Genomic DNA, 461,373 nt, shown 5'->3' with positions numbered 1-461,373 from the left:
GGACTCTGCCCCAACGGAACGTCAGAGGTGGAAGTAAGGGAAAGCTGCATTACATTTTCGTCATCCCCACCATCACCGCTACTACATGCAGTAATCACGCACGTAGAGAAAATCAGTACTGCCATGCATTTTGAAATACCGTCTATCCCGCTTTTAGATTTCATGTTTCATGTCCTTTTTAGTTGAAACGTTGAAATCCATAATAGATTCGCATTACATATCATTCAGATCCAAACTGAATATAAATGTGACAATTTGTAATCGGGTACTGCTTCATACTGAGCAGTTTGGTAATCTTGATACCTCGATTTCGATAAAGGGACTTTGTGTGTTGTCGCGCTTTTTACTTATTTTGTTTTTCGCGAGCGCTTATCATGCCTCAGTAGCGGCCTGTGAAAACAAGCTCGTTTGTATTGAAGAAGACAACTGGTCAATTGGCGTGGCCTTCGGTGCTGGGGCTCGCACTAACCCATTAGTAGATGGCGACGCTATTCCCCTAATAATATTGCCAGACGTTGCTTGGTATGGTGAACATGCATACTTCGACAACGGCGAGTTTGGTTATCAATGGCAGCCCAAACAAGATTTAACAACCGAAGTTTTCCTACGTGCCAACACCGAACGCGCCTATTTCGCATTTTGGCAACCCAGTAATATCTTTTTACCCACAAATAGTGCAACCGATGGTGCAGGTACGCCAAGCCCAGGGAATGGTGAGGAAGATCCTCCTCGTTATATTTCAATAAACGATATCGCACAACGCGATTGGTCACTGGATGCAGGATTGCGCACGAATTGGTTTAACGATAATGATAGGTGGTCGTTTACTTTCATTCATGATGCTCTTGGTGTTCATAATGGCTTTAGTGCAACAGGGCGATATCAGCACAATTTTAATTGGCAAGATTGGGCTCTAACTACTCACTTTTCTGTTACCTATAAAAGTAGTGACTTAATTGACTACTACTACGGTATAAGCCAGCGGGATACTAATGATGAAACACTGTGGTATGGCGCAAGTAGCACAATTCAATTTACGACATTGGGCAGTGGGATGACTGATAGCCCATTGGTATCAAGGCGCCATGTTACCAATATGTTCTTTGGCGTTGGCTACCGGTTTTAGGGTGACGTGATGCGTATTCTGCTGCTAACCGCCCTTTTACTGCCATGCCTACCTACGTTCTCAGTAGAAAAAAGCCCCGCGTTTTTTTCTGTATTTCCAAGCGAGTGTATTGCCTCTCAAAAAGGTGAAGTTTGCATATTACCTATCACTCTGACCTACCCGGAAATGAGTTCGAGTGAGCAATGTTTGCACATAAACAATCGCCTATTAGGTTGTTGGTTACCCGATCAGCTTCCCACTAAGTATAGGTTAGAATTGGAGGCAGACTCTACACTCACTCTTAAAAGTGGAGATGACGGAAAAGCCCCCTCAGTTATGCTTAAGGTGAAATATCGAAAAGCCTCTACACACCGGCGGCGTGTAAGAAACCCGTGGAGTTTGTTCTAATGAAAAACTTAGTATTAGTAGAAGATGACGAACGTTTAGCGGCATTGGTCGTTGAGTACCTCGAACGCAACGGCTTTAACGTTTCTAGACTAGCATGCGGTGAAGGTCTTGTTGAGTTAGTAAAAACTGTTATACCAGATATAGTCATACTTGATGTCATGCTGCCAGGTGAAGACGGCTTTGCTCTGTGTAGCCAGTTAAGACAATTCTATACGGGTCCGCTTCTTTTTATGACTGCAAAAAATGAAGACTTTGACCAAGTGATAGGGCTTGAAATTGGTGCAGATGACTACGTTGTAAAACCCGTAGAGCCACGCGTGCTGTTGGCGCGAATCAATGCATTATTAAGACGAACAATATCGGCGTTACCACAAGAAAGTAATAGCGATGTGTTGCGTTTTGGTTCGCTTTCTATTGATAAAGCCTCACGTCGAGTGACGCTTGCAGATAACGTTATTACGCTGACAAGTCATGAATTCGATTTACTCTGCTTACTTGCTGACAATGCTTCACAGCTAGTCGACCGAACTACCCTTTATAGAAAACTGATTGGTCGTGAGTACGATGGTCTTGATAGGTCAGCTGACGTACGTGTATCTCGCCTTAGAAAAAAGCTCTCCGATGATCCTCAAAACCCTTATCGCATCAAGACAATATGGGGCAAAGGCTTCTTTTTTGTAAGCGATGCTTGGGGAGAGAAATGACGCGCTTGTTTGTCAGTTTTTACCTTTTTGTAGCTATCGCGCTGGTACTGATTAGCAGCACATTAGAGCTAGTATTACCTAACGAAAATTACGAACAAACCAAAGAAGCACAAATTTTAGAGGCAATGTTGCCTCTCGTTGTCTCAGATAGATCATCACTAAAAGAAAGGTTACACTCGACAGGCGTAAACTATGAAATCAAGCCCATTGGCTCGGTTGGCTGGTCAGACGCCGAGCGAGCCGCAATATCCAATAACCGATCGATAACGCTGTTCGACGAACAAGCCAAATATATTTACGCGCCCATCGGCAATAAGGAGTTTATAGCACTTACGTTGCCCTACGAAAAAGTATCAACGCCTTACCTGATTGTTTACCTTTTTGTCTTTCTAGTTTTACTTGGTTTAGCAATGGCGGTCTGGTTATGGCCATTATGGCGTGATCTCTCACATATTACCCGCGAAGTCAGTCATCTAGGACATGAGACAGAGCAACTTTCTATTTCACTCAAAAAACGTTCGATTATGCAGCCTATCGCCAACAGGCTTAACTTACTGAGTGAGCGCGTGCACGGTTTGCTTCGAGATCAAAGAGAATTGACCGGCGCTGTGGCACATGAATTTAGAACCCCTATCGCTAGATTAAAGTTTGCACTGGAAATGAACCCCGATCCAAATAGTGAAGCCTGGAATGGGATCCTTGCTGATATCGATGAGCTAGAAGGCTTAGTACAAGAAATGCTGGACTACACTCAGTACGATGCCATTACACCTGAGCTTAGCATCTCAGATATTCCTGCCAAGGAACTCTGCGAAAACCTAATCGAGCGTCTATCTTTGACAACTGACAAGGCGTTAGCGGTCATAGGAGAAAACGTAGTACTACGAGGGGATGGCCATTTTGTGGAGCGAGCTGTGTCTAACCTCCTTACCAATGCCATTCGACATGCGCACAGTAAAGTAGCAATCGAAATTCAGTCAACTCCAGATACCATTACTATTTCAGTGAGTGATGACGGCGACGGTGTAGCTCCGAGTTTAGCAGAGCGTATATTCGAACCTTTTTACCGACCCGACAATAGCCGTGTCCGCTACTCTGGTGGTGCAGGTTTGGGGCTTGCCATTGTACAGCGAATTCAATACTGGCATAAAGGCACCGCAAGCGTAAAGCCAAGTGCTTTAGGTGGAGCGAGCTTTATTTTGACTTATCCAAAATAGACGTTAAAAAAGCCGTTTGGGTTGTTTGAACTTCCCCGAACAGGTGGGTAATCCGACTGTTCGGGGAGCCTTAACAAACACCAAACGGCTTTCGTCATAGCATTGATATGTTTGAGAAAATACTCAAATCACAGCTGTTATCTGAACAACACTTTTTCTTTGTTAAACCAATGGATACAGAAGAAAATTAATCCGGTTGCAATCACTGCGGTAGACGTAAATATGCCAAAGAGCGCAAAGTAGTCCATGGTACCTTTGAACAGCTCTTTCATCGCTAGGGCAACGTTTGTCAGCGGTACCCAAACCCAGCCGCCTTTAAGCTCTACACCCGGCATCATAGCTATAATTACAGGGAAAATAACCACCATAATTAACGACCCCATGTAGCTTTGCGCCTCTTTAAACGAGCGAGCATAAATTGAAAGTGATAGTAGGATAGCGGCGAACACTGCTACTACCGGCACTAACATCAGGAAGATCAGCAGGAAGTCCACAAGACCAATCATCGACATGATCTTAACCACAAACTCAACGGCCATGCCTTGCGATAACACCAGTCCCCATATTGCCATGGAAGACACGGTAATAAGCGCAGTAATTATGCCCGCAGTAGCGATAGTAAAGAATTTACCCAGTACCAGCTTATGACGGTCCATCGGCGATATAAGTAGTGTTTCTAATGTACCACGCTCTTTCTCACCTGCACCTAAGTCAGCCGCTGGGGCCATAGCGCCTTGAAGGCACAAGATAAAAATGAAATACGGCAGCATACCGCCTAAGCGTTCACCCCACACTTCGCGATCGTCGGCGACATTTTGCTTTTCTATCTTGATTGGCTTTAGCAAGGCCTCTTGCTGAGTTTCATCTAGATTAAGCTGCGCAAAAGCGGTTTGTTGGAATGCATCGGTATATTCATCAATGATGTCGGATACGCGCCCCATCACCTTATTTAGACCAGCATCGTTGAGATAAAGCTCAATTTTATGCTGACCTGAACGCAAAACATCGCTATCAAAGGTTTCGGGAATAACCAAAACAAAATCTAATGTTTCGTTTTTGATGAGTTTAGCGTAGTCAGTCTCATCGCCAATCGCAACCGATTCGAATTTATCTGATGCGTCGTTAAAAGACTGAACAATTGCTGGCGCATACGCTTCACCCACTATCGCGTATTTCAGTACTTTATTTTCCGCTTTGTCCGCCGCTGAACTCATGAAAAAGAACGCGACACCGAAAATAGCTGGGAATAATAAAAGCGGTAAACCAATCATGAATATGATGGTTTTCTTATCCCGTAATAGTTCTTTGAATTCCTTTTTAAAGATTAACCACATTACCCATCTCCTCAGAATCCATTGATAGTGTTTTTAGGAAGCTCTTATGCATTTGCCCGCCAGCCCGGTCATTACCAGACAAAGCGCTAAAGGCAGCTAGCGAATCGTTAAATACCGTTTCACCTTGGTTAATCACGGTCACCTTGTCGCAAAGGGTTTGCACCTCATCAAGGTGGTGAGTAGAGAAAATAACCGGGGTACCTTTATCTTTAAGGCGTTGAATGAATTCCATCACGGTACTGGTTGCCATAATATCAAGGCCGGTAGTAGGTTCATCAAGCACCACTAGTTCAGGCTCGTGTATAACAGCGCGAGCAATAGAAACTTTTTGCTTCATCCCTGATGAGAAATTCTCGGCACGTCTATCAAGGAAGGTTTGCATATCGAGTAAATCAGCTAACTCTTCAATACGCGCGTTAATCACATTTTTTGGAATACCGTGCAACTCACCGAAGTAGCTAATATTCTCTCGGCCACTCAAACGACCATAAAGGCCCGTTGAGCTAGATAAAAAGCCAATTTTTTTACGGGCAATATTAGGGTTAGAAAGCACATCCTCACCACCAATGATAACTTTTCCGCTATCAGGCTTTAGTGCTGTTGAAAGCATGCGAAGTGTGGTTGTTTTGCCAGCTCCATTTGGCCCTAACAGCCCAAGCACCTGTCCTTTTTCGCAAGTAAACGACACATCCCTTACCGACTGGAAATAGCGCCCTTTTAATCGCGGGTCCTTTTTTTCCTGTTCGCTAAGCTTTTTTGGGTTCTCCACCTCAAAACGCTTAGCAAGGCCTGATATTTCAATCATTTCCCTTCCCTCTTCTCACATGTGAACAGTAGCACCGTTCATTATTGTTGTAGGCTTGCTTTGCTGTAGCCGCAAATTATGCCGTTCTATTTGTTTAAAATTGTTTTAGCGTACTAACCAGCTTTGGCAGTAATGGCCATTGCATCCTAGTAGTCTGTACTTACAAATATTTATTACAGCATTCCTTGTTTTTATTTGTTGTACAAGTTTCAGCCTTGCATTAAGTGTTAGTAAATATTTCTTAATATACCCTTTGATGAAGCCATAAAAAAACCCACCAAGCGGTGGGTTCTTAATATGCGGTTAAGCGCTAATTTTACTCAGGAAGCACATCGTCTTCTTGCTGAGGTACCGCTTCCTCTGCTTTCATTGTTTTAGAAAGCAAAAGTTCTTGGCGGATCTTGGTTTCAATCTCGTTTGCGATCTCAGGGTTCTCTTTCAAGAACTTCATTACGTTCGCTTTACCTTGACCAATGCGGTCGCCCTTGTAGCTATACCAAGCACCCGCTTTATCAACTAGCTTTTGCTTAACACCAAGGTCGATAAGCTCAGCTTCTTTGCTGATACCTTCGCCGTAGCGGATCATAAATTCAGCTTGCTTAAACGGAGGTGCAACTTTGTTCTTCACTACCTTAACGCGAGTTTCGTTACCGACTACCTCGTCGCCTTCTTTCACTGCGCCAATACGGCGAATATCTAGACGAACAGAAGAGTAGAACTTAAGCGCGTTACCACCGGTTGTAGTTTCTGGGTTACCAAACATAACACCAATCTTCATACGAATTTGGTTAATGAAGATACACAGTGTATTTGAACGCTTGATGTTTGCAGTAAGCTTACGCAACGCTTGCGACATTAGGCGCGCCTGAAGACCAACGTGAGAATCACCCATGTCACCTTCAATTTCAGCTTTAGGTGTAAGCGCCGCTACCGAGTCAACAATAACAACATCTACCGCACCTGAACGTACAAGCATGTCGCAAATTTCTAGCGCTTGCTCACCAGTATCAGGCTGAGATACCAATAGTTCGTCGATGTTTACGCCTAGTTTTTCAGCATATACCGGGTCAAGGGCGTGTTCCGCATCAACGAAGGCACAGGTTTTACCCTTGCGCTGCGCTTCAGCAATAACTTGAAGTGTTAGCGTGGTTTTACCTGACGATTCAGGGCCGTAGATTTCGACAACACGTCCACATGGCAAACCGCCTATACCTAGAGCGATATCAATGGTAAGAGAGCCAGTAGAAATCGCTTCAATATCCATGGCTTGGTTATCGCCTAAGCGCATGATTGCGCCTTTACCAAATTGCTTTTCAATTTGGCCAACTGCGGCGGTTAAAGCTTTTGATTTGTTATCGTCCACGTATGTATCCTCTAGGATTTGCGGTTAAATTTTGTATTGGTGTTTTCCATATCTTGTATGAAATTACCAAATAATGATCATATTCTATACTGTACAAGCATACAGTTTCAACCGGTGTTTTTAATTTTCACTCAACATTTTAACTAAGTGAGTAATCGCAAAGCTAATAGCGTGTTGACGTACTTCGTCGCGATTGCCGCTAAACACCTGTTTAATTTGCGCTTCGTGTTCTCCACATAAAAAGCCGAACCATACCGTGCCCACTGGTTTTTCTTTGCTACCACCGCCAGGACCGGCAATGCCACTAACCGTTACAACAAGTTGCGCTCCGCTATTACGGCGCACGCCGTCTGCCATTTCAATTACCGTTTGCTTCGACACCGCGCCGTACTCTTTTAGCGTCTGCTCTGTTACGCCCAGTATGCTTTGCTTTGCGTCGTTTGAGTACGTCACCCAGGATTGGTTAAACCAATCAGAACTGCCAGCCACACTGGTAAAAGCAAAAGCGACTCCTCCGCCTGTACACGACTCAGCGCTTGATACAGTCCAACCTTTTTCCCTTAGTGCGTCACCTAACACCTGAACTTGCGCAGATAATGCGCTATCAAGCGTTAAAGGGGTGGCGTTTGCTGTCGAATCAGTTGAAAATGTTGTGCTCATTTGGATATCCCTAATTACACCTGTTGTGCTTTATCAGATCTTCGCTTGATCTTAGTGGGCGTGAGTTTATCATTTATTCCCCTCAACAGGCATTAAACCCAGCAACAAATTCGCAGAGGCATTTTTTGGAATCACATACTCCTATGATGCGCCAATACCTGACTATTAAGGCGCAGCATCCGAATATTTTACTGTTTTATCGCATGGGCGACTTTTATGAGTTGTTTTACGACGATGCCAAAAAAGCTGCTGAATTACTGGATATCTCATTAACAGCCAGAGGAAAATCTGGTGGTGAACCTATTCCTATGGCTGGTGTGCCTTATCATGCGGTAGAAAGCTATCTGTCACGCTTAGTGAAAATGGGCGAGTCAGTAGCCATTTGTGAACAGGTAGGCGACCCAGCCACCAGTAAAGGCCCTGTTGAACGTGCGGTACAGCGTATTGTTACGCCCGGTACAGTCACCGACGAAGCGCTGTTAGAAGAACGTCGCGACAATATTCTGGCCGCCGTTTGTGGTCACAGTATGCACTATGGGCTGGCAACCCTAGATGTTACAAGCGGTCGTTTTGTTGTGTTTGAATGTGACAGCGATGAAAGCCTACTTGCTGAAATTCAGCGCATTAACCCAGCTGAACTGCTCTATCCTGAAGGATTTGAAAGCTTAGCATTGGTTGAAAACCGCAAAGGACTTAGACGCCGTCCTGAATGGGAATTCGACATTGATACCGCCACAGAGCAATTAAACGCACAGTTTGAAACCAAAACATTAGATGGCTTTGGAATAAAAGGCGTCACTAAAGGCTTAGGCGCAGCGGGCTGCGTTTTACAATATGTAAAGGATACCCAGCGTACTGCTCTGCCTCACATTCGCCGCATTCAGACCGAACAGCAAGACAGCCGCGTGCAGCTTGATGCTGCCACCCGCAGAAACCTAGAACTTACCCATAATTTGTCGGGCGGACAGGAAAATACGCTGTTCAGCGTGATGGATACCACCACTACGGCCATGGGTAGTCGTATGCTACAGCGGGTTATTCACTCGCCTTTAACCGACCAGCATGAACTGCACAGCCGCTTAGATGCTGTTGAAACGTTTATTAATGACGACCCTGAAGATATTCGCACCGCGCTCAAACACATTGGTGATATAGAACGTATTATGGCGCGCTTAGCCCTTCGTTCAGCGCGACCACGTGACTTTGCTCGCCTAAAAAATGCCTTTAATGCACTGCCTGATTTACAAGATGCTCTAGCTCGGTTCGACACAGGGCAAATCCGAAGTATTAGCGAAACCATTGGCACTTACCCTGAACTTCAAGCCCTGTTAAATGATGCCATTATCGATAACCCACCAGTGGTAATACGCGATGGCGGCGTAATTGCCGAGGGCTACAACGCCGAACTTGATGAATTGCGCAAGCTATCACAAGGAGCTACCGACTACTTAGACGCTATGGAACAACGTGAGCGCGAGCGCACCGGCATTTCTACGCTAAAAGTGGGCTATAACAAAGTTCACGGGTTCTTTATTGAAATTAGCCGGGCCAACAGTGCATTGGCGCCCGCTGAATACATTCGAAGACAAACCCTTAAAAACACTGAACGTTATATAACGCCAGAACTTAAAGAGCACGAAGATAAAGTGCTAAGCAGTCAGGGTGCTGCACTTGCTCTTGAAAAGCAGCTTTACGAAGCCTTATTCGACAACTTTGCGCCACACTTAAACAACTTAATTGAAACTGCCGCGGCTCTAGCCAAGCTCGACGTGCTGTGCTGTTTTGCCGAACGCGCAGTCTCCCTTGATTGGTATCGACCTCACTTGAGTCAAGAATGTGCGCTTACTTATGATGCCGGCCGCCACCCTGTGGTTGAGAATGTAATGAAAGACCCCTTCATTGCCAACCCGCTACAGCTAGATACCGAGCGCCGCATGCTAATTATTACTGGCCCGAACATGGGCGGTAAATCAACTTACATGCGCCAAACAGCGTTGATTGCGTTACTAGCCTGTATTGGTAGCTTTGTACCTGCTGAAAACGCCCACATAGGAAAACTTGACCGTATCTTTACCCGTATCGGTGCATCAGACGATTTAGCCTCTGGTCGCTCTACCTTTATGGTTGAGATGACAGAAACGGCGAACATTCTAAACAATGCCACAGAAAACTCACTGGTATTGATGGATGAAATAGGCCGTGGTACCAGTACCTATGACGGATTGTCACTGGCGTGGGCATGCGCAAGTTATTTAGCAAAGCAGCTGAATGCTTATACGCTTTTTGCCACGCATTACTTTGAACTAACTGAACTTCCAGAAACCCAAAGTGGCGTAGTGAATGTGCACTTAGACGCGATGGAGTTTGAAGATACCATACGCTTCATGCACACCGTATCAGAAGGCGCGGCGAGCAAAAGCTTTGGTTTACAAGTTGCCCAACTTGCAGGCGTACCTAAGGTGGTAATAAAAGCGGCGCAACAGAAGCTTGCGGTGTTGGAATCATCACACCTTATGACCAGCACGGAAAATGGATCAGAGAACGCCAACGATGAAGCTTTTGTAGCGAAGAGCTCGGTAAAAGGTGGAAATAAAACAAGCGCATCAGGTAAAGTTACATCAAATACCAAAGGCCAAGCTGAAATGCTGTTCCCTGATAAGCCACACCCGGTAGTAGAAGCCCTTGAAAACTTGTCACCCGATGAGCTATCACCGCGCCAAGCGCTAGACCTTATCTACACACTTAAGCGCCTGAGCCAATCTTAAAGCAAGCTTAAGCGCGTATAAATTGCGCATCATGTGGGCAAATTGATTGTCTGCCCACATGAATTTGCGTATACTATCGCCCCGTCCAAAGTGTAGCTGGTTTTGTTCTAAACTCAGCCTATATTTACCATACAACCCAAACGTTCTAGGTTTCGCATGACAAATTATATTTTCGTCACCGGTGGTGTAGTTTCATCGCTAGGTAAAGGTATTGCTGCAGCATCGTTGGCCGCAATTCTGGAAGCTCGCGGTCTCACCGTAACCATGTTAAAACTCGACCCTTACATCAATGTCGACCCAGGCACTATGAGCCCTATCCAGCATGGTGAAGTATTTGTTACCGATGACGGCGCTGAGACCGACCTTGATCTTGGTCACTATGAGCGTTTTATTCGCACCCGCATGACCAAGCGCAACAACTTCACTACCGGCCGTGTATATGAAGAAGTGTTAAAGCGCGAGCGTCGCGGTGATTACCTTGGTGCAACTATTCAGGTTATCCCTCATATCACCAATGAAATTAAGCGCCGCGTAATTGAAGGAGCTGAAGGTCACGACGTAGCTATTGTTGAAGTGGGCGGAACCGTAGGTGACATTGAGTCACAACCTTTCTTGGAAGCAATTCGTCAGCTAGGTACCGAAGTAGGCCGTGAACGCGCTATGTTCATGCACCTAACGCTTGTACCTTATATGCCAGCATCAGGTGAAGTAAAAACTAAGCCTACGCAGCACTCGGTAAAAGAGCTTCGCTCAATTGGTATTCAACCAGACATTCTCGTTTGTCGTTCAGTAGGTGCATTGCCGGCTAGTGAGCGCTCGAAAATCGCTCTATTCACAAACGTTGCTGACAAAGCCGTTATTTCTTTGAAAGACGTAGACAGCATTTACCGCATCCCTGCTGCACTTAAAGCACAAGGCATGGATCAGCTAGTTGTAGACCGCTTCGGTCTTGAGTGTGAAGAAGCCGACTTATCTGAGTGGGAACAAGTACTTTACGCTGAGTCTAACCCTACTGCAGAAGTTAACATTGGCATGGTAGGCAAATATGTTGAGCTACCTGACGCTTATAAGTCTGTAAACGAAGCGCTTAAGCATGCTGGCCTTAAAAACCGTCTAACTGTGAACATCCACCACATTGACTCACAAGACGTGGAAAGCAAAGGTACCCAAATTCTAGAACAACTTGATGCTATCTTAGTACCTGGTGGCTTTGGTGAGCGCGGTATAGAAGGCAAAATTGCTGCTGCGCGTTATGCTCGTGAAAACAAAGTCCCTTATCTTGGCATTTGCTTAGGTATGCAGGTAGCACTTATCGAATTCGCTCGTAATGTTGCGGGTATGGAAAACGCGAACAGCACAGAGTTCGACTCTGAAACCCCTTACCCTGTAGTCGGCCTTATCACTGAGTGGTTAGATGCTGCAGGAACAACTGAAACTCGCACAGAAAACTCAGATCTTGGCGGTACCATGCGTCTAGGTAGTCAGCTATGTCACCTTATTGAAGGTACAAAAGTTCATGAGATGTATGGTAATGCCGAAATTTATGAGCGTCACCGTCACCGTTACGAAGTGAACAACAACCTGCGTGACCAAATCGAAGCCGCTGGATTAAAGGTAAGTGGTTTGTCCACTGACAAGCGACTTGTAGAAGTGGTGGAAATCCCTGATCATCCTTGGTTCATTGCGGGCCAATTCCACCCTGAGTTCACATCAACTCCTCGGGATGGACACCCATTATTCACTGGTTTCGTTGCTGCGGCAGGAAAATACCAGAAAGAAAATCACTAATTTCTAATAAAAGGGGTGCTCTCTCCCGTTGCACCCCATTCAATTGTTGAGGAAAAAACATGGCGAAAATTAGTCGCATTATCGGACGCGAAATCTTAGATTCACGCGGAAACCCTACCGTAGAAGCAGATGTATACTTAGAATCAGGCGTAATGGGCCGTGCTGCAGCACCATCTGGTGCATCTACTGGTAGCCGCGAAGCACTAGAGCTACGCGACGGCGACAAGTCTCGTTACCTAGGTAAAGGTGTAACAAAGGCAGTTGCAGCAGTTAACGATACCATCGCGCCAGCGCTTATCGGTAAAGACGCACTAGCGCAAGCTGATATCGACGGCATCATGATTGACCTTGATGGCACAGAAAACAAAGAAACCCTTGGTGCGAACGCAATTCTTGCAGTTTCTCTTGCTGTAGCTAAAGCGGCTGCGGCGGAAAAAGGCGTAGCGCTTTACGAGCACATTGCAGACCTAAACGGTACATCTGGCCAATACTCTATGCCAGTACCTATGATGAACATCATCAACGGTGGTGAGCACGCTGACAACAACGTAGACATTCAAGAGTTCATGGTACAGCCAGTTGGCGCGAAGAGCTTCAAAGAAGCACTACGTATGGGTGCAGAAATCTTCCACGCTCTTAAGAAAGTACTGTCTGCTAAAGGTCTTAATACAGCAGTTGGTGACGAAGGTGGTTTTGCCCCTAACCTAAGTTCAAACGCTGAAGCGCTTGCAGTAATCGTAGAAGCCGTTGAAAACGCTGGCTATAAAATGAATGAAGACATCACCCTTGCACTAGACTGCGCGGCGTCTGAATTCTATAAAGAAGGCAAATACGTACTATCTGGTGAAGACAAGAGCTTCGATTCAGAAGCGTTTGGCGATTACCTTGCTGACCTTTCTTCACAATACCCAATTGTATCTATTGAAGACGGCCTGGACGAAAGCGACTGGGACGGCTGGGCAAGCCTAACTAAGAAGATTGGCGACAAAGTACAGCTAGTTGGTGACGACTTGTTTGTAACTAACACTAAAATTCTTAAGCGCGGTATTGATAACGGTATTGGTAACTCAATCCTTATCAAGTTCAACCAAATCGGTTCACTAACTGAAACCCTTAACGCTATTAAGATGGCGAAAGATGCGGGCTTCACAGCGGTTATTTCTCATCGTTCAGGTGAAACTGAAGACGCCACTATTGCCGACCTAGCAGTAGGTACAGCAGCGGGCCAAATCAAAACGGGTTCACTATGCCGTTCTGACCGTGTTGCTAAGTACAACCAGTTACTTCGTATTGAAGAAGCACTAGGTGACGCTGCTACTTACAAAGGCCGTAGCGAAATCAAAGGTCAATAAAAAAGGCTCATTGAAAAGCCTTTATTGTGGACTGTTAACAGAACATTGTTGTTAACCATCGTTTTTTTAAAAGCCAGTTAGCATTGCTATCTGGCTTTTTTATTACCCCTTAATCTAAATCTACTAGCAAACCCACCGCAAAACTTACCAATAACCATAAAATGTAAAACCAAATTGAACACATTGGTAAACCAATGGCAATATTGTTACTATGAGGTTGCGGAAACATTAACCTATGCTATGCGACCGCAGCCCTACGTTTACAGCATTAATTACATAATAAGGCCTGTTTATGAAAGCAATTTTGCCAACCCAAAAGCGCTGGCTTGTTATCTCTAGTACATTCTCTACTGTACTCGCCACTGCATTAGCAACCACAAGTCCAGTATGGGCAGAAGACCTCGCGCTGCCTGCACAAAAGTACGATTTAAGTGAGTGGTATTTAACGTTACCTGCAGACGGTAACAACGATGGAAAAGCTGACAACATTTCTGTTGAAGACCTTCAATCTTTTACGCATCCTTCGTTTTTCTATTTGAATAACGAAGGTGGATTAGTGTTCACCAGCCCTAACAAAGCATTAACTACAAAGAACTCTACAAATACGCGAAGCGAACTGCGCCACATGCTGCGTGGCAACAATAAGTCAGTTAAAACACAGTCAGCAGAAAATAGCTTTACCGTTGCCAGTAACCCCATAGCGCGACGCTTTGCCCGTGTGGGTGGAAAAATGCAGGCCACATTGAAAGTGAATCACGTAGCGCTAAGAGCTAAGTATCCCGAGAAACCACCAGCATATTCTGTGGTTGTAGGCCAAATTCACGCAACTAAATGGAAAAAGAAAGTAAAAGGCTTTGGCTGGGGCAATGAACCGCTAAAAATATATTTTAAAAAATGGCCTGAACACGAAACCGGCTCGGTATTTTGGACCTATGAGCGAAACCTTCCTAAAAGCGACCCAAAACGCAAAGACATTGCCTATCCTGTTTGGGGTAACCTGTGGACTGACAGTACCGACCCTGGCGCTCAAGGCATTAAGCTTGATGAGACGTTCAGCTACACCGTGAACGTTCATGGCGATATCATGCACCTTAGGTTCGAGTCAAAAAATCATGAAACCATTGAGTATTCCATTAACCTTGCCAATGCCGTTGATGCGTATGGACAGGTAGATAAATACGATCATCCCTACGGTTATACCCTTGATTGGAACTACTTCAAAGCTGGCGCCTATAACCAGTGCAGCACAAAAGACGACCCCGCATTCTGGTATCCGGCCTGTTTAGGCACGGGTAATTGGGAAGAAGATGAAAAAAATGGTGACTACACGCGAGTAACCTTTACTGAACTTACGGTGACAGAAAGTACACCAGAAGAGAACTAGAAGAGCCTTTGTTATTGACTGCGATTGTGAATATATAAAAAATGCCCCATTTATTGGGGCATCTTTGTTTATCTTACCGACAAAAATACTTGTTGGCGAAAAGGCTACAGCTTCAATACTCGCTTAACTGATATACCAAACTGCCTTGCCTAGTTAATTTGTTTAGTTGATTTTTTTAGTTACTCTGAGCCGGTGCTTCCCACGTTGAATAAGGCCCAACCATATTTTCTTCAATAAAGATAAGGTCGTCCAGCGCTGCACCAATACCGGCATCGCTACCCGTACCTTCCACTAACTTATTCGCAGTGGGTTCACTCAAGCTTGCACCGTCTTCTGAAGTGTCAGCCAATATGTTGCCATCAACACCATCAACCAAAGATGTGTTATCGCGCTTTGGCATTATCGGTGTTAAATCAGCAACGGTTTGAGCATAAATATGGTTATTATCATAGTCAGAATCGTTATCTAATGCACAACCATGAGCAGGATATTCATCTTGCTTAATCGCTGTAGCACCAGCACCAGAAGCCGTGCCGAAGATGTTGTTGTCTGCGCTTTGATTAGCAATAAGGTTACTGTCGAAGTCCAAGGTGTAATCAAGATTAGTACAGTTTTCTGCGCCGTCGCGAGAAGAATCATCTTCAAACTGAATGGCGTTAGTTGTATTTAATATCGTGTTACGAGCAATAACCGTATTTAAATCAAGGCCTGCATCAATCAGTGTTTGCGTAGATGAGTTACCGCTGTCGATATAATCAGAATCGATATGCAGTGCTGCGCGGTCTGAAGAATTAGTAATGATGTTAGCAACAAAGTTGTCGGTAATTGCATGGCCTAAAGGCGTGAAAGCAATACCACCGTCTTTATTATTAGTACCTTCTACTCCGCCAACGGTTGCCGTATAAGGTTCTCCGCTTGAGATAATGATATTTTGCGACACGGTATTACCATAGCCATTTCGCAACTCGACATTCCCCCAAGAGTTTACAATCGTGTTGGCATGAATACTATTACCGCCACCTTGAACAATAATAAGACCACGATCCACAAGTACGCGATCGAAACGGTTATATTGAACCACATGTTCGCCGCGACCCGCGCCATCGCCACTACCAGAGCGACCAACCTGAACAGCGTGGCTACCTGAGTCCGTATCAAATTCTCCATCACCGTCAATAGTGGTAGGTAGGAAGTCTTTGAACAGATTGTATTGAACAATGTTACGCTGATGATCGCCCAATGAGTTAGGCGTGTCACCGACACCTAGGAACATGCTAATAGCAGAGCCTTCTTCAGCTTCGTTAACGCTTTTACCAGTAAATAAGTTACGTTCAATAATATTGTCGGTACCACTAACCGTGATGTAGTGAGACTCGTCACTTGAACCTAAATTAGGTCGCGTAGCACCTGAGTCGCTCAAGAAACTAGAGTTTTTAATGGTATTGCCAGAGCCGTTTAGGTCAATTGAGCCTCGGCCTTCGCCGCAGCTCCCCGCAACGGGTATCACTAGCTCTTCGAACACAAGACCGTCTAATACTACACCGCTGACTGACGAACTGAATGCAATACACGTAGTGCCTGAAATGACCGCGTTAGTCTCAGCTACCCGTTTAATAAGAAGATTATTTTGTGCGATAGAAAGCTCCGCCATATCTTCATAATCATCTGCAGTATCACTGGTATTTAATACATCCGCGATACCAATTGAATCGCCTTCTTGCGCGTTAGCTAGCGCTGCAGTGAGCGACACTTCACCTTGCACATAAAACGTAAATATCTGGTCATCTGCACTTTTCGACAGGTTTTCTTCATAGTTTGCATCATCGATATAAGATACGTTAACTGAAAGCACTTTGCCTAAGTCAGCGTCTGTTACGACTAATGTTGCTTCTGTTGCACCATCGATATTGACCGCTGCAGACAAATCTTCGCCAACGTTACGCGATTGCCACTGGTAACTAATTTCACCTGAAACGCCATTGGCATCAACAGGGGTAGGTGCAGTAAGCGTGGCACCTACTGTTAGCTCACCAGTAATTGGGTCATCAAGCGAGCCAGTTTCATTATCAGCCGGTACTGGTGCAATAGCTTCAGTAGGCTCAGAGGTAATTGATTCGTCAAATCCACTATCGTCAACATATGAAGCCATAGCCGTAATGGCAGTTCCTTCGTAAGACTCAACAAGCTCAAGCGAATTAGATACTGCTCCTTCGATAACAGCGCCGTCTGAGGCCCAGCTGTAAGTTACGGTGCCAGACAAACCATTATCGTCTGTTATGTCTGCCGTTAACGTTTGCCCTACCGTTGTAGAGCCTGAAACGGTAATAACACCCTCAAAGTTAACAGGCAGCGCTTCTACCACCTCGGTTTCTTCTGTAGTAAAACCTTCACGCGTGTTGCCCAGGTCGACGTACGTAACCGCTACACGAATACGTGTACCAGCTTCATTTACCGTAAGCGTGTAAGAAGCATCGGTTGCATCTGCTATTGGTGTACCATCTGCAAACCACGTAAACACCACTGTGTTTTGATCAATACCGTCAGGGTCACTGACTGATGCAGTTAACGTCTCTCCTTCCTTAGCCGTTCCAGAAAGAGATAAGGCACCAGGCTGGTTTGTAGCACCATCATCACCACCGCAACCCGCAAGCCCTAGGCTTAAGGCGCTAAGCGTTAAAATACTTATTTTTTTCATTATTACTCTCGCTGCTTATTTTCTTTGATGCTGATAAACCCCACTGCCAAAAACTTACCAATAGAGAAAACCAACCTTACCAATATATACAACCAAAATAGTTATTGGTATGTAACCACAAAGAATTTATTATTACCACCAGAAAAACAAACTGATAACATTTTTTTGACATCGAGAACCAGTAACCACTGAACACCAAAACATTAATGGATTGATTTATATATATTTAATAGCCTTTTAGCAGATAAAAGCACGATCTACATCTTTTGGCTATCCGTCTCATAGATAAGCGAAATAATGACAATTTTAATTATTTTCTTGTAAATTTGTTGCCAATACGTAAACAAACCCTTAGCATTGGCTTTACACCATGAGACAAATTGGTAATAACAGATATGCGTTTTGGTTAGATTTAATAACCAAATAAATTGCTGAAAGCCCTACAAAACAAAAGACACAGCATTATGGAAGCCACGATGATAAATCAGAGAAAACCAAATCCGTTCGTACACGCCATTCGCGCCAAATACTTCAGCCCAGCTCTGGTTTATGCTGCGTGCTCTGCAGGTCTGCTTATGAGCGCCCCAGTTTCAGCGCAAGAAGCAGATGCTGCCGATGAAGAAACAACCGAAATTATCGAAGTTAAAGGTATTCGAGGTACTATTCAAAGCTCTATCTCGATAAAGCGTGAATCAACTGAAATTGTTGATGGTATCTCTGCTGACGACATTGGCGACCTGCCTGCTTTGTCTATTGGTGAGGCATTAGAAACCCTTACTGGCGCGTCTTCTCACAGAGAGCAAGGCGGTGCAACGGAAATTTCAATTCGAGGCCTTGGCCCTTATCTAGGCAGTACGGTAATGAACGGTCGTGAAGCAGCGAACGGCAGTGGTGACCGCTCTGTAAACTTCTCTCAATTTCCATCAGAGCTTTTTAATAAAGTTGCGATTTATAAAACACAGTCTGCTGAGCTGATTGAAGGCGGTGTTTCAGGTCAAATACATTTAGATACCATCAAACCATTAGATTTCGGTAAACGCCGCTTTCAGTTTGAATATAAAGGTAACTGGAATCCAGACAATACAGATTTAGAAGACCCTATTCGCGACTTTGGCCAGCGTATTACCAGTAGCTTTGTGGACCAATTTGAAACTGAACGATTCGGCGACATAGGTATATCTGTAGGCTATCAAAAGAACGTAACGACCAACCCCGAACAGGAAGCTCGAACAGGAACGAGTTGGGATGCATGCAGAGTTTCACCAGCATTTGGTGACGGAATTAACAGCAGCCGCACAGACTGTGAAGATAACGGCGGCGCGCTAAATTTAATTACTGATGGTACCGGCGCAGCGCCTGATGCTTCGGAGCCGTTTATCTTTTCTCGCTCACAAAACTCGTTTAGACAAAACGTTACCGACGACGATAGAGAATCATTCTTCGGTGCTATCCAGTGGCGCCCTAATAACAAGCTAGAGGTAAATGCCGACGTACAGCTTTCAGATAGAACCTTTAGTGAAGTAAGAAACGACCTCGTCTTTGCCGAAGTAAACCACATTGATGGCTATACCACACCAGCGTCAGAAAGACTTCCCTTTGACCTTGTGGCTACCTCTAACGGTGCACTAAGACAATTTACAGCTACGCAAAACATTGAAACAAACAGCCAATTTGCAGAACGCCTTGAAGAGTACACTGGAGGAGGCTTACGTTTCGACTATACGGTAAACGATAGACTAAGCATATCTCTTGACCTATCTACCTCTGAAACTGAACGACGCGAAAATATTATTCAAACCAGACTGCAGTCGGAAGATGTAGACATCTACGGTAATGATGTACTGGGAGCCGATGGTAACGGTGAAGTAAGAACTGCAGCACAGATATTTGCCAACGGTTCTCTTGTACCTACATGGACACTTCAAGACTTCGACGTTAACTACCACGGTGCTTTTGCTGATGAAGCAAGAACACGCCTAGATCTAAACCAATTTAGAAATAACAAGATTTCAGCGGTACGCGCTGACTTCGACTACATACCAGACTCTGAATTTATCATTGGTGTAAAAGGTGGTGTTAGGCTATCTAAGTTAGAATACGACAGCGTACCTGGTGGCAGTGGTACTAACAACCGAACAGAGGTAACATTTAGTGATGAAGCGGCAGCTATGGCTAATGATGCTTGCCGAAACAACGCATTTCCTGAATCAGGCTTCTTTGACGATGAGACTGGAGGCGCACCACTTTTCACCAACGTTGATAGTGAAGGTAACGTAATAAGCGCAGGAACAGGTAACTCTTTCGCTACGTTCGATCCAATCTGTTTAGCAGAGACATTGCTTGGCACAGTGACCAATGATGCGGGAGAGGTGCTAACAATCGCTAACGCCTTCCCAACGGTTGATGATTCAGATAGACAAGATATTGCAGCTGTTGACGTTGAAGAGAAAACCATCGCGGCCTATCTGCAGGCAGACTACGACACTTTCATAAATGATTATGGTGTACGCGGCAACTTTGGTCTTCGCATTGTAAGAACAGAAGTATCGTCTCTGTCATATCGGGGACCCTTACAGGCTACACGCGATGAAAACGGCCTAATTACAGGTATTGCCCCTATTACTGACGAACTCATTCAAGTAGAAGGGGGCGGTGATTACACCGAGTTACTTCCAAGCTTCAATTTAATCGTAGACCTCTCGGATGAGGTTATGTTTCGCGGCGCTATTTATCGCGGCCTGTCACGCCCAGATCCATCAGACTTAGGCTTTGGCCGAAACTTCTTAGGCCTAGACGAAGACAGCGACACTGGCGAGATATCTGATGCACTTGCGCGCGCAGTGGCAGTAGGTAACCCGGTACTTGAACCTTTCCTATCTTGGAATGTAGACACCGCTATTGAGTGGTATCCAAACGAAGATACTATCCTTGCGCTTGGTTTGTATTACAAAAGCTTTGAAGGTGGATTCTCAAACACGTCTCAAACCGAAATTTTCGAAGTTGATGGTGAAGAGTTAGAAACCATCGTTACTGCGCCTCAAACTAGCGACGATACCAGCACCATCTATGGTGCTGAAATTACCGCTACACACTCATTTTCATACCTAGATAGCTGGTTAAGTGGTTTTGGTATAAAGCTTAGCTACAACTACGCAGACTCGAATTTTGAATTTCAAGATGAGAGCTTCGGCGAATCAACAGTTATCGACCCTAGCTCGGGTGATTTAATTTCGCGTACGGGCATTGTTGCACCAGCTAACCTGTTCGGTTTTTCAGAGCACGTTATTTCTACGCAGCTCTATTATCAATGGGAAGACTTAAGCGCATCTATTAACTACAAGTACAGAAGCAACTACTTCCAGCAGTTTGTTAATACGCCTGGCGCTATTCGATTCATAGACGATACGGAAGTATTTGAGGCGCGTGTGTCTTATCGCCTGAATAAGAATTGGAAGTTTAGTCTAGAGGCTATCAATATCTTTGATGAGCCCAGACGCCAGTATCGCCCAACCCAAGACAACTTTGCAGAAATTAATGTATACGGTCAAAGAGTCTTCGCTGGCGTGCAATTCCGCTATTAATCAGGGTTTCACTGTGAGTAATTGGGGCCCAAATATGGGCCCTTTTTTTCTTCAACGCCAGTAAGGAATGCATATGTTTCGCTTATTGCTTGTTTTACTAACGCTTACTTCGCTAAATGGCTGTGGCTCTTCTTCATCGTCCACAACCTCGCAAACGCCTTTACCAGACGATAGCTCTGCGCCAACACCGTCTCCCACTCCTCCAACAAATGAGACGGAAGCATGTAGCGCGTTACCATTAACAGGGTTAAGCGCATCGGCGACAGAAGAAAAAGCACCTTTTAATGCATCTAAAGCTATCGACGGCGATACCTCTAACGCCTCTCGCTGGCAATCAACAGGCACAAATTCTGCGCTCGTGCTTTCATTTGATAGCGAACAACAACTCGGTGCGCTTCAAATTAAGTGGTATGACAGCGAAGCTCGCGCTTATCGCTTTTCTATTGAAACCTCACTAGATGGTGAAAGCTGGAATACACAGCGATCAAATATCAACTCAAATACACAGCTTGCGGGTTTCGAGCTTTATTCATTACCAGCGCTTGTAACGACTCGCCATATTCGCATTACCACTTTTGGAAACTCTGTTAATGACGATAACGCAATAGTTGAGCTTCAGGTATTCAATTGCACTGAAGGCGACGGTGAAATTTCATCTGCACTTACTTCCACTACGGGTATCGATTTACAAGACTGGTATTTAAGCATTCCAACAGACAGTGATGATTCTGGTACAGCAGATAACATAGGCGAAACTAGGCTTCAGCAGGGGTATACCAACTCCGAATATTTCTATGTAGGTAACGATGGCGCGTTAGTAATGCGCTCTCCTACAGTCGGTTTTAAAACCTCTTTAAACACCAATTATGTTCGCGTTGAGTTACGTGAAATGTTGCGACGCGGCGATACCAGTATTAAGACCCAAGGCGTTAATAAAAACAACTGGGTACTCTCCTCCGCCTCTCAGGCAAATCAAGATGCTGCAGGCGGCGTGAATGGTCGTTTACGGGTGGAGATGGCGGTAAACGAAGTTACCACTACAGGCGAGAATTTCCAGGTAGGCCGCGTGATCATAGGTCAAATACATGCTAACGATGACGAGCCAATACGCCTGTACTACCGCAAGTTGCCTAATAATAACTTAGGCGCTATCTACTTTGCCCACGAACGCAGAGCAGTGGCAACAGAGAACGGTGACAAAGAAGAAATATGGGTAGAAATGATCGGCTCACGAGACAGTGATGCAACCAACCCCACTGATGGCATAGCACTTAATGAGCGTTTTACCTACGTTATTGACGTTGAAGGTGACACGCTCACCGCAACGATTTCAAGAGAAGGAAAGTCTGACGTCACCCGTTCTTTAAATATTGGAAATAGTGGTTACGATGAAGATGATCAATATCTGTATTTCAAGGTAGGTGTATATCACGTAAACAATTCTGCAAATGAAGCAGAGAGTGCAGTTGCCAGCTTTTATTCAATTGAGAATGAACATGGTAGCTAGCAACCACTGATATGAGGTGGAACGGAGAAGTCCGTTCCCAAATGGCATATTTTGTACGGTAATGGCTTTGTTCGTACGCTAATGGCTTATTTTGTGCGCTGATGGCTCATTTTGCGCGCTAATGGCTCATTTTGCGCGCTAATGGCTCATTTTGCGCGCTAATGGCTTAGTTAGTACGCAAATGGCTTAATGAATAAAGATCGCGAGTTTGACTGCTTTTCTTTCTCACTTCTTCTAGCGCCTGCGCCTCGCTCGCCGCAAACAGCGCGTCGATTAAGCGATTGAAGTGAGCATGCATAGCAGCTCTCGCGGCCTGTGAATTTCTAGCCTTTAAGCTTTCGAAGATTTCATAGTGCTCTTCCAGTCTATCTTGGTCAGACTGACTACAAACCGTGCTGTAAGCTTGAATGATTTGAGGCTGTGAGTCTCGTAACGACCAGAACTTATTTACTGCCAACAGTATGGCTTTATTGCGCGTGGCACGTGAGATAATGATATGAAAATCACGGTCAGCTTCTTCCGCATTTACCCCGGTTTTCATTGCTTCTAATGTCTTCTCAAGGGCAGAAAGCTCTTCATCAGTAATCGACAATGCAGCTAAAGCAGCCGCTTCACCTTCTACAAGTGCTCTTGCTTGAGTCAGCTCGAATGCACTTATTTGTTCTGTGGTAGCGTCTTCTTTGTCTTTTGGCTTATCGAGTACGTAAACGCCAGACCCCGTCTTCACTTCAACATGCTGAAGTACTTCAAGGGCAATAATAGCCTCTCGGATCGTCGGACGGCTTACATCAAATGTCTCAGCTAACTCTCGCTCGGCGGGTAAACGCGTTCCTGGTGGGTAAAGACCTGATGCAATTAACGCCTTTATTTTTTCTGCAATTTGCCAGAACATTCGACGACTTTTCATGTTCGAAACCTTTTCAATTAAACGTAGTGCGCATTACGCGCCCACTGTGCAACTTTCTCTAGCTCTGGCGGTATATTTATTTTTCTGCCGTTGCAGACTACCCGTCGAACTAAATTGCTATTCTTAACTTTATATAGCGTCAATATACACGCAATTGGTAATATTTCAATTGAAGCTCTAAAGCAAGAAAAACAAAAACATTAGCATTTATTATCAACAACTTAATTATAATCGCCTTTTGGCGATTGCACAAAATTAAAACAAAAAATCGAAAAAAAAGTGCATCAAACTACAATTTGGTCATACAAGTAGGTTAGTTAATGAGAAGAAGGGGCTGATATACGCCCCTTATAAGCAACAAATTATGCGTTTGCCTCTTGGCAAGATTGCGTTATTGCTTCCCAGTTTTCTTCGCTTACCCACTCTTTTTTCGCGACCCACGTTCCACCAACTGCAAATACGTTAGGTAGCGAAAGGTAATCAGTTTTGTTCAATTGATTCACTCCCCCTGTAGGGCAAAACTTAACATCGCGAAATACCGATGACACTGCTTTTAAAAAAGGGGCACCACCTGATAGCGATGCTGGAAAAAGCTTTTGCTCTGTAAAACCAGCTTCAAGGGTCATAAGAATATCTGCGGTATTCGACACTCCAGGCAATACCGGTATCTGACATGCCTCTAGCGCATTTAACAATGAACTAGATACCGCGGGCGTCACGATAAAGTCACTGCCCACTTCAATAGCGGCAGATAATACCTCTTCGTTAATCACTGTACCTGCCCCCACTATCAGAGAAGGTACTTCTGACTTAATGGCGCTAAGTGCTTCAAGTGAGGCCTCTGTTCTAAGCACAACCTCCACAAGGTTTAAGCCTGCCTTCGACATTGCTTTCGCAATCTTCACACCTTGCTCAGGGGAATCTGCCTGAATAATTGGCAACAGGGTTTGGCCTGACATAAGTTCAGAAAAGCGTGTCATAAAATGGTCTCTCTATTTGTTGAATGTTAATAGGCCTTAACCTGAAAGGTGTTCTGCAAACAGTGTGATGGATGTGCCACCGCTTACATCTAACAAAAAATAAGTGTCAATTGTTCAGTAATTATTTAGCGTTGTTCAGCTAATGCCGTTTCAACGATTCCTCGTGGGATGATGGCTCCGCGATGCTGAATCACAGTGCCTGCTGCTTTTGCTGCAAATTCAACCGAACGAGAAATAGGCACATCATTAAGCCTGCTGCCTAAATACACACCGTTAAATGCATCGCCGGCCGATGTGGTATCGACTACGTTGGCAACTGGCACAATAGCGTGCTCCAAACGTTCACCGTCTAACACGGTGAGCACTGATAAAGGTCCATTCTTGATAACGATTTCACTGACGCCAAATGATTCGCAAAGGGCTAAGGCATCGTTTGCACTTTCAATATCAAAAAGCTCAATAATGTCTTCCACACCAACGAGTGCTACATCACAAAGCGAAAGTGCCTGCTTAAAGTTCTTACTTGCTTCATCAGGTGTTTCCCAAAGTCGTGCACGATAGTTAGGGTCGAACACAATTTTTACGCCACTCTCTTTTAACGCCTCAATAAAACGGAAGAACGACGGCCGTTCGTCGCGTGGGATAATGGCAATGGAAATACCAGAGAACATAAACATATCGTTTTCAGACAATGTGCTTAACGCTTCTGGTTTAAGGAATGACATGATGGTTTTAGCGGCAGATTGTGATCGCCAATAGGTAAAGCTGCGCTCTCCCGAAGCATCAGTATCAATTAAATAAAGACCTGCAGAGCGATTTTCATTTGAAAACACGAATGAGGTGTCTAGCCCTTCCACTTCAAAGTTGCCCTTCATGCGAGAGCTAAAGGTGTCGTTTCCGACGACAGTAACAAACCCCACCTGTATATCAGAAAAACATCGCTTTAAGTAAACGGCAGAATTGTACACATCGCCTGCGAACGATTGATGTAGCGATGTATCAGAGCCTTCATTTGAGCGCAGTTCAACCATGCATTCGCCCATAAAGCTTAGCTTTTTCATTTGGTACGCCTTGTTTGGTAATTCATAGAGACTGTGGGCTGATAAAATCGAGCCCACAGTAAAAACACTATTGCTTTATTGGTTCGATTTTAGGAATAAGAAGCCACACCGCAGCAGCGGCAATAATGGCAAGCGATGCGCCAATAATAAAAGCAGGAGTATAGTTGCCATCGGCGGTTAACATAGGTACCAATGACGTTAACCCCACAGCGCCTAATTTCGCGGCCATTCCGGAAAACCCAGACAAGGTTCCCACCGACTTTTTACCTAATAAGTCGCTGGGTAGTGTTTGAACATTTCCGATAGCCGTTTGAAAACCAAATAAAATGACAGCCATAATCAACACCGCTGTAATTGCAGACCCCGGATTTGCCATTGCCAGTAGCGCAGGAAGCATAATCACACAGCCCAGCGTGATAACGAGTTTTCGGGTTTTATCGGTATTCCAGCCTGCCTTTATGCGGTTCTGCGCAAGTAAGCCACCGAACCAAGCGCCCAGCATGGCGCCAACATACGGAACCCATCCATACAAGCCAATAGACTTAACATCCATGCCATACACTTCGTTAAGGTAAATTGGGATCCAGAATACAAATAGCCACCAAATAGGGTCGATAGCAGCGGAAGCGATAATTACGCCCCAACTTTGCTTTTTCGACAGTAGCTCCTTTGTAGAGGGATTGTATTCGCTCTCACAATCAGCGGCGTCATCACTCGAAACCATGCGCTGGCCAGTGAGTATGTACTGCTTTTCTTCATCAGTTATCCACGGGTGTGAGCCAGGCGGAGCTTTAACAAGAACAAGCCACGGCACCAGCCACAAAAAGCCCAAAGACCCCACAACAATAAAAATAAGCTGCCAACTAAAGTAAATGGTCATCATAGCGATAGCTGGGATAGCAATTATTCCACCTATCGCAGCGCCAGAATTAAAAATACCCTGTGCCAACGCACGCTCTTTAGTTGGAAACCACTCGGCATTGCCTTTCGCTGCGCCTGGCCAGTTACCCGCTTCTGCTACACCAAGAATGGCGCGAAAAATAGCAAAACTTAGAAAGCCTTGTGCAAATGCGTGAAGCACGGTAGCAAGAGACCACACGCCTATTGATAATACAAACCCAATACGGGTACCTATCCAATCGAAGATTTTTCCGAAAATAGCTTGCCCAAAGGCGTAAGCGAAAACGAAGACAATAGAAATATTCGCATAAATTTGTTTGCGCTCTAATGCAGATTCGTCGGGAAATAGATCTTCAACAATGTCTGGCCAAAGCACACTGAGTGCCTGTCTATCGATGTAGTTAATTATGGTTGCTAGCGCGATAAGGGCAATTACCCACCATCGCAAGCCATTAATTTTCATTATTATTCTCCCACAAAATCTTCGCGAGCTGGGCTAAAAGTATCTATTAGAATGCCGCCTGTAGGGCAAACTGCACCATGCTCTACGTGAGGTGGGATAAGACAGCTATCCCCTTTCCTCAAAATCTTCATTTCACCACCTATGCTGAAATGAAACTCACCTTCCTCAACATACGTCACCTGAGAATGGCGATGTGCATGGGTATACCCTTCTGCACCTTTATCAAAAAATACCTTTACTGCCATAAGTTCATGATTAAACCCCAGCATTTGACGCTTTAAGCCATTGCCTAAGTCTTCAATCTCTGTCTCGTTGCCAAATAAAAAATGTTCGCTTTGCTTATTCATAACGTAAATCCTAAAAAATTACAGCGCATACACAGCGAAACGGCTTGAAAGCGTGTAACGGTTTTTATCAAAATCAAAAGAAACAGACTCGGTCGACTCGCTACCGTCTGTGGTATTTATGGCTATTAGAAACTGCTGTTCAGCTGCTTTTATTACAAGTAAAAGCAATGTGTCGTTTTTTACTGTCTGAACTGATGTAATAATGCTTTCTGCACCCAAGGTATATTCCTTACTAGGGTTGTATTCACCGTGAGGCTCCAGAACGGAAACGAATTGGTGATGCGCCTTACCTTCTACCCTGCGTATCACGCTGCTCTCGTTGCGAAGATTGAAATTTGGGTCACCGGCACCTAGCTGGGTAAATAGAAAGGTTTCGTTGCCTTTTGCAACGCTGTGTTGTGAATAGAAACGGCCATTACTATTTAGCCAAGTAACTCTAGCCATATCAGCTTTCGGAATACCCTTCGCCCTTAGCCACAAGTGCTGATATCCACTTACGCTTCCTAGTGCAGATAACGTATTGGTATAACCCTGATATTCAAAGTTAGTATCAATTAAATGGCCGCTATAATGCAGTGGTAAATCGTAGGTGTGCGGCTTGTCACTAGATACATCAAACACATCAACAACAATGCGCTTATTTAAGGTAGGTAAAGAAAGCAGCGCTATCGTTCTATCAAGTACAACATCGTCATAGGCAGTTTCGATGCTGGCGCGAGCAACTGTACCGTGCTCGTTATTTTCAAAGAAATGTAGCGTAGGCCCATTCGCATTCGCCTTTTCCAAGTTAAAAGAGAAATGACTTTGCTCATCAACCACTACCGTATTGTGCGCAACGGTTTGTTTGGCATAGCTATTGTTTTCTGGAAGGTAGCGACCACCAAATTTGGCTTCTACATTTAAGAATCGTGCCGCACCATAGTCGGTTACAATCTCACTGCCTTTATCGTAAAGCTGCCATGTTAGTTTATCGAAATGCCCATGTCCTAAACCTTGGGCTGCAGGTTTAAATAACACTGTTTCACCCTGAGGTTCTTCAGTGCGCATAATTACTAATGCACCTTCATCGCCATCTTTACCGTCACCCAAGGCCATCGATTCGAAAACATAAGGCGTTGCTTTGTTCTGATCCAGCGCCTTCGCTACGTCAACACCATCGCCTGTGAGTACAATTCGCCCTTGCTGCTTGGCAATATCCAGTAAGCCTTTATCTTTTGTTTGCTGATACGCCACAGCAACACCATACACTAACTCAATAGTATCTATGCCTTTGCTTTTAATTGCGTCATTGATTGGGAAGAACAATCCATTGTAGCTAAGCTGAATGGTGGTATTTATTGCTTTAAGCAAAACCTTATCGCGGTAGTCGAAAATATTGCGTTGAGGCTCATTATTTTCAATTGCTTTAGCGAACGTAACGAACGGCATTAGCGCGTAGCGTTGGTAGTACGGCCCTTCGTTATAGTAGCCTTGAGGGGAAAATAGCGTATCAAGCTGTTTTAAAAAACCACCTTTGCCTGACTTTTCAAGGTCGTAAAGTGCTTTTTCAACCCATTCTGGTTCGTTTAACACATACCCTGCCATACCTACGCCAGCGGTAGCCCACGTTCCGTGGTTGTGTACTTTATTAAACGTAGACGGTTGACCCTCTGATAAGAACAACGCGACAGGACGCAACAGTTGGTTCTCAATTACGCTTCGCTCTTCTTCATCAAGCGTGTTGTATATCAAGTCGTAAGCTTGAATAGTATTCACAAGCCATACGGCTTCGTTTAGGCTTTGCCAGAAGAAAACACCAGGGTTTTGGGCGTTCACTTTACGCTGTGGGTGTAACCCTAATGTAGGATAAAGTGCGGCATAATCTAACAAGAGACTTTTTACATAATTCGCATACTTTTCGTTATCACTAATTTGGTACACCACGCCAGCGTTATACATAAGCTGATAGTTCTTTTTATGACGTTCGTGAGTGTAACCACCGCCGCCGTCTTTTGGCACAGGAACAACGTTTGGCATTGCTAAATGCAAATCTACCTCTTGCTTAACTTGCAAATAAGCATCTTGGAAACGCCCTTCTTGCATTATGGCGTTGCGCATTTTTACAACGTCGTCTTGCGTGATCACCAAGTTAGGGTGAGCGGCAAGAGAAGAAAAAGAAAGCGAACAAAAAATGAAAAGTAAAAGCGCAGATTTTTGTTGTAGGGAACAGAGGTTTTTAATCATTGCCCATTACCTCTTGTTCGCTTTCGTGGAAACATTGTCATTCAATACCGCAGTGTGCGGACCAGGTGCAAACAGCTCTTTAATCATTGGCATAGGTGTATTTAGGAACGTATTATTTGTTATTGCGGTAATTGGCTCACCAACGGTGTGATTAACCACAACAGGCTCAGACTCATTAAAGTTGTTATTTTTTAGCGTTGAAACTTGCACGCCATGAAGATAAACGCTGGCACTTTGTTTGTTGCGTTTACCACTGCCTACGTTAGTTAACACGTTGCCCTGCATGTCTAAGTGCGGTCCAAAGGTACTTTCATCGGTACCGCCTCGGTAGAGATTTACAACGCTACCGCTTATGTTGCTAAACGTGTTGTTGGTTATGCTGACATACTCAGCGTTATAAATACCGTAGTCCTCTATCTCTTTATCAAGACTTAAAACATGACCAGTAATACCGTTAAAGCTATTTTTCGAGAGTGATATGTAATCGGCAAACGCGCCTTTGCCAGACGTAAAGAAATTAAACGAATGGTTGATATCGAGACGCTCGATATCACAGTTTTCTACGTTCAAAACATAGTTGTGAAGCATGCCCCACTTTTTCGTTCTTACAACGCTATTGCCAAAAGCGTCTGGGCTGTCTTTCCCTGAAAGCACCAAACCTTCAAGCTTCAAATTTCCATTGTCATGTATTTCGAACAAGGCGGAGCGTTCGAACGACAGTGTTGTAGCTTTGGAAGTCTGTGCAGTTACCGTTACTGTCTTATCGATAATAAGAACACTGGGCACAACGATAGTGCCAGGTGCGATTGTAATAACATCTCCGTCACTGGCATTTTCAAGTGCTGTCATAAGTTCAGCAGCATCGGCACTTACGCTAATTGTTTTACCTGCAGCGAAGTTCACTTCAGGTACTATTTTGGGGTACCAGCTTACGCCGACGTCACTTTTTGATACGACGTTCATGTTAGAAGCAACACCAACATCTTTTGTTTCTGCGCCTTTTACCTCAGGCTCGTTTAGCTTAGCGACGTTAAGCCCATTCTCCCCCTTAACAAGGGGTAGCGATGCAGTAGTAAAGCCTTCGCTAAGTTCTTTTATCATTTTGGTATTAGCGACATTGTTAGCGAATGTAATGCCGCTCACATCATCAAATAATGTAAAAGGTTGGTTTAGCGAAGCATTGTAAATAAGGTTATTGGCAAACAATGAGTTTATAGGTGCCGCGCTTCTCTCTTCATCGCTTCCAGCACCAAGTTGGATATGTGACACGTTAATGAATGAGTTATTTGTGATTTGCGCGTTATTAACCTGATGATAACGATTGATAGGCGAGTCAGGCACACCATTCATAACCGTAAAACCACTACCAAAGCGATAGCCCGTTAGCCCCTCCAAGTAGTTATTGGTTATCACTTGGCCTTCATTGATAACGCGAATTCCGCCGGTATGGTCCACGCCATTGCCTAAAAACACATTATCTTCAACGCGATTATTATTACCGTGTCTAAGAGTTAGGGTGCCTTTGGCGGATAGAAAAACGTTTCCTTTCAGAAGGTTCTCACCAGACTTAACAGAAATAATTTCAACTTCGCCATTAGTTTGTTCGAATATGTTATTAATAACCTGGGTATTCGAATTACTCAGAGAGTAATGACTTGTACCTATCCTTAACGTCTCTCCACCGTTTGAACCGAATACAGGGCGATAACCGAAGTAGTTATGATCGATACTGTGATGGTTCTCTTGATGTGCCTCGCCGTTAAGCCGAACAGCGACAGTAACCCCCTTGTTACGCTTACCCGTCAGGTGGTTATGGTCAAACCGGTTGTGCTTACCATAAAGTGCAACCCAATAATCTGATTCTTGGCGGTCCGGATTACTGTACTCATCAATGACTACTTCACTTACTCGTGAATAATTAGCTGGCGTTTGTGCATCTTTCCTAAACGAGATAACAGCGCTGCTAGGGGTATATCCGTCTTTGAATACCAAACCCGATACTTCTAAATATTGCCCAGCTAACTTTAAGTTAGAACGACCAGACAGAATAACCTTACCTTTAGTTTGCGCAGTCAGCGTGATGGGCTTTTCAACGCTACCCTGCCCTACTAGTAAAATTTCAAAGTCTTGATAAACACCGTTTTGTAAAATTACGTCGTCACCCGCCTTAAGAGACGATGCTATTGCGTTGTATTCATCTGGTGAGCTAACGGTATATTGTTTAGCGCCCGCGTTTGACGACATAGCGCTAATAACAATAAACACAACTAACCACTTAATAAATTGCACTTGCATAAAATACCTGCCTTTTGATCGCTTTAAGGGCGATGACGACGTAGTCGATACGTTACTTAGTCAGCGTTTTAAAGTACTCGAAAATCTCAGGTACATTACCTTGGCTTAAACCCGCATCAACCGCAGCGTTCAAATTAGCAGACGAGCCTTCCGCTATTTTTGATTCGGTACCTAGGTCTTCAACCATCTTCAAAAAGTAGCCCAGGTCTTTGTTAGCGTTAGCAATTGAAAAGCCTAAATCACTAACGTTATCAACCGCATAATTTTTACAGAATTGCATGAAGGGGGAACTTGAAGGCCCTGTAGACATAATGTCGAACAGCTGCTGCTTATCTACGCCTGCCTTCTCTGCTACAGCGAAGGCTTGTGACATGGCACAGACTGTGGTCATTCCCATGAAGTTGTTAATTAGCTTAGTTGTGTGGCCGGAACCTAAAGCGCCTAAATAAAAGACATTTTCACCTTGGTCTTCCAGCACACCTTTTACCTTGTTAAAGGTATCGATATCACCTGCTGCCATAATGTTTAACAGGCCATCTTTTGCGTGTGCAGGTGTTCTTCCAAGAGGCGCGTCAATCATACCTACGCCCTTCTTCGCCAAGTCTGCGCCAATTTTCTTAGTAGATGCTGGGATTGATGTACCAAAATCTACTAATACAGACCCCTCCTGCAAACCTTCTAACACGCCATTTTCAGCATAGATAACTTTTTCTACTATTTCTGAGGTGGTTAGACACAACATCACGATGTCTGAAGCTTCAGCAAGTGCCTTACCAGTTTTCGCTGTTTTTGCGCCGCGTTCTACACATTGATCCACAGCAGCTTTATTTAAGTCCATTACGGTAACGGCGTAGCCTTTGTTCTGAAGGTTTTCTACCATATTGCCGCCCATAAGGCCTAAACCGATAAAACCAATGGTTGGTTTGGACATGACTGTCTCCTAATGACGATATTCGTTGCATTGTCCGAAGTTGCTTTTCGAACTAAAAATAAAATGAATAGTGCTTTGTAATGGCATTTCGCTTTCAGTTCTTGCCAATTCAAGCCTACCCTTACGTTATTATTAACTTACCAATTTGTCAACCAATTGATAGAAATAACGAAAACCTGTAATACCAATAACAATAAAAGTTAAACCGTATAGATTCAGGAAACTTCGCCCACTAATTTGAGCGGTCTGAATGTGGTACATGTGACGACTGTGGTTTACCCAAATAGCTATCAGATTTGACTTAATATCTTGATTGGCAAAACCAAATTGATTGGCCGTGAGAGCATCTGAAAAATTAACGTCCAGACACCTCACCACCATATTGCGATGTTAGAAGCGATAGTTCGCACCAAGAGTGATTCTTCGGTCAGTCAGACCTTGGAAGCACAGAAGCGCACCTTCGTTAACACAGTACTGCTCTACCTCAGACTCAGTGATGTTTACGGCCTCTACACCAATATTAAGGTTTTCGTTAACATCGTAAGTCACACTTGCATTCAACTGACCACGATCAGCTTGAACCGCTGGGAAGCCCCACGGGAAGCTAGAAGTACTTCCGAAGTCATCTGTACGGTAGGCTTCACGCCACGTGTAGCGCATGCGAGCAGATAGACCAAACTTCTCGTAATAAAGCGTAATGTTGTAGGCATTTTCAGAAAGATTTAACAGACCCTGAACCGCACTAACCTCTTGATCGCTTCCTGTGGTTGCTGCGAAAACTTGGCCAGCTCGGCTTGTCGCGATGTTTTCAGCTTCACCACCGTCGAACTCCTGAATAGTGTAGTTAGCAAGCACGCCAAAACCTGAAGCCCAACCTAGCTCGCTTTCAAAACCAGATAGGTCATATTGAACAGCAAATTCAATACCTTTCTGGGTTGTTTCACCTGTATCGTTAATTTTAGTTTCTGTGCCCACACAAACGCCTGTGCCAAGATTTGGACCAAACACGTTGATATCTGCTATTGGATTGAAGATACCACCACCTTCACAAGGGTCTGTTAGGTCTCGATACCCTGTTACTGGATCTTCTGCTGCACTCACAATTTGATCTACGAATAGATCTTTTCGAGTTTTGTGGAAAATCCCTACACTAATAACGCTCGCTTCAGCAAAGTACCACTCAGCTGCCAGGTCATAAGAAATTACTTCTTCAGGTGTTAGGTTAGGGTTTCCAATAGCCACATTTGGGTTAGGACTTGTGCTGAAGGTTACCGACGTCGAAAGGTCGTTAAAATTAGGGCGACGAATGTCTTTGCCAGCACCAAACCTTAGTACAATGTCATCCGTAACATCTGCAACTAAATTGAAACGAGGAAGGATAAAGTCGTAATCGCCGTTGTTAGTAACGCGTGAAACAAGCTCATCACCATTTTCATCAACCGTTACTGAGTTGCCTACAGAGGTTACGTCTGTTTGTAAGTAGCGAACACCGAAGTTACCGCGGAACATTTCGTATTCAAAATTTGCTTGTGCGTATAAAGCGTGAGTTTCCTCTTCAATATCAAAGAAGCCCGTTGAACTTGATGTTGGTTCATCTAATGTTTCGCCAGAACCATGAGTTTCTAGCGCTTGTTGAAGTGCAGCTAAAACAGCATCGGGATTAGACGATACTTGTTCGGGGTCTATCAGAAGAAAATCAGCTACATAGAGCTCACGCCCATCAGCATCGTTAAAGTTGTCAGGACCAGCGACTAAAAGCTCGCTAAACAAACTACCTCTCGGGCTATCTTCCATAGACCGAAGATTTACATTATTTCCTATCTCTTCACGCTTACTACCTGATTTGTTGTAGCGATAACCAAAATCAACGGACGTAATCATAGTGTCGACGTAATACGTGAAATCGACGCGGAAAGCATCTTCGAAGTTTTCAGTAGTGTCACGACCAATGTTTACATCACGCAACACAACGTTGTTTGGGTCAAGTAATTGCTCTGCCGTTGGCGCGTATTCTGCCCCATCAGCAATACCGAACGTTAATGCACCACCAGATAAGTCATATGCGAAAGGCACTGCATTATCGTTTGCTCCACCAGCATCTAAAGGCGCATTTGGGTTGATAAAGTTAAGCGTTGTATTAAAACTCGGTGTGGTAGTATCTGATGATGTTGAGGCAACCTCCGCAAACACGCTCCATTTTTCGCCTTGCCACTCTCCCCCTAAACGGAAAATCTCGCTTTTCGTTACACGAGAGTTAGTATCGCTAGAAAAGCGTAAGTTAGGATCGTCATCGTCATTTTCCAGATCAACTGGAATAACTCCACGAAGCGCCGCTTGAATTGAGCCCAAGTTTGTACCACCCAATGAACCAAAGTTAATGGTTTCAAATTCATCAGGCACTGACACATCGTTAAGCGCACTCACCCCAGACGCTTGCACCCGCGAACTTTCTTGTAAACGCTCTTGGTTGTTAATGATTGCGTCAAAAAAGAACTTAGTATTATCGTTCGGGGCCCACTCTATAGTGCCCACTAGATTTTTAGTTTCGTACTCGAAGTTGTCGTAGTCTTGAACAAAAAACTGAATTGGCAAAAAGTCAAAAGACTGTGCGCTCGCTACGCCACTATCCGACGTAATGATATTATCTCTATCAGCACGAGGTCGAAACGCGGTTACGTCTTGTTCAGCATAGCTTCCGCTTATAACAATACCAATGGTGCCGTGATCGGTATCCCAGTTATCACCAAACGTACCCGAGATACGAGGTTGAAAGTTGCTATCAGTAGTTAAACTACTGTTCTCGCCTTGCACACGAAACGCTGCTAACTGCTCATTAAGCTGTAAAGGACGAATAGTTTTAAGGTTAATCGTACCGCCTACAGAGCCTTCAATCGTTTTCGCGTCTGGCGATTTAGTCACTTCTAAGCCAGCAATAATAGCCGCTGAAACATCTTCAAAATCGATACCGCTTCGACCTGCGCCTGAACCGACAGTTGAAACCCCGTTTATTTCGGTGCGGTTGGCATCAGTACCACGAATCTGCACGCCTGTCCCCACGCCAGCTTCACGGGTAATCTGGATACCAGTAATATTTTCCAATACTTCCGCTAAGTTTTGGTCAGGTAGCTTACCAATATCTTCAGCTTCGATAACTTCAACAAGATTATTCTTGAAGCGTTTTTCATTCATCGCGCTAGCGAGTGACGCTCGAATACCAGATACCTCAATTACCTCTACATCTTCATTTAACTCTTGCTGAGATTCCTGCGCGTTTGTAGTTGCGGTAAGGCTTAGTGTCGTAGCCGAAAGTACCGCAAGCGTTATTTTAGATAATTTGTGTGCCATGTGTGTTTTCCTCTTAAGGATTGAGGAATGTCTAATCACTCATTCCTTACCGCTTAATTGATCTGCAACTTACCTGCCTTGTAAATTTACCTCACACCTACTTTACAAGGATGTTACAAACAGTAGATCAATTTCACATATTGGTCAACAACAAAAACAACAATTGGTCTTAACATTACCACAGCACCACCTTACCAATATAAAATTAATTTTTAATAATTTGATATTTAAAAGGTTGAAAAATTAAGTAAATCATTATTTAACAAAGACTTGGGGTTTTAGCGCTTATATGGAAATTGGTAATTAAAATTTTTCACCCTCACCTTTACGCATAAAAAAATTGGTAATATAAATCATCATAAAATGAGTAATCGCTAAAACCTCACACTTGCTAAACAAAAAGCAATACCAGCTTTTAAAGCGCCTATATGGCACTTATTACCGTTTCTTGATACGGTTATTCAATAATCAAAAATTTGTGCAGATAAGTGATGACAGCAGAGAAACCTTCTTCTCGATCTCAAGCAGGCTTTTTTAGCGAATCGGGAGAGTTAGGCGGAAGCCACCCTCAATTCAATGAAATATGTACTGCTCTGTATGAAAGAGAAATCGTCTCTCTAGCTCATAGCGAGATAAAAAACCTATCGCTGCTAAAGCGTCGAATGGGCGGGCTTCCTTATCACGTGAAAGCTATTGCTCGATATATGATTAGTAATGGCATCGCAAACAATCCATCCCCGCTAAAAACAGATACCCATAATGGAAGTTGGTATGCCAAGCAATCTGCAAAGTGCCCCGGCATTAATCATTTAGACGATGTAGAAAAGCGAGAAGCGTGGTATAGAAAAAACGCTAGGTATGGTCTTGTTGTACCTGTTTTAATTTTAAATATGGAAGGCTCTCACATTGAGCTTGATTCCATTGATATGGTAAACCAAGACAATACCCAGCTCCATCTGAACAAAAATGGATGGTTTGCCAATTCAGGGGAGTGCATTTCTTCAACTCCACTACGCGATGAAATGGAAGCGGCCACGGCACTTTCAGTTCAAAACAAAATACTGCTGCGGCCTTCAAAGGCGATAATGACCGCTGCATGCTGTGGCCATGCATGGAGCTTTAAATCCAAGCGTTCACCACGTGCCTTATCCCTTCGCGAAATGCGCTTATCTACTCAAATCAACTGGAAGAACTTTACGCTGCTTAATAGGTAACAAAGCCTCAGCCAGAATAAAAACCCAGCATATTCGCATAAAAAACCACAACCTCCTTCACACCTCCACAGCCAGATTTAGTACAAACATCCTAACCAACGCCATCTATAGTCAAATTACCCCCTCATAAATAACTGTAGTTACTGGTCACGTTGCTCTCACACCAAGAGCGTTAGGACACATATCCTAAATAATTAAAAGAAAGTATTTATACACGAAAAATATACTCATTATTGTAAACAATGGTTGACCTCTTCATGCCACATGGGTACATTGTCGCTATCAACTTGGTCAGCAAAGAAACAACAACAAATGCGTATTCGTTTCCTTCTTCTATCTCTACTCCTTATGGCAGCCAGACTGCACGGGTAGATTGCGACCAGCGATTTAATTTCACAAAAACCCGTGCCAAGCACGGGTTTTTTTTTAACTATTCAACTGAGAGAGCGTCATGACAAATCAAGTGAAGATCTTTGATACCACATTGCGAGACGGCGAGCAGGCCTTACCTGCAAGCCTAAGTGCCAAAGAGAAATTGCAGATCGCGCTGGCGCTCGAACGGTTAGGCGTTGACATCATTGAGGCTGGCTTTCCTGTCTCTTCACCCGGCGATTTTCGCTCTGTACAAATGATTGCCAAAGAAGTTAAGAACTCTATCGTTTGTGGCCTATCTCGCGCATTGCCGGGTGATATTGATGCATGCGGACAAGCATTAAGCGTTGCTGAGCAATTCAGAATTCACACTTTCATCGCAACGTCAGAGATTCACGTAGGTGCAAAGCTTCGCAAGTCACAAGATGAAATTGTAGATATGGCCGTAGCCGCGGTGAAACATGCACGTAAGTATACTGACGATGTAGAGTTTTCCTGTGAAGATGCGGGGCGTACCCATATTGATTACCTATGCCGAATGGTTGAATCAGCGATTAGCGCTGGCGCGACGACGGTGAATATTCCGGACACTGTAGGCTACACAACACCTACAGAGTTTGGCGGTATTATTCAGCAATTGTTTAATCGCGTTCCAAATATCGATAAAGCAACCATTTCTGTACATTGTCACAACGACTTGGGCTTAGCGGTAGCAAATTCATTAGCAGCTGTTGAGCAAGGTGCCAGACAGGTTGAATGTACGATAAACGGTATTGGCGAGCGTGCTGGTAATGCTTCACTTGAAGAAATTGCTATGATCTTGCAAACCCGTAAGAACATGTTGGGCTTTGAAACTAACATTAATTCTACCGAAATATCGCGCACATCTAAGCTAGTCAGCCAGCTTTGTAATATGCCAGTTCAATCAAACAAGGCCATTGTTGGCGCGAATGCGTTTAGCCATTCATCCGGTATTCACCAAGACGGTGTCTTAAAAGCGCAAAATACCTATGAAATTATGACCCCAGAAAGTGTGGGCATTAATAAGAACAACCTAAACTTAACGTCACGTTCTGGCCGTCATGTGATTAAGCATCGCTTAACCGAACTTGGCTATAAAACCGAAGACTATGACTTAGAAGCGGTGTATGACGCATTCTTAAAGTTAGCGGATAAAAAAGGCCAAGTATACGATTACGACCTTGAAGCCTTATTGTTCTTCGATAAGCAAAAACACGACCAAGCACACTTCCAGTTGCTTTATCTTCAAGCTAATTCAGGCCGTGAAATCATTCCAAGCGCTACCGTTAAAATGAAAGTGGGCACTGAAGAGATTACCCAGTCTAGTATTGGAAACGGCCCGGTAGATGCGGCTTATAAGGCCATCATGTCTATACTAGGTCACGAAGATTTAGAAGTTGTCGACTTTAAATTAGATTCAAAAGGTGAAGGTGCCGACGCTTTGGCGCAAGTGAGCGTTATCGCTACATATAAAGGCCGTCGTTTCCATGGAATCGGCTTGGCTACAGATATTGTGGAAGCCGGCGTTAAAGCCCTTATCTTTGTATTAAACAACACTTATTTAGCCGATCAAATTGATCAGCAAAAAAATCAACAAGAACGCGTTGCAGGAGTATAAATGAGCCAGTATTCAATTGCCGTATTAGCCGGAGACGGTATCGGCCCAGAAGTTATGCAGGAAGCCAATAAGGTTTTAGATGCTGTTGAAAAGAAGTTTAACGTCACCCTCAACCGTACTGCATATCCTGTAGGTGGCTACGCCATTGATACTGAAGGCGAAGCGCTACCCTCAAGAACGCTTTTGGGCTGTGAGCAAGCCGATGCAATCTTGTTTGGCAGTATCGGTGGCCCTAAGTGGGACACCTTGCCGTTAGAGCAACGTCCTGAGCGTGCCGCACTACTTACCCTTCGCAGTCATTTTGACCTGTTCAGCAACTTGCGCCCAGCTCGCATTTATCCGGGCCTTGAAAGCCTGTCTCCCCTTCGTGAAGACATTGCTAAATCAGGCGTAGATGTTTTGGTAGTGCGCGAGTTAACCAGCGGTATCTACTTTGGTCAGCCGAAGGGCCGAGAAGGTGAAGGCGAAGAAGAATTCGCGTATGACACTATGCGCTACAGTAAACGTGAAATTCGCCGTATTGCTATTGCAGCGTTTGAAGCAGCACAGAAGCGTCGCGGCAAAGTGACTTCAGTAGACAAAGCTAACGTACTGGTAACCAGTCGTTTATGGCGTGAAATTGCTGAAGAAGTCGCAAAAGACTATCCAAATGTAGAACTTGACCATATCTACATCGACAATGCCACTATGCAAATAATGAAGAACCCAGCGCAGTTCGATGTGATGCTGTGTTCAAACCTTTTTGGCGATATCGTTTCTGATGAATGCGCTATGATGACGGGCTCTATGGGCTTGTTGCCATCGGCAAGCATGAACGAGGAAGGCTTTGGCCTTTATGAGCCAGCAGGCGGTTCGGCCCCAGATATTGCAGGCCAAGGCATTGCTAACCCTATCGCACAAATTTTATCGGCCGCCATGATGCTGCGTTTCAGCATGAACTTGAATGATGCTGCCGACGCAATTGAAAAGGCAGTAGTGGCAACGCTAGAAGCAGGTGTACTTACAGGCGAGTTACTTCCTTCTGACAAACGCAGCCAAGCGGCAAGCACGTCACAAGTGGGCGATGAAATCGTTAAACAATTAATGGCGCAGGAGTAAAACAACCTCATGGCCAAGACCTTATATGACAAAGTGTGGCAAGCCCACATTATTGACCAAATCGGTGAAGACAGCTTAATTTATATCGACCGTCACTTAATTCATGAAGTAACGTCACCTCAGGCATTCGCTGGCCTTAATGAAAAAGGCCGTAAAGTACGACGCCCTGATCGCACGGTTGGTACTATGGATCACAGCATTTCAACCCGTTCATTGGCAATTGATGCCTGTGGACCAGCCAATGCGCTTCAGCTACAAACCTTGGCAAAAAACTGTGAAGAACACGGCATTCAGCTATTTCCAGTGGGCCACCAAAAGCAAGGTATTGTGCACGTTATGGGCCCTGAATTAGGTCTAATTCAGCCTGGTATGACGGTGGTGTGTGGTGACTCACACACTGCAACCCACGGTGCATTTGGTGCGCTGGCATTTGGTATTGGTACCTCTCAGGTAGAGCATGTATTGGCCACGCAAACGTTGAAACAAAGCCGCGCGAAAAGCATGCTTATCAACGTAAATGGCAAGCTTCCTGTCGGTATTACCGCAAAAGACATTATTCTTGCCATTATCGGCAAAATTGGCCACGCTGGCGCTACTGGCCATGTTATCGAATACGCAGGTGAAGCTATTCGCGGTTTGAGCATGGAAGAGCGCATGACGGTGTGTAACATGAGTATTGAAGCTGGCGCGAAAGCTGGCCTTGTTGCACCAGACGAGAAAACCTTCGCCTACCTTGAAGGCCGCGAATACGCACCTAAGGGTCAAGACTGGGAAGACGCTGTCGCTTATTGGAAAACCCTTTACACCGAAGAAGGCGCTACCTTTGACACTGTGGTTGAACTTGAGGCGGCGGATATCGCTCCTCAGGTTACTTGGGGTACCAACCCAGGTCAGGTTATTGGCGTAAACACGCCTGTACCTGCCCCTGAAGATTTTAGCGACCCGATTGAAAAAGAGAGCGCAGTAAAGGCGCTTGAGTATATGGGCTTGAAACCTGGTGAAAAGCTTGCCGATATTGCAGTGAACCACGTATTTATCGGCTCGTGTACCAACGGTCGAATTGAAGATATGCGTGCAGCAGCACAAATCGCCAAGCGCGGTAAAGTCGCCGATTCAGTAACAGCTATTGTTGTTCCGGGGTCTGGTAATGTTAAGCGCCAAGCAGAAGCTGAAGGCTTAGATAAAATCTTTATCGATGCGGGCTTTGAGTGGCGGTTGCCAGGTTGCTCTATGTGCCTTGGTATGAATGACGACAAGCTAGTGGCAGGCGATAGATGTGCCTCTACCAGTAACCGTAACTTTGAAGGCCGTCAAGGCCGTGGTGCGCGCACTCACTTGGTAAGCCCAGCAATGGCTGCCGCTGCTGCAATTACCGGTCGCTTTGCTGACGTTAGAGATTATCAGGAGTAACTTATGTCTGAACAAGGTTTTACACAACACACAGGCATTGCTGCGCCGCTTGATCAGGCCAATGTCGATACCGACCAAATTATTCCAAAGCAGTTTCTAACTGGCGTAACGCGTGCTGGCTACGGCAAACATTTGTTTCACGACTGGCGTTATTTGGATTTAGAAGAGAAAGAGCCAAACCCAGCGTTCGCGCTGAATAAGCCTGAGCACAAAGGTGCGAGTCTGTTGCTAGCTCGCGAAAACTTTGGTTGTGGTTCAAGCCGAGAACACGCGCCGTGGGCACTTGCCGACTTTGGATTTAAAACGGTTATTGCCACCAGCTTTGCTGATATTTTTTACGGCAACTGCATTAATAATCAGCTAGTGCCTGTGGCATTATCAAGCGAGCAAATGGACGCTTTGTTTGCTGCAGTGAAGGCAGACCCAGCAACTAAGATCACCGTTGATCTTCCAGCGCAAACAGTAAGTTTTAACGATACAAGCTTCAGCTTCGATATTGCTGAGCATCACAAAAACAACCTTATTAAAGGCTTAGATGCTATCGGTCAAACCCTTGAACTCACAAGTGCTATAGAAGCCTTCGAAGATAAACAGCCCGCGTGGTTGTAAAAGCGTGGGGCTTTAGCGCTTAACAACGCCCTAGCATGACACATGGGTGCTGTCGCGAGATGGCACCCTGTTTATTTCTCTCATCTATGCCTCTACCTTAACTTCGCATCAAGACGCCTAATACCAATCCGCAATAAAAATATCAGTTCACCTGATTTGAGCCATAAGCAACTTCTCGGCACATTTACACGTCACGCGTTTTCTCACGAATTCGGTAATCCTACATTCGCCGACTCTAGCTATACTAAAGACTAATAAACTCCTCACTTTTTTCACTGGAATATCGTACTATTCGTTTCTATTGTAATTGAAGGCTATGGCAACGTTGTGCCTCACAGGAGAGATAATGCTAGAACAGGTACCCATTGATGATTTGCAGCCAGGAATGTACGTCAATCAAGTACTTGAACAAACAGGTTCACTTAAAATGCGCTCTAAAGGCATTGTGAAAACCCAAGCCATTATTGATAGTCTAAAATCGAAAGGTATTTTAAGCGTCGAAGTAGATCTTGCGAAATCTAAGCTGCCCGAGCCAGCTGTGCCACCCGAGCCAGCTAAAGAAAAAGAGCCTGAAGTGACTAAACCGTTTGTTAAGCCAGTGGGTCGTGATTCAATTAACGAAGCCAACGAGCTTTACAGCAGCGCAATTGCCATTCAAAGCAGCTTTTTAAAGTCGCTTAAAAATGGGGCGGTAAAAGATTTGTCTCCCATGGAGTCGCTGTCGCAAAGCCTGATCGAAAGTGTATTTGATAATAAAGATGCGCTGAGCTGCCTGACTATGATCAAGGATACCGACCAGTACCTTCTTGAGCACAGTATTAATTGCAGTGTACTAAGCGGCATTTTCTGTGAGTTTCTTGGCTATGACAGAGATACCACAGAACAAGTGAGTTTAGGTGCCCTATTGATGGATATCGGCATGTCTTCCCTGCCAGATGAAATTCGCAATAATACAGGCGAATTTTCCAGTGATGATTGGGAAGTGATGAAAACTCACGTTGAAATTGGTGCTGACCTAGTTGAACAGTGTGGCGATATTTCTGACCTATCGCTACGCATCATTGAAGAGCACCACGAGCGCGTCGATGGAAGCGGCTACCCGAGAGGATTGGTTGGTGACGAAATCTCAGAGTTCGCGCGTATTGCTGCCATTGTGGATGCATACGATGCCATGACATCTAATCGTACGCACAAAAACAGTATCACGCCTACTCAGGCGCTAAAGCGACTAACTGCGACAGAGAACTTGGACCAAGAATTGGTAAAACAATTTATCCAGTGTATTGGCGTGCACCCTGTTGGCTCCTTAGTGAGGTTAAAGAGCGGTAAATTAGGTATTGTTAGCAAGATCAACCCTAAAGACCCCGTAAGCCCTCACGTTATGACCTTTTACAGCGTGACGTCGCAGCATTTCAATGAAGTGAAACGCGTTGATTTAAGTCAGTACGACGATGAGATTGTGTCAGGCGTTCGCCCCGAAGAGTTTAGTTTGAACTTACCAAAATTCTTTAAAGACGTTTTCATCAATCAGATGCCGCTGTAGAAAACACAGTTTAACCAGCGAGAGGCCCTTTTTTTAAAGGGCCTTTTTTGTATTTATTGTTAGTGTTTTTTGGAACTAACAGATAGTAATTACCAATCGGTTAATGCTGCCATAGTAAAAATCTCATCTTCGAAAGCAAGCACCACACGTTGCGCTTCAATATTGACGATTTGCACTCTATCAGCAATCCAGTCGCCCTCACCTATTTGACGGCCATTGACTCTCACCCATCTATCGGCAGGACGAGACGCATACATATGCGCGCTAAAGTTCATGGTTGGCAGTCGTGTTAACAAGCGAACGGGTAACTGATCTACACGGGGTAGTTCGTCTTTAACCGTCACCCTTGTTTGCTCTTCAGCGGGTGTATTATCTTGTGCCTTTGAGTCTAGCGCTTCAACGGCAGCATTAAAACGGGCCATAAGCTCTGGTGACACGGATACGTCAGATTGAGACGTAGCTTCATTTAATACTCTCCCTTCATAATTCCCTGAAGTCTCAGTTTGTCTTGTATCCATTGAAGAGCTACGCTCATATCCACTACTTGGCTCGGCGCTAGAACGTTGGGAGACGTCGTTATTGTAGCGATTCTGAGTACCTGTTGTGTTTGGGTTTGTATTTGTGATTGGGTTTGTATTTGGAACTGCACCTAAATCAGTATTTTGCGTTGCAGCTAAGTTGCCAACAGACTGGTTATTTACCATAGCGTTCGCTTGCGTGCCTTGCTGAGCTGCAACGCCGTTACTAACGTTGGCATTTACCGCTGTGTTAGCAGTTTCATTTAAACCTGCGCTTTGCCCACGTCCCTGAATGTTAGAAGATACCTGTTCACTTTTGTGGCTTGAAGTGCCTGGTGCTTCATTACTACTTTGCGTGGTCGTAAGCGCTGAAGCGCCTCCGCTTGCTTCAACCTGTGAAACTGAGCTTTCAGAGTCTGCCACCGGTACAGAAGCGGGTGCAGTTAGCATTGGCCACCAGCGTTTTGCCGTAGCGGCGGAAAAGCCAATGCATAAACCGCCAAGAATAACGACGGCAAAAAGCGCAACTTGCTTGGTATAAAGCTTCCATGCTGACGGAAGCCCTTCCAATGTGGGTAAGAACAAGCTTCGATTAAACTGCTCGTTAAGGGATTTATCAAATTTGGCGGTAGTGTCGTGCTCGCCCCGAAGCAAAGCTTGGGTCTGAGTTCTATGATGAACTGTCGGCGCTATTTCCACGGTTTGCTCAGGATCTATTTCTACCTCTTGCACGCCCATTTCAGACAAGCCCTGCACCATAGCATCGCTTGTCACTAAACCCGACTTTCTAATTTTAACTGGCCCATTTTGCTTGGTAATTTGAACAATCACCATACCGGGCACTAAATTTTCAATGGCGACGATATTAGACATACAAACTCCCTAACCCGTAGCCGAATATGATGGCCAAAACAAACGCCGATGCGAGATACCATTTACGCTGGCTTTGCACGCGCTGACTAACAACATCTTCTCCTAGAATTTGCTCTGCCGCGGCCAAGAATATAGGCTTTTGCACAACCGCATGCTGCTTAGTAAAAGATAAGGTTAACGCCCGATCGCACAGCAAATTAATTACCCTTGGAATCCCACCAGTAATTTGATGCACCGCGCGCAATGTAGACTTACTGAAAATACTGATATCACCTTCAGCCACGCTTAAGCGGTGTGCTATGTAAGCACTGACTTCTGGCGCAGTTAAGGGCAGCAGATGATAACGAGCGGTAATGCGTTGAGCCAGCTGACGTAATTCATTACGCTTTAACAACTGCTGTAATTCAGGCTGACCTATCAATACCACCTTTAACAGTTTTTCACGATTCGTTTCTAGGTTGGTCAATAAACGAAGTTGTTCTAGTACTTCGGGCAACAGATGCTGCGCTTCATCAACCATTAGTACCGTATTCATGCCTGACTGATGATTCTCTGCTAACTTAGACAAAATCAAATCGGTGAAATACTTAAGGCTTGCTTTTTCAGGTGTATAAGCCAAGCCTAGCTCATCACAAACCGTTGCTAATAGCTCAAGGGCGGATAAGGTTGGATTCAAAATCATGGCTACCTGCGTATTATCGGGTAGCTGCTGCAACAGTTTTCTCGATACCGTTGTTTTTCCCGTGCCCACTTCTCCGGTGAGCATTACAAAACCACCGCTTTCTCTGAGGCCAAAGGTCAAATGGGCCAAAGCCTCTTTGTGCCTAGGGCTCATATACAAATAATCGGGGTTAGGCGCAATCGAAAAAGGATTGTCATTTAACCCGAAGTAGTTCAAATACATGGTTGCTGAAGCGCCTATCTGTTTTAATTTTTAACGACGAATAAACTACCAGACGCAACCTTGAAGTGAAAGCGCATAACGATGTGGCTACGAATTTTAATTGTAACATTGCTATACTGCGCCACTATGACGTGGGGAGTGTTGAGTTTTGCGACACGCCAAAAGTCGGCACATCCCTAATCTAAAAAGTATTACTGACTAAAAATCGTTGGAAGAGCATGCAAGTATATCTCGTTGGTGGCGCAGTACGTGACGCACTGTTAAACAGAAAAGTTGTTGAACGCGACTATGTCGTGGTGGGCGCCACGCCGGAAGAAATGCTCAGCCAAGGTTTTACCCAAGTAGGCAAAGACTTCCCTGTTTTTTTGCACCCTAAAACACAGGAAGAATACGCACTTGCACGTACAGAACGTAAGTCAGGAAAAGGTTACACCGGTTTTGTATGCGATGCGTCGAGCTCGGTCACGTTAGAAGAAGATTTGTTACGCAGGGACCTTACCGTTAACGCGATAGCGCAAGACAACCTTGGAAACCTTATCGACCCCTATGGTGGTAAAAAAGATTTAGAAAACCGCCTACTTCGCCACGTATCTGAAGCCTTTAGTGAAGACCCTTTACGCGTATTTCGCGTTGCTCGGTTTGCCACCCGCTATGCTTATTTGGGGTTTACTATCGCCACTGAAACCATGGCTCTTATGCAGTCTATGGCGCAAAGCGGCGAGCTAAGCACGCTAAGTGCAGAGCGGGTATGGCAAGAAACAAAGCGCAGTCTTTTAGAGAAAACACCGCATGTTTTTTTCACTGTATTAAACCAAGCCCATGGCCTCAATGACTGGTTTACTGAGCTTGAAAGAAACGTAGATACTGCTCTGGAAACGTTAAAAACGGCGGTAGCACTAGAAAAGGCTGAAAACGAAAGCGTTGTTGAAGACACGGGTTCAGAAACCCCATTACCTGAAAGTAGCGATTCAGAAACCGCTAGGCTGATAACAAGGTTTACTGCCCTGCTCACTCACCTCAGTGAGGAAGAAGCGAAACAGTTATGCAGTCGGCTTAAAGTGCAAAACCAAGTTAGTGAAATCGTCAGCCTTGCCTGCAAATTCAAAGGCTTTCTTTTAAACGCTCAGAACTCGCCCGCCGACCTCCTCGCCTTATTCAATGGCTGTGATGCGTGGCGTAGAGTGGAGCGTTTCACATTGTTACTTAGCGCTTTTGCACCTTATGCTCATAACAAGGGCATAGATTGGCAACGCCAACGAAAGCGAATTGAAAATGCATTATCAGCCGCCAACCAAGTGAACGTGCAAGATATCATTGCCACGGGCGTTAAAGGCCCTGAAATAAAAGACGCGCTTAACCAAGCAAAGCTATCCGCTATTGCCTCTATTAATACATAATTGTGCTAAAGCAATGATCGAAAGAAAAACGAACGGACGCTTTCTCTCACCTTTAGCGTCACCACTTTTTTATTTACTTTTCACCGTTCTCCTTGCGCTTTTTGGTTGCACTGAAGAGACGCGCGTATTACCTGTTCACGAGTTTCGCTTTACCCAAGAGCCAGTGAGGAAAGCTGCGCTTTCAGAAGATGCCCGTCTTGCGGCATTCATTTTTGACGACTCCTCGGTGTCTGTTTGGGATGTAGATGAAAAACGAGAGCGCTACAAATGGCACAGTGACGTGCTTGATGAAGAGTCACTGCACCTAATTACGTTTTCCAAAGACAAGGCATGGTTAGCGCTCACAGGCTATTGGAGCACTACACTGATTAACTTGCGCTCAGGTGATGTGGTAGGTAGTTGGCATTTTAGTGGTATAGATCCCGGCGCCACAGCGTCATCAACTTCCCTATCCCACCATGGTGACAGCGCACTAGTTGGTATGACCGACGGTACCGTATTGCTACTAAATTTTGATAACAGCACTGCATTGCAATACCAGCACAATACAATGAAAGTGCTTCATGTAGGCTATTTTTCTGATGACTATGCGTTTTCTGGAGGGATAGATAAGCGCTGGTTTCTATGGGATTTAGACAAAAACGATGTGTTGCTAGAAAGGCAATATCGCAGTCGAGTTACCGCTTCAGTGCTAGACAATAGAGCTCAGCGAGCTTTTATATCCGATGCGCTGAACAGCCACGAAATTATTGATCTCGCCACCCATGAAGTGATCTCTGAACTACAATTTATGGAACGTTTCCGCTTTTTCCGAAAAGGGTTATTTTTAGAAAACGGTGACTACCTTATGACAACATCACCCAAATCAGTGGTGACGCTATGGCATGCTAACTCTGGCGAAGAGATAGCCTCATGGGAAATTAAACGCTACTCAAGCGAAGCCACCACTCACGCTATAACACTGAACGAGGATGGTGATGTTGTTACCCTCTCCTCTGATGGCGTGCTTCAAAGCTGGGATTACCGCGCACTGATTACATCACTGTGATATACCTAATGCTTATACCGTCCCTCACAGCCTTTGCCCCACCTTTTTGCTAACAAGTTTTCGTTTACACAACTTAAGCATGTCGCTATTATTTAATTTAGATTACAAATGTAATCCTTAACTATATTTGTGCGTTCTTGTGCAACAGTTGCTCGCTAGTTATTCGTTGCTTGTTCGCAGCTCGTTAAATAACAACGTCAAAGCGCGCTTCGCTTTAAACAAACGATTCGCCCTTTTAAATGAAAAAATCTGGCATCGGCTTGGAGATTCTTAAGTGAAAAAAACAATAATAACGTACCTTATAACTTTAGCTTTTCCCCTTATAGTTAGTGGATGTGCAAGCCCTCCAACCGTCTACCTTTATGGCAAATATCTTGAGCCGTCCAAAGTTCAAGCCTTATCTGAACAGTTAACGGACCATGGCTTGAATGTTGAAGTAAACGACTTTGATTTTCCTACATCCGTGTCTACAAATACGTTGCTCTATTCATTGCTGCTACAATCACCAGAAGCAATCGACAATACCACTAGCATCGCAGAGCATGCGGGTTACTCTATAAACCGTGTCCAATCGCTCACTCAAGGCAATCATTGGTATACTAAAAACTCTTTGGCGCTGTTCGTGTTTCCTGACGGCAATCGCCCCCACGGAACCCTCCTTGCCCAAGATCTTATCCATAGCTATATCGCCAATGGATGTGGTAACGGCGAGCGCCTCACGCTGTATAAAGACGGTACGTATACCCTCACACTTCAAACGCCCACATCTTCAGAAGACGTAAAGGGTAAATGGAAGTATCGCCAGTTTCCTTACCTAGAGCTTCAAGAACCAAATTCACCGTACGCCAACTACTACTTCGAAATTTCACGGGTTGAAAGTGAGGATAAAGTGAGTAAGCTCGATTTGACGCACTTGCACTTACTTAACGCCAACAGTACCAACCCGTTAGCATCAGAATGTGTATTTACCTACGGTGTGCGAATTTAACGCCAGTTTTTCTCAATGTTTTGGTATAGCAATGCTACAATACGCCCCATTCATTTAGAGCGTTTTTTATACTATGACTTTCGAAGAACTCGAATTAGACGAAGCACTGTGTCACGCAGCTGCCGATATGGGGTTTGAAACTCCAACTAGCATTCAAGAACTGGTTATCCCGCATGCGTTGGATGGACGAGATATCTTGGCCTCTGCTCCTACAGGTACTGGTAAAACAGCCGCTTTCTTATTGCCTGCATGCCAGTTTTTACTTGATTATCCGCGCAGACAGCCTGGTGCTACACGTATTTTGATCCTAACGCCTACCCGCGAGTTAGCGCTACAGGTTTACGAACAAGCCCTGGCCATAACAAAGCATACACAAATTGTGTGCGGGGTAATAACCGGTGGTATTAACTACGGTACCGATAAAGAAACCTTAAGCAAGAATCTCGATATTCTTGTGGCCACGCCAGGTCGTTTGCTTGAGCATATCGAAAAAGAAGCCGCAGATTGCCGTGATATCGAGTGTTTGATCCTGGATGAAGCTGACCGCATGTTGGATATGGGGTTCTCAACGGTAGTTAACCAAATTGCTGCCGAAGCGCGCTGGCGCAAGCAAAACCTATTGTTCTCAGCCACGCTTGAAGGCAAAGGCGTTAAGACTTTCGCTCATGACATTCTTAACAATCCTGAAGTGATTGAAGCGAACCCATCGCGCAAAGAGAAAAACAAAATTCATCAGTGGTATCACCTTGCTGACGACATGAATCACAAGCAAGCATTGCTGGTGAATATTTTGAAGCAAGAAACAACGACGTCAGCGGTTGTGTTTGTGAAAACCCGCGAACGCCTGCAAATGCTTAAGGACTTCTTAGCCTCGAAAGATATTCCAGTGTGCTGGCTACAGGGTGAAATGCCACAAGACAAACGTATTGCAGCGCTAGCCCGTTTCAAAAGTGGTGAAGTACCTATCTTGCTGGCAACGGATGTTGCTGCCCGCGGTATTGATGTGCCTAACGTGAGCCATGTTATTAACTTCGACATGCCGCGCAAAGCCGACGTTTATGTTCACCGCATTGGCAGAACCGGCCGCGCTGGCGCCAAAGGTACTGCAATATCTTTGGTTGAGGCCCACGATTTTGACATGGTAGCCAAAACCGCACGTTACATGGGCGAACCACTTAAAGCTCGCGTTATTGACGAGCTACGCCCTAAAAACAAAACGCCTAAGATTGGCCCCAAAAAGAAGAAAGTGAAGGCCAAAGACAAAGCCAAGGCAAAAGCTAAGCCTAAAAAGAAAAAGTAAAACTTGAGCACGTAGAGGGTGAGCGATGCGATGGCCGAAGGTTGGGAGTGGCTTTCGCAAACACGCGGTAAACACATCCATGTGCGCTCCGCTGCCGCATCCCTGCGGCAGAGGGTTTGCTCAAACCACTCCCAACCTTCGTCCTGAATAACCTAAAGTAACCCGATGAATGTGCTCGAGCTTATTTCAGGAGCAAAGAAAAAACGAGGAGTCTGGCACAATGAAATTCCCAGAAAAAATTGTTTTAGCCACAGGTAATCAAGGCAAGGTGCGAGAGTTTGCATCCTTATTTGCAGATTATGGCGTAGACGTTGTGGCGCAAAAAGAATTAGGTGTATCTGATGTGCCTGAAACAGGTACAACATTCGTTGAAAATGCCATTATTAAAGCGCGTCATGCGGCACAAGTAACAGGCCTCCCTGCTATTGCTGACGACTCAGGTTTAGTAGTCGACGCCCTTGGCGGTGCACCCGGTATCTATTCAGCCCGCTATGCTGGCGCTGATGCAACTGATGACACCAATATTGACAAGCTATTAGCTGCCCTAGATGGCGAAACCCAGCGTAAAGCGCATTTCTTCTGTACATTAGTGTTTATGCGCCATGCTGACGACCCAGTACCATTGGTTAGTCAAGGTAAGTGGCAAGGTGAAATTTTAACCGCTCGCTCTGGTAACGACGGTTTTGGTTACGACCCGGTATTTCACGTGCCAACTCATGGCTGCACTGCAGCAGAATTGGAGAAAGCCGAAAAGAACCGTATTAGCCATCGCGGCAACGCCTTAGCGATTTTGCTTGATAATATGAGAGCGACTTTTGCGTAATCCACCGCTTAGCCTTTATATCCACATTCCTTGGTGTGTTCAAAAGTGTCCGTACTGTGACTTTAACTCTCACGGGCTTAAATCTGATTTACCCGAGAAAGAATATGTGGCGCACCTGCTGGACGATTTAGCCATTGATGCCAAACGCATTGGCGACCGCCCTGTCGAGACAATCTTTATAGGCGGTGGCACGCCCAGTTTGTTTTCAAGCGAGGCCATGGCTGACATCTTAAACGGCGTCAAACAGCGGGTTAACTTAAGCGACACTGCTGAAATAACCATGGAAGCCAACCCAGGCACCGTCGAGGCAGGTAAGTTTGCGGGCTTTTATCAGGCAGGCGTAAACCGAATATCGGTGGGCATTCAAAGCTTTCAGCCGAAGCATTTAAAAGTGCTAGGCCGTATTCACAATGAAAGCCAAGCTGAAAATGCGGTAAAACAAGCACACAGCGCGGGGCTACCTACGTTTAATTTAGATCTCATGCATGGTCTACCTGAACAAAGCGTAGAGAATGCTATGGCAGATTTGAAGCAAGGCATTGAGCTCGATCCTTACCACTTGTCGTGGTACCAGCTTACCATCGAGCCAAACACGCCTTTCTATTCAAAACCACCAGAGCTACCTGACGACGACATTCTGTGGGAAATACAGGAAAAAGGCCACAGCCTCCTAGAGCGTGCAGGCTATCACCAGTACGAGATTTCAGGCTACGCCAAAGCAGGGCATCAATGCCGCCATAATCTTAATTACTGGCGTTTTGGCGATTACTTAGGTATTGGGTGTGGTGCCCACGGAAAGATTACCGATGCCGCTAATGGCACTATTCACCGTACCGTAAAAGTGAAGCATCCAAGAGGCTACATGGAAATGAGCCGACCGTATTTAGATACGCAAACGCTGGTTAGTGCAGACGACCTGCCGTTTGAGTTTTTTATGAATAGGTTTCGTTTAGTTGAGCCTTGCCCGATGAGTGATTTTAGTGACTTCACAGGTACTGAGTTAACGGATGACGTTAAACGCGCACTGTCTGATGCTCATCACCAAGGGCTGCTTTCTATTTCAGATAGTCACTGGCAGGTAACTGCTAAAGGACGTAGATATCTCAACTCTCTGCTGTCGTGCTTCGTATAATCTTGCCCATTTGAGCCAACCAAAAAGCTAGATCAAAAAAGCCTGCTCACGCAGGCTTTTCAGTCTTTAACCAGAATTAGTACACGTAATACTTATTTCAACTAGTTTTCACTCTTATCATGTCGCGTAATGATATTGTAAGGCTTGAATGCAGGCACACTTGCTCGAAGGTTCTCTTCCGCTACGTCTAAGCGTTTGAGCTTTTCACAAAACCACTCTGCCTTTTTACGCAATGTGGTGGCTTTATCACCCACATCAAGATGCTCGCCCACGTTATTAAGCTGACGAGTAATTTCCGCTACTTTCTCTTGATTTACTTCGCCACTTCCGGTGTTAATGCCGCTGATTGCCGATAATATACCGCCAACAGAGGTAGAAATTGCTTCCTCAAGCTGCGCTTCAATTTCACTATCCACGAATTCATCAACGCTTTCCAGTGATCCTGGGCCAATAAAATAATGATTACTGGCATGCCTGAATTTATCTTTCACGCGGTTTTGAACTCGCTTCATAGCAGCATTCAAACGCTCGTAGCTGTCGTGATCACTGCCTACTAAGCCTAAGTAAACATGCTCAATGGTATCAATAGCTAAATCTACACCTTCAGTGGCCAAAATAATCATTTTTGGTACTACATAGTGTAACCCTGAAGAATACTCTTCTAGCCACTGCCGTTCTTGCTCATTCAAGGTTTGCCAACGTCCACCTACAAATAGCTGGTTTTGGTCATTAATCTGAACTACGGTGCGGGTTTTATCCATTACGCGAAGCTGTTCGTTATTAACGGCAATACCGTAAGCAAAATCGATATTACAGGTATATTCAGCCTGCGCCGATGTGCTAAGTCCAGCGAATAAACAAATTGTAAAAAGGGCAGCCTTAAGGCTCGATATCATTTTCATACCAACATTGTGGCTAGCTTACTGGGAAATAAAAAGCCATCATGAGTCTAACGTGCTAAAAATCAGGTTGAACATGTCGATATTATCAATCTACTCAAAACGCAGCTTGATACTAGGGCCTGTAGACTTTTGTTATTCACCAAAGGTCAACAGGCTCTAAGCAAGAGTGTCGATTTTCTTTAAAATTGACGTTCAAACCAAAAAACAAAGCACGCATTATAGAGCGTGCTTTGTTGATAAAAAGTCTAAGGGTCAGATACTAGACGAAAGACTAATACGAAGCGGTGTAGATCTTTATCTACACCTATTCGTTGGTGTAGGTGCGCACCAGTCGTACGTAAATGAAACGGTCTTTCTCTTTAATCGAATGGCTCGCATTAAAGAATGCAACAACCCAGGCTCTGTCTGGATCATCTGCCGAAGGGGTAGAAGTCCAAAAATCATCTGGCGGCGTTGCAGGAAAAAGCGAGCTATTAATCGCCGGGCGTACGCAGTCGCGTTCCGTTAAGGTGGCCAACTCTTTAACGTTGGGCAAGCGCCATCCTAGCAGGTCTTCGTTACTCGCCTGCTGCGCAAGTTGTAGCGCCTGCTGCCACGTATACTTCACCGCTTCACCACTGCAAGTTGAGCCGTCCCAAGTTTGCCCTTCGGAACATCGTCTCCATACTAAATCTGTGGTGGTATCCAACAAAGTACTGGTAGTCACTGCTTCAAAGTTATCGTTGGGCGTGGTTTCTAGTCCATCAGACAAGCACTCTTGAGCGAAAGCTGAAAGCGATGCACTAGCAAGCAACGTCGAGGCCGCAACCATTTTGAGTGTAGTTAGCACTGCGCTTTTCAGTACGCGTTGAGCGGATTTATTAACTTTATTGCTCATGACTATCTCCCTGCTCTTACAAGACGAACACGCGCCGCTGATGACTTATTAAGAAAGTTATCGACACCTGAATCGAAATCCAATGCCCATGCATTTTGTGCATCATCACTGTTTACCCCATCAGCACTTGGCACTGAGGTCCAATACCATAGGGGCTCGGTAGAGACTGCACCGGTGTTAGGGAAGTAATCTTCATCAATGGCCACGTCGTCGGCAATGCCTAAATGCATTAACGAAAAGAGTTCATGGTGAGTAGGTAGCCGCCAGTCGTAAAAACCACACAGCCCTTGTGCGTTAACCGCCTGTACATATGCAGAGGTATTACAGCTGGTTAATAAGCACGTTGCATTCGCGCCTGTCTGGTCGCCCTCAAAACCGCCATTTACCTCTTCGCTGTACCAAGAATAGGTGTAGTCTTTATCTTGAAATGCCCCATCGTCAGTTTTAACTTCCCACACCAATCCGGTGACATTGTCACGAACGCACGACCACGTATCTGCGCTGGCGTCTTGTTCGTCGCCATTGGCATTTAAACGGGTAAAGTCGAAGCCGGCTTTACCACGCCCAGCTTTTTCAATTAAGCCATTCTGTTCAATAATATCAGCTCCGCGTTGTCCGTCTTGGCCAGGAAAATCATTTTGCTGCGCCTCTGTTAACGCATTATTGGTGGCTTGCTGCAAAAATCCCGTGTCGTTCAATAGCGGCGTCGGCATGGGGCGTATTCTAACGTTAATGGTGTCTTCAACACTGTTGTTGTTAGCGTCTGTTACAGTAAGTGTATAGGCCACCACAGTCGCGGTAGATACGGAAGGGGCAATAGCAAACGTAGATAGTGCATCGTTGTCATCTACCGGGCGAGCTGCCACTCCCGTGTTTGCCCCATTGTTAGATGTAACGTTGTTACTGCGCTCCCAAGAATAAGTAAGCGGTAGAGCACTGGGAATACTGGTGCTTGCTTCACCATCCAAAATAACCACCTCACCACTGAAAACGCCTTGCGAGAAGCCTGCATCAACCACAGGCAGTGTCTCGGTTTCAGACTGCACTGAGATTGTCACTGTGTCTACGTCGGTTGCACCTTCGCTATCAGTTACTTCAAGTTGAAAAGTGAGTTCCTGAGACTCGTTAGCGATAGGCGTAGTAATTGTTAAGGTAGAAAGGTTCGTTTCCACCCCCGTAATAACGTTAGTGCCGCTGGTTTGAGACCAAACATAATCGGCAATTTCGCCATCGGACGTAGATGAGTCAGTATCGCTGCTTCCCGTGCCATCAAAAATAATTTCAACACCACCTGGGAAAGTATTTGCTGGAAGGCCTTCCCACGCAGGCACATCAATACTTGCTTCCGGCGCTATGTTTACCGGCGCAACAGTAATTACCGTAAAGTCACTAGCCGTATTACCGCTTTGATCGTTTACCGAGACGGTAAGCGTGTATTCAGTGGCGCTATTAACTAACGGCGCAACGAAGCTCGCTGCAGAAGCGCTGGTGTCTTCATGTGTAATGGTCAGCGATGGAGAAGCGCTCCAGTTGTACGTATACGTGCCATCACCACCACTCACTTGTGCACTTAGTGAATAGGTCACGCCTTCCGTTACGGTAGCGTTAGCGCCTGCATTAACAACTAAGTTGCCATTGCCAGATCCCCCACCACTAGAGTCACCATCTCCGCCTCCGCCACCACCGCAGGCTGCTAGAATGAAAGCACCACCAATAACTGCAAGCCCGCGTATTACGGTGCGAGGAAGGTAGCTTGAAAATGAAGACGAACTTGATTGCATACGTACTCCCATCGCACTCTGTGCTGCTGTTCTATGCTCAGTGCGAGTAAAAACTTGATGTAGATAGAACCGCAAGATAAACAATATACTCTCACGGGTTACACGTAGCGGTTATAAGAAGGTTTTCTTTGCTCTATCTGATTGTGAGCTTGCTTCTTGCGCTTCAGACACTGTTACTTGTAGCGCTTCTAGCTGCTTTTTACCTACCGCTACATCAGTCATGTCGTAAATCATCATACTGATAAAATCCACCTTACCCGTCGCAGAAGTAAGAGGAGAAAGTGTGATGTTTTGGTACATGAATGACTCACTACCTGTAATCGGCCGGTAGTTTGGAAACTTGAACAAATAAGGGCGTTGTTCCCATGTCATAAAGGCACGGGTTTTTAGGTCGAAAACGGGCTTAGCTTTCTTAATAAACCAGTCTTGTTTGATTGCGGGAAATAACGAAAATAACGTTTTGTCTCTTACTTCACTCGGCAAAAGCCCACTGTGACTTTCCATAAAACCGTTCCACACTTGCACTGTGAAGTTGCGGTCTAGTACGACAATGCCAACGTCTACCGTTTGTAGCATGTCCATCATCCAGTGAAATTCTTGTAACTCATCTAAATGCTGGCTCATTAAAAATCCTCCAACAAGTGGGCGAGTTTAGAATTCATCATTTTCATAGACTCTTCCGTGAACAACAAAATCAAATCACACTGAACATTGTAGCCTTCCAAGCCATAGCTAAGCTCTATCGCCAAGGTTCGCTTCCACTTTATTTGATTCATGTAATAATTTCAGTGATAGCACGATGTTGACCAAGTACGATAGGATGGCCTTGGCTGAAGTTAATGTCCATTTGATGGGCCAGTCCTGTTAAACAGGTTCCAATCAAAATACTCGCAGCATCCATAAGCAGCTCTAACTGAAGTTGATCGTCAACTTCGCCTTCTACATTGAGTATTTTAGCCACGTCGTCAAAGCTTGAGTCGCTCAAAATACACAATGCCTCACCACTAACACCTGGCCCTAAGAAGCCTTGGCATACCGCAGTAACTTGCTCATGGCTCTCAATATCAGAAAGCATCATGTGAAGTTCAGACACTTCAATTAAATTAACGTTGGGAATAGGCAGTTCAACAAACACGTTCATGGTGCGGGCTAAATGATCCCCCGCTTGCCCCATGGCTATGTTAGTGATTTCTTGGTAACAATCGCGGATTTCAGGGTCTAGCGGTGAAACTTCTTCCGGCTCTTCCTCTTCAACATGAAGAATGTTGAATTTATCTAGTACCTCGGCCAGCTTCTTAGGATCCACCGGCTTTCGAATAAAGTCCAAAGCGCCAAGCGATGTCACTCTTTCATGAGCTTCAGGCTGAATATCACCAGACACAACAATAACTTTGGTTTTAAGACCTTGTTTCTGAATTGCTTCTAATGTGCCATACCCATCTAAAACGGGCATATTGAGGTCGAGCAATAGAAGATCGCCCTTTCCTTCAGCGAGAGCCGATAGAGCATCTTGACCATTCTTCGCAAAATGTACGGCCACTTCCCAGTCTTGAGGAAGGCATTTAGCCACTTGCTTGCGCGCAACTAACGAGTCGTCACATACGAGTACAGAAAACATTAAGTTCTTTTACCACCTAGCTTTTGAAACCAGCTACCGCCGGTATTTTCTAGCAATTTCAATTGTATCGGCACAACTACTGTGAACTGAAGTAACGATTTGAGTTAACTTACACTTCGCAGTAACCCGGTTACTTTTTGTTTGAATAGATACCATATATATAGTGATACGAAACACCTCACTAAGAAATAGCACTTTTGGGGAATATTGCCAGCACGTTTTTACTCACAAACATCACAGCGCGTTGATTCTTTGCTACGCGTTTTTCCAGCAGCTTGTGCACCTTTTAGTCAAGGCGGGTGATTGCAGGTCTGGTCAGGCTAAATCACAACGAATAGATAAAACGCCAAGTTACGAGAAAAGCTCTCAAACAAAGAAACCAAAAATGACAGGTAGTGCCAACGCAGTAAATATACCATTTACACAAAGGCCCAGAGTCGCCATCGCCGCCACGTCTTCCCCCATTTGAATAGCTTTGGCTGTACCAATTGCGTGGGCCACCGTGCCCATAGCAATACCTTGCGCCTGTCGATTTTGTACATTGAGGACCGCAAACACACCAGTAGCCACAATGGCTCCAACTACACCCGTCACAATGACAAAAACGGCAGCCAATGCGGGAATGCCGCCAACCTGCGCACTCGACTCCATAGCAAGAGGCGTGGTGATTGATTTAGCTAACATGGTAATTTGTATTGCACGCGGTGCATCTAGTGCAAACAAAGTAAGCCACGCTGTGAAAGGCGCGAGTATGCCACCAAAAGCAATACTCGCCATTAACCGCCAGCCGTAGTGCTTTAGCTTTTGCCATTGTCTGTAAATGGGTAGTGCTAATGCCACAGTGATAGGCCCTAGCAACCAATGCAACAAAGAAGCCGCCTGTTGATACTCAGTAACCCCTGTTTCAGTTAAATAAAGGCCAGCTGACACAATCAGCGCGGTAACGACAATGGGATGCGCTAGCGGGTGACCTTTGCATTTTTTGTTCACCCAAAGGGCAATAATGTAGCCAATTATTGAAACGCTAAGCCACAATAACCCCGTTAAGCTAAACGCTTGATGTAGAGCCTCCTTCATTCTTGCTTTCCACCCTTGCTTGCCACATCTGAGCCGCTGCCGCTTTTGCTATTAAACAATTGCTGCGAAAACCAAGCGGTTATTCCTAAACTTATCGAGGTCGTTACAATAATCGCGATAGCAATGGCAAGTGCATTGGACTGAATGTCAGCCCAATAAATTGATACGCCAAGTACGGCTGGAATAAACAGTAAGGACATATGCTTCAAAGGAAAAGTAACAAAGCGCGCCGTGTGAACCTCAACCTGAGGAAAAAGAAAAAGCATCGCGAGTAAAAAGAATAAGCCCATTAATGGCCCTGGTATAGGAAGGGCACTCACATTAACGACAACTAGCCCAAGATAATAAGCAGCAAACACTAAAACTGCGCCCACTATCATGTTTCTTACATCTCGCACTATCGCTCCTTATTAGGCCTTGCAGGTCCTAGTACTTATTCCCAAAATTCAGTGAGTAAGTGTAACGATAAGCGAGTTAGACCACCAGCAGTACCATGGTCGTATAGTAGAATGTTGCACTGAAATGCGCTTTGACGTTCAGTCTGTCAGCCAAAACTGATAGTAATACTTGTGAGTAATCTTGAACGCTTCGCCACCTTGCATGACAACTCGCTGCTGATTGAGTTTTTGCTCCAGGTGCGCGATATGTTTTGCGTTGACCGCCACAGAGCGGTTACAGCGTTTAAAATTCTGCTCTCCCAAACGCTTAAGTAATTCACACAAGGTTGTGCGGACAACGTAGCTTTCTGATAGCGTTTGAACACACATGTAGTCACCTGCAGCTTCAATCCATTTAATCTCTGCTGGATTTAAACAACACCACCCGTTTTCAGCGCGTATCCCTACAACATTTGGCTGAACAGTTTTGTTCAATTGCTGGCGCAATGTAGCTAAAAGCGCAGGTTCAGACACCCCATATTGTTCACAAAGTCCCTTTACCAGCATATTGAATTGAAAGTCCCGTTCATAAAAATGGTACTTGGTTTTGACATGCTCAATAGCGTTTAATACTTGGGGTTCTTCAAGTGGTGATTTAACAAATCCTGACGCGTTGTGAGAAAAGGCTAACAGCGCTTCTTCGTCTTTATTTCCTACTGCAAGCCAATACCTTGATGCAAGGTTTCGACTTGACTGTGAGACTGAATAGAAACCGATGGACTGAGGATATTTCTCTGCTAACGCAAGACAATGGCCTACAGATTGCGCGCCATAAACGTGACTGAATACGTCTAGCTTTTCTAGCATTTTGCAAAGTGAGTTTTGCATAGAAACAGAGTGTAAAAAAACCAGTGCGATCATCTGCGATCCCTTGCAAGTGCAAGCAGTAATAGCTGTCAGTGTTATCTATCCCCGTCTTAATAAGTGATGGGATGTAGACAGCGAAAAGTAAAAATAAGCGAAAAAGGGGCTATAAGCTGCATAGCCCAATCGCCAGGGTAGAAAACTCTTCATTAGCGTTTTGCTGTTAGTACACTAGGGCTAGCATTAATGCGACGAGCAATCAGCTGTGCGTTTTTAGATGCATTATGAGTAAGTGCAAAAGTAAGCATGTCTTGCCCGTTGCACACTAATCCTTCATGGATATATCGCATTTTAAAACCCGTCGCTTTCACGGCGCGATGCAATCGCAAACGGCTATCGCTTTTTACCGCTTCACACACTGCAATTAAGTTTTTTTCTACATGCTTGGGATACGGGGCGGCATTCGCTACTGTTGCAGTAAGCGACAAGGTTATTCCTAGTAAAGCAAGTTGGGTAACACGGCGTGACATAAACATAACAAGTTCCTCTGATAATATTCGGCAACGCGGTGACTACCTCTTTTGTCCCCGCACCATTAAATTAGTGAAACTTTGTAAAATTCACGCTATAAAAACGTTAAAGCACCGCTATTTGAGACGTTGCGACAAGTACACAAAAGCTAAGGTTTAATAATCGGTCTAAACTGTTATTAGTCGTACTTAACACACACTTTGCAACATTCTTATAAATGCATACGTTGCGAAGTGGAAAATCATAAGCAAATACTCTTGCCCGCCTAGCGGTGCAGACAATAATCTAATTTCTTAACACGTATTCAAGGAAGAGCCATGTTAGAGCAGCAACAATACCACCTTATTAGAGAGCATATGCAGCCTGGTGACATCATCGCGTTTGGCGGCAATAGCTTATTTTCTCGTTGGACCAAACTCACTACACGCTCTGCGGTAACGCATGTGGCAATAGTTATGCAAACGAAGATGCGCGATGAAGATTCTAATCGATATTTTAATCAAGTCATGGAAGCTACATCTTATAAAGGAAAGCGAGGGGTAATGACCAATAGACTAAGCGAGCGTGTAGCATCTTATGACGGTGATATTTGGTGGCTGCCCTTGTCTAGCGCCTCAAGAAGTATCTTTGAGCAAAATAAGCGAGACTTCTTTAACTTCATGTTTGAACAAGACGGGAAACCTTACGACGTGCTACAGCTATTCGGCTCAGCAGTGGACGCGATTGATGAACATCCCCTGTTCGGCAGCATAAGCTACAATCAAGAAGACTTTAATAGCTGGTTCTGTTCAGAGTTAATTGCTGAGGGGTTGGAAACTGCAGGTGTTGTAAGTGGCGTAAATGCATCGGAAGTCACGCCGGTGGACATCTGCCGGTTTAACATTTTCAAAAAGCGTTACGTACAGCTTAAAGGAAAAGGAAGGGTAATTGGAGGGTTCAATTCACTCAAGGCAGATAACTGGGGCCAGATTGCCTAACCCCATTAATTAAAAACACATCTACCCCAATATGGGGTAAGGTGAGTTTTAGAAAATACTGTCTTGGTGAATCTTAATAAACATGCTCGTCCCAATTTTAGAGTAATCGATTTTATACTCTTTCCCATTTAGGGTTTGTACGAACAATAATGTTTTTTCGTCGCCAAACACATCGCTAGTAGTTACATCTACTAGTTCCATGTCCATCATCTTAGCATCGCGCTTGTTTTCAGGCACTTTGCCTTCGTACTGCTTAATACCTTTATAAGTAACAAGAATTGGCGGATGTTCATCACCATTGATCACCAATAGATCTAATTTTCTTATTTTATGAATGATGGTATTTCGACCACTTGTAATGAAGGGTTTTTCAGTCATTCTCATCTCCGCGACCGCTCACCTGCTTTATAGTTATTAACAAAGAATGTAAGTGATTGAGTTTATCACGATGTTAACAATCAGCACATAAGCATTTGGTTGATATATGTGTGCAAAGTATAAACATAAATTACACAAAATGAGCAATAAATCGCTAATTTTTGCGTGTAGTGTGTGTTTTTACAAATTGCTCGTCGGTTAAACTGCGCAAAAATGCAACCAACGCCGCCTTTTCATCTTCAGAAATCGTAAAGCCTTTTATGAACGGACTGCGGTAAGGGTTAGGGCTTTCAGCCAGATTTCCCCCACGAGCATAAAACTCAATGACTTCATCAAGGGTGGCAATACTGCCATCATGCATGTAGGGCGCAGTAAGGGCTATATTGCGCAAAGTAGGTGCTCTAAACTTCCCCATGTCTTGTTTATTGTGGGTAACGCTGTAAAGTCCCATGTCCGATTCCGGATAACTGCCCTTCCCATCTTCATTATACAGGCCAGTGTTGTGGAAAGGCTGAGCCGCAAAAGGTTGAAAACTATGCTTAGACGATTGAGTAAAGTTCAGACCTCCGTGGCAGTGAAAGCACTCAGTGCGCTCTGAAAAAAACAGATTCAAACCTTCAAGCTGCTGGGCGGTTAGTGCATTGTCATCTTGAGCGTAAGCGTAGTTATCAAAAGCACTATTAAACGACACTAAACTTCTTACGTAGCTAGCAAGCGCCTTTACAATATTGTTTAAATTGGGTGTATCATCACCATAAGCCGCTTCAAACAGCGCTCGATATTCGCTGCCCTCAAAGCGCTTTAATATACGCTTTTCATTTCCCGTAACGCCCATTTCCACAGGATGTTCATTAAAAAGCGGGATCATCAGCTGCTTTTCTATACTTTCTAAATTGTTATGCGCCCAAGTGAAGGATGCATTATAAGCCACGTTTACTAGCGCTAATGCGTTACGGTTTAGCGCGTCTCCATTCGCGCCTACTGAAACCGTCTTAGGTTCAGAGAAAGCATGCTCTGGTTCATGGCAGCTGCTGCATGAAACCGTATTGTTAGCACTTAAGCCCTTATCAAAGAAAAGCTTCTCTCCCAAAATTACGCTTTCTTCGGTCACAGGATTGTCTGCGGGAACGGGAGGCGGTGGAATATTGTGAGGCAAATTCCAAATGTAAGGCGTGGGCGATTTACTGCACGCTCCTAAAATCATTGCAACAAGCGCGATAATTGCCGCCTTGAAAGCGAGCTGAGCTCGCCTTCTAGTGCAAATTAAAAGTGCCGCTACTGCCACTTAATCCAAGGCCTGTGCACTAAATTCTGAATAAGCTTTTTACAGGGCTCAGTTTCAGGAGACTCGAACATACAACTTGGCGCTTCGTTTATATCAACTTGCGCGACAATGTTAGACACCGATACTTCCAAATCTAAATCAGTATCAAGCTGGGTCATCGGCAGAATAAACTCCACCCGGTTTGTGAAAGCACACGATTTTTCAGGTGGCCTGACTGCTGATTCAGAATCGCAACCCACGCTACCTAAATGATAAGACCATTTGCGTGTTTCCTCTGAGCCTTTAGACACATCCAGTCGCAAAAACTTATGACCGTTTTGCCAGCTCCAAAACATTGTACTGTCATTCAATGGCGAAGGCTGTGTAAGCGGGTTAGCGTGATTATCGTCGAAGGGAAGGCCCATAGTGAAGCGCAAGTTTGTGGACAGCTTTAAAAGCTCTTCCGATACATCTAATACAATTTTGCTATTGGCATCATCAGGATTGTTGCACTTATTGTGAAACTTTAGCAATGCTATATTCGGCGTCTGCCATTGGGTTTGTTTAAACTTAACCCGCTGCCACTTCCCATCAATGCGCACTTCTGGCTTGCTAAGGTAAAAACCGAAGTAGTCTATATTCCATCGCTGTTGTCCAATACTCATGATCATTGGACATGCCCCCGTATCGACTCCCACCAACTTAAACGGGATTTCACCAGGCTCTCTTCCTTTGAGGTTAATGACATCACAGCCGGTTAACGACACTAGCGCCGCAAAGAGTAACGAAGGCATGACACTCATGCGAAAAGGCATTTTCATTTACGTATGTACTTCCTTTGGATATCTGGTAGTTTTTTATACAAACTACCTTTTTCTAATTACACACTTGCGCGGACGACAAGATGAATGCATTCCCATTAACGCTAATAGTGCTGCTATTAGCATTTGTGAGTCAAGGTGCACAAGCACACACAGACCATGACAAAGCGCGTTTTGTTGCCGAAGACGGCGTGGACGCGGGCAAGTGTGACAACCGTTTCAGGCCCTGTAAAACATTGAGCTATGCCGCGCGACAGGCCAATAAAGGCGACAAAATTCTCGTTGCTGAAGGCCAATATTATTTCGACAACGCTCAGCATGCACAAGTTCTAAACGACAGTCTTTTACCCGTATTAGGAGGCTTTTCTCGTGAAGATCATTACCAGGCACAGAAGCCTGCCTTGCACAAAACTACACTAGTTAATGTACCTGCGTATTTATCAGAAGCCCTTTATGAAAAAGGGTTCGACAGTATAACTGACGGAAAAGCCGCGTCTTCCCTTCAAGCACAGGCATCATCGCACATGGTCCTTAGTACCGAAGTCAGTGCAAATGAAGCTTGCACAGATGGCACGGCTGCCGACTTCCCATGCAGCAATATCGAACTACTCTCTAACGTACCTGTTAACGTATTGTCGTCGGTATCAAATAGTACCAACGATATTTGGGGGCACGTCGATTTAAACAACCGTAGAGAATATGCCATTGTTGGCATGCAGGCCAGCATTGCCGTTGTAGATGTAACCGAGCCAACAGCACCGGTAGTAGTAGGTGAAATTACCGGTCAAAGTACGACATGGCGCGACATTAAAGTCTATCAGTATTTCGATAGCGCTGCGGGGCGTTTTAAAGCGTATGCCTATGCCAGTGCCGATAGCGTAACAGAAGGTTTTACCATCATTGACCTTAACGACCTCCCTAATGGTATTAGCTTAACGAAGCGGATTAACGACGATAACCGTGCACACAATATCTACATCTCTAACGTAGATTACACGCTAAACACACCGTTAAATGACGCTGCGCCTCAGCTGCATTTGGTTGGCCAGGATAGTAACGGCGGAGCCTTTCGTTCATATACGCTAGCCTCACCTCAAACACCAACCGCGTCTTACATACCTAGCGGTCTCACACGTGCCGACTATACGCATGATGCGTCATCTATGCGCGTTACCGACGCAAGAGCGCAAACTGACTGTGTGAATGCTACGGCTGATGGATGTACGGTTATGCTTGACTTCAATGAAGATGCAATGCGCCTTTGGGATCACACGAACACAAATAGTACCTCTGAACTAAGTAGTATTAGTTATAACGAGGTTGCCTACACCCATAGCGGTTGGTTTAGTGAAGACAAGCAATATGCCTTTGTTCACGATGAGTTGGACGAGCGAAACTTCAGCTTAAATACCCGGGTTATGATTTTTGATATTTCATCACTCACAACACCTGTGCTTGCCAGCATTTGGACCAGTGACAACGGCACTATCGATCACAATGGCTACGTAAGAGGTAACCGCTACTATATGTCTAACTATGAGCGTGGCTTAACGGTACTAGACATTTCAGATCCTACCGCGCCTGTAGAAGCAGGCTTTTTCGACACCTACCCTGCTTTTAACAGCACCAACTTTAATGGGGCGTGGGGCGTATACCCGTTTCTACCTAGCGGTAATATTTTGGTTAGTGATATTCAGCGCGGTTTGTTTGTATTAAAAGACAATACGTTAAGCGCGACAACAGTCGCGGGCTTCTCTCAGGCTAATTATGAAACGGATGCTGATACAACCTTAAGCCTTCCTGTTAATAAGACAGGTACCGGGGCTATGACAGTTGCGTATGAAGTAATAGCGGGTTCAGCCACCAGCAGCGATGTAATGTTAGCGTCTGGAGAACTCAGTTGGGGTGCGGATGAATCACAGGCTAAAAACATCACGTTAAGCATCAGTGCTAACGAAAATACCGAAAGCAATGAGGTATTTTTCGTCAGATTATTTAACCCGCAAGGAGGAGGTATCGCCTCTGGTAGCGGCTATGCTCGAGTCACCATTAGCGGTACTGCCCAGCAAGGAAAAATTGAATTAAGCGCTGGCGAACGCGCTGTTTTAGAGACCGACTCTGAACTTGCGTTAAACATTGTTCGCCAAGGCGGAAGTGAAGGCGAAGTAAGTGTGAACTATTCACTGGAAAGCGGCACAGCAGTGAGCGATGAAGACTTTGTCAACCAAAGCGGCACGCTAACTTGGAGCGACGGCGATACCAGTTCGAAGACCGTAAATATTACGCTTATTAACGATAGTATCGAAGAAGACAACGAACAATTTCGTTTAGTACTTGCTGCACAAGACACAAATCTTCTAGGTGGTGTGGTAGAAACGCTGATTACGATAAAAGACGATGAGAGCAATCAAGCTCCTGTGGTAAACGCAGGAACAGATGTTGAAACCGATGTAAGAGCCAGCGTTGAATTAACGGGAAGCGCCCAAGACCCCGAAGGCGCGTTAACAAGCGTAGAATGGACGCAAACCGCCGGCGACACGGTTACCATCAGAAATGCAGATACATTAACCATGTCTTTTACCGCCCCATCATCTCAAAGCAATTTAACCTTTTCGTTAACTGCAACGGATGAGTTTGGAGTTAGCACCAGCGACACCGTTACTGTTACCGTAAACGAAAGTGTAGTGAGCTTGCCAACGGATACTAATTCAAATAGCTCTGGTGGAGGCGGCTCTACGACTCTGTTTAGCATGTTAGGCTTGTTGTTAGCGTTTGGATGGCGCCGTGTTAAAATGCCAATCAAGGCACATAAACTACAGCTTAGTGAACAAAAATAAAGCAAACAAATCACAAAGCCACCAGCGAGGCGTGACAAGGCAAATAAAACTGCTTATACTTGCGCTCGCTTGTGGTTGTTATGCATAGCAAATTGCATTGAAAACTGCACAGCACATCTCAAAATGGCCCCATAGCTCAGTTGGTTAGAGCATCCGACTCATAATCGGCAGGTCCCCTGTTCAAGTCAGGGTGGGGCCACCATTTTTTACCTCGCTGCACCCACCACAAAGAATTAAGGCCAAACTCAGTTTAGTTTGCTACCCGCTGATAATCTCGATAATCTGGGAGCCATTGCGTCTTTTGAATACTCAAATTAATTTCTTCGTCCGATCTTGGTAGTGCAACGCCATCTATCACAGCCTGCTTTGCTACTTCGAAAGCAATTTTCAATGACAGTTGCTTGATACTACTTAAAGGCGGTAATAGAGCGCCTACACCATTCACAGCAAGAGGAGATTCAGCTGCTAGTGCTTTGCTCGCTGCCATCAACATATTGTCTGTAACCTTTTTAGCACCGCAACTTACTACGGCAAGTCCAATACCGGGGAAGATATAGCTGTTATTGCATTGGCTTATTGGAAACGAATTACCATTAATTTCTACATCTTCAAACGGACTTCCCGTTGCTACTATTGCTTCGCCATTGGTATATCGCAAAATATCTTCGGGTAAGGCTTCAACACAGCGCGAAGGATTACTTAATGGCATTATAATTGGCTTATAAACATTCGCGGCCATCGCGCCTATCACCGCTTCACTAAATAAACCATTACATCCCGACACACCAAGTAGCATGGTAGGCTTAACGTTGTGTATTACGTCTAACAAGCTAGATTGCGTGAGCTTGTCCCATTCGGGAAACAAGCTTGTATCATGAGCGAAACGCTGCTGAAAAGGTAACAGTGCTTTTGACTTCGTGGTAAATAGGCCATCCCTATCCACCACAAATACGTTCTGACGGGCTTCTTTCTCACTCACCCCTTCGGCCACAGCACAGCGCACCCAATGCTCTGCTATGCCGCACCCAGCAGAACCGCCACCGGCTATTACCAATCTTTGTGAAGACGGCGAAACCTGTTTGGCTTTACACGCAGCCAACATAGTTGCTACCGCAACAGCTGCAGTGCCCTGAATATCATCGTTGAAACAACAGTACTTATCGCGGTAACGCGATAGCAATGGTGTGGCGTTGTGTTGCGCAAAATCTTCGAATTGGATAAGTGCATTGGGCCATCGGCGGCTGACTGCTTGCATGAATTTATCCAAAAATTTGTCGTATTCACTTTGCGAAATTCTAGGGTGACGGCACCCCATATACATAGGGTCTTCCAGCAATGCAGCGTTGTTTGTACCCACATCCAATGTGATAGGTAGTGTATTGGCAGGGCTAATACCACCACAAACGGTATACAGCGACAGTTTTCCAATTGGAATGCCCATACCACCAACACCTTGATCGCCTAAGCCAAGGATCCGCTCTCCGTCAGTCACCACTATTACCTTAATGTTGCGTTTGGTGGCGTTGTGCAAAATGGCGTCAATTCGGTCTTGTTGATGATGAGCGATAAATAGGCCGCGGGCGCTGCGATAAATATCAGAGAATTTCTCACACGCCTCTCCTACCGTTGGCGTGTAGATAATAGGCATCATCTCCTCAAGATGCTCGCTGATTAAACGGTAAAACAAGGTTTCATTTTTATCTTGAATGTCACGTAAGAAAATGTGCTTACTCATTGCGGTGGGGCAATCCTGATACTGCAAATAAGCGCGTTCCCTTTGCTGTTCTATCGTTTCGTAACGAGGAGGTAGTAAGCCGTCTAAATTAAATTCAATTCTCTCTCTTTCACTAAACGCACTGCTTTTATTTAGCAAGGGCATATCTAGAAGCTTAGGGCCAGCGTGAGATAAATATAGGGGTTTATTGTTTTGATAAGTCATAGTGGTACTTGCCGATGCCCAGAGAATGACTGGGCATCTTAAGAAAATTAAAAGATAAGAGGCGCTAGCCAAACAGCAATAGCACTGACTAAAAGGATGCTGACAATGTTCAGCACGAAACCTGCCCGTGCCATCTGGGATATGCTGATATAACCCGACGAGAACACAATGGCATTTGGTGGTGTTGCCACAGGCAACATAAATGCGCAGCTTGCTGCAAGGGTTACAGGCAATATTAATGACATTGGCTCGAAGCCCATTTCGATAGCAATTACTGCAACTACCGGCAAGAAAGTGGCTGCCGTTGCCAAATTACTTGTTAGCTCTGTAAGGAAAATCACCAGTGTTGTTGCGGCTAGCACTAACAGGAGCAGACCAAAGACATTTATGTTTACAAGCCCCTCGCCAAGCCACTGTGCCAACCCGGTATTCGACACTGCTGCGGCTAAACTCAATCCGCCACCGAATAACACCAGAATTCCCCAAGGAATATCTTTCATGTCATCCCAAGCAAGTAATGCAGGCCGATTTTCACTTTTTTCTCTGCCATTAGGTATAACAAAAAGTAGTACCGCAGCAGTCATTGCAATACCAGCATCAGAAAGGCCATCAAGGGAAAACCACTTCGCAAGGAATGGCCGCGTCATCCACGCAAAGGCAACACATAAAAAGAGAACACCGACTCTCCACTCTTCTTTGCGAATAGGGCCAAGTGCTTTTCGTTGAGCCGCTAGCTTAGACTGTGCACTATCTGGCGTCTTAAAGTTAACCGGGTATACCCACCTTGTCAGCGAGATCCACGCTAAGGGAAGTAAAACCACGCTAAGTGGGATCCCAATAAGCATCCATTTTGCGAAATCTAACTGTACGTTATACGTGTCGTTCATAAAGCCGACTAAGAACGCATTTGGCGGTGTACCTACTAAGGTCGACATACCACCAATGGTTGCGGCATAAGCGATGCCAAGCAGCAAAGATAGCTGAAAGTTCTTTCTCTCGCTTTCTGTGAAGTTTAAATCCTCGCTTTCCATTGTCGATAAAATCGATAACGCAATAGGAAGTAACATCATGGTAGTAGACGTGTTCGTCATCCACATACTCAATATGGCACTTACCAGCATAAACCCTAAAACAATAGAGCGAGCTGAACTGCTTACGTAACTCAATATGAAATACGCAATGCGTTTATGAAGATTCGCCTTCTGAAGTGCCAAAGCAAGCATAAACCCACCTAGAAAAAGGTAGATAGTGGGGTTGGCATAAGGTGCCGAGGCCGCTTTTATATCTAAAATACCTAGCTGAGGAAATAACACTAAAGGCAATAACGCTGTGACCGAAACATGTACCGCTTCGCACGACCACCAAAGCGCCATCCAAACACCTACAGCAGCTGTCGACCATGCTATTGGGCTTAACCCTTCGGGAGCAGGCAATAGGTTCATCACGAGAAAAGCTAATGGCCCTAGAATTGTACCTACCCTTCTATAAAGGTTTCCTTTAGGTTCATCACTCGTTGTCGAAGAAGACATTGATAACGAATTAGTTTCCACCTACTTCTCCTCATTTCCTTTATTGAATTCAGGAAACAGGTATTTGAATGCGTAAGGCACAATCTTCGTACTACTGTGACCAACACCTCGCACAACCTCGAGTTGCCAATGTGGAGAGACGTCTCTTTCCACTGCAACATTCATTGCATGTGCGTAGAATGACAGTCCTCTTGAGAACACGTTTCGTCCTTGCTGATTTGCTTTGTTGCTATTGCTAATGGCTTTGGTTCGAGGTCCCATGTCTTGGTCACCTAACATAAACACTAGCGGTCGTGTTAACCAATCATCAATTCGCGACTCATTGTATGGGCTATTTAACAAACCAAATGGGTAGTCTTGCTGAGTATCTGGGAAGGTGAAAAATGCGGCATTGGCAGCAACCGCTTGAGATACTGGTGCGTCAGGCTTAGCTAACATGTAAGTGTGAACAAATCCGCCTCCAGCAGAGTGACCATACAAAGCGAACTCACGCTGCTCAGACCCAAAGCGCGCAACAAAATCATTAAAGACTTTTTCAGGCACATTATAGAACTGAACCGATTCCGGACGCTTGGCCCCTAATGGCGTGGTAATGCCACCTAAATTGTATTGATATTCATCTTCACACACTGCTAGGCTGCACCCAATCGCAAGCACAATGAAGTTGTGCTTTTTCGCCAAACCTAGCCACTGGTCTCGATAATCATCGGCATTGCGACGAGCTCCGGGTACAACCAGCAGTATCTTTGTTTGTGCGTCTGCGTTTTGGGGAACAATATAGTGTACATCTATTTTGCCCCCTGCCCACTTGTTAAAGCTGTAATGACCAACATCTTTTTCTTGCCAAGGTTGTGTGCTAGCACACGCTGCCTGCAGTAGCGCAACCGAGCAAAGCCAAAAAGTAAAAACTATTTTTCTAAACATAATAACCGTCTTAAGAAATGGCGGCGGTGTGCCGCCAAGTTAGCAGGATCAGAAGCTTGCGCTTACGTCCATGTAAAAATAACGACCGTAGTCACGATGTGCGTCATTGAAGAATCCGAAGCTTTCCGCAGCTAATGGCGCGCGTTTATCTGTAAGGTTCTTCACCCCAAGACGGAAGCGTGTATCAACTTCTTGTATTTGGGTTTTATAGTCGAACGTTGCGTCAAACGTAGTCATTGCTGGGATCACAAATCGCGTTCCGTCATCTAAGGTCAACTCACTTTGATAGAAACTGCCGATACGATAGCCAGATAGCGAAGCGCCGAATACTTCACCTCGCCACATTAAGCGTAAGCTGTGTTTATCTTCCTGATTGCCATTACGACCAACTAAATCAGCAAAGCCATCGACAGGGAAACTTGCTGGAAGCAAACCACTCTCACTAGCTTCAACTAACTGGGTAGCTAGGCCGCCAGCTTCCTGCTCAAACTTCTCAAGGAACGATCCGTTATAATCGATTTTAAATCGGCCATAGTCAGTTTTAATGTTGTAGTAAATTCCTACGTCGTAACCACTAACCGTACGCTTATCTAAGTTTGCATAACGGTCGTCTATGTAGTTAATCTGACCCGCTGGGCAAATGCCAGCAGCCGTATAATACGCGGCTTCATCAGGGTCTATTTCTCCGCGATTTACGCTGGCGTTAAAGGTTGCGGCATCACAATTACCGTTGCCCTGCTCTAGGCGATATAGCAAATCAAGCAAGGAGTGGTTTTCTTCACCAAACAAACCAATCGTGTTTTCTTTCTCAATAGACCAGTAATCAAAGGTAATTGCTAAGCCGTCTAGGGGCTCAACTACAATTCCAACCGATATATTGTCAGACTCTTCTGGCTCTAGTTCCTGGCTACCTTGCGCAATACGTTGCAGAGAATAAGAGCAATCCAATGTGTCCTGATTAGGATCGCCTCCATTTTCTGCGGCGTATAAACAAGCGTAGTCAGTACGCGTTTGAGTACGCGCAACAATTTCTTCATTGATAGTAACTAGATTCGGCGCTCTGAACGCCTGAGACCACGAGCCTCTTAAAAGCACAGGTTCAAATGGACGGTAACCGAAGGCCACTTTACCCACCGTTGTGTCACCTACGTCAGAAAAGTCTTCGTAACGGGCAGCTAACTGAATATCAAAGTTATCAAACACGGGGATCTGCAGTTCGGCAAAAGCAGAAGCTACCGCTCGGTGCCCTGAATTGTCCGGTGTTGGACTAGAGTTCACCACATCAGATACAAAGGGGTAGGTGTCACCGTCTGCGTCGATAAACTGAATAGTGCCATCAAGGCGAGGGTCACGGTCATCTTTGAATGATTCGTGACGGTATTCAAGCCCCGCAACGAACCCTACGTACCCTGCTGGTAACTCATAAATTCCTGGGTTAGAAAACTTAATATCAAAGGTTTTAAGCTCAGACTCACTCTTTCGATAAACATCGATGAGAGCGCGTTCAATATTAGAGTCTACACCTGCAGAAAACGGGTTATAAGCTGCTTCTGTGGTGTCGTTTAGCGCTTCCTGCATTAAGGTATTAGATACACGGTTATGAGTTACGTCATCTTTAGTGTCTTTTGACCAAGACACCGCAGTTTCCCAGTCCCATTCACCCCAATATCCTCTTAACCCTTGCAGGAGTCGGAAAGTTTCGCCTGTATTCTCTACAATTCTTGGGTACTCAGCGAAGCGATAGTTATCTATCGTCAATGCCGCGCCATCACAAGAAACGCCAGCGGCAACTGCCGCATCGTCTAAGCGATTGGGCGATCCACATGGACCAAACGGATTATAGTAATTGTCGGCGGCAACAATAAGTTTTGATGACGAAAATGATGCGGTAGGATGTCTTCGCAAATTTGTATTTGAGCGATAGCCCAAAAACTCTGAAAAGGCCTCCCACCCATTTTCAAATGTGTGGTTTAAATTGATGAAAATATTTGTGCGGTCGAGCTTGGATGTTAGGTCGCGGTCTTGATTCATATTAAAGCGCACAGTACCTTGTCCATCTGGCGCAGCACATAAGCCGTTACCTAATTCCCACGCACATCTCTCATCTCCGCTAGGGTAGGTTTCAAACTCACCACTCCCATCAACATAACCTTCCGTTCGCAATGGATTACTTGACGTAACTCTATCGACAAAATCGAACTGACCGTACAAAGAGTTGGCACTTGTTGAATCAAATTCAGGATGTCCATACCAAGGGGAACCCTCGGGCAATCGATCGGTCAGATCGGCATTCGTCCATCGAGGATCATCTTGAGAGTTTACTCTGTCGCGTTGGTAATAGTTTGCGATAACGCCAATATTGGTTTTACCACCATTGAAGGTTTTCCCCCAGTGCATGGATAGCGTCTGATCGTTTCGAGGTAAGTGCTCATATTCTTGCCACTTAACTCGCACATCAAAGCCTTCAAAGTTTGTCGGCGTTACCGTATTTACCACACCTGCAACGGCGTCTGCACCGTAGATTGCAGATGCTCCATCACGCAAAACTTCTACGCGCTTTGCGCCATAAACAGGGATTAACTGTGAGTTGACCGAACTTACTGGAACGAAACTTCCCCCCACTTCTTCAGTCTGATATGACGCTGAATTCACCATTCGACGGCCATTTATTAGTACTAAGGTGTTTCCTGTACCAATATTTCTTAAATTGAACGCGCCAACGTCACCACGGGCAGCATTTACACCACCACTAATGTTGCCTGCTTCATTGAAGAAATTTTGTCCATTTTCTGGAATAAGCTGTAACAGGTCATCACCAGAGTCGACGCCCATTAATTCTATGTCTTCGGCGTCAAGTTGCGAAACTGCTAGGGCTTCGCTAATTTCAGCACCCTTAATTTGTGAGCCGACAACGGCTATTTTTTCGATTTGACTTTCGTCTTTGGTCTCGGTTTGAGCATGGGCGTAGGGTGAAAGAGATGTGGCTAATGCCACCATACATACAGGCGAAAGTAGGCGTCGCCGCGTACGGATCACTTGGGTAATTTTATTAATCATTGTTTTACCTTAAAAGTGTTGAATGTGTCCTCAGCACAAATGATACACAATTGTTAAAAGACACAATTGCGCAACATTTGTTACATCGATTCAACATAAGGCAAGGACCTTGCCACACTTACAATCAAAATAAAATCACTTGAATTTCAAATAGATAAAAAACCTCACCGCAGAGAACCACTCAGTTTCGGGCTTAGATGGGTGGAATACCACACGTGAAAAAATTGTAAACGGGTGGAAATCCATCCATTTACAATCGTGGTTAGGACTAAGAAAGTTTGAAGTCGTCTTTAACAAGACCGTACTTTCTCATTTTGTCGTACAGTGTCTTACGAGGTAAGCCTAACTCCTGCTGAACTTCAACCAACCTTCCGTCGTGCTCACGCAGTGTCGCCTCTAATACACCTTTCTCATACTGTGCGACCTTGTCAGCTAAGGTTAATGTGTCACTACTATTCTCACTATTAGGATCGTCAAAAATTGTTTGCCCCCCCATAAGAACAAAACGTTCAGCCGCATTGCGCAACTCTCGAATGTTACCGGGCCAGTTATGTTGCTGAAGCCTTGAAAGCTGATCATTTGTGAGGCGAGGCGCATCAGTGTTGAAACGAGAACTCGCCAGTGCTGCATAGTGTTGGAATAAAAGAGAAATATCCTCTTTGCGTTCACGCAAGGGTGGAATTTCAACATTAATCACGTTTAGTCGGTAGAATAGATCCTCTCTGAACTCTCCTTTATCGACCAATTCAAGCAAGTCAATTTTCGCAGCGGCGATTACCCGAATATCTAAGTCTACGCGACGGTTGCTGCCGAGTGGCTCTATAACGCGATCCTCCAGAACACGCAGTAACTTAATCTGTAAAGCCATTGGCATACTTTCAATTTCGTCCAGAAAGAATGTTCCGCCGTTTGCGTGTTCTATTTTTCCAATACGTTTCTTTTGTGCACTTGTGAATGCGCCAGCTTCAAAACCAAACAGTTCACTTTCAATCATGGTCTCTGGAATAGCGCCGCAGTTTATCGCAACAAAATTCTCATTTCTTCGATGGCTGTTGTAGTGAAGAAATCTTGCAACCAAGTCTTTACCAGAGCCCGTTTCTCCTCGAATAAGTACGTCGGCGGGTATATCTTTTATTTGCATCAACAACCGTCGTAACGCTTTAATTTTATGAGTATTCCCTAGCAGGCGAGGCCCGGCACCGGTTTGTGCATCAAGTTCATCTTTCAGTGCACGGTTTTCTAATACCAAAGCTCGCTTTTCTCCCGCTCGCTTTAGCACATCTAAAATATATTCGTTGGAAAAGGGCTTTTCGATAAAATCATAAGCGCCCAATCGCATAGATTCCACCGCCGTGGAAATATCACCATGCCCCGTTAGCATCACCACCGTAAATTCAGCGTCAATCGACAGCGCATTCTTTAGAAAAGTGACTCCATCCATGTTGGGCATATTGATATCTGACAAAATAACACCGGGCCAATCCCTATCAAGTTTGATTAGTGCATCGGCAGCGTTATCAAATACCTCTACTTCGTACCCCTCTATTACAAGAAGCTGCTTTAAGGCATTCAATATAGTGGGTTCATCATCAATAATATAAATTGGAATGCTCATGCTACAAACTCTTGGCTATTGGAATTGTGAGTGTGAATATTGCGCCACCGTCTGGGTGGTTGTCGGCTGATATAGTACCGCTAAAAGTTGACATTATACGCTGAGAAATAGTTAGACCTAATCCTAACCCTTTGCTTTTAGTGGTATAAAAGGGCTCAAATACGGTTTGAAGCTGCGCTTCAGATAATCCGCTTCCGTAATCCCTCACTGTGATAAAAGCGTATTCAAGGTCGTTGTTTACAGCAATATCTACTTTTGCCGTTTCTGCGTGTTCTTGGCTTTGAAGAGCGTTGTTCAACAAATTAACCAGCACTTGTTCTAACGGAACAGCTTCCGCTAAGACAGAAACATCCTGGTCTTGGAATTGCACCAATATTTCCGCTCCCATTTTGCTGATTTTACTTTCTAAAATGGATAAGGACGCAGAAATGGTATCGGCGACAATTACAGGCCCAATTTTGCCCGCTGACTTTCGCGCAAAAAGCTTATACTGAGCAACCATTGTTGCCATTTTCTGCACCAGCTTAATTATTTCGTCAGTAGTCTGCGCGATACCTTCCGTCTTATTTCTAACAATCATTAGCTTTAATGTTTCACTGTACGTAAGCAAAGCTGTAAGTGGTTGATTAAGCTCATGATTAATGCTTGCCGACATTTCGCCCAGCAAAGCCAGCTTTCCGGCTTGAATAAGCTCATTTTGTGTTTGCTTTAACCTAGACTCTGTCTGTTTTTGGATATCTATGGTTTCAAGCAGTGTGCTATTAATATCTTGAAGCTGGGCAGTCCTTTGCTCTACACGGTGTTCTAATTGCTCATTCGCTGAAGCGAGCTGTCGTTGAGCAATGTTGTTTCTTCGCCAAATCATGCTGAGCAATGCAATTAAGACGAAAAGAACTAGAGCACCAAAACATATCGCCCCAACAAGCTTATAGGCTTTTGTAATTGGAGTAAGAACAATCAGGTGCCAACCTACTTGCGGTAATGTTTTTGCTGCCAATAAATAAGTGCGAGGTTTTTCTTTATAACTAAGCACTAATGTCTCTGAACTTAAAACCTGATGTAAGCTCGAAAAGTCAGTTAGTTGTGCTAATGATCCAGTGCCGTATTGTCTCTGGCGTTTTATTTCAGCTTTGACTTCGCTAGGCAATTCAACAAGCGAAGTATAATTCCAGTCGGAGTGTGAACTATAGAAAACCGCACCATGATCATCGGTTACCATGAAGGGGGAGTCGTTATCGGCGCTATACTCTTCAATAACAGATAGCGCAACTTTTACAACCAATACCCCTATAATTTTTTCGCCATCCCTGACCGGAAAGGAAAAGTAGTATCCTCGTTTGCGAGAAACAGTACCCAGCGCAAAGTAACTACCTTCACTTCCATTCATTGCCTGCTGAAAGTAAGGCCTAAACCCGTAGTTACTATTTACGAAACTGTCTTCTTGCTGCCAATTGCTTGAAGCAAGGGTCACTCCGTCGCGAGACATCAGGTATACAGCATCGCTTGAAATCGATTCGTTGTAGGTACTCAACAAGCGGTTAACTTTGAGGACATTTTCGTTTGTCGGGGCTTGAAGTATTTCCTCAATTGCAGGATGAATGACGAGTACGCGAGGTAATGTACGATATTTATCGAGCTGAATTTCTAAACGGCTAGCTACATCTTGAATATTATTTTCAGCTTCAACTTTTAGCTTTTCTACAACGTGGTTGTAAGACAATCCCCCCACCGCGAATAGATAGATAAAGCAAAGTAATGCTGTAACGATACGGTACACACGACCCCCAAACCAGGCCAACTTCGGCACTTCAACAACTCAATAACAAAAAGCTGACAATTGTTTAATGCAAAGCAATATAACTGAACTAACAACAATTTTATATGCTGAAATGGCATGACCCGGATAATGAAAAATTCACCTAGTCGAAAATCACGACAATGCATTTGATTTCTAAAATCCATCCCCATAATGATGAGGCTCCCGAGGTGGTTGGGGGTAATTATTGTTAAAAGGATATTAGAAACAATGAAACGTACTATTCTCGCCAGTATCTTTGGCGCGCTTTCTTTAAATGCTTTCGCAGCTTCGCCTTCATATGACTTCGTTAAAGCTGGATACGTACAAGCAGATATTGAAGACGCAGGCGACTTCGAGCCAACCGGTTTTCAAATTCAAGGCTTCAAATCACTTAACGAAAATGTATACCTGACAGGTCGTTATGGTCAGTTAAGTGAAGACGAATATGGTGTTGACGGTGAACTTGACTATATCTCTGCAGGGGTTGGTTACCGCTATGGTTTAACTACAACAACCGACTTTTTTGGTGAGTTGACGTATGAGTATGTGGATGTTGACCTAGACTCAAGCTTCGCTTCTGCTGAAGCTGACGACAATGGCTATGGCATTACTGCCGGTATTCGTTCGATGCTGTCAGAGCAATTTGAGCTTCGCGGTGCTATCCGCTATATCGACATTGAAGACGACGAAACAGCTTTTGAAATTGGCGCAGACTATTTCTTTACACCACAATTCTCTTTCGGCGCAACTTACGTTATTGCTGATGATGTTGACCTACTAGGCGTATCTGCACGTTACACCTTCTAACACCTTTGATGGGTTAACGTACTCGCAACAAAGCCACGTTACACAACGTGGCTTTTTTATTGAGTTAAATAAACTCTCACAGAGAGTCACCTAAAAAGGTTTAGAACAAGCGCAACCGACTTAATCTAAATACACCTCAAACTCTGCAATTTGTGGTCGTTGTGTTGCAGAATCGATGACAAAGTTGATTTTATCCAAATTGGTATTTGAAAACGAAATCGTACTTGGAATTGAGTTTCCTGATGCCAATACGCTGCCTGTGTCATTGTTCACAAGTTGCCATGAAGTTACCGCACCTTGAGTAGTAGAGGTCTCAATTACCCGTACAGTATTTACTGTCGTATTCAAGCGTTTGATGCTAATTCTTCCCGTCGTTCCGCTCGGAGACCAGTAAGTAGATACATCCCCATCCCTTACGTTCCCGTAACTTGTTCCACTGTACTTAGAGCTACCGTCAGATTGTGCATTTAACGCTAAGTTGGTGCCGCTTGGCGGATTACCTCCTGAATTATCATCGCCGCCACCATTATCACCTCCCCCTGTGTCGCCACCTCCTGTATCACCACCTCCTGTATCACCACCTCCGGTATCGCCACCGCCACCAGTTGAACCGCAGCTACCGTCTGATACTGCAAGATTTTTGTTGGCACCAGCGGTGTTCTCAAGAATATCTCGTATACAAGATGCCCCATCTAGCGAGTAACTATAGGGAATAGATATTGATGCTGTAGATTGAACGTTTGGCCCTGCAGGCTCATAGTCACTGTCTGAGTCGCTCCACGTTACGCCACTTCCGAAAGTGTTTCCCGCAACCTGCCAATAACCGTCAGTTGTTGTATAAAACGTACCCAATGGATCTTTACTATTTTCGAAATAGTTGTTTTCTACTTTGACTTCGGCTCCTGCGCGGGAATTAATCCCTGAAGAGCGAACGCCGTCATAGTAGTTATTGTAAATGTGAGCTGTTGCCCCCCTTACAAGGGGAACGCGCGAGTTCAAATTGTCAAAGATATTGTGGTGATAGGTGATCGGACCGTTATTAACTTGTGATTCGCTTGAACCTACCAGACCACCTCGATCTGAGTTACGTAAAATGCTGTAAGATAAGGTGATGTATTTCGAGTTATCCTTTACATCGAACAAGCCGTCATAACCATCACTTTCACCACCACTAGCTTCTAAGGTTACGTGGTCAACCCATACGTTGCGAACGTCTTTTTCTATCCCTATCGCGTCTCCGCCATTTGACGTGGGTGAGCCCGATTTTTTGACATTTTTAACATGAACGTTTCTTATAATGATGTTTTGGGAATTCCTTATGTGTATACCCAGCTGGTCAAATGTAGCGCCACCGCCTACACCAATAAGTGTCACATTCGCAATGTCTTTTAACTCAATTTTGTCTTCTGCGGTATTACAGCTGTCTCCAGACACTTTTTCAGTATTACCATGATTGATTGTACCCGAGACTTGAATAATGATTGGCGTTTCTGAAGTGTTTCTATTACACAATGCTTCGTGAATTTGTTTACCCGTAGAAGCTTGTACTACTTGTCCACCTTGACCGCCTGTCGTGCCTCCGTTCTGTGTGTGAAAACCTGAAGCAACTGCAGACGTAGAGACGGCAAAGGCAATTGATGATGCAATTATCGTCGATTGAAATATCGGTAAGTTCTTTTTCATTTTTTGTCCTTAGATTAATAATTAGAAGGGCGTACTGCTTCAATTACTCAACAAGACAACATCAATTAGTTCTCCTTTTCACGCGAACTAACGGAACTTAATTACCGCCCATTTGCCACCGGTAGCAAAAAGATAGTAGCAGGCAAAAGAAAATAATTAACAATCGCATTAATAACAAATTATTAATAAATATAACAAAAAATATACATAAGACGGTATAACCTTGAAAAACTTAAAGTTAATTTCCTTTATAGAAAAGAGAAATACAACCCAAATTGCCACCGGTATCTTTTAAGAACTCAAAAATCACTCGGTGAAAATCAACGGTGTATAGAAAAAAGAGCGATAAGGATAAACGCATGTTGACTATTTTTGGCGAAAACTCCCCGTCAGAAGTCTGAGACATCATTTGCTCAAGTCATATTTGGCGAGATTTTTAAGCTTTGGGCGTTAAATTCTCTGTGGATTGAGCTGCACCTTCCTGCTCTAGGTTAAGCGCAGTAATTGGAAATGGAATGACAATCCCTTCTTCATCAAAACGCTTTTTAAGCATTTTTATAAAGGCGCTCTTTATGAAGAAGCGGTTAAAGTATTCACGGGTTCTCAGCATCACTGTTAAGTTGATACTAGAATTGTCGAAAGTGTGAAACAGAACAAAAGGTTGATAAGTTTCAACACCAAACTCGTGCTGCTCTAGAATTGTATTGGCAACCTCTAAACATACGTTTTCAACATGCTCTAAATCAGAGCTATAATGCACGCCAACTTCAACAGGCACCGACAGTTCGCGTTCAGGGTAGTAGTAGTTAATCAACTTTGAATTAGACAGCTTACTGTTAGGCATGATCACGATGTTGTTAGGTAGCATTCTAACCCACGTGGAGCGCCATCCTATTTTCTCTACAAAACCTTGTTCTCCGGAATCCAGCTCTATGAAGTCGCCTATACGAATGGGCTTATCCATTACCAACTGAATACCCGAGAAGAAGTTTTCAAGCGTTGGCTGTAGCGCTAGTGCTACTGCGAGCGAAGTAATGCCTAACGATGCAACAATGGGTGTTACCGACACCCCCATGGTGCTTAATATAATCAAAATTGCTAATACAGCGAAAAGCGCTCTAACTGCTCCACCGGCAATTGCGCTGGTATTTTTAACTATGGTTGACTGGTCGCGATAACGACTCAACGAGTAAGTGACAAAACGCTCGAAGAAGAGAAATAAAGTAATGATGAGGCCAGCTTCGATAACAATGGTTAGCGCTTTAATCGCCCCTTCATCTTCTATCTGAAATACTGAAACAATACTTTTAACCAACAGCAGGAAAATAACCCAGATAAGCAAATTAAGTGGGGCATTTAACGACAACACAAGCACGCGATAGATATCAGACATACTGCTGTTTTCTGAACGCGCTTTAGCTTTCAAACGCACCAAAATAAGTCGTTTAACAATGAAGAGCACAATAACAACGCCTACTAATCCGGCTATTGCTATTGCCTGCTGGTTTTCAAGAAGTTGAGTGCTGTCCACGGCTGACGGGGCTCCTGCATATATGAGTAGGCACTTTTTATTTTTAGCTACACCTTAGTACGTGAAAGAAGAGGCAAAAGGTGCACCAGTTATACCAATCCGCATAGATAATTGCCCACTCAGAAGACGCAGGCAAGTTTCCTAGCGAAGCGTGGGAATGAACGAAGCTAGGATACTTGCCAGACCTTCCCGGAGGGCGAGTTTAATAAAAAAACCCCATGCAGTTTTCACAATATGGGGCTTTGGTTTGTTTTATAGGCCTTTAGAAAGGCAGTTGTTGGTAGGTGACCTTTCTTCTAGTTAGCCTAGATTCTTCGTGTTTTCACGGGCGACTAATTAAGTAAGTTCAAAGGTATTACTTTCCCTGTTACGGGATTAAACTCAAACGTTACTGTTCCCGTTGTCGCATTACCATTTTGATCAACGTTTGCGTCGTTAATATCACTTACAAACTGATCAATAACAACCCGGTATGACGTCGGGCCGTTAGCCCAACCATTCACGCGAACCCGATAGGTTTCTCCGGGGACAATGCCACCGCCAACTTGCTCATTAGAGCCCAAGTTGCCGGAGCTCGCCATAATATTGCCTTCGGCATCGAGCAGTTCAAAGTCAAGATCTGGCACCGCTACTACCTCAACATCAGCGCTCAGCGTTGCAACTACACTTGACGCACTTGGCAGCGCTGTAAACGGGATATCAACATAGTCAACGCCATCAACCAATGCTTCATCCGCTGCGCCAATTAAGACTACACCCGTGTGCTCCTCAATATTATGGTAAACCACAGACTGTTCTTTTGGCTCAGACGTATCAAAGGTAGGCGTTTCTCCTCTACCGGTTGACGAAGCGCCAGCTTCGTAGCCGCTGATCCGCGCTTGGAACGTAAAGAGTTTTCCATTTGGGTTATCAAACTTTAGATAACGCAGTGCAGATGTTCTGTCTACATCTAGCGATTGATCGAAACGGAACCTTGCTATGTCGCCGTTTTGACCAGTGCCACCATTATCTGCATTCAATACGGTAATACTGCCATTGCTAATATGAGTAATATTGAAATCAACTGGACCGTAAATTCTCTCGTCGCCAGTATTTATCAACGCAATATCATAGGCAAAGATACCGTTATTGTAGTTTACATTACCCACCTTGTAGTCAACTTGCTCACTCACATCCACCGTGTTTAAGCCGGTTGAAGCAATCCCTGACATATTAGAAAAACCAACTTGCTGATTAGGGTTAAGGCTGATTGCACGCACTACGTATTCATAGTCAAACGAGTCTATGCCTTGACCTGCACCACGCCCTAAACCTTGCCCTTTGTCTATGTAGCGATTATCGCCCACAATAAATTCAACATGGGTGAAGCCAGAGAATGTGAGGTCGCCGTCAAAGTATTCTCGGGTTGGTACACCCGTAAACAAACGCGCACTCGACCCTTTTTTGCGTTTTAGCAATTGATAAGCAAAAGCGTCAGGTACGGTTTCCCACGTAATTTCAATCGCGTCATCAGAAATGATATGCGCGTCTATAGCGTCTGGTGTCGATGGCTTAGCCTGGGTAGCCGTAAACTCGCTCACTGCCGTTGATATAGTCTGTCGACCGCCTAACGGTGCTTTCGCGTTTGCACCTAGCTCTCTGGCAGCAAAAACACGCTCAATTAATGCATGATGACGACCCGGTGAAGTTAAATCTAAAGGATCGGTAGGATATAAGGCGGCATCGGCAATTAACACTGCATCCCGTGCGCGCACGAAGGTATCTGGCGCAGATATTCCTAGCACGTACATTGAGCCTAGGAAGATACGTTCCCACGTTTCTTTGCCCAAGCTAGTTTCTTGGGTAGGATCGCCGGTAACTGGGTCGGGGCGAACAAAGTCTTGTCTAGGCTGCAGCGCCACCATAAGCTCTCTTAAGTCCCACATTGCACCCGCGTAAATTTCTCCATCACGATGCACTTCAAATGCGTTGTCTCTTGTGCCTAACTGCGAATAACGAATTTGGCTCTGTGCAGAACGAATAAACTCAAATGAGTCGGGATTAACCCCCTGCTCTCTTAAGAATTTTCGTAAATCGCACGAATTAACGGGGTAAGTACCTAAATCTGGTGTTTCGCCTACCGTGTATGCCCATAGGTCGGCTTGTCCTTCGTTAAGCGCGCCACCTTCTGGCTCGCCTTCAAAACCTGCGATAGGGGTAATTGTCGCATGGGTGCCTTCATGAATGGGAACCGAGAAATCCATTGCTAGGTTGTTGAATAAGTAACCATGGCCGTAAGCTGTCGGGTTAACCACGACCTCTTCACCTGCAATTTCCTGTGATAACGGCACTGCGAATGCGTTGTCCAAGCCCAATAGCTTAGCCATAAACTCAGGATCTGCTGGATTATCTGGTGGGTCGAGCACATTCGGAATATGTACCACACCAGTTAACGGTACCGCTTCGTTAGGGTAGCTATTTGGAAACGAGCCATCGCCCACGCCACGACTATGCACAGCATCGCCGTCTTTATGAAGGTAATCTAAATATTCGAGCAATGTGGTGATGTAAATAAACTGGCTGATGCCGTCAATGTGATGTGCCGTAGAAGGCGTTACATGATCATCTTCGACAGGTCTTGCCTCTATGGCAGCATCCTCGCTGAAGTGATACGTACCCGTTGCCGCTTGTGGAAAAGGCCCTTTTGTCAGCATCGCGCTTTCAATAAGCGCGTGCTTACCTGTAAGCAAACCTTCAACACCCGTCACTAAGTTAGAATCGTCAAACTTACGTAGATTAATGCGTTCCATCCCTTTCGGTTTGCCGGTGTAGCCACCTGCATCGTCCTCTATCAAACATTCGCTTTGCATCGATGGCGTAATGGGTGGAAATGTTGGGAAATAATCCGCAGTCTGCTGAACTAAGCCAACCTGCCCCGTTTGCGTAACTTCATTTTCACCTGAAGGAAGAATGGTTTTGACCCGATCATTACGCGCCAGAATGTCTCCCGACTGGGCATCGATGACATACTCAAACACACCAAAGGGATTTGAAGAGTAATAGAAGAACTTCCATGCGAGTTTCAGTTTATTGTTATCTTGTACCACCACTTTCTGTGGTACTGGCTTGGCGAAAATGCCAAGGCTTTTTTCTATTTGAGAAAAAGCTGGGTTCAGTACATCAAGAGCTTCTATTGGCAATGCTCGCTTGTAAGACGCTAAATCGGCGGTTGCCACGCTGATCGCGCTATTAGCAGAAAGAACCTGAGAGTTAGCAATAGGCGTATTTATAGCTGTATCGGCAAACAGCGCTCTCACCACCTGAGACTCATCTATTAAGAGGCCGACACCTCTATCTTTGATTTTTACACCATCAATGACTTGGTCAAACCTCACTAAATGACCACCCAGTGCTGATTTACTACGGTGAGGATTAAAAAGAAAATCCCCGTCACTTAGTCCACCTAAAAGGGCAGAATGTCGACTAATAAAGTCATACCCCATCTGTTCAGGCGACGTGCCTGAAACATCAATGGTAATACCAAAAACACTATCTAAATGGCCATTATTTGTTCGTAATGTAGATGATGGGAATGTGGTTTGCAGTTGGTCTAACGCCATTTGAAACAAGCTGTTTGCTGGCGGGTTAACAACATTGTCAGTCAGATTTATTTCAGCAATGCGGTGCGATGAAGTATCTAAGGGTGCGTGTACTTTGGAGGCGCTTGCTACGAAAGGTAGAGCCGCTGCTACCGCAGCATATATAAGGGTTCTTTTTTTCATTATTCAATCCTTAAAATTTGGAGCTATCAATGCGTTCAGCGTTAATACTGAGCAACGACTAGATAGCGTTAACCAAATTAGGATCGAGCAAAAAACGCCCATCCACCATAGGGGTTAACCACTAGAGTTAACTGCACCAACCAGATGTGGGAAAATGAGATAGTTAATTGCGCTATTAACTTATTACAGGCTAATTAGGAATCAGAGAGCAGAGATAGTTTGCGTTCATATTCGCGAGACAACCACGAAGAAGCTTCGTCAATATCTGTGAAAAAAAGATAATCCATACTTTTGAGCTCGGGGATCCTCTGAAACATTATTCCGCGTATAACAGGTCCTTTATAAACATAAGCTTTCGCGATTAATCCCATATCAGGGAGCCGTTTTATAATACGCTTGAGTATGTCGAAGGCCTCAGGAGTTGCACCTTCAACTTGGCTAATATCTGCCAGAAGGGAAAAGGGTCGTTGATTCAGTCCTATGACTAGTTTAAAAAGGCGATCGCTGTAGTCTTCCGCACTTTTTTCATTAAACACGCCATAGAGTCGAGTGGTGACTACTCCGTTCTCGTACGAAATTGTTGATGAGCTCAGTATTTTTGGCATAGCCTACTTTCACAATTACTTCCTAGGTTAATAGTAGACGATAAGTTTTCGTAAATGCGAATACTCTTAAAGTTTAGGTTTATTTCTCAGCCAATGTTAACAGCGGTTCGTTATTGGGAAAGCGTTCAAGCCCCTGTTTTAGAATTGTATTTGCCTTCTCGGGCATGTTGTTTTCGCGCAAAGCTAATACGTAGTTGTGAACATAAACATGTTGGTGCTGCCCCACTTCATAGCCTTTCTCAAACCAAGCCACTGCTTGGTTGTCGTTTTGCTCTAAGTAATAATTGGCAATCAGGAAATAACTTAACCAGTACGTTGGCCATGTATGCGACGCGGTTTCCAAAAACGCCAATGAACGCGCTTTATCTCCCACTTTAAGCATGTCGTAAGCCGCACTTACATAAGTGAACGGTGTCATCTCAGGCGAGGTTACATTAGGAGGAACTGGTGCCAAATACCAGTAATTTCCTCTTCCCCACGTTCTTTCAAAAAGCTCAAGCGACATTTCGTGATTAGGCGTAAGGCCGGTGTGTAAAGTAACCGTCCCCTTATCACTATCGAACCCAATAACAACAGCGTAGTGCCATTGGGGTAATAACTGGATGGACAAATTTTGAAAAACAATCACTGGGATATCGTCTTTAACTAACGACATAATTGACGATAAAGTCCCTCGGTCAGAATATGGCAAAAAACCAAATTGTCGGGTAGCGCTCACCATTTCTAGTTGTAAACTCCCTTCTTTACTGGGAATGAACAACTTAGGCGCAATATCATTTGGAGAGGTGCTTTCACCATAATAACCAAACACTTCAGATAGTGTGGTAGGCCCGCAATAAAACTGTTCTTGGGGGAAAAACGGAACAGATTGAATAGTGTGAGATTCAGGTAAAGAGGCTAGTCCCTCTTGCCGCAGCTTGTCAGCTTGAGGTGTGGACTGACAGCCTGAAAGCAAAAATAGAAGCGAAAGGCCTGCTAACGCGCAGGCCTTTTTAACTGAATTGATCATTCAATTAGCTGTTCACTGGACGAATAAATGGGTAAACGTCAGTTACACCAATTAGGTCCAAAATTGCGATAATAGCAAGTACGGTAAGCACTGCGCCCACAACGCCACCCGCTGGCGCTTGATTAATTTCATCATTTAATTGGGCAATTTCGCTGTCGGTCATGCCGTTGATTCTGGCGATAGCTTGGTTGCTATCTACACCTAAGCTAACCAATTTACTCTGCACGTCTGCACGATTAACCATGTCAATTAGCTGCTGCTTATTGTAGTGAGCGGCTTGAGTTTGCATTACGGAATCTGAGCTAATTGCTTCTGCATGCACGCTGCCTGACATTAAAACCGTTGCCGAAAAGCAACCAATCGCAATTTTTTTCAAAAATTTCATGATGTTTCCCTCTTTAAAATGCCCAGTTTTATTCTTCTTTTGCGTTACCTAACTCACGATAAACTAGAGTGAAATAAAACTTCGCACTGATTCAGCAGACGCATTTGCGCTCTGCGGTTTATTTTCAGTAGATAAGCACAGCAAGATTAAGACCAACTAAAAATGCCTTTTTTTCATAATAGACAAGATTCCATTTTTTCTCTTTAAAATAACGATTTAAGTGAGCTTTATACGAAGAATGCAGATCAAAGCTTTGTTCGTTAATTCTGCATTGATGCATCACCGCGCGCTGACTTTTATGTAATATTTTCTTTATGCTGGAATTATTTGCTTGCCACTAATATAAAAGAAGCAACAAACCATAAGGGGCACTCTGTGGAATGAGCGGGTGTTTCGAAACGCCTATTTCACGCCTCATACCGAACGGAGTTAAGTTTGAGGTGCAATTTTTGACAAAAACACGCTATAAAAGGTTAATACTTTTTTTAGCGTTGGGTGAAATGCGCATCAAGCAGAATCTCATTTATTGGGTATTGGTAGCGACTGTCTGCTGTATTAGTGCATGCAGTTCAGATAAGTTTATGCGTAAAAAAGTATCCCCTTTGTCTTTGGCCGGTGCTTATGGATATGGCTATTTGCCCGACTTAAGCCACTTCGACAACATACAACTGGCTGCTCGGTGCACCTCGTACGAGCAAAGTACTACACTAGATATTGCGCTTGCGCTCGATTGCTATATTACCTTGTTAAAAAGAGACAGTCTTTCCGATGCGCATCGTGCTATAGGGATCGACGGGTATAACCTCGCAGTAAACAAGTTATTCCGTCTTAGACATACAACTGACAACTTAATTCAGGTTAACTACTCGGGCCCAAGCGAGCTCGTTTTAGTTTCAGAAATAGAAGCCTTAGACGCTCGCCTCTCTCCTAAGGTATTTGGTGAACTTGGCGGTGCTGCAGTGGCTCGAATTAGCAACCAAGCACAGAATGGCCGTAGCCTTGACCTAAACTATCCACTAGAAGGTATCTACTCGCCTTACTCCCTTCAAGTTGAGTCGGTTGCATTGAAAGGGCTTAGAATTCACATATCCTTGCAAGCCCAACACGTCGATGTGCCTACCGAAATACTGGTTGGAAACAACACATACACGCAACGGTACTCACCTGCTGCCGCTTACCTTTCCCTATTACAAAATGCCGACATCCATAATTTCAGCTGGCTAGGATTTATTAATGCACAAGACGCTGAAAAGAGAATGGGAGTCTTTAGTATTGGAGAGCTTTCTTCAGTCAAAACCCCGATTATTATGATTCATGGCCTCAATTCAGACCCGCTAATTTGGCGGTATCTCACAATGGCTATTTTCAATGACGAAGAATTATCTCAACACTATCAGATATTGCACGTGTACTACCCATCAGGACCTCCTCCTTTCTATAACGCCATGCGAGTTCGCAATTTACTGTACAAGCTAAACCAGCGGATAGCGTCATCGGAAGGCGCTTCTTCATCTGCGGTATTGATAGGGCATAGTATGGGCGGCGTAATCGCAAAGCTGATTTCAACGCATTCAGATAACACGTTATGGGATACTACTTTCACAGAGCCTCCAGAAGCGCTACTGGCTGAAGGCGATGAAATGTTGCGAGATATATTTATATTTAATCCTGTGTATAAAGAGAATACGGTGTTTTTTCTCGACACGCCACACCGAGGCTCAGAAATAGCTAATAGCCTTATAGGATCGTTAGGCTCTTCACTCATCACACTCCCTTTTGGTTTTAAAGCGCTATTTAAAAACTTTATCGAAAAAGTAGGCGTGAGCAGATTAACCGCTGCTATGCTTCCTTTCTTGCAAAACTACGGGCCAGATAGCGTCCAAGTGTTGCGCCCCAATCACCCGCTGATGACAGCGTTAGCCGACATTCCTGTAGAAGGCGAGAGCTATTCTATTATTGGCTCAACCAGTACCTTGTATTGCCAGTCAGAAACAGAATGCGCTGCTATAACTGACTCTGTGGTCAGTTATAGCAGCGCATATTTACCTGAGGCAAAAGACACAACAATTGTTAACTCGTCACATAACTCATTCAAAAGCAGTCAGGCAATCGAGTTTATACTTGATAAGCTTCGCCAAAAGCACATCAGCGCAAAAACTGTTCAAAATTCCCTCGACATGTAGCCCTCAATTCCTTATAGTGCGCGCGCTTTTATATATTAGTGAAGTGACAACCGCTTTCACTACTATCTCTTCTCATCGTTTTACCCCTGGATACCTGTTTTGATTACCACCGCAAATATCACAATGCAGTTTGGCTCTAAGCCATTATTTGAAAATATTTCCGCAAAATTCGGCAACGGCAACCGATACGGCCTAATTGGCGCAAACGGTTGTGGCAAGTCTACCTTTATGAAAATTCTAAGCGGTAAACTTACTCCATCGTCGGGCAACGTTTCTATGGCGCCAGGTACAAAGCTAGGTATCTTGAGTCAGGACCAATTCGCGTTTGAAGAGTTTAGCGTAGTCGATACCGTTATCATGGGTGACCGTGAATTATGGGAAGTTAAACAAGAGCGCGACGCCATTTACAGCAAGGCTGAAATGAGCGAAGAAGATGGCATGCGCGTGGCGGACTTGGAAACCCAATTCGCCGAGATGGATGGTTACACCGCCGAAGCACGCGCTGGCGATATCTTAAACTCTGCAGGCATCGACGAAAGCTATCATTTTGGTCTTATGAAAGAAGTCGCGCCCGGTAAAAAAGTACGTGTGCTTTTGGCGCAGGCGTTATTTGCCGAGCCAGACATTCTGCTTCTAGACGAACCAACCAACAACTTGGATATCTACACCATCAGTTGGCTAGCTGAAGAGCTGAACAAACGTAAATCTACCATGCTTATTATTTCGCACGACAGACACTTCCTAAACTCTGTATGCACGCACATGGCCGATATCGACTACGGTGAACTGCGCGTTTATCCGGGTAACTACGACGACTACATTCAAGCTGCCATGCTCGTTCAAGAACAGCTTCATGCAGAGAATGCTAAGAAGTCAGCGGAAATTGAAGAGCTACAGAGCTTCGTAGCGCGATTCTCTGCCAACGCATCGAAAGCGAAACAAGCCACCTCGCGTGCCCGCCGTCTTGAGAAAATTGAATTAGCTGAGGTAAAAGCGTCTAGCCGTCGTAAGCCTTATATTGTGTTTAACCAACATAAGAAACTTCACCGACTTGCTATTACTCTTGAAGAGCTAGGCCATAGCTACCCAGATCTTCCGCTATTCGACAATGCTAACTTGCTATTAGAAGCAGGTCAGCGCTTGGCGATTATTGGTGAGAACGGGGCCGGCAAAACCACGCTTTTGAAGTGTTTGGTTAATGACATTGAACCTACCGCAGGTAGCTATAAGTGGGCTGAAAACGCTGCGATTGGTTACATTCCGCAGGATAACGCTAAATACTTTGCCGAAGATATCACTATGTTTGAGTGGATGAGCCAATGGCGTAGCCCCAAACACGATGACCTGCAAATAAAAGGTATGTTAGGACGTTTGCTATTTACGTCTGACGACTTCAACAAACGCGTGCAGGTATGTTCTGGTGGTGAGAAAAACCGTTTGCTGTTCGGAAAGCTAATGCTTCAAGACATCAACGTATTGGTAATGGATGAACCCACTAACCACATGGACATGGAGTCGATTGAATCCTTGAACAATGCGCTATACAAGTTTGATGGCACTGTTATTTTTGTTAGTCACGACCGTGAATTCGTTTCGTCACTGGCGACGCAAATCATCGAAATTAAAGACAAGAAACTGAATCACTTCGATGGAAACTACGAAGAGTTTTTGGCGCACAAAGAAAACGCGTAATTATATATCGATGCCTTCATCAATAGATGAAGTGAGCCACATAACAAAACGGGCACTTATTTAAGTGCCCGTTTTTTGTTTCAGTATATTAAAAGCTTACTGACCAGATAAATACTTGCCAACCGCTGTCGCTAAGCGGTCAAAGTAGTTAACAATCGTATTTTTAATTGGCGCTAACTCTTGTTCTGTTATTTCATCAAAGTTATCTGGCGGTGTGAAATCTTCAACACGCTCATTTTTTAGCGCATCATCTTGAAATTCGGTAAACACTGGCAGCGTTAAGATATCAACTGGCTTGTCTAAACGCTCAATACTAACGTTAAAGCTTGCCGAAGCAATATAGTGATCGGTACCCAAAAAACTACGCGTAAACAGTCCGAACCCTTTGCTTTGATGCTCTGAACATCCATACGTACCGCACTCGGTAATAGCCACCGTCGGCGCTTCTTCAACGATAATCACAGTGGCAATGCCTTTGTCTAACAACGATTTTCTTAACGTGTTTTGTTTGTCATTGAACGCCCCGTTATTTCCTTCACCCATCACAAAATCTAGGGCGCCTGCGTCGTCAACCATAGAAGAGATATCCACCGCAGTGAAACGACTGTTTTGCTCAATGGCTTTTTTGAATGTGCTATACAGCGTGTTGTTCAATTGCCAGTCGTAGCTATATTCTTTCGTAAAATTGTTAAATTTAGTGGTACCGATATGCGTGTGAGTGGGAAACTTTTTAGCGCTAACCCATACCCCAACTTTTGGTTTTGGTGGAGCAACTGGCTTGCTAACTGGCTCTTTAGTCGATTCGCCTTTCGTGGTTCCATCATTTACGCTGTCGCCATCTTGCACCACACCTTCTTGCTCTGTGCTTTCAGTTGGCGTGGCTTCCTCGCTATTAGGTTGAGAAGGAACGTTTTCGCCAGAATCCATACCTCGTTGCGTAACACACCCTGCAGCCAACATTAATACGGCTAACAGAACAGTAAACTTTGTCACAAACTTCATAACACTTCCTTATTTCAAAGCCATTTAAGTTAATACTAAATTTCTACCTAAAAGACCATTCTCATATTACTGAAAACGTGGGTCAGTGCATTGGCGGAATTAAGCAGTAAAAAGTCTGCGCGCTGACCTTCGCTAATGCTGCCTATGTCACTCTCTAGCCCCATAAATTGAGCCGGCGTGGCACTCGCCATTTTGCTCGCATCTTCTAACGTTACACCGCAATCATTGTGCGCATTCAAAACTGCACTATGCATATCTAAGCACGAGCCAGCCAGTGTTTTGCCATCTGGCGTAGTCAGTTTATCGCCATGCCTAACGATCTCGGTATTAAAAAAGTGAAGACGCTCAATATCACTGCCCACATGCGCCATGGCATCGGTAACCAACATGGCGCGGTTGGCAGTTTTCACGTTTAATGCCAACTCAGCACTTTTGCGGTGTAAGTGGTGATGATCGATAATAAAACCACAATATACTCTGTCATTAAGCAACGCGGCACCAACGGCACCAGGCTCCCGGGAGGTTAATGCAGACATAGCGTTGTACAAATGCGTAAAGCCTGTAGCTCCCGCGTCGATAGCCGCCTGAACTTGCTCATAGCTGGCATTGGTGTGCCCAATTGCAACCACAACTCCTTCAGCAACCATTTCTTTTATGAAGCTAGTACTCACCGTTTCTGGTGCGACAGTAAGTAAGACTTTACCAATATCTTTACGACATAAGGTTGCAAGCTCTGCGTCAGAAGGCATTCTTATAAATTGTGCTTCGTGCACGCCCTTTTTTGCTTTGCTCAAAAAGGGCCCCTCAAAGTGAATCCCTTTTATTAACGCTTTAATGCACTCTGGGCCGCCCGCCATTACTTCCGCAATGGCATCGGCCGCCTGGGCCATTGTAGATGCGTTGTCGGTAATAATAGTTGGCAACATGGACGTTGTGCCGAAACGAAGATGAGCCAGCGCCATGGTTTCTACAATAGCTGCAGAAGGGCTATGGTTAAAAAGCACACCACCACCGCCGTTCACTTGCGTGTCGAAATAACCGGGAATGAGCTTTCCGTTGTAAATACTACTGAGCTCTGCTGAGGTCGCATCGCTAATACTGACTATCTTGCCGCTATCAGCAGTAATGGTTTGGTTTTCAAGCCAACCTTTTGGCGTTAAAACCTGCTCGACAGTAATTGATTCTATCATTCGCTTTTTACTCTTTTGGCAAAGCTGATAGCGCCATATTCAGCACTTTTTAGCGGCGCTGTTAAATTAGAAGAGATAGAAGGCGAAAGTAAAGGCGTGTAAACATCAGCGAGACCGCCAACTAAACATAGCGGCAATGTAGAAGCCTGATTAATCAATGCTTCACCCAACTGATTGAGGTAATTTGCTCCCTTTCGAATAAGAGAGGTCGCGGCGGCACACTGGTCTCGATAAGCCTGTATAACCACTGGGGCAATATCACCAAAATCTGCAGCGTTGTAATTTGCCACCAAGGTCACTAATTGCTGAGGTGACGCTAAATTAAGGTGCTCACAAATTCGGTTCTTTAGTTCACTAACGGGCTCTACGCCGTCATAAGCAAGCAGTACATGCTTTATAGCTGATAAGCCCAACCACGCACCACTTGCATCATCGCCAACTTGCAGGCCGTAACCACCTTTGTCAGTAAATACACCCTTGTCGTAACGGGTTGCCGCTGAACCTGTACCGCAAATAATAAGGGCTCCAGACTGATTATCGTGCGCGCCCAAACAAGCGGCGTGTAAATCACTTATTACCACGGTATCGGCAAATGGGTTGTCTAACGCCAAAAAAGACTGCTTTGCTTGAGGAATATTCGCCCCTGCCAATCCGGCAGCTAGCAACACTTCTTCACATGTAATCGGCAACGCAGCACTTTCTATTGCGTCTAACGTTGCATCTATTACCGACCCCATTGCTTGTTCGGGGTTGGTCATTATATTTGCAGGGCCTGCCGCCCCTTCACCTAATGTATTGCCATCAATATCTTGCAACAATGCACGGCACCGGGTGCCACCACCGTCAATACCCACTACATATTTGTAACTCACGGGTTACCTGCTTCTCTAAACTATTCAATACAACTTGTTGTATGCACTTTACCACACCGATTTCACAGAATAACTTGCTTTCTTGCCAGTAACGCAGCCTTTCACGTTACCTGAAGGCCCTTATACCAATCCGCATAGATAATTGCCCACTCAGAAGCCGCTGCAAAAACGTACAGCTTAGCTCAATATACACAAGCGAATATGATCGAAGAACACAGCAGAGCAGTATCTTGATTAAAAAGGAAATTTACCTATGAATTTAAAAACCGTTATTGGCGCAATAGCTCTAGCTTGTGTAGGTGTTAGTTCTACTCCTGCTTTTGCACAACAAGCTGGCGCTCAACAGCCTCAGGGTTGGATGTGGGGTTTTGGCGTCGCAGCATCGCAAGATGTATATACCGACTTTGATAATCGCGTTGTTCCTATTCCTATTATCGGCTACACCGGTGAAAAGTTACGCGTTTACGGACCATTTATTGGCTATGAACTTTTTCGCGAAAGTGGCTTTACTCTTGACGCTCAGCTTGTCCCGATATTTGCAGGTTATGAAGAAGATGACAGTGCCGTATTTACAGGTATGGACGACAGAGATTTTAGCTACGCGGCCGGAGTTGGGCTTAACTACAACACGGGTAGCTGGGTTTATTCATTGTCAACCAATGCCGATATTCTTGGTAAGTTTGATGGCTACCAAGCGTCCGCCCGTATCGGGAAAAGGTTTAGAATAAATAACTTCATGATCGAGCCGTCTATAGGCGTAAACTACCAAGACAGCAATTACGTCGACTATTACTACGGCGTACGCCCTGAAGAAGCCACAGCATTTCGAAGTGCATATAACGGCGATAGCGCGCTCAATACGGAAGTACGCGTTGCCATCTCGACCCGACAGTTTCTGGGCGGCATGACCCGTTTAGAAGTTGGCGCCACCTTCTTTGACGATAGCATCAGCGATAGCCCGCTGACAGACGATGATACCGCGCTTAACGCCATGCTGGTTTATACACGCTTTTTCTAGACTATTGCTAATAGCCTACTCTACAACCGCGTAGATGGCTTAAAGACAAGGTGCTAATATCAAAAAAGCCCTCATGTAAGAGGGCTTTTTAATATTGAATTAATGCGTTTCGCTAAGCGGGCTTTTTAAACGCTAGCGTTTCCCACAGTGGTACCGTAGACAAACTATGTTTATAGCTGCCAGACGTCTCCTTAGTACTGTAAGACAAATAAATCAGCGTTTTTGAGTCGGCATCGTAAATTCTTCGAAGCTTCATGTTTTTGAAAAACACGCTCTTAGATTTTTTAAAAATTACTTCACCTGAATCTGACTTATCAATGGCGTTTAACATCTCAGCCGTAATAGGGCCGGTTTGTCTGCACGCGATTGAACTGTCTGATGGGTCCGACAAATCAAGGTTCGCTTCAATACTTGAAATATGGCAGGTTACACCTGTCACTATGGGGTCTTGAAGTGCATCAATTTTAATGTCTTTTGTGGTGAAAAGACCAAGAGACACATCGCCCACTTCGCTGTCGCTACAGCCTGCCAACGTAAACACCGACGCGGCGAGCAAACCCAACACAGTGCTTTTCACAAAAGAGCCGCTCTTAAAAGTGCCTTTCATAGAAGTACGAGCCTCGTATGAACTTAACCAACGTCCATTTGTTTTCATATCATTCCCACCTCTACTCTATTTATGATCTTTATTTGTTTACTCGAAATACCGAGCCTGTGATCATTTTAGCCTAACAGGTTTAACTGTGTCTTATCCATAAGGTCGTGCTGCTTAATAAGTTGCTTTGCCTTTTCAATGTCTGGCGCAAAATAACGGTCTTTGTCGTAAAACGGCACTTGGTCTCTTAGTAGCTGCATCAACACTTGGAGCTTTTCGCTGGTTTTAAACGGCTTCCTGAAATCTAACCCTTGGCAGGCCGCTAACCACTCAATGGCCAATATACCTGCCACGTTATCGAAAATATCTCGTAAGCGCCTCGCGGCGAAGGTAGCCATAGACACGTGGTCTTCTTGGTTCGCAGACGTAGGCAACGAATCGATAGATGCGGGGTGCGCCAGGGTTTTGTTTTCACTAGCAAGCGCCGCACAGGTAACCTGCGCAATCATGAAGCCCGAGTTTACCCCACCATTTTCAACCAGGAACGGTGGCAAACCACTTAAATGCGTATCAATCATTAACGACATTCTGCGCTCCGACAGTGCGCCAATTTCAGATAGTGCAATAGCCAGCATATCTGCCGCCATTGCCACGGTTTCCGCATGAAAGTTTCCGCCAGATAGAATATCGCCAGTTGGCGTATCAGCGTCATCATTATTTTCAACAAAAACCAACGGGTTGTCGCTTACCCCATTAGCTTCCACCACCAAAATCTCTTGGGCATAGCGCATTTGCTGTAAACACGCTCCCATCACCTGTGGCTGGCAACGCAGAGAGTACGGGTCTTGTACTTTTTCACATCGTTGATGTGAATGACCAATCTCTGAGGTGTCTAGCAATGTTCTAAACGCAGTCGCCACATCGCTCTGGCTTTTGTGGCCACGCACTTCGTGGATCCGCGCGTCGAACGGCACGCGGGAACCTAACGCGGCCTCAACAGTAAGCGCACCAATACCAATAGCACTATGAAGCGCGTTTTCAGTATAAAACAACCCCTGAAGTGCAAACGCTGTCGAGGCTTGCGTGCCGTTTAACAGTGCTAAGCCTTCTTTGGGTGCCAGCGCAATTGGCTGCATACCGGCTATTTCAAGGGCTTGTGCCGCACTAATTCTCTCTCCTTTATAAAACGCTTCCCCTTCCCCTAACAGCACCACGCTCATGTGTGCTAAAGGCGCTAAGTCGCCGCTGGCGCCTACCGAACCTTTTTCAGGAATGGCGGGGTAAACTTGTGCATTAAACAAGGTAATGAGCGCTTCTATTACGCTTAGACGGATGCCAGAATAACCACGGGCCAAGGAGTTAATTTTTAACAACATGAGCAGGCGCACAGTATCTTCCTGCATAAAGTCGCCCGTACCGGCCGCGTGCGATAATACAATACTGCGCTGCAATAACTCTAACTCATCAACGTTAATACGGGTATTAGCCAACAAACCAAAGCCGGTATTGATACCATAGACCGTGCGGTTCTCTTTAATAACGTTAAGCACCACACGCTCAGCGGCATTTATAGCGGGTATAGCACTTTCATCTAACGATAAATGAACGTGGCTTCTATGCACTTCACGCAATTGATCTAACGTTAACGTGCCTGGCACAAGGTTAAGTTGCTTAACACCACTGATTTCAGTGAAAGATGATTGCAACATGACTATTTCTCCCCGCCTAAGCCCTTGTTCGAGCTTGACTGTGTGTTTGCTCCATGGGTGCTTTGATTATTAGCCCCGCTATTTATCATGGGAAGGTCGAGGTTATGCTTGGCAGCACAGTCTTTTGCAATGTCGTAGCCTGCATCTGCATGACGCATTACGCCCGTGGCAGGGTCGTTATGAAGAACCCGAGCAATACGCTCAGCCGCTTCGTCCGTACCGTCACAAACAATCACTACACCCGAGTGTTGGCTAAAACCCATTCCTACACCGCCACCATGATGAAGGCTTACCCAGGTTGCACCACCCGCTGTATTTAATAGGGCATTCAGCAGCGGCCAGTCCGAAACGGCATCTGAACCATCGAGCATGGCCTCTGTTTCTCTATTGGGTGAAGCTACCGAACCAGAGTCGAGATGATCCCGTCCAATCACAACTGGCGCGCTTAACTCGCCACTGCGAACCATTTCATTAAAGGCAAGCCCCAGCTTTTGTCTTTCACCCAGCCCCACCCAGCAAATACGCGCGGGCAGGCCTTGGAACTGAATACGTTCTTTGGCCATATCTAGCCAGTTATGTAGATGGGGGTTGTCGGGTATAAGCTCTTTAACTTTCGCGTCCGTTTTATAGATATCTTCCGGATCGCCTGACAGCGCAGCCCATCTGAAAGGCCCTATGCCCTGACAAAAAAGCGGTCGAATATAAGCAGGAACGAAACCTGGGAAATCGAACGCATGCTCAATACCCTCTTCTAGCGCCATTTGTCTAATGTTGTTGCCATAATCAAGAGTAGCAGCGCCAGCTTGTTGGAAACCAAGCATTGCTTTAACTTGCAGCGCCATCGACTGTTTAGCACTTTTCACAACACCCGCTTCGTCTTTTTTACGCTGCGCCTCAGCTTGATCTAGCGTCCACCCCACTGGTAGATAGCCATTCAACGGATCGTGCGCACTGGTTTGATCGGTTACAACGTCAGGGATAATCCCTTTCGCTAGCATATCGGGAAATACTTCAGCAGCATTGCCGAGCAATCCTATTGATACAGGCTTCCCAGCTTCTTTGGCTTCCTCAAGTAGTTGCATGGCTTCTTCTAACGAATGCGCTTTTTTGTCCAAATAACCCGTGCGAATTCTGAAATCTATGCGAGTTTCATCTACCTCCACAGCTACCATTGAAAAGCCAGCCATCGTTGCAGCTAAAGGCTGTGCTCCGCCCATACCGCCCAAGCCACCAGTCAAAATCCAGCGTCCTTCAGCGCTTCCTTCAAAATGCGTTTTGGCCACGCTCACAAATGTTTCATAAGTCCCCTGGACAATGCCTTGCGAGCCTATGTATATCCATGACCCTGCGGTCATTTGCCCGTACATCATCAAACCTTCTTTATCCAGAGCGTTAAAGTGCTCCCAGTTTGCCCAATGCGGTACAAGGTTAGAGTTAGCAATTAACACACGAGGTGCATTTTCGTGAGTGGGAAATACCCCAACAGGTTTGCCTGATTGAACCAGCAACGTCTCATCAGTATTTAAGCGCTTGAGTACTTCTACGATTTTGTCGTAAGACGCCCAGTCACGGGCCGCACGCCCAATACCGCCGTAAACCACCAGATTCTGCGGATGCTCCGCAACGTCTGGATCCAGGTTATTCATTAACATGCGAAGCGGCGCTTCCGTTTGCCAGCTCTTCGCATTTAGCGTACTGCCTCTTGGGGCACGTATTTCTCTTGTAGGGTCGAGGCGTTTCATAAACTTCTCCTAGGCATATTCTTACGTTTGCCGATTTGTTTTTTATTAGGAAGTGTCATCTTTTTAGAAAGCAATGAGTTGCTAGCGCCTTTGGCGCAATGACACTTAGAACTCCAAGTGTCCTCCCAAGCGGTATCGACTACCTGGGTGATACAGCACCGCGTGGCTAACCACTGCGCTTGAACTCGCTTTTGGACTATTATCTAAGGATGAATCTGACGTCGCCTTTAAACCGTTCTTTATCTGAGCATTCGCCGTTGACGACTCGCCAATATTGCTCTCATCGCTGGTTATTGCGCTGGGCACTCGAGAGAAGGTTCGTCGCGTAATTTTCAGGCACGGCTCTTTAGGCTTAATCAGTAGTGTTTGTGCAATATCTTTTTCAACAACCACAGCTTCTACGCTGTGATCGGCTTGTGAAAGGGGCGCGACCTGATTCAAATAAAAGTTTGCAGTTTGAGCTTTAAAATCTTTATCTAAATAGTCGTTAATCCACGCTGGGTTAACCCACCTATCTTCATACTGCACGGGTAGATTGTTCTCGCAGTGAACGATAATGCTATGAAATACTGGCTCTCCCACATCGATACCCAGTCGTTGAGCAATAGCATCACTGGCTGGCGAGGTTTCCAACACTAATATCTCGTTAGTGTATCTATGCCCCCGCTGCTCTATTTCATCGCGAATACTTTTGATCTCAAGCATTGAGCTCATAGGGCGACTATCTGACACAAAGGTGCCGATTCCCTGGCTGCGCATTAAAATGCCCTCGTCCACCATTTCACTTAACGCTCTTCTAGCAGTCATTCGGCTTACACCGTGCTGCTGGGCAAGTTGGTTTTCTGAAGGCACTTGGCTACCCGGCTTCATCTCACCACTTTCGATGGCATCCAAAATTGCTGTCTTAATTACTCTGTACCGAGGTTGCATATCGTGGCCATTCACAACTAAATTGTTAATAATATGCTAACAGCATACTTGTATATACAAGTATGCACAAGTACACTGAACTCAAAATTTACACTGCGTTTCAGTAAAGATTCTGGACAAAACCAGACAAAGAACTAGACGACTAGTTAGACGAAAAAACCAGACAAGAGGTGGCTTAGAGTGGAGCACGTTATGGGTTATCAGTACGACACACTTATTTACAATGTTCGCATTGCGTCTATGCAAGACAACAAGTTGCCCTATGGCGAATTACCGCCACACGCCATTGCCATAAAAGACGGCAAAATTGCTGCGTTTCTTCCTTGCGATGACTCATTAGACGACGTGTTTGAGCAGGCCAAAAGCGTAATAGATGCCACTACCCTAATTCCCCAAAATGAAGGTTCAACGCCCAAACACCCGTGGCTATTGCCTGGCTTCATCGATTGTCATACGCATCTAGTGTATGGCGGCAATCGCGCCGAAGAATTCGAAATGCGATTGCAAGGCGCAAGTTATGTAGAGATTGCGCAGCGCGGCGGTGGTATTAAAGGGACGGTTGAAAAAACTCGACGCTCTGACGAAAACACCCTGCTTCACACTGCGATAAAACGCGCAAAGCGACTGTGCGAAGAAGGTGTTACCACCATTGAAGTCAAATCAGGTTACGGGCTGGATTTAGACACTGAAGTGCGCATGTTACGCGTGGCTAAATCCCTTGAGCAGCATCTTCCTGTGAGTATTAAAACTACCTATTTAGGCGCTCACGCCCTGCCCAATGAATTTGCTGACGACTCAGAAGGATATATCGATTTCATTTGCAACGAGGCACTTCCTCACATTGCTTCGCAAAACTTGGCTGACGCCGTTGATGTATTTTGTGAAACTATCGGTTTTTCAACTTCACAAACAGAAAGAGTGTTTAGCTGTGCACAGCAGCACGCTTTACCCATTAAAGCTCATGTAGAACAGCTTAGCGACAGCAAAGGCGCAGTGCTAGCAGCTAAGTACGGCGCACTATCGGTAGACCACATCGAATATTTAGCTGACAGCGATATTCCCTTACTTGCCCAAAGTGGCACCGTTGCCGTGCTTTTACCAGGCGCTTTTTATTACTTGAGTGAAGTTCAAAAGCCGCCGGTAGACGCCCTAAGGGCGCACAATGTGCCCATGGCATTAGCCACTGACTTTAATCCAGGTAGTTCGCCGTTAGCCTCAATCCTTACCGCGATAAATATGGGGTGTGTGCTGTTTCAACTTACGCCAGAAGAAGCGCTACGCGGCGCCACTGCACACGCGGCTAGCGCACTTGGGCTGCACGACCGAGGTGTTATTGAAGCAGGTAAGCTTGCTGACTTAACACTTTGGGATATCGAAACGCCGGCAGAGCTTGCCTATTGTATTAATGGCCACCGCCCCATTGCGGTGTTTAAGGAAGGTAAACATGTTTAAGTGGCAAGGCAGAATAGACAGTGAAGACGGCATTGAGGGCCTACGTTGGCATCAAAAAGTTAACGAACTTGAAGTCGGCGAAGATAATTCATTAGCCAACGCCGTTACCCTTGTTGGTTTTGAAAGTGATTTAGGTGTGGCATTTAACAAAGGCCGCGTAGGTGCAGCGGCTGGTCCAAACGCTATTCGCCAGGCACTGGCAAACTTACCCTGGCACTGGCCAAGCGCAGCATTGGCTGATTTAGGGAATGTTACCGCTAAAGAGAACTTAGCCCAGGCACAAACCCAATATGCTGACGCCATTTGCTATGCGCTCAAGCAAAATGATGGTTTGGTCATCGGTCTGGGAGGGGGACATGAAATTGCATGGGGTAGCTATCAAGGGGTTTTCAATGCTAAGCCCGAAAGCGCCCGCATTGGAATTATTAATTTCGACGCCCATTTTGATTTAAGAAAGCCTTCACCAAACACCAGTTCAGGTACGCCGTTCAGGCAAGTGTATGATCACTGCCAGTTACACGATTCACCGTTTCATTATGCTTGTTTGGGCGTATCGAAAGCGGCCAATACACCAGCGCTGTTTAACTTTGCCAATACGTCCAACACGCGCTATTTAACCGATGTGGCGTTAAATGATGAATCACTGTGTATGCAGCGAATAGATGAGCTACTATCTCCGATGCTAAAAGACATCGATGAGCTTTACGTCACTGTATGTTTAGATGCATTTCCAGCAGCACAAGCACCTGGCGTTAGCGCGCCCAGTGCGTTGGGGATTTCCCCCACACTTGTTATTAACACACTGCACTTTTTAGCACAGCACCAAAATACTTATGGGTATCAATGGAGACTGTGTGACATTGCGGAAATGAACCCCAATTATGATATTGATAGCCGCACAGCAAAGCTGGCTGCACGGCTAATTTTTGAAGCAGTAGATGCAATAAGCTCGCACATTTAACGAGTTAACGCTTTAACGTTTGACGCTTTTATGTTTACTGGCCGCCTGCCCTTTCACACGCAGCGGCGGTAAACAAGACATCGGTAGAGCTATTTAATGCTGTTTCAGCAGAGTCTTGCAGTACGCCAACAATAAAGCCCACCGCAACCACCTGCATAGCCACTTCATTGGGTATATTAAACAGGCTACAGGCAAGCGGAATAAGCAGTAGCGAACCACCTGCAACACCTGAACTTCCACATGCTGATACCGCAGCGATAACGCTTAACAATACAGCAGTAGGGAAATCTACAGCAATTCCCAAGGTATTAACCGCAGCTAGCGTCAACACGGTTATTGTGATTGCAGCCCCAGCCATATTAATCGTGGCGCCTAACGGAATAGATACCGAATAGGTGTCTTCATCAAGCTTTAAGCGTTTACACAGCGCCATGTTTACCGGAATATTCGCCGCCGAACTACGGGTGAAAAACGCCGTAATACCGCTTTCTTTCAGGCATTTGAACACCAAAGGATAAGGGTTCTTTTTGGTTGCCAGAAATACTAACAAGGGATTGGTCACAAGTGCGATAAATAGCATCGCGCCAATCAGTACCGTTAGTAAATGAGAGTAGCCAAGCAATGCTTCAAAGCCCGTTGTAGCAATGGTATTAGCTACCAAGCCGAAAATACCGAAGGGCGCAAGTTTAATAACAAAACCCACCACGGTTGTTACGCTATCTGCCATATTTTGAAGTAGCGCTTTCGTTGCCTCGCTAGCATGACGTAGACCTAAACCTAGGCCTACAGCCCACGTGAGAATACCAATGTAATTTCCATTTACTAATGCATTTACCGGATTATCTACCATGTTATAAAGCAAAGTAGTAAGGACTTCCAACACACCTTTCGGCGCAGCTTGGCTAACTTCTGAAGTCACTAAGCTTAAGCTTGTAGGAAAAGCAAAGCTTGCCAACACGGCGGTGAGCGCGGCCAGTAGTGTGCCCATCAAATAAAGCACAAGCACGGGTTTGATAAAGGTTTGCTCGTTTTGCTTATGGTTGGCAATGGATGCCATGACCAAAACAAAAACCAATAAAGGAGCTATTGCTTTTAAGGCTTTTACAAATAAGTTACCCAATAGCCCTGCTGATTGAGCAGCTGAAGGTGAAAAACTCGCTATCGCAATACCGCATACGATACCAATGATAATTTGCAGTACCAAACTGCCATTCATGTAGCGCTGAAACAGGCTGGGGCGTGACGTTGAATCCATAAATGTTGGTCCATTATTATTTTGACGACGCACCATAAAGGATAACGTTACACAAATGAACCTGTTTGGTCTTAGTTACTCGCAAATAACCGTATGCTTGCCGTTTATAAGGGTTTACATGCCTTCAAGTATCTTTTGCGTATAAGACGTCCACTGGTAAAGAGGAAGTTCTCCATCAATATAATAGTCTGGCTGAATGCCTACCCCATCAATGGCCATATGCGGAATGCGTAAACTTTTAGTCAGGCTGTAATACAAAGTAAAAGTACCGCTCGGCGAATCAGTTTGGTACATGTTAGAAATATCGAGTACACCTGCGGTAGTTTGCCCAAACAACTTTACTTTTTTGCTTTGTTTAGCCGCCAGTAAGAACTGCTCAGCGGTGCTGCCATTACTTGAATCAACAAGTACGCCAATACTCTTCGGCAAGGGTTCAATTTTATCGAATGTCTCCACCGTTACGTCTTCATCAATATTGATGTAGCTGCCGATATGTTGATTAAGAATGTCATACCCGTCTTTTGCCCATTGCTTTTCTTCTTCACTAAAATGAGGGTTTTGCAAAAAGCCAAGCATTCTAGAGTTGTTAAGCTCAGTAGATAAATATTCCATGCCTACAGTGCGAATAGGGTTGGTATATAAAATAGGGAGTAAAGACGCATAGCTTACGTCACTACCACCACCGTTTCCTCGGATGTCGATAATGAGGTTTTCAGTGTTTAAAATCGTATCCAGGTGCTTAGCGATAACCGCGTCGATGTCTTTTTTGAAGGCATGATCGAAAGCCGGTATGCGAACTAACACAGTGTTCTCTGAAACTTTCTCGAATAGCGGAGCTTTTGTACTAAGTAGGCGAACATAGCGTGTTATTTCAGGGGATGATTCTTGTCGCGGTTCCTCACGCGACATAACAATAAAGCTATTGCCTAACACCACTTCATTGTTACCCAAGTACGTAATGGTATCGATTTGTCGGGCGGAGTGATCGCCCATAAAAAACGTCACTTTTGCAGTATTGCTGTCTGCAGGGTCGTTAAGGATGAACTTTACTTGTCCCGCCTTCCATGAAGGGTTGGTACTTTCAACGATATAAGCTTTATGGACATTGCCCTCTTTTTTTAAGGCAACCGTATAGCTTGAGAATTGCCAAATCCCCTCAAGAGTTTCGTCACGTTGGCTTTTCAAATGTTGTTTAAATGCCGATAAGTCGAAATCATGCACTACCGATTCGCGTACCGCTTCCTCTGAGCCATTCGTGTTTAGCGCAAGACCAATGTGCCCCTTGCGAAAAAATGTAAGCCAGTCGCTAAGCACTGTGTGACATTGCGCTTCGCTTTTCGCGCTTTGTACTCGCGCCAAAATCGCACTATTGTGGGCGGAATAAAGGTCCAGCCCTTTATTCTCTACGGTATATTGAAAACCGGCATCGTTGTTTTCAAACGTGCTTTTTAGCCATGCAAACTCACTTTCACACTGAAAGGTACTACCAAACGAACAGAAAGAGGCAAAAAGAGGGAATATCGCAAATCGTTTCACTAAATATGATGTCCATATCTACTTTTAATAACGATAAAGTATCATAAAACCATGATCTTGCGAGCATTTACCAAGCACATACTTGTAAGCAAACGTTTTAGCTACTAATTCCTAAGCGGTGAGTTCACCCCACCGTATAAGGTTTTTCTAGTGCACTCAATCCCACACCGTTGCGTTTAATCACTTTAAGCTGAGTAGGAATACGCTCTTTCATGGCTTCAATATGGCTTATTACACCAATCATTTTTCCGCTGGCATTTAAGTTGTCTAGTGCATCAAGGGCCACATCCAAAGTTTCAGCATCAAGGGTGCCAAAGCCTTCATCCAAAAACAGCGAATCAATACTGGTCTTGTGACTGACCAAGTCAGATAAAGCTAATGCCAGTGCAAGGCTCACTAAGAAACTTTCTCCGCCAGACAGGGTTTTGGTGTCTCGCACTACGTCACCTTGCCAGGTGTCTAGTACACTTAAACCTAATCCTTCGTTTTCTTTTCGCATTAGCTGATAGCGACCGTGTAATTTATCAAGCTGCTGATTAGCAAGCTGCACTAAGTTGTCCAGGGTAAGCCCTTGGGCAAAGCGTCTGAATTTGTCGCCGCTGGCCGAACCAATTAACGAGTGCAGGTAAGTAATATCATCGTAGTAGGCCTCAAACGCGGCCATCTCATCCACAAGCTGCTGCTGCTTTTCACGGGCTTGATTGTTAGCGCTTAGCTGCTGTTCAATTTGCCCTAAAGAAGATAACAGCGTGTCACGATGCTGAGCTTGCTGGGTAATTTTCGTATCGAGCCACTGTGCACCGTGCTCTTCTAACTCGCTCTGCCACTGTGCTGCGTTAGCATGGGCTTTTAGCGATTGTTGGGTAGCTATCGCGTTTTCTAGCTTTAAGTCCGCTTGTTGTTTTTGCTGAGTTAATCGCTTTTGCAGTTCAAGCAAGGTGTTGCGGGTATCTTCGTCTAAAAGGGCATTGCTAAACGCTTGCTCATCGGCAAATGGGCTGCTCGCCAACTGACGGTTAAAGTGCTCTGTTGCCTCTGCAAGTACTTGCTCTTTTTCGCGCATTTGCTCATTAAGCTGGGCAATTTCTGCTTCTAAACGAGACAAAATAGTGTCCGTTTGTTGCAGGCGAGATTTGCATTCACTCACGTTTCGCTCAGCCATTTCTTGGGCAGCGCTTGCCTTATTCCTTGTTTCAGCAATATTGCCTTCAGGGAATACGGTTGTGCGCGAGTCTCGCAGCGCCTTTAAACTATTATCTAGCTGCACAAGCTCTTCGCATACGCCCTTAAGCTGATCCTCAGCGCTCTCGATATCACGATTAACCACAAGCAAGGCGCTACTTACCCCTTGCAACTCATCTTTAAGTTTGGCGTGTAGCTGATGATTGTGTTTATAGGTTTTAAGCGCTTCGGCTTTTTCATTTAACCACGTGGCAATTCCATCAATAGCCAAGTTGTGAATATCAGCACCGTGCGCTGTCATAGTTTCGCTAAGCGCTAAAATACTATTATTAATCCCTTGTGTTTTGTTCTCTAGCTCTACATTGCGTTCGTTAAATTGCTTTTCAAAGGTTTCGCGCTGCTGCAGAGAAACTGCAAGTTCTGACTGCTTGCCTTGTAATGCCTGTTGCGCTTCATTTTTAGCCTGCAGTGCAGCATTTAGAGCTTGCTCGCACTCTTCTAAACGCTTTAATTGAGCACTAATATCATCAAGGCGAGTTTTAAACTGCTGGGTAAATTGAGAGACGCTTTGCGATGTATTAATGTCGACCTTTTCAAAGCTCGGTATATCAGCGCTAAGTACGCTTGAAATCTGCTGCCACTTTTCTAGCAGCGTATCTCGTTGCCCGCTTGCCTGTTCTAGCTGCTTATTAACCTGAGCAAGAGTGAATTCAGTTTGTGTAACACTTTCTTTTGCCCGCGCCCCTTGCAGCTCAATATCATCTAACTGCTGCTTTAAGCTATCTCGCTTTTGAATAGTTTCAGGTACATCAATAACCACGCTAGACGTGGTGTGTTCGTTAGCCCCACAAACAGGGCATGGCTCGCCACTTTTTAACCGTGCGCGCAGGTGCGCCACTTCAGCATCCAAGGCGATAAGCGCCTCTATGTCTTTTAAATTACTACGAGTTTGCTTGTAAGCATCAACCAAGGCTTGGCGGTCAGATTGCTGCTGAGCTAGTTTCTTCGCTAAGTCTTCCTTTTGCGCACCCAGCGATACTTTCTCTTGTTCTAGTGCCAAATATTGCTGTTGAATATGCCCTATCTGTAATACGTTATCCCAATGATGAAGCTTGGTATCACGCTCTTGCTGAAGACTTGCTTTACTGGTTGCATTAGCACTATTAGTATCACTTGGTTTGTCAGATAGCGCGGCCTGAAGTGCCTTTTCGCACTTGGCTACTTGCGCGTTTTTGTCATCGAAGGTCTGCGTTAACGCGCTTAACGACTCATTTGTTTTTGCGATAGCGTCATCTAGGGATGAAAGCGCCTGACGATGATTATTTACGCTTTGTGTCAGTGTTTCTAACTGCTTTTTATCATGTTCAATATGGCGCGCCGTTTCACTCCAGCCACTTATAAATTCCGCTATGCCGCTAAGTGATTGATGTTCACGTAAGTAGGTTTCCAGTTCACCAAGCTTGGTCTTGTTATCTGCCGAAGCGTTTTCGATTTCTGTGCGCTTTAGCGTTAACGCGTTTATTGACTGCCTTAAACGTGCCGCGTTTTCGTTTGCTTTTTGCTGTTCGGTAGTGAGCTGCGCTATTTGGTTATCTAGCGGAACTACCTGCTCATTTATGCGCTTTTCAAGCTCACTGCTTTGTTGCTTTGTAAGAACTAACGCTTGTTCAGCGTTCATCACTTCCAAACTGAGCTGTGCCTTTTGCGTTTTTAAGTCGGGCAACTGGGCTGCTTTCCCGTCAAGCCTTTCTTTATAACGGGTTACGTCTTGCTGAAGCCCGTTTTTTTGCAAAAATGGCAGGCGAAGCTTTTCAGCTGGCTCACTTTGGGTTAAAAGATCAAGTTCTTGTCTCGCCTCATTGATGGCGTTATTCGCGGTCTGCTGCGCTTCACTGGCTTCTTTTATGGTTAGCTCATTGGCGTTAAACGCTTGTTGCCACTGCTGTTGCTTTTGTAACTGAACAAGTGTTTGGTTAGACGTTGCAACTTGGCTCTTGGTTTGTGCTTGCTCTTCTTCAAGCTGGGTGATTTGTTCGTAGCTAAGTAAGGTTACGCCATCTAGCTTTATCGCAAACTCTTTTTTCTTTTGTTTAGCGTCACTAAATTGCTGATGTACTGCCTGTGATATCTGCCCGTAAATTTCGGTGCCAGTTAACTCTTCAAGCAGTTCGGCTCGGTCGGCCTCGTTAGCATTTAAAAACGCAGCAAAATCCCCTTGCGACAACATCATAGACTTGGTGAAGCGGGCAAAATTAAGGCCAGTCAGCTTTTCAATCTCTTCACTTTTAGGCCGCACTTGGGTAGCCAATACCTTACCGCTTTCAACTTCGGCTAGCTCAACTTCGGCACTTTGCAGATTACCGTCAACTTTCCCTCTGGCCCGACGCATACTCCAAAACGCACGATATGCTTTGCCTTTAATATCAAACTCAACCTCCGCCAAACACTCCGCCGTGCCGCGGGTCATGATGTCGTTGTTAGACGTTGAAATTGGCCCCAAGCGAGGGGTTTGGTGATAAAGCGCTAAACAAATGGCATCAAGTAGGGTGGTTTTACCTGCCCCTGTTGGGCCAGTTATGGCAAATAGGCCATTGTCGATAAACGGCGACTGGGTGAAATCTATCTTCCACTCCCCTTTTAAGGCGTTTAGATTTTTAAGGCGTAAGGTCAGTATTCTCATTGTATTACTCGCCTTTATTTTCTGTTGTGTTTGCCAATGAGGTCTCTACTGGTACTTCAGCATCTTCATCATTGGTGTGCACTTGCTCTACTGCTTCATTGAACAGCTGCCTTATCCGGTTTAAGCGTGAAGCGCTTTTCTCTGAACCGGCTTGTTCCATTGCTCGGGTGCTTTGGTCGTCATCTAGCAGGGTTGCTTGTGCCGACTCAGTTGGTGCCGACTCACTTGTTGTATTATCTTCTATGCTCTCCAATGCCAAACGCGCTTCAAATACATCGTTTACCGATAGTTCACTAAGCTGAACGTTTTGCTTTTCTGTTAGGCTATTTACCATGCGCTTACGCTTGCGTTTCAACTGTAAAATCTCAGCGTTTTTCCCTTCTAACAAGCCCTGAATACGCTGCTGTAGATCAGTCAGATAGTCTTCTGTTTCAACTTCAATGCATAACCACACTGGGTCTTTAGAGCTAATGGCGTTATCCGTTGCGCTAACGGTTTTATTCATTTCGCTAAGGGCTTTATTAACCTCGCTAAGGGGTTTATTAACCTCGCTAAGGGCTTTATCCACTTCGCTAACGGCATCATCTGTTTGAGAAGCTAACGTGATGGCATCGCTCTTATTAATGGCCGCCTCAATCGCTTTTAAGTCGCCTTTTATTACTTCCATGGCCTGAAAGCGCGGTACCGGAAGCGTTGAGATAGTTGGCGTTGTGCTTTCTATTTCAAACGTAACCAACACCACTTGCTTTTGTGTGTTTAGTTCATCAAAACTTAGCGGTATGGGCGAGCCTGAGTAGCGAATGTGTTCTGTCTTAGCCACTTTTTGTGGCCTGTGAATATGCCCAAGTGCAATGTAATCGGCGGGCGGAAACCCTTTGGCGTCAAAGCCTTCAAGGGTGCCGATGTAGATATCGCGTACACTTTCTGACTGACTCACGCCTAAAGCGGTTAAGTGCCCTGTAGCAATAATAGGAATGGCAGCGCTATTTTTACTGCCCTCCTCTCCTTGTTTTTCTTCAATTGAAGCGCGCAGTGACAAGGCTTCATTATAAAGCGCCCCATAATGCTGCTTTATCGCATCGCCAAGCGCTTGACGCTTGTCAGTGCCGCTTTGCCCTGCCTCACTGACAAGCACATCACGTGGGCGAATAAAGGGTACGGCACACAGTACTGCACTGGGCTGCCCCTTGCGATCGTTAAGCGTAATGACTTGTTCACTCAATTCGCCGTATGTACTGGCAATTACGTGGCTATTTAAGTATTTCAGTAGCGCCTTACTTTCGTTCAATACCGATACTGAATCGTGATTTCCCCCCAGCACCACCAATGTACACTGCATCCCCTGAAGTTCACCGATAAACGCATGGTAGAGCTCTCTGGCGTAGCTAGGCGGCGTGCCCGTATCAAACACATCACCCGCGACAATAATCGCATCTATTTGATGCACTTCTACTTGTTGAAGAAGCCATTTAAGGAAAGCGGCGTGTTCGTTTTTGCGACTTTTCGTAAAAAAACTCTGACCTAAGTGCCAGTCAGATGTATGCAATATTTTCATGTAGAAGTGAACCAGGCTTGTTGCATTGGAGATAGAGAAACGCATTCGGCGCAATGGCGCTGCTGCTATGGAGTGTCGATGTTGATCAACGCACCGTACAGCAACTATAGAGATTTTGTGGTTTTATGACAATGGTTTGTCTGTGATGCATGTTCACAGGGAGCAGGTAAAAAAAGAGGCACCACACGCTTTAATAAACGTCTGGTGCTCAGGATATTATTTTGATGAAAACAACCCAAAGCTAAAAGCTGGCAGAGTAATCTGTGTTTCACCGTTGTCAGAAGCGGAAATTTTAGCGGCTCCTGAAACAACTAAGTAGCTTTCATACTGCTGAGAAACCGTTACCGTTTGCTGCTCAGCTGACACGTTAAACACAACTAAAAGTGCTTCGTCATTTTGTTGCGCCACGCCCCCGTTTGGCATTGTGTCATTCGCTACGCGGGCGAAGGCAAACACCTGCTTTTTATCATCAAAGAACTTATTTTCTTGCACTCCATATTGAAGTAACGGCTGCTGCTTGCGAATGGCAGCGTACTCTGCAATAGATTTGTACAGCGGGTGCTCAGGGTTGAAGTTGTCATTTTTGGTGGTTTGCTCAGTACCTAACAACGTATTGTCGTTATAGCTAGCTACCTTAGATGGCATCATATCTTCTCTGGCATCCACATCGTTACCATCGCCGGTAAAGCCTTGCTCATCGCCATAGTAAACGACGGGTACGCCGCGAGAGAAAAACATCATGGCATGTGCCAGCATACTGCGCTGCAGCTTTTCTTCGTTAGACGCATTGGGTAAATGCTTATTTAAGAAGAAGCCCGGGCGACCCATATCGTGATTGCCTAAAAAAGTAAGCAGTTGATTAACGTTGCTGTCTTCGTCATTGTAAAGGTGATCTTGTGCTATCAGCGTTTCAATGGTCGACACTGGCTTGTCTTCAAAGAACACGCCTCCCACCGCACTTTGAAATCCAAAATCAAGCACGGCAGGAAGTTTACCCTCGGTAGTGAATGAACTTAGCGCTTCAGGGTTTGGGTCATACACTTCACCAAATACATGAAAGTTCTCAATTCCCTCAGCTTTAGCGTGCGCCATAATTGCCGGTGAGAATGCTTGCCAAAATGGCAACTGGACGTGCCTTACCGTATCAATTCTAAAGCCGTCAGGTTTAAATTCACTGATAAGCTTGGTGTAAATATCAATCATCCCTTTAACCACTTCAGGGTCTTCAGTATTGATATCATCTAACCCATTAAAATCGCCATATAAACTATTTTCACCTTCAAAAGTTGTATCACCTTGATTGTGGTAAAAGCGCGGGTCGTTTAGCCATTCTGGAAATTTCTCACCCTGCTCTTCTTCTGGAACAAAAGCACGGTAAGTCCCTTGCTCTTTCACTTCCTGCAAGCTGCGATACGTGCACTGGTCTAGTCCACTTTTAAACGAACCGTCGGCGTTGTGGCACTCTTCATACTTAATCACGTCTGCCGTATGGTTAGTAATGATATCGAAAAATACTTTAATATCTTTTTTATGCGCAGTGTCAATCAAGCGCTTTAAATCGGCGTTACTGCCAAAGTGAGGGTCAATTTCGGTGAAGTCGACTATCCAATATCCATGGTGGGCAAATCCGCCTTTCTGCACCGCTTTATTACGCAAAATAGGTGTCATCCAGATAGCGGTGATCCCCATAGATTTCAGGTAATCCAGTTTTTGTTCGATGCCCACCATGTCTCCACCATGAAACGCCCATTTAGACGTTGTGTCGAGACCTCCGTGAGAGATCGATCCTTTTGGTGCCCCGCTGTCGTTACTTACATCGCCATTGTTAAATCTGTCTGGCATAACGAAATAGAAGACGTCTTCGCGCACGTCGCGCTTTAGGTAACTACTTTGTGGCTGTGCCGCATTGTTGCTCTCGCCACTGTTCGTCACACCGCTGTTAGGGTCTCTATTGTTAAGAGATGGGCTGCAAGCAGTTAACGCAAGCAATATTGCGATAAAGGCCATTGTCATTTTAGATGTTTTTTGAATCATTAACCTGTTCCTTAGTAGGTTAAAACTGAGCAATGATATTTTGAGCTAGCGCTTCGTCATCAAACTCGGCCATACCGCTAATTCCTATTGCCCCCACTACTTTGCCTGCCTTATCTTTTACAGGTACACCACCCGCCATACCTGTGATGCGAGGGTCGGTCCAAAAGTTAATGGTTTTGCTCGTTTCTTTTGCCCACGCAGCAAGCTGACTGGTTTTTTGCCTGTCTCTGGCTGCCGTATAAGCCTTGTTCTGCGCTAGTAGACAGGTTTGCGGGCTAGTTTCATCCATACGAGAGAACGCGATAAGTTCACCCACGCTGTCTACAACAGCAACGGCAATGTGTTGATTGTTTTCTTGCGCCCAATGAATGCTATCTGTAATCATTGATTGAGCTTGCGTTAAAGAAATAGAACCCATCATGGTAACTCCACCCCTTTTGCACTTACGTACAATGCGTACCAGTCTTCCCGAGTAAGCGTCACGGTAACGGCTTCTGCACTTGCTTTAATACGCTTGGGGTTTGCTGAACCAACAATTGGCTGAATGTTGCTGGGGTGGCGCATTAACCAAGCCAACACGATTGCGTCGGTCGCTACACCATATTTTTGCGCTAAGGTCGCAACGAGTTTTTTAGTCGCTTCTTCTTGCGCAGTTAGCGCAGCGGGTGCTCCGGTATATTTACCCTGGCTTGCTGGCCCCCACGACTGCATTTGAATGTTGTTTTGCTTTGCGTATTGAAGTGTGCCCGCTGTAAAGTTCACATGCTGCCCATCTGGGTTACCGACATAAATACCTTCATCCACAAAGCCTAAGTTAGTAAGACTCATCTCAACCTGATTCGCAATAAGCGGCTGATTAATATAGTGATTAAGATGCTGCATTTGTACGCCGCTCATATTCGACACGCCAAAGTGCTTAACCTTACCGCTATCAAACAAGGCATCAAATGCAGCGGCAACCTCCTCTTCTTCCATCAATGGGTCTGGGCGGTGCAGCAAAAGCAGGTCGAGATATTCCGTATTTAATCGCGAAAGCGTGTTTTCAACAGAACTGACAATCCAGTCTTTCGAAAAATCGTAACGTTTGGGCCCGTGTTCATCTTCAAAACGAATCCCACATTTAGACTGAAGCACTATCTCTTCCCGTAAGTTAGGGCGTGCTTTTAACACTTCACCAAATGCTTGTTCTGCTTTACCCATTCGGTATATATCAGCATGATCGAACACGGTAATACCGGCTTCTAGCGCAGCATCGACCGCCGCAAACGCATGCTGGGTTTGATCTTTGGTTAATGGGTTAAAGTCCCACTCTCCACCAATAGCCATACAGCCATAAACCAGCTGACTGGCGTGTGAAATGTACTGATTTAGAGGAAGGTTTTTCATATACATCGCTCGCAAAAAAGAATTAATAAAGGCCTTTCGGATAGCTCAAGTTTACGCTTGCAGTTACCACCTTTCAGCGCACAATAGCGAAATCATTATTCTTTATAGCGAATAGCTGTATTCCATATATAATCACTAACTCTACATTTTCGATGTGACGTTGCTCAAGACGCAGTTTTTCGAGCATGTTGTGAATATTTATCTCCGATTTAATCTCGTGTAAAAAGTAACAAGCCAATGAAACCACATAAAAAAGTCGAGCGATTGATGCTGTTTAGTGCGGTAGCAGAAACCTTAAGCTTTGGTGCTGCGGCAGAGAAAATGCAGATATCGAGGGGCTACCTGTCGGAGCAAATAAGGGAGCTTGAACTTGCGTTAGGCGTAAAGTTGCTGCAGCGCTCAACACGCCAAGTAAGTCTTACCAACGAAGGTAAACAAGTGTACGCCGATACACAGAAGATTAATCGCAGCGTGGTAGAGCTAGAGCAAAATTTAGTACGTGAGCAAACGCAGCTGGAAGGAATAATCGCCATTACGGCGCCGAATATGTTTGCGCACTACTTGTTAAGCGAACTGTGTTTTTCCTTCTCGCAGCAGCATCCTGATGTTTCGTTCCATTTAGATACCAGCTATCAAAGGCACGACTTAAACCGAGGTCATTTCGACTTGGCGTTTCGCTCTACTAACAACCCGCCGCAAGATATGGTGGCCAAGCCATTATTTACTTATAGCCACACCATAGTTGCAGCACCGCAATACCTTAAGCAAGCCGGCACACCCAAAGTGTTGAGCGATTTAGATGCGCACCAGTGCTTTTGCGGCCCCGACCAAGATAACTGGCTCATAAACGGTAAGCGCACAGCGGTTAAAGGCTGGTTAAAACTTAATGATAATCTGGCGCTCATTCAGCATGTGCTGGAAGGCCGCGGCATTGCAAGACTGCCAAGCTATGTGGCGAAAAAGCATAGTAAGGCGGGTGAACTGGTCGCACTTTTTGAAGAAATTAAGCAGGGGTCGACACCGAGTGAGCCTCCAATAAAAAGCACCAGTCAGCTGTTTGTTGTGCACCCACAGCGCCCCCATCAATCGCTAAGAATAAAAGCCTTTTTAGACACAGTTAAACAAGCACAACACGAAGGTTATTTTAGTGGATAAGTACTCAAACTGTCAGCGCTTACCTGCCGCAATTCACGTGCGTAGTTAGTAGCAATAAGACTTGAAAGCTTCGCTTAGGCTTTTCATTCCTTGGCGTACTATTATCGAAGTTAAAGGGTCAATCAAACAGGCTGATAAATATTATCCCAGTAGTCATCAAGTATCTTCACAGCATCGTTAAGCGCCCGCGCCACAAAAATATCGCCGTATTGTTCGACTAGTTCCATGTCCACCAGCTTATTAATAGCGTCAGTAACGTCGAAATCGAGCGCACAATCAAGCTCTTCTGAAAAGTAACTTTCTATTACACTATCGAGCGTTGCTAATGTCATTCCACCAGCGGCAATCTCGCGCTCTGCACGCACCGCGCAGAATGCAGCACCACCTTCTACAGACACTTCACTACATTTCAGCAAAAATGTATAAGCCAACAAAGCTTCTTTGCAGTCCTCTTCCTCTGCTGCATCAATTAACGTATGAAACACGCCTGCATTATTGTCTAAATTTTTAAAATAGAGATTGTCAGACAAGGCTTTCATAAACCTGATTTTTCTGTTTTTAAACTTTGTCCATTCCTTAAAGATAAAGCTGCCGAATACACCCATGCCAATGCAAAAAGTTATTAGGCTTTGCTTAGTCAATTCCACTTCATCGTCTTTAAAGCCAAGCCAAAAGGCCAGAAAAGATGCCATGAGAAGTAGCGATGCGCCTAACTTGGTCACTAGCACCACGGTGCCACCTATTGCCGCCGATGCACTAATGATCAACTTATCTAGCGGACGCATTTTGACTTCGCTATTGGGAAACAGCATCTCCAAGTCTGCTTTAGGTACGTTTTGGAAAAGCTTTACTATGGTGGAACCAGGTTTAAAGGTAACTGGCGTTTGCCCTTTCTCTTTGAAGTAGGCTTCATCTTTAAAAGTGATATAAACAGCCACTTTGTAGTAGTTGGTAAATGACACCTGCTTTTTTCGCAACCCGAAAAAAGTACGCAGAGTTTCAGTTTTTACCGACTCGCCCCGTCGATAAAACACCACATCTTCAAAGTCTTCGAAGCTAACCGCAAGGCGCACTTTAAACAGCGACTCTTCGTTTAATGCTGCTTCTAAATCTTCGTTTGTGACTTTTTCAAAATTGGCTGCGTTTAATAGATTGGCAAACGCACTCGAAAACGCCTTTTGGCTTTGCTTTCTCGTAGCTTCACTTAAAGGTGTAAGATCGCGGGTGTCTTTGTTTGGGTCAAAATTGTTATAGCTATCTTTCAGACCTTCAAGTTGCTCATGATATTGATAGTGTATGCGATTAACGAGCAACGTTGAGAACGTACGAAAAAGAGTCCTCTCTTGCACAATTACGTTTTCACACAATCTACTAACATCATGTTTGCGAAATGGGATAAAGCGTTCTAATGGCATCGAGTGGTCTTATTAGTTCGAATGTTTCTTGTTAGATAAAAATAGTTACCGTACTGTAACAATGAAAACAACCACTTATAAATAAATTAAGCCTAATTGATAATGCCTTAGACATAGGCTTCGCCTAATGTCTAAACGACATAAATGTTAAATATAGTTAACATAGACTACACTAATTCTTAATTATACTTGTAATTTTCGGAGACGTTATGTTCGTATCAAGTTCTCGATACAATAATGACATTTCGGCTCTTAGGGACGAGAGCCAAGGCTTGCTTGGTACGCTGGATGCGTTCAAAAACACAATGGCCTATGCCATCTATAGTACTGATGGACAGTGCACATTTGCCTCTCCCGTATTACTTTCCATTTTGGATTACCCAAATTCAACCGCAACGTCATTTTCCCATGCGGCAATGCGCGTTGAAGGGGTTGAACCTGAGTCACAGTACAAACCGTTTTGGCAGCACTTGGTCAATGGCGGCAGCTTTAGCGACACGGTTGCAAGAAAATCGGCGTTAGGTGAAACGAAGTGGCTTAAGGCAAGCTACGTAGCGGTGAATAAGCATGGCGTGACAGAAATTCATGCCATTTACCACGATATCACTGAACATGAAAACGCCTATTTTGCTGGTAAAGCAGTGACTGACGCACTAAACAAGTCGATGGCGGTGATTGAGTTTCATCCTGATGGAACAATTATCACGGCAAATGAGAATTTTACTGCAACAGTGAAATACAGTTTGGCCGACATTCAAGGTAAACACCATCGCATGTTCTGTCGCGATAAGTTTTATCAAGAAAATCCTAATTTTTGGGATAACCTTGCCCGCGGTAATTTCTCTTCAGGCCAGTTTGAGCGCGTAGATGCGCACGGTAACGCATTGTGGTTGGAAGCAACGTACAACCCCGTGTTTGACGCTTCGGGCCGAGTAGTAAAAGTTATTAAATTTGCATCTAACATTACCGATGCAATTAACGAAAAGAATGCAATCGCACAGGCGGCGGAACTCGCAGTATCAACGGCAGAAGAGACGTCTCAAATTGCCCATGAAGGAGCCTCGTCACTTCAACGAAGCGTTGAGATTTTCAATACAGCCATGTTAGAAGTTGAGCAAACCAATCAACTTATGCACGAACTGAGTGAGCAATCGCTAAAAATTGAAACCATTGTGACAACGATTAGTGGCATTGCTGAGCAAACCAACCTTTTAGCACTAAATGCCGCTATTGAAGCTGCACGTGCAGGCGATCAAGGTAGAGGATTTGCTGTAGTAGCAGATGAAGTGAGGCAGCTAGCGCAACGTACCAGCGATTCGACTGTGGAAATTGAAAGTGTAGTGGCAGAGAACAGAAAGCTTGCTGACAAATCCACGAAGAAAATGGCAGGCGTTAAAGACAGTGTTGACCAAAATAGTCAACAGATTGCGCAAGTGCAAAGCATTATTGATGAAATTCAAAAAGGCGCATTGAATGTATCTGAAACTGTATCAGGTATTCTACGCTAGCAGTCATGTTAAATTAGTAAAAAGGGCTGTTGTATCATCAACAGCCCTTTTTTTTAAACCCGCTTTTTCACACAGCCGATTTTTCGCGTACGCATACGTACAAGCCTAGCACCGTTTAATTGTGGGGGGGTTATTTTGCGTGCACCACGCTAGCAATCTGCTGCTGTTGAATATTCAGGTACTTCTTGATGCTTTCCCCGTTCTTGCCATATTGATCAACAAACGCAGCGACCGATAGTCCGTTACACGTCATGTCCTGTGCTACGTACTTTTTATCTAGCGCAGATTCTTTAATTTGTTCATGTAGCTTCCACTTGTTCCCGGTAGCGGCAGCAACGCAAAGGTTAGAGGTGACCGAATCGTCGGTAGGCTTAAATTCTACAGAAGCTAAAGCACTTCCGGTGAACACAGTAGTAAGAGCAACAATAGCGATAGCAGTAATACGTGATTTCATAGCATGATTTCCTTATTGGGACGAAGTTACGTTGTTGTGGCGTTACGCCTTGGCCACACTCATATTCACTATTACAATCACTGCGCCAACTTTATAAAACTATTTAAATTCATAAACTTAACTTCAAATTAAGAAATAAGCCCCCGCTAGAACGGTAAACGGAATACGACCTTTCAAGATAATTCGCCAAATAGTAGTATTTTTGACCACTGCGTTCTATCTGAGCCTATCGTCGTCTAAAATTTCGTTTTATTAAGCGATAAAACACACTGCTTACCTTATTTGGCTTAAATAAAAAATTGTCTTAGCTTACAATGCGCTGATGACTTATCCCGTTCCAGCTAAACAGGTTGAAACCCTGTACGAAATTAAGAAAAGCAAATTCATTGCTTGTGCCGGCTTTGCAAATTCTCGTGAAAGTGCAATGGCGCTTTTAGATAGTGTGAAACAACGGTATCCCGACGCCAGACACCATTGTTGGGCTTATGTTTTTGGCAACCCTAACTCGCCAAGTAGCGCGGCGATGGCTGATGACGGCGAGCCTAGCGGCACTGCCGGTAAACCCATATTAAATGTACTCCAGCACAAAGATATCGGCGACATTATGATTATTGTCACGCGGTATTTTGGCGGAATTAAATTAGGTGCGGGTGGATTGGTAAGGGCTTACTCGGCTGCAGCACAGCAAGCCATAGATGCTCTTGAGGTAAGACAAGAGATAAAGCTGGAACCGCTTAGCGTAGACATCGATTTCAAACATGAGCAGTTTGTACGTCACTTGGTAGAGCAAGCTCAAGGTAAAATTGCGAACTGTAACTATGGAAGCAGCGTGGTAATAAATGTTGAGCTACCTTTAGATGCACTGGAAGACTTTAGAAAACAGATGGCCCCCATTGCTTTTTCAGTGTCATTTGAAAACGAGTAAGTCCTAGAAAACAATAAGCAAGTGATAAAATTAGGGCTAGCTTTTGATGGTTTCTATATGTAAATAAAAAAGGCTCTGAAAACCACCAGAGCCTTACCTTTTAATCTCACATAACTAGGGCCTGTTGACCTTATCCTTTAAAGGTGCCTCGAATGGGGTAGTTGTTATCTGGGTTACGTATAAACTCCAAGCCTGATACGAGTTGCTCTAAGTCAGGGCGCACAAACGGCGCGTTTGCTATTTCAGCAATATGAATGTCGTTTTTTTCATTCACTACAAATAGCGCAGGTTCAGCAAAATTGTGGTCGGTTTCTTTATCTGAGCGCGGCTTGGAGATGTATAGCCCAAGTTTTTCCATATCTTCTTGCGAGAGACCGTAAGCGATAGGGAACGTAATCGACAGGTCGTCTAGATGCTCATCGAGCTGTGCTTTGCTGTCACCACTTACAGCCACCAAATCAATATTGAGCTCGCGTAGACGACCTTTATAATCTTCTAATTTGTTCAGGAATTTAGTACATATTGGGCAGTGTTTACCGCGATAAACAACCACCATTTTCCAATCACATCCCTCTTCTTTATTGGTAAGCGACACCGTTTCCCCTGTCGATAGGGTTGCTGAGACATCGGGAAATGTCGTTGCTGGATGCATTTTTTGCGTATACATAAAAACTCCTTAAAGTCGGTTTAATCCTTCAAAGTACAAGCGAGATCGCGATAAGCTGCTTTGTACAGATACACATCAAAGTAAAATTCTATACGTTGTACCCAACTTTCAGATCGTTTATTTGAACAATTGTTCAAATTTTTATTATTTTTCCTCTCGCGTTTTCTATACCAGTGACAGACACAAAAAAAGCAGCTCAATTGAGCTGCTTTTATTTTTTAGCCAAGTAACGGTAATCTACAAACGTAGACCTTTACTGTCGTTATCACAAAAACGAAGGTCTTCTTATCAAGACCGGTTCGCATGAGTCTAATAAAGTCTTAGTTCACATAGCCTTCATTAGCTTTCACAGTAAGTGGGTGATAGCCCGGTTTCGCTTCTTCAAATGCGCGTTTAGCAAACGCCTTGCCTTCAGGTGTTTTTGATAGCTCACGATAAAGGGGCTTAACAAGCTTATTGCGCCCTATCGACACCAAGTAGCTATACAAACGATCATAGGCAGGCTGATAGTTATTCTCTACTGCGATCATCAACCAGCTATGAGCAATTTCGTTGTTTTTAGTCGAGGTGAGTGAAAACGCTGAATCTAGCTCAGCCAGCTGTGCGTTGCTTAGCGATTCAGGCATGTTGTTTAGAAAATATAGCCACTCGTGTACAGTCCACTGCGCGGTTTCAATATCCGCCGCTTTCACGTCGCCAGAAAGCCAAGCGCTTCGTGTGTCATCGATTTTAGTGAACGCATCAGATTCTGGCTGTGGCGCCCCCTCGGGAATGCCTGGTTCAAAAATCCACGTTTGAATGCGCTCCGCGTCTAGCTTATCTGGATACTGCTTTAACAAGGTATCATCTAAATAAGCAATAAAGGTGTCGGTAGTAATGCTCTTAAAAGCAAAGTCTTTAAAGTACTGCATTAAGAAAGCATCAAAGTTTTCTCGGCCGATCTTTTGTTCAATTTCACGTAAGAACAGTGCGCCTTTTTCATAGGGAATATTTGAGAAAACATCGTCCGGATTGCGACCACGAAGGTCAATAGCCAGGATCTCATCATTTTCCTCTAATGCAGCAACATCATTCTCCAGGTCTTGATAACCGAGCACCGCTTCTTTTTTAAAACGATCGTGACCGTAGATCATTTCCATAATTCGGTAAGTTAAGTAGGTTGTGAAGCCCTCGTTTAACCACAGATCACGCCATGTAGCGTTTGTTACCGTGTTACCAGACCAGCTGTGCGCCAGTTCATGAGCAATTAATGAAACCAAGCTTTTATCACCAGCAATGACCGTTGGGGTGATAAACGACAAACGAGGGTTTTCCATACCGCCAAACGGGAATGACGGCGGTAGAATTAATAGATCGTAACGGTCCCACTGGTAAGGTCCATAGGTTTCTTCAGTTACTTCTAACATCGCCTCAGTGTCTTCAAATTCTTTCGCTGCACTTTCAAGTAGCGCAGGCTCAGCATACACACCGGTACGCTCACCCATGGCTTTAAATTCTAAATCACCTATAGCCAACGCGATAAGATACGAAGGGATAGGCTGTGGCATGGTGAACTCATATTCACCATCGCGCTCGGTGGTAGGATCGTTTGACGCACTCATCACCGCCAACAGCGCTTCAGGTGTCTTAATGGTCGCGTCATACGTTACGCGTACTTGCGGTGAGTCTTGAAGCGGAATGAAGCTTCGCGCGTGAACCGCTTGCGCTTGGGTAAACAGAAACGGGTGCTTTTTACCTGCAGTTTGCGCTGGCGTTAACCATTGTACGCCAGACGCATCAGGTGAAGTTGAATACGCAACCGTTACTGCGTTTGCGGAACTAGGTAACGTAATCGTAAGAGGTGTACCTAAATCAGGGTCAACCTCTCCCATTTCAAAAGGAACACTTTCACCGTCTACGGTAACACTCTGAATGTCTAATGCTCGCGTATCTAACACCAATGTGTTGTTGTCGGGCTTTTCACGCTTTACATCAAGCGTTACGTCGCCAACAAGCTGCTTGGTCTCAAAGTTTGCAGTTAGGTTTAGGCTGAGATGGGTAACCCGAATCTCATTAGGGTTCGCGAAGGAATGATAATCTACCCCAGAGGCAATAGCCGCGTCAGCTTGGCTTGCTACTGCAACATTTTGTGCTTCAGTGTCTGAAGTCGAGCCTACGCTGACGGCTTGATCTTTGTCTGTCTTGGCTGCGTCTACATTGCTGTTGTCGCTGCATGCGAACAAAACAGGCGCGCATACGAATGTAGCCAGTAATCCGTATTTTTTCATATAACTTCCTAAAGGATGATTGATACGACCTCAGTGTATCAATCTGTTATATGACTGGCGACTCTAATTCGAAGAGCTGCGTTGTAACTGCGCTATATTTCGAAAAGCAGTAAGGGTTAACGTGAATAAGTGCAGGATAGCTACGCCATCTGACGAAGGCGTAGCTATCTGACGAGGGCATTAACTATCTGCGTAAACCGCTGACTCGTTTGCCGTTTAATTAAGCAAGGCTAATATCTACTTCAATGTTACCGCGGGTCGCATTTGAGTATGGGCATACTTGATGCGCAGTTTCTACCAAGCCTTGCGCTTGTGCTTTGTCCATATCGCCCAAATCTACCGTCAGTTTTACTGCAATAGCAAAGCCTTGTTCAATAGGTCCAATTGCAACGTTGCCAGTTACACTAATGTCATCGGCCAGCTTAATTTTTTGCGATGCAGCCACATGCTTAAGTGCACCGATAAAGCACGCCGAATAGCCCGCTGCGAACATTTGTTCAGGGTTCGTCCCTTCTCCACCTGCACCGCCCAATTCTTTAGGTGTAGAGAGTTTAAGGTCTAGCTTACCATCACTTGATTTCGCTGTTCCTTCACGACCACCCGTTGCTGTTGCACTTCCGGTATAAACGACTTGTTGAAGTTTATGCATAGTTACTCTCCTCATAGGTTTATTTAAACAACTACTTTGCATGCAAAGTAAATTATCACCAAACCAACTTGTAGATCAAGTGATTTGTATGCAAAATATTATTATTAAGAAAAAGCCGTATCGATAAGGGTTAAGCGTCATGTCAGAATTATTGAAGTTGGAAAATCAGCTTTGCCACCGTTTTTATACGCTGTCGAATGCATTCACTCGTGCTTACCGCCCCCTTCTTAAAGCGCTGGATATCACCTATCCTCAATATGTGACGTTAATGGCGCTTTGGGAAGATGACGACATTACTATTGCCGAGCTTTTAGACAGAACGGCCATAGACGGTGGTGCTATGTCGCTGATTCTCAAAAAGCTACAAGACAAAGGCTTTTTAGTTGTCACTAAAGATAAAGCCGACAAACGCGTTAAGCGCGTTCAACTCACTGAAACGGGCAAGAAGAAGAAAGCCATAGCAGAAGACGTGCCTGCGCAAATGCTCTGTAAGCTTAATGGCATGACTGCAGATGAAAGCCGTACGTTAAAAGTCCTACTGGACAAATTAGGCGGCTGTTTCGAGAATGCAGATTTAAACCAGTCCGGATAGATAATCACCACTCAGCCCTACATTCCCACGCTTTGCTAGGAAACTTGCCAGCGCCTTGTGAGTGGGCAATTATCTATGCGTATTGGTATTTTAACCTCTTTTTGTAATCTGATTGTCATCAGATTTTTGACGTTTTCTGTTATTATTTTCGCATTGAGCGAACATGTGTGCGCTATAATTGTCCTAATGGACGTAGTAGGGAAATTGCTGAACTGCGCGCTTCAATTGAAAGCGCTAGTCGCTGAAATGCTCGCATGTCTTATCGAGAAAGTGCGACAAGAGGCTTTAAGGGCATTTACTACCCATTATCCTTAGATAATAAAAAAACAGGAGCTGTGATGATCCAAGAACAGATTCAGACACAGGCTGTGCCGCAATCAAAAAGCATTCCTGCAAAAGCCTACTCTGTACTGGAAGAGTGGCTGAACAGTATTAGTCATGGGGTTGGCTTTATTGCTGCTATCGTGGGTTTAGTATTTATGTTGTATCGAGCGGAAGATACGCTCGCGTTAACTACTGCAGCTATTTATGGCTCTACACTCATTCTAGTGTTTTTAAGCTCAACCCTTTATCACGCCATTTCCCATCAAAAGGCAAAGGGATGGCTTAAGCTATTTGACCACAGTGCAATATACTTATTGATAGCAGGTACTTACACACCATTGCTACTGGTTTCGATTGGTGGCGTGTTGGGTATTACTATGACCGCGATTATCTGGAGCTTGGCAATTGGCGGCGTGGCGTTTAAGCTCGTCGCGCAGCACCGTTTCCCAAAGGTATCCGTGATGACTTATTTGCTGATGGGATGGATTGCACTGGGTCTTATCTACCCTCTTTATGTCGCCCTTCCCGGTGCTGGCCTATGGTTATTGGTAGCAGGCGGGCTGTGTTTCAGTGTAGGCGTGTGCTTTTACGTGGCAAAAAAGGTAAAGTACACCCATGCAATTTGGCACATGTTCGTGATTGGCGGATGTAGCTGCCACTACTTTTCAATTTATTATTTTGTCGTTTAATAAAAGGCCCAAATTAAGCTGCTATGCCAAAACCATGTAAAAACTTATGCTAACAAACAAGCAAGACGCCGAGAAAAAGGAAAACAGCACTACGTTGACACCAGGTATTGCGTGGTTTTCACTACACGCAGGACAAATATGCTTGGGTAAAAAGCCCGTTGAAAGTGACTTTGAACGCCTTAAGTCACTGGGTGTTACCCATATTGCAACGGTTCAGACCAGTGAAGAACATGCGCCAGTTATACGCGAAAATTCTGTTGCAGCTGGGCTAGAGTGGCTATGGGTTCCCTTTGTACATCCATCGTCAGAATCGCCTACTGAGGATACGCATCTTCATCAATACCTTCATGAACTATCTCAAATGTTGACCGAAGGAGCGAAGATATACTTACACTGCGATGGCTCACAGCATCGCTGTAGCCTTTTATTCTATGCACTTTGCCACTATTGCCGTGTTCCATCTAATAGCGCTTACAATGCGCTGCACAGCTTTGGCGCTAGTGCGGCAAATAACCTTAAGAGATCTGAACTCACATGGGCAGCAGAATTAGGGCATATTGCACCTAAAATGTAGGCCAATAAAAAGCGCGCCTTCGTTATCAACGTTCATTAACGAAGGCGCGCGTGCTGTTTTAACAAAGCAAAGCGTTCATAAGTGCGCCGAGCTTATTTATTTAAAACTGATAAATATTAGCGTTGGTGAGAAGTTTATTCGCGTCTATTTTTTCTTGAACACAGCGCACTATATCAGCACGAGTAAATACATAAATTCGGTCTTTGCGCTCGCGACTCTCGTCCATCTCAAAATCTTTCAGCACCATGCTGATATGTTCATTTTCCGGCAGACCGCGTAAGCCTGACCCAAATCTGCATAAGGTCTCGCTCATTCCCGACTCAAAACCGGCCAGAAACGTTTTGTAAGCTTGCTGCTGCTGCGCTTTACGCGCCTCCATTTGTTTAGTCTGCTCTTTTTCAATTGCTTTAAGCTCATCCTTCATGCTTTTTTCTTTCGCTTCTAATTGCTTAAGCTGCTCTCCAGACTGCTCTTTTTGCGCGAGTAATTCTTTTTTTCGCGCCTCGTCAGCGTGACGCAATTCAAAGGTAATATCTCGCAGTTCACGCTCTACTTCTCTTGCTTCCCAGGCAAGTTCACGCTGCATGTTGCGCAAGTCGCGTAAGCGACTATTGTTGTCAGCAAACGCCTGAGAAAAACGATGGCTGGTTTCTTCTGCGTAAGCTTCCCACTCTCTGGCTGCTTCAAACACAATGTCATCTACATCACTAAACGAATTTGCAGACGGAACTGATGGTGCAGGCGGTGCAGGTGGTACGGTGGCAACTAATCCTTCTACCAGCGTTTCTATCTCTCTTACCCAGTTACCGCTTTGGCCTCTTACTGAAAAAGTAAATACCGCCCCCTGCCCAGCAAGATAGCTGGTTTCAATTTGACTCACTCTCCAAGAATCAGTCGCGGCATTTTGTCGTAAGGACGTTTTGAGTACCCCAGACATTATTTCTAATTCATTCGATAGCGTGTCATATTTTTGCGCACTTTGTGCGTTCGCAAGACCACCAGCAGCAGAGCAAAGTAGTAAAGCAGTTAATAAACGTTTCATAATTTCACCTAATTACATTAATCATCTAGCGACGACTGTGGATTGTTTGTTTCATACGGCATGGTTAATGGCACTTCAGAACGGCTGTTAGGTAAATTTACCGCGCTGTACCCTATTTCAATGTCATCAATTTCATCCTGTAGACGCGTAAATTGGCGTGCATAGAATCTTTGATCATCAATACGCTGCTCGTTGATAAATTTAATAAGCTCGGCAAAGTCGTGTTTGCGTTCTTCCCTACTCGACGCTAACAAGTACTTAGTAAGCTCTGCACTGCTTTGTTGCTGCTGTGTAGATAGCGCCTGAGCGTATTCTTTGAATAGTGTTTGGTTTGCTTGTTGATAGAAATCACGTTGCTCACCTAAAGCTTTAGCAACTTCCTGCGTAACGCGCTGCTCAACCATTTCATCTACTGTGTTGGCGCTTTTGTTTGAAAACGTAAGCGCTATACCGTTATCGCTATACGACAGCTTTGCGCCGGTGAGTACGGCTAACAGCGCACACGCAGACATGGCCATGGCACACGCTGGCAAGCTAAACCAAGACGACAGCGAACGTGGTTCATCTTTCTTAAAAAAGGTCTGTTCTTTGTCCCACTGGGGAAGTGCCGGAGCAACGAAGCTTGCACTTGCGCTGTTCAAACGGGCGCTATTTTTTACCGCCTGCGCGAACTCAGCATCTGAATCACACAACGCGTTAAACTGCTTTTCTTGCTCGCTATCAAGCGAGTTGTCCAGATAAGCTGAGAATAAGGCTTCTTTGTCATATAAGGTCATTATTCCAACTCCAACTTCAACTTTGCTAAGGCTGCGTAAAGTCGCGACTTAGCGGTATTTACTGAGATATCCATTTGCTGTGCAATTTCTTCGAACGTGAAGTGGCCGAAGAACTTCAACTCCACCACCGCCTTTTGGCCCAAAGGAAGGGTCTGCATAGCCTGCGTTAATGCTCTACTCTCTCTGTCGCTATAAAGCTGCATTTCAGGGCATGGCGCACCGCAAAGTGGCGCCTGTATATCGTCAATGTCAGAATGCGGCTTTCGCTTGCGATACAGTTCAACGCAGCGACAGTGGGCAATGCGATAGAGCCAACTTTTAAAACTGCCCTCACCTTTAAAACAAGCAAGACTGCGAAACACAGAGATAAAAATCTCCTGCATTAAATCTGCTGCATCATGGCTATTCCCTGTCATTCGAATACCGTATTGATACATAGCGGTTTCGTAGCGAGATATAAGCGTAAACCACGCTTTTTTATTACCCTTTAATGCCTGTTCCACGAGTTTTTCATCTCGTTTATTAAACACGCCGTTCCCCGTTTTTACGCTCTGTTTTTTTACTTAACCATTAAGTCGATAAGCTTTGCAAAAAAGTTTGTTTAATTGATAAATAAATTGTCATTTAGGGAATAACGCCAATGAAACTGTGCTTTAAGCGATAGATGAAGAACTTCTTTGGGGTTGGTGCACAAGACAATACTTGATGTCAGCAATAAAAAAGCGGCTGAACCTATAGGCTCAACCGCTTTAGTTAAATATGAAAGGTAGCGCGCTCAGCGCCAAGCTTATTTTAACGTGGGAATAGGCAGCAGTGGCGAGATAATTTCACCAATACGACGAAACAGCTGCATACGTGTCGTGCCTGAACGCCATACTAAGCCAATCTCACGAAACCCCTGCTCTTCAGCGGGGAAGCTCTTAAGACCTGTGTGCTCAAGAATAGACTGGTTTATCGCAAGTTCAGGTAAGAAGGTGTAGCCCATTTTGCTATTCGCTAATTGCACCAAGGTATACAAGCTGCTAGCCGCTACGCTGCTAATTTGGTCGCTGTGCTGAAGATTGCACGCACTTACCGCATGCCCGGTCATACAGTGCTCTTGCTGCAGTAAGAAAATACTCTTTTTGGGCAAGGTTGAAATGTCGACAGGATTAGGTAGTTGCTCAGCCATATCTTTGTGCGCAATAAGATGGAACGGGTCATGCCCTAAGACCATCTGTTTACACCCTGGTGTTTCCATTGGCAACGCTAGAATAAGTAAGTCTAACCTGCCGTCGGTCAATTGCTGTAGCAACTTCTCCGTTGTGTCTTCCTGCATTTCTAAGTTGATCTCGGGTAAAAATGCAGAAAACGCCCCCATCATGCCTTCAAAAAGAAACGGCGCAATGGTTGGAATAACACCTAGTTTTAAAGTGCCTCGCTGCCAATTACCCGCGTTTTGCGCATACTCAACCAGCTCTCCCGCTTCCTGAAGTAGCACTTTACTGCGTTCAACAATATCTAGTCCCAACGATGTAAACACAAAGGTTTTATGTTCACGCTCAAGAAGTTGGCTTCCGAAGTGCTCCTCAAGGTTCTGAATGGCCGTACTCAATGTTGACTGACTTACGTTACAGCGCTGTGCAGCACGGTGAAAATGTTGCTCTTGATGTAGCGTCACCAAATAGTGCAGGTGCTTAAGATTAGGCCATTTCATGGGCATCTCACAATTATTTAAAAAGGGATTAAAAAATATTGGATTAATCTAACATAAAGATTAAATAGCGCCTAGGGTTGATGCCCATGGTTAACGAGAGCGATCTTCTATTATTTGCAGCTGTACGTATACAACACCCTAAAAAAGAGGTAGATAATTCTGTTTATTGTGCAATCTATAAGAAGCTTTTGAGAATTTGACATTTCCCGCTGGAAAGCCCCCATAAGTAGCGTTAGGATTAAATTAAAGCGTTATACGCAACATATTTTTACAGCGAAGTAAGACCCGCTCTTGTATCATTCAGTCAATAGAGCGATTAACTATTGAGGGCAGTATGAAAGGACATTATAAGAACATTTTATGTGTATTGAGCGACTCTCATCGTCAAGATGATACGGTAGCCCAAGCACTGCATATCGCCAAAGCGCATCAAGCCTCGCTTACCATTATGCTTTCGTTAGAATCTTTGCCGCCCAACGCCAGTATGGTCATGGAGTCTTTCTCTTATGTTGATTCTCAGCAAACCATGGAAACCCAAGCCCAGCATTGGTTAAAAGAACAAGCGGAAAGCTGGGGAAAACACTATCCTGTGTCTACTGCGGTAACGGTAGGTCAGCCGCTTATTGACGTTGTGCGTTATGTAAAAAAGAACAATATCGATCTAGTAATTAAACGGGCAGAAGAGAGCTTTCTAGATAAGCTATTCGGAAGCTTAGATATGCGTTTATTCCGCAAATGCCCTTGCCCGGTTTGGATCATTAACCACAAGCCTCGCAGTCAGTACAAAAACGTAGTTGCAGCACTGGATTTGAACTATCACTATCCACAGCATGAAGTGTCTATTAGGCGCGATCTTAATCGCGACATTTTGCGTCACGCAAGCCAAATAGCCTTGTTAGAGTTTGCACAGCTACACATTGTTCACGTTTTTGATGCGGTTCCTGAGAACATAGCAAGAGACGGTTTCATATCGGTTGATAACGATAGAATGGAAACCGATCTTGCAAAAATCCATGCCGAGCGTGAATCGGAACTAGACAAATTGCTTGAAGAACTAGGCAATGAATTGGATGACAATGTATTAGAGTATTTGAAACCTCAGAAGCACATTGTTCACGGTTACCCTCGAAGAGAAATTGCAGCCACAACCACATCCCTTGATACCGACATTATTGTTATGGGCACAGTGGCACGTTTAGGTGTGCCTGGCTACATCATGGGCGACACCGCAGAAGAAACTATCCATCAGCTTAAATGTGCCGTTGTGGGCGTTAAACCCCGTGGCTTTGAAACGCCTATCTCTATTGATTAAAGAAAACATTCCACAAACAAAAAGGCCGTGCTTCACTTCAAGCACGGCCTTTTTTAATTCTTTTCGCTTAATACGAACGTTTGTAAGCGCTGTGTTTTACGCTACGCCAAACGACGCTTTAAGAATGTAGAAGAAAATAATCGAGAGGATTGCGCCTGCAGGCAACGTAACAATCCACGATACGACGATATTTCTCACAATGCCTAGGTTAAGCGCTGATACACCACGCGCCAGACCTACACCTAGTACCGCTCCTACAAGCGTTTGGGTAGTCGAAATAGGTAAACCCGTACCTGATGCGATAACTACCGTACACGCTGCAGCGAGTTCTGCTGCAAAACCGCGGCTTGGTGTTAAGTGTGTAATACCTTGACCAATGGTCTTGATAACGCGATGTCCAAATAGCGCAAGACCCGCAACAATACCTAAACCACCAAGAGGAAGGATCCAAGGTGCAAGCGTAGTGCTAGAGTTAATTTCGCCGCCACTACTTACTACGCTAACTACCGCAGCCAATGGTCCAATAGCGTTAGCTACATCATTTGAACCGTGGGCAAACGCCATACAACAGGCTGTTACTACCATTAGAAGTGCGAATACTTTCTCAACGTTAGCCGCCTGTAGGTCTGCATCTTCAGAACCGCTGAACTTCATACGGCCGATAAACCATTTACCCAAGAAGCCCAACGCTACGGCAATAGCAATCGCCAGCACATATCCGTTAACAGCGCTTAGCTCTAAACCAACGTGCTTAAGGCCTTTCTTGATAGTAACAAGCGACATCACAAAGCCCGCTAATGCCATATAGAACGGCACATAACGCTTAGCATTTGCAAACGGAGAGGCAGTTTGGAAGATGAGCTTGTGCGCGCTCATGAAAATAAGATAAGCAATGATGCCTGAAATAGCTGGGGTTACTACCCAACTACCAACAATACCACCCACTTTGTCCCATGCTACTGCGTCCATGCTGACGCCAGTGGCAGTAAAACCGATGATTGCACCGATAATTGAGTGAGTGGTAGATACAGGCCACCCCAACCATGACGCTACCGCAAGCCAGATTCCAGCTGCAAGTAGTGATGAGATCATGCCTAATACAAGGTATTCAGGTATGTCTATAAAATAGGTTGAGTCGATAATCCCTTTTCGAATGGTAGACGTTACTTCGCCACCTGCTAGGTAGGCGCCAGCAAACTCAAAAATCATTGCAATGATAATGGCTTGTTTTATGGTTAAAGCTTTAGAACCTACTGACGTACCCATTGCGTTGGCAACGTCATTCGCTCCAATACCCCATGCCATGACGAAACCAACGCCGGCGGCAAGGATTATAAGAATTAGGCCATAACTTTCAAAAAATTCCACGGATAATCGCTCCCGATCTAAACGCGATTTAGGCTGGACGCTACTTGAGTAAGTAGCATGATCTCTTCACCATAAAGGCTAGAGAATGAAGTTAAAGACAAATTGTGTTTTATCATAAGGTTCGATTAAATTTTGCACGATCTGTTCTTGGCTGCGGCGCATGATAACGTAATCATGTTAGAAGCCATAGCGAAAATCACTGAAAAACGATAAAAGTATGCGGAATTATTTGAATGCGATGATAAATCCACCAAATATTTCAGTTTTATGACAAATAAATTTCGCATGTATCCATATTTGAATATCAATACGCAAAATCGTACTGACCATTTGGACAGGATTACGTCAAATCTTCCAATTTTTGTTGCATATTTTCCAACGGTGTATGCCTAACATCGGTACCCCGAGTAAGATAAACCACATACTCACACACATTCTTACATCTATCGCCAATGCGCTCTAACGAGCGCATTGCCCACAAAACATCCAACCAATCCTGCATGTCATCGGTGCTTTTCTGCATTTCGGAGGTGGTATACGACAGCAGACGCTTGTATTCACTATCAATTCGGTTGTCTTGGTCGTACACTTCTAATGCCGCAGCCTCATCCTGACGAGCAAAAGCGTCGAATGTGCCGCGCATCATGGCGGCCACGCGCTCGCCAATGAGTAACATGCTGCTCTTAATGGTATCTGAGCTCGGCAACTTATTGCGCGTTACTAGTTTGGCTATACGCTCGATTTCATCGCCCATTCGCTCTATATCGGTAATGGCTTTGGAAATGGTCATAATTAAACGTAGATCGCTGGCGGTAGGATGACGTTTTGCAATAATGCGCAAGCACTCTTCGTCAATTTGAATTTCCATGGAGTTAATTTTTAAGTCGTTCAACACCACTTTTTCAGCCAGAGCGGCATGATTGTGCTTTACCGCTTTTAACGTATCCACCAGCTGCTGTTCAACTTCGCCCCCCATGGTTAATACCGAGTTACGCAAGTTTTCCAACTCGATATTAAATGTACCCGAAATATGCGTGTTTAAGGCTACCTGTCGCATGGTGTTTTCTCCTCGCGGCGTAAGCATAACGAATAACGACAATCAATCGTGCCGCTACCTGTGGCAGAACTATCGTGACAAACCGCTACGTCTTGCCAAACTTCAGCATTGCGGTACAAACCCATGTGAGAACACACACCTACTGCTACCTTATCCATATCGCCCCGTTATGTAGTCTTCGGTTTGCTTCTTATCTGGCATAGTAAACAGCGTATCGCTGTCTGCATATTCTATCAGTCTGCCCTGATGGAAAAAGGCGGTGTAGTCACTTACCCTAGCCGCTTGCTGCATGTTGTGCGTCACGATAATAATGGTGCATTGTTTCTTTAATGCATCCATCAGTTCTTCGATAAAAAGTGTGGTTAGAGGGTCAAGGGCCGAGGTTGGTTCATCAAGAAGTAGAATGTCGGGCTTCAAAGCCAGTGCTCTTGCAATCACCAAACGCTGCTGCTGACCGCCAGATAAAACATGAGCGGACTCAAATAAACGATCTTTAACCTCGTCCCACAGCGCCGCCTGTTTCAGTGCGCTTTCCACCGCGTCGTCTAAGTGTCGACGAATTTTAACGCCTTGAAGCTTAAGCCCGTAGCACACGTTCTCATAAATGCTCATAGGAAAGGGGTTGGGTCGCTGAAAAACCATGCCCACGTTCGTTCTTAGGCGTGACACATTTACTTTGCGGCTATTGATGTTTTGCCCATCAATAATAATTTCACCATCGTATTTGCAACCGTCATACAAATCGTTAAGGCGATTGAAACAGCTAATGAGTGTAGATTTACCACAACCACTTTGACCAATTAACGCTGTGATTTTGTTTTTTGGGATCCGCATGCTGATGTCGTTTAACACATGCTTGTTGCCAAACCACAGGTTGAGGTTTTTAACCTCTACCGCAGTTTGTTCTTCACCAATGTCGTTAACGTTCAGCGTATTGTGTTCAAACAACTTCAACATGTTACAAAACCTGTATTATCCTTTGAGATAGCGTTTGCGCAGGCGCGCTCTAAGTACAACTGCCAGAATATTTAATACAAACACCACCACGAGTAAAAGCAAGCAAGCGGCAAACATCATGCTTGCGCTCTTTCCATCAGTTTGGCTGTGAAACGCTCCGTCATAAATAAGCACGCCCAAATGCATAAACTGCCTATCAAGGTGGAGATAAGGAAACTCTCCATCTATAGGCAAGGTTGGCGCAAACTTGACCGCCCCCACTAACATAAGTGGCGCTACTTCACCTGCCGCCCTCGCAATCGCCAAAATTACGCCAGTCATAATACCCGGAGACGCAATAGGCAATACGGTACGCACTATAGTCTCAATTTTGGTAGCTCCTAATGCGTAACTGCCCGCTTTCAATCCTTCCGGCACCCTGCGCAAGCCTTCTTCAGTCGCCACAATCACTACAGGTAAGGTCAAAATTGCCATGGTTAAGGCAGCCCAGAAAACGCCAGGGCTTCCCATTGTGGGTGCTGGCAGTGTGTCACTAAACAATAGCTCATCAATACTGCCGCCCAAGGTATAAACAAAGAAACCAAGGCCGAATACGCCGTAAACGATAGAAGGTACACCTGCCATGTTGCTTACACTGACACGAATAATGGTGGTAAGCGCCGTGTTAGGTGCATACTCGCTCAAGTAAATAGCGGCTAATACACCAAAGGGCGTTACGATGATGGTCATTAAAAATACCATGAGTACAGTGCCAAACAACGCAGGGAAGACGCCACCTGAGGTATTCGCTTGTTTAGGGGAATCGGTGAGAAAAACACCGATTTCCGAAAACGCCACCTGCCACTTTTCCCATGTACTTAGACGACTGACAAAATCCACATCTTGAATACTAGATATGGGAATAACAAAAGGCGTTTCGTCAGCAAAACTTACCAATAAGGTATACTCGGCTCGTGTTGCTTCTAACGCTTCCACACGCTTTTGGTATTCGTCAAACGATGCCACTAAACGCTCTCTTGCTGGCGCGTCGGCAACAACATTACGTTTATCAAATTGAGATAGCGCTTCGTGAATAGGTGCAAGGTGTTGCGTATTTAAATCTTCAATTTGAGCGCTTATTTGAGCCACTTCCTCTAGCACAATATCAATGTTTCCAAGAGGTTGAGGCGGTTTAGATGGCACGACGATGTATTCAGGAATTGCCAACACACGCCTGCCGTCTAACAATTTTATTTCTGCGCTTTGGTTTGCAAGTAGAGAAGTCTCTATTTCCTCTCGAGATAACTGGATTTGAAAGCCATAAGGATGCTGAGCATCTGAGAATTTAAGTGTCACATCCTCATTTGTTGATTCATCAAATAGGTTCGCAAGCACCGAAAACCTTGTGCCGTCTTGATGCGTACCGGTAACCGTATAGATGGGTTCTGGCCAAAAATATGCCGTACCTCGAAAACTAATAAGTATAAGAACGCTAACTAGCGCAATAAGCAGCAGGCTGGTGAAAAAAGCCGTTAAGCTAATGACTAACGATTGACGCTGTACCGCACTTAACCCAAACGTTGTTCGATTAACCATAGTACGCCCTACTTCTTATACGCTGTCGCAATAGCTCTGCCATGGTGTTTACCAAGAAGGTAAACAGAAACAAAATACACGCGGTGAAAAATAGAATTTGATAGTGCGCCGATGATACATCTGCTTCTGGAAGTTCGATTGCCAAGTTAGCAGTAAGTGCTCGCAAACCTTCTATCAAGCCCCAGCTGGAGATTGGCGTATTCCCCGTCACCATAAGGACTATCATGGTTTCACCAAACGCGCGGCCGAAACCTAGCATAATCGCGGCAACAATACCCGGTAGTGCAACGTGAAGCACAACATGAAGTAAGGTCTGTAGTCGTGTGGCGCCTAAAGCAAAAGAGGCGTGTTTTAAATCATTTGGAACGCCGTTTATGGCATCTTCAGCAAGGGAATAGATACTAGGTGATATGGCCACACCTAACGCTAACGCTACCACTATAGTCGTTTTCCCGATGGGACTATCGGACTCGGCCGCAAGCATTGTAAACCCGTCTACTCCCATTACCGAGAAAATAAGTGAAGGCGCATACTCCACGCTAATATAACCTAAAAGGAACACTCCGCTTATAGCAAATAGTAGCTCTGCTCCGTGTCTTAGCTTCTTTGGTAAGTATTCCGCAACAGGGCGCTGTACCAGGGCAACGACAATAAGCACAAAAGGGATAACGATTAGGAAAAAGGCAAAGGAAAATAAAAACTGCTCAGCTTTTGGCGACAACCAAATAGCCGCGATGAAGCCGATGAGTACACTGGGAATCGCTTCGAGCAATTCGATAGCCGGCTTAATAACGTTGCGAAGGCGGCTTTTAGCAAAAAACGCGGTGTAAATTGCGGCACCGATAGCAACCGGAATAGCAATAAGCAGCGCTAAAAGAGAGGCTTTAATACTGCCTATTAATAGCGGTGTTAAGCTAAACTTTGCCTCTTGAAAATCAGAGGCACTGGTGGTTTGCCATACGGTTTCTTCCGTTTCATACCCTTCGTAGTGCTGCGGTTCAAACAGAGAGGCCCATGTAGTAACGCCGCTTAAGTGCCTGCCTTCCCATACTGATAAGGTGCTATCTGAATAGCCATAAAGCTTATTGCCGTACCAAATGATATTCTCAGCAGAACGCTCTATCTGTTGTGATGCTACTACATCGCCTGATACACGGTTTACCAACAACACTCTTGCTTTGTCGGTCAGCACTGCCACTAAGTTCATACTGGCATGTTCTGCCACATCCTTAACGTTCTCTCCTGGTAGCGCTACTTGGTAGGTTTGTTCAAAGGTAAGGCCTTTATCGCTTTTGCTCAGCACCCAGCGAGTAAGTGCCTGTGTATTGCTGTTCATTAGGAAAAAGGTGCGGTCTTTAGCAAGTGGGAATACAATCTTCTCATCTATTGACGCTGTGATGTTTCCTGCTATTGGCAGTAGTGACGCCCCTTCATCCGTGAGCCTATTTAGGAAAAGGGCATCATCCACTTGGAGTAACACGCTCTGACTGCCGGGTAACAGTACGAGTCTGTCTATATTATGAAACCGTTTATCCACCACCTGTGTAGGACGAAGCCGATTTACCCAACGGATAAACACTTTATTGTCTTGAACGATAGAAACCACTGCCCATTTTGAGGACAGTGCAATGCTCCAGTCACTGCGTCTCTCCCACTCATCTTTGGGAAGCGCGAACGTAATGCTGTTCGACAACGCCGCTTGCGGCGTACTTGTGGCAATATCCTCTGCGCTACCGTCGGTCATATTGAACGATCTAACCGGTAAAACTCTCACTTGGGCGTTGGGAGAAACGTCTACGATATAGTTCTCTCCCATCACACTGTGGGAAGACAGTCTATGCTCACAAGGACGGATGTAATCGTGATTACTTACCAGAGCATCGCCTTTAAGCAACTTTAATCCCAATCGACAGTCAGACTTCCTAACCAGCATTGGCTGACTGTTAATGATGTCGCCTGCGCTGATAATTTTTTCATTATCTGACGTTTTCAAGCTCAACAGATGATTTAAGCTAGGGGTATATGCCAACGGCAGAGCTTGGCTGATTAGATGGGTAATAAGAATAACTAACGTCAACAAAACAAGGCCGCCGAAGCCGGTCACTACATAGCGTGACCACCTGTCGCTTCGCTGGCGTTTTTTGTTTGTGCTGTTGCTGTCGAAAGTCATGCGGCTGTTTAGTAATTCTTATTTTCGAAATTCTTCATTTTTAAGAAGAATAACCCTAAATTGCACTGGTGAGCAGTGTAAGTTTTGTTATGCTAATAGCAAGTGAAAGTTTAAAGCATTACCTTCGCGCAACCTACTCTGCGCCTATGGTATTACCCAACAGGAAGACGATCAAAGTTTTTCTCTACACGCCCAATAAGGAGCATCGTATGCAATCATTGGTTATAAGCATTATGGGTAAAGACAAGCCGGGTTTAGTAGACGCACTGGCTAAGTGTGTATACAAACATGAGGGCAACTGGCAAGGGTCGAGCTTTGCGCATATGGCGGGAATGTTCACCGGTTTTGTAGAAGTACATGTTGCCGATGAGAACAAACAGGGCTTAATAGATGCGCTAGACGCCATTAAAGATTTGTCGGTGCAATCTGTAGCGGTAGCTAGCAGTGAAAATAACAACACCACCAAATTGACGGTTGATGTAATGGGCAATGACAAAACCGGTATTGTCCAAGAGCTCACCTCTGTTTTAAACCAGTTCAATTTGAATATTCTCACCTTTGCTTCACACTGTGAAAGCGCGCCTAACTGGGGCAGCCTGATTTTCAAAGCAAAAGCAGAAATTGCGGTGCCAGAAGATTTTGACGACGGCGCATTGCAAGACTCACTGGAGTCGTTGGCTAACGATTTGGTGGTGGATATTACCGCGAAGCGATAAAAACAAGGGCGTATTTGTGGTGCCATACACTATCCGCGCATCACAATTACGAACTTATCATATTGAAAGTTAATGGAATAACCACAACGCAATGCGTGCGCACTTGCACCAGAATACGTGTTGTCACAGTAGTGTCACTGACTGATGGCAGTCTTTGACCATTTTTATGAACGTGAATTGAGACATTATGGATAACGACGTTTTATATTATCCCAAAGAATTAAGCTGGCTTGCGTTTAACGAACGCGTATTGCAAGAAGCCGCAGATAAAAACAATCCCGCCGTGGAGCGAATTCGTTTTCTTGGTATTTACTCAAATAACCTAGATGAGTTTTATCGCGTGCGCGCCGCTGACGTGAAACGACAAATTACCATTGCGCAAAATGACGGCAATGAAGAGGAAGCTGAACGCCAAACCGCTCTTATGGCACTTATTCAGAAAAAGGTAGTCCAGCTTTCTGAAAAGTTCGACCAAATTCATAAGGATGTGGTTAAGTCCCTAGCTCGCTACAACATACATATTCTTCGAAAAGACGATTTAGACGATTATCAAAAGCAGTGGGTACGCAACTTCTTCGTTAACAAAGCACTGCGTCACATCGCACCTATTTTAATAGATAAGAAGACCGACCTACTTAGCCGTTTGAACGGTACGTCGGTGTATTTATATGTGGCGCTTAGAAGAAAGGACCGCAATCCTAAATTTGCGGTTATTCAGGTTCCTACCTCTGAAATGTCGCGCTTTATGCTGATCCCACCGCAAAAAAGCCGCAAGAAGAAGAGCATTATTATGCTCGATGACATGATTCAGCTGTGTATCGAAGACATTTTCCGCGGTTTCGTGAAGTTCGACGAAATTGAAGCATTCTCGTTTAAAATGACGCGTGATGCGGAATATTCTATCAACGAAGAAATTGACGAAAGCTTCGTTGAAAAGATGTCTGAAAGTATGAAGCAGCGCCTTATCGCTGAGCCTGTGCGTGTTATCTACGACACGAATATGCCAGAGGACATGAAATCTGACTTGCGCAAGCGACTTAAGATAACCAAGCTAGATACCATGCACGCTGCTGGGCACTATCGTAACTTTAAAGACTTTATTGGCTTCCCTAATGTGGGTCGAGAATATTTAGAGCATACGCCGCTGCCTGCTATCGACAGCAAGGCATTCTCTAAGTACAACACCGTTTTCGATGCCATTACTGCACGAGACATACTACTATACTACCCGTACCATCGCTTCCTACACTTCACCGAGTTTTTGCGTCAGGCGGCTTTCGACCCGAATGTTAAGACCATACGTATTAATATTTATCGTGTTGCCAGTAATTCACGCATTGTAAACTCGTTGATTGACGCAGTAGACAACGGCAAAAAAGTAACCGTTGTGGTAGAACTTCGCGCCCGTTTTGACGAAGAGGCAAATATCGAATGGTCTAAGCGCATGACTGATGCAGGTATACGCGTTGTGCTTGGTGTGCCTACCCTTAAAATTCACTCTAAACTTTGTATTGTGACCCGTGAAGAACGGGGCAGTTTGGTGAACTATGCGCATTTCGGTACGGGTAACTTCAACGAGAAAACAGCAAAGATCTATACCGACTACAGCTTATTCACCCGTAATCAAGAACTCGCCGATGAAGGCGTGGCGGTATTCGATCTTATTCAATACCCTTACCGACGCTACAAGTTCCAGCATCTTCAAATATCGCCATTAAACGCCAGAACCAAAATTCAGTCGTTAATTCGTCAAGAAATTCAGCATTTGAACCAAGGCCAAAAGGCACAAATCACTTTCAAAATTAACAACCTTGTTGATAAAGAACTCATTGATGATTTGTACCGGGCTAGCCAGGCGGGGGTTAAGATCCGCGGTATAGTGCGCGGTATGTGCTCACTTAATCCAGGGATAAAAGGAATAAGCGAAAACATCGAAATTATCTCTATTGTTGATAGATTTCTCGAACACCCTCGCGTGATGATTTTTGAAGGTGGCGGCGATAGAAAAGTGTATATATCTTCTGCTGACTGGATGACCCGTAACATGGACAACCGCATTGAAGTAGGTTGTCCAGTGTATGATAAAGGTCTTCAGCAGCGCATTGTTGATATAATGGAGCTACAATTTAAAGATACCCTGAAGGCTCGAGTGATTGACAAGGATCAGAGCAACAAGTACGTTCGCAGGGGAAATCGTAAAAAACTTCGTTCTCAGATAGAAATTTATGACTATTTGAAGAAGCTAGAAGACACTTTGTAGGATAGAAAATTAGTACATGACCCAGCACGAATCAGTTTTTAATGACGTGGAAACCCGCGAAGTCAATAAAGTCGCAGCACTAGACATTGGCTCAAATAGTTTTCACTTAGTAGTAGCACGCATTGTTGCTGGGTCTGTGCAGATTCTGCATAGAGTTAAACAAAAAGTACGCTTGGCCGAAGGTCTCAACGACGACGATATCTTGTCTGATGAAGCGATGGAGCGTGGGCTTGCTATGCTAAAAGTAGTAGCAGAGAGCCTGAAAGGTTTTGAGCCCGACTCCGTGAGAATTGTCGCCACCCACACGTTGCGCAGGGCGCGTAACGCCCGCGATTTTATCAGCGCAGCAAAAGATATCCTTCCCTACCCTATCGAAGTCATTTCTGGTGTAGAAGAAGCGCGACTTATTTATTCAGGCGTTGCACATACTAACCACTCCGACGGCCAACAGCTGGTTATTGATATAGGCGGAGGCTCTACTGAGTTCGTTATTGGCGAAGGTTTTACGCCTTTACTTTGCCGCAGCCTTCAAATGGGCTGCGTAAGCTATACCAAACGGTTTTTCCCTGACGGTGAGCTAAAGCCAAAAGCCTTTGATCGCGCTATCACGGCTGCACAGCAAGAGCTTGAGTTAATAGACAATAAATATCGCAGACTGGGCTGGGTCCAGTGTATCGGTACGTCGGGTACCATTCGTTCGCTGTTCACCCTTTGTCAGCAAGACAGACCTAATGGCCACGATATTCCGGTGACACTTAAAAGTTTGCGCAATTTAATGAAGCAATTCATAAGCGCAGGACATATAGACAAATTAAGCTACCCAGATTTAAGTGAAGATCGTCGTGTGGTTATTACTGGCGGCCTCGCTATTCTTATCGCCGTTTTCAAAGCGCTAGAGATTGAAGGCTTGGTGTACTCGCCTGCCGCCTTGCGCGAAGGCGTGCTTTATCAGATGGAAGATGAGCTTCATCACGCTGATATTCGCGGCAGAACCGCGAGTAGTTTGGCAACCCGCTACGATGTAGATACGTCCCAAGCCACTATGGTGCTTAATACAACCCTTTCACTTTTCAACGATGTTGAAAAAGCATGGAAACTTAAAGGGCGTGACTTTAAAAGCATGCTCGGCTGGGCAGCTTTACTTCACGAAGTCGGCATGCAAATTAACTCTCGAGGCATACAAAAACACAGCGCCTATATTCTTGGTAATGTGGACATGCCTGGGTTTACGCAGGAACAACAATTACTGCTAGCTACGCTCGTGCGATTCCATAGAAAGAAAATTCGAACCAATGAATTGCCCGCATTTAATCTTTTCGATGAGCAGTCGGTTAAGCATTTAATCGCGTTACTGCGTTTGGGTGTACTGCTTAATATTAAACGCCAAGAGGGTTTTGTACCTGACCTCGTTGTTAATGTAGAAAAGAACGAACTGACCATTACCTTCCCCGATGGCTGGTTAGATGAAAAACCTATTATCTCAGCTGACCTGCTACGAGAAAGCCACTACTGGAAAGCGCTTGATTTAAAACTCACAGTTGTTCCTGATATCGAGCAATTACATCCCGCGGTAGAATAAGCAAGTACCGACTATCAGCACCTCAAATTGAACATTTTATAGGCAAATATCAGTATTATTTGCCTATAAAACCGGTATACTACGCATTAGCATTACCTTATCTAAAACCTCCAATTGATGTTATTTTTTATAGGTTCTTAACAGTAGTTATGTTTCGTAGTATCTGGATTTTTTTGTTGCTGATTGTAAGTTCATTTGCCTTCGCATCGTCCAACCATGTCTACTTTCTAACCGAGGTCACCCCACCCTATTACTGGATTAATAAGGATGGAAAAGCACAAGGCGTCAACGTAGACCTCGCAAACGCACTAGAACCTCTGCTGCCATTTAGCAGTTCGTTAGAGCGCATGCCGTGGGCCCGTGCAGTACAAGAAACCCTCGACAATCCCAATCTGGTACTTCTATCTTTATTGAAAACACCGAACAGGGAAGATGAATTTGAGTGGATTTCATCAGTAAATCACATGCAAGCCTCGCTGATCCGCTTAAAGCAGAAAGAGACAGCACACGTCAATTCCTTAGACGACGCGAAGCAGTTCCGAGTAGGCTCAATACGTGGCTATGGCTCAGCATCGTTTTTGCAGCAAGAAGGTTTTGAAGAAAATAAAAACCTCGCTTTAGTTGCTGAGCCAGCACTACTGTGGAAGCTTTTGTATATGGGGCGCATCGACTTTGCATTAGCCAATTTTGAGACAGGAAAGTATGAAATCAGCGACGCAGGCTTTAACCCTAACGACGCAACGAGCGAATATGTTATCGAAGCATTGGGTGCTGATCTTTTTGTTGCCACTGGCCTTAAGACTGAGCAAGACAAAGTAAGCTCACTTAAACATGCGCTTTCGATTTTAAAAGCGAATGGCGAATATGCTCGAATACTAAAAAAATGGGGCCTTGAACCGATTGAGTCGGCGCATTAGCCCCACTTAGTCTCAGCACACTAATTATTGAGCTTCAACTTGCGTACTTTGTGACTGCACGCTGTCGTATTTTTTAAACCACGCCAAGATATTTTCAACTTTACCAATCATTCTAGATGGCTTAGAAGCAATCCCGTGGGGCGATCCAGGTACTTTTACCAGCACGCTATCAACCTTTTGAATCTTTAACGCTTGATAGAACTGCTCGGTCTCAGACATTGGCGTGCGCTTGTCCTCCACTCCCGTGATCAGCATGGTGGGGGTCGTTACATTGCCTACTAGCGATAGCGGTGAGCGCTTCCAGTAGTGCTCTACATTATCCCAAGGCATACCCGGAAATTGGAAAGGGATTTGATATAGACCTGAATCGGCAGTCAGCACTTTCGATAACCAGTTGATAACGGGTTTAGCGACTACGGCTGCTTTAAATCGGTTAGTAAGGCCAATGGCATAGGCTGATGCAATGCCGCCTGCTGAACCACCAGTAATAAACAGTCGCTCTGGATCAGCGATGCCTTTTTCAATAAGCGCATCTACGCCCGACATATGGTCTGAGAAGTCATATTCCGAACTGTATTTCCCTTGAAGTAGCAATGCAAAGCGTTCTCCATAACCTGTACTACCTCTGTGATTATCATAAAACACCACGTAGCCCTCTGCAGCCATGCGCTGCAGCTCGGCCGTGAAGACAGGGCCATAAGCGAGATTAGGTCCGCCATGAATTTCTAAGATAAGCGGATACGTTTTCGAACTGTCATAGTTTGGCGGCAGAATGTACCACCCCTGGATTTCTTCGCCATCAATAGAAGACGGATAGACAATTTCTTTTACTTCGCCAAGTTGCTTATGACCTAGGACGTCTTCGTTTAGTGCAGTGAGCTGTCGCTCGTTTCGCGTAGTGACATATAAATCAGCGGGGCGATCGGTGCGTCCTTTGGTATACGCCACTACATCATCAACAGCGTGATAAGTGCCAAACACATAAGGTCGTCCTATTGTAGTACCGCCCAGCCCCTTAGCTACGGCTTTTACGCTGCCCGATAGCGATACCACATCCACCTGCGCTAAACCGCGAACCGACTGCTGAAAATAAACGTGCTTATTATCTTTCCAGTGAAAGTTAGACACTGAATTATCAATGTCTTTTGTTAAATTTTGAGCATCTGTACCATCGCTCTTCATCACATATAAATAGCTATTTTTGTACATCACTTTTTCGTCATCGCGGCGTGCGTAAGCAATGTGCTTTCCGTCAGGCGATACGACAGGCGATGATTCAAGGCCTTTGTCGCTGGTAAGCTGTGCGATATTACCCATCATATCCACAGAAAAGATGTCCCCCTCAACAGGCTCATACTCCCAATTGTCACTGCGGTTGGCAGAGAAATAGATTTTGTCGCTATCAGGAGAGAAACTTAAGCGCCCATTGTGGTGATAGTTCCCTGAAGTAAGCTGTCGTGCTGTGCCTCCGTCAGCAGGAACAATAAAAATATGGGTGTAAGCAGGTTCAAGAATGCCTCGGCCATCGGCTTGATAGCGCGCTTTGGTAATATATTGAAAGCTAGGAGACCACTTTGCACCGTCAGGCTTTTTAGGCATTTTAACGTCTAGCGGCTTTTCCTTGGCATCAACGCTCATAGTGAAAGCAATGTGCTTACCATCTGGCGACCAAGTGATGTTACTTGGGTTTGAGGTGACATTTGTTACGAGTGCCGTTTGCCCTGTATCCATCCAACGCACATACAATTGCGGTTTACCTTCTTCATTAGAAAGGTAAGCCAATCGGCTACCGTCTGGTGACCAGCGAATAGAATAGTAACTCTTTTTCGACGACAGTAAGGGGCGGTGTGACTTTCCATCAACCGACGCTAGCCAGACGTTCGCTCGACTGCTGTCCGACATAATGTCGTTTGAACGGCGCACATACGCAACATATTTACCGTTTGGCGACACCTGAACTTCGCTCACGTATTCCAAATTAAAAATATCTTCCGATTTAAAATAGCGTTCAGAGTCGGTAGTAAGAGATTCTCTCTCTTTGCTTGCAAGCGCTGTGGATGGCATAGCTAGCGTGCCTACGCTAAATAGTGCAGCCCATATAGCAAACCGTTTTTTGACTGACGGGTACCTGTGATTTCTCGTAAAAGACATATCTCACCTTAATCTATTTGTTCTTATCCGTTCTTTTTTATGGGGTGATCACGTTGTAGTGATGCATTTATTGTCTCCATATTACTGAATATATTCAGCCAATAAAGATTAAACGTTGAGCGACATCGCTAGGCGATTAAGCGCAGTACACAGGGGCGTTGGCTTTAGCCGAATGGTTAGTTGCGTGATAGCGGTAAAGTGCTAACTTCTATATAAGGCTTAAAGGTAATGCCCATGAATAATCCACACGGCGAGTTTGAATGTAGCGTAAGCGGTCAGTTGCTGCTCTTCTCAGCGCGCGGACCGTGGAATGACGAAACCATGAGAAATGGCGTAGTTAAGATGTCTTCTGACATTTCAAAATTCGAAAAGGGCGCTAAATGGGCACAAGTAAGCTGTCTTTACGGTGAAAGCCTAATGCCCCCTTCCACCTTTGATATTTTTGTAAAACAAACTCGGGTAAGAAAAACCCGCGGCCTGTCGTTTCTTGCCGTGGTGATATTAGATACCGACATTATGCTGACAACTAAGCATCAGATTTCTCAGTGCTACGACGCTGCCGAAGTTCCTTATGGCTTTTACGAAACGGTAGAAGATGCTTTGGAAGCGATGACGAATAATGGCTATGATTTTGATAGTGACGAAGCTGAGCGCTTTTTTGCCCGCTTTAACTTTACGCGTTAACATTTAATACCGCATGCGTTCTGCTTTTGTCACACGTTGAGTCTGAAATTCACCGCCAGCTTTTGATAAAGGCAAAAAAAAGGAGAGCGAGCGCTCTCCTTTTTATTTTAAGACTGCCATCCGCCTCCGAGTGCCTGATACAAATCGACCAGTGCGGCCATTTGCTGCTGACGAGTTTCTATAAACTCGCTACGCGCTTCCAGTGCTTCTCGTTGCGCAAGCAGCACCTCTAAATATTCACCATGAGCTGACGAAAAAAGCCTATTGGCAATATCAATCGACTGTTCGAGTGAAGCAATTTGATGACGCCGTGCTTCAGCACTTTTCTCCAAATTATCAAGCTTCGATAAACTGTTTGTTACTTCAGCTACCGCCGTTAAAACGGTCAGTTCATATTCGTAAGCCGCTTCTATTTGTTCGGCGCTGGCATTTTGATAAACCGCCTCAATCGCCCTGCGGTTTATTAATGGCGCAAAAACATCACCAGATAAGGAATATGCCAATGACTCAGGCACATTAAACAAGTAACGACTATCAAACGCCGATAAACCTACCCCTGCTTTTAGCTCAAAAGAAGGGTAGAAGTTGGCTTTAGCCACATCGATATTTAACTCTGCTGCTTGGAGCGTGAGTGCAGCTTGTTTTATATCAGGGCGATTGTCTAATAGCGCAGAGGGTACACCCACCTGCGGGCTTTTTAGCTCGGCGCTGAGCAACACGTTACTGTCCCTTTGAATGGGCTGTGGAGTGCGTCCTAATAACAGATTGAGCGTGTTCTCTTTCTCTAGGATTTCCTGCTCAATCAAGTAACGCTCGCTCTCGTTTTTCTTCACTTCCGCGTTAAATCGCGCAACGGGTAGCGATGACGCCCGCCCGTATTCTTTCAACGCATTAATAGTGTGAATAACATTGCGCTGTAGCGAAATGGTTGAGTCAAGATTCTCTAGCTTGTTATCTAGCGCCAGCAGTTCATAGTAAGTACGCGCAACTTCAGATACTAACTGGGTAACGAAAAAGTTCTTACTTTCAACCGACGCCAAGTATTCAAGCGAGGCCACTTTAGACGCATCTCTCAGCTTATGCCAAACGTCAATTTCCCACGACGCATTAAGGCCTAGCTTTAAGTTTGCCAGCGGGTCGGGAAATTCTTTATCCTCCTTGATATTTAACTGTTCTTCTACTGCGCCTTCCCGGGTATATTCGCCTACCTTTTCGGTTTCAGCGGCTCCCCCCGCAGAGAGTCGAGGCAAATATTCCCCTTCCCGTGCGTACACTTCATTCGACGCCATATTAATGCGTTGAATTAATATAGACACCTCTTGGTTGTTCTTAACCGCCGTTTCCACCAGCGCAGAAAGTGTAGGGTCGTTAAACCACTCACTCCATTGAATATTTGCTTGTGTACTCTGGTTAATCCCTTGACCAGCCTGAGTATCCACTTGCGAAACTTTCGCGTTAAACTGCTCTGGCAAATCTAGATTAGGGTTTCGCGTTTCAATGGTAGGGATGGCACATGCCTGTACTAACAACGCACTACTAAGCGCTAACCACAGCGGCTTATAAGTAAATCGCTTTTTATTTGTCATCGCTTAGCACCTCATCGTTATAGTGGTAAGTTTCAGTAAGAGGGACATGATCTTCGTTTTTGATTAATGACTTACCTTCTTCAAGTTTGGCGAACAAGTAGTAAAGCCCAGGAATAACCAGCACACCAAAAATAGTGCCGAACAAAGTACCGCCTAAGGCAGAAGCACCAATGGTTCTATTACCCACTGCGCCTGCCCCCGTTGCAATAACAAGCGGAATTAGCCCTGCTACAAACGAGAACGATGTCATTAGGATTGGACGAAAGCGCTGTTTGGCCGCTTCAACTGCCGCGTCAGCAATCGATAAGCCCTGCTGATTTTTTTGCACTGCGTATTCCACAATAAGCACGGCATTTTTGCCGAGTAACCCAACCAGCATAACTAAGCCAAGCTGCGCATAAACGTCGTTGGCCAGCCCCATTCCTTTTAGAAACAGGAATGAGCCGAGAATACCGGTAGGTAGTGAAAGAATGACTGCAAAAGGTAGAAGCAGACTTTCGTATTGTGATGCCAGCACGATATATACAAACAACAATACTACGGCAAAGATAACGATGGCTTCATTGCCTCGTTTAGCCTCGTCAAATGACAGGCCTTCCCAACCTATGTCATATCCTTTTGGCAGGGTTGCAGCCGCTACTTCCTCAACTGCTTTTATCGCTTGCGCCGAGGTATACCCTGCTGCAGGCTCTGCACGAATTGCTGCCGAGGTATAAAGGTTGTAGCGTGTAATTTCATTAGGGCCTTGGGTTTTAATCAGCTTCATAAAGGCCGAGTAAGGCACCATTTCACCTTCTTCGTTTTTCACGTAGTAATCCAATAAGTCACTGGGATAACGACGATATTCCGGTGCACTTTGTGTGTACACTTTGAAGAAGTTATTAAAGCGCGTGAAGCCTTGCTCATAAGTACTACCAATAAGAATATTCAAATTCTCCATGGCCGCGCCAATAGATACCCCTTTCTGCATTGCAGCTTGGTTATCTATCTCAATTTTGTATTGAGGATAATCGGCCGCGTAAAACGTGAATAAACCTTTTAGCTCATCACGTTTACCGAGTTCTTCCATGAAGGCTTTGTTGATTTGGTCGAACTCTTGATAGTCGGTCGTGTTGGTTTTATCGAGTAAACGAAATGATAACCCCGACGACGCGCCATAACCCGGCACAACAGGCGGTTCGAAATACTCAATCACTGCACCTAAGTGGTGTGTTTTGGCTTCTAGTTCTTCAATAATGTCACGTACCGACTGTTCGCGATTAGCCCAATCTTCAAGGTTAATCAAGCAGGTACCCGCGTTTGAACCTCGACCTTCTGTAAGGATTTCATAGCCAGCAAGCGAGGACACCGAGGAGACGCCTTCAACGTCCAGCGCCAAGCTTTGCAGCTCTCGCGCTACTGTATTCGTCGCTTCAAGGGTACTACCTGGCGGTGTTTGAATAATGGCATAGATTTGCCCTTGGTCTTCACCGGGAATAAAGCCTGTAGGTAATGCCTGATTAACGCCAAAGGTACTTACCACAAAGCCCGCAAGCAGCACTACAGTAACACTGCGGCGTGTAACGATAGCTTTGATAATGCCTGTATAACGACCGGTTAACTTATTGAAATAATGGTTAAACCCATCAATAAACTTGCTTAATGGCGTTGCTTTTCTTGTGTGTGAATGAGGGTTTTTAAGCAACATTGCACACAGCACTGGCGTTAATGAAAGCGCCACAATACACGAGATGATAATTGACGATGACATGGTAATAGAGAACTGGCGATAGAAGACACCTACCGGGCCCGTCATAAAAATAAGGGGCACAAAAACCGCCGTCATCACCAGTGTAATCGCGATAATAGCTCCCCCCATTTCACCCAGTACTTGTTGGGTAGCCATATAAGGGGTTAGGCTGCTGCTCTCTTCCATTTTCGCGTGAACGGCCTCCACGATAACAATAGCGTTATCCACCACAATCCCTATAGCTAGTACCAATGCGAACAGAGTAATAAGGTTTATGTTCACCCCTGTGGCCTGCATGCAGAAAAACGTCCCTACCAGTGAAACCGGCACAGCAAGAAGCGGGATAAGTGTGGAGCGCCAGTCACCCAGAAAGATGAACACCACCAAGGAAACCAAAATAAAGGCTTCAAACAAGGTATGCAGCACTTGTTCAATAGAGGCATCTAGAAACTTGGAAACATCGTAGTTGATTTCGTACTTCATGCCTTCTGGAAACGTTTTTTCTAGTTCAGCCATAGTGGCTTTCACCTGAGAAATAACCTCGTTGGCACTACTTCCGTAGTTCTGCTTAAGTACTATGGCAGCGGAAGGATATCCGTCTTTGTTTGAATAAATATCGAAAAATTCACTACTTAACTCAACATCGGCAATATCACCTAATTTGAGCAAGCGACCGTCGGAATCGGCGCGAATAATGATATTTTTATATTCTTCAGGCTCGTCGTAACGTCCTTCGTAAATAAGCACGTATTCTTTGGACTGAGCAGTAATGCCTGAGCTTCTGCCAAGTCGCCCAGGGCGTCCAATCAAGCTTTGCTCGTCTATCGATTCCATGATCTCATCTACAGAAACATTGTAAGCACGCATGCGATCAGGCTTTAACCAAATTCGCATTGCGTACTGGCGACTTCCCAATATTTTTGCACTGGCAATACCGTTTACCCGCTGTATCTCGGGGATAAGGTTGATATTGGAATAGTTGTACAGAAACTTTTCATCAGCCGTTTCGTCCGTGCTATAAACGTTTATGTACATCAACATGCTAGGCTGAACCCGCTCTAGTACCACCCCTTCTAACTGCACGAGCTGGGGCAGCCGGTTCATGATCTGGTCAAGCCGCGTTTTCACATTAATGAGCGCCTGATTCGGATCTACATCTAAATCGAAGATAACTTGAATGGTGGCTTCACCCGCGCTGGTCGCATCAGACACGATGTACTTCATGCCCGGCACACCGTTGATTGAACGCTCAATGGTAACCAGCGATGACTTCACCAATACATCAGCGCTCGAACCGGGATATGCCAGAGAAATAAGCACTCGCGGCGGAGCAATATCTGGAAACTGTGACGTGGGTAGGCTAAACACCGACAACACGCCCAAAAATATAATCATCAGCGATAGCATGATGGCCATCACTGGACGTTTAATAAAAACTCCAAACATAGCGCCCCCTTATTCTGCGTGCAGTGACAGTTGAGCTAATGTGTCGCTGGCTGAAATAAGTTCAGGCTCTATCTCATCGCCGTTCGAAACTCTTCGCAGTCCTTCAATCAAAATAGTGTCGTCCGGCGCTAGTCCGTCTGAAACCAGATAGATGTTAGGGAGTTCTGCAGCGATGTTAATGTGGCGGGTTGCTAACTTGTTCTCGCTATCCAGCACATACACAAAGCTTTGATCGAGAATTTCGAATGTGGCTTTCTGAGGAATAACTAAAGCATCCGGATAGGCAATATCCACCATGACATTACCGGTTTGCCCATGTCTTAGCAGTTGGTCTGGGTTAGGGAAAGACGCACGCATTTCAATGGTTCCGGTATGATTATCAAAATCAGCTTCAATGGCATCTATCACGCCTTGATGCGCGTAAATACTGCCATCGGCAAGCTTTAATCGCACTGACGTTTGATCATTTGATGCGCTGTTCTGCGCGTACTTTAAATACTCTGATTCAGGCACATTGAAATACACCCACATTGTGCTGATATCAGACAATGTGGTGAGCAGTTCGCCCTCATCAAGCAAACTTCCCGTTCGAGCTTCCAGTCGGTCCATTTTGCCTGTGAACGGCGCTTTGATATCTGTGAATGCTAAGTGAGTCTTTGCCAGTTCAACTTCAGCCTGAGCTTTTTGAAGCTGTGCTTCTATGACGGCAAGTTCGTTAGGAGAAACAATGTTTTGTTCAACAAGCGACTTTGTATTTTTGTACTCCATCTCTACCGCTTTAGCCTCGGCTTCAGCGCGGTGTAGTTCAGCTTCATATACGTTCGGCATTATTTTGAACATGGGCTGACCACGTTCTACCGTTTGCCCCTCATCAACAAAGGTCGATTGAAGATAGCCTTTTTCCATAGCTCTAACTTCAATATGTTGAATGGCACGTATCTGACTGACGTACTCTTTTACCAGCGTTGTGTCTTGTACGATAGGATGAGTAACGTTGAATTGAAGTTTTTCGTGATGCGCAGCATGTTCTTCATGTCCACAGCCACCTAAAAGTGCGGAAACAATGCTTACTGCAAGAAGTGCTTTTTTGCTCATAATGTAAATTCGTAATAAAAAGGCTAATCGTTACATGCCTTATAAAAAGACAGCATGCCACTAGCGCGCTTTCAGCAAATAGGTTCACCGCTGATAATTAAGCACGCAAAAACATCCAGCAAAGCGCTGGCGCGTTGTTAGGAATATCGAATTAACGTGTTTTTTAGGTAGCCAATAACCGCTAAACCTAAAAAACTAAGCAATAGGCGGCGCTCGGGTTAACGGCGTTGCGTAGTTAAGGGATGTTTTGAAAAGCCCACGCGGACGTGGTTTTGCGGTATCCGTGAAGGAGTCCGTAATGTAATCCAGCACAACATTTTGTGGCGGGACGGGCTCTTCCGGCGCACTTTCCTCAGTATCAAATTCAAATGAATATTCTGAGATAGAAGCATCAAAATGATGCTTGAACGTGATCGGCTTGTAATCCTGTTTAAGTCCAGATAAGCAAGTAAACAACAACGCAATTAATGCGTATATGGTGTACTGCTTCATGTACTGATGATTATTCACCGATGATTATTCCAGAAATTCAATTATATAAGGAAAATTGCGGCGTTATGCTACACAGGCGATTACGCTTTTACAAGAAACATTCTTGCTAGTAAACGCAGGCAATAAGCGATTGCACGTTTTCAGAATCGACAAAAGCGGAATGGAATAAGAAGTGACAAAACCGCACAACGAAAAAGAGCGCCATTAGGCGCTCTTTACAATCAATTTAAAAGGAGAGAATTAAGCTTTAGACGCTTGGTAGATACCTTCAATTGCAGTATCAAGCGTTGCTTCAAACTCTTCTTGAGTTTGCTGTGCAGATACGCCTTCTGTCAGTGCGCGAGAGAAACTCGCGATCATACCTTGGTTTTCTGCCAGCTTCGCGTTTGCTTCCTCGCGGCTATAGCCACCAGATAGCGCCACTACTTTAAGTACACGAGGGTGATCAACAAGCTCTTTATAGAAGTTTGCCTCTGTCGGAAGCGTAAGCTTAAGCATGACTTCCTGACCTTCGTTTAGCAGATTAAGCTGGGTCAAAATCTCTAGCTTAAGTAATGCTTCTGCTTCCGCTTTTTGTGGACTGTGAATATCCACTTCTGGCTCAATGATTGGAACAAGGCCCGCGGCTAAAATTTGCTTACCCACTTCAAATTGCTGAGCAACAACGTCTTTAATACCTTGGTGATTCGCAAGCTTAACAACACTGCGCATTTTAGTGCCAAATACATCTTGCGCCACCGCTTTAGCTAGCAGTGCATCAAGACCTGGCATTGGCTTCATTACCTGCACGCCGTTGCTTTCTTCAGCTAATCCTTTATCTACCTTTAGGAACGGAATTACGCGCTTCTTCTGCCATAAGAAATGTGCAGAAGACATGCCTTCAATTTCTCTATCAAGGGTGTTTTCAAACAAGATTGCGCCAAGAACGCGCTCGCCGCTAAAAGGGGTGCTGGTGATAATGCGTGTACGCATTTCGTGAACAAGATTAAACATCTCTTCGTCTGAGCTATACTCTGACTCTTCGATGCCGTATAAGCGCAACGCTTTAGGGGTACTACCGCCGCTTTGATCTAACGCTGCAATAAAACCGGTTTGCGTCTTCAGTTTATCCAGCATTGCCTGCTGAGCTTGTGATGCCATTGCAACACTCCTTTTGTATATTACTGCCTTAATAGACAGGTGTAGGGTTTATTGTTATACCAATTCTATTAAAGATCTGTTTGTCTCAGACGCAGCATGCCAGCACCTTAAGTAAACACATCTGTAATAAAGTTGGTATTTATGCCTGCGTACTTCACTGTTTCGCAGGTGTAATCGTTTCCGATTAAAAGGTCACGCTCAAAAATGCTGTTACTGAGCGTGACACTTATGGGGTAACGTTTGTACTAGGCCTTAGCTATCTAGAGCTTTAAAACGCTGCGTTTTCATGCAACGCCCAGGCTTATTTATTTTTTTCTTCTAGTACTGCTACCGCTGGTAGTGTTTTGCCTTCCAAGAATTCTAGGAACGCGCCACCACCTGTTGAAATATAAGAGACCTTATCGGCAATCCCGTATTTATCAACTGCTGCTAGTGTATCACCACCACCTGCGATTGAGAATGCGTCGCTTGCCGCTATCGCTTCAGACAGCGCTTTTGTTCCAGCACTGAACTGTTCAAATTCAAATACGCCTACAGGGCCATTCCATACAATGGTTCCTGCATTCTTGATAATGTCCTCTAACGCCTTTGAAGAGTCTGGACCAATATCAAAAATCATATCGTCGTCGGCAACGTCACTGACTACTTTTAGCGTCGCTTCGGTATTCTCATCAAACGCTTTGCCCACGACAACATCTGTAGGCACTGGAATATTACCGCCATTCGCCTGCGCTTCATTCATAAGCTGCGTGGCTTGCTCGGTAAGGTCCATCTCTACTAGTGACTTACCCACATTATGGCCTTGAGCCGCGATAAACGTATTAGCGATACCACCGCCAACAATCAGCTGATCAACTTTTTCAGCCAATGTTTTTAACACGGTCAACTTGGTAGATACTTTAGAGCCACCCACAATAGCAACCATTGGACGCTTAGGGTTGTCTAGCGCTTTGCCAAGTGCGTCTAATTCTGCAGCAAGTAATGGGCCAGCACAGGCTTTTGGTGCAAATTTAGCAACGCCATGAGTAGACGCTTGTGCGCGGTGAGCAGTACCGAACGCGTCCATAACAAAGATATCGCAAAGTGCTGCGTACTGTTTTGCTAACGTTTCGTCGTCCTTCTTTTCGCCGTTATTAAAACGTACGTTTTCAAGGATAACTAATTCGCCGTCGACAAGCTCCACGCCATCTAGGTAATCTTTAACAAGCTTAACCGGTACGTCTAGGGCGTCATTAAGATAATCAACAACAGGTTGAAGAGAGAATTCGTCTGCAGGCTCGCCTTCAGTAGGACGACCAAGGTGAGACATCACCATAACTGCCGCACCTGCGTCTAGGGCTGCTTTAATCGTAGGGATTGATGCTTTGATACGCGCATCAGAAGTTACTTTGCCGTCTTTTACCGGCACGTTTAAATCTTGTCTAATTAATACGCGCTGACCTTTTAGGGCCATATCGCTCATGCTTGGAATTGCCATCGTCTTTCCTATGTTAATTTAAATTCAGTAGAGCGTGTTTTGAAGGTAAGACACGCTCAAATTAACTGTGAAAGCTGCGCGGGCTGGTGCTACCAACCCTTGGCAGCATCAATGCTTTATTTTGCGTCGAACATCACTTTTGCGGTATCGAGCATACGGTTTGCAAAACCCCATTCGTTGTCACACCATACTAGTGTTTTAACCAGTTGTTTGTGACTGACTCTTGTTTGTGTGCCATCTACAATACACGAGTGAGGGTCGTGATTGAAATCTACCGACACCAAAGGCTCTTCGGTGTAGTCCAAAATACCCTGTAAACGCCCCGCTTTTGCATTGCGAAGGGCTTGGTTCACTTGCTCAATCGTTACCTTAGATTGAAGCGTTACACTCAAATCCATGGCAGTAACATTGATAGTTGGCACTCGAACCGCAATGGCTTCGAATTTTCCCGCAAACTTAGGCAGAATGCGCTCTATACCGGCAGCAAGTCGGGTATCAACGGGAATAATCGACTGACTTGCAGCACGGGTTCTGCGCAAATCTTCGTGATAGGCGTCGATAACTTGCTGGTCGTGCATAGACGCGTGAATGGTTGTGATCGTACCACTTTCAACACCGAACGCAGCGTCTAGCGCTTGGATAACAGGAACAATGCAGTTTGTGGTGCAAGAGCCGTTGGAGACTAATTTTTGTTCACTGGTCAACGTGTCTTCATTGGTTCCGAAAATGACCGTATTGTCTAAATCTGGTGACCCGGGTGACGAGAAAAGCACTTTGCCAGCGCCGGCATCTAAATGTGCTTGCCCCGATGCTCTGTCATCAAACTTGCCCGTACACTCAAGCACAATATCAACGCCCAAGTCTTTCCAGGGTAGGTCTTTAATATCGCTTATCGCGAGCAGTGTAATATCGTCGCCTGCGACATTTAGCGTGTTATTTTCTAAGGCCACATCAAAACGGAACCGCCCGTGGGCGGTATCGTATTTAAGTAAATGTGCTATGCCTTCGGGTTTAGCAATGTCGTTAATGGCCACCACGTTAAATTCGTTGTTGCGCCCACTTTCATACAGCGCGCGCAACACGTTACGACCAATACGACCAAACCCATTTATGGCAATATTTACCATAGGCTTATCTATTACCTCTTACAGAGACAGTGCAGCCTCTACTACAGCGTCAGTGGTAATGTTGAAGTGCTTGAACAGGTCGCCCGCAGGTGCAGATTCACCAAAGGTGTCCATGCCTACGATAGCGCCATTAAAGCCAACGTACTTGTACCAGCTATCTTTAGACAAGGCTTCAACCGCTACGCGTTTAACTACGCTAGAAGGTAGTACACTTTCACGGTAGTCAGCAGACTGACGGTCAAATACGTCAGTTGATGGCATAGACACTACGCGAACGGCTTTGCCTTGCTCGGTTAGTTTCGCTGCGGCTTCAACGGCTAGCTGAACCTCAGAACCGGTACCAATAAGAATAAGCTCTGGCGTACCTTCACAGTCTTTAAGTACGTAACCGCCTTTCGCGATATCAGCAACTTGTTGAGCCGTTCTTTCTTGTTGCGCTAAGCCTTGGCGTGTGAAGATTAGTGTTGTTGGGCCGTCAGTGCGCTCAATAGCAGACTTCCACGACACAGCAGACTCAACCTGATCACAAGGGCGCCAGTTATCAAGGTTAGGCGTTGCACGTAGCGCAACCACCTGCTCCACCGGCTGGTGAGTTGGGCCGTCTTCACCTAGACCAATTGAATCGTGGGTGTAAACGAAAATTGCAGGCTGCTTCATTAGCGCTGCCATACGTACCGCGTTGCGTGCATATTCCATAAACATTAGGAAGGTTGCACCGTATGCCTTAAAGCCACCGTGAAGGGCAATACCATTCATCATGGCCGACATACCAAACTCACGTACACCGTAATAAATGTAGTTACCTGATGCATCGTTTGCTTCAACGCCTTTGCTACCTTCCCAGATGGTAAGGTTAGAACCTGCAAGGTCAGCAGAGCCGCCTAATAGTTCAGGAAGTAGCGGACCAAACGCATTCAGTGCATTTTGTGACGCTTTACGTGACGCGATATTTTGTGGGTTAGCTTGAAGTTCAGCGATGATAGCGTCTGCTTTGTCGCTGAAATCTGCTGGCAACTCGCCATTTACACGGCGTTTGAATTCTGCTGCAAGCTCTGGGTAGGCGGCTTCGTATGCTGCGAAAGCGTCATTCCACGCGCTTTCCGCGTTTGAACCTTTCTCTTTAGCATCCCAACCAGCGTAAATATCGTCTGGAATTTCGAACGCGCCATGGCTCCAGCCAAGCTTCTCGCGAGTAGCGACAATTTCGTCCTCACCTAGTGGTGCACCGTGACAAGACTCGGTACCTTCTTTATTAGGCGAACCGAAACCAATGGTGGTTTTACAACAAATAAGCGTAGGCTGCGCAGTATTCGCCTGTGCCTTTTCAATGGCGGCTTTCACTTGCTCTGCATCGTGACCGTCAACGCCATCGATCACTTCCCAACCGTAGCTCTTAAAGCGTGCTGGTGTATCGTCGGTGAACCAACCTTCCACTTCGCCATCAATTGAAATGCCGTTGTCATCCCAAAACGCGATAAGCTTACCAAGGCCTAGCGTGCCGGCTAGTGAGCATGTCTCGTGTGAGATACCTTCCATCAAGCAGCCGTCACCCAAGAACGCGTAGGTGTGGTGATCAACAATAGTGTGACCATCTTTGTTGAATTGTGCCGCTAGCACTTTCTCGGCAAGCGCCATACCCACAGCATTACTGATACCTTGACCTAATGGGCCAGTAGTCGTTTCAACACCTGGCGCATAACCGTACTCTGGGTGACCTGGCGTCTTTGAATGCAATTGGCGGAAGTTCTTTAACTCTTCAATTGGCAGTTCGTAGCCTGAAAGGTGAAGAAGAGAGTACAACAGCATCGAGCCGTGACCATTTGAAAGCACAAAGCGATCGCGGTTAGCCCAAGATGGGTTTGCAGGGTTGTGTGATAAGAAATCACCCCATAGTACCTGTGCGATATCAGCCATCCCCATTGGGGCACCTGGGTGACCAGATTTAGCTTGTTGAACGGCATCCATGCTTAATGCACGGATTGCATTGGCGAGTTCACGACGAGAGGGCATGTTGTCTCCTGATTTATTTTGTATCTTTTGTTTCGTATCTTAGCGGGCTAGGCAAGCTAGACGAGCGTAGAGGTAAGGCGTTCGCTCTACTTCTTTATACGAATGAATGTGGCGTTATTCTTACCTATGCCACCTTACAGTTCAATGGGTTTTGATTGCCAATAGTGAAAGTCATAGTAAAAAATGGTCTATACCCTGACCATCACGTATTCCCATTACAGCAAAAACAGTTATATCTGACGCCTAGTTTTACAAATACATCATTAACTTCGACAATTACGACCTGAATAACCCTATAAGTGATCGGGTTGTGTCAACTATTCGTAACGAAGAGACTTTTAGACGTCTAGAAGTAAAGACTGGTATTTATAACTTGTTTTAGTACAATATACGACTATTTTGATAATTTAACGCTTACGGAGCATTTATGGCCACGCATTTATTCACATCCGAGTCAGTGTCTGAAGGACATCCGGACAAAATTGCTGATCAGATCTCAGATGCGGTTCTTGACGCTATTTTAGAACAAGATCCTCGCGCTCGGGTGGCCTGCGAAACGTATGTAAAAACCGGTATGGTTTTAGTGGGTGGTGAAGTAACTACCTCTGCATGGGTAGATATTGAAGAGCTTACCCGAAAAACAGTTAAAGAAATTGGCTACACGCACTCAGATATGGGCTTCGACGCTGATTCATGTGCGGTATTAAATGCTATTGGCAAACAGTCACCTGACATCAATCAAGGTGTTGATCGCGCAAGCCTTGAAGAACAAGGTGCTGGTGACCAAGGTCTAATGTTTGGCTACGCTAGCGACGAAACTGACGTACTAATGCCTGCGCCAATCACGTACTCTCACCGCCTTGTTCAAAAACAAGCTGAAGTGCGTAAATCTGGTAAGCTAGACTGGTTACGCCCAGATGCTAAAAGCCAAATTACTTTCAAATATGAAAACGACAAGCCTGTTGGCATCGACGCGGTTGTGCTTTCAACCCAGCACTGTGATTCAGTAAGCACTGAAACAGTTCGCGAAGCGGTAATGGAAGAAATTATTAAGCCAGTACTGCCTAGTGAATGGATTGATGCAAATACACGCTTTCACATTAACCCAACGGGACGATTCGTTATCGGTGGTCCAATGGGCGACTGTGGCTTAACAGGTCGTAAAATCATTGTTGATACTTACGGTGGTATGGCCCGTCACGGTGGTGGCGCGTTCTCTGGTAAAGATCCATCAAAAGTAGACCGCAGTGCAGCATACGCGGGTCGTTACGTTGCTAAGAACATTGTTGCAGCAGGACTTGCTAAGCGCTGTGAAATCCAAGTGTCTTATGCAATCGGTGTGGCAGAGCCAACGTCTATCAGCATCGATACCTTCGGTACAGGTGTGGTAGATGAGAAAACATTAGTGGCACTGGTCCGTGAACATTTCGACCTACGCCCTTATGGACTTATTCAAATGCTAGACCTCGAGCGCCCTATTTATCGCCCAACGGCTGCGTACGGTCACTTTGGTCGTGATGAATTCCCATGGGAAGCAACAGATAAAGCAGAAGCGTTAAAAGCATCGATTTAATTCGATAACCAAATAACGCTTTTAAATGCGCCGCTCAGTTTATATAACGCTTTGCAAAAAAGTGTTTGTATAAACTAGCGGCGTTTTTTATTTGGCTAGCAAAATCAACGAAACAAATAAAAAACAGCAAAGAATATTTTCATCATCTATTTTTTGCAGCTATGCTTAAATAACGAACACACTATCGCTTGTAGTTTCTGGTTGTTTACAAGCCATGATAACAACAACTTGGGCTCTTCCATGAATGTGGTTACTGGAATTCTTCTGGCACTTACTTTGGCTGCGTCTATGGCGGCTTCCCCCGTGCTCGCGGAAATAAATGCTCCCCACTACAGTCCTATCCAATTCAAAAGCAAAAAAATAGCGCGGTGGCAGCTAAATAGTATGTACCGCATTCAATCTACAACCGAAACTTATCTATACGACAACAGTTATACCTACCCAGCGGGGTCACAAGGTATGTTTAGCGCCAGCAGGCGGTTTAACACTTGGGTTCCGCAAAAGGTCTATGCAACGTACAAAACCAACAATACCGCCTTTCAGCATTACGCAGAGTGGCTTTATTTACCACATGATGTAGGTACTTTTACTCGGTTGGGCTGGCTGCTTGGTAAAAGCGAGGGTTTAAACATGGCGGTAGAGCTTGAACATAGGCAAGTTGGGGAAGAAGAGAATATGGCTCTCTCATTGGGCGTCAATTACTTGTTTTAGGTCACCGCTACATTGCACTCACAGTGCGCTTTTAGTATTACACCCCATCATAAAGACGAAACGTAGTTGCCGTTATGCCAATGATAAGGTTTTTGCGTAAGTCTGTTGAATTACCATCGCGTCGGAACTCGCTCTATGACGCTTAACATCAAGTTGGCTCGCAAGGCGGCTTTTCACCTCATGCCATTGATTCATTTGTGCTTCAGACAAAATATATTCCAATGCTCTACACGTGAAAGACATTTCTACCTGCGCTGCGGCGTAGAGCTTAATTAGCCACGGGTTATCAACGACCCAACCGTCACTGTAAACAACCGTATTGCCAAGGAAGTTATTTAACTCAACACAGACTTTTCGAGGCTCTTCTCCTCGAGTTTGCAGCATCTGCTGCGTTATGCCGTGCAGTGACTCCGCTTTTCGATCCCAGTGAACCCACGAGTCAAAGGGCCGAAGTAGCTTACACCACTTTGCACCATCATAGCGCACGATACCTATTTCAATAGGGTAACTCGCTGCGCCAAATCCACTTGCTTCAATGTCTATTATTGTTGGCAGGGTATTCTTTCGCACTCACGCTCCAAACCGCTGTTTATCCTTGCTTGCAACATACGCAAACCATTTTTATCAGGCGGTTTTACTGCTACCTCGTCACCAGAGGAACAACTAAACAACGTCGAGCACTGTTTAGCAAATGTACAACCACTCTTCTCGAAATATAAGCTAATAGTAGAATCGTGCCACAATTAATGCGCACTCGTTTAGTACACCACCCCGTCGCCAGCGCTCAAAAATCTCGTAAAAGCTCTCAAAAAAGCATCAAACTTATACTAAAGGATAAGACGTTTACGCTAAAAGACTGAGCACATTGCTATACACTTTTAAGGTTAACATTTAGGTAGCCTATTCATGCGTGCACTTTCTATCTTTCTCTCGCTGGCTTGCGTCTTTTCAATTTTTACTGCAAGTAAAGCATTAAGTTCAACGGAGCCTCTGGTGATTGGTATTGACGCCGATCTTTCAGCGGTAGCTGTTGAAGGTGGCTTCGCTATTACAAGAGGGGTCGAGCTTGCCGTCGACGAAATAAATGCCGCTGGTGGGATTCTAGGTCGTCAAATAAAAGTTATTGCGAAAGACCATCGCGGCAACCCAGCTCGAGGTGTATATAACATTGAGCAATTTTCCCAAACTCCCAATTTACTTGCGGTAGTAGGCGGCGTTCATACACCTGTAGTTCTCGCTGAAGTCGACCCAATACACGAAAAAAACATTTTGATGTTGGTTCCTTGGGCAGCGGGGACGCCTATTATCGACAACGGGCACTCACCGAATAACATATTTCGCGTGTCGGTACGCGACGCTGAAGCAGCGTCAGTCCTAATTAATCACGTCAAATATATGGGGCTATCAAATATCGCGTTGGTACTGGAAAGAACAGGATGGGGACGCTCAAACCTTGAATCATTAACACAAGCTGCAAGTAATAATGATATTGATATAACAGCAACCCATTGGATAAATTGGCAGCAGAAAGACTTTTCTGAGGATATCGCGGCAATAAAAAGCGCGAAAGCGGAAGCGATTATTCTTGTCACTAACGTTCCTGAAGGTGTTGTGGTACTCGATGAGATGGCAAAACAAGGCATCGCCTCTCTCCCTGTTGTGTCGCATTGGGGAGTCGCGTCGGGTCAGTTCGCCTCTTTACTTGCAAAGCCCATCGCTAACTACAATGTGTCAGTACTTCAAACCTTCCACTTCAACCACCAGAAAAATACCAAGGCAAAAAGCTTGTTAGAAGCCTATTATAGTAAGTATGGCTTGGTGGATGCGACTGCGATTGGTGGTGTGACAGGTTTGGCTCATGCTTATGATTTAACTCATTTAATCGCGGCAGCTGCCGCGAAAGCTGGTAGTATAGAAGTAGACGCATTACGCGGTGCGCTAGAGTCTCTTCAAAATGTGCAAGGTGCAGTGAAGCACTACACAGCTCCATTTTCAGAGGACAGACACGATGCACTCTGGGCAAAGGATTATTTTATGACTACGTTTAACGAAAAAGGTCACTTGGTAACAACGGGCGTGCAATGATGCAGCAGCCCCCAAGGTTACGCTCTCTTCTGCTTTCAAGCATGTTACCGCGACTGGTTTTACTCGTCGCGGTTTTGTCTATCATTCTGTTTGCTCTCTCTTTCCACTTCATTGTTAAACAAACCGACCAGCTTCAACAACAATCTGTTGATGGTTTAGAACAAGATATCAATTACATTGTTAGCGACACCACTAGACAGCTAGCAGACTTGGCAGCTAACGATATCATCATCAATTCTTTGGTTGATTTCGAGCAAAGGGATAATTACCTTCCCATGTTTTTCCGCTCGTTAAATTTAACTCAGGCGAAAAGTGTCGAGTTTGCGCTATTTGATTTTGCCGGGAACCGGGTGATTGATAAAAACTGGAATGCTGTTATCCCCGAGTCGCTCAGTAGTGCATGGCGCCAGCAAACCCTTGGTTCATCGAATGCATACTCCTCGGTATCAAAGTACGGCGTATTAATAAGCGTTCCAGTTTTACTTAGAGGCGTAGCGGAAGGCGCACTTGTCATGTATGTGGATAGCTTGCAGTCTTTGCTCGCGCCCTATCCCAGACTGACTAACCAGCTTGTTACCGACTCTAGTGGGCATGTCCTGTTTAGCAGTGAGCCATCACTCATTGCTCCCAACTCAAGCTTTTCCGATTTTGATGACAGCGGCTACGCTATAAAAAAGGCTGATTGGCAAAATTTAACCTTATACAGCGTGAAACCCACCATCACCGCATACAGAGAAGCCGCATGGACTGGGATTGTATTGCTGGCAATGATTGTAGGCTTCGTATTTATCATTTTGCATATGGTGAGTATGACGGGAACGCTTGCCGAGCGAACACTTTCGACTTTGTACAATGACATTAAGAATCGACTAAACAGTGATGATAAGACCTCACTACGCCTTGATAGTGAAGTTGAGGCCCAAGAACTTGCGGATATTCGCGAAGCGTTTGACAAACTGATTTGGGATCTGACAGAGGTTTCGCTGTCTAACGAACAGTTTTCCAACGTGTTGGAGTCAATGGGCGATATGCTTGTTGTGGTTGATCAAGACAAGCAAATTTTGCTTTCTAACAAGCGCTTCGACGACTTTTGTCATGACCAGTACGGTGAAAAGAACGGTATTTTGAAGTTCATTATGCAAAAGCTCGCTTCTTCACAGAGCAATGAACTTACACACTTTTCGGTATCAACCGGCCAAGAGCGGTTTGTTCATTGGACTAAAACATCACTGGCCGATGCTAATGGTAATATTCGTGGTGATATCTATGTTGGTAGCGACGAAACTGAACAACGCTCTCTTGAAAGTCACGTTAAAGTGCTCACTCACGCTATGGATGAAGCAACCGTGTCGATCATCATTTCGGACATTAAGCGCGTCGGCCAACCAATAATATACGTAAACAGTGCCTTTGAAGAGCTTACAGGCTACAGTCGTGAAGAAATAATCGGTCATAACTGCAGGTCGATGCAGGGCGATGAAACCAGCAAGCAGACAGTTGACCAAATCCGCAAGGCTATTGCAGTGCGCGAGCCTATTGAAACAACGCTGCTCAACTATAAAAAAGACGGCAGCGCCTTTTACAACCGTTTGAATTTAACGCCGGTAAAAATAAATGGTGAAGTCACTCACTATATCGGGTTTCAACAGGACGTTACTCAACAACGACAAACCGAACAGTATCTTCAGGATGCGCGAGAAAAAGCGGAAGAGTCTGCCCGTCTTAAATCGAGTTTCCTCGCTAGTATGAGCCATGAAATACGCACGCCAATACACGGTATTTCTGGTGTTTTGCAGTTAATGGCTAGCTCTGAACTCACTGAGGAGCAAAAGCACTACCTGTCTCTTGCTAAGTTTAGTATCCAAGGCCTTTTACATATCGTAAATGATATTTTGGACTTCTCTAAAATTGAGGCAGGCCAACTGCAAATTGAAGAAAACCCATTCGACATTTTAGAGTCGCTTGAAAACCTTCAAAGTCAGTACGCGATTATGTGCCAAGAAAAAGGGTTAGCGCTACATTTTCACTTTGATTTACAAGGCTTTCACGTTGTACAAGGCGATGATGTTCGCTTTAGACAAATACTCTCGAACTTGTTAGGTAATGCCGTGAAGTTCACCGACAGTGGATGTATTGAAGTCACCACCAGCATTCAGCAAAATGCAGATAACAGCCTTAAGCTTTTATGTAGCGTAAAAGACACCGGCATTGGCATCGCACAAGACAAGCAAAGTACAATCTTTGATGTCTTTACCCAAGAAGACCTTTCTACAACTCGCAAATTCGGCGGAACAGGCCTTGGTCTTTCTATTAGCAAACAATTATGCGAACTCATGGGCGGCGATATAAAACTTGAGAGCGTTAAAGGTCACGGAAGCACGTTCTCTTTCACTATTATGCTTGAACAAGCCGACGAAGCCCTGCTTAAGCCAGTTCACCACTCCTCAGGAGTGAAACGGGAAAAAGGGAAAAAACGCAAAGTATTAATTGTCGAAGACAACGACATTAATCAGGTTATAGTTAAACAGCACCTAAATAACCACACTACATTGAGTGCCAAATCAGGCCTAGAGGCACTTGAAGCGTTGAACAAAATGAAAGTGACCTTTGATGTTGTCTTGATGGACTGTCAAATGCCAGAAATGGACGGCTTTGAAGCAACTAAACGCATAAGAAATGGTGAGGCCGGAGAACGCTATTTGAATGTGCCGATCATCGCACTAACCGCCAATGCCATGAAAGGTGACAAAGAGCGCTGCGTTAACGCCGGAATGGACGATTACCTAAGTAAACCTTTTGATGCTATTGACCTCATCGACAAAGTTGAGCATTGGGCAAGCATTGAAAGAAATAGTGAAGAAAGCGCCGTTCATTAACCTATTGTAGTGGAACATCTTGAGTGAACGCCTTAGCGAGATTAGCCCCTCACATCAAAAAAGTTATTTCGTTTATCTTATTGATTAACGTTTCGCTTTTAGGCGGTGGCGCGACTGCCGATGAAGTACTGCGATATAATCTTGGAACGTCAGGCAGCTCTATCCCGTACGAAAATGCTGTCGACGAAGATAGGGCCGGTATTCTAGTTGAAATCCTTCCCCTTATTATGAATAGAGCAGATATTAAGACAGAAAAAGTCATGCTCTCTACCAAACGTGCCATGCTTGCATTTAAAACAGGCGCTCTTGATTTCGACTTTTTCAGTCCAAGCTGGCTGTCTAAAGATGAGCCCGCGGGCGACTTCACTTTCTCAGATCCCATTATAGACATCACAGAATACTTTATTACTCTGCCTGAAAACCATAGCCGATACCAAACCGTCGCCTCTATCTACGGTGAAACCGTAGGGATGATCTCCGGCTATGTGTATTTTGATTCTGATAAGTTCGTCAGAATGGACTTTCAAGCCGAGAGTAACCTTATCTTAGCCCTTGGCATGAAACGGATAGATGTCATCATAATGGAGGAAGCAGCGGCGCGTTACTGGTCTTCAATGCACAACGTAAAAATAGCGCTGGGCCCCATCCATACGGCAGGCCAAATGGCGTTGCGTGTTCACAATCGACATAAAGATAAGCTCCCCGCCATTAACCGCGCCATTGCTGAATTAAAACAAACGGGTCAAATTGATAGAATACTTAACAAGTATTCTGACTTTTCATTATAAGCCACACGCGGTTTCAACATTACGCCGTTGCTTTTTTGCCATAGCGCTTTAAAGCAAATGGAAATTTTATCGATTGGATTAAAAGGCAAAGACACACCAGCGTCATGCCAACCCACCCCACCGGCTTGAATACTTCACCAATCAGAAAAATAGCGAAAAGTGTCGCAACCAGTGGCTCAATTAACGTAATAAGCGTAGCTTTACTCGCTTCGGTGGTGCGAAGACCATAGCCAAATAGCAAATAACCAAGAAACATTGGCACCACAGCCATATAGAGTGAAACGCTAATGTGGATAGTGTTAGCAAACAAGTTTTGACCGGTAAACCAGAGGGAAGGCAACAGAGCAACGGCAGCGCAACCGAAAAGTCCGGCCATGGCAGATTTTGAATTTGCGCCAGCGTCAATGTGTTGCTTCGCAGCCCATGAGTATCCAGCGTAAGTTAAACCGGCAATTAAACCCAAAATAACGCCGAACACCTGATCATCTTTAGATGCTGACAACGCCATTGCGTCGTGTGCCTTACCCATGGCTAACATGCCAATCCCAAACGCACCAAACACAAAGCTAATAAACCATTTTAAAGACACGGGCTTTTTACTTAAAAAATACTCTAAAAGCGCAGCGAATAGTGGTGCACTGGCGATAGAAACCACGGTGCCTATAGCAACGCCTGACAAACGCATTGAGCTGTAAAAGGCCAGCGGATAAATTGCAACACATGCACTGCCAAACAGAAAGGTCAGTGGTGTAGAAAAAAGAATAGGTGCATCCTTTACCAGTGATTTTCGGGCACTAACACAAAGCAATACACCACCTATACCCATTGCAAAGGCACCGATTGCCAGAGGACTGATTTCTGGAGCGAACTGAGCGGCAGTGCCTGTTGTCCCCCACAGAAAGCTTGCGATAACAATTGCTAATATCCCTTTTACTACATCGCTTGTATTCACTGCTTTCTCCACTCTATTACTCACCTTCTTAGCGTTAACTGTTGAACAATGCTTTCATGTTGTACTTTCTAATTAACCCATCAGCTTTTATTGTGACGCTGATATAAACCGCTTGCTGCCGCTTGCTTTTATCGCCCAGTCATTTTTGCTCTTAGGGTCAACACCTCTCTCATAAAGATGATACTTAGATTATTGCTTTTGTAATTAGCCAGATAGACGCTTCTTTTGACCTTTTAGACGCACATTCCCCACACATTTACAATTAACACTAAATTAACAAGAAAAACGTACCGCATTAGATACAACAAAAAATGAAATATTTGTTTCGCAAGTTATGGAAATAACCCAACTTTTTTGCCACATTACGCCCTTGCCTGATAACAAAATAGAAACAACCAACCTGGATGGACTTATGTTTAAAATAGAAAAATCGTCGTTTAGACGAAGCACACTTAGCGTTGCGGTAATGGGGCTGCTTAGCTCCGGTGCAATGGCGCAGGACACACAACAAAAGGATGACGATGACTTTGAGCAGATCATAGTAACTGCAACAAAGCGTGCAGAATCCATTGAAGACATTCCTTTTTCAATCAACGCACAAACGCAGCGAGACTTTGAACGCAGCGGTGCAGGAAACTTAGAAGACGTCGCTAGAAACGTGGCGAGCGTATCAATTCAGAACTTAGGACCAGGCCAAAGCCAAGTATCTATGCGTGGCGTTTCAGCGGGTCAAATTGTACGAGACCAACCAGGCGTTAAGGAGCAGGTCGGCGTATACCTCGATGAAAGCGTGATCTCGCTGTCTTTATTTACTCCAGATCTCGACCTTTTCGACCTTAACCGCATTGAAACCCTGCGCGGTCCGCAAGGTACGCTTTTTGGATCTGGCTCTATCGGCGGAACCCTTCGCTACATCACCAATCAGCCCGAGTTAGATACCTTTGAAGGTAAGTTTGAAGCTAATCTTAATAGTGTGACAGACGGTGGCGTGGGCGGTCACGTTAAGGGCATGGTAAACGTACCTATTTCCGACACCATTGCCATGCGCGCGGTGGTATACCGCACTGATTACGCAGGCTTTATAGATGCGTTAGGTGAAAACGGCGCGTTTAGCGAAGACGTTAACGACGGCGATAGAACTGGCGGACGCGTAGCGTTCATCATCGCCCCAAACGATAAGCTCACCATTACACCACGACTTATCTTCCAAGAATTGGAAATGAACGGGTTTAACAGGCAGGAAGTGTATAACGTGTTTGCTAACCCTTACACAACGACCCGCCCAGCTATTCAATTGGGTGAACGAGAACAGTACCTGCTGCTTGAAGAAGGCTTCTCTGACGATACCTTGATTGCTGACGTAACTGCTGAATATCAAGCTGACGTTGCTGACTTTACCTTTGTTTATAGCTATACCGACCGCGATATTCTTGTAAGTCGTGATGCCAGCGCGCTTTCAGGCTCAGTAAGTATCGACTTAGGTTTTCCTGATGAAGCCGTACTATTACCGTCGAACTTATTAGACAGAACGGAAGTAGAGCAAGATACCTTTGAGCTTCGCGCCGCATCCAATGGCGATGGCGCGCTAGACTGGCTAGTTGGCGCTTTCTACTCTTCTACAGAGCGTGTTTACGACCAATCACTCCCTACCCCTGGGTACGACGCATTTACCGACGCCACCTTAGGTGAAGGCACGTCAGCAGCGGTTGCCAATGGTTTTGAAGCTGATTCTCCCTACAACGCCTATTTACCGTACGACTTGAAGCAGCTTGCAGTATTTGGTGAAGTGAACTATCAAGTGAACGATGACTTTAAAATGACCGTGGGCTCTCGTTTTTACGATTATGAAGAAGAGCGTCAGTTTATCTCTGGGGGCTTATTTGCCAACGGCGACAACCAGACCGATTCTACAGAATCAGATGGCTTTACTTCTCGCGTTATCGGCCAGTATAGCGTAAACGAAAACGTGAACTTAAATGCTCAGGTGTCTCAAGGATTTAGACTTGGCGGTGTAAATGACCCGCTAAATAGAAGCCTGTGTACCGACCAAGATGAAGCCATCTTTGGTTCGTTCCAAGACTATGACGATGAAAAGCTCACCAACTATGAGATCGGTATGAAATCATCAGGTCGTGGATGGTCAGCTAACATCTCGGCTTTCTATAACGATATTGAAGATCTTCAGGTTACATTGGATGCTGGTTCTTGCTCGTCACGTGTATCATTTAACGTGCCTGACGCCCATACCCAAGGTATTGAATTTGAGCTTACGCGTCAGTTTACTGACCAGCTCTTTTTCTCATTAACGGGTAGCATCATTGAAGCCGAGTTCGATTCAACCGTTGTTGATGGTGATGGTGCGGTACTAGGTGGCGTAGAAGACGGTAACCGCCTAGCTTCAGTACCTGAAGAGAGCTTTGCCATCGCATTTACCTACGATTTAGCGCAGCCTTTATTCTCTTCAAACAGCACCTATTTCCAAGGCTCTTACCAGTACGTGGGAGACCGTATAACCCAGCCTAGTGACCAAGTTGCAGGCGCAGGTATATTCACTTCAGGCCTTGCCTTTGGCGGTGCCACTGGCGCAGAAACAACGGAATTAGACTTGTTGTTAGACGACTACGGCACGCTTAATATGAGCTTCGGTCTTACCTACGATGACTATGAAATATTACTGTATGCAAACAACCTGTTCGACGAAAACGCCCAGCTATCCTTTGATAGAGAACGTGGTGGACGAGCTCGACTTGGATTTACGGTGAACCAGCCACGCACCATTGGTGCGACGTTCCGCTATTTCTTTCAGTAAAGAGTGATAAATGTCTCTGCCTGAGGAAATATCCCTTCAGGTAGAGGCTTCACTTTCTTTTGGGAAAAGAGTGGAGTTGGCCGTAAGCCGGGTTCTGTCGTGGGCAACCATTCCTCTAGATCAGCAATCGCTCACTGATTCAAGCAACCTACCCGATCCCCATGCGGGCCACACGTTGAGGGATCCTATTTGGTCTTGCTCCGGGTGGAGTTTACCTTGCCACACTCTGTTACCAGAGGCGCGGTGCGCTCTTACCGCACCCTTTCACCCTTACCGGCATGTAAACATGCTTAGGCGGTCTTCTCTCTGCTGCACTTGTCGTCGGCTCACGCCGCCCAGACGTTATCTGGCACCCTGCCCTTTGGAGCCCGGACTTTCCTCCCCTTTCTTACGAAAGCGGCGATTGCCTGGCCAACTCCGCGGCGCATTCTACATGAAGTACCCTACAATAGCACCCTATTCCTGCTCGCTGTAAAAGCAGTGCTCAACGGCGCTTTTATCAAGCAGTTTGGTGATAATGAAAATTTGATCGCCCATTTCTATTTTGGTACTTCCTTTGGGTATAAGGGTTTCTTCTCCGCGGGCAATCATCGCCACTACCGTATTATCGGGAAGGGCTAATTCACTAATGGTTTTATGTAGTGCCGGCGATAACTTAGATACCTCTATTTCTATAAGCTCGCGCTTGCTCTTAGCGACTTTTACAATCTCCAGCGTGCTCGATTCCTTTACTTCATCGTCCAACACTAAACCTAACTTACGCGCCGCATAAGGTAAGGTGGAACCTTGCAACAAGGCAGAAATAAGCACGATAAAGAACACCACATTAAAAATGAGCTCGGCGTATGGCATGCCGAATATTAGCGGAAATATAGCGAGTATAATTGGCACTGAACCACGTAAGCCTACCCATGAGATTAGCATTGATGCTTTGAACGAAAATTTCGAAAGCAACAAAATAGGCATAACCACCAGCGGACGTGCAATAAAAATAAGCACAAACGCAATTAAAAGGCCTTCTTTCCAATTAACAAACAGCTCGGTGGGCGTTACCAACAAACCTAAGATAACGAACATGGCAATTTGCCCAAGCCACGCCAGCCCATCCAGAAACACGAACGTATTACGCTGATAAGCAAAGCGGCTGTTACCCACGATAACACCCGTAATAAAGGTAGCGAGAAAGCCGCTGCCATTTAAGTTCGCAGCAAGGCCAAAAGACAATACACCAAACAACATCACAAATACCGGGTACAAACCGATGGCCATTAAGGTGACGCGTCTGAAAAGCCATACTGCAATACCGCCGATAGCAAGGCCCACTATCGCTCCCACTCCCATTTGACTGGCAAACAGCGAAAGTAAGTCAACTGGCTTAGTGGTACTGTCTTGAATAAGCGTTATAAGGCCAATTGTGAGAAATATGGCCATTGGATCATTCGACGCACTTTCTAGTTCTAGTGTGGATTTTATTTTTGAAGGAATGCGTATACCAGCGTTGCGCAAAACAGAAAACACTGCTGCGGCATCTGTCGACCCGACAATAGCACCAAGCAATAAGCCCTTATAAAGCGGTAAATCGAGAATAACCATAGCAGCGATACCGGTGACCACTGCCGTACCAATTACGCCAAAAGTGGCGAGTAACGCGGCGGGTTTCCACGCCTGCGCTATGGACTTTTTTGACGTTTGTAGACCGCCATCAAATAGGATGAGAATAAGAGCAAATGTACCAATGGCATGCGCAGCATCAGCATTATCAAAGAAGATTCGGCCGATACCATCTTCTCCAGCCAACATACCTACACCAAGGAATAAAACTAAAACAGGTACGCCAAAGCGCGGGGACAATTTACTGGCCAGTACGCCCAAAATGGCAAGCACTGCACTGAGTAAAATAATGTGATCAACTGCAAACATTATACGTTCCTTATTGCCCTTGATGCTCTCACGCAAATTATTCAGGTATGCATGAGAGCATCAAGGGTTCCTGTTAATACTGCTACCTTACCGCGTTTTTGCACCAATGTATTGAGGTACAAAAGCCCGCTGAGGTATTGGGGTTAAGGAACTTGTGCCGCCTAAGGGATGTGCGACAACGAAGCCTTAATCTCTTCTGCAGTAGGCTTTAACTGCGCTTTGCCTTGTTTCTCTCTTCTGCTGCCCAACAAATACAACAGCGTAGAGGTGATAAACAAGGTCGATGACGTGCCAATCACGACAGCAAAAACCATAGGGACTGCAAAACTTTCTACGGCATCACCGCCAAAAATAGCCATCGGTAACAATGCCAACAGCGTGGTAACGGAAGTGAATACCGTGCGGCTTAACGTGCTGTTCACGGCCTCATTAATAGTATCTGCCAATGGCTTGTTTGGGTCTAAACGCAATAATTCACGGATGCGATCAAGCACCACCACCTTATCGTTTATAGAGTAACCAATGAGCGCCAACAGTGCTGCGACAGCCGTTAAGTTAAATTCGATGCCCGTAAGCGCGAAAAAGCCTATGGTTTTGGTTAAATCGAGTATCACGGTTAGCAGCGCTGCGCTCGCAAAATGCGCTTCAAAGCGTGCCCACAGATACACCAACATGCCGCCACCTGCGATAAGCAATGCTAGAATGGATAGCTCGGCAAAGCCTCCGCTGACTTTGGGTCCAACCATATCAATTTTATCAAAACTTACCTCACTGTCGGCTTGCGAAATCGCACGCTTTAATGCGTCAGTCTGCTTGGCGTTGCTATTTTCAAGCTCGCCACTGCTATCTAGAACAGGTGCTCGCAATAAATAGTGATGTTCACTGCCATATTCTTGAATTGCTATTTGATCAAAGCCATTGCTTTCAATCACATTCCTTAGCTCATCGGTAGTAAGGGTTGGTGCGGTCAACTCAATCATGGTGCCACCGGTAAAGTCGACGCCATAATGTAAGCCTGGCTTAGCAAATAGCCCGATTGAAAGCACCGTAAGCACGACAGAAACAGCGAGTGCAATTTTACGCTTTGCCAGAAAATTAATACCGCTTAGCTTATCGCTTAACCGCAAAAGCGGTGATGAAAAACGCAAAGGAACGCGCTGCTGCGCGCGATCTTGCGTATTCTTGTGCTTCGACTTAACCACTCTTAGCATTAACATTTTAGTTAGGGCTACAGCAGTAAATACCGAAGACACCAGACCAAGGGCAATTGTAATTGCAAACCCTTTAATAGGGCCGCTTCCAAACATAAACAACAAACTTACCGCTATTAATGTGGTGAAGTTTGAATCCACAATAGTCGCGAACGCTTTATCAAAACCCACTTCTATTGCACTGGCTGCCGGACGACCTTTTTTACTTTCTTCACGAATACGTTCATTAATCAAAATGTTCGCATCGACCGCCATGCCCATGGTTAGGATCAAACCTGCTATGCCCGGTAATGTCAGGGTTGCGCCAAACAGGGTTAATGCGCCAAACACCAATGCCATATTGATACAAAGAGCAAAACTTGCGATAGCGCCCCACCTGCCGTAAATCGCTACCATAAATGCCAATACCAGTAACGCACCTGCCACGCCGCTTTCCACTCCGGTTTGAATTGCATCGCTGCCTAAATCTGGCCCTACCGTGCGTTCTTCTATAATGGTAAGTGGCACAGGTAGCGCACCTGTGCGAAGCATTAATGCGGTGTTGCCCGCCTCCGGCAATGTAAAGTTACCGGTTATTTCACCACGACCACCTGGGATCACGCTATTTATGACGGGGGCTGTAACCACTTTGTCGTCAAGGACGATAGCAAGCACACGGCCGATGTTGTCACGTGTCATAGTGGCAAACTGCTTGGCACCTGCGCTGTCTAATCGGAACGTCACTACTGGCTGGCCATTTTCACTACTTAAGACACCTGCCGCATCAGTAATATGTTCACCTTCTAGCGCCACTTTTTGCTCTAAGCGATAGGTATTACCCGCCGCATCTTGCTTATTCATAACCTGCTCAGACTGGCTATTCGCGGCCCAGTGAAAAGTCATTTGTGCGGTAGTGCCCAATAATTTTTTAACTTGAGTGGGGTCAGACATACCCGGCATCTGAACTAAAATGGCGTCTTTACCTTGTAGCGTAACGCTAGGCTCAGTAAGCCCCGTTTCGTTCAAACGCTTTCGAACTACTTCAACACTTCGGCTTAACGTGTCTTTAACCAGTTGTTCGGTGTATAGCTCGTTAAGCCTAAGGGTAACGGTGCTTTGCTTTATCTCTACATCAAGTGCGCTTGAACCATTTGGCTGAGCGGAAATTTGATATGCGGTGTCTTTTACCTTTCTCGCATCATCTGCACTACGCAATGTAAAGACGACACTTCCAGAACGACTATCTTTATGAGTGAGTGAATGAGACGTTTTTGTATAGCGCACGTTTTGACTGCGCAATTCGCTAAGTAAGTCGCTCGAAAAGCTGTTGAGTTGCTTTTCAAACAAGGCGTTGGTGTCTGCGGCTAATAGCAGATGCGAACCACCTTGCAAATCTAAGCCTAAAGATAGTGTGGAAGTGGTGTACCACGTAGGTAACTGCTGTTTAATTGATTGTGGCAATATGTTGGGCGCAGCGCTCAGTAAACCGAGCATAACGATGAGCACATACACAAAGCCACGAAATGAAAATCGTGCCATTTTAGAATCCTGAATAATTAAATTTTTAAAGCGCCTTAATATGCAGCGAAGCGAACGTGCTAGTGCATTAAGGCAAAAAGAGAATTAGCTCAGGGATAAAGGTGGGCCGCGAGAAGGTTGGCGGTAGTGTTTGCGAGCACGGGGTACAACATTTGCCATACCCAAACACAGCACAATAGCTAGAGCAATAAACCCCAAGGTCAATTCAACAATTGCTTCAGGTCCATCGCCTTGATCGTCACTGTTTTCTAGCTTAGTGCCGGTAAACCGTAACGAATAGCTTTTGCCCGCGTAGTTAAATTGGGCAAGTGGTGACTGCTGACTTACTTCAACTTCATTATTAATTTGACCACTTTGGAAGCTTGCACTAAGGATGAGACACGAGAGTACCCATGCCATGAAAAGCGGCATGTAGGACGAAAACCCGTGGCGAAAGTTTAGTGCTCTCAAAGTAGTGAATTGTCTATATGTGAAGGATAAGTCGTGCTTAAAACACGCGCTGTTTTATAGCGCATATATTGGGGTGAGTATACATTATTCAATATCGTGAGTAACGAGATTACCGTTGAAGCACATAATTTTTGGGTTTTACATTTCTGCCCATCGCTTCTTCTTGTAAGTTTACTCACTTGGATATAAGGTGATTTTTTGTGCTGTTTGTATATCAATTGGCAATGGAGCCATAGCATGACAATCACTGTAGGGATCACACATCATACTGAATACCACTACGATAGAAGTATCAGTATGTCACCGCACACTTTCCGCCTTCGCCCTGCTCCGCATAGTCGAACACCAATAAAAAGTTACTCTTTAAAAGTCTATCCTGAGAATCATTTTATCAATTGGCAGCAAGACCCGTTTGGTAACTACCTTGCACGCGTAGTATTTCCTGAGAAGACTAAAAAGTTCTGGTTCACCGTAGACCTTGTTGCCGAATTGACGGTTATTAACCCCTTTGACTTCTTTTTAGAGTCTTACGCTGAAACCTTTCCGTTTTCGTACGAAAAACGGCTGGCGAGAGACTTAACACCCTACCTTGAGACAGAAGATGCATCGTCTTTGTTTCAGCAGTTAATTGACAATCAGCAGCCTAAAGAGCCTGTTGCTACCGTAGATTTCTTAGTGGGTGTAAACCGCGCGGTATACGACCTAATTGAATACGGTGTGCGCATGGAGCCCGGAGTCCAGAGCATCGACGAGACTCTGCAGAAAAAAGGCGGCTCTTGCCGTGACTCGGCTTGGCTATTGGTTCAGCTATTTCGGCATTTAGGACTGGCATCGCGCTTTGTTTCCGGCTATCTGGTTCAATTGGCAAGTGATGAAAAGTCTCTTGATGGGCCAAGCGGTCCGGAAAAAGACTTTACCGACCTGCACGCATGGTGCGAGGTATACGTTCCCGGTGCGGGATGGATTGGCCTCGACCCTACGTCTGGACTTTTCGCGGGTGAAGGGCACATTCCATTGGCGTGTACCCCTGAACCACTGTCGGCCGCGCCGGTCACCGGTGCCATCGATCAGTGTGAATCGACATTTAGCTTCTACAACAACGTACAACGTTTGCACGAACCGCCCCGTGTAACCAAGCCTTACAGCGATGCTCAGTGGGCCGCTATTGATAGGCTTGGAGGTCAAATAGACAAGGACTTAGTTAATGCAGGGATAACCCTCACCATGGGCGGCGAACCCACGTTTATTTCCATTGATGATATGGAAAGCGAACAGTGGAACACCGCCGCTGATGGGAAAGAGAAACGCGTTTTAGCGCACACGCTTTTCATGAAAATGGTGGAAAGTTTTAGTAATAATGGCTTTCGCCATTATGGACAGGGTAAGTGGTATCCCGGCGAGCCATTACCTCGCTGGCAATATGCCTGTTACTGGCGTAAAGACGGAACGCCTATCTGGCATAATCAAGCGCTACTTGCTGACAACAACGCCAGCTATTCTTTCACGCAAAACGAGGCGCAAACATTTGCTACTCAACTAGCTACGGCGTTGGGTTTAAGTGAAAAGGTTGTCGTCACCGCTTATGAAGACGTGCTGTATCATTTATGGCAAGAGGGTAACCTGCCGCAAGACCCGTCCCCCGACGCCCCAGAACTGCTTCACGCAATGACCCGCAAAGGCTTTTTAGCCAAACTGGAGCAGGGTTTAGATAAACCCGTGGGCTTTATTATTCCCCTCGCCTACGACACGGTTTTTGACGGATGGCAAAGTAGCGTATGGTCATTTAAACGAGGACACTGCTTCTTGTTACCGGGCGACTCTCCATTAGGTTATCGGCTACCGTTGAGTAGCTTGGGTAATCCAGATGCGCTAGCAGAACGGGATCCGGCAGACATGACCGGCACGCTCTCATCCCCAGCGTCTCGCAAAGGGTATATTGGTGAAAAGTCAGTATTAACCGCCCTTTGTTTAGAAGTGCGCGACGGAAAGTTATGCGTATTTATGCCGCCTGTAAGCCACTTTGAACATTATGCGCTGCTGCTGAACGCTATTGAGTCCATCGCTGATAAACTTGGTATTCCCGTGATATTAGAAGGCTATACTCCGCCCTACGACAGTCGCGTTGAAAAGTTTGCGGTTACCCCCGACCCAGGTGTTATCGAGGTTAACGTTCACCCTGCATCCGATTGGCATACTCTGGTAAAAAACACCCATGCCCTTTATGCCATGGCAAAGTCATGTCGACTCGGTACAGAAAAATTCATGCTGGATGGACGGCACGCGGGCACAGGAGGTGGAAATCACGTGACAATGGGTGGGCCGACACCGTTAGAGAGCCCGTTTTTAAAGCGTCCAGACATTCTGCGAAGCTTTATTACCTATTGGCAGCATCACCCTGGGCTTTCCTATTTGTTTTCGAGCCTGTTCATTGGCCCGACTAGCCAAGCGCCTCGTGTCGATGAAGCTCGGGATGAAAGGCTATACGAATTAGAAATTGCGTTCTCTCAAATTCCCGATGGCGAAGTTCCCTCACCTTGGTTGGTTGACCGCCTCCTTCGGCACTTACTGACTGACCTGACAGGGAATACCCATCGTGCAGAGTTTTGTATCGATAAACTATTCAACCCCGACTCGCCCACGGGGCGATTGGGCATTGTAGAGTTTCGCGGTTTTGAAATGCCTCCTCACGCCAGAATGAGTTTGATGCAAATGCTTCTTCTGCGCACACTGCTAGCGTGGTTTTGGAAACAACCATACAAGAAGAAGCTGGTGCGATGGGGCACTGAGCTTCACGACCGCTTTATGCTGCCCCATTACGTTCGGCAAGACATCGCTGAGGTATGTAGCGACCTAAACGCAGCGGGCTTTCCCATTAAGCTTGAATGGTTCGATCCGTTTTTTGAGTTTCGATTCCCTCGCTGCGGTAGCCGTGAAGTCGGTCAAATTAAGCTAGACCTCTTTAGCGCTATTGAGCCTTGGCATGTACTGGGTGAAGAAGCGACAGGAAGTGGAACTGCGCGTTACGTTGACAGCTCACTGGAACGCGTCCAGCTCACTGTTTCAAACATGCATACAGACCGTTACATAGTGTCGTGTAACGGCCGCAGATTACCGTTAAAACCCACCAATATTCGCGGAGAACATGTAGCCGGAATTCGCTTTAGAGCGTGGCACCCTGCATCAGCGCTTCACCCGACCATTGGCGTACATGCGCCGTTGGTCTTTGATGTTTACGACAGCTGGGCGGGTCGCTCTTTAGGCGGATTTACCTATCATGTTAGTCACCCGGGCGGGCGCAATTTCTCTACTATGCCTGTGAACGCTTTTGAGGCTGAAGGAAGGCGTATTGCCAGATTCTGGGATCACGGTCATACCCCGTCGGTGGCATCGCCTTCCATGCCTGAGTGGTCGCCTCACTTTGCTACACAGTATGTGGTTGACCATGAAGGTCGCGGTGATTTTGATTTACCTTTGGAAGAAGCCGAGAATGAAGAATATCCAAATACGCTGGATTTGCGCCGGCCTCCTACACTATAGTTTAAGTGACAATCGATTTTATGAGTGAAGATTTCACCATGCCAGAATGGCTTAGCAGCTATATCAATTCGAGCACTGCTGCGGATGAGAGCAAACGTCTGCTCAATACGTTATTTTCTCGTTTGTCAGGCCTTAACAGTGACGAGCTGTCCTTTAGAGCAAATGAAATTCGCCGACTAATGCGAAACAGTGGTTTTGCGGATATCGATGAACGCCAGAATTGGCAGCTAGATCCCTTGCCTATGCTCATTTCAAGCCAAGACTGGGAAATGCTCAGCCGCGGCATTGAACAGCGAGTCTTACTGCTCAATAAAGTGCTATTAGACCTTAACTCAGACAGGCAAACGCTAACCAACGGCGTTTTCTCTACAGACCACTTGATGCGTCATCCTTACTATCTTGCGGAGAGCCACACGCTTTCCTCGTTAAACAACGGTGTATTTCTAAGCGCGTTTGACATAGCCCAAGATGTAAACGGCGAGTATTTCATGCTGAACGATCACTGCCAGTTCCCTCGCGGTCTTGGACTGCTGCTGGAAAACAGGATTGTGGCAAGAAGGGTAATGAGTGAGGAGTTTGCTGAATGTGGTGTGCAGCGAATAGCAGGCTTTTTTGAGCAACTTCAACATGCTATTGACCAGGAAACCGCTGCGATTAATGACCCGCGCATTGTTATTTTGTGCAGAGGTCCAGACGATCAGTATTATTCTGAGCAAGCCTATCTTGCCACTTACATGGGGTACACCCTAGTAAGAAGCGCTGATTTAACGGTGAGGAAAGGACAAGTCTGGCTTAAAGCTTTAGACGGATTACGAAAAGTTGATGTCATTTTGCGCTGGATTGAGGACAGATTCTTAGATTCACTGGAGCAAGTTGACTACTCAGCGTTCGGGATTCCCGGGCTTATTCATGCAGTCCGAACTCAGAACGTGGTATTGCTCAACCCCTTGGGCAATGGCGCTATTCAAATTCCTGCCATCAAAAACAATTTGCATAGGGCCGCTGAGTTTTTTAATGGTGAATCTTTACTGCTTCGCCAACAAGAAACCTTTCCCGCAGAAAACCTTACGCAAAGCGATTGGTCGGGATATGAGTTATTAAGCTATGTTGACCCTGAATTAAAATACGACGGTGAAAAAGACGCTGACGCTATTGCAAATACACTACAAACGGTAGCGTTAACCGACCTATTCTGGCGAAAAAAGGTGAATCTTTCGCATACGCCATTTTGGCACGATAAAGGGCTGGTAAGTAAGCCAGTCATTATGCGTTGCTATGCGTTGTACTCACAAGGGCAGGTTTTTATTCTCCCCTCAGCCATGTGTTTTACGCCCAAGGCAGCGCGCACCGATGGCAAAACAGAAATAAAGGACACGTGGGTTGAAACCATAGGTCCGCCACAAGAGCGTGCGCCTTCTATTCCCAAATCACTGCAATCAGATGCAGACTTAGCGCTAGTCGAGGGGCTACTGCCTAGCAGAACGGCGGAAAACCTATTTTGGTTGGGCTGTGCGGTAGAGCGAAGTGAAAACGTGATTCGCTTGGTCAGGGTATTTATAGACAAATTCACTGAGCTTGCCATTTACCCCGATGAGGCGCACAGAAATGCCCTGCTACGATTTAAATCTGGGTTAGAACAGCAGGCATTAATTTACCCTTACCTTACGCCAGACGCAGCGAAAATAACCGTGAACGAAGGAGGATTCAAAGAATTAGTGATATCGCTAATTAACGATAATTCCTTCGCTGGCGGCCTTTACAGTAGCATTAATATGGTGGTGCAAAGCGCGCTGCAAGTGAGAGAGCTACTTTCTTATGACAGCTTGCGCATTATCGAAAGCCTAGAAGAGGAACATCACGAATTTAGTACCATTACCGAGCAGACGCCGACGCACAGATTACAAAGTACACTCGATAAATTGATTGGGCTTACCATGGCGTTTAACGGCTCTATTCAAGACAGCTTATCTAAAAGTAACGGCGCCTTTATGATAGAAATTGGACGACGGTTAGAGCGCAGTAAACAGCTCGTGTCTATGGTGCAAAATCTGCTGCAATTCCCTCTGCCCGAGGCTGAGCAACAAAACGTGCTGGAAATCGTGTTGGTGGCGCAAGTTAGCGCTATTACCCACAGACGCCGATACCGAGCGTTTCAAAGTATTGAAACGGGATTAGAGCTATTGCTTTTAGATGCCGAGTACCCACGCTCATTAGCCCATCAAATCCAAAAAATTACCGAGCTTTGCGAAAGCTTGCCGGTAAGCGCCAAGCCCGGCTTTTTAAGTACCACAGAGAAAATTCTGTTGCAGTTAAAAGCAAGCTTCGCGCTGGCTGACAGACAGACCTTAAATATCAACACTAATCAAGCACCTTCGGGCTTGGTGTCTTTACTAAAAAGCGTGACATCACAACTGCAGAAATTTAGCGAAATGATGCAAACTCAATACTTCAGCCACACTAAGCCTGCGTCACAACTGCACTGGTCTGGCATAGGCACCGCGTCTGTACAGATCGTCGAAAAACCAATAGATGAGGAAGCGACAGTTCCATTAGTCAGTGCACCTGATGCCAGTAGTCCGAATGAAAGTGAGGTGAAAAAATGAAGTACACCATTCGTCACGTCACTACCTACAAGTATTCCGACAAGGTGAGCCTGACACAAAACCATGCCCGCCTAATACCGCTAAACACCTTTAATCAAAAGAGGATTAGCGCCAGTGTCACCATTGTGCCTGAACCTGACTATCAGGCAGAGTTTAAAGACTACTTCGACAACACGGTAACGGTGTTTGAAATACCCACTTTGCATGAAGAAATGCAGGTCATCGCAACCAGTGAAGTTGAAATTCAAGGAGCACCATTACAAGGTCTGTTTGCGCACAATACGCAATGGGAAAGCGTGAGAGATCAAATCCGCTATCCAGTAGATCAGAGCATGTTGGCAGCGCAGTTTTTCAGTATTCCTACTCGCTTAACACAGGCCAATAAAGCGATTTTAGACTATACCTTGATGTCGTTTACGCCTGGCCGCTCTATCGTGGAGTCGTGCGACGACTTAATGAACCGCATTTTTAACGATTTTACCTTTGACCCGTCCTTCTCGACGATTAACACCCCAGTAAGCCACGTGTTTGAGCACAAGCGGGGTGTATGTCAGGACTATGCGCACCTAACACTTACTTGCTTACGCAGTATTGGTTTGGCGGCGCGCTATGTAAGTGGATATATCGAAACGATTCCACCACCGGGTCAGGAAAAGCTTACTGGTGCAGACGCCACCCACGCTTGGGTTGCGCTTTTTGTACCGGGCTCTGGTTGGATTGATTACGACCCGACCAACAATTTGAAACCCTACGACCAGCACGTTACGTTAGCTGTCGGACGAGATTTTGCAGATATCACACCGCTTAAAGGCATTATGTTTGGTGGTGGAAATCAGGTTTTAGACGTTTCAGTGGATATGAATCGCGGACAATAAGGAGCGTAGTTTGAGTAGTCAAAAACAAAGTCAGACGTTATCGAAAGCTGTGAGTCTGGAACACTGCAATTTTTCCGAGTTTTACGATGAACTGATAGATAAAAATGGAAAACCCCGTCCTCACGGTGCGCCGTTAATGGATTATTTGTCGCAATTAAGTGAAGAAGAACTCAAAAACGCGCAAGACGCCGCCGAGTTGGTGGTAAAAGAAATGGGTATTACCTTCACGGTTTATGGTGAAGGAAGTTCAATTGACCGAGCGTGGCCCATCGATATCATTCCTCGTATTATCCCAAATAAAGAATGGCAACGCGTAGAAGAAGGACTTAAACAGCGCGTAAAAGCCCTTAATATGTTCATCGACGATCTGTATCACGATCAGAAGATTATTAAAGATGGCGTTTTTCCTAAAGCGCTTCTCGATAAGTCCGTGAACTTTAGAAAGCAGTGCGTAGGTGTTTCTCCCCCAAACGGTATCTGGGCACATATCTGCGGCTCTGATTTAGTGCGAGATAGCGACGGCACGATTTACGTACTGGAAGACAACCTGCGCGTACCTTCTGGCGTGTCTTACATGTTAGAAAACCGCTCGGTGCTGAAGCGTGTCTTTCCAGACATGTTCGAGAAAATGGATATTCTTCCCGTAAACGACTATCCCTCACAGCTGTTCGACATGTTGTCGAGTCTATCACCGCGTCCTCAGGATAAGCCTGAAGTTGTGGTACTTACACCCGGTATCTACAACTCTGCCTACTTTGAACACTGCTATCTTGCTCAGGAAATGGGGTGTGAGCTAGTAGAAGGTCGAGATCTAACCGTAGAAAAAGACGACTGCGTATATATGAAGACGATTAAAGGCCTACGCAGAGTGGACGTTATCTACCGCCGTATTGACGATATGTTTTTAGACCCAGAAGCGTTTAACCCTGATTCGATGCTGGGCGTTCCCGGGCTAATGCGAGCGTGGAGTAAAGGCAAGGTAACGCTGATCAACGCGCCGGGGGCTGGCGTGGCAGACGATAAAGTGGTGTACACCTATGTGCCTGACATGATTCGCTATTATTTGGATGAAGAGATTAAGCTGCCTAACGTAGAGACCTACCGTTGTTACGAGCCCGAAGACTTCAAATATGTTGAAGCCAATATCGACAAGCTTGTAATAAAGCCTGCCAATGAATCGGGAGGCTACGGCTTGCTAATTGGCCCAAAATCAACCAAAAAGCAGCAGCAAGAAACCCTTGCTCAAATAAAGGCTGACCCCAGAAACTGGATAGCACAGCCTACCTTGAATTTGTCTACCGTCCCAACTATTGACGGCTCTACAATTGAAGGGCGACATGTGGATCTTCGCCCTTTCATCCTTTCATCAGGTACTCACACCTATGTCACAACGGGAGGCCTCACTAGGGTTGCCCTTGTTAAAGGTTCCCTCGTGGTCAATTCATCACAAGGCGGTGGTAGTAAAGATACTTGGATTGTGGATTAGGAGGGACTGACATGTTATCACGAGTTGCTGAAACGCTTTATTGGACGGCGCGCTACGTTGAAAGGGCTGAAAATCTCGCCCGCCTGATTAATGTTAACAACCTCCTGCTGATGGACTTACCCAAAGGGTTTTCGCCAGGCTGGGAGCCATTGCTAGACATAACAGGAAATCGCGAACCATTTGAGGCCATTTATAATGAATACAGCGAGAAGAATGTCGTTAAGTTCCTGACGGTAGACACACGCAATCCGTCTTCCATATTGAATTCGCTTCAATACGCAAGAGATAATGCGCGCACAATCAGAGACGTTATTCCAAGAGAAGTGTGGGAAACACTGAACGCACTTCACTTATCGGTAAAAGAGAACAGTACAAGCTTTCTAAGTAAACGCGGGCGCTTTGCAAGTTTAAAACAGGTAATCAATCAGTGTTTACTAATGTTTGGAACCATGGATGCCAGCATGAGCCACGATGAAGGCTATTTCTTCTGGCGCTTTGGTGCGGCATTGGAGCGGGCTGATATGACATCAAGGATAATTGACGTTCGCTCATCGACCCTTACCGAAGACATGAGTGACCTGCCATTCGAAAACATCTTATGGATGAGTGTACTTAGAAGCCTGAGCGGCTACCAAATGTATCGCCAGAAAATGGGCGTTCGCATACGTCCGGGCGATGTGTTGTTATTTATGCTACATAGCAAGGAGTTTCCGCGAAGTGTGTTGTTCTGCTTGAACAAACTAAGGAGTTTGTTCCTCAACTTGCCCGACAATGAAGCGATGATAGAGCGAATTGACCACAGTATTAGTGATTTAGAAAAGCAGCCTGTTGCGACACTTCGAGGACGAGCGCTGCACAACTATATCGACGAGCTTCAAATTGATTTTGCCGACATTCATCAACAGCTCGCGGAGCAATACTTCTTACATTAGTGCGCGTTTTTCCGCGTCTGTCGGTGCGCAAAGTAAAAGAAGTTATAAGTAAACGCTGGAAATGGAAGCCAGAACACAAAAGTAAGAAAGCAAAACAAAGCCCGCACTAAGCGGGCTTTGTTATATTCATTGCAAGCTTGTGTTGTCAGGTATTACACAACCGCGATCACATCTTCTTTTGCAAGGCGTGCTTTCGGTAAACCATGGTTCCAATCTTGCTCTGTATCTGGGTAGCCCATGGCAAGTGCCACTTCGCAAACGTGGCCGTCTAGCTCATCTTTAAACTGTTCGCCAAGCAATTCGGCGTCAACACCTTCCATCGGCGTAGACGCTATGCCTAAACGCGCCAGCGTGTGAAGAACATTGCCTAACGCTAGATAAACTTGCGCTTTGGTCCAAGCCGCGTTGTTACCGTTCTCATCGGTGTTCGCTTCCGCAAATGCGTAAGCGCCCATGAAGTTTTCACGCATATCTTCGGGCAAATGACCAGACGCTACTTCTGCATCGACACGCTTTACAAATTTCTCTTTCGTAAATTTAGGATCATAGGCAAACAGAATGGTATGCGATGCTTCTTTAGCGTGATGCTGATTGAACTGATGCTTATTGGCAAAGCTATCGTGTAAACGCTGCTTGGCTTCATCACTTTCAACAACCACAAATTTCCATGGCTGAGAGTTGATTGAAGACGCAGATAGTCTCAACGCCTCAAGAATTGTCGCCAGATCATCAGCCGAAATGCGTTTACTCGCATCGTACTGTTTAACCGTGTAACGCTTATTTAAATCTTCAATAATTGGATGAGACACAACTAACTCCTCAATACGTCTGCTATTTGTTGTTCACGCATGAATGCTGCGAACAGAAAATTAAAGTACTCAATGAATATGGCGTGTATGGTATAGATTCGGCTTTTCAATGATAAGCCCTATAAAAAACGAATCAGTTTCAAATATTTTTTGATAATAAAAATTCGATAATAGCTAGTATCGTCAGCAGCGTGCATTTCACAATTCATGGGTTAAGCGCTATGCTGATAAATAGAATTACAAAAAACCATTTAAAAACATTAGGTTTACCTTATGATTAGGCATTTGCTTCTCCCTCTTTTTCTCGCATCGTCTCCCGTACTCGCAGACAGTGGATCTCGCTTAATTGCATCTGGTGGTATTACAGGTTTCGAGGGCACTGCGGGTGGCGGCATTACGCCTTGGGCATTTATTGGCGGATACGCGAGTAAAGAAGAGGTCAGTTATTCGGCAAATATTCAGTACTTAAGCCTAAGCGATTATTCCCTTACAACAGCAGGGGCAAGTGTTAGTTTGTTTGACCGTATAGAGCTTAGCGTGCAGCGACAGCGCCTCGATATTGCTTCAGGGTTAACAAGCAACGTTTTCGCGTTACTCACAGAAGGTGCTATTACAAACGCCAACAGCACCACCATTGAGCAAGATATAATCGGTGCAAAAGTTAAGGTTCTTGGCGATGGCGTCTTTACTCAAAACTCATGGATACCCCAAGTATCCATCGGCGCACAATACAAGAAAAACAGAGACTACGACAGCTCTCTTTCGCTACCCGACGGTACGACTCCCTTGCCCGGCGTAGGCGTACCAATGCTGCTAGGTGCGAAAGACGACAGTGGTACCGACGTTTACCTTTCAGCCACGAAACTGTGGTTAGGCACTCCATCAGGTTATAATTTACTCACCAATCTTACCGCGCGATATACAAAGGCGAATGTGTTTGGCTTACTTGGATTTGGTTCTGAAAACAACGATAGCGCTAAGCTCGAATGGGAGGGCTCTTTAGCGGTATTAATTAGCCCTACCACAGCAATTGGCACAGAGTTTAGAACGCAAACCAATCGATTAGGAGGCTTAGCTGAAGAAGACACCGTTGTTGATGCCTTTATTGCCTACTTCCCAAATAAATCTATTTCGATTACCGCTGCCTATGTGGATTTGGGCAATTTACCTTTGCAAGAAAGTTCTTCAGGATTTTATCTAACGGTAAACAGCACTTTTTGATAGGGGAACGAAATGATCAGACACTGCTTCCGGTTAATGGTAATTGCTGCGTTAAGCGTATTGATAACCGCATGCGCCAGCGCTCCTGAACAAAGCCTTTATGAAGAAATTGGCGGCCATAAAACGCTCAATACCATATACGGTGTAGCGATTACACGAATTTACACTGACCCCGTAATTGGTCATTACTTCAAAGGTGTTCCCAAAAAACATTTAAGAGATCAACTTGTATTGCAAACATGCGAGCTTATTGGCGGGCCTTGCGAATATGATGGAAAAACAATGTTGGAGTCTCACACGGGTCTCAATATTAAGGAGCGTGAATTTTACATATTGGTGGAGTATGTCCAAGGCGCGATGCGCGATGTGGGGCTAACCTATCAGCAAGAAAACCGTATTCTCAAGCTGCTAGCGCCAATCAAATACGAAACGGTATACCTGTAGGGAAGCGTGTATTTATCTGTCCTGTACACGCTGAATAAAGCAGGTACGTTAACGTTATAGTTCTTTCTATAGATACAACAATAAAAAACCCTCGTCTTAGCGAGGGTTTTTATATCAATCTAAATTAGCTGAAGCTTAGTTAGGCGTAATCGCGTTGTGGTAAACGTCTTGCACGTCATCACAGTCGTTAAGCATGTCCATGAACTTTTCAAACATCGGCATGTCTTCTTCGCTTATCTCAGTTTCGGTCTGAGGCATCCAGCTCATTTCTTCTGCAATAAAGCTAATGTCTGGGTAGGCTTCAGTTAGCGCTGTTTTTACTTGATAGAATTCAGTGTGTGGCGCGTAAACTGTAACTTTACCGTCTTCAACTTCAACATCAGTTACGTCTACGTCTGCTTCCATTAGCACTTCTAGGATAGCGTCTTCGTCGTCACCTTCAAATTGGAATACCGCTTGGTGATCGAACATATGCGATACCGCACCCTGTGCACCAAGTTTCGCGTTGGTTTTAGTAAAGCAGTTACGTACTTCAGTGATGGTGCGGTTTGCATTGTCAGACAAGCAGTCAACAATGACCATGCAGTTACCTGGGCCAAAACCTTCATAACGCATAGGCTGGAAGTCTTCGCCAGCGCCACCAGCGGCTTTATCAATCGCTTTTTCAATAACGTGGCTTGGTACTTGGTCTTTCTTCGCCTTTTCCATTAGGCGGCGAAGTGAAAGGTTGGTGTCTGGATCGGCACCACCATTTTTCGCACATACGTAAATTTCTTTACCGTATTTAGAATAAACTTTAGTTTTTTGGCCGGCAGTTTTTGCCATGGCGTTTTTACGAACTTCGAATGCTCTTCCCATCTTAAAATTCTCTTTCTCGCAATTTGAAATGCTGCGTTGGGTTTTATCGGGCTACCTGTTGCCTGACCGTTCATCAGGCGCATCGCTCTGCCTTACTTGGTAGCATTGCCGAACTCGACGTTTCAATAAATGGTCGAACGCGACGGTGCTAAAAATTGCCAAGCGAAACACTGCCCAAAATAACGGTAGGCTAAGCGACACAAAAAATTTGGGCGAAATTCTACCTTAATTTTCGTGTAATACCAATGTGAACGCCCCTAGAAAGGGTGTAGGTTGGTAGCTTTCACATTTTTAATGAGGTCAAAATGTACTCTGACCCCATATTTATGTTTACGGTAAGTGCTCGGTTGCTAGGTAGTCGTGTGACTGCATTTCCTTTAAGCGGCTAAGACAGCGCCTGAACTCAAAATTAAGTACCCCCTCAGTGTACAAGCTTTCCAGCGCGACTTCTGCAGATATGATCAGCTTTACATTTCGCTCGTAAAATTCGTCCACCATCGCAATAAAACGACGCGCCACATCGTCATTATGCTGGCCCATTTCCCTAACATTGGCTAAAAGCACTGAGTGATAACAACGGCTTAACTCAATGTAGTCGCTCTGGCTACGGGGCCCGCCACACAAGGCTTTAAAATCAATCATCAATACCCCGTCAGCGTTTCTAAGCGTCGGTATTTTTCGGTTGTTCACCTCAATATCTTCGCCTTTAGAGCCTTCTTCCGGAGCTAATTGAGAAAAGTAGCTATGCAAGTTTTCGGTGGCTTCGCCATCAAGTGGGTAGTGATAAATTTCGGCTTGCTCTAACGTTCTAAGACGATAATCAATACCGCTATCAACGTTTACCACGCGGGTATTCTGATTGAGTAGATCGATAGCAGGTAAGAACCGCGCACGCTGCAATCCGTTTTTATACAAATCGTCAGGGACTATGTTTGACGTCGCCACCAGCACAATACCGTGACCAAACAGCTCTTCCATTAACGTGCCTAAGATCATGGCATCGGTTATATCAGACACGAAAAACTCGTCAAAGCATATTACCCGCGCTTCTTTTGCTAACTTAGCCGCTACCAGCTTTAGCGGGTCTTGTGCGTTTTTAAGCTGCTTTAGTTCATCGTGCACACGGTACATAAAGCGGTGAAAATGCACGCGCATTTTCTTTTCGAAAGGCAAACAGTCGTAGAATGTATCTACTAAATAGGTTTTGCCTCGCCCTACACCACCGTAAAAGTAAATGCCCTGGATACCAGGCTTCGCATGGCCTTTCCCAAACGCTGCTTTTAACTTTACCCGCCACGTCGTTTTCTTTTCAGGTTGGGTAAGTTCATCAAACAAACGTTGAAGTTCTTTTACTGCATTTTCTTGCGCCGCGTCGTAATGAAAGTCAGACGACTGAAGATCTAGCTGATATTTTTCCCATGGCGTCATCGCCGAAACCACTCCGTACAAAAGTCAATAGCGGCGCTTGCTGCACCGACCTGCTTGAATTTCTCAATTATGACCTTAATTTTAATGGAAATCACGGTAGAATCTCACATTGAAATTCGACATACACCGAATAAATGTCACGATGTATGCGCTTTTCGGGTTCGACCTTGCTATATTCAGCGTATGGTCGAAAGCAGCTTTTAGATCGTAGAAGTAAAGGTCGGCTGCAAGATGTAGATTGATTCGGAGAATATAATGGAATTGTTAGTATCTCTTGCTTTGTTAGTAGTTGGGTTAATTATTGGCTTTTTCGCAGGTCGCTTTTTTCAACAAAAGCAGGGCGCAGGCAATACTGCACAGACTGAGAAGCAAGTTAAAGAGATCCTCGCACAGCAGGCACAACACCACATTCATCAAACTCGCCAAAGCTTAGAGAGCATTGAAAGCCAGTGCGAAACCTTAAAGCAACAAATTGAAGAGTATGAATTGCTGCTTGAGCAAGGCAGCGATGATGACAGCAAAGTTCCTTTTTATGGGGAACAAGCAACTACGTATTTACGTAACAACCTAAAAGGGTCTGACAAATCGAGAGTTCAGCGTGTATCTGACACACAGCCAAGAGACTTCGCTAACTCGGGTTCTGGGCTGTTCGTCGGCGGTTCTGATAAGAATACCGCAGAAAAACAGTAACATCGGGAACTTTATCACGACCTCGGACTCTTTTAGTGAAACCATGCTATGTCGCATATAACATGAAGGAGTGTAAGCGAACATGAAAATGTCTTTCCGCCATTATTTATTGGCGTCTGCCGTTGTTGTAAGTTCATTGGGCTTTACTGCTAGCACACAGGCGGCGTTACCGTTCTTTTCTGATAAGAAAGATGAAGTTCCCTCTTTAGCCCCTATGCTAGAAGAAGCTACCCCAGCGGTAGTGAGCATTGCGGTAGAAGGAACACAAACCTCTACGCAGCGTGTACCCGAGATGTTTCGCTACTTCTTCGGCGCCCCGCAAGAACAGGTTCAAGAGCGCCCTTTCCGAGGTCTTGGTTCTGGTGTCATCATAGATGCCGATAAAGGTTATGTCGTTACCAACAACCACGTTGTTGATAATGCAGATGAAATCACTGTTAAGTTAACTGACGGTCGCGAGTTTAAGGCGAAAAAGCTAGGTTCAGATGAGCAAAGCGATATCGCGCTACTTAAAATTGAACCTGATGATTTAAAAGCGTTACCGCTTGCCGATTCTGACGCGCTGCGCGTAGGCGACTTTGTAGTAGCTATTGGTAATCCGTTTGGTCTTTCTCAAACGGTTACCTCTGGTATTGTAAGCGCTCTGGGTCGCTCTGGCCTGAACATTGGCGGTTATGAAGACTTTATTCAGACCGACGCAGCAATTAACCGCGGTAACTCAGGCGGTGCGTTAGTTAACCTTCACGGTGAACTGGTTGGTATCAACACCGCTATTTTTGGTCCTAACGGCGGCAACGTCGGTATTGGTTTTGCTATTCCTGCCAATATGATGAAAAGCCTAATTGATCAAATTGCAGAATTTGGTGAAGTTCGCCGTGGCCTTCTAGGCATTTTAGGTAGCGATATTGACGCGGGCCTTGCCGAAGCCATGAATGCGGAAGTGAACATTGGTGCGTTCGTGAGCGAAGTGCAGCCAGACTCTGCCGCTGAAAAAGGTGGTCTGCAAGCCGGTGATATTATTACTGCCATTAATGGTCGTAAACTTCATAGCTTCCAAGAACTGCGCGCAAAAATTGCGAGTATGGGCGCGGGCGCTGAAGTTGAACTCACTGTTATGCGCAAAGGTAAGAAAATGAATGTAGACGTTGTATTAGATGACGCTACAGATACGACAGTGACGGCTGCTCAAATTCACCCAGCCCTAGAAGGAGCAACCCTGTCTAACGGCACTGACGATGCTGGTAATGCTGGTGTAGTGGTTTCTGATATCGAGCGTGGTGCGCCTGCGGCGAGAATTGGCCTTCAATCTGATGATGTGATAATTGGCGTTAACCGCGTACGTACGTCCACGGTTGCAGAGTTCAGAAATGCACTAGACGAGGCTAAAGGCGTTATCGCACTCAATGTAAAACGTGGAAACTCTACGCTTTACTTGGTAATCAGACAGTAGCAATGTAGCTCTTCAATTACATCCTCAGCTCAGACGCGTTGGTGTCCAAGCTGAGGGTTGGCATAAAAACGGCGCTTTATAAGCGCCGTTTTTGTTTTCAAATGATAACCGTTGAAAACAGTGTGCTCCTAGCTTCCTAACGGGGCTTCTTTTCGGACTCCTCTGATAAGCCGCATTCTCGAGCTACACCTATGTCCACGTAAATAAGGCTGTATGAACAGCATGAAAGGTTTTGAAGTACATGCTAGTGCAAATTGAGTTGCACAAAATTTGCGTTTCATTACGGTAGTTTATTAAATAAAGTGATATCCTTTGCCGTAAGATGATAATTTAAGAATGTTGCGCTTTAAGATTGTGAAGTAGTGCTGAGTTAACGGCACGTATTAATTAAGTGCGACAGATAACAAAAAGTGTGATTTGTGACTGGCCGCTCAATTTTTAACTTCTTACTAAAATCTGTATTTCTTGGCGTAGCTGTTGCTGCATTACTGTTAGTTTTCCTACCCGATCTACGTCAAGGCAAAGGCCTTGCTCAAGGATTCTTTAACTCCCCCTCAGTAAGCGCTAGTCGCGAAAGCTATTTTACTGCTCTAAGTCGCTCTGCGCCTGCAGTAGTCAATATCTACAGCGTCAGTATTGAGAACGGTTCAGGCCTATTCAGAAATCAATCTCGTGGGCGCACCAATTTGGGTTCTGGCGTTATCATGACAGAAAATGGCTATTTGCTTACCTGTCACCACGTAGTTGCAGATGCAGATAGCATTTACGTAGCGGTTCAAGATGGACGTATTTTGGAAGCGCAAATTGTGGGCACCGACCCACTGACCGACCTTGCCGTGTTAAAAGTCACCGCTGATAACCTGCACATTATTCCTCAGGTGTCAGAACCTGACACCCATGTGGGTGATGTGGTGATGGCGATTGGTAATCCTTTCGATTTGGGACAAACCATTACTCAAGGCATAGTAAGCAGAGCCGGACGAAATGGTCTATCTAATTATGTTGATTTCATTCAAACCGACGCAGTTTTGAACCAAGGTAATTCTGGTGGTGCGCTGGTAGATAGCAATGGTATTTTGCTGGGTATCACTAACGCCAACTTCCAGGTGCTAGATTCAAATAATCGCGCTCGCAATGTAGACGGCATTAACTTTGCCGTGCCTTACGAATTAGCTAAGCGAGTCATGGATGAAATTATCAGCAATGGACGTGTTGTTCGCGGGCAGCTTGGTTTTGTTGGCGGTGAAAACCGCAACCGACCAGGCATAGACGTTTCAGCAGTAGCTAAAGGCAGCCCTGCCGACATCGCGGGTATCCGCCCTGGCGACATCATTGTAGCCATAGACGGCGTACGTTTAGAAAGCGCATCAAAAACGTTGGATATGATTGCCGAAACCGAGCCCGGTACTGAACTTGAAATTGAGCTCAGCCGCGACGGGCGTTCGATTACTCTTACGGCAACGGTCGCAGAACTTCGCGCTGGTCAATAAGTATTGTTGGAGCTGGCAGATTAGTTCGGCTTCCCGAGTTTTAAACGTGAAGATTTAATACCAGCCCGCATAGATAATAGACACAAAAAAAGCGCCAGATAGATATGCTATCTGGCGCTTTTTCGTAGAAGTGCAAAACCTTGAGTTATTCTTTCACTCTTTCAATGATGGCACCCAAGCCACCCAGCTTCTCTTCAATGGCTTCATAACCACGGTCTAAGTGATAAATGCGATTCACGTGAGTCTCACCTTCTGCGATGAGCCCAGCTATCACCAAGCTTGCCGACGCGCGCAGATCAGTGGCCATTACCGGAGCTCCTTTAAGGCTTGAGCTGCCTTTAGACACTGCTGAGTTCGCTTCTAACGCTATTTCTGCGCCCATACGTTGTAACTCTGGCACGTGCATGAAGCGGTTTTCAAAAATGGTTTCTGTAATTACGCCCGTGCCTTCGGCAACGCAGTTCAAGGTAACAAACTGCGCCTGCATATCTGTAGGGAATGCTGGGTGTGGTGCGGTTTTAACTCGCACAGCCTGCGGTTTGCGCCCTTCCATATCTAGCTCTATCCAGTCATCACCAGTGGTGATTTTAGCTCCGGCCTGCTCTAGCTTATCTAGCACCGCATCTAATGTATCTGGCGCCGCATGAGTACAGCGTATTTTCCCACCTGTCACAGCGGCCGCTACCAAGAAAGTACCGGTTTCTATACGGTCAGGCAGCACTGCATAATCACAACCGTTTAAGGTTTCCACGCCCTCAATGGTTATTTTATCGCTTCCTGCACCGCTAATTTTCGCGCCCATCTGAATAAGACAGTTTGCTAAATCAACAATTTCGGGCTCGCGTGCCGCGTTTTCAAGAATGGTTGTTCCGTCAGCCAGCGCCGCTGCCATCAGTAGGTTTTCAGTGGCACCCACGCTTACCATATCCATGAAAATACGCGCACCTTTCAGACGCCCATCGACTTCGGCTCGAATATAGCCTTCGTCTACTTCAATCTTCGCGCCCATCTTTTCAAGGCCAGTTAAATGAAGATTTACCGGGCGCGCACCTATAGCACAGCCACCGGGCAAAGAGACATTCGCTTTACCTTGCTTAGCTAACAGTGGGCCAAGTACCAAGATAGACGCACGCATAGTACGTACTAACTCATAGGACGCTGTAACGCTTTGTAGCGTACTCGCATCGATAACGATATCGTTAGGTGCGGGTAGTGCGACTTCAACACCTAATTCACGCAAAAGTGCCGTCGTAGTATTGATGTCACGAAGACGAGGAACGTTGGTGTAACGACAAGGAGAGTCGGTCAGCAAGCTTGTCATCAACAATGGCAAGGCCGCGTTTTTAGCGCCAGAGATGCGCACGGTACCGTTGAGCGCAGGGCCCTTTTTAATTACGAGTTTATCCACGTGCTACGCCTATTATTGAGGAATATTAAACTGGCGCTCACGCTCCCAGTCTTTTACTGAAAACGTCTTGATGGTAATTGCATGCATGCTGCCGTCTGCAATTTTATCAGCCAAAGGCGCATATACCGCTTGCTGGCGCTTCACACGGCTCATTTCGTTAAAAGCATCGCTTACCGCAATAATATTAAAATGCGAACCTTCGCCCTTTACATGGACTTCGTGAAGGTCTAACGCATCTTTCAAGATTTTTTCAATTTCAGACAATTCCATAACTTACTTCTTAATTCGCTAACGGGTGTTTATTCTACGGGTAAAAAGCTATCTGCGTCGCTTATTTTAGCAAGCTTACGTAGCTTCTCTGGCATTTTATATAGGCTCATGCTAACACCATTTTGCTTTGCATCCCTAACGGCATTAATAAGCCAAGCCAAACCTGCACTGTCTGCGCGCTCAACGTCACTTAAATCAACAAGACATCTTTTATTGTTAATCAAGGTACTACGCTCATTTCCGTTCAAACTATCCCAGAAATTCTTCGACAGCGTTTCACGGTCAAGATGACCGTGAACCACTACATTGCCTTTGTCGTTTACCTCGAATAGGCTCACTCAGCCTCTCCTTCGATTTCGATTGGCTCGCCTTGCTTAAGCTCAACTGGCTTACCAATTTTGTCGCGCATTAGTGCGATAACTGCATCGATACCGTCTTGACGAAGGATTGATTCAAATTCGCTACGCTTGCTGTTTAGCATGCTGATGCCTTCAGCAACCATATCGTAGGCTTTCCACTCGTTCGTTTTACTATCTTTACGAACTTTAAAAGCAATTTTGATTTCAGGGCGGTTTGGATCTTGAACCACTGCACGCACTGTTACTGATTTTTTATCATCAAAAGATGATTCAGGCTCAAAGATGACTTCTTGGTTGTCGTAGTAGCCCATTGCCACAGCGTAGGTTGTTACCAAATATTGACGAAATACGCTGATGTACTCGCCCATCTTCTCTTGAGGTACTGACTTAAAGTGTTTACCTAGTACCATAAAAGCAGCGAATTTGTAGTCGATATGAGGTACTAATTCTTCTTCCATAATAGTGCGTAGCATTTCAGGATCAGCTTTAATCGCTGCTTGGTTCGCTTTGATGCGCTCAAACGTGCGGTTTGCTACGTCTTGAACCAATTCATACGGGTTTTGTTCATTAACTTCTTGTGCATTCGCTATGCCCGCTACAGACATCATGAAGATGCCAAGTGCTACCATAAACTTTTTCAAAATTACTCTCCTAACTTAAAACTCTATTTAGCAGACCTGATGGCAATCTAATAAGTTTCATCACGCCGCTGGAATAATTTAACGACCTGGTAATATACGTCTGGCCGTAATACTGCGATTAGTCTTCGTCGCTTCCGCGATTAAATAAGAACTGACCAATGAGATCTTCAAGAACCAAAGCTGACTTAGTATCCTGAAGGTAATCGCCATTCTGTAAATTAGCGACACCGTCGAAAGAGAAGCCAGGTTGGAAGCCAACATACTGTTCGCCTAGCAAACCCGAGGTCAAAATAGACACAGAGCTGGTTTCTGGAAAGCCGTTGTATTCATTTAAAATTGACAGCTCAACCACTGGCGTAAAATCTTCTTGGTCTAGCGTAATCGATGACACACGGCCAACCGTTACCCCACCAACCTTTACTGCCGATCTCGGCTTTAAGCCGCCAATATTGTCGAATTTTGCGTATAACGTGTAGGTATCGCCTTCGGTGGCTACCGTTTGGTTTGCTACTTTCAATGCCAATAACAACAACGCACCGATTGTAAGCATGACAAACACACCAACCATTACTTCCGTTTTATACTTACTCATTCCAATCCCCTACTCGATACCAAACATAAGGGCGGTTAGCACGAAGTCCAGCCCTAATACTGCTAATGATGAATAGACCACCGTTTCGGTAGTCGCTTTGCTGATCCCTTCCGATGTTGGAATAGAATCGTAACCTTTAAATATGGCAATCCACGTCACAACCAAGGCAAACACGAGGCTTTTTATTACGCCGTTTATGACATCCTGGTTCCAATCTACTGTCGATTGCATAATTGACCAGTAGCTGCCTGCATCAACGCCTAGCCAATCAACACCCACTAAGTGGCCGCCTAAAATACCAATGGCACTGAAAATAATGGCAAGCATAGGCATCGCTAACATTCCCGCCCAAAAACGCGGTGCGACAATACGTCGTAGCGGGTCTACCGCCATCATCTCTAAACTACTCAGCTGCTCCGTGGCTTTCATTAAGCCTATTTCAGCTGTTAAGGCTGAGCCAGCTCGCCCAGCAAAAAGCAATGCGGTCACAACCGGGCCAAGCTCTCTTAACAATGAAAGTGCGACCATGGGGCCTAAGCTACCTTCTGCGCCATAATCAACCAAAATGGTGTAGCCTTGTAGCGCCATTACCATGCCGATGAATAACCCCGACACCATAATAATTAGCAGCGACTGAACGCCCACTACATACAATTGCTTAATCACCAACGGTACATTTTTAAGCCTAGGAACAGCGATTAATGCACCAAACAACATAAGAGCTGCTCGACCAACCGCAGTGACCTTCCCTATCGTTTTAGCGCCTATTGATTGGAAGAACTTCATTTATCTGCCCCCAAGAAGCTTGCTTTCAAATCAGGTGCAGGATAATGAAATGGTACCGGACCATCTGCTTTTCCTTTCAAGAACTGCTGGACTAATTCAGAGTCACTTTCTTTGATTTGCTGCGCCGTTCCTTCACCGATAACCCGCTTGTCAGCTAAGATATAAATATAATCGGCAATGGTCAGTACTTCAGTGACATCGTGAGTCACCACAATACTGGTTAGATTAAGTGCGTCGTTTAATTCACGAATAAGCTTAACCAGCACACCCATTGATATAGGATCTTGTCCGGCAAAGGGTTCGTCGTACATGATTAAATCTGGATCTAGTGCAATTGCCCTAGCCAAAGCAGCCCTGCGCGCCATACCACCAGACAATTCACTAGGCATTAATTGAGCTGCACCGCGCAATCCTACTGCCTGTAGCTTTAAAGCGGCAATTGTCGCAATAACGTCTTCAGAAAGTTTTGTATGTTCGCGAAGTGGAAACGCCACGTTATCGAACACACTCATATCGGTAAAAAGCGCACCACTTTGAAAAAGCATGCTCATTCTACGACGTGTCTCATATAGCGTTTTTCTCGACATAGAAACAATCGAATCGCCGTCGAATCTAACGTCACCTTCATCTGGCGTTAACTGCCCGCCAATAAGGCGCAGCAGCGTGGTTTTACCTATACCACTTGGCCCCATTACCGCAGTAATTTTGCCTTTGGGTACCTTTAGCGATATCCCATCATAAATGATGCGATCAGCGCGCTTAAAGGTAAGGTTATCTACTTCAACTAAATGATCCATAGTTACTTAAATGTCGACCCCTGACGTTGGATTGAGAGCTTATAAAATAACGCGTTCAATCCACTTAGAAAATTTTAAAATTATAAGAGTAAGTGAGTATTCAATTTCTGTGCCTTCACTTGATCCACTCTTAAGGTTTACTGCACAGTTTACTTTATGAGCGCATAAAATCAAAAAAGTTTACTCTCCAGTGTACTTTTTTGAATTTCTATCGCCAGACACGGTATAGAACACCTTGTCTGGGCGGTGTAATTTAAGGGCATTGTACGCTTTTTCAAGCCCCTCGCCAAAGTCAAAAAGTTACAAGTTATGTTCGATTAAGACGAATATATACCAGTCCGTATAGATTATTACCCACGCAGCGAGAGTTAAAATGTTCGTAATCGCGGCGTGTTACCGCAGGTATAGTGGTTCTACATCAAGGTGACACAACAAAGAGTACGGACATTTTAAACTCGCCCTTCGGGAAGGTCTGGCAAGCTTCCTAGCTTCATTCTGGGAATTTGAAAGGGAACAGCCATTCCTGCATTCCCACGCTTCGCTAGGAAACTTGCCAGCGCCTTCTGAGTGGGCAATTATCTATGCGGACTGGTATTCGGTATCTCACGCCCAAGTGCCCATCTAGTATCCTACAAGCCTCCAAAATCAATCCTAATACCATCCTATTTTGTTGTTTCTTAACTGAAACTGAATATGAAGTCTTGTGTGTGTAAGTGCGACCTAATTTGCGTATTCAGCGGAAATTTACGTCAATTGACAGTATTTGGCGAAAATAAAACGCTGCGAGCATAGGCAAATGGCACTCTTTTTGCGACAATCTAGCGAAATACTTTCTATTACAGGTTGTTGTGCTTTTAAACATTGTCATTTTTCTTGTTGGGCTGATTGTACTGAGTTGGAGCGCTGACCGGTTTGTATATGGCGCCTCAGCATTAGCAAAAAACATCGGCATTTCTCCAATGATGATCGGACTAACGATTGTCGCTATGGGATCTTCGGCACCTGAAATTGTGGTTTCCGCCATAGCCTCCGCAAATGGCAATATGAACACCGCCGTGGGTAACGCGCTAGGTTCTAACATCACGAACATCGCGCTAGTTTTAGGTATAACCGCGCTAGTGAAACCATTGCTTGTTTCATCAACAACATTAAAGCGCGAGCTTCCAGCACTCCTTATCATCTCATTGATTGCTATTGGCTTTATGTTTGACGGTGAACTTAAGTCTTATGAAGGCATTATCCTACTAGGCCTGTTCATTTTCGTACTGGCAATGATGGCGTGGTTGTCGCTACAGGTAGATAAAGAAGACCCTCTGGTTGCGGAAACCGCAGATGAAATCCCCAAAGGCGTTTCAAATACGTCAGCCCTCATTTGGATTGGTGTAGGCCTTGTAATACTTCCATTAAGTGCTCACTTTTTGGTGAACTCAGCAGTAGAAATTGCCAGATACATGGGCATTTCGGATTTGGTTATCGGACTAACGATTATTGCGTTTGGTACAAGTCTACCTGAGCTAGCAGCAAGTGTTGCGGGTGTACTGAAAGGTGAAGACGATTTAGCACTGGGTAATATCATCGGCTCAAATATCTTCAACCTGCTTGCAGTACTTGGCATGCCCGGCTTAATCGCGCCTGGTATCCTGGACCCTGACGTTTACAACCGAGATATGTACGTAATGCTTGGTTTAACATTATTATTGTTCTTGTTCAGCTTCGATTTAATCGGCAAACGTACAATATCAAGAACAAATGGATTCATACTTCTGGCTTGCTTTATCGGCTATCAATTCTGGCTATTCGGATAATCATGAATACACAAACTCAGATGAACTATATCGACTCAGCGAAGCGCGTTATTGAAATTGAAACGCAGGCTATTGCTAATCTGGCAGAACGCTTAAACAATGAATTTATCGCTGCCTGTAATATTCTCTTTGCCTGCAAGGGTAAAGTTGTCGTGAGTGGTATGGGAAAGTCTGGGCATATCGGAAATAAAATTGCCGCTACGCTTGCCAGTACAGGTACTCCTGCATTTTTCATGCACCCTGGTGAAGCCAACCATGGCGACTTGGGCATGCTAAGCAAAGGCGATGTCTTACTCGCCATCTCTAATTCTGGCGAGACTAACGAGCTAGTTAACTTATTGCCCGTAGTTAAGCGCTTAGGCATACAGGTGGTCGCCATGACCAACAGTGCTTCCAGTTCATTGGGGCAACACGCAGATGTCGTACTTGATATCAGCGTTGAAAAAGAAGCGTGTTCGCTAGGTCTTGCTCCTACGTCAAGCACAACCGCCACACTGGTTATGGGTGATGCGCTTGCGGTAGCACTGCTCGACCAAAAAGGTTTCACCTCAGATGACTTTGCGCTTTCGCACCCAGGCGGTAGTTTAGGCAGAAAACTTCTGCTTAAAGTTAGCGATATCATGCTAAGCGGCAGTGATATCCCCCTTGTCCATGCCAGTGCTTCTGTCGCTGACGCACTGCTGGAAATATCTAAAAAGGGATTGGGTATGACAGGCGTGATAGCGGCAGACGGTACGCTGACAGGCGTCTTTACGGATGGCGACCTACGACGAATTCTCGATGCCCGCGTAGACGTACACAGTGCGACAGTAGAAGAAGTAATGACTAAAGGCGGCAAGACTACCACCGCAGGTCAGCTGGCTGTAGAAGCCCTGAATTTGATGGAAACCCATAAAATTAGTGCGTTAATGGTTACTGACGATAAGCGCAAACCTGTTGGGGCTTTTAACATGCATATGCTACTAAAAGCAGGAGTGCTTTAAATGACAACCACCTTGTACACGGAAATAAATGACTCGCTTTTCGCAAAACTAGCCAAGATAAAGTTGCTGGTATGCGACGTTGATGGTGTGTTCTCAGATGGCCGAATTTACTTAGGTAACGACGGTGAAGAACTTAAAGCATTCCATACCCGTGATGGATATGGTGTAAAAGCGCTAGTGAGCAATGGAGTGAATGTCGCGGTTATTACTGGACGTCGCTCTGCCATTGTTGAAAATAGAATGAAGGCACTGAATGTTGCACATATAATTCAAGGCGAAGAGAATAAAGCTGACGCGCTTAGCGACCTGATGAAACGCCTTGAGTTAAACACTGACGAAGTGGCTGCGGTAGGTGATGACATGCCAGATACGGGTATGTACAAGCACGTTTCGGTTAAAATTGCGGTTGCCGATGCCCATCCTTACGTAGCAAAACAAGCAAACTGGATTACGACCCTTCCCGGTGGGTTTGGCGCGGTCCGAGAAATATCGGATACCATTTTGCAGGCTAAAGGGGTAGCAAATGAGATTTTTGGAGCTAGTGTATGAGCCTGTTTGGCTTTAATCGCTTAGGATTAAGTATATCGGCGCTATTTATTTTGGCGATGCTGATGTACATCCCTACGTGGATGGAAGAGCAGCCTGAAACGCAGGGAAATCGTGAAAACGATGCGCTAAAGCCCGCCTATAAAGCAAAAAATCTAACCACTACGCTGTACAATCAAGACGGTGAGTTAAATCACAAAGTATTTGCAGAGTCGATGGAGCATTACGACCAGCTTGGCTTTGTATTGTTTCAGCAACCTAAATACACCCTTTATACAGAAAACGCGTCATCACCATGGGTGGTAACCGCTGATGAAGGTACACTATACAATAACGAGCTAATCCAGCTGGAAAACCAAGTTAATATTGAGAACCAAACTGGCGATGACTTTGTCAGAAGTATATCGACCGAGTACATTCAAATTAATTTAGAAACCAAGCAAATGACATCTGACCAACCCGTTGAAATACTGGGCACCCAATATGTCATTTTAAGTAATGGGTTTAACGCGAATTTACGCACACAAGAATACGAGCTTTTAGATCATGTACAAACCACTTATTCCCCTAGCAACTAGTTTATTGCTTGCCATCGCTAGCGGTGCGGTACACGCCAGTGAAGATGATTTTTCGCAGCCCATAAAAATAGGCTCGAACACCCAGTTTATCGACGGTAAAAATAAAACCGCGTTGTACAAAGACGACGTACTCATAACTCAAGGCTCTTTGGTTATTGAAGCTGACGAAGTGGAAGTAATTGCCACTGACGGTGGTGGTCGTGAAATATTTATTGCTAGAGGAAAGCCTGCAAGCTATTCCCAGCAATTGGAAGACGGCACGCCAGTTTCGGCAAAAGCTAATGAAATACGCTATGAAGTGGTGAACCGAACGATTTCTCTTGCCGGAAACGCAGAGTTGAAACAAGACACCAGTAAAGTACAGGGTGACAACATCACGTTCGATATGATTACCGAGCAATTGCTAGCGACTGGCGGCGCAGGTAAGGATGGTGAGGGTCGAGTGACCACAGTATTCACACCTGAGACCATTCGCAAAACTTCGTCTAAGAAAGACAAAAAAGACAACGAGGGCAATGAATAGCAATGGCAACTTTGAGCGCTAAAAATCTTGCTAAGGCTTACAAGTCAAGACAGGTTGTACGAGATGTAAGCCTGTCTGTCTCAACGGGTCAAATTGTTGGTCTTCTTGGCCCAAATGGCGCTGGTAAGACCACCACATTTTACATGATTGTTGGTTTAGTGAATCTGGATAAAGGCAAGATTGAAATCGACGACAATGAGCTAACTCATCAGCCCATGCACGAGCGCGCACGCCGCGGAATTGGCTACCTACCGCAGGAAGCATCTATTTTCAGAAAGCTCACAGTGCATGAAAATATCATGGCCATTTTGCAAACCCGTAAAGATTTAAATTCACAACAGCAAGAAGAAGAAGCTGATGCGCTACTTGATGAATTTAATATTAACCATATACGTAATAGTACGGGGATGAGTTTGTCAGGGGGCGAACGCCGTCGCGTTGAGATTGCCCGCGCTCTGGCAGCAAAACCGCAATTTATTTTGTTAGACGAACCATTTGCTGGTGTTGATCCAATATCAGTTAATGATATAAAGAAGATAATACAACATCTTCGCGATAGGGGTATTGGAATCCTTATCACGGACCATAACGTACGAGAGACATTGGATGTTTGTGAAAAGGCGTACATTGTGAGTCATGGCGAGCTTATTGCGCAAGGAACGGCGGAACAGGTTTTAAGTAATCAAAAAGTAAGGGATGTATACCTAGGCGAACAATTCAGGCTATAGTTAATGTAACCGAATTGTCATTTTTCAGTTTCGCTCTGGTATATTCAATTTAGAGCATTTAAATAAGACGTAGATGAAACCATCTTTACAGCTAAAATTTAGCCAACAACTTACCATGACACCACAGCTTCAGCAGGCCATTAAACTGCTGCAGCTTTCTACACTTGATCTTCAACAAGAGATCCAAGAAGCGCTCGATTCTAATCCGCTATTAGAAGTTGAAGAAGGTAACGACGAGCCGCAACTAGAAAAGAACAATATCGACAACGATGACAGCGGCTCTGAGGCCACTGCTTCTGCATCTAGTGACACGTTAGAAGCCGGCGATGCACTTGAGAAAAACGATCTTCCCGATGAGCTGCCAATCGACAGCACATGGGACGAATACTACTCTGCTTCATCTTCGCCAGCTCCGGGTCCATCCAATGACGACGAGCAAATCTTCCAAGGTGAGACTACTGAAGATATTCAAGAGCACCTTCTTTGGCAAATGCGCCTTACCCATTTCTCGGATACCGATCGCGCAATCGCTACAGCAATCATCGACTCTATTGACGAGTCAGGTTATTTAACCGTTACTCTTGATGATATTTTAGAAGCGGTTAACGATGATGATATGGAAGAGCCGATTGAAATGGACGAAATAGAATGTGTGCTAAAGCGCATTCAGATGTTCGACCCTATTGGTTCTGGCTCACGCTCTCCACAAGAATGTTTGATGGTGCAATTGCGCCAATTTTCAGAAGACACACCGTGGCTTGCTGAAGCAAAGCAACTGATTGAAGAGTACTCTGACTTACTGAGCAGCAAAGATTATCGTACGCTTATGCGTAAAAGCCGATTGAAAGAAGATCAGCTACGCGAGGCAATGCGTTTACTGCAAACCTTGAATCCTCGCCCAGGTAGTGCTTTAGTTACTAAAGAGCCTGAGTACGTTATTCCTGATGTCTCAGTAACCAAGAAAAATGGCCGTTGGGTGGTTGAGCTGAACCCCGACAGTCTGCCTAAATTAAGCGTAAATCAACAATACGCTGCAATGAGTCGCCGTGCCAAGAATAGTAGCGATTCACAATTCATCCGCTCACACATGCAAGAGGCTAAGTGGTTCATAAAGAGCCTTGAATCTCGTAACGAAACCTTAATGAAGGTTGCAAACTGCATTGTGCAGCAGCAAATGGGCTTTTTTGAGCACGGCCCGGAAATGATGAAACCAATGGTGCTAAATGATGTCGCAGAAATGGTAGATATGCACGAATCCACTATTTCGCGAGTGACAACGCAAAAGTACATGCATACGCCACGTGGAATCTTCGAATTGAAGTATTTCTTCTCAAGCCACGTTGCAACAGAGTCTGGTGGTGAATGTTCATCTACAGCGATTCGTGCATTGATCAAGAAATTAGTGGCCGCTGAAAAGCCTAGCAAGCCGCTAAGTGATAGCAAGATTGCTTCATTGTTGGCCGAACAAGGCATTAAAGTTGCCCGGCGAACAATAGCAAAGTACCGGGAATCGTTGTCGATCCCGCCGTCGAACCAACGCAAAAGCCTTATTTAATCGGGCTTAATAATATAAGGAAGACGAAATATGCAAATCAACCTTACTGGTCATCATGTCGAAATCACCGACTCTTTGCGTAATTATGTCGATACGAAGTTCAGCAAACTTGAACGTCACTTTGATCACATTTCTAATGTGCATGTCATCCTGAACGTTGAAAAATTAAATCAAAAAGCCGAAGCGACCGTTCATTTAAGTGGCGCTGAAGTATTCGCATCCTCAGAAAATACCGACATGTATGCGGCGATTGACAGCATGGTTGATAAACTCGACCGGCAGGTAATCAAGCATAAGGAAAAACTGAAAAAACATTAGTAGTTAATTAAGCATGGATATACAAGCCATCGTAAGTCTGGACCGCACCGAGTGTGCGGTTCAGTGTAATAGTAAAAAGCGAATTCTTGAGATCATCGCTGATATCGCTGCCAAGCAAAACGAGAACATTGATCAGGCAACGGTACTCAACAGTTTGATGGCTCGAGAGCGTATGGGTAGTACAGGCATTGGCAATGGTATCGCCCTGCCCCATGGACGCCTGCCGGGCCTCGAGAAAGTGATTGCCATTGTTGTAACCAGCACGCCAGCAATTGACTTCGACGCCCTTGACGAGAAACCCGTAGACATCTTTTTTGCGCTACTCGTTCCTGAGGAACAGACCGAAGGACACCTTCAAACGCTGGCCACCGTGGCTGGTAAACTAAGCGACAAAGAAACGATTAAAGCAATACGTCGCGCAACGACAAGCGACGATATTCTATCTGCATTAAGTTAAACATTAAGCGCCTATTAACCGTTTAGTAGGCGCCTAATTCAACAACGCGTATGTGATAAAACCAGAGTATTAGGGAGAAAGTAGGTGAAGCTGATAATAATCAGTGGTCGTTCGGGGTCTGGTAAGTCTGTCGCACTTCGCGCATTGGAAGATTTAGGTTATTACTGTGTTGATAATATCCCGGTAAACTTACTTCCCACCTTAACCCATACAGTTGTTGACGAGTACGATCAGGTTGCGGTAAGTATCGATGTGAGAAACTTACCTAAAAATCCTGACGATTTGGTAGAAATTTTAGACTACCTGCCTTCTTCGTGGTCGATGACCATTGTTTACATTGACGCGAGCGATGATGTACTGGTTAAGCGTTTTAGCGAAACACGTCGCCTTCACCCTCTTGCCAAGCTCAATAAGTCGCTTTCAGAAGCCATTAAAGCCGAGTCTGCCCTACTTGCTCCTATTGCTGAACGCGCAGATTTATATTTAGACACAGATAAGCTTACCATTCACCAACTGGCAGAGTTAATTCGAGAGCGTATCCTGGGTAAGAAAAGCTCACGCCTTGTGCTTGTATTTGAGTCGTTTGGCTTTAAGCACGGTATTCCTAAAGATGCGGATTACGTTTTTGATGCCCGCTTTTTACCTAACCCCCACTGGGAGCCCGACCTTAAACATCTGACCGGATTAGACGCACCAGTAGAAGTATTTTTGGGGTCGCAGCCTGTAGTGACCAAGTTCATTTGGCAAATTCAGAATTTAATAACGACATGGCTGCCTCATTTAGAGCGCAATAACAGAAGTTACGTAACCGTAGCCATTGGCTGTACTGGCGGGCAACACCGTTCGGTTTATATCGCACAGACCCTGTCGAAAACCTTCAGTGAAATACACCCTGATGTACAAATTCGCCATAGAGAGCTGAATCAGTAATGACTATTCAAAAAACGCTAACTATCGTCAATAAGTTAGGGTTGCATGCGAGAGCGGCGACCCAACTGGTTAAACTGGCTAATCAATTCGACGCTAAAATCATCTTAAAAAAAGGCGATAAAGAAGCAGACGCAAGCAGTGTATTGGGATTAATGATGCTTGAAAGCCATCAAGGTGAACAGGTAGACGTGATTGTGGACGGCAGTGATGCTGTTGATGCACTTGCAGCTATTGAAGAGCTTATTGAGGGCAGATTTAACGAAGACGAATAGTATTACTTGCCCAATCCATTGACCAATTAATCGACACTTAGCGCAGTTATCTTAAAATCCTGCGCAAAACCTACGCAATTATCATGACAGACTCATCATAATTGCGATATTCTACGCCCACTTAGGCTCTATGGCCTGCATTGTTCATCTTTTAGCTTGTAGGAATAACGCCTTATGGCAGAAGCGCTTGTTTCTAAATACGTACAAACTCAGTTACGCGCACTCAACGCTGCGTTGACCAACGGTCAATTCGTATCTGTACGTAAGCTTCTGCTTGAATTACCGCCTTCAGACGTCGCCCACATTCTTGAATCTAGCCCTAGCAGAACCCGTGACGAATTATGGGAGCTCATTGATGGTGATTTTCACGGCGACATTTTAGAAGAACTGTCTGACGATGTTCGAAACGGTATCATTACAAAGATGCTTCCCGCTAATGTGGTTGACGCACTTGAAGAGATGGATACCGATGACTTAGCAGAGACGCTAAGCAGCCTTCCCGAGCCAGTATTGGCCGACATTCTAGATTCGATGGATGCACAAGATCGCGTGCGCGCGGAGCAAGCGCTGTCTTACGGTGAGGAAACCGCTGGTTTCATCATGAACACCGACACCATCACATTACGTCCTGATGTGACCATTGACGTGGTTTTGCGATATATCCGTTTAAAAGGCGAACTGCCAGAGAATACGGATACGTTTTACGTAGTAAATCGAACTGACAACCTTGTTGGTATTGTGCCGGTTACCCGTTTACTCACCGCAGATACCGACGATAGAGTGTCTGACGTTATGGACGAGGAATCTGAAGCGATTCCTGTGAATATGCCAGACGATGAAGTGGCAAGCCTATTTGAGCGTTATAACTGGCTTTCAGCGCCCGTAGTTGATGAGAATCATCGCTTAGTGGGCCGAATTACCATTGACGACGTGGTTGACATTATTCGTGAAGACGCCGAGCACTCGATGATGAGTATGGCGGGTCTTGATGACGACGAAGATACCTTTGCACCGGTTATGCAAAGTACCAAACGACGCTCGGTGTGGCTGGCGGTAAACTTAGTGACGGCGCTAATGGCTGCGATGGTGAGTGATCTATTTGAAGCGACGCTCAGCCAACTAGCTGTGTTAGCTATTTTAAATACCATCGTGCCGAGTATGGGAGGCGTGGCTGGTAACCAAACGCTGACCCTGGTTATTCGCGGTATGGCTCTAGGCCATGTTAACGCGAGTAACTCACGGTGGCTTATCAGTAAAGAAATATCCATCGGCTTTTTAAACGGTGCTATTTGGGCGGTGCTTATTGCCTCTGTCATTGCGTTATGGAAACAAGATTACATGCTGGGCGTAATTATTGCCTTTGCCATGATGGTAAACATGATTGCGGCTGCTTTAGCGGGTGCAACCTTACCTATGATCATGAAGCGTCTTAAGATAGACCCTGCCCTAGCTGGCAGTGTTATCTTAACTACGATAACCGATGTAGTGGGTATTTTTGCTTTCTTAGGTACTGCGACGCTGTTTCTAATTTAAGTTAATTTTGAACACTCATGCCTGATAGGGCATGGGTGAGCTAAACAACACTCATGCAATAAGCGCTTTCGCTATATATCCATTGACGTTCAGCTTGTAACCCACACCCCAGACCGTTTCTACTAGCTGTCCACCATTTTCAATGCTGTTGATTTTATCAAGCTTAGTGCGTAATCGATTTATGTGGGTATTCACCGTATGCTCGTAGCCTTCGTGGTTATAGCCCCATACCTCGCTGAGCAATTGATTGCGAGAAAACACTTGGTTTGGATGGCGACAAAAATAATCCAGTAACGCAAACTCCCTTGCCGTTAACGTCAGCACTTGGCCATTTAGGGTTACGCTATGAAAACGCTGGTCGATTTTAAGGGGCCCTATTTCGATGCGCTCTTCACTACCTTGAGATGGTCTTAAATGTTCTTGGCTAGGCATACTTCTGCGCATATGGGAGCGCATACGGGCAGTAAACATGCGTGCATCAAATGGCCCTGATAGATAATCATCTACGCCTACTTCATAGTAGTTCGCTTCATCTACCTCTTCGTCGGCCACATCGTCTGTCATCGCGTCACTTTCCACTGCCATCACCCAACTTTCTGGGTTCGTATCAACAAGACCTTTTATACGACTAAGACAGATAATATTTCTATGCGACTCAACAATAATAAGCGAATAATGCTGCGCCTTAAGCAAAGACTCTGCGGATTGAAAATTAGAAACTGCGTCGTAAAGAAAGCTATGCCTACTTAAGCATTGCGATATGTTCTGTTGAAACATATTTCCACTGTAGATGATAAGGATCATATCTCGCTCCTAATTCGCCAATAAAAAACAAGACCAGTGCGTTCGTGGTTTTCTTTCACAGTGATTACAATTTTTTTATTAAAAATATAAATTCAGAATTTATAACAGCACTGTTATTTATTGAGACGAATCTGTGTGCGTTTTGTGAAAGTTCTGTGATGAATTGGAAATTTTACTGCCCTAAATTTTTATGCGATTTAAGCCATAAATAAGGACAATAAAATGAAATTCACTAAACTTGCTAGCGCAACGCTTTTGTCGCTAGCAGCAGTATCAGTAAGCCAAGCTGTCACTTTAGATATTGAAATTACCAACCTGACTCAGGCGCAGAGTTTTACGCCGCGCTTAGTCATAGCTCACGATGAGACCGTCGATGCCTTTGAAGTTGGGCAACCTGCCTCGTCAGCTTTGGCCTGGTTAGCTGAAGCTGGTGTTATTGACGACGAACAAAATGCTGATTCAAGCGGCGCAAACTTTGAATCGTTACTCGGCCCTGTTGATACCGACAATGGTTCAAATACGTGGCACCGTTTTGGCGGACTTCTCGCGCCGAAAGCTACGTTAAGCTATCCCTTCGATACTATGGACAAGCCATATCTTTCGCTACTTTCCATGCTAATACCTACTAACGACGCTTTTGTTGGTATGGACAGTATTGAAATTCCAACCGAGCCGGGTACCTACACTTATTACCTTAATGCATACGACGCCGGTACTGAGCTTAACGATGAACTAAATAGTGCCCGTACAGATGTTGTTGAAGCTGGGACCGGAAATGCGCTGGGTGGATATGGCGTACCGGGTGTTGCCGGTGGCGGCGCTCCAACTCGTATTGTTGATTTGGGTACAGGTGGCACGGGTGTGGGTGCACAAATCGTTAATGGCGAAATTGAAGATGGTGAAGATGGCCCAGTACACATCCACCGCAATGCGCTTGGTGATACTGATAGCGCCGCTGGTGCCAGTGATCTGGACTCTACCGTACACCGTTGGTTGAACCCAGTAGCACGTGTAGTTATTACTGTTCCTGCATCTTAAGGAGCCAATACGATGAATAATCCAATAATTAAACTCAGTACATTATTGATGCTTTCAGCGCTTCTTGCTGCCTGCGGCGACGATGGTGATACAGGCCCTCAAGGACCAGCGGGTCCGCAGGGGGAAGCAGGTACTGACGGACAAGATGGTACGGACGGACAAGACGGTATTAATGGTAATTCAGCGGTTTATACCGTACAAATTACCAACTTAACCTACTCTCAGCCCTTTGCACCTGCCGCCGTCATATTGCATGAGTCAGGCTTCCATTCATTTAATGAAGGCGAGCCAGCCAGCATGGGCATTGAAATAATGGCTGAAGGCGGTGACCCGTCTATGGTCATTACTGAAGCCATGGACTCCACGGACTTTTTGGATGCGCAAAACTCTGGGGGCATATTGGGTCCTCGCTCAATGGGCGCAGAACTAACTCTTGTGGTTCCAGAACTCGATGCTGACGACCTTCGCCTTACGGTAACGACCATGCTGGTCAACACCAACGACGCATTCACCGGCTTAAACGCTGCGAATGTAAGCAACATGGCGGTTGGTGATATAAAAACGTTCATGACAGTGACTTGGGATGCGGGTACAGAAGCAAACACAGAAACAGCTGCTACTATGCCAGGTCCTGCCGCTAGTGCAGCGGGTGGCGGCGGAGAAGCTGCGGGCTATGATGTGGTAAGGGATGATCTTGCCGATGCAGTAAGACTTCACCAAGGTGTAGTCACTAGTGCAAACGCTGACGATCCAAGCCGTGAGGGTTTATCCACATCGGTACTAACCGAGGCCCATCGCTTTGATTTCCCAACGAGCCGCGTGGTGATAACCCGAACCCGTTAAATGGTCGAACGCAGTACACGTGAAAGCGCCCTATTACGCAGGTAATGGGGTGTTTTTACTTTTGTGCGAAGGGGGAACCGGAGATAAAATTTAACGGGAATAAGAAAGATAAGCGCTGGCTTTGCTGAGTAGATTAACTTCACAAAACCAGGCTAATACGTTATTTGATAAGCTATTTAATAAGTTACTTAATAAGCTACTTAATAACTTTAAGGGTAGGTTTACCCTTCTTAGGTGGAACAGGTGCGTCTTTCACGTCGCTTGCATCAGCATCTTCCAGCGAAGTCGGGCCGCTAGGTTGAGAAACATCTTCAGATGTTTCTGGGCGCTCTTGCTGCGCACGAGCCACATCTTCTTCAGTGGCGAATACCGTACCTGCACCATTTTCTCTTGCGTAAATAGCCATTACCGCTTCACAAGGCATACTTAATCTTCTAGGTTGCCCAGAGAAGCGCGCTTGAAACGACAAGCCATCTAAATCAAGAGAAAAGTTAACACACGCACTAGGTGATACGTTTAAAACGATCTGACCGTCTTTAACGAATTCCTGCGGCACTTCAACCAACTCGTTGGTTGCATCTACCACAATGTACGGCGTTAAGTCGTTATCAACAATCCACTCATAAAAAGCCCTAAGCAAATAGGGCTGGTTTGACGTCATAGATGTCATAGCGGGTTGTGGATCTCACGCTCTTGGTCAGTCAAAGACGCTTTAAATGAACTACGAGAGAAAATACGGTTCATGTAAGCGTTAATTTCTTTGCTGCCAGCACCGTTTAGTTCAATACCTAGTGCAGGTAAACGCCATAATAGCGGAGCAAGGTAGCAATCAACTAAGCTGAACTCTTCGCTCATAAAGTAAGGCATCTCACCAAATACAGGCGCAAGAGATAGCAAAGCTTCACGCAGCTCATTACGTGCTGCTTCTACATCACCTTCGCCACGGAAAATACGGGCAGCAAGCGAGTACCAGTCTTGCTCGATGCGGTGCATCATAAGGCGGCTCTGACCACGTGATACTGGGTAAACCGGCATAAGTGGTGGATGAGGGAAACGCTCATCAAGGTATTCCATGATGATGTGCGACTTGTAAAGTACAAGCTCGCGATCAACTAGAGTTGGAACAGTACCGTAAGGGTTAAGCTCCAACAGATCTTCAGACAAGTTGCTAGGATCTGTGTAGCTGATTTCAACACCCACACCTTTTTCTGCCAACACAATGCGCACCTGGTGGCTATAAATATCAATTGTGTCAGAGAACAACGTCATAATAGAACGTTTATTCGCGGCTACGGCCATTCAATTTCCTCCGTCGAGAAACAAGTTTACGCTTACAAACGGTAAGCTTATTACGTTAACTCGTGCCACCTGAAGACCCTATTTTAAGGATTTTCAGGTAGCACGAGTAAATACCAAAAAAAGGGGGCGAGAAGCCCCCTTTTCATATTATACATAAATCTGTGCGATTAGTGCACTTCTCGCCAGTATTCTTTCTTCAGTAAGTAAACAAATACAAACAATACTGCGATAAAGATAAGTACCCACTTACCGATTTTGTGAGATTCAAGTTTAGAAGGCTCACCTGTGTACTCTAGGAAGTTCACGATATCGGCAACAGCTTGGTCGTACTCGTCAGGAGACATTGCGCCAGTACCATCTGACTTAATGCCTACATAACGCTTAACCATCTCTCCATCAACCATTTGCTCTTCATAAGTACGTGTTGGCGTACCTTGAAGTGGTTGAAGTACGTGTGGCATACCTACTTCTGGGAATACTGTGTTGTTCACTCCAAATGGGCGGCTTTCGTCAACATAGAAAGAGCGCAGGTAAGTGTAAATCCAGTCTTCGCCACGAACACGAGCCACTAGCGTTAGGTCTGGTGGAGCAGCACCGAACCAGCCAGCAGCGGCTTCTTCTGGCATTGCACGAGTGATGTAGTCAGACACTTTTTCACCTGTGAACTGCAGGTATTCTTGACCTAGTTCGTCAGGAATACCCAAGTCTTGGAATGAACGCTGATAGCGCTGATACTTCATTGAGTGACAGCCTAAGCAGTAGTTCATGAACAATTGTGCACCGCGTTGTAAAGACGCCTTATCGGTTAAATCGATAGGGGCTTTATCTAGGTGTACGTTCCCGCCTGCCGCAAGCGCTACGCCAGGTAGGAAGAAGGCTAAAAAGCACATCATTTTTTTCATTTAGAAATCCTCTCTGGCACAGGTTTAGTGTTTTCGTTTTTGCTGTACAAGAACAGTGCTACGAAGAAACCGAAGTACATTACCGTTGCAACTTGCGACGCAATGATTTTCCAGTTTTCTTGCGGTGTACCACCTAGGTAACCTAGGAAGATAAACACAATTGCAAACACGATAAGGTTTACTTTGTGTAGGCCACAACGATAGCGCCATGACTTAACGCGACCACGGTCTAACCATGGCAGAGCAAATAGCGCAGCAATTGCACCGAACATCGCTAATACACCGAATAGCTTATCAGGAACCGCTTTTAGTACAGCGTAGAACGGTGTGAAGTACCAAACAGGGAAGATATGCTCAGGTGTTTTAAGTGGGTTAGCAATTTCAAAGTTAGGGTGCTCTAGGAATTTACCGCCCATTTCAGGGGCAAAGAACAGCACGTAAGTGAACAATGCTAAGAATACACAGAACGCCACAAGGTCTTTAAGTACGATGTGTGGGAAGAACGGCAATACGTCATCAGCAATGTCGTACTTGCTTGTGTAGTATTCATGAATTTCATACTTCGTCTTTTCAGACTCAGGTAGTGAACCTTTCTTATGCTTGATAGCAATACCATCAGGGTTGTTAGAACCCACTTCGTGAAGTGCAATAATGTGAAGGAACACAAGAATAACGATAACCAACGGCAACGCAATAACGTGTAATGCGAAGAAGCGGTTTAGTGTTGCGCCAGAAATAACGTAGTCACCTTGTAGCCAGATAACAAGGTCAGGACCAACAACAGGAATAGCACCAAATAGTGATACGATTACCTGCGCACCCCAGTAAGACATTTGTCCCCAAGGTAGAACGTAACCCATGAAAGCTTCTGCCATAAGCGCTAGGTAAATAAACATACCAAACACCCATAGAAGCTCACGAGGCTTCTGATAAGAGCCGTAAATCATGCCACGGAACATGTGTAGATATACCACAATAAAGAACGCCGATGCGCCAGTACTGTGCATGTAACGGATAATCCAACCGTAGTCGATCTCACGCATGATGTATTCAACAGAAGCAAATGCGCCTTCTGAAGATGGAACGAAGTTCATGGTCAACCAAATACCAGTAACAATCTGGTTTACCAAAACAATAGTTGCTAGAAAACCGAACACATACCAGAAGTTCATGTTCTTTGGAGCAGGATATTGAAGAGCGTGCATATTCGCAACGCGCATCATTGGGATGCGTTCTTCAATCCAACCTAGGAAAGCATTCATATTACACGGCCTCCGCTTCTGAACCGATGATGATGTTATTGTCATCAACGAATTGATATGGCGGTACAACCAGGTTCAACGGTGCAGGAACGTTTTGGAATACACGTCCAGCCATGTCGAATTTCGAACCGTGGCACGGGCAGAAGAATCCATCTGGAACGCCTTCAACCACTTCTTCAAATGCACCGTCTTTAAGATGCTGTGGAGAGCAACCCAAGTGAGTACAGATACCAACAAGGATAAGGTACTCTTCCTTCATTGAACGGAAACGGTTTTGAGCAAAGGCAGGCTGCTGCTCAGCTTCAGAGTTAGGATCTTTCAGCTTATCTTCGTGCGTGCCTAATTCTTCAAGAATTTCTGGCGTACGACGTACAATCCACACAGGCTTGCTTCGCCACATCACACGTACTAACTGTCCAGGCTCAATCCCGCTGATATCTACTTCAACGTCAGCACCGGCGGCTTTCGCTTTGGCGCTTGGATTCCAGGACGCAATAAAAGGCACAGCAGCACCAACGACACCTACACCACCAACTACCGACGTGGCAACGGTCAAGAACCGACGACGAGTGTTGTTTTCTGGCTGGTTTTCATTGTGTGCAGACTCTGTTGCATCTACAGATACATTGCTCATCCACATTTCTCCAGGTTTGGATAATTATGATGTGTAACCCAAGCTTATACTGGTTTTATCACGCTTGCGTCATGCATCATATGGCTTGTCATGACAGCGACGTAACAGTAAAAATTTACTGGTTTACGAGGTCACGAAAGTTTTCAAAATTTTCGACCGCAAATGATAAAAGAAAAGCCCTTATAAACACAAGGTTTTACTGATATTTAAGCGATAAATTAATCTAGAGCTTAGATAAAGATTTAGCGAGTGATATGAGTAAAATCAAGAAATTGCCACATATCTAAGCAATTTCTTGATTCAATATTAAAACATTGTTAGCTATAAAAGTGTTTTAATCAGGGTTATTTAATTATTTCCTGTAGTCCAATGCAGGTGCTCTCTGTCCAATCATAGGTATGTAATTTGCGGTTGATGAGCGAGTTTTAAATTCATTTTTAGCATTCTTAAGGTGAACTGGCTCTTTAAGTATAGAAATTGCCGTTTTTGTTAAAACCTCTGCTGCTTGATACATTCCTTTATGGCCTATTTCCATCCCACTCATTGATGACGCTTGCCAAGTATGAGGAGGCGTGCCCTTAACCCATGTCGCAGCAGACAGGCCAACAGTAGGAATCTGCCAACTGACATCCCCAACATCTGTAGACGCAGACCATACTGCTACTTCTGAACTAAACTTCTGTGGAACGCCATGCTTTGAGCTATCAAACTCCATATTACGGGTACTGCTAATTTTTTTACCAAACTCAATTTCGTCTTTGGTGAGTGGTATTTGAGGTGTTTCGGTGAGTAAATCATGCATTAGTGAAGAAAGATAAACGTTTGGAAGCACATTCCAAACACCTCCTGTAACTTCAGACTCTACTCTAGTTTGTGTTCCTAATGCTGCACCTTCGGCAGCTAGCTCAAGTCGCTCCCAAAGCGATAGAACAACATCTGGTTTCGCTGACCTGACGTAGTAGTACACTTCCGCATAATCGGGCACGATATTAGGGGCGGTGCCACCATGTGTAATCACGTAATGAATTCTAGTCCCGTCTGGAACATGCTCTCGCATTAAGTTTACCATCATGTTCATCGCCTCAACGCCATCTAAGGCAGAGCGCCCTTTTTCAGGTGCCGCTGCAGCGTGTGCAGCTTCTCCGAAGAACCGAAACTTACCACTCTTGTTCGCAAGTGATGATGAAGGAGAAGCAGACGATGAATCGGAAGGGTGCCAATGCAACGCAACATCCACATCTTTAAACTTACCTGCTCTTGCGAGGTATACTTTTCCAGAGCCCCCCTCTTCTGCAGGTGTTCCATAAACTCTCACTGTACCCGTTGCTGAGGAGTTATCTAAGAAGTCTGCAATATTCAAAGCTGCGCCTACTGCACCGCCTGCAAACAAATTATGACCACAAGCATGGCCAGGCTGTACCAGACCGCGTTTCATTACAGGCTCTTTGTGCGTCTTCGCAGCTACTCCCACCCCTGGCAGCGCATCCATTTCAGCTAGCAGAGCAATTATCGGCTTCCCATACCCATACTCCGCTATAAACGCTGTAGGCATGCCAGCAACGCTTTGTGTGACAGAGAAGCCGCGTTTAGATAGTAGTTCTTGCATCAAGCTAGTACTTTTGTCTTCTAAAAAACCAAGTTCAGGTTCACTCCACAAAGCTTGGGCCAACGTTTTCATCTCGCTCTCGTGAGAAAAAGAAACAGTCCCTACATTATGCTTTTTTGCTTCGAATTGTGCGCATAATGCAACGTTAGACAGAAGCATTAATGCGCCAACAAGAAATAGTTTACTCATTATTTTTCGAACCTTCCGTTGCTGTGTGTTTGATGTCAAAACCTTCTGGCGGGACAGAAAGTAAAGCGGGAATGAGAGCATTTGCGGCTTTTCTTGCTACATATCGCGTTTTTTCATTTGGCTCGTTATCCCCTACTTCGTAAGTTACACCATGGACATTGTATGTGTCAGCGATAAATTGCTTAAACACTCCCTTACCTGGTGACGTGCCGGGCTTATCAAGAACTTTGAATATACCTTTTGTTTTTTCTTGTAGCTCTTCTAACCAATCTACCACTAATTCACTAGGCGCTAGCGGCTCAGAGGAAGGAATGGTGTAAAAAACATTTCCGTGGGTAGAGTGAAAGTCCATCCCAAACACAATTTTTCCACCTTTATCTGAAATCGTATCCAAAAATGTCTTTACTGAAGCGGTTTCAGGCTGAGAGAAGTCGTTCCAATCTCGATTAAGATCCTTATGGCCAAGACTATGGCGCCAATGACCATTAGCAACACCATCGGGGTTAATGTTTGGGACCACGAGTACATTAAATCGTGACAAAAATTGCGTTTCGCTAGCTGTTTGTTTTAAGAACTCTTCTAGAAAAGAGAACATTGCTACAGCCCCGGTAACTTCCGGTGGGTGTTGGCGTCCTACGAAAACAACCCATTCGCTATTACTGGGGCGTGAAAGTGTAAAAGCATCTATTACTCTGTTCTCGGTAGACTTGCCAATAGTAAATAGGTCAATATCAAACTCGCTTTGTTTCTCCTTCAACCATTTTTTATATTTCTCGTTTAAAATAGGTGGCTGAGCTGAAACAAAGAGGGGCTGTTTCGAGCTTTCTAAAGCTATAATCATCCCTCTTTTGTCCGTATCAAAAGGTATGGGCGTCCAGTGCTTTTTGTCTCTGCTCATTTTTGGAAGATATCTTGGCGAATAACCATCAAAACTAAGCACTATCTTTAGCTCTAATTCATTTTTTGATGTGACACTAAAATAGTACCAAGGGCTAGGGTTGATGGGTTTGTCTTCAGGTAAAAATGTTAAAACATACTCTCCATTATCGGTGAGTTCACAACTATCTAAACGTCCCCCTTCAAAATCCGCTGCAAATTCAACGTCACTGAAATTACAAGCTGCCACAGGTAAGGACAAGCACGAAAAAGCGAATAATAAAGCTCGAATCATAAATTTCTCCAAAGAAAAGGGCGCTCAGTGAGAACGCCCTTTTTAACTAGTAAGTATGTTTAGAATGAACGCAGGTTAGAACTTATGATTTAGAGTTACATAAGTGTATCTTCCCATTGATGAATGCAACGCACTATTGAAACCGAATGTCTCGTCTGAAAAAGGCGGTTCTTCGTTAGTTAAATTTCGCATACCTAAGGTTATCTTAGTGGTACCAGTAAGAAGTGAATCCTCACTTAATGTAAAACTCAAAAAAGCATCAATCGTCGACCAATCATCTAACACATAAGTAACTAACTCACCTTCACCATTGGTGTAATTCAGGCTTGTATCTTCGACATCACTTACGAACCGATACTTCAATCCCGCTCTTACTGCACCTAGTGAATAAGTTAAAGCAAGGTTAGCTCGCCATTTTGGGCGTTCATTTTGCCTTATTAGAGAGCCATCACTCCCGAAAATAGAAACTAGTTCACCCTCATACAAAAGTGCTTCATTCCCTTCGTTTTGAGCTGCAACAACAATATCTGTAACAGAGTCAGAGCCCTGATCAAACTTCTTCAAATTTGCTGCATTTAAGTTGATTGAGAATTTTCCGATATCTGTTTCCAATCTGTAATCAATACTGTAGTCGATACCAGATATTTCTCGGGGGAGGAGGTTTGTATAGTCATTACGAACAAACAATATCTCACCGTTCTCGTCACGCACTACGTTATCGTTTTGGCTTCCTTGAGACCGAAGCAATGCATCGTAGAGAATTTGAGTTTGGCTATTTAAAATCCCTACTGTGTTCTCCTGCTTTATTTCCCACCAATCGAGAGTGAACGTCAAGTTCTCAGTTGGTGTAATGACTACGCCAAACGAATAATTTTCACTTTCTTCGGGACTCAGCGTGTCACTTCCATTTCTTAGCTCTAAAGTACCTCTATTACTTTGAGTGACTGGATCTACTCGCGTATTTGATCTTGCAACATCAACTGCGGTAACTTGCGGTAACCCTGGCGCTTTGAAGCCGCCAGAATACGCACCTCGAAATAGCGCGTTCTCGTTGACTCTCCATGCTAGAGCAAACTTAGGTTTAAAAACGCTCCCTACATCAGAAAAATCTTCATAGCGCCCTGCAACCTGCAAATCTAAGCTCTCAATTAGAGGTAAATCAGCGATTAGTGGAATCGCAAATTCTGCAAAAGCGGATACAACGTTGCGGCTCCCGCTTGCATCCGGCGTAGGACTACTGCCCAGCACCTGACTTGCAATCTCTGTGGATGTTAGGCCTACCAGATCAGTAAAAAACAACGTGCCATTCAAGTCGTCACTACGTTTATCAAAAAAGCTTTCATAGCGATATTCCACTCCTGCGGCAAATCCAACTTCGCCAGCTGGCATAGAAAATAAATCTGGTCTGGAAACTTTGGCATCGATCGAAGCAAGCTCAGTTTCAGATTCGCGCTCAACATTTATCATAAAACTTTCAATTACACTCTGAGGGACATCAGTATCATCTACGGAGTTAGGGTCGCTTAAACTTGCGCCACTAAAAATGTTGTACGCTGTTGATTCATCAGTGCTATTTACTGCTTCTTGAAAAAGGCTCGTGTTAATCCGATTTGCAGAATCAAGTGTGTTCGCTTTTGAGTACAATACTGCTGAATCAAAATCCCAGCTTCCTAAATAGCCTCGTGTACCTGCTAAGAGGCGATAGCTATAATCATCCACTTTTACATTTCTTGGTCCAGTATCTATTGGACGGTATCGACGAACAGTAACCTCTTCTCCAAATGGGTTGTAAAATGCATCAGCAGACACTGTAAACCGTTGAGCTGTTAAATTTCCCGATTGTTCCCGAATACGCTTTGCAGTTGCTGAGTAATAAAGCGCTTCTGCATAGATTTCTACATCATCGTTCAAGTAATGATTGACAAGGGTGTATAAATTTAACCTATCAACTTCTGAACTTAAGCTACGTTGACTATTTGAGTCAAAACGAAGATCTCTAGGAGTGGACCCTGAGGCGGCGCATATATTGTTATTCACCACTGCAGCACATTCACCGAAAGAGGAAGGCTGAATATGAAAGGTTCCCAGTGAGTCTGATGAAAACTCTCCCCAAGGAGTTACCGTCGTGCGGTTATCTAATTGTGTATCTCCGACAAAATCTTCAGGAACTTCTGAGTAATCACGCAAATCTGATGTCGCGGAGTAATCTCGCTCATTAGCCATTACCATATCTCTATGGTAATACCCCCCACTAAAAGTTACATGGGTACTGTTGTCATTGAATAACCACCCAGCTGCACCAGAAAGATTTACCTGGTCTCTACCAGTACCTTGGCTACTCCCGTATTGCGCCTGAACTTCCGCACCGACATACTTTTCATCGAGAACGTAGTTAACAACGCCAGAAATTGCATCTGTACCGTAAATGGCTGCGGCACCGTCTCTTAAGACCTCTACTCGCTTCAAACCTTTAACTGGAAGCGTGTTAGAATTAACGGTTGTTACAGGAACTAAATTTTCAGCTTGGGTGCCTGGATGTAATACAAGACGGCGACCGTTTAATAAAGTAAGAGTGTAGCCCGTCCCTACTCCTCTAAGGTTCACAGATGATACATCGCCACGGGCGTCATTGACGCCACCAACAACTCGCTCGCTATTAAAATTTACAGCGCCTTGTTGGGGTAGTTCGGCAAGAATTTCAGCGCCACTGGTTAAGCCGAGACCATCAATGTCTTCAGAAGACATCGTAGTAACTGGAAGCGCTCCAGTGTCTTGCATTCCACGAATATTAGATCCCGTTACTTGGACTCTCTCAATACTGGCTTCTTGGTTGAGGGGCTCGTTTGGTGACCCATCGCTACTTTGTTTCTTCGCTGGGGTGTTAGGCGAAATGTTTTGAGGTACAACAATAAACGTACTATCGGACGTCTTTTTATAGATGTAATCACTATCTTTAAGCAGTTGCGAAAGCGCATCCTCAACACTCATGTCACCCGATATACCAGAGACAGACGTTCTCTTAATTTTTTCGTCTGAAAACAGTATTTGAATTTCACTCTTTTCTGCCAATAGCAACAATGCATTATCGAGTGTGGTGGCTTCTATGGACAGGCCTTCTATTGTTTTTGCGTTCGCGCCGTTCGATATTGCTAGCGCAATGCAAAGTGCGAGTGTACTTGTTGTTTTTGGCAACATCATGGCTGCTCCTTGTATATTTATTATGCGTCCTTTGATTAATACGCAGCCAGAATTAAAAGCCTCCGCTATTTTTTCACTATTTTTATATTTTTTTCAGTTTCTTCTATTTTTATCGGCAACGTTGCTTCCAACGCTGTCAAAATCGCATCGCCATCTGTTAGTTTAAACACACCGCTAATTTTGAGGTTTGCCGCACTCGCATCAATTGTAATTTTTTTGCTTCTATAACGATTAAAGTTATCAATTACATTCTCTAATTGTTCGTCGTCGAAACGTAAATATCCAGAACGCCAGCTATGCGCTTTTTCAACTTTTTCTTCATTTTGCTTTGTAATAAGTGAACTAGACGCTTTAAAAGAAGCGACGGCTCCTGCCTCAAGATAAAGAGGCGCTTGATCGGGTAGGCTTATGAGCGGATTTTCACTTTCGACAGCAACAATACCTTCAGCTACAGAAATGTCGAATCCGCTCTCAGATAGCTTTATATTGAATTTAGTCCCTACAACTCTAACAATCTTAGAGTTAGTATAAATAAGAAAGGGTCTAGATTTATCTTTAGCAATATCAAAAAAAGCTTCCCCTTTTTCTAGCCATAACTCTCTTCTATTAGGCGTGAAATTGACTTTAACTTCAGTCGCCGTGTTTAAGGTAATTTGAGAACCGTCGGAAAGACCTATATTGCTAACCTCGCCAATTGCGGTTGCGTAGTGCTGAACAAGATTCAATGAATGTTCAAGTACTGTATCTTCACTTTTCAAAAATAAAAATAAACATGCAGTGACCAAAAATAAACTGGCTGCAATATATCTAAAGTGATAAAAGCGTCTTTCAAGCTTATCTCGCCAACTACTTTTTTGAGGTAATTCAGGAGCAGCTTCCCATATTGCTAATGCTTGTTCGAACGCAGCCTGATTATCATTACTCGCTTCACACCAAGTAGTAATTTCTGTCTCTTCTTTGGCTGTTAGTTCTCCGCTATACAAGCGGGTTACATATTCACTTGCCTGCTGACTGATTAAATTTTGCCTATTTAGCTCAGAACTCATTAGTCTAAAACCTTATTTCTGATTGCAGTCAGCGCCGCTGCTATGTATTTTTCTACTGTGCTAACGGATACACCTAACGTATCACTAATTTCACGATAGGATTTCCCCTCTACACGACATAGTATAAAGGCTGATTTATGGTAAGGGTTGATACCATTTAAAACGTGCTCAATTTCCGAGAGTTTTTCGAATATTCCAGCCTGTTTTTCTGGCCCGTGGTCTTTTTTCCCATGGTCAGCTTCTGAAAAACTTTCATGCGCATCACGTGCTCGAACTTTTGCTCTTCGTTCTCGGTCAATAATCAAGTTGGCAACAACGGTGAAAAGAAAGCTTCGAAAAGTATCTTGTCGCTCTTCTGACTTAGCCGCCAGTCCTTCCATTGAGAATAGCTTTGCGTACATTTCTTGTAAAATGTCTTCGATTTCATGCGTGCTAGCCCGAGCACGAACGCGAATAAATCGACGAAGCGCAGACTCATGCTCTCGCACTAACGCATACAGTGAGGAATTGTCGTCTTGTTCTGAGACCGTTACTGGCGGCTGGGCTTTGAGGTAAACTACTTTCACATTTTCGACATAGTTGAATTTCAATAAGTACTTATACGCAGCTTAAACCAAAACCCTCCATCTTTTCTGCCTTTAGAAAATAAAAAACCCGGCATAAGCCGGGTTTTTGCAAATACAAAAAACGTAAAAATTAACGCTTTGAGAATTGTGGACGCTTACGCGCTTTGTGTAGACCAACTTTCTTACGTTCAACGCGACGTGCGTCACGAGTAACGAAGCCAGCTTTACGAAGTGCTGGACGTAGTGCTTCATCATACTCCATAAGAGCACGAGTAAGACCGTGACGGATTGCACCCGCTTGACCGTTAGAACCACCACCTTTAACAGTGATGTATACGTCAAACTTTTCAGTCATTTCAACAAGTTCAAGTGGCTGACGAACAACCATGCACTCTGTTTCACGACCAAAGTACTCGTCAAGAGCGCGTTGGTTTACTTTAATGCTACCTGTGCCTGGACGTAGGAACACACGAGCAGTAGAACTTTTGCGGCGGCCTGTGCCGTAGTATTGAGTATCTGCCATGTTAATAGCTCCTTAAATGTCCAAAACTTGTGGTTGCTGTGCGGTGTGCTTGTGCTCTGCACCTGCGTAAACTTTCATTTTACGGAACATTGCGCGACCTAGAGGGCCTTTTGGCAACATGCCTTTAACTGCTTTTTCAATAACCATTTCTGGCTTGTGAGCAATTAGTTTTTCAAAGTTTGTCTCTTTAAGACCACCTGGGTAACCAGAGTGCGCATAGTACATTTTGTCTTGCGCTTTACGGCCTGTTACCGCAACTTTCTCAGCATTGATTACTACGATGTAATCACCAGTGTCCACGTGAGGTGTGTACTCTGGCTTGTGCTTACCACGAAGGCGTAGTGCGATTTCAGAAGCCAAACGGCCTAGAGTTTTGTCTGTGGCGTCTACCACATACCAGTCACGTTGTACCGTTTCTGGCTTAGCAACAAAAGTTTTCATTTTCAAATTCACCCGAATAATATCGTCGTTACTGATTTCTGAACACCAGAAATCACCTTAAAATCAACACAATGACCCCTTCGAGCCGGCTGATTCTTCCACCTTCCCAAAGGTGGGCGTAACTGGGCAGGGCGCGAATTATACAGGAATTGAAGGAAATGCGAACCCCTAAGAACAAAAAATATGGATAAAATTCCATCATCTGCCGATGACATAGAAACCGATTTGAGGTAACGTCAAAACGTTGTATTTGGAACCGTTATAAAAACAAAATGAAAATGTCTCGCTTCGTAGCTTCAATGATGATGCTACACACGCTACTTATGGCCAGTGTAAATGCTGAGGAGTTAGTATATACACGTGCGTTTGCCGATGATGATTATGGAAGTTATCACGTAGCTGTACTCAATGCAGTTTTCGCAGCAACACCTGAATACGGTGATGTTGCTTTAATCCCTCACCCCCATCCTATGAGTCAGAGTCGTCAGCTTGTTACTTTGCTAAAGGGCGATGCGGATGTAATGTGGAGTGTCACCAACAGTAACCGAGAGCAGCGTCTTCTGCCCATTAAGTTACCACTGCTGAAAGGTTATTCAGGTTATCGCGTATTGGTGATTAACCCTTCTGAGCAGGCCAGTTTTGCCCAACAAACCGGCGAAGCATTAAAGCAATCAACCATGGTTCAAGGCGCAGATTGGCCAGATTTAAATGTACTTAAAGCAAATGGCTATAACGTAAGCGGTGAAGATTGGAGCCTTTGGTTCCATTCTATGTACTCTATGGTAGATAAGGGACTAGTTGACGCTTTCCCGAGAAATATCATTGAAGTACACCGTGATCTTACCCGACATTCTGAGAAAGCTATCACTTTAGAGAAGCATCACCTTCTCTTTTACCCCAATTATGAATACTTCTTCGTAAAGCCCGACAACATTGCTTTGGCTAATAGACTTCGCGTTGGCCTGATTAGGGTACTCGAATCTGGTGAACTTGAGACTATTTTCAACCGGTTTGATGCACACCGCAAAGCACAACGCATTGCTGACGGCAAAATGCGCAAAGTTCACATGCTGACGAATCCATCAATAGATTACACCCTACCCTATGCACGATGGGATAAACACACCGATCTTGCTATCAATATGCTGAAGCAAATCCAGTATTAGTCACAGGCTTTTCTATTCGTAGCGACACCTACTAAAGTGTTGCTGCGTTTTTTATTTAATCAAACTCATTTGTTTGGAATTTTCATGACATTAAAAAAACGACTTTCTTCTCTTTTCATTGCAGGCATAACATCAGCGTCGCTTTTATCTCCTGTATCAGCCTCTTCCAGTGAATTACTTGAGCTTCAACAACAGTGGGCAACAGTGAATTATCAACTAGATGGCGACGCGCAACTTAGCGCATTTTCAGAACTTATTGAGCAAGCTAAAGCGCTCGTAGAACAATCGGGAAATAGTGCGGAATCGCTTACTTGGCTGGCTATTTCTCAATCCAGCACAGCCAGTGCCAAAGGGGGTTTAGGCGCCTTAGACTTTGCTGAAAGTGCGAAGGAAAATTTGGAACGCGCCATTGATAAAGAAGAAACGGTGCTAGACGGCACGGCGTTAACCGTTTTAGCGGCCCTTTATCACAAAGTACCAGGTTGGCCTGTCAGCTTCGGAAGTGACAAGAAAGCTGAAAAATTGTTTAAGCGTGCCCTTGAAGTTAATCCACATGGCATGGACCAGAACTTCTTTTATGCAGAGTACCTTTTCGACGAAGGTGAATACAAAGAAGCCCAAGCTTTTTTAACCCGCGCTCAAAACGCGCCTGAAAAAGCCAATCGCCCACTAGCAGACAAAAAACGCAGAGAAGAGATCGCTGCGCTTCAAGAAAAGCTAAATACTAAAGCTTAGCCGGCCTGATTAGTAAAGGTGGTTCAGTTATCTTTAACGTTCCATCTTTACTTTACACACTCCCCTTACCAACGATAGCTTATCACTTTTGCCTCGTTGCCTTTGCTTGTCAGTGCGTTTCGGGGAAGTGCTTTTTCACTTTCTTATCAGCTTTACCTAGCCGCCAAATTTAATGCGTACACCCGCATTGGCAATAAAGCCATCATTGCGTGACCAGATATCGGTTGTCCAACGTCCACTTGGTGTCTGTGACTGCAATAATAAAGGATGCTCATCGGTTTGCTGAACATCAAGTAAGTTTTCTAAGTTTAAGAACCAGCTGTAACGCCCTGTCGTTATTTGCCCAAGTAAACCTAAATGCCAATAAGGCTTGGTATGCGTGATGTATGGATTATCGTCTACTCGCTGAACGCCAGTGTAATAAGCCTCAAACCCTACCATAAACTTGCCGTGCTGCTCCCACATTGCGACAAAACCAGCAGAATGCTGCGGCGTTAGCGCAAGCTTTCGTCTCCCTGAAGCATCGGGAACTTCTTCTGTGGCGTCTAAGTAAAGATAGCTCGCTGTTAGCTTCAGGTCTTCCCAATAATAACGAAGTAAAACTTCCGAACCTCGAATTTTTGATTCACCTTGCGCGTTCACCAAACGTACATTCGTAGACGGCGTGCCATCGCTACTATCCACAGCTTCTAATTGCGTTACGTTATCTACATTTGAGCCAAATAGGGTAAAGCTTGTCTCTATATCATCAAATCGATAGGTTACGTCTAATGATGCGGTTTGCGCCTGCTCTTCTTTAAGCCCTTCTACAGGAAGTAAGCGTGATAACCCAGCAGCCTCGATTTCCTCAACAAACGGCGTAGGGGCGAAATAGCCTTCGCCGTACGATCCTCTTATGGTGACATCACCTGGGCGATATAAGAATGAAACTCTAGGGCTAAATTGAGTACCGTATTCACTGTGGTCATCTAACCGTGCACTCCCTGACGCTGTAAATTCATCACTTATTTGATAGTCCACTTGAGTAAAAACCCCTGGGACTTCATAGCTGTAGTCAAAAGACGCAAACGTCTCAGAGTCATAAATATTAGATTGGTAGGCTACGCCCACCAGCCAATCACTCTTTTCGGTGTAGCCCGCTAAGCTGGTTTCAGCGAGGTAGCTTTCATGCTGATCATTTTCTACACCTGACAACTCATTGCCAAATCGATGCTCATGCTCCTGTGACATCGCTGAAAAGCGTGAATTAAGGGTAAGCGTATCGCCAAGCGGTTTTTCAAATACAAGGCCACTATCGATGCGCTCAGACTCAAGTCCGCGGATAAAAGGAGCTGCCGTTTCTCCAATGCCTACAGTCGCATCTCCTACAGTTCCGCCTTGTCGGTTTTCCGTCATATATCCGGTTGTGAAGTATAGACGCTCGCCATCATCGCCTTCCCAAAAGACGCGAGGTCTTACCGTATAACGCTCATAACCCGCTAAATCGGCCCAACCGTCATTATCAATATCTTCTTCACTTTGATGGTGCGCGCCAGCTGTCACAGAGCCGCTTAGGCTGTCACTAAAAGGTGTAGCCATGTAGGTTGTAAAATCCTGGCCGTCACGGGTGGTGAAATTTACCAACGCTTCTCCTTCAAACTCACCTTTTGGGCGACGAGAGACAAGGTTGATAACACCACCAAGTGCTGAGCCACCATACAATGACGATGCGGAACCTTTGATTATTTCAACGCGCCCTAAGTCTGTAGGGGGAATTTGAAGTAAGCCTATTGATGCAGATTGGTTACCGTAAAGAGGTAACCCATCAGAAAGGAGCTGAGTATAACGGCCATATAGACCTTGCAAACGAATATTTGCACTGCCAAGGGCAGGTGATGTAGTTTGCATTCTGACACCGCCAGTCTCGGCAACAAGCATTGAAATGTTACCCGGTCGCATCGCGGCTTTCTCTTGAATTTCTTCTCTATTAATCAATTCAACGCGAACAGGTTGGTCGTCTGCTATGCGGCCTGAACGGGTAGCCTGAACTACTATCTTTTCGACGTTTTCTTCCTCGTGAGCGTCATGTTCGCTGTGTTTGTCTTCATGGGCGTGTAACACAGAAGAGGGTGAATAAAATGCAGTTAACGCTAAGAGGTAAAGCGAGGGTCTGAAAAATGTCGCTGGCATGACCGTCCATAAAATCCATTGTATGTAGGACGCGCATTACATCATAGTCTGCCATTAAGCTCACACAATTTTGCCTTGTGAAATCATGCATTCAAAGCATACTCCTTTATATTCACTGGCATTCTCTTACTGGCGTATACCCTTTTTAATTCAGAAGTCCTTCTTATAGGCTACGTTTATCCCCATGTATAAATTGTAAACAGTTCTCATTCGGTATCAGCACTCCTATGATGAAAGAAAAAAAGGAGTGGCCCAATGCCTAAAATTCCACGTTCCTCAGACAACGACTATACCGATGACATGAGCCGAACACGCCGCGAATTTATTGCGCGCGAGACCGGCACTCAGCTAAACCACTTAGGACACTATTCTATTCCGCCCGAAACCTTGTCGGGAAACATAGAAAACTTCGCAGGCGTTGCACAGGTTCCTATCGGCTTTGCAGGCCCGATGCTAGTGAACGGAGAGCACGCCAAAGGCGAGTTCTACGTTCCAATGGCCACAACAGAGGGTACACTAACAGCCAGCTACAGCAGAGGCATGCGTCTAACAAGAGAAGCAGGCGGTATAACGACCACCGTTATTGACGATGCTATGCAGCGAGCGCCTATGTTCGCGTTTTCCGATGCACGTGAAGCACTCGCATTTGGCAGGTGGGTCGAGCAAAACTTTGAAGCCATTAAACAAGCCTGTGATAGTACCACTAGCGTGGGCAAGCTCAGGGATATTGAGCAGTATGCTGCCTCTAAGCTTCGTTGGCTTAGGTTCAACTTCACCTGCGGTGATGCAGCTGGTCAGAACATGGTAAGCAAAGCCACTAAAGCGGGTTGTGAGTGGATACAAGCGAACTACCCACGTCCTATCGAGCACTTTGTACTAGCCGCTAATCTTGATACCGATAAAAAGCACTCTCACTTAAACTCTCTGCATACTCGCGGAAAGCGCGTTGTAGCAGAAATAACCCTGCCAAAACAACTTATGACGGACATTATGCATTGCCCGCCAGAAGCATTATTTAAACAGCGCCAGTATTCAAATATGGGCGCACTAATGGCAGGTAGTGTTAATAACGGCGCCCACTTCGCTAACGGCATTACCGCCATGTTCATCGCTTGCGGGCAAGATGTCGCTAATGTGGCTGAGTCGTCGGCGGGGTTTACCTACGCTGAAATTATGCCAAATGGTGACTATTACTTCTCTGTTACTATTCCATCGCTCATCGTTGCTACCTATGGAGGTGGAACGGGCCTGGCTACACAAAATGAATGTTTAAGCGTACTTGGCTGCACAGAAAGAGGTAGTGTTAACAAGTTTGCGGAAATTGTTGCCGCGACGGTGCTATGTGGCGATCTGTCTCTGGGTTCTGCTGTTGTAGCGGATGAATGGGTAAGCAGTCACGAGCGACTAGGTAGGAACCGTTAAAGGCGCTAAACAGCAGGAACGTTGGGGCGCGTAACAACAAAGTACGCGCCTATTCCCATGAATAGACCTATGCCTATGTACGCTGGAATAGGCATTGATGCGAACAGGCAAACCAGAATAAAGCTCACCAACATACTGCAGCACGCTATGCATTTCACTTTTTTCGAAATTGCACCATGTTTTCGCCACGCAACAAGACTGGGGCCATATTTAGGGTGTTGAAGTAACCAGTTTTCAAGGCGCGGTGAAGATTGAGTAAAACAAAAAAGCGCACCTATCAAAAAAACAGTTGTTGGCATTACCGGCAAGAATGCGCCAATAATACCTAGAAGGGTAAAAAACAACCCGAGTGATAAATACAGTACTTTTTTCATGAAATAGTAACGCCCAATCCAGTCCAACTCCTTGGTAAGTGTCATGACTCAACACCAGCGACACACCCTTCCAATATGCCAAATTTATACTCAGATATTAGATAAAGTGGATCTACATTGCTTTGTCGTAAATCAAACCTACTCTATAACCATACGCCAAAATAATGAAGTTTCCATCTACATTGGTCTAATTTACTTTGATGCGAATTGACACCTATCCATCTACGTTGCTGCACACCATAACTCTCGCTTACTGATATTGATTACAACACGACAAATGGCATACAACTATAGATAAACGATAATAAAAACTGTTATCATTTATACTAAAGTATTGGCTTTTCATCACGCTCTTTTTATCACACAACACTTGGATTTTTTTGCAATGAAATATTTAGCCGCGTTAATAGCTGCTTCGTTGACCTCCCCTGCTTTATCACAAGACATTGAAACCTCTTCGGATACACGTGAAATATCACCCGCGAAATCCGACCAAGTAGAGCGTGTGGTAGTGACTAGTAGAGCGATCAATCTATATCGCAATGGTAACTCATCTACAGGTAAGTTAAGTGTTGACCCACTTAATTCGACCCAACAAATCACTACAATCAACGAAAGCTTGATACGCGATCAGGGTGCGCGCAATGCAAAAGATATTTATCGTAACATTGCTGGTGTTAGCCAATTTAGCTATGCCGGTGTAACCGCCAGGGGTTTCAGACAAGAGGAAATCTTCTTCGATGGCTTACGCGGAGACCCTTATGTAGGTTTTAACGTACCTCAACTATTTAATATCGAGCGCGTAGACTTTTTAAAGGGCCCTGCCGGAATGCTCTATGGACCGGGAGCGCCAGGTGGCTTGTTCAACTACGTCACAAAAAAACCTACGTCAGAATTCGACGCCAACGCTAGAATAATTGCTGGTTCGCATGCTCGCTTTGGAGGCTCAGCAGAAATAAATGGGGCAATTAATGACGACCAAAACGCCCGTGCAGGTGTTTTTTATGAGCAGCAAGATACTTATCGAGACAACAGCGACAGTGAAGTATTTATCTTCGATTCTGGCTATACATACGACCTTCAAGGCCACCTACTAACGCTTCAGTACACTCATTACTCACAGGATTTGGGCGCTAATCGACTGCGCGGAGTGCCCGTCGACGACAGCGGTAACTTTCTCACAAATCCAGACTGGAATCATAATGAAGCCAGTGACTTCCTAAATTTGCGCTCTGACTCTGTTCAGCTCTCTCTAGAAGGACAGCTTAACGATGCAGTAAGCTACAATACACGTTTGCGCTACATAGATAATGAACAAGAGCAGAACTACCATGAGCCACGTGCTCTTATTGATAGCGATGGAGATGGGAACATAGACCTTGTCGGCCGTGAATTTAGAGATCAGTTACGCGAACAAGAGCAAATTAGCTTTGGCGCCAACTTTGTATATTCAGGTGAGTGGTTGGGTGCAGACCATAGAACGGCGTTCGGCATTGACCTTTATAAAGGAGAAGAGGACGCGCTTTTAGGTGCTGCGGCTTTTCAGCAGGATTTCGTTCTTCGTTATCTAAGCGGGACTTCACTTGAATCAGATATCATTCCACTAACGCTTACTAACCCTAACTACGGTATAACGCAGTCTGAAAACTACAATGTACAATTCAGACCATTGAGCACAACCGAGCAAACGCGAAACGGTGCCTATGTACTGAATGAACTCGCTTGGGAGCAGTTTACCTTTGTTGCTGGTTTGCGCTACGACCAGTTTGAAGATGAAACGTCTAGTGCCATTTTCGACGATTCAAACGTAAGCTTCAGGGTTGGTGGTATTTATAAAATTAGCGCTAATATTTCACTTTATGGTCAATGGGCAGATTCATACGAACCACAGTCGGTAAGTAATCAGCAAGTTCAGGCGGGTGGACCGTTTGAACCAACTACCGGAGATATTATTGAAGGTGGTGTGAATGCAGAGCTGTTCGATGAAACCACCTTACTGCGATTGGCCGTGTATCAAATCACTAGGCAAAACCTCCTTCAGTCTACCGGCGAAGACCCTGAAGGCGATGGCATTGATAATGTCGCGCCCGTGGGTGAGGTGACCAGTGACGGATTCGAAGTTGAGGTTATCACTGACATAACGCCAAATTGGATCTTGAGCGTAGCTTATGGATACAACGACGCAAGAATCACCGCAGATAATGGCGGTGGCGGTATTAGCAATAGTGTCGGCGACCGCTTCGCTAATGCGCCTCAGAATCAATTTGGTTTCTGGACGCGTTACCAAATACCTGAGTGGGATCTCGCCTTTGCCTTTGGTGGAAACTATGTTGACGACCAACTGAGCCTGTCTGGTCAGAACGTGAAGTCATATTTCATTGCAGATGCGTCGATAACTTGGGAAGTAGACAACTACAGCGTACTATTTAGAATAGATAATCTATTTGATAAAGAGTATGCCGAATCAGGCTTTATTGAGCGCACAGGTCACTTCCCCGGAAACCCAAGAAACGGTTTTGTAGAATTCACCTACAAGTGGTAAACACTGCGTTTTTTAAAATTCGGGATTGGCTATGCGCATGAATTCTGCTTAGAGTTCTGTTTATAAGTAGCGCTTTTAAGTTAAATTCTTGCGCTTAGCCCTTCTTTCTTTCAATTATACGCCATGCTTTTTACTATGTTCCCTGCACCAGGCAGGGCTTGTCTTTTACCTTACACAAGTATTTCATGACTAACGATAAAACCGCGCAAAGAAAGTACCTAAAGAAGTTATACAACTTGCACGCGTGGGTAGGTTTTCAGCTCTCAATTGTGCTTTTTATTATTGTTGCAACGGGCACTATTGCTACGGTATCCAATGAAATTGATTGGCTTGTGTTTGAGGAAATGCGCACGTTTAATACGCCTCCTAGCAGCCTAGACAGCGCCGATGATGAAATTGTTAAGTGGAACAGTATCTATGAGGCTACGCTTAACTATGCAGAACAAGCAAAGATAAAATCCATCTCGACCATGGGACATGATAATTTCACCTACCGTGTCAGAGCAGAATTCCCCGATGGTCATGACCGCTTTATCCACGTGGATCAGTACACCTATGAAGTGACAGGCGATATTCCTATTTTAACGATTCAGCGGTTCTTCCGAGACTTTCACCGCTATCTGTTTATGCCTAATTATCTTGGCTTACCAACGGTTACCTTTTTCGCATTCATTCTTGCTATCTCGCTGTATACGGGCCTAAAAACAACCCGAAACTGGAAAACCGCCATCACCCGTCTCCGCCTAAACCAAGGCCCAAGAATACTACTGAGCGACCTTCATAAACTGCTTGGGCTGTGGAGCCTCTGGTTTTTCGTTGTCATTGTCATAACCAGTTGGTGGTATTTATTTGAATTCGGTGCCGCAGTTGCAGGCAATCGATTTGAACCTCGCCCACCAAAGGCCACCGTCATTTCAAATTATGAGCAAGTTAACCCTGTATCAATCACGCAGTTTTCCAGTGCGTTTCAGAAGGCTTCGCAAGCCATTGAGGACTGGCAGATCACCGGTGTACTATTTCCTACCTCAGAAACAGCAGCACTGCGATTCACAGGTATAGGCAATAACCCTTTACTACGTGAGCGCGCGCATAAAGTAGATATTGATATAACCAATCAGCGTATTCTTGGCGTACAAGAGCCCAAAAGTATGGCCTGGACTAACTACCTCAATGAATACGCAGACCCACTGCACTTTGGATACTTCGGTGGGCTTTTGACTAAGTTAATTTGGTTTGTATTTGGTGTTGGTTTAACAACGCTTTCTGCAACGGGGGTGATGATGACATGGAAGCGTACGAAATCATCTGCTCTAACCAAAACACAAAAGCGAACGCTGCCCATCTTACTTCTGGCACTAGTCTATTTTGTCTTTTGGCTGCAGCGGTATTTGTAATTCGTTCGAACTGAAAAATCACATACCTCTGCACCAGCGCGGCATTCACGTTATCAGTCTAAGCAGCGCTTTTAGTATGCTGCGACGTACAATTACTTAGTGTTAGACGACTGCTTGACCTGCTGCCACAGCGCTTCCATTTCATCAAGCGTCAATGCGTCGAGCTTGTCGCCCTGTTCAGCCGCCAAGCGCTCTACGCCTTTAAAACGGTTAGCAAACTTGTTACTGGCGTTTCTAAGTGCGGTATCAGCATCTACCTTGCAATGTCTTGCCAAGTTAACCATGGCAAAAAGTGCATCACCAATTTCTTCTTCAATTGCTTGTTGGTTGTCGGGCACGCCACTGTTTAAAGGTACAACACCAGTCTTCAGTGCCCCTTGTGCTCGCTGTTTGAAATCCAGCTCTTGCTGAATCTCTTCCACTTCCTCACGCACTTTATCTATGACAGGTGCGGCATCAGGCCAATCAAAGCCTACCTTTGCACAGGCTTTCTGCAGCTTTTGCGCGTACATAAGTGCCGGAATACCTTTAGGCACATTATCTAGAATACTGTTTTCTATTGCTTCGTTGTCTTGCTTTAAACGCTGCTTTTTAAGCTGCTTTTCCTGGGCTTTGATAGCATCCCACTGCGCGTTTAAAGTACTGTCACTCAATAGGGTACGTTCGACCGTTACGTTTTCATTTGTGTCACCAACGCCCTCAGATGCAAGCGCATTCGCAAACACATGAGGGTGACGACGCACGAGTTTATCGCTAATGCTTTGCGCCACATCGTCAAAAGAAAATGCACGCGATTCACTGGCTATCTGTGCGTAGAACACCACTTGAAACAGCAAATCACCCAATTCATCTTTAATGTCGTGCATATCACCATTGGCAATAGCATCGGCCACTTCGTAGGCTTCTTCTATGGTGTAGCGAGTTAGGCTTTCCATGGTTTGTTTTACATCCCACGGGCACCCAGATTGCGGGTCGCGCAGCTGCGCCATAATTTTAAGCAGCCGCTGCATTTCGCTAAGCTTAGCTTTGTTTGCGTTTTGCATCGGTCACGCCTTTAAGCTGTCGCAATCGGGTTAACACTTTAGACACCGTATCGAGGTCCTGAACCTCTATCGAAATAGTGATAAGCGCCGTCTGCCTATTTTTATCACTTAGGCTGTTCACGCCTAAAAGCGGAACGTTTTCATTCGCCAATACCGTAGTAATATCGCGCAACAGGCCAGTTCTATCGTGACAAAATATATCAATACCCGTCTCAAAACCTACTTTAAGCTCTTGTGACCAATTCACTTCTATCTGACGCTCAGGGTGCTGTGACAACAAGTGTTGCAGCTGGTCGCAGCTTTCTTTATGAACGCTTACGCCACGGCCTTGTGTGATATAGCCTAAAATCGCTTCGCCGGGAACCGGCTTACAGCAGTTCGCCAGCTGGCTCATTAAGTGGCCCACGCCCTGCACCACCACCGCATCTTTTTTGCCCGTCCCGGCCGCAGTTTTGCGCGTTTTAACCTTAGGACTAATTTCGGGTTCTGGGGCTGGCGGTTCCTGCAAATGGTGAATAAAGTTAATCACCTGCATTACGCGCACATCGCCGGCACCTACTGCGGTATACAAGTCATCGAGGGTTTGTAAGTTAAACTTCTCAAATGCCTCATTAGGTACTTTGGCAGGTAAGTGAGCACGCTGAAGTTCGCGTTCTAGCAGCTCTTTACCGGCAGCAAGGTTTTTATCTCTGTCCTGCTTTTTAAAGAAGGAATGGATAGTGGCACGGGCCCGTGATGAATGCACATAGCCAAGACCTGGGTGCATCCAGTCGCGGCTTGGGTTTGGCTCTTTTCCGGTAAGTACTTCTATCTGATCGCCACTTTGCAGTAAATAAGTGAAAGGGACTATTCGCCCATTCACTTTTGCGCCAATGCAGCGATGTCCCACGTTACTGTGAATGTAGTAAGCAAAATCAAGCGGTGTAGCGCCTTGGGGAAGGTCAATAACATCGCCTTTGGGTGTGAACACATACACCCTATCGTCAAACACCTGGCTGCGAAGTTCTTCAACTAAATCGCCAGATTCGGCCACTTCCTCTTGCCACGCTAATATGCGACGAAGCCAGTTTATACGCTCGTCATAGCCTGACTGCTTGCCCGTACTGCCCTCTTTATATTTCCAGTGAGCAGCCACACCCAATTCTGCATCCTGATGCATTTTCTGCGTGCGAATTTGAATCTCTACCGACTTCCCTTCAGGCCCCACGATAACCGTGTGAATAGACTGGTAACCGTTAGGTTTTGGGGTTGCAATGTAGTCGTCGAACTCGTTCGGTAGGTGCTTGTAGCTGGCGTGAACCGTACCAAGCGCGGCGTAACAGTCTTGAAGTCGCTCGGCAATAATACGCACCGCACGAATATCAAAAAGCTGCTCAAACGTAAGGCGCTTTTTCTGCATTTTTTTCCAAATGCTGAATATGTGCTTAGGACGGCCGTAAACCTCTGCGCGAATTTCTTCGCTATCAAGCAAGCCCTGCAAGTCGCCTACTATGGTTTCTATGTACTCGGCGCGCTCTCTGCGCTTGCCGTCAAGCTGATGAGCTATTTGTTTGTAGGTGATGGGATGTAGATAGCGAAACGCAAGGTCTTCAAGCTCCCACTTTAACTGACCAATGCCCAAACGGTTTGCCAGTGGCGCATAGATGCTAGCGCATTCGCGGGCCACCATAACGCGGGTTTCTTCGTCGGCCTTTTTAACCTGTTGCAATGCACAAATGCGTTCTGCCATTTTGATCACAACGGCACGCACGTCTTCTACCATCGCCAGCAGCATACGACGAATACTGTCTATGTGCTGTTCGTCCGACTTTTCTGCAAAGCCAGAGCCTTTTACTTTACGCGCATGTAACGACTTAATGGCATCCATTCGGCGCACGCCAACGATCAGGTCGCGTATTTCCCCGCCGAATTCTTCATAAATATCGTCTTCACTTAAGGCGTGCTGTTCGCAATATGGAAAAACCAAGGCTGCCTGAAGCGTTGCGTCATCCATATTGAGCTGACACAAAATCTCAACCATTTCCTGACCAACCAACAGTCGCTCGGGAATAGATGACACTGCACTTAGTTTTTCTTTTGTTTCTGCGCTTAACTCAAGGCTATCTAACCACGCTTCAAAGGGTGGTCGGTCGGCTTGGTGAACCTTTCTTGTCGATACCATATCCTTTACTCGTTACTGCTGCTTTCGCGTAAACAAGGCCATCATTTCCATGTGATGGGTGAAGGGGAACATTTCTGCTACGCCCGCTTTTTCCATTTCATAACCTCCGTCTATCAACACCTTTGCGTCTCTAGAAAACGTACTTGGGTTGCAAGAAACATACACTATCGTTTTTGGTAGTGCTTTTACAAGCGCATGACAAACGGTCAACGCCCCTTCTCTTGAAGGGTCTAGCAATACCTTATCAAAGCCCTGCTGTAATGAAGCCTCGACGTTGGTCTTATCGGCCAAATCTAAATGCAGCCACTCTACATTTTCAATGCCCTGTTGCTGTGCATTGTCTTTGGCGCGGCGCACCATCTCTGCCACACCTTCTACCGCCTGAACCTTTGCACCTAACTTAGCAATAGGTAAAGTAAAATTGCCCAGCCCGCTAAACCAATCAGCAATACGTTCGTTGGGCTTTGGGTTTAGCCATCCTATTGCCTGATTAACTATTTTTTCGTTAACCACTTTATTAATTTGAATAAAGTCGTTAGCACTAGGTGAAATTGAGCAGCCATTTACCGTGTTCATCACCATATCAGTACCACGGCCCACACTGCGAACTTGCCCCTGCTTATTTTCAAGCTTTAATTCAATTCCGTAGACACCAACTGATGAACTCGTGTTCACCAATTCGCTCACTGCATCAATAAGCTCAGCTTCAAGGGCTTTGGTGTGTTTAATAACAAGATGCGAGGTGTTGTCGCCTGCAATAAGGCTGATATGTCCAATATGACGCGCTGACTCGAACCCTGTAAGCGCATCTCGTAAAGGGCCAATAAGTTTAGATAGCGGGTCGACCAGTATTGGGCAGGTTTCTACATTGATAACGTTACTGCTATTTGCTTCACGAAAGCCCAACTTAATTTGATTGGGGTTGCGGGCATCTATAGCCAGCCTTGCTTTTCTGCGATATTGAGGGCGAGGCCCTGCTAAAGGTGCTTGCCAAACGTGTGGCTTCATTGCAAGGTGACGTTCCATCATCACTTTAAGAGCACGGTCACGTTGCTCAAGCGCAGAGTCAGGCTTTATGTGCTGTAGCTGACACCCACCACATACATCAAACACAGGGCAAAAAGGCGCTTGTCTTGCATCACTTGGCGAGTGAATGTTTGTCGCTTTAGCGTTAATGACTTTCTTTTTGCTAGATACCACCTCTATGTCGCAGGTTTCTCCTACAAGGGCACCTTCAACAAATACCATCGGATTGCCGCGCACTACGCCATTGCCCATCCAGTCCAAATCTTCAATGGTGACCGTGTTAGGCTTTTGAGTTTCACTGGTATCCGCTGCTTTTTTGCTTTTCCCAAATCGAAGTCCAGCGACCTGTGCGTTGGCTCTGGCATTCCCTTTTTTTGAAGCGCCACGTTCAGTAAGCGACGTTTTGCCTTTTTGCTTGCTGCGAGATTGTTTAAAAAGGTTTGCCAAGTGTGACTCCGATTACTTGCTTTACGTGGTTTGATGTTAGTAGAGGTTTCTGCACGCGCTTACTAAATAGAAGCCGCCTAATTAGGTTTGGGGCCTGTTGTTCTATTCAGACTCTAGTATAACGGTGGCGACAGCATAATGCTGCTCATCTGAAATACTGATCACGCTTCGCGTGATACCTCGGTTTTTGCATATTGCAGCAAACTCACCGGAAAAATGGAGCTCTGGCGCGCCTAAATCATTATTGCGCACTTCTACATGCTGCCAGCTGATCCCGTTTCCAATTCCAGTACCAAGGGCTTTTACTGCAGCTTCCTTGGCGGCAAAACGCTTGGCCAAGAAGCGAACTGGCGTACCGTGTTCGCTGAACTGCTGCCACTCGGCAGGCGTAAGTACTCGCTTGGCTAAGCGTTCATTAGCGCCATCGCCTTTACCAAGTCGCGCTATCTCTACAATGTCAGTACCTAGCCCTGCAATCGCCACGTTATCTACACCCTTTTGAATCTAAGGTTAAATGCCTGCTCGTGCTTCTAGCATAAGTTTACGCATATCAGCTACAGCCGTATGAAGGCCATCAAACGCGGCGCGAGCAATGATAGCGTGGCCAATATTAAGTTCGATTAACTGAGGGATAGCCGCAATAGGCTTAACATTGTGATAGTGCAAGCCATGACCGGCATTCACTTTAAGCCCTAAGCTATCGGCGTACTCGATACCTTCAACTAAACGCGCTAGCTCTTTATGCTGCTCTTCTTCGCTGGTGGCTTCTGCATATTGGCCTGTATGAATTTCGATGTAAGGAGCGTTACATGCTGCTGCCGCGTCAATTTGCGCTTTGTCTGCATCAATGAACAACGACACCAAAATGTTCGCATTAGCGAGTCGCTCGCACGCCGCTTTGATGTTTTCAAAATTCCCTGCCACATCAAGACCACCTTCGGTAGTCAGCTCTTCGCGCTTTTCAGGTACTAAGCAACAAAAAACAGGCTTCACTTCTTCGGCAATTGCCAGCATTTCATCGGTTACCGCCATTTCCAAATTAAGTCGGGTATTAATGGTTTGCGCTAAAATGCGTACATCGCGGTCTTTAATGTGACGGCGGTCTTCACGCAAATGAACCGTAATGCCGTCTGCACCTGCACGCTCGGCAATATCCGCTGCGTGCACTGGATCTGGGTAATGCGTACCGCGCGCATTGCGTAGTGTTGCAATATGGTCGATGTTAACGCCTAATAAAATCGTGCTCATTTCACCACCTAGCCTGTAAGAGCGATAGAAGAGGCCAGCTCTTCCTGTTTAATACGTTGCTTTAAGGGTAAAAATACCCTTTTAAGGAAAGTCGCAATTGTAGCAAATTTTTTTGTAGAACGTGCTTATTAAGCGTTTGAGTTAAGAGAAAATAATTTAATGCTATTACCGCGGCTTGGGCATAAAAAGCTCGCGGCTTTTAAGTGGCTTGTCACCAATTAGCGGTTTCAGCAAGTCCCGGCAAAGCACCTTAGCCACTTTTTTACTAAGCGGCGTAAATTCCCCCTGTGATAAACTAAGCAGCGCTTGTCCAGGAAAGCCTCGCATACCGCGGGGACCAGCCATATCGTCAGGCAGTCGCACGAACCCTGCGTCTATCTGAAAATGATAACTACCGGCTTCTTCTATGGGCAATTCGTACTCGACGTCGGTGGTAAAGTCGGGCAACAACCCCATTTCGTCAAGCAGTGCAAACTCGAACTGACGTAAGGTCACTTCTATGTCGCTTTCATCTCGAAGAGACAGCAGCGCATTTTCATAAGCATTGTGAACGCCATCGCTGGCAAGCCCTGCCGGCATAACGCGATTAGTTAGCTCGTTAACGTACATGGCGCAAAATAACGCCGTGCCCACAAGGTTGATGGAAGGCGAAACGCTTTCAACGTGACGTAAGTTTTTTAACTCTGACTTTCCGCTTAACTGTAAACGAAGATGCTGAAAAGGTTGAAGCAGGCTTTTCTTGTCAGATTTACTATTCTTCACCCCTTTCGCTACCGCACTAACACGCCCTTCTTCCAGGGTAAAAAAGTCAACAATATAGCTGGTCTCCCTGTAAGGGCGTCTATGCAGTACATAGGCATTTAACCATTCATTATTCATTGTTGTTCACTGTGTTTTGATTGTGGCCAAAGTGTTACCGCTGGTAACGTTAATATTAGCTGCGTTTAATTCTCACCACTTTCATGGTTTCAAACTCAATGCCAGCCACCTCTTCAACGTGGCGATAATAGGTTACGTTTACCCGCGCGCCTTTTAAACTTTGGTATTGCTGTTTACGTCGGTAGATAAAAGGGACATCAATGCCTTCTAGCATAATGGTGTGGCGTACCCAATCGCTGTCTTTCTCTTCCCGCTGAACGTGGGAAATCACTTTAGCATTGTCGGTTTGATTCAGCTGACTATGCTTTTCCACCAGCTTTTGTCTTTCGCTTTTCACCTTTGCCTCTTCTTTCCTACTTTGCGCTTATCGTTTGTTAGGTTTATTGGCTTTTTTCTGCGTGTGAGCTTACTTCTGCTAACGCGCTTCTATTTGCTCCACAATAAGCTGCACGGTTTCCTGGCCGCGAAACACATTGATATCAAGTCGATAGGCAATATGTACACGCTTAACCATGGCATTCGGCCATGAATGCAAATCAACGTTAAACGCAATAGCGTCGACCTCATTAGCGCCGTCACTTTTTAACACCATTTTCAGGTGCTTTTGGCCAACTAAGCGTTGGTCAAGTAGTGCAAATTCACCATCGAATAGTGGTGATTCAAAACCCTGTCCAAACGGACCTGCTTGACGCAATAAATGAGCAAAGGGTAAACACAGCTCTTTCGACGACAAGTCCCCGTCGGAAAGTAAAGCATGATTCCCATCAAGCTTTGCCATGTGCGCACGTGCAGTATCAACAAAAGCACGCTCGAAGTCTTGTAGCTTAGCTACGGGCAAGCTCAATCCAGCAGCCATGGCATGCCCGCCAAATTTCTCGATAACGCCAGGGTAGCGTGTATTGACTTCATCAAGTACATCGCGAATGTGCACGCCAGGAATAGAGCGCGCAGAACCTTTAATGATCTCGTCGTCTTGATGGGCAAAAGCGATAACAGGCTTAAGATACTTCTCTTTCAAACGCCCTGCCACAATACCAATAACCCCTTGGTGGAAGTCTTCGCGATAAACCACCAGTGCGCTTGGCATATCGCCTTCATCCAGCGCCATTTGCTCTAGCACGCTTTCCGCTTGCGCTTTCATGCCGGTCTCAATTTCACGGCGTTCCTTGTTAAGCGCATCGAGTTCCGCAGCGATCATACGCGCTTGAATGGTTTCATCTTCTAACAAGCACGCGATGCCTTGCGACATGTCGTCTAATCTACCTGCAGCATTAAGCCTTGGCCCAACCACAAAGCCTAAGTCAGTTGAGGTTAAGTGGGCACAATCGCGATTCGCTACTTCGACCAATGCTTTAATGCCAGGTCGACACTTACCCGCCCGAATCCGCTGAAGGCCTTGATGAACTAAAATTCGGTTGTTTTTATCAAGCACTACTACATCGGCCACGGTGCCAACCGCAACAATATCAAGTAGCGACGCTAGGTTTGGTGGCGCTACTCCCGCTTTTTCGAAATGCCCTTGCTGCTGTAATTCGGCTTTAAGTGCTAGCATGATGTAAAAGGCAACGCCAACCCCAGCCAAATTTTTAGAAGGGAATTCACAGCCAGGTTGGTTAGGATTTACTATCGCATCAGCGGGAGGTAGCACGTCACCTGGCAAATGGTGATCGGTAACAACAACCTGCATACCCAACGACTTTGCATGGGTTACACCGTCAATACAGGAAATGCCATTGTCCACTGTAACAATAACCTCTGCCCCCTGTTTGGCAGCTTCATCCACGATAGGCACGCTAAGTCCGTAACCAAAGTCAAAACGGTTAGGTACAAGAAAATCAACGTTTTGATAGCCCATGGCTCGAAGCGCCAATATACATACCGATGTACTGGTTGCTCCGTCGGCATCAAAATCGCCCACAATAATAATACGTTTATTTTGTACAACAGCATCAGCGAGAATTTGCGCGGCCTGCGGCATGCCCTTCAAAACATTGAAGTGTGTTAGTCCTTTTAGACCATTCTCCAAGTCATCTAAATTCGCAATATTACGACCGCGATAAATTCTATCGATAACAGGATGTAAGTCGGAACTAAGCGAGGCGCCGGTAACCTCACGGCGAACAATAGGCAAAATCATGAAATACCACTAACCATTACTGTAAATGCAGTTGTCGATGCCAGTTCAAATAGGCTTTAAATAAAAAGACTGGAGTCGGGACACTTGATAATTAGTACAGGTTCCAAGTAAACGCCCGTGTGAACTGCAAAGCAAAACTGTACGAAAAAACGCTAGAAAATATGAGGACGAATCATACCGCAGAAAACAAAAAAACGCACAAAGCGTGCGTTTTTATCATATTTAAGGTTAAGGACTGAATGGCTATTCAGCTTCCTCCAATGCTTTAGCAAGCAACGCAGCTGGCTGATAACCAGGAATCAATGAACCGTCTGGCAGTACGATATTTGGCGTGCCATTCACGCCTAATTTTTGACCTAACATGTACTGCTCTGCCACTTTATTTTTACAGCTTGCGCTAGCTACGTCGTTACCCGCTTTAGCTTTAGTTAACGCTTTTTGCGGGTCTTTCGCACACCACACCGACACCATATCGTTGTAGTTTTCACTGTTTAACCCAGAACGTGGAAACGCAAGGTAGTGTACGGTGATGCCCGCATCGTTGAGTTCATCAATCTCGTTGTGAAATTTACGGCAATAGCCACACGTAATATCAGTAAATACGCTTATTTCATGCTTTTCGTTTTTGGCCTTAAACGTAATAGACGATGATTCCATCTCTTTTACGCCTTCTTTGCGCAGCCCAGAAAGTGCCAGCTCTGTTTCGTTACGCATCTCTTCATCAATGTTAAAAACACGAGCCTGAAGCAGATACTGCCCGTTTTCACTTACGTAAAATAAACCGCGGTTTGTTGATACCTGAACCAGCCCTGATACTGGAGAGTCAGCAATAGTTTCTACATCTAACCCTAGCATTGAGGTTAATTTATCACGGATAGCCGCTTCATCAGCCGCTTGCGCACTAAGCCCTAATAGAGAACCTGCCGCAACTACACTGGCTAACAATACTTTCTTTACTGCTTTCACTAAATACTCTCCATTTTGCCATTTAAGTTTTCTTGTACTTATTGGCTTAACATGCAACTGCTTGAATCGGTATCTTCCATTTAAAGCAATTGCTAAAAATTTTTACATTCATAACGTTCAGACCGTAAAACTTAGCAAAAAATTGCACGTTAAACGCTAATTTTCTTTTAACCTCAGTACATTTAACGTCAACATTTAAACTCAGCCGCGTTAAAGTACTAACGGAAAATGTATGTTCTAAACGTTTTGCATGGCTCGTATCCTACCATAGACCTTTTTATTTTATATACGTCGTCACTGAGCCTCGTCGTATACAGCCCCCAATTTATAGCATTCTTTATTTGTATATTTAGCCAATTTAGCCACGTGGGTGATGACTGTGGATTAAAGTTTGAAGTCGCTCTGTCGCTACATGGGTGTATATTTGAGTCGTTGACAAATCGCTGTGCCCCAACAGCATTTGTACAACACGTAAATCAGCACCGTGATTCAAAAGGTGTGTCGCAAAGGCATGACGCAACGTGTGGGGAGAAAGGTGCTGCTCAATTCCCGCTTTCACCGCATAGTATTTAATGCGATGCCAAAATGTTTGGCGCGTCATTTTCTGTCCACGCTTGCTCAGAAATACCACATCAGAAGCTTTACTGGCGAGTATCGGTCTTGCTGTTTTAATATAGGTCAGCAGCCATTCTATTGCATCTTCACCAAGGGGCACTAAGCGCTCTTTATTCCCTTTACCCACAACCCTAACTACGCCTTGCTGAAGGCTTATTTGATCCATTGTTAACCCAATAAGCTCACTTACACGAAGGCCGGTCGCGTAAAGCACTTCAAGCATGCTCTTGTCCCGACATTCAATAGGGTCGTCGGTAAGGGGGGCATTTAGCAAATCTTCAACTTGTTGCTCACTGAGTGAAGAAGGCAAAGCTTTGGGTGTTTTCGGATTAGACAGCGCGGAAACTGGGCTATCAACGCGAACCTGCTTACTAATTAGGAATACGAAAAACGCCCGGATAGCGCTAAGCGCACGTTGAGTGCTGCGTGTGGACAGCCCCTTGTCGTGACGATAGGCTAAATAGTCCTGAAGCTGCTCAGTGGTCAGCACAGCGATATCTTTTACGCCTTGATTGTTGCTGAAGATAGCAAGCTTAGTAAGGTCGGTGCGATAGCTCTGCTGAGTATGATCTGACAATCCTTTCTCAAGCCAAAGCATCTCGATAAAACCATCGATATGCGCCTGACTCGCTGCCGGCACATAAGTTAACTCACGTTGAGTTTTTGCCATCTAAAAGCCACGCTTTTGCTTAATCAGCTCGTAGGCTGATTGAATATCTTGCGCTTTCTTTTTCGCAATTTCCATTGCCTGTTCAGGTAGCCCTTTAGACACCAGCTTATCGGGGTGATGCTCAGACATGCGCTTCCTGTAGGCACGCTTTATTGTCTTTTCATCGTCGGATGCCGCCACACCTAATATGTGATAGGCATCATCTAAACTTTGCTGTTCTGAATAGGCTGATTGGCTGTGCTGACGTTGACCTGAATGAGTGCGTTGTCCTGAGCCAGAGTTAGACCGCTGCCTAAAGCGTATTTCAGCTTCATACATTGAAATTAGATAATCTAAATCACGTCGCCTAAAGCCTAGTGGCTTCGCTACTTTTTCAAGTACGTTGTATTCTTCCTGTGAAAGCTGACCGTCGGCGAAAGCGGCTTGAATAAGAATCTCTAAGAATACTTGAAGAATATCCCGTCTACCGTGGCTGGCGTCATAAAAACCTTTCAACGTATCGACTAAAGGAAAGTCTCGCGCTTTGCCTTCTCTAAATGCATCCTGAGCTTCACGACGAGCATCCCCAGTTAAACGCATCTCGTCCATTAATGCTGTGGCGATTTGAATTTCTCTGTCCGTTACTTTGCCGTCAGACTTAGCAAGATGGCCTAACGCACTAAACAAACTATGAAAGAAAATAGCTTGCTGCTTCAGATTGTCCTGATCGGTAAAAAAGCGCCCAAAGCCGCCTAGCTGATTGAAATCTTGGCGATAGGCTTTATCAAAAAAGTGCCCGACTAACAGCCCTAAGATCGCCCCAGGTATTTTAAGAAACATAAAGCCGAACAAGGCGCCGAGGATTTTTCCCCAAATTGACATCGCGTCATACTCCGTTGGTGCACTGTTTAGAAAGTTGATGTTACTGTAGTGAAATCACGCCGTGCAGAGCGCGTTATACCAATCATCATATCAAATACATAAGTTAATTAACTAGGGCTTGTGCAGCTTGAAATCAAGCTTACTGCCACTAATTGCCTCCGTCTTTGATGTGTTGTGCATATAAAAGTGCATTTTTTTGTCTGAATGGTTGGTAATTACGACAGAAGTGCTTAGAATTGAGCGCTTATATGAATAGTAATAGCGAGTGAAAGCTACATTAACTCTTTGCCAAGAAGTAATGTGCATTATCACTGTTTTTTTAAACGTTATGTCGAACTAACCGAGACGGACGTCGTCTTACTTGGGTTTAAAAGCAACATACAACAAAACAGGCCGCCCATTAACGCATGAAAAACACCTGCGCCATGCTTGTTTCCGCGACTCTTTTGCCTACAGTCGCGTTTGCACAGGAAACGACAGCTTCAAATTCTAAACCAACGTCAGATGCAGCCCCTCTTGCATTCTGCTCAGTCGAACCTGTTACTTTCAGTAGCCAGGCATTAATGCCCAAAGGCCACGTTAAAGTTGAAGCTAACCGTACTGAAATTATCCAAGATACCGTAGCGCTGTTTTCTGGTAATGTTGATATCACGTCAGATACTGCGGTAATTAGTGCATCTCAAGCACAAATTAACGGAAGTGGCAGAGACCTTATTGCGAAAGGCGACGTAACGTATCAAGACTCGCAGTTAAAAGTAGAAAGTGATGCCGTGACCCTTCGCTCTGAAGAAGAGCGCTTAGAAATGCAAAATACCCGCTATCAGCTGACGGGTTTTGTGGGTCAGGGAGCCGCAAAAGATATTGTATTAGATACAGACACGGGAATTGTGCTCAAAGAAGTTAGCTTCACTACGTGTCCTGAAGGCGATGAAGACTGGCTAATACGCGCCAGTGAAATTAGTTTGGAAAAAGGGACCGTATGGGGCCAAGCCAAACACACACGCTTCTACATTGCCGATGTTCCAGTGTTTTATTTACCGTATTTTGCGTTCCCTGTTAGCAACGAGCGCCAAACGGGCTTATTGTTTCCAGAGTTAACCAGTTCAAGCAGAACGGGCGTCGACTATACGCAGCCTTTTTACTGGAATATTGCCCCCAACTATGACATGACCATCTCACCGCGATTGATGACCCTTCGCGGTCTTCAGCTGAATACTGAGTTCCGTTATCTAACGGAGCGTAGCCAAGGCAAAGCGTACGTGGAGTACTTGCCGAGCGACTCAGATATTAGTGGGAACCCTGACCGATATTTTTATCGCTTGGAGCATCAAGGGCTTATAGCTGACAACTGGTTACTAAACGTTGATTTCAACGGATTAAGTGACGACAACTATTTAGTTGACCTTGGTTCAGATTATTACAGTCGCGCTGACACCCACCTATATCGTAGCGTTGGATTAAGTTACTACTCGCAAAATTTATCCGTAAATATGCAGATAAAAGATTTTGAAGTACTGGGTAATACTGCAGATAGCTATCGCGCCGTACCTGAGATCAAAATCAACTACAACAAAGCGTTAGGTGAATATCTAGAGTTCAACCTAGACTCAGAAGTCGCACACTTTGACAATACTCTCGATACCGCTCCAACGGCTACTCGTTTTCACGTTGCACCTACTTTAGCGGTGCCGCTTCGCGCAGCATGGGGTGAACTTGTCGCAGAAACCACGCTTTTTCAAACGGTTTATCAACAAGACAATGTTGAAGGAACTGACTTAAAAGAAGATGTCGAACGCACATTAGGACAAGCTCGCCTTTATGGCGCGTTATATTTTGAAAGGGATACATCGTGGTTCAGCGACGATATGTCGATGACTTTAGAGCCAAAGATTCAATATCTTTATACATCGTATGAAGACCAAACTGCGATTGGATTCTATGACTCAACGCCGCTGTTAACCGACGTTGAAGGATTGTTTAGAGGTCAGGAATTTACTGGCCTTGATAGAATCAGCGATAACAACCAAATCACCCTTGGCGCGACCACACGCATGTTGGATAAAAACAATCGGGAACAATTTGTTCTTAGTGTGGGTCAGATATTCTACCTTGAAGATAACAAAGTCATTGCGGCAACCAAGAATCAAGATCGTTCAGCACTCGCCGCTGAAGTGGATTGGCGCTTTAATAAAAACTGGTTCTTCCATTCTGATGTGCAAGTGACCACTGACACAGACAAAGTTGACTTAAGCAGTGTAGGTATTGAATACCGCAAAGATGATTCGCGCTTTATTCAATTAAGTCATCGCTATGTTCGCGATCTCAGTGGTGAAACCATAGATCAAATTGGTATTTCGGCAAGCTGGCCTATTTCTGAAAATTGGCAGTGGGTTGGCCGTACTTACCGAGATCTTGAACGCAATAGAAGTGTAGAAACCTATGCAGGTATCCAGTATGAATCATGCTGTTGGGCGGTGCGATTAGTTGCGCAGCGCAGCCTGAACAACCGTTACAATGCTAGCGGCGAGCAGACAACAGACGATTTTGATTCTGGAATATCGTTACAATTTATTTTCAAAGGCATCGGGTCATCTGGTACCCAAAGAAGCATGCTTCAAGACGGTATGTTTGGCTATCGTCAGCCTTATAGTTTAAATTAACCCGCAGTTGAGCGCTTTACAGCGCTTAAATGCAATCAACCAATAATAAAAGAGTGTGTATGAAGTTCATTATCCGTGCATTGATGTTAGGTGCCCTACTCTCGTTTAACAGTGTTGCGCAAGAGGTCATGCTTGACCGCGTGGCTGTAATTGTTGACCAAGGCGTAATACTTGAAAGTGAAATCGATGCGCTAATACAAGACGTTAAACGCAACGCAGAAGCGAATAATCAACAACTACCGTCAGATCGTGCGCTTCGTACACAGGCTATTGAGCGCTTAATCTCAAAAAGTCTTCAACTACAAATGGCAGAGCGTATGGGTATTCGTATCAGCGACCCACAGCTAGAGCAAACCATTAGTAATATTGCAGCGAATCAAAATGCAACAATTGAAGAGCTACGTACTCAGTTGGCAGCAGAAGGTATTGCATACGATGATTACCGCGAAGACATCCGCGAAGAAGTTATCATGGGTGAAGTTCGCCGCGCTAACGTACGTCGCCGTGTCTATATTACACCTCAAGAAATCGACACCTTGATTGACCTAATGGAGCAACAAGGTGCTGAGCAAGCTGAATACCGCTTAGGTCACATTCTTATTGGTTTCCCGCCAGAGCCTACAGATGAAGATATTCAATCGGCGCGTGAACGTGCTGACAAAGTCATTTCACTATTAGAGTCAGGCTCTGATTTTGCTAAAATCGCCATTGCGTCATCATCAGGTAACGAAGCGCTCGAAGGCGGTGACATGGGCTGGCTTAACATTAACGCCATGCCGACGCTTTTTGCTGAAGCTATCCAGAACAAAGACAAAGATGCTCTTGTTGGTCCTATTCGAAGCGGTGCAGGCTTTCATATCCTAAAAGTACTAGATACGCGCGGTATTGAGAAAGTCACGGTAGAAGAAGTAAACTCTCGCCACATTCTTGTTAAGCCTTCAATCATTCTTAGTGAGGACAAAGCTAAGGCCATGCTAAACCGCTTCAAAGAAGAGGTGAAAAATGGTGAAGCTGATTTTGCAGAGCTAGCTAAAGAGCATTCAGAAGATCCTGGTTCAGCACTTCGCGGTGGCGAGCTAGGCTGGTCGGATCCAAATAACTACGTGCCTGAGTTTAAAGACGCACTTGCACAGCTTCAGCCGGGAGAATTTAGTGATCCTGTGCGTACTGTTCACGGCTGGCATTTAATTCAGCTTATTGAACGTCGTATTGACGACGCTACCGATAAGCGCAAAGAAGATAAAGCTTACCAGCTTATCTTCAACCGTAAATTTTCAGAGGAAACCGAGAACTGGTTACGTGAGATGCGTGATGCCGCTTACGTAGAAGTTGTCGACTCGTAACAATAAGTTATTCATGAGTACACCAATTAAAATAGCAATAACGCCGGGAGAACCGGCAGGTATCGGGCCAGATTTGATCATAAAACTGGCCCAGGAAACATGGCAAGCTCAGCTTGTCGTGTTTGCCGATGGCGAAATGCTCACAGCACGAGCAAGCGCCTTGGGGCTGCCATTAACGCTAATCGATTACGATGCCACTAACCCGCAAATTCAAGATGCGGGTTCGTTGTTTATAAAGCAAATAGATAAATCCGTTGACGTTACGCCAGGCGAGCTTGATAGCGAAAACGGGTTATACGTAGTAGAAACTCTGCGTCAAGCGTGTCAGGCAAATATGAATGGCGACTTCGACGCCGTCGTTACCGGCCCCGTACACAAAGGCATTATCAACAAAGCAGGGGTATCATTCAGCGGTCATACTGAGTTTTTTGCGTATCAGTCCAATACCATTGATGTGGTTATGCTTCTGGCAACTGAAGGTCTTAATGTAGCGCTTGCCACCACGCATATTCCCCTTGAGTATGTAGCGAAAGCTATCACCCGAGAGCGTCTTCATAAGGTCATTCATATCATCAACACCGACCTTAAATTGAAGTTTGGCGTTAAAGAACCTCATATTTATGTGTGTGGCTTGAACCCTCACGCGGGTGAAGATGGTCACATTGGCACTGAAGAAATTCATACCATCATTCCGGCGCTTAACGAACTAAGAGAAGAAGGCTTAAATATCACAGGCCCTCTACCTGCAGACACCATATTTCAACCCAAATATCTGGAAAATGCTGACGTAGTGCTGGCTATGTATCACGACCAAGGCTTACCCGTGCTAAAATATAAGGGTTTTGGGGCTTCAGTGAATATCACGCTAGGGTTACCTTTCGTTCGTACATCGGTAGATCACGGTACTGCATTAGACTTAGCAGGAACAGGTGAAGCCGACGCCGGTAGTTTCAGAAAAGCATTGGAAAAAGCCATCGAGCTTGCACATCATCAACAATGAGTAAAACACACTTAGGCCATACGGCCAGAAAGCGATTCGGACAAAACTTCCTTCACGATGATTACGTGATAGGCAAGATTGTTGCGGCCATCGCGCCAAAAAATGAACAAAACCTGGTAGAAATTGGACCCGGTTTAGGCGCATTAACAGATCCTGTTTGTGAAGAAGTAGATGCACTCACAGTCATTGAGCTAGACAGAGATCTTGCTAAGCGATTGAGACACCATCCATTTAACGGCAATAAGCTTACGGTTATTGAACAAGATGCAATGACCATGGACTTTGGCGCCCTTTCTAAAGAAATGCCAGTCAAAGACAAAAAGCTTCGCGTATTTGGTAACTTGCCCTACAACATTTCGACACCACTAATGTTTCACCTTTTTGATCATGCTCACTGCATAGAAGATATGCATTTTATGCTTCAAAAAGAAGTGGTAAACCGCTTGGCAGCAGGACCAGGTTCTAAGAATTACGGCAGGCTTTCCGTTATGGCGCAGTATTACTGCCACGTCATTCCGGTACTCAATGTTCCGCCGGGTGCCTTTAAGCCACCCCCGAAGGTTGATTCTGCAGTAGTGAAGCTAGTGCCGCATCAGGCTCCGCCAGTAGACGTTGAGTCTGTAAATACGCTTGAGCGCGTCTGTGCACAAGCGTTCAACCAGCGCCGAAAAACCATTCGCAACTCGCTGAAAGACAGTTTAAGTGAAGAGGAGATCCGTGAGCTAGGTATCGATCCTACCTCTCGCGCAGAAGTATTATCACTTAACGATTTTGCCACAATAGCCAACGCTGTGTCGGCAAAAGAGCACCAACAAGAGCAGTAAGTTCTCTATGGATGTACTTGATATTAAGGTGCGGGTGAAAACCCGTCACCTTCCCGACCACCTTCCGTCAGATTCAAAGCAATTTGCCTTCGCGTACCACATTACGATTGAGAACAATAGCGACCATACGGTGCAATTACTCAGTCGCTACTGGAAAATTACCGATGCAAATGGCAAAACATCAGAAGTTGAAGGTGATGGGGTTGTAGGCAAGCAACCTATCATGAAAGCGGGCGAGCATTTTGACTATACCAGTGGCGCTGTCATTGACACACCGGTTGGGAATATGGAAGGCTACTATGTAATGGAATTAGAGAGCGGCGAGCGTTTTCGCGTTCCTATCGACGTTTTCCGATTAGCCATTCCAAGTATTCTTCATTAAGGTTTCTATGTCGCAAGGTAACACGTACGTCATTGGTGATATACAAGGCTGTTACGATGGTCTTCGTCGCGCGTTAGATAAAGTAAAATTCGACGAAGAAAACGATACGCTACTCGCAGTAGGTGATTTAGTTGCTCGAGGAGAAGATTCTTTGAGCACATTGCGCTTTTTAAAGTCTCTCGGCAGCCAGTTTAGCAGTGTTTTAGGAAACCACGACCTTCACTTACTTGCCGTTGTAAACGGCATCCGCAAAGCAAAAAAATCCGACAAATTAGAGCCTCTACTTAATGCTTCAGACTTGACCGAACTTATTGACTGGTTGCGTCAGTTCCCGTTGGCAATGAAGTTAGATGAGCAATCAGTAATGGTGCATGCTGGACTCTATCCTAAATGGTCTATCGATGAGTGCGTTTCACTTAGTGACGAAGTTAGCAACATCCTAAAATCCGACAATTACGCTGCTTTTCTTTCAGAAATGTATGGTAATAAACCCAACAACTGGTCAGATAAACTTAAGGGTGATGAGCGACTGCGTTTTATTGTGAATGCGTGTACGCGCATGCGTTTTGTTCATACCGATGGCACACTCGATTTTGATAACAAATCTCATCCCAGCGCAGTATCCCACAGCACCAGTAGCACGTTAAAACCATGGTTTGAAGTAGAGAATAAAAAGCTCAGTGACGATCAACGAGTGGTATTTGGGCATTGGGCAGCTCTGTCGGGCCAAACAAACAGTCATCAATTTATCGGCTTAGATACAGGCTATGTTTGGGGGCAAAGCATGACTTTGCTAAACCTGAACTCCGCTTCGCTTGTGAGTGTTTCTGCCTAAAACCAGAGTTTACTGGCTCCGCAATTATCCAATTCGCACATGTTTACGTGTATAATTTTACGCACCAACTGGTATTACCAGTTAAACTTTCTACACTTAAGTGCTAAATAAAATAAACATTAAGTTATTGTAGCCGATACACTTACTTACGATAGTAACGATAATGTCTCATTATCTACTCAGTAATTGAGCAAACTAGCTTCTTTAATCGCTATATTTTGTTTGCTGAGACGGGTAATATCGTTAGGGATAAAAATAAAAAACACTCATCCAGGAGTTCCGATGAAAATAACGGTAGCCACACGCGTAATCGGGGGATTTGTAGCGATTAGCGCACTTCTGATCGTCATTAGTGTTGTTTCACTTTATAACCTCAACTCAATAGGCTCAGCAACGGAAGAAGTAAATGACGTTGCATTACCCACAGTAGCAGGCAGCAATGCACTTAAAGCCAGCTTTCTCAATATGGGCCGACTTACCTTCGAGAGCTACATCGAAGAAAATCTAAATGGCTTAAAAGACAAACGAGCGTCTTTTAACTCTGCCAAAGACACCTTTGAGAGTGAATATAAGAAACTGGCGCAGGCCGTTAATAACGAGCCTGAACTTAAGAGCACGCTGAATACTGTACGTGAGTCATATGAAGCATATATCACCAATGTTGAAGCGATGTACAAAAATCACCAAATGTATCTTGATATACGCAACACAATTCAAGACAGACTGGGTGACGCCGAAGACAACGCAGACGATGCATCTACCTACCTTCTAGATTTCTCAGACTTAGATGCTGTTCAGCGCGACTCTAACCTACGACGTGCGGCAGAAATCGGCGGCCAACTTGAGACCTCGCTGCTTTCTTTGCTCACGGTTTCATACGAGTACATTAAAACAGAGACACTTGTTCGTTCGCAGACGCTAGGCAACGAAGTTGATTTGGTTGTCGAGAAAGTGGTCACGCAATTAAGCGACATGATGCAAACTGCGGGCGGTCGCGATGATTCTGGTACTCTTGATGACATTAACGACTTGGTTAACAACGCAATCAATGCGATTAAAGCTAACGATGGCGTGGTTCAGCTTCATGTTGATCGTCTAGAGCGTAGAAATGATGCTGAAAAAGCGCTTAACGCTTCAGACTCAAATATCGCGCAAGCGGTTGTCGCTCTTGAAAACCTGCTCAACCTTGCAGACAAGAAAGCGACACATGTAGAAAATCAGGTTAATGGCGCGATTGCGACAGGCAACACGTTCGTTATTGTGGTCGTTATCATCTCGATTGCAGTAGCAGCATTCATTGGCTACGTGACCGTTCGCGCAATCACTCGTCCGCTTTATCGTGTAAATGAACTTCTGACGGTGGCTTCATCGGGTGACCTTACTCACCGTCTAGACGATTCGGCGCAAGACGAATTTGGTCTTTTAGCCCGAAACTGCAATACGCTAATTGGAAACCTGAAGGAGCTCATTACAGCCATTAACGTTCGTGCTGAACAGCTGGCAGCCGCCTCAGAACAAACGTCTGCAGTGACGGCGCAAACGACGCATTCAATTCAGGATCAGAAATCACAAATTGGCCAAGTAGCAACAGCAACCACAGAAATGCACTCTACGTCGCAGCTGGTTGTGCAAAACGCTGAAGATACACTAAGTCAAATTCGCCATGCGGATGCTGAGGCTGAGAACGTGCGCCAAATCTCACTAGAGAATAAGAACACCATTGAGATCTTATCTCGTGACGTTCAAGAAGCGGCAGACGTTATCAATAAGCTTCATCAAGACAGCGCAAGTATTGGTGGCATCTTAGACGTTATCCGTGGTGTTGCAGATCAAACCAACCTGCTCGCCTTGAATGCTGCTATTGAGGCAGCGCGTGCTGGTGAACAAGGTCGAGGCTTTGCGGTTGTTGCTGATGAAGTAAGAACCCTCGCCAGCCGAACTCAAGAATCGACACAAGAAATCAACGCAATGATTGAAGTGCTTCAAGCGGGTGCTGAAAAAGCGGTATCGGTGATGAATCAAGGTAAAGAGCAAACTGCGGCGTGTGTGGCACAAACTGAAAAGGCTACACAGGCATTGGATATCATCTCTGACGCCGTTCACAAAGCCCATGACGTGAGCTCTCAAATTGAGCAGTCTGCCCGTGAACAGAATACGGTATCACAAGAGATCAGCGAAAAGCTTGAAACTATTGTGGGTATCGCTGAAGAGACGACAGCTGGAGCACAGCAAACGTCTGAGTCTAGCCATGAAGTGGCTCGACTTGCTGAAGAGTTACAACAGTCTATCAGACAGTTTAAAGTGTAACGCTTTTTACAAATCTGTTTTAAGAAGGGGCTTTTAGCCCCTTTTTTGTGTCCGACAATTAATCTGGCACACTTTAGGAATGCATAGATAGTTACTTTAGAACAGTTTAACTGAGCATTAATCGGCTTTAATTCGTATAAGGACTATTCGTAACAAACCACTAAAAAAGAATGATATTTTCCCGTTTTCGCTTGCCTCTTTTCATTACTACTTTATTGGCGTCAACAATGATCCAGGCTGAGCCATCATATTACAAAGATACAGAAACCCTTCCCTATTCCATTATCGAGACCCTTGATGAAGATATTGAAGTGAGGCATTACAATGAAGCGTTAGGCGTAATGTCTAGTGGGAATGAAGATAACGGAGCATTTCAACTACTCGTTAATTATATCTCTGGTGAGAATACATCCAGTAGCAATGTGTCAATGACGTCCCCCGTAGAAGTTGGAAAGCGCTCTCAAGAAATTGCAATGACCTCTCCTGTCGAAGTCTCATCTTCAGAAACAATGATGTTTTTCTTGCCCAGCAAATATGACATTAAAAGCGCTCCTGTGCCTACGCACAAAGATGTATCGCTGGTTACTGTACCAGCGAGAACGGTAGCCGCTATTCGTTATTCAGGTTTCAACAAGGACAGCGATAAGAAGCAGTATACGAATAAACTGCTTAAAGCCCTTAGGGACAATAATATTGAGCTTGATGGTGAACCTAGCTATATGGGCTACGACTCGCCTTTCACCCTACCGTGGAATAAACGTCACGAAATCATTGTACCGGTCGACATTTTGAAATCATCTACAAACTGATGTGAAATAAAAACGGCCGCCTTTAAGGCGACCGTTTTTTGGGGTCATTCAGCACATTAGGTGCTTATTCAAATAACGCCGTGTGAAGCTTGCGAACCACGTCGTCACTGTCGGTCTCGTTAACCAGGAACGATAGGTTGTGCGGGTTGGCGCCAAAGCAAATCATACGCAGGTTGAAATCTGAAACCGCAGCTAAAATCTTGCTAGAAACACCAACAGCTGTTTGCATGTTGTTACCTACAACCGTGACAAGGTCGTAACCTTTTTCTACTTTCACATCACAGATAGTTTCAAGTTCAGCAATGGTTTCTTTGTTTAGTCGCTGAGCCACAGAGTTTGCAGGGTTATCAAGGGTAAAAGATACCGAGATTTCTGACGTGGTAACCAAATCAACACTTAGCTTGTGCTTAGCGATGATGGCAAATACCTGCTGTAGGAAGCCTTGCGCATACATCATCTTCGGTGTTTTCACTGTCACCATTACCTGCTCTTTACGGCGAGTAATAGCGCGATACGGTGGTTCGTGCTCACAATCACGCACAATCCAAGTACCGCCCTTTTCTGGCTCCTTACTAGAGCCTACAAACACCTTTATGTCCTTGCGAAGCGCAGGCTCCATAGTGGCAGGATGTAGTACCTTGGCACCAAAGGTGGCCATTTCCGCCGCTTCTTCAAAGCTGAGTTCAGGTAACGGATGAGCAGCTGGCGTGATGCGCGGGTCAGTTGTGTACACCCCTGTTACATCAGTCCAAATCTCACACGATTCGGCATCAAGCGCTTCAGCAAGTAGCGCCGCCGTAAAATCAGAACCACCACGACCCAGCGTTGTAGTACGGCCTTCCTCGTCAGCACCAACAAAGCCTTGAGTAACCACTATCGCGTCTTTAATTTCAGGTGCCAGCAATTGTTTAGACAGCTTTTCGATTTCTCCGATTTGCGGCACACCTTCTCCAAACTCACTGTCCGTACGTAACACCTTACGTACGTCAAAGTTCATGGTTTTTACGCCCTGCTCTGCAAGCACTGAAGAGAACATCAGCGATGACATCCGCTCCCCCATTGAAAGCAGCTGATCTTTTAAATCATCGCGGTGAAGGATTTCTTCATGAAACGCTAAGCTTCGCATTTCATCTAACAAGTCGTTGAGTTTTGGCTCAACCGCGTCTTTATCTTTCAACTTGTTAAGAATGGCAAGCTCAATATTGATAATGGCCTGACAGGTCTCTTCAATTTGCTGTTGCGTCATAGGTGTGTGCGCTAAGCTTACCAGGTGGTTGGTTACACCTGCCGCAGCGCTCACTACCACAATGCGCGTTTTGTCATTACCGGCAACAATTCGGGCGCAGTTTTGCATTACTTCGTAATTCGCAACGCTAGTTCCACCGAACTTAGCTATCGATAAGGCATTTGTCACTATATTTAACTCCAGAATAAAACTAGCATTTCGCTAGCAGCAACCGCGCCTTTTGCGCGGTTAATCAATCGTTATTTGGTCGCCTACTTTAATATTATTCTCGGCAAACCACCCTTGGTTCATTTCCAACGCGTAAAGTACCTCTTTCGATGATCCGACCGACTCCAAACTATGCGGAGTGAGAGGTTTTATATCCGTTATTACGCCTTTTCTGTCGATAAATGCTACGTCTAGAGGAACAAAGGTATTTTTCATCCACATGCCCGCAAACTTTGGGCTAGAAAACTTAAAAAACATACCGCAGTCTTCACACAAGGCTTTGCGAAACATAAGACCCTGTGCGCGTTGTTCAAAGGTTTTGGCATACTCAACTTCATAGTGCTTGCCGCCAATCTCAAGTGTAATGGATTCAAAGTCCACTGAATTCAGCGACGATACAGGGTCAACCTGCGCTTTTGCACACCCTAAGGTTAATACAAGTGCAGCAACAATAAAGAAAGATTTTCCCATTAGACATTCCTTTTCGCCATAAAAAAAGCCGGTCACCTTAACGGTCACCGGCTTTGTAGTTTATACACTATTTTAAGCAACATTCAATGTTGGAATAATGCGCGCTTTTGCTTCTTCCTCAGCCTTTTTAAAGCTAGGCATTTTGTCGAAGTTTAAGTAGCGGAATACTTCACCCGACATTGCGTTAATTTTGCTAGCGTATTCCATGTACTCTTCAGCAGTTGGAATGCGCCCAACAATGGCACCCACCGCAGCAAGCTCGGCTGAAGTCAAATAAACATTTGCCCCATCGCCCAAGCGGTTAGGGAAGTTTCGAGTAGACGTGGAAAGCACCGTTGTGCCCGCATCCACCCGTGCTTGGTTACCCATACATAGTGAGCAGCCGGGCATTTCTGTACGTACGCCTACGCGACCATAAATATTGTAATAGCCCTCTTCCATTAACTGGGCTTTGTCCATCTTAGTCGGTGGTGACATCCATAAACGGGTTGGCAGTGTTTTGTTGTATTGCTCAAGTAGCTTACCGGCTGCGCGGAAGTGACCAATGTTTGTCATACATGAACCAATGAAGACCTCGTCTACCTTATCGCCTGCAACGTCAGATAAGGTTTTCGCATCGTCAGGATCATTAGGGCAGCACACAATTGGCTCTTTAATTTCGTTAAGATCGATTTCGATAACCTCAGCGTATTCAGCGTCTGCATCGGCGCGCATCAACTCTGGGTTAGCTAACCATTCTTCCATTTTCTGCGCGCGACGCTCTAGCGTACGAGGGTCGCCATAACCTTCGTTAATCATCCAGCGAAGCATGGTAATGTTTGAACGCAGGTATTCAGCAATCGACGCTTCAGATAGATTGATAGTACAACCTGCTGCTGAACGCTCCGCCGACGCGTCGGACAGCTCGAACGCCTGCTCTACGGTGAGGTTCTCTAGCCCTTCGATTTCAAGGATACGGCCAGAGAAGGCGTTGATCTTGCCTTTTTTCTCGACCGTCAACAGGCCTTGTTTGATGGCGTATAGCGGAATGGCGTGTACTAGGTCGCGTAGCGTAATACCCGGCTGCATTTCTCCCTTAAATCGCACTAGTACCGACTCGGGCATATCTAGCGGCATAACGCCAGTAGCCGCAGCGAACGCGACCAGACCTGAACCCGCAGGGAATGAAATACCTAATGGGAAACGAGTATGCGAGTCACCACCCGTGCCTACTGTGTCAGGCAGCAGCATGCGGTTTAACCAGCTGTGAATAATGCCATCGCCAGGACGCAGCGATACACCACCGCGGTTCATTATAAAATCAGGTAGCGTGTGCTGCGTTTCTATATCCACCGGCTTTGGGTAAGCGGCGGTGTGACAGAATGACTGCATGGTTAAATCGGCAGTAAAGCCAAGACAGGCTAGGTCTTTAAGCTCATCGCGGGTCATGGGCCCTGTGGTATCTTGCGAGCCCACGGTTGTCATTTTAGGTTCGCAGTAGGTGCCTGGACGAATACCTTCAACACCACACGCCTTACCCACCATTTTTTGGGCAAGCGAGAAACCCGCGCCACTGTCTTTTGGTTGTTCAGGTTTTCTGAATAAGTCCGTCGGGCCTAAACCTAGTGTCTCACGCGCCTTCTCGGTAAGACCACGACCAATAATCAGGTTGATACGCCCACCTGCGCGCACTTCATCTAGAATCACTTTCGACTTATAGCTGTATTCAGCGAGAAGTTCACCGGTTTCGTGGTTGGTGATTTTTCCTTCAAACGGGTAGATGTCTATCACATCACCCATGTTCATTTTGTCTACATCAGCTTCAAACACCAACGCACCGGCGTCTTCCATTGTGTTGAAGAAAATAGGCGCGACTTTTGAACCAATGCACACACCACCGCCTCGTTTATTAGGCACACCCGGTAAGTCTTCACCAAAGAACCACAATACAGAGTTAGTTGCCGACTTACGCGACGAGCCTGTACCGACTACATCACCGACAAACGCCACGGGATACCCCTTACTTTTGACTTCTTCTATTTGCGCCATTGGGCCTTTAACTCCAGGCTCTTCTGGCTCTAGACCTTCGCGGGGCATTTTATAAGCGGCTAGGGCGTGCAGAGGAATATCTGGGCGAGACCATGCGTCTGGGGCTGGCGACAAATCATCAGTATTGGTTTCACCGGTCACCTTAAATACGGTATAGGTGATTTTATCGTCCATTAACTTGCGCGACGTAAACCATTCACCTTCCGCCCAAGATTTAATGATGTCAGTGGCGTACTCATTACCCGCTTTGTGCTTTTCTTCCACATCGTGATAAGCATCAAACATTAAAAGGGTGTGTTTTAGTTCTTTCGCTGCCAACGGCGCAAGCGCTTTATCATCAAGTAGCTCCACTAAAGTGGCAATGTTGTAGCCACCGTGCATATTTCCTAGCAGTTCAACGGCTTTCTCTTTAGAGATAAGCTCACAACTGTCTTCGCCTTTAGCGATTGCACTTAAAAAGCCCGCTTTAACGTAGGCCGCTTCATCAACCCCAGGCGGTACGCGTTCTGAAATCAGTTCTAAAAGGAATTCACCTTCACCCTCTGGCGGATTCTTTAATAAATCTACAAGGGCTGCTACCTGTTCAGCATTAAGTGGTTTTGGTGGAATATTTTGAGCGGCACGTTCTTCAACGTGATTGCGGTAGTCTTGTAACACAGTCTCTTCCTCTAAGTTAGCTTGCGCAATGGGAGTAAACGGTCTTGTACGCACTTGACGCAAGGTGTGTTTAATAAAGCATCAACAGTATAACTTCACGGACTCATTTTTTAAATTTTAAGCCCTTTTAATTCACTTATAATCGCTATTCATACCATTACTTTTGAACGACAAAAGCGATTAAAAAGAAATAAGAAAAGTCATTTTAGCAATTAACACGTAGTAAAGTTATAGGGCTTTATGACTTAAAGACAAGGGGTTAGCTGTACACAATGCTTCTTCAATTGAAGCAAACCGTAAACGATTAATACCAATCCGCATAGATAATTACCCACTCAGCGAGAGTTAAAATGTTCGTAATCGCGGCGTGTTACCGCAGGTATAGTGGTTCTACATCAAGGTGACACAATAAAGAGTACGGACATTTAAAACTCGCCCTTCGGGAAGGTCTGGCAAGCTTCCTAGCTTCATTCTGGGAATTTGAAAGGAAACAACCATTCCTGCATTCCCACGCTTTGCTAGGAAACTTGCCAGCGCCTTCTGAGTGGGCACTTATCCATGCGGATTGGTATAACAACAGTAAGTGAGAGGCAGTTCATTGTGACTATACTGGCAGTAAATAATTGTTAATTGGGCAAGTCTGTCTGAGGTCTGGTGCGAAGATAACTTGCAAACTTTGGCTTTCCATTTTTAGTTAAGCCGTAGTACTTAAAGGTTACCCAGCTACCGATAGCGGGCGGAGATTGGCGCTCATTTTCTGAAAAGCCCGTTCCTAATTTAAATTGAATGCCTTCTCGCGTTTCTACAAGAAGCGAGCCCATCATTCCCTTAAATCGTCCTTTTCCCGGAAGCAATGCCAGTACTTTCCCTTCTGCATCTTCAAAGCGTTTTACTTTGAGCAACATGTCACTTCGCCCGGATGTGTACAGCGCTTGTTCATGATGAAGCATTAACCCTTCTCCGCCTTCCTGGGTTACTTGCTCCAGCTTTTCATCAAGTGAAGCAATAGACGTAAGCTTAAATTGAGGGATAACTGCAAACGTTGGATTAGGTGTAGATTTACTTAGGCTGTTAAGCCTGTTGAGTCGCCGACCAAAGGGCTCACCCATCATAGGTATGTCAAAGGCCATAAATCTAACTTTAGCCCAGCGTTTTGCAGATAGAGAATTTGCTGCGGCTATAGTATCTGCTGAAGACACTGTGCTAGATGAAGCGTTAGCGACAGAATGCAGCTCGATGTTTGTCAGCGTTGAAAGCACAATAGAAGCTGTACGTTCAAACTCCCCTCTTCCTATCCAAAGTTCGCCGTCAATAGTGGTTTCTGGCCAGTTAGCGGTGAACCATGTTGGCGCGAATATCTTGTTCCCATTGCGGGTAAGTAATTCAGTACCGTTCCATCTTGCGCGAATACCGTCTAGCTTCTCACTAACCCAATAGTCAGCTACGTTGATATCAGTGCGACTTTGATCGTATTGCTTAGCAAGCTGCAGCACTTCGACAGTATCGAGCATGTGATTAGCATTAACGTTAGCTATGGCGGTGATTGAAAGTACATATACAGCAGTCAAAAAATTTCGCATCGGCTCTTCCTATAACGTGTTAACCTTTGCTTGCTTTTATGCTTTTAATAGAGAAGCAAAAACAAAGAAGGCAGAGTAAATTACTCTGCCTTCTTTGCTTTTATAACTGTACGTAGGAAGGTTTTTTCGCTTAATCGAAGCTGCTCTAGTCGGTAATAATATCAATAACTGAGATCAGCACGTCTTCAGCAAACGCTTCACCTGCCGTTCTTTCTTTATCACGTCGCAGTTTGTAAGTTTCCAAGCAAGCATTTAGCTGCTCGTCGGCGGTGTAAACCCCATGAACATCTGCGTTATTAGCTTGCTCAATACAGCGATCGGTTTGTCCCGTCGTGACGGTACTGCACCCGCTCGTTCCCAAGGTGATTCCAACCATAAAAACCGCAGTGGCGATCCAAGTTACGTGTTTAAATGTGCTTTTATGGTTCAAGATAACTTAATCCTTCAATAAAGACTGCAAGCGTTTTTGTCTATTAACATAAACCTGATGGCCATCGTGCTCAGACGTGGAAAGTGCTAAAGCTTGGTTCACGCTTTCCAGCGCTTTTTTGTACTCGCCCATCTGCTCATAACCATAAGCTAAGCCATTATATGCGTCAGGCGTTTGAGGATACTCAGCAATATCGTATTTAAACAAGGCGATGGCTTTGTCGTAGTTTTGTTTACCCACATAGTGATAACCTAACTCGCGAATAACCCATTCCGGCGCGTCGAGTTTCTCGCCTCGCTGCTTTGAAACACGGGCGTAATAGTCTTTAATACTTTTAATATCTCCACTGAACTGCTGTGGCCTTAAATAAGCTGATAAGAACAATTGATGGTAAGCGCTGAAAGTTGACGCAGCTGAGACCAAATTGTGGGTAACCCCCTCGTAGGCTTCGTTCTCCCATCTTAACCCGGCAGGTTGATTTGCCCGCATTCCAGAAATCATATCGTTATAATACGGGCGCATGGGCGCGCCTTCATTGCCGATAGACGTGTAAATGAAGTGGTCTAATTGATTGGCAGATTTTAAGAATGCAACCGTACTTTTTGCAGATGCGCCATAGTTCCACCACACCGCAGCACTGTAAGTCAGCGCGGCGTTAAAAAGCTCAGGCTTCTGGGTAAGTGCGTACAACGCGAATACACCTCCGGCTGATGCACCCTCTATCACTCGAAAGTCATGCACGCGATATTTCTTCTCTACCATCGGCATAAGCTCAGTGGTTATAAAGGAAAGAAAGTTTGCACCGCCACCGCCATAGCCTACAGGCCCGTTTGGATCTTCATTTGCCGTGGGATATAAATCGCGAAGTCGGTCGGTATTTTCAATGGCGACTATGATGACTTCCGGAGCAGCATTCTGAGATTGCAGCGATTCTAGCACTGCATTCATCATAGTAAGATTTCCCGCACCATCTAGACGATAAATAACGGGGTATTTCTTGTCGGGGTTGTCGGCGTAGCCTTTTGGAAGCTGAACAACCACTTCTCGTTGCTCGTTTAGCACTTTAGACTGGAGTTTCTCTACTTTCAATTCGTAACGCTGGCTGTCGCTGCCTGTTTCGCTGTTAGCCGGAAGGCTCGTGAAAGCAAGAAATAGCAGGGCAATTATAATATGTATTTGTGACTTCAAACTTAAATCCTTTTATAAGACGCTTTGCTTTTCGCAGTAATACTATTTACTTGATTGGGCCAAGCGAACTTTTATTATTATCTATTGTATAACAGGGGTTTATTCGGATTAATGACAATTTCATAGCCACATTACTCTGTATATTCCCCTTTAGCAATACAGGAACTTTCTGTAGACATTTCTCTGCCCAAGTATTTAGTTAGCACAGCGTGTAGTTCCGTTTTATTGACTGGTTTTGTGAGATATCCATTCATCCCGGATGCTAACGCTTTATCTATTTCTTCGGCAACCACCGCAGCAGTGAACGCGATAATAGGAATAGTGATGTTAGCTTTTCGCAACGCTAAAGCGGCTTTAGAGCCATTCATTTCAGGCATGTGTAAGTCCATCAATATAAGGTCGAAATGCTGCTTTAGTGCAATCTCTACAGCTTCTTTACCGTTATTAGCAAGCGTAACTTTCAATCCTGTGTCTTCTAACAATGATTTTGCTACGACCTGGTTAATGTCGTTATCTTCTGCAACCAAAACAGTAAGGTTTGAGAACGACGGTGTGCTTTCCTGTTCTTTAGCGCCAATTACACTATCTGCAATGTCAAACGGTAGCTCGAAATAAAATTCACTCCCCTGACCTACCGCGCTTTTCAGATAAACCGTGCCGCCCATAGCTTCAACCAAGCTTTTTACTATCTGTAAACCAAGTCCCGTTCCCCCGTGCATTCGATTAATGCTGCTGTTGGCTTGGGTAAATGCATCGAATACGCGTTCTTGTTCAGAAGCATCAATCCCGTCCCCCGTATCCTTAACTGAAAATCTGACAAATTGATGGGTCTTTGACGCTTCACCTTTCGATAGCCCTAAAGTGACACTGCCCTGATGCGTAAACTTTATCGCGTTGCTCACTAGGTTGTTTAACACTTGAGAAAGGCGCGTTGCGTCCCCTACAACACAAGTATTTAGTGTTTTATCTACTTCTATTCTCAGTGAGATACCTTTGTTCTGCGCCAATTGTGCATAAAACGCCACGCAATCTTTGGCAGTACTTTTTAGGTCAAAGGGAATGATCTCCAGCGCAAGTTTTCCCGCATTCAATTTGGAGAGATCTAATATGTCGTTCAAAATGCGGTTTAGCGAGAGTCCTGAACGCTGAATCTTCTCGAGGTTAGGCCGTGCACTTTCCGAAATATCATGAGAAAGCACTACATCGGTTAATCCCAAAATACCGTTTAATGGCGTGCGAATCTCGTGTGACATAGTGGCGAGGAATCGTGATTGTGCAGCCGACGCTTGCTTTTCGCTTGCAAGCGCCCTGTTTAGCTCAAGAGTTTTGTTTTTACTCTCTACAAGGGCTTTCTCTAATTGGCTCGCTAGAGCGTAGATAAGAAGGGACACAACAAGGTTGGTCACACAAAGCCTTAGCCAAAGGCCCTTGTCATATTCCCCTTCGTAAAACGGCACAAGAAAAGTACAGCATGCGAGTACTACCATTGCACTTATTCGCCAACCATTAGAAAGCAGTAAAATGGGAAAAATAGTAGCAATTGGAACTAAGGTTGCGGGCATGAGCCCATTGCTTATTACAAGGTAAGGCGCGACGGGAATGGTGAGTATTGCCCACAATTTCGCCAAAGGTTCTTTGTAGTTAGAAAAGATAATTCCCGCTACCGAAATTGCACACCAAGACAGGCCGAAAAATACTGCCACATACACATTTTGGGGTTGGGCTATGACGATTACCGCTAAGATGAGTAAAGAAAAAACCAGCAGAATTTTGAAACCAGCTTTTTGCAAGGCCGATGTGACTTCGCCAAATGATTCAGGCTTTGTAGAGTACTGCTTTGGCATTAGAGTTTCTAAGTATTATTAAATGACTAATAACTCAGTATAAGTACCAAACAACAACTCTGCATAAAAATAATGGGGTCAGAGTACTTTTCTAGCTGTTTACCGCTAGCTCTACAACCGTACTAATGTACTCTGACCCCATTATTCAAGTTGGCTACCGCTGGGTTCATTACCCTATTAATGTACTCTGACCCCACTGTTTAATTTCGGTTGGAGAAAGCCCGTTCCAATATTGCCACCATTAGGTCGCCAAACAATGCTCCCGGCGCAGAACGTTCTGCTCGCCTTACTTGATAAGATTCGTCGAGGCAGTGCTGTAGACGAGCATTCGCCACTTCGGCACTGTTGGTTTCATCTTTATCGATTTGTTCGATACATTTGTCGGTATGAACCATACTTGTGGTGCTACAGCCCCCAAGAATCAGGGCGAATAAAAGCGAAGTGAAAAATACCTGTTGCTTTTTCATAGGTTGCCATTCCTTAGTACACAATGAAGAAATCTATTTCTGTATTACCTCAGTGTAGTACCTTGATGGCGATGTTCAATGAAGTAATGGGGTCAGAGTACATTTCTAGCTGTTTACCGCTGGCTCTACAACCGTACTAATGTACTCTGACCCCATTATTTGGGTACAAAAAAGCCCCAACCGAGGTTGGGGCTTTTAAATGCGTTTGAAAGCGTTAAGTACTTATACGCGCTTAACAGCTACATCTGCTTCGAACTTAGGCTTAACTGCCAAGTCTTCAGAAGGTGGAGCAAACTTAGTTAGGTCAATGCCTGCAACTGCTTGCTTGTACTCTTCTGTCGTTGGGAAACGACCAAGAACCGTTGAAAGTACTACTAGCGGCGTAGAGCCTAGTAGTGATTCACCTTTCTTCTCAGCAGAGTCAGCTACAACACGACCTTGGAAAAGACGTGTAGATGTCGCGATAACTGTGTCGCCTGGCTCAGCCTTTTCTTGGTTACCCATACATAGGTTACATCCAGGACGCTCTAGGTAAAGAATGTTGTCGTACTTAGTACGCGCCGCTTCTTTAGGCTTAGCATCATCGAACTGGAAGCCTGCATATTTCGCTAGAACGTCCCAATCGCCTTCCGCTTTTAGCTCGTCAACGATGTTATATGTAGGTGGAGCTACAACTAGTGGAGCTTTGAATTCAACAGAACCGTTAAGCTTTTCTAGGTTACGCAGCATTTGTGCGATGATTTGCATGTCGCCTTTGTGCACCATACAAGAACCAACGAAACCTAGGTCTACTGGCTTACCATCGTAGTAAGAAACTGGACGGATAACGTCGTGGGTATAACGCTTAGATACGTCTTCGTTGTTTACGTCTGGGTCAGCAATCATTGGCTCGTCGATTTGATCTAGATCGATAACCACTTCTGCGTAGTACTTAGCGTTGTCATCTGGCGCAAGCGCTGGCTCTTCACCAGACTTGATTTCAGCAATACGCTTATCAGCTAGGTCAATTAGGCCTTGAAGCATGTTCGCTTCGTTGTCCATGCCCTTGTCGATCATGATTTGGATACGGCTCTTAGCAAGTTCAAGCGACGCAATCATTGTCTCGTCATTTGAGATACAGATTGATGCTTTCGCCTTCATTTCTGCAGACCAGTCAGTGAATGTGAATGCTTGGTCAGCCAATAGAGTACCGATTTGAACTTCAATTACACGACCTTGGAACACGTTCTCGCCAGAGAATTGCTTAAGCATTTGCGCTTGAGTCGCGTGAACCACGTCACGGAAGTCCATGTGCTCTTTCATGCTACCTTTAAAAGTAACTTTCACAGACTCAGGGATTGGCATTGCCGCTTCACCCGTTGCAAGTGCTAGTGCTACCGTACCTGAGTCAGCACCGAATGCTACACCTTTAGACATACGCGTGTGCGAGTCACCACCGATGATAATGGCACGATCGTCTACTGTAATGTCGTTAAGCACTTTGTGAATAACGTCAGTCATTGCATGGTAAACGCCTTTAGGATCACGTGCAGTGATTACACCAAAGTTGTTCATGAACGACATAAGCTTAGGAATGTTAGCTTGTGCTTTTTTGTCCCATACTGATGCCGTGTGACAACCAGACTGGTAAGCACCATCTACAACAGGAGAAATCGTTGAAGCGGCCATTGACTCAAGCTCTTGGCACGTCATTGGGCCAGTCGTATCCTGCGAACCTACAATGTTTACTTTAACGCGTACGTCAGAACCAGCATGAAGCGGAGCATCTGAATTTACGCCAACTGCATTACGGTTAAAGATTTTTTCAACCGCTGTTAGGCCTTGGCCTTCGTGAGACACTTCTTTCGACGCTGCATATACGGCTGGCGCTTTTGTACCTAGAGTACGTGCTGCGAAAGACTGTAGCTGCTTACCGAATACAACTGCGTAAGAACCACCGGCTTTCATGAACTCCATTTTTTGAGGAGTAAATGATGCAGATACGTCAGCAAGTTCTTCTGAACCGTTGTAAAGCTTCTTCGCCTTAGTATCGATAGTTAGTACAGTACCAGTTGCTACTGAGTAAGCTTCTTCAAGTACTGGGTCACCGTTTGCATCGCGAACGATTTCACCGTTTTCATCAGTTTTCTTAACCCAGTTCTTAAGGTCAAGACCAATACCACCGGTTACGTCAACAGTAGTAAGGAAGATTGGCGCAATACCGTTAGTACCAGCAACAATTGGCGCTTTGTTTACAAATGGAATGTAAGGGCTTGTTGGCTCACCTGCCCATAGTGCAACGTTGTTAACACCAGACATACGAGATGAACCTACACCCATTGTGCCTTTTTCAGCGATAAGCATCACTTTAGCATTCGGGTGCTTCTTACCAAGTTCAACAATTTCTTGCTGCGCTTCAGGAGAGATCATGCACTGGCCGTGAAGTTCACGGTCGGCACGTGAGTGCGCTTGGTTACCTGGAGAAAGAAGGTCAGTTGAAATATCACCTTCAGCGGCGATGTAAGTCACAACTTCAATTTTCTCTGGAACATCAGGAAGCTTGGTAAAGAATTCAGCTTTTGCGTAGCTTTCTAGTACGTCTTTAGCAATAGCATTGCCAGCTTTGAATGCATTTTCAAGACGCTCAGTGTCAGCTTCGTATAGATAAACTTGAGTCTTCAATACTTCTGCCGCAGGCTTAGCAACCGCTTCGTCATCAGAAAGTGCTAGGTCTAGTAGTACTTCTACAGACGGACCACCTTTCATGTGTGAAAGTAGTTCAAGCGCAAACTCAGGGGTAATTTCTTCTACTTTTTCTTCGCCAAGTACAATTTCTTTTAGGAATTGTGCTTTAACACCCGCCGCAGGTGTAGTACCTGGAAGCGTGTTATAGATAAAGAATTTTAGAGAGTCTTCGCGATGCTCGTTTGTTGTATCTTTAATTTGAGCAATAATTTCAGACAGCAGATCTGCACTGTCGATTGGCTTAGGGTTAAGACCTAGTTCCGTTTTACGGGTTTCGATCTCTGCCAGATATTCTGAATACAAACTCATATAGTTCTCTCGGTCTTAGTTTTACTTGGGCGTAGTGTTAAGTCGGTCTTAGCTATACGCATATAAAAATGAGGGATATTTTAACCGATTTTTAGCGGTTACGTAATGACTGAAAGTAAACAGTTAGGTATTCACCCGCCTAAACTGTCGTTGTGTTAAAGCACTTACATTTTTACTAGAAAAACGAATTTTAATTAAAAGCAAAATTAAGCCAATAATTTCATGTAGTTAGAAGCAAGCCATTTGAAATCAATGACGATATTTAGCTTGAATGGTTTGACCAATAAAGATAAATAATAGTGTTGCACTTATGACAGACATTCATTTTATTTATGGTGCTACCAGTACAAATTACCATCAATTTTGAAACAAAATTTCATTTATTAATGTTTTCTGTGCCTAATTTCCTCTTGGCGATACCTCGATCACTCTTCCATTTTCACCATCGGTCAAAAGAAGCAGGTTACCTTGATGATCAAGCGCAATATCCCGCAGCCGTTCCCCAGGTCCCTCAAAAATTTTTGTAGAGATATATTCGTTCGATACGGCTCTAACTGCATACAAAGCTCTGGCTTTCAAGCTGGTAACAAGTAACGTATTAGCTAGCATCGGGAAACGCCCATGGGAATAGTAGATCATGGAGGATGGCGCTATAGAAGGTGTCCAGTCTACAATGGGGCCAGTCATACCCGGATAGGTCGAAAAAGGCGAAATTCTAGCTCCGGAATAGTCTTTGCCTAGTGTAACAACTGGCCAACCATAATTTGCGCCTTGCTGTAGAAGGTTTACTTCATCACCGCCATCTGGGCCGTGCTCATGCAAAAACAGGTTGCCATCACTCCCCTCTACAAGTCCTTGGGGATTGCGGTGTCCAATACTAAAAATAAAGGGGTTATCAGGAAAAGGAGGGTTGGCCAACGGCTTGCCGTCTATTGTGAACCCTAGCACTTTTCCTAGTTGTGAACTGATAACTTGCGCTTGCTCGCGATAATCAAAGCCATCTCCTGTCGTAACCAAAAAGCCCTGTTTTGTGTGTAAAGCACTGCCCTCTAGTTGAAGCAGTTTCCCACCGTAGTGCACAGGCGTGTCTTTGGCTTGTGCCAGTGCTAACACTGGCTGAATGTTAGTAATGCCAGAAGTAAGGGAAAGCTGTCCTTTTACTATGGCAAGACGGTTTGCACTATCGTTCCCCTTGGAATAACTCAGCAACACGGTTCTGTCTTCAGGGAATTGCGAGGGTATAAGAAGATCGAGTACGCCTCCTTGCCCTTTGGTGTACAAGTCATCGAGCATTAAAGAAAACCGCGCACTTTCCCCCTTATTGTCAATAATTACCAGCTCACCATCTCGCGTTACTATCAATATATGGGTGCTTGCCTGAGCCTTATCGATAACCGTCGTTAAGGCCTTGGGAAACGCCAGTGAGGTAGCGATATCTTCTGTCATGACATGCTGGTCGAAATTTTCATAGGCCGTTAGATTTGAGCTACCTGCTTCACGTTGCTCAGTATTAGATGCGTGCTTTTGAGTGAGTTCAGAGGCAGTAGTTACGGCAAAAGCAGGAGCCAAAGCAGCTCCCAATAAAGAAAAAGCCAGTAAACTGATCATCGTACGCCATGACTTCATTGTGATTGTCCTCTTTTACTTAACATACTATGGTATACCCTATTGCCACGCTCAAACCATTTTAGGCCTGTTGAGTTTTGTTTTAATGCACTGTGCGACAAATCTTGGACTACAAAAATGAACAACCTAATACGACGCACTATTTTCCATTTTTTACCATCATGGGCCGTCGGCTTTCTACTAGCAATTACGTTTCACTCGTGTGCCGTTTTAATCGGACTCATTCGAATTGATGTTGATATGAATCCAAGCGATTGGTTTTTCATGATATGGCAAGATGCACTAGGCCTTTTGCCTACTTACGGCGTGATTATTGCTGTTACCTTATTGTTGGCGTTCTTGGCGACACGTTTCATCGTTAAACGTCTTAATCAAAATGCTAGTGGCTCTTCCAACCGTACCCGATTTATTCTTTTCACAATAGCGGGAGGCCTGTCGTTCTTATTAATGCTCATTGCCATGCAGCCCATATTGAATGTGACCCTAATTGCAGGCGCTCGCACTACCTTAGGACTTACCGCACAATGCATGGCAGGCATCTGTGCTGGTGGGCTATATAGTTACTTAAGTGATAGTTCTACAAACAATTGATAACTAAAAATTATAATACTAAATAACCCAACCCTGATGTAAATGAAAAGTTAAGTTTGCTACTGTAAGGCATAAACATCCTACTTACTTTGCCCTACTAGGAACAAGCAACATGATAACTTATCCTGATAACGTGACCTGCTTAGCCGATTATATTGAAAGCGTTTTGCAAAAATTTGCCGACAGGCCAGCGTATACGGCGCTTGGACAAACACTTACATTTGCCGAGATAGACCGTAAGTCATCAGCGTTAGCCCGCTACTTTGTTCACGAAGCTAAATTGTCTCCTGGTACCAAAGTCGCCATACAACTTCCTAATTTAATTCAAAACCCTATTGTTGTTTATGCTGCCTTACGCGCAGGCCTTGTTGTAGTAAATACAAACCCGCTTTATACCGAACGCGAGATGAAGCACCAGTTCACTGATAGTGGCGCGAAAGCTCTGGTTATTCTGGGTGATTTGCTCCCCAAATTCACTAGCATAAAAGATGATACTAGTATCGAAACCGTTATCACCACATCGGCAACAGAGCTTTTAGACCCTAACACTGCACCAAATCTCGATGGTACGATTTCATTCACACAAGCAGTGGAGCTAGGCAATACACTGCCTGCATTTGAACGTCCTTCTATTGCTCTAGATGAACTCGCCATGTTGCAATACACCGGTGGTACTACAGGGGTATCGAAGGGCGCAGCCTTAAGTAATAAAAACGTTTTAGCTAACTGCATCCAAATGCTCGACCGTATTGGTGAGGGCTTCAAAGATGGTGAAGAAGTATTGGTATGCCCATTACCGCTTTATCATATTTATGCATTTACGGTTGGAATGATGGCGCTCTTTGCCAAAGGTACTCAGATAATTCTTATACCCAATCCACGGGATATCGACGGTTTCATTCAAACACTCAAGCCCCATAAAATTTCAGCATTCATGGGGATCAACACCTTGTTTGTTGGTCTTGGGAGACACCCTGAATTTGCAAAGTTAGACTTTTCTAAATTACACCTCACAATGTCTGGCGGCACCGCACTTACTCAAGCCGCAGTATCTATTTGGCGAGACGTAACCGGGAACACCATCACCGAGGGCTATGGGCTATCAGAAACTGCGCCAGTTGTATCTTTTAACATTCCAGGTAAAGAAGAGATTGGCACGGTGGGGCACGAACTAGAAGGCACTGAAGTTGCGTTACTGGATAGCCATGATAAGCCGGTGGCTGATGGTGAGTCGGGGCAAATTGCAGTTCGCGGACCTCAGGTTATGCTGGGTTATTGGAACCGAGACGACGAAACTGCCAAAGTCATGACCCAAGATGGCTTCTTTAAAACCGGGGACATTGGCATTCGCACCGAATCTGGGGCAATTAAAATTGTAGATCGTTTGAAAGATATGATTATTGTCTCTGGCTTTAATGTCTATCCAAACGAGATTGAAGATGTACTCACAACTCACCCTAGCGTGATGGAAGCCGCAGTTGTGGGTAAACCCGATGAAAAGACCGGTGAGCGAGTGTGTGCATTTATTACTGTTTCAAGCGATGTATCGACACAAGACGTCATTGATTTTTGTAAACAGCACCTCACAAATTACAAGATCCCTAAGTCGATCACGATACTTGACGAGCTACCAAAATCTACCGTCGGAAAAATTCTACGTAGAGAGCTTCGTTCGGCCTAATGACTCCCCCACTTGCGCCGCACATTCAGCGCGGTGCTTAATACCTAGTTTTACGCGTTTTCCATTGAAAAATCAGGTTATTGCTACCAAAGGATAATCTGATTTCATTGGAAATAAGCGCGGTACAGACTATAACTTATCTATACCCCATTCACTTTTGTTGCACATATGCAATTTATGACATTGTCTGTCAAAACTAGCCGTCGTTCTGTCCTGCAATTCAACATTGTTGTAGGAGAGTTCACATGAGCGCGCAGCTTTTACAGCGGCAGGCCATGGATAAACACGGCATTGTTGCGACAATGGACGTAAACGGTAAAATTCTAAGCGCTAATGACAAGTGCAGCCAACTATCTGGTTTTTCAATTGACGAGATAATTGGGGAAAATATCTCCGCATTCGATATTACCAATATGTCCGAGCAGGAAAAATCAGATATTTTTGTTTCGCTATCTCAAGGCCAAACCTGGCAAGGCGAAGTACATAGTCTGACTAAGTTGGGCGAACCTTGGTACGTATTTGCCACTCTGGTTCCCGTCATTAAGTCACCGCCGCGGGTAGACCACCTAATTGCTATTGCCACCGATATATCAGAACAAAAGCGATTAGAGACGAGACTTTCCGAAGGGCGCGCGTTCTATCGAAGTATCACTGATAGTATCGGCGAGGGTGTGTATGCCGTAAACGGTGAAGGTACAACACAGTTTCTCAACCCCGCTGCCTCGCGATTATTAGGGTGGTCGCTTGACGAATTACAAGGCCGACGTTTCCACGACACGGTCCATTATCAAAAAGGAGATGGAACCCTCCTTCCTAGAGAGCAATGTCCAGTTAACCTCACTATCCGAAGCGGTCAGTCTTACACGTCTTATGAAGACTTCTTCACCGATAAACGGGGCCGCCTTTTTCCCATATCTATTGTTGCGGTTCCTCTGCTCGATAAAGAAGGAAAGCCCGATGGACACGTGGGCGTATTCAACGACATAAGCGGCCAAAAAGCCATTGAACAAAAACTCCAAAAGGCGTATGACGAAGCCCAAAGTGCTAACAAGGCAAAAAGCGACTTCCTTGCCACAATGAGCCATGAAATAAGAACACCGATGAACGCCATTATCGGCCTCACTCACCTTGCCCTAGAATCCACCGACAATGAGCAACGTCAGCAATATTTAGAAAAAGTGCAGCGCAGCTCTACAGCATTGTTAGACCTGATGAATAGCATTCTCGATTTTTCTAAAGTGGAAGCAGATAAAATAGAGATAGTTGATGAGCCCTTCACCTTAACAAAAACCATCGATAAACTCGCTCAAGTCTTTCAAGTAAAGGCGCAACAAAAGCAGCTTCAGTTGCTTTTTGATATTCGGTGCCATACTAATTTGCAATGTCGTGGCGACAGCGAAAAGATATACCAAGTACTGCTCAACCTTTTAAGTAATGCTATAAAATTTACCGCCAGCGGCCACGTAATACTGACGGTTGAAAAGCGCGAAAACCAATTAGCATTCAGTGTTTCCGATACCGGTATGGGTATCAGTGAGCAAGTAAAATCAAAACTTTTCAAAGCCTTTGTTCAGGCTGATGCATCCATTTCCAGAGAGTATGGGGGAACCGGCCTTGGCCTTGCGATATGTAAGCGTCTGGTTGAACTGATGGGTGGTGACTTAACCTTGGAAAGCGAGGTAGACAAGGGAAGCTGTTTTTCCTTTGCATTGCCTGTCTGTTCTGATGAAGGCCCTGGTACAGGCCCTCAACTTCCCGTATCGGTTCCCGACAATGTACTGTGCATTCAAACACACGAAAGCGTGAGCCAAGGATGCGAAATACTTGCGGCAACATTGAACAGACATAACATTCACTGCCAAATAATCGACCAGGTTGAAGGGCTATTGCCGAGTAAAGCCTCTCAAACTATCGCATTTCTACCAGATGATGAGCAAAGCTGGAATAGCTTCATTAAACACATGCAGTTTGGTGAATATCAGTCGCTAAACCTTACTACATTAATCAGTCCCCTCAACAAGCAAGACGTACAAAAGCGAATGGGAAGTGCCCTTGTTCAAAATATAAATATCATTGAGCTTCCGTTTACCGACACAGAACTTATTTCAACACTATCTCCAGCTCAACTATCACTCAGTAAGCGGACAATAGAAGGCCTTGAAAGTCGAAAATGGCGAACCAGGCGCCTTTTAAACAAACATGTGCTTGTGGTAGATGACGACGCAATTAGTGTAGAGATTAGCCAGCAAATACTTTCTGATCTAGGTATTAATGTTGCTGTTGCTTCATCGGGTGAGCAGGCACTTGCGTTATGCGAAATGAGCAAATTTGACGCTATACTCTTGGATTGCTACTTACCCGGCGTATCGGGCTATGAAGTTGCAGAACAACTTACCCAGAAAAAAGACTGGTATACGCCAATTATTGCGCTTAGTGCCGATGAGTCTCAGGAGGCTTCTGAAAGCGCGCTTACCGCCGGTATGTGTCAGCACTTGGTTAAGCCCGCTACCGCGGATGAAATCGTTCATACCATCGATATTCACATACATTCAGGCTACATTGAAATAAACCCTCCGGACGAAATAAGCCAGTTTATCTCGTCGCTGCTAACATTTTATAAAACCTACAGCCAGCGTGGTGTTATGTCTGACTTGCTCGATATTTTTCATACACAGACGAACACGTCGAAATTGTTAACCTCTCTGCTTGAAGATGCTCAGCTTATTGGCGCCACAACGCTTGAGCAAAGCCTGCTTCCTCTTATAGAAGCACAAGAGAGAAATGAAGCTGTTAATGCAAGACACGTAACAAACTTATCGTTTCAGCTAGATGCAACGCTACGCCTAATTGCTCACACTATCGATAAAAACGACACCGACAACATGCATCAAAGCGGTACGAACTTCGATAAATCCTCCATGCTATCGACCCTACGCAACGTTGAGCAGGCGCTTCAATCTTATGACGCGAAAGCGGTTGAATACATCAACGTATTGGCAGCCAATTACAGCGAGTCGGTCTATGCACATAAGATTAACCGATTGAAACAGCTTGCTACCATTTACGATTTCGAAAGTGCTCAAGCGGTTATTACGCAACTGATAGGCGATATTACCGATGAATAATCAACGTAATGAAGCACATAGGTTTAGCATATTAGTGGTTGATGATGAGCCCGCAAATATCGATATTCTATTAGGCATTTTAGGCCCTTACTATGATGTAAAGGTTGCGCCTTCGGGAACAATAGCACTTAAGATTACCCAGCAGTTTACTCCCGACCTTATATTGTTAGATATAATGATGCCCGGTATGGACGGTTTTGAGGTATGTAAAAAGCTCAAAGCTAACGAGGCGCTTAGCCATATACCCGTTATTTTTGTTACAGCCTTAACTCAAGGAGAGGACGAAGAAAAAGGTTTCAAACTAGGTGCAGTAGACTACATAACCAAACCCGTATCACCGAGTATCACCCTCGCTCGCGTTAAAACCCACATTAGTTTAGCCCATCAAATGCGGACGGCTGAAAACCTTGTAGCGGCGCGTACTAAGGAACTAAGTAAAAGCCAACAAAGCGCAATCAGCATGTTAGCTGCCGCTGGTCATTACAATGATACCGATACCGGTCATCATATTTGGCGGATGGCAGCTTACAGCCAATGTCTTGCTCTGGCTCACGGTTGGCCTTTCGAAAAAGCGTGCCTGCTCGCGCAAGCTGCTCCAATGCATGACACAGGCAAGATAGGTATTGCAGACGCAATATTAAAAGCACCTCGGCGATTATCTTTGAGCGAAATGGAGGTTATGCGCTCCCATGCTGAAATAGGGCACAGAATACTGTCTCAATGTGATACCCCGCTCTTTAACCTCGCAGCCGAGATTGCTTTATGTCATCACGAAAAGTGGGATGGCACAGGCTACCCACGAGGGTTAAAGGAAGAGGCGATACCTGAAAGTGCACGTATCGTAGCTATTGCCGATGTTTTCGACGCCCTTACAATGAAAAGGCCTTATAAAAAAGCGTGGGCTGACGATGATGCTTTTGATCATCTTAAACGAGGTTCAGGCCAGCACTTTGATCCCGTATTGGTCGACTGCTTTCTTTCAATAAAGGAAGAGGTTTTAGAAACCAAACGCTATTGGAACCAGTTAGAGGCAGAAGGAAAGATGGCCTCGGTGTCTGACTTATTGCCTCAAGTACTTTTCCCTAGCGCATAAAAAAGGGTCGAATATTATTCGACCCTTTTAAATGATGTATTAACGAAAGTACGATACTTAACTTGTACCTAGCTCAGCTGCAATGGCGTCTGCCTGACGCTTTTCGCCCTGCACAAACTGCTTCCATTGCTGTGCCATGGCACGACTTTTCTGATGCTTTTCTGCTTCAGCTAGCTGATTAAGCGCAAGGGCATATTGCTTCTTGTTGTAAAGTGCCATGCCTTTAATCAGGTAAACCAAACCAGGGTTTCTCAAATCGCCCTTTTCAACGGCTCGGTCTGCCGCAGCAATTGCATCGTCGAAACGCTCTTCATTAAGAAGAATTTGCGCTAACTGTGCATCTAACTCACCGTCTTCAGACAGTTCAGCCGCTTGCATCATAACGGGAATAGCTTTGTCTTGCTCTTTAGCAAGTGACCAGCTTTGGCCTAAGAACTTAAGGTTGCGCAAGTTTTTCTCTAGCACGCCGTCGTTCATCGCCTGCTCCATCAACTTAGCACCTTTGTAAGGTACGCGATGATAGTAATAAAGCTGCGCCATGTTAAACACATCAGCGGATGTATTAACAAACCCTCGCTGATAAGCGGTTTCCATAATAGCCAACTGCTTGCGCTCTTCGCCTAGCTCACCGTACATGCCCGCTAGCTGGATCCAATACTTAGGCTCGTCAAACAGCTTCACCATTTTAACCAGAACGTCTTTAACCTTCTCAGGCTGCTTGAGTTCATAGAAAATAGCGCGCTGAAGTATTAACCAACCTTCGTCAGGGATCATGCCTTCCGCTTCGTGATCGGCAACGGCTTCAGAAATCCACGTTGCGGCTTGCTCGTACTGTTTATTCTGATAGTACGCTTGGGCCTTTATCACTTTGTTTTTCACCGGCACAGGGCCCGCATTAAGACTTTCCCAACGCTCTAAGTAGGTGATGGTATCGTCGTAATTACCCTGCATAAGGTTAAGCTGCGCCAAACTGAAAAGTGTAGTCATTTCGAACTTTTCAGGAATAGGCTGTTGCTCTACTACCTTGGCAAACGACTCCAACGCTTTTGCATAGTCTTCGTTGTTGTAATAAATGAAGCCGAAAAAGTTGTACATCATCGCTTTTTCGTAGGCGTTCATAGAATGAGACTTATCTTCCACTTCTTTCAAAATGGAAATAGCTTCTTCTACATTGCCCGCTTCATCAGCTGCCGTTTGTGCACGGGCTAGCTGCTCGTAGACTTTACCGCGAAGCGTAGGCACGCGACGGGTTTGCTTATCGCTAGCTTTTATCTCTTGTCCATCTTGCTGCTCAGCCTCTTGCGCTGTAGCGTTAGAAGCAATGAACATGGTAGGTACAGATACCGTGGCCGATGCAAATGCAAACGCCAGTGCACTAAGCAAGGTATTCGTTTGTTTTCTCATCATATTCTGTTACCCGTCAATTAGGAACGAAATACGGTTTTGTACACCAGACACTTCTGTTGCTTCACCGTTAACCACGCGAGGCTTATATTTGAACTTCATTGCCGCATCAATCGCCGCTTGTTCAAAAATACCTGAAGGGTTAGCTTCAACAACAATTGGGTCGCGTACTGCGCCTTGTTTAGTTACCGTAAACTCAACAATAACGAAACCTTCAATACCCCGCTGAAGTGCACGTCGTGGATAAACCGGTGCAACTTTAACGATAGGTAAATATTCACCATCACCAGATTCAAGGGCCAACCCGCCTTCTAGCGAGATGTCGTCTCCGACTTCAGCACCAAAGTCCATCGACGTACCTTCTGCATCTGGAGAAGGCGAGTCCATTTGAGGCTGCTCCATTTGCGGTGGCGGCTCTTCAGGCTTAGGTGGCTTCTTCGGCTTACGATCTTTTTTCTCAACCTGTTCATCCTGCTTAACCCTTACGAAGTCAAGCACGCTTCCCTTAGGCGGCTCAGTTAGTGCGCTGCCACCCATCTTGATAAGCGATTGCATCAAGAAGAACAGGCCTAACGTGATCGCAAGGGAAATAACAAATGCGATTAAATATCGTGGCATGATTTATTGCTCTTGGGCTGCAATCGAAACATCGTAAACGCCAGCGGCTCGCGACGCGTCCATAACCTTAATCAGTGTTTCTGTTGTGGCTTTTTTGTCAGCCTGAATTACAACAGAACCCTGTGGGTTTTCTGCGCGAAGACGCTCAATGTTCGCTTGCACTGCGCGAACGTCGATACGGCGCTTGTTAATCCAAATTTCGCCTTTATCTGAAATAGCGATAAGGATATTAGCGCGATCCTTTTTCACAGCAGTTGCTGCTTCTGGACGGTTAACATCGATACCCGCTTCTTTCACAAATGACGCAGTCACAATGAAGAAGATCAACATGATAAATACAACGTCCAGCATGGGCGTCATGTCGATGGCTGCTTCTTCTTCATCGACTAAGTTTTGAAAGTGCTGCTTCATAATAAATACCTTACCTTAACGCTTAGCTAGCATTAACGTTGAATAATCAATGCATCCTCAAGATGCGTGCGTTCTGATTTCACCATACGAGTTAACCAGGTAGCGGCGAATACGCCTGAAAGTGCGCCAACCATGCCCGCCATTGTGGGGATAGTGGCTTTCGATACACCTGACGCCATTGAACGAGCATTACCTGAGCCCGCAATCGCCATTACATCGAACACTTCAATCATACCGGTAACCGTTCCCATCAAGCCTAGCAGCGGACAAAGCGCAACCAGTGACTGGATAATTGGGATGCTGCCGTTTAGGCGCATGGTTAACTGTGAAATTGTTTTCTGACGAACCTGCTCTGCGAACCAAGAAGAGCGATCGGCACGTGCTGTCCACATTGCTATCGCTTCTTTCTTGGCTTGCTTGTGCCAAACCATCAGATACATCGCACGCTCGAGGATCAAAAGCCACATAACGAATATCAGCAGACCGATGACCAGGAGAACCTGGCCACCTGTTTCTGTGAAATCGCGAATTGCTTCTAGAAACTCGATCATGATTAGCCTCGCTCAGCGCGCTCTGCAATTACGCCAGACGCCTGTTCTTGTAGGATGTACACAATGTTCTTAGAACGTGTGTTAAGCATTGCATAAAGCAGTGTCATTGGAATCGCTACAACTAGACCTAGTACTGTTGTTACAAGTGCTGTTGAAATACCACCTGCCATCAGTTTCGGGTCACCCGTACCAAACAAGGTGATAGCCTGGAAGGTGTTGATCATACCGGTTACCGTACCTAGTAGACCCATAAGCGGTGCTACAACAGAGATAATCTTAATGATAGTTAGGTTACGACCTAACTTAGGCACTTCGCCCAAAATCGCTTCTGTAAGGTGAAGTTCAAGTGCTTCAACGTCCGCGTCTGGGTACTCGTCACGTACTTTAAGTACACGGCCAAGCGGGTTGTTTGTGTTTACTTCTTTGCTCTTAAGCTGTTTGTTCACTTTCATGCGAATAAGCGTCAGCGTTACAAGACGCTCAAGGGCAAGTAGAAGACCGAATGCACCAACGATAAGAATGATGTAACCTACAACACCGCCTTGCTCTACACGCTCTTGAAGGTTAGGCGCTTGAACAAGAAGACCTAGGATTGAACCACCCGTTGGGTCGATACCGAACTGCACTAATTCACCGCTTGATGCTTGTAGTTCAGCAGCAGAATCCATGTAACGGTCAGCAGGCTGACGTACAAGTTCAGATACTGTGCCTGTTACACCGTTGTACTCTAGGTATTTACCATCAGCAACAAGTGCAAAAGGACCTACGCGAACAACAGACTTATTCACTTTTTCACCGCCTGCTTCAACAACGTCTGTCTTGAACGTAGTGACTTTGCCGGCTTCAGTCATTTCACGCTGCATTTCAAACCAAACGCGCTCAATTTCTTCAATTGATGCAAGTTTTGAGCTTGAACCCATGTCTTGTGCCATCTTATCAAGGAAGTCAGCACGGCCAGGGATTTGTGCAGAAACCACTGAGTTATAGAATTTGTTTTTGGTGTCGCCAGCGATTTGCTGAAGCACACCGAATAGCTCTTTAAGTGAACCAAGACGTGTGTCTAGTGCACCGTTTAAGTCAGCCAGTTTGAATTCGTTTTCTTCGAACTGAGTTTCAAGCTGCTCTGATTGTGCAAGCATTTGGTCGCGCTTTTCACGAGTTTCGCGAAGAATGCGATCTTGCTCTGCACGTTGCGCTTGGAAATCACGCTCGCGCTGTTTGTTTTGCTGAGACTGTGCGAACTGACCTTCTTCTAGTTGCTTAAGAAGCGCGTCTAAGTCCATGGCACGGTCGCTTTGTGCGAAAGCACCAACGCTGATACTAAGGGCTGCTAGACCAACAGCGATACGTTTTACTGTGTTAAACATTCTCATCAACCTCTTAGTCTGTAATTGCCACTGGCAGCATTAGCAAGTCTGGTGCAAGTTGCTTCTTCGCCATGCGCAGACCTTTTGTAATTTGTGTACGGTAGCTGCTATCAAGCTCTTCCCACTGACGAGTTTGCTTGTTCCAAACACCCTGCATGCTTGCATCACGTGTTTGATAAATTAGCGCTGTGCGACCAAGGCGTAGGAATTCAACGTCACGCTCTTGACCGTTAATTGAATGAATACCGCTGTACGCTTCCATAGTGCGGCCGTAGTCCATCTCTACTTGATACGCTTCCATTACGCGGCGGAATTTTTCAGACGCAGCAACGTCGGCACGGTCCATCATAGCGCGAAGGTCAGCAACGCGATTTGCGCGCTCTTCTGGAAGGAATGGTACGTCTAGCGCAACAAACTGCTCTAGGCCGTCAATCATGCGCATCATTAGTGGCGTGATTTGACGCTCAACAACAGACACTTCATCGATAGCAGCATTTAGGTCTGCCATTTCTTGTTCTTGGTTATTGATTTGCTTACGAAGCTGAGTGTTATAAACCTCAAGGCCTTCGATTTCTTTCATCAATGTTTTGAACTGTTGAAGTTTGCTGTCGATTTGATCGGTAATACCGTTAATCTTTTCTTGCGATTTCGCCGCTGACTCGTTTATTTTCGCTGCCTCATCGACAACGGGTTTTAAGACTTCATCGTCTTGTGCAAGCACGGGTGTCGCTGCTAGCGCACCTGCCACAAGCAAGGCATTGATAAGCTTCATACATTCAAACCTTTAAAGTTAAAAGAAATCGGTTGTATCCGACTATAAATTTCTGCGCGTAGGATAGGAGTTTTCTGTGACAGTTTTATTACGAAACTGTCATAAATCGATGACTATTGTCACAAATAGAAAAGCCCGGCAGGAAAACCGGGCTTTAGATGATTGTTGCTGCTCTCTTTTTGAAGAAGCAGCACTGGCTGTATTTTCTTAGAAGTTATAAGTAATTGAAGCGTTTATACCTGTACCTACGCTTAGCTTACGCAGCGTAAGACCTTCTTGCTCAATTTCTTTCTCATCGTTGAAAATGTTTTGCACACGTAATTTAATCGTAGTGTTGAAGTCTGGATAGTAAGTATAAACAGCATCCAATGAATGGAACGGTTTTTCAATACCATCTTCAAAACCACGTACGCCAGGCGCAATGATACGTTCACCGAATGAGTTATAGACTAATGACGCTGAATGCTCACCGTTATCAGAATCCCAACCTAACTGAAGGTTAGCAACCCACTCAGAGTGACCCACTAGACGACGTTTGTCGTTAGTAATAGTCGCTGTGATTGTACCGCCGTATGCTTCACGAGCCTGCTGAGAGAACAGTGATTCTTGATCGCCACTACCAATGGTTACTTCTGAGTCAGAAAGCGTCATGTTTCCTGATACAAAGAAGTTACTGAAGTTATCACCAATAAAGCCAAGGTCGTGCAAGAATTCAAACTCGATACCGTACAGCTCACCTTCCTGACCGTTCGCCGTCAATAGCTGAGGCACACCTTCACCGCCGTCAAACTGCACCATCTCGATAGGGTTTTCCATATCTTTATAGAAAAGTGCAACAGACAAGTTGTTACCTTGTGACATATACCACTCCCAGCGGAAGTCGATATTCGTCAATTCAGTTTCAACCAATGAAGGAGAACCACGTACAAGGAATTCTGTCAGCGGGTCAATAAAGAAGGTTGAGCTGATATCACGTAGGTCAGGACGAATTAGCGTCTGGCTGATGTTAAAGCGATACTGCATTTCTTCACTTGGGATGTAAGTGAAAGCCAATGACGGTAGTACATCAGATTCATTGTAGATGCTGTCAATGATGGCATCTGTGTCGTCAGCAAACTTATCCGAGTGCTCGATAAATGGAATCGATACTTGCTGGAAGTCTTCATAACGAGCACCGCCACTTACGCGGAACTTCTGGTTGAAGAATGCATCAACCATGAAATAGCCTGCGGTAAGTTTAGTTGCCGCTGAGTACTTATCACCTGCACCTGTATTGTCCTGAAACACAGAACGACCCGTTGAGCTGGTGTAGAAGTCGTCGTTATAGATATTTTCTTGTGAGAAAATTTCATTCAAACGGCTACCTTCTTTAAAGTCAGAAGAAATACCAAAATGACGCACCGCTAAGTCAATATTGTTACCGTCACGGGTTTTGTCGTAGTAATCCATACCGGCTTTAAGTTCAACGTCGTAGCCATCGCCAAAGAACGCGGTAGACACGTTGAAGCCATAGGTATCAGACTCATCATAAAGCACCTGATATTGACGGTTTAAGTTTGTTCCTGGCGTATCATCAAGACGCTCAAGCTCTAATGCACCCGACTCATCGTAGAACTGCTGGAATGTTACTTCCATGATGTCTGGCGCTTCACGAGACGCACGGCTAGTTCCAACGTACCAATCGAAAAACACACCGTCTAACAAGTTAAGGAAGTTGTGCGTACCTTTAAGCTGTGAAGAAACCATTTCACGCTCTTCGAAAATGATATCCATGCGGCGGAATTCTTCCACGCCAGGGTTAGATTCACTTTCGTCAAAGTAGTATCCATCGCGAACACGGTCACGCATGTCGTGAAGGATCATGTTCACAAGTTCTACTTTGTGGTTGCTGTTGTACTCGTAACCCACGTTGAACATACCGCTCCAACGCACGTTTTGCTCAGTTGACACCATGTCGCGATATTTAGTGAAACGTGGATTTTCCTGACCACCACCAATATCGTTACCTAACATCTCTTCGGCAACTGTCCATTCGTTGCTGTAAGAAACCGTTGCAAGGAAACCAAGTACAGAGTCGTTGTCGAAAACGTAATTGTTACCAATGGTCGTACCCAAGCTGAAGTTCGGGTCTACAGACTTTTCGTCTGGGCCGATGTCCCAGTTAAATGAACTTAGGATATCCTGCGTTTCAGCCAGTGTTCTTGTACGGTCACCCTCGAAGCCTGCAGAACCATTTGCAGCAAGACCCGAGCTGATAATGTCAGGCAGTGCACGGGTACCGTCATCACGACCTGTCCAATCATCGCCGCCACCAGAATAGAAAACACCAGTATCGCTGTTCTGCGTATTCCAACCGCCACCTGCACTTACGTTGAATACAAACTCAGATGGGATTGATTTAGTACGAATGTTTACGTTACCACCACCAAAGTGCCCAGGCATATTGGGTGAGTAAGATTTCTGAACGTTCAGGCTTTCGATGATACTTGATGGGAATAAATCAAGCGGTACAACCGAGCGCGTAGGATCCGGACTCGGTACCGTCATGCCATTTAGCTGTGTGCTTGAATAGCGCTCACCTAAACCACGAACGTAAATAAATTTACCGTCAACTAGCGTAAGACCTGTTACACGTCGAAGTGCAGCAGCGGCATCGCCGTCACCGGTACGAGAAATTTGTTCTGCGCCAAGAATATCAGCAACGAACGCCTGATTTTGACGCTCTTGTAAAACCGCCGTTGCGGTTCCTTTAAGTCGCGTGCCCGTAGCAACGACTTCTTCAATTACTTCGTCTTCTGACTGCTGTGCTACTGCTGATAACGGTAACGCGCTTGCGCCAAGAATGGACGCGATAGCCAGCGAAAGTCCACCGACTTTAAATGCTGACGTTTGATTGTTTTTCATTGTGTAACTCCTAAGAAACTGTAATCAGGTAGCTGCGCTTACACAAAAGCTAAGGCGTAAAAACGCCTTAGCTTTACTGTGTCTCGCATTCACTTATTAGTCTTGAAGACCAACAGTTACCCAACCCAGTGTCCAGTCAGACTCACCGTCGAATGCACCTTGGAAGTCTGTGCTATCAAAGAAAGCGTCCAAAGTAGAAGCGTCGAAGCCTGAACCTAATAAAACTGAATTGCTTGCAGGTACGAAACCTGTTGAATCAAAGCCAAGTGCTGCAGTTTCAGCAAGAACGCTGTTGCCGTCTTGACCTTCAAACCACGCTTGCGTGCTGTCTGTACCAATTGTGTCTGAACCAAATGCGCTCGCAGATGAACATGCTACTGTTGAGTGTGTCACAGTTAGTGAACCTGCTGCTGCGTTAGCAATTGATTCATCACCATTCACTCGTAGGCAGTTGCTGTAGTTTGCGCCACCGGTAACCACTAGGTTTTTGATTGTTCCCGCTGTACCGTTGCGAAGACGTACACCGTTTGTATTGTCTGCACCTAAAATTGTTACGTTAGATACTGTTGGTGTCGTCAATGGTGTCCACGCAGGGTTATCTTCGTTGTTGTCAGCTTCGAACGCATTGTCGCCGCCCGCTGCATCTTGCTTGATAACTACGTACTGCGCCTTACCTGTCCAACCGAATGACCAGTCTAGAGAATCATCACCGATAGCAGTTAATACTAAGTGGCTTACGTTTACTGTACCGCCGAAGAACTCAACGCCATCATCTAGGTTTTGGTGAACTTGGATGAAGTCAACTTCAGTGCCGCTACCTACACCCGCAAATGAAATACCGTTTAGCTCATCACCTGCCGCAAGTGCTTTACCTGCGTGCTTCACGATAACGTAGCGAAGCGTACCTGAGTTATCTTCACTGTCTGCACCACCGTATAGGCCTGCATCACCTTCTGCGGCTACACCACAGTTAGCCAGTTCAGCTTCAGACGTATCACCGTCGTCACCTGTGTTACATAGGTTTGTTGGTGCGTTACCTAAGATAACTAGACCGCCCCATTGGCCGATGGCTGTTTCGCCGCCAGTCATATCTTCTGAAGATGTGAAGGTAATTGGCAGTGTTGCAGTACCAGACGCTTCAATCTTAGAGCCACGACGAACAACTAAGAAATCATCACCATCTTCACCGAATACTGTAGTACCGCGCTGAATGTAAAGTGAAGCGCTGTCAGCGTTGTCGTTACCTACCGCTGTACGACCTTTAATTAGCCAGTGAGCATCGTTAGTTAGCGATACATCAGCAGTAAACACGGTGTCAGTAGCAAGCTGATAAACAGGCTTGTCAGTAATATCTGGGAAGCTAGCAGACACGTCGGTCGCCAAGCCTTGCTCTAGTGCCGTTGTAACGTCAGCAGGAATGCTATCGTTTACCGCAACAGTCCAACCGTCCATCCAGTTGTTGTCACCGTCAAATGCACCGATATAGTCAGTTGCTGCGAAGAAGTCATTCTCTTCTGATACATCAACGCCCGCACCAAGAAGTGGTGAGCCAGAGCGAGGTGTAAAGCCATCGTTAGAAAGCATTAGTGCATCAGCGGTAAGCACGCTGTTACCTGTTTGGCCTTCGAACCATGTTTGAGTAGTACCACCACCGATAGCGTCTGAACCAAAGTTATTACCTGCTTCACAAGCAACCACTGTATGTTCTACAGAAAGCTCGCCAGATACTGCGTTAGCAATCGACTCGTCGCCGTTAACTCGTAGGCAGTTAGAGTAGCCTTCACCAGCTGTAACAACTAGATTGCGGATGTTACCCGCAGTACCGTTGCGTAAACGAACGCCGTTAGTTGTGTCAGCGCCAACGATAGTCACGTTAGAAATAGTAGGCTTAGTGAGTGGAAGCCACGCTGGGTTGTCTTCGTTATTATCCGCTTCAATAGCGTTGTCGCCACCAGCAGCCGATTGTTGGATATAAACGTTTTGCGCGTTACCTGTCCAACCGAAAGACCAATCTAGCGAGTCATCACCGATATCAGTAAGTACAACGTTACGTACGCTAACTGTACCGCCAAAGAACTCAATACCGTCATCAAGGTTTTGGTGAACTTGAATGTACTCAACTTTAGTGCCTGAACCGATACCTGCAAATGAAATACCGTTTAGCTCGTCACCCGCTGCAAGAGCGCGGCCTGCGTGCTTAACTACTACGTAGCGAAGTGAACCTGTGCTATCTGCAGGGTTATTACCGCCGTAAAGACCCGCGTCACCTTCAGCAGCCACACCACATGAAGCAAGTTCAGCGTCAGAGGTATCTGAATCGTCACCGGTATTACATAGGTTAGTTGGTGCATTACCTAGAAGTACGATACCGCCCCATTGGCCGATACCCGTTTCGTCACCGATAAGGTCTTGTACAGAGGTAAACGTGATAGGTGCACTTGCTGTACCGTTAGCTTCAATCATTGAGCCACGACGTACTACCAAGAAGTCATCACCTTGCTCACCAAACACAGTCGTACCTTGTTCGATGTATAGTGTTGCGCTGTCTTCGTTATCGTTACCTACTGCAGTACGGCCTTTAATTAGCCAGTAAGCATCGTTAGTAAGTGTAACGTCAGATGTAAATGTGGTGTCTGCAGTAATTTCGTAAACCGGCTTATCTAGGTCGAAGTCAGCCGATACGTCTGTTGCTAGACCTTGTGCAAATGCGTTTTGAACGTCAGTTGGGAAACCGCCGTTTACGCCTACCGTCCAACCTACAGTCCAGTCTGTGCCGTTAGGGTTGAATGCACCAATATATTGACCGCCGCCAAGTGCTACAGGAGAAGAGGCAGTTGGGAAGTAACCGTTGTCTTCAAGCATTAATGCAGACGCAGCTAAAACGCTGTTGCCATCTTGGCCTTCAAACCATGCTTGAGTAGTGCCACCGTTAATGGTGTCAGAACCAAAGTTGTTCGCAGGTGTTTCACACGCAACAATTGAATCAGTGATAGAAAGCTCGCCCGACTCAGCGTTAGCAATTGCTTCATCACCGTTTACACGTAGGCAGTTGTTTGCAAGTGCAGAACCCGTTACTAGAACGTTTGAAAGCACGCCCGCTGTACCGTTACGTAGACGTACACCATTGGTGTTGTCTGCACTAACAATAGTCACGTTTGAAATAGTTGGCTTAGTTAGCGGCAACCAAGACGGATTATCTTCGTTGTTATCCGCTTCGATTGCGTTGTCGCCACCGTCAGCTGACTGTTGGATATAAACGTTAGTTGCGCTACCAGTCCAGCCAAATGACCAGTCTAGTGAATCGTCACCGATGTCAGTAAGTACAACGTTACTTACGTTAACCGTACCACCGAAGAATTCAATACCGTCATCAAGGTTTTGGTGAACCTGAATATAGTTAACTGTGGTGCCTGAACCGATACCAGCGAATGAAATACCGTTTAGCTCGTCGCCTGATGCCAGAGCTTTACCCGCATGCTTAACTACAACGTACTCTAGCGTACCTGAATTATCTTCTGGGTTATTACCACCGTAAAGACCTGCATCACCTTCTGCAGAAACACCACAGTTTGCAAGTTCTTCTTCAGACGTATCTGCATCGTCACCCGTATTACAAAGGTTAGTTGGTGCGTTACCAAGTAGAACTACACCGCCCCACTGACCGATTGAAGTTTCTTCACCAGTAACGTCCTGTACCGATGTCATCACGATAGGCGCTGAAGACGTACCAGATGCGTCAATTTGAGAGCCACGACGAACAACTAAGAAGTCATCGCCGTCTTCGCCGATTACTGTAGTACCTTCTTGAATAGTTAGTACCGCTGCATCAGCGTTGTCGTTACCAACCGCCGTACGACCTTTGATGATCCAGTGAGCATCGTTTGTTAAGGTCATATCTTGAGTGATAGTTAAATCGGTATCTAAACGATAAACAGGCTTATCTGTAATCGTTCCTGAGAATTCGCTTGATACGTCTGTGGCAAAGCCTAGAGAGAACGGCGTATCTACATCAGGGGTAGTCGGTGTTGTTGGTGTTGTTGGTGTAGTTGGTGTTGTTGGAGTTGTTACTACTTCATCACCTTCATTAATATTGATGTCACCGCCACAGCCTGCAAGGACAAGCGCAGTCGTGATAGCACTTACCTTAAATATGTTACGAATTTCCATTAAATTCTCCAGATTTTTGTAATACGGATTCTAAGGTTTGCTAGAGAGTAAAGGAGATCGGTGACATTTTTGTTACAAAGTAAAAAACTTATCGAATTTATTTGAACTTTTTCAGCTTTGAACTAAAGCCAGCGTAAAGCTATTACTTTTCAATTAGATAAAACAAGATTGATTAAAAATAAAACTAAAAGCTTGGCTTGAGGTGTTTAGTTTTTCGTTCTAAACCATTTTGTTATGACAGTTTTGTGACCACGAGTGACAGGTTCTGCGAAATGAATACTGTTAAGGTTGGGGTCGCCAGAGGGCAGCAAATTATTCCAAAAGAGTGCCATTCCCTTTTTCGGTTTTACTGCAATATCTAGCTTGGTGAAGCGGGTGTGACCGCCGTCACATTCATCATTCAAGTAAATCATGCATGTCCACGTTCGCTGACCACGCGATAGACAATGCGCTTTGTACTGCGGGCTTCCTGGAGGAAAGAAGTCGTAGTGAGGTTTGTAATATTCCCCAACATTGTAGTGCTGGGCCTGAATAACTTCCCCTTCTCCCACGCCCAAACTAAGGGTTGAAACAATGCGACTATCAACGTCTTTGACTAGCTTATTACCGAGAAAGGCTAATTCACATGTTGAAGAGGTTCTAATGTCATCAGCGCTAGCGGCTCCTGCCAATTTAGAGGGCGCGAGTTTATCTTTGGTCAGCGCAACAATGTCGTCACACTCTTGGCTGCTCAAGAAGTCATCGTACGAGAAGAGCTGAATGTCACTGGGCTCGGCAAGTGGCTTAGCCTGTTCCACGCGGGCGATAGCACTTTTTGCTAGCTTCTCGTAGAAACTTGAAGAGGGTGAAAACTGATAATTAGTGGGCAAATTGGCGCCGAGCACTTTTTTGATAGTGTCGGGAGAAAAACCATTTTCCGCTAGGGTTGTCACGATAGTTGGCACAGCTGTCCCTGATAGCAGGCATTTGACAACCCATTGTTTCCACGCTGGCGGCATATACGACACAGTTTTATCCTTTGCTTTTAACGGCGAGTGATGCGGCTTCTACTTTCGCTTTTCTATTCCAATAATCGACGTTGGCGTACCAGTACGTCTTCACGAATGGGGAAATATCCGTCTCTTAACACCTGCTGCTGCCCTTCCTGTGACAAGATATAGCGCAAAAACTCCCTTTCCAGAGTAGGTAAAGGCTCACCGGGCTTTTTATTTATCACTAAATAAAGAAAACGGGCAAACGGATACGTTTCGTTGCGCACCGTATCAATAGAAAGAGGGATTAAGCTGTCTAGCGACTCACCTAAAGGCAGAGCGCGAACTCCTGCGGTTTTATAGCCGTAAGCGGCATAGCCAATCGCGCCTGTACCGCTGGCCACGGACAATACTACAGATGCAGAGCCAGGTTGTTCGTTTACCGTATTCTTAAAGTCACCATCGCACAGCGCCATCACTTTAAACAAGCCGTAAGTACCCGATACTGAATTTCGACCGTACAGTCTGATAGGAGAACGATAGCCTATATCGTCAACGCCGAGCTGAGACCAATTGGTAATGGCTGTATTGCTGCCACAAAACTGGGTTTCAGAAAACACCGCGTCAACTTGCTCAAGGGTCATACCCGGCAGCGGATTGCGTCTATCCACAAAAATGGCGATGGCATCCATTGCCACTTTTAATACCGTAGGCGGGTAACCATGGGTTCGCGTAAAATCCCGTATTTCACTGGGCTTTAATTCTCGGCTCATAGGGCCTATGGTGGCGGTACCTTCAATAAGTGCCGGCGGAGCGGTAGATGAACCGGACGCCTGTATTTGAAAGCCGACCTGAGGATAAAGGATTTTGAATTCCTGTGACCAAAAGGTCATTAAGTTTGCCAGCGTGTCCGAGCCAACAGAGGATATTTTTCCTGCCACCCCAGGCTTACGTTCATAGGCAGGTACTTGATAGCTACCAGAAGCAGATGACGAGCTTTGAGTATTTTGAGAATCAGCCAGAGTTCCAAATGGTAACAATAAGCCTATTACTAAAAGTAACGTTGAAAGGCGATAGCGTTGCCCTTTCATCTTGTTATGCTTTTTGCTCACCAACACTTCTCGCCTCTTAGGGTTACAGTTGCTCTGCAATCAACTCGTTATCCAGTACAAACGAGAAATTGCTGCCCTCACCCAATGTACTGGTTATATCTAAACGAGAATTATGATGACTTAGTACATGTTTTACAATGGAAAGGCCTAAGCCAGAGCCACCGGTTTTGCGAGAGCGCGCTTTATCCACGCGATAAAAGCGCTCGGTAAGGCGGTTTAGATGATTTGGCTCAATACCATCACCGTTATCTACCACAGAAAATTGCGCGCCATTGGGTTTACGTCGCCAGTACACATTAATTTCGCCACCAGCAGGTGTGTAGTGCACCGCATTAAACACTAGGTTTGAGCAAGCACTTCGAAGCTCGGTCTCTACACCGAAAACATAGAGTTCTTTGTCGATGTGGAAGTTTATTGTGTGGTTTTTCTCTTTATTAAGCGCCTGCGCTTCTCTTTCCACTTGCGCAAGGACCACAGGAATATTCACAACATTTTCGTAGATGCGTTCCGAACTTGCTTCAATGCGCGACAACACCAGCAAGTCTTCTATCAAGTTTTGCATACGGTGGGTTTGCGATGTCATTTCTTTCATCGCTTTTTGCATGAATGGATCGGAGTCTTCATCAATAGGAAGAATTTCAAGGTATCCGTTAATGACCGTTAGCGGCGTACGCAATTCATGAGACACATTTGCAACAAAGTCCTTACGCATTTCTTCAAGCTGGGACACCCGCGTTATGTCACGGGCAATCAGCAACAAGTGCTCATCGCCATACGGCATAATCCGGTATTCAAAGGTTTTGTTGGGGTTGGTAGGTGACGGTACTTCAATGGGGTATTTATAATTTCCTGCATGAAAGTACTGAATAAACTCCGGATGGCGCAACAAGTTGTCGATTCGACGCCCAGAGTCTTGCGGCCATTTAAGCCCTAAATCCAAGCGAGCAAGGCGGTTACACCAAATAATGCAGGCCTTAGCATCAACCACTACCGCCGCATCAGGCAAGGCCTCAGACCCCTCTCTAAAGCGCTTTACCAATTCACCAAGCTCTTTACGCTTATTGCGGTTACGACGCTGAAGGTAATAAATCCCTTCATAAATATGTTCCCACACGCCACGCACGGTAGGTGGAGACATTTTACGACTATGCCATAACCAGCGATTTAGCTTGTAAAGATGCCAGTAGTTAAACAGCAAAAGCAGGGTTGCGCCAATAGCAACGGCGAATAACATATCATCTAGATACCACCCGACTAGCGCAAAAACCACAAGGAATAGCACTAAGCGCAATGTACTTCTCAACCAAGAGAACGGGTAATACATGAAATAGCTCGCGTTGTTAAAGGTGGAATTGGGCGCATGCCCAGATGGCGCAGCGACATCAAGGGAATAACACTATGTTACTCCCTAAACACTACATCTATTACAGCTTAGTAGAAAAACGGTAACCCGCGCCGCGTACTGTTTGGATCATAGCATCATGTCCGTGGCGAGAGATAGCTTTGCGTAGACGTCGAATATGTACATCTACCGTTCTGTCTTCAACGTAAACATTGGTTCCCCAAACATTATCTAGCAGTAGCTCTCGGCTATAGACACGTTCTGGGTGCGTCATAAAGAAGTGCAACAACTTAAATTCAGTCGGCCCCATGTCTAACGGTTCTTCATTCGCCATTACGCGATGTGATACCGGTTCAAGTTTAAGACCATTAAATTCAATGGGCTCCTCGCTTGATGTAGGCGTAACTCTTCGCATCACTGCTTTTATTCTTGCCACAAGCTCTTTCGGCGAGAATGGTTTAGTAACGTAGTCATCAGCGCCAGCATCCAGGCCGCGAATTTTGTCTTCTTCCTCGCCACGGGCTGTAAGCATGATGACGGGAATGTCACGAGTAAACTCGTGCTGCTTTAAACTTTTAGCTAGCTGTACACCGCTTCCTCCCGGCAACATCCAATCTAATAAGATTAAATCTGGGTAAGGTTCGCAAATTTTTTCTTGCGCGATGTCGAAATCTTCGGCTTCAATAATGTTAAAACCAGATTGCTCAAGCACAAACTTAAGCATTTCACGGATAGGCGCTTCGTCCTCAACCACCAACACTGTACGAGACATCGTAATATTCCTGCTCATTTTTAAACGCCGTTATTATTAATGTGGTCTGTGACAGTTTTATTAAAACGATTACATTTATGTGTCAAGTTTAATACAAGCTTGTTCCAAAGTTTAAATACATAATCTTGTTTATTCATACGATTACGCATATTCTTGAAATTACATAAAACCGACTGTTATTGTTGCAAAGGTGAGCAACTACCAAGCGTTGTCGGTGATTTAAAAGGTCTGATGTAACAGGGGTGTGTTTATCGATGGCTGCGGTCAAGACAGGGTTATCAAGGAAACTCTTAGCCAGAGTGTTGTCAGTGTACTTTTCTCTCACGCTGCTAGTGACGGTAGGACAGATCTTTACAGAATACCTCAGCACGAAAAATCACGTTGAAGGCGAGCTTCAAACGCTAAAAAACACCTTTTCTTCTAGCCTGACCCGCGCTTTGTGGGAACTTAACCACGACCAAGTGCGTGCCATCGCCGAAGGCCTTATGTCATTGCCTATTGTTGAAGGGCTTCAAGTTCGTGGTGAAAACGGTAACTACATTGCCGAGTACGGCATCCGTGCTCAGCGCTCTCCTGCTCCGGTTGACCGTGAAATAATTGAAGATCATCCCGGCGGCGTATTTAGCTACAGCTTCCCACTAGTATTTAAATTCTCAGGTCGCGAATCTACGGTTGGCGACGTTACCTTGTATTCTAGCTTTGATACTATTTTTAGCCGTATTGAAGTAGGCGTATTTTTTCTTATCGGTAATGCGTTAGTAAAAACCACCTTTCTGGTCTTCTTGTTCATGACCGCATTTCGCACCATGCTTTCTGAACCGCTGCAAACCATTACCGAGCAAATGGGTAATTTCGATCCTCAACACCCAGAAGAGAGCAAACTCAGCATAAAGCTCGATGATGACAACGAGCTATTACAGCTTAAGGAATCTTACAACCACGTTATTGACGACCTGATTATTTCAAACAATAAGCTGAAAGACGCGCAGAATGAACTCACTCTTGCCAACAAGAAGCTAGACGACCAAAACCTGATTTTAGAACAAGAAGTGGCAAAGAAAACAGCGTCGTTGTCTCAGATCATGCTCGACTTAGAGCAGCAAAAAGACGAGCTTATTGCCCACCAGCGAGAGCTTCGCCAAGAAAACGAAAATCGTCAGTATATAGAAGCCGAACTGCGCAAACGTAACCAAGAGCTAGCCAGTTCGATGGATACACTTCATCAAGCGCAAGAGCAATTAGTCGAGTCGGAGCGCATGGCGTCGCTGGGCGGTCTGGTGGCCGGTATCGCGCATGACGTAAACACGCCATTAGGCGTGAGTGTGACCGCAGCAAGCTTTCTACAAGAGCGACTTAACAATTTAAAGACCGACTTCGAAGATAAAAGCCTGACCAGTAAGAACATGGCAAGCTTCATCGATGAAGCAGAACAAACTGCGCTACTACTTTTAAGTAACCTAGAACGCGCATCTGATCTTATCGCCAGCTTTAAACAGGTGGCCGTTGACCAGACCAGTGAAACCGAGCGCGAATTTGTGTTGGGCGACTATATTAACGAAATTATTCAGTCACTTAAGCCAAGCTTTAAGCATACTGAACATCAAATTAACGTATCCTGCCCCGATAATTTAGTTGTGACCTGTGCACCTGGCGCCATCGCTCAAATCGTTACCAATATGGTGGTTAACTCAATTACGCACGGCTTTGAAGGCAAAGCGGCCGGCTCTGTAACACTAGATGTAAAAGAAGATGGTGATAATGTTGTGATCCACTACCAAGATGACGGAAAAGGTTTAAGCGAAGAAGAGCTCAGTAAGTTGTTTGATGCCTTCTTTACTACCAAACGCGGAGAAGGTGGTAGCGGTCTAGGCACACATATTATGTACAACCTAGTTACACAGTCACTGCATGGACATATAGAGGCCGACAGTACGCTTGGCAACGGCTTACAGTACACCATTCGTTTTCCGAAAAAGAGTGCTTAACCTTTCTTGCCACTATCAATCTAAGGTGCCCGCTTTCTAGGGCCTTTTATTCAATTGCACCGCGAGTCTTACGTTGGTAGGCTTGCGCCCTATTTTTATCAAGAGAATGCTTACACTATGTGGTTTAAAAATGTAAAAGCCTATCAAATTACTCAGCCGTTATCGCTAGACGAGGGCGATTTAGAACGTGCCCTTAACGAACACGCTTTTCGCCCGTGCGGTAGCCAGGACTTAGCAACCATGGGGTTCGCCTCTCCGTTTTCTCAGGCGGGTAAGCAAGGCACCATGTTCCATGTTGTTCAACAGCGTTTTTGGATAACCCTAAAGAAACAAGAAAAGATCTTGCCCGGCGCAGTGGTAAATGCCGAACTTGACGAAATGGTGGCCAAAATTGAAATGGAAACCGGTTCGCCAGTTGGTAAAAAAGCCAAAGCAGATCTTAAACAAGAAATTCAAACCCGTTTGCTGCCCCAGGCATTTACAAAAAACACCTACACTCACGGCTTTATTTCGCTTGCTGACAACTTAGTCGTAGTTGACGCATCATCTGATGGCAAAGCCGAAGCCTTTTTGGCCATGGTAAGAAAAGCCATAGGCTCACTTCCAGTAGTGCCATTTACGCGCAGAAGCCTTCAAAGCGAGCTTACGCACTGGGTTACTGAGTCAACACCAGAAGGTGTAGGTCTTCTTGAAGAAGCTGAGCTTAAATCTACCGATGACACTGGCAGCGTTATTCATTGTAAGAACCAGCCGCTAGACAGCGAAGAAATTAGTATTCATTTGGATGCCGGTAAGCTGGTTCAAAAGGTTGCATTCGAATATGCAGAGACGTTGACGGCTATTATGTGTGAGGATGGCGCCATTAAACGTGTTAAGTTCACCGATCGCATTAAAGAAGAAACTGACGATGTGCCAAAAGATCAGGTTGAAGCTCGCCTTGATGCAGAGTTCGCGCTTATGTCAGCCGAAATTTGTACACTGCTTAACTTCCTTCGTGGTGCGCTTAATCTTAACGACGATAGTTTATAAACTTATGGCAAATAAATATTAAGCCGATGAAAAAGATAGCCTAGCGCTATCGAAAAGCCTAATCACCTTGGGGTAGTTAGGCTTTTTATTAGGTCCTGTTAATTAACTTGCTTGTTTGAACTGGCAACCGTCATTTAGCGCAAATACTTCTTAGCTTTTTTCCTAGCCTTTCTCCTAGCTTTTGCAAGAAAGTTTCCCAACCGCTTTAAGTTGGATAGTGAATAACCACAATAAAGCGCGTTTCTCCTACTTCATCTCGATAACCGTGGGGCTGGTCTGCGCGTAATGTACACTGCTCTTGCTCTTGATAAGTTTGCCATTGACCATCTTGCAAAACCCCTAACTTTCCTTGTAGTACGTGAATATGTTCGGTGACGCCTATTTGATGCGCCGAAGAGTGCTGCTCATGAAAGTCCGTTAAGCATAGTTCAAACATTTCAAACTGGGTGGCTGAGTTAAACGGAAATAGCGTTTTTATGGTTACGTTTGGGTCGTTAGCGAACTTGTTGTCGGCATGTTGGGACGTAGGTGCGGTTTCATCACCTGACAAGAATGAAGAAAAAGAACACGCAAGACCGGTTGCTATCTTCCACAAGGTAGCGATTGTGGGGCTAGACTCGCCTCGTTCTATTTGCCCCAACATGGCTTTAGACACTCCCGTCAACTGCGCGGTTTTATCAAGGGAAAGCCCCCGAGCTTTACGAACAGACTGCAGGTGGTGTGCAATACTTCTTGAAATAGCAGAAGGCTGCGCATTTGCTTTTGTCATGTAATGAAGGCCTTTTATTTTGACGCTGAGTTTAATAAACCAGTTGTGCGCTATAACGCACAGATGTTAAGTTAACTATTGTACGTTATAGCGCACAAAAAGGTAGAGTAGCACATTCGATAGACACTAAAAGCGTGTTTCATCGCTCGGTCGATTCCAAATCGAAATTCCATCACGAGGGTTTTCATGAGCAAGTGGAAGTTAAGTCATATCAGCGCAGGGCTAACCGCGGTTACAGTGGGTTACAGTAGTTCTGTTGTCATTATCATTGATGTAGCGCGTAAAGCCGGCGCCAGCGACGACATGGTAGTGAGTTGGTTGTTGGCGCTTGGGCTCGGTATGGGCATTACCTGCATTCTGTTTTCGTGGCTATCCAAACTGCCCGTTGTTACCGCTTGGTCTACCTCAGGCGCGGCTTTTTTGTTAACCAGTATCGGTGACTACCGTTTAAGTGAAGCCATTGGTGCATTTATACTATGTGCCTTGCTTTCTCTTGTAACTGCGCAAAGCCGTAGCCTGCTCAAACAAATAAGTCGGATTCCCCCTGCAATCTCATCGGCGCTTTTGGCCGGCATTCTCTTACCTATATGCCTTGCGATATTCAGTGATGTTAATGACGCACCGTACTTAGTTGCGTTATTTATCGCGGCTTATTTAGTAGGAAGCCGACTATTTCCCCGCTATCTTATGCTGTTGTTGCTGGTCATGTCGGTGACCATTAGCTTGTTTATGAGTAGTGCAGATGGTGTGGTTGCTCTATCAAGCGACTCACCAGGGCAGCCATCAATATTCACCCTGCCCGAGCCTATTTGGGTAACGCCCACTTTCTCACTGAGTGCTGCCATTGGATTAGCATTTCCCCTTTTTCTTATCACCACGCTTTCTCAAAACTTGCCAGGCATAGCTATTCATCACGCCCATGGCTATACGCCCGACCACAAACCCATTTTGTCAGGCATTGCCATTGTTCAAGCCTTATTAGCACCTTTCGGTGGTTTTACCTTTAACTTAGCAGCGATAACAGCAGCGCTATGCATGGGCGAGCAAGCGGATGATGAAAAGTCGCAGCGCTATAAAGCCGCTATAGCAGCGGGGGTGGCGTATTTGTTCATGGGGTTATTAGCGTCTGTGGTCGTTGCGCTATTTGTGAGTATGCCCAGTATCATTATTCATCTGCTTGCTGGACTAGCCCTATTAGCTACGCTGCAAGGAGCGGTGGTTCGCGCCATGGAAGTAGAGCACCACAGGGCTCCTGCGTTGCTTACCATGCTGTGTACGGCGTCAGGATTTAGTTTATATTCCATGACTTCAGCGGTGTGGGGATTAGGGTTAGGTTTAATGCTGCTTTACGTTCAAAAGAAGCCTGTTAGCGCGTAGCAGCATTTGTTTGCTTTATGCTGTTTCATTGTCAGCTTTCCATTTTTCAGCTTTTCATAACGAAAAGGCCGGTACTGAAGTTATGCTTCAGTACCGGCCTTTGCAGTATTTTTTAGTTTAAAACACTTACAAGAAGATCTGCTTCGCTGCGCTTGCAAGCTCTTCAAACTCATCAGAGTGAAGCTCGCCCATATCTTCAACCACACCGCGCTGAATAGCTAAGTTTAAGATCGCATCTTTTTGACTGTCTACCGCACCTGAAACTGCAGCGCCAACACGAACGAAATCAATGTAGGTTAACTCTTCTGGCATGTAGCTTAGGTCTTTCCAATTTTTTGAAACATTAACGAAGGTTTCTCCGAAGCCCCACTCTGTCATAATGCTTGCACCAATACGGCCAGCTAATTTATCGATTGCCACTTCAAGGAATGAAGGGTTCGCAAAGACTTCAGGGTGACGCTCAGCCTCGGTCAAAATAGGCAGAACACCAATGTTGTGAACCAGTGCCGCTAGTGTCATGGTATCCATGCTCATTTCACGCTTTTTGGTACGCGCTATGTAAAGCTGAAGCACCGCCATAGAGTTAGCCACGATATTAACTGTATTTGCCCACTCTTGTTGTAAATAGCGTGCAACTACATCGTTTTTAGAGACGAATAATTGCTCCATAGCGAGTGCAGTAGAGATGTTTTTAATTTGGCGTAAACCAATTCGTGTAACCGCTTGGCTGATAGAAGTAACTTTTACGCTACGTCCCATATAAGCACTGTTCGCAATTTTGATCATTCTTGCGCTAAGTGATGGATCTTGACCAATCACATCACCCATCGCGTTTAAGTTAATATCGGGATCGTCTGCCGCTTTGCGGACTTTCAATGCAATAGCAGGAAGCGTGGGAAGCACGAGTGTGTCATTGTTAATTTTTTCAACCAAAATGGTTGAAAGCGCGTTCTGTGTAGACATATTTCTACCCTTAGAAAGTTCCAAATAGCCTCGTGAAGGCGATAGGTTGCTTTACCAGTTAATCATCTCGACCACCAGCAAAACTGATGACTAAAATAGATTCGATGTTTGTGCGTTGCATTCCGTGCGTTAACTTACATAGGCCTCTATGCTTCACGCTAAAATACAAACCGTTTATTGTTTTATTATGGTATTTCTATCACCATACTATAGTAGCTCTTTAGTTTCGACCAACTAAAAAAATACAGTGTCGATGCGAATCATTAGCAACGGCAGAACCACCAGAGCTTTTTTTAAAGTATAGTCAACTGGTAGCAAACCACTATTGATATTAAACAAATATTTTTCATACTTTTGTATTAAATCAAAAGCATAGCTATAGTGAGCTATCTATTCACCGCCCCGCATACTGTAAATCAATGCGGTTAAACCACACGGTAAGAGTCATTATGAGAAAAACAATTACAACTTATTCTCCTATTGCAGCTGCAGTAGCGGGTTTATTTATGCTGACCGCGTGCAGCAAAAGCGCCGATACAACACCAACTCAAACAGCAAAGCCTGAAACCGCTTCCGAGCAAACCTTACTTGTTGATGAGTCTCGCTTGTCTATTTATCACGGCGTAGATCTTACCAGCGATTTGTCACACCTTAGTGACAATCAACAGAAAATGCTTTCACTGTTAATTGATGCATCGAAAATCATGGACGACTTGTTCTGGAAACAAGCGTTCTTTGAAGATAAAGATGCATTTCTTTCGTCAATTAGTGACGAAAAAGTTCGCCACTTTGCAGCGATAAACTATGGACCTTGGGATCGCTTAAATGGCGATACACCTTTTTTAAGTGGCTATGAAGACAAAGCGCTGGGCGCTGAGTTCTACCCCCATGATATGGAAAAAGAGGAATTTGCCACGGCAGATTTTGGCGACAAACAAGGCCTTTATTCCATGGTGAAGCGCGATGAAGCGGGCAACCTTTATTCGGTGCCTTATTCTGAAGCCTTTAAAAGTGAATTAATGAAGGCGTCTGACTTACTTAAAAAAGCGTCAGAGCTTGCTGAAGATGAAAGCTTTAAACAATATTTGCAGCTGCGTTCTGAAGCCCTACTATCAAACGACTACCTGGCTTCTGACATGGCGTGGATGGATATGAAAACCAACCCTGTTGAGCTGGTTATCGGTCCTATTGAAAGCTACGAAGATCAACTCTTTGGCTATCGCGCAGCGTTTGAAGCCTATGTACTCATTAAAGATTTAGCATGGAGTGAAAAGCTAGCTAAATACGCGGCCTTCTTACCTGAATTACAGCAAGGCCTTCCGGTTGCTGAGGCATATAAAGCGGAAATGCCAGGTTCTGATGCAGACCTTAACGCTTATGATGTTATTTATTATGCGGGCCACTCTAATGCTGGCAGTAAGACCATTGCAATTAACTTGCCCAATGACGAGCGAGTACAGCTAGAAAAAGGTACCCGCCGTCTGCAGCTTAAAAACGCAATGCGTGCAAAGTTCGATACTATTTTGGTGCCTATTGCGGATACGTTAATTGTACCAGAGCAACGTGAACACATTACGTTTGACGCCTTTTTCGCGAACACCATGTTTCATGAAGTGGCACACGGTTTAGGGATTAAGAATACTCTAGATGGATCAGGGACTGTGCGCGGAGCACTTAAAGAGCATGCGTCGGCTCTTGAAGAAGGCAAAGCGGATATTCTAGGTTTGTACATGGTACAAAGTCTTCTTGAAAAAGGTGAAATCACTGAAGGTACACTAGAAGATTATTACGTTACCTTTATGGCTGGCATTTTCCGTTCTGTGCGCTTCGGCGCAAGCTCTGCACACGGAAAAGCGAACATGATCCGCTTTAACTTCTTTGCCCAGCAAGGCGCCTTCGAGAAAACAGAAGACGGCATGTATCGCGTAAATATGGAGAAGATGGGCGCCGCAGTAGAAGCACTATCTGAACTAATCCTTACATTACAAGGTGATGGCGATTACGATGGCGTAGCGAAGCTAGTAGAAACTATGGGTGTAATTAAACCCGATCTTGCTTCAGATTTAGCGCGCCTAGAGGCAGCGAGCATTCCAGTTGATATTCACTTCAACCAAGGTAAGAAAGTACTGGGGCTTGCTAACTAAGTAAGTACTGTACTCATAAAATAAAAATGCCGCCCTGAGATAACTATCAAGGGCGGCATTTTTGTATTCCTATCTTTCCACGCTACTCTACGTGTTGCTTCATATTTTCAGTGTAAGGAGGCCAGCCTAGCGGTTTGCCTGCCAACACGTGAAGGTGAATGTGATATACCGTTTGACCACCGTATTCATTACAGTTCATTACCGTACGAAAGCCTTGGTCAGCAAACCCTTGCTCCTTTGCAATTTTTGCTGCAACAAATGACAAGTGCCCCACCACTTCGCGATCTTCTTCGGCTATATCATTTACCGTTGCAATTTGCTTTTTCGGAATAACCAGAAAGTGAGTCGGTGCCTGAGGGTTTATATCTTTAAACGCCAGCGCCAATTCATCTTCGTACAATATGTCCGCTGGAATTTCCTTGCTGATGATTTTGTCAAATATTGTTTCTGCCATATCTCACTTCCCTTACCAATTAGGTGATTACCAATTATGTTAGCGGTGTTAAAACATTTGCCTGCGAACATAATTAAAAATTAAGTGCTGTTGTGCGGCGCTGGGGCACATTCTCATGCGAATACCCCCCTCATACGAAGACCCCTCATACGAAGAATAGCGCCCTTTTTCTTTACTTAAGCGAAAACAAACCACAGTAGTATTAAGCCCAACGCCAAGCGATAGATAACAAAAGGCAGCATGCCGATACGCGATATCCAGCTTAGGAATAAATAGATACAAAGGTAGGCGCTTACGAATGAAAACGCCGCGCCATAAAGCAGCGCATACCAGTCTACCGCTTCGTTGGCATTAAGCAGGTCGAGAGTGGCCAAAAGCCCCGCGCCTAAAATAACTGGAATAGACAGCAAAAAGGAAAAGCGTGCACACGCTTCGCGCTTAAGGCCTAACATCAAACCTGCGGTCATCGTAATACCTGAGCGAGATGTACCAGGAATGAGTGCCAATACTTGGGCTAACCCGATATAGATGGCTTGCTTAAGTGTCAGTCCTTCTAGCTCTTGTTCGCGTTTTGCAGTGGCATCGGCGTACCATAGCAGCAAACCAAAAATAATAGTGGTACCTGCTATTACCAGCGCCGTACGTGCGTTTTCTTCTATCCAGCCTTTCATTAAAAAGCCAATAATAACCGCTGGAATAGTTGCCACAATAACGTACCAAGCAAGCTTACTGTCGGTAGATTGTTGCTTGCTAAACCCTTGTGTTACCCAAGCTACGGTCATCTGAGCGATTTCTTGACGAAAATAGATCATAACCGCAAGCAGGCTTCCCACATGAACGGCGACATCAAACGCTAAGCCCTGACTTACCCAACCAAAAAGTTCAGCGGGCAACAACAAGTGTCCAGAGCTGCTGATAGGAAGAAATTCAGTAACGCCCTGAATAATTGCTAAAATAATAATTTCAAAAAGTGTCATTCCTTTGCTTAACTCCAAGTAAAGTCAATCGGCCATAATTGCTGTTTCTGTTTATCAAAGTTTTGCCACATTTTGGCATAGGTTTCTTGCGTTTCAGGGTGAATGTCGTTGGGAACAAGTTCAGCTAACGGCCAAAGCACAAACGCGTTGTAGCAAATCTCTTCGCGAGGTAAAACCACAGGGGTTGTGGTCACCTTACTATCATAGGTAAGCAAGTCGAGATCAAGGGTTCTTGCACAGAATTTTTTGTCTGTATGCACCCTGCCATTGTCTTTTTCAATGGCTTTAAGAATTGCGCACACTTCCTCAATACTTTTTGACGTCGTCGCCCGAGCAGCGGCGTTATAAAAAGGGCTTCCATTGAAGCCCACCGCTTCGCTCTCATAGACCGAAGACACTGCGACATCTGAGAAGTGCTGTTTCAGGGCAACTAAAGATTGCTTGGTGTAATGCTCACGTTCAATATTAGAGCCAATGCTGATTAAGATGGTGTGTTGTGACATTAATTGCGCTCTTTACGCATTTCAACAGCAACCGTTTGCGCATTGGGAAGGATATTAGGCTTAACAATTTTAAGCGTTATTGACGCAACGGTGAAATTATCAAGAACGGCGTCCATCACTTTATTACCTAGAGCTTCAAGTAGCTCAAATGTGCTTTCTTTGCCTACTTCTACAATACACTCTGCCACTTTTGCATAGTCTACAGTGTCTGCAACATCGTCGCTTTGCATCGCAGCGCTTAAATCAACATCAAGTGTTACATCAAGAAGTAGCTGGGTGGTTCTTACTCGCTCCCAATCATAAACACCAATCAGGGTGTCTACTTCAAGCCCTGTTATATAAATTTTTCCCATGGAATTTTTCATCTTGTACTGTTATCAAACCAGTTTTTCGCCGTTTTTATTGGTCCTACTACTGGTCTTACTACTGCGCTTTCACCCACATATTGCTGGTAAACGGTGGTATATCGCGTTTGGATGGAGTAGCTTTACGCTTGTGTGGCACAACTATACCGCTGTATGACAACTGGGAGCAACCAAGGTTTCACAATTTAATGCGACTAAAGCCCATTGAACTTGCACACACCAAATTTAACGTAATAAAAGGCAATATTTTTAATAATTAGAATGACAAAATGATTTCGCTAACTCTTTTGATGATCGCTGTTGCCTATCTTTTCGGTTCACTTTCAAGTGCTGTGGTTATAAGCCAGCTGTTTGGTTTACCAGACCCACGAACCGCCGGCTCTAAAAACCCAGGTGCTACCAATGTGTATCGACTGGGCGGTCGTGTTCCAGCACTCCTCGTGCTTGTCATGGACATACTAAAAGGCACTATTCCCGTTTACGGCAGTTACTTTCTGGGCATAGAGCCAATCATGTTAGGCGTCATTGCTATTTTCGCGTGCTTGGGGCATATCTTTCCGCTCTATTTTGGTTTCAAAGGTGGAAAAGCCGTCGCCACTGCGTTTGGCGCTATGCTCCCTATAGGCCTCGATTTAGCAGGTTTGCTTATTTTGAGTTGGGTAGTAGTGGTGTTTCTTACGGGCTATTCTTCATTAGGCGCGCTTATCGCAGTATCTCTTGCGCCGTTATTTACATTTTTGATTAAGCCTTTATATACCGTGCCCGTGGCAATGCTTTCGCTGCTTATCATTCTACGCCACAAAGACAACATTGCCCGTCTTTTAGCGGGCAATGAAAGTAAAGTATGGGATAAGGGAAAAGTTAAAGAGTAAGCGCCTTTTCCAGCACATCTAACTTACCATCTATCGGCGTAACCGGCGCAATGCCAAGTATTTTGGCCAACGCAGGATAAACCTCCAGGTTGCTAAACACAGGTAGGGTGGTATTCGTTTTAAACGCAGGTCCCACTGCTACAAACGTCGCCCCCATATCAGGCAGCGTGTTCATGTAGCCATGCCCACCTTTACTAATATGCATGCTGTTGGCGTTTTTAAAGCGTGCTGGCGGGGCTATCTCAATAATAATATCGCCGGTTCTATTTCCCACTTCCATATGTCGCTCAGCGCGCTGGGTATCGTTAAGCACAATGTAACGGTTTTCGGCTATATGGGTAAGACGCTCTGTTTCTTCGATGATTTGTTTATCGTTCACGCCCACTTTGGCGTAAAGATGAACTTGCGCTCCCTCATTTTCAATAATGAAGCTATCAGGTATAGATAAAGACTCAACTTCTATAAGCTGACTTTCATCAATGGGTGTCATGCCGTGATCCGACACCACTACCAAGTTTACCGGAAAATCTAATGCGTTAATGCGTTCATAAAGTTGACCAATAAGCGCATCCACTTCCTGCACCGCATCATTGGTTTTGTCGGCAAAAGGTCCTTCATCATGTCCAACCGAATCGGTAAGCGAGAAATAACCCGCAATAAAGCGAGGGCGCGACACCTCAGGCAGTTTCAACCAAGTTATAATTTGATCTACCCGCTGCTGGTAATCGGCGTATTTAGAGTAGTGATAGAAGTAGCTAGGCAAGGTACCTGATATGCGTGAATCAGACTCTGGCCAGAAGAAGGTAGCTGCCTTCATGCCATGATATTCCACTAAGTTCCATAGCGGCGTTGCCGTAATCCACGTGCTGTCCATGCCGCCGTAACCCAGCTTGTACTGCGCGTAGCCTTCTTTCGTTGGGCGAGACTTATCAAAAAATCGATTGTTCACGATGCCGTGGTGTTTCGGTAATAACCCAGTGATAAGTGAAATATGGTTGGGAAAGGTATTTGAAGGATAAACAGGGGTCATAGACGACGCTCTTACCCCTTTCTTTGCAATAGCACCAAGGTGTTGCGCGTTGTGTAATTCGATATAGTCGTGGCGAAATCCATCAAGAGAAATGAGCACGACATACTGATCTTGCTGCTCTTGCTTCAGGCCTTTTACAAAGTCATTCAAGGGTGCTTTGCTTGATGCAAATGCATTGGACGCAGTGAGCGCTGCAAAGGTAAGCGAAATAAATAACGACAATGCTAAATAGAATAGCGGTGCATTTTGTTTTGTTCCGTCTGTTGCTAAGCGCATGGTGTTTAACGTCCTTACTCAATGTTCATTTCAGTAAAACAAAAGGCAATGGAATGCGCTCCCATTGCCTTTTATTTATGCTTTTTTGTTTTACCTGCTTGCTATGCTCAATATTTCCCCAGTGAACTTAGGGAAGACATAGTAGCGTTTACAACGAGGTGTGGCGCCTAATTACCGGTTTTTTATGAATACCTAAATCGCCGATAAAGTATCAAGAGGCCAGCGCGGCTTGGCTTGTGAAGACAAGGCCAAGGTTTCCCCAGCTTTCAAACGCTGCATGCCCGCATAGGCAATCATGGCACCATTGTCTGTACAATACGCTAAGCTAGGATAAAACACCTCACCTTTTAGCTCTTGCATCAGGGCTTTCATCTCACTGCGCAACATTGTATTTGCACTTACGCCGCCAGCAATAACCAAACGCTTCATACCAGTCTGCTTTAATGCTCGCTTACATTTTATAATAAGCGTATCAACGACGGCTTCTTGAAACGCGTAGGCAATATTCGCTTTTATTTGCTCAGCATCACCACCAGTTAGGTCAGCATCGCGAATGGTGTTCGCCGCAAAGGTCTTTAAACCACTGAAACTGAAATCTAGTCCTGGTCTGTCGGTCATCGGGCGAGGAAACTTATAGTGTCCCGCTTCTCCCTTTTCAGCCAATCTTGCTAAAAGAGGGCCGCCTGGGTAATCAAGGCCAAGTAACTTGGCGGTTTTATCAAAGGCTTCACCAGCGGCATCATCAATAGACTCACCAAGTACTTCATATTGACCAATGCCTTCGACTTTAACTAGCATTGAGTGGCCACCTGAAACCAATAAAGCAACGAAAGGAAATTCAGGAGCGTCGTCTTCAAGCATAGGCGCTAATAAATGCCCTTCCATATGATGAACGCCCACTGCTGGCACATTCCACGCGTAGGCCAATGAACGCCCGACAGACGAACCCACTAACAATGCGCCCACTAAACCGGGGCCTTGGGTAAAAGCAACGCCGTCGATCTCTGATGGTTGGGTGTTAGCGTCTTCCATAGCCTTTTCAATTAAAGGAATGATCTTTCTCACGTGGTCCCGTGACGCAAGTTCAGGCACAACACCACCGTAGTCTGCGTGCAGCTTTACTTGGCTATATAGTTCGTGCGACAGCAACCCTTTTTCATCGTCGTAAACGGCGATGCCAGTTTCGTCACAAGATGTTTCTATTCCTAAAATACGCATGGGGAGTAACCCTTTTACTACTAACTTCAATGCTTCGTTTTTGGATTTGCTGTCGTCTTTTTATCACAACACGTGTTCACACAATTGTTGAGAGCCATAATGACTAAGCAAATATCAAAAACTGAGAAAATAATTCTGGCGATCTGATGCGATCATCTTTATGATCCCGCCGCGATCATAACACTACCCTAGTCAGGATCATCTGATTCCACACTTTTGATCACCATTTTTCAAAAGGGAATTAAGCAAGAGAACATTCTGAAAAGGGCGCTTATACAAGCCGAGTTAAACAACACGGTGCTTAACGAGCGCAGAGTTTACCTTTAATCCTGCATTCATGGAATGCCAGTGAACAGGTAAATGAACGGTAAATGCACAATATTGGCTATTTTTTGGCAATTCATCCTTTACTTTCTCTGTAGATATGATTAGAATTTCGCACCATTTTTAACCCGGGTGGCCTTTTTAGCGCACAATTTTACCCGGATTTACACAGTAAAAGTTTTGAGGTGAGTGTTTAATGCCTATCGTTAAAGTTAGAGAAAACGAGCCGTTTGATGTGGCGCTGCGTCGTTTTAAGCGTTCTTGTGAAAAAGCAGGTGTTCTTTCTGAAGTTCGTCGTCGTGAATTCTTCGAAAAGCCAACTTGGGAACGCAAGCGCAAGAAAGCTGCCGCTAAGAAGCGTCATCTTAAGAAGCTAGCTCGTGAAAACGCACGTCGCGTAAAACTCTACTAATATAGGGTTAAGTAACGAGTCTGAAAGGTGTTGCAATTGCAGCACCTTTCGCGTTTCTGGGCCTCTATTTTTTGGCCTTATTCTTATCGACTCCATTTTTTCCTTTTCAAATGGTTGCATTTGATTTTCAACCTGGGGCTTAATAATACCAGTCCGCATAGATGATTATCCACTCAGCGAGATTTAAAATGTTCGTAATCGCGGCGTGTTACCGCAGGTATAGTGGTTCTACATCAAGGTGACACAACAAAGAGTACGGACATTTTAAACTCGCCCTTCGGGAAGGTCTGGCAAGCTTCCTAGCTTCATTCTGGGAATTTGAAAGGGGACACATTCCTGCATTCCCACGCTTCGCTAGGAAACTTGCCAGCGCCTTCTGAGTGGGCAATGATCTATGCGGATTGGTATAAACTCTACTAATAAAAAATCAGGAAACATCATGGCACTAATTGATGATTTAAAAGCTGCGCAAAAAGATGCGATGCGTGCAAAAGAAAAAGTACGTCTTGGTACTATTCGTATGGCAATGGCTGCCATTAAACAAAAAGAAATCGATGAGCAAATTACGCTAGACGACAGTGCAATCTTAGCGGTACTAACCAAAATGGTTAAGCAGCGCCAAGACGCCGCCGCGCAATACGACGCAGCCAATCGCGACGACCTAGCTAGCAAAGAGCGTGAAGAAATCACTTACATTGAAGATTTCTTACCTCAGCCTTTGACTGACGATGAGCTAAATGCACTTATCGACGAAACCATGGCTGCGACCGGAGCATCGGGTATGCAGGATATGGGTAAAGTCATGGGCGCCTTGAAACCTAAGGTTCAAGGCCGCACCGACATGGGTGCTTTGAGTGCAAAAATTAAGGCGCGTTTGAACGCTTAAACTCTGCCCTTTCGTAAAAGAGAAGCGTGTAGAAGGTGTGCATTGTCACACCTTCATTGTTCTCATTTTTACACTTCCCTGTTAAAGTAGATTACTGTTTTCATAATGTTGTAGCCTGTCGCTTGAAGCGCAGTTACGACTTGTGCTTTTCTCATTCTTTTTGAACTGAATCTTTTTTAACTAACCCTTTTTGAAAGTACCCTCATGGCTGGAAAGATACCTCGCGATTTTATAGACGACCTGCTGTCACGTACCGATGTGGTAGAAGTGGTAGATAGCCGAGTTAAACTTAAAAAAGCAGGTAAAAACTACCAAGCGTGCTGCCCTTTTCATAACGAAAAGTCGCCATCTTTCACTGTTAGTCAAGACAAACAGTTTTACCACTGTTTCGGCTGTGGCGCTCACGGTAACGCTATCTCGTTTATTATGGAATTCGACCGCTTAGAATTTGTCGAGGCGATAGAAGAGCTAGCGCGCTATCACGGGCTTGAAGTCCCCCGTGAAAAGGGCAGCCGCCCTGCCATGAGCGAAGAGAAAAAGCAGCAACAGCAAGACGATTACGCAGTAATGGAGCAAGTTGCACGCTTTTTCCAGCATCAGTTACGCCAAAATGGTAATAGCAAAAAAGCCATAGACTATTTGAAAAACCGAGGGTTAAGCGGCGATATCGTTAAGCAATGGGAAATTGGCTACGCGCCAGACAGTTGGGACGCGTTGCTAAATACCTTTGGCAAAGATCCACAGCGCATCAAGCAACTGGTCGATTTAAAACTGGTCAATAAAAACGACCAAGGGCGTACTTACGACTTCTTCCGCGACCGCATTATGTTTCCTATCAGGGACAAACGAGGTCGTGTGGTGGGTTTCGGCGGCCGAGTATTAGATGACGGCGGCCCTAAATACTTAAACTCGCCAGAAACCCGCATTTTCCACAAAGGCAGTGAGCTCTTTGGCTTTTATTCTGCCAGACAAAAAAATCGTAGCCTGGATACCGTCGTTATTGTAGAAGGCTATATGGACGTAGTGGCGCTCAGTCAATTCGACATTAATATTGCTACCGCTGCGTTGGGCACAGCTACCACACCTGAACATATTCAAATGCTGGTTCGCGCTACGTCTCACATTGTATGCTGTTATGACGGTGACCGCGCAGGGCGTGAAGCTGCATGGCGCGCGTTAGAAAACGCCTTGCCCGCGTTAAAAGACGGCGTGCGTATTTCGTTTTTATTCTTACCCGACGGCGAGGATCCTGACACTATGGTGCGTCAGGTGGGGAAAGATGCGTTTATGGAAATGCTAGATGACGCTATGCCGTTATCCCGCTTCTTCTTTGAAAACTTATTAAAGACGCACAATGTGGGCACGCCAGAAGGTAAAATTGCCCTTAAGAAAGCGGCAATGCCGCTTATCGAAAGCACATTAGGTGATGATCAAAAGCAAATGCTGCTGGAAGAACTAGCCAAGCACACTGGCGAGTTCGATCGGTTTAAACTTCAGCAAGATATCACCAAAGCCAATCAAGGTTCGAAGCAAGCTTATTCTCCGAATCGCAATCAAGTAAACAAGCCTAAACTATCACCGCTTCGCATGCTGATACGCTTGCTGCTTGATAAACCTGAATTAGCCACACTATGTGAAGACGTTCAAATTGATATTTTTGCGGGCAGCAACGCTGCTGGCATGGATTTATTACGCGATGTGCATCGCTATTGCGTGAGTCACCCTCAAGCAAAAACCGCGCAGCTTGTTGAAAATTTCCGCGACCATCCCCATTCTTCTACTATCGCGAAATTATTGTTACAAGAACACTTGGTTAAAGACGAGGATGCTGAACGGGTTTACAACGACAGCTTCGCTCGCTTACTGGACGGGCATTTCGATAGCCGCATTGAAACCTTAATTTCACGCTCGCGGGTTCAGCCGCTGACACAGGCGGAAAAACAGGAATTGAACCTGCTTATGAGGGAAAGACAGAAGAGTTAACCTTGGGCAAACTGACCTAGAGGTTAGCCTGTTCTTCTGTAGGCTTTTGCATAAGGCTTTTTTTAAACGCTTATGTTAGTGAGATTGAGTTAACGAGATTATTCTAGCAAGAATACGCGCTGTAAGTATGCGCTGTTTTATAGCTTAAAAACACTGGCTAAAAAATCGGCCATCAATCTGGTAAAACCACCGTTTATTCTGCTATACTGGCTAATTCGCTGTGGGCACAGATAAACGTGTCTCATTCACTATAAAGTGAACAAAAATACAGCAGCACGAGTAGCAAAGATATAGCCGAACATAACGGGCAGATCCGAACCCGAGCAGATGTGCATCGCAACATAATGGTTTAGACCAGCGTGGCATCGAGCATTAACGGCCTTGATACAAAAGCAGTACTACAGCAGAACGGAGAACATACCTAGACGTATGTTGTCTTTTCTATTGCAAACTAATTGAATGTGAGAAGTGTAGGTTATATGGCGCAAAGCAAGCAGTCTCAGATTAAACTCCTGATTGCAAAAGGTAAAGAGCAAGGTTACTTAACCTTTGCAGAAGTAAACGACCACCTGCCGCAAGATATTGTCGATTCTGATCAAATCGAAGACATAATCCGCATGATTAACGACATGGGAATTCAAGTTTCTGAATCAGCTCCTGATGCAGACGAACTTCTCATGCAAGAAGCGAATGCTGATGAAGATGCTGCAGAAGCGGCAGCTCAGGCACTAGCTACTGTAGAAAGTGAAATTGGCCGTACGACTGACCCAGTTCGCATGTACATGCGTGAAATGGGTACGGTTGAACTTCTTACTCGTGAAGGCGAAATTGAAATCGCTAAACGAATTGAAGATGGTATCAACCAGGTACAATGTTCAGTTGCTGAATACCCAGAAGCTATCACTTATCTATTAGACCAGTGGGATCTTTACGAAGCAGAAGAAATTCGCTTGAGCGACATCATCTCTGGCTTTGTTGATCCTAACGATGAGCAAGACCTTGCTCCAACGGCTACTCACGTTGGTTCTGAATTATCTGAAGAAGAGTTAGATGATGAAGACGACGATGAAGATGATGACGATAGCGACGAAGACGATAGCGGTGTTGACCCAGAGTTAGCCCGTGAGCGTTTCACTGAGCTTCGTGAGCAATACCTTAAAACTCGTGAAGTTATCGAGAAGAAAGGCCGTGCTCATGCTGACTCTCGCACGCAAATCAATGCATTAAGCGATGTTTTCAAAGAATTCCGCCTAGTTCCAAAACAGTTCGATCGTATGGTTAAGAACATGCGTGAGATGATGGACAAAGTGCGTATTCAAGAGCGTCTAGTAATGAAGTTCTGCGTGGTTAACGCAAAAATGCCGAAGAAAGACTTCATCAAAGCATTTGCGGGCAACGAAACGTCTAATGCATGGTTACATGAAGCAGTTAAATCAGGTGCACCATACGCCGCTGATCTTGCTGTAAATCAGGAAGAAATTGAGCGCTGTATTAGCAAGATGAACCAAGTTGAACAGGAAACTGGCTTGGTGATCGCAGATATCAAAGACATCAACCGTCGCATGTCAATCGGTGAAGCGAAAGCACGCCGCGCGAAGAAAGAAATGGTTGAAGCTAACTTACGTCTTGTTATCTCAATTGCTAAGAAGTACACCAACCGTGGTCTTCAATTCCTAGACCTTATTCAAGAAGGTAACATTGGTCTAATGAAGGCGGTGGATAAGTTCGAATACCGTCGTGGTTATAAGTTCTCAACTTATGCAACGTGGTGGATTCGTCAGGCGATTACTCGCTCTATTGCTGACCAGGCGCGTACTATCCGTATCCCTGTTCACATGATTGAGACGATCAACAAGCTTAACCGTATCTCTCGTCAAATGCTTCAGGAAATGGGTCGTGAGCCTACTCCTGAAGAGTTGTCAGAGCGCATGTTAATGCCTGAAGACAAAATTCGTAAGGTACTTAAAATTGCTAAAGAGCCAATCTCGATGGAAACCCCTATCGGTGATGATGAAGATTCACATCTTGGCGACTTTATCGAGGACAGCACGATTATTCAGCCCCTCGACTCAGCAACTGGCGGTAGCTTGAAAGATGCAACGCAGGAAGTATTAGCAGGCCTGACCGCCCGTGAAGCAAAAGTACTTCGTATGCGCTTCGGTATCGACATGAATACTGACCACACCCTTGAAGAAGTAGGCAAGCAGTTTGACGTAACCCGTGAGCGTATTCGTCAAATTGAAGCGAAAGCACTTCGCAAACTTCGCCACCCTAGCCGTTCTGAGCAGCTACGCAGCTTCTTAGACGAATAGAAAAAGCATTGCTTTGACTAAAAATCCCCAGCCTTGGCTGGGGATTTTTTTATGCCTTCGTTTTATCCTAATTCCGCTTAACGCTAGTAACAATGACTTTTGAAATGTAATTGGCGCCTACAAAAAAGCCTCCTTGCGGAGGCCCTAAATAGCATTTGATAAGGTGTTATACTCTAAATTGCTTCGCAATTGACTCAAGGTGCTGCGCCAGGTCAGCAAGCTCATTACACATGCTGCCTAATTCACCTGAACGGCTCGCCGTTTGCTCGGTACGCTCATGAATTTCATCAACGTGACGAACTATGTCAACCGCTACAGTGCGCTGGTCTTCGGTATTGTGCGCAATTTGCTCGTTCATTTGATTGATGCGCCCAATAGTACTGGTAATGGTTTCTAGACTGCTTCCCGCTTTATTAGCCGTCTCTACACTGCTAGTTGCTTGTTCAGTACCACGAGACATTACCTCTACCGCTGAGTGAGCAGCATTTTGAAGCTGTTCAATAGTACTTTGAATTTCTTCCGTAGACTGCTGTGTGCGCGATGCTAGCGTTCTTACTTCATCAGCTACCACTGCAAAGCCTCGACCTTGTTCACCCGCCCTTGCAGCCTCGATAGCGGCGTTAAGTGCCAATAAGTTAGTTTGCTCTGCAATGCCTTTAATCACATCTAGCACCGAGCCAACTTTATTAGAGTCAGACTCTAGACGAGCTATAACGTCAGCGGTTTCGCGTACGTTCTCAGCAAGCTGCTGAATACTGGTAACGGTTTGCTGTACGATTTGACGTCCTTCACTGGCCGCTGTTGTCGCTTCGTTAGCGTCGCTTGCCGCCTGCGCTGCGCTATGTGCAACACCGTCAACAGAGCCACTCATCGTATCTACCGCACGCTTAGCATTGGTTGCAGACTTTTGCTGTACATCAATGGTGCGCTGGGTTTCTTCCGTTACACCGCGTAAGTTCTGCGCTAGGTTTGATAGCGGTAAACTCGCTTCTACCACATCACGCACTACGCCTTGAAGTTTGTCCATGAATTGGTTGAACCAATACACCAACTCGCCAATTTCATCTTCGCTTTTGGTTTCTATGCGAACCGTTAGGTCACCATTTTCTTGAGCAATATCTTTAAGGGAACGAACCACGTCATCAATACTTTGCTTAATGCCGCGAACAATAGGTACCGCTGTTCCAAACAGCAATATAGTCACAACCACGGCTAAAATGACGCCTGTGCTAATTAACGAGGTATTGGCACTGTCTGTGTTTTTAAATGCTTCTTCAAATGCCGCCTGTTGAGCATCACGAAATTGAGACATCGCAGCGATGGCACCATCGTATGACTGATTCATTTGGGCTGAGAGTTCGCCTAAACGACTGAAGTCGGCAGTGCCGTTGACCATAGACTGTGATACGTCGTAGGCAACATTGAAATAATTATCAAAGCCTGAGGAGATGCGGGAAATTTCACTACGAAACTCAGGGCTAATAGAAGCAATTTGGTTTAAGCCGCTTTTTGCTTCTTCGGCGAGCTCTTGCGCCATAGTAAGGGTGTCTTGATCACCAGTGGTCACTGCGCTCGCAAGGGTATCGCGAACCTTTTGCATATCAACTAAGGTCGATGCTGATAGTTGAAGGGCAGGAAATTGAACTTTCTGAACTTTTTCTAGCGTTGCACCATTATTGAGTGCGGTATAGACAGTGATAAGCAAGTAAATAATAAAACTTAGCGCTGCGATCCCCGGTATGAGGAAAATCTTTGTCGCAATTGGCATTTTTTTTAGAAAGTTCATCAGCTATCCCACTGTTTTTTATAATTGCTTAACTACGTTTCAGTTTTACCTGAAAAAACATCATAACTAATTTATCTACCCAATAGCTAAAATCTTTAATGAAATTATGGCCTCGCACCAAAATGCAAGGCCATAACGAGTAGTTAGAACGTATAGTTTACGCCTACTTTGAGCAGTGTTGCATCATTTAGATCGTTTAGATCATCTGAATACCAAGTTACGTCAGTTTTAAGTGCAAAACCTGGCTCAACGTCGTAACGAAGACCAACAGTAACTGCAGATACATCTAGCTCCTGTTGAGCAGCAATACCTGCCGCAGTTTGGTAAATACCCGGCGAGCCATTTGCGCCGTTCCACGTAGCATCAACCACGGCATCACCTGTCGCAATCGTAGCAGGCAATGCAGCAATTAAACCTAGCTGAGTACCATTATCCGCTTCTTCAACTTCGTAAGTAATATGTGGTGTAAACTTGCCAAAGCGCATACCCGCCGTAACGTACCATGCTTTATTATCGGCAATAACAGAACCATCAACTTCTGTTTGGGTAAATTCTGCACCCACAAACCAATCGTACTTATCGATATCAACAGCAACTTCAAAGAAGGTACCTGTATCTTCGTTAACACTCAGGCCTTCAGCGGCTAAAGACGCCGCAGGAATAAAGGCACCATATTGATTTAAACCACCAACAAATGTGTCAAAGTCAGCATTCGCAGCACTTGTTTTACCACGTGCTAGCAAAGTACGCGCACTGAACCAATCACGTGTTGCTTCAAATGAAACAGCGACCACGTTTTCCAACTCTAACGCAGCAGGCGTTCCTGAAATGGTGGTATCAGCCTCAACACGACCAACGGTAAACTGCGCACCATATTCCCAGTCACCTGAGTAGTTCATGTAGTCAACACGAACACCGTCAATGTTGTTGAAGTCAATGCCGTATACAGCATCTGGTGGTGTTAGCCAGTGATACGAGTAACCGATATCTAATGACGCAGAGTACTTAAATAAAGGCATACGAAGACGGCCTGCACTGATGTTGAAGTTGTTGTTCAACATATAGGTCATGTACGCCCATTCAAAATCGGCGTCGTAATCTTCACTACCACGGCCAACCAGCTGGGCGGTCGCAGAGAGCTTATCGCTAACATCACCACGAACCTGAAGGCCAAATACACTTGCAGGGTCGAAGTTAAAGTCGCTGTCGTAATCGTACACTGACTCGTCATCGTCTAGTGTCATACCACCAATAAGGTTTGCAAAGCCGTTGATTTGAATATCAGCCAGTGCCGGAGTAGCTAACAGGCCAGCCATAGATAAGATAGCAAGTTTGGTTTTCATGCGTGTTCCTTAAATTCTTTGTATAAACGGTCAGTTAAAAGGTAGCGACTACTCGTACGCTGTCGTTAACAGCGCCTGCGTCGACGTAACCAATTGCGCCAGGGTTTCCTGCTACTGCAGATACAACTTCTGCATCGCTACCCAGAGCTTTTGGTGGTTGACCTTTACCGGTAAATACTAGTTTTGACCAAAACGCAGTTAATTGTGCTGCGGTTTTGTTTAATACCTTGCCGTTAAATTCATCAGTGGCAGATTGGCCATCAGCTAACGCAACTGGCTCGGCTTGCGTACCGCTTGGAAACGCCTTTGCTTTATTTAGAAATAAACGGCTAATACTATCTTTATCGAGGGTGTCAGCGTTACTTGGATGAACAATAACTGCTACATCGGCAAAAGCTACGTTACAGCACAATCCTGCTGCAAGTATCCATTTCTTCATGATATGTCCTCTAGAGTCTGTTGAATGCTTGCTCTTCGCTTTTAACTTTCTTGCTAACCCGTTTGCACGGAAAGTGGAGCTTTTAAACGGCTTGAGACAAACATGTGCGTGTGTGCTCATACTCATACAACGGGGTAAGTATTGGTCACAATTGCCATATTCGCCAATTTGAGCGTGAAAATTTTAGCGTTTAAAAATTAATGACTTATACAAGCGTTTGATTTTGGCGCGAAGTGTAGATGAAGTTGTAAGTTAAGCAACTATACAAATGTCTAATACATACCTTTATGCATTATGGCTACAAATAAGAATTTATGATGAGAACAATAAAAAGCAAATTATTTCATCTTATTCAGTAGGTTAAGGGATTTCACCACAAAACGTTTAGTGATAAGCGCTGATATTTACGTATATAAAAACATACGCAAAAGATAATCCTTACAGCCCCTTCCTGTATATTTTTGAATCAGCCCTTGTTGAGCATGTATTGAAGAAAATAAAGGATAAGCGGGGCTTGTACCCCGCTAATGGTTACGATTCGCCTTTTTTATAAGGGATCGTCTGCTCCAGCTTCTCTATCTCCATTGTTCGTTGAAGTGGAGAACCGGTGTTTCTTGCCAGCCAACTATAAGCGGTGGGAACAACATAAAGTGTCATGAAGGCAGAAACGAGAACACCAGAGAAAATGACCATACCTATAACCATTCTGCTTTCTGCTCCTGGTCCAGACGCGAGTACAAGTGGTAAGGAGCTAAATACCGTAGTGAAGCCCGTCATTACGATAGGACGTAGGCGCTGCGCGGCTGCGCGTTTAAGCGCATATTCAAACTCCATACCGGCATCCCGTAGTTGGTTTGCAAACTCGACAATAAGAATACCGTTTTTTGCGGCAAGTCCAATTAGCATAACCAAACCGATTTGACTGTATATATTGATTGTCATATCGCTAAAGAATAGCCCGATATAGGCTCCAACAAGCGCCAACGGCACGGTCAGCATGATGACTAACGGGTGCACCCAGCTTTCAAATTGCGCAGCCAATATTAAATAAGTGACAGCGAGTGCCAGCATAAATACATATACAAATGAATTACCCGCTTCCTGATACAGCTGTGACTCGCCTTTGTAATCTATTGATACATTGTCAGGCAGTTCTGTACTTACAATGTTTTCTAAATATTCAAGTGCCTGCCCTAGCGTATAACCGTCCGCCAAGTTGGCAGAAATAGTGACAGCACGCATTCTGTTGTAGCGATTTAACTGTGCTGACGTGGCTTGCTCTTCAAACGTGAGTAAATTGTCCATAGGAATGAGCTCGCCAGTACGGGATGAACGCACGTACAAATTTTCTATGCTGTTAGGGCTTCGAAAATCTTCCTCTATACCTTCCATGATGACATCGTATTCTTCGCCCCTATCAAGAAATGTTGAAACCCTACGCTGACCCAGCATCACTTCCAGTGTGCCACCAATATCACTAATTGATACCCCAAGATCAGCTGCCCTGTCGCGGTTAATATTCACCAATAGCTGTGGTGAGGTTTCTTTATAATCGGAGTCTAGGCGAATGAGCCTTGGGTTCTGCGCTGCCTTTTGTAGAACAATGTCTCGCCATTCAACCAGATTTTCGTAGGTATCGCCTTGTAAGACGAACTGAACAGGACGACCGAGGCCTCCTCCGGAAATCCCGCTGCGCATGATGGCAAAAGCACGAACGTCAGGCACGCTGTTAAGTTTGGCGCTGATTTCATCCATGAGCAAAAATGTACTGAAATCTCGCTCATCCCAGTCTGCAGACCCCACAATTGCGATACCCGCATTACCGCCGAAACCAGGTGTTCTAACCAAAAGGCGATTAATTTTCCCACTCTCGCGGTAAGGCATTAAGATACTTTCAATCTTTTCGAGATTCTTTGCGTTACTTTCGAAACTAGCCCCTTCCTGCGCGTTCATCAAAATGAAGAAATTACCTCTGTCTTCTTTGGGAACGAACTCGCTAGGCACTTTTTCAGAAAGCTGTACCAATGCAACGATAGCAATAGCAAGCATAAGCAGCATCAGAATGGGCTGATGCAACGTTTTACCTAGCGTATTGAAGTAGCCGTTCTCAAGTTTAGAGAACTGCTTGTCCATCCAACTTCCAAAGCCAGACGACCGCGTTCTTTTTTTAAGAATTTTCGACGCCATCATGGGCGACAACGTAAGTGCGGTAAAGCTTGAAAACGCTACCGCAGCAGCTATGGCCAATGCGAACTCCGTAAATAGCCTTCCAATGTTGCCCTCAAGGAAAACCAACGGTACAAACACAGAGATAAGCACCAGCGTTGTTGCAATAACCGCAAACCCAACTTCTTTAGCGCCGCGGTAGGCGGCCAAAATAGGTGGTTCGCCCATTTCTATGCGTCGGTAGATGTTCTCAAGCACAACTATGGCGTCATCCACCACCAAACCGATGGCTAGCACCATAGCAAGCAGGGTAAGAAGGTTGATCGAAAACCCCAGTGCATACATCACGATAAAAGCGGCAATAATAGAAACGGGTACGGTAACTGCCGGAATCAACGTGGCGCGAATATTACCTAGGAAAAGGTAAATAACGATCACCACCATTAGCATCGCTATACCTAAAGTCTCATATACTTCATCAATCGACGCCTCAATAAATACCGAAGAATCATAGCTGGGTACAATAAAAATATTATCAGGAAGGGTGGCTTCTATTCTTTCAATTTGCGCTTTCGCTGCACGGGCAACGTCTAAGGTGTTGGCTTTGGACTGCTTAATAATACCGAGTCCAATCATATTGACGCCATCACCACGAAACTCGGTTTCGTCATCTTCTGCGGTTAATTCAACATGGGCTATTTCGCCAAGCCGCACAAGATAGCCGTTGTCGCCTATCGCAACTGTCAGCGCGGCAAAGTCGTCAGGCGTAAGAAAGGTTCGCGCAACCCGTACTTCAAAGTTACGGTCAGTACTTTCCACTTCCCCCGCCGGCAATTCCACATTCTCGGCGCGAATGACTTGCTCTACATCGTTTACCGTAATACCTCTTGCCGCCATTGCATTGCGGTCTAAGAACACTTTCATGGCATAGCGCCTGCCTCCCCCAATTTGAACTCGGGCGACACCATCGACAATTGAAAGCCTATCCACTAATACGCGCTCGGCGTAGTCAGTTAACTCCATGGTATTTAGGTTTGTGCTTCGTAGGTTGTACCATACCACGGCGCTTTCATCGGAATTTGCTTTAGACACCTCAGGAGGATCAGCTTGGTCAGGCAAGTTATTGAGTGCGCGACTTACTCGCTCGCGCACGTCATTCGCGGCAGCATCAATATCACGAGAGAGCTTAAATTCAATGGTAATGTCTGAGCGACCATTACGAGAGGTCGAGGTAACGTTTTTTATCCCCTCAATACCCGATATTCTATCTTCTAATAGCTGGGTGATCCGAGTCTCAACAATATTAGCCGATGCCCCTGTGTAGGTCGTACTCACCGAGACAATCGGTGGGTCGATATCAGGGTATTCACGCAAACTCAACATGGTAAAAGCGACAATACCGAAAATGATCAGCAGTAAATTAATAACCGTTGCGAAAACAGGGCGCTTTACAGAAACGTCTGACAATAACATGACGATATGCTCCCTTAGCGGTTTAACACATTAACCGGAGATTGGTCGCGTACCCGAAGCGTGCCTTCGGTAATGACCTCATCGCCTTCGTTTAACCCACTAACAATTTGCACCAGCCCGGGACGACGCTCACCAATTACCACTTCGGTTTGATGTGCAACGTTATCTTTAACGACATACACATACTGCTTGTCTTGAACGGGAACCAGCGCCTTTTCCGGCAATACCAAAGTATTCAGCACGCGCTTTTCAACAATTACGGTAAGCAGCATACCGGGGCGCAGACGATTATCTTGGTTATCTATCGTCGCACGTACCCGAATAGAGCGGCTAATCGGGTCGAGTCGTGTGTCAATGTTAGAGATTTTCCCTGTAAACTCTTCTCCGGGGTAAGCCACCGAGGATGCACTTAATGCCTGCCCTTTAGCCACGCTTGCAAGATGGTTTTCAGCGATACTGAAATCGACCTTAATTAGACTGATGTCATCTAAAGTAGTGATAGTGTCACCAGGTTGCACCAAAGAGCCGATACTGATTTCGCGATTACCTAATAGTCCACTAAATGGCGCGCGTATCTGCAAGTCATTTAGCTGAGCTAGCGCAATATCTAGCTGAGCTTGTAAGGCTTTAACCCGTGCTTGCTGCTCGTCAAGAAGTTGTTCAGAGGTAGCGTTTGACTGACGCAAGTCAGAAATTCGCGTGAACTGGCGTTTGGCCTCATCAATATTCGCCTTAAGTTCCTCTACCCTGGCGCGTTCTTCCGTATTGTTTAGCTGAACCAGTAACTCGCCTTCGGTGGCTTTATCGCCGTCTTCAAAATTAATCGTTTTTACGGTATCGGTGACTTGTGCGGTAATATTCACCGACTCATTGGCGGTAGCAGTACCTAATGACTCAATCGTAATTGGGAATGCCTGTGATGATACCAAGGCTGTTTTTACCGGCGTCGCCCGCACGCTACTATTACTCGCGCTCTCTTCTTCGGGCATATTCAAATACACTACAACACCTGCAAGTAGCACTACGCCAAGCAACAAAGGCGATAAAGATAATCGTGAAGACATAACCTTTCCTATAGGTAAAAAAGTATCCCATCACGTATTTTTCAAAACGTTTAGGATACTCAAGTACACAAAATCCGCTTACGATTCTTCGCAAGCGCCGCTATACGTTAAGATTGTGTACTGCGTTATTATTGTTAGTTGTGTTATTTTTGCGTAGAGTCTGTCATTTAATATTGATTATTTTTAAAACAATCACAAACAGCTTCTAGAGTATTTTACCCAAATCGATGGTCATCTTATTTCGCTTATCAGCTATATTCGCTGTTTTAACGCTTTTCGCATGTTCACAGTCTTCACCCAACGCGCCGGTTTGTCGCGTTTCCGATAGGCTTTTATCTCAAAAAAACCAAGTTGGAGAAAACAGTCCAGCCCCTTTGATTGCTGCCGCGTGCCTAGTCAAAACAAATAACAAGGTACTGTTAGTAGAACACCGTCTTTCAGGTAAATTGGATTTTCCTGGTGGAGGGTTGCTTGAACATGAGTCGGTCGCCTGTACTGCACACAGAGAAACGTGGGAAGAAACTGGGTTCAATGTTGAAGTTACCCAATATTTATCCACCACACCTAATGGATTGGCTATATTTGGTTGTGATTTAGATGCTGGTATTGAGACCCTTCCAGACGCCTTCGATGCGCCTCCTTGGGCCAAATTAGAGATAAAAAAACTCGTAAAAGCCGACCCCTTTACCCTTAACCACGACGCAATGCGTTTCGCTGACGATCTTATTCCCTTGCGCGATGGCTATACCCAATTCGATATAACGCAGCACTGACAAAGCATTGTTCATTGTTGCGGGTATTGGTAAATTGTCACCATGAAAAGAATAGGAGAAGTGGCTTGTTTTCACTGCCAACCTTAAGCCTTAAAGGCAAAGTATCTGAACAAGAATGGCAAACTCGTGTCGATTTAGCAGCATGCTATCGGTTAGTGGCAGATATGCGATGGGGCGACCTTATTTACACGCATATCTCAGCGAAGGTACCGGGCACTGATCATTACTTGGTTAACGCCTTTGGCCTGACGTTTGACGAGGTTACCGCCTCTAACCTGGTTAAGGTCGATTTAGAGGGTAACATCCTTGACGATACACCTTACGGCATAAACCCCGCTGGCTTCACCATTCACAGTGCTATCCACGAAGTGCGCCACGATGCCCAATGCGTTATTCACCTGCATACACTAGCCACAATCTCAGTCGCATCTGTCAAAGGCGGGCTTAAGCCCTGGAGCCAGTATTCAATGTTTTCGCTACCTTCACTTTCTTATCACAGCTACGAAGGTTTAGCCGTTGATGATAGTGAAAAGAAACGTTTGCAGGACGATCTTGGCGACACTAATCACATGCTTTTGCCTAATCACGGCGGTCTAACCCTTGGCCCCACCGTTGGCGACGCCTTTATGCGCTTTTATGATTTGCAGCGTGCGTGCGAAATTCAGCTTGCCCTGATGCAGTCTAATGAAGAGGTTATCGAGATACCGCAAAGCATTATTGATGGCATATACGCACAGGCTAATGTGGTTCACAGCGGCGAAACAGGCGGCCAAAAAGCATGGCCTGCCATGCTTCGCAAAGCTTACAAACTAGACCCGGGCTTCTGCGAATAATTTAGCTTAGCCAGCTAAACGCCAACTTATTTCAAACAGGAATTGTTTATACATTATGAAAGTCACCAAAGTAGAAATTTTTGATATCGAATGCCCTAAGCGCCCTCAGTGGAACCCGGTTTTCGTTCGCGTTTACACCGACGAAGGTATTACCGGTGTGGGCGAAGCCGGACTGGCTTATGATTGGGGTCACAGCGCCGCTGCACACATGATTAAAGAAATTGCCGAAGCCATGCTGATTGGCTTTAATCCTTTTCACACTGAACTGCTGTGGTCGAGAATGCTGCGCGAGGGCTTTTGGGGATTAGGCGGCGGCCCGGTTATTTATGCTGCGATGAGCGCCATTGATACTGCACTTTGGGACATTAAAGGCAAAGCGCTTGGCTTGCCGGTTTACGAATTACTGGGTGGCAAAACTAATGGCAAGCTCCGTAGCTACGCTAGCCAGCTACAGTTTGATTGGGACAAAGAAGTGACCAAGCTTAACGACCCCGCTGACTATGCTCGCGCCACTGAAAAAGCACTTAAAGATGGTTACGATGCGGTTAAAGTTGACCCCATCGTTTACGATAAAGACGGCAACACCCATTTCGACAGAACCAAACTATTCACTAAGCCCGAGCTTAAACTTTTCAAAGCCCGTCTTCAGGCGATTAGAGACACAATGGGCGAAGATGGCGACATCATCTTTGAATGTCACAGCTTATTAGGTGCATCAACGGCTATCCAGCTGGGTGACATCGTTGAAGAAATTGGCTGTCTATATTACGAAGAGCCAGTGAATTACCTTAACTCGAAGCTTCACGACAAAGTAGCGAAGAACGTGAATGTGCCTATTGCGGGCGGTGAGCGCTTGTACCACCGCTGGGATGTACGCCCTTACCTTGAAGACCAATCTATTGATGTACTTCAGCCTGACGTTGGTCTTTGTGGTGGTTTCACCGAAGCGAAAAAGGTGTGTGACTATGCCGACATTTACGATGTACGTATTCAGGCTCACGTTTGCGGAGGCCCTGTAGCGACAGCGGCAAGCCTACATTTAGAAACGGCCATTCCAAACTTCTTAATTCACGAGCACCATACCTACGCTATTAAAGACTGGAACCGTGAACTTTGCATTCAAGATCCTCAGCCAGTAAACGGCTTCATTGAAGCGCCTGACACACCGGGAATTGGTATCGATCTTAACGATGAGGTGGTTTATCGCTCGCCGCACATGACGGTAACTGCGCTTAAATAAAGCTAAAATCCAACGGGTTTATTGAAGGCAATAAACCCTAGGCTAGTTCAGCAGCTTAAGTAAGCTAGCTTTATGCGATGTCGTACCATCGCTTCGCATTTTCGTACAGCAGTGCCGCTTTTTGAGTTATAGAAAGCGGCGTTGTCATATCAATGAATCCATGCCAAAGCGCGGCATACGGCATTCGCCACTGACACAGCGGGAAGTTGCTGGCAAACATCATGTGATCTGTGCCAACGGTGTCCAGCAAGGTTTCAAAAATATAAGACGCACGCTGCCACAGCCAACGGCGATCTTGCATTTCTAATCCTGAGAACTTAAACACAACTTGCTGCGTTTCATTCAAGTCGCGAATATTCTGCCGCCATGTTTTAAACGCAAAGCTATTTACATCAATCGGCGCTATTGCGGCATGGTTTATAGCCACTTTTAGCGAGGGCGTTTGTTCTAGTACCGTTAGCAGCGCATGCACAGCATTGCTATCTGTAAGATTTAACTGCGCTTCAAAAGACAAGCCTTGCGACGCCATATGATGAAGCCCCCATTTAACTTTAGGGGTGCGTAAAAGTACTTTAGCATCGTCATCTAATATGTGACGAAGCCCACGTATTGAGTGGTACCGCTTTAGCTTATCGATATGACTGCCGACATTATTTCCCGTTAAATCGATACACCCAACTGAACGGAATGGCATCGTACAATGACGCTCCAAGAACGCAATTTCACGCCAGGGTCTTTCGTTATCGTAACCCGCTTCAATGTGAACAAAACCGCCTAACTGCCCTAACGACGCGCGATAGAGCATGTGCTCTGTAGTATGTTTTGCAATCGCTTTTTTATCTGGCCAAAAAGGGACATTGGCTGGTTTCAGCCAATTATAGTGCCCTTCGTTTAAGGCAAAGAAGTGAATATGAGGGTCTATCCAAGTGATTGAAGGCTTGCTCATTTTTGTTTATAAAACCTTGGTTTATGCTATTGCTGATAAGGCATTTCGCGTTGCTTTTCTATTTAGCCCTATCTATTGTGCTCTTTCTATTGTGCTGTGTAGCCCCCATCCACCGCATACAAGCTACCCGTGATGAACGACGCTTTGTTGCTGCATAGGAAATAAGTCAATTCAGCTACGTCTTCGGGCTGGCCCAAACGTCCGATAGGTTGTGCAGCGGCTTCTTCAGCTACCACTTCATTTTTATCTGCCCCAGAACGTGCCACATAATTATCAATGGCGTTATGAAATAGAGGGGTTTCGATAGTACCCGGGCAGACCGCGTTAACGCGGATATTATAGGGTGCGTAGTCAAGCGCGGTGGTTTTCGCCATAGACGCCAATGCACCTTTGCTGACACCGTAGGCGAACGAATTGCGCTTTCCAATAAAGGACTGATCTGAGCCCATCACCACAATCGCGCCGCTGCCCTGCTCTTTCATGGTTGGCAGGCAAGACTTAATCGCGCCATACGCCCCTTTTACGTTCAAGTTTAGTACCTTATCAAGCAGCGCTTCATCAGTGTCTTCAATCGTTGCTGAAACATGTATACCGGCATTACACACTAAAGCATCTATTCTTTGATATGAGGCTACAACCTCATTAATCGCAGCCTCAATATTTTTTACCACACTCACATCGCAAGGCTTCCAGACGGCATTATCAATGGTTTCTTCAAAGTCTCTGATATCAAGATTAACCACTTGGTAGCCGTTTTGACTGAACAGCTTGCAAACCGCAAAACCAATGCCCAAGCTTCCGCCCGTTACAATGCAAACTGGACGCTGCGCTTTGTCACTTGTGACCCCGTCGTTATTATTTAAGCTATCTGAATTCATGTTGTTAGGTACCGCGCTATAAAAGCGTTAGTTTATGCGTTAACTCATTTAGGGCTAAGCATGCCAGTGAGAATTTGAATTGCAAGGAACTTGCTTCACACTCACACGCTTTTTAGCTAATAGCTCACCTTTCCCAGCCAGTTACAGTGAATACATCATCCAAATTTATTATTAACTTTCCTTTAACGGACTATTCGGACTACGCTTTTTGTGACTATAATAGACAAAATTAAAACACTTGTTTGAAAAAGGAGTCATCCATGCCTCTGTACCACGCCCCTACGACTGATTTTCAGTTCTTGTTAAAAGACTGGCTTGGACTTGATGCTCACTACGAAAAGCTCGGTATCAGCGACTTTGATAGCGAACTTGCCAACGAAATTATTGCACAGGGTGCAAAGTTTGCTTTGGATGTGGTTGCCCCTCTTAACCGTGAAGGCGATGAAGAAGGCTGTACGCTAAAAGACGGCAAAATTACCACGCCTAAAGGCTTCGCTGATGCCTATCAGGAATATGTTGCTAACGGCTGGAATGCAATGCTAGGTACTGCCGAGTACGACGGGCAAGACTTGCCGTACACCATGGCTGTGCCTGTTCACGAAATGCTAAACGCGGCGAACTTAAGCTGGCGTTTAACCACCATGCTTACTGAAAGCGCAACACTTGCGGTTACTAAGCACGCCAGTAAAGAATTAAAAGATATCTACCTTGCTAAGCTAATCAGCGGTGAGTGGACAGGTACCATGAACCTGACCGAACCTCACGCAGGAACAGATTTGAGCTTGCTTAGTACCAAAGCTGAGCCACAAGGCGACGGCAGCTATAAAGTCACCGGTAATAAGATTTTTATTACCGCAGGCGATCATGATTGGAGCTCGAACGTTATTCACCTTGTTCTAGCTCGTCTGCCTGATGCTCCCAAAGGCGTTAAAGGCATCAGCTTATTCTTAGTGCCCAAGTTCCTTCCAGATGCCAGCAATCAGCCTGGCGAGGCGAACAGCTTGTCAGTGGGAAGCATCGAACACAAAATGGGGATCAAAGCGAGCCCGACTTGCGTGATGAATTTTGACGGTGCAACGGGTTACCTTGTTGGTGAAGAAAACCAAGGCCTAGCATGTATGTTCACCATGATGAACGATGCACGCTTCCAAGTAGGTCTGCAAGGTTTAGGGGCGGCAGAAGCCTCTTACCAAGGCGCGCTGACCTATGCCCGCGAACGCGTTCAGTCTCGCGCACCTCAGGGAATTCAAAATCCAGAAGGCAAAGCAGACCCGATCGTCTTTCAACCTGACGTAGCGCGTATGTTACTTACGCAGAAATCACTGATTGAAGGCTGCCGTGCACTTTCACTTTTCTATGCCAAGTTTATGGACGTTGAGAAGCTTGGTGAAGGTCAAGAAAAAGAAGATGCCGACAAGATACTTCAGTTTTTAACTCCAATCTGCAAAGCTTTTATGACGGATATGGGCCTTGAGACCACCAGCCTAGGTGTACAAGTATTTGGTGGTCACGGCTTTATTCGTGAATGGGGTATGGAACAACTTATGCGCGACGTGCGCATTGCTATGTTATATGAAGGCACCAACGGTATTCAGGCGCTAGACCTTATTGGTCGTAAGCTTACCCGAGATGGCGGTCAAATGATGGAAGCGACCTATAATGCGTTTAACGCTTTAGTTAGCGACATTCAAGACAGTGAAGCGAAGGGTCTGGCTCAAGGAATTCTTGATGACTGGCGTGCATCTTCAGCCGATTGCTTAGGTATGGATGCCACCACCGCTGCAGCTGCTGCTTGTGATTACTTGGCATACAGCGCCTATTCATTGATTGGTGTACTGTGGTACAGCATGGCCGACAAAGCGCAGGCATCAGGTAATGCGGTACTTGCAGCGTCTAAGATGAAGACACGTGACTTCTACATGGAACGTATATTAGTACGTCGCGATGCGCACAAAGCCGCTTATAAAGCTGGCCCTGAAAGCACCCTTGCAATATCAGGTAATGAGTTTGATTATCTGTAATTAGCGCATGCTTTACGCCCATAACATATGGGCTTAAAAACTAAAAAAGGTCACATATAGTGACCTTTTTAAGTTTAATAGTTATCACGCGGTACTAGTTGTTTGCCGCTACCTGTGTCGAAAACGTGTCTGCAAACCAATCATTCAACATGGCTTTTTCGTAGGTTAACGACTCGGTTCTATTGCGGCGGATTGTCGATTCCATAAAGTCCATGTCTTTGAGTTTTACATCTTCGCCGCTTAAAATGACTTGTCCTTCGGCATTGGTCAAAGAATAACTAAACGCCATTCTTGGAATATCGATGCGCTTAATAATGCGAACGTCACTCCCACCACCTGTGCCAAACCCGACAAACTGACTAGGCCATACTTGCCCCGCTAAGTCCACATTAGTCACGGTCATAGACAGCACTTGAGATTCAGGTAAATCACTAGCTAACTCAACAATGTGCTGTTCCAAATCTTCTAATGTTCGTTCGCGAAACCGTTTGCGCGACTCATTAGTTGGCTTAACATCGCTATATGTTTCAGGTTCTTCCCAAGTAATCTTTACTTCTGCCGCCTGGGTGGGAGCGAAAACAGCAAGAAGTCCAACCGCAGTGGCACAACCTAAATAAGAAAAAGTACGTAATTTATTCACTTTTATGCTCCTAAATTCAGTCGTTTAAACTATGAGTTAGCAAGACATTTAGAGAAAGCTTAGCATGCAGCAATTGTCGGCTTTTATATCAGCTTTACATTTAACCAGCCTTGTTAAAATTGGCTAGTCTCGCTTTGCTACTTGCATAACTGACGACTGTTTAATGATTAGGCATAGTTGAACGCGTTTAGTTCCCGTAAAGTTGGGGTTTATATCGTCCTTTTCACAATAGGTGTGATAAAAACGTTTAACGCTTGCGCTATCAGCGGTGATTTGCTGAACATATGTTTGCTGGTAAGGCTTTAAGGGACTCAGCTGGATATTAATTTTATCTTGTAAACTACGCAGTTCTTCTCGCTCCGGTAAGGTGGCAATTGAAACTAGCCATTCAGAAAGCGAGTTCTGGATATCTTCAAAGAGATACTGAACAAAAGGAGACCGCAGCACAATTACCAAAACAATAATTTCAGCAGCGATGATAAAGAACCTTAACATGACTTCTCAGCTAACTTTGACAGACGTTTACTACAAATAGCGCCAATTTTTTAGCACCTTTCTCACTATGTGCTCAACTACACTTTGCCAATTTACACTTTCACAATGCTCACTGTACACGATTCAAACGGTAATTGACCACATTATTATCGACGATAATAGGGTCATATCGGTTTACCTGTAAATACAGCAAACTATACTCATGTATAGTAGGTAAAGCCTAATCGTCGATGTTGGGCATCAAATGGCATCTGGCCGTTATATTAATCCTCATTATTCACGTAGCTGTATTTAACTATTTACAAAGTTACATAGACTGAGGAAATCAAAACAAAAAACGACTTACGTTCTGAAGTTTCAGTATTGACTGAAACTTTAAAAAGATACACCATACGCCGCATTATTGATCTACATTAAATATGACGTTTTGAACGCAGTTATACTGCACAGGCAGTTCGTTACGTCACATAAGGTTAAGCTATGAATGAACAAATACCGGTAAAGACCGTTACACCGGTAAAAGTACATAAACCCAAAGGTGGACCTGAGGGTAAACGCCACGACTCTCGTAGCCGTATTTATGTGCGGGCTGTACAAGGCCCTCTGGAGACGTTTAGACGCATGTTTGGCCTTTTCTTTTTGGGCCTCTTTGCCATCATTCCATGGATTCAGTACAACGGGCATCAAGCCGTGCTACTCGATATTGGTGAGCAGCGATTTACTATATTCTCTCTAACCTTATGGCCTCAAGATCTCACTTTACTGGCCTATATATTTATTGTTTCCGCCTTTGCGCTGTTCTTCGTCACCACTTTCGCTGGTCGAGTGTGGTGTGGATTTATGTGTCCTCAAACAACGTGGGTATACATTTATACGTGGTTCGAAGAGAAATTCGAAGGCCCGCGCAACAAGCGTATAGCGCTAGATGCACGCAAAATGGATGCAGATAAATTTTTGCGTAAAACAGCTAAGCACACCGCTTGGGTATTGGTAGCGCTGTTAACGGCTTTAACCTTCGTTGGCTACTTTACGCCAATTGATGAACTGTTTATCGATTTTGTAACATTTAACACCAGCTTCTGGGCAGGTTTATCGGTTATTTTCTTTGCCGTATGTACGTACGGAAACGCTGGCTACATGCGCGAAATCATGTGCACGCACATTTGCCCGTATGCGCGTTTTCAGTCTGCCATGTTCGACAAAGACACGTTTACTGTATCGTACGATGCAAAGCGTGGAGAGCAACGCGGCCCGCGACCACGCAAACTTAGTCACGAGCAAGTAAAAGAAAAAGGGTTAGGCGACTGTATAGACTGCAACCTGTGTGTTCAGGTATGCCCAACCGGTATCGATATTCGAAATGGCTTACAATACGAATGCATCAACTGCGGCGCCTGTGTTGATGCGTGTAACGGTGTTATGGATAAAATGGGTTATCCTAAAGGCCTGATAAGCTTTACCTCTGAAGAAGAACTAGCTGGCGGTAAGACTCATATTTTACGTCCAAAGTTAATTGGTTACTTTGTAGTTTTAGTGGTGATGATAGGCTTGCTGTTTGCCAATATTTGGATGCGCAGCCCCACCGAAGTTGACATTATCCGCGACAGAAACTCGCTATACCGCGAAACGAATGAAGGGCTAATTGAGAACGTTTATACAATAAAAGTACTTAACAAAACTCAGCAAACCCAAACCTACTCTATTGCTGTAAAAGGTTTGTCTGACTACAAGTACATTGGTGAGCAAACTGTAACAGTTGAAGGCGGTGCGGTGTATAGCACGCCAATTTCAGTTGCAACTGACGCCTATAATCTGGAAGATACGGTTACCGATATTTTTATCAGTGTAACCACCACAATTGATGGGGAAACGGTTACCGTTGATGAACCAACTAAATTCCTTTATCGATGACAGATTTTTCTTTCTCTGGGCTTAGCCCAGACACCATATTAGATGCCCTGGAAAGCCAGGGCATTTTTCTTCAAAGCGGCCTACTAGCGCTTAACAGCTATGAAAACCGCGTATACCAATTTTTGGCTGAAGATGGCCAGCGCTACGTTGCGAAATTCTATCGTCCCGGCCGATGGACAGATGCGCAAATTCTTGAAGAGCACGAGTTTGCCGCTGAACTTATTGAAAGTGAAATCCCGTTGGCCGCGCCTATGGCTCTAAACGGCAGCACATTGCATCATCACACGGTGGCAGAAACTGACTATCGATTTGCGCTATTTCCTTCAGTAGGCGGCAGACAATTCGAGAATGACAACCTTGACCAGCTTGAATGGATGGGGCGTTTCATTGGTCGTATCCACCGCGTTGCCTCAGCGAAAGGGTTTACTCATCGCCCTTCAATTGATATTGAAAGCTACCTGAATGAGCCCAAGCAGGTTCTATTGCAAAGTACGCTGCTGCCTGAGCATCTAAAAACGGCGTTCTTCGCCATACTCGAGCCTGTAATAGAGGCAACTAAAAAAGCTTACAGCCCAACATCAAGCATTCGTCTTCACGGTGACTGCCACCCCGGCAATATACTGTGGCGCGATGGCCCTACCTTCGTTGATTTAGATGATTGCCGCATGGGCCCTGCTATCCAAGATTTGTGGATGATGCTAAGCGGCGACCGCCAACAACAACTATTGCAGCTCGATACTTTGGTTGAAGCATACGAGGAGTTTCACCCGTTTGACACTGCACAGTTGCCACTTATTGAGCCCCTGCGCGCTATGCGAATGGTGCATTACATGGCATGGCTTTCACGACGCTGGGAAGACCCTGCTTTTCCGCGGGCATTTCCTTGGTTTGCTGAAGACAAATACTGGGAAGGCCAAATACTTGCTCTGAAAGAACAGCTATCGGCCCTTCAAGAGCCTCCACTGAAATTAGGATATTGAGCCAGCCCCTTTACTGCTGAAAAAACGCTTTTTCGATGACCGTTGCCGATAATCTTATGGCGGTTACGAAAAAGCGTAAGGTATAAGAAACCGTATTCGCTATCACTTTTTAACTTAGATATAATCGACAGTGTGTAGGTGCTCTTGTCTAGCTCCATATTAACTACGGCGACAAGGGTTAAACGGGAAATCAGTGAAAAACTGATGCTGCCCCCGCAACGGTAAACTCAACGCGTTGTCGTTTTCTTTTCATACGCCACTGTCTTTTATGCGTTACGTATTAAACGCCATTAGATGGGAAGGCAAAAGAGCTATTACATTTTTAGTAATGGTGAGTAAGCCCGGATACCGGCCTGTACTTCATGGTGTCGTTTGCTTGCTCACATCCATAATTAAGCAATGCGTGCACTTTCCCTAATCATGTGCTCGGGTGGAGCGCATCAAAGACAACATAAAAACCATGCGTACACATTTTACTAAAGCAGCCCTTAGCGCTGCAGTTATTTCGTGCTTAAGCACACCTGCCTTTGCTCAAACTTCTGACCAAGATATTGAAACTTTAACAGTAACAGGCACGCGTTTGCCTATTTCGTTAACCAAACTTCCTGGTTCAGTATCGGTGCTAACTGAAAGCGACATTAAAGCTTCGGGCGCACTTCAACTTACCGATCTAATTCGCGGCCTACCTGGCGTTAGCTTGTCTCAGTCAGGCAGTCCTGGTGGCTTAACAGAGCTGCGCGTGCGCGGCGGTGAAACCAACCATCTACTTGTTTTAATTGATGGCGTTGTTGCCAACGACGTAGGCCAAGGAAGTCTGGTTGACCTTGCTCACTTAACTAGCGCAAACGTGGTGCGCATAGAACTTCTTCGAGGCCCGCAGAGCGCAAGATGGGGCAGCGGCGCTATCGGTGGTGTATTGAGCATTACTACGAAATCAGGCCAGTTTGCCGATAATGCGTCACACGTAGACTTCTCTGCTGGCGTTGGCACACAAGGTACGTTGCAGGGCAGCATGAACGCGCGCTCGCAAAGCGATAACGTAGGTATTTCTGCATACGCCAGCTACATACGTACCGACGGTGACAACGTATCTCGTGTTGGTAACGAAGATGATGGCTACGACAACATGACCGCTGGCATTAATATTAATTATGCCGCAACGTCGGAGCATACGTTAATAGCTAACCTTCGCACGGTTCAGTACGAGAATGATTACGACGGCACTGATTTTGTGACGACAGGCCTTCCTGCTGACTCAGATAACGTGACGGATGGTTCACAAATTAGTGCGAAATTAAGATGGGAATTTGCTCCGGAAAATACAGGTTATCGCTCAGCGCTAAGTGCGCATTATCGCAAAGACGATAACGATAACACTGAGTCAGGTGCAGACACTGGCGGTACCACTGGTGAGCGCATAGAGTTAAACTGGACAGGTTTCTATACCATGGATAACTGGGATTTTGCTGGCGGTATTGAATACCTACAGCGCCTTTTTACCCAGCGCGGCCCAATTGCATTTGGCGATCCGAACCAGAAGCAGCATGACAATACTTATAGCGTATTTGCCGAGACAAATGGTCAGCTAACCGAGTCGCTAACCGCAACACTAAGCGCACGATTCGACAACAATAGTGAGTTCGACAATGCCGTAAGTTATCGCGGTGGCCTTACCTGGCAGCTTAACGATTACTACGCTGTTTTTACCAGCTATGGTAAAGCTGTTAAAACACCCACCTTCACCGAGCGCTTTGGCTACTTCCCAGCAAGCTTCATCGGCAACCCAAACTTAGAACCTGAAACCAGTGAAGAATGGGAAATAGGCGTTAAGGCAAACTGGAAATCACTGTCTGCACAAATCAGCGCATACACTACCGACCTTGAAGATGAAATCAATGGCTTCGTATTTGTGTCAGATTTGGGTGCATATAGTGCAGATAATATCGACGGTGAAAGCTCGCGAGAAGGTATTGATCTAGAACTTAACTGGGACAGTGGCTATGGTGATTTTACCGCAGCGTATAGTTATCTAGATGCGGAACAAACCGACAATGGTATAACAACCACTGAACTGCGTCGTGCCCGTCACCAAGGCTCATTAACCTACAACACTGACTTTGGAACGGAGAAGTTCAGCTTCTACACCAAGCTAGCTTACACAGGGAGTCATTACGACACCTTCTTCCCTCCTTTCCCTGAACCGTCTCAGACTCTGGCGCTGTCAGCCTATACGCTTGCAACCGTTAATTTAGGCTATCAAATAGATAAGCAGTGGCAGGTCTCGTTGAAGGTCGACAATGTATTTGATACTGATTATGAAGACATTGTAGGTTATGCTGGCCAAGAGCGTCGCGCTCTACTTTCAGTTAACTACAGCATGTAAGTGATGAAACGTTAATGAACCTTCTGTTGAGCGTTGCTTAAAGGCAAAACTCAACGTGAAATCAACAAACAATAAAGGGCTATACATGGTTATAGCCCTTTTTCTTTGAGTTTCTGTTAGGGCCTGATGATTCAGACTCTGTTCATCATGCGTATATAAAATACTGCATTTACCTAAACCTTGAATCGCGTTTTTTAGTGAGCTTGTCGCGTAGTAAAGCATTGAAGTAGAACAGGTCCTAGTTAAGCGAACAAGCCTGTGATAATCTCGGTATCGATAATAGTTTTTTGAACATAGGATTATATTCCATGAAAAAGTTTGCAGTAATGTTTGTCATGGCAATGCTTTTGCCACTAACAGCATGCGCTCAGGAGCCAGCGTCTAAATGGAAAGAAGGTACGCACTATACTGTGCTTGATAAAGAAGCCACAGATAAGCCTGTTATTACTGAGTACTTCTCATTTTGGTGCCCTCACTGCTTCCAGTTCGAACCTATCGTTGCGCAAATTAAAGAAAAGAAAAGCGACGGCACGAAATTCAATAAGGTGCACGTAAACTTTATGCGTTTTACTGGACCTGAAGTTCAAGACGATGCAACTAAAGCCATGCTAATTGCGCGCGCTATGAAGCAAGAAGACGCGATGAACGGCGCTATTTTTAACTATATCCACAAGCAACGTGCATCTATCACTGGCTTGAAAGACCTTCGCAATATCTTCGTTGTAAACGGTGTAGACGGTGAAGAGTTTGACAAAATGGCTAAAAGCTTCGGCGTAAATAGCATGGTGCGCAAGAATCAACAGCAAATTGACGAGTATCGTGAGCACCTAACTGGTGTGCCAAGCTTTATTATCAACGGTAAATATCAGCCTACATTCACTGCTGACATGACCTTCGACGACATCGCTGACCTAATCGTGTGGCTATCTGAGCAAAAATAATTTGGTTAATAACCAATACACTCGTTAGACCTTGAATAATTAAATGGGCGCTCAGGCGCCCATTTTTACGCCTTGGAGCATCCCAATGTATGCAGTAAGTGACTTTGCTGACTTTATCTGTGAACTTGACCAGCTAAAAGCAGTTAAGCGCCAGATCACCCTCCCCTGTGATAACTATCGACAGGAAAACTCCGCAGAGCACAGCTGGCATGTTGCATTAATGGCAAATATGCTAAGCGAATATGCGGCTAAACCCATAGATGTGACCCGCGTTATTCGCATGATCCTTATTCACGATATTGTGGAAATTGATGCTGGCGACATGTTTGCTTTCAATCATCAAACAGATCACGACGCACAAGCCGAGAAAGAAGTAGCTGCCGCTAAGCGCATTTTTGGTTTATTGCCGAGTCCACTTAGTAGTGAAATGCTCGATTTATGGCTTGAGTTTGAAGCAGCGGAAACCGCCGATGCAGAATTTGCAAAATCAATGGACCGCGTTCTTCCCGTATTTCAAAATATGAAAGACAACGGAGGAAGCTGGAAGCGTCACGGTATTGCAAGGGAGAAAATTGAGAAGCGTAATGCTCACCTTAAATCTTGCGCACCGGCTTTATGGGACTACGTTTTGCAGCAGCTTGATGTGGCCGTTGAAAAAGGCTGGCTAAGTCAGTAACGACTCAGCCAGACCTGTAGTATTAATTACAACATAACGTTGTAATAGTGTATTGCAATTAGAAGCGTGTACCAATCCACATCCAGAAGCGATTGGTATCCACCTTTATATCTCCCGCATCGTAAGTACCGTACTTAATGCCAAAATTGTACTTACCTGCAAACTTCTTCGTATACTGTACATTAATTTCGCTGCCTAAGTCGTCAGCACCGTTACTGCTGTCGTCAGCGCTGAAATCGTGGTAAGCCAAAAGCCATTTACCACCGGCTAGCCCACCTGATAGAGATAACTTAAGATCTTTTAAGCCCTGTGCTGGCGTGCCCAAGAACTGATCAGTCCAACCGTTGAATTTGTGCAGCGTAGCTAGCGGCGTTGCAAACCCGTACAACCCATCGTCAGAACCTAGTATTTCGTAATCGACCTTAGCCGTCACGCCAGAAAACGTGGCTGCGACATACGCATTTAAATAAGAGGCGTCAAAGTCGGTGGCCGTTTCGCCCGCGCCAGCTTCGCTTGATTGCGTGGCAAACTCACCACCGTAAGCCCAACTCACGCTCTCACCTTTCATCTTTCCATCGTAGCTCACGCCATACGTGTCCAACGCGTTATCCGTGTCGTTGTCCATTTCTAAAAGGTAAGCGTAGGCCACAAACTTGCCAATTTTAGATGTATAAGTCGCATGAAGAATATGATCTTTAGAATCTAAATCTGCCGCCTCAGCAAAAATGCGGTTGCGTTTGTAAAGATAGCTATAGAATAGTTCTAGATTGTCTGTTGCCGCATATTTAGCGCTTACGGCATCAAAGGTCTGGCGGTCTTGTCGCCAGCCAACGTGGCCAACAAATCGATGGTCATCCAACGTAATTACTTGTCGCCCTACTCTGGCGGTAAAGTTATCCGCCTTATACTGAATAAAAGCTTGATCAACTTCGGTAGTTTCAGGGTCGGCAATGACCGAATACTCACCTACGTTAAAGCCAGTAGGCCCCACAGTAAACTCATCTTGCCCAAGTACAATACGACTGTCTTCAACCTCAGCGGTAAATGAGAAACCATTAACGCTACCCGAACTAAACCCTAGACGCGTACGCAAAGTCAGTGCACTTGCGTCTTCTAACGCATTGTCTTGATCAACAGCTTCGTAGCGTAAATTCAGATCCGCCCATGCCTTTGAATCGCTTAATGCGCTGTGAATGTCAGCGGCCATTACGCTTCCACCCAATACTGTCAAAACAGATGCTGTTAGCATCTTAATGCCAAAGTTTTTTAACGTGTTCATGTGTATTCCCTATCGGTATCGATTTTTATTAGTCAACACTTACCCAGCCAGCAGTAGAATGCTGGTTAAAAGTGATGGTTTTGGTTAGTTGGCGGAAAAGGCTTCCGCCCTAGTCAGGTGCCGATAAAGCTAGGCGGCATCTGACTTCTTAGCGTCTTTTTTTTCAGATGACACCCCGCTGGGTTTTGCTAGCTGTTGTGAATGTTTGTTAGTTGTAGGCGCTTGGTTGGCGCGTGACGAAACGGTTTCAACCTTCTTTTGTTTGTCGTAAAGGAAAGTTAAGACTTCATGTCTGTAGTGGTTGTACTGCTTGTTATCTGCAAGTGCTAATCTATCTCGCGGACGCGGCAACTCAATATCTAGAATTTCGCCAATGGTGGCTGCCGGGCCGTTATTCATCATAACAATACGGTCTGATAGCAATACCGCTTCATCCACATCATGAGTAATCATGATAACCGTGTTACCCAAATCAGCATGAATTTCCATTAGCGAGTCTTGAAGATGAGCGCGAGTTAGGGCGTCTAGCGCACCGAACGGTTCATCCATTAGCAGCACTTTTGGCTCCATTGCCAACGCTCGTGCAATGCCCACTCGCTGTTTCATACCACCTGATATTTCACTGGGTAATTTATCAAGGGCGTGGGTCATGTGCACAAGCTCTAGGTTGTGCATGATCCAGTCACGCATCTCGTTTTTACTCTTGCCTCGCATGGTCGATTTTACGGCCAGCTCAACATTCTTGTATACCGTAAGCCAAGGTAATAAAGAATGGTTTTGAAAGACTACTGCGCGTTCAGGTCCAGGCTGCTTCACTTCTGCGCCATCTAAAATTACGCCGCCGGTAGTAGCTTGGTGCAAACCTGCGACGATATTCAGCACCGTTGATTTACCGCAGCCCGAATGGCCAATTAACGACACAAATTCACCTTTGCTGATTTTAAGATTTACATCTTGAAGCGCAGTAAATGGCCCCTTCGGTGTGGGGAAGTCGATACCCACCTGCTCTAACTCTAAGTGTTTAGTGTGCATAAAATTCTCCTCAAAATTAGCGTAGTACGCTCGACTTGTCCCAGCTTACAGCGCGCTGAATCGATAACATTAGGCGGTCTAGTACAAAGCCAATAGCGCCAATGGTGAGCACTGCTACCATGATTCTCGCTAGCGACTCCGAACTTCCGTTTTGGAATTCATCCCACACAAACTTTCCTAGGCCCGGGTTTTGGGCAAGCATTTCTGCCGCAATCAGTACCATCCAGCCAATACCAAGCGACAATCTAAGTCCTGTAAAAATCATGGGGATAGAAGATGGAAGTACTATTTTGGTGAGATGAGCAAACGGCGTAAGGCGCAATACCTTGCTTACGTTGATTAGGTCCTTATCAATATTTGATACGCCTACTGCGGTGTTAATAAGGGTTGGCCATAAACAACAAAGCGAAACCGTAAAAGCAGAGGTCACGAATGATTTAGAAAAGGCCGGCTCATCGCTGACATAAAGGGCACTTACCACCATAGTCACCAGCGGCAGCCATGCCAATGGAGACACTGGCTTAAATAACTGGATAAGTGGATTTATTGCGGTGTAAGCAGATTTACTTAGACCACATAGTATACCCACGGGAACCGCCACGACTGATGCAATTAAGAATCCAACCATGACGGTGTAAAGGCTTGTCCATATCTGATCAAAAAACGTTGGCGCACCGGTGAATTCTCTAATTTTTGGCTGATAAGTAGGGTCCTGCGCTACACGCGCTGCATTTCTTGCTTCTTGACGTTGATAGAAAGCGTCTGCTTTTTCGCGCTGTGCAATATGCTCGTCAATTAACGCACCGGCCTGCTCAAAAACTTGTGCGGGCCCTGGGAACTGCCCCAGCGACGTGTCGATACTTTTTGCTACACCATTCCAAATGGCCAAAAACATCAGCAAGCCAATAACAGGCAGCAGCAACGCAGGCGTGGATTGATATAAACGGCTCAACAAAGAGTTGGCGTTTGACGGTGACGATGGAAGGCGAAGAATGGTTGTCATCTTGCTCATTGCTTGCTCCTGACACTTGATGTGCGCTTTTGCGCTGTTTATGCCCCGCCCTAGTTAGAACTGAAGGCAGGGCCATTAAATCAGACACTTACAGTACAGTGTCACCCTTCAGACCAATCTTAAATTGCTCTAAGTAAGCGTTAGGCTTGCTTCCGTCAAACGTCACGCCATCAATGAATTCGCTCTGAGGCGGCTTGTAGCCCGTTTCCGTCCCAAACTCTGGAAAGTCAGACGCCTTAGCTTTACCTTCGGCAATCAACGCTTTAGCAGCCTGAGCATAAACCTCTGGTTTATAAACTTTTTTGGCTGTCTCTTTATACCAATCGTCAGACTTAGCCTCTGAAATTTGACCCCAGCGGCGCATTTGTGTGAGGTACCAAATAGCATCACTGTAGTATGGGTAAGTGGCGTTGTAGCGGAAGAACACATTAAAATCAGGCACGTCGCGCTTGTCACCTTTCTCGTATTCGAAAGTGCCTGTCATGCTGTTAGCCAGTACGTCTTCATCTGCACCTACGTAGTTACTTTTAGCAAGAATCTTTACCGCTTCAGGACGGTTAGCATTGTCGTTTTCATCCAGCCACATTGCCGCTCGAATTAGGGCTTTAACCACGCGAATGTGCGTATTTGGGTATTTGTCAGCCCAGCCCTGGCTTACGCCGAACACTTTTTCAGGGTTATTTTTCCAAATTTCGTAGTCGGTGATCACAGGTACACCAATACCTTTAAACACAGCCTGTTGATTCCATGGCTCGCCTACGCAGTAGCCATAGATGGTGCCGGCTTCCATCGTCGCTGGCATTTGCGGTGGGGGAGTGACTGACAACAGTGCCTGAGCGTCAATTTGGCCCGCGGTATCGCCTTTATGCGGCGCATAATATCCAGGGTGAATTCCACCTGCCGCAAGCCAATAGCGTAACTCGTAGTTGTGTGTAGAAACTGGAAATACCATTCCCATGTTGAACGGCTTTCCAGCGTTGCGGTATTCATCAACCACTGGCTTTAAATAATCAGCTTTAATAGGATGAACTGGCTTGCCATTTTCCTGTGGAATATGGGCCTTCATTTTGTCCCAAATTTCATTAGAAACGGTAATTCCATTACCATTGAGGTCCATACTGAACGCTGTTACCACATGCGATTCCGTGCCGAAGCCAATGGTTGCACCAAGGGGCTGGCCAGCCAGCATATGAGCGCCATCTAATTGGCCGTCGATTACGCGATCAAGCAGCACTTTCCAGTTAGCTTGTGCTTCCAATGTAACGTAGAGGCCCTCATCTTCAAAAAAGCCTTTTTCGTACGCCACAGCAAGCGGTGCCATATCAGTGAGCTTGATAAAACCAAACTTAAGTTCTTCCTTCTCAGGCCAGCCTACCGCTGGCGCTTGTGCTGCCACACTCGCAGAAAAACTTGCTACAGAGACGGCAAGTGCTGCACATACTCCAGCACTCGCCGTTCGAAAGCGTTTTAGCAGTGATGTTGTCTTTAACCCAGTCATACGTGTTCCTCGTAGCCAAAAAAAAACCCACCAGCGTACGACGTTTAACCGTCGAGCATGGTGGGCTTCGTTGCCGTGTTTGTAATATCGGAGTTCTTACAAACGCATCAAGTTGTTAATGGTAAGTCAGGAATTCCCGCTCACACACCTCATCTTTAAGGGAGGTTTATTAAAAGCTTTAGCTTATAAAACCATCTTTATTTTTTATTATTATGCACTTGCCATAAATGCCGGAGATGATGATGCTTCCTTACCGTTCTCCGCTGAATCCTATTTGTTTACCCTATGGTAAGTGTTGTGCACTCCACTCTGCCATCGCATTTGTGTTTGCACCCGTTGCTTTGTACAGCAACGTTGTTGTTGCACGGATTAATTAGCACCCATCGTGCCAGAAATGTAAGCCATTAAAATTTATGAACATTTACACTATTGAGGTAAGAGAAAAGTGAGAATGAATTCGTTTTGGTGCACCAAAACAGGGGGGGTGTTCAACCTTGGTGCGCGAAAGCAGATACCAAGGTTGAACAAATATGGCCAATGACTAAAGCTGTCTGATTGTGTCGCTAATTTTCTAGAGGCGTTTAGTAAATTGCCCGATAGCGTTTACCACTTCATTGGCACCGCTTTGGATTTCGCTCATTGCTTTGCCTGACTGCGTTGAATACTCTAAGGCTTCGCGCGCTTTTTCCTGACCCGCTTCAATTAACTGAACTGCATTTTCTGTTAACTTTCTGTTTTCTACGACAACGTTTACGATTTCTTCAGTTGCGCTACTGGTTCGCGACGCTAGCTGCCTGACTTCATCGGCTACTACCGCGAAACCACGCCCTTGATCGCCTGCACGTGCAGCTTCAATAGCAGCGTTAAGCGCCAATAAATTAGTTTGGTCGGCAATTCCGCTAATACTTTTAACCAAGTCCGCAACTTTTTGGGATTGCTCATCAAGGTCCTTAATACCTTCACTCGCATTACCCATCTGTTTCGTTAATTCGTTCATCGCCTTAACCGTAGAATCGAGCACTTGGTTTCCCTTACGTGCTTGCTCTCCAGTTTCTTGCGAAATATTGAATGCAACGTTGGCGGCTTCAGAAATGGCAAACTCCCGCTTCATTTGCTCTGTAATTACCGTTGCAAATTTCACTACTTTATAAAGCTGACCATCTTCGTTTCTGATGGGGTTATATGACGCTTCTAGCCACACTTCATTCCCTCGGCTATCAATGCGTTTGTAGCGTCCAGATTCTAACTGTCCTTGCGCTAGCCCACGCCAAAACTGTTTGTATTCTTCCGAGTTCGCCTCTTGCTCTGTGCAAAAGATCCTATGATGCTTTCCAACTATTTGCTCCAGCTTGTAGCCCGTGCCTTTCAAAAAGTTTTCGTTGGCTTTTATGATGGTGCCATCAAGGTTGAACTCAATAACAGCAGAAGAGCGATGAAGCGCGGCAATCATATCTCTAAGCTCATTACTGTAAGAAATATTGCGCGTTTGCTCTGCCATATAGAAAGAAATACACTTCACATTTCCATAGGCGTCATCTATGGGCTGTATGATTCCTCTTACCCAAATCTCATGGCCTTTTGCATTATTGAAGCTAACTGCGCCATGCCAATGACGATGATTTTTAACAGCGCCTAGCATATCTTGAACGTCCGATTTCTTAAGCGATTTCGGGTCCATTAGGCTTTCAAGGGACTTCCCTTCTAGCTCTGAAATCTTAAATCCTGTTGCTTGAGTACATAGATCATTAATTGCACGTATACGTCCATCTGCATTCAACTCAATGTACAACATTTCTTCACGAAGCTCTTCCTTAACCGTTTGATATGCCGCCAGTTCCTTTTCCAAACGTTGGTTTTCGGCTATCAACTCTTTATTTTTGAAAAACATCCTGCGCTCCTAATGAACTTCGTTTCACGCATTATTTATCAGCCGACTTAGCTCATAACGAAGCCACCCTGACAAAATAGGCACTGGCGTATCACACTGAAATACGGTTAGTTGTCTGAAACGATAAGCTAGTTTTTGTTGGTTTTGATTAAAGATAGCAGAGGAAATGAAGTTTATTGATGTTTCACACAAATAAAACTGAAGTTTTTTTGTTCAATAAAGATTAGAGATAGCCCAGTTTGGGGATTGACATAAACCCGCCTCTTTTTACTATACAAAAATACTCATGGCAGCGATGAAAACACGCAGCGATTCCGGCCGCCCGTTTTGGCGTCGTACAAAGCTTTATCAGCGGTATTAAGGATCGAAGTTAACGTCCAGTTGTGGTGATTAACGAAATTGACCGTTGCAACGCCCAAACTTGCGGTAATTACGGGTGAAACTGTGCTCTTGCTGTGCTCTATCCCTAATGATTCTATCGCATCTCGAATCTCTTCAGCTTTCACCTTCGCGCCTTTCTCATCGGTATTGGGCAAAATCGCTACGAACTCCTCACCACCGTATCGAGCACAAAAATCAGTGTTACGGGTAATGACTTCATTAAGCCCAATAGCGACGGCTTTCAGGCATTCATCCCCTTTAGGGTGACCATAATTGTCATTGTAAAGTTTGAAACTATCGACATCCAAGATAACTACCGTCAACGGCCAGTCATACCGTTTTGACATCGCTATTACCTTTTCCATTTCCATTTCAAATGCCCGTCGGTTTGGGATGTTAGTCAGCGGATCGCTAAGTGACAAACGAATCAATTCGGTTTCTTGGCTCTTTACTCTCTCAAAATACAGTGCGAAGGTTTTAGCCAGGCGAGATATCTCGTCACTGCCTTCGAAGCTTGCTACTTCTTCACTATTTTTTTCAACCAAGTTGGTTAAAGCAATTAAACGCAGAATAATACGTTTGTAGATATAGAAGATGATGGCGCAACAAATAATCATCACAATTAATGAAAGTGCCAATGACAGGGTTATTTGTTTGGACACAGCCTGGTTGGCAGACAATGCGTAAAATGAGGTGTCTTTTGTGATTGAAGATGCTCTAAACTCAATATTTGACGCGACTTCTTCAGCCAAGTGCTCAACAAAACTGCCTCGCCCTCTTGAACGTCCACGAATGCGCATGACATTGGCTTGTTTATCAATCATGCCCCATTTACCTAATACCCCCTCCTCTAGCGCACTTACCAGTTCGCTGCTGCGCTTGTCGAGCGTTGTCGCCTCACGCAAGGAAGCGATGCTTTCTTCAATATTGTCCTCTAACTTGCGTAACTCATGCAGTTGGAACTGCTGATTTATTTGGGCAATTTGTAATATCAGAGGAACCAGCGTTTGAGAAGATTGAATACCCACATACTGCGATTTATTGTCTTCAAAAATATTGTTCAAGTAAGTAAATAGTACTTCCCTTTCCACCCGCACTTCTTTTTCGACATCAATCCGCTGACGCACTAATGCGTTTAGTTCTTCTATTTCTAGTGTAAGTACATTCAGCTGCGTCGCTAAGTACTTGTCTCCTTGCTCAAGCTTCAAATTGGAGGAATCCAGGCGCTCTATCGTTTCATCCAACTGGGTTTTGACGATACGCCGAGACGATTGGCTCTCAGACGATGTTAATCGCGCAGTAAGTGAAATTAAGTGCTGAACTTCACGCGTAATTTCAGTAGCTTGGCTAAGAGTGGGGATAGAAGACGAGGTGATATCGTCAAGTACTTTTCGCACGTCATTTAAACGCAGCAGCGACAAAACCAGTATCAAAAGAAAAAATCCCATCACGCTGCATTGTGCAATGATAAACAGATACAAGGTCTTTTTCTTATGCTGCATCTGATCAACCGCCTTTTGCCATGTTTATTATGCGGTTATCAGTTTTAGGCTTTATATCGTATTGATTGACGATGGCCTGCATCACAAGGTCTGATATTTGAGGGGGTCGTGTACTCAAGGCCGGACGCTTTTCGGTATTCTTTAACGCATAGAAACCGTCTCCCCCATTAGCCAGAAAGTTACTTGTAGCCAGTGAATAGGTTTTCGACTTATCTATTCGCTTTCCATTAATGGTGACATTTTTTACTCGTTGAAGCACTTTCGCTGAAGGGTCGAAACTATAAGACATACCCGATACATGAGGAAAACCACCTTTTAAATTTTGATATTGCGAAAGCCCCTCTTCCAGAGCTTGAATTAACTGAGCGCCAGTTATATCCAAAGCCACAACATGCGCACGAAACGGCATTTCGGTGACAATATCTTGCCGAGTAATTGGTGTACCTGCCGTATATTGTTTGTTGCCTCGGATACTGCCTCCGTTTATCAAGGCAATTTCAGTATTGGCATAGCGTTTAATGGTATCCGCGACAAAGTTTACAAAAGGATTCTCTTCACTTCTCACTTCTTTGCGCGCAGTCGAAACGGCAATCTTCCATTCGCCAATTTGTATATTTAACAACCGCTTTAGGCGCGCTTCATACTCAATGAGTTGCTCGTTTAACTCAGCATCAGCCTCTATATCTTCTAATGGCTGCTCTGTATATGACGTTGCTTGCCACCCAGCATTTTTCACGAAACTAGCAACGACAGCGGTGCCCTGCTGCGTAAGTACCATGCTATTAGGATGACGCGTAGTTTCGAGCAAACTTTTTTCGTCCAAGCGACTGTCTGTTATGAAAGCGACATCAATAATACGTTTGTTCAGCATGGTATTAATAAAAGGGAACGGTTAGGAATAGTGCAGCAAAATAATATCTGCGCCTTGCTGTCGCAATCTTTTAGACTCCTCCATGATGGCTTTTTGAGGAGGCGTTATAGCAATATCAGATAATTGGTACTCTTCTATCACTCTCTCATGTAAAACTGATATAACACCAAGAGTTAATTCTTCTTTTTCTACAATCACAGAAGTGTGCAGGCCATCTGGGGAACGCCCCACCCGGTTGTCTATTACGTTGCTGGCTACCAATGGAAAGGCTGCTTCATAAGAACGAAGAGATAATTCATCCTCATAGAAACTAAATTCTCTCTTCGTGACCCCCATCACATCTGGCTCAAGGGAATTGAGAATATCAATAATGTGGGAGCCACGGTCAAACGAGGATAGCGCGCTCGGCCCAATCGAGCCGCCGCCGAAAATGAAGAAGACAGTTTCACTAATTTGCCGCTGTTGTTTTACGAGGGTTTGAAGATTAGCGTAACGCCCTGTGCGTGCGTCGCTAATATTAGGCATATCTGCGGTTAGTACGAAAGTTACGCTAGAGGTTGTGACCTGTTCTCGATTTTCAGATACAGCATAACCTGCTCGAAATAAGAGCGACAGGCTAGCTAAAAATACGAGCCATTGCGTGATTCGCATAACACCACTTAAGGAAGACTTGTTAATACTATTAACAAGTATAGCAACGATTAAGTCAATGCGACGATTGGCTATTTTTCCTTAAAAAGAAGGGCTTTATATCAAGCAATATAGATAATTGCCCGCTCAGAAAACGCAGGTCCTTAAAATGGCGTTGCGCTTTTATCCCGCTGTGCCCAAAGCTGCCTTGCCTGGGACAGGGCATCTGCGACATCACACTTTTGTAGCAGCACTAAATAGCTGGCAAGTGTGCTCAAAACGGCTTGTTCACCGTAAAGGCTATTCGCGTTACCCGCCCACACATCAAGCATGTCGTTAACGTTCATGTCTTTATCTTTAAGCGCCCATTTGTCAGCAACCACCGGCATTATTACTTCTTCGGTCTCACCATTTCGGGTAATAAATAGCTCAGTTTCCCGCTCACCATTAACTTCAGGATCTCCGCCATCACCACGAAAGCAAAGCGCATCTATAGATGGATAATTTTCATTAACGCGGCAGTGTTTGTGGTCAAGATGCATATGGTAAACGCCCTGTACGCAAAATTGTGCAGCGGTGGGGTTCAACAACCTTGCGAGGGTGTTAGCGCATGAACGCAGGCCAAATACCTCACGAAGCTTAATAATTGTGTCGAGCGCAGGCAGCAAATAAGACAAATCAAGGTAAGTCACCCCTTTATCCGTTAACTGCTGTTTGGCATCTTCAATACTGCTAACTTCAGACAGGCCCAATTGGGGTAACGCTATACTTGCATAAAGGCGTCCCGAACCCGGTTCATGCGCACCGTGGAGCATAACCGAGTAACCATTGTTGGCTAGAACCGCTACGGCCAATAAGTACCACGGTAACTGGCGACGCTTTCCCGCGTAGCAGCCAATATCTAACGTGGGGGCGAGGTTTTTAACTTCTGGTTCTATCAGCTCTCTGCATGCATCGACAAAGCCAATAACTTCTTCTGGTGTTTCTTCACGGGTACGCAGCAACATAAGAAATGCGCCGCGTTGATCGCCTGTCACTTCATTGGCCAATACCATTTTCATGGCATGATAAGCCTCGTCACGGGTAAGGCTACGCCCCCCTTTTTGACCTTTGCCAATAATTTTTATGTATTCACTAAATGGTTGCTGCATGCTTGGATGAATGTAATAGAAGAGTATTTACCTGTTGACGAGACTCTACCACCTTTCCAAATATAAGTAACGTAGGCCCCGTTAAATTTGCTGCTTCTACCTTGCTATGAATATCGGCAAGCACGCCAGTGATCACGCGCTGTTCAGGCGAAGTGGCATTTTCAATTGCCGCTACTGGCCATGTGGTTGGCACGTTGTGATGAATCAAGCCTTTGCATAGCCCTTCAAGTCGGCTTAGCCCCATATAAACCACCATGGTTTGCTTCAATACATTTTGCGCCATGGGTGCCATCTCTGGCCATTGATCCACGTCCTTAAAATGTGCGGTCATAAAACTCACCGACTGAGCACAACGCCTGTCGGTTAAAGGGATCCCCGTATAGGCTGACACACCCGATGCTGCCGTAATACCAGGAACAATAGCAAAAGGAATGTTGGCTTTTGTGAGTGCATCGGTTTCTTCGCAGGTTCTTGCAAATAGCGCTGGGTCACCGCCTTTTAACCGTACGACAGTGTGACCGTTGCTTGCCAATTCAACCACTCGCTTGCATATAGCGTCTTGGGTAAAGCTATGCTTTTTGCAGCGTTTCCCTACATATTCTTTCACCACTTTAGAGGGAATTAGCGCGAGAATATCTTCGCTGACTAAAGCATCGAACAGCACGACATCGGCTTGTTGCAGAAGACGAAACGCTTTTAACGTAAGTAACTCGGCATCACCAGGGCCAGCACCGACGATGAACACCTGCCCTTGTTTATGACCTTCAGTTTGCCTGTTTGCTAACTTCAACCACTTGCCAAAGTATGAATGCTTAGCTGGAGCTTTTGGATTATCGGAGCGCTGGCGCGTCGTCACGGTCGTGACCGAGGTAGAAATAGCATCGCGATAAAAGAGGTTTAACAAAGGTTTCTGCGGTTTAAATAAGGTGCGCAAAAACGGTAACGACCAACTAGATGCAATTGACATGATTTAACGCTCCTAAACAGATTGAATTTCAATGACTAAATGCTTGTCTATCAGCTGAGACAAGGCGGGCTTGCACGAGCCACAATTCGTACCACACTTTAATGCTTCACCAAGCTCTGCCACCGAACTACAGCCTTCTTCGATGGCATGTGTAATGGTTTTTTCGCGCACTTCAAAGCAGCTACAAACTACATCACCATTTAAAAATGCGTCGTCTACTTGGCCTCGTAATAAATTGCGCTGTATGTCTGTAGAAATAGATGTGTTGAGAAGGCTGGCGAGCCATTCGTTAGGTACTGACCATGTGCTTTTTGAATGTGGCGCTGACTGCGCTGTTGTATGTGCGGCTGCTGGTGCCCTTCCACCCTTTTCTGGCTCATCGCCCAAAAACGCCGCGAAACAAAGAGTGTCATCGACAAGCGCAAGGCATACTGAGTATGTATGATGATGAAACTGCAATAGCACCGCGTTTTGCGGCAGCAGAGGTATCAACCCTTGGGTAAAATCTCGACGACCTTTGTTCGAAGCAACATTCAATACTGATAATGCTGCATCCGAGTTATTTAAAGGTGAAGACGCCTCTGTGCTTTCAAGCGGTGTCGTATTCCAGTAATCACACGCATGCTTTAGCGCGTCTTCACTAAAGGGATTAAGTTTTGAATTATGCGCTGATTGGTTTACTGATGAAACAAAGAGCTTGCCGTAGGTAGTGAAATGAGCAGGCGCGATAGCTACCGCCGCGTGTTTTAACTCTGGCTGCCCTGAAATAGGGTCTACCGCGCTGGCGTAAAGTGCGCCTAGTTTACTGTGCGAACCCCATTGCGCCGACCAGTGAATGGGAATGAATACTTCCCCTTTGCGCATATCCGTATCCATTTTTACCGGGTAGATAACAGGAGTGTCTTTACATACTGCACTTGAAAGAGAAACAAGATCTCCGCTTTCAACGCCCAATTTAGCAGCGTCTTTAGGGTTGATATACACGTTAGCACTTGGCATATGAGCCAGTAACCTTGCCGCTTTACCCGTGCGTGTCATGGTATGCCACTGATCTCGCGCTCGCCCGCTGTTCACAACAAAAGGATAAGCGTCTGATGTCACCTGCAATGGCGCTTTGTAAGTTACGGGAATAAGCCTAGCCTTGGCGTTGGGTGTTGAAAACTGCTTGTCTTCAAAAGGACGTTTACTGGTAAGGCTAGGTTGAGAATTAGAACTGGCCGTATTCTCAGCTTTTTTAACTGTGTGAAAGGGCCACTGCAAAGGCGATAGCCCGTTGTATTGAGCTTCACTTAACGCTTGTAAAGGTGACAGGTCTAATTGTCGTTTACCGTTATTTTGATAGCCGGTTAGCCCAGCGTATTCGCAGAATATTTGTGACGGATGGGTAAAACTAAATGCCTCGCCAAAGCCCATTTTACCCGCCACTTCGCACAGTATTTGCCAATCGTGTTTTGCACTACCTGGTGGAGGCAATATACCGCGCTGACGTGATATACGGCGCTCTGAGTTTGTTACCGTGCCGTCTTTTTCCGACCACCCCGTGGCAGGAAGGGCAATGTGCGCGTAGTTAAGCGTATCGTTAGACTCAACAATATCAGACACCACCACCATGTCACACTTTGAAAGTGCGCGCTCAACTTGACCGCGATTTGGCATACTGACAACAGGGTTAGTCCCCATTATCCAAACGAACTTTACCTTTCCACTCTCAATTGCATTAAACAAATCAACTGCTTTAAGCCCCTGCCCTTTAGGCATGACGGGTGCATTCCAATAGGCTTTAACAGCGCTGATATGATCAGGGTTTTCAAGGTCCATATGAGCAGCTAGCATATTGGCTAACCCACCAACTTCACGCCCTCCCATGGCATTGGGCTGGCCAGTAATTGAAAACGGGCCACAACCGTCTTTAGCAATTAAATCCATTGCTAAATGACAGTTGATAATGGCTTGGGCTTTATCCACACCAGCAGAAGACTGGTTTACGCCCATAGAATAAAAAGTAATTGCGCTAGAGGCTTTGCAGAAGGCATCAAAAAAGGCCTTAATACTGTTAACGTCCAGGTCGCATACTTCAGCAACGTCATCTAACGTTAAAGCATTTGCACTATTGAGCGTTTCATCAAGCCCCTCTGCAAAGGTCTCAACGGCGGATTTGTCTATTCGACCTTGCGCGTTTGCATAGCTGAGTAAACCGTTAAATAGCGCTACGTCGCTACCCGGCTTTATAGGAAGGTGTAAATCGGCAATGGTACAGGTTTCGGTTTTGCGTGGGTCAACAACAATGACCTTCATATTCGGATTTTTCAGCTTTGCTCGCTGAATGCGTTGAAAAAGCACTGGGTGCGCCCACGCCGCATTACTTCCGGTGATCACCAGTAAATCTGTACATTCCAAATCGGTGTAATCGCAAGGCACCACATCTTCACCGAACGCACGCTTGTACGCGGCAACGGCTGATGACATACATAGGCGTGAATTCGTATCGATATTGGCACTGCCGATGTAACCTTTCATAAGCTTATTGGCAATGTAATAGTCTTCGGTGAGAAGCTGACCCGATACATAAAAAGCAACGGCATCCGCGCCATACTGCGCAATGGTAGAGGTGATCTTATCCGCAATCACATCGGTGACCGTGTCCCAATCCACCGATTGACCTGCCATGGTTGGGTGAAGCAAACGTCCGTTTACGTCGTTTGTTTCAAGCAGGTTTGTTCCTTTAACACACAATCTTCCATAATTGGCGGGATGCTCTGGCGTGCCTTTAACAGTGTCCAGGGTTATGGCACGCGGACTTACGTTGCAACTGATATCTACACCACACCCTACGCCGCAGTATGGGCATGTTGTTTGTCTTAATTGTTCAGACATCATGTCGGGTTGTCGTGTAGGCATATTCATTTCATTACCTTTTTCGATTTCACAGCTTTTGAATGCATTTGGCTAGAAGGCTTTTTTCATGTGGGTGTTCAAATAAAGGCAGTTTGCTTAAACGCCCACAAAAACCTTTTCGCCCTCTACCTTCACAGCGTAAGCCGTGACGGAAACATCGTCGTGTTCTTTACACAGCCCGGTTTCTAGAAAGTAATGCTCTTTGTATAAAGGCGAAGCGACAACAGGCGCACCGCCTATCGACCCTAGAAGCCCGCGATAGAGTACGTTTGCTTTACCAATAGGGTCGTAGTTACTAATGGCGAAAACCTGGGTTTCGCCGTTTATCTTCAAACTGAAAATTGCCACTTGCTGTGAGTCGACAAGGGCGCAAACCCCACTGTTTGTCACTAAGTCGTTCGTCTCACAAACATAGTGCCATTGCACTTGCTGTGGTTCTGACGCCATTACATTTTGCGCTGCTGACATAATTTGATTCTCCTAACAGGGTTGATAAGCCGGTGGCTATACCATAGAGACAGGAATGAACTGATCTTTACCTGCTACTTTTTCAGCTTCAGTAGCTGGGCGAACCTGGCCTCGCTCTGAAACAAACTGAATATTGGTGTCGCTAGCATTGCTGTTTACGAATTGACGGAAACGCTTGCGCGACTCAGGGTTTTCAATGGTGGTTTTCCATTCGCACTGATAAGCATCAACCACAGCATCCATCTGTGCTTCAAGCTCACCATTAATGCCAAGAGCATCGTTTATCACAACGTCTTGCAGGTAAGCTAACCCACCTTCTAAGTTGTCCATCCACACCGATGTACGCTGTAGGCGATCAGCCGTTTTCACGTAAAACATCAGCACGCGGTCGATGTACTTAATAAGGGTTTCGGTATCTAGGTCGGTGGCAAACAGGTCTGCATGTCGAGGCTTCATGCCGCCATTCCCGCAAACATACAGGTTCCAGCCTTGCTCGGTAGCAATAACGCCAATGTCTTTGCTTTGGGCTTCTGCGCACTCACGGGTACACCCCGAAACGGCAAATTTAATTTTGTGCGGCGCACGTAAGCCTTTGTAACGATTCTCTAAGTCAATGGCAGTGCCAACAGAATCCTGAACACCGTAGCGGCACCATGTGCTTCCCACACAGGATTTAACAGTACGCAGTGCCTTCGCGTAAGCATGGCCGGTTTCAAAACCACCAGCGACCAGTTTTTCCCAGATATCAGGTAAGTGCTCTACGCGCGCTCCAAATAAATCAATGCGCTGACCACCCGTGATTTTGGTGTACAAGTTGTATTCTTTTGCCACTTCGCCGAGCAGAATTAACTTCTCAGGCGTTATTTCGCCACCAGGTACACGCGGTACAACGGAATACGTGCCATCTTTTTGCATGTTGCCAAGGTAGATATCGTTGGTGTCTTGCAGAGGAAGATGTGAAGCCTTAAGAATGTAGTCATTATACACCGAGGCTAAAATTGAGCCGACAGCGGGCTTACAAATTTCACACCCTAGACCTTCACCATGCTGCTCTAGTAGCTCGTCAAAGGTGCGAATGCCGTTTACCTTAACAATGTGAAATAGCTCTTGTCGGGTATGGTTGAAGTGCTCACAAATGGCTTTTGATACTTCCACACCGCGCTTTTCAAGTTCGCTATCCACAACATTTTTAAGTAAGGCAGCACAACCTCCACACCCTGTGCTGGCTTTGGTTTCGCCTTTTACATCGCCAACGCTACAACAGCCGCCTTCAATGGCTGAAACAATATCGCCCTTTGTCACATTTAGGCATGAACAAATAGACGCGGTGTCTGGCAGTGCATCGGCACCTAGCGCCGGTGCAGCATCGGATGAGGGCAGAATTAGGCTTTCTGGGTGTTCAGGTAATTCAATATTATTAAGTGCATACTGTAGGAGCGTGTCGTAGTCGCTGGTATCGCCAACGAGTACAGCACCAAGCACGTACTTTTGCTCGCTATCTACCACCAGCTTTTTGTACACGCCTTCTGGCTGATTTAAATAGGTGTAGCTAAGCGCACCGACTGTGCGTTCATGAGCATCGCCAATTGAGCCCACTTCCACACCCATTAGCTTGAGTTTGGTACTCATATCTGCGCCAGCGAACTCGGCATCACCGCCGGTTATATGACTTACAGCCGTGCGCGCCATGGTATAGCCAGGTGCTACCAGGCCAAATATTTTGTTATCCCACAGCGCACATTCACCCACAGCATAAATGTTTGGGTCAGACGTCACGCAGTGGTTATCAATGACAATACCGCCGCGCTCACCCAGTGTTAGCGCTGACTTTCTGCCGAGCTGGTCGGAAGGTCGAATACCGGCAGAGAATAAAATCATGTCAGTTTCTAGTGCAGTGCCGTCAGCAAACACCATTTTATAGCGGCAGGTATCACCGGCCTCAATAGTTTGCGTTGCCTTTTGGGTGTGAACCGTAACGCCCAATGCTTCAATTTTGTCCTTAAGAACGTTACCACCTGCTTGGTCTAGCTGAACCGCCATAAGCTGCGGGGCAAACTCAACCACGTGGGTGTCGAGACCGGCTTGCTTTAATGCGTTAGCGGCTTCTAAACCCAACAGCCCACCACCAACAACAACCCCTACTTTGCTCACTGCTGCTGAAGCTTCAATAGCGAGTAGATCGTCTATAGTACGGTACACCAAGCAATGCTCTTGATCGTTGCCAGGGATGGGTGGCACAAATGGGTATGAGCCCGTAGCTAACACAAGCTTATCGTAGCTAAACACCTGCCCTTCAGAAGTCGTCACTTTATTATTGTCACGGTCTATATCGGTAACCAAGGCATTGGTAACTACGTTTACGCCCCACTCGGCGTACTGAGCGGGTGTAGTGAGCGCTAAGTCATCAGCACTCGCGCCGCTAAAAAAAGACGACAGATAAACGCGGTCGTACGCAAGGCGTGACTCGCCGCATAAAACGGTTATTTCTACATTGGCATCGCTTTGGTGAAGCTGCTCAACAAAATGATGCCCCACCATGCCGTTGCCTACGACGACAATTTGCGTTTTTGAGTCCAATGAAGTCATGGTATTCCCCTTTTTTCGGGACAAAAAAAGCCCGCTTCAACTTTCGTTGATGCGGGCTTCGTTGCCTATTTTGCCAACGGTTTAGGTCGGCTAACACATTTTACGGAGTGTTATAAATCACACAATTTTCAGCGATTGACACAAATCACCAAAACACACTTTACGTTTATAGCTATCCAAGTTCAGTGCCAAAACCGTAAACAATTGTTTTTATTTGATTTACTACAAAATAAGCATTATTCAGACTTCACAACTGCACCAAACAAACGCAAAACTGTGTTTACTTGGTGCATTAAGGCTTTCAAATAACTTAGGCCAGCTTATCCGTCGCTACGCGGTAGCGAGGATCTTCAACCACATTGATTTCAACAAACTTATCGGCCTTGCGAAGCAGTGAGCGACACTCATCACTGATATGGCGAATGTGTAGCTTTTTACCCTGCTCTTCGTATTTGTCAGCAAGGGTATCTAGCGCATCGATACCTGATGAATCCCAAATGCGAGAGTCTTTAAAGTCAATGACTACATCATTAGGGTCGTTGGCGATATCAAACAGGTCTTTGAAATGCGATACCGAGCCAAAGAACAGCGGGCCGTCTAGCTCATAGACTTTCCAACCGTCGTTATCGATATGGGATCTCGCTTCAATATGACGAGCGTGTTTCCATGCAAACACCAGTGCTGAGACGATAACACCCACAACAACCGCAATAGCCAGGTCAGCGATAACGGTAACGCCTGTTACTAGGAAAAGTACGAACGCATCTTCTTTATTTACGCCGCGAATAATTCTGAATGACGCCCACTCAAATGTAGCGATAACCACCACGAACATAACGCCAACAAGGGCAGCGAGAGGAATCATTTCAATTAGCGGAGCAGCAAATAGAATAAAGCCTAATAATACAACCGCCGCGGTGATACCAGACAAGCGGCCACGGCCACCAGAGTTAATATTAATCATACTTTGGCCAATCATAGCGCAACCGCCCATACCGCCAAAGAAACCGTTTACGGTATTTGCAACGCCTTGGCCAACGCACTCTTTGTTGCCGCGCCCGCGGGTATCTGTCATTTCATCAATTAATGAAAGGGTAAGGAGCGATTCAATAAGACCAACCAAGCAAAGAATGACTGAGGTAGGCAGAATGATCATGAAGGTTTCCCAGGTGAACGGCACCATAGGAATAGCAAAGCTAGGAAGCTCACCGGCTAGCGTTGCGGTATCGCGCTGGTCAGCTGGTAGCAAGTCACGAACAAAGTCGATTACAGTACGCGCTTCAAGGTCAAGACCATGTACTAACAAGGTCACCGTAACAATCGCAACCAGCGACGCCGGTACAGCTTTGGTTAGCTTTGGCAATAAATAGATAATGGCCATGGTTAGCGCCACAAGCCCTAGCATCCAATATAACAGCGTACCTTCCATCCACTGTAATTCACCGGCTGCGTTAGTGACTTTGAACTGGCCTAACTGCGCCAGGAAAATAACAATTGCCAAACCATTTACGAAGCCTAGCATTACCGGATATGGCACCAGTCGAATAAACTTCCCGAGCTTGAAAATACCGCACATTATTTGCAGTAAACCAGCCAAAATAACCGCGGCAAATAAATACTGCACGCCGTGTTGGGCAACCAGTGCCACCATTACAACGGCCATGGCGCCGGTAGCACCAGAAATCATTCCTGGTCGGCCGCCAATAGCGGAAGTGATTAAGCCCATCATGAAAGCCGCATAAAGACCAATCATTGGTTCTACGCCGGCCACAAATGCGAATGCAACGGCTTCAGGGACCAAGGCAAGCGCCACGGTAATACCTGATAGCACGTCGTTTTTAACGTTGCTGTCTTTACTGGTAATTAAATCGAACATGTTCTCTCAGAAGCTAAGATGTTAAACACAACAACCCACCGTGGCGTAAGCTGCGCAAAAGCAGAACACCAAGTAGGTAGGAGATTTTTTCGGCGATTCTATCACCATTGTAGCTCAAAATCTTTTAATAGATTGTTACTAGGGCCTGTTGAACGTTGATGTGCAGCAAAGATCAACAGGCCCCAGTCCGAACTACTTGGCGCTTACGTGATAAGCACAGGGCTCTTCGCCCCTTTCCTAATGCTGTGAGCTTGTCAATTTTTCATGTACGGTCTCAGGGCTTAATTTAATAGCGAATGCTGACAAATTACATCGTACATGGCATCGTATAATGGTTTTTATTAACCGCGTCGTTCAATGCGCTTCGATTTCTAATACGGGGCTACGGTAAGACGTCGCAATAAGGCACAAGTCTTATTCAACGAGGAGTTAAAGTGGTACCTTATATTCTGACTATTTTGTGCGTGCTAGTGGCAGGCGCTATTCATTGGATGTCGCCGAAGGCTTATTGGAAAGCCACTATCATGTCGACCGCCGTTATCTTATTGTTTTCTGTAGCTGCACTATTTATTTTTAAAGCATCAGGGATGTTAGTAAGCGAGCACACTGGCGAGAATGCTGATTTTTCTGGACAAATGCTAACCATCACCACAATGATTGCCTTCTTCGGTTTCTTAATATCACTGTTTGTAGGTTGGTTTCTTCGCGTAGTCAGAAACTAATCTGGAAAGCAAAACCACAGATTTTGCGAGGCTGCACCATTTTGGCGCAGCTTCTTCTCTCCCAACGCCGCTAACCTTCCCGTCTCCCCTTATAAAGTCACCTTAAGTTAAAATTCCAGCCGAACCACATGCCGCGAAATGTCAGCACTCCGGGCGTTTTTGTTCACTCTAACGCTTATCTTCATTAATTCTAATAAACAGGGCATAAGTGTTGCTTGGTACACGTATTGCTCTGCTGAGTGCAGGGGACTAAGAGCAAAGAGTTTCAAAAAACGTTTCGCCAATAGATGCACTCATCAATAGAAAATTCGAAACGTGTGTACCGAAGATTAGCAGGCCTTAACATGCTTCATGAACCAGAACAGACCATTGCGCTTTGTAGCGACGCCACTAAGCGCTTTTTGCTAGCGGCCAAGCACGCCGAAATAACCGTGCTTGAGCAATTATCTAGTAATTGTCGAATTGTAATTGCCGTTCGAGAACTCATTCATGAACTGCAAAAAGAGCGTGGAGCCAGCAATATCTTTCTTGCTTCAAAAGGCGAGCGTTATGCCGCTGAGCGAATGCAATACGTCAGTGCTAGCGAGCAAGCGGAGTCAATGTTGAAAAGCCACTTGAAATCGCTCTACCTGACAGATGAGATCACCACGGGTAACCCGCGGTTGTTGAGCAGCATTACACTTGCTATGCAGGCGACGGACTACCTGCCCAGACTGAGAGAACAGGTAAGCAAGCAGCTGCTGACACCACTGGAATCCACACGAGCATATAGTCGTCTAGTTGCCAGTTTACTTACGGTTATTTTTGAAGCGGCAGATATTGCAAGCGACCCAACAATCACTCGCTTATTGGTTGCACTGTTCAACTTTATGCAGGCAAAAGAATACGCTGGGCAGGAGCGGGCGTGGGGCGCTATTGGTTTCGCTGAAACTCATTTCGATGTTCGCCTTTGTGAAAAGCTGGCCGCGCTTCAGCATGCCCAAGAACATCACTTCAGTATATTCTGTGAGTTTAGCTGTAAGCCGCATAAAGATGCATTAGACGCGTTGAACAAAAGCCCTGCTGCAATCGATATTACACAACTTAGAAATATGATTGCACAGCTTGGTGACGGCAGTCCGATTGCCGGAGAAATATCGGAAGTTTGGTTTGATGTAGCAACACGTCGAATGGATGCAATGCAGACTATCGAAGTGGCGCTCACTGAGGCCCTTACTCAGCAAGCTAACAGTAAAGTGGCCGATGCAAAAAATGAGATGGCCAATCATCAGCAGTTGCTTACGCGCTTCAATGATGAACACGCTACTGATGGCTCACCGCTCACCTTATTGTTCGATCCAAGTATGCCTGGACTCGCGGAAGACACTAAAGAAGACGAAATCAAAACGCTGTCACTTAACGAGCAAACGAAGACTTTATCTGCTCACCGCTCTTTTTATGATTTACTGCGTTCACAGGCCCAACACATAGAAGATATGGGGCGGGAGCTCGAAGAGGCCAAGCGCGCAATACAGGAACAAAAACTGATTGGGCGAGCAAAACTGGTAGTAATGGAGCAATTCGGATTAAGCGAAAATAACGCGTATCGGCGACTGCAAAAACAAGCTATGAGCGAAAATACGACCATAGCGGCTATTGCCGCTAAGATCGTAAATATTACAACGAAAAACTCAGCAGGAAGGTAAATTCCGGCTCAACACAAATTCCGACTTTTTGTGCAGCGCCCTTTAATAGGCTTCCACTACAGAATATTTCCAATGTATCGATTTATTTAAGTGCGAATACTTGCTCAACTGGAATAGCAAAATATTCGGCAATTTTTAGAGCAATAACTACCGATGGTGTGAAACGTCCGGTTTCCACGGTACTTATGGTTTTTCTGGAAACACCTATCGCATCAGCTAACTCTTGCTGAGAGATTTTATGTTGCAATCGGAGCTTGTGAATGTGGTTATCTAAATCTTCATTCATCTAGCTCTTCCTCGCGCAACTTCCACAAAATGGACGTTCCATGAGCAGCCGCGGCTACACCAAGTAAGACTTGAAGAGCATTGGTAATCTCAAAGGGAGCAATTACTTCTACAAACCACCTACTGTCCCCCCAAAAAGCGAGAATCAGTGTGCCGAAAATCAGTATATGACAGGTAATGCGCAAGCTAAATGAGCTGACGTAGTCCACATATTCATCGTCAAATGTTAGTGTCCAAAAACCCAACCGGGATATATTTTTGGCAAACTTCGTTGATTTAATACCTAATGCTACGCAGTAAATGGCACTTGCTAATGAAGCTACCTCTAATGCCCAGTGAATAACTGAGTCTGTATTGCCAATTACAGCTAATGCAACTTGGAATAGCACAAATAAAGCTAAGGCGAGACTGACTTTACCCGTGATTGTTAAATACTCTTGTTCCGTCTCTGGTGGTACCAAAATTGATGTTGCCATTTTTAAATTCCCTATTATTAACGGCGCATTGATGCCGATTAAAGCTCACTGCGTTCTAATGTCACATATGATACCTAAACGGATCATATGTAACCCTTAGGTATCAATGATACCCAAAGGTTACATGAATGCAAGTTTTTTATGCAACACACGTGTGCCGCGTTTACTGTAACTACGTTCTTTCGTAATTTTTTCGACGATAGGTGCAGAGGAAATGCCGGGATAAATTGGCTAATTCGTAATGCTTTACTGATAGTATGAATGCAGAAATGAACAATGTATTGTTGTGCAGAAGAAAGTTTATTATGGCTTTGATTAATCAAAGTATAGTCTGAAACATTGCGTGCCAATTCGTACAAATATGTACTGCTTTCCAGTTATTTATGAACTTTCAACAAAGGCCAAACAGTAAGCCAATTCTTAGAAGCTAGTCGCTGTTTAAAAACTTCGGGCCTTGGATATTTTGGGTTAATACTTATGGTGCCGGCGAAGTTTGCTTCCAAACCAAATGGCGCGAGTATGTCTAAATCATCATTGGCTAAAAGACGAACCGCAACACAGGTTTCTCGTTCTATCCAATAAGAAATAGCGTCGTGGCAATTTTGATAGGGAGCGTGCTCGTGAGCTACGTGCATACGCGCTTGGTTTTTAACTTGCCAATTAGCTTGAGGAACCATACGCGCTAGCTCGCGTTCTATGGCTTGTTCTTGTGCTTTTAGTCCTAGTTTGACGGCTGCAGAATTTGATGAGTAAGCTTGCGGTTGAGGTACTGATTCCAATGTATTATCGGCACTCGCAACACTTTGCGGCGGATTAATTTCACCACTAAAGTAAATTACATCAATATCGTTAAGCGGAGTTGGTGTCGCTCTTGCGTGTAACTCATCCCATATGGCATTTCGAACAAATCCAGCACCAATGTACCCTTGCGGTAAATCGAGCGCTCTCAAAGCGCGAAGGCAACGCATGCGAAAAGGATCCCGCTTAATAATGTCGCCTAGCCGTTTGAGATCTTGCACGTTTAACCTTCGTCTTTTATACGCAGTTTGCGTTTCCACTTGATGATATAAAAGCAAAAGGCAGCCATACTGCCACCAGCAAACCACCCTGCAATAATGTCGCTAGGCCAATGCACGCCCAATAAAATGCGGCTTAAGCCAATACAAAATACAAGAAAGGTGGCTGCCATGTAGATCCACACTTTTACTGAAGCGTTTTGCGTGAAGTACGTTAACAAATAGGCGATATAGAAATAAACAAGCGTAGATAAGGTAGCATGTGCAGAAGGGAAGCTTTGTGTATACACACTTACATCCTGCATGGGCAGCGGAGGACGAGGCCTGTCGATGCCAGCTTTGAGTAAGAAAGTCGTTGCGATCCCCACGGCAACAGCAATCAAAAAAGTCAGTGCCTTTTTCTTTTCACCGGCCATCGCCAAGGCTCCGGCAACTGAAATCGTGACAAAGATAAGTGCCGTATTACTGCCTAACGCGGTGATATCGCGAAGCGCGTCTTCTTTCCAACCCGACACATTGCCTGCTTCGCTAATTACATTGAATAAAGCATTGTCAAACGTAGTCAGCACGCCCATGTAGACAAACAACATCATAAGCAAAAAACCGGTGCCAAGTAGTAACACCTGAATAGAGGGTGTTTTAATGATGTCTAAGTAAGAGGCTAGCGCGCCGCTGTTTTTCGTTTCACTGCTTGTCATAAATCTACTTCCATTTAGTACAAAAAGAGCGTTATTGGTCGTGCTTGCTACCACCTAGGCAGTTTGGCGATACCATAGATTGCCCACCTCGAGCTTCCCACTCTGTAGGCGTATACGTGTGAAGTGCCAACGCATGAACAGGCCCCTGCAGCGCTTCAGCCGCAAGACCGTTAATTTCTCTGTGTCTCGCTATTAAGCGCTTGCCCTCAAAAGCATCGCTCACTACCGTTACTTTGAAATGACTTTGAGCCCCCTCTGGAACATTGTGCATAAAACTCTCATCTACAACCTCGAGAAAACTCGGGTTAAGTGCAGCTTCAATCGTAGTTTCCAGAAACGCTTTTACTTGCATTTGGCTTACCTTGTTCTGTGAATAAGATGTCGGAATGTAAGATTAATTCTACCACCGATAGGCTTAGCCGTCTTCGCAATACCGTGCACATAATGACTTTGTGTTGTTCCTGCCATAATTAATACACTGCCGTGCTCAAGCACCTGAGTATACTTTTCCTTGGTTTCTTTGTGCTTAAAAACAAAGGGCCTTGCTTCACCTAAGGTGACGGATGCAATAACCGGGTTTATACCCAACTCAGGCTCATCATCTGAATGAAAGCTCATGCTATCTTGTCCGTCACGATACCAATTCGCTAACACACTGTTGAACTTTGTGTTTTGGGTTGGAGCACATAGCGCTTCACAACAATCTTTAATACTTAAAAGGCTGTTCGTCCACGGATTTGGCGACATGGTTAAATTCGAATAGGTATAGGTGCAATCGTCATCGCCGTGCCAGCTCTGAAGGCGGGGAATTTTTACCGGCTTGCCAAACAATCTGATCGAGTCCTGACGCCAGGGTAACTCGGCCTTCAGTAACTCAAAAAAAGTATCTGCATCATTTTTTGATAGCGCCTGAGGAAAATAAGTGACATCGCCCTCTGACAGCGGGAGCTTATGAGATGAGCTATTGTTTTCTGGGGTCTCGAAAAGAGAAAACTGCATGCGTAACTATGATATTTCCGGTGATTTTTAATTTTGGCTATGGGCACTTGATCTCAAAAGTGCTTAAACACACCTTTGAAGCTCCCCCAATTACACCTTAATTACGCATGCATTGCTAATGTGGATTTTTCTGCGAGCTATAAAAGTGATTCTTCCACCATTACATTGTCACCATCAACATTGCACGGCATAAGAATAACACGTTATTGGTTAGAGCCGCGTGGCTGATATGATAAGATAGGCAACGCGTACATAAACCAAATAGGCATTCCCAAAAGTATGTGAGTGCTTTGAGCCTTCTCTGAAAACAGACTCCAATGAATACAGAATTTATTTTTGCCGACCGACAATTCTCGCTTATTCGCTACCCTGAAAAGCACCAGCACATAAGCCTTCAAGCATGGGATAGCGCTGATGAACTCGTTATTGAGCACATTGAGAGCTTATTAAGTGAAGCGTCGCTTTCAATTGGCAGTTGTGACAATGATGGCTCAATGATGATTTTTAACGACGATTTCGGCGCGTTAGGTTGTTGGTTTTCGCACTTAGCACCTTACTGGGTATCTGACTCCTACATATCTTTGCGATCACTCTCTGTGAATTTAAAAGCCAATCATTTACTGGGTAATGCAGAAACGAGCAATAAAAACGGCCTGCTAACCGCGCCGCTGAAAACCTTGACTAGCGTGCAAAGCTTAACGTTTAAGCCAGAAAAGGCGCCGAGTCTTGTTGTGCTGAAGGTCCCCCGCGCCCTTGCACTTCTTGAACAGCAGCTTATTGATTTACAAAAATATATAACACCTGACACGCGTGTTATCGCAACCGGTAAAGTGAAGACCATCACAAAATCCGTACTCAACCTATTTGAACGATATATTGGCCCCACCACCACGTCCCTTGCCAAGAAGAAATCGCGGCTTGTGTTCGCTTCGCCTCGTGAGTCAATAAAACTATCTGACTCGCCCTATCCGACGCGCTGGCAGTGTAAAAGTACGATGGGAACGGCGTTAACTATAGACAATCTGGCGAATACGTTTTCCCGACAGTCATTAGATATAGGCGCTCGCATTATGCTTGAACATATGACGGTGAGCGCTAATGATGTGGTGGTAGATTTAGGCTGCGGCAACGGAGTACTGGGGGTTAATGCCCTTTCTCTTGCCCCTGATGCCAAAGTAATATTTGTGGATGAGTCCTATATGGCGTTAGAAAGTGCCAGACTCAATGTGCTCAACAACTTCCCGGATAAAATTGATCAATGTGAGTTTGTTGCAAGTAATTGCCTTGAAACATTAATCAATAGAGAGAATAAACCTGCTGTTACCAAAATTCTGTGTAACCCACCGTTTCATCAACAAAACGCAATCACTGACCATATTGCATGGCAAATGTTCACTGATTCCCGGGACGTACTTATTAAAAGCGGTCACTTAGTGGTGGTTGGTAACCGACACCTCGACTATCACATTAAACTTAAAAAGTTGTTTGGTGGCGCCAAGGTACTTGCGAGTGACAAAAAGTTCGTTATCTTAGGCACTGCAAAAAGATAAGCGATCAAAAAACATGCGCGAATTAAGGAAAACATTTAAAGGCATTTTTATGAAGAAAATACTTTTATCACTGCTGACCGCCATCATGCTAATAGGCAGCAGTTCACCCGTTATGGCCAAGAAAGACGATGGGTCTCAGGTTCAGCCAGATAACTATTACCCTCGGGTGAAAATAGAAACCACCATGGGCGATATTGTGGTTGAACTGGACAGAAGACGTGCGCCAATTACCGTAAATAACTTTCTTCGTTATGTTGATAAGCGCGCCTACGAAGACACCATTTTTCACCGCATCGTGCCTGGTTTTGTTGTGCAAGGTGGTGGTTATACGGCAGACTTCAACGGCAAGTCGAACTTTCCAGATATCTTCAATGAGTCTGGTAACGGTTTGACTAACGACCTGCACACCATTGCAATGGCAAGACAAGGTGACCCGCATACCGCAAACCGACAATTTTTCTTCAACGTGAATGACAACAGCAGCTTAAACCCCGGAAGAGACTGGGGCTACGCGGTTTTTGGCGTAATTGTTGAAGGCGAAGATATTGTTGATGCCATGTCGGAAGTAGAAACTGAATATTCGATTCGCCTTAACGCGAATAACGTACCCATTGAGCCGATCATTATTAAAAAGATGACCGTGTTACCGCCCTTGTAGCGATTAACAGATACAAACAGCCATAAAGAGCAATGCTTTATGGCTGTAATTCCAACCTGAACAAATGCTGCTTTGGGAACGTTTTGTCGAAGTAAAAGCCCTGCTTGTTAAATCCTAAGCGCTGTAAAAGCTTCTGCGACGCCATATTTTCTGGGTGCGTCATGGCTGTTAAAAAACGATAGCCCTTAGAGGCAGACCACGCTATAACACACTGACATGCCTCATAACATATACCCTTGCCTCTTGCTTCAGGCAGCATGGCAAAGCCTAAATCTGGACATTCAAATGCAAAACGATTGAAGAGACCACAAACCCCTAACGGTTGTTTGGTTTCGGTTAATTCGACAGCCAGCAGGCCATATCCCCACTCTTCGCGCTGCGCATTTGTTTTGCCAATGTAGTCACACGCATCGTCTACTGTATGGACATTTTTACTTCCAATGTATCTAAGCCATAGCGGGTCCTGCTGCAGCGCAAGTACCCAGTGTTTATCATCAAAAGTAAGCGGCCGTAGCGTTATTTTATCGTTTGTAAAAATAGCGGTGTTTGTGTTCACACTAATCCTTTTAGCAAAGTTTTTATGACGCGCATGTAGTACTCGCTTTTGTACCTCTACATTTGAATGTATAACTAGAAGTAAGACCTAAGGCAAACACTATCTCTTTGATAGAAGCCTGTCTATGTGCTCAAAGTGGTCTGGGTTGACCACTGCCGCGCGGGGGTACTTCGGGTTCGCTCTGTCGTTTACTCTTGGGTGCTCCCACAACGATGTATGGACGATAAATCGCTCGGCTTCCTCTATACCACCGTGCTCTAAGCATCCACTCAAGCATGTATCTACGTACGTTTGATGTACGGGATAGGCGTCATTTGCCTGTGTACAGTCGAGTGTTTCGCAAATCCAAAAGGTAAATTGTGCAAGCACATCGTCTAGAGACGCAGAACCCTTGTGTTGATGAAAGTTGAGTGCTTTAGCGCTTACTTCGACAAACCGATAGTCTTTTTCTCTCTCCTGTAAGGCAGGGTTAATTTGTGTTGGGATAAGCTGGGCGTTTAATTTGCTATGCGCATTGGCCACGGCGCCAACGTAAGTCTGCTTTTCATGAAGACTTCGCGTCACCCATGCCCTTTCGAATCCAGAAACCGTCACAGGGATCCCTGGTGTAAAAATGTTGGAGTAGCGCTCTCGGCTGTCTTTGCTAAGTAAGCTTCCATAACCTAACACCATGTGTTTTTCGGTTTGCGTACTTAACCAATTCGCTATGTCATTCATTTTCACCTCTACTTCACAACCGCTCGACGTTTACCATCTTAAGCATGTTTATCTTTGCAGTTTATTCAACTGAAAAAAATCGTACTGACCACTTTCCCCTAGTATAAAAAAAGGCGATGTACTGAGAGCCCCAATACATCGCCTTGTATACCGCAGTGGAGTTGTTTAATTAAAACAACGCTCTCACACCCATAGTAAAGTTTCTACCTGGAAGCGGTGCTTGGTCTTTTAAGAAAGATGTATGAACACGGGCTTCCTCGTCAGTTAGGTTTTCACCGCGCGCAAACACTACCCAGTCAATGCCCTGCGTGCCAAACTCATATTGCACGCTTGCGTTAACCAAGGTGTAGCCGTCGGTTGCAGTCTCAAATGACGCAACTTCATTTTGGTCGTCGTACCACGTAAAGCCCACGTCAGCACTTAAACCATCGTTCACGTAGCTTAATTCACTACCAAAGCGCATAGGCGGCGTGCGCGGAAGGTTGTCGTCTTCTATTTCTGCGCGGATATAGTCACCAAATACGGTTAAGCGTAGCGTGTCTGATAAATCAACGTAAGTTTCTGCTTCGAAGCCCCAAATGTCAGCGTCAGCTTGTTGGAAGTAATAGATAGGCAAGCCTTCTTCATCGCCGTGTTCATCATGTCCATGTTCTTCGTGCTCGCTTTCTAATCCTTCCTCTTCGTGCTCATCGTGTTCTTCGTGCTCGCTGAGCGCAATTAAGCCTGTGCTTGTTTGGAAGATATAGTCATCTGCCTGATTGTAGAAGAACGACGCACTGTAGCCCCAGCTTCCAGTAAACTTACGGAAAGTAATATCCAAGTTGGTGCTAACTTCCTCGTTAACACTTCTTAAGTCTTCTTCAATATGGCCTTCCTCGTCCATATCAAATACTAGACCTACTTCGTAGCTTTGGGTTGCTAAGTGCTGGCCTGCAGAAAAGAGTTCTTGCTGGCTAGGCGCGCGTTCGCTGCGTGATAAAGTCACTGCAATAGAGTGACCTTCCTGGTATTCCCAGTTAGCGCCCGCTGAAAGCGACAGGCTGGTGAAGTCATAATCAGGGAAGTTGAAAGCAACAACGTGCTCTTCATGTTCTTCACCCTCATGCTCTTCATCGTGCTCTTCGCCTTCGTGCTCCTCACCTTCATGCTCATCATGTTCTTCATGTAAAACGTCAAGTTCTACTTCGCTTGCGTCAGCATCCAAAGTCGTTCGCTCTAGTCGGCCACCAAGCTCAAAGGTTACATCACCTACTTTCTTTTGTTCTATAACATAAAGTGCGTAGCTCGATGTGGTATTAGCGGGGGTAAAGGCTTCTTCGCCTACGGCATTGTAATCGCTATGATTAAACTGTAGCCCGAATACGCCGTGCCAGCCGTTCACTTCTTCGTGGTAAGCAGAAAGACGGATATCGCTCGACTCATTAGTAAATACAGTACCTGGTTCACCGTCTTCAATTTCAGCATGTTCGTAATCGGTGTAGGCTGCGGCAAACTTAAGGTTTGTAAGTCCACGTACTGGAGAGTGCCACTCACCGGCTGCTTGATAACGGGTCATATCTACATCAAGTAACACGCCTTCTTCAGCGTGTTCTTCATGATCATGTTCTTCAAGATCGTGGTCTTCGCCCTCATGCTCTTCATCGTGCTCTTCCTCACCATGAGCATGACTATGGCCAGGTACGCCATATTTATTGTCGAGTTGTTCAACAGCAAAACCGAAGTAGCCTTCTTCGGCCACGTAAGATAAACCTGCAACGACGTTACGCGTCTCCATTGCGCTGCTTTCTAGGACACCGTTTGGTTCATCTTCATCGGGTTCGATAGACGCAAAGCCCGGAATATCCGCGTTGTCTGTATCGCGATAAAACCCGTCGACATGCCATACAATATTGCCACTGCCACCCGTTACATCTGCACGGGTATACGAGCCGTTATTCACTGTGCTGTAGCTAGTTTCAGCTTCGCCTTCTACGCCGTCTAACTGATACTGAGGAATACGTTTGTCAACTACGTTAACCACACCACCAATAGCGCCACTGCCGTATTGAAGCGTCGCAGGACCGCGAAGTACTTCCACCTGCGTTGCACTTGAGAGTGTGGTAGCGACATTGTGATCTGGACCTACTCGAGATACATCAGATACATCCAAACCGTTTTGAACAATCTTGACACGCGGGCCATCGTTACCGCGAATAACTGGGCTGCTTGAAACCGGGCCAAAATAAGTGCTGTGCACACCAGGCGCGTTTTTTAGGGTTTCCCCTAAGGTTGGTGCTTCTATTTTACGTAATTTTTCAGCACCAATTACGGTCACTGGCGTAACAGATTCCAGTACTGATGATTGAAGCGCATTGGCGGTAACCACGATATTTTCGACGGATGCAGGCTTTAAAACGAAGTCTACATTTTGATCCGTATTTACGTCGCCTAAGTCGTTATCACCATGAATGTAGTTAGAAGAATAAACATGTAAATGAATATGTGGCTGCTTTACATCGTCAAAACGGTAAATACCATTTGCATCGGTGTATGCTACACGGCGGCTGCCTTCAATCTTTACTTCAGCCCCTGCAACAGGTTGCCCTGCCGTGTCGGTGACTTTTCCCGTTACTGTGGTGGCATACACAGGCGCACTTAACAGCCCTGCTATGGACAAACTTAGCAGCGAACGCATTTTCATGGGTATTCCTCTGAGGATGTTATAACATTATCTAGTGATGTTATAACATTTTTCAGCATTGCCGTGCTCATGTCAACCGCAGGCCAATGTAAGTTACCCCTTATCTACGCTAATTTAATGTTTTGTAACTATTTAGGTGCAAAGCCTTCGCTTTTCTGCCCCATTAAAAGTCTCTAAGCTCTGCTTACCGTGAAGTTGATCACTTCTTGAATGTGTTTTGCATTGGTTTTAAGCATAAGCAAACGATCTATGCCCAGCGCCACACCCGCACACGGTGGCAATCCTGCATCAAGCGCGCTTAGAAAGTTTTCATCAATGGGCTTTGCAGGTAAACCCGTTTCTTTGCGTTTCTCGTTATCGGTTTCAAAGCGCTCACGCTGCTCTTTTGCCGCACTTAACTCATGGAAACCGTTAGCAAGTTCAGCGCCTTTGTAATACACCTCAAAGCGCTCGGCAACCCGTTCATCAACTGGGCTCAGTTTGGCAAGCGCCGCCTGAGAAGCAGGGAAATCGTAGATGAAGCACGGTTTTTCGTTACCGATTTTAGGTTCGATTACATAGCTGAATAACAGTTGTAACTTGCTGTCATAACTTAGATTTTGCGGCGCATGAATATCTATGTTCTGCTCTTCCATTGCCTTTAACAAAACGTCGTTATCAGCACTTAACGGGTCAATATTTAAATAGGTTTGAAAAGCTTTCTGATACGTCATCTTATCGGCCGAAGCCGTGTTTAAGGTTTCTTGCAGCAAGGCGTCAACCTCGTCCATTAGCGCAAAATGATCAAAACCTAAGCGGTACCACTCTAGCATGGTAAACTCTGGGTTGTGCCAGCGCCCTTCACCTTCATGGCGAAACGCTTTACACACTTGATAAATACTACCGCTGTCAGCGCACAGTAACCGCTTCATGGCATATTCAGGGGAAGTTTGAAGATACAGCGTAGTTGGCTTACCGGATGAGGCAAAATTGAATTGTGTATCAAACGCGTCTAAATGCTCATCGGTAACCGTACCGTTTGAAAGTAAAGGCGTATCGACCTCTAACACGTTTCTTGCGTAAAAAAACTCACGGATTGTTCTGAGTAATTCTGCTCGCGCAACACGGGCTTCATGAGTGGTAGTAGGCTGCCAAGATTGCATGTATTCAAACCTAAGAAGAATAGCTAAAACAAAAAACCGGTACACTAAGGCACCGGCTTTACACGTATACAGAATGTCTCAGATATTATTTTTGTGCGCGAGACACGTATTCGCCAGAGCGCGTATCTACACGGATAACTTCGCCTGTTTGAACGAATAGAGGAACGCGAACAACTGCACCAGTGCTAAGCGTTGCTGGCTTACCACCAGTACCTGCTGTATCACCTTTAAGACCAGGATCAGTTTCAGTGATTTCAAGCTCAACGAAGTTTGGCGGCGTTACTGTGATAGGTGAACCGTTCCACAGTGTAATGGTGCAAACGTCGTTTTCTACCAACCACTTGGTATTCTCGCCTACCGCTTTTTCATCTGCAGCGATTTGTTCGAATGTATCGTTGTTCATAAAGTGGTAGAATTCGCCGTCGGTGTACAAGTAGGCAAGTTCCGTATCCATTACGTCAGCGCCTTCTACTGATTCACCTGAGCGGAAAGTTTTTTCTAAAACTTTACCTGAAATAAGCTTGCGGATTTTTACGCGGTTAAACGCTTGGCCCTTACCCGGCTTTACGTATTCGTTTTCTAGAATGTTGCAAGGTTCGCCGTCCAGCATGATTTTCAGGCCGCCTTTGAACTCGTTAGTGCTGTAATTAGCCATAATTCCTCTGTCTAAACATAAGGTACAAAAAGTTTCGTGGAACAAATAATACCTAAAAAACCGATTTCTGTAGAGCATAACTGGCAAAAAGAATTAGCAAGTAGCTTTACTGATCCTGCAAAGCTATTGCAACACTTAGGTTTAGACCAAGAAAAATACGCACAACACATTAAAGCACGTCGTCTTTTTCCTATGCGTGTTCCACGACATTTTGTGGATCTGATGGAAAAAGAAAATCCCAACGACCCGCTGTTTTTGCAAGTCATGCCGCTCAGCGATGAATTCCTAACATCACCCGGTTATAGCGAAGATCCGTTAGACGAGCACGACACCGCAGGCAAAGGCATACTGCACAAATACGATTCTCGCGTGTTGTTAATGGTTCGCACTGGCTGTGCAGTAAACTGCCGTTACTGTTTTCGCCGCCATTTTCCTTACGCCGACAATGCGGTAAGTAAGCACCAATGGCTTGATGTGCTTGAATACCTTCGCAGTAATAACAAAATTAATGAGGTGATTTTTTCAGGTGGCGACCCACTGATGGCGAAAGATGAACATTTGTCGTGGTTAGCCAACGAAATTGCCGCCATTCCCCATATAAAACGCCTGCGTATTCATAGCCGTCTGCCGGTAGTGCTACCAGAACGAATTAGCCATGACTTTGTTGAATGGTTTACCGCATTGCCGCTTCAAAAAGTATTAGTGCTGCATGCAAACCACGCAAATGAGATGTCAGAAACGCTAAAATCCCGATTAAACACACTACGAGAGAGAGGTGTGACCCTACTCAATCAGTCGGTATTGCTAAAAGGCGTAAACGATTCCGGCGATGCCATAAGTGACTTAAGTGAAACGCTGTTTGAGGCTGGTGTACTGCCCTATTACTTGCACGTGTTAGATAAAGTGCAGGGTGCGAGTCATTTTTATGTGAGTGATGATGAAGGCCGCGCAATTATGGAAGAAGCGATAAAGCGCCTGCCGGGCTTCTTGGTGCCAAAACTGGTGAGAGAAATTGGCGGTCAACCCGGCAAAACGCCTATCGACTTACATTTGCATCCGTAACTTACGCGTAGGTATCAATGTTGGCGCCTAACGCGGGGTTTGAAGATGACGTTTTTGGTACGTCAGCGGCTGATTCCAGCAGCTGAAGCGACGCTTTTCCCTCTTGCTCTTGCTGGCTTTTTGCCAACTTAAGAGAGGCCAACTCAAGTGACGCACCGGACGTTCCAGAGGTACTAGTACCTTGTAGATCCATACCATTTTCCTTTGTTGCTTGTAGCAAAGTAAAAAAATGGGCAGAATTGCCCACCCTTACGGCGTGTTGTCCATTACATAAATAGCAAGCGGCTCAATTACCCGCAGACTTCGTAATTTACAACTGACTTCAGGTTATCGGCCTTGAAAGGCGAAACTTTAATCATTATTTACCGTGATACATTCGGCGTAGTATAAATGATAGCTGCGCAATATATATGAACATTAAGTGTGCGGCTAACGCGTGCACCGGATTACATTAGAAAGAAAAGGCGTGACCATGCAACAGAGCCAAGAGATGCAAGCTGTCCATCAACAACTTCAAGAAACACTTCAAACGCTGCACCGCAAAGCTGTTGATGCCGACCAAATACTAGATAGTTTACAGCGCGATCAAAAAGGGAAGTTTGCAGCCGTTTTCGCAGATGACAGTGGGTTTAGCACATCAGCAAAACGCTTTGGTCCATATGTTCAAGAGATTGCAAATGACTGGCAATCGCTAAAGGAACTGGATGATGATGCGGCCAAACAAGCCCTAGCGCCATTAGTTAAAAAAATAGAGCTGGCACTGGTGACCATTGCGCAATTTCAGCAATCCCTATCTAAAAGCTAGCGCGGGCTAAAATATATCTATAAACGAAAAGCCCGCTTTATTTGCGGGCTTTTTTTTGACATTAGCTTCTCGCTTACGGCGAACTCTCACGCGCCTTACCGCTTATTTTTGATAAAGCGGTAGCAAGGCAATTCTCCGCTTAATTTCCTGCACTTCTTTCAAATAGGCTTCACTGTCCACCCGCTGATACTGCTCGGTAAATACTTGCTTACTTAAGCCTTCGGGCAGCCCTTCAATAGGCGGGATGATTTCAAGTTCACTTTGAATGCGCGCAATCGCGTTTTGCACTTCCATCGCTGTATTTGGATGGGTAGCGACCTTTGCAAACTCAGTACCCGACATGTCTGCCGCTAAGTCTACAAAGCTATAGCCCGAACCACCGTTGCCCCTGTCCATTAGCTCTTTAAACTCACCAATTGCTAGGGACATACCTTGTTCTGCCATTAACTCTAATGCAGCAGAAATAATAAAGTGACGAGCCAAATCGTTGCGCTTGTGCAGCACAGCACCTCTGCGAGGCTTTAACGCTTTTTCGGAATCTGGCTGTATGTCGCCCACTAGAGTCCCAACACGATGATGCCCAACGTAAACCGCTAAAGCGAGGATTACCGCATTATTATGCAGTACTGCATCTTGAGGGGTTTGGCTTTGCTCTCTCGCCCGTGCCATCCCCTCGCGCAAGTATTCAATAAGGGATACCGGTTTACTTGATAAGGCTATTTCTCTACCAGACAAATAACGTAAATAGTACGCTGATAACTGCTGAAGCTCGGTCTGTTCGCTTACCGACATGTTCGACGCCACCACGTTTAACTCGCTTAGCAGCTCATCTAAACGCCCAACATCAAGGGTAAGTTCACCGCTTCTCATGGTCACACGTTCAACCCGCGATAACGCAATGGTGGCTATTTCTGATTGCGTATAAGAGTTCACCGTACGCTCTAAAAACCCAAGTAAAAAACGACCCGGAATGGTTAAGTCGCCAACTTGGACTTGCTCTATACGCAAGCTATCTCCAGGCAGTACTAGTGCTGACGCATTTACATAATAGCCCGTATTGTTGATAGCGTAAGTGACGTTAATGGTTCCCGCCAACGGCGTGATATTCACTACGCCCTTAAAGTCAGGTAATGCACGCTGTAACACACCCACTAAGCTTTCGACTTGGGTTTCGGTGAGCGTAACTTGATGCCCCTCTTCTCGGCGGGAAAACGCCTGTTGCAGCTGACCGAGGAGTTCATTAACGCTATCAGCACCATCTAGCTGTGTGGGCGCTGTCGATGCGACTAATGGCGCTTTTTGCACAGCCATAACCGTAATCGTAGCAACGCTTACTACAAGCAGAACAACAATGATGGCAAGAGTAATCAAAAGCCATTTTACGCTACGCAAAATCATGAGAAATCAGCTGTACCTGTCATAACAATGAATAAAAAATAAGTTAGCGCCTCTGGCGTTCTTTGCTGTAAAACAAAGAAAGTTACGCCCTAACGTGCTGGTTATACTACGTTATCTATTTTCGCGCCACCAGTGACAAGTGGCACGACAAGTCGGCAATTAACCACCACCGCATTCGCTAAAAAACGAGTTCGCAGTCCACCCAGTCTTTCAAGCTTGTATACCGCACTGTGGCACCAGACAAGTCATGATGTTTCGACAAATCCGTGGGTATCACAACGCAGGCTAGGTTTGCAGCAAGTGCCGCTGTCATGCCGGTTTGCGTGTCTTCAATTGCCACACATTCACCGGGTATTTTTCCTAGCTTGTCCATTGCAAGCGCGTAACAATCAGGTGCTGGTTTGCTGTTTTCGACATCTTCCACGGCAACCACGCAAGAAATATAAGCACTTAAACCATACTGAGATAAGGTTTTTTCCACCGACTTTTTACTTCCCCCAGTCACAATGCCAATGGTGTAACCTTTGTTTGCACAATGTTCAATGGTTTCTTTAGCAAACGGCATTAAGGGAAAAGCTTGCTTATCTAAGTAGTCGCTAATGCTTTTGTGTTTTTGCTCTGCTAGCTGCTGCGGCGCTACATCAATATTAAAATGTTCGACGAGATCGACAGCATTTTGCTTTACTGGAATACCCGCCATCACTTCACAATAAAAATCCTCGCTTAATTCAACATCGTACCCCAGCAAAATGTCTTTCCACAGGTCAAAATGTACGGATTCTGAGTCAATAAGGGTACCGTCGTGATCAAATAATAGCGTTGTGGTTTTGTCGCTTACCGCTAACTGGCGGGTTGATGAAGAAACTGAGTGCAATGCCAAAATAAACCTCCTTGCTAGTTCAATACCGGTTTTGAAAACATATTGGGTGTCATCGATACCGAAAAAACGATAACACCTTTAGCCCCTGCTGCAGTGCTTTGTTAATAGTGATTGTTTGCATGCCATATGTCAGAACATGCCAGAACAGTGCCAGTCCTGTGATACACTGGGGCATTCACGAGCTAGAACATTTTCAACGTGGAGCAAATTGGGTGCTTTACCACATACTAGGCTTTGCCAGTGCCGCGCTGTTTTTACTGACATGGTTAGGATTATGGTCACAAATTAAGGCCATGACGCGCTTTCGCGTGCCCGTTTCTAGCGAAAGTGACGATGCTAACCACAGTCTGTCACTTAACCAGTTTGGCTCTAGCTATTTTGCCTTTTTCTCAATTTTCCTATTTGGCATTTCGGTAGAGCCTTTCAACCATTACTTGGTGTGGACACGATTTGGCGCGCTCATACTTACGCTCATTATCATTTGGAAAATATGGCAACACAGGCGCACTACAATTTCAGGCTATGTTGCCGCTGTTGCTCTGCTAGCTCTCATTGGTGGCACACTTTCCATTGCTTTTCGCCCTTTCCCAACGCTTGCACAGCTTGGCGCAAATACCTTAATGCTGGTCGTTACCGTTATCTTATTTCAAGGTTCACTGCACCAGTGGTTTGTACTGCAGCGCAGACAAAAAGTGGGGTCGCTGTCATTTGCGCTGTTTCGCAATATATTGATAAAAGACGTTAGCACTTTATTGTTTGGCCTAACAATGCCATTAAGCCAAAGCTGGCCGCTACTTATCCTAAACGGCACCAGCGTAATTATGCGTGGCAGTATTTTATTGCAGATGCACAAACTAAAACGCCGAGAAATTTCCGTATCAGGATAGTATCTCGGCGTTTTCGATTTGCTTCATGTAGCGTTAAGGTTGCTTGTCTAGCGGTCGCTTGTTTGAACAGCGTTATCGATACAAGCTTCTATAAATAAGCACAAAAGCGGCGCGTTTCTGCAATCTACAACGCCACTTCGGCCATATTACCTTTGCTTTCAAGCCATGTTTTACGGTCGCCAGAACGCTTCTTAGCAAGAAGCATGTCCATCAACTCCATCATTTCTTCCGCGTCTTCAATGGTCAGCTGAACAAGGCGACGGGTGTTCGGGTCCATGGTTGTTTCGCGAAGCTGTAGCGGGTTCATTTCACCCAAGCCTTTAAAGCGCTGTACGTTGACTTTACCGCGTTTCTTTTCCGCTTCAATTCGGTCAAGAATGCCCTGCTTCTCGCCTTCATCTAGCGCGTAATACACCTCTTTGCCTACATCTATTCTAAATAGCGGCGGCATAGCGACATACACATGACCTTGTTCAACCAAGGTTCTGAAATGACGTACAAAGAGCGCGCATAGCAACGTTGCAATGTGTAGCCCATCGGAGTCAGCATCGGCAAGAATACATATTTTACCGTAGCGCAAACCAGACAGGTCCGTCGAGTCTGGGTCGATACCCAGCGCAACTGAAATATCGTGAATTTCCTGTGATGCCAATACCTGAGAAGAGTCGACTTCCCAGCTATTTAAGATTTTACCGCGCAGCGGCATAATTGCCTGAAACTCTCGGTCTCGCGCTTGCTTGGCCGAGCCCCCCGCCGAGTCACCCTCTACTAAAAACAGTTCAGAGTAAGAAATATCTTGCGATGAGCAGTCGGTCAGTTTGCCTGGAAGTGCAGGCCCTTGAGTGACCTTTTTACGCGCAACCTTTTTGGTTTGACGCAGACGGCGCTGTGCATTGTTGATACACATTTCAGCAAGGGCCTCGGCAATTTCCGTATGCTGGTTTAACCAAAGGCTGAATGCGTCTTTCACCACGCCTGACACAAACGCGCTGGCCTGACGTGAAGACAGGCGTTCTTTAGTCTGTCCGGCAAACTGCGGGTCCTGCATCTTAGTCGACAGGATATAGGCACAGCGGTCCCAAATGTCATCTGGCGATAACTTAACGCCACGAGGCATTAAGTTTCTAAATTCGCAAAATTCGCGCATGGACTCTAGTAAGCCTTGGCGCAGCCCGTTAACGTGTGTACCGCCTTGCGCTGTAGGAATAAGGTTAACGTAGCTTTCCGTTACTAAATCACCACCTTCAGGCAACCACATTACAGCCCAATCGGCTGCTTCTGTGTTGCCACTAAATGTACCTACAAATGGCGTGTCAGACGGCAAGGTTTCAAACTCTTCTACCGCTTGGTAGAGGTAGTCTTTAAGACCGTCTTCGTAATACCACTCTTGGCTTTCTTTGGTGATCTTGTTGTCGAAACGAATGCGCAGACCCGGGCTTAATACCGCTTTAGCGCGCAAGTTGTGCACAAGTCGACTGGCTGAGAATTTAGCCGAATCGAAATATTGCGGGTCAGGCCAGAAGTGAACACGGGTTCCTGTATTGCGCTTACCGCAGGTATCAATAACTTGTAAGTCTTCGACTTTGTCGCCGTTTTCAAAGGCAATTTGGTATACGTTACTGTCTCGTCGAATAGTTACTTCTACGCGAGTTGAAAGCGCGTTAACTACCGAGATCCCCACCCCGTGAAGACCACCAGAGAAGGCATAGTTTTTATTTGAAAATTTACCACCCGCGTGAAGCTTACATAGAATAAGCTCTACGCCTGATATCCCTTCTTCAGGGTGGATATCTACCGGCATACCACGACCATCGTCGATAACTTCTAACGATTGGTCTTCATGCAAAATTACTTTGATGTTAGAGGCGTGCCCAGCAAGCGCTTCATCCACACTGTTATCGATGACTTCCTGACCCAAGTGATTTGGGCGGGTAGTGTCGGTATACATACCAGGGCGGCGTTTTACGGGGTCAAGGCCGTTTAAAACCTCGATAGCATCTGAATTGTATTGATTTGACATAGTTATGGTTGTTATTTAAGCCAGCGACAAAGAAAGAGGTACGCGGCGCTTAAGCAAAGCGCCGCACAGCATAGGTTTGATGTTAGCAGGGCGAGTACAGACTGGCAATGCGCTTATTTCAGCAAAAACTCGGCAATAGCAGGCAAGTGATTTTCGTAACCTACAAAGCTGTGATCGCCGCCTTCTTCAATAACCAGATGGCTTTGTGCGTACTTTTCAGCCGCTAAGCGGTAATCCAGTGTTTCATCCTCGGTCTGAAGTAGCACTTTGTAATTGCCTGGCGTTTTAATTGAGGCAGCTTCTAATGCTTGGATTACCCCCATATCGCTTTCTACTATTTCAAACTTTTTTTTGCTGTAAGGGTTTTCGTGGGCACCGATAAACCCTTGCAATAGCTCGTAAGGGCGAACAGCGGGATTGATTAACACGGCTTTGCCACCAAACTTTTCAAGCAAAAACGTAGAGAGATACCCCCCCATTGAACTGCCAATAAGTTTCAGCCCGTTTTCAAGCAGTGCCGGTGTGTTCTCAATAAGTGAAATTAGCTGGTCTTCCACTTTGCTAGGAAAATTAGACAGCTCAGGAATGTGCAAGGTAACGTTCGAGTGATGCTGCTCAAAATACGCTTTGGTGGCTTGCGCCTTAATGGATTTCGGCGAACTTAAAAAGCCGTGGAGATATAAAATGTGCTGCATATTTTTCTCTATTTTGTGTTATCTGTTCTGTGTCTTTTTCTTTCTTGTTTCTTTGTCTACGCTAAACTCGAAACAAGTATGAAACGGATTTTAAGGCCACACGCTCCTTTTACACCCTCTATAGCAAAACTCAACTGAGCTTCACCCTAACAACGGAAACATCCACCGAGCCGTCATCCATTAAATTCATCACCTGATACCCCGGCGCTTCATTGCTAACACCAAACTCGGGCCGCATTTCCCACTGCCAACAGGTAGACGGGGCTCCGTAAGAGGGCGTATTGTGCTTTCCTATCTGCTGGCGCAACGGCGAATGTACGTGTCCGTGTATGAAGGCTTTTATTTGCGGATATTCACCTGTAAGCGATACTAACCGCTGAGCATCAGCTAAAAAGTGCTTATCCATCCAGCTATTTGAAGGCAACAGATGATGATGAAGCGCGATAAGATGATTGACCAGCGGCGACATAGTTAACGATTGCTCCAACGCCTGTATATCGCACTCTTTTACTTCCCCCGCTGACGTATGCATATTACTTGTAGCGCGGGTATCCATGCCGTGTATTTGCCAATTGCACAAGCTTAACGAGTCATTGCTTTGTAAGTCCCGACTGCCAAGATATTTTTCAAAGTACGGATTATTATCGTGATTACCCGCCAGCACAAACCATTTTATATTTGCTGGCTCAATATGTTGCTCCATCAATGCAATAAAATGCTGATAGCTCTCAGGGGAATTATCGCCGCTAATATCCCCAGTAACCAGCACGACTACTTGGTGCTTTGCTCTCTGCGGGGGCTCGCTGGCAACTTCTTGAACAATGTAATTTTGGATATCAGAAAGCACGCGTGCTAGTGAATCATAGGGCGCGATGCCCGCATATCCCGTCTTATCTTTGTATTTTAGTAAGTGGCAATCACTTAGCTGAATGAGTGTTATCACGCTTCAGAAGTAACGTTTGAGGAATGTTGCAAACAGAAGTTTAGCCATTCAGCTAAAAAGATATTCACCATGTGCTTTTCGTTACGCTGGCGCATTTTTAAATTCGGATACTCGTACGACGGTTCAAGCGCTCCCGTATTTTGACTATTGATAACCTCTGCCATACGCGCATCGTGATATAAGCGCACCGTCATGCTGGGCGTTAAATATGAGGGCATATCTTTAGTGGTTTGCTTAATGCTTAACGTACTGGTGTAGCGAGCAGACTCTACAATACGTATTTCATAAGACAGGCCGACACCGACCGAAAATTCATAGCTCAAATCTTCCGTATCGCAATCAGGCAAAATTCTCAGAACATGGGAGTAGTTCAGTTCGCAAAGCGCCTGCATTGAAGGAAGATGAGGTACGTATTTTCGTTGATTGCGTTGTGTCACGATGTCTGCCACTGCTCCAGAAGTTGTGTTTTGTGCATAAAGAACCATTGTAGCGCAATTACCGCTGCGGCGTTGTCAATATGGCCATTTTCCAACCATTCAAGGGCGGTATTTTCTTTTATTCGATGTACTTTAATGTCTTCAGACTCGCTTTCTAGGCCGTGAATGCCTTGCGCTTGGCTAGCATCAGTCTTTGCTATAAAAATGTGTAATCTTTCGGTCGTGCCGCCCGGGCTCGATAAATAACTCAGCGCTTTGGTTAATTTATCTAGGGTAATACCTGCCTCTTCCATCGACTCTCTATGGCATACAGACTCCGGTGTTTCTCCTTTGTCGATCATGCCCGCGATAATTTCTATTAACCAAGGGCTTGAAGATGTGGCTAATGCCCCAATTCTAACTTGCTCAATGAGCACAAACTCTTGGAGTTCAGGATCGTAGGGTAAGACCCCCACCGCATGACCGCGTTCAAATATTTCTCGCGTGACCGTGTCGCTCCATTCTCCATTAAAACACTTGTGCTTAAATTGATACTGATTCATGGTAAAGAAACCACGATACACTGGTTTAATGTCGGTGATTTCGACGTCATTTGAGGTAAATGAAAGGAATTCCTTGCTCATTTGCTGACACTTATGGTTCAAATAGATTTATCATACATAGTACATTTACACACCAACCATGTATACGCATGAAAAATGCGATACGGCGTGTGAGCGAATAACAGAAAACTCATATTACAAGTCGTCTATTACTATAATAATTGCGTGGGTAGATCACATATTCTGTTACAGTTAATCGAATACTGTTACGAGTTTGGACTTTCGGTTTGTGGTTGAATTTTCATACACTTGGTTTTAATAAGTCGTCTCAACGAATAAACGACGACGCAACTTGAACACAACAGGAAGACGTAAGCATGAAACGAACACTTCTGTCGCTAGTTATCGGTGTTTCGATGACAACTGGTGCGCTAGCCGATGACCTAATGCAGGTATATCAACAAGCACTGGCGAACGATCCATTGGTAAACCAAGCGAAAGCGCAACGTGATGCTGCGTTCGAAGGAATCAGTCTTAGCCGCGCAAGCCTACTACCCCAAATCTCTGGCTCTGTGGGTTACACCCAATCTGAATCAGAACGCTTCCAACAAGCGGCTGGTGACAACGGCCTTCAAGTATTCACAACAGATACTGAAGTAGACACGCTTAACTACGGTTTATCACTTTCAATGTCTTTATACGACCACGCAAACTGGTTGGGTCTAGACCGCGCAGAGAAAGTAGCTGAGCAAAGCGATGCACAACTTGCCGCTAGCATGCAAGACGTTATCGTGCGTACGGTTACAGCTTACTTCGACGTATTGCGCGCGCGTGACAACGTAGAATTTGTAGGTGCTGAAAAACGCGCCATTGAACGTCAGCTTGAGCAAACACGTCAGCGCTTCGAGGTAGGTCTAACGGCTATTACTGACGTGCACGAAGCACAAGCGAACTACGACAGCACAGTAGCTCAGGAAATCCAAGCGAAAAACCAGCTTGAGTTTGCCCTTGAAGCACTTCGTGTTATTACCGGCAAGTACCACGATCGTCTTTTCGGTCTAAATACAGAGAATTTCTCTGCGACTATGCCAGTACCAGAAACGGTAGACAGCTGGCTAGAGACCGCACAGGACCAAAACCTTGCTCTATTAGTTGACCGTTTGGCCATGGACGTTGCAAAAGAAGATATTGCTATTGCGCGCTCTGGTCACTTGCCAACATTATCACTGTCTGGCAGCTACGGTCGCTCGAAAGATGATGTTGATGCTGAAGTATTAAATGACGACGGCTCTACCACACCGTTTGGGTATGAAACGCCGTACTTGGATAACCAGTCAATTGGCATTACGCTGAATGTTCCAATCTATCAAGGCGGTAGCGTAAGCGCGCAATCGTCGCAAGCGAAGTACAACTACGTAGCGGCCAGCCAAGCCGCAGAGCAGACGTATCGTCAAACGGTACAGTCAGTTCGTAGCTCGTTTAATAACGTAAAAGCGTCTATCTCTACTATTCGTGCTCTTGAGCAGTCAGTGGTGTCTGCAGATAGCGCACTTAAAGCCACAGAAGCGGGCTTTGATGTAGGTACACGTACTATTGTTGACGTATTGGACAGCACCCGTAACTTGTTTGACGCTCGTCGTAACCTTGCGGGCGCACGCTATGACTTTATTCAGTCAGTGGTTACGCTTAAGCAAGCGGCAGGTACATTGACAGGTGAAGATGTGGCTATGATCAACCGTGGTCTTAAGCCAGCAGAAACCAAAACCAATGGCTAACATTAAGTAGTTGATTGCGCCAAGCGCTGTCAAAAGAATGAAAGGGTAGCCTATGCTGCCCTTTTTTATGCCTACTAGTTTTACTTAGTTAATAGCAAAAGCAGGCTCTATCCAAACGGTGATGAGAAAGGAATGCTACGCCGCGGGCGTAAATCTTTTTAGTGCACTGAGCAGTTGGCGATATTCTGCGCGCAAGGCTTCAGCATTTTGTTTTGTTGGCGCGAAATTAGATAGGCGTTCAGCCACGATATGCAATTTCTCTTGCAACAACTGTAATTCATCATCCATGATTATGCCCTTTATTTTTAAGCCTATGTATTTGGCTAGATAAACGTTTAGGTCACGTGTGGCGACACAGGTTTTAAAACGCCTTTTGTGCCCCTACATTTGTAAGCAATAAGTGCCTTTATTCAGCACTACTGATTATTTAGTATACCGCCAATCGCGCTTACCACAAGCCCTTTGGTTATTTGGTTTTTCTTTGAGTGATAAATAGAAATGCAAGCCTCTGAACTTCAAAATAAATTTGAGCGCATTCGAGCCAATAAATGGTTCGAAGCCTTTGTAATTAGCGTTATCGTTATTTCAGCGCTTCTCGTAGGTGCCAAAACCTATGAATTGCCAGCAGGCATGTCATCCGTCACGTTATTCTTAGATTGGTTTATCAGTGCATTCTTCCTGACAGAGATCACCATACGATTTTTGGCTGAAAAACGTAAACGCTACTTTTTCAAGAGCTTTTGGAACTGGTTTGACACACTGATAGTGGTTATTAGTCTCATTCCGGCAGACGATACCGAACTGGCACTTATCGCCCGTTTGGTGCGTGTGTTCCGCGTACTGCGTATGATTTCGATCATTCCCGAGCTCAGGATCTTATTAGTTTCTTTGGTTAAAGCACTGCCCCAATTAGCATATGTCATGCTGTTGATGTTTATCATTTTCTACATTTACGCAGCTGTAGGCAGTACTTTATTCGAAACCATCAATCCCGTGCTGTGGGGCGATATCACTATCTCGATGCTAACGCTCTTTAGAATTATGACATTCGAAGATTGGACCGATGTAATGTACGAGACTCAGGAGGTTTACTCGCTAAGCTGGATTTTCTACCTTACCTTTATTTTCTTTACTGCGTTCGCGTTCTTGAACATGGTGATTGGGATCGTGGTGAACGTGATGGAAAGAGAAAACGAAAAAGCACGAGCAGAAAAAGAAGCCGCTTTACTCGAAGAGCAAATTGCACAAGGAAACGTAGAGCCAACCCTTCAAGATGTAATGAAAGAACTACGAGAGCTAAAGGCGCAGATTACTGCTAATAACGAACATAGCACGGTAAGCAAAACCAGCTAGGCGCGTTTTGCTCCAATAGCATAATTGAAAAAGGCCACATTGACGTGGCCTTTTTCGTTTCTCGCAAATGGAATGTTTAGATTTAAGCTAAGGCATAAGTAAGCTATACGAGCCTAAAGCCCGTACTGCTGCTTAAGCGACTCAGCCCTTTGTTTTGCAGCTTCAGACTTAAACTCTCGACTTGCTAGCTTGCGCGAGGCAAGCGCTTTTTTATCGAGTTCAAGCAACACACTCACGTGGTTTAAATACACATCGTCGTTCGCAATAGGACGTGCAGAAACTTCTTCGTACAGTTTGAGGGCAGCGGCTTTATCACCTTTAGCCACATAAATTTGCGCTAGCGTATCTACTGCGTCAGCGTTCTCACGTTGCAGTGATACGGCTTTTTTAGCGAGTTCTTCGGCTCGAGTAAGGTTTTTATCTTCAAACGCCAAATACGCTAAATTGTTTAAGACAACAAAGTTATCCGGTGTTTTAGTTAGCACCTGCTCATAGGTTTTAATAGCTGCAGCTCTGTCTTTGCCGATTTGACGCTCTGCTAACAGCATGGCACTTGGAATGTCGTTACTGTGCGCCTGAACGTGTTTTTCTAGAAACGTAAATGCCTGAGCTTTTTTACCCGACATCTCAAGCGCCGCTATCAACAACAAAGCGTTATCTGAGTTAGGCGTAGCGTCATAGGCGGCTTTGGCATGCTCTACAGCTTGCTCAGGCGCTTTATCGATAAGATGCAAGCGCGCTATTACGCCTCTAACGAAAGGCAGAGCCTTAACATCATCGGCCGTGCTATTAATGATTTCCCATGCAGGTTTTGCCTGCCCAAGTCGGCTGTGAAAGTAAGCTTTCAATAAGGTTAACTGTGCATCTGGACGTTTAGCCAACACCTTATTGGTTAACGTCAGCCCCTGATCAAATTGCTTTTGAGAGTCGACAATCAGCAACTTACCCAATACCGCATTTTTATCTTGCGGGTAAAACGATAGCCAACGATCGAAAAACGCTGTCGCGTCTTCTACATTGTTGGTGGCGATAAGCGCTTGACCCTTTAAGTTCCAAAACGCTTGTGGCGACGCTTCATTACCTTCGACATCTGACAAAAGCGAAACCGTTTTATCAAGCTGACTGTTCAACGAGTACATTCTTGCAAGGAGAAGTCTTAAGTTCAGATTTGTTTTATTGGTGTTGAACTGTGTTTGAGTATGCTTGATAACGTCCTGTGCGTTCCCGTTTTCCATTGCGAGGGCAAACCATAGCGCTAGCGCCTGTACATCGGCGGGGTTCTTATCAATAAAGGCGCGAACAAAGGAAATCGCGTTATCTTTTTTACCTTCAGCTACCAGTAATTTAGCGCGAGAGTAAAACACCTCATTCTTTGCACCTTCTAGCTCGCTGGCTTTATCTAGATATTGGGCGGCCTCTTGGTAGGCTCCCTCTGCCGTCGCAATATTCCCTAGGTAAATAAGCGGAGCTGCAGTTTCAGGTGACTTTTCATGCCACTCTTTCGCCGCACTTTTTGCTTTTTCAAGCTGACTAGTAGCAATGTAGGCGCGAAGTAATGTGGCTTGTGACGTCACAGACTCTGGCGACTGCTCTACGGCTTGTTCAAGATTAACTAAGCCATCAATATCATTTAGTGACAACTGCAAAACACCTAAACGAGATAAATCTTCTGCTGTGGTACTCACCGCTTCAGACTTTGCCACCATTTGCTGTGCACCGACCACGTTACCGTCTTTTAAAAGCTGATAACTCGCCTTAGAGAATAGTGCGGCATCAATACCTTGCTCGCCTTCTACCCTCGCTAATACTTCAAGCGCTTCATCATTTTCACCGAGCTGCAGCATGCTGTCTGCCAGCATACGAAGACCAGGGTGATTATCAGGAAGACTAGAAGCCACCATTGTCAGGTGACGCTGTGCCGCTTCAAAGTCTTGAATTTGATATGCACTGAAGCCCGCAACCAAACGCACGACCTGATCACTTCTTCCATTTTGAACGGCAATTTCCAAGTGTTCGAGGGCCTTAGCATAATTTTCGTTGGCCGACTCAATGATGCCTTTAAAGGTATTAAGCAGCGGATGGTTTTCATTTAAGGTCAACAAGTCATCTACAATAGGTTCTGCTTTGTCGAGCTCTCTTATTTCAATCAGTAGCGCTGCATAGGCAAATTTGCTGGTTACGTCGTCAGGATACTGACTCACATACACGCCGTAGACTTCGGCAGCTTTACTCGGCTCACCTTTTTGAAGATAAATTTTTGCTAGCTGTTGTAGCACGTCTTTATTGGTGGGGGCTTGTTCTCGCAGCTTCTCGGTGGCGGCTAGCGCTCCATCCATGTCGTTGTCTAAAACAAAGGCATAACTGTCAATAAGGCCTTTGTAGACTGAGCTCGTATCTAGGGTTGATAAATCAGCCAGTAGCGTTTGAGCTTCTTCGTTTTTACCTAGCTGCATTAAAGCCTGTAGCTTATAAAAACCCACCTCGGCTGATTCAACTGCTGACATCCCTTCTGCGCGATAATCTACTTCGGCCAGCGCATTTTCTGCGCCTGACTGTTGGTAAGCGACCGACAATAGAGGAATGACTTGGCTAACAGGATGCCCAAGTTCCATTGCCTTGTTGAGCTCTTTTTCAGCAGCTGAAAAATTACTTTCCTGCAAGTACAGCTTGCCAAGTTCGAAGCGCGGTGCTGCGGCATCGGGCGCTTTTTGAATGGCATTTTTATATTCAACAATGGCGGCGTCGATTTGTTGAGAAGAGGCGTAGTTCCTTGCATCTGCCAAATGGCTTTCCATTGATTTTTCACTACATCCAGATAAAAGCGCGCTGGTCAGCATCACCGCTAACGTTGTGCTTTTAAGTAATGTATTGGGTTTCATTTTTGTCATTGTAATTCCTTGCCCTACCTCAACTTTTTATTGTCACATCGCTACACATTGAAAATAGCGCATGGTGTACTGTCTATTATTTCATCTAAACTGTGCAATTTCGTGGCAACCTTGCCATTATTCGAATATAATATGGTTTTTTGCAACACTGCTGGCAAGCATATCGCGAAATACGCTACGAATACGCTTCATAAACTCGCCCGAAAGGCCAGTTCATCGCTGTATAGCGTCTTGCGATAATAAACCGAAAAAGTACGGTTTAATCGTATGCCGCACCCTCCTTACTTAATGCACCAGGATCCTTAATGACCACAACTGTCGACATGACATTTAAAGACCTCAATTTACCAGAACCTATCTTACAAGCCCTTGAAAAAGTTGGCTACGAGAAACCGTCTCCTATTCAAGCTGAGAGTATTCCTCTTTTACTTGAAGGGCACGATTTACTCGGTCAGGCACAGACAGGGACAGGAAAAACCGCTGCGTTTGCCCTGCCCATGTTGGCAAATATCGATCCTGAAGAACGTAAGCCGCAATTACTGGTATTGGCCCCAACCCGTGAACTAGCTATTCAGGTTGCAGAGGCGTTTCAGGTTTATGCGAGCTTTAGTCAAAAAATTAAAGTACTTCCAGTATACGGCGGTCAGTCGTACGACAACCAAATTCGCCAACTTAAGCGCGGCGTTCAGGTTGTTGTAGGTACACCAGGCCGTATCATCGACCACATTAAGCGCAAAACGCTAGACTTAAGCGAACTTAAGTTCTTAGTGCTAGACGAAGCTGACGAAATGCTTCGTATGGGCTTTATCGATGACGTTGAACTTATTCTTAGCCACGCACCAGAAGAGCGCCAAACCGCACTGTTCTCGGCAACTATGCCTGGCCCAATTAAGAAGATTACTCAGCGATACTTGAAAGACCCTAAGCACGTTAAAATTGCGTCTAAGGTAAGTACAGCTAGCACCATTCGCCAGCGTTATTGCCAAATTGCACCACACCACAAGCTTGAAGCGCTAACGCGTATCATGGAAGTGGAAGTGTTCGACGGTATGATCATATTCGTACGTACGAAAACCGCTACGGTTGAACTAGCAGATAAACTCTCTGCTCGTGGTTACGACGTAGAACCACTAAACGGTGATATTCCTCAGGCTGCTCGTGAGCGCACTGTTGAAAAACTTAAACAGGGTAAAATTGATATCCTTGTCGCTACCGACGTTGTAGCCCGTGGTCTTGACGTTGAGCGTGTAAGCCACGTTATCAACTACGATATCCCGTACGACAGCGAATCTTACGTACACCGTATCGGCCGTACTGGTCGTGCTGGTCGTCAAGGTGATGCGATCCTATTTATCTCTCATCGCGAAAAGCGCTTGTTGTTCTCTATTGAGAAAACCACCAAGCAGCCTATTGAAGCAATGCCAATTCCTTCAATTAGTGAAATTAATGAAACACGTTTAAGCCGCTTCAAACAATCAGTTGCCGAAGCAACCCAAGACGATAGCATTGAATCACTAATGCCTATTGTTGAGATGATTAAAGAAGAAAACGAAGCGTCCCCTGAAGTATTGATGGCGGCACTGCTTAAAATTGCACAAGGCGACGAACCGTTAATTCTTAAAGAATCAGATCGTCCAGATATTAACAGCAAGCCTCAGCGCGACAGCCGCGAGAGAAACTCTCGTGACCGTGATGGTCGTGAGAGAAAGCCAAGAGTACCTCGTGGAAACCGCAAGCCTGAAGAAGGTATGCAGCGCTTCCGCATTGAAGTAGGTCACGTACATGGTGCGAAGCCTGGAAATATCGTTGGCGCTATTGCTAATGAAGCAAACATAAATTCGAAGCACATTGGCGCTATCGAAATTTATGACAACTTCAGCACGGTAGACCTTCCTGAAGGCATGCCTAAGGAAACGCGCGATACGCTACAGGGCACCCGTGTTGCTGGTCAGCGTTTAAACATTCGCGAATGGTCAGATACACCGCCGGCTAAAGGTCGTGGCGATCGTGGTAACCGTGGTGACAGAGCGCCTCGCGGCAATCGTGAAGACCGCCCTAATCGCGGAGATCGCGAAAACCGTAAGCGTAAGAACTAAATAGCAATACATTCAGCCTTTATATAACTAATAGCAATATAAAGGCTGTTTTCGTTGTTTTCTAATTAAAAAGAATTGGCGCAAAATAGTGTCAGTTCTTTTTTTGTATTTGAAGCTAAGAAAACCTTTATGGATTACTTTCCGTTATTCCTAGACGCCAGAAAACTCAATGTTCTAATTGTTGGGGCTGGTGAAGTAGCAGCCCGTAAGCTAGAGCTTATTATGAAGACACCTGCGACCATCACCGTGGTGGCGCCTTGGGTTTGCGATACGGTGAAGCAATTGGAGCAAAATGAGAAAGTGACACTTATTGAACGCGAGTTTGAAAATAGTGACCTCACCCATAAAGATATGGTCTTCATTGCCACAGATAAAGGCGATGTTAATCAACATATTCACGACTTAGCGCGCGCTAACAAAGTGTTGGTGAACGTGGTGGACAAAACGCCGCTTTGCCAATTCATCACCCCCTCTATTGTTGACCGCTCTCCTATCGTTATTGCTATGAGTAGTGGTGGTGTAGCGCCTGTTTTGCTTCGTTATTTACGTCAAAAGTTAGAGACTGTACTGCCTGCTAACTTAAGTCGACTTGGCGCATTTTCTGAAAAATTCCGCGAAAAAGTAAAACAAACGCTTAATGGCGTTACCGCTCGTCGATACTTTTGGGAAGACGTGCTCGATGGTGACATTGCTGAAATGGTTGAAAAGGGCCAAGACAACAAAGCCGATGATGCATTCGAATTAGCACTGCAAGCCGCGGCTCAGGACAAAAAAGTAGAAGGGCAAGTGTATTTGGTAGGAGCAGGTCCTGGCGACCCCGATCTTCTTACCTTTCGCGCCTTGCGCTTAATGCAAAAGGCCGACGTGGTAGTCTATGATCGCTTAGTATCGCCGCAAATTCTTGAGCTTGTACGCCGTGATGCTGAGAAAATCTACGTGGGTAAGGCCAAAAGCAATCACACGCTTCCTCAAGACGACATTAACCAACTAATGGTTGATGAAGCTAAAAAAGGCAATCGTGTGGTGCGTTTAAAAGGCGGCGACCCATTCATATTTGGACGTGGTGGAGAAGAAATTCAAACCCTCATTAAGCACGGTATTGAGTTTCAGGTTGTGCCGGGCATTACCGCAGCAAGCGGGGCATCTAGCTATGCGGGTATTCCCCTAACTCACCGCGATCACGCCCAGTCTGTGGTGTTTGCAACAGGTCACCTTAAAAACGGTACTATCGATCTTAACTGGCCAGCCCTTGCACAGAAAAATCAAACCGCTGTGTTTTATATGGGTTTGACAGGCTTGCCGATTATCTGCGAAAAGCTCATTGAACACGGTCTTGATGCCAATACGCCTATCGCTTTAGTTCAATCGGCGACTACCGAAAAGCAGGCGGTACTAACAGGCACGCTGAGTAATATTGTGGCTAAGCAAGAAGAGGCGCAATTACAGCCTCCTACACTTATTATCGTCGGTTCAGTTGTTAGTTTACGTGACGAACTAAACTGGTACCAATAATCCCTTCCTGCCCCTTTGTGTAAATAAAGGGGCTCTGTACCAGCTTTCCGCTTAAGAACGTCGGCTTCTACTTACCTCCTCTTCAACATTGCTCTGCCGCAATTTCCCAACCGACTACCAACATCTGCCCCAATTATTTCCCTGTGTATTACTGGCAGTAAACAATGCTGCCTGTACTCGTAGTTAATTGCGCTATTTCCCGACTACCGACTAATTATGTAAACGTTTCCACTTACATTTAAGCCCCATTTAATATACATTTAAGAAAAACCAAATCATTAACATTTTATTTTCATAAAGTAGGCTTTGGGAAAAATATGCATCAAGCGAATAGCCCCCTTCGTCGTATTGTTGTTGTAGGTGGTGGTGCCGCTGGCTGGTTAACCGCTTCAATCATCGCTGTAACGCACAAGCACGATGACAATATTAGTGTCACCTTAGTTGAGTCACCAGATGTCAGTATATTGGGTGTAGGCGAAGGGACGTGGCCTACTATGCGCAGTACGCTTCTTAAAATTGGTATCAGTGAAGAAACCTTTTTAGCCCAGTGCAATGCGTCTTTTAAGCAAGGTACCAGTTTTCACAATTGGCGCTCAGACAACGTTGAACATCAGTACTACCACCCTTTCAGCCTACCATTTAGGTACTTTGAAAGCGACGTTGCGGCATGGTGGCAAAGCTACGCAGCAGAGCAAGATTTTGCACATGCTGTATGTTCCCAGGCCGCGTTATGCGACCATCACCTCGCACCCAAGCAGCGTCAAACGCCTGCGTATGCTGGCATTGCAAACTATGGTTATCACCTTGACGCAAACAAGTTTGCAGCCCTACTTCAAAAGCACGCGACAACGGTTTTAGGTGTTCAACGTATTGTGGATCATGTGGATGATGTGGTTGGCTCATCTTCAGAACCTATTGCTGCAATAGTGGGTCGTGAACACGGTAATATTACTGGTGATCTATTCATAGATTGTACAGGCTTTGCGGCAAGGTTAATTGGTCAGCACTATGGTATCCCCTTAACATCTTGCTCCAACGTACTGGCCAACGACAGTGCTATCGCAATCCAAGCTCCCTACGTTGACAGCTCAGTTGATATTGCCTCTACCACACACTCAACAGCTCAAAACAGTGGCTGGATTTGGGACATTGGTTTGCCTTCGAGAAAAGGTGTGGGATACGTGTATAGCTCAGCGCATTGCAGTGAAGATGAAGCAAGAGCAACACTGGAGACCTACTTAAAGCACGACAAGAAAACCGCTGATGTGGATGTTAGCAAAGCGAGAAAGATCACATTCTCACCGGGCTACCGTAAAACGCTTTGGGTAGAGAATTGTGTCGCCATCGGCACATCTGCTGGCTTCCTAGAACCTTTGGAAGCGTCGGCGCTTGTCATGATTGAATTATCTGCCACCCACATAGCAAAACAACTGCCTAGAACATATAAAGAATGCCAAGCGGCTGGTCGACAGTTTAATCAGGCTTTCGAAAAAAAATGGGAAAGAATAGTCGACTTCCTAAAGCTTCATTATGTGTTGAGTGAACGTGAAGCTTCTGCGTACTGGCGTGATATGCGGAACCAAGAGAGCTGCTCCACCCAGTTACAAGATTGGCTAACCCTGTGGAAAAGCCGCAGCCCTATTTCATCTGATTTTGAACTTCGTGAGGAATTGTTCCCCGCGGCCAGCTATTTGTTTGTTCTATACGGCATGGGATTCAGGTCGCAGTACAATGATGTCTATCAAGCCAATTTGCACACTCCTGAACAGCGGCAGGCCTACGCAAAACATGTACAAAGTACTCAGCAACAACTCAGTGGTTTACCCACTAATCGACAGTTTTTGAATCAAGTAGCACAATCCCAAGGTCTCTCAATGCATTATTAACGCTCACTGCCCTTTGCTAGGGTAATGGGCCGGCACGACCCATTACCCTAGCAAAGGCTTCAAAATAGCCTTTGCCTTGTTTTTTTCATTTTCACGCGCATACTCACAAAATGAGTGATCAATTATTGAGTTACCCCAACGATAACAATGAAGCTTCACACTAACTCGAAAAAAAAGAACATTTGGCGCTTTATTAGTAAGGTAACGAGATACCTTGGTCTTGCTACGATCCTTGTGGTTTTCCATGTTCAGCATGCGCTCTCTGAACAACTCGAGTTCAAAAGAAAGAAGACTGATACCGGCATGCAGTTCTATTACGAATGGATTGACGGTGCGAAGCAGCGACATAACCTCAGGTTTGAAATTCCCTTTGAGTCAATTGAAGACTTGCCGCTCAGGCAAACTAATTACAAGCCCAAAATAGCACAGCGACACGTGACTGTTGCGTTGACCAAAGCAGCAAAGGCTATCAACCCCAAGGACGCAAAAGTAACAATCAAGCCCATGAGAGAAGCCATTAATATTAAAGTGTCGGGGACTGACGAAGAGAAAATAGAAGACGTTCAAGCGCATTTACGTGACGTACAGCAAAACGCTTACGATAGCTACTTGCATGAACATTACTTCACGCGCTTTACGACCATATTTAACCAAAGTGCCATAAAGCCAGATCACCTGCGTTACATCTCTGAGTCAGTAAAACCTTTGGTGTCAGTTTCTCAAGCGTTTTACGAGAAAGTCGCGTCTGAGTCAGATTCAAGAGCCTATTTTTCTTTAATTCTCAGCTGGCTGCAAAGCATCCCTTACGACACGTTAGAAGATAGAGTAGTGAGTAATGGCTCTGGGTATGCGCCGCCCATAAGTGTGCTTATGCAGAACCTAGGGGACTGTGACAGTAAAGCAGTGTTAGCGTCTTCAATGGTAAGAGCTTTTTTACCTACTACAAAGATGATTGTGCTTTACCTGCCCAACCACGCCTTGCTTGGAATTGCATTAACCCCCATGGCAGATGACCGAACCATAGAGCACGATGGCGACGTTTACGTGCTCTATGATCCTACGGGTCCGGCACTCATTCCTTTCGGGCAAGTATCCGAAGATACAGAGCGCAACATTGTGACCGGGCGCTACCAAGTGGAAGTAGTAGAGTAAGTTTCATCTACATTTGCCTGTTATTCCCTGAATAGAACATCACTTCATTGCCAATCACACTGTTGGTAGATTTATCGATAATAACAAAGCTAACAGATTGCATGGTATTAGCCATTGGCGACAATGCTTCAACTGAAAATGGCACATTTCGCTTTTCGCCTGGTGCTACGTTTATAGTCGGTACGTTAATAAGCTGCATATCTGATGGCGTTTCTATAGCAATTTCATAGGTTTTGGCCACGCGGGATTTATTTAAAACGGTTAACGTATAAGTGTTTTCAATGTGTCCCGCGTTGTTCTCTCTGTAAAGCGCGTTGCGGTCACGGCTAATTGAAGCTTCGAAGTCCTGCCTGTCGATAGCCCACTCGCCCATTGCGAGCAGTATGGCAATGATTGCGGCGCCGTAAAGATAGTTAGTGAATTTACGCCCAGAATTCCTGCCGGCTCGCGAAAAATTGATAAGTTTGAGCGGATAGCCAAATTTGGCCATGACCTTGTCGCATGCGTCAATACACAGGCCACAGTTAATGCACTCGTACTGAATTCCTTCACGAATATCAATGCCTGCTGGGCAGACTTGAACGCATAAATTACAATCGACACAATCGCCCAAGTCTTTGTGCTGTGAAAAACGCTTTCTTGGTCCGCGACTTTCTCCTCTCGTTTCGTTGTAAGTAACCAATGACGTACTGTTATCAAACATCGCAGCTTGAAAGCGAGAATAGGGGCACATGTGCGTGCACATTTTCTCTCGAAGCCAACCGGCATTGGCATAAGTGCAAACGGCAAAGAACATTGTCCAGCCTGAAATTAACGCAGGCGCAGAGAAAGTGAAAAACTCCGTATATAGACGAGATGCCGGATAGAAGTAAGACATAAAAACCAGCGCAGTAATAAGGCTTAATGCCAACCATGCACTGTGTTTTGCCCCCTTCACGACTACTTTTGTTAGTGAGCTAGGCTGCTTATCTAAAGCCTTGCTTTGATTGTGCGTACCTTCAATACGGCGCTCTACCCAATTGAAAGCGAGAGTCCATACGGTTTGAGGGCAAGTAAAGCCACACCATACTCGCCCGTAATGACGGGTGACTAAAAACAAAACAAAAGCCGCAAGAATAAACAGAAAGGCAAAAATCATGAGGTCTTGTGGATACAACACCCATGTAAAAAGCGTGAGGGTTTGACGCCCCACATCAAACAAAATCGCCTGCTGTCCTTGGTATTGAATAAAGGGGAGCGCAACAAACAGCGTCACTAATACTACATTCAAGTATCGACGTATTTTTTGAAAGTGCCCGGTTTCCTCACGGATATAGATTTTTTTGCTTTCTACGGGTGTACAAGCAATGATGTCTTCTTGCCGAATTTTAACTGCCGTCATTAGCTTTCTCCGAAAATTTTGCGCTAATGGTAGGGATTTAAGGCCGTTAAAATAGAAACAGATTAGGGGTTTCTTTATAGATCAGTTGCTATAGTTTTTAAGGCGTAGATATTTAAGGCGTAGGCTTTGAAGTCGCAGATTTTTAAGGTGTATGTTTTTCTTGTTTCAAACTTGCTCCCTTTACAGAATGTGCAAAAACTACGGTTTGCGTTACACAGAGTGATAACGCGTTATTTATGAAAGACTTTTTATAAATAGCGAAAGCTTAAGCAGTTGATAGCGCTTCGCTTCATTCAGAGCAAACGATGCATTTAAACGAAAACAATGGTTAAACTCATTGGTTAAGCTAAACAGTTTTCCTGGCGCAATGGTGATGTGTAAACGCAACGCTTCTTTATAAATAGCCATTGCATCAACATGCCCCCGGCATTCCACCCACAAAAAATAGCCGCCGCTATGTGTATGAATAGTCGCAACGTCTGATAGAAGGTCGGTAAGCAGCGTCGTTATCGTCTTCTTACGAGCGATGAGTTTTTTTCGCAGCTGCTTTAAATGAGACTCGTAATTTTTTGTGGATAAATAGTTTACAAGCGCAAGCTGTATCGGCGCACTGGTTGCCAATGTACTCATAAGCTGCTGTTTTTGTATTTCAAGGGCACGCTTACCTGCGGCGACCCACCCTATTCTGTACCCTGCCACTAAAGACTTGGAGAACGATGAACACAACATGCTATCTCCCTCTTTCATAAAATGCTTAATTGGCAGAGGTGGATGCTTATCAGCATAAAGCTCGGCATACACATCATCTTCAATAAGGGCAACATTATACTTATCGAGTAACGCGGCCACCTGCTGTTTTTGAACGTCACTCAATGAGTATCCAATTGGATTTTGAAAGTTGCTCATAAGCCAGCAGGCTTTCACATTATGATTTTTAAATGCGCGCTCAAGTGCAGCTACATCCAGGCCAGTGTTGGGTGATACCGTTACAGTAATCGCTTTTAGACCTAAACGTTGAAGCGCTTGAAGCGTTCCATAGAACACCGGCGACTCAACAACCACCCAGTCTCCTGGTGTGGTGCATGCCTGCAAACTCAAGTTCAGCGCCTCTAGCGCACCAGCGGTAATAATGATTTCATCAGGCGATATATTCACGCCTTTGGCGGCATAGCGCTTAGCGATGATTTTTCTAAGGTCCAGGTTACCTGGAGGCAAGTTATCCATGGCGCTGGTCAAGGAAATTTGCTGGGCGGCAGCTGCAATAGACTTATTTAAATGTTGCCTTGGATAAAGGCTTGGGTCGGGGTAAGCAAATCCTAAACTGAACATGTGGGGGTCGCGAGAGGCCTGCAGCACTTCATATACAAAGTCGTTAATGCTGACGGCTTCTGTGGCCTGTACACGTTCTTTTGAGGCATTGCTCGCTTTAGCTGTTACCAGAAAGCCCGAACGTTCTTGGGAGCTGACTATGCCTTGGCTTTCTAACATCTGATAGGCGTGCAGCACTGTCATTAGGCTGAAGCCTGTTTGTGCTGCCTGTTTGCGAAGCGATGGGAGCTTTTCATTTTCTACCCACACGCCACGCTCAATCTGCTCTTTAAGTTGGTGAGCTAAAACTTCGTATTTAGCCACGTTATACTCCGATAGTTCCCACCAGCGGAGTATAACAGTGAGGACAGTATTCTGTTATAAAAACAATACTACCAATTTACGCGTTATCTTAGGTTAAAGATTTTCTTCAGCAAAACTCGCAAGACGACTTCTTACCACGCCGTCTAGGTTAATGGTGGCACTGCCCGAAAAGTCTTTAAACTTCTCAACCAAGTAAGTAAGCCCCGAGGTCACTGCGCTCAGATAGTTACTGTCTATCTGCGCCAAGTTACCGCCCACTATCAGCTTCGTTCCTTCACCACAACGTGTGATGATGGTTTTAAGCTGTGACGCGGTTAAGTTCTGCGACTCATCCAAAATCACAATCGCATTTTGAATACTTCGGCCTCGCATAAAGTTTACCGACTTATACTGAATGTTGGCTTTTTCCATGATGTAATTCATAGAACCTTTGGTATTTTCGTCGTGCTTGTGGAGTACTTCCAAAGAATCGGTAATTGCTGCCAACCAAGGCAACATTTTTTCTTCTTCCGTTCCCGGCAAGAAGCCAATGGACTCAGCAATTTCCGGCGTGCTTCGCGTGACAATGATTTTGTCATACATGTTACGCTCTACCACCATTTCAAGGGCTGCCGCTAACGCAAGGAGCGTTTTACCACTACCGGCAGGGCCTGTGAGAATAACCATATCAATGTGTGGGTCTAGCAGCGCATGGAGCGCCATGGCCTGCCCTATATTTTTGGGTGTGATGCCCCAGGCATGACGACCCATCAAGCGTTCATAGCCTAAATCCAGCACCTCTAAATGATCGTCGGTGATCTCTTCTACTAAACCTGCAAACTGTTTAGTTTCGTCGAGCAAAAACTCGTTTACATACGCTTCTGGCAACATAGACTTGGGAATAGTGTGAATGGTGTCGCGCCCTTCGCTGCGGCTATCCACGCTTTTTACGCTGTCCCAAAAATTACCTTCAAAGGTATGAAACCCGCGAGATAGATATTTGATGTCAGTAATTAGCTGGTCGGTGCGGTAGTCTTCAACATGAGCGAGGCCTGCCCCTTTCGCTTTAAGGCGCATGTTTAAGTCTTTGGTAACCAACACCACTTTTTGCGGCGCGAACGTCTTTTGCAAGTGCAGCGCTACGTTAATAATGCGGTTGTCATTCTCGTTGCTGGTAAACACTTGCTGAGCCTCAACCATGTTGAGGTCGGCGAATATAGATAGACTCCCTGTAGGTGCCGTTTGACCCGCGCCCAACCCTTCCATCGATACACCCGCTAGCATATCTTCTGGCGTTGCGTCGTGGAGTAAATCCTCCATTGCCCGAATGGATACCCGTGCATCACGCGCCACGTCTTTTTTGCTGTCTTTGATGTAGTCGAGCTCTTCCAATACGGTCATTGGAATAACAACGTCATGTTCTTTAAAGGAGAGAAAAGCGTGAGGTTCGTGCAGCAGAATATTGGTATCGAGGACGTAAATCTTAGTATCGGTAGAATTTTTTCTTGGCATCCTTCACTCCGGTAAATAAAGCCAGGTTAGACGTATTGTTCATTTATGAACGCACGCGCTAACAAGCTACAGTTACGGTTGTAGGAGAATGCCGCTCGAAACAGGACTTCTTCCCCTACTCGCGTCGACTGAGAAGCAGTACTACTCTTTCTGCCTCAAAGGTTCGTTTGTTAAATTAGCGAACCCTTAATTCCACCATAATCCAGTTTTTGAGATTTAGCACTGTTTTTTCTTTTTTATTTTTCGTTAGAGCAAGTGAGAAGCGACGAACAGTCCCTTCACGTAATATGAGATAGCACAGCGCTCCCATTCTGCATTAACAAGAAACTGGCATACTTGGTTCGTAACAAATGCTCACACTTTAACTACAGTTAGCGCAGCTTTAGTTGCGTTTTTAATACCCAAATAGGCTAAGGTGTATTTGTTGAAGCGGTGAATTAAACACGGGTGCTAACCCAATGCCACAACACCTCAATAAAGTGGATGCGTTTAAATTAATAACACTCAGGGAAAGATCAGCTATGAATTGGCTTAACATCACAAAAATAAAAACGGCCATAAGCATGACGTTAGCGCTACTGGCGTGCTTTAACGTTGAAATTGCATGGGCGAATAGCCAAGCGTTCAATGATTCTTCCCCTTCTAACATTCTAATCAAGGTTGAGAAAAGCACGGCTGATACGTCTGAAAAATGGGTAGTCACTTACATATTAACTACGCCAGCCAAAACGCTGGCTTTTGTTAGAAACCCAGATACATCAAGAACAACACGTTGGTTCGCGCAAGACAACGACATAGAAATCGTCTTTGATAACGTCAAACACCAAGAACTTGTACGTTCGAAGTCAGGCAGGCCCCTCTCTACCGTGTCATTTTTACTGACGCCCACCTATAAACACTTGGGTAAAGATTACGCACCATTTTCTCCTTTTTCTGATGGTGGAAATGCCTTTCACTCTGGGCGACTGTTTGCTTGTGCTAATACCTGTACTGAAGAAGATAATAAATGGCACCTGACACTCAATGTTCCCAGTGATGAACACATAGTGTTGAATGGCAAAGTAATGAAAAGCAGCGTGTCGTGGACAGATAACAATGATGGAAGAGTCGTGTATGTGGGTAAGCAACAGCCAATTATTACCGATGATGTGGTTGCCCTAATTGATCCCGGGCTTCCTGAAAGCATTAAAGCTTCGCTAGAAGAAGATATACCCAACATGATGGCGTTTTTCTCCCATTCTCTTAATCCGCTTAAGGGCGAAAAGCCCATGTTATTTGCCTCTTATGCAAACGTAGATGATCACTCTACACAAGGCGGCACACTACCTAACCAGATATTTATGCATTGGAACAGACAAGACTTAAATGAGCAGGCCGATAACAGCAGCTTTGTTAACCAAACACTTTGGTTCTTTGCTCACGAAGTCGCCCATTTATATCAGCCCGGCAGTACCGAAGGTGTATCAGAAAACGAGGAGCAGTCTTGGCTGCACGAGGGCAACGCCGACTACTTTGCGGCAATCGCCATGAACTTCCTCTACGAAGACGCCAATAGCTACGTTGAAAGCCGAATGACCCGCGCTTTCGAGAGCTGTACTGAAGGGCTGGCGCAGACAACGCTGGCTCGTGCTTATAAAAACGGGCACTTCAATCTTTATTATTCATGTGGGATGATAATGCACCGCGCCATCGATAGCGTGGTGCAACAAAAAACGTTAGGTGAGGAGTCGCTGTTCACCGTATGGAAGCGACTTCAAAAAGCAGTGAATAGTGGCATGCCGCCTGGCACAGCGACGTTCTTAACCTTGTTAGAACCCTACAATGCACCTGAACTTATCAAAGCCATCAACAATGCAACGAGCGATGATGCTTTCAAAACCATTCAAGGAATTGAAACTTTGTACCAGTTACCTGAGTAGGCTACTTAATGAAGTAGCCTATTGCTTTATATTCGCCATCAACTTCCACCATAGAAAGGGTCTCTACTTTCATTGTGGTCTGGGAATCAAAGTCAGTGGTGAACGACAAAATTAAGTAGTTTCCTTTAGGCAATCCCGGCAGTGAAGTTGGCGCTTGTGCTAACGCAATTTCCCTCGACTTGGCTGCCCCCAATGGCTCCCTGACTAGCTGCATCGCCTCGGTCCATTTAGCTATTGAAATACCGCTTCTAAAAATAGCCCCACTCTCTTTCCAGCTTTGTTCATATTCTCCGCTGTCGATAAGTTCCAGCCAGCTTGTTGCACCTTCAAGGACTTCGCTACTGACATTAACTGGCTTGCCAGCTTCAATTACTTGGTTGCTACCATTGTTCGCATTGACCGTTTGCGCATAATAAATAGCAACGAACAAACTGATGGCGAGCGCTAGCGTGATCCAAAGAACATGTTGGGGATTCAACGACGTTGGCCGGTCACCCTGCAGCTTAATTGAATGATGAGCTGCGGCATTCTCGCCCGCAGTAGAAGTTTGCGAGGTTGGCAGCCCTTGAGGATGACTTGTGGTGGCGTGGGTTTCACCCATTAAAAGCGCATCGGGCGTCGTTTCGAAAACTGAAGCAAGTGCGCCTATTGAATCGTGTGATGCAGATTGTGTTTTCTCAATTCGCTGAATAGTACGCAAACTCAATCCAGACACATCTGCCAGATGCTGCTGACTCCATGCCCTAGCATTGCGAAGTTGTATAAGCTTTTGACTGTCTACTTTCATATCCATCTCGCGCTTCCTCCTGTTAGCTGCGATTCACATACGTTAAAAACGTAACGCGGTTAACAGTAAGAAATATCCATGGTCAGTGATACGACAGTTTTACGCCAACCCTGTGACAAAGCAAGCCTGATGGGCACGTCAACGTTCTTATTCTTTTGCTACCAGCATTCTCGTTGTGAAGCAAAGAAGGCCTACTAGTGCTAATCGTCTTGTTAACGCAGGGCATAGGTACTCAATCCCCCCACCTGCAACCGCAAATCAAATGAGCTAGTATTAATGACTTATCACAACGCAATGCGTACAATACCGCCCCCCGAAAAATAGGTTGGTGATTTATGAGTTCAGATAGTCAATTTTCAGTTGGTCAGCGTTGGTTAAGCAACACAGAAATAGAGCTGGGGTTAGGTGTCGTTATTGGTAGCGACTTCCGTTCTGTCGAAGTGTTGTATCCAGCAACAGGCGAAGCGCGAAAGTATACTAAGCAAGATGCGCCGCTTACGCGACTAATTTTTGAAATTGGCGAAACGGTCAAAAGCCAAGACGGCTGGGAAATGACCATTACTGAAAAAGAAGAAAGCCAAGATCTTTTCATCTATCACGGGCTTCGCGAAGACACCAAAGCGCAAGCGCGATTACCTGAAACCATGCTAGACAGCCACATTCGCTTGAACCAACCTGAAAAGCGCCTGTTCAGTCAGCAATTAGACAACCCTAAATGGTTCGATTTGCGCGAGCGTGCTTTAGATCATCAATACGATTACTTACGTTCAAACACCATTGGTCTTGCAGGTGCGCGCATATCGCTTATTCCGCACCAACTCCACATTGCGTCAGAGGTAGGCGGCAGACACGCACCTCGCGTATTACTTGCCGATGAAGTAGGTCTTGGTAAAACCATTGAAGCCGCGTTAATTATTCACCAGCAGCTTAAAACAGGCCGCGCAGAGCGCGTGCTTATTTTGGTTCCAGACTCGCTCATGCACCAATGGTTAGTTGAAATGCTTCGTCGCGTTAACCTTCCTTTTGCCATTTACGATGAAAGTCGTTGCGAGGCTATAGAGAAGAGCGAAGGCTTACAAGATGACGAAACATCTGACGCGAGCGCTGTGAATCCATTTGAAAACGACCAGCTGGTACTTTGCAGTATCGACTTCCTAAGCAAGAGCGAAAAACGCCAGCAGCAAATTCAAGCTGCAGGATGGGATTTAATGGTTGTCGATGAAGCCCATCACCTTGCGTGGTCAAGTGCGGCTCCCTCTGCCGAATACTTGTGTGTGGAAGCGCTGGCAAACCAAACGCCAGGCGTATTACTGCTTACCGCAACGCCTGATCAACTTGGTCACGAAAGCCACTTTGCCCGCTTGCGCCTGCTCGACCCGGCTCGCTTCCATAGCTACGATGCATTCTTAGATGAAGAATCGAAATACAGCCAACTGGCCGATGCAGTAGCGCCATTACTTTCAGACGCCGAGCCTAACGACAAACAACGCAGCAAACTCGCAGAATTCGCGCCTGACGTAATGGAACATGCGGGTGATTTAAGCTCGCCGGAAAATCGCCATGCGCTGCTGCACCAACTTATCGATTGTCACGGCACAGGCCGTATGCTGTTTAGAAACCGCCGCGCCAATATCGAAGGCTTTCCGATGCGTAAATTAAGCGCTTACGAACTGGCTTTGCCTGAGGTTTATTCAGATGCCGTGAGCGGCGGCGACTTAACCTATTCACTGTATCCTGAACGTATGGCAAGCGTGGTTAACAGCTGGACCAAGCAAGACCCGCGCGTTGAATGGCTGCTTGATTTCATGCAAAGCGTTAAGCCAGAAAAGATTCTGCTTATTTGCGCAAGCGCCCGTACAGCGCAAGAGTTAGGTGAGGTTATTCGCACGCAAACCGGTATTCGCCACAGTGTATTCCACGAAGGCATGAGCATTGTGGAGCGCGACAAGGCGGCCCATTATTTTGCTGATGAGGAAGACGGCGCACAAATTCTACTGTGTAGTGAAATTGGTAGCGAAGGTCGTAACTTCCAGTTCGCTCATCATTTGGTGCTGTTCGATTTGCCTATCACGCCAGATCTGCTTGAACAACGTATTGGTCGTCTTGACCGTATTGGCCAAACCCAAACCGTACAAATTCACGTGCCGTATTTAGCGAAAACCGCGCAGCACGTATTACTAGATTGGTATCACGAAGGGCTGAATGCCTTCGAAAAGACCTGCCCCACGGGCTCTGGTGTATTCGACGACGTTAAGCCTCTGCTTATTGGTGCGTGCTTACACCCTGACGATATGAGCGCGCGTGACGAGCTAGTGAACATGAGTGTTACGCTTAATAGCCAGCTCGTAGCGCAGCTTGAAGCCGGTCGCGATCGTCTTCTAGAGCTTAATGCTTCGGGAGAGGGCCGCGTAGAACAACTGCTTGAAGACATTATCACCCTTGATAGCGAACAAGATTTGTCGCGCTTTATGGGTCGCGTATTCGATGCTATTGGTGTTCAGCAGGACGAAAAAGGCAATGACTGCTTTATTCTTATGCCAACTGAATCGATGGTGAGCCAGCTTCCAGGTCTTGACCCAGAAGGCATGACGGTTACTTACAAGCGCCGTGTTGCCACCACGCTAGAAAACGTGCAGTTTTTAAGTTGGGATCATCCACTTGTGCATACCGCCATGGACGTAGTACTCACCGACGTGCACGGAAAGAGCAGCATGGGCTTTATTGCCGAGCCGTCTTTGCCAAAAGGCGCTTATTGGGTTGAGGCGTTGTTTGTGCTGCAGGCGCAAGCGCCTAAAGCGCTTCAGTTAGGCCGTTTCTTACCTCAAACGCCCGTGCGAGTGTGTTTAGATGCGCAAGGAAACCCGTCTGAATTGAGCTTCGACGTTAAGCGTAAAATTGGACGTAAGATCTCGGCTCAGCTTCTAAAAGCCTTGCAACAGCCGCTTGAGCTTGCCATTGAAAAGGCGCGTAAGCTTGCCCATCAGCAAGCTAACCAAAAGCAACACGACGCACTTAACAGCATGCACAGCACGCTTAACGAAGAAATACAGCGCTTGCGCGATCTTCAAAAGCGTAACCCAGCAGTACGTGACAGCGAAATCGAGTTTATTGAAACGCAAATGAACGCCCTTGATAAAGTTATTCAGGATGCAGATGTTCAGCTGGACGCCATTCGTATTGTGGTAAATAACCCGTAACCTCGAAAGGTTAAACATTCAAGAGCGACTGTGAAGTAACGAGTACATAATGGCGAACCCAAGTTTTGTTTATAACCCACCGATGACACCTTATCTTGATATTTTGTATCAAGATGAGGACATGGTGGTTGCGCATAAACCTAGCGGGCTATTGAGCGTTCCGGGCAAAGCTTTAGAGCACCGCGATTCGCTGATTAGCCGGGTGAACCGTGTGTATCCCACCGCAACAGTAGTGCATCGCTTAGACATGGCGACTTCGGGTATTTTGGTGCTGGCGCTTAATAAAGACAGCCATCGCCATATCTCGAAACAGTTTGAGTTACGTCAAACTAAAAAGCGCTACTTCGCACGTGTTCATGGGCATGTAGAACAAGACAGCGGAGAGGTTAACCTTCCCCTTATTTGCGACTGGCCAAACAGGCCAAAGCAAATGGTAGACTTCGAGCGCGGTAAAAAAGCCGTAACGCACTTTGACGTCATTGAGCGCACACTGGATGAAAAAGAGCGACCCTATTCTCTCGTTGCCCTTTATCCCATTACCGGTCGCTCTCACCAACTGCGAGTACATATGCTTGCTTTGGGTCACCCTATTTTGGGAGATAGACTCTATGCGCATGAAGAAGCGTTATCCATGGCGCCTCGTTTACAGCTTCATGCTGAAAGCTTGAGTCTTTCGCACCCGACACTTGGGCATTGGCTGCACTTTAATGTCGCCATCCCTTTTAGTCCGTTTTGCCCAAAGCCGCTCTCAGAAAGTTTTGAGTAGCGTTTTAACGCTATTCAACGTTATCAATAGACTCCATTTTAGTTTTAACGCACCCTGCCGATAACCTTTGTATACGCTTGATGTACGAATTAATTTGATGCTGTCTAAGCTGAATAGATCCAGATTAAGGTAAAGGCAAACCACATTTTATGAAAAGGCACGCTCTCCTTTTAACATTTGCTGTTATTGTTTCGCTATTGCCTATGACAGCTCACTGTGACTTTTTCACAGATGTTAGTCACGCCTATCTGCCTGGAGAAGTGAAACCTTTGATGATTGGAGAAGTTGAATCCCCAATTATTGAAATTGAAGCGCAAACACCATTACCTTTGGGTGTGGCTATCATACTCACCGAGCCTTTTCCCTCTAGCCTTACGCTCGCGCAGGGAAATAGCCTTGCCAACATGCTTGCTGAAAAAGGCTGGAATGTAGTGATAAGTCCGTTTAATTTGCCGGTCAATGTCACTTCCCAGCAGAACCTACCTGCTGAATCTGCAAACACCGACATATCAGACTCTGAAGCTACGTCTATGTCAGCCCAAAATATCCACCCCAGAAGTAATCAACTTACGCAGTATCTCAACTTTGAATCAGCAACTTCAGCGCTGAGTTTACAACTCAATGCATTGAATAATTATTTACAAGACAATTCAGGCTACCGTATGGTCATTGCACAAGGCATGCTGGCCACAACTTACTTGTCCGTCGTAGAGCAACAGCCTCAACTTCATCCAGACACTTTCGTAGCCATTTCACCTTTTTGGCCAGAAGAATCAACGAACACATTAGTTATAGATAATATAGCACAGTCCAGCTTTCCAATATTGGATCTGTCACTAAGTGGATTTAACGACTGGGCGAACAGTACCACGCAAAAGCGAAAGATTAGCGCAAAAAACGCACTAAAGATGCACTATCGACAAATAATTATTCCCAGCAATTTATTAGCCTTTAGTATAAAGGAGTTTCAGAAATCCCCTCATATTCAGATAGTTGCAAATAGCACTATTGGTTGGACTCGCCACCTAGGCTGGTAATTCGATAATTAACCGATTACGCTAAATTAGTATCCAAAACAATTACCTAAATTTAATGGTGTAAATAGCAAGCCTCTGTCCTAAGCAGTAAGATTGTTATGAACTATAATACTTTTAGCAAACATAAACGGTTGAGTTACTTGTGAGTGTTCAAGATTTCGTAGATAACAAAGCAAAGCAGCTGTGTTTCTATTTGAGAGCATTTTGGCAAGGAGAGCTTCCTATCGAGGAGATCGAGCTATTCTTTTGGGATAGTATGGAAGAATGGGGGCAAATTGATTACACCTTAACGCAGCCCTACACACAAAAAGAACGAGTTTTTTGGCATTTACTTCACCAAGTGCATTATTGGAATGAAGATAAGCTAATTAACGACCAGTTTCTTGTAGATGAACTAAATAACTGCGTGAATTTCCTTGAAGGTTTGGGTCATTGTCCACTCGACTGCGTCGGCATTCGTCCATAATAAAACTTTCACTTCAACGCGTTATTGCTTCTCACTGTGGTTCATGGCTCAATATGCTTTTGTATTCTTGCCTAAGGCCGCAGTTTTGCTCAACGCTTTAAAAACGTTTAACGACAAACGATACCTCAGTATATTTCTTTTCGGCATTTCCAGTGGCTTCCCTTGGATCATGATTGGTTCAGTGCTATCTGCTTGGCTCAAAGATGAAGGTTTGTCTCGCTCGGCCATCGGCTTATTCGGCATTATTTTCGCGACATACTCTTTTAATTTTCTCTGGTCTCCGCTTGTCGACAAAATCAAGCCCCCACTATTAGGTCAACGACGAGGTTGGATTTTCGCTATGCAAGGCTGTGTAGTTTTGCTGTGTTTAGTGATGTCTCAACTCACTGCAGACCAAGATTTGTTTTATGTTGCATTAGTCGGTTTGCTTATTGCTATTGCCTCTGCCACGCAAGATATCGCCATCGATGGTTTTCGCATTGACTGTATTGCCCAAGACGACAAAGACGGCATGTCAGCTGCGTCTTCAGTAGCCACCGCTGGCTGGTGGACAGGTTATGGCGGGCTTGGTGCTATCCCGTTCTTCTTGGCTGACATGACATCTTGGACTTGGCCAAACATTTATCTTTTACTCGGTGCTCTCATGGCTTTATTAATGTGCGCCACGTATTTAGCGAACGAGCCACAAATTGACCGCGAAGCCTTGCTTGAAAAGATAACAGCCAAAGATACAAAGCAGTCTCCCGTTTTTCACTGGATACAAACTACTCTGGTCACGCCATTCGCCGAATTTTTCAATCGAAACGGCGTTAAATTAGCGGCGTCGTTTTTACTGTTTATATTTCTATTTAAAATCGGTGAAGCCTTTCTAGGCCGCATGAGTATCGTGTTTTATAAAGAAATTGGCTTTTCTAATAGCGATATCGCTACTTACTCAAAATTGCTCAACTGGTGGGTAACCATCGTGTTTTCACTGTTAGGTGGATTGGTTAACATTCGCTACGGTATTTACCGCGGATTAATGATTGCGGGTGTGGCCATGGCCGCGTCTAATTTACTATTTGCACTGATCGCGCAAACAGGCCCTTCCACATCTCTTTTAGCCATAACCGTTATTGTCGATGGCTTTACAGGGGCTTGGAGCACCGTTGCCATGGTCGCGTTTATCTCACTATTGTGTAATCGGGCGTTTAGTGCAACCCAATACGCACTCATGGCCTCCCTGAGTGTTGCGGGCAGAACCTTGGTCGCTTCTAGCAGCGGCTTTGTTGTAGATGGTCTTGAAGGCAATTGGAGCTTGTTCTTTATTCTCACAGCAGTCATGGTAATTCCCAGCCTTTGCTTTTTGTATTCAATTAGGCACCACATAAAGCGCGTTGAGTCACCGTAATTTTTTTCTACTTCCTTGCAAGTTAGCGTTAGTTGCCTACATTTAAGGTAGGTATCTCTACCGCATATTACTTGCAAGGATGAACGTGAGCTCAAACCAGGCTGGCCAGTCGCAGCGCAAATCATCATCAATTTCGCGGACATTCACTTTTTCAAAAGTGAGTGTTACAGCACTGTTGATCGCTATGGTTGTTATTGCGGTTTTAATCGCGCTGATGAGCAAGCAACAAGCACTCATAACAGCCTTAAAGCAGCAGAGTTATTTAGAGGATAATATTCTTGCCACTGAGTCTAGTATCAATCAATTTACGTTTCGGATGGAGAGCAGCGCGTTTTCTGGACCCGCGAATTACACTATTTTAAAGCGCGAGCTACAGGTCACCGTTCAAGGTATATCTGAATACCTTCGCAGTAGTGCAGGCCAAGCAATCTCGCCCACAGTCTTATCCGAAAGAGACTTTGCAATAGCAAAAGAAGGATTGAATAGCGCGTCTGCACGGCAGGTCGCGCAAACCACACTAGATTTACTTCATACTCTTATTGAGTTGCCGATAGCCGACGCAACTCAACGTATTCAACAGCAATTTAGCCTGCTGCCTATGGTCAATGCCATGCAGGCGGAAGAAAACGCGTTGTTACTGCGTATTCAGGCGATGCGCAATAAGATGCTTCTCACTACTATTTTGGGCGCAGTCGTCATTGTACTTTGGTATTTTATTGCATGGCTTTTTTACAAAAGTAACGCAAACAAGTCGCCTAAAAAGTTTGGTAAATCGAAGTTGAGACTTGCCGTTGTGGATGACGATAGAGATTTGCAAAACAAAGAATTTTTGCAACTGATTAGTCATGAATTCAGAGCGCCAATAAGTGCAATTATCAGTGCTCTTGAACTTATTCCTAACATGGAAGAACAGCGTACCAGACTAATTCAGCAAGCTGAACAATCCAGCTATCGACTTCTTAATCTTACCAACAACCTTACCGATGTATTAACCAATAACACTGAAGACGATCTGCACTTTTCAGATGTCGACCTAATCAGCTTGCTCGACGAATGTATCTCGCCGTTTTCTGTACGCGTAAAAGACAAAAAAATAGAATTTAACATGCACTGTAGTCACAGTGTGCCCCATTACGCAGAAACGGATCCTGTCGCCCTTTCTAAAGTAGTAGTTAACATTCTTGATAACGCCGTTAAATTTACGGCTAATGGACTGATCGACGTCACCGTTACAACCTTGGTGAAAAACCAAGGGATTTTTCTCGTTATTATAATTAGTGATACTGGAATAGGAATTGATGAGGCGACGCAAAAGCGCATGTTTGAACGCTTCTATCGCGGCGAACACTCAACTGGCCAACGCTTCCCGGGTGCAGGAATTGGCTTGTCTGTAGCTAAACGCAGCGTTGATAAGCTGGGCGGTGCACTACAGGTAACCAGTACAGTTGGAGTGGGTACAGAGTTTAAAATTTTACTGCCTCTGAAACCTATTGAGGACCTTCCCGCTACCAATTCAGCACCGTCTAATGCGACCTTCGCCGTAGTTGACGATTTAGAGATATCTAGGCTGCATTTACAATCAATTATTACCAAAGAGGGCTTTAGCGCACGCACGTTTTCATCTGGTGCGAACTTGCTCAATCTGCACGAAGAAATACTCCAGTTTTCAGGCATTATTGCCGATTTGTATATGCCGGGCATGAATGGTCTTGAACTAGTGAGGACGCTTAAGGCGATTTTTGGTGAACGGGTACCGCCCGTTATTGTGTTATCAGCAACACCAGATATTGCCAACATTATTGCAAACAGTGAACTGCCCATCTATCAAAGCTTTGTAAAACCCATCGATAGAAACCGGTTTGTAGATGCGCTCCATCACCTTACAGCAAGTAACGCAAGAGTTGTTGAAACAACGAAAAAGGCCAATGTATTGCTGGTAGAAGACGAGCCCATTAATGCAGAAATGGTGGAGTATATGCTTCAATGTATGGGCCACGAAGTTACTGTGAGTTACACCGGTGACGACGCTATTATTAGAGTGAGTGAAAATGCGTTTGACTGTGTGCTGTTGGATATCAACTTACCAGATATCAATGGTTTGGAAGTCGCTAAAATAATGAAAGAAGGTCACCCTGACCTTCCGATCATCGCCCTTACGGCCAATGCCCACAGAAGCGATAAAGAAGCGTCGCTGCAGGCAGGTATTCGATACCACTTAGTGAAGCCTGTCACCTTTCAAGAGCTCAAAAACACCCTACGCCTAGCACTATAACGCGCCAGGCGCTGCATAAATGCGATATTGATTTCGGCCGTTTTCTTTTGCTTCATAAAGCGCCTGATCGGCACACTCAAGCCATGCCATCGCTCCTTTAAAGTCAGGAGAGAATTGTGCAAGGCCTAAACTTACAGTGAAACTTATTGACTCACCTTCGTGTTCTACCACTAAACGCTGTGCTAATTGTCGGATACGTTCGGCCACTATCTTGGCATCTTCAACCGAAGAGTCATTCAGAATAATGGCAAATTCCTCGCCGCCGTAGCGCCCTGCAAGGTCGGTTTCCCGCACACAGCGCTTAATCAGCGCTGCTAACATCTTAATCACCTTATCCCCAGCCTGATGACCATAAGTATCGTTAATGCGTTTGAAATGGTCGATATCGAGCATAAGCGCAGTACTTGGCTTTTCTCGGCGCACACAAAGTTTGTGCATCTCATCAAAGCGCTCCTGCCAGTAGCGACGATTATATAGCCCAGTTAGACCGTCCACGCGGCTCGCAGTTTTCAACTCTTCGTTAAGATGCTCCATTCCACGCTTACCGAGCGCCTGCTCAGTGACATCGTAAACAAGCATACAAAACCGCTCTACGTTGCCGCGCTTATCAACAATAGGGAACATGGTCACATTTTGGTACATGAACTCTGCAGCGCTGGTTACAGGGCGATTACAACCAAACTTAAACAAGTAAGGACGCTGCTCCCAAATAATAAACACCGGGCTCTTCAAATTGAACACAGGGTCAACTTTGGTTCTCAGCCATTTTTCTTCTATTTCCGGGAAATGAGAAAAAAGACTGTCTCCAATGATTGCTTCCGCTTTCTTTGCACCATGGTTTTCAAGAAACTTGTTCCACACTTGAACCTTGAAGTTGCGGTCTAGCACTGCAATGCCCACTTCAATGGAATCGAGAAGCTCTGCGGGTACTTGAGAAGAATTAACTAAAGCACCGGTGGAAAGTGCGTCTGTAGATGCATTCATAGACTTTCCTTGTCTTGTGTCACAGCGTCATCATCGAGCAGCCGAGAATAGATATGGTTCATGGCATCACCAGGAAATAGCAACAGCAGGTCAAAGGAAATATCTCTGGCCTTAATGGCATAACCTATTTCGATAGCCATGAGCTTGCCCCAACGCTGCACGTTATCACTTAAAAGCGTTGATAGTCCTTGGTGCTGCCCCAGTAACACCGGATGCGTGTGGCTAAAGGCGACATTTAACTGCTCTGACAAACCGTTTAAACAGGCCCCGATAAGAATATTGGAAACATCCATTAGTGCTTCTAGCGCTAGTTTGTCGGAGGAAGCCGACGGCGGATACTTTAATAGTTCAACGATGTTTTGAGAGTTTGTGTCGTTAAAAATAACCAGCGCTTCGCCGCTTATACCTTCACTAATAAAGCCTTTTGAAACTGCCGACACGCTGTCGTTACGGTTAATTTCCGCAACCGCCATAGACAGTTCGTTGCTTTCAATTAAGTTGACGTTTGGGATAGGCAAATCAATAAACTCGCCTAGCAGTTGAGCAAGATTCTCACCCGCACGCCCCATGGCAATATTGACCATTTCACGGCATGCGTCTAATTGATCTTCTTTACTCATCTGGCGCTTGGCTAAAACGGCATTTGAGTCGCTATCGTCTTGCGCTTTTTGTAAGCTCGCGCCAGAAGAATGCGTCTCGCCACTGTAAATCCCGTAAGAGGCTAGGATGTGGCTGAGTTTTTCGTTATCAATTGGCTTTCTTATGAAATCCAGGGCACCAAGAGCGAGCATTTTTTCTCGCGCTTGCGCTTGTACATCACCGGAAACGACAACCACCAAGCAAGGAAGATCCTGTTGGCGAATGGCTTCCATGGTTTGATAACCGTCCATTACCGGCATGTTTAAGTCGAGAAACACCACATCGCCTTTGCCTTCGCGAACAAGCGCGAGGGCTTGCTCACCATTCTCGGCAAACGAAATATCCACGTCCCACCCATCAGGTAAACTGCGCGCCATCTGGCGCCTTGCGAAACCTGAGTCGTCGCATATCAATATAGGAGTACTCATGGTAACTCCTTATATGGCAACAGGGGCTTTAATGTGTGGGTGTGACTGGTAATTTTTAAGCGTAAAGTCGTCGAAGGAAAACCCGAAGATATCTTTCACCTCAGGATTAATTTCCATAGTTGGGCGCTCGAAAGGCTCACGACTTAGCTGCAACTCTACCTGTTCAAGATGGTTTGAATACAAATGCGCATCGCCTAGCGTATGAATAAAATCGCCGGGCTCTAAATCACACACTTGCGCCATCATCATGGTCAGTAAAGCATAACTTGCGATATTGAACGGAACGCCCAAGAAAATATCGCCGCTTCGCTGGTAAAGCTGGCAGCTAAGCTTACCGTCTAATACATAAAATTGGAAAAGTGTATGGCAAGGTGGCAATGCTTGTTTGCCCATCGCTGCATTTTCTTTAGGAGAATAATTGGTATCAGGGAGCACTGCAGGGTTCCAGCCGCTAACGATAAGTCGACGAGAATCTGGATTGTTTTTGATTTGCTCAACCACTTCGGCAATCTGATCTACCGATGTGCCATCACCGCGATCCCAACTGCGCCACTGGTGTCCATAAACCGGACCAAGCTCGCCTTCTTCGGTAGCCCACTCGTCCCAAATACTCACACCGTGCTCTTTCAAATAAGCGATGTTTGTCTCGCCTTTAAGAAACCAAAGTAGTTCGTGAATAATGGATTTAAGGTGACACTTCTTTGTTGTCACCAAGGGGAAACCTTCCTGTAGATTAAAACGCATCTGATAGCCGAATACACTTAACGTACCTGTACCAGTTCGATCTTCCTTTTTCACACCCGTATCACGTACATGGCGCATTAGAGCGAGATATTCTTTCATCGTTATTCTTATATTTTTTGCTGTTCAACATGGTCTTTTCCGCGCATGTAAGCACGGACTATTAATCCTATTCCTAAAGCTATCATAGGTAAACAAAGAAGTTGCCCTTGGCTTAGTCCCATTTGATATAAGCCAATATGTGCGTCGGGTTCTCTGAAGTATTCAACGATAAATCGGAAGGTGCCGTAACCAAGTAAGAACAAGCCGCTGACCGCCCCTACTGGACGCTTTTTGGCAGAATATAGCCATAGGATAATAAAGAGAAGTACGCCTTCAAGCGCAAACTCGTACAATTGGGACGGGTGCCGAGGAACATGACCCGCGTTGGGGAAAATGACCGCCCAAGGCACATCGGTGCTACGCCCCCAAAGTTCAGCGTTTAAGAAGTTACCTATGCGTCCAGCACCCAAGCCGATGGGTACTAACGGGGCAACAAAGTCGCCTAGTCGAAGGAAGGTCGTGTTCATACACTTGGCGCGCCAGAATAAGGCTGTTAGCACCCCTAAAAGCCCGCCGTGGAAGGACATTCCACCAGCCCAAATTTTGAATAAGTACAAGGGATCGTCGAGAAACATACCAAACTGGTAGAAAAGCACATAGCCTATTCGACCGCCTAATATTACGCCAACGAAGCTCCAGAAAAGCAGGTCGCTTAACTGCTCACGGCTCCAGTTGGTTTGTGAAAGACGCTTTTGTGCCAATAGGTACGCGGCGATAAAGCCCACCAAATACATAAGGCCGTACCAGCGGACACTTAACGGACCGACACTGAAGATAACGGGGTCGATACTGGGAAATACCAGATAACTGCTCTGTTCCATTACTTTATTCAATTCCTAAAATCATTCTAATGCTCACCAACACGAGTAAGCACGCCAACATCGCTTTTAACACACGAACATTTACTCGCTGCCCAAGCTTTGCACCTATGTTTGCGGTAAACATAGAGGTGGCAACAATACCAGCTGTTGCCGGTAAATACACATAACCTAAACTATGTTCTGGTACATCTATCGCATTGTAACCGGCCACAATAAAACTCGTGGTACCAAAAACGGCAATAATAAGTCCGCAAAAGGCAGCACAGCCAATTGCCGCGCGTACATTAACACGAAACCATACCAGCGCAGGTACCAATAATGCACCGCCACCAATCCCCATAAGTGCACTTAGTAAGCCAGCTCCACCACCAACAGTCGCAAGCGTACCTTTTGATGCGTCATTTTCTGAGGCTTTTTGCTTACCAAATATCATCTGCATCGCAATTAAAATAACCAGCACCGCAAACACATCTTTAAGCAGTTCACCAGAAATATGGCTTGCTACCTGAGCTCCGGCAAATGCGCCAAAAGCAATACCTAAGCCTGTGTAAAGCACAACATGCCTTTGAATATTACCCAGCTTGTAATGCGCGAAGGCCGACGACATTCCTGTGAAGATGATGGTAGATAATGAGGTAGCGATAGCGACAGGCATTACGGTTTCAGTGGTCATTCCCATGAAATGTATAAGCAAATACGACAACACAGGAACGATGATAAGCCCACCGCCAATGCCCAGCATACCCGCCAGAACACCTACCACAGAGCCTAAAATAAGGCAGCTGAGAACTATTACAACTAACGGATCCATTCCTTAAGCACCTGCTCGGATAAGGCCTCCCAGGCCCTTGGTTTCAAGATATTGATTCAAGTGCACAAAAACTTCTTCTTGGCTAACAGAGGTGAGCGCCAATGACAGTAACTGCTTACATTCATCCAGCGTGACTTTTCTAATAAGCCAGTTTATTTTTCTTAAGTTAAAGCCGTTCATACTTAGGCGGCGATAACCCATTCCCATTAGCAGTAATGCTCCAGCTGGCTCACCTGCAATTTCACCGCAGATAGTTACGGGCACTTGATTTTGATTGGCTTTTTGAACCACGTCGTAAAGCGCCCCTAATACCGCAGGATGATAGCTATTGTAGAGCCCTGCCACCCGCGTATTGTTTCTATCCACCGCGAGCAGATATTGGGTCAGGTCGTTACTGCCTACCGAAAAGAAATCCACGTGCTTTGCTAATTGAGGTAGCTGATAAAGTACCGACGGGACTTCTAGCATAATACCTAACTTAGGCTTGGTTAACGTTTGTCCTGACTCTGCAATCTCATCACAAATTTCATAATATGCCTGATTAATTAGCCGCTTAGACTCCTGCACTTCAGATACGGTGGAGATCATAGGCAGCATAATTTGCAAATTGCTTAGGCCTACACTTGCACGCAGCATGGCGCGAACCTGAACCAAGAAAATTTCTGGATGATCAAGGGTTAGGCGGATGCCTCGCCACCCCAAAAATGGATTTTCTTCATTAATTGGGAAGTACGGTAGTGGCTTATCGCCTCCTACGTCGAGAGTACGCATAGTGATAGGCAATGAAGGCGCGGCCTCAAGCACTTGGCGGTACAGCTTTACTTGCTCTTGTTCTGAAGGAAAACGCTCGCGTAACATAAAGGGAATCTCGGTGCGATAAAGCCCTACACCCGCACCAATTTGTTCAGCGTTTAGCTCGACTTCAGCTGAAAGGCCAGCGTTGATATAAAGAGACATTCTACAGCCATCAACGCTTTCGCAAGGTTTGTCAGCCTCGGCGTCAATTTTCTCTGCGATGGCCGACTCTTCTTCAATGAGCTGTATAAATTCAGACTTGATGTTACGTTCAGGCGATACAATGACCTCGCCTGAATACCCATCAAGCAAAATCTCTTTGTCTTCGAGTAGTGCTGGCGTAACGTTTTGACAGCCCATCACTGCAGGCACGCCCATGGCTCTAGCCAATATTGCCGCGTGTGAGTTATTTGAACCGCGAATAGAAATAATGCCTTTTAGCTTACCTCTTGGAAATTCGGCAAGCATAGGCGCTGAGACTTCATCAGCTACGAGAATACTGGCTTCGGTTATTGTTTTTTCAGTAACCTTTTTGCCATTCGCTTCATACAAAATGTTAGCAAGAATACGGTCGGATAAATCGACAATATCAATGGCACGCTCTTGCATGTAAGGGTCGTCCATTGCTTGAAAGCGTGCGGCATAGCTTTCTACAACCATTTTTAATGAAGACGCCGCATCCCAACCTTGGCGAATTTTTTCTTCTACTTCCCGCCCAAGGCTGTTGGCATCTAGCAGATGATGATACAGCTGAAAAATGGACTTAACATCGTCGGGGATGCCGTCATCTAACCGCTTCGATAACGCATCGACATGACCTCGCGTAACTTCAACCCCTTTGCGATAGAGTTGAATTTGATCTTGAGGAGATTGCGTGCGCTTTACGACCCAGTTTTTAAGGTTAATAGATTTGTCTGGAGACACTCCCTTGCCAATAGCAAGGCCTGGAGAACCCGCAATACCACGCACATTTTTTTGCCGCGCAGTATTGTCGTTCGAATTTGACAGCGTCAAAGCCCCGCGAATATCAGCATTGGTTATTTCTAACGCGAGCTGCGCAGCAAGGGTGACTAAAAATGCTTCTTCGTCTTCACTGAAGCGGCGCATTTGTGATTGCTGGAGGGTAATAACACCAAGCACACGCCGTTGGTTGATAATAGGCGTACCTAAAAAGGCGTTATAGTTTTCTTCCTGAACTTCGGGGTAATGTTTGAATCGAGGATGGCTATGAGCATTAACAATATTAAGAGGCTCTTCCCGCTGACCTACCAGCCCGATAAGCCCTTCTGAGAAGCCAATGCGTACCTGCTCGACTGCATCGGGATGTAGTCCGTCAGTGGCTTTAAGGATAAATTCTTGGGTGTCGTAATCGGCAAGGTAAATAGAGCATGAATCGACATCTAGGGTCTGTTTAACCCGTGAGGCTAGCCTAAACAACGCCGTATCGAGAGCAGGAATTTGATTCATTTCCTGCACGATACGCTTTAACGTGGTTAACATTGTTCCTTGCTGGCTCTGAGGGCTCACCGGTTTTTCCTTTTTTACTCGCAGTTTACTCGCTGCTTACTCCGCACACCTCTGTCTTGCGTACCTGAACTTCGCATACGCTTATCCACGCCTGCGTTTCTTGCCACGTTTATGTGGCGCTGCGTTTTGGCGCTGTTGAGGCCGATGCTGCGCAGACATAACTACAGGCGAGAACTCTTTCATTACTCGTCTGTATACATCGCGCTTAAACGATACAACATTTCTTATTGGATACCAGTAACTTACCCACCTCCAGTCATCGAATTCAGGATGACCTGTTTTAAGTACATTAACGTCTCGCTCGTTACAATCGAGCTGCAACAAGAACCATTTTTGTTTTTGCCCTATACAAACAGGGTTACTGCCTTGTCGAATTAATCGCTTCGGCAGCTTATATCTAAGCCAGTTACGGGTAACACTTAAAATAGTGACATCTTTCGGTGTCAGCCCTACTTCTTCGTGAAGCTCGCGGTACATAGCTTGTTCAGCAGATTCCCCTTCATCAATTCCGCCTTGAGGGAACTGCCATGAATGTTGACCATAACGTCTTGCCCAAAATACTTGACCCATTTTGTTGCAAATCACTATGCCCACATTCGCACGGAATCCATCGGCATCTATCACATAGACTCCCGGGCACACTATACTGTTATATGTTTTCATTCTTCCACAAACTATGCTCCAATCATAGTCTTAATATTCGTACCCGCTTTTCAAACAGGAAATTAGCCATATTTATGCAGCCACCAGCGTCTCCCCCGTCATCTCCAGATAGCCTTTTAGCCCGTTGTCATGCGATAGCAGGCTTGACGCTTGGAGAGCTTGCGGATATGGCAAATGTAGCCATTCCGGCCAATTTACAACGTCATAAGGGGTGGCCAGGCATGCTGATAGAGAAGTGGCTGGGCGCGAGTGCAGGTTCGAAGCCTCAACAGGACTTTCCTGAACTTGGCATCGAACTTAAAACCATTCCCATCGACGCCCATTTTTCGCCTTTAGAAACCACCTACGTCTGTTTTGCCCCGCTTTTGATGACGCCCGGCATTACATGGGAAACGTCTAACGTGCGAAACAAACTACAGCAGGTATTGTGGCTACCTATTGAAGGTGACAGAGCTATTCCGCTGGCTCATAGGCGGGTAGCAACAGGATTTTACTGGCGACCGAATGAACACGAAGATGCGGTATTAAGACACGATTGGGAGGAACTGGTCGAGCAAATTGCAACTGGACAGGTTGAGTCGATCACCTCTCGTCAAGGCGAGGCCTTACACATTCGTCCTAAGGCGGCAAACGGGAAAGTGCTCACCGACGCGTTGGGGCCAGAAGGTCAGCGTATTAAAACCCGTCCTCGCGGCTTTTATTTACGTAAAACCTTCACCCATCAAATATTGATAAATGCATTTGGTGGCTAACGCGAACTCAACGTCTAGCACAATACTCTTGTTATCTTAGCGGCGTGGAGTTTAGGTGTTTAACCAAATACTCACTCAAGAACTTTTCTGAATTTATCCCCATGCGTTTTGCCACGGCTTCAAGTTTAGCGTCGCTGCGCAGCAGAACATTCTTGGCGTACTCTAAGCGGTAGTGGAAAATGAAACGTCTAAAGTTTTTCTTTTCAGTAAGTTGCAAGGCCAATGCGAGCGAGGTGGGGTCAATATCTGCCCCTTTACAAAACTCACTGAGGGTAAGGAAGCGAACCTTGTACGCCTTTGATTCTATGGTGTAGCGTTCTGCTTTAGAAATAATACTGCTAATTTCATAAGGCGTTGCCTTGCCTTCATCTAAGCGTTCGTAATCGAGTGGCGACGGGGACGTCCGTCGTATAAAGGTTAGTGAAAACAGTACAATTAGAATTGCCGTTCCAATCATCAGATGATGAAACCCTTCCCAAAAAGGAACAGGGAAGAAGCCGAATGTTGCGGCCGTCACAAGTAGAATACTCATAAACGCAACGCCAACCAAGCTTCCCATTACTCCGGCAAGCCTAGGCATTTTCAGGTTTTTTATATCCACCGCCTGCTCTGGTAAGTGCCTATGGTACATTTGAATATGCTCGGTAATAAGAATACCTATGAGCAACACGCTAAACCCCGTTAACAGTGATGCAATATAGGCAGGCCACAATAGCAGAGGCTGACCATGAGGAGACGATGAGAGCCATTGCTGCTTATCGTCTACGGGTATCAGGAGAATGGCGCACTGAAAAACGCCGGTCACTACTACCGGCCACCACAGCCGCTTTCTTGCCGTAGGATAAGCTAACAGCATGGGTTTTATTGCGCGGTAACAACACGTAATCGCGATAACAGCAAATACTTCTGATAACCCGTAGATACTAGCCAGTCCTGTGGCATTTGCCATACGGAGCCACTCATCCAGCATAAATACAGGCCAGCACAAAAACGCTGCCGTTAGCCAGCGTCCACTGCGTAAATTGACTTTTTGAACAAACAAACGCACAAAGCCAATGGCATAAATGCCAAGCAGTGCGTAAAGGAAATAGTCATTTATGGCTGAGGTCATCAGCGCCCTCCATCCTTGAGATTCGAGTTGCCTTTACCGTGCATGTTTACAGTAACCACATATGCATAGAAAACAATTACCAGTAAACGTCACGTTGCATAGCCACTGTGCGAGTTCGTTCCATAATTCGAATAAGCGTGCTGAGTTTCTCTGCTGTCCATTTACGCACTTCGTCATGGGAGTCTACTTCGGCGTCGTCTATTGACTGCTTTAACATAAGCAGCGCATTCAGCTCATCAATACCAGTGAGCAAATCTAACCACGGCGCGCGAAAATTACCCCGCTCTTCTACAAACAAGTCACCGAGCAGAAATCCACTCCATAATGTCTGCCTAAGCATCACTTCTACAGCGCTGTAATTGGCAGGCCCCATGGTTTTGTTTAGCGGCATGCTTTGCTGTACAGTTTGCCAACCTTGCGACAGCCAACCTTTTGCATGATCAAGCACCGGATGGTCAAAACCCGTTGCGACTTTTTGCCACGGCTTATTCTGAATAAGACTTATGGCGTGTAGCTTAATGTCTGTGGCATCGTTGTCGAAAAACAGCTTTTCAGGCTCATGAGCCTGCATTAAGCCTGTTTGTCGTCCTTGCAAATAGCTTACTACTGCAGGATGTTTGCTGAGTGTTTTGTTAAACATGCTCTTTTTAGAGAGCAAATAACGCAAACTTTGTAAGTCGTCTTGCCAGCCCCACTTTTGCGCATGGGTGACCAGTTTTTTATGCAGGGCTAGTAGCTCAGGGCACTGCAGAACCGGCAAGTAAAGCGATACACTTTGCAGTAACAAACGTACACTTTTAGCAACTTCAGCCAGCATTTTTATTGAGCCACTTTCGCAAAACACATGCTCGTGGTGCTGCCAATGCGCCAATGCAGTTTGAACCGCGTGGCTAAATGCTTCTTCCGTGGTGGTTGTGTCTTCAAGCGCAAGGAAATCTGGCAGGTGTCGAACTTTAGCGTTAAAGCCGTGAAGTAATTGATATCCCTGCGCCGCTTTTGATACATCACTAAGGCGTACCGGCATGTTGTCGTTTATTAGCACCGCCAACGTAAACAAACTGTTGATATCACCTGACATCAATTCAAGCTCTATTTCGTTGATTGGGGAACTGGCTTTTTCTGTACTCGCTTCGCCACAGTCCAGCACAATCTCAACCACACTTTCACCCACACTAACCACATAGGCATTGCGAGTAAAGTGAGTGCTAAACTGTTTAGATAGACGCGTGTTTTTTGCCGCCACGTCCCAATCTTGGGGCCAAGCGCTGGCTTCAAATAGCGTGAGGTCGGGCCTTGAATTATCAAGGCTCACATTGTATTCCATGCGTTTGTGCAGACCACCGCTGACCACGCCGTTAGTCTTTAGCGTCTGTTCGTATTCACCATTGTTACCTCGAACGCGAAAGCCCATTTTATTGTTTTGAAAATCGAGCTTATCTGTATCGTAATAGTCGTTCTCAAGGCGCATTTCACGATGAGAGTTAACCTGAATACTGTTTTTTTCGAAAAGAGGAAGTAGACGTTGACTAAACGCATGGTGGGCGTTGTCACCCGTTACAAATTTTAATTCTATTTCTGACATGGTTGCGCTAGGCACAGCTTATGATGCTGACACCTTACCTTTGTCGCTTACTTTTCGCAATGCTGGCGCCATGAAACAAGATGCTTTAATTAGACAAAAGTGGAACAAACTTGCCTTTATCGCGGTCAACCAATACCATCTTCACGTTTTAAATTCTAAAATTGGACTTCATATGATTCGAAAGTGGTTAGCAGCAGCCCTTATTGCATGCTCTTTTCAAGCATTTTCGCTACAAGATACCGCTGATTTAGAAGCGTCTTCTTCGCATTACATTAGAGATGACTTGTTTATCTTTATGCATACTGGACCTGGTCGTAACTACCGTATTCTAGGTTCAATTGAAGCAGGCACACCTATTACTGTGCTTGCACGCGATAACGATGCTGAATTCACGCAAATTACCGACAATGAAGGTCGCGAAGGCTGGGTTGAAAGCCGCTTTGTGTCCAATACCATGTCGCAAGCCGAGCAATTGCCAATCATAAGTGAGAAGCTAGCTGAGAGCCAAAGCGCACTGCAAACAGCGCAGTCTGAAAACGCCAGACTTCGCCAGCAACTTAACGATGCACGTCAGCAGGTATCGAAGCTTACAACAACTAGCGAGGAACAAGCCTCTGAGATAACTCGTCTTACCGCCAAAGTAGATAGCGCGAATAAAGATGAGCTGGTTACCTGGTTTACACGCGGTGGTATGGTAGCCGGCGTGGGTATATTACTGGGCGTAATGCTGACTTACCTTCCCAAGCGCAAACGCAGAAGCAGCGAGTGGATGTAGTGTAGGTTTTATAGCTGTACGCTAAAAAACGAAAAAACGCCGATGTTAGCATCGGCGTTTTTTATTGGGCTCGTTTCGGTAAACAGATTAGAAGTGACAAAGTGCAAACACTTTGATGAGTTATATGCGCCTATTATCGTACCGTAAGCACCACTCTATACCCTCTTGTCATACGAGAAACATCACCTTGGTCATCATGTGAACCTCGGGCTGTTATCCTCTCATGTGCATAACCCCATTTAAGCTTCGCACAAAGCTTATCAATGAGTTTTAACCCTATTCCAAATCCGCCATCTAACTCACTGATAGTCGGCGCAGATAAAGTCGCTTGGCCTTTTTCGTTAAGCGCCTCTTCTTCAAGGCCGTCCTCTTCGTTGAGCACGGTGAGCGTTGCATCTGAAAGACTTATTGTGACTCTTCCTTGCTGCGTGTGCTGATAAGCGTTTCGAATCACATTTCCTATCACAATTTCGCTCGCCGTTTTCGCCAGCGTTAACTCACAATCGCTCAATTGCAGCTGCACACTCACGTCTTTTCCCGACAGCAAATACATTAAATCTTGGCTTAGAGCCTCAACCATTGCTTTAAGATTAACCTTTTCTTTGGGTAAAGCTGCTTCTTCATTTCTTCCTAACCAAAGTAGAGTTTCGGTCAAATCTGCCATGGTTTTTGAGGCATGATCCACCCGCGCAAGCGCGTTATTGCCTTTAGTATTTTCACTATCGATCACTCTGTGCAGTAATGCCGCGCTACTTCTAATGACGGCAATCGGCGTTCTAAGCTCGTGACTCGCATGGTTAACAAATTCCCGTTCTCGATTTAGGGTGTTGCGCACGTTTTGCAAGCTGCCATGTATCATCCCTGCTAGCGCGTTAAGTTCCTTATAACGAAACTCCGGGATAGGCTTATCGAGCTCTTGTTCATCCAAAGACGCCGCCCACCTCTGCAATGACTCTATGGGGCGAGACACGCTGCGCATAAGAAAAAGCAAGGCGACAAAGAACGAAACCAGTGCAACTACGCCCACAATGGCGCTGTAAATAACATGGTTTATTCTAAAGTGTTTTTTGCCGTCAGAAGGTGGCGCGACAAACACTTGGGTAACGTATCGCGATTCTCCATTTTCTAACGGAACTAACACGGCAAAGTGAGCCGAAATAGGACGGGAAAACCAATCAGGTTTGTTGATATCTTTCATAAGTGAAAACGGTATAAAGCTCTCTTTGGAAAAGCTCTGCTTCACTTCGACAGGCAAACTCTCGTAGTTCGCAAAAACATGTAAATCGAGAATTTGAGCATGCTTGTTGTCATCAAGCTCTGCGCTTTCTGCCGCCCGTATCATGGTATTTCTCAGCATGCCGTCCATACCATCGAAAAAGCTATCGCTGCTTTGTATTGAAAAGAGCACGATAACTACGGCGGCCAAACTTAATAGCGACCACAAGACGTAGCGTCTTAAGCTGATGCGAAGGCCATTTACCACTGATCGTTTCCTTTATTTGTACTTTTTGGTTCCGCGCTTGTACTTTGCACTGAACTGGACTGTTCTGGTTTTAACGTCACACAAAAGCCTGTGCCGGCTACTGCTTTTACCTCAATGCTGGCATTTGCTTGCACCAGTGATTTACGCAAATTATGAAGATGCACTTTAAGCGCATTGCTCTCTGGCGCATCTTCTCCCCAAACCGCATCGAGAAGACGCTCCCGTGGCATAACTTTTCCTTGTTGCTGTAACAATGCCTTTAGCAGCGTAAATGCTGTGGGGCTTAACTTAATAGGCACGTTCTCAACACTTACTACTTCGCTTCCCATTGCTAAACTTACGTTGCCAAAGCGCAGCTTTTTCACTTGTGATGAACGCCTGTGCGCCAGTGCAAAAACCCGAGCAACCAGTTCAGGCATGTCAAACGGCTTCACTAAATAATCATCGGCGCCTTTTTGAAACCCTTCTAGCTTGTTTTCCAACTGGTCACGGGCGGTTAGCATAATAATAGGCGTATCGTTGCCGTCTTCCCGCACCCTCTCACATACGCTTAAGCCATCAAGTCGCGGTAAATTAATGTCCAGCACCACAACATCAAACGGATGCTTTTGGATAAGAGACAGCGCGGCTACACCGTTTGCAGCGTGGTCACATACCATGTCTTCAAGCTCTAAATAGTCGATAATATTGCCCGCCAGGCCCATATCATCTTCCACTAGTAACACGCGGATCATTAGCCATACTCTCCGTTAAAGGTTTAACCAAATGCTTTGCCATTAGACGGCTTACATCGTCATAAATTAACAGTAATGCGGGTATTAATAAAAGTGTGATGACGGTGGCAAACAATATACCGTAACCCAGCGACGCGGCTGCCGGAATTAAGAACTGCGCTTGTATCGACGTTTCGCCCAATATGGGATATAAGCCTACAAAGGTGGTAATTGAGGTCAACAACACAGCCCGCAAGCGACTGGTACAAGCTTCAATAACTGCCGTTTCCACCGGCACACCTTCTTCTCGCAAAGCGTTGAATCGTGAAACCAACAACAAGCTGTCGTTAACCACCACACCGCTAAGCGCCAATATGCCGTTCAGCGAGAGCAGACTTATCATTAATCCATTCGACCAGTGGCCGATAATGGCTCCGACTATACCAAAGGGGATGGCGGTCATAATAATAAGCGGCTGTACGTAGGATTTAAGCGGAATCGCCAACAACGCAAAAATAGACAACAAGGCTAATATAAACACGCTCTGCATGGAGCTTTGCGTTTCAGCTTGCTGCTCAGCCTCACCGGCAAAATAAAGCGATAAGTCCTGATACTGACGCGATAGCTGAGGAACAAACTCGTTGTTTAAGTAATTCACCAGTTCGGTTGAGGTGATAACATCGCTATCCACCGACGCGCTAACCGTTAGGGCGCGTAGGCCGTCTATACGTACCACCTGTTTTTCTTGTACATCTTGAATAACGTTAGCCACTACAGAAAGCGGTACTACGGTGCCGTCGTCCAGACGCACTTGCGTGTTCATTACATCAGACGGATTCATTCTGTCTTGTTCAGGATAACGCACCCGCACTTTTACTTCGTTTTTATCGCGCAAATAGCGCTGAACAATTTCGCCACCAAATGCTTTTAACAGTTGCTGCGATAGGCTTTGCGTATTCAACCCCAACGCTCGTCCTTCGGGGGTAAGTTCAAAGCGCATCATGGCTTCGCCGGGTGTCAGCGAACTCTCAACTGCATATACACCATCGATATTGTTAAGTACTTCAATAAAGGCATCGTTAGCCGCCGTCAGGGTATCGTCGTTAATGCTTTTAATTTCAACGTTAAACCCGTCGACCATCTCTCGGCGTGAGCGTATTTTTAGACTTTTTACGCCTTCTAAATTGCCAGTTAACGTATTCCAGCGTGCCGACAATTCATCAAGAGAATAAGAGGAGTCTTCATCAAGTGAAATGGTGATTGTGCCGCTTTGATCACCACTCGCCGTTACTTGCAAACTGCTAATGCCACTTTTATCTGCGCTGTTTTCTTGGGTTAATTGACGATCTGCCTCTAGCGCATTTTTCTCTAGCATCATTAAGTTGCGTTCGTTCTGTCCATAGCTGGCATCGCTGTAAAGCGACATATTGGCCGAAACCGTGTCGCCCTGCATGCTGGGGAAGAAGCTTACTCTTACCGCACCTGTAAGCGGTAGGCTAACCACCATGACAAATAAGGCAATAAACAACAATACAGCGGCATAACGGTAGGCTACGGTGACTTTCAATAGGCGCTGATACACGCGGTAGTTAAACCACTGAAGTCCACCATCCGCTTTTTGCTGCACTTTGTTCCATACGCCACCTAATCCCCTCCGCGCTTTTTGCTTGGTTGGCAGATGGGCTAAATGAGAAGGTAAGATCAGCTTCGATTCCACCACCGACAGCAACAAACACAAGGTAACGATAGTGCCGAACTGAGAATAAAGCGTACCTAAGCCGCCCGATACGTTCGATAATGCGAAAAAAGTGGCCACTGTGGTTAGTACACCAAACAGTGTGGGAACCGCCACTTTATGGGTACCTAAAATGGTGTTTTGAAGCGTATCGCCATGCTGTTTACGCGTGGCGTACACGCTTTCCCCCACCACCACGGCATCGTCCACCACAATGCCAAGGGCCATGATAAAACCGAATGTGGTCATCTCGTTTAGCGTCATTCCCGTATAGCTGTCGGTCATGAAGTACAAGGTACCGAAGAAGATAAAGGGCAAGCCTGCCGCCACCCAAAATGCCACGCGTAAATTTAGAAACACGGCAAGAGTAACAAATACCAACACAATGCCCATAAGCGCATTGCTGGTAAGTAACGTCAATCGCTCGGTAATAAGCGTGCTTTTGTCATACCAGGTTTCAAGCTCTACGCCTTCAGGTAGCAAGCCTTTTTCGTGCCATGCGTCCACTACTTCGTGAGCCTGCTGTACCATTTTTGTTACGTCACCATATTCGTCCATAAGCACCTGGATGCCATAGCCATTGGTACCGTTGTAACGTGACAAGTGATAGCTGTCGTCGGCAAACATATCGCGCACTGTAGCAACATCGCCAACGGTGAGTATGACGCCATTGGTATCGGTAATGAGGGGGATGTTGGCAAAATCTTTCGCCCAGTAAGACTGTTCAGACGCTTTTAAACGAATCACTTTTTCTTTGTTGCGCAAGCTGGTTGTAAGCGCGGTATTCGACTCCTGGTTAACGGCATCAGCCACGTCTGACAGCGTTAATCCGTAGGCTTGAAGCTTACCTTCGTCTATTTCAATAGACATCATAGGGTCGACAAAGCTGCCTGCGCTGACTTCGCGAATGTCATCTGTTGCCAGTAAATCTCGCTCTAATTGCTCACCCAAGTATTGAAGCGAAGCGTGGTCGACGTCACCATAAAGCTGCACCCAAATAGCGTGTTCTTGTCGGCGTGCTTTGCTGATAACAGGGTTTTCAGCATCTGACGGGAAGTTAGAAATACTATCTACTTCGGTTTTGATGTCGTTGAAAAGCGTGTCTAAATCGTATTCGGTTTCTTTTTCTACCTGCACACTTGCGCCGCTGGCGTTCGAGGTAGAGGTAATTCGCTTAATCCCCGGAATTGCTTCCAGAGCGGTTTCAATTTTGATAGCTATCCCTTCTTCTGCTTGTTTAGGGTCACCACTATCGTATGTCATTGAAATGGTAACAAAGCGTGGCTCCATACTTGGAAATGCCTCTTTGCGGATATCGTTCATGGAAACCAAGCCAAGCACAATAAGGCTGACCATGAGCAAATTGGCCGCTACTGAGTTCTGCGCAAACCAAGCGATAATTCCCCGGGCGTTATTCCCACCATTCCTATTGCCTTTCGGACTCTCGCCCCCGTCAAACGGCGCGCCGTTTCGATTATTTGTCATCAGCTTGCCCTCCTGTTTGTCCTTCCACTACAGGCAATACTTTGGTATTCACCAGATAGCTGTTTAAAGGGCGCGCAACCACCAGCGCTTGGCGTATTTCGCCAACCTGTTCTGACATGCTGTTGTCGCTAGCGTTACCCGAGGTTTTACCCGCAACATTACTCACAATATCGCCCGTAACTTCACTGGTTTTTGGTGGGGTGATGTAGGCATAACCTTCGCTTTCAAACAAAACCGAAGGCGTGAACTTTGCCAACTGCCCGGTAGATGGCATTACTAACCATACTTCTTGCTTTTGCGAGATAGCAGAAGCCGGCAGTTTCCAGACATTGTCGAGTGCTCTTCCTTCAATGTCTGCCTGCACAAAGCTGCCGAATAGAAGAGGCGTTGATTGCGCCAGCGGCTTCTCAACAACCGCTATGGCGTTACGCTGACGCGTTGTATCACTTTGATGCCATTCAGCGCGAACGATATTGGCAACCCAGGTATTTCCTGTAGTGGTATCGGTAAGCGTTACCGGCCAGTTAAGGGAGGCATCACCAGACAACTGCGTTTCATCACCAGAAGGTAGTTGAGCCCATTGGCTAGGTGAAAGGCCAATAGCCACTTCGGCAATATCTGCAGAATAGAGTGTGGCGACCGCACTTCCAGCTTGAACATAGCTCCCTAGCGCAATGTCACGGCTGACCACCAATGCATTAAAAGGTGCACGTAACGAGGTAAACGCCAAATCTCGCTTGGCTGAATTTACACTTTGCTCGGCTTCATCCAAAGTGGCCTGAGCCGCCTTTAGCTGTGGCTCACGCAGTACTAATGCCGATAAAGGTTCACCATCAAGCCCTGAACGTGTCCATTCATCTTTCGCTTGAATACCCTGTAATCGCTCTTCTTCTAGACTTACAACAGCCGCTTGATAGGTAGCATTTGCACTTGCTAACGCCTGTTGATAGTTGGTGTCATCAATACGTGCCAATACCGTGTTATTTGCCACTAGGGCACCAGTTTTAAAAGACGAAGATATATCAGTAACTTGACCACTAACCTGTGCGACTAAGCTCAAACTATCTTGCGGAACAACCTGACCATACCCCCTCACCTTAGCGTTATAGCTGTCGGCGGTTACATCAATAACGCCTACTTGAGCCAGCTGAGTATTGCCGCTTTGTTCTCCCTTTGGGCTGCGATTAGTGGTATTCACTGATGACGTGTCGCTTGCCTTGTTAAGCCTGTTCACACCGCTATCGGCAGTAGGTAATGCTGCTGGCCTTTCACCACCTGCAGGTTTCTTTGCCTGAGCGGCATTTTGTGGTTGCTCAGCATTCGCGGGAATTGCTGGAGACGTTGGCTTTGATTCGGTCTGCGGTTTTGCGCCGGGATGTTGGGCGCCCATATTCATCATGGTATACATAACCGCTAGCGCAATACTTGCAGCGGCGAGTAAGGTTACAATAATTCGTTTGTTTCTCATTGTGACACTCCAAGGCCAAGGGCTAGGCCTAAGTCAATTCGGTTTTGTAATTTCTGGGCGTGCAGCTCAACTGCCTGAGCTTGTAAGTTAAAGCGCGTGTCATATACGGAAAGTAAGTCCAAGATGTCAGCAAGGCCCTGTCGATATTGACCTTCAATGGTAGAGACGCTGCGCTCTGCATTTGCTAACGCCAAGTTGGTGTGGCTAATTCGAGCACTCAACGCAGTTTCGCTATCCAGCGCATTTTGGGTTTCCTGTACCGCCGTTAATAACGTTTCGCGATACTGCCACCAGGCATTGGCTGAGGTTAGCTTTGCATCTTCAACTTGCGCCCTTAGAGCGCCCCCCTGAAACAGTGGCGCGGTCATCTGTCCAAGCAAACTCCACAAAGGGTTAGTAAACAAAGCTTGTGAAGGTGTAGAGGCATTATCAGAAAGGGATGCAGACAAGCTAATGCTTGGCAACAGGGCTTTGTACGCCACATCGACTTCAAACTCTGTTGCTTTTAACGCATAAAAGGCCGCCTGAAGATCGGGTCTACGTGCCAGATCCTGTTTCGGCAAAGTTGTTAGCGGCAATAACACGTCGGGAAAACTAACTTGAGTGTTGAGCTCGTTTAGCGATTGGTTTTGTCTGCCTAAGAGTACGGCCAACGTGCGCTTTGCTGTTAAAAGTGCATTTTCATATTGGGCAATAGTAGCGCGAGTATTTGCACTGCTTGTACGCGCAGTATCTAAATCGTCTAGGCTTCCTAGCCCGGTGCTATAGCGCTTTAAAATAACGGCTTCGTTATTTTCTAGTACTGTTAACCGAGACTGCTCAATATTCAGTAATTGCTGCTGAGTGAGTACGTCGATATAGCTTCTTACTACGTTAGCGACCAGAGAATCTCTGGCAGACTGATAGCTGGCTCTGGCACTTGCTGCATCTAAGTTTGCTGCACTTATTCCATCGCTGATTTTTTGCCATAGGTCCAGCTCCCAACTGACATTCATGCTCGCACTATAGCTCGGACTGCTCGAATTAGAGCTCGTACTGGAGTTGGTATTTGAGCTGGTAGATGCACTGCTATTGGTGGTTTCACTTTTTGACGCAGAGAAGCTCGCGTCAACATTAAGGTTCCTATCCGCTTTTGCACTATCAATGGCTACTTGTGCTTTTCTAAGCGTTATTAACGACTGCTGCAGACTAGCATTAGAAGACAGGGCTTCATCAATGTAACCGGCTAAGTGAGGTAACTCTTTGATATCAATGACATCGGTTAACGTCGTGTCCGAATTCAGCAGCAAGGTTTGTGTTGATTCTTGTTGCTGTGCTTGAGACTGCCACACAACGTTGTTACCCGTTGACGACGATGCCGATTCGCTCAACGCTCTGTCATCAGTACTTGTACATGCAGACAGCAAAATGCAAAGGGTAATGCTATTTACCGTCAGTTTTATCTTGCCCATGACTTGTGCCTATTATTTGGCGCACAGGCTACTTTCGAAGGTCTATGCGCAGCTTTTTTAAATTAACTGACACGAGTATTTCAAACGCAGGGTTAAGGTCCGGTTAAGGAAAGAGCAAGGAATTAGAAATAAATGAGAAAGGTAAGAATAAGGTATTAAAAAGGCCAGCTTAACGCTGGCCTTTGAATGACATGTTGTGAAGATAGCTCTCAATTAAATCGCTATCTTGCCAAGTCGGTATTTACCGCAAGTATTACCGCTTATTCATCATCTTCAACTAGGGTCATCAACGATGTGTTACCACCTGATGCCGTAGTATCAATACTGATGGTTTTTTCGGTCATCAAACGCTGAATAAGGTTATCGTTATATTCAGCTGTGATAACCGGCAAGATAGCGCCTTCGCGAGATGACAGCATTGCTGTAATACGCGCAGTACGCTCAGTACCAGAGTCGACCACCACGCCAGATAAATCTTCATCCATTAGCAAGGTGTCTAGATGCGCAAGACGCGCAACTTGGAATAAGCCTTTTGGTGCGCCAGTTGATTCAAACTTGTTTTGAATTTCAACGGCTTCTTCATAGAAGATTTCAGACACAACTGATACTACCGGGTTACCCGTTGATAGCGCGGTCACAATAGACAGTAACCAGTATTCAAAGGTTACTTCTTTATCGGCAAAACACACCAAGATCCCGCGAGGCTCTAGGTAAAGCTTGTTCGATTCACCTGTTGGCCCCGGCAAGGTTTGTGGCTTGGCTAGCTTGCGTTCAACACTGGTTAACTGCTGACGCGCCGTCGCAAGCGTACGGTTCAAGTCATCAGCAAGCTCGTCAACGATGTCCACTTTCGCAATTTTAGCGAGAAGCTGACGTACCATAGAAATACGGTCATTCAACGGCGTATGACGCCACTGCACTTCTACCGCTTTCGCTTTATCCATCATTACGTGCGCACGCTCGGCAATCTTTTCATCACCGACAAGCGCTGCATCAGTACCATCTACATCATCAATGTGCGATGGCTTAGGTGTGGCACGTTCCATCATTAAACGAGGCAGATAATTAGGACCACCCGCTTTTGGACCTGTACCAGACAATCCACGTCCACCGAATGGCTGAACGCCAACAATAGCGCCAATCATGTTGCGGTTAATGTACACGTTACCCGCGCGGCTCTTCGCTGCTAGCTCGTTAGCACGCTCTTCAATACGCGAGTGAATGCCCATAGTTAGGCCGTAACCTGTGCCATTGATTTGCTCTAGCACACTATCAAGGTCTTTCGACTTAAAGCGAACAATATGTACCACAGGGCCGAACACTTCTTTTTCAAGCACATCAATGTTCTTGATTTCATATAAGGTCGGCGCAAAGAAAGTACCGTTTTCAAAGCCTGCTGGCATTTCATTGCGATAAAGCAGCTTAGCTTTATCTTCCATATACTCTTGGTGATCGGTTAGGCTCTTAAGCGCCTTCTCATCAATAACAGGGCCAACATCGGTAGCAAGCTGCGTTGGATCACCAACGGTAAGCTCTTTCATGGCGCCGGTTAGCATTTCGATAAGGTCATCAGCAATTTCATCTTGTACGAACAATACGCGAAGCGCTGAACAGCGCTGACCGGCACTTTGGAAACCAGAGTGGATCACGTCATCAACTACCTGCTCTGGCAGTGCAGTTGAATCAACAATCATACAGTTTTGACCGCCGGTCTCTGCAATCAATGGCACCTGTTCACCACCACGTTCTGCAAGCACTTGAGAAATTAACGTACCGGTTTGCGTTGAACCTGTGAACATTACCGCTTTAATGCGCTCGTCTGGTAGAAGGGTTTCGCCCACTTCTTTACCAGGCGACACAATAAGTTTCAGTGCGTCTTCTGGCAGGCCTACCGAGTGCATAATATCTACCGCACGCTGCGCAATAATGCTGGTTTGTTCAGCAGGCTTAGCAATAACCGTGTTACCTGTTACAAGTGCCGCTGCCACTTGGCCTAAGAAGATGGCTAGTGGGAAGTTCCACGGGCTAATACAAAGCACAACACCACGAGGAAGTAAGCGTTGATCTTCAGCAAGCTCTTCTGCACGCGCCGCGTAGTAGCGACAGAAATCAACGGCTTCACGCACTTCATCAATGCTGTCTTGCGCTACTTTACCGGCTTCACGCATACAGATAGCGATGAGTTCTGCCATGTGGCGCTCAAGCGCATCTGCTGTTCGATTAAGTATTTCAGCGCGCTCGCTTACATCGCGTTTAGACCATGCTTCAAACCCAGCTTCGGCTTCATCTAATGCTTTGCGCATATCATCAGGCGTAGCGTAATGGTGATAACCTACCACGTCGTTGTGGTTAGTTGGGCTAAGTACCGCTGTCGCACCTTCTGGCACTTCACCGGTCACTTTGTAGTAATCCTGCCAGCGTTCAAGTTCATGTTTAAGCGCCGTTACCGCATTGGTGTCGGTAAGGTCTAGACCACGCGAGTTATCGCGCTCTGGCGCATACAGCCCACGTGGGGTTTTGATTAACTTGTTATAGCGTACTTTCAGGCGTTGTGTTTTCTCTACCGGATCTTCAAGCAAAGATTCAACCGGTTTTTCATCGTCAACGATGGCGTTTACAAACGACGAGTTCGCGCCGTTTTCAAGAAGACGACGTACAAGGTAGGCCAATAAGTCTTCGTGTTCACCTACAGGTGCATAAACACGGCACTGAATTTTATCCTGTGTTACCACCTGATCGTAAAGGGTATCGCCCATACCGTGCAGACACTGGAACTCAAAACCTTCTTTGTCGTCACCAGCAAGCTCAACAATAACAGACGCTGTGTAGGCATTGTGAGTCGCAAACTGCGGGTAAATGGTGTCGCGATACTCAAGTAGACGGTTCGCACAGGCATGGTATGACACATCTGTTGACGACTTACGGGTAAATACAGGGAACTCTTCAAGGCCCGCTTGTTGAGTAAGCTTAATCTCAGTATCCCAATAAGCGCCTTTAACCAAACGCACCATTAGCGGACGACCTACCTCTAGGGTAAGTTCACGTAAGTGCTCTATAACGTGGATTGCGCGTTTTTGGTAGGCCTGTACGGCCAAGCCAAAGCCTGTCCAACCGTTCAGGTCTTCATCGCGAAATACAGCTTCAATAATATCTAGAGAAAGCTCTAGACGGTCAGCTTCTTCCGCATCTACGGTTAAACCGATATCGTATTCTTTCGCCATCATACACAGCGCTTTCAAGCGCGGCGGAATGTCTGCCATGGCGCGTTCGCGGTGAGAAAATTCAAAGCGTGGGTGAATAGCAGAAAGCTTTACCGAGATCCCCGGTGAACGCTTAGGACCGCGTCCGTTAGCCGCTTTACCGATTACTTTTATTGCTTTTACGTATGCATCGTAGTAACGCTCAGCGTCGCGCATAGTGCGTGCGCCTTCGCCTAGCATATCGTAAGAATATACGTACCCTTTGGTTTCTTTCTCTTTGGCGCGATCTACTGCATCTTCAATGGTTTCGCCCATAACAAACTGACGACCCATAACGCGCATCGCAATGTTCATAGCGCGGCGAATAACAGGTTCACCTAAGCGGCCAAGGGTTTGTTTTAACAAGCCAAACTGTTCTTTCTTGCGCTTGTCGGCATAGTTCACCATGTTGCCCGTAAATAACAAGCCCCACGCCGATGCGTTAACAAATAACGACTCTGAATTCCCCAAGTGAGGTGTCCACTGTCCCTGAGACAGTTTGTCACGAATAAGCTCATCTTGAGTGGCTTTGTCTGGAACACGCAGCAAGGCTTCAGCCAAGCACATCAATACCACACCTTCTGCTGTAGATAGCGAGTATTCATTTAATAATGCGTCAACACCACCGTGCCCTTCTTGCTCTCGGCGAATTTGAAGCACCATCTTTCGTGCGCGTTCCCATGCACGGCTTCGTGCACGTGGGTTTACCTCGGCAATGGGAAGGATTTGATCCACAGCCACCGACTCACTAATGCGATAGTAGTCTCTTATACGCTGGCGTAGGGGTGAAGTTGTATGAAGTGTGTCGTTAATGAGCATTGCAACCCTTTCATAGAAATAGCTGTAACAAAAAGCGTTCCCGCCGTGTAAGACTGCTCACGGTTACATGGAAGCGGCTAAAAAACAAGCAAAGTCGAAACCCTGCGTTGACCTGTCGTTCTTCTTTTAACTTTATACTTTTGGATGAAGATCACGACAGTGCCAAATTTGCGCGGATGGTAGCACACAAAATCGCCCTGCCAAGCCCCTACCAGCAAAGTTTTTTTGATTCTCTGTCAAGCTACGTATTCAGTGCGTTAGATGACATTTCACACGCAGCTCAACAAGCCCTGTTTTTCACTTTTCATCAAAAGAAATAACGGTCACGCCAGGTTGTGAATATTTGTCCATTTCAGTCAACGCTTTAGGCGCTTCTTGAAGTGAAATTACCTTTCCAATCAGGGCTTGGGGATTCAGCTTTTTTGTGGCGATCATGCCAAACATGGCCTCGTAACGATACGCCTGCATACCGTGACTACCTATTACTTCAAGCTCATGTGCAACGACCGTATCCATGGGAATAGGAGGCGTTGACTGTTCAGCTAATAGCAAACCAACTTGAACATGTTTACCACGCTTTCTTAAGCTATTTACCGAGTTAACACAGGTAATAGGATTTCCTAAGGCGTCAATTGACACGTGCGCACCGCCTAATGAAAGGCGCTTGATTGTCGCAGACACATCCTTTTCATTCTTAGCATTAATCACTACATCAGCGCCTAACTTTTTCGCCAATGCCAATGCTTCATCTGAAATATCAACGGCAATAACGTTTGCGCCAATACTCGATGCAATCATCACAGCAGATAGCCCAACGCCACCACAGCCGTGAACAGCGACCCATTGCCCAGCGCTCACCTTACCTTGGTCAACCACTGCGCGAAATGATGTAGCAAAACGGCAACCCAAGCTAGCCGCAGTCACGTAGTCTATTTCTTCAGGGAGATGAACCAGATTAACGTCTCCAAAATCGATTTCTACATATTCTGCAAACGAGCCCCAGTGAGTAAAGCCCGGCTGTGTTTGGTTACCACACACCTGGTGATTACCCGAAGAACATTCTGAACATCTTCCACACGCACTAATAAAAGGAACCGTAACTTTATCGCCCGCTTTGAATCGCTTTACATCGCTTCCAACGGACTCGACAACACCAGCAAATTCATGACCCGGTACATGAGGTAAGTTTATTCCATCATCATGTCCCATCCAGCCATGCCAATCGCTGCGGCACACGCCTGTGGCTTTTACCCGTATCACTACTCCGTGAGATTTTGGCATGGGCTTCTTTACGTCCTGAATATTTAATTGTCCACCAAACGATTCAAATACCACAGCTTTCATGATTACAGCCCTCCAAAATAAGACTAATAAGTGTTCACACCATTGTGACTAATTCTAAAAGAGTGCTCGCGAAATAACCTTGCTTTCTATTTAGCTTAAATAGCCCAAATTGAAAGAAGCTTTTAATTGATATTTAATTGAGGAAAGAATCCATCAAATAGGACGTAAAGAAGAGCATGGATAATGTTGATAAGAAAATTTTAGCCTTACTTCAAAAGGACGGAAAATTGTCGAACGCCAAGCTGGCTGAAAAGCTCAATATGAGTGAAACCCCCTGCTGGAGACGCGTAAAACGATTAGAGAATGAAGGATACATTGAGAGTTACCAAGCGAACCTGAACAAACGAAAGCTAGGGTATGGCGTGCTGGCGTTTGTACAGCTCACTTACACAGCCCATGACACAAAAACAACGAGTGACTTTATTGATATTATTCAACGTTGCGACAATGTTTTAAGCTGCCACAACATCACAGGTGGCGCTGATTTCTTACTACAAGTGGTGGCCAGAGACTTGGATGATTACGGCCACTTTGTAGATACAGTACTGCGAAAACTCCCCGGCATATCAGATATATCGTCAAGTATCTCGCTTAAAGAGCTTAAATCAACAGTTCGACTGCCTTTAGATTGCTGAATAAACACCACCCAAAAGTGCCACACTTAAATTTTGGTACATTTGTCTAATTTAACTCTGGAGTAATAAGTAGAAGTATAAAAACCGTCTACACTTTAAAAAAACAAAAATACAAATAGATAGGTATTTGCCGATGTGGTTAAGAAAATTCAGTTTAATTCAACGTTTGGGCATTATAGTTGCCCTAATTACGCTGTTATTTGTACTTCTTACTGCCGTCGTTTTAAACAGGCACTACGAAGCATTAAAGCAAAAGTCTTATGATGAAAATCAGCACTTGGTCGAGGTGGTTCATACCATGCTCAGTAGCTTCGCGGCGCGCACCGACGTAGACGAGGCAACCGCTAAGCAACAGGCGTTAGAGGCCGTCAAAGCGCTACGATACGACGGCAGCAACTACTTTTGGATCCAAGACCAAACGCCATCTATGGTTATGCACCCCATTAAGTCCGCCCTTGACGGTCAAGATTTACGAACCTTTAAAGACGGGAACGGCAAAGCCTTCTTTATAGAAATGGCGCAAAAAGTGAAATCGAAAGGTGAAGGTTTTGTCGATTATGTATGGCCGCTTCCCGGTGAAGAGTCACCTACCGACAAAATTTCCTACGTTAAAGAGTTCAAGCCGTGGGGATGGACAGTGGGCTCTGGTATCTACCTTACCAATCTTGAAAAAGAATTTGCTCATCTTCGCAATGTGATTGCGGTGTTTTGTCTGGTTAGCATAGTGCTAGTTGTGGTGCTTGTTTATGTGATTGGCGGCAGCATAGTGAAACCGGTTCAAGAAGTGACCGAGCGAATGAAGGATATCTCACAAGGAGAAGGTGATCTCACCCGCTCGTTGCCTGAAACTGGCCAAGATGAAGTAACGCGTTTGGCACGCTACTTTAATGAATATACCGAAAAAATGCGCCATTCGCTGTTGGGGATCCGTGAGAATATTAATTCACTGACCCAGCAAGCAGAACTTGTAGAAACATCAAGTAAAAATAGTAACGCTCAGGCACAGACGCAAAATGAAAATATGCTTCAAGTTGCCGCTGCCATGGAAGAGATGACAACGCAGATAAATGAGGTTAGCAATAACGCAGATTCTGCAGAAAAAAGTACCAGCAGCGCGCGGGGTAACGTGCAAAACGGTGCCTCGGTTGTGGATAGTACCGTAAACGATATACGCTCTCTTACCTCTGATATTGAAAGCGTAAGTAGCGCTGTTACCGAACTTGCTGCGCAGACTGAAAGCATTGGTGCTGTACTTGATGTAATCCGCGGCATTGCCGAACAAACTAACTTACTGGCGCTTAACGCTGCTATAGAAGCAGCGCGAGCTGGCGAGCAAGGACGAGGTTTCGCCGTCGTAGCTGATGAAGTGCGTACACTGGCAAGTCGAACCGGACAAAGTACCGATGAAATCCAAGCGATGATAGAAAAGCTGCAAAGTAATGCCAAAAGCGCAGTAGATGCAGTAAAAGTAAGCCAGTCAGCGTCAACCAAAACGGTAGACAACGCTATACAGGCGAATCAAAATCTGCAAGAAGCTGATCGCTTAATGACTGAAATTGCAGATATGAGTAGCGAAATAGCGCGGGCTACCGAGCAGCAAGCGGAAGCCGCTACCGAAGCGAATATGCGCATCAATGCGCTTTCGGGTGCTGCTGATAGTAGCTTGAGAACGGCAGATGAATTAGCAGCTGCGAGCCAGGCGTTACGCGCAAGCTGTATAGCAATAATGGACATTGCGAACCGCTTTAAGCTTTAAAGCATTTTACATTTCAACGAGCCTGCTGCGCTTTGCTGCAAAGCATTGAGAAGCAGGCTCACTTTACTGCTGCTACCACTCCATAGCTCAGGGTAATTTTCTTTTAAAAAAAGTAAACTTTGCCGAATTTTGCTTCTCTTACGTCAAGTTGTTTAAAAGCTCACATGGTTTAATCAATACACCTACCTTCTGCGTATGGAAGAAAAGACCTGAGTGCATTACACTCAGAGGCACCATAAGTGGCGGTTAATCGATTACTTTTTATTGAGCGATATACTAGCCACCAAAGTAGTGACTTATGCGCAATAAAAGCCAGACGCGCAAAAAATCAAGGAGTTGAATATGAGCAGTGGTTCAAAGGGTAAGCCTATTTTATTATGGGTTGTCGGTTTTTTCGTGTTGCTATTTTTGGTGTATTTCCTGTTCGCCAATACCATCATCAAATCTATTCTTGAGTCCAAGCTGGGCGAATCCTATGGAGCAGAAGTGAATATCGACGAGTTCGACCACTCTCTTTTTCCAACAACTGTTACGCTGAAAGGTATTGCACTCACCAACCCCACAAAGCCTACTCACAACCAAGTTTTTGTAGGCGAAGCTCATGCAGACGTCGAGCTAAAGCCACTGTTAGATGATCAAGTTATCGTAAACAATCTTGATTTACTGAAAGTGCAGTTCGATACACAGCGCGAGTCTGAAGGTGAAGTGTATCGCGTTCCAGAACGTTCACTGTCATTTGACGAAATTAAAGCAAAAGCCAAAGAAGCCGTGCCTACGGTTGACGAACTTCTCGCCCGCAATCCACTAAAAACCACTGCTGCCATTGAAAATGCAAAGTCTGCCTACGAAACCTATGGAAAAGGTTTGAAAGACGACTATGAATCTTTACCTGATAAGTCGCGCATTGAGTACTACAAAACGCAGGTAGCCCAGCTAAAAGAAACGAACTACAAAGACCCTCAAGCCTTGGTACAGGCAAAGTCTTCATTTGATAAGTTGAAAGAAGAAATGCAGGCAGACCGCGCGCTTATTAGCAATTTCACGGAAAAAGCGAGTGATGCCAAACAAGCCCTTAGTGAAAGTGTTGAAGCACTTAAGAAAGCGCCACAAGAAGATTACGCGTTGCTGAAAGGGGTAATTGCAGGTGACCAAGCGGCACTTTCTCAAGTCACTTACTTTGTGTTTGGCGACAAAGCGGCGGAATACACTGAGTACCTTATGGCAGCAATGCAAATTGTTATGCCGCTCATTCAAGGTGAAGAAAAAAGTGAAGCACCGGCTGAAGTGCCGTCGATTTTGGTGAAAGAAGCCAATGTATCAGTGCTTTGGCAAAATGAATCTATCACCAGCAAATGGAACAACATTACGAACGTTCACGAAGTATTCGGTAACCCCACCACCTTTACTATTGAAGCAGCGGGCGAGTTACTAAAGTCGTTTACTTCCAGCGGTGAATTCTGGATTGACGGCGACGGTGTTGATGCCAGCCAAGTCTGGCAGCTAGCCGGCGTAAATATGTCTAACATTTCATTTAGCGGTAATGAAACACTAAATGCGGTGCTTAAATCAGCGCTGATGAAAACCAATGGATCGATGAAAGTCACTGATAACATGCTTACCGGTACGGGCGAAGTTGACCTTCAGCAGCTCGTTATGGAAGCAACTGGCACCAGTGATATCACCAGTGCTATTGCGCAGGCACTGCAAACGTTAACCAGCCTAAACATGACGATGCTGCTAGACGGCACGCTTTCAGACCCTGGCTTTAACATTAAGTCTGATCTGGATAATAAGCTGGCTAAAGCGGCGCTTTCACAGCTTACTGCCAGCCAAAAAGACAAGCTGGATGAATTAAACAACAAACTCAACAGCATGATAAGTAACGAACAATCATTGCTATCAGGCGAGCTTGTTGACGTAAACAGTATGCTTAGCGCAGCCCAAGGCGACAGTGCCGCCCTTCAGGAGCTGCTTCAAGCTCAACTTAACAACGTTGTTGAGCAGCAAAAAAGTAAGCTGTTTGATAAATTGAAAGGAAAATTGGGCCAAGGTGAATAATGCGCCTTTGACTCGACGCTGCTTCGCGGCATAATAAGACACAGCAGAGGCGAAGAGCCTCTGCTTTTTTTCCGCTTAACCACATTGTCAGGTGAATCTGTGTTGCAAGGTAAATGGCTTCCCATTGTATTGATAGTACTGCTTGGTCTATTGCAATACAGGCTATGGTTTGGAAAAAATAGTATTCCCGATTACTTCAACCGAAAACAAGAAGTTCACTCTCAAGCCCTTCAAAATGCCAACCTCGCTCAGCGCAATGCCCTACTTAAAGCTGATATTAGCGATTTAAAAATTGGTCTAGAAGCCATTGAAGAAAGAGCCCGAAATGAACTCGGTCTGATTAAAAAGGGAGAAACCTTCTACCGTATTTTGCCCGCAGATTCTAAGTGAAGAAAATGACATCGCCCCGCGTTGTTGCGGTTATCCCCGCAGCCGGAGTTGGCAGCCGAATGCAGGCTGACCGCCCAAAGCAATACCTCACCTTAAATGGTAAAACCATTCTTGAACACACGATTGACGCGCTGCTACAGCACCCGTTAATCGACGACGTGATCGTAGCGATAAGCCCAGGTGACGCGTATTTTGATCAATATCGGTTACGTGAAAAACCCATTCGCGTTGTAGATGGCGGAAAGGAACGCGCTGATAGTGTATTGAACGGGCTTATGTCACTTGGCGAGAACGATTGGGCACTGGTTCACGATGCCGCGAGGCCTTGTATAGAAGAAAGCGATATTTCCGCGCTGCTCGAATTAATGAACAGTGATGACGTTTCTGGCGGTATTCTAGCTACCCCTGTTCGTGACACCATGAAGCGGGTCAAACCTTCAACAAATGTTATTTCTCACACTGAAGACCGAGACGGTCTTTGGCACGCTTTAACGCCTCAACTTTTTCCAGCAACATTGCTAAAACGCGCGCTTCAAAATGGTTTATCACAGGGCGCGAATATCACAGACGAAGCCTCTGCCATGGAGCTTGAAGGCTACAAAGTTGCCATGGTAAGCGGAAGTCCGGCAAATATAAAAATAACGCATCCGGCCGATCTTCCTTTGGCAGAATTTTATCTTAAGCAAAAATTAAGCGCGCAAGGCCAGAACGCTCAAAACTACAGAGTTCAAAGCCACAGCGCAAAAAATCAAAAGGCACAATCATAATGCGAATTGGACACGGATTTGATGTACACAAGTTTGGCGGTGAAGGCCCCATCACAATAGGTGGCGTCAGTATCGACTATGAGCAAGGACTGTTAGCTCACTCAGATGGCGATGTATTACTACACGCACTGTGTGATGCAATGCTAGGTGCAGCAGCACTCGGTGATATTGGCAAGCACTTCCCTGACACAGACGACGCATACGCGGGTGCAGACAGCCGCGTGCTGCTGCGTCACGTTGTCAATGTAGTAAGGGAGAAAGGTTACCGCTTAAGTAATGCAGATATGACCATTGTGGCGCAAGCACCTAAGATGGCGCCGCATATTGCTGCTATGCGTGAGATTATTGCACAAGACTGCAACGTATCGCTTGACGACATCAACGTAAAAGCAACGACCACTGAAAAGCTAGGCTATACAGGCCGTAAAGAAGGCATTGCCTCTCACGCCGTTGTTCTACTGGAAAAATTATGAAGCCTTTACACACTGACCACTGGCAGTACTATTTCGCAAAACCTGTATCCACCGGTATTTTTAAATTCCAAGCCGACGATTTTCAAGTTGTCGAGGATTTGGGTTATACCCCTTGTGGTGAAGGCGAGCACCAGTTTGTCTTTATTGAAAAAACCAACACCAATACCGCGTTTGTCGCTGAGCAGCTAGCCCGTTTCGTTAACCTTCCATTACGCCAGATTACCTATGCTGGTCGCAAAGACAAATACGCGGTAACGCAACAGTGGTTTGGTATTCACGCGCCGGGTAAGCCTGACTTCGACTTCAGCAACTTTGAACTGGAAGGCGTTAAAGTGCTTAAGCAAATGCGTCACAATAAAAAGTTGCGAACGGGTCAGCTTAAAGGCAATCACTTTACGATTACCTTGCGCCAGGTACTGCATCCTGAGGCCATTGAAGAGCGTCTTCAAGAAATTGAAAAGCACGGTGTGCCGAACTATTACGGCGAACAACGCTTTGGCGTAATGCGCTTAAATGACATGGGTGAAGTGCAGCGCGGTGGAAACCTAGTAATGGCCGAGCGGATGGTAAACGGTGAAACCATCAGACACCGCAACAAACGTTCCATGGCACTTTCTGCACTGCGCAGCTGGCTATTTAATGAAATGCTTTCTGCACGCTTAGAAAAAGACATGTTCGACAAGGTCACTCACGGCGACGCGCTGGTGCTTTCAGGTTCTAACAGCTTTTTCATCAACGAAGGTTCCGACGGCTCTGAGCAGCAGCAAGACGCACAACGTCGTTTTAATGCCAAAGACGTATGCCCTTCAGCACCGCTGTGGGGTAAAGGTGAACTTGTTACGCAAGCTGACACACTAGCACTTGAGCAATCTGTTGCAGAGCAAAATAGTGAAGTTATCGACTTTTTAAGCCAGTGCGGGTTCGAACAAGAGCGTCGCGCGATAAAAATTTGGCCTTCACAGCTTGAATGGCAGAGTAAGGGTGATACATTTACTATCTCGTTCGCGCTTCCAAGTGGCTGCTTTGCAACCTCAGTCCTTAGAGAGTGCGTGGAAACCTTGTCCCCAATTAACAGGGTGTAAAGAGTATTGAGAAAGCGTGGCGCGCAACAGACTAAACCTCGCGTGGCTGTGGATAAGAATAAAGGAAAGTACGCAACATCATGAGAGCTTCTAGAAAAGGAGACGCGTTAGCACAACTGCTTTATAACGAGGGAATACGTTCGCAAGCAGTATTGAACGCCATTGCTGGTACGCCGCGGGAAAGCTTTTTACCCGACGCGCTGAAACATAAGGCCTATCAAAATACGGCATTACCAATAGGTCAAGGCCAAACCATTTCGCAGCCTTATATTGTTGCGAAAATGACAGAGTTGCTGCTAGATAGCCCTAATAAACCCGAGAAAGTGTTAGAAATAGGCACGGGTTCAGGTTATCAGACCGCTATTCTTGCGCAGCTTTTTGCCAAAGTATTCAGTGTTGAACGTATTAAATCATTGCAGTTCCAAGCGAAACGTCGAATGAATCAGCTCGACCTTCACAATATTGCAATGAAACACGGCGATGGTTGGAAAGGTTGGGCGTCCAAGGGCCCTTACGATGCCATTATTGTCACCGCCGCCGCTGCAAGTCTTCCACAGGATTTGTGCGATCAGCTTAAAGAAGGCGGGCGGTTGATTATTCCCGTAGGTAACGAGCAACAATCGTTACTGTGTATTGATAGGATTGAAGGTGAACTAAAAACATCGACCATTGAATCGGTCCGATTTGTTCCCCTTGTAGCAGGAGAGCTAATGTGAAGCTTTTTGAGCCATGTTATGACATGGCGTTACGCTGGGCGAGACATCGTCACGCAACCAAATATTTGGGCGGGTTAAGCTTCTCAGAGTCGGTTTTCTTCCCTATTCCACCTGATGTTATGCTTGCGCCAATGGCACTGTCCCAGCCTGCTAGAGCATGGCAGTTCGCTTTTATTACGACCATCGCGTCGATTTTGGGCGGTATAGCTGGCTATTGGCTTGGTTACTTTGCTTTCGATGCTTGGCTGGCTCCGCTTATCGAGAGCTGGGGGTATACCCACAAAATAGACACGGCAATGCAGTGGTTTAAAGACTACGGCGTATGGGTAGTTTTTCTTGCTGGTTTCTCACCTATCCCTTATAAAATTTTCACTGTGAGTGCTGGCTTCTTGCAAATGGCCTTCTTGCCATTTGTACTGGCATCTGCTGTTGGTCGAGGCGCACGCTTCTTTTTGGTCGCAGCACTCATGCGCTGGGGGGGCGCAGCCATGGAGCAAAAGCTAAGGCAGTATGTAGAAGTGCTTGGATGGGGAGTAGTCATCCTCGCAATATTCGCTTATTTACTATTGCGATGACATGCGTAGGCCCCACCTTCACATAGGAATTTTGTTATATATTTGTGTACTCATCGGGGGCTGTGCAGGAAGAAGTGCACCCGCTCCCGTGGTTTTATTAAATAGCCAAGTTTCAGATGGAAGCGAAGAATACACAAAAAAAACCTATAAAGTTCAACGGGGAGACACCCTCTATGCGGTGGCATGGTACACGGGAAATGACTATCGCGACTTAGCAAAATACAACCAATTATCAGCTCCTTACACCATTTTCCCTGGTCAAGTTTTAAACGTCACGCCACCTTCGAATGTGGCTACAGCCCCCGTTATACCTAAGTCCAAGACCAATCAGTCAACAGCTCCGACCACATCAAATGTAGACAAAAGTTTGGTTGACCGCCCACAACCACAGGCGTATCGTGAAAGTGAAAAAGTTGTTAAGCCACAAAATGTTACAACTGTCAAGAAGCCGTCACGAAGCGTCAAAAAACAAACACCGACGAGTTTTCCAGACAAAGTACAAGAGTGGGTGTGGCCTGCAGAAGGTAAGGTAGTTGGAACCTTCAGTAAGTCAGAGTCAGGCAACAAAGGTATTGATATCGCTGGTGCTAAAGGCAGTAAAGTCGTAGCGGCAGCAGATGGAAAAGTTGTTTACTCAGGTAGCGCACTAAGAGGTTACGGTAATCTGGTTATCATTAAGCATACAGATACCTTTCTAAGTGCCTATGCCTACAACGACACTATTTTAGTCAAAGAACGAGAATGGGTGTCGGCAGGGCAGCAAATTGCAACCATGGGTGACAGCGGAACAAATTCGGTAAAACTTCACTTTGAAGTTAGGTATAGAGGGAAATCATTAGACCCTATGAAATACCTGCCAGCATTAAAATAATAAAAATAAATAACAATAAAAAAAGACAAAGGAGAAACGTCATAAGGTAAACCTTGTAGCAGGAGATTCATGATGGGTAAGTCAAATAAAGCCTTAGAATCAAAACCGCAAGATGACTTAGAAGTCATCGATATGCCAGCTGATATGAAAGCTGACGAAACCTTAGTAAACGACGCTGAACTAGAAAATGACGACGCCATTTTCAGTCAGGATGACCAACCTAAAAACCTGGATGCCACACAGCTTTATCTAGGAGAGATTGGTTTTTCACCACTGCTAACCGCAGAAGAAGAAGTTTATTTTGCGCGCCGCTCACTGAAAGGCTGCGAAGCCTCTCGTAAACGTATGATTGTAAGCAACCTTCGCCTTGTTGTTAAGATTGCTCGCCGTTATAACAACCGTGGGTTGGCACTTCTAGATTTAATCGAAGAAGGCAATTTAGGACTAATTCGTGCCGTAGAGAAGTTTGATCCTGAACGCGGATTCCGCTTTTCAACATACGCCACATGGTGGATACGCCAAACCATCGAACGCGCTATCATGAACCAAACGCGCACTATTCGTTTGCCTATTCATGTAGTGAAAGAACTAAACGTTTATTTACGTGCTTCTCGTGAACTTTCACAAAAGCTTGATCATGAGCCAACTGCAGAAGAAATTGCACTAGCGCTTGATAAGCCTGTGGAAGATGTCACTAAGATGTTGCGTTTAAACGAGCGCATTACCTCTGTCGATACACCTATTGGTGGAGAAAATGATAAAGCACTCCTCGACATTATTGCTGACGAGAAAGAGTTTAGCCCTGAAGAGAGCTTACAAGACTCAGATATCAAAAGTAATATTGTAACCTGGCTTGAAGAACTAAACCCTAAGCAACGCGAAGTACTTGCTCGTCGTTTCGGTCTTATGGGATATGAACCTTCAACACTTGAGGATGTGGGTGCCGAAATTGGCTTAACACGTGAACGTGTTCGTCAAATTCAAGTAGAAGCACTTCGCCGTCTTCGCGATATGTTGGGTCATCAGGGTCTTTCATTAGAGAACCTGTTCGACCAAATGAAGTAGCATCTGCGCGCAACGCAAAAATAAAAATGCCAGTGTTGTGAAGCTCTCAATTTTTGAGTTTCACAACACTGGCATTTTTTTATTTTAAATTGGACCTAGTTCCAATCTCTCCGTTAGTTTCGAACGAGAGTAACGAATGTGTAAGGGTGAGGATTTTTCTCATCGGCGTCATGTTCATCACGTGATACTTCCGTCCAACTTGCTGCCGCCTCATAGTCTGGGAACTGTGTATCTCCGTCAACAGTCAAATCAATATGTGTGAGATACAAAGTGTCAGCGCTATCTAAGAACGTTTGGTAAATAGTACCGCCACCGATAATCATTATTTCATCGTTGTCGCTGTGCTCTGCGCTTAGCGCTTTGGCTACCTCAATCGCTGACTCTGGTGAATCTACTACCGTCGCGTCACATAAGCTGTAGTCAGCATTACTCGTTATAACAATGTTTGGCCTGCCAGGTAATGCCCTTCCGATTGACTCATAGGTTTTGCGGCCCATTATGACGGCTTTGCCTAAGGTGATCGCTTTAAAGTGTTTTAAATCAGCCGGTAAGTGCCACGGCATATCATTATCTGCGCCTATAATTCTGTTTTTCGCCATAGCAGCAATCATCGCTATCTTCATTTCATTACCTATAAAGCCGTTTTTATTGTTGAACCGCGGCAGTATATCAATATCAGCGACCAAATGTGTATTGGCTCAAAGGGTATAGCTTTAACACCAAACAAATAGAAACAGTTATCATTTGCATTATTATTTTAACTGTTCTAGTGTGTATACAGGAGGTCGCGACAATGCAAATAAACTATCTATGCCCTAAACACGCAGATTGGGTTTACAACAACCCAGAACAGGCCCTACACGTAATGGCGCGCGATGAAATGCAAGGCACAATGCTTATGCAAAGCGGACAGTTCAGTGAAGCAATTCCATACCTTGGCTGTGCGTTTGATATCGCCGTTATTCTGCTTGAGGTAGACGGCGGTGAGAACAGCGCAATGACAGCTAAGATTATGGGCTTAACAAGCTTGCTTGAAGAGACATACTTTCATCTGAAACTGCCTCACCACCGAAACGCCATTGTCGACAGAGCTCATACTGTCATCAGCGCCTCGAACAACATCGTGAACAGCAATGTACCACTGCGCTTCGCCGTGTAGTTGCACCGATACTTATGCGCCTAACTACTTCACCTTACTTTTACTAACGCTTTAGGAGAATTCATGAAAGTTAACCTTAAACGCTCAGCTCTAATGCTATACGCCGCTGTATTTAGTTCAGGCGCATTCGCTCATGCAGGACACGATCATGAACACTGGACTAGCGGTGTTATGCATGCTCTGTTTTACGCGTCTCTTGTAGGCTGTGCAGCTGCGTGTGGCTTTGCGGCTTACAAATACTTCAACGCTAAAAAGCGCTCAGCAAAGTAAGGGGGTACAAATTATGATTCATCAATTACTCTCAAAACTTCATGCCGTTAGCCCCTTCCCTGCGGTTAGCGCACATTGCGACATTCCTTGCAAAATTTACGATCCGTTTTCGGCGCAGTTGGCTGCGTTGAGTGTTATTCGCTTCGTAGACCTACTTAACGAACTGGCCGAAAAAGAGACACTTACGTTCGCAGATCAAGCGCAAATGAGCCGCCTAGTAGCAGAAAAGGAAACCCATGCAGAGAAAGTAAAGCAAGAAGTCAGGGTAATATGGGGCGATTACTTTAAAGCCCCTCAGTTTGAGAAGTTTCCAGACACTAACGAGCTTGTACATAAAATCATGCTGGCCGGTTCTGGGTGTAAGCAACACGTCAGCAGAGAAAAAGCTGAAGAGCTGCTTTCGTTAGTGAATGAATTTGCAGAGCGTTTCTGGGCAACCAAGGATGTCGCAACCAAAAAAGCAACGTGCCCCTATCCACCTTCTGAAGAAGTGGTTTATCCCGACCTCTAAATGTTTAAAATTATGCGGGTTACGGGGAGCAGCATGTTGCCTTCTCTAAACGACGGTGATTTTGTCTGTGCAATGAGATGGCCTTTTAGGTGGCTGCGTAGCGGGCAAATCGTGGTTGTTAAAAGCAGCACTTACGGCGTAATTATCAAAAGGGTAGACCATGTTAACACCGACGGAACGTTTACCTTAACGGGCGATAATAAGGCCCACTCTGTAAGCCAAGGGGCCATGGGTAAGTTTACTCGCGCTCAATTGCTGGGAAAGGTTATCTATCATACCAGTGAGTAAGCCAGCACGATGAGGGTGCATTAGCCTAACCGCGTTACTTACAAAAAAGCTCGCACGTTGTCTTTGCAACGATGCGAGCTTTTTGTTGTTCTAATTTGCTTTAGAGCACTGGTTATCAGTAATTGTTTCGAAATTGACTGTCACTCAGCGATTGTCTCTCAGCGATTGTTTCTCAGCGATTGTTTCTCAACGACGATACTCAACTTCCACGTCGTAATCGTCTTCGTCCCAGTCGTCGTCATCTAGGTCATCTTCAAACTCATCATGAGCTTCAAGTGTATTCTTGTGGTAAGTGTCCCACTTGAATTCTACTTCTTTCTTCTCTTCTTCCTCTTCCAGTTCAGCTGGAAGAGTTTCAATGAAGTCCATAATGTCGTTACACAAAGGATCTAGGTTCATCTTTTGGAACGCAGAGATTTGATAAACTGGGCCTTCCCAACCCAACGCATCGATCACGTGCTGACAGCGTTCTTCAGCTTCTTCTTCAAGTAGTAAATCGACTTTATTAAATACTAACCAACGGGGCTTTTCTGCCAATTTAGGGCTGTATTTTTCAAGCTCTTCAATGATCGCTTTTGCGTGCTCGGCAGGATCCGTTTCATCAACAGGGAAAATATCTACCACGTGAAGCAAGATACGACAGCGCTCTAAGTGTTTTAAGAAGCGTATACCTAGGCCAGCACCATCGGCAGCACCTTCTATCAAACCAGGAATATCCGCAACAACGAAGCTTCGCTGTGAATCTTGACGAACCACCCCTAAGTTAGGCACAAGGGTTGTAAACGGATAATCAGCCACTTTAGGCTTAGCTGCTGATACAGAGCGGATAAAGGTTGATTTACCTGCGTTAGGCATACCAAGTAAGCCAACATCGGCTAGAAGCATAAGCTCTAGCTTAAGGTTACGAATTTCACCTGGTGTACCATTGGTCTTTTGACGTGGGGCACGGTTCGTACTGCTTTTAAAGCGGGCATTACCTAAACCGTGAAAACCACCTTGTGCCACTTTAAGCTTTTGACCATGACGAGTCAGGTCACCTAATACTTCGCCAGTATCACTATCAGTAGCACGCGTGCCAACAGGCACCATTACGGTGAGGTCTTTACCTTTCTTACCAATACAGTTGCCGCCTTGACCATTTTGGCCACGCTCAGCACGGTGAAAGCGCTCAAAGCGATAATCGATCAATGTATTTAGGTTTTCATCGGCCTGTAAAAATACACTGCCGCCGTCACCACCGTCGCCACCGTCTGGGCCACCTTTAGGTACGTATTTTTCCCTTCTAAAGCCAATTGTACCGTTGCCGCCGTCACCGGCTTCAACGCGAATTTCAGCTTCATCTACAAATTTCATTTATCACTCCGGGCTGTAATGCCGTGGGTTATTAACTTATTTAATGCGAATACTAAGTTTACACCAAATTGCGCATCGGCGCTTTTGAGTCTACTCAGCATTCTAAAAAATTGAGAAGTAAAACCTTGCTCAGCGCTAATTCATTTTCAGAATATAATCGCTATTAATTAAGAACAGAAAAAGAAAGAAAGGTTTCACAAAACAAAAAACCCCGCAAGCGCGGGGTTTTTCTAAGCCTGTTCGGCGAGAAGCTTACGCGCTTACTCAGCTACGATGCTTACAAATTTACGGTTCTTCGGTCCTTTAACGTCGAACTGAACTTTACCGTCTTTTAGTGCAAACAACGTGTGGTCTTTACCGATACCCATGTTGTCACCAGCGTGGAAACGAGTACCACGTTGACGAACAATGATGTTACCAGCAAGAACAGATTCACCACCAAAGCGCTTAACACCTAGGCGTTTACTTTCTGAATCACGACCGTTTTTGGTACTACCACCAGCTTTTTTGTGTGCCATGTGTTCGTGCTCCTATTATGCGTTGATACCAGTGATTTTCACTTCTGTGAACCACTGACGGTGACCCGCTTGCTTACGAGAGTGCTTACGACGACGGAACTTAACGATTTTTACTTTATCGCCACGACCGTGTGTAACAACCTCAGCAGTCACCTTACCACCAGCAACGATTGGTGTGCCGATTTTTACGTCGTCACCGTTGCTTACCATTAAAACTTTGTCAAATTCAACCGTTTCGCCTGGGGCTACTTCGATTTTTTCAAGACGAACGGTTTGGCCTTCGGCCACACGGTGTTGTTTACCGCCACTTTGGAAAACCGCGTACATAGTTAACTCCGCTCTGCGTCCACTGACGCTTCAATTCAAAAAACAGGGCGCGAATTGTACGTGAAACATCCGTAAATCACAACCCCGATTCGCAGAAAAATAGATTATTTTTCCAACATGGGGCGAATTATGCCCCAATTGCGTATTTGATGCAGCTTCAAATGCCCAAAAACCGTTAAAAATTCACAAATTTTTTTGAAAAAACAGTAAAAATTTTTAGGTCGTATTAAATCAAAATGGAAATATTGATAGGTCAAATTACATAGAAATGCGATCCAAACAGCGCAAGATCACGTGAGCGAGATCGGCAAACGATCCCCAAATATGCATTGCGATCAGACTGCGATCGAGCTGTTGGATCCCACGAATAGGATCGTTTTTACGATTACTACTTCCCCACTTTGTATCTGTGACTTGGGGCAATGCTACTCCCCTAATTGAGAAACAAAGTTGCTCTTAAACACTTCGTTTTCTTCATACAAACGTCAAAAAATAGCGACTTAACAGGAAAAATTATCGAGAGCACCTATAATTGCATGTGATCGCATGATTAAGGGGGCGTACATGCGGCAAACCGCTAAACACGGAACAGAATTTATATGAAGAATGCAGCCCCACCTTTTTCACATCTGGTTTAACCGTATTTGAGGAATTACACGTAAATGCGTTAAGCCGTCATTTTTTAAGACAATTTGGTGGATAGTACAGATGATTAAGGTACAATCGCCACCAATAATTGCCCAAGACGTAAGAGTAAGTATTTATTGCCATGCCTATGGATATAGATCAAATCCGCGCCCTGTCTAATGATGATATGCAGGCGGTCAACCAGCTGATTCAACAACAAGTCGACTCTGATGTTGCCCTAATTAATCAGCTTGGTTTTTACATTGTAAACAGTGGCGGCAAACGATTACGCCCACTTCTTACCGTGTTAAGTGCGCGGGCTATGGGAATAGACAACAACGATCACCATACCCTTGCGGCGATAGTTGAATTTATTCATACCGCTACCCTATTGCACGACGATGTGGTTGACGAATCGACCATGCGCAGAGGGCGGGAAACGGCCAATGCCATTTTTGGCAATCAGGCATCAGTATTAGTGGGTGACTTTCTTTACACCCGTTCTTTCCAAATGATGGTGAGCCTTAAACGCATGCGCGTTATGGAGATACTGTCTGAAGCCACAAACCAAATTGCTGAAGGTGAAGTGTTACAGCTGATGAACTGTAACGATCCCAGCACCACAGAAGCACGTTACTTTGATGTTATTTACGGTAAAACGGCGCGTTTGTTTGAAGCTGCTACGCAGTTAGCGGCTGTGCTGACCGACCAAAATGAGCACATTGAACACGCTATGCAAGAATACGGTAAGCACCTAGGCACAGCCTTTCAGCTAGCTGACGATATACTTGACTACATGGCTGACAGCGAAGAAATGGGCAAGAATGCCGGCGACGACTTAGCTGAAGGTAAGCCTACTCTGCCATTACTTTACGCTATGTGGCACGCAAGAAATGACGACGACAAAGCGCTTATTCAAGAAGCTATTGAACAAAGCAATGGCCTACCACACTTGACGCGGATTCAAGGCATTATGGAAGAAACCGGTGCTTTGGACTACACACGTGAATGTGCGCAAAAAGAAGTACAAATGGCCATTAACAGCTTAAACGCTATTGAAGATTCTGAATATAAAGAGGCGTTAATCGCGCTGGCACATATTTCAATTGAGCGTACAAGCTAACTAGCAATAGATAACTAATTGTCGATAAGTGATATGAAAAGGCGTGTTGTAAGCAACACGCCTTTTTTATTGGCAATTACCAATTACGAAAACTAGCTAATTATTAAAAAGCTAGCCTTCGAGCATGAAACCTATCATCCCCACTAAAAAACCAAGAATACCGCCAAGCGGAGGAAGCCAATGGTTTTCCATACGAATTTGCGGTGCAATATCCTGAAACACCGAATAAAGTATTCCACCTGCGGCAAACTGCATTATACCGCTCATTACAACGGGGAACTGCGCTAGATAATAAAAGCCTAACAAGCTAAACAAGGGGCCAAGTAGCGCCATTAATACAAAGATAATAATGAGTTTGGTGCTGCGCTGCTTGTTCTTTGGCAACATTTCCCTATATGCATTAAACCCTTCTGGTAAGTTTTGAACTGCAATCAGTAGGCCTAATAACATGGTACCTCCGCCTAACGCTGCCGTAGTACCAAGTGCGATAGACTCAGGCACAAAATCACTGAGCATGGCGGCTAACTGGCTGCCTGCGGTTTTCTTTTTCGCCAAGTAAATATCAAGGGCCATAAAAGCTAAAGCACCGCCTACGAAGCACATTATGGCCGCAAATACCGATACGTCTTTTATGCCTTCAGGTACAAGTACAAGACCCACCGCCGAAATTAGCGCTCCTGCTCCTAACGCTAAAATACCATGGCGTAATTCTTTTTCTAGCCACTTAGGCTGAATGCCTTGGTAAGTCGCTAAAATAGCGCCAGCAGGCATCGCTAAGCCTGCTACTGTTGCCATTATTAATAAACCTACAATATCGCCTTGTGGCATAACGACTCCTTTCTAACCATTACTTGTATATCTTCCTATTGATTACTACACACAGCACCATTGGTTTACAAATAATACCAGTCCGCATAGATAATTACCCACTCAGCGAGAGTTAAAATGTTCGTAATCGCGGCGTGTTAACGCAGGTATAGTGGTTCTACATCGAGGTGACGCAACAAGGAGTACGAACATTTTAAAAGCGCGTAATGAAAAAGAGCAGCTTAAGGCTGCTCTTTGCATTTATAACGATGGGTTGTGTTGGCTATATACAAAAAGTCGATTAATTTAAGTCCAAATCTCGGGTCATGTTCTCGTTCTTATCGCGATGCACAATAATGTTGTCTTCAATGCGAATGCCGCCAAACGGTTTGTATACATCAATGGTATCCCAGTTGATGTACTTAGACGCAGGCGTCGCTTTAAGGTCGCGCAGTAGACTATCGATGAAGTACAGGCCCGGCTCAATAGTGAACACTTGACGCGCTTCTACCATACGCGTGCAGCGTAAGAACGGGTGATCATCAGGAGCAGGCTTAGGCGTGCCTCTGTCATCATTAACCAATCCGCCCACATCGTGTACCTGCAGCCCCAAGAAATGGCCAATGCCATGTGGGAAGAACGTGCGTGTAATGCCCATTTCCACAATCTCAGGTGGCGTTAAATTCACCATGCCGGTATCGTGAAGAATTTGCGCAATACCATCGTGGGCTAACAAGTGAATGTCTGTGTAGGCTACACCCGGCTTTAACGAATCGACTAAGGTCAGCGTTACCTTATCTACCGCTTGAATGAGGTCGCGGAACATCGCTGAATTATGAACACCTTCTTGAGCGTAAGTACGCGTAATATCTGCCGCATAGCCATGATAATTTGCACCCGCATCAATCAGAAACGAACGTGATTCTTTTGGCGCTACGGTATCACACTGCATGTAATGCAGAATTGAAGCATGCTCGTTAAGTGCCACAATACTGGTATATGGTACGTCGTTGTCACCTTGTCGGCTTGCTGCGGCATAGGCAAGATTGATATCAAATTCGCTTTTGCCTTCACGGAAGGCTTGCTCAGCGGCCTTATGGCCTGCCACCGCCAGCTTGTTAGCTTCACGCATGCAGTCAAGTTCATAGTCGGTTTTATAAGCACGTTGATAATGCAAATAATGCAACACGCGGTCTGGATTTACATTGTCAAAACCCAACGCTTTTGCCACTTCAATATATTCGCCTACATAGGCAAAACGGCTTTTATCGTAAGGCAGAAATTTCTCTACCGCATCGGCCTGTTGAAGTAGTTTAATGTCGAAGCTGTCAGTCCAAAAGTCATTTGGCTCTGGTGGCACTTTGTGCCAGAAATCTTCAGGGCGATAGAAAATAAGCGTAGGCTTGTCTACACCGTTTACCACCAGCCAACAGTTAGGGTTATCAATAACAGGCACCCATGCTTTGAACTGCGGGTTTACCTTAAATGGGTAGTGATTATCGTCCAAGAAAAGACGTTTGCCCTGCCCTGAGTGAATAACTAGTCCGTCTAGCCCTTCTCGCTGTAATGCTTCGCGAGTTCTAGCTTGAAGCTCTTCGATATGCTGTTGGTAGGTTGCATTATGTTGCGACATAGCCCCTCTTATCTTTTTAGTCGTTAGTTAGCTACTAGTGTATCACGAGGCCAGCATGACATGCATACTGGCTCAGACCGCTGTGCTGTTGTATACGTTAAGTTTCCCATACTGGTAAAATAATAACGTAATGAAAGGCGTACCCTTATACGCCTAACCTTTGATAGCTATCGCGGTGCTAGTTGCAGTGTACCTGTTACCGGATGTGTACTTACTGCATCTGCCGATGGGATCATATCGCGGGTAAGTTGAGGGAAGATATTCTCGTTTCCACCTAACTGCTGGTCGTAAATATGCTGATACGCCATCACCGCCTTCACGTAAGCACGGGTTTCTTTGTAGGGAATATTCTCAATCCAAATATCCACGGGCAGCGCTTCATTAGCAGGTAACCATTCCAACACTTTACGCCAACCAGCGTTATAAGATGCGGACACCAGCACTGGGTTATTGTTTAACTTGTCCATTAAATAACGAAGGTACTGCACGCCGTATTCAACGTTATCGTCTACCTGAAAAAGTGTGTTACGACTTACTTTCTCTTTTGCTACATAACGCGCTGTTCCCGGCATAAGCTGCATGAGTCCTGCCGCTCCCACCGAAGAGATAGCATCGCTTCTAAACGAACTTTCGCGGCGTGCAATAGCCATAGCCAGCGACTTTGAAATGCTGTATGCCTGCGACTTTTCGCTGAATACATCGTTAAAGGCCAGTGGGAATCGGCGCTCGACATCATCCCAATAGCCACTTCGCGCAAAACTGGTAATAGCTTGATCGTACAAGCCCCACTCATACGCCAAAATGCCCGCATCGGTCACTTTCGATTCGGGTAAATGTGACAGTAAATAAAACCACTCACGGCGCGCTTCTGTGGTTCTGTCTAACCTGAAAAATTCAACAGAGCGCATGGTGGCAGGGGTTTTTGCCACACTGGCAATAGCTGCCGTGTCTCTTGGTGCTGGCGTGTGTGCAAGCGACGGAATTTCGCCTATGTGCGCACTTGCCATAAAGCCATAATAATGGCGTTCTTGAGAAAGCTCTTTATAAAGCACGGTAGCCTGCATAGTTTGACCAAGCGCTTCTAAAGCTCGGGCTTTCCAATAGCGATAGTTTTCTTCTCGCTGCAAACTGACAGGAGCGCTATCAATAACATTAACCACTTCCTGCCACTTTTTCGTGCGAAGCAAATGGGAAATATGCCAAAGCTTTACATCTTCACTGGCACCCTGCACATCAGCAAGTTCAAGCCAATGATGCGCTTGAGGAAGGCGGTCTAGCGTGTAGCTAAGCGCTATTGCTCTTCGCATAACGTGCTGCTGCGCTGGCGAGAACACGTTTTTGTCGTTGTAGCGGTTAAATACCGTGCCGGCTAAGTCAGGGTTTCGCCAAGCAAGTTTCTCGACCGCCCATACGATTACCTCAGCTTCATGCGATGCATTTTTTAGTGGAAAGAGCGCCGTTCTATTTACTCGGCTGGTGTCTCGGGTTACCGATAGCCACGCGTCAGCCAGGTATTGCTTATCACCGGGAAGTTGGCGCTTAAGATAAGAGATAATGCTTCGGTTATCTTCTTTCGCGGCAATCTCTATGCGCTTGATCACCATTTCGGGTGTCATCATGCCCGCTTTTTTCCACTTAGCAAAAAGCGGATCGCATTCATCCGGTTGCGACTGACCGTGAAGCCATAAAGCGTCGACTTCGGACAAAATAGCTTGTTCGCTTTCACCTTCTTTTAAACGGTAATTAAGCGCAATACAGGTTAGCCTTGCGCCCATACCTGGGCGATAATTGTCTAAAAAAGTGCTGCGATAATCGTTCTTAGCAAGGTAATTAAGCCATTTATAACGCACACCGTAGCTTACCGGCTGACCATTGAAATCTTCCAGAAACTGCTTAACCTCGCGCTTTGTTCTTATTGACATCGTGCGCTCTAGCTTGAGTCTAAGCAGATAAGGATAAAGTGGATAATGCGCCAGTTCATAAATGTCGTTATCGAGGCGCTGAACGCTTCGCTTCGAATACGTTAACAGCTTTTTTTCAACTTCCAGATAACGAGCGCGATCCTTTTCGAAAATATCTTCGGGTAGTGTTAAAGGCTGTGTAGCCCATGCGCCGATAGAGAAAAATGAAGAGAGCGAGCAAACAAATGCCCCCACAACGGTGGCGAACAATTTATTGTTTTTTGTCAGCGAGCGCTGACCTAACCACGAACTAAAATAAAAACCAGACACAATAGAACTCCTACCCTGCTCTACACTCGAACGCTTATGAGCGCTGGCAAATTTGCCGAATCGAGCTGATTGTAAAATGTTGCTGAAAAAGCAGCATTGCGACTGATCCACTACGTTCGTTTGATAAACGAAGGGAAGATTTCAGCCTGGCTCCTTGCCAAAGAAGATGTTGTGCCAGCTGTCGTTAGCTATGCTTTACACACATAGTTGACATGATTGTAGATTATTCTTTTGCTGGATTGGCGCTTTGCGTCAATAACGCTCATTATACAACCACCAATGGCGAAATGAAGCTTGAATTCGATATTTACACTTGAATTTAAGTCATCCGACCACTACCTTAGACAAATTGAAACGCTTGTTTGATTTTTTGTTGAAATTTTGTGTGGCTTTGTAAAGAATCTAGCCACCCTAACGCGTTAGTGAATGCATACGACCCTACAAATTAGTTGGATTACTTCACTAACATCCTGGCCAATGCCGAAGGAGATGATAATGATATACACAGGCAAAAGTCTTTCCGTCAGCCTGTTAGAAGACGGCTTTGCTGAGCTGGTATTCGACGCCCAAGGTTCAGTAAACAAGTTCGACCGCCAAACGGTGAGTGAACTTGACGAAGCAACTCAAGCCCTACTTGCTAAAGGCGATGTTAAAGGCTTAGTAGTACGCAGTGCGAAATCTGCATTTATCGTGGGTGCTGATATCACCGAGTTCACTGGTTTATTCGCCATGGACGATGCAGAAGTACTACAGTGGGTTGCCAATACATCACAAGTATTCGACCGCTTCGAAGACCTACCTTTCCCTACCATCGCTGCAGTTAACGGCTTCGCTCTAGGTGGCGGCTGTGAAATGGCATTGGCGTGTGACATGCGTATTGCAGACACTACTGCTTCAATTGGTTTGCCAGAAGTTAAACTAGGCCTAATGCCTGGTTTTGGTGGTACGGTTCGTCTACCTCGCCTTATTGGTTCAGACAACGCCCTTGAGTGGATGACCACTGGCCGCGACAGAAAAGGCGCGAAAGCCCTTGCTGAAGGCGCAGTTGATGCCGTTGTTGCACCAGAAGCACTTGTTGAAGGTGCGCTTTCAATGGTGAAAGACGCCGCTGACGGTAAATTTGACTGGCAAGCGCGTCGTGCGGTTAAGAAAGCCCCACTACAGCTAAACAAAAACGAAGCCATGATGAGCTTCTCTACTGCTCAAGCTATGGTATTTGCACAAGCTGGCAAACATTACCCAGCGCCGCACAAAATGGTTGAGACTGTTCAAAAAGCAGCGGGCCTAGACCGTGAAGGTGCACTTAAGCTTGAAAATGAAGGCTTTGTAGCGTTAGCGAAAACAGACGCTGCGAAAGCGCAGATTGGTATTTTCCTTGCAGACCAACTAGTTAAAAGCAAAGGTAAGAAGCAAGCGAAAGCAGCTACTAAGCAATCTAAGCTTAACGCTGTGCTAGGCGCAGGTATCATGGGCGGCGGTATCGCATACCAAAGCGCTGTGAAAGGCACGCCAGTTATCATGAAAGATATTAACCAAGGTGCACTAGACCTTGGCCTTTCAGAAGCAGCGAAGATCCTTGGTAAAGGCATGCAGCGCGGTAAAGTAGACGCGGCCAAAATGGCGCAAACACTTAACGCTATCACGCCTACCCTTGAGTACAGCACGCTTAAAGATGCTGACCTTGTTATTGAAGCGGTTGTAGAAAACCCGAAGGTAAAAGGTATTGTGCTTAAAGAGGTAGAGGACAACGTAGCGGACGACGCTATCATTTGTTCAAACACTTCTACTATCTCTATCAATCAGCTCGCTGAAAGCCTAGACAAGCCAGAGCGCTTCTGTGGTATGCACTTCTTTAACCCAGTGCACCGCATGCCGCTTGTTGAAATTATTCGTGGCGAAAAAACCTCTGAAGAAACCATCAATGCAGTAGTAGCCGCTACCCTTAAAATGGGCAAAACCCCAATTGTGGTTAACGACTGCCCAGGGTTCTTGGTAAACCGCGTATTGTTCCCATACTTTGCGGGCTTCAGTAAGTTACTTATCGACGGCGCTGACTTTGTAGCGGTTGATAAAGTAATGGAAAAAATCTTCGGCTGGCCTATGGGCCCTGCTTACCTAATGGACGTTGTAGGCATCGACACTGGCGATCACGCAGCAGACGTAATGGCTGCAGGTATTCCAGAGCGTATGGCTCGCCTAGACAACGACCCAGTAACTCTTTTCTACAAAGAACAGCGTTTAGGTCAGAAGAACGGTAAAGGTTTTTACAACTACGGTGTTGATAAGCGCGGCAAGCCGTCTAAAACACCTGCAGAAGAAGCATACGCACTAATGGCGCCACACGTAGCTGAAAAGACAGACTTTGAAGCTGACGACATTATTGCACGCCTTATGATCCCTATGGCAAACGAAGCAATTCGCTGCTTGGAAGAAGGCATTGTAGATAGCGCAGCTGAAGCTGATATGGCGCTACTTTACGGCTTAGGTTTCCCTCCATTCCGCGGTGGTATTTTCCGTTGGATTGAAACCATTGGCTTGGCGAACTTTGTTGCTATGGCAGACAAGTACGCTGAACTTGGTCCTATTTATCAGATCTCAGACGGCGTTCGTGAAATGGCCGCTTCTGGTAAATCCTATTTCGCATAAGACCCGGAGGAAAAACTAATGAAAGAAGTGGTCGTAATCGATTGCGTACGTACCCCTATGGGTCGTTCAAAAAACGGTGTTTTCAGAAATGTGCGTGCAGAAGACTTATCTGCTGCGCTAATGACCGCGCTACTAGAGCGTAACCCTGGCGTAAACCCAGCGGAAATTGAAGACATCATTTGGGGCTGTGTTCAGCAAACTAAAGAACAAGGCTTCAACGTTGCACGTAACGCGCAACTACTAACACAAATTCCACGCACAACTGGCGCGGTAACGGTAAACCGTTTATGTGGTTCATCAATGCAAGCCCTTCACGATGCAACAAGCGGCATCATGAGCGGCCGTGGTGACATTTACATGATTGGTGGTGTTGAGCACATGGGTCACGTACCGATGAACTACAACATCGACTTCCACCCTGGTCTTGCTAAGTACACCGCGAAAGCGTCGGGTATGATGGGTATGACAGCCGAGCTACTTGGCCGTCAAAACGGTATTACTCGTGAGCAACAAGATGCATTCGGTGCGCGTTCGCACCAGCTAGCGCACAAAGCACACCTTGAAGGCCGCTGGGCTAACGAGATTGTGCCTGTTGAAGGTCACGACGCAAACGGCGTATTAAAGCTAATTGACTACGATGAAGTAGTACGCCCAGAAAGCACTGCTGAGAGCATGGCGGCACTTCGCCCAGTGTTCGACCCAGTAAACGGTACTGTTACTGCGGGTACATCTTCTGCGCTGTCTGACGGTGCATCAGGTATGCTACTTATGTCAGCAGACCGTGCGAAAGAGCTTGGCCTAACGCCTCGTGCGAAAATTCGCGCAATGGCTGTGGCTGGTTGTGATGCAGCAATTATGGGTTACGGCCCAGTGCCAGCAACACAAAAAGCCCTTAAGCGCGCTGGCTTAACTATGGACGATATTGAACTTGCTGAGTTTAACGAAGCGTTCGCGGCACAGGCGCTATCATGCATTAAGCAGTTAGGTTGGATGGACCACCTAGATACTAAGATTAACCTTAACGGTGGTGCAATTGCACTTGGCCACCCACTAGGTTGTTCTGGTTCACGTATTTCAGGTACGCTTATCAACCTAATGGAATCACAAGACGTAAGCCTAGGCTTAGCGACAATGTGTATTGGTTTAGGCCAAGGTATTGCTACCGTATTTGAGCGTGTGTAAGCGTTTGAACTAGCGTTTAATAGCTAAGTTTTGAAAAGGGCCTTCGGGCCCTTTTTTGTTGGGTGTAATTACTTTAAAGATTACTTCAAAACACGAGATAAAGGACTTACCACACCCTGCGCACCTTGCTGAAGCACGTGAGTATAAATTTGCGTGGTCTTTACATCTGAATGCCCTAATTGCGTTTGCACCGTTCTAATATCAGCGCCCGATTGTAGCAAATGCGTGGCAAAGGAATGACGCAGTGTGTGAGGCGTAACTTTCTTTTTGATGTCACAAGTTTTTGCCGTGTTTCGTATTGCTTTTTGTATACTCGATTCATCAATATGATGTCGTCGCACTCTTTTGCTTTCAGGATCGATAGATAATCGAGAAGAGGGAAATAAATAATGCCAGCCTAACTCTCTGGGCGCGTTTTTGTATTTCAAACGTAATCGGTGAGGTAGATAAACGCCTACGTACTTTGGATTTTCTAAATCAGCCGCCAAGAAGTTTTCTACCATAGCGATTTGTCGTGTAAGACTTGGTTTTAATTCCGCAGCCAACGTTACAATGCGATGCTTACCGCCTTTCCCATCCCAAATGCGAATAGCGTTGTAGTCAAAATCAATGTCTTTAACTCGTAGCCTAACCGCTTCCATTAGCCGCAAACCACTTCCGTACAATAAAGATATTGGTAACTTTAGGTTGGCAGGAATTTGCTCAAAAAGAGAAACGACCTCTTCCTGCGTTAATACAACTGGAAGCTTGGCTTGCCTACGACTTGAAACAAAGTTGAGTTCGCATGAAAGTGGGCGCTCTAATATATCGCGATATAAGAACGCCAATGCATTTAACGCGCTAGCTTGAGTGGCCGGAGCCACATTTTTAGCGTTAACTAAGTGAGACAGAAACACTTCAACTTCTTTATCTCCCATTTCAGATGGGTGCCTATTATTATTAAATCGAATAAAGCTAATGATCCATTTGCTATAGAGTTCTATCGAACGCTTCGCATAGCGACGGTTGTGCATATGCTCAATCACCATTTGCATGAACATTGATTTCATTTTTTTGATTTTAATTACTGTAAATAAAAACAGAATTGCGGTTTTTGACTCGTCCGTAAAATAAAAAGGAAAGATTCCGTACTTAAGTACAGTATTTTCAGATACTAAGTGTAGGTTATTGATGGAAGTGTATTTACGTGCGAAAGTGATAAAACTAGAAATGTGATATACGGAAACTATCCACTTTGCATAAAGGATTTTTTCCTTACACTAAATTGTTATATCACAGGTGTAAAATGTCAGAGCGTTCAGTTGAATTAGCAAAACAACATATTGCTGAGTCATATAAATATGACTATTTCGTAGTTGGCATTAGCGCTGCTACATTCGCATATTTCGCAAAAGACTTTAAAGCTCTCAGCAGCTTCGCTTTAAACTCAAATACATTAATTGCTTTAAGCCTTATATTACTCGCTATATCTGTATTAAGTGGTCTTCGTAAGATCAAACTTCATACGCATCATCTCGCCGTTAACTCTCAGTATCTAGATGCATCGTCACATCTCGCAGCCTATAAGAAAAATTACATAGAAGGTGGTACTGGAATTAATTTAAATACAGGCGAATTATTAACACCAGTCGATTCATCAATTAAAGCCCAAGAACTTGAATCGCTAATTCCTAAGATTAAAGAAAATTTGAATAATCAGGGGGATAAGGTCTTTATGAGTAGTAAGGTTAGAGATTTATCTTTGTATTTGGCTTACGCAGCATTATCAGTGAGTAAAATCCTTCCTATTTTTGAAATGTGATATAACAAACAAATTAAGTCACTCGCTCCGCTCGCTGGGACACAAACATGGCGGCAGTGTCACTTCGTTCCGATTATAGCCGCCATGTTTGTGCCCCTTATTTGGGTGTTAGCCACCAAAGACACTATGAGCCAATTTTTTTCATTTT

The 461,373-nt window shown here is 45.3% G+C and carries 370 protein-coding genes, 1 tRNA gene, 1 other RNA gene, 1 pseudogene and 1 riboswitch (1 of these 374 only partly in view); of the genes and pseudogenes, 149 read left to right on the top strand and 224 right to left on the bottom strand.

The annotated features are described in order from the left end of the window. Positions 1-164: the 5' portion of a beta-propeller domain-containing protein gene (locus AWH61_RS01875; protein WP_075176081.1), read on the bottom strand. It extends 1,789 nt beyond the left edge of the window; only the first 164 of its 1,953 coding nucleotides appear in the window; its start codon is at positions 162-164; its stop codon lies beyond the left edge, outside the window. Positions 165-247: 83 nt separating this feature from the next. Here AWH61_RS01875 and AWH61_RS01870 point away from each other — a divergent pair, with 83 nt between their 5' ends. Genes AWH61_RS01870 through AWH61_RS01860 form a run of 4 tightly spaced genes read left to right on the top strand, consistent with a single transcriptional unit; the run spans position 248 to position 3,434 of the window. Next, positions 248-1,126 carry a MipA/OmpV family protein gene (locus tag AWH61_RS01870; protein WP_170870489.1) on the top strand — a complete coding sequence of 293 codons (879 nt, stop codon included), beginning with the start codon at positions 248-250 and terminating at the stop codon, positions 1,124-1,126. 9 nt (positions 1,127-1,135) lie between these two features. Then, positions 1,136-1,513, top strand: coding sequence for a DUF3019 domain-containing protein (locus AWH61_RS20340; protein ID WP_110288382.1), 378 nt, complete (start codon positions 1,136-1,138; stop codon positions 1,511-1,513). Beyond that, a complete protein-coding gene (locus AWH61_RS01865) occupies positions 1,513-2,217 on the top strand; it encodes a response regulator (protein ID WP_069943844.1) in 705 nt (234 codons plus the stop codon). Before AWH61_RS20340 ends, AWH61_RS01865 begins: the two co-directional genes overlap by 1 nt. Then, complete coding sequence (locus tag AWH61_RS01860) at positions 2,214-3,434, top strand: ATP-binding protein (RefSeq protein WP_075176080.1); 1,221 nt, start codon at positions 2,214-2,216, stop codon at positions 3,432-3,434. Before AWH61_RS01865 ends, AWH61_RS01860 begins: the two co-directional genes overlap by 4 nt. 137 nt (positions 3,435-3,571) lie before the next feature. Here the strand turns inward: AWH61_RS01860 and AWH61_RS01855 are convergent, their stop codons facing one another. The 4 genes from AWH61_RS01855 to AWH61_RS01840 all read right to left on the bottom strand — a co-directional run bounded on the left by AWH61_RS01855 (position 3,572) and on the right by AWH61_RS01840 (position 7,596). Beyond that, positions 3,572-4,768, bottom strand: a complete 1,197-nt coding sequence (locus AWH61_RS01855; RefSeq protein ID WP_014997519.1) for an ABC transporter permease — start codon at positions 4,766-4,768, stop codon at positions 3,572-3,574. Next, positions 4,752-5,573 (bottom strand): ABC transporter ATP-binding protein, encoded by an 822-nt coding sequence (locus tag AWH61_RS01850; protein ID WP_075176079.1) that lies wholly within the window; start codon positions 5,571-5,573, stop codon positions 4,752-4,754. The genes AWH61_RS01855 and AWH61_RS01850 overlap by 17 nt, the downstream gene beginning before the upstream one ends. 316 nt (positions 5,574-5,889) lie before the next feature. Further along, a complete protein-coding gene (recA, locus tag AWH61_RS01845; protein ID WP_014948506.1) occupies positions 5,890-6,936 on the bottom strand; it encodes a recombinase RecA in 1,047 nt (348 codons plus the stop codon). Positions 6,937-7,056: 120 nt separating this feature from the next. Beyond that, positions 7,057-7,596 carry a CinA family protein gene (locus AWH61_RS01840; RefSeq protein WP_075176078.1) on the bottom strand — a complete coding sequence of 180 codons (540 nt, stop codon included), beginning with the start codon at positions 7,594-7,596 and terminating at the stop codon, positions 7,057-7,059. A 143-nt stretch (positions 7,597-7,739) separates the two neighbouring features. On the opposite strand from AWH61_RS01840, the gene mutS reads away from it, so the two are divergent. The 4 genes from mutS to AWH61_RS01820 all read left to right on the top strand — a co-directional run bounded on the left by mutS (position 7,740) and on the right by AWH61_RS01820 (position 14,885). Then, positions 7,740-10,361, top strand: coding sequence for a DNA mismatch repair protein MutS (gene mutS / locus AWH61_RS01835; RefSeq protein WP_075176077.1), 2,622 nt, complete (start codon positions 7,740-7,742; stop codon positions 10,359-10,361). A gap of 156 nt (positions 10,362-10,517) precedes the next feature. Next, complete coding sequence (gene pyrG, locus AWH61_RS01830; RefSeq protein WP_014978516.1) at positions 10,518-12,149, top strand: CTP synthase; 1,632 nt, start codon at positions 10,518-10,520, stop codon at positions 12,147-12,149. Between the two features lie 59 nt (positions 12,150-12,208). Continuing rightward, positions 12,209-13,501, top strand: coding sequence for a phosphopyruvate hydratase (gene eno / locus AWH61_RS01825; protein WP_014975823.1), 1,293 nt, complete (start codon positions 12,209-12,211; stop codon positions 13,499-13,501). Positions 13,502-13,793: 292 nt separating this feature from the next. Next, complete coding sequence (locus AWH61_RS01820; protein ID WP_075176076.1) at positions 13,794-14,885, top strand: polysaccharide lyase family 7 protein; 1,092 nt, start codon at positions 13,794-13,796, stop codon at positions 14,883-14,885. 175 nt (positions 14,886-15,060) lie between these two features. Here AWH61_RS01820 and AWH61_RS01815 read toward each other — a convergent pair whose 3' ends face one another. Continuing rightward, complete coding sequence (locus AWH61_RS01815) at positions 15,061-17,580, bottom strand: poly(beta-D-mannuronate) lyase (RefSeq protein WP_075176075.1); 2,520 nt, start codon at positions 17,578-17,580, stop codon at positions 15,061-15,063. A gap of 476 nt (positions 17,581-18,056) precedes the next feature. On the opposite strand from AWH61_RS01815, the gene AWH61_RS01810 reads away from it, so the two are divergent. Next, positions 18,057-21,161 carry a TonB-dependent receptor gene (locus AWH61_RS01810; protein ID WP_039224966.1) on the top strand — a complete coding sequence of 1,035 codons (3,105 nt, stop codon included), beginning with the start codon at positions 18,057-18,059 and terminating at the stop codon, positions 21,159-21,161. 73 nt (positions 21,162-21,234) lie between these two features. Then, positions 21,235-22,668 (top strand): polysaccharide lyase family 7 protein, encoded by a 1,434-nt coding sequence (locus tag AWH61_RS01805; protein WP_075176074.1) that lies wholly within the window; start codon positions 21,235-21,237, stop codon positions 22,666-22,668. Between the two features lie 166 nt (positions 22,669-22,834). On the opposite strand, the gene AWH61_RS01800 is transcribed toward AWH61_RS01805, so the two are convergent. The 9 genes from AWH61_RS01800 to AWH61_RS01755 form a co-directional block, all read right to left on the bottom strand. Continuing rightward, positions 22,835-23,575: a FadR/GntR family transcriptional regulator gene (locus AWH61_RS01800; RefSeq protein ID WP_014948497.1), complete on the bottom strand. Its 741-nt coding sequence runs from the start codon at positions 23,573-23,575 to the stop codon at positions 22,835-22,837. Between the two features lie 362 nt (positions 23,576-23,937). Beyond that, entirely contained in the window at positions 23,938-24,555 is a 618-nt protein-coding gene (eda, locus tag AWH61_RS01795) for a bifunctional 4-hydroxy-2-oxoglutarate aldolase/2-dehydro-3-deoxy-phosphogluconate aldolase (RefSeq protein WP_075176073.1), read from the bottom strand. A gap of 125 nt (positions 24,556-24,680) precedes the next feature. After that, a complete protein-coding gene (locus tag AWH61_RS01790; RefSeq protein WP_075176072.1) occupies positions 24,681-25,616 on the bottom strand; it encodes a sugar kinase in 936 nt (311 codons plus the stop codon). 67 nt (positions 25,617-25,683) lie between these two features. Beyond that, positions 25,684-26,979, bottom strand: a complete 1,296-nt coding sequence (locus tag AWH61_RS01785; protein WP_039224717.1) for an MFS transporter — start codon at positions 26,977-26,979, stop codon at positions 25,684-25,686. A gap of 2 nt (positions 26,980-26,981) precedes the next feature. Continuing rightward, positions 26,982-27,326, bottom strand: a complete 345-nt coding sequence (locus AWH61_RS01780) for a cupin domain-containing protein (protein WP_014948493.1) — start codon at positions 27,324-27,326, stop codon at positions 26,982-26,984. 18 nt (positions 27,327-27,344) lie between these two features. Continuing rightward, positions 27,345-29,549 carry a heparinase II/III domain-containing protein gene (locus AWH61_RS01775; RefSeq protein WP_075176071.1) on the bottom strand — a complete coding sequence of 735 codons (2,205 nt, stop codon included), beginning with the start codon at positions 29,547-29,549 and terminating at the stop codon, positions 27,345-27,347. Positions 29,550-29,555: 6 nt separating this feature from the next. Beyond that, entirely contained in the window at positions 29,556-31,844 is a 2,289-nt protein-coding gene (locus AWH61_RS01770; protein ID WP_075176070.1) for a polysaccharide lyase 6 family protein, read from the bottom strand. Between the two features lie 52 nt (positions 31,845-31,896). Next, on the bottom strand, positions 31,897-32,775 hold the full coding sequence (locus tag AWH61_RS01765; RefSeq protein WP_075176069.1) for an NAD(P)-dependent oxidoreductase: 879 nt from the start codon (positions 32,773-32,775) through the stop codon (positions 31,897-31,899). A 390-nt stretch (positions 32,776-33,165) separates the two neighbouring features. Beyond that, positions 33,166-36,120, bottom strand: a complete 2,955-nt coding sequence (locus tag AWH61_RS01755) for a TonB-dependent receptor (protein WP_075176067.1) — start codon at positions 36,118-36,120, stop codon at positions 33,166-33,168. 491 nt (positions 36,121-36,611) lie between these two features. Here AWH61_RS01755 and AWH61_RS01750 point away from each other — a divergent pair, with 491 nt between their 5' ends. The 6 genes from AWH61_RS01750 (at position 36,612) to AWH61_RS01725 (ending at position 44,005) form a co-directional block, all read left to right on the top strand. Continuing rightward, positions 36,612-37,334, top strand: coding sequence for a hypothetical protein (locus tag AWH61_RS01750; RefSeq protein WP_075176066.1), 723 nt, complete (start codon positions 36,612-36,614; stop codon positions 37,332-37,334). Between the two features lie 451 nt (positions 37,335-37,785). Next, complete coding sequence (gene leuA / locus AWH61_RS01745) at positions 37,786-39,345, top strand: 2-isopropylmalate synthase (RefSeq protein ID WP_075176065.1); 1,560 nt, start codon at positions 37,786-37,788, stop codon at positions 39,343-39,345. Next, positions 39,346-40,443, top strand: coding sequence for a 3-isopropylmalate dehydrogenase (gene leuB / locus AWH61_RS01740; RefSeq protein ID WP_075176064.1), 1,098 nt, complete (start codon positions 39,346-39,348; stop codon positions 40,441-40,443). A gap of 9 nt (positions 40,444-40,452) precedes the next feature. Continuing rightward, positions 40,453-41,853 (top strand): 3-isopropylmalate dehydratase large subunit, encoded by a 1,401-nt coding sequence (gene leuC, locus AWH61_RS01735; RefSeq protein ID WP_014975820.1) that lies wholly within the window; start codon positions 40,453-40,455, stop codon positions 41,851-41,853. Positions 41,854-41,856: 3 nt separating this feature from the next. Continuing rightward, a complete protein-coding gene (leuD, locus tag AWH61_RS01730) occupies positions 41,857-42,462 on the top strand; it encodes a 3-isopropylmalate dehydratase small subunit (protein ID WP_014948483.1) in 606 nt (201 codons plus the stop codon). A gap of 346 nt (positions 42,463-42,808) precedes the next feature. Beyond that, the gene (locus AWH61_RS01725; protein ID WP_075176063.1) at positions 42,809-44,005 is read left to right on the top strand and encodes an HD-GYP domain-containing protein; all 1,197 of its coding nucleotides are present in this window, start codon (positions 42,809-42,811) and stop codon (positions 44,003-44,005) included. Between the two features lie 89 nt (positions 44,006-44,094). Here the strand turns inward: AWH61_RS01725 and AWH61_RS01720 are convergent, their stop codons facing one another. After that, positions 44,095-45,396: a general secretion pathway protein GspB gene (locus AWH61_RS01720; RefSeq protein WP_075176062.1), complete on the bottom strand. Its 1,302-nt coding sequence runs from the start codon at positions 45,394-45,396 to the stop codon at positions 44,095-44,097. Further along, the gene (locus tag AWH61_RS01715; protein ID WP_014948480.1) at positions 45,389-46,300 is read right to left on the bottom strand and encodes an ExeA family protein; all 912 of its coding nucleotides are present in this window, start codon (positions 46,298-46,300) and stop codon (positions 45,389-45,391) included. Before AWH61_RS01715 ends, AWH61_RS01720 begins: the two co-directional genes overlap by 8 nt. 218 nt (positions 46,301-46,518) lie before the next feature. Here AWH61_RS01715 and AWH61_RS01710 point away from each other — a divergent pair, with 218 nt between their 5' ends. The 6 genes from AWH61_RS01710 (at position 46,519) to hemW (ending at position 52,988) form a co-directional block, all read left to right on the top strand. After that, complete coding sequence (locus AWH61_RS01710) at positions 46,519-47,697, top strand: tRNA nucleotidyltransferase/poly(A) polymerase-related protein (RefSeq protein ID WP_075176061.1); 1,179 nt, start codon at positions 46,519-46,521, stop codon at positions 47,695-47,697. Positions 47,698-47,710: 13 nt separating this feature from the next. Next, positions 47,711-48,745 (top strand): WD40 repeat domain-containing protein, encoded by a 1,035-nt coding sequence (locus AWH61_RS01705; RefSeq protein ID WP_075176060.1) that lies wholly within the window; start codon positions 47,711-47,713, stop codon positions 48,743-48,745. A gap of 274 nt (positions 48,746-49,019) precedes the next feature. After that, complete coding sequence (locus AWH61_RS01700) at positions 49,020-49,733, top strand: hypothetical protein (RefSeq protein WP_014948477.1); 714 nt, start codon at positions 49,020-49,022, stop codon at positions 49,731-49,733. Positions 49,734-49,806: 73 nt separating this feature from the next. After that, the gene (gene srmB, locus AWH61_RS01695) at positions 49,807-51,033 is read left to right on the top strand and encodes an ATP-dependent RNA helicase SrmB (RefSeq protein ID WP_014948476.1); all 1,227 of its coding nucleotides are present in this window, start codon (positions 49,807-49,809) and stop codon (positions 51,031-51,033) included. Between the two features lie 220 nt (positions 51,034-51,253). Further along, entirely contained in the window at positions 51,254-51,856 is a 603-nt protein-coding gene (locus AWH61_RS01690; RefSeq protein WP_014948475.1) for an XTP/dITP diphosphatase, read from the top strand. Further along, positions 51,849-52,988 (top strand): radical SAM family heme chaperone HemW, encoded by a 1,140-nt coding sequence (gene hemW / locus AWH61_RS01685; RefSeq protein ID WP_075176059.1) that lies wholly within the window; start codon positions 51,849-51,851, stop codon positions 52,986-52,988. Before AWH61_RS01690 ends, hemW begins: the two co-directional genes overlap by 8 nt. A 101-nt stretch (positions 52,989-53,089) precedes the next feature. Here hemW and AWH61_RS01680 read toward each other — a convergent pair whose 3' ends face one another. From AWH61_RS01680 to AWH61_RS01640, 9 genes and pseudogenes are all read right to left on the bottom strand, one after another. After that, positions 53,090-53,884 carry a YggN family protein gene (locus AWH61_RS01680; RefSeq protein WP_014975812.1) on the bottom strand — a complete coding sequence of 265 codons (795 nt, stop codon included), beginning with the start codon at positions 53,882-53,884 and terminating at the stop codon, positions 53,090-53,092. Between the two features lie 310 nt (positions 53,885-54,194). Next, positions 54,195-54,767, bottom strand: a complete 573-nt coding sequence (locus AWH61_RS01675) for an Lcl C-terminal domain-containing protein (protein WP_014948472.1) — start codon at positions 54,765-54,767, stop codon at positions 54,195-54,197. A gap of 2 nt (positions 54,768-54,769) precedes the next feature. Then, a complete protein-coding gene (locus AWH61_RS01670; protein WP_039224958.1) occupies positions 54,770-56,548 on the bottom strand; it encodes an Lcl C-terminal domain-containing protein in 1,779 nt (592 codons plus the stop codon). 111 nt (positions 56,549-56,659) lie between these two features. Beyond that, positions 56,660-57,172 (bottom strand): PAS domain-containing protein, encoded by a 513-nt coding sequence (locus tag AWH61_RS01665; RefSeq protein ID WP_014948470.1) that lies wholly within the window; start codon positions 57,170-57,172, stop codon positions 56,660-56,662. Continuing rightward, positions 57,172-58,166 (bottom strand): annotated as a pseudogene (locus tag AWH61_RS01660) (response regulator). The gene AWH61_RS01665 and the pseudogene AWH61_RS01660 overlap by 1 nt, the downstream one beginning before the upstream one ends. A gap of 366 nt (positions 58,167-58,532) precedes the next feature. Next, positions 58,533-59,243, bottom strand: coding sequence for an LrgB family protein (locus AWH61_RS01655; RefSeq protein WP_014978487.1), 711 nt, complete (start codon positions 59,241-59,243; stop codon positions 58,533-58,535). Next, positions 59,240-59,641 (bottom strand): CidA/LrgA family protein, encoded by a 402-nt coding sequence (locus AWH61_RS01650; protein WP_075176058.1) that lies wholly within the window; start codon positions 59,639-59,641, stop codon positions 59,240-59,242. Before AWH61_RS01650 ends, AWH61_RS01655 begins: the two co-directional genes overlap by 4 nt. A 138-nt stretch (positions 59,642-59,779) precedes the next feature. Then, positions 59,780-60,541 (bottom strand): LytR/AlgR family response regulator transcription factor, encoded by a 762-nt coding sequence (locus AWH61_RS01645; RefSeq protein ID WP_075176057.1) that lies wholly within the window; start codon positions 60,539-60,541, stop codon positions 59,780-59,782. A 152-nt stretch (positions 60,542-60,693) separates the two neighbouring features. Continuing rightward, positions 60,694-61,020 (bottom strand): DUF3718 domain-containing protein, encoded by a 327-nt coding sequence (locus AWH61_RS01640; protein ID WP_014948465.1) that lies wholly within the window; start codon positions 61,018-61,020, stop codon positions 60,694-60,696. A 312-nt stretch (positions 61,021-61,332) separates the two neighbouring features. Here AWH61_RS01640 and AWH61_RS01635 point away from each other — a divergent pair, with 312 nt between their 5' ends. Continuing rightward, positions 61,333-61,992: a hypothetical protein gene (locus AWH61_RS01635; RefSeq protein WP_014975806.1), complete on the top strand. Its 660-nt coding sequence runs from the start codon at positions 61,333-61,335 to the stop codon at positions 61,990-61,992. 48 nt (positions 61,993-62,040) lie between these two features. On the opposite strand, the gene AWH61_RS01630 is transcribed toward AWH61_RS01635, so the two are convergent. The 3 genes from AWH61_RS01630 to AWH61_RS01620 all read right to left on the bottom strand — a co-directional run bounded on the left by AWH61_RS01630 (position 62,041) and on the right by AWH61_RS01620 (position 64,455). Then, positions 62,041-62,370, bottom strand: coding sequence for a hypothetical protein (locus AWH61_RS01630; RefSeq protein WP_014948463.1), 330 nt, complete (start codon positions 62,368-62,370; stop codon positions 62,041-62,043). Positions 62,371-62,524: 154 nt separating this feature from the next. Beyond that, on the bottom strand, positions 62,525-63,574 hold the full coding sequence (locus tag AWH61_RS01625) for an MbnH family di-heme enzyme (RefSeq protein ID WP_075176642.1): 1,050 nt from the start codon (positions 63,572-63,574) through the stop codon (positions 62,525-62,527). A 71-nt stretch (positions 63,575-63,645) separates the two neighbouring features. Then, entirely contained in the window at positions 63,646-64,455 is an 810-nt protein-coding gene (locus tag AWH61_RS01620) for an MbnP family copper-binding protein (RefSeq protein WP_014948461.1), read from the bottom strand. An 83-nt stretch (positions 64,456-64,538) separates the two neighbouring features. Between AWH61_RS01620 and AWH61_RS01615 the strand changes: the two genes are divergently transcribed. Then, complete coding sequence (locus tag AWH61_RS01615) at positions 64,539-67,292, top strand: choice-of-anchor B family protein (RefSeq protein ID WP_075176056.1); 2,754 nt, start codon at positions 64,539-64,541, stop codon at positions 67,290-67,292. Positions 67,293-67,417: 125 nt separating this feature from the next. After that, a tRNA-Ile gene (locus AWH61_RS01610) sits at positions 67,418-67,494 on the top strand. A gap of 48 nt (positions 67,495-67,542) precedes the next feature. On the opposite strand, the gene AWH61_RS01605 is transcribed toward AWH61_RS01610, so the two are convergent. From AWH61_RS01605 to AWH61_RS01580, 6 genes are all read right to left on the bottom strand, one after another. Next, a complete protein-coding gene (locus AWH61_RS01605; RefSeq protein WP_075176055.1) occupies positions 67,543-69,231 on the bottom strand; it encodes an NAD-dependent malic enzyme in 1,689 nt (562 codons plus the stop codon). Between the two features lie 47 nt (positions 69,232-69,278). Next, a complete protein-coding gene (locus tag AWH61_RS01600; protein WP_075176641.1) occupies positions 69,279-70,760 on the bottom strand; it encodes an SLC13 family permease in 1,482 nt (493 codons plus the stop codon). Positions 70,761-70,781: 21 nt separating this feature from the next. Next, positions 70,782-71,684 carry an alpha/beta hydrolase gene (locus AWH61_RS01595; protein WP_075176054.1) on the bottom strand — a complete coding sequence of 301 codons (903 nt, stop codon included), beginning with the start codon at positions 71,682-71,684 and terminating at the stop codon, positions 70,782-70,784. Between the two features lie 48 nt (positions 71,685-71,732). After that, positions 71,733-74,741, bottom strand: a complete 3,009-nt coding sequence (locus AWH61_RS01590; RefSeq protein ID WP_075176053.1) for a TonB-dependent receptor domain-containing protein — start codon at positions 74,739-74,741, stop codon at positions 71,733-71,735. A gap of 268 nt (positions 74,742-75,009) precedes the next feature. After that, positions 75,010-76,356: a sigma-54-dependent transcriptional regulator gene (locus tag AWH61_RS01585; protein WP_075176052.1), complete on the bottom strand. Its 1,347-nt coding sequence runs from the start codon at positions 76,354-76,356 to the stop codon at positions 75,010-75,012. Between the two features lies 1 nt (position 76,357). Beyond that, positions 76,358-78,133 carry a sensor histidine kinase gene (locus AWH61_RS01580; RefSeq protein ID WP_075176640.1) on the bottom strand — a complete coding sequence of 592 codons (1,776 nt, stop codon included), beginning with the start codon at positions 78,131-78,133 and terminating at the stop codon, positions 76,358-76,360. A 249-nt stretch (positions 78,134-78,382) separates the two neighbouring features. Here AWH61_RS01580 and AWH61_RS01575 point away from each other — a divergent pair, with 249 nt between their 5' ends. Continuing rightward, the gene (locus AWH61_RS01575) at positions 78,383-78,961 is read left to right on the top strand and encodes an outer membrane beta-barrel protein (protein WP_014948444.1); all 579 of its coding nucleotides are present in this window, start codon (positions 78,383-78,385) and stop codon (positions 78,959-78,961) included. A gap of 120 nt (positions 78,962-79,081) precedes the next feature. Here AWH61_RS01575 and AWH61_RS01570 read toward each other — a convergent pair whose 3' ends face one another. The 6 genes from AWH61_RS01570 to AWH61_RS01545 form a co-directional block, all read right to left on the bottom strand. After that, complete coding sequence (locus tag AWH61_RS01570; RefSeq protein WP_039224654.1) at positions 79,082-80,644, bottom strand: pectate lyase family protein; 1,563 nt, start codon at positions 80,642-80,644, stop codon at positions 79,082-79,084. 436 nt (positions 80,645-81,080) lie between these two features. Continuing rightward, positions 81,081-82,175 carry a mechanosensitive ion channel family protein gene (locus AWH61_RS01565; protein ID WP_014948442.1) on the bottom strand — a complete coding sequence of 365 codons (1,095 nt, stop codon included), beginning with the start codon at positions 82,173-82,175 and terminating at the stop codon, positions 81,081-81,083. Positions 82,176-82,507: 332 nt separating this feature from the next. Beyond that, positions 82,508-85,936 (bottom strand): M36 family metallopeptidase, encoded by a 3,429-nt coding sequence (locus AWH61_RS01560; protein ID WP_075176051.1) that lies wholly within the window; start codon positions 85,934-85,936, stop codon positions 82,508-82,510. Between the two features lie 194 nt (positions 85,937-86,130). Beyond that, positions 86,131-86,541 carry a hypothetical protein gene (locus AWH61_RS01555; protein WP_075176050.1) on the bottom strand — a complete coding sequence of 137 codons (411 nt, stop codon included), beginning with the start codon at positions 86,539-86,541 and terminating at the stop codon, positions 86,131-86,133. A gap of 79 nt (positions 86,542-86,620) precedes the next feature. Next, complete coding sequence (locus AWH61_RS01550; RefSeq protein WP_014951407.1) at positions 86,621-87,550, bottom strand: PA2778 family cysteine peptidase; 930 nt, start codon at positions 87,548-87,550, stop codon at positions 86,621-86,623. 4 nt (positions 87,551-87,554) lie between these two features. Beyond that, positions 87,555-87,935, bottom strand: coding sequence for a PA2779 family protein (locus AWH61_RS01545; protein ID WP_014951406.1), 381 nt, complete (start codon positions 87,933-87,935; stop codon positions 87,555-87,557). A 581-nt stretch (positions 87,936-88,516) separates the two neighbouring features. On the opposite strand from AWH61_RS01545, the gene AWH61_RS01540 reads away from it, so the two are divergent. Then, positions 88,517-90,118, top strand: a complete 1,602-nt coding sequence (locus AWH61_RS01540) for an esterase/lipase family protein (RefSeq protein WP_249922584.1) — start codon at positions 88,517-88,519, stop codon at positions 90,116-90,118. A 99-nt stretch (positions 90,119-90,217) separates the two neighbouring features. After that, the gene (locus AWH61_RS01535; protein ID WP_075176049.1) at positions 90,218-91,810 is read left to right on the top strand and encodes an ABC-F family ATPase; all 1,593 of its coding nucleotides are present in this window, start codon (positions 90,218-90,220) and stop codon (positions 91,808-91,810) included. 96 nt (positions 91,811-91,906) lie between these two features. Here the strand turns inward: AWH61_RS01535 and AWH61_RS01530 are convergent, their stop codons facing one another. The 3 genes from AWH61_RS01530 to AWH61_RS01520 are packed head-to-tail and all read right to left on the bottom strand — an operon-like array spanning position 91,907 to position 94,874. Then, a complete protein-coding gene (locus AWH61_RS01530; RefSeq protein ID WP_075176048.1) occupies positions 91,907-92,812 on the bottom strand; it encodes a hypothetical protein in 906 nt (301 codons plus the stop codon). A 47-nt stretch (positions 92,813-92,859) separates the two neighbouring features. Beyond that, positions 92,860-94,002, bottom strand: coding sequence for an N-acetylglucosamine-6-phosphate deacetylase (gene nagA, locus AWH61_RS01525; RefSeq protein WP_039224642.1), 1,143 nt, complete (start codon positions 94,000-94,002; stop codon positions 92,860-92,862). Beyond that, positions 93,999-94,874 (bottom strand): glucosamine kinase nucleotide-binding domain-containing protein, encoded by an 876-nt coding sequence (locus tag AWH61_RS01520; RefSeq protein WP_075176047.1) that lies wholly within the window; start codon positions 94,872-94,874, stop codon positions 93,999-94,001. The genes nagA and AWH61_RS01520 overlap by 4 nt, the downstream gene beginning before the upstream one ends. 253 nt (positions 94,875-95,127) lie before the next feature. Here AWH61_RS01520 and AWH61_RS01515 point away from each other — a divergent pair, with 253 nt between their 5' ends. Beyond that, positions 95,128-95,892, top strand: coding sequence for a MipA/OmpV family protein (locus tag AWH61_RS01515; RefSeq protein WP_014975793.1), 765 nt, complete (start codon positions 95,128-95,130; stop codon positions 95,890-95,892). Between the two features lie 112 nt (positions 95,893-96,004). Here AWH61_RS01515 and AWH61_RS01510 read toward each other — a convergent pair whose 3' ends face one another. The 4 genes from AWH61_RS01510 to hutC form a co-directional block, all read right to left on the bottom strand. Further along, entirely contained in the window at positions 96,005-96,547 is a 543-nt protein-coding gene (locus AWH61_RS01510) for a CreA family protein (protein WP_014948438.1), read from the bottom strand. A gap of 68 nt (positions 96,548-96,615) precedes the next feature. Beyond that, entirely contained in the window at positions 96,616-98,196 is a 1,581-nt protein-coding gene (gene hutH, locus AWH61_RS01505; protein WP_075176046.1) for a histidine ammonia-lyase, read from the bottom strand. A 2-nt stretch (positions 98,197-98,198) separates the two neighbouring features. Next, positions 98,199-99,938, bottom strand: coding sequence for a urocanate hydratase (hutU, locus tag AWH61_RS01500; RefSeq protein ID WP_075176045.1), 1,740 nt, complete (start codon positions 99,936-99,938; stop codon positions 98,199-98,201). Between the two features lie 105 nt (positions 99,939-100,043). Then, positions 100,044-100,868 carry a histidine utilization transcriptional repressor HutC gene (hutC, locus tag AWH61_RS01495; RefSeq protein ID WP_075176044.1) on the bottom strand — a complete coding sequence of 275 codons (825 nt, stop codon included), beginning with the start codon at positions 100,866-100,868 and terminating at the stop codon, positions 100,044-100,046. A gap of 192 nt (positions 100,869-101,060) precedes the next feature. Between hutC and hutI the strand changes: the two genes are divergently transcribed. Then, the gene (gene hutI / locus AWH61_RS01490; protein ID WP_075176638.1) at positions 101,061-102,320 is read left to right on the top strand and encodes an imidazolonepropionase; all 1,260 of its coding nucleotides are present in this window, start codon (positions 101,061-101,063) and stop codon (positions 102,318-102,320) included. After that, on the top strand, positions 102,313-103,281 hold the full coding sequence (gene hutG, locus AWH61_RS01485) for a formimidoylglutamase (RefSeq protein WP_075176043.1): 969 nt from the start codon (positions 102,313-102,315) through the stop codon (positions 103,279-103,281). Before hutI ends, hutG begins: the two co-directional genes overlap by 8 nt. 34 nt (positions 103,282-103,315) lie before the next feature. Here the strand turns inward: hutG and sstT are convergent, their stop codons facing one another. The 7 genes from sstT to AWH61_RS01450 all read right to left on the bottom strand — a co-directional run bounded on the left by sstT (position 103,316) and on the right by AWH61_RS01450 (position 114,909). Further along, positions 103,316-104,536 carry a serine/threonine transporter SstT gene (sstT, locus tag AWH61_RS01480; RefSeq protein ID WP_075176042.1) on the bottom strand — a complete coding sequence of 407 codons (1,221 nt, stop codon included), beginning with the start codon at positions 104,534-104,536 and terminating at the stop codon, positions 103,316-103,318. Positions 104,537-104,650: 114 nt separating this feature from the next. Beyond that, positions 104,651-106,072, bottom strand: coding sequence for a S41 family peptidase (locus AWH61_RS01475; protein WP_075176041.1), 1,422 nt, complete (start codon positions 106,070-106,072; stop codon positions 104,651-104,653). A 124-nt stretch (positions 106,073-106,196) separates the two neighbouring features. Next, on the bottom strand, positions 106,197-109,934 hold the full coding sequence (locus AWH61_RS01470) for an AAA family ATPase (RefSeq protein ID WP_075176040.1): 3,738 nt from the start codon (positions 109,932-109,934) through the stop codon (positions 106,197-106,199). Between the two features lie 4 nt (positions 109,935-109,938). After that, the gene (gene sbcD / locus AWH61_RS01465; protein ID WP_075176637.1) at positions 109,939-111,489 is read right to left on the bottom strand and encodes an exonuclease subunit SbcD; all 1,551 of its coding nucleotides are present in this window, start codon (positions 111,487-111,489) and stop codon (positions 109,939-109,941) included. A gap of 216 nt (positions 111,490-111,705) precedes the next feature. Then, the gene (locus AWH61_RS01460) at positions 111,706-113,523 is read right to left on the bottom strand and encodes an alpha-amylase family glycosyl hydrolase (protein ID WP_139308970.1); all 1,818 of its coding nucleotides are present in this window, start codon (positions 113,521-113,523) and stop codon (positions 111,706-111,708) included. Positions 113,524-113,542: 19 nt separating this feature from the next. Continuing rightward, positions 113,543-113,944, bottom strand: coding sequence for a GlcG/HbpS family heme-binding protein (locus AWH61_RS01455; protein WP_230962216.1), 402 nt, complete (start codon positions 113,942-113,944; stop codon positions 113,543-113,545). Beyond that, positions 113,941-114,909 carry an aldo/keto reductase gene (locus tag AWH61_RS01450; protein ID WP_075176635.1) on the bottom strand — a complete coding sequence of 323 codons (969 nt, stop codon included), beginning with the start codon at positions 114,907-114,909 and terminating at the stop codon, positions 113,941-113,943. The genes AWH61_RS01455 and AWH61_RS01450 overlap by 4 nt, the downstream gene beginning before the upstream one ends. 237 nt (positions 114,910-115,146) lie before the next feature. Here AWH61_RS01450 and AWH61_RS01445 point away from each other — a divergent pair, with 237 nt between their 5' ends. After that, positions 115,147-116,064, top strand: coding sequence for a LysR family transcriptional regulator (locus tag AWH61_RS01445; protein WP_039224621.1), 918 nt, complete (start codon positions 115,147-115,149; stop codon positions 116,062-116,064). A gap of 122 nt (positions 116,065-116,186) precedes the next feature. On the opposite strand, the gene AWH61_RS01440 is transcribed toward AWH61_RS01445, so the two are convergent. Next, on the bottom strand, positions 116,187-117,479 hold the full coding sequence (locus tag AWH61_RS01440; protein ID WP_075176039.1) for a TMEM143 family protein: 1,293 nt from the start codon (positions 117,477-117,479) through the stop codon (positions 116,187-116,189). A gap of 209 nt (positions 117,480-117,688) precedes the next feature. Here AWH61_RS01440 and AWH61_RS01435 point away from each other — a divergent pair, with 209 nt between their 5' ends. Next, a complete protein-coding gene (locus tag AWH61_RS01435; RefSeq protein WP_075176038.1) occupies positions 117,689-118,987 on the top strand; it encodes a methyl-accepting chemotaxis protein in 1,299 nt (432 codons plus the stop codon). A 130-nt stretch (positions 118,988-119,117) separates the two neighbouring features. Here the strand turns inward: AWH61_RS01435 and AWH61_RS01430 are convergent, their stop codons facing one another. Beyond that, complete coding sequence (locus tag AWH61_RS01430; RefSeq protein WP_014975772.1) at positions 119,118-119,441, bottom strand: DUF3718 domain-containing protein; 324 nt, start codon at positions 119,439-119,441, stop codon at positions 119,118-119,120. A gap of 322 nt (positions 119,442-119,763) precedes the next feature. On the opposite strand from AWH61_RS01430, the gene AWH61_RS01425 reads away from it, so the two are divergent. Beyond that, positions 119,764-120,366, top strand: coding sequence for a YigZ family protein (locus AWH61_RS01425; protein ID WP_075176037.1), 603 nt, complete (start codon positions 119,764-119,766; stop codon positions 120,364-120,366). 130 nt (positions 120,367-120,496) lie between these two features. On the opposite strand, the gene AWH61_RS01420 is transcribed toward AWH61_RS01425, so the two are convergent. The 3 genes from AWH61_RS01420 to AWH61_RS01410 all read right to left on the bottom strand — a co-directional run bounded on the left by AWH61_RS01420 (position 120,497) and on the right by AWH61_RS01410 (position 123,949). Beyond that, positions 120,497-121,033: a redoxin domain-containing protein gene (locus AWH61_RS01420; RefSeq protein WP_014975770.1), complete on the bottom strand. Its 537-nt coding sequence runs from the start codon at positions 121,031-121,033 to the stop codon at positions 120,497-120,499. Positions 121,034-121,353: 320 nt separating this feature from the next. Further along, on the bottom strand, positions 121,354-123,300 hold the full coding sequence (locus AWH61_RS01415; RefSeq protein ID WP_039224613.1) for a M1 family metallopeptidase: 1,947 nt from the start codon (positions 123,298-123,300) through the stop codon (positions 121,354-121,356). Between the two features lie 220 nt (positions 123,301-123,520). Continuing rightward, the gene (locus tag AWH61_RS01410) at positions 123,521-123,949 is read right to left on the bottom strand and encodes an organic hydroperoxide resistance protein (protein WP_014948414.1); all 429 of its coding nucleotides are present in this window, start codon (positions 123,947-123,949) and stop codon (positions 123,521-123,523) included. Between the two features lie 139 nt (positions 123,950-124,088). Here AWH61_RS01410 and AWH61_RS01405 point away from each other — a divergent pair, with 139 nt between their 5' ends. From AWH61_RS01405 to AWH61_RS01390, 3 genes are all read left to right on the top strand, one after another. Next, on the top strand, positions 124,089-124,541 hold the full coding sequence (locus AWH61_RS01405; protein WP_075176036.1) for a MarR family winged helix-turn-helix transcriptional regulator: 453 nt from the start codon (positions 124,089-124,091) through the stop codon (positions 124,539-124,541). A 338-nt stretch (positions 124,542-124,879) separates the two neighbouring features. Beyond that, positions 124,880-125,554 carry a PAQR family membrane homeostasis protein TrhA gene (gene trhA / locus AWH61_RS01395; protein WP_014948411.1) on the top strand — a complete coding sequence of 225 codons (675 nt, stop codon included), beginning with the start codon at positions 124,880-124,882 and terminating at the stop codon, positions 125,552-125,554. A gap of 46 nt (positions 125,555-125,600) precedes the next feature. Continuing rightward, a complete protein-coding gene (locus tag AWH61_RS01390; protein WP_075176034.1) occupies positions 125,601-126,128 on the top strand; it encodes a protein-tyrosine phosphatase family protein in 528 nt (175 codons plus the stop codon). Positions 126,129-126,228: 100 nt separating this feature from the next. Here AWH61_RS01390 and AWH61_RS01385 read toward each other — a convergent pair whose 3' ends face one another. From AWH61_RS01385 to AWH61_RS01370, 4 genes are all read right to left on the bottom strand, one after another. Further along, entirely contained in the window at positions 126,229-127,170 is a 942-nt protein-coding gene (locus tag AWH61_RS01385) for a hypothetical protein (RefSeq protein WP_075176033.1), read from the bottom strand. A 17-nt stretch (positions 127,171-127,187) separates the two neighbouring features. Next, positions 127,188-127,946, bottom strand: coding sequence for a hypothetical protein (locus AWH61_RS01380; RefSeq protein ID WP_075176032.1), 759 nt, complete (start codon positions 127,944-127,946; stop codon positions 127,188-127,190). Next, positions 127,946-128,476 (bottom strand): RNA polymerase sigma factor, encoded by a 531-nt coding sequence (locus AWH61_RS01375; protein WP_014975762.1) that lies wholly within the window; start codon positions 128,474-128,476, stop codon positions 127,946-127,948. Before AWH61_RS01375 ends, AWH61_RS01380 begins: the two co-directional genes overlap by 1 nt. Before the next feature lie 257 nt (positions 128,477-128,733). Next, a complete protein-coding gene (locus AWH61_RS01370; RefSeq protein ID WP_014948406.1) occupies positions 128,734-129,642 on the bottom strand; it encodes a hydrogen peroxide-inducible genes activator in 909 nt (302 codons plus the stop codon). A 334-nt stretch (positions 129,643-129,976) separates the two neighbouring features. Between AWH61_RS01370 and AWH61_RS01365 the strand changes: the two genes are divergently transcribed. Then, positions 129,977-130,954 (top strand): universal stress protein, encoded by a 978-nt coding sequence (locus AWH61_RS01365; protein ID WP_014975760.1) that lies wholly within the window; start codon positions 129,977-129,979, stop codon positions 130,952-130,954. Between the two features lie 96 nt (positions 130,955-131,050). Here AWH61_RS01365 and AWH61_RS01360 read toward each other — a convergent pair whose 3' ends face one another. From AWH61_RS01360 to AWH61_RS01340, 6 genes are all read right to left on the bottom strand, one after another. After that, a complete protein-coding gene (locus AWH61_RS01360) occupies positions 131,051-132,322 on the bottom strand; it encodes an inorganic phosphate transporter (protein WP_039224609.1) in 1,272 nt (423 codons plus the stop codon). A 340-nt stretch (positions 132,323-132,662) separates the two neighbouring features. Beyond that, positions 132,663-133,379 carry a phosphate signaling complex protein PhoU gene (phoU, locus tag AWH61_RS01355; protein WP_014948403.1) on the bottom strand — a complete coding sequence of 239 codons (717 nt, stop codon included), beginning with the start codon at positions 133,377-133,379 and terminating at the stop codon, positions 132,663-132,665. After that, positions 133,367-133,537, bottom strand: a complete 171-nt coding sequence (locus tag AWH61_RS20065; protein WP_155279921.1) for a hypothetical protein — start codon at positions 133,535-133,537, stop codon at positions 133,367-133,369. Before AWH61_RS20065 ends, phoU begins: the two co-directional genes overlap by 13 nt. Then, complete coding sequence (gene pstB, locus AWH61_RS01350) at positions 133,530-134,336, bottom strand: phosphate ABC transporter ATP-binding protein PstB (RefSeq protein ID WP_039230783.1); 807 nt, start codon at positions 134,334-134,336, stop codon at positions 133,530-133,532. Before pstB ends, AWH61_RS20065 begins: the two co-directional genes overlap by 8 nt. 15 nt (positions 134,337-134,351) lie before the next feature. After that, positions 134,352-135,911: a phosphate ABC transporter permease PstA gene (gene pstA, locus AWH61_RS01345; protein ID WP_075176031.1), complete on the bottom strand. Its 1,560-nt coding sequence runs from the start codon at positions 135,909-135,911 to the stop codon at positions 134,352-134,354. Beyond that, positions 135,904-138,081 carry an ABC transporter permease subunit gene (locus AWH61_RS01340; RefSeq protein WP_075176030.1) on the bottom strand — a complete coding sequence of 726 codons (2,178 nt, stop codon included), beginning with the start codon at positions 138,079-138,081 and terminating at the stop codon, positions 135,904-135,906. Before AWH61_RS01340 ends, pstA begins: the two co-directional genes overlap by 8 nt. 209 nt (positions 138,082-138,290) lie before the next feature. Between AWH61_RS01340 and AWH61_RS01335 the strand changes: the two genes are divergently transcribed. The 4 genes from AWH61_RS01335 to AWH61_RS01320 all read left to right on the top strand — a co-directional run bounded on the left by AWH61_RS01335 (position 138,291) and on the right by AWH61_RS01320 (position 143,553). After that, the gene (locus AWH61_RS01335; RefSeq protein ID WP_014975755.1) at positions 138,291-138,797 is read left to right on the top strand and encodes a glycine cleavage system transcriptional repressor; all 507 of its coding nucleotides are present in this window, start codon (positions 138,291-138,293) and stop codon (positions 138,795-138,797) included. Between the two features lie 187 nt (positions 138,798-138,984). Then, a complete protein-coding gene (ppk1, locus tag AWH61_RS01330; RefSeq protein ID WP_014948398.1) occupies positions 138,985-141,057 on the top strand; it encodes a polyphosphate kinase 1 in 2,073 nt (690 codons plus the stop codon). Positions 141,058-141,073: 16 nt separating this feature from the next. After that, positions 141,074-142,636: an exopolyphosphatase gene (ppx, locus tag AWH61_RS01325; protein ID WP_075176029.1), complete on the top strand. Its 1,563-nt coding sequence runs from the start codon at positions 141,074-141,076 to the stop codon at positions 142,634-142,636. A gap of 149 nt (positions 142,637-142,785) precedes the next feature. Next, entirely contained in the window at positions 142,786-143,553 is a 768-nt protein-coding gene (locus tag AWH61_RS01320; RefSeq protein ID WP_075176028.1) for a transporter substrate-binding domain-containing protein, read from the top strand. A 24-nt stretch (positions 143,554-143,577) separates the two neighbouring features. Here AWH61_RS01320 and AWH61_RS01315 read toward each other — a convergent pair whose 3' ends face one another. Continuing rightward, positions 143,578-145,704 (bottom strand): S9 family peptidase, encoded by a 2,127-nt coding sequence (locus AWH61_RS01315; RefSeq protein ID WP_075176027.1) that lies wholly within the window; start codon positions 145,702-145,704, stop codon positions 143,578-143,580. Positions 145,705-145,938: 234 nt separating this feature from the next. Between AWH61_RS01315 and AWH61_RS01310 the strand changes: the two genes are divergently transcribed. Beyond that, positions 145,939-146,388 (top strand): hypothetical protein, encoded by a 450-nt coding sequence (locus AWH61_RS01310; RefSeq protein WP_014948394.1) that lies wholly within the window; start codon positions 145,939-145,941, stop codon positions 146,386-146,388. Between the two features lie 107 nt (positions 146,389-146,495). Here the strand turns inward: AWH61_RS01310 and AWH61_RS01305 are convergent, their stop codons facing one another. From AWH61_RS01305 to tkt, 8 genes are all read right to left on the bottom strand, one after another. Next, positions 146,496-147,974 carry a TolC family protein gene (locus tag AWH61_RS01305; protein ID WP_069943791.1) on the bottom strand — a complete coding sequence of 493 codons (1,479 nt, stop codon included), beginning with the start codon at positions 147,972-147,974 and terminating at the stop codon, positions 146,496-146,498. Beyond that, complete coding sequence (locus AWH61_RS01300; RefSeq protein ID WP_075176026.1) at positions 147,964-151,149, bottom strand: efflux RND transporter permease subunit; 3,186 nt, start codon at positions 151,147-151,149, stop codon at positions 147,964-147,966. The genes AWH61_RS01305 and AWH61_RS01300 overlap by 11 nt, the downstream gene beginning before the upstream one ends. Positions 151,150-151,158: 9 nt before the next feature. Continuing rightward, the gene (locus tag AWH61_RS01295; RefSeq protein WP_075176025.1) at positions 151,159-152,244 is read right to left on the bottom strand and encodes an efflux RND transporter periplasmic adaptor subunit; all 1,086 of its coding nucleotides are present in this window, start codon (positions 152,242-152,244) and stop codon (positions 151,159-151,161) included. A 195-nt stretch (positions 152,245-152,439) separates the two neighbouring features. Next, positions 152,440-152,754, bottom strand: a complete 315-nt coding sequence (locus AWH61_RS01290; protein ID WP_230633693.1) for a hypothetical protein — start codon at positions 152,752-152,754, stop codon at positions 152,440-152,442. A gap of 222 nt (positions 152,755-152,976) precedes the next feature. Next, positions 152,977-153,876: a fructose bisphosphate aldolase gene (locus AWH61_RS01285; RefSeq protein ID WP_014978432.1), complete on the bottom strand. Its 900-nt coding sequence runs from the start codon at positions 153,874-153,876 to the stop codon at positions 152,977-152,979. A gap of 301 nt (positions 153,877-154,177) precedes the next feature. Further along, positions 154,178-155,353 (bottom strand): phosphoglycerate kinase, encoded by a 1,176-nt coding sequence (locus AWH61_RS01280; protein ID WP_075176024.1) that lies wholly within the window; start codon positions 155,351-155,353, stop codon positions 154,178-154,180. Positions 155,354-155,469: 116 nt separating this feature from the next. Further along, positions 155,470-156,480: an erythrose-4-phosphate dehydrogenase gene (epd, locus tag AWH61_RS01275; protein ID WP_014948384.1), complete on the bottom strand. Its 1,011-nt coding sequence runs from the start codon at positions 156,478-156,480 to the stop codon at positions 155,470-155,472. A gap of 18 nt (positions 156,481-156,498) precedes the next feature. After that, the gene (gene tkt / locus AWH61_RS01270; RefSeq protein WP_061484788.1) at positions 156,499-158,490 is read right to left on the bottom strand and encodes a transketolase; all 1,992 of its coding nucleotides are present in this window, start codon (positions 158,488-158,490) and stop codon (positions 156,499-156,501) included. A 427-nt stretch (positions 158,491-158,917) separates the two neighbouring features. Here tkt and metK point away from each other — a divergent pair, with 427 nt between their 5' ends. Further along, the gene (gene metK, locus AWH61_RS01265; RefSeq protein ID WP_049586187.1) at positions 158,918-160,063 is read left to right on the top strand and encodes a methionine adenosyltransferase; all 1,146 of its coding nucleotides are present in this window, start codon (positions 158,918-158,920) and stop codon (positions 160,061-160,063) included. Between the two features lie 240 nt (positions 160,064-160,303). After that, positions 160,304-160,774, top strand: coding sequence for a hypothetical protein (locus tag AWH61_RS01260; protein ID WP_014948381.1), 471 nt, complete (start codon positions 160,304-160,306; stop codon positions 160,772-160,774). A 72-nt stretch (positions 160,775-160,846) separates the two neighbouring features. On the opposite strand, the gene AWH61_RS01255 is transcribed toward AWH61_RS01260, so the two are convergent. After that, on the bottom strand, positions 160,847-161,344 hold the full coding sequence (locus AWH61_RS01255) for a 3'-5' exonuclease (protein WP_014948380.1): 498 nt from the start codon (positions 161,342-161,344) through the stop codon (positions 160,847-160,849). Between the two features lie 336 nt (positions 161,345-161,680). Between AWH61_RS01255 and AWH61_RS01250 the strand changes: the two genes are divergently transcribed. Genes AWH61_RS01250 through AWH61_RS01240 form a run of 3 tightly spaced genes read left to right on the top strand, consistent with a single transcriptional unit; the run spans position 161,681 to position 166,523 of the window. After that, entirely contained in the window at positions 161,681-162,859 is a 1,179-nt protein-coding gene (locus AWH61_RS01250) for an ABC transporter substrate-binding protein (protein ID WP_075176023.1), read from the top strand. Further along, the gene (locus AWH61_RS01245; RefSeq protein ID WP_170870488.1) at positions 162,856-165,735 is read left to right on the top strand and encodes an ATP-binding protein; all 2,880 of its coding nucleotides are present in this window, start codon (positions 162,856-162,858) and stop codon (positions 165,733-165,735) included. Before AWH61_RS01250 ends, AWH61_RS01245 begins: the two co-directional genes overlap by 4 nt. A 23-nt stretch (positions 165,736-165,758) precedes the next feature. Continuing rightward, the gene (locus AWH61_RS01240; protein WP_075176022.1) at positions 165,759-166,523 is read left to right on the top strand and encodes a substrate-binding periplasmic protein; all 765 of its coding nucleotides are present in this window, start codon (positions 165,759-165,761) and stop codon (positions 166,521-166,523) included. Positions 166,524-166,542: 19 nt separating this feature from the next. On the opposite strand, the gene AWH61_RS01235 is transcribed toward AWH61_RS01240, so the two are convergent. Then, positions 166,543-167,487: a DMT family transporter gene (locus AWH61_RS01235; protein ID WP_075176021.1), complete on the bottom strand. Its 945-nt coding sequence runs from the start codon at positions 167,485-167,487 to the stop codon at positions 166,543-166,545. Between the two features lie 400 nt (positions 167,488-167,887). On the opposite strand from AWH61_RS01235, the gene AWH61_RS01230 reads away from it, so the two are divergent. Continuing rightward, complete coding sequence (locus tag AWH61_RS01230) at positions 167,888-170,284, top strand: TonB-dependent receptor (RefSeq protein ID WP_170826494.1); 2,397 nt, start codon at positions 167,888-167,890, stop codon at positions 170,282-170,284. 68 nt (positions 170,285-170,352) lie between these two features. Here AWH61_RS01230 and rnpB read toward each other — a convergent pair. From rnpB to AWH61_RS01210, 4 genes are all read right to left on the bottom strand, one after another. Continuing rightward, positions 170,353-170,703: RNase P RNA component class A (gene rnpB / locus AWH61_RS01225), an RNA gene on the bottom strand. Positions 170,704-170,740: 37 nt separating this feature from the next. Beyond that, the gene (locus AWH61_RS01220; protein ID WP_039230861.1) at positions 170,741-172,204 is read right to left on the bottom strand and encodes a potassium/proton antiporter; all 1,464 of its coding nucleotides are present in this window, start codon (positions 172,202-172,204) and stop codon (positions 170,741-170,743) included. Between the two features lie 161 nt (positions 172,205-172,365). Beyond that, complete coding sequence (gene secD / locus AWH61_RS01215) at positions 172,366-174,933, bottom strand: protein translocase subunit SecD (RefSeq protein WP_075176020.1); 2,568 nt, start codon at positions 174,931-174,933, stop codon at positions 172,366-172,368. Positions 174,934-175,017: 84 nt separating this feature from the next. Next, positions 175,018-175,332 carry a hypothetical protein gene (locus AWH61_RS01210; RefSeq protein ID WP_249922583.1) on the bottom strand — a complete coding sequence of 105 codons (315 nt, stop codon included), beginning with the start codon at positions 175,330-175,332 and terminating at the stop codon, positions 175,018-175,020. 288 nt (positions 175,333-175,620) lie between these two features. On the opposite strand from AWH61_RS01210, the gene AWH61_RS01205 reads away from it, so the two are divergent. From AWH61_RS01205 to AWH61_RS01185, 5 genes are read left to right on the top strand one after another with little or no spacing between them, the layout of a single operon-like run. Beyond that, the gene (locus AWH61_RS01205) at positions 175,621-178,920 is read left to right on the top strand and encodes a transglutaminase family protein (RefSeq protein WP_075176018.1); all 3,300 of its coding nucleotides are present in this window, start codon (positions 175,621-175,623) and stop codon (positions 178,918-178,920) included. Between the two features lie 20 nt (positions 178,921-178,940). Then, positions 178,941-181,523, top strand: coding sequence for a circularly permuted type 2 ATP-grasp protein (locus tag AWH61_RS01200; protein ID WP_075176017.1), 2,583 nt, complete (start codon positions 178,941-178,943; stop codon positions 181,521-181,523). Then, positions 181,520-182,398, top strand: coding sequence for a transglutaminase family protein (locus tag AWH61_RS01195; protein ID WP_014948368.1), 879 nt, complete (start codon positions 181,520-181,522; stop codon positions 182,396-182,398). Before AWH61_RS01200 ends, AWH61_RS01195 begins: the two co-directional genes overlap by 4 nt. A gap of 10 nt (positions 182,399-182,408) precedes the next feature. Continuing rightward, positions 182,409-183,884 carry a circularly permuted type 2 ATP-grasp protein gene (locus AWH61_RS01190; protein WP_014948367.1) on the top strand — a complete coding sequence of 492 codons (1,476 nt, stop codon included), beginning with the start codon at positions 182,409-182,411 and terminating at the stop codon, positions 183,882-183,884. 11 nt (positions 183,885-183,895) lie between these two features. Further along, on the top strand, positions 183,896-184,816 hold the full coding sequence (locus AWH61_RS01185; RefSeq protein ID WP_075176016.1) for an alpha-E domain-containing protein: 921 nt from the start codon (positions 183,896-183,898) through the stop codon (positions 184,814-184,816). 152 nt (positions 184,817-184,968) lie between these two features. Here the strand turns inward: AWH61_RS01185 and AWH61_RS01180 are convergent, their stop codons facing one another. Further along, a complete protein-coding gene (locus AWH61_RS01180) occupies positions 184,969-185,625 on the bottom strand; it encodes a nitroreductase family protein (protein WP_014975732.1) in 657 nt (218 codons plus the stop codon). A 273-nt stretch (positions 185,626-185,898) separates the two neighbouring features. On the opposite strand from AWH61_RS01180, the gene AWH61_RS01175 reads away from it, so the two are divergent. Both AWH61_RS01175 and AWH61_RS01170 read left to right on the top strand, forming a co-directional pair. Beyond that, a complete protein-coding gene (locus tag AWH61_RS01175) occupies positions 185,899-186,846 on the top strand; it encodes a DUF3034 family protein (RefSeq protein ID WP_039224570.1) in 948 nt (315 codons plus the stop codon). Positions 186,847-186,858: 12 nt separating this feature from the next. Next, a complete protein-coding gene (locus AWH61_RS01170) occupies positions 186,859-187,290 on the top strand; it encodes a group I truncated hemoglobin (RefSeq protein WP_014948363.1) in 432 nt (143 codons plus the stop codon). 135 nt (positions 187,291-187,425) lie between these two features. Here the strand turns inward: AWH61_RS01170 and AWH61_RS01165 are convergent, their stop codons facing one another. Together AWH61_RS01165 and zapE are read right to left on the bottom strand one after the other, a co-directional pair. Further along, positions 187,426-188,148: a YebC/PmpR family DNA-binding transcriptional regulator gene (locus AWH61_RS01165; protein ID WP_014948360.1), complete on the bottom strand. Its 723-nt coding sequence runs from the start codon at positions 188,146-188,148 to the stop codon at positions 187,426-187,428. Between the two features lie 330 nt (positions 188,149-188,478). Then, positions 188,479-189,576 carry a cell division protein ZapE gene (zapE, locus tag AWH61_RS01160; RefSeq protein ID WP_075176015.1) on the bottom strand — a complete coding sequence of 366 codons (1,098 nt, stop codon included), beginning with the start codon at positions 189,574-189,576 and terminating at the stop codon, positions 188,479-188,481. A gap of 255 nt (positions 189,577-189,831) precedes the next feature. Here zapE and AWH61_RS01155 point away from each other — a divergent pair, with 255 nt between their 5' ends. The 3 genes from AWH61_RS01155 (at position 189,832) to AWH61_RS01145 (ending at position 193,206) form a co-directional block, all read left to right on the top strand. Continuing rightward, on the top strand, positions 189,832-190,266 hold the full coding sequence (locus AWH61_RS01155) for a ZapG family protein (protein ID WP_014948358.1): 435 nt from the start codon (positions 189,832-189,834) through the stop codon (positions 190,264-190,266). Between the two features lie 88 nt (positions 190,267-190,354). After that, positions 190,355-191,716 (top strand): DegQ family serine endoprotease, encoded by a 1,362-nt coding sequence (locus tag AWH61_RS01150; protein WP_014978400.1) that lies wholly within the window; start codon positions 190,355-190,357, stop codon positions 191,714-191,716. Between the two features lie 419 nt (positions 191,717-192,135). After that, positions 192,136-193,206 (top strand): trypsin-like peptidase domain-containing protein, encoded by a 1,071-nt coding sequence (locus AWH61_RS01145; RefSeq protein ID WP_014948356.1) that lies wholly within the window; start codon positions 192,136-192,138, stop codon positions 193,204-193,206. A gap of 145 nt (positions 193,207-193,351) precedes the next feature. On the opposite strand, the gene murA is transcribed toward AWH61_RS01145, so the two are convergent. From murA to AWH61_RS01110, 7 genes are all read right to left on the bottom strand, one after another. Continuing rightward, positions 193,352-194,614 (bottom strand): UDP-N-acetylglucosamine 1-carboxyvinyltransferase, encoded by a 1,263-nt coding sequence (murA, locus tag AWH61_RS01140; RefSeq protein WP_014948355.1) that lies wholly within the window; start codon positions 194,612-194,614, stop codon positions 193,352-193,354. A gap of 12 nt (positions 194,615-194,626) precedes the next feature. Further along, a complete protein-coding gene (locus AWH61_RS01135; RefSeq protein ID WP_012517351.1) occupies positions 194,627-194,884 on the bottom strand; it encodes a BolA family protein in 258 nt (85 codons plus the stop codon). Positions 194,885-194,913: 29 nt separating this feature from the next. Next, on the bottom strand, positions 194,914-195,222 hold the full coding sequence (locus AWH61_RS01130; RefSeq protein WP_014978399.1) for an STAS domain-containing protein: 309 nt from the start codon (positions 195,220-195,222) through the stop codon (positions 194,914-194,916). After that, a complete protein-coding gene (locus tag AWH61_RS01125; RefSeq protein WP_014948352.1) occupies positions 195,219-195,884 on the bottom strand; it encodes an MlaC/ttg2D family ABC transporter substrate-binding protein in 666 nt (221 codons plus the stop codon). Before AWH61_RS01125 ends, AWH61_RS01130 begins: the two co-directional genes overlap by 4 nt. A gap of 118 nt (positions 195,885-196,002) precedes the next feature. Further along, a complete protein-coding gene (mlaD, locus tag AWH61_RS01120; RefSeq protein WP_014948351.1) occupies positions 196,003-196,476 on the bottom strand; it encodes an outer membrane lipid asymmetry maintenance protein MlaD in 474 nt (157 codons plus the stop codon). 9 nt (positions 196,477-196,485) lie between these two features. After that, a complete protein-coding gene (mlaE, locus tag AWH61_RS01115; RefSeq protein ID WP_014948350.1) occupies positions 196,486-197,262 on the bottom strand; it encodes a lipid asymmetry maintenance ABC transporter permease subunit MlaE in 777 nt (258 codons plus the stop codon). Further along, complete coding sequence (locus AWH61_RS01110; protein WP_075176014.1) at positions 197,259-198,059, bottom strand: ATP-binding cassette domain-containing protein; 801 nt, start codon at positions 198,057-198,059, stop codon at positions 197,259-197,261. The genes mlaE and AWH61_RS01110 overlap by 4 nt, the downstream gene beginning before the upstream one ends. Before the next feature lie 848 nt (positions 198,060-198,907). Here AWH61_RS01110 and AWH61_RS01105 point away from each other — a divergent pair. The 12 genes from AWH61_RS01105 to mgtE all read left to right on the top strand — a co-directional run bounded on the left by AWH61_RS01105 (position 198,908) and on the right by mgtE (position 208,287). Beyond that, positions 198,908-199,864, top strand: coding sequence for a calcium/sodium antiporter (locus AWH61_RS01105; RefSeq protein ID WP_014948348.1), 957 nt, complete (start codon positions 198,908-198,910; stop codon positions 199,862-199,864). A gap of 2 nt (positions 199,865-199,866) precedes the next feature. Continuing rightward, positions 199,867-200,847: a KpsF/GutQ family sugar-phosphate isomerase gene (locus AWH61_RS01100; RefSeq protein WP_014948347.1), complete on the top strand. Its 981-nt coding sequence runs from the start codon at positions 199,867-199,869 to the stop codon at positions 200,845-200,847. Then, positions 200,848-201,396, top strand: a complete 549-nt coding sequence (gene kdsC, locus AWH61_RS01095) for a 3-deoxy-manno-octulosonate-8-phosphatase KdsC (RefSeq protein WP_014978397.1) — start codon at positions 200,848-200,850, stop codon at positions 201,394-201,396. Further along, entirely contained in the window at positions 201,393-201,971 is a 579-nt protein-coding gene (lptC, locus tag AWH61_RS01090) for an LPS export ABC transporter periplasmic protein LptC (RefSeq protein WP_014948345.1), read from the top strand. The genes kdsC and lptC overlap by 4 nt, the downstream gene beginning before the upstream one ends. Continuing rightward, positions 201,940-202,494: a lipopolysaccharide transport periplasmic protein LptA gene (gene lptA, locus AWH61_RS01085; protein ID WP_014948344.1), complete on the top strand. Its 555-nt coding sequence runs from the start codon at positions 201,940-201,942 to the stop codon at positions 202,492-202,494. Before lptC ends, lptA begins: the two co-directional genes overlap by 32 nt. 2 nt (positions 202,495-202,496) lie before the next feature. Further along, complete coding sequence (lptB, locus tag AWH61_RS01080; RefSeq protein ID WP_014948343.1) at positions 202,497-203,222, top strand: LPS export ABC transporter ATP-binding protein; 726 nt, start codon at positions 202,497-202,499, stop codon at positions 203,220-203,222. A gap of 73 nt (positions 203,223-203,295) precedes the next feature. Continuing rightward, entirely contained in the window at positions 203,296-204,777 is a 1,482-nt protein-coding gene (locus AWH61_RS01075) for an RNA polymerase factor sigma-54 (RefSeq protein ID WP_014948342.1), read from the top strand. A 30-nt stretch (positions 204,778-204,807) separates the two neighbouring features. After that, complete coding sequence (hpf, locus tag AWH61_RS01070) at positions 204,808-205,095, top strand: ribosome hibernation promoting factor (RefSeq protein WP_012517338.1); 288 nt, start codon at positions 204,808-204,810, stop codon at positions 205,093-205,095. Between the two features lie 13 nt (positions 205,096-205,108). Beyond that, on the top strand, positions 205,109-205,552 hold the full coding sequence (gene ptsN, locus AWH61_RS01065; RefSeq protein ID WP_014975727.1) for a PTS IIA-like nitrogen regulatory protein PtsN: 444 nt from the start codon (positions 205,109-205,111) through the stop codon (positions 205,550-205,552). A gap of 84 nt (positions 205,553-205,636) precedes the next feature. Continuing rightward, positions 205,637-206,482 carry an RNase adapter RapZ gene (gene rapZ / locus AWH61_RS01060; protein WP_014948340.1) on the top strand — a complete coding sequence of 282 codons (846 nt, stop codon included), beginning with the start codon at positions 205,637-205,639 and terminating at the stop codon, positions 206,480-206,482. Continuing rightward, positions 206,482-206,754, top strand: a complete 273-nt coding sequence (locus tag AWH61_RS01055; RefSeq protein WP_014948339.1) for an HPr family phosphocarrier protein — start codon at positions 206,482-206,484, stop codon at positions 206,752-206,754. The genes rapZ and AWH61_RS01055 overlap by 1 nt, the downstream gene beginning before the upstream one ends. 174 nt (positions 206,755-206,928) lie before the next feature. After that, positions 206,929-208,287 carry a magnesium transporter gene (mgtE, locus tag AWH61_RS01050; RefSeq protein WP_039219653.1) on the top strand — a complete coding sequence of 453 codons (1,359 nt, stop codon included), beginning with the start codon at positions 206,929-206,931 and terminating at the stop codon, positions 208,285-208,287. Positions 208,288-208,338: 51 nt separating this feature from the next. Here the strand turns inward: mgtE and AWH61_RS01045 are convergent, their stop codons facing one another. Then, entirely contained in the window at positions 208,339-209,091 is a 753-nt protein-coding gene (locus AWH61_RS01045) for a winged helix-turn-helix transcriptional regulator (protein ID WP_075176013.1), read from the bottom strand. Between the two features lie 222 nt (positions 209,092-209,313). Here AWH61_RS01045 and AWH61_RS01040 point away from each other — a divergent pair, with 222 nt between their 5' ends. Both AWH61_RS01040 and AWH61_RS01035 read left to right on the top strand, forming a co-directional pair. Then, complete coding sequence (locus tag AWH61_RS01040) at positions 209,314-210,129, top strand: spondin domain-containing protein (protein ID WP_075176012.1); 816 nt, start codon at positions 209,314-209,316, stop codon at positions 210,127-210,129. Positions 210,130-210,141: 12 nt separating this feature from the next. After that, the gene (locus tag AWH61_RS01035) at positions 210,142-210,972 is read left to right on the top strand and encodes a spondin domain-containing protein (protein WP_075176011.1); all 831 of its coding nucleotides are present in this window, start codon (positions 210,142-210,144) and stop codon (positions 210,970-210,972) included. Positions 210,973-211,168: 196 nt separating this feature from the next. Here the strand turns inward: AWH61_RS01035 and AWH61_RS01030 are convergent, their stop codons facing one another. The 12 genes from AWH61_RS01030 to rplM all read right to left on the bottom strand — a co-directional run bounded on the left by AWH61_RS01030 (position 211,169) and on the right by rplM (position 223,809). After that, positions 211,169-211,642, bottom strand: coding sequence for a ClpXP protease specificity-enhancing factor (locus AWH61_RS01030; protein WP_014948334.1), 474 nt, complete (start codon positions 211,640-211,642; stop codon positions 211,169-211,171). Beyond that, entirely contained in the window at positions 211,639-212,271 is a 633-nt protein-coding gene (gene sspA, locus AWH61_RS01025; protein WP_012517332.1) for a stringent starvation protein SspA, read from the bottom strand. The genes AWH61_RS01030 and sspA overlap by 4 nt, the downstream gene beginning before the upstream one ends. Before the next feature lie 167 nt (positions 212,272-212,438). Beyond that, the gene (locus tag AWH61_RS01020; protein ID WP_014948333.1) at positions 212,439-213,173 is read right to left on the bottom strand and encodes a cytochrome c1; all 735 of its coding nucleotides are present in this window, start codon (positions 213,171-213,173) and stop codon (positions 212,439-212,441) included. Continuing rightward, positions 213,170-214,435 (bottom strand): cytochrome b, encoded by a 1,266-nt coding sequence (locus AWH61_RS01015; protein ID WP_014948332.1) that lies wholly within the window; start codon positions 214,433-214,435, stop codon positions 213,170-213,172. The genes AWH61_RS01020 and AWH61_RS01015 overlap by 4 nt, the downstream gene beginning before the upstream one ends. Position 214,436: 1 nt before the next feature. Continuing rightward, entirely contained in the window at positions 214,437-215,069 is a 633-nt protein-coding gene (gene petA, locus AWH61_RS01010) for a ubiquinol-cytochrome c reductase iron-sulfur subunit (protein ID WP_049586157.1), read from the bottom strand. A 352-nt stretch (positions 215,070-215,421) separates the two neighbouring features. Further along, positions 215,422-216,864, bottom strand: a complete 1,443-nt coding sequence (locus AWH61_RS01005; protein ID WP_075176010.1) for an amidohydrolase — start codon at positions 216,862-216,864, stop codon at positions 215,422-215,424. After that, the gene (locus AWH61_RS01000) at positions 216,857-218,035 is read right to left on the bottom strand and encodes a M14 family metallopeptidase (protein WP_075176009.1); all 1,179 of its coding nucleotides are present in this window, start codon (positions 218,033-218,035) and stop codon (positions 216,857-216,859) included. The genes AWH61_RS01005 and AWH61_RS01000 overlap by 8 nt, the downstream gene beginning before the upstream one ends. 75 nt (positions 218,036-218,110) lie before the next feature. Further along, positions 218,111-221,230 (bottom strand): TonB-dependent receptor, encoded by a 3,120-nt coding sequence (locus AWH61_RS00995; RefSeq protein WP_083605878.1) that lies wholly within the window; start codon positions 221,228-221,230, stop codon positions 218,111-218,113. Positions 221,231-221,298: 68 nt separating this feature from the next. Further along, the gene (locus tag AWH61_RS00990) at positions 221,299-222,279 is read right to left on the bottom strand and encodes a FecR family protein (protein WP_075176007.1); all 981 of its coding nucleotides are present in this window, start codon (positions 222,277-222,279) and stop codon (positions 221,299-221,301) included. Then, entirely contained in the window at positions 222,279-222,845 is a 567-nt protein-coding gene (locus tag AWH61_RS00985; RefSeq protein ID WP_075176633.1) for an RNA polymerase sigma factor, read from the bottom strand. The genes AWH61_RS00990 and AWH61_RS00985 overlap by 1 nt, the downstream gene beginning before the upstream one ends. A gap of 130 nt (positions 222,846-222,975) precedes the next feature. Continuing rightward, positions 222,976-223,368, bottom strand: coding sequence for a 30S ribosomal protein S9 (rpsI, locus tag AWH61_RS00980; protein ID WP_014948330.1), 393 nt, complete (start codon positions 223,366-223,368; stop codon positions 222,976-222,978). Between the two features lie 12 nt (positions 223,369-223,380). After that, positions 223,381-223,809 (bottom strand): 50S ribosomal protein L13, encoded by a 429-nt coding sequence (rplM, locus tag AWH61_RS00975; RefSeq protein ID WP_014948329.1) that lies wholly within the window; start codon positions 223,807-223,809, stop codon positions 223,381-223,383. Between the two features lie 278 nt (positions 223,810-224,087). Here rplM and AWH61_RS00970 point away from each other — a divergent pair, with 278 nt between their 5' ends. Together AWH61_RS00970 and AWH61_RS00965 are read left to right on the top strand one after the other, a co-directional pair. Continuing rightward, positions 224,088-224,975, top strand: coding sequence for a transporter substrate-binding domain-containing protein (locus AWH61_RS00970; RefSeq protein ID WP_249922582.1), 888 nt, complete (start codon positions 224,088-224,090; stop codon positions 224,973-224,975). Positions 224,976-225,059: 84 nt separating this feature from the next. Then, positions 225,060-225,710: a tetratricopeptide repeat protein gene (locus AWH61_RS00965; protein WP_039224927.1), complete on the top strand. Its 651-nt coding sequence runs from the start codon at positions 225,060-225,062 to the stop codon at positions 225,708-225,710. A 156-nt stretch (positions 225,711-225,866) separates the two neighbouring features. On the opposite strand, the gene AWH61_RS00960 is transcribed toward AWH61_RS00965, so the two are convergent. Next, positions 225,867-227,879 (bottom strand): TonB-dependent receptor plug domain-containing protein, encoded by a 2,013-nt coding sequence (locus AWH61_RS00960; protein ID WP_075176005.1) that lies wholly within the window; start codon positions 227,877-227,879, stop codon positions 225,867-225,869. Between the two features lie 255 nt (positions 227,880-228,134). Between AWH61_RS00960 and AWH61_RS00955 the strand changes: the two genes are divergently transcribed. Then, positions 228,135-229,301 carry a hydroxymethylglutaryl-CoA reductase gene (locus AWH61_RS00955; protein ID WP_075176004.1) on the top strand — a complete coding sequence of 389 codons (1,167 nt, stop codon included), beginning with the start codon at positions 228,135-228,137 and terminating at the stop codon, positions 229,299-229,301. A gap of 5 nt (positions 229,302-229,306) precedes the next feature. On the opposite strand, the gene AWH61_RS00950 is transcribed toward AWH61_RS00955, so the two are convergent. After that, on the bottom strand, positions 229,307-229,675 hold the full coding sequence (locus tag AWH61_RS00950; protein WP_039224923.1) for a YbaN family protein: 369 nt from the start codon (positions 229,673-229,675) through the stop codon (positions 229,307-229,309). 385 nt (positions 229,676-230,060) lie between these two features. Between AWH61_RS00950 and AWH61_RS00945 the strand changes: the two genes are divergently transcribed. Together AWH61_RS00945 and AWH61_RS00940 are read left to right on the top strand one after the other, a co-directional pair. Then, the gene (locus tag AWH61_RS00945; RefSeq protein WP_075176003.1) at positions 230,061-232,217 is read left to right on the top strand and encodes a TonB-dependent siderophore receptor; all 2,157 of its coding nucleotides are present in this window, start codon (positions 230,061-230,063) and stop codon (positions 232,215-232,217) included. Positions 232,218-232,402: 185 nt separating this feature from the next. Beyond that, on the top strand, positions 232,403-233,611 hold the full coding sequence (locus tag AWH61_RS00940) for a PepSY-associated TM helix domain-containing protein (RefSeq protein WP_075176002.1): 1,209 nt from the start codon (positions 232,403-232,405) through the stop codon (positions 233,609-233,611). Positions 233,612-233,703: 92 nt separating this feature from the next. On the opposite strand, the gene mazG is transcribed toward AWH61_RS00940, so the two are convergent. From mazG to djlA, 11 genes are all read right to left on the bottom strand, one after another. After that, positions 233,704-234,654, bottom strand: a complete 951-nt coding sequence (gene mazG, locus AWH61_RS00935) for a nucleoside triphosphate pyrophosphohydrolase (RefSeq protein ID WP_075176001.1) — start codon at positions 234,652-234,654, stop codon at positions 233,704-233,706. Then, entirely contained in the window at positions 234,632-236,815 is a 2,184-nt protein-coding gene (gene relA, locus AWH61_RS00930) for a GTP diphosphokinase (RefSeq protein WP_075176000.1), read from the bottom strand. Before relA ends, mazG begins: the two co-directional genes overlap by 23 nt. Positions 236,816-236,827: 12 nt before the next feature. Beyond that, entirely contained in the window at positions 236,828-238,288 is a 1,461-nt protein-coding gene (gene rlmD, locus AWH61_RS00925; protein ID WP_075175999.1) for a 23S rRNA (uracil(1939)-C(5))-methyltransferase RlmD, read from the bottom strand. 102 nt (positions 238,289-238,390) lie between these two features. Further along, a complete protein-coding gene (gene acpS, locus AWH61_RS00920) occupies positions 238,391-238,771 on the bottom strand; it encodes a holo-ACP synthase (protein ID WP_075175998.1) in 381 nt (126 codons plus the stop codon). Positions 238,772-238,798: 27 nt separating this feature from the next. Continuing rightward, positions 238,799-239,536 (bottom strand): pyridoxine 5'-phosphate synthase, encoded by a 738-nt coding sequence (gene pdxJ / locus AWH61_RS00915; RefSeq protein WP_014975702.1) that lies wholly within the window; start codon positions 239,534-239,536, stop codon positions 238,799-238,801. A gap of 165 nt (positions 239,537-239,701) precedes the next feature. Next, a complete protein-coding gene (gene recO, locus AWH61_RS00910; RefSeq protein ID WP_075175997.1) occupies positions 239,702-240,415 on the bottom strand; it encodes a DNA repair protein RecO in 714 nt (237 codons plus the stop codon). 55 nt (positions 240,416-240,470) lie between these two features. Next, positions 240,471-240,752 carry a hypothetical protein gene (locus AWH61_RS00905; RefSeq protein ID WP_014997360.1) on the bottom strand — a complete coding sequence of 94 codons (282 nt, stop codon included), beginning with the start codon at positions 240,750-240,752 and terminating at the stop codon, positions 240,471-240,473. Positions 240,753-240,830: 78 nt separating this feature from the next. Beyond that, the gene (gene recJ, locus AWH61_RS00900; protein WP_083605840.1) at positions 240,831-242,552 is read right to left on the bottom strand and encodes a single-stranded-DNA-specific exonuclease RecJ; all 1,722 of its coding nucleotides are present in this window, start codon (positions 242,550-242,552) and stop codon (positions 240,831-240,833) included. A 243-nt stretch (positions 242,553-242,795) separates the two neighbouring features. Then, positions 242,796-243,518 carry a bifunctional protein-disulfide isomerase/oxidoreductase DsbC gene (gene dsbC, locus AWH61_RS00895; protein ID WP_014948313.1) on the bottom strand — a complete coding sequence of 241 codons (723 nt, stop codon included), beginning with the start codon at positions 243,516-243,518 and terminating at the stop codon, positions 242,796-242,798. Between the two features lie 358 nt (positions 243,519-243,876). Next, a complete protein-coding gene (gene xerD, locus AWH61_RS00890; protein WP_014975697.1) occupies positions 243,877-244,803 on the bottom strand; it encodes a site-specific tyrosine recombinase XerD in 927 nt (308 codons plus the stop codon). Continuing rightward, positions 244,804-245,664 carry a co-chaperone DjlA gene (gene djlA / locus AWH61_RS00885; protein WP_014948312.1) on the bottom strand — a complete coding sequence of 287 codons (861 nt, stop codon included), beginning with the start codon at positions 245,662-245,664 and terminating at the stop codon, positions 244,804-244,806. It lies immediately after the preceding gene. Between the two features lie 407 nt (positions 245,665-246,071). On the opposite strand from djlA, the gene lptD reads away from it, so the two are divergent. From lptD to AWH61_RS00840, 8 genes are all read left to right on the top strand, one after another. Continuing rightward, the gene (lptD, locus tag AWH61_RS00875) at positions 246,072-248,324 is read left to right on the top strand and encodes an LPS assembly protein LptD (RefSeq protein ID WP_014978356.1); all 2,253 of its coding nucleotides are present in this window, start codon (positions 246,072-246,074) and stop codon (positions 248,322-248,324) included. 29 nt (positions 248,325-248,353) lie between these two features. Next, positions 248,354-249,667, top strand: a complete 1,314-nt coding sequence (surA, locus tag AWH61_RS00870) for a peptidylprolyl isomerase SurA (protein WP_268746292.1) — start codon at positions 248,354-248,356, stop codon at positions 249,665-249,667. A gap of 13 nt (positions 249,668-249,680) precedes the next feature. Next, positions 249,681-250,667, top strand: a complete 987-nt coding sequence (pdxA, locus tag AWH61_RS00865) for a 4-hydroxythreonine-4-phosphate dehydrogenase PdxA (protein WP_075175996.1) — start codon at positions 249,681-249,683, stop codon at positions 250,665-250,667. Then, entirely contained in the window at positions 250,664-251,491 is an 828-nt protein-coding gene (gene rsmA / locus AWH61_RS00860) for a 16S rRNA (adenine(1518)-N(6)/adenine(1519)-N(6))-dimethyltransferase RsmA (protein ID WP_014948308.1), read from the top strand. Before pdxA ends, rsmA begins: the two co-directional genes overlap by 4 nt. Before the next feature lie 7 nt (positions 251,492-251,498). Then, a complete protein-coding gene (gene apaG / locus AWH61_RS00855) occupies positions 251,499-251,873 on the top strand; it encodes a Co2+/Mg2+ efflux facilitator ApaG/CorD (protein ID WP_014948307.1) in 375 nt (124 codons plus the stop codon). 7 nt (positions 251,874-251,880) lie between these two features. Further along, the gene (locus AWH61_RS00850; RefSeq protein WP_075175995.1) at positions 251,881-252,708 is read left to right on the top strand and encodes a symmetrical bis(5'-nucleosyl)-tetraphosphatase; all 828 of its coding nucleotides are present in this window, start codon (positions 251,881-251,883) and stop codon (positions 252,706-252,708) included. Positions 252,709-252,990: 282 nt separating this feature from the next. Further along, positions 252,991-255,015 (top strand): HAMP domain-containing methyl-accepting chemotaxis protein, encoded by a 2,025-nt coding sequence (locus AWH61_RS00845; RefSeq protein ID WP_075175994.1) that lies wholly within the window; start codon positions 252,991-252,993, stop codon positions 255,013-255,015. A gap of 227 nt (positions 255,016-255,242) precedes the next feature. Then, positions 255,243-255,824 carry an SOUL family heme-binding protein gene (locus AWH61_RS00840; protein WP_075175993.1) on the top strand — a complete coding sequence of 194 codons (582 nt, stop codon included), beginning with the start codon at positions 255,243-255,245 and terminating at the stop codon, positions 255,822-255,824. A gap of 64 nt (positions 255,825-255,888) precedes the next feature. On the opposite strand, the gene lysC is transcribed toward AWH61_RS00840, so the two are convergent. The 10 genes from lysC to AWH61_RS00790 form a co-directional block, all read right to left on the bottom strand. Beyond that, positions 255,889-257,238: a lysine-sensitive aspartokinase 3 gene (lysC, locus tag AWH61_RS00835; RefSeq protein ID WP_075175992.1), complete on the bottom strand. Its 1,350-nt coding sequence runs from the start codon at positions 257,236-257,238 to the stop codon at positions 255,889-255,891. Positions 257,239-257,298: 60 nt separating this feature from the next. Beyond that, positions 257,299-257,748, bottom strand: a complete 450-nt coding sequence (locus AWH61_RS00830; RefSeq protein ID WP_014948302.1) for a DUF192 domain-containing protein — start codon at positions 257,746-257,748, stop codon at positions 257,299-257,301. Between the two features lie 72 nt (positions 257,749-257,820). After that, positions 257,821-260,433 carry a bifunctional aconitate hydratase 2/2-methylisocitrate dehydratase gene (acnB, locus tag AWH61_RS00825; RefSeq protein WP_075175991.1) on the bottom strand — a complete coding sequence of 871 codons (2,613 nt, stop codon included), beginning with the start codon at positions 260,431-260,433 and terminating at the stop codon, positions 257,821-257,823. 626 nt (positions 260,434-261,059) lie between these two features. Beyond that, positions 261,060-262,013 (bottom strand): DNA ligase, encoded by a 954-nt coding sequence (locus AWH61_RS00820; protein ID WP_075175990.1) that lies wholly within the window; start codon positions 262,011-262,013, stop codon positions 261,060-261,062. A 145-nt stretch (positions 262,014-262,158) separates the two neighbouring features. Next, positions 262,159-262,443: a DNA ligase gene (locus AWH61_RS00815; protein WP_075175989.1), complete on the bottom strand. Its 285-nt coding sequence runs from the start codon at positions 262,441-262,443 to the stop codon at positions 262,159-262,161. A gap of 6 nt (positions 262,444-262,449) precedes the next feature. Continuing rightward, positions 262,450-263,631 carry an alpha/beta hydrolase-fold protein gene (locus AWH61_RS00810; protein WP_075175988.1) on the bottom strand — a complete coding sequence of 394 codons (1,182 nt, stop codon included), beginning with the start codon at positions 263,629-263,631 and terminating at the stop codon, positions 262,450-262,452. 131 nt (positions 263,632-263,762) lie between these two features. Continuing rightward, complete coding sequence (locus tag AWH61_RS00805) at positions 263,763-265,475, bottom strand: ATP-binding protein (protein WP_075175987.1); 1,713 nt, start codon at positions 265,473-265,475, stop codon at positions 263,763-263,765. 200 nt (positions 265,476-265,675) lie between these two features. After that, a complete protein-coding gene (locus AWH61_RS00800) occupies positions 265,676-265,942 on the bottom strand; it encodes a DNA ligase (protein WP_075175986.1) in 267 nt (88 codons plus the stop codon). Positions 265,943-266,164: 222 nt separating this feature from the next. Next, complete coding sequence (locus AWH61_RS00795; protein WP_014948296.1) at positions 266,165-268,975, bottom strand: bifunctional aconitate hydratase 2/2-methylisocitrate dehydratase; 2,811 nt, start codon at positions 268,973-268,975, stop codon at positions 266,165-266,167. 399 nt (positions 268,976-269,374) lie between these two features. After that, positions 269,375-270,601: a PQQ-dependent sugar dehydrogenase gene (locus AWH61_RS00790; protein WP_075175985.1), complete on the bottom strand. Its 1,227-nt coding sequence runs from the start codon at positions 270,599-270,601 to the stop codon at positions 269,375-269,377. A gap of 117 nt (positions 270,602-270,718) precedes the next feature. Between AWH61_RS00790 and AWH61_RS00785 the strand changes: the two genes are divergently transcribed. The 4 genes from AWH61_RS00785 to AWH61_RS00770 all read left to right on the top strand — a co-directional run bounded on the left by AWH61_RS00785 (position 270,719) and on the right by AWH61_RS00770 (position 277,091). Next, positions 270,719-271,192 carry a hypothetical protein gene (locus AWH61_RS00785; RefSeq protein ID WP_249922581.1) on the top strand — a complete coding sequence of 158 codons (474 nt, stop codon included), beginning with the start codon at positions 270,719-270,721 and terminating at the stop codon, positions 271,190-271,192. Positions 271,193-271,304: 112 nt separating this feature from the next. Continuing rightward, positions 271,305-272,873, top strand: a complete 1,569-nt coding sequence (locus AWH61_RS00780) for an AMP-binding protein (RefSeq protein ID WP_075175984.1) — start codon at positions 271,305-271,307, stop codon at positions 272,871-272,873. A 245-nt stretch (positions 272,874-273,118) separates the two neighbouring features. After that, a complete protein-coding gene (locus AWH61_RS00775) occupies positions 273,119-275,998 on the top strand; it encodes a PAS domain-containing hybrid sensor histidine kinase/response regulator (RefSeq protein ID WP_075175983.1) in 2,880 nt (959 codons plus the stop codon). Continuing rightward, positions 275,991-277,091: a response regulator gene (locus AWH61_RS00770; RefSeq protein WP_075175982.1), complete on the top strand. Its 1,101-nt coding sequence runs from the start codon at positions 275,991-275,993 to the stop codon at positions 277,089-277,091. Before AWH61_RS00775 ends, AWH61_RS00770 begins: the two co-directional genes overlap by 8 nt. A 57-nt stretch (positions 277,092-277,148) precedes the next feature. On the opposite strand, the gene AWH61_RS00765 is transcribed toward AWH61_RS00770, so the two are convergent. From AWH61_RS00765 to phoB, 12 genes are all read right to left on the bottom strand, one after another. After that, on the bottom strand, positions 277,149-278,498 hold the full coding sequence (locus AWH61_RS00765; protein WP_075175981.1) for a tetratricopeptide repeat protein: 1,350 nt from the start codon (positions 278,496-278,498) through the stop codon (positions 277,149-277,151). A gap of 6 nt (positions 278,499-278,504) precedes the next feature. Beyond that, a complete protein-coding gene (locus tag AWH61_RS00760; protein WP_075175980.1) occupies positions 278,505-279,113 on the bottom strand; it encodes an energy transducer TonB in 609 nt (202 codons plus the stop codon). 3 nt (positions 279,114-279,116) lie between these two features. Continuing rightward, a complete protein-coding gene (locus tag AWH61_RS00755; RefSeq protein WP_014948289.1) occupies positions 279,117-279,524 on the bottom strand; it encodes an ExbD/TolR family protein in 408 nt (135 codons plus the stop codon). A 32-nt stretch (positions 279,525-279,556) separates the two neighbouring features. Beyond that, positions 279,557-280,075, bottom strand: coding sequence for a MotA/TolQ/ExbB proton channel family protein (locus tag AWH61_RS00750; protein WP_012517279.1), 519 nt, complete (start codon positions 280,073-280,075; stop codon positions 279,557-279,559). A gap of 2 nt (positions 280,076-280,077) precedes the next feature. Then, a complete protein-coding gene (locus AWH61_RS00745) occupies positions 280,078-281,442 on the bottom strand; it encodes a MotA/TolQ/ExbB proton channel family protein (RefSeq protein ID WP_075175979.1) in 1,365 nt (454 codons plus the stop codon). 13 nt (positions 281,443-281,455) lie between these two features. Beyond that, the gene (locus AWH61_RS00740) at positions 281,456-282,214 is read right to left on the bottom strand and encodes a DUF3450 domain-containing protein (RefSeq protein ID WP_014948287.1); all 759 of its coding nucleotides are present in this window, start codon (positions 282,212-282,214) and stop codon (positions 281,456-281,458) included. A 207-nt stretch (positions 282,215-282,421) separates the two neighbouring features. Further along, positions 282,422-285,118: a TonB-dependent receptor domain-containing protein gene (locus tag AWH61_RS00735; RefSeq protein WP_039234969.1), complete on the bottom strand. Its 2,697-nt coding sequence runs from the start codon at positions 285,116-285,118 to the stop codon at positions 282,422-282,424. Positions 285,119-285,214: 96 nt separating this feature from the next. Further along, positions 285,215-289,285 carry a beta strand repeat-containing protein gene (locus AWH61_RS00730; RefSeq protein ID WP_075175978.1) on the bottom strand — a complete coding sequence of 1,357 codons (4,071 nt, stop codon included), beginning with the start codon at positions 289,283-289,285 and terminating at the stop codon, positions 285,215-285,217. Positions 289,286-289,491: 206 nt separating this feature from the next. Further along, complete coding sequence (locus AWH61_RS00725; RefSeq protein WP_075176629.1) at positions 289,492-290,283, bottom strand: prolyl hydroxylase family protein; 792 nt, start codon at positions 290,281-290,283, stop codon at positions 289,492-289,494. A 62-nt stretch (positions 290,284-290,345) separates the two neighbouring features. Next, positions 290,346-291,374, bottom strand: coding sequence for a PstS family phosphate ABC transporter substrate-binding protein (locus tag AWH61_RS00720; RefSeq protein ID WP_083605838.1), 1,029 nt, complete (start codon positions 291,372-291,374; stop codon positions 290,346-290,348). A gap of 16 nt (positions 291,375-291,390) precedes the next feature. Continuing rightward, positions 291,391-292,692, bottom strand: a complete 1,302-nt coding sequence (gene phoR / locus AWH61_RS00715; RefSeq protein ID WP_014948282.1) for a phosphate regulon sensor histidine kinase PhoR — start codon at positions 292,690-292,692, stop codon at positions 291,391-291,393. Positions 292,693-292,792: 100 nt separating this feature from the next. Continuing rightward, positions 292,793-293,482 (bottom strand): phosphate regulon transcriptional regulator PhoB, encoded by a 690-nt coding sequence (gene phoB / locus AWH61_RS00710; protein ID WP_014948281.1) that lies wholly within the window; start codon positions 293,480-293,482, stop codon positions 292,793-292,795. Between the two features lie 254 nt (positions 293,483-293,736). Between phoB and AWH61_RS00705 the strand changes: the two genes are divergently transcribed. Both AWH61_RS00705 and rdgC read left to right on the top strand, forming a co-directional pair. Further along, positions 293,737-295,467, top strand: a complete 1,731-nt coding sequence (locus AWH61_RS00705) for a sensor histidine kinase (protein ID WP_039224522.1) — start codon at positions 293,737-293,739, stop codon at positions 295,465-295,467. 117 nt (positions 295,468-295,584) lie between these two features. Beyond that, entirely contained in the window at positions 295,585-296,496 is a 912-nt protein-coding gene (gene rdgC, locus AWH61_RS00700; RefSeq protein ID WP_075176627.1) for a recombination-associated protein RdgC, read from the top strand. Positions 296,497-296,701: 205 nt separating this feature from the next. On the opposite strand, the gene AWH61_RS00695 is transcribed toward rdgC, so the two are convergent. After that, positions 296,702-297,265, bottom strand: coding sequence for a helix-turn-helix domain-containing protein (locus tag AWH61_RS00695; protein WP_075175977.1), 564 nt, complete (start codon positions 297,263-297,265; stop codon positions 296,702-296,704). Between the two features lie 186 nt (positions 297,266-297,451). Here AWH61_RS00695 and AWH61_RS00690 point away from each other — a divergent pair, with 186 nt between their 5' ends. Next, a complete protein-coding gene (locus AWH61_RS00690; RefSeq protein WP_075175976.1) occupies positions 297,452-298,642 on the top strand; it encodes a benzoate/H(+) symporter BenE family transporter in 1,191 nt (396 codons plus the stop codon). Positions 298,643-298,768: 126 nt separating this feature from the next. Here the strand turns inward: AWH61_RS00690 and AWH61_RS00685 are convergent, their stop codons facing one another. Beyond that, positions 298,769-299,605, bottom strand: a complete 837-nt coding sequence (locus AWH61_RS00685; RefSeq protein WP_014948276.1) for an HDOD domain-containing protein — start codon at positions 299,603-299,605, stop codon at positions 298,769-298,771. 449 nt (positions 299,606-300,054) lie between these two features. Here AWH61_RS00685 and AWH61_RS00680 point away from each other — a divergent pair, with 449 nt between their 5' ends. Next, positions 300,055-301,749, top strand: a complete 1,695-nt coding sequence (locus tag AWH61_RS00680) for a dipeptidyl-peptidase 3 family protein (protein WP_075175975.1) — start codon at positions 300,055-300,057, stop codon at positions 301,747-301,749. Between the two features lie 82 nt (positions 301,750-301,831). Here AWH61_RS00680 and AWH61_RS00675 read toward each other — a convergent pair whose 3' ends face one another. The 4 genes from AWH61_RS00675 to folB all read right to left on the bottom strand — a co-directional run bounded on the left by AWH61_RS00675 (position 301,832) and on the right by folB (position 304,036). After that, positions 301,832-302,203 carry a histidine triad nucleotide-binding protein gene (locus AWH61_RS00675; RefSeq protein ID WP_014948274.1) on the bottom strand — a complete coding sequence of 124 codons (372 nt, stop codon included), beginning with the start codon at positions 302,201-302,203 and terminating at the stop codon, positions 301,832-301,834. A gap of 176 nt (positions 302,204-302,379) precedes the next feature. After that, positions 302,380-303,180 (bottom strand): undecaprenyl-diphosphate phosphatase, encoded by an 801-nt coding sequence (locus AWH61_RS00670; protein WP_075175974.1) that lies wholly within the window; start codon positions 303,178-303,180, stop codon positions 302,380-302,382. An 8-nt stretch (positions 303,181-303,188) separates the two neighbouring features. Beyond that, positions 303,189-303,683, bottom strand: coding sequence for a 2-amino-4-hydroxy-6-hydroxymethyldihydropteridine diphosphokinase (folK, locus tag AWH61_RS00665; protein ID WP_014948272.1), 495 nt, complete (start codon positions 303,681-303,683; stop codon positions 303,189-303,191). Next, on the bottom strand, positions 303,683-304,036 hold the full coding sequence (gene folB, locus AWH61_RS00660; RefSeq protein WP_014948271.1) for a dihydroneopterin aldolase: 354 nt from the start codon (positions 304,034-304,036) through the stop codon (positions 303,683-303,685). The genes folK and folB overlap by 1 nt, the downstream gene beginning before the upstream one ends. A 281-nt stretch (positions 304,037-304,317) precedes the next feature. Here folB and plsY point away from each other — a divergent pair, with 281 nt between their 5' ends. Next, the gene (plsY, locus tag AWH61_RS00655) at positions 304,318-304,920 is read left to right on the top strand and encodes a glycerol-3-phosphate 1-O-acyltransferase PlsY (protein WP_014948270.1); all 603 of its coding nucleotides are present in this window, start codon (positions 304,318-304,320) and stop codon (positions 304,918-304,920) included. Here plsY and AWH61_RS00650 read toward each other — a convergent pair. Continuing rightward, on the bottom strand, positions 304,910-306,226 hold the full coding sequence (locus AWH61_RS00650) for an alkaline phosphatase family protein (RefSeq protein ID WP_075175973.1): 1,317 nt from the start codon (positions 306,224-306,226) through the stop codon (positions 304,910-304,912). The genes plsY and AWH61_RS00650 overlap by 11 nt on opposite strands. 192 nt (positions 306,227-306,418) lie before the next feature. Next, positions 306,419-307,444 (bottom strand): tRNA (adenosine(37)-N6)-threonylcarbamoyltransferase complex transferase subunit TsaD, encoded by a 1,026-nt coding sequence (tsaD, locus tag AWH61_RS00645; protein WP_039224515.1) that lies wholly within the window; start codon positions 307,442-307,444, stop codon positions 306,419-306,421. Between the two features lie 520 nt (positions 307,445-307,964). Here tsaD and rpsU point away from each other — a divergent pair. From rpsU to rpoD, 4 genes are all read left to right on the top strand, one after another. Further along, positions 307,965-308,180 carry a 30S ribosomal protein S21 gene (gene rpsU / locus AWH61_RS00640; protein ID WP_012517258.1) on the top strand — a complete coding sequence of 72 codons (216 nt, stop codon included), beginning with the start codon at positions 307,965-307,967 and terminating at the stop codon, positions 308,178-308,180. A 439-nt stretch (positions 308,181-308,619) separates the two neighbouring features. Next, on the top strand, positions 308,620-309,066 hold the full coding sequence (locus tag AWH61_RS00635) for a GatB/YqeY domain-containing protein (protein WP_012517256.1): 447 nt from the start codon (positions 308,620-308,622) through the stop codon (positions 309,064-309,066). 204 nt (positions 309,067-309,270) lie between these two features. Further along, a complete protein-coding gene (gene dnaG / locus AWH61_RS00630) occupies positions 309,271-311,049 on the top strand; it encodes a DNA primase (RefSeq protein ID WP_049587032.1) in 1,779 nt (592 codons plus the stop codon). 479 nt (positions 311,050-311,528) lie between these two features. Continuing rightward, entirely contained in the window at positions 311,529-313,361 is a 1,833-nt protein-coding gene (rpoD, locus tag AWH61_RS00625) for an RNA polymerase sigma factor RpoD (protein ID WP_014948265.1), read from the top strand. A gap of 166 nt (positions 313,362-313,527) precedes the next feature. Here the strand turns inward: rpoD and AWH61_RS00620 are convergent, their stop codons facing one another. From AWH61_RS00620 to AWH61_RS00600, 5 genes are all read right to left on the bottom strand, one after another. Then, positions 313,528-315,147, bottom strand: a complete 1,620-nt coding sequence (locus AWH61_RS00620) for a methyl-accepting chemotaxis protein (protein WP_014948264.1) — start codon at positions 315,145-315,147, stop codon at positions 313,528-313,530. A 143-nt stretch (positions 315,148-315,290) separates the two neighbouring features. Continuing rightward, entirely contained in the window at positions 315,291-316,490 is a 1,200-nt protein-coding gene (locus AWH61_RS00615; RefSeq protein ID WP_014948263.1) for a hypothetical protein, read from the bottom strand. A gap of 34 nt (positions 316,491-316,524) precedes the next feature. Continuing rightward, positions 316,525-316,929, bottom strand: a complete 405-nt coding sequence (locus AWH61_RS00610) for a type 2 periplasmic-binding domain-containing protein (protein ID WP_014975681.1) — start codon at positions 316,927-316,929, stop codon at positions 316,525-316,527. A 531-nt stretch (positions 316,930-317,460) separates the two neighbouring features. Continuing rightward, complete coding sequence (locus tag AWH61_RS00605) at positions 317,461-320,568, bottom strand: efflux RND transporter permease subunit (RefSeq protein ID WP_075175972.1); 3,108 nt, start codon at positions 320,566-320,568, stop codon at positions 317,461-317,463. Positions 320,569-320,582: 14 nt separating this feature from the next. Next, positions 320,583-321,632, bottom strand: coding sequence for an efflux RND transporter periplasmic adaptor subunit (locus AWH61_RS00600; RefSeq protein ID WP_014975679.1), 1,050 nt, complete (start codon positions 321,630-321,632; stop codon positions 320,583-320,585). A 227-nt stretch (positions 321,633-321,859) separates the two neighbouring features. Between AWH61_RS00600 and AWH61_RS00595 the strand changes: the two genes are divergently transcribed. The 3 genes from AWH61_RS00595 to AWH61_RS00585 all read left to right on the top strand — a co-directional run bounded on the left by AWH61_RS00595 (position 321,860) and on the right by AWH61_RS00585 (position 324,478). Continuing rightward, entirely contained in the window at positions 321,860-322,405 is a 546-nt protein-coding gene (locus AWH61_RS00595; RefSeq protein ID WP_075175971.1) for an NUDIX hydrolase, read from the top strand. Positions 322,406-322,470: 65 nt separating this feature from the next. Further along, on the top strand, positions 322,471-323,238 hold the full coding sequence (locus tag AWH61_RS00590) for a class II aldolase/adducin family protein (protein ID WP_014948258.1): 768 nt from the start codon (positions 322,471-322,473) through the stop codon (positions 323,236-323,238). 55 nt (positions 323,239-323,293) lie between these two features. Beyond that, complete coding sequence (locus AWH61_RS00585; protein WP_014975676.1) at positions 323,294-324,478, top strand: mandelate racemase/muconate lactonizing enzyme family protein; 1,185 nt, start codon at positions 323,294-323,296, stop codon at positions 324,476-324,478. 70 nt (positions 324,479-324,548) lie between these two features. Here AWH61_RS00585 and AWH61_RS00580 read toward each other — a convergent pair whose 3' ends face one another. Further along, on the bottom strand, positions 324,549-325,424 hold the full coding sequence (locus AWH61_RS00580; protein WP_075175970.1) for an amidohydrolase family protein: 876 nt from the start codon (positions 325,422-325,424) through the stop codon (positions 324,549-324,551). Between the two features lie 86 nt (positions 325,425-325,510). Further along, entirely contained in the window at positions 325,511-326,302 is a 792-nt protein-coding gene (locus AWH61_RS00575) for an SDR family NAD(P)-dependent oxidoreductase (protein WP_075175969.1), read from the bottom strand. Positions 326,303-326,562: 260 nt separating this feature from the next. On the opposite strand from AWH61_RS00575, the gene AWH61_RS00570 reads away from it, so the two are divergent. Then, complete coding sequence (locus tag AWH61_RS00570; protein WP_075175968.1) at positions 326,563-328,323, top strand: acyl-CoA dehydrogenase family protein; 1,761 nt, start codon at positions 326,563-326,565, stop codon at positions 328,321-328,323. Between the two features lie 94 nt (positions 328,324-328,417). On the opposite strand, the gene AWH61_RS00565 is transcribed toward AWH61_RS00570, so the two are convergent. Beyond that, entirely contained in the window at positions 328,418-328,963 is a 546-nt protein-coding gene (locus AWH61_RS00565) for a DUF3016 domain-containing protein (protein ID WP_014978309.1), read from the bottom strand. Positions 328,964-329,086: 123 nt separating this feature from the next. Next, positions 329,087-329,458, bottom strand: a complete 372-nt coding sequence (locus AWH61_RS00560) for a hypothetical protein (protein WP_014948251.1) — start codon at positions 329,456-329,458, stop codon at positions 329,087-329,089. Positions 329,459-329,938: 480 nt separating this feature from the next. On the opposite strand from AWH61_RS00560, the gene ccoG (AWH61_RS00555) reads away from it, so the two are divergent. The 5 genes from ccoG (AWH61_RS00555) to AWH61_RS00530 all read left to right on the top strand — a co-directional run bounded on the left by ccoG (AWH61_RS00555) (position 329,939) and on the right by AWH61_RS00530 (position 336,349). Further along, positions 329,939-331,369 (top strand): cytochrome c oxidase accessory protein CcoG, encoded by a 1,431-nt coding sequence (gene ccoG, locus AWH61_RS00555; RefSeq protein ID WP_075175967.1) that lies wholly within the window; start codon positions 329,939-329,941, stop codon positions 331,367-331,369. After that, positions 331,366-332,349, top strand: coding sequence for a serine/threonine protein kinase (locus AWH61_RS00550; RefSeq protein WP_075175966.1), 984 nt, complete (start codon positions 331,366-331,368; stop codon positions 332,347-332,349). The genes ccoG (AWH61_RS00555) and AWH61_RS00550 overlap by 4 nt, the downstream gene beginning before the upstream one ends. Before the next feature lie 119 nt (positions 332,350-332,468). Continuing rightward, positions 332,469-332,720: riboswitch (cobalamin riboswitch) on the top strand. Positions 332,721-332,809: 89 nt separating this feature from the next. Next, a complete protein-coding gene (locus AWH61_RS00545) occupies positions 332,810-334,732 on the top strand; it encodes a TonB-dependent receptor plug domain-containing protein (RefSeq protein WP_249922580.1) in 1,923 nt (640 codons plus the stop codon). 308 nt (positions 334,733-335,040) lie between these two features. Beyond that, the gene (locus AWH61_RS00535) at positions 335,041-335,673 is read left to right on the top strand and encodes a thiol:disulfide interchange protein DsbA/DsbL (RefSeq protein ID WP_014948248.1); all 633 of its coding nucleotides are present in this window, start codon (positions 335,041-335,043) and stop codon (positions 335,671-335,673) included. A gap of 85 nt (positions 335,674-335,758) precedes the next feature. Continuing rightward, positions 335,759-336,349 carry an HD domain-containing protein gene (locus AWH61_RS00530; RefSeq protein ID WP_075175963.1) on the top strand — a complete coding sequence of 197 codons (591 nt, stop codon included), beginning with the start codon at positions 335,759-335,761 and terminating at the stop codon, positions 336,347-336,349. Between the two features lie 58 nt (positions 336,350-336,407). Here AWH61_RS00530 and AWH61_RS00525 read toward each other — a convergent pair whose 3' ends face one another. From AWH61_RS00525 to AWH61_RS00460, 14 genes are all read right to left on the bottom strand, one after another. After that, complete coding sequence (locus AWH61_RS00525; RefSeq protein ID WP_075175962.1) at positions 336,408-337,628, bottom strand: alginate export family protein; 1,221 nt, start codon at positions 337,626-337,628, stop codon at positions 336,408-336,410. Between the two features lie 129 nt (positions 337,629-337,757). Next, positions 337,758-338,660, bottom strand: coding sequence for an ABC transporter ATP-binding protein (locus AWH61_RS00520; RefSeq protein WP_014975666.1), 903 nt, complete (start codon positions 338,658-338,660; stop codon positions 337,758-337,760). A gap of 16 nt (positions 338,661-338,676) precedes the next feature. Next, positions 338,677-339,672: an ABC transporter permease gene (locus AWH61_RS00515; RefSeq protein ID WP_039224486.1), complete on the bottom strand. Its 996-nt coding sequence runs from the start codon at positions 339,670-339,672 to the stop codon at positions 338,677-338,679. An 88-nt stretch (positions 339,673-339,760) separates the two neighbouring features. Next, a complete protein-coding gene (locus tag AWH61_RS00510; RefSeq protein WP_014948243.1) occupies positions 339,761-341,170 on the bottom strand; it encodes a CmpA/NrtA family ABC transporter substrate-binding protein in 1,410 nt (469 codons plus the stop codon). A 571-nt stretch (positions 341,171-341,741) separates the two neighbouring features. Next, on the bottom strand, positions 341,742-343,058 hold the full coding sequence (locus AWH61_RS00505) for a methyl-accepting chemotaxis protein (protein ID WP_075175961.1): 1,317 nt from the start codon (positions 343,056-343,058) through the stop codon (positions 341,742-341,744). Positions 343,059-343,342: 284 nt separating this feature from the next. Continuing rightward, positions 343,343-344,941, bottom strand: coding sequence for a GGDEF domain-containing protein (locus tag AWH61_RS00500; protein WP_014948241.1), 1,599 nt, complete (start codon positions 344,939-344,941; stop codon positions 343,343-343,345). A gap of 4 nt (positions 344,942-344,945) precedes the next feature. After that, positions 344,946-345,764 (bottom strand): bifunctional metallophosphatase/5'-nucleotidase, encoded by an 819-nt coding sequence (locus tag AWH61_RS20205; protein WP_249922579.1) that lies wholly within the window; start codon positions 345,762-345,764, stop codon positions 344,946-344,948. 69 nt (positions 345,765-345,833) lie between these two features. Then, on the bottom strand, positions 345,834-346,463 hold the full coding sequence (locus tag AWH61_RS20200; protein ID WP_249922578.1) for a metallophosphoesterase family protein: 630 nt from the start codon (positions 346,461-346,463) through the stop codon (positions 345,834-345,836). A gap of 143 nt (positions 346,464-346,606) precedes the next feature. Further along, on the bottom strand, positions 346,607-347,593 hold the full coding sequence (locus tag AWH61_RS00490; RefSeq protein ID WP_075175960.1) for a glycosyl transferase family protein: 987 nt from the start codon (positions 347,591-347,593) through the stop codon (positions 346,607-346,609). Then, a complete protein-coding gene (cobA, locus tag AWH61_RS00485) occupies positions 347,577-348,560 on the bottom strand; it encodes a uroporphyrinogen-III C-methyltransferase (protein ID WP_075175959.1) in 984 nt (327 codons plus the stop codon). Before cobA ends, AWH61_RS00490 begins: the two co-directional genes overlap by 17 nt. A gap of 12 nt (positions 348,561-348,572) precedes the next feature. Further along, positions 348,573-351,464, bottom strand: coding sequence for a nitrate reductase (locus AWH61_RS00480; RefSeq protein WP_075175958.1), 2,892 nt, complete (start codon positions 351,462-351,464; stop codon positions 348,573-348,575). A gap of 87 nt (positions 351,465-351,551) precedes the next feature. Beyond that, on the bottom strand, positions 351,552-351,923 hold the full coding sequence (gene nirD / locus AWH61_RS00475; RefSeq protein WP_014975661.1) for a nitrite reductase small subunit NirD: 372 nt from the start codon (positions 351,921-351,923) through the stop codon (positions 351,552-351,554). Between the two features lie 36 nt (positions 351,924-351,959). Then, positions 351,960-354,509 carry a nitrite reductase large subunit NirB gene (nirB, locus tag AWH61_RS00470; protein WP_014948235.1) on the bottom strand — a complete coding sequence of 850 codons (2,550 nt, stop codon included), beginning with the start codon at positions 354,507-354,509 and terminating at the stop codon, positions 351,960-351,962. A gap of 310 nt (positions 354,510-354,819) precedes the next feature. Then, a complete protein-coding gene (locus tag AWH61_RS00460; protein ID WP_014978293.1) occupies positions 354,820-356,385 on the bottom strand; it encodes a SulP family inorganic anion transporter in 1,566 nt (521 codons plus the stop codon). A gap of 434 nt (positions 356,386-356,819) precedes the next feature. Here AWH61_RS00460 and AWH61_RS00455 point away from each other — a divergent pair, with 434 nt between their 5' ends. Then, positions 356,820-357,107, top strand: a complete 288-nt coding sequence (locus tag AWH61_RS00455; protein WP_014948232.1) for a hypothetical protein — start codon at positions 356,820-356,822, stop codon at positions 357,105-357,107. A 344-nt stretch (positions 357,108-357,451) separates the two neighbouring features. Continuing rightward, positions 357,452-358,792 (top strand): nitrate regulatory protein, encoded by a 1,341-nt coding sequence (locus AWH61_RS00450; RefSeq protein WP_039224912.1) that lies wholly within the window; start codon positions 357,452-357,454, stop codon positions 358,790-358,792. An 82-nt stretch (positions 358,793-358,874) separates the two neighbouring features. On the opposite strand, the gene AWH61_RS00445 is transcribed toward AWH61_RS00450, so the two are convergent. The 6 genes from AWH61_RS00445 to AWH61_RS00420 form a co-directional block, all read right to left on the bottom strand. Further along, on the bottom strand, positions 358,875-359,078 hold the full coding sequence (locus tag AWH61_RS00445) for a helix-turn-helix transcriptional regulator (protein ID WP_014948230.1): 204 nt from the start codon (positions 359,076-359,078) through the stop codon (positions 358,875-358,877). Further along, complete coding sequence (locus AWH61_RS00440) at positions 359,071-359,553, bottom strand: hypothetical protein (protein ID WP_014948229.1); 483 nt, start codon at positions 359,551-359,553, stop codon at positions 359,071-359,073. The genes AWH61_RS00445 and AWH61_RS00440 overlap by 8 nt, the downstream gene beginning before the upstream one ends. A 377-nt stretch (positions 359,554-359,930) precedes the next feature. Continuing rightward, the gene (locus tag AWH61_RS00435) at positions 359,931-360,572 is read right to left on the bottom strand and encodes a nucleotidyltransferase family protein (RefSeq protein WP_075175957.1); all 642 of its coding nucleotides are present in this window, start codon (positions 360,570-360,572) and stop codon (positions 359,931-359,933) included. A 2-nt stretch (positions 360,573-360,574) separates the two neighbouring features. Then, a complete protein-coding gene (locus tag AWH61_RS00430; protein WP_014975656.1) occupies positions 360,575-361,267 on the bottom strand; it encodes a phosphatase PAP2 family protein in 693 nt (230 codons plus the stop codon). A gap of 31 nt (positions 361,268-361,298) precedes the next feature. Continuing rightward, complete coding sequence (locus tag AWH61_RS00425) at positions 361,299-361,619, bottom strand: BolA family protein (RefSeq protein ID WP_014948226.1); 321 nt, start codon at positions 361,617-361,619, stop codon at positions 361,299-361,301. 5 nt (positions 361,620-361,624) lie between these two features. Next, positions 361,625-362,266: an alpha-ketoglutarate-dependent dioxygenase AlkB family protein gene (locus AWH61_RS00420; RefSeq protein WP_075175956.1), complete on the bottom strand. Its 642-nt coding sequence runs from the start codon at positions 362,264-362,266 to the stop codon at positions 361,625-361,627. Between the two features lie 317 nt (positions 362,267-362,583). Here AWH61_RS00420 and AWH61_RS00415 point away from each other — a divergent pair, with 317 nt between their 5' ends. Continuing rightward, entirely contained in the window at positions 362,584-363,816 is a 1,233-nt protein-coding gene (locus AWH61_RS00415; protein WP_075175955.1) for a methyltransferase, read from the top strand. A gap of 49 nt (positions 363,817-363,865) precedes the next feature. Further along, positions 363,866-364,474, top strand: a complete 609-nt coding sequence (locus AWH61_RS00410; protein ID WP_014975652.1) for a peptidylprolyl isomerase — start codon at positions 363,866-363,868, stop codon at positions 364,472-364,474. A 37-nt stretch (positions 364,475-364,511) separates the two neighbouring features. On the opposite strand, the gene AWH61_RS00405 is transcribed toward AWH61_RS00410, so the two are convergent. From AWH61_RS00405 to efp, 5 genes are all read right to left on the bottom strand, one after another. Further along, positions 364,512-365,030, bottom strand: a complete 519-nt coding sequence (locus AWH61_RS00405; RefSeq protein ID WP_075175954.1) for a GNAT family N-acetyltransferase — start codon at positions 365,028-365,030, stop codon at positions 364,512-364,514. A 99-nt stretch (positions 365,031-365,129) separates the two neighbouring features. Continuing rightward, on the bottom strand, positions 365,130-365,747 hold the full coding sequence (locus AWH61_RS00400) for a gamma-glutamylcyclotransferase (RefSeq protein ID WP_075175953.1): 618 nt from the start codon (positions 365,745-365,747) through the stop codon (positions 365,130-365,132). Between the two features lie 169 nt (positions 365,748-365,916). Next, the gene (locus AWH61_RS00395) at positions 365,917-368,427 is read right to left on the bottom strand and encodes a TonB-dependent receptor (protein ID WP_075175952.1); all 2,511 of its coding nucleotides are present in this window, start codon (positions 368,425-368,427) and stop codon (positions 365,917-365,919) included. Positions 368,428-368,600: 173 nt separating this feature from the next. Continuing rightward, entirely contained in the window at positions 368,601-369,590 is a 990-nt protein-coding gene (epmA, locus tag AWH61_RS00390) for an elongation factor P--(R)-beta-lysine ligase (protein ID WP_283932287.1), read from the bottom strand. Positions 369,591-369,654: 64 nt separating this feature from the next. Beyond that, complete coding sequence (efp, locus tag AWH61_RS00385; protein ID WP_014948217.1) at positions 369,655-370,224, bottom strand: elongation factor P; 570 nt, start codon at positions 370,222-370,224, stop codon at positions 369,655-369,657. A gap of 36 nt (positions 370,225-370,260) precedes the next feature. Here efp and epmB point away from each other — a divergent pair, with 36 nt between their 5' ends. After that, positions 370,261-371,286: an EF-P beta-lysylation protein EpmB gene (gene epmB / locus AWH61_RS00380; RefSeq protein ID WP_075175950.1), complete on the top strand. Its 1,026-nt coding sequence runs from the start codon at positions 370,261-370,263 to the stop codon at positions 371,284-371,286. 1 nt (position 371,287) lies between these two features. Here the strand turns inward: epmB and AWH61_RS00375 are convergent, their stop codons facing one another. After that, a complete protein-coding gene (locus AWH61_RS00375; protein WP_075175949.1) occupies positions 371,288-371,479 on the bottom strand; it encodes a hypothetical protein in 192 nt (63 codons plus the stop codon). Positions 371,480-371,758: 279 nt separating this feature from the next. On the opposite strand from AWH61_RS00375, the gene AWH61_RS00370 reads away from it, so the two are divergent. Continuing rightward, positions 371,759-372,091, top strand: coding sequence for a hypothetical protein (locus tag AWH61_RS00370; RefSeq protein ID WP_014975645.1), 333 nt, complete (start codon positions 371,759-371,761; stop codon positions 372,089-372,091). A gap of 102 nt (positions 372,092-372,193) precedes the next feature. Here AWH61_RS00370 and AWH61_RS00365 read toward each other — a convergent pair whose 3' ends face one another. Together AWH61_RS00365 and AWH61_RS00360 are read right to left on the bottom strand one after the other, a co-directional pair. Further along, the gene (locus tag AWH61_RS00365) at positions 372,194-373,489 is read right to left on the bottom strand and encodes a YfiM family lipoprotein (RefSeq protein ID WP_075175948.1); all 1,296 of its coding nucleotides are present in this window, start codon (positions 373,487-373,489) and stop codon (positions 372,194-372,196) included. Between the two features lie 178 nt (positions 373,490-373,667). After that, positions 373,668-374,369 carry an HAD family hydrolase gene (locus AWH61_RS00360; RefSeq protein ID WP_075175947.1) on the bottom strand — a complete coding sequence of 234 codons (702 nt, stop codon included), beginning with the start codon at positions 374,367-374,369 and terminating at the stop codon, positions 373,668-373,670. Between the two features lie 212 nt (positions 374,370-374,581). Here AWH61_RS00360 and AWH61_RS00355 point away from each other — a divergent pair, with 212 nt between their 5' ends. After that, on the top strand, positions 374,582-375,256 hold the full coding sequence (locus tag AWH61_RS00355; RefSeq protein WP_075176626.1) for a hypothetical protein: 675 nt from the start codon (positions 374,582-374,584) through the stop codon (positions 375,254-375,256). 124 nt (positions 375,257-375,380) lie between these two features. Here the strand turns inward: AWH61_RS00355 and parE are convergent, their stop codons facing one another. From parE to nudF, 5 genes are all read right to left on the bottom strand, one after another. Then, positions 375,381-377,276 (bottom strand): DNA topoisomerase IV subunit B, encoded by a 1,896-nt coding sequence (gene parE / locus AWH61_RS00350; RefSeq protein ID WP_014975634.1) that lies wholly within the window; start codon positions 377,274-377,276, stop codon positions 375,381-375,383. A 113-nt stretch (positions 377,277-377,389) separates the two neighbouring features. Next, complete coding sequence (locus AWH61_RS00345; RefSeq protein ID WP_075175946.1) at positions 377,390-377,971, bottom strand: YqiA/YcfP family alpha/beta fold hydrolase; 582 nt, start codon at positions 377,969-377,971, stop codon at positions 377,390-377,392. A gap of 130 nt (positions 377,972-378,101) precedes the next feature. Next, a complete protein-coding gene (locus tag AWH61_RS00340) occupies positions 378,102-378,914 on the bottom strand; it encodes a metallophosphoesterase (protein ID WP_075175945.1) in 813 nt (270 codons plus the stop codon). Continuing rightward, entirely contained in the window at positions 378,911-379,351 is a 441-nt protein-coding gene (locus AWH61_RS00335) for a DUF1249 domain-containing protein (RefSeq protein WP_014975631.1), read from the bottom strand. The genes AWH61_RS00340 and AWH61_RS00335 overlap by 4 nt, the downstream gene beginning before the upstream one ends. Continuing rightward, a complete protein-coding gene (gene nudF, locus AWH61_RS00330; RefSeq protein ID WP_014948206.1) occupies positions 379,348-379,974 on the bottom strand; it encodes an ADP-ribose diphosphatase in 627 nt (208 codons plus the stop codon). Before nudF ends, AWH61_RS00335 begins: the two co-directional genes overlap by 4 nt. A 296-nt stretch (positions 379,975-380,270) precedes the next feature. Between nudF and tolC the strand changes: the two genes are divergently transcribed. Continuing rightward, positions 380,271-381,668, top strand: coding sequence for an outer membrane channel protein TolC (tolC, locus tag AWH61_RS00325; RefSeq protein WP_075175944.1), 1,398 nt, complete (start codon positions 380,271-380,273; stop codon positions 381,666-381,668). A gap of 135 nt (positions 381,669-381,803) precedes the next feature. Here tolC and AWH61_RS20060 read toward each other — a convergent pair whose 3' ends face one another. After that, the gene (locus AWH61_RS20060; protein ID WP_014978274.1) at positions 381,804-381,956 is read right to left on the bottom strand and encodes a hypothetical protein; all 153 of its coding nucleotides are present in this window, start codon (positions 381,954-381,956) and stop codon (positions 381,804-381,806) included. Between the two features lie 210 nt (positions 381,957-382,166). Here AWH61_RS20060 and AWH61_RS00320 point away from each other — a divergent pair, with 210 nt between their 5' ends. After that, positions 382,167-383,021, top strand: a complete 855-nt coding sequence (locus AWH61_RS00320) for an ion transporter (protein ID WP_075175943.1) — start codon at positions 382,167-382,169, stop codon at positions 383,019-383,021. Positions 383,022-383,134: 113 nt separating this feature from the next. Here AWH61_RS00320 and prsT read toward each other — a convergent pair whose 3' ends face one another. Next, positions 383,135-385,909, bottom strand: coding sequence for an XrtA/PEP-CTERM system TPR-repeat protein PrsT (gene prsT / locus AWH61_RS00315; RefSeq protein WP_075175942.1), 2,775 nt, complete (start codon positions 385,907-385,909; stop codon positions 383,135-383,137). A 305-nt stretch (positions 385,910-386,214) separates the two neighbouring features. Here prsT and AWH61_RS00310 point away from each other — a divergent pair, with 305 nt between their 5' ends. The 4 genes from AWH61_RS00310 (at position 386,215) to AWH61_RS00290 (ending at position 392,555) form a co-directional block, all read left to right on the top strand. Continuing rightward, entirely contained in the window at positions 386,215-388,005 is a 1,791-nt protein-coding gene (locus AWH61_RS00310; RefSeq protein WP_014948201.1) for a DEAD/DEAH box helicase, read from the top strand. 129 nt (positions 388,006-388,134) lie between these two features. Then, positions 388,135-389,517 (top strand): siroheme synthase CysG, encoded by a 1,383-nt coding sequence (gene cysG / locus AWH61_RS00305; RefSeq protein WP_075175941.1) that lies wholly within the window; start codon positions 388,135-388,137, stop codon positions 389,515-389,517. Between the two features lie 317 nt (positions 389,518-389,834). Further along, entirely contained in the window at positions 389,835-391,403 is a 1,569-nt protein-coding gene (locus tag AWH61_RS00300; RefSeq protein WP_075175940.1) for a tryptophan halogenase family protein, read from the top strand. Positions 391,404-391,550: 147 nt separating this feature from the next. Further along, on the top strand, positions 391,551-392,555 hold the full coding sequence (locus AWH61_RS00290; protein ID WP_249922577.1) for a hypothetical protein: 1,005 nt from the start codon (positions 391,551-391,553) through the stop codon (positions 392,553-392,555). 7 nt (positions 392,556-392,562) lie between these two features. On the opposite strand, the gene ccoG (AWH61_RS00285) is transcribed toward AWH61_RS00290, so the two are convergent. The 3 genes from ccoG (AWH61_RS00285) to AWH61_RS00275 form a co-directional block, all read right to left on the bottom strand. Next, on the bottom strand, positions 392,563-393,936 hold the full coding sequence (gene ccoG, locus AWH61_RS00285; RefSeq protein WP_014975625.1) for a cytochrome c oxidase accessory protein CcoG: 1,374 nt from the start codon (positions 393,934-393,936) through the stop codon (positions 392,563-392,565). Between the two features lie 234 nt (positions 393,937-394,170). Further along, a complete protein-coding gene (locus tag AWH61_RS00280) occupies positions 394,171-395,568 on the bottom strand; it encodes an aminotransferase-like domain-containing protein (protein WP_075175937.1) in 1,398 nt (465 codons plus the stop codon). A gap of 93 nt (positions 395,569-395,661) precedes the next feature. Further along, positions 395,662-397,059 (bottom strand): PhoH family protein, encoded by a 1,398-nt coding sequence (locus tag AWH61_RS00275; protein ID WP_014978266.1) that lies wholly within the window; start codon positions 397,057-397,059, stop codon positions 395,662-395,664. Between the two features lie 521 nt (positions 397,060-397,580). Here AWH61_RS00275 and AWH61_RS00270 point away from each other — a divergent pair. Next, positions 397,581-398,978 (top strand): gluzincin family metallopeptidase, encoded by a 1,398-nt coding sequence (locus AWH61_RS00270; RefSeq protein WP_075175936.1) that lies wholly within the window; start codon positions 397,581-397,583, stop codon positions 398,976-398,978. A gap of 1 nt (position 398,979) precedes the next feature. Here the strand turns inward: AWH61_RS00270 and AWH61_RS00265 are convergent, their stop codons facing one another. Then, complete coding sequence (locus AWH61_RS00265; RefSeq protein WP_075175935.1) at positions 398,980-399,771, bottom strand: DUF4019 domain-containing protein; 792 nt, start codon at positions 399,769-399,771, stop codon at positions 398,980-398,982. A gap of 329 nt (positions 399,772-400,100) precedes the next feature. Between AWH61_RS00265 and rapA the strand changes: the two genes are divergently transcribed. From rapA to AWH61_RS00235, 6 genes are all read left to right on the top strand, one after another. Beyond that, positions 400,101-402,962, top strand: coding sequence for an RNA polymerase-associated protein RapA (gene rapA, locus AWH61_RS00260; protein ID WP_075175934.1), 2,862 nt, complete (start codon positions 400,101-400,103; stop codon positions 402,960-402,962). 49 nt (positions 402,963-403,011) lie between these two features. Continuing rightward, positions 403,012-403,728 (top strand): bifunctional tRNA pseudouridine(32) synthase/23S rRNA pseudouridine(746) synthase RluA, encoded by a 717-nt coding sequence (gene rluA / locus AWH61_RS00255; protein ID WP_014948190.1) that lies wholly within the window; start codon positions 403,012-403,014, stop codon positions 403,726-403,728. Positions 403,729-403,877: 149 nt separating this feature from the next. Further along, positions 403,878-404,765: a DUF3530 family protein gene (locus AWH61_RS00250; RefSeq protein ID WP_075175933.1), complete on the top strand. Its 888-nt coding sequence runs from the start codon at positions 403,878-403,880 to the stop codon at positions 404,763-404,765. 142 nt (positions 404,766-404,907) lie between these two features. Next, a complete protein-coding gene (locus AWH61_RS00245) occupies positions 404,908-405,231 on the top strand; it encodes a hypothetical protein (protein WP_014948188.1) in 324 nt (107 codons plus the stop codon). A 43-nt stretch (positions 405,232-405,274) separates the two neighbouring features. Continuing rightward, complete coding sequence (locus AWH61_RS00240; protein WP_075175932.1) at positions 405,275-406,621, top strand: AmpG family muropeptide MFS transporter; 1,347 nt, start codon at positions 405,275-405,277, stop codon at positions 406,619-406,621. 85 nt (positions 406,622-406,706) lie between these two features. Next, positions 406,707-408,893, top strand: a complete 2,187-nt coding sequence (locus AWH61_RS00235) for a response regulator (RefSeq protein WP_075176625.1) — start codon at positions 406,707-406,709, stop codon at positions 408,891-408,893. Here AWH61_RS00235 and AWH61_RS00230 read toward each other — a convergent pair. The 7 genes from AWH61_RS00230 to rppH form a co-directional block, all read right to left on the bottom strand. Then, the gene (locus tag AWH61_RS00230) at positions 408,888-409,877 is read right to left on the bottom strand and encodes a sensor domain-containing diguanylate cyclase (protein ID WP_039224448.1); all 990 of its coding nucleotides are present in this window, start codon (positions 409,875-409,877) and stop codon (positions 408,888-408,890) included. The two genes, AWH61_RS00235 and AWH61_RS00230, sit on opposite strands and share 6 nt — an antisense overlap. Beyond that, positions 409,874-410,944, bottom strand: coding sequence for a response regulator (locus tag AWH61_RS00225; protein ID WP_039224447.1), 1,071 nt, complete (start codon positions 410,942-410,944; stop codon positions 409,874-409,876). The genes AWH61_RS00230 and AWH61_RS00225 overlap by 4 nt, the downstream gene beginning before the upstream one ends. Before the next feature lie 9 nt (positions 410,945-410,953). Then, the gene (locus AWH61_RS00220; RefSeq protein ID WP_014948183.1) at positions 410,954-411,787 is read right to left on the bottom strand and encodes a thymidylate synthase; all 834 of its coding nucleotides are present in this window, start codon (positions 411,785-411,787) and stop codon (positions 410,954-410,956) included. An 8-nt stretch (positions 411,788-411,795) separates the two neighbouring features. Further along, complete coding sequence (gene lgt, locus AWH61_RS00215) at positions 411,796-412,608, bottom strand: prolipoprotein diacylglyceryl transferase (protein WP_014948182.1); 813 nt, start codon at positions 412,606-412,608, stop codon at positions 411,796-411,798. Positions 412,609-412,612: 4 nt separating this feature from the next. Then, positions 412,613-413,419: a sulfite exporter TauE/SafE family protein gene (locus AWH61_RS00210; RefSeq protein WP_014975612.1), complete on the bottom strand. Its 807-nt coding sequence runs from the start codon at positions 413,417-413,419 to the stop codon at positions 412,613-412,615. A 3-nt stretch (positions 413,420-413,422) separates the two neighbouring features. After that, positions 413,423-415,714, bottom strand: a complete 2,292-nt coding sequence (gene ptsP, locus AWH61_RS00205; protein WP_039224899.1) for a phosphoenolpyruvate--protein phosphotransferase — start codon at positions 415,712-415,714, stop codon at positions 413,423-413,425. A 108-nt stretch (positions 415,715-415,822) separates the two neighbouring features. Further along, positions 415,823-416,365, bottom strand: coding sequence for an RNA pyrophosphohydrolase (rppH, locus tag AWH61_RS00200; protein WP_014948179.1), 543 nt, complete (start codon positions 416,363-416,365; stop codon positions 415,823-415,825). 113 nt (positions 416,366-416,478) lie between these two features. Here rppH and mutH point away from each other — a divergent pair, with 113 nt between their 5' ends. Next, positions 416,479-417,156: a DNA mismatch repair endonuclease MutH gene (gene mutH, locus AWH61_RS00195; RefSeq protein WP_039224444.1), complete on the top strand. Its 678-nt coding sequence runs from the start codon at positions 416,479-416,481 to the stop codon at positions 417,154-417,156. 31 nt (positions 417,157-417,187) lie between these two features. On the opposite strand, the gene AWH61_RS00190 is transcribed toward mutH, so the two are convergent. Both AWH61_RS00190 and AWH61_RS00185 read right to left on the bottom strand, forming a co-directional pair. Further along, entirely contained in the window at positions 417,188-418,267 is a 1,080-nt protein-coding gene (locus AWH61_RS00190) for a helix-turn-helix domain-containing protein (protein ID WP_049587333.1), read from the bottom strand. Between the two features lie 76 nt (positions 418,268-418,343). Beyond that, positions 418,344-419,849, bottom strand: a complete 1,506-nt coding sequence (locus tag AWH61_RS00185; RefSeq protein ID WP_075175931.1) for a CYTH domain-containing protein — start codon at positions 419,847-419,849, stop codon at positions 418,344-418,346. Between AWH61_RS00185 and AWH61_RS00180 the strand changes: the two genes are divergently transcribed. After that, positions 419,812-420,624: a TIGR04211 family SH3 domain-containing protein gene (locus AWH61_RS00180; RefSeq protein ID WP_014948175.1), complete on the top strand. Its 813-nt coding sequence runs from the start codon at positions 419,812-419,814 to the stop codon at positions 420,622-420,624. The two genes, AWH61_RS00185 and AWH61_RS00180, sit on opposite strands and share 38 nt — an antisense overlap. A 133-nt stretch (positions 420,625-420,757) precedes the next feature. On the opposite strand, the gene AWH61_RS00175 is transcribed toward AWH61_RS00180, so the two are convergent. The 7 genes from AWH61_RS00175 to AWH61_RS00140 all read right to left on the bottom strand — a co-directional run bounded on the left by AWH61_RS00175 (position 420,758) and on the right by AWH61_RS00140 (position 434,361). Beyond that, positions 420,758-422,107: a sensor histidine kinase gene (locus tag AWH61_RS00175; protein ID WP_075175930.1), complete on the bottom strand. Its 1,350-nt coding sequence runs from the start codon at positions 422,105-422,107 to the stop codon at positions 420,758-420,760. Next, a complete protein-coding gene (locus AWH61_RS00170; RefSeq protein WP_014948173.1) occupies positions 422,101-422,841 on the bottom strand; it encodes a response regulator transcription factor in 741 nt (246 codons plus the stop codon). The genes AWH61_RS00175 and AWH61_RS00170 overlap by 7 nt, the downstream gene beginning before the upstream one ends. Next, positions 422,813-426,040, bottom strand: coding sequence for an efflux RND transporter permease subunit (locus tag AWH61_RS00165; protein WP_139308969.1), 3,228 nt, complete (start codon positions 426,038-426,040; stop codon positions 422,813-422,815). Before AWH61_RS00165 ends, AWH61_RS00170 begins: the two co-directional genes overlap by 29 nt. Continuing rightward, positions 426,030-427,508 carry an efflux RND transporter periplasmic adaptor subunit gene (locus tag AWH61_RS00160; RefSeq protein ID WP_075175929.1) on the bottom strand — a complete coding sequence of 493 codons (1,479 nt, stop codon included), beginning with the start codon at positions 427,506-427,508 and terminating at the stop codon, positions 426,030-426,032. The genes AWH61_RS00165 and AWH61_RS00160 overlap by 11 nt, the downstream gene beginning before the upstream one ends. Continuing rightward, entirely contained in the window at positions 427,505-428,959 is a 1,455-nt protein-coding gene (locus tag AWH61_RS00155; protein WP_075175928.1) for an efflux transporter outer membrane subunit, read from the bottom strand. Before AWH61_RS00155 ends, AWH61_RS00160 begins: the two co-directional genes overlap by 4 nt. Before the next feature lie 260 nt (positions 428,960-429,219). After that, positions 429,220-433,017 (bottom strand): bifunctional proline dehydrogenase/L-glutamate gamma-semialdehyde dehydrogenase PutA, encoded by a 3,798-nt coding sequence (gene putA, locus AWH61_RS00150; protein WP_039217490.1) that lies wholly within the window; start codon positions 433,015-433,017, stop codon positions 429,220-429,222. A gap of 297 nt (positions 433,018-433,314) precedes the next feature. After that, on the bottom strand, positions 433,315-434,361 hold the full coding sequence (locus AWH61_RS00140) for a zinc-dependent alcohol dehydrogenase family protein (RefSeq protein ID WP_075175927.1): 1,047 nt from the start codon (positions 434,359-434,361) through the stop codon (positions 433,315-433,317). 176 nt (positions 434,362-434,537) lie between these two features. Between AWH61_RS00140 and AWH61_RS00135 the strand changes: the two genes are divergently transcribed. The 11 genes from AWH61_RS00135 to rpoS all read left to right on the top strand — a co-directional run bounded on the left by AWH61_RS00135 (position 434,538) and on the right by rpoS (position 444,749). Next, positions 434,538-434,996, top strand: a complete 459-nt coding sequence (locus AWH61_RS00135) for an Lrp/AsnC family transcriptional regulator (RefSeq protein WP_039224437.1) — start codon at positions 434,538-434,540, stop codon at positions 434,994-434,996. A 133-nt stretch (positions 434,997-435,129) separates the two neighbouring features. Further along, positions 435,130-436,752, top strand: a complete 1,623-nt coding sequence (locus AWH61_RS00130) for a methyl-accepting chemotaxis protein (protein ID WP_075175926.1) — start codon at positions 435,130-435,132, stop codon at positions 436,750-436,752. A gap of 342 nt (positions 436,753-437,094) precedes the next feature. Continuing rightward, the gene (locus tag AWH61_RS00125; protein ID WP_075175925.1) at positions 437,095-438,810 is read left to right on the top strand and encodes a TIGR03545 family protein; all 1,716 of its coding nucleotides are present in this window, start codon (positions 437,095-437,097) and stop codon (positions 438,808-438,810) included. Between the two features lie 99 nt (positions 438,811-438,909). Then, complete coding sequence (gene ftsB / locus AWH61_RS00120; protein ID WP_014948164.1) at positions 438,910-439,200, top strand: cell division protein FtsB; 291 nt, start codon at positions 438,910-438,912, stop codon at positions 439,198-439,200. A 5-nt stretch (positions 439,201-439,205) separates the two neighbouring features. Next, entirely contained in the window at positions 439,206-439,967 is a 762-nt protein-coding gene (gene ispD / locus AWH61_RS00115; protein WP_075175924.1) for a 2-C-methyl-D-erythritol 4-phosphate cytidylyltransferase, read from the top strand. Then, complete coding sequence (gene ispF / locus AWH61_RS00110) at positions 439,967-440,440, top strand: 2-C-methyl-D-erythritol 2,4-cyclodiphosphate synthase (protein ID WP_039217505.1); 474 nt, start codon at positions 439,967-439,969, stop codon at positions 440,438-440,440. The genes ispD and ispF overlap by 1 nt, the downstream gene beginning before the upstream one ends. Continuing rightward, positions 440,437-441,522, top strand: coding sequence for a tRNA pseudouridine(13) synthase TruD (gene truD / locus AWH61_RS00105; protein ID WP_014975597.1), 1,086 nt, complete (start codon positions 440,437-440,439; stop codon positions 441,520-441,522). The genes ispF and truD overlap by 4 nt, the downstream gene beginning before the upstream one ends. An 80-nt stretch (positions 441,523-441,602) precedes the next feature. After that, entirely contained in the window at positions 441,603-442,238 is a 636-nt protein-coding gene (locus AWH61_RS00100) for a protein-L-isoaspartate(D-aspartate) O-methyltransferase (protein WP_014948160.1), read from the top strand. Next, positions 442,235-442,813 carry a YqaA family protein gene (locus AWH61_RS00095; protein ID WP_014948159.1) on the top strand — a complete coding sequence of 193 codons (579 nt, stop codon included), beginning with the start codon at positions 442,235-442,237 and terminating at the stop codon, positions 442,811-442,813. The genes AWH61_RS00100 and AWH61_RS00095 overlap by 4 nt, the downstream gene beginning before the upstream one ends. A gap of 31 nt (positions 442,814-442,844) precedes the next feature. Next, on the top strand, positions 442,845-443,684 hold the full coding sequence (locus AWH61_RS00090; protein WP_083605837.1) for a peptidoglycan DD-metalloendopeptidase family protein: 840 nt from the start codon (positions 442,845-442,847) through the stop codon (positions 443,682-443,684). A 72-nt stretch (positions 443,685-443,756) separates the two neighbouring features. Beyond that, a complete protein-coding gene (gene rpoS / locus AWH61_RS00085) occupies positions 443,757-444,749 on the top strand; it encodes an RNA polymerase sigma factor RpoS (protein ID WP_014978235.1) in 993 nt (330 codons plus the stop codon). Between the two features lie 113 nt (positions 444,750-444,862). On the opposite strand, the gene folA is transcribed toward rpoS, so the two are convergent. Beyond that, complete coding sequence (folA, locus tag AWH61_RS00080; RefSeq protein ID WP_075176623.1) at positions 444,863-445,360, bottom strand: type 3 dihydrofolate reductase; 498 nt, start codon at positions 445,358-445,360, stop codon at positions 444,863-444,865. Positions 445,361-445,542: 182 nt separating this feature from the next. On the opposite strand from folA, the gene AWH61_RS00075 reads away from it, so the two are divergent. From AWH61_RS00075 to AWH61_RS00060, 4 genes are all read left to right on the top strand, one after another. Continuing rightward, a complete protein-coding gene (locus AWH61_RS00075) occupies positions 445,543-445,908 on the top strand; it encodes a hypothetical protein (RefSeq protein ID WP_039224426.1) in 366 nt (121 codons plus the stop codon). 63 nt (positions 445,909-445,971) lie between these two features. Continuing rightward, complete coding sequence (locus tag AWH61_RS00070; protein WP_014978232.1) at positions 445,972-446,178, top strand: hypothetical protein; 207 nt, start codon at positions 445,972-445,974, stop codon at positions 446,176-446,178. A gap of 13 nt (positions 446,179-446,191) precedes the next feature. Continuing rightward, positions 446,192-446,689 (top strand): superoxide dismutase, Ni, encoded by a 498-nt coding sequence (gene sodN, locus AWH61_RS00065; protein WP_014948153.1) that lies wholly within the window; start codon positions 446,192-446,194, stop codon positions 446,687-446,689. Then, positions 446,690-446,977 (top strand): S24/S26 family peptidase, encoded by a 288-nt coding sequence (locus AWH61_RS00060; protein WP_075175922.1) that lies wholly within the window; start codon positions 446,690-446,692, stop codon positions 446,975-446,977. Between the two features lie 186 nt (positions 446,978-447,163). Here the strand turns inward: AWH61_RS00060 and cgtA are convergent, their stop codons facing one another. The 4 genes from cgtA to AWH61_RS20055 all read right to left on the bottom strand — a co-directional run bounded on the left by cgtA (position 447,164) and on the right by AWH61_RS20055 (position 449,598). Continuing rightward, positions 447,164-448,330: an Obg family GTPase CgtA gene (gene cgtA / locus AWH61_RS00055; RefSeq protein ID WP_014948151.1), complete on the bottom strand. Its 1,167-nt coding sequence runs from the start codon at positions 448,328-448,330 to the stop codon at positions 447,164-447,166. Positions 448,331-448,590: 260 nt separating this feature from the next. Next, positions 448,591-448,848, bottom strand: a complete 258-nt coding sequence (gene rpmA / locus AWH61_RS00050) for a 50S ribosomal protein L27 (protein WP_012517170.1) — start codon at positions 448,846-448,848, stop codon at positions 448,591-448,593. Positions 448,849-448,863: 15 nt separating this feature from the next. Beyond that, entirely contained in the window at positions 448,864-449,175 is a 312-nt protein-coding gene (gene rplU / locus AWH61_RS00045) for a 50S ribosomal protein L21 (RefSeq protein WP_012517169.1), read from the bottom strand. Positions 449,176-449,433: 258 nt separating this feature from the next. Next, positions 449,434-449,598, bottom strand: coding sequence for a hypothetical protein (locus tag AWH61_RS20055; RefSeq protein ID WP_170870486.1), 165 nt, complete (start codon positions 449,596-449,598; stop codon positions 449,434-449,436). Positions 449,599-449,950: 352 nt separating this feature from the next. Between AWH61_RS20055 and ispB the strand changes: the two genes are divergently transcribed. Further along, entirely contained in the window at positions 449,951-450,925 is a 975-nt protein-coding gene (gene ispB / locus AWH61_RS00040) for an octaprenyl diphosphate synthase (protein ID WP_014948150.1), read from the top strand. Positions 450,926-451,036: 111 nt separating this feature from the next. On the opposite strand, the gene AWH61_RS00035 is transcribed toward ispB, so the two are convergent. From AWH61_RS00035 to AWH61_RS00025, 3 genes are all read right to left on the bottom strand, one after another. After that, positions 451,037-451,753, bottom strand: a complete 717-nt coding sequence (locus tag AWH61_RS00035) for a ZIP family metal transporter (protein ID WP_075175921.1) — start codon at positions 451,751-451,753, stop codon at positions 451,037-451,039. A 280-nt stretch (positions 451,754-452,033) separates the two neighbouring features. Continuing rightward, the gene (pepQ, locus tag AWH61_RS00030) at positions 452,034-453,365 is read right to left on the bottom strand and encodes a Xaa-Pro dipeptidase (RefSeq protein WP_075175920.1); all 1,332 of its coding nucleotides are present in this window, start codon (positions 453,363-453,365) and stop codon (positions 452,034-452,036) included. 167 nt (positions 453,366-453,532) lie between these two features. Next, complete coding sequence (locus AWH61_RS00025) at positions 453,533-455,596, bottom strand: transglycosylase SLT domain-containing protein (RefSeq protein WP_075175919.1); 2,064 nt, start codon at positions 455,594-455,596, stop codon at positions 453,533-453,535. A 495-nt stretch (positions 455,597-456,091) separates the two neighbouring features. Between AWH61_RS00025 and fadB the strand changes: the two genes are divergently transcribed. Together fadB and fadA are read left to right on the top strand one after the other, a co-directional pair. After that, positions 456,092-458,242, top strand: coding sequence for a fatty acid oxidation complex subunit alpha FadB (gene fadB / locus AWH61_RS00020; RefSeq protein WP_075175918.1), 2,151 nt, complete (start codon positions 456,092-456,094; stop codon positions 458,240-458,242). 18 nt (positions 458,243-458,260) lie between these two features. Further along, the gene (gene fadA, locus AWH61_RS00015) at positions 458,261-459,424 is read left to right on the top strand and encodes an acetyl-CoA C-acyltransferase FadA (RefSeq protein WP_024015658.1); all 1,164 of its coding nucleotides are present in this window, start codon (positions 458,261-458,263) and stop codon (positions 459,422-459,424) included. Positions 459,425-459,504: 80 nt separating this feature from the next. Here fadA and AWH61_RS00010 read toward each other — a convergent pair whose 3' ends face one another. Next, positions 459,505-460,473 carry an integron integrase gene (locus AWH61_RS00010; protein WP_075175917.1) on the bottom strand — a complete coding sequence of 323 codons (969 nt, stop codon included), beginning with the start codon at positions 460,471-460,473 and terminating at the stop codon, positions 459,505-459,507. Positions 460,474-460,709: 236 nt separating this feature from the next. Between AWH61_RS00010 and AWH61_RS00005 the strand changes: the two genes are divergently transcribed. Continuing rightward, on the top strand, positions 460,710-461,225 hold the full coding sequence (locus AWH61_RS00005) for a hypothetical protein (protein ID WP_075175916.1): 516 nt from the start codon (positions 460,710-460,712) through the stop codon (positions 461,223-461,225). The last annotated feature ends 148 nt before the right edge of the window (positions 461,226-461,373 follow it).

Origin of the sequence: Alteromonas sp. W12, from assembly GCF_001924945.1 — a bacterium.
Taxonomy (GTDB): Bacteria; Pseudomonadota; Gammaproteobacteria; order Enterobacterales; family Alteromonadaceae; genus Alteromonas; species Alteromonas macleodii.
This window is presented reverse-complemented; position numbering and strand designations above follow the sequence as displayed.

Coding starts and splice junctions, on each gene's coding strand:
- AWH61_RS01550 (WP_014951407.1), bottom strand. CDS start 87,550: ATGATCAATTCAGTTAAAAAGGCCTGCGCGTTAGCAGGCCTTTCGCTT.
- AWH61_RS00820 (WP_075175990.1), bottom strand. CDS start 262,013: ATGCGAAATTTTTTGACTGCTGTATATGTACTTTCAATCACCGCCATA.
- AWH61_RS00425 (WP_014948226.1), bottom strand. CDS start 361,619: ATGCAAGTAAAAGCGTTTCTGGAAACTACGATTGAAGCTGCACTTAAC.
- AWH61_RS00100 (WP_014948160.1), top strand. CDS start 441,603: ATGAGAGCTTCTAGAAAAGGAGACGCGTTAGCACAACTGCTTTATAAC.
- ispB (WP_014948150.1), top strand. CDS start 449,951: ATGGATATAGATCAAATCCGCGCCCTGTCTAATGATGATATGCAGGCG.
- prsT (WP_075175942.1), bottom strand. CDS start 385,909: ATGACAAAAATGAAACCCAATACATTACTTAAAAGCACAACGTTAGCG.
- AWH61_RS01075 (WP_014948342.1), top strand. CDS start 203,296: ATGAAACCATCTTTACAGCTAAAATTTAGCCAACAACTTACCATGACA.
- AWH61_RS00740 (WP_014948287.1), bottom strand. CDS start 282,214: ATGAAGCTTATCAATGCCTTGCTTGTGGCAGGTGCGCTAGCAGCGACA.
- AWH61_RS01460 (WP_139308970.1), bottom strand. CDS start 113,523: ATGATTCAAAAAACATCTAAAATGACAATGGCCTTTATCGCAATATTG.
- AWH61_RS01540 (WP_249922584.1), top strand. CDS start 88,517: ATGCGTAAAAAAGTATCCCCTTTGTCTTTGGCCGGTGCTTATGGATAT.
- AWH61_RS00690 (WP_075175976.1), top strand. CDS start 297,452: ATGAGCAAGTGGAAGTTAAGTCATATCAGCGCAGGGCTAACCGCGGTT.
- AWH61_RS01790 (WP_075176072.1), bottom strand. CDS start 25,616: ATGAAAAAGCTAAGCTTTATGGGCGAATGCATGGTTGAACTGCGCTCA.
- AWH61_RS01315 (WP_075176027.1), bottom strand. CDS start 145,704: ATGTCTTTTACGAGAAATCACAGGTACCCGTCAGTCAAAAAACGGTTT.
- AWH61_RS00320 (WP_075175943.1), top strand. CDS start 382,167: ATGCAAGCCTCTGAACTTCAAAATAAATTTGAGCGCATTCGAGCCAAT.
- AWH61_RS00190 (WP_049587333.1), bottom strand. CDS start 418,267: ATGACCTCAGCCATAAATGACTATTTCCTTTACGCACTGCTTGGCATT.
- rpoS (WP_014978235.1), top strand. CDS start 443,757: ATGGGTAAGTCAAATAAAGCCTTAGAATCAAAACCGCAAGATGACTTA.
- AWH61_RS00430 (WP_014975656.1), bottom strand. CDS start 361,267: ATGACAAGCAGTGAAACGAAAAACAGCGGCGCGCTAGCCTCTTACTTA.
- AWH61_RS00620 (WP_014948264.1), bottom strand. CDS start 315,147: ATGAACTTTCTAAAAAAAATGCCAATTGCGACAAAGATTTTCCTCATA.
- AWH61_RS00730 (WP_075175978.1), bottom strand. CDS start 289,285: ATGGAAATTCGTAACATATTTAAGGTAAGTGCTATCACGACTGCGCTT.
- rsmA (WP_014948308.1), top strand. CDS start 250,664: ATGAGTAAAACACACTTAGGCCATACGGCCAGAAAGCGATTCGGACAA.
- AWH61_RS00510 (WP_014948243.1), bottom strand. CDS start 341,170: ATGACTGGGTTAAAGACAACATCACTGCTAAAACGCTTTCGAACGGCG.
- AWH61_RS01570 (WP_039224654.1), bottom strand. CDS start 80,644: ATGAAAAAGAACTTACCGATATTTCAATCGACGATAATTGCATCATCA.
- AWH61_RS01370 (WP_014948406.1), bottom strand. CDS start 129,642: ATGAAATGGCCTAATCTTAAGCACCTGCACTATTTGGTGACGCTACAT.
- AWH61_RS01815 (WP_075176075.1), bottom strand. CDS start 17,580: ATGAAAAAAATAAGTATTTTAACGCTTAGCGCCTTAAGCCTAGGGCTT.
- AWH61_RS01335 (WP_014975755.1), top strand. CDS start 138,291: ATGCAATCATTGGTTATAAGCATTATGGGTAAAGACAAGCCGGGTTTA.
- folB (WP_014948271.1), bottom strand. CDS start 304,036: ATGGGAAAAATTTATATAACAGGGCTTGAAGTAGACACCCTGATTGGT.
- AWH61_RS01055 (WP_014948339.1), top strand. CDS start 206,482: ATGACTATTCAAAAAACGCTAACTATCGTCAATAAGTTAGGGTTGCAT.
- AWH61_RS00460 (WP_014978293.1), bottom strand. CDS start 356,385: ATGTTCGATTTAATTACCAGTAAAGACAGCAACGTTAAAAACGACGTG.
- AWH61_RS00780 (WP_075175984.1), top strand. CDS start 271,305: ATGATAACTTATCCTGATAACGTGACCTGCTTAGCCGATTATATTGAA.
- AWH61_RS00480 (WP_075175958.1), bottom strand. CDS start 351,464: ATGAATATGCCTACACGACAACCCGACATGATGTCTGAACAATTAAGA.
- AWH61_RS01630 (WP_014948463.1), bottom strand. CDS start 62,370: ATGACTGAAAAACCCTTCATTACAAGTGGTCGAAATACCATCATTCAT.
- AWH61_RS00995 (WP_083605878.1), bottom strand. CDS start 221,230: ATGTTGCCAAAAACAACAAGTACACTCGCACTTTGCATTGCGCTAGCA.
- leuB (WP_075176064.1), top strand. CDS start 39,346: ATGAGCCAGTATTCAATTGCCGTATTAGCCGGAGACGGTATCGGCCCA.
- relA (WP_075176000.1), bottom strand. CDS start 236,815: ATGGTATCGACAAGAAAGGTTCACCAAGCCGACCGACCACCCTTTGAA.
- AWH61_RS00210 (WP_014975612.1), bottom strand. CDS start 413,419: ATGGATCCGTTAGTTGTAATAGTTCTCAGCTGCCTTATTTTAGGCTCT.
- AWH61_RS01680 (WP_014975812.1), bottom strand. CDS start 53,884: ATGATATCGAGCCTTAAGGCTGCCCTTTTTACAATTTGTTTATTCGCT.
- AWH61_RS00155 (WP_075175928.1), bottom strand. CDS start 428,959: ATGGGCAAGATAAAACTGACGGTAAATAGCATTACCCTTTGCATTTTG.
- AWH61_RS00490 (WP_075175960.1), bottom strand. CDS start 347,593: ATGCAGCAACCATTTAGTGAATACATAAAAATTATTGGCAAAGGTCAA.
- AWH61_RS00420 (WP_075175956.1), bottom strand. CDS start 362,266: ATGCAGTTTTCTCTTTTCGAGACCCCAGAAAACAATAGCTCATCTCAT.
- AWH61_RS01165 (WP_014948360.1), bottom strand. CDS start 188,148: ATGGGAAGAGCATTCGAAGTTCGTAAAAACGCCATGGCAAAAACTGCC.
- AWH61_RS00010 (WP_075175917.1), bottom strand. CDS start 460,473: ATGAAATCAATGTTCATGCAAATGGTGATTGAGCATATGCACAACCGT.
- AWH61_RS01860 (WP_075176080.1), top strand. CDS start 2,214: ATGACGCGCTTGTTTGTCAGTTTTTACCTTTTTGTAGCTATCGCGCTG.
- AWH61_RS01605 (WP_075176055.1), bottom strand. CDS start 69,231: ATGACTTATCAAAACAATAAACCCCTATATTTATCTCACGCTGGCCCT.
- AWH61_RS01040 (WP_075176012.1), top strand. CDS start 209,314: ATGAAATTCACTAAACTTGCTAGCGCAACGCTTTTGTCGCTAGCAGCA.
- mazG (WP_075176001.1), bottom strand. CDS start 234,654: ATGCAAAACGCAAACAAAGCTAAGCTTAGCGAAATGCAGCGGCTGCTT.
- hutU (WP_075176045.1), bottom strand. CDS start 99,938: ATGAAACGCCTCGACCCTACAAGAGAAATACGTGCCCCAAGAGGCAGT.
- AWH61_RS00770 (WP_075175982.1), top strand. CDS start 275,991: ATGAATAATCAACGTAATGAAGCACATAGGTTTAGCATATTAGTGGTT.
- AWH61_RS01430 (WP_014975772.1), bottom strand. CDS start 119,441: ATGAAATCACGTATTACTGCTATCGCTATTGTTGCTCTTACTACTGTG.
- hutH (WP_075176046.1), bottom strand. CDS start 98,196: ATGTTGCAATCATCTTTCACTGAAATCAGTGGTGTTAAGCAACTTAAC.
- nudF (WP_014948206.1), bottom strand. CDS start 379,974: ATGAGCAAGGAATTCCTTTCATTTACCTCAAATGACGTCGAAATCACC.
- AWH61_RS00225 (WP_039224447.1), bottom strand. CDS start 410,944: ATGAGTACTCCTATATTGATATGCGACGACTCAGGTTTCGCAAGGCGC.
- srmB (WP_014948476.1), top strand. CDS start 49,807: ATGACTTTCGAAGAACTCGAATTAGACGAAGCACTGTGTCACGCAGCT.
- AWH61_RS00945 (WP_075176003.1), top strand. CDS start 230,061: ATGAAATATTTAGCCGCGTTAATAGCTGCTTCGTTGACCTCCCCTGCT.
- AWH61_RS00635 (WP_012517256.1), top strand. CDS start 308,620: ATGGCACTAATTGATGATTTAAAAGCTGCGCAAAAAGATGCGATGCGT.
- leuD (WP_014948483.1), top strand. CDS start 41,857: ATGTCTGAACAAGGTTTTACACAACACACAGGCATTGCTGCGCCGCTT.
- AWH61_RS01755 (WP_075176067.1), bottom strand. CDS start 36,120: ATGGCACACAAATTATCTAAAATAACGCTTGCGGTACTTTCGGCTACG.
- pepQ (WP_075175920.1), bottom strand. CDS start 453,365: ATGTCGCAACATAATGCAACCTACCAACAGCATATCGAAGAGCTTCAA.
- rpsI (WP_014948330.1), bottom strand. CDS start 223,368: ATGGCAGATACTCAATACTACGGCACAGGCCGCCGCAAAAGTTCTACT.
- metK (WP_049586187.1), top strand. CDS start 158,918: ATGGCCACGCATTTATTCACATCCGAGTCAGTGTCTGAAGGACATCCG.
- AWH61_RS00600 (WP_014975679.1), bottom strand. CDS start 321,632: ATGTCTTCACGATTATCTTTATCGCCTTTGTTGCTTGGCGTAGTGCTA.
- hutI (WP_075176638.1), top strand. CDS start 101,061: ATGGGTTATCAGTACGACACACTTATTTACAATGTTCGCATTGCGTCT.
- AWH61_RS00745 (WP_075175979.1), bottom strand. CDS start 281,442: ATGTTTAACACAGTAAAACGTATCGCTGTTGGTCTAGCAGCCCTTAGT.
- AWH61_RS00575 (WP_075175969.1), bottom strand. CDS start 326,302: ATGAATTCAGATAGCTTAAATAATAACGACGGGGTCACAAGTGACAAA.
- parE (WP_014975634.1), bottom strand. CDS start 377,276: ATGTCAAATCAATACAATTCAGATGCTATCGAGGTTTTAAACGGCCTT.
- AWH61_RS00580 (WP_075175970.1), bottom strand. CDS start 325,424: ATGAGCAAGCCTTCAATCACTTGGATAGACCCTCATATTCACTTCTTT.
- pyrG (WP_014978516.1), top strand. CDS start 10,518: ATGACAAATTATATTTTCGTCACCGGTGGTGTAGTTTCATCGCTAGGT.
- lgt (WP_014948182.1), bottom strand. CDS start 412,608: ATGGAACAGAGCAGTTATCTGGTATTTCCCAGTATCGACCCCGTTATC.
- mlaE (WP_014948350.1), bottom strand. CDS start 197,262: ATGAAGTTCTTCCAATCAATAGGCGCTAAAACGATAGGGAAGGTCACT.
- AWH61_RS01530 (WP_075176048.1), bottom strand. CDS start 92,812: ATGAAGTTTGTGACAAAGTTTACTGTTCTGTTAGCCGTATTAATGTTG.
- lptB (WP_014948343.1), top strand. CDS start 202,497: ATGGCAACTTTGAGCGCTAAAAATCTTGCTAAGGCTTACAAGTCAAGA.
- AWH61_RS01170 (WP_014948363.1), top strand. CDS start 186,859: ATGATCAGACACTGCTTCCGGTTAATGGTAATTGCTGCGTTAAGCGTA.
- AWH61_RS01420 (WP_014975770.1), bottom strand. CDS start 121,033: ATGTATACGCAAAAAATGCATCCAGCAACGACATTTCCCGATGTCTCA.
- AWH61_RS00300 (WP_075175940.1), top strand. CDS start 389,835: ATGCATCAAGCGAATAGCCCCCTTCGTCGTATTGTTGTTGTAGGTGGT.
- AWH61_RS01765 (WP_075176069.1), bottom strand. CDS start 32,775: ATGTCCAAACCAACCATTGGTTTTATCGGTTTAGGCCTTATGGGCGGC.
- AWH61_RS01665 (WP_014948470.1), bottom strand. CDS start 57,172: ATGAGCCAGCATTTAGATGAGTTACAAGAATTTCACTGGATGATGGAC.
- AWH61_RS01135 (WP_012517351.1), bottom strand. CDS start 194,884: ATGGAATTGTCTGAAATTGAAAAAATCTTGAAAGATGCGTTAGACCTT.
- AWH61_RS00270 (WP_075175936.1), top strand. CDS start 397,581: ATGAATTGGCTTAACATCACAAAAATAAAAACGGCCATAAGCATGACG.
- AWH61_RS01425 (WP_075176037.1), top strand. CDS start 119,764: ATGACTTATCCCGTTCCAGCTAAACAGGTTGAAACCCTGTACGAAATT.
- cobA (WP_075175959.1), bottom strand. CDS start 348,560: ATGTCAATTGCATCTAGTTGGTCGTTACCGTTTTTGCGCACCTTATTT.
- AWH61_RS01655 (WP_014978487.1), bottom strand. CDS start 59,243: ATGAAGGAGGCTCTACATCAAGCGTTTAGCTTAACGGGGTTATTGTGG.
- AWH61_RS01450 (WP_075176635.1), bottom strand. CDS start 114,909: ATGAAAAACCTTCCTCTAAATCAGTACATTTCACACGCCAGTCAGCTG.
- AWH61_RS01810 (WP_039224966.1), top strand. CDS start 18,057: ATGATAAATCAGAGAAAACCAAATCCGTTCGTACACGCCATTCGCGCC.
- AWH61_RS00805 (WP_075175987.1), bottom strand. CDS start 265,475: ATGCCAAAGCAGTACTCTACAAAGCCTGAATCATTTGGCGAAGTCACA.
- AWH61_RS00955 (WP_075176004.1), top strand. CDS start 228,135: ATGCCTAAAATTCCACGTTCCTCAGACAACGACTATACCGATGACATG.
- AWH61_RS01365 (WP_014975760.1), top strand. CDS start 129,977: ATGAAAGGACATTATAAGAACATTTTATGTGTATTGAGCGACTCTCAT.
- ppx (WP_075176029.1), top strand. CDS start 141,074: ATGACCCAGCACGAATCAGTTTTTAATGACGTGGAAACCCGCGAAGTC.
- AWH61_RS01245 (WP_170870488.1), top strand. CDS start 162,856: ATGATGCAGCAGCCCCCAAGGTTACGCTCTCTTCTGCTTTCAAGCATG.
- AWH61_RS01035 (WP_075176011.1), top strand. CDS start 210,142: ATGAATAATCCAATAATTAAACTCAGTACATTATTGATGCTTTCAGCG.
- AWH61_RS01305 (WP_069943791.1), bottom strand. CDS start 147,974: ATGACAAATAAAAAGCGATTTACTTATAAGCCGCTGTGGTTAGCGCTT.
- rplM (WP_014948329.1), bottom strand. CDS start 223,809: ATGAAAACTTTTGTTGCTAAGCCAGAAACGGTACAACGTGACTGGTAT.
- dnaG (WP_049587032.1), top strand. CDS start 309,271: ATGGCTGGAAAGATACCTCGCGATTTTATAGACGACCTGCTGTCACGT.
- leuC (WP_014975820.1), top strand. CDS start 40,453: ATGGCCAAGACCTTATATGACAAAGTGTGGCAAGCCCACATTATTGAC.
- ccoG (WP_014975625.1), bottom strand. CDS start 393,936: ATGACGGCAGTTAAAATTCGGCAAGAAGACATCATTGCTTGTACACCC.
- rpsU (WP_012517258.1), top strand. CDS start 307,965: ATGCCTATCGTTAAAGTTAGAGAAAACGAGCCGTTTGATGTGGCGCTG.
- AWH61_RS01625 (WP_075176642.1), bottom strand. CDS start 63,574: ATGATTTTAGGAGCGTGCAGTAAATCGCCCACGCCTTACATTTGGAAT.
- AWH61_RS01295 (WP_075176025.1), bottom strand. CDS start 152,244: ATGAGCAAAAAAGCACTTCTTGCAGTAAGCATTGTTTCCGCACTTTTA.
- AWH61_RS01770 (WP_075176070.1), bottom strand. CDS start 31,844: ATGCAAGTGCAATTTATTAAGTGGTTAGTTGTGTTTATTGTTATTAGC.
- AWH61_RS01285 (WP_014978432.1), bottom strand. CDS start 153,876: ATGGCATCACAAGCTCAGCAGGCAATGCTGGATAAACTGAAGACGCAA.
- mutS (WP_075176077.1), top strand. CDS start 7,740: ATGATGCGCCAATACCTGACTATTAAGGCGCAGCATCCGAATATTTTA.
- AWH61_RS01575 (WP_014948444.1), top strand. CDS start 78,383: ATGAAACGTACTATTCTCGCCAGTATCTTTGGCGCGCTTTCTTTAAAT.
- AWH61_RS00965 (WP_039224927.1), top strand. CDS start 225,060: ATGACATTAAAAAAACGACTTTCTTCTCTTTTCATTGCAGGCATAACA.
- AWH61_RS00165 (WP_139308969.1), bottom strand. CDS start 426,040: ATGACAAATAATCGAAACGGCGCGCCGTTTGACGGGGGCGAGAGTCCG.
- pstB (WP_039230783.1), bottom strand. CDS start 134,336: ATGTTGAAGTTGTTTGAACACAATACGCTGAACGTTAACGACATTGGT.
- AWH61_RS00250 (WP_075175933.1), top strand. CDS start 403,878: ATGAAAAGGCACGCTCTCCTTTTAACATTTGCTGTTATTGTTTCGCTA.
- AWH61_RS01310 (WP_014948394.1), top strand. CDS start 145,939: ATGAATAATCCACACGGCGAGTTTGAATGTAGCGTAAGCGGTCAGTTG.
- tsaD (WP_039224515.1), bottom strand. CDS start 307,444: ATGCGTATTTTAGGAATAGAAACATCTTGTGACGAAACTGGCATCGCC.
- AWH61_RS20340 (WP_110288382.1), top strand. CDS start 1,136: ATGCGTATTCTGCTGCTAACCGCCCTTTTACTGCCATGCCTACCTACG.
- AWH61_RS01435 (WP_075176038.1), top strand. CDS start 117,689: ATGTTCGTATCAAGTTCTCGATACAATAATGACATTTCGGCTCTTAGG.
- AWH61_RS00400 (WP_075175953.1), bottom strand. CDS start 365,747: ATGAATGACATAGCGAATTGGTTAAGTACGCAAACCGAAAAACACATG.
- AWH61_RS00550 (WP_075175966.1), top strand. CDS start 331,366: ATGACAGATTTTTCTTTCTCTGGGCTTAGCCCAGACACCATATTAGAT.
- AWH61_RS01260 (WP_014948381.1), top strand. CDS start 160,304: ATGAATGTGGTTACTGGAATTCTTCTGGCACTTACTTTGGCTGCGTCT.
- AWH61_RS00685 (WP_014948276.1), bottom strand. CDS start 299,605: ATGTCTACACAGAACGCGCTTTCAACCATTTTGGTTGAAAAAATTAAC.
- fadB (WP_075175918.1), top strand. CDS start 456,092: ATGATATACACAGGCAAAAGTCTTTCCGTCAGCCTGTTAGAAGACGGC.
- AWH61_RS01670 (WP_039224958.1), bottom strand. CDS start 56,548: ATGCAATCAAGTTCGTCTTCATTTTCAAGCTACCTTCCTCGCACCGTA.
- rapA (WP_075175934.1), top strand. CDS start 400,101: ATGAGTTCAGATAGTCAATTTTCAGTTGGTCAGCGTTGGTTAAGCAAC.
- AWH61_RS00725 (WP_075176629.1), bottom strand. CDS start 290,283: ATGCCGCCAGCGTGGAAACAATGGGTTGTCAAATGCCTGCTATCAGGG.
- AWH61_RS00560 (WP_014948251.1), bottom strand. CDS start 329,458: ATGTTAAGGTTCTTTATCATCGCTGCTGAAATTATTGTTTTGGTAATT.
- lptA (WP_014948344.1), top strand. CDS start 201,940: ATGTACAAACCACTTATTCCCCTAGCAACTAGTTTATTGCTTGCCATC.
- eno (WP_014975823.1), top strand. CDS start 12,209: ATGGCGAAAATTAGTCGCATTATCGGACGCGAAATCTTAGATTCACGC.
- AWH61_RS00220 (WP_014948183.1), bottom strand. CDS start 411,787: ATGAAAGAATATCTCGCTCTAATGCGCCATGTACGTGATACGGGTGTG.
- AWH61_RS00735 (WP_039234969.1), bottom strand. CDS start 285,118: ATGAAAAACAATCAAACGTCAGCATTTAAAGTCGGTGGACTTTCGCTG.
- AWH61_RS00750 (WP_012517279.1), bottom strand. CDS start 280,075: ATGATCGAGTTTCTAGAAGCAATTCGCGATTTCACAGAAACAGGTGGC.
- AWH61_RS00240 (WP_075175932.1), top strand. CDS start 405,275: ATGGCTCAATATGCTTTTGTATTCTTGCCTAAGGCCGCAGTTTTGCTC.
- AWH61_RS01110 (WP_075176014.1), bottom strand. CDS start 198,059: ATGGATCATTTAGTTGAAGTAGATAACCTTACCTTTAAGCGCGCTGAT.
- AWH61_RS00830 (WP_014948302.1), bottom strand. CDS start 257,748: ATGGGAAAATCTTTCTTTATTGTTGCTGCACTTGTATTAACCTTAGGG.
- AWH61_RS01020 (WP_014948333.1), bottom strand. CDS start 213,173: ATGAAAAAAATGATGTGCTTTTTAGCCTTCTTCCTACCTGGCGTAGCG.
- AWH61_RS01250 (WP_075176023.1), top strand. CDS start 161,681: ATGCGTGCACTTTCTATCTTTCTCTCGCTGGCTTGCGTCTTTTCAATT.
- xerD (WP_014975697.1), bottom strand. CDS start 244,803: ATGGCAAAAACTCAACGTGAGTTAACTTATGTGCCGGCAGCGAGTCAG.
- mutH (WP_039224444.1), top strand. CDS start 416,479: ATGCAGCCACCAGCGTCTCCCCCGTCATCTCCAGATAGCCTTTTAGCC.
- AWH61_RS20060 (WP_014978274.1), bottom strand. CDS start 381,956: ATGGATGATGAATTACAGTTGTTGCAAGAGAAATTGCATATCGTGGCT.
- AWH61_RS00595 (WP_075175971.1), top strand. CDS start 321,860: ATGGTCATCTTATTTCGCTTATCAGCTATATTCGCTGTTTTAACGCTT.
- AWH61_RS00675 (WP_014948274.1), bottom strand. CDS start 302,203: ATGGCAGAAACAATATTTGACAAAATCATCAGCAAGGAAATTCCAGCG.
- recO (WP_075175997.1), bottom strand. CDS start 240,415: ATGAATAATGAATGGTTAAATGCCTATGTACTGCATAGACGCCCTTAC.
- AWH61_RS00130 (WP_075175926.1), top strand. CDS start 435,130: ATGTGGTTAAGAAAATTCAGTTTAATTCAACGTTTGGGCATTATAGTT.
- AWH61_RS01595 (WP_075176054.1), bottom strand. CDS start 71,684: ATGTTTAGAAAAATAGTTTTTACTTTTTGGCTTTGCTCGGTTGCGCTA.
- AWH61_RS00695 (WP_075175977.1), bottom strand. CDS start 297,265: ATGACAAAAGCAAATGCGCAGCCTTCTGCTATTTCAAGAAGTATTGCA.
- AWH61_RS00365 (WP_075175948.1), bottom strand. CDS start 373,489: ATGATTTTGCGTAGCGTAAAATGGCTTTTGATTACTCTTGCCATCATT.
- AWH61_RS01850 (WP_075176079.1), bottom strand. CDS start 5,573: ATGATTGAAATATCAGGCCTTGCTAAGCGTTTTGAGGTGGAGAACCCA.
- truD (WP_014975597.1), top strand. CDS start 440,437: ATGAAGCCTTTACACACTGACCACTGGCAGTACTATTTCGCAAAACCT.
- AWH61_RS01455 (WP_230962216.1), bottom strand. CDS start 113,944: ATGATGGGTTCTATTTCTTTAACGCAAGCTCAATCAATGATTACAGAT.
- AWH61_RS01220 (WP_039230861.1), bottom strand. CDS start 172,204: ATGTTTGCAGTTGATCACATTATTTTACTCAGTGCAGTGCTTGCCATT.
- hpf (WP_012517338.1), top strand. CDS start 204,808: ATGCAAATCAACCTTACTGGTCATCATGTCGAAATCACCGACTCTTTG.
- AWH61_RS01380 (WP_075176032.1), bottom strand. CDS start 127,946: ATGACCTTATATGACAAAGAAGCCTTATTCTCAGCTTATCTGGACAAC.
- AWH61_RS00135 (WP_039224437.1), top strand. CDS start 434,538: ATGGATAATGTTGATAAGAAAATTTTAGCCTTACTTCAAAAGGACGGA.
- AWH61_RS01555 (WP_075176050.1), bottom strand. CDS start 86,541: ATGCCAAAAATACTGAGCTCATCAACAATTTCGTACGAGAACGGAGTA.
- AWH61_RS00790 (WP_075175985.1), bottom strand. CDS start 270,601: ATGAAGTCATGGCGTACGATGATCAGTTTACTGGCTTTTTCTTTATTG.
- AWH61_RS00940 (WP_075176002.1), top strand. CDS start 232,403: ATGACTAACGATAAAACCGCGCAAAGAAAGTACCTAAAGAAGTTATAC.
- AWH61_RS01230 (WP_170826494.1), top strand. CDS start 167,888: ATGTTTAAAATAGAAAAATCGTCGTTTAGACGAAGCACACTTAGCGTT.
- AWH61_RS01725 (WP_075176063.1), top strand. CDS start 42,809: ATGCTAGAACAGGTACCCATTGATGATTTGCAGCCAGGAATGTACGTC.
- AWH61_RS01100 (WP_014948347.1), top strand. CDS start 199,867: ATGAATACACAAACTCAGATGAACTATATCGACTCAGCGAAGCGCGTT.
- AWH61_RS00970 (WP_249922582.1), top strand. CDS start 224,088: ATGTCTCGCTTCGTAGCTTCAATGATGATGCTACACACGCTACTTATG.
- AWH61_RS00310 (WP_014948201.1), top strand. CDS start 386,215: ATGACCACAACTGTCGACATGACATTTAAAGACCTCAATTTACCAGAA.
- AWH61_RS01205 (WP_075176018.1), top strand. CDS start 175,621: ATGACAATCACTGTAGGGATCACACATCATACTGAATACCACTACGAT.
- folA (WP_075176623.1), bottom strand. CDS start 445,360: ATGATTGCTGCTATGGCGAAAAACAGAATTATAGGCGCAGATAATGAT.
- folK (WP_014948272.1), bottom strand. CDS start 303,683: ATGTCACAACACACCATCTTAATCAGCATTGGCTCTAATATTGAACGT.
- surA (WP_268746292.1), top strand. CDS start 248,354: ATGCAATCAACCAATAATAAAAGAGTGTGTATGAAGTTCATTATCCGT.
- AWH61_RS00345 (WP_075175946.1), bottom strand. CDS start 377,971: ATGCAGCACATTTTATATCTCCACGGCTTTTTAAGTTCGCCGAAATCC.
- AWH61_RS00530 (WP_075175963.1), top strand. CDS start 335,759: ATGTATGCAGTAAGTGACTTTGCTGACTTTATCTGTGAACTTGACCAG.
- phoR (WP_014948282.1), bottom strand. CDS start 292,692: ATGTATTACCCGTTCTCTTGGTTGAGAAGTACATTGCGCTTAGTGCTA.
- sstT (WP_075176042.1), bottom strand. CDS start 104,536: ATGGATTCAACGTCACGCCCCAGCCTGTTTCAGCGCTACATGAATGGC.
- AWH61_RS01155 (WP_014948358.1), top strand. CDS start 189,832: ATGGAATTGTTAGTATCTCTTGCTTTGTTAGTAGTTGGGTTAATTATT.
- AWH61_RS00670 (WP_075175974.1), bottom strand. CDS start 303,180: ATGACACTTTTTGAAATTATTATTTTAGCAATTATTCAGGGCGTTACT.
- cgtA (WP_014948151.1), bottom strand. CDS start 448,330: ATGAAATTTGTAGATGAAGCTGAAATTCGCGTTGAAGCCGGTGACGGC.
- AWH61_RS01600 (WP_075176641.1), bottom strand. CDS start 70,760: ATGTCTTCTTCGACAACGAGTGATGAACCTAAAGGAAACCTTTATAGA.
- mgtE (WP_039219653.1), top strand. CDS start 206,929: ATGGCAGAAGCGCTTGTTTCTAAATACGTACAAACTCAGTTACGCGCA.
- rdgC (WP_075176627.1), top strand. CDS start 295,585: ATGTGGTTTAAAAATGTAAAAGCCTATCAAATTACTCAGCCGTTATCG.
- pdxA (WP_075175996.1), top strand. CDS start 249,681: ATGAGTACACCAATTAAAATAGCAATAACGCCGGGAGAACCGGCAGGT.
- AWH61_RS01720 (WP_075176062.1), bottom strand. CDS start 45,396: ATGTCTAATATCGTCGCCATTGAAAATTTAGTGCCCGGTATGGTGATT.
- AWH61_RS00605 (WP_075175972.1), bottom strand. CDS start 320,568: ATGTTATTGTCAGACGTTTCTGTAAAGCGCCCTGTTTTCGCAACGGTT.
- AWH61_RS00960 (WP_075176005.1), bottom strand. CDS start 227,879: ATGCCAGCGACATTTTTCAGACCCTCGCTTTACCTCTTAGCGTTAACT.
- AWH61_RS00185 (WP_075175931.1), bottom strand. CDS start 419,849: ATGTCAGAAATAGAATTAAAATTTGTAACGGGTGACAACGCCCACCAT.
- AWH61_RS00230 (WP_039224448.1), bottom strand. CDS start 409,877: ATGAATGCATCTACAGACGCACTTTCCACCGGTGCTTTAGTTAATTCT.
- apaG (WP_014948307.1), top strand. CDS start 251,499: ATGGATGTACTTGATATTAAGGTGCGGGTGAAAACCCGTCACCTTCCC.
- ptsN (WP_014975727.1), top strand. CDS start 205,109: ATGGATATACAAGCCATCGTAAGTCTGGACCGCACCGAGTGTGCGGTT.
- AWH61_RS00610 (WP_014975681.1), bottom strand. CDS start 316,929: ATGAAGAAATGGATACTTGCAGCAGGATTGTGCTGTAACGTAGCTTTT.
- AWH61_RS01015 (WP_014948332.1), bottom strand. CDS start 214,435: ATGAATGCTTTCCTAGGTTGGATTGAAGAACGCATCCCAATGATGCGC.
- AWH61_RS00170 (WP_014948173.1), bottom strand. CDS start 422,841: ATGATCCGCGTGTTACTAGTGGAAGATGATATGGGCCTGGCGGGCAAT.
- secD (WP_075176020.1), bottom strand. CDS start 174,933: ATGGCACGATTTTCATTTCGTGGCTTTGTGTATGTGCTCATCGTTATG.
- AWH61_RS01005 (WP_075176010.1), bottom strand. CDS start 216,864: ATGAGTAAACTATTTCTTGTTGGCGCATTAATGCTTCTGTCTAACGTT.
- AWH61_RS01340 (WP_075176030.1), bottom strand. CDS start 138,081: ATGACTTTCGACAGCAACAGCACAAACAAAAAACGCCAGCGAAGCGAC.
- rluA (WP_014948190.1), top strand. CDS start 403,012: ATGGCGAACCCAAGTTTTGTTTATAACCCACCGATGACACCTTATCTT.
- AWH61_RS00140 (WP_075175927.1), bottom strand. CDS start 434,361: ATGAAAGCTGTGGTATTTGAATCGTTTGGTGGACAATTAAATATTCAG.
- AWH61_RS00450 (WP_039224912.1), top strand. CDS start 357,452: ATGCTTCATGAACCAGAACAGACCATTGCGCTTTGTAGCGACGCCACT.
- AWH61_RS01640 (WP_014948465.1), bottom strand. CDS start 61,020: ATGTTTATGTCACGCCGTGTTACCCAACTTGCTTTACTAGGAATAACC.
- trhA (WP_014948411.1), top strand. CDS start 124,880: ATGATCCAAGAACAGATTCAGACACAGGCTGTGCCGCAATCAAAAAGC.
- ccoG (WP_075175967.1), top strand. CDS start 329,939: ATGAATGAACAAATACCGGTAAAGACCGTTACACCGGTAAAAGTACAT.
- AWH61_RS01645 (WP_075176057.1), bottom strand. CDS start 60,541: ATGATCGCACTGGTTTTTTTACACTCTGTTTCTATGCAAAACTCACTT.
- AWH61_RS01415 (WP_039224613.1), bottom strand. CDS start 123,300: ATGAAAAAATACGGATTACTGGCTACATTCGTATGCGCGCCTGTTTTG.
- AWH61_RS00570 (WP_075175968.1), top strand. CDS start 326,563: ATGCCTCTGTACCACGCCCCTACGACTGATTTTCAGTTCTTGTTAAAA.
- AWH61_RS00800 (WP_075175986.1), bottom strand. CDS start 265,942: ATGAAAAAGCAACAGGTATTTTTCACTTCGCTTTTATTCGCCCTGATT.
- lptD (WP_014978356.1), top strand. CDS start 246,072: ATGAAAAACACCTGCGCCATGCTTGTTTCCGCGACTCTTTTGCCTACA.
- AWH61_RS00395 (WP_075175952.1), bottom strand. CDS start 368,427: ATGAAAATGCGTTCGCTGCTAAGTTTGTCCATAGCAGGGCTGTTAAGT.
- AWH61_RS00545 (WP_249922580.1), top strand. CDS start 332,810: ATGCGTACACATTTTACTAAAGCAGCCCTTAGCGCTGCAGTTATTTCG.
- AWH61_RS01805 (WP_075176074.1), top strand. CDS start 21,235: ATGTTTCGCTTATTGCTTGTTTTACTAACGCTTACTTCGCTAAATGGC.
- cysG (WP_075175941.1), top strand. CDS start 388,135: ATGGATTACTTTCCGTTATTCCTAGACGCCAGAAAACTCAATGTTCTA.
- AWH61_RS01715 (WP_014948480.1), bottom strand. CDS start 46,300: ATGTATTTGAACTACTTCGGGTTAAATGACAATCCTTTTTCGATTGCG.
- AWH61_RS00265 (WP_075175935.1), bottom strand. CDS start 399,771: ATGGATATGAAAGTAGACAGTCAAAAGCTTATACAACTTCGCAATGCT.
- AWH61_RS01445 (WP_039224621.1), top strand. CDS start 115,147: ATGAAACCACATAAAAAAGTCGAGCGATTGATGCTGTTTAGTGCGGTA.
- AWH61_RS00990 (WP_075176007.1), bottom strand. CDS start 222,279: ATGAGTTCTGAGCTAAATAGGCAAAATTTAATCAGTCAGCAGGCAAGT.
- AWH61_RS01175 (WP_039224570.1), top strand. CDS start 185,899: ATGATTAGGCATTTGCTTCTCCCTCTTTTTCTCGCATCGTCTCCCGTA.
- eda (WP_075176073.1), bottom strand. CDS start 24,555: ATGACACGCTTTTCTGAACTTATGTCAGGCCAAACCCTGTTGCCAATT.
- AWH61_RS00765 (WP_075175981.1), bottom strand. CDS start 278,498: ATGATGAGAAAACAAACGAATACCTTGCTTAGTGCACTGGCGTTTGCA.
- AWH61_RS00005 (WP_075175916.1), top strand. CDS start 460,710: ATGTCAGAGCGTTCAGTTGAATTAGCAAAACAACATATTGCTGAGTCA.
- AWH61_RS01590 (WP_075176053.1), bottom strand. CDS start 74,741: ATGATTAATAAAATTACCCAAGTGATCCGTACGCGGCGACGCCTACTT.
- AWH61_RS01675 (WP_014948472.1), bottom strand. CDS start 54,767: ATGAGCAATAAAGTTAATAAATCCGCTCAACGCGTACTGAAAAGCGCA.
- AWH61_RS00615 (WP_014948263.1), bottom strand. CDS start 316,490: ATGAAAACCAAACTTGCTATCTTATCTATGGCTGGCCTGTTAGCTACT.
- AWH61_RS01840 (WP_075176078.1), bottom strand. CDS start 7,596: ATGAGCACAACATTTTCAACTGATTCGACAGCAAACGCCACCCCTTTA.
- sodN (WP_014948153.1), top strand. CDS start 446,192: ATGATTCATCAATTACTCTCAAAACTTCATGCCGTTAGCCCCTTCCCT.
- AWH61_RS00705 (WP_039224522.1), top strand. CDS start 293,737: ATGGCTGCGGTCAAGACAGGGTTATCAAGGAAACTCTTAGCCAGAGTG.
- hutC (WP_075176044.1), bottom strand. CDS start 100,868: ATGCAACCTCGGTACAGAGTAATTAAGACAGCAATTTTGGATGCCATC.
- ispF (WP_039217505.1), top strand. CDS start 439,967: ATGCGAATTGGACACGGATTTGATGTACACAAGTTTGGCGGTGAAGGC.
- AWH61_RS01820 (WP_075176076.1), top strand. CDS start 13,794: ATGAAAGCAATTTTGCCAACCCAAAAGCGCTGGCTTGTTATCTCTAGT.
- AWH61_RS00840 (WP_075175993.1), top strand. CDS start 255,243: ATGATCCAGGCTGAGCCATCATATTACAAAGATACAGAAACCCTTCCC.
- ptsP (WP_039224899.1), bottom strand. CDS start 415,714: ATGTTAACCACGTTAAAGCGTATCGTGCAGGAAATGAATCAAATTCCT.
- AWH61_RS00850 (WP_075175995.1), top strand. CDS start 251,881: ATGTCGCAAGGTAACACGTACGTCATTGGTGATATACAAGGCTGTTAC.
- AWH61_RS01045 (WP_075176013.1), bottom strand. CDS start 209,091: ATGATCCTTATCATCTACAGTGGAAATATGTTTCAACAGAACATATCG.
- plsY (WP_014948270.1), top strand. CDS start 304,318: ATGATTTCGCTAACTCTTTTGATGATCGCTGTTGCCTATCTTTTCGGT.
- AWH61_RS01510 (WP_014948438.1), bottom strand. CDS start 96,547: ATGAAAACAAATGGACGTTGGTTAAGTTCATACGAGGCTCGTACTTCT.
- kdsC (WP_014978397.1), top strand. CDS start 200,848: ATGACAACCACCTTGTACACGGAAATAAATGACTCGCTTTTCGCAAAA.
- AWH61_RS01030 (WP_014948334.1), bottom strand. CDS start 211,642: ATGACATCTATGACGTCAAACCAGCCCTATTTGCTTAGGGCTTTTTAT.
- efp (WP_014948217.1), bottom strand. CDS start 370,224: ATGGCTAATTACAGCACTAACGAGTTCAAAGGCGGCCTGAAAATCATG.
- AWH61_RS00370 (WP_014975645.1), top strand. CDS start 371,759: ATGCAACAGAGCCAAGAGATGCAAGCTGTCCATCAACAACTTCAAGAA.
- AWH61_RS00650 (WP_075175973.1), bottom strand. CDS start 306,226: ATGCGCTTAGCAACAGACGGAACAAAACAAAATGCACCGCTATTCTAT.
- AWH61_RS00775 (WP_075175983.1), top strand. CDS start 273,119: ATGAGCGCGCAGCTTTTACAGCGGCAGGCCATGGATAAACACGGCATT.
- AWH61_RS01775 (WP_075176071.1), bottom strand. CDS start 29,549: ATGATTAAAAACCTCTGTTCCCTACAACAAAAATCTGCGCTTTTACTT.
- rpmA (WP_012517170.1), bottom strand. CDS start 448,848: ATGGCACACAAAAAAGCTGGTGGTAGTACCAAAAACGGTCGTGATTCA.
- djlA (WP_014948312.1), bottom strand. CDS start 245,664: ATGTCAATTTGGGGAAAAATCCTCGGCGCCTTGTTCGGCTTTATGTTT.
- AWH61_RS01865 (WP_069943844.1), top strand. CDS start 1,513: ATGAAAAACTTAGTATTAGTAGAAGATGACGAACGTTTAGCGGCATTG.
- AWH61_RS01185 (WP_075176016.1), top strand. CDS start 183,896: ATGTTATCACGAGTTGCTGAAACGCTTTATTGGACGGCGCGCTACGTT.
- AWH61_RS00070 (WP_014978232.1), top strand. CDS start 445,972: ATGAAAGTTAACCTTAAACGCTCAGCTCTAATGCTATACGCCGCTGTA.
- AWH61_RS01560 (WP_075176051.1), bottom strand. CDS start 85,936: ATGAAAAAAAGAACCCTTATATATGCTGCGGTAGCAGCGGCTCTACCT.
- hutG (WP_075176043.1), top strand. CDS start 102,313: ATGTTTAAGTGGCAAGGCAGAATAGACAGTGAAGACGGCATTGAGGGC.
- putA (WP_039217490.1), bottom strand. CDS start 433,017: ATGCTCATTAACGACACACTTCATACAACTTCACCCCTACGCCAGCGT.
- AWH61_RS01200 (WP_075176017.1), top strand. CDS start 178,941: ATGAGTGAAGATTTCACCATGCCAGAATGGCTTAGCAGCTATATCAAT.
- pstA (WP_075176031.1), bottom strand. CDS start 135,911: ATGGTTAATCGAACAACGTTTGGGTTAAGTGCGGTACAGCGTCAATCG.
- AWH61_RS00445 (WP_014948230.1), bottom strand. CDS start 359,078: ATGAATGAAGATTTAGATAACCACATTCACAAGCTCCGATTGCAACAT.
- lptC (WP_014948345.1), top strand. CDS start 201,393: ATGAGCCTGTTTGGCTTTAATCGCTTAGGATTAAGTATATCGGCGCTA.
- AWH61_RS01690 (WP_014948475.1), top strand. CDS start 51,254: ATGAAATTCCCAGAAAAAATTGTTTTAGCCACAGGTAATCAAGGCAAG.
- AWH61_RS01635 (WP_014975806.1), top strand. CDS start 61,333: ATGTTAGAGCAGCAACAATACCACCTTATTAGAGAGCATATGCAGCCT.
- phoB (WP_014948281.1), bottom strand. CDS start 293,482: ATGTCTCGTACAGTGTTGGTGGTTGAGGACGAAGCGCCTATCCGTGAA.
- nirD (WP_014975661.1), bottom strand. CDS start 351,923: ATGTCAGCAGCGCAAAATGTAATGGCGTCAGAACCACAGCAAGTGCAA.
- AWH61_RS00035 (WP_075175921.1), bottom strand. CDS start 451,753: ATGCCACAAGGCGATATTGTAGGTTTATTAATAATGGCAACAGTAGCA.
- fadA (WP_024015658.1), top strand. CDS start 458,261: ATGAAAGAAGTGGTCGTAATCGATTGCGTACGTACCCCTATGGGTCGT.
- zapE (WP_075176015.1), bottom strand. CDS start 189,576: ATGACGCCATGGGAAAAATATCAGCTAGATCTTCAGTCGTCTGACTTT.
- AWH61_RS00505 (WP_075175961.1), bottom strand. CDS start 343,058: ATGTTTTTCAAAAATAAAGAGTTGATAGCCGAAAACCAACGTTTGGAA.
- AWH61_RS00845 (WP_075175994.1), top strand. CDS start 252,991: ATGAAAATAACGGTAGCCACACGCGTAATCGGGGGATTTGTAGCGATT.
- sspA (WP_012517332.1), bottom strand. CDS start 212,271: ATGGCCGTAGCCGCGAATAAACGTTCTATTATGACGTTGTTCTCTGAC.
- AWH61_RS00440 (WP_014948229.1), bottom strand. CDS start 359,553: ATGGCAACATCAATTTTGGTACCACCAGAGACGGAACAAGAGTATTTA.
- AWH61_RS01710 (WP_075176061.1), top strand. CDS start 46,519: ATGCAAGTATATCTCGTTGGTGGCGCAGTACGTGACGCACTGTTAAAC.
- AWH61_RS00160 (WP_075175929.1), bottom strand. CDS start 427,508: ATGAGAAACAAACGAATTATTGTAACCTTACTCGCCGCTGCAAGTATT.
- AWH61_RS00060 (WP_075175922.1), top strand. CDS start 446,690: ATGTTTAAAATTATGCGGGTTACGGGGAGCAGCATGTTGCCTTCTCTA.
- AWH61_RS01385 (WP_075176033.1), bottom strand. CDS start 127,170: ATGAAACGTTTATTAACTGCTTTACTACTTTGCTCTGCTGCTGGTGGT.
- AWH61_RS00520 (WP_014975666.1), bottom strand. CDS start 338,660: ATGCACACTAAACACTTAGAGTTAGAGCAGGTGGGTATCGACTTCCCC.
- AWH61_RS01615 (WP_075176056.1), top strand. CDS start 64,539: ATGAATGCATTCCCATTAACGCTAATAGTGCTGCTATTAGCATTTGTG.
- AWH61_RS01750 (WP_075176066.1), top strand. CDS start 36,612: ATGACAGCAGAGAAACCTTCTTCTCGATCTCAAGCAGGCTTTTTTAGC.
- AWH61_RS01515 (WP_014975793.1), top strand. CDS start 95,128: ATGAATTTAAAAACCGTTATTGGCGCAATAGCTCTAGCTTGTGTAGGT.
- AWH61_RS01780 (WP_014948493.1), bottom strand. CDS start 27,326: ATGAATAAGCAAAGCGAACATTTTTTATTTGGCAACGAGACAGAGATT.
- AWH61_RS00375 (WP_075175949.1), bottom strand. CDS start 371,479: ATGGATCTACAAGGTACTAGTACCTCTGGAACGTCCGGTGCGTCACTT.
- AWH61_RS01210 (WP_249922583.1), bottom strand. CDS start 175,332: ATGGCATGGGTACTCTCGTGTCTCATCCTTAGTGCAAGCTTCCAAAGT.
- ispD (WP_075175924.1), top strand. CDS start 439,206: ATGACATCGCCCCGCGTTGTTGCGGTTATCCCCGCAGCCGGAGTTGGC.
- AWH61_RS01470 (WP_075176040.1), bottom strand. CDS start 109,934: ATGAGAATACTGACCTTACGCCTTAAAAATCTAAACGCCTTAAAAGGG.
- AWH61_RS01195 (WP_014948368.1), top strand. CDS start 181,520: ATGAAGTACACCATTCGTCACGTCACTACCTACAAGTATTCCGACAAG.
- AWH61_RS01705 (WP_075176060.1), top strand. CDS start 47,711: ATGATCGAAAGAAAAACGAACGGACGCTTTCTCTCACCTTTAGCGTCA.
- AWH61_RS01800 (WP_014948497.1), bottom strand. CDS start 23,575: ATGAAAAGTCGTCGAATGTTCTGGCAAATTGCAGAAAAAATAAAGGCG.
- AWH61_RS00410 (WP_014975652.1), top strand. CDS start 363,866: ATGAAGAAAATACTTTTATCACTGCTGACCGCCATCATGCTAATAGGC.
- AWH61_RS00290 (WP_249922577.1), top strand. CDS start 391,551: ATGAAGCTTCACACTAACTCGAAAAAAAAGAACATTTGGCGCTTTATT.
- AWH61_RS00950 (WP_039224923.1), bottom strand. CDS start 229,675: ATGAAAAAAGTACTGTATTTATCACTCGGGTTGTTTTTTACCCTTCTA.
- AWH61_RS00785 (WP_249922581.1), top strand. CDS start 270,719: ATGAACAACCTAATACGACGCACTATTTTCCATTTTTTACCATCATGG.
- AWH61_RS00795 (WP_014948296.1), bottom strand. CDS start 268,975: ATGAGTTTGTATTCAGAATATCTGGCAGAGATCGAAACCCGTAAAACG.
- AWH61_RS00275 (WP_014978266.1), bottom strand. CDS start 397,059: ATGCCAAGAAAAAATTCTACCGATACTAAGATTTACGTCCTCGATACC.
- AWH61_RS01000 (WP_075176009.1), bottom strand. CDS start 218,035: ATGATTCGAGCTTTATTATTCGCTTTTTCGTGCTTGTCCTTACCTGTG.
- AWH61_RS20065 (WP_155279921.1), bottom strand. CDS start 133,537: ATGGATAAGGTAGCAGTAGGTGTGTGTTCTCACATGGGTTTGTACCGC.
- AWH61_RS01390 (WP_075176034.1), top strand. CDS start 125,601: ATGCTAACAAACAAGCAAGACGCCGAGAAAAAGGAAAACAGCACTACG.
- AWH61_RS01410 (WP_014948414.1), bottom strand. CDS start 123,949: ATGCATAAACTTCAACAAGTCGTTTATACCGGAAGTGCAACAGCAACG.
- AWH61_RS01320 (WP_075176028.1), top strand. CDS start 142,786: ATGTTTCGTAGTATCTGGATTTTTTTGTTGCTGATTGTAAGTTCATTT.
- AWH61_RS00515 (WP_039224486.1), bottom strand. CDS start 339,672: ATGAGCAAGATGACAACCATTCTTCGCCTTCCATCGTCACCGTCAAAC.
- AWH61_RS00125 (WP_075175925.1), top strand. CDS start 437,095: ATGAGCAGTGGTTCAAAGGGTAAGCCTATTTTATTATGGGTTGTCGGT.
- epd (WP_014948384.1), bottom strand. CDS start 156,480: ATGGTAAATATTGCCATAAATGGGTTTGGTCGTATTGGTCGTAACGTG.
- AWH61_RS01785 (WP_039224717.1), bottom strand. CDS start 26,979: ATGAAAATTAATGGCTTGCGATGGTGGGTAATTGCCCTTATCGCGCTA.
- AWH61_RS01405 (WP_075176036.1), top strand. CDS start 124,089: ATGTCAGAATTATTGAAGTTGGAAAATCAGCTTTGCCACCGTTTTTAT.
- AWH61_RS00535 (WP_014948248.1), top strand. CDS start 335,041: ATGAAAAAGTTTGCAGTAATGTTTGTCATGGCAATGCTTTTGCCACTA.
- petA (WP_049586157.1), bottom strand. CDS start 215,069: ATGAGCAATGTATCTGTAGATGCAACAGAGTCTGCACACAATGAAAAC.
- AWH61_RS01545 (WP_014951406.1), bottom strand. CDS start 87,935: ATGAAATTTTTGAAAAAAATTGCGATTGGTTGCTTTTCGGCAACGGTT.
- AWH61_RS01855 (WP_014997519.1), bottom strand. CDS start 4,768: ATGTGGTTAATCTTTAAAAAGGAATTCAAAGAACTATTACGGGATAAG.
- AWH61_RS01150 (WP_014978400.1), top strand. CDS start 190,355: ATGTCTTTCCGCCATTATTTATTGGCGTCTGCCGTTGTTGTAAGTTCA.
- AWH61_RS00500 (WP_014948241.1), bottom strand. CDS start 344,941: ATGCAGCATAAGAAAAAGACCTTGTATCTGTTTATCATTGCACAATGC.
- AWH61_RS00075 (WP_039224426.1), top strand. CDS start 445,543: ATGCAAATAAACTATCTATGCCCTAAACACGCAGATTGGGTTTACAAC.
- recJ (WP_083605840.1), bottom strand. CDS start 242,552: ATGATTTTGCCTATTGTTCGCCGTGAGGTTACCGGCGCCTCGCTTAGT.
- tkt (WP_061484788.1), bottom strand. CDS start 158,490: ATGCCCTCTCGTCGTGAACTCGCCAATGCAATCCGTGCATTAAGCATG.
- mlaD (WP_014948351.1), bottom strand. CDS start 196,476: ATGAGTAAGTATAAAACGGAAGTAATGGTTGGTGTGTTTGTCATGCTT.
- pdxJ (WP_014975702.1), bottom strand. CDS start 239,536: ATGAGCACGATTTTATTAGGCGTTAACATCGACCATATTGCAACACTA.
- leuA (WP_075176065.1), top strand. CDS start 37,786: ATGACAAATCAAGTGAAGATCTTTGATACCACATTGCGAGACGGCGAG.
- ppk1 (WP_014948398.1), top strand. CDS start 138,985: ATGGATAACGACGTTTTATATTATCCCAAAGAATTAAGCTGGCTTGCG.
- AWH61_RS01280 (WP_075176024.1), bottom strand. CDS start 155,353: ATGGCAATTCCAAGCATGAGCGATATGGCCCTAAAAGGTCAGCGCGTA.
- nagA (WP_039224642.1), bottom strand. CDS start 94,002: ATGATAGAATCAATTACTGTCGAGCAGGTTTTAACGCCAAAAGGTTGG.
- rplU (WP_012517169.1), bottom strand. CDS start 449,175: ATGTACGCGGTTTTCCAAAGTGGCGGTAAACAACACCGTGTGGCCGAA.
- tolC (WP_075175944.1), top strand. CDS start 380,271: ATGAAACGAACACTTCTGTCGCTAGTTATCGGTGTTTCGATGACAACT.
- AWH61_RS00415 (WP_075175955.1), top strand. CDS start 362,584: ATGAATACAGAATTTATTTTTGCCGACCGACAATTCTCGCTTATTCGC.
- AWH61_RS00760 (WP_075175980.1), bottom strand. CDS start 279,113: ATGCCACGATATTTAATCGCATTTGTTATTTCCCTTGCGATCACGTTA.
- AWH61_RS00525 (WP_075175962.1), bottom strand. CDS start 337,628: ATGAACACGTTAAAAAACTTTGGCATTAAGATGCTAACAGCATCTGTT.
- nirB (WP_014948235.1), bottom strand. CDS start 354,509: ATGACTTCATTGGACTCAAAAACGCAAATTGTCGTCGTAGGCAACGGC.
- AWH61_RS01620 (WP_014948461.1), bottom strand. CDS start 64,455: ATGAAAATGCCTTTTCGCATGAGTGTCATGCCTTCGTTACTCTTTGCG.
- sbcD (WP_075176637.1), bottom strand. CDS start 111,489: ATGAAAATATTGCATACATCTGACTGGCACTTAGGTCAGAGTTTTTTT.
- AWH61_RS00680 (WP_075175975.1), top strand. CDS start 300,055: ATGAGAAAAACAATTACAACTTATTCTCCTATTGCAGCTGCAGTAGCG.
- AWH61_RS00755 (WP_014948289.1), bottom strand. CDS start 279,524: ATGAAGCAGCACTTTCAAAACTTAGTCGATGAAGAAGAAGCAGCCATC.
- phoU (WP_014948403.1), bottom strand. CDS start 133,379: ATGCGACAGGTAGCCTTAAACACGCATATTTCGGGTACATTTAATATC.
- AWH61_RS01440 (WP_075176039.1), bottom strand. CDS start 117,479: ATGCCATTAGAACGCTTTATCCCATTTCGCAAACATGATGTTAGTAGA.
- AWH61_RS01300 (WP_075176026.1), bottom strand. CDS start 151,149: ATGTTTGGAGTTTTTATTAAACGTCCAGTGATGGCCATCATGCTATCG.
- AWH61_RS01585 (WP_075176052.1), bottom strand. CDS start 76,356: ATGAGCATTCCAATTTATATTATTGATGATGAACCCACTATATTGAAT.
- AWH61_RS20200 (WP_249922578.1), bottom strand. CDS start 346,463: ATGCGAATCACGCAATGGCTCGTATTTTTAGCTAGCCTGTCGCTCTTA.
- AWH61_RS00585 (WP_014975676.1), top strand. CDS start 323,294: ATGAAAGTCACCAAAGTAGAAATTTTTGATATCGAATGCCCTAAGCGC.
- rpoD (WP_014948265.1), top strand. CDS start 311,529: ATGGCGCAAAGCAAGCAGTCTCAGATTAAACTCCTGATTGCAAAAGGT.